Source organism: Pseudomaricurvus albidus (assembly GCF_018863235.1).
GTDB lineage: Bacteria > Pseudomonadota > Gammaproteobacteria > Pseudomonadales > Cellvibrionaceae > Pseudomaricurvus > Pseudomaricurvus albidus.
Map to the genome: position 1 here is coordinate 346,027 of NZ_JAHKRS010000001.1, position 381,931 is coordinate 727,957.

A 381,931-nucleotide genomic window follows, 5' to 3' on the forward strand; every position below is an offset into this window, starting at 1 on the left:
TCACATTATCCGCGTCAGAAAAACCTGAACCGCGAGTTGTCTGCTAACCGGAAATGGCTTCACTTAGTTTGCGATAGCCCTGCTCTTCCTGATCCGCAACCACCAACAACTGATCGGCCAGTTTGCCATAGTCCAGGGGCATACGGCCTTTCAACATTTTCGCGGCATAGAGCGCAAAGCGTCGCCACTCGTCACCGATATCCGTAAACAGCAACGAGACATCGGCCAACGCAGAGTTATTCAGAATGGTGGCGGACTCCTGTAAAAAGGAGGCGTATAAAAATCGAAAACCCGCCCCACCGGTTCCAATCTCTTCCTGCATACGCACCATGTGACCGATAAACAGCTTTCCGAAAGCCTGGTCTTTATCGTTGCCCAGTTGACGAATACGCCTGGCGACAAAGCGAATACCGCGAACGCCAATGATCGGCAAGGGTGTGCGCAGCATCATATTGACGTTGCCACGAATCGCTTTGGTAATGGCGCCCCGTAAATCCGGATTGGCGGGAATATTTTTCGGGTAATACAGCAAGCCTTTCGGAGCCAACATGCCTTTGACAAAACGGGCATGCTGCAGGGATTCATAATCCGCTTCCACGGGCTGCTCAAACGTAGGATCACTGATGAGATAGCGATCGTCGTCACGTCCGTAGACCACCAGATTGTGCGCATTAAAATGAAAGCGCATGTCTTCAGGAAAATACGGCAACCAGAAAACCGACGTCTGAAGACCGACAGGCCGACCCTCATCCAGATGGGTATTCAACGCCGCCATCCCCTGCTCCGGGTGTCGAAAGCGCTCGTAGGCCATGTCGATATTAAGACGTGAAGTCAGGCCTCTGATGACTCGCCCGGGCGGCAGACGATAAGCCATCAATGGCATACCACCCACTTTAAGCAGAGGGAGGTAGGCGAACGTCAAGGCACCGGACAAACCAAACACCATGGGTTCCGACAGGTCCAGTCCAGCGTGTCGGAGCAAAGCAGCCGCAGTACCACTTTCGCAGTGTGCGGTTTGTTGATGGTGGAAGACCAGGTTATTCATCGGCATCAACCCCAACAGCGGGGAGCTGTTGTAACGCTTCGACAGACAAGCCCAGCACATACGCGTAGCGGGACAACTTGTCAGACGACAAACGACAAAAGACTGCGGGCTTGAAGTGTCTCTTCACCTGCCATTTAAACAAGCCCATGCTTTGCGCCAGCACCGTGGCGTCCATGCGTTTGGTGTACATGTGATACTCCAGCGGAGAGCTCTGACCGGCCTCTGCTCGACGGCGTGCATCTTCGGCCTGTTGCTGAAATTGCTCCAGCGCCTGATGCAAGACAACCTCTTCCGCATCCCAGCCACTGGACAGTTCGGTGGTGTAGCGACCGTTTTCGTCGAGAACGTACAGCGGTTTTCGCTGCCCGGCCAACGACCGGGATTGATCCTGAGGCACATCGTCTTTTTTCATATCATCCCTGACTATTCATCCCTGACTGCCACACACCGTCAGCATCATAAACGACGATGAGAAACGACCACTTTCCGGTACGTAGCACAGAATTTTATGGCCAGGTTGCAAACGGCCCGAACGGAACAGTTCTTCAAGCATGATGTAAATGGAGGCTGAGCCCGTATTGCCTTTCGTGGTCAAATTGGTAGCCCAGCGCTCGAACGGAATGTCAAAGTCCAACAGCTTGAGTGCGGCAGCCAATTTGTCGCGGAAAAATTCTGACGAGTAATGAGGCAAAAAGAAATCCACATCCGAACTGAGCAATTGCTTGTCTTCAATCAGTTCGACCAGAGGCTTCTCGACCGTGTAGTGAATGATATTTTCATTCAACTGCTTCACGTCCTGCTTGATCGCAAACACCGAGTCCGACAACCAGGTTTCCGGAGAAGATTCTTTCCAGCTGATCAGGCGGCCATCCTCTGCCTTTTGCGCCCCACTGTACATGCACGCGTCCAGCTCGTTGGCATAGGATCGCTGAAAGATCCAGTCAATGCGCAGGGATAATCCGCTGTCAGCCGGTTTGGGCTGCAGACGAATGGCACCCGCTCCATCGGATAACATCCAGCGCAAAAAATCTTTTTCGAAGGCAATTTCCGGATGGCTTTGCAACGCTTCCACTTTTGCATCCACTTCTTTCTCATACAGGTGACTGCGCAACACCGCAGACGCCACTTCGGATCCTGTCGCTACCGCGTTTTGGTACTGACCACTGGCAACACCCATCCAGGCATACTTCAGGGCGGTCATGCCGGCAACACAAACCCCCGCAGTGGCCACCACTTCGCAACTGGATGAGGCCAGTTCGCCATGCACCATTACAGCATGATTGGGCATCACCTGGTCGGGCATGCTGGTGCCGCACACCAGGCAGTCCATCTGATCCAGCGTAAAACCATTTTTTTCGAGCCCCTTCACCGCCGCCGCTGTTAACTGCGCGTTGTTGTGAGTCGCCTCGCCGGTTTGCGGATCAATGGCGTAATAGCGGGTGCGAATACCATTGCTGCGTAAAATCAAACGGCGGGCACGGGAAGGACGAGCCCCAATCTGACCCAGCACCCGCTCCATGTTGTCGTTCTCCACCGGCGCATTGGGCAGCAGAACAGCAATATCACTAATGTATACAGAATTCATAAAAGACAATCTAACTATATTCAGTACTCTGAACCCGCATGATCTTTTCATCCGCGACTTCAGATGCAGAACCCGACGGTTCGGCAAAGTAGGCTTTCTGAGCGTCGATGCGTTCTCGCATGAGCGGAGCCAATAATTTATTCAACAACATATTCAGCGGCACAACAGTGACAATCAGCACCACCAGAAAAACGGCATAGACCGCCAGTAAACATCGACGAAGCCGTGCACCTTCCGGTCCCAGTGCACGGAACAATCGTCCCCACAAACGGAACGCACGACGACCCGTTTTCTCACTGGCAATCAATGACTCTTCGATCTGTACTGCGCCCAGGTTCTTCAACAGATCGCCATTCAGTTCACGGCCCTCATCAAACCACTGAACAATGCGGGCACCAAAACGATCACAGCGTTTGATGTTCTCTTCAGAGACTCCGGCCCTGGGAATCAATCCACCAAGGTGCGGACCCTTTTTCCCGGTGAGAACCCACACGGGTGTGGCCCAAAAGCTGCCGATGCTCCCGGCTTCATCCACCAGTGCCACATTACCCACCAGTCGCCCACCCAGTCCGGCGATCATTTTTTTCATTTCTTCCTGCGCCAGCAGCCACATATTGCGACAGCCAATCAAGGTCACCACCGGCTTATCCTTCAACAGTTTTTTCGCTGCCGAACTTTGCATAAACCCAGTCATCGGCAAGGATGGAGACAAAAACCACACCTGGTAAGCGATGATGATCAAATCAAAATCTTCGTCCGCAGATACCGTGAGAGGCTCAATCGTCGGCGGATCCAGATACACCGAATTCGGAAAAGTATCGAGAAACTGAAAAAATGGCCAGGGAAAAGGATAGGGCTTTTGCGGGCACACATTTTCAAACACCACCGAGACATTCTCATCGTCTACCAATGGCTGTGTAAAATGTCTGGCAATGTCGCTAAGCTGCCCACTTTGGGAATAGTGAACGACCAATACTTTTTTCATAATTGACAACTATTCCTTAAGCGGCGGCCAACACGCATAATGATCCTTTTAGAGAACTCCCCGCCACATCGCCCCAACCCGAGAATCCCAATCAACACAACAGAGCAACATGCAAATACCCTTGATGATTCCAATTTCGATTTCAACGACGCATCCGGCCATACCCGGGCATTTTCCCGGCATGCCTGTGGTGCCTGCCGCGCTTTTGTTGGATGAAATCACGTACCGGTTAGCTCAGGCAACCGATCTGGACATCAATGCTGCAAAACAAATTCGCTTTATTGCCCCGCTGGAGCCCGGCCAACAACTGGATGTCCGATATCAGCAAAAAAATCCCGCTGAATACCGATTTATCGGCACAGAAAAAGGCAGTCCGGTGGTCAAAGGGGTGCTGAATTATACTGTAACAGAACCGAAATACGTACCCCCGGCCTCCCCCGGCAAATCAGCGGAAACCGTTGATAGCTGCGACATACAGACATCCAGAGAAGTCACCGACCTCTATCAACACCTGCCTCACTCCGGGCGCATGTGCCTGCTGCAACAAGTCTTGACCTGTGATACACAGGGAATCACTTGCCTTGCCAACCCCGACCATCTCCAGCCTCTCAACCGCGGCGGGCAACTGCCATCCTGGGCCGCACTGGAATACGCCGCTCAGGCGCTGGCCTTTCACGGTTTACTGTCACTGCGCGAACGGTCACAGCAAAGTCCAAAGGCGTTTGGCAAAGCCATGATCATTGGTGTCAGGGAAATGGTGTGTTATCGGCCGCAGATCAACGAGCTTCAGCCCTGCCAGATTGAAGTCACTTTACAGGCGCAACAGCCTCAGGCCGCCAGCTGCACCTTCACGCTGAAGCAAGATCAGCTGCTGGTCAGCAGCGGACAATTCAACATTCTTTATGAGACAACAACCTGAACGACTGATGCCTCATTGAAAATTGAATCGTCCACAGTGGCAAACGCTGTTGATTGATGCGCGGCGATCAAAAAAAGCTTACTGATAACCGGATTCGTTTGGATCAACGATCACTTCCAGCACCACCATTTGACCGCTATAGCGATTGGTATTGCTGAACACAACACGCCCCTGTCCCTGATAAAGCGCCACCGTGCGCGCCAGATCGCCACCTTTGAAATTAAACGGGATCCAGGCCTTACCGGTTTGATGGGTATAAGTACTGGTGGGTGTACCGATCAGGGCGTAAACCTCAGACATACCCATACCGTTGGTAACCGCAGTGATCGGCTGATTATTTCCGCTGGCAGTCTTAGGCTTGGGTTTTGGCTTGGCTGGTCTGGACACAGACGCCTGTTTTTTCAGTTTGGAATCGCCTCGCTGATACTGCTCACCTTCTGCACGCCCCAGCTGGTTCGCGGATTTTTTACAGTATTTACGAGCTTTGCGATGCACGCTGTCGTCCTGAGCCATCGTCATCAATGCTGTGTAGTAACGCTTGTTGCCCGACTGGCCCAGAGCCTTACAGCCCCACGAAATAGCATCGACAGAGGTATTATCGTTTGCCGAAGGAGACAGTTGCAGGGTTTTTTCCGCCAGGGTATCCAGCACCAGCTCATCCCGGCTGCTGCCCCGGTAAATGGACTTCGCTGCATTGCGCAGGCTGCCTGCACTACCCAGCGTCATGGAATCGATCAGCTGCTGATCGTGGCTGTTAAGAGCCAGCGCATCTGTCGCCGAAAAAGAAGCTGCGGCCGTCAAAAGCACCACCAAGTGTTTACGCATATTTAATTACCTTTCCTTGTCTAACCTTGCGGTCATTGGGTGTTATCTGTCACTCCCGCGACAGCGTTTCCACATCGACCGGAGCCGATGACCTTTTCGCGGCGATTCAACCGATAACAGACAGGGAGTAATACCAAGCTGAGCCAAAGCGAAAACCGGATTTTTGGGGAGGCAAATGTAAACTAAAAATGATTAATGCGCCACTTGTGTGACAGAAAACACAGAACAAGCGGGCACAAAAAAGGCCGCTTATCGCGGCCTTTTTCACATCAAACACTGCAAATCACTTCAGCATTACGCTTTAGGACCCGCTGCTTCAACGTCGGCACTGACGTTGAATTTCTTGATGTTTTCAGCGAACAAGCCCGCCAGTTTGGCAGCAGCTTCATCGTAAGCAGCCTGATCAGACCAGGCATTGCGTGGGTTCAGGTAGCTGGCATCAACACCTGGAACCTCAACAGGAACCTGAAGGTTCATGACGTCCAGAGTCTCAGTGGCAACGCCTTCCAGAGAACCGTTCTGACACGCAGCTACCACAGCACGGGTCACAGGAATCGGGAAACGTGAACCCGCACCACCAGCACCACCGGAACCGCCAGTCCAACCGGTATTCACCAGGTAGACGTTGGAACCGAAGTCTTCAATGCGCTTCATCAGCAGCTCGGCGTACTCGCGAGCAGGACGTGGCATAAAAGGAGCACCAAAACAGGTGGAGAAAGTCGGGTTGATACCGGCCTCGGCGCCGACTTCAGTAGAACCAACGCGAGCGGTGTAGCCAGACAGGAAGTGATAAGCCGCGGCTTCTTTGGACAGGATAGAAACAGGAGGCAGAACACCGGTTACATCACAGGTCAGGAAGATAACATTCTTCGGCTCACCGGCACGGTTTTCCAGAACGCGCATTTCAACGTGCTCCAGAGGGTAAGAACAACGGCCGTTCTCACTCAGGCTGGTGTCAGAGTAGTCTGGCTCGCGCTTGTCGTTGTGAACAACGTTCTCAACAATGGCACCGAACTTGATGGCATCCCAGATCACTGGCTCGTTCTTTTGAGACAGGTCGATGGTCTTGGCGTAGCAGCCGCCTTCCATATTGAATACAGCGCCCTTGGCCCAACCGTGCTCGTCATCACCAATCAGGAAACGCTCGGGGTCAGCAGACAGGGTGGTTTTACCCGTACCGGACAGGCCGAAGAACAGGCAGGTATCGCCGTCTTTACCAACGTTGGCCGAGCAGTGCATAGGCATAACGTCTTTTTCAGGCAACAGGAAGTTCTGTACAGAGAACATGGCTTTCTTCATTTCGCCCGCGTAACGAGCGCCAGCCAGCAGTACTTTGCGCTGAGCGAAGTTCACAATCACAGCCACTTCAGAGTTGGTGCCATCGCGCTCAGGGTCACAAACGAAGTTGGCCGCGTGCTGAATGGTCCACTCTTCCTTGCCTTTTGGATTGTAGTTGTCGGTGCGGATGAACATGTTGCGACCGAACAGGTTGTTCCAGGCAGTCTCGGTGGTAACCTTAACCGGCAGGTAGTGCTCGGGGTCTTCAGCCACGTGCAGGTGAGACACAAAAGTATCTACTGTGGACAGGTGCTCTTCAACACGGCTCCACAGAGCGTCAAATTTGTCGGCAGCGAAAGGACGGTTTACTGAGCCCCAATCGATACTTTCAGAAGTGGAAGGCTCATCAACAGTGAAGCGATCAGCAGGTGAACGACCGGTACGCTCGCCGGTTTCGCAAACCAGAGCACCAGTGTGAGAAAGATAACCCTCACCACGCTTCAGTGCCTGCTCGACCAGTTCGGCAGTCGTAAGGTCGGTGTAAACGGTCGGAGCCGCATCATCAATCTGTGTCATTTCTTTAATAGTCCTGTCAGCTTTGTGGCCTGTTAACCCCTAAAAGTGCGGAGGCTTGGCCGAGAGCCAAACCTCCGCACAGGGCAGTCATAGTCAGTATTTTCTCCTCCCGGATACGTTGCCCAGGAGATAGTTAGAATTTTGGGGGCGCCATTATGTCAGAAAACAATATGCGAATCGATCCCATTCTGCCGCTTTTTTAATCAATGCAGCGAATGTTGTTCACTTCCGAAGATATCATCGATGTCTTGCGTGCCAAACGCATAGGTCTGGTTGCAGAAATGGCAATCGATACTGATGAGATCCTGCTCTGCCAACAGCGCTTCCACTTCGCTGCGGCCCAGAGATTTCAGGGCGTTGGCGGATCTTTCCCGGGAACAGCTGCACTCGAAACGCACGGCGACGGGATCAAACAGGCGCACCTTCTCTTCGTGGAACAGTCGGTAGAGTACTTCGGTGTGCTCCAGTGTCAGCAGCTCGTCATCTTTGATGGTGTTGGCCAGCTGAACCACGGTTTCCCACTGATCGCGGTTCTCATCGGCACTGGCGACCTGTTGCGGCAGAGCCTGCAACATCAGGCCGGTGGCGGCCTTGTCATCACTGGTGAGCCAGAATCGGGTGGGCAACTGCTCGGACTGATCAAAATACCCCTGCAAACAGGTGCTCAGATCCGGGTGATCCAGCGGCACAATGCCCTGGTAACGACTGCCCTTGTCCGGGTCAATGATGATCGCCAACATGCCAGACCCCACCAGAGATTGCAGATTCCGGCCTTCAAACGCGGAAAAATCAGCCTCGGGGTCTACCTCGGCAATGGCACGAACGGCCTTGTGGTGACTGCATTCCGCCATGATCAGCGGCAACGGGCCATCGCCCCGCGCCTGCAGCGTGAGGATGCCATCGAATTTGAGGGTGCTGGATAGCAGGCTCACTGCGGCAACAAATTCGCCCAGTAACGACTGTACCCTGGGGGGTAAATTCTGATTGTTTTCAAGAACTTGCTGATAGCTGTCGCAAAGGGTGACCACTTCACCGCGGATATCGGTCTGGTCAAACAGGAAGCGTTGCATTAAATCGCAGCTGGGCATGGTATCTCGGGTCGCTCGTCAATCGGGTCGCGATTTTATCACGGCTTGCGTCTTTTCAGATACCCCGGCCAGCTCAGATCGTCCGCCCACCAAAGCCGGCCGATGAACAGCTAGGGGCAGTACTGACGAATTTGCGCCTGCAACGCCACTACCCGCTGGCGCCGTTCCGCCTCGCTGATGTCGTAACTGCTGCCATCCTCGCGCACAAAGTACACCGGCCCCTTGAGGGCATCCAGATAATTGCGCGCCTGCTCACACTGCTCTTTTCGCTTCTCCTCGCGATAGGCCTGACGCCCGGCCTCCTGTTGACGCAGGGCTTTTTCCTCAGGTGTTTCGGGCTTGAACAACCTTTCCAGCTTTTCCCGTTCAACGGCACTTTGATCCACGTTGATGTCACCCAACGTATCGGAAATGTCTTTCGCCGCCTGCTGCTTCGGTTTTTTGTCGCTGAAATGCAGTTTGCCGCTGGCGTCTCGCCACTGGTAGATCTCGGCACTGGCCGAGCCGAACATCACAAGCAGACAGGCGAGCCCCGCCGCCAGTACAGATCGGCTCACGGGGTCACCTCCGCCGCCTTATCTCCGGCCAGATGACAGCCATTGGCCTTGGGAACCCGGTAGCGCGTCAGAATGGCCTGTTCACTGTCTTCAGCACCCTGACGATTAAGCACCATCTGAAAGCCTCCATCGTCGCGCAGCACGGTATTGGTTTCTGTTCCATGGACAATCCGATGGCAGAAATCCTCAAAATTGCGGATGGGCACACCATTGATGGATTCCAGAATCCAGTTTTTCCAGTCGTGATACCCCAGATTCACATCCGCTGCCAGCACCTTCAAGGCCACCACCAGCTCTTCCTTGTCTGTGCTGGAACGGGTTTCCCGCGCATTGAGGAAGGATACCGGTGCCTGCCGGTGCCAGTCGGCGCCCCAGCGCTTGATCAGATTCATGTTCAGTGGCACAAACACCACGCCGCCGTACACCAGATACTCCGGGGTTTGTTCAAACGCCTGCTCACGCACCAGACTGAAATTGCGGTTGGGGCCGGCCACCAGTGTGACTTTTAACTCTTCACCACGGCGGACAAGATGAATCTCCACCTCGTCGCCCCGATGGTACTGATCAATGGCGTACTTATAGTTGGTGCGCAGGTTGTTGCGAAATTCGAGACTGCTGTCATCGGCAATGTCAAAGCCATCGATGGCCATAATCACATCGTTGGGCAGGATCTTGCCCGAGGCCGACGAATCCTCGAACACATGAGCCACCAGAATCCCCCCATCCCGATCCGCAACCCCGTAGGCCTGACGCATGGCCGGGCTTTCCAGGTCCTGTGTGCGAAAACCGAGATCCGGGAAACCATCGTGATGCCCGTCTTTGGCATCCTCCAACACGTGTTTGATGACACTGGGAGGCACAAAGTAACCGAGGTTTTCCGCCCGACCACTGGTGTTGGTCTGCATCACCACCCCCACAATCTTATTGTCGACAATCACTGGGCCGCCGCTGTTGCCCGGGTTGATGGCAGCGTCGATCTGCCCCGCGAGAAAATAGCCGCCGGCGTGGGCGTAGTACTGGTGCTCAATGCGTGACAGTACCCCGCGGGTGATGCTCAGGGTGGTGCCGCCAAACGGATAGCCAAACACCGATACGTCCTGCAACGGTTCCGGCAGGGAGCCCACCGCCAGCGGCCGCAAACCATCAAAGAAATCCGGTTCCAGCACTTCCAGTATGGCGAGATCCGCCTCGTGGGAAATAAACGCAACCCGCGCCAGGTACTTGTGGGGATCGCCGTGTTTTTGCGCCTGGATGTAGGTGGCATCGGCCACGACATGGGCGTTGGTCAGAATGCGGTTGCCACTGATCACCGAACCGGAACCGCTGCTCTGACGCGCATTCAGCAGGCGCCAGGGGGTAAAATAATCCGCCGGCGTGGAGGTGGTATGAATTTTTACAACAGCGTCTTTCAGACGTTCAACACTGGTATTACCGGCCGCCTGAACGGTGGCGGTTGCCAGCAGGAGCAGGGCCAAAGTTATCAGTCGCTGTGTTGCCGCAGTCCATGTCTTCAAGAGTATTCCCTCATCCCGTTGAAGTCAGTTTTCAGGAGTCATCCTGCTCCAGAAAACGGTGTATTTGTCGCCGTTGCTTTTTGGTGGGTCGACGCTCCGGCCCGACGCCGGCACCGCGAACCAGCTTGCGCTGTGCCGCCTCGGCCTCGCGCCTGGCGAGACTGTCTGCCGTTTCGTTATAGAGCAAGGCCGCCTCCGGCGCACCGCGGCGCTGATCGGACAGGGCAATGACCTCCACCACTTTTTCGTCCCACCCCTGACGGATGGTCAGCTTCACCCCCACCGGAATCTCTTTGCTGGGCTTGACCCGCTGACCATCGCAGTGAATTTTCCCGCCGTCGATGGCCTGCTTGGCCAGGCTGCGGGTTTTAAAAAAACGCGCAGCCCACAGCCATTTGTCCAGTCGGACTTTATCCATAGCGCCCTTGTCCATGCCGCCCTTGCTCATCGGGGCATCACCTCATCAAAGTGATGGATGGCGGGATACTCGGTAATCTGGCGGTGCTCGCGCTGGCTGTCCGGCTGATGCAGGCACAGCAGATGGCGGATACCAAAGTCTCTGGCGGAATCCAGCACCCGCAAGGTGTCATCCACAAACAGGGTGCGCTCGGGATCAAAGGGCTCACGCTGCTGCAGTGCCTGCCAGAACTCCTGTGCCTCCTTCGGCTGCTGAAACTCGTGAGAAGAGATCACCATGTGCAGCCACTGATCGATGGCGGTGATTTCCAGCTTGAGATCGAGGCTTTGCGGGTGGGCGTTGGTGATCAGCACCAGTCGTTTGTTCCGGGCCTGCAGGGCTTGCAGAAACTCCACCACAAACGGGCGAATCTGAATCTTGTGTTGCACTTCTTCTTTGAGGCGACGAATGTCCAGCCCCAGCGACTCCGACCAGAACTCCAGGCAATACCACTTGAGAGTGCCCTCGTGAGCCTTGATGTGCGCCTGCAGCCTGGCGATGGCTTCAGCCTCATCCACACCGTAGGTCTCGGCGTAGCGCTTGGGCAAATGGGTCAGCCAGAAGTAGTTGTCAAAGTGCAGATCCAGCAGGGTGCCGTCCATATCCAGCAGGACGGTATCGATATCGTTCCAGTTAATCATGGAAAACAGGGGCTCCGGCAATTCTGGTATAACAAAAGTCGGGGACAACAATGGTCGCGTGCATCAAATGGCCACTGTTCCGCGGCCAGACAGACAAAGTATGCCTGAAAATGCGCCGAAAATCGTCCGGCAGCTGCTGACACCCCATGGCTTGCCGGGACTAGGGCGCAAGGGGTTCAACCCGCGCCGCCAGATCACCGCAAGCGGCCATCTCCAAAAATTCTTCCCCCAGTCGATTACTCTTGTCTGCCACCTCCTGCCACAGGCGAATGCGCTCGGCATCATTGTTGGCAAATTTGGCAAAGTCCTGACGGTCCGGCACCCGCCCGAGTCGGGTGTCGGCAAAAAACTGTTGATTGGGATACACCAGCACGGCCCTATCGAGCAACTGCGGTGCGGCTTTGCGCCAGGGCAGGAACTTGTCGAACCAGCCCACCTTGCAGTCTGGATAAAAGTGCGGATAGAGAATCAACCCGGCTTCATCCTGCCAAAAGCTGCCGGGCACCGGGTGATAGTCCAGCAGTCCGCCGTCCCGATAAACCCCCGGCCCCGCCCCGGGAATGTCGTTGACCCCGTGCATATACACCGGGATAGAACCGGAAGCTTTCAGCGCCTGAGTAATGTTGGCCGGCGACAGCGCCACCGCCTCTGTGCGATAGCCATCGCGGGCCACACCGTTGTTGACCGCCAGCGGGAAGCTGGCTCTGGGATCGTGAAACACCACCCGATCCAGCTTGCTGCGCAGCGCTCCTCTGCCCTTCATATTGTTGACCGCCGCCTTGCTGCAGGAAGCCGTCTGCCGACGAGGATTCGGACTGGCCAACCCGCCGTGACAACGCACCGCGCCACAGCCAAACCGATAGCGCGGATGTGACAGCACCTCGGTCGCCCGCGCCTCATTGATGGTCACATCGAGAATTTTGCGAAATTCCCGCTCAATCTCATCGGGAGTCACGCCCTTGGGGTAACTCTGCTGAATGTAGGCGTGCGCCAGCGCATCCAGCCCCCCACCGGCGTCCCGATGACAGGCGGCCGCCAGTTTGAAAGCCCCCACCGACGTCCCGAACAGATGGATCGGCTGCTCCGCCGCCGTCAGCCACTGGGAAAAAATCGCCCGGTCGAGACCGTAAATCGCCAGCCACTTGGCGGCGCCGGACGCACCGAAGACGCTGCTGATCTGTTCCGGCGACAAGCCATCGCGCTGTATTTGTCGGAAGGCGCTGGCGCCTGCACGCAGGGTTAATAACGTCATATCGGGAGAGGACTAAATATTGGCCGGAAACAAAAACGTTGAAAGACTCAACCGGAGGTGGACACGGAATCCACCTCCGGCCTGGGAGATCAGAACAACCGCGAGCGGTCGTCGTCATCGTCCTGAATGCTGAGTTCATCAGCGGCATTGGACAGATATTCCGAATCGGTTTCCGATGCCAGCTTGATCATCAGACGCAGATCGTTCGGCGAATCGGCGTAAGACAGGGCATCTTCGTAGGTAATCTCGCCCTGATCGTAGAGCTCGAACAGCGCCTGATCGAAGGTCTGCATGCCCAGCTCGGAGGACTTGGTCATCAGCGCTTTCAGCTCAACCACATCGCCTTTGCGAATCAGATCCGCCGCCAGCGGGGTATTGAGCATCACTTCCAGACAGGCGCGGCGACCGTTGCCGTCCGGCGTGGGGATCAGCTGCTGTGCCACGATGGCTTTCAGGTTGAGGGACAGATCCATCCACAGCTGGCGGTGACGATCCGCCGGGAAGAAGTGAATAATCCGGTCGAGCGCCTGGTTGGCGTTGTTGGCGTGCAGGGTACAGAGACACAGGTGACCGGTTTCGGCAAAGGCAATAGCGTGCTCCATGGTCTCCCGCGAGCGAACCTCACCAATCAGAATCACGTCCGGCGCCTGCCGCAAGGTATTCTTCAGTGCGATTTCGAAGGAATCGGTATCAATACCCACTTCCCGCTGGGTCACAATACAACCCTGGTGCTGGTGAATAAATTCGATCGGGTCCTCGATGGAAATAATATGACCCTTGGAGTTGCGGTTGCGGTGGCCGATCATGGCAGCCAGCGAGGTGGACTTACCGGTACCGGTTGCACCCACAAAGATGATCAGACCACGCTTGGTCATGGCCAGCTCTTTGATCACTTCCGGCAGACCCAGATCGTCGATTTTCGGGATATTGGTTTCAATGCGACGCAGCACCATGCCCGCCAGGTTGCGCTGGTAAAACGCACTGCAACGGAATCGGCCAATACCCCGGGCACTGACGGCAAAGTTCAGCTCCTTGCTTTCCAGAAACTCGTGACGCTGCTTCTCATTCATCACCGCCAGTACGGTCTCACGGGCCTTTTCCGGCGACAGAGGAGTGGTGGTCACCGGCACCAGACGGCCATTGAGTTTCATCGAAGGCGGAACACCTGCGGTGATAAACAAATCCGAAGCGCCTTTCTCTACCATCAGCGCCAACAGGCGTTCAAAATCCATCGTCTTTTCCTTATCCGTTATTGTCAGGGGCAATCCGCTGCAGTCACTTTCGGAGAAGTCACTTCAGCCGGTATTTGTCGGAGTCAGCCGACATCAAAAGTTATCGGGCATCTTCGCCTTCTCACGGGCCACATCGCGGTTAATGATGCGACGCGCGACCAGATCGGCCAGACACTGATCCATGGTCTGCATGCCGATGGCACCACCGGTCTGAATGGCGGAGTACATCTGCGCGACCTTGTCTTCACGGATCAGGTTGCGAATCGCCGAGGTCCCGCGCATGATCTCGTGAGCGGCCACACGGCCACCGCCGTTACGTTTCAACAGGGTCTGGGATATAACCGCCTGCAGGGATTCCGACAGCATGGAGCGGACCATGGATTTCTCGTTGGCCGGGAACACATCCACAATCCGGTCGATGGTTTTCGCCGCCGAGGTGGTGTGCAGGGTGCCAAACACCAGGTGACCGGTTTCTGCCGCGGTCAGCGCCAGGCGAATGGTTTCCAGATCCCGCATCTCGCCCACCAGAATGATATCCGGATCCTCCCGCAGCGCAGAGCGCAGGGCTTCCGAGAAGCCGTGAGTATCGCGGTGCACTTCCCGCTGGTTCACCAGACACTTTTTCGATTCGTGCACGAATTCGATGGGGTCTTCGATGGTGAGAATGTGTTCGTACTTGTGGTCGTTGATGTAATCCATCATCGCCGCCAGGGTAGTGGACTTACCACTACCGGTGGGTCCGGTCACCAGTACCAGCCCCCGTGGCACAGCGCAGATATCGCGAAACACCTGACCCATACCCAACTCTTCCATGGTCAGTACTTTGGAAGGAATGGTCCGGAATACCGCACCGGCACCGCGGTTCTGGTTAAAGGCGTTTACCCGGAAACGGGCTACACCGGGCACTTCGAAGGAGAAATCCGTTTCCAGGAACTCTTCAAAATCCTTGCGCTGCTTGTCATTCATAATCTCGTAGATCAGACTATGAACCTGTTTGTGCTCCATGGCAGGCAGGTTAATGCGGCGCACGTCGCCGTCGACCCGGATCATAGGCGGCAAGCCCGCTGAAAGGTGTAAATCCGAAGCGCCCTGTTTGGCACTGAACGCCAAAAGTTCCGTAATATCCATAAACAACCTTTGCTTGATACTTTTTATTTAACTATTGAATACATTATTCAAACTTTTGAAGCGTTCTTCTAATGCTTTTTGAGCCGAATGCTTAGAGATATGGCCGAGCAAACTGCCAGCCAGAAGCAAACCTTTAACGAGATACGGCCAAATTTATCGAGCGTCCACCCCAAGTCAGACCCATAATGTACCAAGTATATGCCTAAGATTCCTACCCACCTAGCAGAAGTCAATGAGCGCATAGCCCGTGCGCTGAGCAACTGTGGCCGCCCGGCCGATGGCGTCAAATTACTCGCCGTCAGCAAAACCAAGCCCGCCAGCGATATTCGGGAAGCCTATCAGGCGGGCCAGCGCTGTTTCGGCGAAAACTACCTGCAGGAAGCGCTGGAGAAGCAAGAGCAACTTAAGGATTTAACCATTGAATGGCACTTCATAGGTCCTGTGCAATCCAATAAAACCCGCGCTATTGCCGAAAACTTTGACTGGGTTCACAGTGTGGATCGCGCCAAAATAGCCGTCCGCCTGAATGATCAGCGCCCGCCTCACCTGCCCCCCATCAACATTTGTCTGCAGGTGAATGTGGATAACGAATCGACAAAATCCGGAGTTTTACTGGATGAACTGGACGATTTGCTTGAAAGCCTGAGCAATCTGCCCCATATCTGTGTGCGGGGCTTTATGGCCATTCCCGCCCCGCGGGACGATTTTGAACAGCAACAACAGGCACTGCTGCCATTGGCCAACACGTTGAAACGATTACAATCAACCCCGGAGATACAGCGACACCACCCCCATCTGGACACCCTGTCGATGGGTATGTCTGGCGATCTGGAAGCGGCCGTTGCCGCCGGATCGACCCTGGTGCGCATCGGCACAGATATCTTTGGCAAGCGACAATAATTCAGCCAATAACTCGGTTAATAACTACAGCTCCCCGCCATGTCGGGAGTCAACGGACACCAATACAGGAAGACCACGTGACACAAGCAAAAATCTCTTTTATCGGCGCGGGCAATATGGCCAGCAGCATCATTGGCGGACTGGTTCAAAAAGGGTTTGGTGCCGGACAGATCACCGCCACCGACACCTATCAGCCCACACTGGACAAGGTGGCCGACAGTTTTCCGGTCGTCACCACCAGTGACAATGCCGCAGCCGCAGTGCGTGCTGACGTGATCGTACTGGCCGTCAAACCTCAGGTGATGGAACAGGTCTGCAGCGACCTGCGTCCGCATCTGGCACACAAACCGCTGATCATCTCCATTGCCGCCGGTATCGATATTCGCAGTCTGGACGCCTGGCTGGGCAATGATCTGGCCATCGTGCGCTGCATGCCCAACACCCCGGCACTGGTCCAGACCGGCGCCAGCGGCCTGTTCGCCAACGAGCGCACCAGCGACGAACAGAAAGCCATCGCCCAGGAAATCATGGAAGCGGTAGGCATCGTCCAGTGGACCGCCAGCGAAGACCTGATTGATTCCGTTATCGCCGTCTCCGGCAGCGGGCCCGCCTACTACTTCCTGATGATGGAAGCCATGATCGACGCCGGTGTCGCACAGGGCCTGAGCCGTGAGAACGCCACCGAACTGACCCTGCAAACCGCACTGGGCGCCGCCAAACTGGCCAAGGACAGCGATGTGGACGTGATTGAGCTGCGCCGTCGGGTGTCCTCCCCCAACGGAACCACCGAAAGAGCCATTCAATCCTTCGAGGAAAACAAACTCCGCGATGTGGTCAGCAAAGCCATGGACGCCTGCGCCGAGCGCTCACGGGAAATGGCCAGGGAGCTGGGTGCTCAGTGAGTCTGCCTGAGCCAGCAAGAATTCTTATCTAAAAGGAGAACATCATGGGGCCAATGCAGGAGATCGGCACCTTAATCGTACAAACTCTGGGGTCGCTGTACCTACTGGTCGTCATGTTGCGCTTTTTGCTGCAATTGGCGCGGGCGGATTTTTACAACCCGATTTCGCAATTTATTGTGAAGGCCACCAACCCCCTGTTGATCCCCATCCGCCGTGTGGTTCCGGGTATCATGGGCATTGATCTGGCCGGCCTGTTACTGGCCCTGGTGGTACAGTTTCTGATCATCGAGATCTGCGCCCTGATCATCATGGGCAGTCTCATTAATCCGCTCTACGGACTTCTCTGGTCTGCCGTTGGCATACTGGGCCTGGCCGCCAATATCTTTTTCTGGGGGCTGTTGATCATGGTGATTGCCAGCTGGATTGCCCCCCACAGTGACAACCCTGCCCTGATGCTGGTGCGTCAACTGGTGGAGCCAGTCATGGCGCCGTTCCGCAAATTGCTGCCCGACATGGGCGGCATTGATATCTCCCCGATCTTTGCCTTTCTGGCGCTGAATGTGGTGCAGGTTCTGATCAAATACCTGGCCGCTGCCGCGGGTATGGGTGGTGTTGCCCGACAACTGGTTATGGGAATCTGACCCTTCCCTGACCGACGCAACCCGGTGTGAACAGTGGCCTGCTTCCCTGGCAGTCAACTGTTCATTAACCGTCCAAATTCATACTAATGGCTGATTTTCTTGTACGAATCGGGGCATCTTTCCCCACCGCAGTCTTCTTTTCGCCCCTTCCATAGCCGCCGTATTTCAGTTTTAATGAGTCATCTATGTTTTTAGAATTTTGACGCCACGTCGAGGCAACAGAGCATTGTCCGACACGGGTGACAACCTGTGCAAAATCAATATCAGCGAGTCGCTGCGCCACCAAAGACACAACAACCGGCGCACCATAAAAATTACCGATACCAATTAGCGACACACAATAATAACAACGCACACCGAAGTTTGGGGCCTTAAATACCGTATGGATTCGATATCCTTCTATCAACGCATGGCAGAATTTGCCCGCTGGAAGCACACCTTCAGCCAACAACTGCGCCAGAGTCAGGAGTGGTTCAAAAACCACCAAAGCCAGAGCCAGGCAACTCGCCACTGCCTGCAGAAAGCCCTGAACCTGCTGGATAATGCCAGCTTTACCGTCGCCTGTGTCGGCGAGTTCTCCCGCGGCAAAACCGAGCTGATCAACGCCCTTCTCTTCACCGAATATAACCAGCGCCTGCTGCCGTCGAAACCCGGCCGCACCACCATGTGCCCCACGGAAATCTTCTACACGCCGGGCCGCGAATCCGAGCGCGATAGCGGACCGGGCTACGTCCGCCTGCTGCCCATCGAAACCCGGCGCACGACCACCAGCCTGAATAACTTCAGGCGCATCCCGAAAAACTGGGTCACCCTGCCTTTTGACATGGCCGATCCTGAATCGGTGGCACGGGCCATGAGCACCATTTCCCAGGTCAAGCGCGTGCAAGCCAGTGATGCAAGGGCCATGGGCTTTGATCCACAACAGTTGCCCCCCACCAGCGACGGGCTGCTGGAAATACCCCGCTGGCGGCACGCCCTGATCAATCTCGATCACCCGCTGCTGCGCCACGGACTGCGAATCCTCGACACCCCCGGCCTGAATGCATTGGGCAATGAGCCGGAACTGACCCTCAGCACCCTGCAACAGGCGGACGCCGTGATCTTTCTGCTGGCGGCGGACTCCGGCTTGAGTTACAGCGACATCACCATCTGGCAGGATCATTTGAAAGGCCTGCGCGCGGCCCAGCAACAAAGCAATACCATTGCCCTGCTCAACAAAGTGGATGTGCTGTGGGACAACCTGGACGAATCCGCAGACCGGGACATTGAAGAGATCCGCGAACAGACCGCGCGCTCGCTGTCACAACCCTTGGAACAGGTGGTGGCCATTTCCGCCAAGCAGGGGCTGCTGGCACAGGCCCGAGGTGACGATGCCCTGCTCCAGCGCAGCAACCTGCCACAACTGGAAGCCCTGCTGATCAATCAGCTGCTGCGCAACCAGCAGCAGATTGCCGGCCAGCGTATCCTCAGCGATGCCATCCGCATCGTCAAAAGCACTCGCACAAACCTTCAAAAGCAGTTATTCCACTCCGACCGCGAACTGGAAAGCCTGCAGCAGCAGATACACCGCCCCGCGCAGTTTGACACCCAGGTTCAGGCACTGCGCCAAAACGTACGCAAACTGCATCAGCAATACCATCGCCAGCATCTGGATCTGCGCACCTACCAGCGCCAAATCGATGAGCACTGCCAGCAACTGCGCGAGCCCTTGACCCCCTTCCAGCTGGAGGGACTGATCGGCACCACCCACCAGAAAATGGTGAAAAGCTGGTCGTTTGTGGGGCTCAGCAAGGCCATTGATGAGTTTTTCCAGCAGCTGCGCCAGCGCATGATCCGGGTCGAACAGCAGGCCAAAGCGGCCAACACCACCCTGCTGACCATCTACGAGCGCTCCAACAATCATTGCTGCAGCCCGGAAGACGCCAGCAGTCATTGCTTTCAGCTGCACAGTCACCTACAGCGACTGCGTCAACTGGAACAACAGGCCCAGCAGTTCCGTCGCTCGCTGGGCAATATTTTCAACATCAAACAACGGGTGATCGGGCGCTTTATCAACTCACTGGTGCAGGAAGTCCGGATCATGAACACCGACCTGAATACCGCCATCGACCACTGGAATCGGGAAGCACTGACCCCCATCAGCCACGAAACCCACTATCAGAAAAGCCTGCTGGATCAGCAGATGCTGCACATGACCCACCTGAACCAGCAGCACAGCAGCCAGTCATTGCGCTTGCAGTCACTGCGCACCATGATCGCTGAACAGGGCAGTGCACTGGTCGAACTGGAACGCATTATCGACATGCAACCCTGCGCCAATGCATCCCTCAATCCCCAGCTGCAGCCTGCACCCAATGATTCCCGAACGGCCAGACCTCGGCACTCACTGGCCGGCATCGCCTGACAGCGGGCAGAATTGACCGGACAACTATCGTCCGGCGCCATTCGGGTATATGCTATCGGGCTTTTACCCGCGCCCTATCACGGTCTCTCTAACCCAACTCCAGCCCTTGCAGACAGGCTGGGGCGACCTTAGACTTGCGCGCCAACCCCCAAGGAACCCAGAGACACAATGCCCGCACCCTTTGCCAACGATTCTGTCGGTTTGGTCACACCGCAAACCCTGCATTTTGATCAGCCTCTGGAGCTGGCCAGTGGCCGCACGCTCGACGCCTACGATCTGGTGATTGAGACCTATGGCGAACTGAATGCGCAAAAATCCAATGCGGTACTGATCTGTCACGCCCTGTCCGGACATCATCACGCCGCCGGTTACCACAGCGAAGATGATCGCAAGCCCGGCTGGTGGGACAACTACATTGGCCCCGGCAAACCCATTGATACCAATCGCTTCTTTGTTGTCGCACTCAACAATCTGGGTGGCTGCCACGGCTCAACCGGCCCGCGATCCATCAATCCACAGACCGGCCAGCCCTGGGGCAAGGATTTCCCCCATTTGCGGGTGCGCGACTGGGTTCACTCCCAGGCTCGTCTGGCCGACAGGCTGGGCATTGAGCAGTGGGCGGCGATTGTCGGCGGCAGTCTTGGCGGCATGCAGGCCATGCGCTGGGCTCTGGAATACCCGGATCGCGTGCGTCACTGCGTGGTGATTGCCTCAGCCATGAACCTGACCACCCAGAACATTGCCTTCAACGAAACTGCCCGTCAGGCGATCATGTCCGATCCCAAGTACCACGAAGGGAATTATCAGGTGCACGACACCTACCCCAAGGACGGTCTGGCGGTAGCGCGGATGATTGGCCACATCACCTATCTGTCGGACGATGGCATGGGGCAGAAATTTGGCCGCGAGATTCGCTCGGGCAGCTTTCAGCAGGGACAGGATGAACCGGTAGAATTCCAGATTGAGAGCTATCTGCGCTATCAGGGCGATGCTTTTTCGAGCTCGTTCGACGCAAATACCTACATTTTAATGACAAAAGCCCTGGATTACTTCGATCTTGCCCGTGAATACAATGACGACCCGGTCGAGGCTTTCAGTCACGCCAAGTGCCGCTTTCTGGTGGTGTCCTTCACCTCCGACTGGCGTTTTGCCCCCGAGCGCTCGCGAGAAATCGTCGATGCTCTGATTGGCGCCGACAAGGCCGTCAGCTACGCAGAGGTGGAATCCGACTACGGACACGATGCCTTCTTGCTGCCTATCGATCGCTACTATCGTCTGTTTACCGAATACATGAAGGGAGTAAGTACTCACGTATGAGCCCATCAACAAGCACCGGCGGCATAACCGACCCACTGCGTATTGACCTGGACGTCATCCAGGCCTGGATTCAACCCAACAGTCGGGTACTGGATTTGGGCTGCGGTGACGGCACTCTGCTGCAAAACCTGCGCGACACCAAACAGGTGACCGGTTACGGCCTGGAAATCGATCCCGAACAGATCACTACCTGCATCAGCAAAGGCCTGAATGTGGTCGAGCAGAACCTGGATCGCGGCCTGGCCAACTTTGCCGATCACAGTTTTGACAGTGTGGTCATGACCCAGGCTCTGCAGACCATGCACGCGCCCCACAAGGTATTGGAAGAAATGTTGCGAGTAGGGAAGGAGTGTATCGTCACCTTCCCCAATTTCGGTCACTGGAAAGCCCGCTGGCACCTGTTCAGCAACGGCCGCATGCCGGTTTCCGACCTGCTGCCGTACCAGTGGTATGACACCCCCAATATCCACTTTTGCACCTTCCGGGACTTTGAGTTCCTGTGCCGCGAACTGGATATCGACATCCTCAAGCGCCAGGTGGTCGCCGAGCGTCGCTTCAGCCGACTGCTGAAAGACCTACGCCCCAATCTGTTCGGTGAAACCGCCATCTATCACCTGCGCAAACATCGCTAGCGCCGCAATGGCGCCCAAGTCATTTGGGACGCCATTTCTCAACCCGCAAGCTAAACTAAGACAACGAACCCGCAGCGCTGCACCGGGCAGCGCCAGCTCTGGCGAGAGCATCCGGCCAGACAGACTCAGGAGACACATTATGATTGATCCATCTCACGCCCACCGAGCCCCCATGCCATCGAACACTTCAAACACCCCCTGGCTGACCCGCCTCGGCCTGCTGCTGTGTCTGCTGTTCGGCAGCCAGTTCTCCAGTGCCGATTCCCAGTTCACCACCTTTGGGGACTACAGCGTGCTGCACACGGTGTTTAACAGCACGTTTTTACAGCCGGAAGTGGCCACCGCCTACAATCTCACCCGCGGCAAAGGTCAGTCGCTGCTCAATGTCGCGCTTATCAAAAGCACCGATGGCGGCAACAGCAAAGGTCTGCCCGCCAAGGTCAGCGGCTCCATCACCAACCTGATGCAACAACAGAGAACACTCGAGTTTATTGAGATCAAAGAGCAGGATGCGGTCTATTATCTGGCCCCCATTCGCGTCAGTAACAACGACGAAGTAGTGCATTTCAAGATTGAAGTCACCCACGACGGCAACACCTACCCGGTGACCTTCAGCAAGAAACTATACAAAGACTAACCCCGCGAAAAGAGCAGAGTAACCAAACGCTATGACGGACAAAACTCCACGCGCCCGACGCATCGTGCTGGCCAGCGGCAATGCCGGCAAACTGAAAGAATTCCAGTCTCTGCTGGGGGACGCCGGCTTTGAGGTGATTCCACAGTCCGAATTCAACGTCAGCGATGCCGAAGAGACCGGCCTGAGCTTTGTCGAAAACGCCATTCTTAAAGCCCGTCACGCCTGTCGCGCCACGGGCTTGCCGGCACTGGCCGACGACTCGGGCCTGGAAGTGGACGCCTTGCTGGGCAAGCCGGGAATCTACTCCTCCCGATTCGCCGGCGAGGATGGCCCGGACAAAGACAGCGCCAACAATCAGAAGCTGCTGAACAGCTTGCAAGGACTGGCGCAGGCGGAACGCAGCGCGCGCTTTCAGTGCGTGCTGGTGTATATGCGTCACGCCGAAGATCCGACACCGCTGATTTGCCAGGGCAGTTGGGAAGGGCAGATACTGCACAAGATCAGCGGCGAGGGCGGCTTTGGCTACGACCCGTTATTTTATGTCCCCGAGCACGATTGCAGCGCAGCGGAACTCAGCAAATCCGAGAAGAACGCAATCAGCCATCGCGGCAAAGCCATGCAGCAGCTGTTGAGCCAGCTCGAACGGTTACTCTGAGGCCATGCTGACACTGCCACCACTGTCCCTCTACCTGCATATTCCCTGGTGCGTTCGCAAGTGCCCCTATTGCGACTTCAATTCGCACAAGGCCAGCGGCGAACTGCCCGAGGCGGCCTATGTCGACGCCGTTCTGAAAGATCTGGAGCAGAGTCTGTCGCTGGTTCAGGGCAGGGCGCTGCACAGCATTTTTATTGGCGGAGGCACCCCCAGCCTGTTCAGTCCATCCGCGATTGACCAGATGCTGAGCGCCGCCGAAAAACAGATCGGTTTTGTCGACGATATCGAAATCACCATGGAAGCCAATCCCGGCACCTTTGAACAGGAAAAATTTCGCGGCTTTCGCTCGGCGGGCATCAACCGGCTGTCTATTGGAATCCAGAGCTTTTCCGATCTGCACCTGCAGCAGCTGGGCCGAATTCACGGAGCCAAAGAAGCCCTGTCGGCGGTGGACATGGCGCGGGCAGCGGGCTTCGACAACCTCAATCTGGATTTGATGCACGGCCTGCCATCACAAACACCCGCAGACGGCGAACAGGATTTGCGCACGGCCATCGGTCTGGAGCCTGAACACATCTCCTGGTATCAGCTCACCATTGAGCCGAATACCGAATTCTACAGCCGTCCACCGACACTGCCAGTGGACGATGCCCTGGCAGACATCCAGCAGGCCGGCGAACAGCTTCTGGATGATCACGGCTACCGCCAGTACGAAGTCTCGGCCTATGCCCGCCCCGGACGCCAGTCCCGCCACAACCTGAACTACTGGCAGTTCGGTGACTATCTGGCACTGGGTGCCGGCGCTCACGGAAAGATTACCCAGCCCGGGCAAAACCGCATTGTGAGGATGAACAAAACCCGGTTGCCGGAACACTACCTGAACCCGGACAAAGCCTTTACCGCGGCACAGCAGGCCATCGCCGATGAGGATCTGCCCCTGGAATTCATGATGAATGCCCTGCGACTGACAGAGGGAGTGGAGCGGCCACTGTTTGCCGAGCGCACCGGCTTGCCACTGCATACCCTCGATGACCGGCTGCACAATCTGATTCAAAGACAGCTGCTGACCGACAGCGACCAGCGCTTATCCACGACACCGCTGGGTCAGCGCTACCTGAATCAGGTACTGGCAGAATTTATGGAGGACGAGGCCTGAGTGCCGATAACCAGCAAAGAGCGCCAAACTTGTATCTTTTAATCACTCCAGGCGGGCAAAATTCCAGTAAGGACGGATACAACAATACGCGCCATTGCTACACTGACTCTGAAAAGTACTCACCCACAGGCGATTGCAAACAATACATAACACTGTACGACGAGTATTAGGTACACTCCGGACTGCCATGTCTAAATTGAGAGATTACCGACACCGCAACCCGATCGCGACCAGACTGATGGCGCTGATCCTGTTGACCAGCACCTTGTTTGCAATAGGCGGCACCCTGTTGCAACTCTATTACAGTTACCACGACGATGTTTCCGAATTGCGCAAGCGCCTCGATCAGGTGCGCATCAGCACCTTGCCCAGCATCACCAAAAGCCTCTGGAGCTTTGACGAAGAACAACTGAACGTTCAGATACACAGCGTGCTGGAAGTGGAAGACGTGGTGCAGGTTACCGTCGTCTGGAAAGACTGGAACAATCAGGAACAGGCCATGGTCGCCAGTGCACTGGACATGGAACTGGGCATTGAAGAGGTTGACCGGGTCACGCAGGACGTACTGGTCAAGGAATACCCTCTCATTTACACCCCCAGCGCCAGCGGACCGGTTAACAGCATCGCCAAAAGTGGCAACAGCAACAACGGCTCAGGAAATCCGACCGCCGATGAGGATGCCCAACAAACCCTCGGCACCCTGATTGTCACCGCCAGTCTCGAGCGGGTAAACCAGAAGCTCTGGCAGCGTGCCGGTTATATTGGTCTGGTTCAGGCAAGCACCACCCTGATTGTGTGTCTGTTCATTCTATTGCTGGTGCGCGCACTGCTCACTCATCACATGGATACCATTGCTTCCTACGCCCGCCAACTGAGTCTGGAAAATCTCGGTGTCGGCCTCCGTCTGAAACGCAAAAAGCCCATCGACAGTCCGCCCGACGAACTCGACAATGTGGTCTCGGCCATCAACCAGATGCGCGAATCCCTGCTGGAGGATATTGAAAAACGCCGCACGGTTGAAACCGCATTGATGGCTGCCAAAGAGGAAAAGCTGCTAAGTCGCCGCGAACAGGCCGCTGCCGAACAGGCCAACAAAGCCAAGAGCCAGTTCCTCGCGACCATGAGTCACGAAATCCGCACCCCCATGAACGGTGTCATCGGTATGGTGGAACTGCTGCGCGACACCCCGCTGAACGACAACCAGAAACACTATCTGGAAGTGATTCACCGCTCCGGCGAAACCCTGCTGACCATCATCAATGACATCCTCGATTACTCGAAAATTGAAGCTGGCAAGCTCGAGCTGGAAGCGGTCTCGTTTAATCTGGAAGAACTGATTGAGGACTGCATTCAACTGTTCGGCGCTACCGCCAACAAACGCGGCATCGAACTGGTGGGCAGCGTCACCCCCACCACGCCGATACACATTCTCGGTGATCCCACCCGCCTGCGTCAGGTTCTGATTAACCTGATTGGCAACGCCTTTAAATTCACCAGTGAAGGTTGTATCTGCGTCAAAGCCCAGCGCGTTGCAGAATCCGATCTGGATCACCCCATGATCCGCTTCTCCATCACTGACAGCGGCATCGGCATTCCCAGCGAAACCCAGGAAAAACTGTTTCGGTCCTTCAGCCAGGCCGACAGCTCAACCACTCGCAAATACGGCGGCACGGGTCTGGGACTGGCCATCTGCAAGCGTCTGGCAGAACTGATGGGCGGAGAAGTGGGCGTCGACAGTATTGAAGGGGAGGGTTCAACCTTCTGGTTTACGGCTCAGTTTGATCTGGCCGACATGCCGCTTGGCCGCTCGCGAGTGGTACCGTCACTGGCGGGCAAGCACCTGCTGATCGTTGAAGACAATCTGGCGCTGTGCGAGGTGCTGTCCTACCACGGGCAGAGCTGGGGTATGCACGTGGTCACCGCCCACACCGCCGAAGAGTGCCTGAAGATCATCAGCAACCGCCGCGCCAGCGGTCAGCCCGACTTCAATTTCATCTCCCTCGACTATCGTCTCAGCGACCTGGACGGTATCGAGCTGGCAGCGAGCCTGCTCAAACGTCACCCTGATTATCCGGCGCACCTGTTCCTGCTGACGGCATCTGACAATCAGTTTAATCACGATGTTCTGGCAGAAAGACACATTAAAAAGGTGCTGCGTAAACCGGTTTCACCGAAAAAACTGCGCGATCTGATGGCCGACCAGCTGGGTCACGGCCAGCACCTCACCGCGCTAGAACCACAATCCGCCACCTCCGCCAACTTCTCCAACCTACGGGTACTGGTAGCGGAAGATAACGCCGTCAACCGCCTGGTGATCAAAGGCCTGCTGGGCAAATTGAAGATCGAGCCAACGATGGTTGAAAACGGACGTGAAGCCTGGGAGCTGTGTACACATTCGGAAAAGCCTTTCGACCTTATTCTGATGGACTGTGAAATGCCCGAAATGGACGGCTTTGAAGCCACCCGCCGGATTCGCACCCACGAACAGGATCACGGTCTGGCAGCAACCCCCATTGTTGCACTGACCGCACACGCCATGGAGGAGCACAAGGAACTGGTCTTCGCCAGCGGGATGAACTACTTCCTCAGCAAGCCCATCACCCACGAGGAACTGAGTATCGCCTTCGAAAAACTGGGGCTGTCCAAATCCGCCGAGCAGGCAACCTCTACCTACAACTAGAGGATTCCGCCGTCCTCCCAGACCCCTCAACTAAGCCCCACTGGCACCAATAACCCTTTATTTGCACGAAAACACCCCCCAATCTCTTTCCGAGCTTGAGTGTTGAAGCCTCAGTTATTATCATCCGTGGTCTTTATTTCGTGATTATCTGCTTTTCGGGCAGACTCGCAACCGTCACTCTCAGGAGAAGCATTATGAGTAACAGCATCGTTCACGTAACAGATGCCAGCTTTGAGGCCGAAGTCCTTAACGCAGAAGGTCCGGTATTGGTGGATTTCTGGGCAGAATGGTGTGGCCCATGCAAAATGATTGCCCCCGTACTGGATGAACTGTCCGGCGAATACGACGGTAAAATCAAAATCTGCAAAATGGACGTTGATGCCAACCAGGGCACTCCTGGCAAATTCAACATCCGCGGTATTCCTACCCTGATCATTTTCAAAGGCGGCAACGCCGAAGCTACCAAGGTAGGTGCTCTGTCCAAAGCCCAGCTGGTTGAGTTCATCGACAGCAGCCTGTAAGACAGATTCCCTGCCCTGAGAGCCGCCGTTTGATCGGCGCTTTTCAGGGCAGGGAAGCGACCAGGGCCCGCAGCATCCCCATAGCAATTTGTACTTCGTGTCACACGGATACAGAAAAAAGTGCTTCAACTGCTGTTTTAATTTTGCACAGCTTGATTTTTCTCGCTATACTCAGCACATCAATTCGGTCGCTCGGCCTGTCACCTTGCCTCAGCTCACTGTTACAACCGCTCTCTCTGAGCTGGAATGAATCAGAATAAGTTGGACTCAACAAGGAAAACAGCTGTTACACCCGACCGGACATAATTCCAAAACCTTCTTTTACGACTTCTGTATCTACCATTCGCCATACGCTGATTCTCCCGGGATCACTCTATCGATCGCTGGAACAGTACTCTGGGGATTCCAGTAAATACTCAAGTCTCAAAGCAGGTCTGAAAACAAGCAGAGAAAAACGATAAGCAAAATTGTGTTTGACCATCAGGTCTTGTGTTGATCAATTTATGTACTTATCGAACAGATGAACCTACACGGAACATTTAAACCAGCGATTCAAGACATAAGCCATCCAATCATTCTCCATACACATCATTTATTGGTGCTGCCTTATCGCTTTCTATTTCACCCATTCCCCGACAGACGCAAACAGTCTCAATAAAAACTTATGAATTTAACCGATCTGAAAACCAAACCCATTGAAGAACTTATCGCCATTGCCAAAGAAATGGGCATGGAAAACCTGGCTCGCTCACGCAAGCAGGACATTATTTTTAATATTTTGAAACGCCACGCCAAAAGCGGTGAAGACATCTACGGTGATGGTGTACTGGAAATTCTTCAAGACGGCTTTGGTTTCCTGCGCTCTTCAGACAGTTCTTACCTGGCCGGCCCCGACGACATTTACGTCTCGCCCAGCCAGATCCGTCGCTTTAACCTGCGCACCGGCGACACCATCGAAGGCAAGATCCGCCCGCCCAAAGACGGCGAACGCTACTTTGCCATGCTCAAAGTTAACCAGATTAACTTCGACAAACCGGAAAACTCCAAAAACAAAATTCTGTTTGAAAACCTGACACCACTGTTCCCCAACGAACGCATGGTACTGGAAGCCGGTAACGGTTCTACAGAAGATCTGACCGGTCGTATCATCGACCTGATCGCTCCCATTGGTAAAGGTCAGCGCGGCCTGATCGTTGCACCGCCCAAAGCCGGTAAAACGATCATGATGCAAAATATTGCTCAGGCGATTACCCGCAACAACCCCGAGTGTCATCTGATCGTACTGCTGATTGATGAACGTCCGGAAGAAGTTACCGAAATGCAGCGCTCGGTTCGCGGTGAAGTGGTTGCCTCAACGTTCGACGAGCCACCCGCACGTCACGTGCAAGTGGCCGAAATGGTTATCGAAAAAGCCAAACGTCTGGTCGAACACAAAAAAGACGTCATCATCCTGCTCGACTCCATTACCCGTCTGGCACGCGCATACAACACCATCGTACCGTCATCCGGTAAAGTCTTGACCGGTGGTGTCGACGCTCATGCACTGGAACGCCCGAAACGTTTCTTCGGCGCAGCCCGTAACATTGAAGAGGGCGGCAGCCTGTCTATCGTTGCCACCGCTCTGGTAGACACCGGCTCCAAAATGGACGAAGTTATCTTTGAAGAATTTAAAGGTACCGGTAACCAGGAGCTGCACCTGGATCGCAAGATCTCCGAAAAGCGTGTCTACCCGGCCATCAACGTTCGCCGCTCCGGCACCCGTCGCGAAGATCTGCTGATGCGCGAAGATGAACTGCAACGCGTGTGGATCCTGCGCAAACTGTTGCACGATATGGAAGACGTTGCAGCCACGGAATTTCTGGTCGACAAACTCAAGGATTACAAGTCCAACGAAGAGTTTTTCCTGTCCATGAAACGCAAATAAAGAAACGCAGAGCGGGGCAATAGAACGCCGCTCCTGCACGCGTCATGCGACCGAAAGACCCTGCTCCGGCAGGGTTTTTTTATGTTTGGAATTTTACACATTACGAAGGCATTCTTTTGCAAAACCACCCAAGGCACCAAAAATATTGCGTGCCTGACAGCCCCACCCATCAATTTCCGACCACAGAGTCATCTCAGCAGACAGGGAAAACTTCAATCCAAAATGATAACAGCAGACAGATTATCAAAATGACCGCTAAGTCTATTTCGATATATCTGAAATGTGATGAAGTTTTCCTCCCAGGCTCTCAGGCGTCTACATTTACTTCCTGACACCCGTTTCTATAGAATCGCCGCAAAATAAACAGGGGCGCTCCGATGTCACCATCCGCAGCTCCGGAAAACGACACAAAAACCTAACGCTTTTGATGTAGAGAGAAGAAGTAATGATGAAACACCTGAATACCCGCAGCCTGCTGCTGGCGGCTATGACTGTCGGCGCCCCTTTTGCCTCCCAGGTTCACGCCGCCGGCTTCCAGCTCAACGAACACAGTGCTGCAGGACTCGGGCGCGCCTTTGCCGGTGAAGCTGCTTATGGCGACAATGCTGCAGCCATTGCCCGCAACCCGGCGCTGGCCACGCGCTTTGACAGCCTCAGTATTTCTGCCGGTGTCACACACGTTAACCCTGAAGTCGATGCAGAAGGTGAGGTCAGCTACCTGGGCGGACTGGCTACCGCCAATGCCGACGAAGAAGATTTTGCACCTTCCGCCTGGGTACCCAATGCCTATCTGGTCCAACCCATCAACGACCGCTGGAGCTGGGGCCTGTCCCTCAATTCTCACTTTGGCCTGAGCACCGATTTCGGCAACGATTACAATGGCGCCGATCTGGCCGATGAAGCCGAGATTATCACTTATAACATCAACCCCAGCGTTGCCTATAAACTGACTGACACCATCAGTCTCGGCCTTGGACTCAGTCTGGTGAAAGCCGATGCAACCTTTGGCACCGCAGTACCCTTGGATGTTCCATTTCCTTTCGCCCCAGCGCCAATTGCCAAAGGTTCACAGATTTTGAAACTGGAAGGCGACGACACCTCATGGGGCTGGAACGTTGGCGCCACATGGGAGGCCACTGATGCCCTGCGTCTGGGCCTGGCCTATCGCAGTGAAGTGGAACTGACGCTGGAAGGTGATTCAACCTCCGACATCAGCCCTGCATTCAACCAGGGTGGTTCTCTGGATCTGGATCTCCCAGCCGGTGCCGAGCTGTCTGGTGTTTACCAGCTGACACCCGCCTGGAATATTTCCGCCAGTGTTCAGTGGACCGACTGGAGCGTATTTGAGTCACTGGAAGTGGATTTCGATGATGGCACCCAACAGCATCTGAAAGACGAAAACTTTGAAGACAATATGCGCTACAGCATCGGCACCACTTACGAGTTCAACAAAAACTGGACTGCACGCCTAGGACTGGCCTATGACGAGAGCGCCGTATCGGCCGAGTATCGTTCACTGAGCATCCCGGATACAGATCGCATCTGGTACAGCGCTGGCTTTACCTATCGCTACGATCAACATCTGAGCGTTGATTTCGCAGCCACTTATCTGGACGGCGAAGAGGTGGATCTGACTGAAACATCCAGTCTGGGCACTACATTCTCAGGCTCAACTCATGGCGATGCCGAATTGTTGTCGTTCTCAATCAACTACACTTTTTAACGGTAGCCGTTAAGCGATCTACCCCTGAAAGCCGCGATTGATTTTGATCACTCGCGGCTTTTTTTGGTCTCTGTGCCAGCCTCATCCAAAACCGAAATCGCTCGCTTCAACGCTTTCAGGCGTCGCAATTTACGCGCTTTCAACACGTCGGTTTCGTCTTTGCTTTTTTCGCCATTTTCATCCAGGCTTTTGAGTTCCTGCTTCAGTTCAGCGTAGCTTTCTTTTAACTCGTTCAGCTGTTGTGCTCGTTCAGCCTTGTCAAAAATCAAATTTTCCGGCTCCGGCTGTGTGCCATTGTCGGCGATAACAAATGAGCGCTCGGGAATCACTTCTTCTTTGACCTGACGCTGATTCATAAACGCCGGCGAGACAATTTCAATATTCTGTTCGTGCAGGCGATCCATCATTTTTTTGCGCAACAGAGAGCGGGCCGACAACAACTGCTTCACCTCCCGCAGAAAGCCCGCCACCCGATACTTCACCGAGTAATCTCCAAGATCCATCACATAGACAAATGGCTCTTCAAGAGAGGCATCTTCCGCGGCCTGCAACAACATGGCTTCGATCAGATGATGATCGATATCGTATCCCAGGGTCACTTCCGCAGAGACCACTGTGCCATCCGCGTGAACCACTTTGATTGGATGAGAGGACAGAAACAAATTGGGAACGCTGAGCAGGTCACGATCTTCGGTTTGAATTTCTGTGTGGAACAACCCCTGCTCTGTCACGCGACCAAAATAGGTCTCGACCTGAATAAAATCTCCCGGCGAAAACTTGCTCTCCGAACGCAGCATGAAACCCGCCATCGCGTTAGCCGCCACCGTAGGGGATGACAAGGTCAGAACTGCGGTAAAAACCAACCCCATCAAGGTCAGCAGTTGTCCTCGAGTACCGCTGTCCATGGGCAGTGTGAGCACCAACCCCAGGCCCGTCAGCAACACCAGCACAATCGCCATCAACTGATTGCGAAAACGATGACTTTTGGATTGCACCGCAGAACGCATTCGCAACAGTTTGAGTAAACCAGCTGACAACAAGATGATCAGCAGGGCATTGCCATAGTCCAGCGCCAACTGTTTGCTTACTGCGACAAAATCGATCATCCAGACTTCCTGTTCCTGCTGATATTTTTAGGGTGATGTCCGACTTCGAGACCTAACCGCCAAATGTCATCACCTGTCAAAGACTAAGTCTAACCCAATCCGACTGCAAGCCGGACGTTTCCGTCACCCACTCGATTCCCGTACAATACTGCCTTTACGCGCAATGCCAGAAGCCATTATGAAATACCGAGACCTGCGAGACTTTATTGCCATGCTGGAAAAGCGGGGCGAGCTGAAACGAATCAAGGTTCCCGTCGATCCCAACCTCGAGATGACCGAAATCTGCGACCGCACGCTGCGCGCCGGCGGCCCGGCCCTGTTGTTTGAAAACCCTGTCGGTTACAACACGCCGGTACTGGCCAATCTGTTTGGCACCGCCGAACGTGTGGCTCTGGGCATGGGAGAAGAGTCGGTAGAAGCCCTTAGGGAAGTGGGGGAGTTGCTGGCCTTTCTGAAAGAACCCGAGCCACCCAAAGGCCTGAAGGATGCCTGGCAAAAAATGCCCATCTTCAAGCAAGTCCTGAACATGGGTCCCAAACAGGTCAGCAAAGCCGCCTGCCAGCAGGTGGTGATCGACAAGGATCAAGTGGATCTGTATCAGTTGCCGATTCAGACCTGCTGGCCCGGCGATGCCGGACCACTGGTCACCTGGCCTCTGGTGGTGACCCGCGGCCCTCACAAGGAGCGGCAAAATCTCGGCATCTACCGCATGCAGTTGATCGGTAAAAATCGCCTGATCATGCGCTGGCTCTCACACCGGGGCGGTGCGCTGGATTTTCGCGAATGGCAGCAACAGAACCCCGGCAAACCCTATCCCGTTTCCGTGGCGCTCGGAGCTGACCCTGCGACCATACTCGGCGCAGTGACACCGGTACCCGACACGCTCAGCGAGTATGGGTTTGCCGGGCTGCTGCGCGGCGACAAAACCGAAGTTGTGAAAAGCAAGTTGAGTGATCTGCAGGTGCCCGCCTCGGCAGAGTACGTGCTGGAAGGTCATATCTATCCCGATGACATGGCCGACGAAGGACCGTTTGGCGATCACACCGGTTACTACAATGAGGTCGATCGCTTTCCGGTGTTTACCGTGGAAACCATCACCCATCGCAAGGACCCCATATATCACAGCACCTACACCGGGCGTCCACCGGATGAGCCCGCCATATTGGGTGTTGCGTTGAACGAAGTGTTTGTCCCCATCCTGAAAAAGCAGTTTCCGGAAATTGTCGACTTCTACCTGCCGCCTGAGGGCTGCTCCTACCGCATGGCGGTGGTCACCATGAAGAAGCAGTATCCGGGACACGCCAAACGGGTGATGATGGGGGTCTGGTCATTTTTGCGCCAGTTTATGTACACCAAGTTTGTGATTGTCACTGACGATGATGTGAACGCCCGTGACTGGAAGGACGTGATCTGGGCCATGACCACGCGCATGGATCCCATTCGCGACACCACTCTGGTAGACAATACGCCCATCGACTACCTGGATTTTGCCTCGCCCGTTTCCGGGCTGGGCTCCAAAATGGGAATGGATGCCACCAACAAATGGCCCGGTGAAACGGATCGCGAATGGGGCGAACCCATTGAAATGGATCAGGCCGTCAAACACAGGGTGGACGAGATGTGGGATTCTCTGGGTCTGTAGGAAAGCACGATAAACAGCGTCGCGGCTCCCGGCCCCGTCCAGCCAAGCCTCAGACGCTGTGCACGTCCACCAGACTGTGAATCGCACACTTGGCAGTTTTAGCGTGTCCTGCTACGGTTACCTACTATTCCACTCAATCGAGGTGAACTTTATGAATCCAATAAAAATTGCACTTTTGTGCCTCGTAATGGGCAGCAGCTACAGCTTTGCCGAATGCTCAAACCCGACCGTCCCTGAAATGCCTGACGGCTCCAAGGCAACGATGGACGAAATGCTGGCTGGCAAAGCAGCGGTTGGTGAGTTCCAGAAAGCCAATGCCGCCTACCTTGAGTGTATCGGCAAGGAAATGGAAGCCATCAAGGCGACCCTGAAAGAAGGCAGCAAAGAAGACATGGCCGCTGCACAGAAAAACTTCACTCAACTGGCTGATACCTACAACGCCGCTGTTACTGCAGAGGAGACTCTGGCAGGCAAATTCAACAGTGAAATCCGCGCCTTTAAAGCCGCCAGCAAGAAGTAATCTTCGGGTAGCCCGTGCACGCGGGCACACCCCATCTGCCCGCCTGGCTATCCTTTCTGATCTCACCCAATGCGTTAATGCCGTCGCCGGTTGGCTTTGACTTCTCTATTGATCATCGGTTTGACCGACCTTCCGTTTGACACATAAGATTTCATTCCTGCATCCCATTCCCTATCCGCTGTATCACTAGTTACAAGACTGGCCAATCTGTGAGTAAGTTAAGCTCTGATGGCTTGTACCCAAGCGCCCAGATACATAGGTTAACGCTATCGCACCGGTGGATCTTTCTCACTTCGGGCGACGACTGACCTAACAATAATAAAGAGATGTATTTATGAATACTGCGGTCCTGTCAATGACAGAACAAACTTATCGGGTTAAGGGATCCGTACTGCTTTCACTCTATCTGATTGTCCCACTGTGTATTATCACGGCTGTGCTGGATGGTGTTTTTCTGGAACACCAATTGCGCGACATCTGGCTGCCCAGCAACCCGGCCAACTTGCTGTTCTGGGCCATCATATTTAACTTCCCTCATATCGTTTCCAGCATGGTGACCCTGGCCGACAAAGAGTACCTGAGCTTTTACCGGCGGCGTTTCATCACTGGGCTGAGCGCCATTATCGCTCTGGTCTTGTCCGTCAACTACCTCGCCCCTCTGCTACTGTCAAAGTCCGACGCCCGCACGGTGTACTACGCGTTTTTCTTTTTTCTTGCCACTTACACCATGCACCATGTGTTCTCCCAGCAATTCGGCATTGGCATGGCCTTGATGAAAACTGCCCGTTCGCAACGCTACGAATGGTTTCGCGGCTGTGCCACCGTGGCTGGCACCTTGATGTACATGTCAGTGTTTGGAAAAGTCATTCTCAGAAGAACGGAAATCGCCGGAGTGGATGGCGATGATCTCGCCGTCATAGTGACCGGCATTTTTGTCGTGCTGACTACGATTCAGGGCATTCTTCTCTGCCGTCAGTCAAAAAGCCGGCTTGGCAAGAAATACATGCACAGCAATCTGTTGATGATTGTCGCTGCCTATCTATTTTTGCTGCTGGATTATGACTTTTTTGTGATTGCGATACCGCGGTTCGTTCATGACATCACCGCCTTTATCATCTACAGCGTGCACGACCAAAACCGCAACCGGGAACAGAAGCACAATTACATCTACCGGTTTTTATCGTTCCTGCCACTGTCACCACTGTTCCTATGTCCGATACTGGCTGTATTTTTAGCCAATTTCATGGAGTGCGGTGCCTATCTGCTCGATACCGCACTGGGTTTTTACCCAAAGGGCAATACCGATTGCTTTTTACAGGAGTACTACGCCCCGGACCGCAGCAACAGTTTGCCCTTCAATATGCAGCTGGGCTTGCAACTCGTGTTTGTGGTGTCGCTGTTTCACTACTATGTGGAAGGGTTTGTCTGGCACCGGGACTCGATTCATCGACACTCGGTGAAGTTTGAAACCTGAAAGGAACGCAGACGTTTGGCTGGCAGAAATGCGGTCTTTACATCGTGCGGGCAAGGACATCCCACAGCACCGAGCCCCAGACGAAAGCCGTTAACGTTATGGCCACCAGTACCGCCGCAGAACCCAGATCTTTTGCGGCGCCGCTGAGGTAGTGAGATTCCGGCCCGATACGATCGACAGCGGCTTCAATCGCACTGTTGATCAGTTCAACGATAATCACAATCGCCAACACACCGATCAGGGCAATGCGCTCGATGACCGAGACATTCAGCCACAGCGCAAAGGGTATCAGCACCGCGCACAACATCACCTCCTGACGGAACGCGGCCTCGTGTGCCCAGGCCGTCTGAAAACCTTTCATGGAGTAACCAAAGGCATTGATGATACGACGCAGGCCCGTTTTTCCCTTCAGATCAGTAGCATCCACAATAATCCCCGACAGTGATGAGTTTATCCAACCTCTGTAGCGGCTGACACTGCATGACGTTGTATAGGGTTTGTATGAAGTTTCCGTGACAGTTTATCGATCCGAAGATTGCTAGTGATGCGGCATTGGCAATTCGGGCAAGGTTTCTGCCGTCATTAACAGACCTTTTTGGTAGTACTCGGTACTCAGCTCGTGCTCTCCCATATGCGCCAGCAGACGTGCCATCTCGGCACAGGCTTCGGGGCTGCCCTGAATTTTCAGGCTGCTGTCGAAATAATCCCGGGCCTTGCCCCACAGTTTATTGCGCATGGACAAACGCCCCAGAGTTAACATCAGTGACGAGTTCCCCGGGCGCTCTTTCAACCAGCCTTCGGCCTTTAACAGTTGCCTGCTGGCATCGGCGTTTTTCAACAATCCGTAGCGCAACACCAGCTGATTGTCCCAGTCCGACTGCAAAGCCTTGCGCAACAGGGTTTCGGCTTCCGAAGCTTCGCCTTCGCGCTCAAGGATATCGACATACTCCAGCAGCAAACCCGGCTTGCTCTTTAACGCCCTGGGTGTTTTCTGCCAGGCCGTGTGAACCGCTTCCAGTGGCATGTCCGCATTGCCGGCTTTTTGAATCAGTTTCCGATAGAGCAATTCCGTCAGCTGATCCAGCTCTTCATCACTGAGCGTGCTCTGCTTGCGCAACTGGGGCAGAATTTTTTCCAACGCCTCCCAATCGTTTAACTGCACATACACCTGACGCAAAATATCCAGTACCACCGGATGCTTGGGGGATAACTTTCTCGCCCGCTCCAAGGTTGCCGCACAGGATTCGTATTTTTTCGCCAACAATTGAATACGTGCCTGTGCCAGCGCAACGGCCAGACCGGCATCAGGATCGGCCTTCTCGGCTTTTGCCAGCAGCTCGTTGGCCTGCTGTTGATCACCCAGCTCATACGCACTGCGAGCAGCGGCCAGGTAATTCAACACCGGAGCCTGAGCGTTGGCGGCAGAGCGGTTGAGGCGTCGCAGCGCGGGGCGCCAGTCGCCCTCAATAAAGCTCAGCAAGCCGGAAGAGGTTTGTCTCTGTGCTCGCCGCTCGGATCCGATCAATACTCGATTGATCTGTGTACCGACACCGCGAAGACCGCCGACAAACAGACGGTAGAACAACCAGCAGACAATCACTACCGCTGCCAGGCAGCCCAGCGCAAACCACACACTCATTTCAATCGAAGTGTCACCCACCACAATCAACAGGTAACTGGATTTGTGCTCTGCCCATTGGTAAAACCAGGCGCCGCCCAACAGACAGATGACAAACAGAAAGAAGTATTTCATGGTTGCACGGCCTCTTCAGCCCCGGAAGCGGGCGCCTCTATCTGAGGACGACCGGCGTTCTCATTCAGCAAATGCAACTTGTCGATGTAATCCTGCAACGCCGACAGCGACCCCGAAATGGAAGGCAATACAACCACCACGTCTTTCTCGCTCAATGCCTGCAATTGATCGCCAATCAACATCGCCTGTGGCTGATTGAAAAAATACTGTCGCAAGAGTTCTTCAGCCTGTTGCAGGCTTTGACGATAGATAGCGGTTTCTTCCCGCAGCATTGCCAATTGCGCCTGTTCCAGATTGAAGCGGATGTTCTGACGCAGATAACGGGCACCATCCGGCGGTAACAGTGGTTGAAGCGGCTTATCATGATGACGGATCCGCACCTGGTGCTTCAATTTATCCATGGTGTTCCAGAAATGATCTTTCAGTCTGGTCCAGAAACTGGATGCCTTTAATCCGCCCTCAGAAGAGTCGTGCGGGATTACAGGTGCCTCGCCCTGATGAATATCCTCAGGGACGCGAGGCAATTCCGGCAGTTGTTCGATCTTCTCGGCCAGTGCGGACAACTGCAGATACAAGCCACTGCGATCCACCGAGGGAGTCAATTTGAGCGTGGCAATATCGCGACTGAGTTTATCCCGCACCCCGAACAGTTCCGAATCATCCAGCTGGGCGAGAATATCATCCGCTGACTCGAGCAGTCCCAGTGCGCCGAGCGTTCCACGCTCCATCAACATGCGCTGATTGGCCAGACGCAACAGGTATTCAGCTTCGGCCAGTAACCAGTCATCGCGGGTGGTGGTGGACAGGCTTTTCAATCGGCGACTGTGCTGCTCGACCTGCTGTTCGACACTGTCCAGATGATTCGACCACTCGGTGACCTGCTGTTTCTGATGCAGATCCAGCTGGCCAATCTCTTTTTGGGTTTCAAACCACAGCTGTTCCTGCTTCTCGAGTTTCTGAGCCAGCTGCTGTTGCTGAATCATCTGCGCTTCCAGTTCATACCAGCCGAAATACGCCAGCGCCATACAGGCAAAAGCCAATAGCAACAGCAGAAAGAGCATCCAGCGCGGAACACGGGTTTTGCGCCCCTCTGTAGCGGGAGCAGTTTTGGTGGAGGATCCGGAGGCATCAGATAAAGTGGGCGATTCCACCGGAGTCGACGACGACACCTTGCCGGTTTCGGCAGAGACACTGGCCGGTTGTTTAGAAGCCTTGTCGGATTGACCCGCAGATGATTCGTCTTTTTTATCCTTGGACATAACGTGTTCCGTCGTTATTAATAAGTGTTTAACGCTGGGCCGCAGCAGACCGCCAGTTCAACAGCGTTTCCAGCATACAGGCATCCGATGCATTCTCGGCCATAACAATGTTGGTAAAGCCCGATTCTCGAGCCTGCGCTGCCACACGCTCGCCCGGCACCAATAAGGTTAGTTGTTTCCACTGGGTTTGGCCGCTGCGCTCTGTGATCGCCTGCCAGTGTTTCAGAGTTTCCCCGCTGTGCACCGTCACCAGATCCGTGGCCTGCCCCCACTGGTGAGTGCTCAGGGTTTCCACAACCCCTTCGGAGAGAAAGCGCCGCTCATAGAGTTCACAATAGTCTACAACCGCGCCTCGTTCCTTTAACACTTCGCCCAGCAAAGGACGCCCACCGCAACCGCGGAAAATGACCACCCGCTGGTGACTGAGATCCTGCAGCTCCGGCAACGCCAGCAGCGCCTCGGAATTCATGGTTCCACCGGCGGCTGTCACCGGGTATCCCGCCCGCTGCAGACACTGGGCGGTGGCACTGCCAACGGCGTAAAATTTGAGCCCGATGGGCATTTGCGGCCAGTACTGTTCCAGCCAGTCCAGCCCGTAATACGCTGCGTTCTGACTGACAAAAATGCCGTGCTGGTAAAGGCTGGCGTCCATCACAATATTCTTGATGGCTTGATACGCTTTCGCCCGGGACGCGTCGATGGGAACGATCGCCATCAGGGGCGTGCGCAGGGTACTGGCGCCTGAATTTTCCAACAGTTGCTGCCAGTTACCCGCCTGTGCCTCGGGTCGGGTGATCAACACCCGCAATCCCTGCAATGGAGTCATGGACTCAGGCTCCGTCGCCACCGGTTTCTCCCGTGCGATCCCCGGCGTTCTCTTCACCGTAAACGGCTTTCAGAATGTCACCGGCTCCGGCGTCCAGCAGCCGCTCGGCCAGCTGTATGCCCAGAGCCTCGGCATCGTGAACCGATCCCCGGATTTCATCCTCCAGCATCACCGAGCCGTCCGGATTGCCCACCAGACCGCGCAACCACAACTGGTCGTCCCCCTCATGCAGGGCAAAACAGCCGATGGGCACCTGACAACCGCCTTCAAGACGGCGATTCATGGCGCGTTCGGCAGTGACGGTTTCGGCGGTGCTGGAACAGTGTAAGGGCTTGAGCAGCTCGACAATGCGATCGTCCTGCAGCCGGGTCTCGATACCCACGGCCCCCTGGCCACCCGCGGGCAGGCAGAACTCCGGAGCTATGTACTCACGGATACGGTCTTCCATCTCCAGGCGCAACAAACCGGCACTGGCCAGAATTATGGCGTCATACTCACCATCATCCAGCTTTTTCAATCGGGTATTGACGTTGCCTCTCAGGAATTTCACCGTCAGGTCCGGGCGCTTGGCCAGCACCTGGCACTGGCGTCTCAGGCTCGAGGTCCCCACCACGCTGCCGGCCGGCAGATCGGCCAGGGTGTCAAAGTGATTGGAAACAAAAGCGTCACGCGGGTCTTCGCGTGGACAGATTACCGCCAGACCCAGCCCCTCCGGGAACTCCATTGGCACGTCTTTCATGGAGTGCACGGCAATATCGGCATCGTCATTGATCAGCGCATGTTCCAGCTCTTTCACAAACAAGCCCTTGCCGCCCACCTTCGCCAGTGGCACGTCCAGGATCTTGTCGCCGCGACTGACCATGGGCACCAGCTCGACGGTGAGTCCCGGGTGATGGGCTTCCAGCTCCGCCTTCACATATTCCGCCTGCCACAGCGCCAGAGCACTTTTACGGGTGGCGATACGCAGGGTTTCGGTACCGGATTGCGGAGTATCGGACATGGGCTCTCTCTTTCTCTGTAATTTGGGTGGTAAACAGGTCGTAACTGGACGCGATGATAGCAAAGCTGGTCTTTTACTGCTTGTTTTCAAACACAGAACCGGTTTTCCGATGCAGGCGGCACCCTTTATAAACGACTGAGCAGATCGCGCAGGTGACCGGCATGACGGCGGCTGACCACCGGGCGCAGATCCGTGCCCTGCAAGCGCAATTCAAACTGGCCCGTGGGGCTTCTCTCCATGGCTTCGACCCGCACCAGCGGCACCAGCGCATTGCGGTGGATTCGCACAAAGCGATCACCGAATTCGCTCTCCAGCTCTTTGAGGGTGTCATCAATCAGCGTCTCGCCGCCCTCGTGGTAAACCGTGACGTATTTTTGATCCGCTGCGAAGTAAAACACCTTGTCCACGGCGATCAACTCCACGCCACGTCGGGTACGGGCGCTGATGTGGCTGCGGCCATTCACTGACGCATCTGCCCTGCTGGCGGAAGCGGACGTCAGCTTCTGCCTTTGAGCACGGTTGAGACGCTGAGCCTTGTCCAGTGCCTGCAACAGCTTGTCCTTGCGCACTGGCTTGAGCAGGTAGTCCTGGGCATTCACCGCAAACGCATCCAGCGCGTGCTGATCAAAGGCGGTACAGAAAATCACCGCCGGCGGATCGTCCAGTGCGGTCATTAGTCGGGCCGCCTGCAGGCCATTGTCACCGGGCATATGGATATCGAGCAGCACCAAATCCGGATCCAGCTGATGTACAGCGGTGAGCGCCTCTTCGCTGTTGGCAGCCTCACCCACCACCCGGTAGTCCGTCTCTTCGCTGAGCATGCGCTGCAGGCGATCCCGCGCCAGAGGTTCGTCATCGACAATAATGATGTCCATAAATCAGTCCGTTCTTACCTGTAACCGTGGGCCTCGCATCCGCTTCACGCACCACCGCCATTGCAGGGATAACGGAGACGGGCGATAAATCGCGCGGGCTGCTCATCGGTCGCGGGTTCGGTGATGACGCTGAAATCAGACGCCAGTCCGAAATGCGCCTGCAACCGGTGATCAATATTGCCCAGTGCCATTTGATTGCCGTTGCCCGAGCTTTCAACAACCCCCACTGGGTTGGCAATCTGAATGTTTACCCTGCCATCGTCCAGTGAAATATCAATAGTCACCAGACCTCCACCGGCCAGAGACTGGATGCCATGCTGAATGGCGTTTTCCAACAGCGGCTGCAGCAGCAGACTGGGGACAGGACAGGGAGACTGACCACTCTCGATAGCAGTATCGACCCGCCACTGCACTTGCAAGCGATCCCCCAGCCGGATCTGTTCAATGTCCATATACTGGCGACACAGATCGAGCTCTTCCCGCAGAGGAACCAGCCCGGGCTCCGCCAGACTGGCGCGAAACAGGCAGGAGAGATCTTCAACCATCCGCTCGGCCTTGTCTGGCTGGGTGGCGATCAGACTGGCAATGCTGTTCATGCTGTTAAACAGGAAATGGGGATGGATACGTGACTGCAGGGCCTGAATTCGCGCCCGCAGCTCCGCTTTCTGCTGATTGCTCCACTGCTGCTGGACGTACAGGTAGCGCAACACGATGCCGGCAAAGATCGCCGACAGGATCAAATTACCCAGCAAGATCGGGCCATCTTCTTCCTGCCAGCCATCCATGCCCCAAACCCCCAGCAGGGAGCAAACCAGAGTCACCCCCAGCACCAGCAGATAACACACACTGCCGGCCACCCAGGGGGGCAGGCGGGAGAGGCGAAAACGCAGCGGGCACAACAGCGCCGCACTCAGCAACACGATCCATTGCACCAGAAACGAACGAAACCCCAGCCCCTCCCAGTCGAACCCCGCCAGGCCGGAATCCGCCAGCGTCAGGGCCAGCGCCAGCAGCTCACCGAGCATGACCAGCAGAAACACCGCCTGCAGGGTACACATATCCGGCAAAAACGGTGGTGTGTCTGACTCCAGCGAATCGACCTCAACCTCAACCCCGGTAGCGGGAGAATCTTGCATACAGAAGCCTATTTATTATCGAACTGGGCTATAATAGCGGCCTTTTAGCCTTGGATGTAAGCGTCAGCAACAGTCTGGCAAGCGCCTGTGATGTGGAACACAGCGCCATCTTCACCTTCAGGCAGCATTAATCTCCATCCACAATATGACGAGAATGATTTATGAGCCAGGACGATAAGACCAATCAACAGTGGGGCGGTCGCTTTAACGAGCCCACGGATGCCTTTGTACAGCGCTTTACAGCTTCCATCCAGTTTGATCAGCGCCTTTATCGTCACGATATTCAGGGCTCCATTGCTCACGCAACCATGCTGGAGACCGCCGGCGTCCTGACCGCTGAAGAGCGCGACGCCATCATTGACGGCCTGAAAGAAGTGCAGGCCAACATCGAGTCCGGCAAGCAGGAGTGGTCGATTCCACTGGAAGACGTGCACATGAACGTCGAATCCGCGCTCACCGACAAGATCGGCATCACCGGCAAAAAACTGCACACGGGCCGCTCGCGCAACGATCAGGTGGCCACCGATATCCGCCTTTGGCTGCGCGACGAAATAGACGCCATTGCCACCGAGCTGACCCGCCTGCAAAATGGCATGATCGGTCTGGCCGAAAAAGAAGCCGACACCATCATGCCGGGCTTTACCCACTTGCAAACCGCCCAGCCAGTCACCTTTGGTCACCACCTGCTGGCCTGGAACGAAATGCTGGAGCGGGACTTCGGCCGTCTGATGGATTGCCGCAAGCGTCTCAATCAATCGCCTCTGGGTGCAGCAGCACTGGCCGGCACCACCTACCCCATCGATCGCAACCTGACCGCTTCGCTGCTGGGCTTTGACCAGCCTACCCGCAACAGCCTCGATTCGGTCTCCGACCGCGACTTTGCCATTGAATTCTGTGCCTTCTCCAGCCTGCTGCTGACGCACATGTCGCGCATGTCCGAAGAGCTGATTCTGTGGACCTCTGCCCAGTTTAACTTTATCAACCTGCCCGACCGTTTCTGCACCGGCTCGTCCATCATGCCGCAGAAGAAAAACCCCGACGTACCCGAGCTGGTGCGCGGCAAAACCGGGCGTGTCACCGGTCACCTGATCAGCCTGCTGACACTGATGAAATCCCAGCCGCTGGCCTACAACAAGGACAACCAGGAAGACAAAGAGCCCCTGTTCGACGCCGTGGATACCGTCAAAGACTGCCTGCGCGCCTTTGCGGACATGATCCCTGCCATCGAGTCCAAGAAAGACAGCATGCTGGAAGCGGCCAAGCGCGGTTTCTCCACCGCCACCGATCTGGCCGACTACCTGGTGCGCAAGGGCGTTGCCTTCCGCGACGCCCATGAGATCGTCGGCAAGTCTGTCGCTTACGGCATCGCCGAAAACAAAGACCTGTCCGAGATGAGCCTCGAAGAATTGCAGCAGTTCTCCGACACCATCACCGCTGACGTGTTTGATGTACTGACTCTCGAAGGCTCGGTGGCTGCTCGCAACCATATCGGCGGCACCGCTCCCAACCAGGTACGTGCCGCAGCCAAAGCGGCTTTGCAACTGATCTCCAGCCGGAATTAATCCGCGCCAGCCCCTTCTGAATTTTCAGGCCTGTGGTTGAAAATCGAGGCAGTATGCCTTCGGTTTTTGACCACTGTGTCTGAAAAAGCATGCGAACTCATCGCATAAAGCCACCTTTGGCTGCCAAAATCCTCGATATTGTCAAAGTTTGACGACTAAACCCGGCTTGACGGGCTGGCGTCGGGCGCCTTCTCCGCTAAACTTAGCCACACATCACTGCATTATTGAAGACACATCCGCCCAGCTTGATGACGGGAAGTGAAACGCTGGCGGGTACTTAAAGACCTACGGTATCGGGCACTGGCACCGGATCAACAAGCGGCTTTTCATTTATGGCGACACACGGAAACAGTCAAGAAGAACTGCTGGCGCGCATTCAGGAGCTGGAAGCTCAGGTGAGTGAATACCAGCGTGTCGAAAGGGGACGCCTGGAACAGGATGAGGTCAATTTTTCCAGCATTCTGCAGCAAACCTCCCGAACAGCCTGTTTCAGCTGGTACAACGATGGCCGGGGCATTGTGTACAGTGAACGCTCCGCCGAGGTGCTGGGTTATCCACCACAGCCTTCCAATCGCGACTTTATCCGCGAACACATCGTTGAATCCGACCGCCAGCGCATCCATGACAACTTTAAGCGCTGCATTGCTGAGGGTCAGGATTACGAAACGGAACTGCAGGCGCTGGCCTATGCAGAACCGGAATCTGCCGAGCTGGTACCCCGCTGGTTTCAACTGCGCGTCAAAGTCATCGCCCGCACCCCCAAAGGACAGGCAAGCCATATCATTGGCACCGTCACCGACATCGACAAGGTCAAACGCGAGCAGCTAAAACAGGCTGAACTTGCCCAAACTGAAAACTGGTTGCGCCAAACCCTGCGCCATCTGCTGGAAGATGACAGCTGGCACAATATTGAGCTGGCTCTGAAGGGGTTGGCAGAGCATTTCCAGATAGATCGCTGCACGTTGCGCTGGCTTGACCCCAAAACCGAACAGATGTCGACCATCAGCCACTGGTCGGTATTTCCCGATGAACAGCATGACGATCCCGTTGCCAATCAGCCTTTTCGTCAATTTCCCATCCTGCTGAAACGGCTCAGCAATCGCCGTCCTCTGGTGCTCGACAGTGAAGGGCTTGCCTCACTGGATGCTCCTATTGCGTCGACGTTCCTCAAGTACAAAGTCGGCTCTGCAGTACTGATTCCGATCTTTTACCAGGATCATCTGGATGGCATGCTGACCCTGCCCTCGGACCACAAGGACAAGGTCTGGCCGGAACGGACACTGGAAGCCGCAGTCATTATCGCCGACGCCATTGCCCGCGCCGTCAGCCGCAACCGCATCACCCGTGAGCTGAAAGAAAGCGATCAACGCTACGCCTTTGCCCTCAAGGCCTCCAAAGACGGTCTTTGGGATTACCACCTGAAAGACAACCAATTATTTATCAGCCCCAGCTACCTGCACATGCTGGGCTACGAAGAAGGGGATCTGACGCCCTCCGTGCGCACCTTTCTAAAAGAGATGATCTACCCCGATGATATCCCGTACATGCAGAACGTGTTTGAAGAGGCCTTAAAATCCCCCCAAAAGCCCGTGCAGTCTGAATACCGCATGCGGCACAAGGACGGACACATTATCTGGGTTTATTCCCGGGCCATGTTTGTGGAGTTTGACGAACAGGGCTCACCCTTGCGGGCCGTTGGCGTCAACGCCGACATCACCCAGTTTAAACAGGCACAGGCCGAGTTGCGTCAGGCCCAGATGGAAGCCATCAGCGCCAACCAGACCAAAACTGAATTTCTCACCCGCATGAGCCACGAAATTCGCACCCCCATGAACGCCATCATTGGCATGGGGCATCTGCTGCAAGACACAAACCTCGACAGCGAGCAGAAAAGCTATCTCGGCAGTATCAACACGTCGGCCCGCAGCCTGCTGCACACCATCGACGAGATTCTGGATTTCTCCAAACTGGAATCCGGCACCTATCTGCTCGAAAACCGGCACATCGATCTGGAACACCTCTACGAGCGCCTGGCTCAGACCCACACCGCCCTCGCAGAGTCCAAAGGCATCGAAATTATCTTTGACACCGATCCTTCAGTGCCGCGCTTCGTCAAAGGCGATGCCCGGCGGCTGCAGCAGATTCTTAACCACCTGCTGGATAATGCGATTAAATTTACCGAACAGGGCGATGTGACGCTTAAAGTTCGCAAGAAAACTCAACATACCAAAGGGGTAGAACTGGAATTTACCATCACCGACAGCGGCATTGGCATTGCCCAGGATGACCTGCATTCCATGTTTACGCCTTTTACCCAGGCCGACAGCTCCACCTCCCGCCGCGTTGGCGGCACAGGTCTGGGATTGACCATTTGTCATTACCTGATCGAGCAGATGGGCGGCGAACTGACCGCCACCAGTGAAGAGGGGGTCGGCAGCTGCTTTAGTTTTTCAGTGCACTTTGAACGCAGCCAGGTGGGAGAACAGCCCATCCGCCCACAACCTGAGCGCTATCACAACCTGCGCACACTGATTGTCGACGATCATCCCAGCGCCCTGAAAATTCTGGAAAATACCTCGCACACCTTGCGACTACAGGTGGATACCGCCAGCAATGCCACCGACGCCATCAGTAAAATCCGACAGGCCGATCAGAACGGCAAGCCCTACGAGCTGGTACTGATTGACTTCAATATGCCAGACATCAATGGCGTGCAGGCCTGCAACCTGATCGAGAAAACACCGGACATTCTGCAAAAACCCAAGATGCTGCTGATTTCCAGTTACAGCCAGCAGGATATTGCCGGTCAGTATTCTCTGGAAAATACCCACGGCTTTATCAATAAACCCGCCACACCTTCACGCATTTTCGATGCGATTGCCCAGGCTTTCGGCGAAGATCTGTTCGAGCAACCGCCAGAGCTAAGCGCTGACGAAACTGACCAGCGGCTCTGTGGCGCGCACGTGCTGCTCGCCGAAGACAATCTGGTCAACCAGAAGGTGGCCATCGGCATCCTGAAAAAGAAAGGTATCTCGGTTACGGTGGCGAATAACGGACAGGAAGCCCTCGATCTTATCAACAGCCATAAACCCGGCACTTTCAACGCCATTCTGATGGACATGGAGATGCCTGAAGTCGACGGCTACGAAGCCACGCGACGCATTCGCACAGGTCAATGCTGCGCCGAAATCCCCATCATTGCCATGACCGCCCACGCCCTTCAGGGCGATCGCGAGCGCTGCCTGGAAAGTGGCATGGACGACTACATTACCAAGCCCGTGGACCCGCCGTTGCTCTACCAGACACTGGCGCAATACCTGCCGCAAAAAATGCCCCTGTAATTGCCCCGGTTAAGCCCCGTTTCGTGAAACACCGGAACGGGGCTTAACCGCTGGCACGCCTGCACCAACCACCGGTATACTATCCGGCTTATTTATCCGTTTTTAGTGAAAATTTCCCCCTGAAAACGAACCTGGACCAAAACACGCCTGTAAAACGACGGGCTCCGGAGACCCAATGCGACTTTTTTCCCTGATACTGGCTACTGCAATTCTGACCCTCGGACTGGCTGGCTGTGGTCAAAAGGGCCCTTTGTATCTGCCCCAGCCTGAAGAAGCGGAACAACCAGCCAGCCAGACTCCGGCGGAATAGTGTTTCTCCGGCTAAAACTGTTTTGAGCTCACAGAGCTCTCAGGGCCAGACTGCTTTTCCGAACCTTACTGTTTTTAGAACCATACTGTTTTTAGAACCATACTCAGAGTTTCCCCATGCAAGATTTTACCGAACGCAACGGCCAGCTGTTTGCCGAACAAGTCTCTCTTACCCAGCTTGCCGAGCAGTTCGGTACCCCGCTGTATGTCTATAGCCGCGCGGCTTTTACCCGTCACTATCAGGATTACGCCAAGGCCCTGGGGAATCACCCGGGCATGATCTGCTACGCCGTCAAAGCCAACTCCAATATCGCGGTGCTCAATGTCCTTGCCCGTCTTGGCGCCGGGTTCGACATCGTCTCCGAAGGTGAGCTCGAGCGCGTGCTGCTGGCAGGCGGTGATCCTGGCCGGGTGGTGTTTTCCGGCGTGGGCAAAACCCCTGCAGAAATGCGTCGTGCACTGGAAGTGGGTGTTCACTGTTTTAACGTGGAGTCTGAAGCCGAGGTCGATGTATTGGCCGCCGTCGCTGCCGACATGGGCACCGTAGCGCGCGTCTCCCTGCGAGTCAATCCCGATGTGGACGCCAACACTCACCCTTATATCTCCACCGGTCTGAAAGAGAACAAGTTCGGGATCGACATCGCGGAAGCGCCGCGGGTCTACGCCCACGCCAACCAGCTCGACTCCCTGGATGTGGTTGGTGTCGACTGCCACATTGGCTCTCAGCTGACTGAGCTGTCGCCCTTTGTCGACGCTCTGGATCGTGTATTGCAGCTGGTTGATCAATTGGCAGGAATCGGTATCACCATCGAGCATCTGGATCTCGGCGGCGGACTGGGTGTCACCTATCGGGACGAGCAGCCACCGGCCGTTGCCGATTACATGCAGGCCATCAAAGACCGTCTCGGCAACCGCTCGCTGGCGCTGATCTTTGAACCGGGCCGCTCCATCGCCGCCAATGCCGGCGTGTTGCTGACCAAAGTGGAATATCTGAAACCCACGCCGCACAAGAATTTTGCCATTATCGACGCCGCCATGAACGACAATATCCGCCCGTCCCTCTATCAGGCCTGGCAGGATATCCGTCCCTTGCAGGTTCGTGAAGGCGATACCCAGAACTGGGATTTGGTGGGCCCGGTGTGTGAGACCGGCGACTTTCTGGGCAAGGACCGCGCACTGAATCTGGCCACCGGCGACTATCTGGCGGTGATGTCCTGTGGCGCCTATGGTTTTACCATGAGCTCCAATTACAACAGCCGGCCGCGTGCAGCAGAGATTATGGTCGATGGCGACCAAGCCACTGTCGTGCGCGCCCGTGAAACGCTCGCCAGCCTCACCCAGGGTGAAGCGCTGCTCGACGCCCCGACTGACTCATAAAGGATCAACACCCCGTGAGATTACGTTTTACCAAAATGCACGGTCTCGGCAACGACTTTATCGTGCTCGACGGCATCAGCCAGCGCATCCGTCTGAGTGAAGATAAGATCCGCCGTCTGGCTGACCGGCGCTTTGGCGTGGGTTGCGATCAGGTTCTGATCGTTGAAGTGCCGCAAAATCCCGACGTGGATTTTCGCTACCGCATCTTTAACGCCGACGGCTCCGAAGTGGAAAACTGTGGCAACGGCGCCCGCTGCTTCGCCCGCTTTGTACTGGATCGCAAGCTCACTGGCAAACGCAACATTGTGGTGGAAACCGCCAACGGAGTCATGACCCTGCGCGTGCTCGATAATGACGACGTTCAGGTGGACATGGGAGCACCGCGACTGGCCCCTGCCGATCTGCCTTTTACCGCTGAGGAGCAGGCAATCACCTATTCGTTGCCACTATCCGACACCACGCTGGAAATCAGCGCCGTCTCCATGGGTAATCCCCATGCCGTGACCGTGGTGGACGACGTCAAAACAGCCCCGGTGGAAACCTGGGGACCAGAGGTTGAAGCCCACGCGCAGTTCCCCCGGCGGGTGAACGCCGGCTTTATGGATATTGTTTCCCGCAGCGAAATCAATCTGCGCGTCTACGAACGCGGCAGCGGCGAAACCCTGGCCTGCGGCACCGGTGCCTGCGCCGCAGTAGTGGCGGGACGCTTGCGCAACCTGTTAGACTCCAAAGTCAAAGTCAATCTGCCCGGCGGCAGCCTGACGATTGAGTGGCAGGGGGAAGGACAACCTGTTCTGATGTCGGGTCCGGCAACTCATGTCTTTCACGGACAGGTTAAAGTCTGAATTTAAGCAGGTGACAAGTCTGAGCGTTCGAGGGAAAGGCTCAAACATCAACAGGTTTACAGGACAAACAGGTACAAACTACGCACATGAGTGATCAAACAGTTGTTGATACCGAGAACGCCATCACCGAAGAACAGGTAACCAAATACCTGCGCAAGCATCCTGATTTCTTCGTCAAACAGCCGGGATTACTCGCCGATTTGCGCCTGCCACACGAAAGTGGCCAGGCGATTTCTCTGGTAGAGCGGCAGGTGTCCATTCTGCGTGAGCGCAACATGGACATGCGCCACCGTCTCAGCAAACTGCTGGACAACGCCCGCGACAACGATCGCCTGTTCGACAAGACCAAACGCCTGGTGCTGGCACTGCTCGAAGGCAAGACCCTCACCGACACCATCGATTCCCTGTTTTACAGTTTCGACAACGAGTTCAAGATTCATTACACCACGCTGATCCTGTTTGGCGACCGCGCCGCCCTGTCCGCCGGCAAGGCCCGAGTCGAACCCCTGAGCAAAGCCCGCGAGAGCATTGCTCAGGTGCTCAAGAACAGCCGCCCCCAATGTGGCACCCTGTCAGCGGAAGAGACTCGATACCTGTTTCCCGATTTTGCCGACAGCGTCGGTTCCGTCGCTCTGGTGCCACTGATTCACGGCAACACCTTTGGTGTGCTGGCCATCGCCAACCGTGACCCCGGTTACTATCGCTCCAGCATGGGCACCCTGTTTCTGAGTTACATCGGCGAAGTCCTCAATCGCCAGCTGCCCCAGTATCTGCCTAGATAGCGGGTTCAGATCACCAGCGTGGAGGGAAGGGCAGCGTGACCAAACCGGCTTCAGACCTCACCCTTGCTCTCGAGGGCTTTGAACATTACCTGCGTTTTGAACGACGCCTGTCAGACCATACGCTCGAAGGCTACCAGCGGGATCTGCTGCGCCTGCAGGAGTTTTGCCAAACCACCGAAGTGAGCTTAACCGACCTCCGCCATTTCCATATTCGCCAGTGTCTGGCCCAACTGCACCGACGCAACCTGAAACCCCGCAGCCTGCAACGCTGGCTGTCTGCCGTGCGCACATTTTTCCAATACTGCCTGAAACACAAACTGACCACCCTGAACCCTTGCACCGGACTGCAAGCTCCCAAAGCGGAAAAACCTCTGCCCAAGGCGCTGGATGTAGATCAGGCGATTCAGTTTGTAGAGGTAAAAGGGCAGGACTTCCTGTCGTTGCGCGATCGCGCGTGTCTGGAACTGTTTTATTCGTCGGGATTGCGACTGAGTGAACTGGTGTCACTGGACTGGGGCGATGTTGACCTGAAACAGGCCCAGTTGCGAGTCACCGGCAAGGGTCGTAAAACCCGCGAACTGCCTGTTGGCCGCCACGCTCTGGATGCACTTATTGCCTGGCAGCAGGTACAACAATCAACCTGTGGTGATGAGGTGACCGCAATCTTCACCCAGCGGCGCGGACAGCGATTGAGCCCGCGCTCGATTCAGGCACGGCTGGCGAAACTGAGCATCACTCAGGGCGTCGACCAACCAATCCACCCCCATATGCTGCGCCACTCATTTGCCAGTCACCTGCTGGAATCCAGTGGCGACCTGCGGGCGGTGCAAGAGCTGCTGGGACACGCCAACCTCTCGACCACCCAGGTGTACACCCACCTGGACTTTCAGCACCTGGCCAAGGTCTACGACAGTGCGCACCCGCGAGCCAAAAGTCGCGATTCCGACACGCCGACGGCATCTGCTGCAGTATCTTCCTCCGAGCAACCTTCAACCGAGTAATCGGCGGAGCAGGTCAGACCGCGACCTAAAGAGATCAAATAGGGCGACTGCAGTAATTGTTGGAAGGCTTTTGCGGCGGATCCGAAGTGGTACTGGGATCCACGGTCTGGATCTGTCCTCCACGGGCCAAAAACGCTTCCACTTCGGACTGCAGCTGTTCTCTCAATTTTTTGCGGGAATCTACGGTGTGATCTTCGAGTCGTTCTTCGCGATCGTCACGGTCTTCCAAAACGTCTTGATTCATATAAAAACCTGCTACCGGTTGTCATTGCTAAATCAATATCATTTCTCTGCGGTGCTCTTATTTTGCCCGGCACCACTTCCGATCAGAGCGTTCTGTGACGTCCCTGAACGCTGTATTTATAGTCCAACTTGAATTCGTTTGGCCACCTCCTTTTGATGAAATTTTTAGTCTTTTTTGCTCTAGAATATGCGACTATCCTGAACAGATAGTAATTACTTTCCCATGGAGAACCATGAATCAGGATGGCACCAAAACACTCCTCGAACCCGCACTTTTGCAATGGCTGAAAACGCTGTCTCCCCAGCCACCGAAAGTACTGATCAGCGCCTGTCTGGCCGGGCAAAATGTTCGCTATGACGGCCGGGAAAAAAGTCTCGGTCAGGTGCTGACCACGCTCAGTGCCGCGCTGGAGCTGGTGCAACATTGCCCGGAAATGGACGCCGGCATGGGGGTTCCCCGCAAGCCGATTCAATGGGTGCAGACGTCGAAGGGACAGCGACAGCTGCAATGGGTAGAGCAACCCGGAGTTGCCGTGGACTTTCCGCTGCGAGAAAGAGCCGAACACTGGTGCCAACAGCAGGCGGAACTGCATGCCGCTATCATCAAAGCCCGGTCACCCAGCTGCGGCAAAGACACCACGCCCCTGCTCAGCGAACAGGGAGACACCGTGCAATGGATCGATGGGGTATTCGTCCACACTCTGGCACAGACTTACCCGGATCTGACCATAGTGGATGAACACTATTTCACCAGAGAGGTGGACATCGTCTGGTTTGTGGTTGGAGTGTACTTACAGGCAGGCAAACCGGCAGGCCTCGAGACGGTTAATCTTCTGAATTCTGATTTGCCATGGCAAGGCAATCTGGAACAGTTTCTGGATACCCCCACCCAGGATCGCGATCGCCATGTACAGACACTGGTAAGCCGCCTCGGCTAGCAGAACTCAATCACCAGACACAAAAAAGCCGGCTAAGCCGGCTTTTTTGTGTTCCTGGATAACATGGCTTAGCCAATGTCTCAGGTTTAAACCGCGTCGCTGCCTGTTTCACCGGTGCGAATACGAATAATCTCATCGATGGTGGTAATAAAGATTTTACCGTCGCCAATTTTACCGGTCTGGGCCGCCTTGGTGATGGCTTCAACGGCCTGGTCTACCATAGGCTCATCCACGGCCAATTCCAGCTTAACTTTGGGCAAAAAGTCAACAACGTACTCAGCACCACGGTAGAGTTCAGTATGACCCTTTTGACGACCGAAGCCTTTCACCTCAGTCACAGTCATACCCTGTACACCGACTTCGGACAAAGCGACGCGCACATCATCCAGTTTGAAAGGTTTAATGACAGCCGTGATCAATTTCATTGATGTATTCCTTCTTAATATTATGGCTTGATGCTGTGAATACCAAACCGGTATGCGGCTCATGAACTGAGCCCCGCTCACCGCCTGATCAATAACATCAAATTATGACAGCAATTACACAAAAGTTGTTCGTGGATCTACATTACCATGCCTGCCGGCAGAAAAGCGACCCCGTTTAGCCGGCATCAAGCGACATCATCCACTCTGGATAGTCACAACCAAACCCGCGTCTCACACATAAAAAAGCCCGGTTACTTTTCAGTAACCGGGCCTCGAGTCGTATCAGTCAAATAATCGCTGAAAGGATTACTTGCTGCTGGTGAACTCTGGGTAAGCTTCCATACCACACTCAACCAGATCCACACCGCTGAACTCTTCTTCTTCAGAGACACGGATGCCCATAACCGCTTTCAGAATGCCCCAAACGATCAGGCTGGTTACAAATACCCAAACGAAGATGGTAGCAGCACCGATCAGCTGGCCAGAGAAAGAAGAACCGTCGTTGGTTACAGGTACCAGCAACAGACCCAGCAGACCTACCACACCGTGAACAGAGATAGCACCAACAGGATCGTCGATTTTCAGCTTGTCCAGAGTCAGGATGCTGAAGACAACCAGAACACCACCCAGAGCACCAAACAGAGTCGCTTGCAGTGCGGTTGGAGTGGAAGGCTCAGCAGTGATCGCTACCAGACCAGCCAGAGCACCGTTCAGCGCCATGGTCAGGTCAGCTTTACCGAACAGGATGCGAGCCACAATGATGGCGCCAATCAGACCACCGGCCGCCGCAGCGTTGGTGTTCATGAAGACAATCGCAACAGAGTTGGCAGATTCAACAGACGCAGTCGCCAGTACGGAACCGCCGTTGAAACCGAACCAGCCCAACCACAGGATGAAAGTACCCAGAGTGGCCAGAGGCAGGTTAGCACCCGGGAAAGCGTGAACTTCACCGTTGGCACCGTATTTACCTTTACGGGCACCCAGCAGAATCACACCAGCCAGAGCCGCAGAAGCACCCGCCATGTGAACAATACCGGAACCTGCAAAGTCAGAGAAACCCAGGTCGCCCAGCACGTACATGCCAAACACAGCCTCGCCGTTCCAGGTCCAGGCACCTTCCATTGGGTAGATGAAACCGGTCATGACCACAGCGAAAGCCAGGAAAGCCCACAGCTTCATACGCTCGGCAACCGCACCGGATACGATGGACATGGCAGTGGCTACGAATACCACCTGGAAGAAGAAGTCAGCAGAAGGTGCATAGGTTGCACGATCGTCAGCTGACGCGCCAGCAACACCGTCACCGAGGATGCCGGACAGGAACAGATCGCCGCCGTACATCAGGTGATAACCGCACACCATGTACATGGTACAGGCCACCGCAAACAGGGCGACGTTTTTGGTCAGAATTTCAGTTGTGTTTTTGGAGCGGACCAGACCCGCTTCCAGCATGGCGAAACCAGCCGCCATCCACATTACCAGCGCGCCGCACACCAAAAAGTAAAAGGTGTCCAAGGCGTACTGCAATTCGAAAATTGAGTTTTCCATTGCGTTTCTCCGGGAGAGTTTTAACGTTTATCGTTTGAGCATTACGGGACAGGCCCGCTTATATTCAGTCGTTCGCTGACGCTTACAGTGCATCGTTACCGGTTTCGCCGGTACGGATACGAATAACTTGCTCCAAAGCCGAGACAAAGATTTTGCCATCGCCAATTTTGCCACTGTGTGCCGCCTTGCTGACTGCTTCCACAACGGTGTCTACCTGATCGTCACCCACGGCAACTTCCAGTTTGGTTTTGGGCAGAAAGTCCACCACGTACTCAGCACCACGGTAGAGTTCCGTGTGACCTTTCTGACGACCGAAGCCTTTCACTTCTGTCACGGTAATTCCCTGAACGCCGATATCTGACAGCGCTTCTCGAACCGCGTCCAGCATAAAAGGCTTGATGATTGCTGTTACCAGTTTCATTGTTGAGCTCCTTTAATGACGCGCCGACGCGCCGCAAAGATAAAAGCGCCGGGCACAGGCCCGGCTACTGTAAAAAACTAAACTTACAGATCGAAAGATTTGCCAATGGTGAAGACGATAGCCTCGTCATCGTCATCGTAGTCCCAGCCATTCAGCTCATCACCGGTACCTTCAGCAGTGAAGATGAACGCAACGCCTGCATCAAAACCACCAATGGTAGTGCCGTAACCCAGCTCCAGGTACTCACCGTCCCAATCGTCGAAGAACGCACCGTAGGTGCCGTAGAAACCATTGTGTTCCAGAGTCAAAGCAACAAAGGAGTAATCGCTGTCTTCATCCAACACACCTTCTTCTTTACCGTGCTCACCAACAGAGTATTCCAGGCTGGCAAAACCGTAACCCAGGTTCAGGTTGAACTCGTTGTACTCACTGTCGAATGATTCACCAGTGTACTGATAAGTGGTGTAACCCACGCTGGCAGAAAAACCGCCATCGGTTTCAAAGCCCCAACCGAGGTAGCCGTCAACTTCCAGGCCATCACCTACGTCTGCACTCCAGGCACCGATGTAGAAACCACTGTTCTCGTAGTCGATACCAGCAGAAGCAGAGCTGTTTTTCTGAATAATCCCGCGGTAGTAATACTCAGATGCATAACCGATGTTGGCAGACAGGCTGCCTTCAGCCATGGCAGGAGCAGCACTTAAAGCACCGGCAGACAGAGCAACAGCAGCAGCCAATTGAGTTAACTTTTTCATGAATCTTCCTCTCGTTTTACCTAATGTAAATTTTTAATTTAAGTTGTTCTTCCCTTAAGCCGAACTTTCGTCAAGGAAAGTTGTTTGTATATTTTTACGGCTTGCCCTGTATTAGCACATTGCTTGCCAACTTTAAAAAATCTATAAATTTCAATAAGTTACCAACTTTTCGCACTGAATGTGCGCACACAAGGGCGCAATACCATGCGCCAAAGCCCACTCGCAGTGCACAAAAAATGTTCGTGCACCACATTGGGCACCACACTGGTGCAATAGCAATCTGCCTTTTGTGATGTCCCTTGAGGTAGAATGGAATCTTTCAGTTTCGTCTGTATTTACGTCTCAACTAACGCAGGATTTCCCATGATTGAGCAACTGGCACGCAGTCTGTTTAACGACATTAAATCGGCCATTCCCACAGCCACCAGTGAACTGCCCGAACGCGAATTGCGAAGTCTGCTGGAGCGCACTTTGAGAAAAATGAATCTGGTCTCCCGCGATGAATTCGATGCTCAGCAGGCGGTGTTGTTACGCACCCGGGAAAAACTGGAAGCACTGGAGAAACAACTCAGTGAACTGGAAAGTAACGGCAACACAACAAAAGACTCCTCCGAAGACAAACCTGGCGCCTGAGCTTCATACCTTGGTATGGAAACAAGCCGGTTTGTCTCTGATAGTGAGTGATTAACCGGATTTGCCACTGGCTTTCCCGCTGCCACACAAAATAAGCTCTGGCCTTTTGACGCAGCAGGGAATGCATATGTCACTGGCCACGGTTATCTCCCGCGCCCGCCTGGGAATGGAAGCCCCTCTGGTTTCCGTCGAAGTTCATTTGTCCAACGGCTTGCCATCTCTGTCGATAGTGGGGATGGCTGAGACAGCGGTTAAGGAATCACGGGATCGGGTGCGCAGCGCGATTCTCAACAGCGAATTTGATTTCCCCGCCCGCCGGATTACCGTCAATCTCGCGCCTGCGGACCTGCCCAAGTCCGGTGGACAATTTGATTTGCCCATTGCCCTTGGCATTCTGGCGGCTTCAGGACAAATACCCGATGCGCAGATTCAGCAGATGGAGTTTCTCGGCGAGCTGGGACTCAACGGCGAACTGCGCCCGGTTCCCGGCTGCCTGCCCGCCGCCATGGCCTGTGGCAGAGCAGGGCGGCAACTGCTTTGCCCTCGAGCCAATGCCTCCGAAGCAGCGCTGTGCGATCGGGCACCGGTTCTGTCTGCCAACTCCCTGTTAGAAGTCTGCAGCCATCTGGCGCAGCAAACTCTACTCAGCCCCACCGCCACACAACCTTTCAGCGTCGACACCAGTGGCCAACTTTATGGCGACTTGAGGGACGTCAAAGGACAGACCCAGGCCAAACGGGCTTTGGAAATTGCCGCAGCGGGAAAACATCACGCACTGTTGTTCGGCCCACCGGGTACCGGTAAATCCATGCTCGCGTCGCGACTTCCCGGCCTGATGCCACCACTCACAAAAGACGCCGCTATTGAAGTTGCCTGTATCCAGTCGCTCACCCGACTGTCGCGACCGGCCGATGAAACCCCGGGTTACCCGCAACGACCGTTTGCAGCTCCCCATCACACCGCGTCGGCCGCGGCACTGGTGGGGGGTGGCTCAAACCCGAAGCCGGGAGAGATTTCCCTGGCGCACCACGGCGTGCTGTTTCTCGATGAATTGCCGGAATTTCAACGACAAGTTCTGGAAGTGCTGCGTGAACCCCTGGAGTGCGGCGCCATTCGAATCTCACGCGCAACCGCGCAGGTGGAGTTTCCCGCGCGCTTTCAAAAACAATATCAGTAATGATGAATAACTTATCTTCCTCCTCAAAAACGAGACTTACTAAACACAAGGCTAGCAATATGACAAACACACCATTCTTAACTCATCACGGTATTTCGATTTACAAGAAAGAGTCCAATAACGGGGCGACTAGTTACTATGTAGAAGGATTCGAAGAGCATTCTTCTGATCTTCATGAAGCCTTGGATGTAGCTCGTGGTATTGCCGTCTTCAAGATGGGGCTTTTCGATATAGGCTCAAATGATAAGAGACCCAAGCTGGAGCTAGTTAAACCAGATCATAGACATAAGAAAATCAAAGGAAATTAGCCCATATACGCCCACCCAGTAGGTAGGCATAGGATTGGCGCTGAACGTCAAAATATCGTTACTCTAGGCCATTTAAAACGCATCGAGGAGGGAGAGCTGCTGAACACACTACTTTTCAACTGGGGCCCCAAATGCGTTATGTTTCTAAAATATTTGGGGAAAGGCCAGTTGAAAGCCTTTATCGTTGGTTATTATCTTTTAACTTTCCTTCCGGCTTCTGACATAAATTCGGCAAACCGTCCCCACCCTAAGCGAAACTTATTTACTGAATTTCCCGCAGGCAACCATTCAATATTGCCCTTACTAATTAAAACAGTACCTAACTTCTTGCCGTTCTTTTTAATTATAACTTCCATGTCTGAGTTTTTAATTTCGAGTTCGCCAGACATTTTCACTCTTACTTCATTTGCCATATGACAGTTCCTTTTGCCTTTCATTAAAAAAAACGCTAAGCATCTCACATCGTGACTTGTTTGGCTCTCTGAACAGTAGAAAGGCTCACTCCCAGCTTCTCAGCCACCTTTCGCATAGACAAGCCGGTATCCAGCTCAGCAAGGATGGAAGCTTTATCAATTGATGGCTTACGACCTTTGTATATACCTTTGGCTTTAGCCTTTGCTATACCCTCTGCTTGCCGCTCCCTAATCATTGATCTTTCAAACTCAGCAACAGCACCAAGTATATTGAGCATCAAATCAGCGGTCTTAGAACCATTCTCACCAGCTTTGAAGTGCAAACCTTCTTTGTGAAACTGAACATTGACCCCTTCATTATTCCAGCCACTCACAAGCGCCTTTAAATCGCCCAGATCACGCGCTAGACGGTCAATAGAGTGAATGTGGATGGTATCGCCCTCCCTCACATACTCTTTCATAGCCTCAAGCTGAGGGCGCTTAACTGAGCCCCCAGAACATTTATCCTCAAATACCTTAGAAAAATTGACACCTGTATCTTTTAACTGACGTTCTGTATTCTGTTCAACAGTAGAAACTCTGATATACGCAACATGAGTCATTTTCAGCACCTTGTATTCATTTGGGTCTAGATGCTGAAACTTTATATGTATTCATAATTAATATCAACCCTATTGAATACATTATGGGGGTGTTTTTGTATTCCTGTAATTGTGTTCGTTATGGTGTACTCAAAAGAATTAATTTTGTCCCGCCAAAGAAGAATGGAATCTCAATGACCTATTTCAAAGCCCTGCTATTCACGCTCACAATTGCACTCTTTCCATCCACCTCCTCAGCATTCAATGCTTGGGCAGATGAAGATTGTAGAAAAACAGATGGCAGAATCACTGGCATTAAAGGGCTACTGTCAGATCGCGGAAAATACGGTAGAAAAATTAATAATATTGAAAAAAGAATGAAAGGTGATGCGGTTCTTGGAATAGCACCAGAGACGCCATCCCCAGAGGATCTACGAGAAGCGACACTGATAATAGACTTTCTAGAGAGTCAGCGAGAATACATAACCAACAACTACCATGAAAAGTGTAAAAAGCTATACAGCGCCTCTGATAAGAACTACGGTTACGAACCAGTTAAAGAGTCAATCCCCAAAGCTATTAATCTAATGAAGGCATGGGTGGATAGCGCAGACTCAGTAGCCACAAATCAGCAAAAGCTAGATGCTGCATTACCGATATTTACTCAGAAAGATAAGGATAAATATTCCACTCTATTCGAAGAACTAGGCTACGCCATAAATGCATTGGATATTAATAACCACGAGTTGATTGAGATAAGCCAGACACCATTTCACAAGAATCCAGATAAAGGATGGAAACAAGATCTATTTGTCAAAATGGCAAACAGCAGATTATCAAACATAGACTTTATTTCTGCTTTCCATAAGCTAGCGTCGACACAAGAAGCGCAGAATAAATACCGTGGTTCGTGTGAAATGAATCGCTTTGACTTTTATTGTAAATCTTATGAATGGGCGACCCAAATATATATTACATGGGCGAATAAGGTACTCGAAAGAGACTATAAAAGCATCGTTGATATCCCTGGGCCGCAACAAGTTCTAGATACTCGTCAAAAACTAGTTGATGAGGCCATCAATGCTGAAGCAGCAAGATATGCAGCTGAACAACAACAAGCCCTTCAAGAATATAACGAATATAAAAAGGCCGATTTACAAGAGGCTGATAGAGCTGCGGCTGAAGCAGGTATAGATAATATGTTTGTTCGCAAAGTAACTTTTAGGGAGCTGGTTGACGCTGTTGTAGCTAGAACTATTGACAATGGAGACATTGGCAAAGGTGTTGTTATTGTACACAACGATGACACCTATCAGGTAGCTCAGGTAATAGATTCTTTTGCATTATTACTAGATTCGAGTGAAACTCTAGAAAAGCTTCCCGTACAGGTAATACTAAAACGTGACTCATATGTACTAGAAGGCGACCAAGCTGGCAAGATAGGTCAAGTATTTAAGTACCTAGGAATAGGCTCATACACAAACTCTCTCGGTGCCAAAAAGCAAACCGTAGCTCTTGAGCTGATAAAATAGCATGCCGCCATTAAGCTTCGATTAAAAATAGGGGAGTCTTAACGTCATTCTGGCAAGGTCTCCCTATCTACACGTCTTATTTTAATGCTTTCAGCGCTCAAATATTTTAGATGGAAAATCGGCTCTAGAAACAATTAGCTGCTCACCAGCATAAAAACCTTTATGCCCAGCTGCATGTACATATGCTCGAAAGCTTTTCCTTTTTTCTAGCTGCGCCAATATGACATATTGATCTTGAGTAGATTTAGAGGATCTATTTCTGAATTGGATCAGATCTTTTAACTCCTTAAAAGATAAGCAACATATTTCAGAGTCTTCCACACAGATTAGAGCAATATAAAAAGCGCCATACTTTTGCATGGTCTCCTTGAATGAATCAAATTGATCAGTAGTGAAATTAAATTGATACTCGTTATATGAATTTTTACTAGATGCGTACTTGCAAAAAAGAGGGGTTTTATCATTAATAAGGAATGAATTGCCACGTGGACTTTCTTTCAGTTGAAGAGCATTAATTGCCGTAAACTTATCATGCTCTGCAATTTGCATAACAGCAGCGCCAACATAGAGCTGCTCCTTTGTTATCTTCACTTATGTATCCTTATATATTCTTGTGACGCTACAATCAGGTTGACGCCTGTTAATACTATATTTTTAAAATGGGGGGGGGGGAATTACGCCGATAAGGTTAATTCTTTAAATCGCTCTCTAATGAAATCACCTCTGCTACTCCATTCTTCAAAATCTATTTCTCCTTTATCCAATAGCCTATCTATTTCATCAAGAGCTGCATCACATTCTCTACACCTTTCGTCATAATTCGCACCGTTGTCTATATGCTCTTGATAAGCCCTTAAATTAGCCTCAGAGAATGGAATCGGCTCAACAGGCTCTTTCAGCCATTCATTTATATCTTTTAAATTTGAGGTTATTTCCTCTTCTCTGCCTTTCTTATCAGTTGGGTATGAAAGTTTTAAGTTTGATGAGGCAAACGTGGGCTTCCCTTTGGAGGCTTCTGTTCTTACTTTTGAGAACACCTTAGCCAGATATGACAGTGCATAGAATGCTTCATCAATTACACCCCCAAGCACCATGCCCTTATTTATTTTCCTAGCTAACATTGCATTGCGATTAATAAATACATCGTTTTCATCTTTTTTAGAGCCGTTAGCTATTTGCTTCTGCTCTGTTAAACGTCGCTCTAGAGAAAAAGAATCACGCTTAAGATAAAACCAGCCCGCCATGTTGTTTCTCTCGCAAAAGCCACCTGCCTTCTCTTGCCACACTTCGATAATATCCCAAGACATTCTTTCAGACTGAGTGTACGGCTGCATATTTTCGCTACATTTAACAGCAAACCACCAATGCCAATGCCAGCCATCGTTATAATCATTTCTCCCTACTTCTCTTGTCCAGCAGAAAGCTACTTTAGATTTATACTTGCTTTCTAGCTTTCTAGCTATCGATTTGCGAAAGCTAGGGATATTAATTTCAGCCGGAGCTAAACCCCCACTAGCTGCTGGATGCAAATCAACTCTGACCACAACCACTCGGCTATATCTCGCACATAGCAAGCTCAATTCCCTATAGGAGTTATCCAGCACTTTTAAATAAGTTGGATGTTCAGATCCTGCCATTATTGGCAATCCCATATAATGACTCTCAGTGGTTGTTTTCTGGTGTTTGATATTATTGATAATAGGTTTATTCATGAGTCTCTATATAGAATTAATAGGTAATATTTAATAGTAATTATTAGATATAACTTACAGGCAAATTTAGGACTAATTAAGATCACTAAACCCCTATATTTGCTGTCTTAGGAATTTATTCTAACACCCTATTATTCTGGACACTTGTTTAACCCCTCCTAAAGCCTCGCGTAACGCCCCTCAGCCAACTTTAAATTAAGGGAGGCTAGGCCGTGGAGATCCGGCAGTCACGCTCAGATCGCCTGTTATTTGGCCTGAGAGCTATTCTGGATATAGAGAGAGGGGTTTGTTAAACAAAACACACCAACGATGTTAGTTTTCAAGGTGTAATCACTTCCCCAGGAAACTGATCTATAAACTCTTCGATACTCAGATTATCAGCACCTTCTACGCTGCTTAATCGCTCCAATAACTCAACGGCTAATGCCTTATCGTACTCTCTGCCATGATTAAGCTCTTCAGAAAACGATCCTTTTCGCTCTAACAACTCTTGTATGAGTTCTTTCTCGGTCTCTGCTTCTAATGTTGTCCCATATTTGTTGATGGCGACAAACAGGGAGGATTTACTCTTGTATTCTTTATTTTCCCCCCACCTAAAATCTGTTACATCTTGCAGTATGTAGCATTTATGAGCTGTCGAATGGCGCAACAGAGTTAAAGTTGATTTCATATCACAAACGCCCTCAGAGGATTCAACTTCCTCTAAACTCACATGACTCTCTCTACCATTAACAAAAACTTTATACCCGATCTTTTGCAATATATCCCGCATATATATTGGATCTAATTGAGCCTCAAGCTCCATCCTATACCGGCTTTGCATTGATTCGGCAGTAAGGATAGTCGGTGACTGTGTATCTAGCTGCTCTTTAAGAACAGAGATTTTTTTACCTAACTGCTCATACTTGCTAGTTAACTCTGCGCTCTGCTCTTTGAGACTGGGATTATTTGGCTGCTCAATGAGGAGCCTAGTTGAATTATCCAAAAGCTGTTTGGTTTCATTTTGTTGGTTGACTAAAACGTCAAGCTCTTTCAAAGCTTCTTTACTCACAGTATCAATAGCAGCCGTTGATAAATGATGTGAATAGGTAGTTGAGCATAAGTATTCCAAGGCTTGATATGGCCAAGTTGTATTATTGCCGCATGACTCGCCACCTTTCTTTAAGTACGTTGAGCAGTTTGCATAAACAATATACTCGCCTTTATACAACTTCCTTCTAAAATAAAATCTTGCCCCACACCTTTGACAAAACACCAGCCCTGATATGCTATATACCTCTTCTGGCGACATAGTTTTAGAACGGCGCTTTAATTCAGCTTGCAACTTATAATATGTATCCAATGAAATTAAAGGTTCAAATACACCATCTATTGGGCTTCCTTTGTTTTTCCATTGGCCTATGAGCGCCGGATTATTGAACCAACGCTTTATTGTCCTTTCTCCGACCTCGCTGATCGCTGGGTAATCATCTTTCAAGGCTTTAATTATCTTCCTAAGCCCATATCCTTTGAGATATAGCTGTATACAAGCTCGTAACATTTCTGATTTTTGGGGAATTAACTTACCGCTGGTTGTCAGCCACATAGGTGTATTTAACGCTATGCTCTCCCCCTTAACGGCTTTTAATCTCTTTCTTTCATAGGCAGCAGCAATTCTACGACTCAATGCAGCAGTGTAGTCATGTGCCTGCTGTATTTTGCCTACCAAAATGAATATCGAGGAAGAATTGTTGTTCAGTGTTTCTAAAGAATATGTCTGATTATCCTCTAGAGTGACTATTGAAACCTCAGCATTAACAATATCAGTGATTATTTGTAGCATCTCTACCTGACTAAGCCGCCCTAGCCGGTCGATAGATTCTACAATGATGTAATCGCCCCCCTTGATCAAACCTTGATCAATAGCTTCAAGTATTCGACCCAAGCCATGTTTAAGATGAACTCCTTTGGATGCAGATTTGGCTATATCTTGCTCAGAAAGAGAAGATAGAGTGAAAGTTGGGTGATCGTTTAACCACGACTCACGCATCGCTAATTGACGCGCAATCGAGCTACCTTTTTCCTGAATTTTGGCAGAAAAACGAATGTATGAGATTGCCTGAGGCATAGATTGTATACTCTAAAATATTCATCATAGTCTACCATTATTTCAATTAATTGCCGCCATGAATCCATGCCCTTGCGGGTACTTCGGGAGCCACAACATAAGCAGTAACAACACGGTCCAGAACCTCAACAACAAACCCGGCACGTCAACTCCGCCTCTCAAAGGAAACGCCAGACCGTCCTCAGAGAATCGCTGTCGTTGCAGTCCGGATCAGGTACGCCGCTATCGCAACCGGTTGTCCGGGCCGTTGCTGGACCGCATTGATCTTCACGTCCCGGTGCTGGCACTGCAAAAAGGTGAGCTCTACGGACAGGCCAGCGGCGATCATTCTGCGACGGTGCAACAAAGAGTTCTGGCCGCTCATCAAAAACAGTGGCAACGACAGGGATGCAGCAACAGTGACCTGAGCGCCCCTCAACTGGAAGACATCTGTCCACTGACACGCAGCCAGCAACAGTTGCTGGAGAATGCCATGCTGAAAATGGGATTTTCAACCCGGGTATTACACCGGGTGATCAAGGTGGCTCGAACGATTGCGGATCTGGCCGATGAGGACCAGCTGAGCGACCTGCATTTTATGGAAGCGTTCAGCTACCGCAATCTGGATCGGGCGGTACAGTAGAAAGGGTCAGGCTCTCTGACAGGAAAGGACTTCAGACGGGCCGACGACGCCTGGACGGTCAAAATACTGTGCGGTAATTGTCTCCAGAGTGGAGGGTCGGCAGTAGTGATAACCCTGAACCTGATCACAACCGAACTGCTGCAACATCTGTAGCTGCTCAGGGGTTTCCACCCCTTCGGCAATGATGGTTTTGTTCAGACTGTGGGCCAGCGTCACCATGGAAGCCACCAGTTTTGCGTCCTCCTGTCGCCGACAGATATCGGCGACAAACCCGCGGTCGACTTTTAACGCGGATATGGGCAAGCGCTGTAAATGCATAAACGATGAATAGCCGGTGCCAAAATCATCCAGAGAAAATGAACACCCCAGATGCGCCAATGCCCGCATGCACAATTCAATGCGATCCAGATTTTCCATCAGTGCGGTTTCTGTCAACTCAAATTCGATGTACGCCGGATCAAAGCCAATTTCCTTCGCCAGAGTCGCAATCCGCTCGACCAGCTTGTCATCGTTAAACTGACGCACCGACAGATTGATGGCCATCATAAGCCCCTCACTGACTTTGAGCGAAGGCTCAGTCAGCACATCCCGCAGCTGCAATAAAGCCTGACCCGCAGTACGCACCACCCAGTAACCGATGGGCACGATTAACCCTGAGGACTCTGCCACATCCATAAACTCGTCGGGATAAATCAGTCCGCGCTCGGGATGCTGCCAGCGCAGCAGCGCTTCCAGCCCTAGCAGCTGACCACTTTTCAGATCAATGCGGGGCTGATAATGCAAGACAAACTGATCCCCCTTCAGAGCGATACGCAATTCCGATTCCAACAGCAATTGTCGGCGGGCTTCCAGATTCAGAGCCTCAGTGAAGAAGTGATAGTGACTGCCGCGCTTGACCTTGGCTTCATACATCGCCAGATCCGCGTGTTTTTGCAGGGAATCCACATCACTGCCCCCTTCGGGAAACACGGCAATGCCGATACTGCAACCAACTCGCACCTGGTGGGTTCCCAACTGCACAGGCTCGGCCAGGATATCAATGACTTTTTGAGCAATGTGGGCAATGTCGGTGGCCGAATTAATATTTTCCAACAGCAGGGTAAACTCGTCGCCACCGATGCGCGCCACTGAGTCACTGTTGCGCAGACAGAGAGACAAGCGCTCGGCACAGATTTTTAACAGTTTGTCTCCGGCATCGTGACCGAAACTGTCGTTCACCTGTTTAAAGCCGTCGAGATCCAGATACATCAGAGTGAAAGACGTCTCATCGCGACGGGCCATGTTGACCGCATACTCGAGCTTCTCGCGAAACAGAATACGATTGGGAATACCGGTCAAAGGGTCGTAGTGGGCGAGATCCGCAAGCCGCTGCTCAGCCGCCTTGCGTTCTATGGCATAGCGCAGGGTGCGCTCGAGCAACTGGCTGTCTATGCGGCCTTTGATGAGATAGTCAGAAGCACCATGACTGATCGCCGAGCGATCCACTTCGGCTTCCATTTCGTCGGTCATGACAATGATCGGCGACCGGCAGCCCTGTGCCCGGGCACCGTTGAGCAAATGCATACAGTTGCCCTGACGCCAGTGGTAATCCAGCAAAATCACATCCGCTTCTTCGGACAACACTTCGTGCAGTGCATCGCCGAGCTGATCCACCCAGGTCAATTCATAATCCGTATGATGAATCTGAGACAGGAGGCGCTGTATCAGGTGATACTCCAGCCGATCCTCTACCACCAGTAATATTTTAAGAAACCTGTCCATCAGGGTCTGCTCCGCCAAATCCGCTGGCTCTTCAGTTGGCTACTTCCAGTACCGGACTGTCGTTGTCAGTCCGGCTTACGCCAACATGTCATTTGAATAATTATTGTTCTGTGCAACTTTACACGACAGTTTTCACAGAGGGAATTCTCATTTTAGCAATGAAACCCAAAAACTGTGTTACCACTTTTGTTCGATTTGGCTATATGAAATTGCAGTTCTCAATCATCCGGTAATGTCCAACCCTTATCCCGGGGGATTTCGCCACGCCAGCGGCTATCTCCAACCGCTGCGGCAGCGATTCTGGTTTCGTGCGGCTACTATCTTGGCGCTATATTGCTACAATGCGGCTCCGCTAACACAACCTGATGATTTGATGTCCAAGCTCAACCCCCGCCAACGTGAAGCCGTGCACTACATTGATGGTCCCAGCCTCGTGCTGGCCGGAGCAGGCAGCGGCAAAACCAGTGTGATTACCCGCAAAATCGCCTACCTGATTCAGGAGTGCGGCCTGCAGGCGCGCCACATTGCCGCCCTGACCTTTACCAACAAGGCCGCGCGCGAGATGAAAGAGCGGGTAGGGCAACTGGTAAAAGGCAGCGCCAGCAAAGGGTTGACCGTCTCGACCTTTCACAATCTTGGCCTCAACATCATCCGCAAAGAGCACAAAACCCTGGGCTTCAAACCCGGCTTCAGCATTTTCGATCAGGAAGACGCCAAGTCCCTGCTCAAGGAACTGATGCTGAAAGAGGGTGATCTGGACAGCGACCATCTGGATCTGGTGCAGCACCAGATCTCCAACTGGAAAAACGACCTGCTGTCCCCCGACCACGCCCTGAGCAAGGCCAGCAGCCCCGGTGAAGAGCTCATCGCCCGCATCTACAAGCGCTACAATGCCGCTCTGCTGGCCTACAACGCGGTGGACTTCGACGATCTGATTCTGATTCCCGCCCAGCTGTTTATGGACCACAAGGACATCCTGGATCGCTGGCAGCGCAAGATCCGCTATCTGCTGGTGGATGAGTATCAGGACACCAACTCCAGTCAGTACCTGCTGGTGAAACTGCTGATTGGCGACCGTGGCGCCCTTACCGTGGTGGGTGACGACGACCAGTCCATCTACGCCTGGCGTGGTGCCCGGCCGGAAAACCTGTCGCTGCTGCGCAAGGACTTCCCCAACCTGAAGCTGATCAAGCTGGAGCAGAACTACCGCTCCACCAGCCGTATCCTCAAGTGCGCCAACCACCTGATCGCCCACAATCCCCACGAATTCGACAAGGCCCTGTGGAGCGAGATGGGCATGGGCGAACCCCTGCGGATCATCCGCTGCGCCAATGAAGACGCCGAAGCCGAGCGAGTCGCCACCGAAATCTTTATGCAGCGTCAGAACCGCCGCGCCCGCTTTGGCGATTTTGCCATCCTCTATCGAGGCAACCACCAGGCGCGCCTGCTGGAACTGAAACTGCAACAGCACCAGATTCCCTACAACATCAGTGGCGGCACCTCGTTTTTCTCCAAAACCGAGATCAAGGATATCCTCGCCTACCTGCGACTGGTGGTGAATCCTGATGACGATAACGCTTTCCTGCGCATCATCAACACTCCCCGCCGGCAGATCGGTACCGGTACGCTGGAAGCTCTCGGACGCTACGCCACCGAGCGCGAGATCAGCCTGTTTTCCGCCTGTCAGGAACTCGGCGTACAGAGCCATATTCCCAAGAAAAGTCTCGAACGCATCCTGCGCTTCACCCACTGGCTATTGCAGGTGGGTGACAACAGCCGCGGCAGCGACCCGGTAGGTGCCGTGCGGGAAATGGTCGAAGACATCGACTACGAATCCTGGCTGCACCAGAATGCCTCCAGCCCCAAGGTGGCGGAAAAGCGCCTGGAAAACGTCTGGTATCTGGTGGACTCCATCAGAACCATCATCGAACGCGACGACGCCGAAGACGGCAGCGGCAGTCTGGAAAACGCCATCAACAAACTGCTGTTGCGGGATATGCTGGAGCGCCAGTCCGAAGAAGAGGAGGATCTGGATCAGGTTCAGATGATGACCTTGCACGCCTCCAAAGGTCTGGAATTCCCCTATGTCTTTCTGGTCGGCGTGGAAGAGGATCTGCTGCCCCATCGCTCCAGCATCGAGGAAGACAACGTCGAGGAAGAGCGCCGGCTGGCGTATGTGGGCATCACCCGCGCCAAGGAAGTGCTGCACATCACCCTGGCCGGCAAACGCAAGCAATACGGCGAAGTCTGGGACACCACACCCAGCCGCTTTCTCGACGAGTTGCCGGAAGAAGATCTCGACCGCGAGGGATTTGGAGAACACAACCCGGAAAAAAATCAGGCCAAGGGGCGCGAGACGCTGGACAATCTGCTGGGCAGTCTCGGACTCTGAACCATTTTAGGGCATTGTGTTAACAGCGTCACAAACTGGACGAGTCGCAAAAGACATGAGAATCTATGGGCCCTCGATTTTAAAGATTTAACTCATTTGATTAAAAGGATGTAACTTTGAAAGCCTTTTCACCACTCTGCAAAACCTTCCTCGGCTCTGCCATTGCACTGAGCCTCAATCTGGGCCTGACATCACCTGTACACGCCGCTGAACTATCCGCCACCGGCGACGATGGCCGCGAGATTGTGTTGAAAAAGAACGGCTCCTGGGAGTACAAATCCACCGACCGCTTTGCCACCAGTGAAGACGGTACCCGTGTACGACTGAAAGCCGATGGCAGCTGGGAATTTATCGGTAACGCGCCAAGCAGTAGTAAGGAAAAAGTCCGCACAGAGTCCATGGAAGTCAAACTGGGCGAGATTGTGACCGAATATCACAAGGAAAAGGTCGGCAAAAATACTCGCTATAATTCCCAAACCACATTCAATCTGATGGTGGATATCTCAAATTACAGCGACGGAGTGGACACAAAACTGTCTCACTTCAACCTGTTTAAAGTGACCGACAGCCGCGGCAATGTCTATCCGGTACTCGACGTTACGCCACAAACCAAACGCATGGAACCCGGCAAAGAGTACCCGGTTTCCATTCTCGTTGACGGCTCACCATCCGGACAGTTTGCGGTTGGCATCAAGTTTTTGTATCTCGATATCGACAAATCCGTGTTTGGCACCAAAGCCAATCTGAAATTCAGCCGTCGTGCGGATGAAGCGACGATCAAAAAAATGAATTAAACAGACTTTGTCTCTACGGAACGACAATACTATTGTCCAACCATTAAGAGCTACGGTCGAGCCATTAAAACTGCGGTCAAACCATAAAGAGCTGCTGTAAAACCATCAAAAGCCCCTGTGAGCACTGCTATTCACTGGGGCTTTTTTATTTCTGCGAGAGTAAAACAGGACATCAATGGCCAACAACATTTGACAAACCGAGGCCTGGTCACGGAATATAAACCGAACAATAACTCGAATTTAACACAATGGAGCTTGTAACAATGAAAAAACGTGTACTTATTCCACTGATATCTGCCTTCGGTTTGTGCCTGAGCACTCCCTTACTTGCCGAACAAACATCTGCCGAAAAACCTGCAGTGATACATCCTGAGGTCATGTCTAAAAGCGATATCGCCGGCGAGATATTTAATCGCGATGACTTGATTGTTGAAACGTCTGAAAGTGGACGCAAAACCTATGATGTGGTGTCTCTGCTGAGTCAGGATAAAAAGTTTGTCACAGGCATGTATCGCGCCGAAGCCGGACGTTTTGACATTACCGAACCTTACGGCGTTGACGAATACATGCACTTTCTAAAAGGCAGTGTCACCCTGACGTCCAGTGACGGCAGTGTACAAGTAATTAATGCGGGCGATTCCGTGACCATTCCCAAAGAGTGGACGGGCATTTGGGAAACCGACGGCTATACCAAAATTTATGTCATCTATTCACCGGACTCACCTCTGGAATAAATCCACATCCGAGATATTTTGAGGTAGAACATGAAAAAAGCACCCATTACTCGCCGGGACTTTTTAAACGGGATTGCCGTGGGGATTGGCGGCTTAAGCTTGTCGCCCCTGCAATCAATGGCCTCTCCCGCAATCGCCCAGACCAGTCCATCCTACTACCCACCTCGTCTCACTGGCTTGCGCGGGACTCACGTGGGTGCCTTCGAAGTGGCTCATTCCGTTGCCTGGCAGGGAAAACAGTGGCCAATACCCGACCGGCAAACGGATGATACTTATGACCTGATTGTGGTTGGCGGTGGCATTTCCGGTCTTACCGCCGCAATGCTGTTCCAGCAACAGGCAGGGCGCGACAGCCGTATTCTGATTCTCGAAAATCACGACGACTTTGGCGGCCATGCCAAACGCAATGAATTCACCGTCGGTAATCAGACCTTGATTGGTTATGGTGGTAGCCAGTCCCTGGAAGGGCCAAACAGTTACTCCAAAGTGTCTCAGCAGGTTCTGACAGATATTGGCATCGAGCCTCAGAAGTTTTACGACTACTATGACCAGAAGTTCGACCAGCAGTGGAAGCTGAAACGCGGCCTCTATTTCAGCAAGAAACACTTTGGCGTGGACCGCCTCACTGACAATCCTTTTAGCTGGTACAAACAAAGCATCAAATCACTCAAAGACACTGTCAACACATTTCCAATCTCGCAGGACGCCCAGTCCGCACTACTGAATTATCTGGAAGGTACGTCGCCACTCACACCATCCGACTGGAGTCAGACGCAGCGAATTGAGAATCTGAGAACCACCAGTTTCAGTGATTTTTTAAAAACTCACGCACAGCTGCCGGAAGAAGCCATCGATGTGTTTCGCGATAACATGAAAGGCATCTGGGGTGTTGGCTGGGAGTCTCTGTCAACGCTTGAGGCCATTCGACTGGGCATGCCTGGCGCCGACCGTCTCGGGGTCACGGCTGAAGAAGCCAATGCCCACTACAGCGAAGAACCGTATATCTTCCATTTCCCTGACGGCAATGCCGGAGTAGCCAGAGCGCTGGTTCGCCATCTCAACCCCAAAGCCGTACCGGGCGAGACCATGGAAGATCTGGTGACCAGCCGGGTAGACTATAGCCTGCTGGACAGTGACGCTTCACCGGTACGCCTGCGCCTGAACAGCACTGCAGTACATGTTCAGCACAGCAAGGATCAAAACAGTGTTGATGTAACCTACGTGCGCGACCAGAAAAGCGTTAAGGTCAAAGGCAAACATGTCGTGATGGCCTGTTACAACAACATAATCCCCTTTATCTGCCCGGAAGTTCCGCAAGCCCAGCGCGAGGCCATCAACTACGCAGAAAAGGTGCCTCTGGTGTACGCCAATGTGGCATTGACGAATTGGAAAGCCTTTGCCGAGTCCGGTTATAACGGTTTTCAGACACCCCGTTCCAAAATGTTTCACGGTATCGAACTGGATTTTCCCGTGAGCATGGGGAGTTACAATTTCAGCCCGTCCCCGGATTCCCCCATTCTTCTTCATGCCAGCATGATTCCCTCTTTCCCCAATCAGGGATTGACCAGTCGCGAACAACACAAACTGGGGCGGCAGCGCCTGTATCAAATGGCATTTGAAGAGTTTGAAGAAGATTTGTATTCCCAGCTGGATGGCGCACTGGGCCGTTGGGGTATGGATGTGGAACGGGATATCCGCGGCATCACGGTCAACCGCTGGCCTCACGGATACGCGTACGAATACAACGAACTGTTCGACCAGCCAGACTGGGGGCCAGACAAAGGACCACATATCGCCGGACGACAACGCCTGGGTCGCATTTCCATCGCCAACTCCGACGCATCGGCCTATGCCTACGTTAACGGCGCTATGGATGCTGCCGCACGAGCGGTAAACGAGCAATTAACCGGCTGACGTTTCAACCGCCCATAAAAAAGGCGACACTTTCACAGTGTCGCCTTTTTACTGTTTCTTAAAATAACTATCTTTTCTGATTCAACGCCTGTAATTCTCAAGCAGGACTGCTGAATCTTCATACCTGGATCTAGTGTTCTACCTTGTCACTTTCTCCCAGTACGGTGGGCTTGCCTTCGGCTTCAGCGTGCCACTCAAAGATATTCAGCTCAATCAGGGCAAACGCCAGAATCCACAGGAAGGCATCCCAGAAATCCAGGAAGTCACCATCAATGCCCCAAAAAACTGCACACAGCAACAGAATAAAATACAGCACACCTTTAAAAGCGGCAGTCACTTTAATGATGTGACCGGTGAGTCTGCCTGTCAGTTGCAACCACACGTCCATCGTCAGAATGAGAACAATCAACAGCCAGTTAGCTGAGTTAACCACATCAATCAGTGACAGCCACTCCGCCGATTGCAGGGACTCAGTGTCGGTCACAATGCCGGTACCCGGCAATTGATAAAACGCACTGGCAGAACTCAAATCAGCGCAGTTTGCGGCAACCACAGACTCATATTCATCCAGATCGGTCATGAAGGAGAGGCTTTGTGCAGCCTGGGAGCAGAGATTGGTCAACGAGGAGGGTTCAAAAGAGTGGATAACAATGTACTTGGTCATGTATCCGTAGCAGGCATAAATGATCACTACGTAGCAGAGTGCTTTAATAGTGTTCAAAACCCACTTCAAATTGCCTTTCAGTTTCTCATCAGAGATGACCGAGGTCTCCAGCTCAAAGACCAACAGCAACACCACCCACGCTGCGGTATCAATGGTGGCTGCATAGGCTTCGATCAACTGAGAGAAAGAGACTCCACCGGAAAATAAATGTTTTGAAGCAGCCCAGTCCTCCATAAAGAAGAAAAACAGGTTCGCCACCAGAAATGCATAGACACAGTATTTAAATATTTTAAACCAGGGGAGGGGCTGCTTGCCTGCCGGCGCCACACTGCTCATTGTCATAAACCCTTACTCATCTTATCGCCACCTGAGTATCGCTGGTGGCTCTTATGTTATCCAGTAAACGGCCAGCCTCAGTACACACCGGGGCATCTTACAGCTTGCCGAAATAACTGACCTGTTTTCTATAACCCAACACCTAAGCCCAATCCGCAAAATTGATCCCAATGGTTGCTAAATCCAGATAAGGCATTTATGATTTAGCCATAAACCGAATTAACATTCAACATCTGGAGAGGGCAAACGGCCCTGATAGCGACTTTTCTATTCCCCCGGCTCAACGTACGTGAGTGCAAACAGGGCGGAACCGGACAAAATTCAGAGATATATAAAGGTGCTAAACAACGGTGAGTAACACCAGCAATGGGTCTCATGTGGACTCTTATTACGCGGCAACAGCCAAGGAATTACCCGACCACCCCAAACTGGAAGGTCAAATCGAAGCCGATGTCTGTGTGATCGGCGGCGGCTATACCGGCCTGTCCGCTGCCCTGCACCTGGCAGAACGCGGCTACAGTGTTGCACTGCTCGAAGCAGAACGCGTCGGTTGGGGAGCTTCAGGCCGCAACGGCGGTCACGTTGGCGTCGGCCAGCGGGTGGGGCAAGACGTGCTGGAAAGCAAGGTCGGCAAAGAGCAGGCCAGAATCTTCTGGGACATGGGCATCGAAGCGGTGCAAACCGTCAAAGATCTGGTCGAAAAACATCAGATTGACTGCGATCTCAAGCAGGGCGCGCTCCACGTCACTCACAAAGCCAGCCACATTCCCGACTATCAAGCTGAAGTCGAACACCTCTCCAAGCATTACGATTTCGAACACATCCGTTTTGTTGATACTGATGAAGTCCGTCAACTGGTGGGCTCAGACAACTATCAGTGTGGAACCCTGGATACCTTCTCCTGCCACCTGCACCCGTTGAATTACGCTCTCGGTCTGGCCAAAGCCGCCGAACAAGCCGGTGTCAAAATCTACGAAGGCAGTCGTGTCACCGGCTATACCAGCGCCAACAACACCAGCTCATCCGAAACACAAGTGACCACCGCTGAAGGCTCAGTAAAAGCCAAATACGTGGTGCTCGGTTGCAATGGCTACCTGGGTAAGCTTGAACCTCGTATGGCTGGCAAAATCATGCCAATCAACAATTTTGTGCTGGCAACCGAGCCTCTCAGTGAAGACCTGTGCCGCGAACTGATTCGGGATGACACATCCGTTGCGGATTCGCTGTTTGTGATCGACTACTGGAAACTCTCCGGCGATAACCGCCTGTTGTTTGGCGGTGGCGAGAACTACACCAGCCGCTTCCCAAAAGACATGAAAAACTTTGTGCGCAAGTACATGTTGAAGGTGTATCCACAACTTCAAAACACACGCATCGACTATGCTTGGGGGGGTACCTTGGCGATCACTCTCAATCGCATGCCGCATTTCGGACGCCTGGACAATAACGTTTTTTACGCTCAGGGCTATTCCGGCCACGGTGTACCTACAGCGACCATGGCCGGCAAGCTGATTGCAGAAGCCGTTGCCGGCACTGCCGAGCGCTTTGACGTTATGGCCAGCTACCCAACGCACACCTTTCCCGGCGGGACCTTATTGCGCTGGCCGGGGCTGGTAGCAGGAATGCTGTACTACTCGCTGAGGGATAAGTTTTAATCAATTATAAATAATACAAACGTGGTAGCTGTACACAAAAAAACAATAGACCACTAAAACAAGAGACGATGTTAAGTCTCAGCTAATGCACGGCAACACGCATTTTCAAGCAAAGAGAAGATAACTAAAAACCCTGACTTGAGAGGATTACCCATGATGAAGAACAACCGGTTTAGTCGCCACTCACTCGCTCTTGCGATCAGTGGTGCCATGACATTGGGCGCTGGCAACGCACTTGCTCAGGAGAAATCCTGGGCAATTGAAGAAGTGGTTGTCACCGCTCAAAAGCGCGAACAAAGCCTGCAAGATGTACCGATCAGTGTGTCGGCATTCAGCGGCGAAATGATGAAAGACGCCCAGATTGAAGACTCCAAGCAACTGGCGGTACTGACTCCAGGCATGTCTGGCGACAGTAACGACAGCTTCATGGACTCCATCAACATTCGTGGTATCAGCACCAACGGCTTTGGTATCGGTGCAGAGCCTTCCGTGGGCACCTACATTAATGGCGTGTACCTGGGTCGTACCGGTGCGGCTGTCACCAGTCTGTATGACATGGAACGTGTAGAAGTTGTCAAAGGCCCGCAGGGCACACTGTTTGGTCGCAACGCTTCTGCCGGTGCCATCAGTATGCACACTCGCAAACCTGATATGGAATTTGGTGGCAGTGTCGATGTAGGCGTTGGCCAGGATGGATATCGAGAGTTCACCGGTGTTGTCAATGTACCAATGACTGACACCATCAGCTCTCGCTTTGCCCTGTATCACCGCCAGCAGGATGACTGGATCACCAACCTCACCGATGGCGGCAAGATCGGTGGCGAGGAAGTAACCGCGGCCCGCGCCACTTTTGCCTACGAAGGCGACAAGCTGTCGGCCGACCTGATTCTGGAATATGAAGACCGCGAAGTCGCGCCAACTATTTATCGCGCCTACGACGACGGTACTGCCACCAGCATGGGGCTGGGCCTGCTCGATCCCAGCCTGACCAATATTAACGGTAAGAGAGACGAAATCCGTTCCGACGTGGCCAGTAACGAACTGAAAGACGAAGGCGAAGTCTGGGGTGCAACCCTCAACCTCGAATACGACCTGGGCGCGGGCTACAGCCTCAGCTCCATTACCGGTATTCGCGGTTCCAACTACACCTACCAGGAAGACTTTGACGGCACCGACGCGCCGCTGTTCATTTGGGCTCAGGACCAGGAACAGGAATATTTCAGTCAGGAAGTCCGCCTGAACTACAACGGTGACGGCCCGGTATCCTGGTTCCTGGGTGCCTCGGCCTATAAAGAAAACGTCAAGGTACACTACGACCAGATCTACGATGAAGATGCCATGTGTGCATCCAGCTTCGCAGGTGCTTACGCCCCCGAATACTCCGATCCCGCCTACGCCATCAGCCAGGTCAGTGATTGTGACTCTTTGTACTACTATTGGACTGGATACAACTATGGTCCCGGTATCGGTGATCGCAACGACTCCGTTGACGCTGAGGGCGATTACGAGGGCTGGGGCATCTACGGTGACGCCACCTTCTCACCTACCGACAAGCTGGACATCACCGTTGGTGCTCGCTACACCGAAGACAGCCGTGACTTCGAGACCGCTCTCGGTGGTGAGGATCGCAACTACTTCTGGTACAGCTTCCCGTTCTACAGTTCTCAGCCCGTTAAAGGCAGCCAGACCTGGGAAAACGTGTCAGCGCGTGTCGCGGTTAACTATTACCTGACCGACAGCATCAGCACCTTCGTCAACGTGTCCACTGGCTACAAGGCTGGCGGTTTCAATACCTTTGACCTGCAGTTACCCGCCGGCGTTTCTGTTGATGACGTAGACGGTGTCGACACCGCCGATATCGATGGCATCAGTCTGAGCGAGTTTGACGAAGAAACCGTGACCAGTATTGAGCTGGGCATCAAATCCAAGTGGTGGGATGACCGCATCCAGATGGATGCCAGCATCTACCAGTACGAATTTGAAGGCATGCACGCGGTCTACGCCATTGACGGTACCCAGATCCGCCTGACCAACGTCGGTGATGCTACCGGTGAAGGTGTGGAGGTCAGTTTCCGCATATTGCCAACGGCCAACCTCGACATTTACTGGGGTATCGCCTGGGCTGACACCTCACTGGACGATCCGGAAGCTGGCTTCTGTGCCCAGGTAGAATGCCGCAAGGGAGCGCAGCTGCCAGGTACTATCGACTTCAGCTCCTCGCTGGTGGCGACCTACACCATCCCAATGAGCAGTGGCGATGCCTTCTTCACCCTGGAGAACTTCTACAACAGCGGTGCCCCTGGCTTTGGCGACTTCTCCGGCAGCAGCAACTACGAGACGGAATCCTTCAAGGAAACCAACCTGCGTATTGGCTACCGCAGCCACGAAGCCTGGTCGGCAACTCTTTGGGTCACCAACCTGACCGATGAGTTCGCCTACACCTCGCCAGTGTCCGCTGATTACAACCTGCCGGCACACCACATCGGCATGACCGAACCTCGCCGCATTGGCATCAGTGCCAGCTACGAGTTCTGATCACCATGGCAGAAGGGCAAAAAGTCCTTCTGCCGTGTTTGATTGACACGTTACAGCGCTTAACAAGCCGGCCCGCAGACAACCTGTGGGTCGGCTTTTTTTTCAGCCACGACAATGCAATACTGTCCTGTCACTCCTAAACTCCGAGCGATTGAGTTATGAATCCCCGCGAAGTTTTCTTCCAGGCCTTGAACGCCTTCAAAGCCGGACAAGTCACCGAAGCCGAGTCCCTGTGCAAACAGTTACTCCAACACAACCCCAACGAGGTCAACAGCCTGCGCCTCTACGGCCAGATCTGCCAGCAGCAAGACAAGACTGCGGAAGCCGAGAAAGCCTACTTGCGAGCCCTGCAACTGGCTCCGGATTACGCCCATGCCCACATGGATCTGGGGATCCTCTACAAAGCCAGTCAGCAACCGGCACTGGCCATTCGTCACCTGCAGCAAGCGTTGCAGCTCAACCAGCGACTGCACGGTGCCAAGCGCATCCTGTTCGAAGTCTATGAAGCCCAGGGCCAGCATGAGAAAGCCAGCCAACTCGCCCCTGAGATTGAAGCCCGGGCCGAAATCGCCGAGCGGGTCAAACAGGCCTTTCAACTGCATCGGGACCAACAACACACACAGCTGGAACAACTGTGTGTGGAGATTCTCAATCAGGATCCCGGCAACCTGGCCATTCTCACGTTACTGGCCGAGTACACGGTCTCTGAGCGCCAGGCCAAACGTGCCAGCCGCCTGTTTCAAAGGGTGATCGAGCGCATGCCCGAGAACTGGCGCGCGTGGAACGGTCTGGCCCGGGCACAGATTATTCAGGACAACCCCGAAGCCGGGCTGCAAAGTCTTGATCGCAGCCTGGAAATTCATCCCGATGCCATCGACGCCATGATTCTCAAAGCCGATGCCTGGACGCGACTGTACGACTACGACAAGGCCGTTGCGCAGCTGGAAGCGGCACTGGCCAAGCAACCTGATCACAACCCCGCCCTGTCGCAACTGGGGCTGGCCTTGAAAACCATGGGCAACCAATCGCGGGCAATCGAGGTATTCCGCCAGTGCATTGCCAACGACGAGCGCTACGGTGAAGCCTACTGGGCGCTGTCGGATATGAAGACCTTTTCCTTCGACGATCAGGAGGTGGCAACGATGCAACGTGTAGTTGCCCAGCCTGATCTCAGTGACAGCCAGAAGGTTCATTTTGGCTACGCCCTCGGCAAGGCCCTGGAGCACCGCAAAAACTATGCTCAGGCGTTCGCCTGTTACGACCAGGCCAACCGGGTACAAAAACAGCGACTCGACTACAGTGCCGAGGACAACCGCGCGTTTACGGATCAGTTGATCGACACCTTCACCCCGGAACTGATTAACCGGTTACAGCTCGAGCCCAACCCCGAAGTCACGCCAATTTTTGTGGTGGGTCTGCCGCGCTCCGGCTCCACCCTGCAGGAACAGATTCTGGCCAGTCACTCGCAGGTGGAAGGCACTCAGGAACTGCCCTATATTCCAAGGCTGGCGAAAGGCATGCATCTGGCGAGTGGCGCCAGCTCAGAGCGGATTTTTCCCCTGTCGATGCACGACGTTGAGCAGCCGCAACTGATGGCGATGGCCAGACAATACTTAACCCAGGCGGAAACCCATCGCACCCAGGGCAAGCCCTGTTTTATCGATAAGCTGCCCAACAACTTCAGCTATGTGGGCCTGATTGCCATCCTGTTTCCGAACGCGAAAATCATCAACACCATTCGCCATCCGATGGATAACTGCCTCGGCTGTTTCAAACAATTGTGGGCCATGGGCCAGCACTTCACCTACGACCTCGAGGATCTGGGTCACTACTATCGCGACTACCACCGTCTGATGCAGCACTGGCATCACGTGTTACCGGGGCGCGTTCTCGATGTGCACTACGAACAGGTGGTGGACGACCTGGACAGCCATGTGCATCGCCTGCTGGATTACTGCGGCCTGGCGTTCGAGGAGAGCTGCCTGAACTTTCATGAAACCAAGCGGGTGGTTAAAACCTCCAGCTCGGAACAGGTGCGCAAACCCATTTATCGCTCGGCGCTGGCGTACTGGAAAAACTTTGAGGAAGAGCTCACACCACTCAAGAACATACTGGGTGACCTGGCTCAATAAATTCCCATCAAATAAGGCTTAAACAAAAAAAGGAGGCCAGAGGCCTCCTTTTTTTGTCTTACTGCACGTTGCGCTGCCAAGCAGGAGAATTACTTCTCGTATACAACATACATTTTTTTGGCGGTTTCAACCGTCGTCCAGCTGCCACTGAAGCCTGCCGGAATGGCAAACATATCGCCTTTCTGCAAAGTGATCTCATTGCCTTCGTCGTCAGCAACAATCACCTTGCCTTCCAGCATAAAGCACACTTCTTCTTCGGTGTAGCTCACCTTGTGAGTGCCGGGTTCACCTTGCCAGATACCCGCACCGAAAGTTTTGTCCTTGTTATCGTAACAATGCCAAATCAGCTGTGCCGGATTGCCCGCCAGAATTTTTTCCTGATCCGGCAGGTAGGATTCGGACTCTACCTGATCGGTACCAATTAGTTTGATGTCTTTAACGGACATAAAATACTCCTAAATAAAACGTTATTGGCGCTCAAAAACCACTTTGCCATTGAACACCGTGGTCAGCACCTGAGTTTCGTCAATCTTGTCAGCCTCGCCGTTGTTCGCCAGATCAATGATGTTCTGACTCAGCACCGCGAAATCGGCTTTTTTACCCACTTCCAGTGAACCCACCAGATCTTCTTGACGCAGAGCCTGAGCACCGTGAATCGTGTAGGCATCCAGAATCTCTTCAATGGTCAGACGCTCATCAGCATTCCACACCACATCGCCTTCACCCTGACGGGTCACAGCCTGTTCGATATTCACAAACGGACGCGGCTCACGGGTATCCACCGGTGCGTCACTGCCCGCAGCGAGTACAGAACCGGCAGCTTTCATGCTCTTGGCCGGATAGCTGTATTGCATGGTGTAGTGTTCCGGGTTATAGAGATCGTCCATGCCGTTAACCTGATCGATAAACGGAGTCACTGTCACATCGTAGGCCACTTCCGGTTTCACCCAGGCGTAGGTCATGGTGACAAAAAGACCCAGCTCACCCGCACGCTGAATGTCGGAAGGCTCAACCAATTGCGCATGGCCAATATTGTGTGGGCGATCCGATTTCGGCAGGGCTGCAAACGCATCAATGGCTGTGCGAACGGCACGGTCGCCGATGGCATGAGCGTGTACGGTGTAATCGTGAGCATCCAGTGCGGCTATGTAGTCACGGAAAAACGCTTCGGAATGCTCCAGTACACCTTCGCTTTCGGTACATTGTGCAGGAAAGAAACCATGTTCCTGCTTAAATGCCTGACTGGCTTCAGCCTGTTTGTAGCTGGCCATGTCTGCTCTGACCTGCTGGCACAATTCACTGTCCAGATCCACATAACCTTCAAGGTCCAGAGACTGGCTAGTGGCATCGTAGTTAAACAATGGCTGCTTGAAGTGATGCAAATGCGCCGCATTGGGCAGGGTCGGTGGATTCACCAGTGGATTACCCTCAATCACGCCATCAATGAAAATCTTTGCTGCATCGGCTTTAATCAACGGATTATCAGCGACACTGGCCCGCACCTCATCAAAGGTAGTGATCAGTCGTTCAATATCGATTTGACCCTCGGCATTTTTGAAATCGTTGAAATGCGGGTAGAGCGCCGCAGTCAGACGAAAAGTCTGCTGTCCCGACTCCTGCAAGCCAACGTACAGAGGCATACTTTCCAGATCGGCGGAAGCATCCTGAATGGAGGTGATGCCATAACTCGCTAACTTCTCGGCCACTAACGGCATGGCCTCGGTGGGGATCAAAGCGCCCAACAGCATGCCGGGGTCGATATCGACCAACATGCGAGCAGTTTCGTTAAGAGAACCGTCAGGCTTGCCCTCACTGTCACGACCGATCAACTCGGCATAATCAGAAAAGTCACTGTTAAGTGTGTCGGCATTAATACCGACGACTTCACCCGCTGCATTTTTTGCCGTCGCCAGTGCGGCAGAGTTGACTGCAGCATGGTGGCCATCGTTACCTTTCAGGAAAATCGGACTGTCCAGGGACACAGCATCCAGAGCCGAGCGCAGGGTGGGGAATTCCTCACTGGGCTCATTACCCTGAGTAAAGGCCCACTGATCCACAATCAGCCATTCGCCCTTTTTAATGTCGTAGCGGCTGATGCACTCCTTGAGTGTCGGAACCAGCTCAGCCAATGTATGAGGCTCACTGTCCAGATCACAGGTATCCAGCTGAACAATGCCCAGTGGATGAATATGAGAGTCGTGCAGACCTGGCAGCACCAGCTTGCCATCGAGATCGGTCACTTGTGTATTATCACCAATAAAAGACTTTACACCTTCGTCAGAGCCAACAAAGACAATATCTTCACCTTTTACGGCAATGGACTGCATCAATGAACGATCTTTATCAGCGGTATAAATTACGCCATTGGTATAGACCATGTCGGCCACAGTCGCGACAGCAGTTGAGTCCGCACTTTTTTCACCACAACCCAATGTCAATAATGCGGGCAGTAGCGTCAAAACGGACTTTGTGATGTTTTTGTTGATATTCATCATGTAAAGCTCCAAAAATGAGTTAATAGAAACCTTTTTCGACATCCCATTAGATTCGAAACACACAAAATCCATGAATTTTCAAAACAGGTTTCAATGAAATACCGCTGTGGTCAATAAATTGTAGCCAGACATCAATTATTAAAATCAAGGTCTTTAAAGAATCATTACAGACGGTTTTCTATCTCTCCAAGCGTGACACAAAAGTAAATGCCACTTGGCAATCCGAAAATAAAATAATTTTATCTTTTGTTATATAACGTGTGTTCAACGCGTTTATCCAAAAGCTTTCCCGGATAAACGCGTCAAACCCGCTGTTAAACATTCAAAAGCAAATGTTCACGTTCCCAGGAGCTGATCACCTGGTTGAATTCTTCGTACTCGAAGGCTTTTACCGCCACGTAAGCATCGACAAAGGTGTTGCCCATGATATCGCGCAACTCTTCACACTCATCGAGCAGACGAGCGGCATGCTCCAATGTGCGAGGCACGTCAATATCTTCCTCATAGGAATTGCCAGAAGTAGGCGCTGTTGGTTCTACCTGTAACTTCATACCCAGATAGCCAGAGGCGAGAGTCGCTGCAAGAGCCAGGTAAGGGTTGACATCCACACCGGCAAAACGGTTTTCAACCCGCTTGGCCTGTGGCGAACTCTCTGGCACACGAATACCGGTGGTGCGGTTATCGTAGCCCCAATTCAGATTGATCGGTGCGGCGATGTCTTTGGCAAAACGGCGATAGGAATTCACATTGGGCGCGTAGAAGGGCATCGCGGCAGTGGTAAATTTCTGCAAGCCACCAATGTAATGACGGAACAGGTCGTTCTCGTTACCGTTTTCATCGACAAAGATATTCTTACCCGTGTTGACATCCACAATACTCTGATGGATGTGCATGGAACTGCCTGGCTCGGATTTCATGGGTTTAGCCATAAAGGTGGCGAAAACCCCATGCTGCATTGCAGTTTCACGCAGAGTCCGCTTAAAGGTAAATACCTGATCCGCCAGATCCAGGGCATTGCCGTGCAGAAAGTTCAACTCCATCTGCGCCGCGCCGGTTTCGTCGATCAGCGAGTCCACATCCAGCCCCATTTTTTCACAGTGGCCAAACATGGCTTCGATCAGCGGCTCAAATTCATTGATGGCATCAATGGTGTAAGAGCGGCGCATTACCTCAGCACGACCGGAACGACCAATCGGAGGCTCCAGCTCGTAATCGGGATCAGAGGTTTGTTTCACCAGGTAGAATTCCACCTCGGGCGCCACAACCGGTTCCCAACCTTCTTTTTCATACAGCGCCAAAATACGCTGCAGCACACCGCGACTGGACAGGGGATGCAGCTCTCCATCGCGAGTCATGCAGTCGTGAATAATCTGAGCGGTAGGGTCTTTGGCCCAGGGCACCAAACGCATGGCTTTAGGATCGGGGCGCAAGAACATATCGCCATCGTTGACTCCGAGAATATCGTCGAACTCATCCGGGTAACCCCCTGTCACGGATTGCAGCAGGATGCTCTCGGGCAGGCGGGTTTCTTCTTTGAAGAACTTGTCCGCCGGAACAAATTTGCCCCGCGCATTGCCGGTCATATCCGGGATCAAACATTCGACTTCGATAATATTATTGTCTTTTAACCACTCGTTGATGGTATCCATAAGATGCCTTGGTTGGACCTTTTGTTGTAAAAAAAATGTTTAAAACTGTTGTAAAAATAATGTGAATTTTGAATAACGTGAGGCACAAGGCCTCACGTGATTAGCGACGAGCTTCACAGGCCTCTTTAAAAGCGGTGAAGATGCTCAGATAAAACGGATTCGTGGTCACTTTCCACTCGGGATGCCACTGTACGGCAAACACAAATCGATCATCCCGTTCCAGACGGAAGGCTTCCACCAACCCGTCCGGAGCTTTCGCTTCGACACTTAACGCAGGCGCCAGCTCTTTGATGCCTTGCTGGTGCACACTGTTAACCTGAGCTTCAGTGCTGTCAGTGATTCTGGCCAGTAAACTGTTAGCTTCGAAATGCACCGCGTGCGCCAGGCCGTATTGAACGTCTACCGGTTGCTCCGGATCTTCGCGGTGATCCATCATGCCTGGCAGCTCCTGAACTTTCTGATGCAGGGTACCGCCCAGCGCCACGTTGATTTCCTGGAAGCCGCGACAAATGCCCAGTACCGGAACATCCGCCTCGATGGCCATTTTGATTAACGGCAGGGTCGCCGAGTCCCGCGCGGGATCGTGCTGTGGGTCTTCAGCCGGCTCGCCATTGTAATGGTGTGGCTCAATATTGCTTGGCGATCCCGTCAGCAGCAGACCATCGATCATCGACAGATAGGTCTCCAGCAGATGGGGTTCACCCATGGCCGGAATCAACAGCGGGACTGCGTTCATGCCTTCACTGATACTGCGTATGTATTTATCGCCAATGGCATGAAAAGGGTGCAGGCCAAGCATTTTGCAGTCAGCCACCAAGCCAATCACCAGGGGTTTGTCGTTACTCATGTTACCTACTACCTGTTAGTTCCTGTGCAGACCTGCTGTTTGCGTCATTTACCCCGCATAAAAACAGGTCAGAAATAATTTTTTACCGGTTCATGCCGTCTCCGTTTCTATTTTAGACGCTCATAACCGGCAGCAGAGAAATTAATTTATCCCATATATATCAGTCAGTTAACTGAGAAAAGAGCACATCAGCCACCAACAAAAACCGAATTATGTTTCAGTTTATGAAGTTTTTATCCTAAAATCAACCAATGCCAGCGGCGTCTGACCCGAAGGCAACGAAGGCCAACCCACGCTCTGACAGAGCCGTCTGGCCACAGCGCATCGACCATTGAGTAAAAGCACACGCGAATCGCTCAAGTGGATGCAACAGATTTAACGCACTGTTGTTATGAAACAACAGCTATGCAGCAACAGCAAAGAACTGGGAGAACCATTGTGAGCGGTTTAACAGAGCAGCAAGGCTCAGATATCGTCGCCGACTTTTTGAAGCAACACCCCGAGACAGAGACCGTTGAGGTCATGCTCACCGACCTGAACGGCATATTGAGAGGCAAATGGCTGCCCATTGAAAACATTGATCGCGTCCTGAATGGTAACTTCAAAATGCCCCTGTCGGCGACGGCTCCCGACATCTGGGGTCGCGATATCCCCGAGCTTTGCGCCGAAACCGGAGACGGCGACGGCATCTGCCACCCGGTGTTGTCGAGCCTGAAAATGATCCCCTGGCTGGAGCGCCCAACCGCACAATTGCTGCTCACCATGAGCGAAGAAGACGGTACGCCCTGGGGCTATGATCCCCGCGCACTGCTGGAAGAAGTGGTCGAACGCTACAACGCCAAAGGCCTGCGTGCAGTGACCGCTCCCGAACTGGAGTTCTACCTGTTCCTCGACCAGCGCGATGATCAGGGTACGCCGCAACTGCCGGATTCCCGTGTCAACGGCCGCAGCCAGATTGGCGGGCAGATTTTCAATACCGACCTGATGCACGAATACGCCGACCTGCTGCACGACATCCGCAGTGCCTGTCTGGATCTGGAGCTGCCCCTCGACACCATCGTAAAAGAATTGTCACCCGGCCAGTTCGAGCTGAACCTCTATCACGTGGACAACCCGCTGTTGGCCGCCGATAACGCCCAGCTGCTCAAGCGCGTAATCAAGAGCATCGCCCACAAACACGGCTACATTGCGTCATTTATGGCCAAGCCGTTTGGTCAACTGGATGGTAACGGCATGCACATTCACGCCAGCATCATTGACGAGCAGGGCAACAATATTTTTGATGACGGGACTGAGCTGGGCAGCGATGCCCTGCGTCACGCCATCGCCGGCCTGCAGCAAACCATGGCAGACACCTTCCTGATGTTTGCCCCGCACCTGAACTCTTTCCGCCGCTACCGTGCCGGCAGCCACGCCCCGGTTGCCCCCACCTGGGGCTACGAAAACCGCGATGTGTCCATGCGCGTTCCCAATGGTGACAACAAGGCCCGCCGCATTGAATACCGCGTTGCCGGGGCCGACACCAACCCCTACCTGGCACTGGCGGGCCTGCTGGCCGGCATGCTCTACGGTATCGAGAACAAGCTGGAGCCCACCGAGCCCGCCGCACAGGGTTACACCGAGCAAAAGGCCTCGCTGCCCCGCAACTGGTACGATGCTCTGGATCGCTTTGAAGAGTCCGACTACGTCGCCCAGAATCTGGGCCAAGACTTTCAGAAAGCCTTCAGCGCAGTGAAACATTTTGAGCAGGAGGAGTTTGAAGGTAACATTAGCCCCCTGGAATATGACACCTACCTGATTATGTCATAACGGTTATCGCCGCCCGTCGGACATAACCCGTAACTGTCGATCCACCGCCTGACTTGCGGGAGGCCGCGCAATCGCGCTTGCCGCAAGCCATGTGAGAAAGACACCAGCACACTGAGCAAGTATGAGAGAGCAGATGAGGCCAACCACTCATCTGGCGGGCTGTCACGATCGTCAAAACAGTTACCCTCAAGCAGTTACCGATAAAAGAGATTCGCCAATGTTAAAAGAGCGTCAGGAAAAAAGGAAAAGCGCGCTTAATCCACGTCGCCAGCCGGTCCAGCAACGCGCCCGCGAACGTACCCAGCAAATTCTGGACATAACCGCCCGCCTGCTCGAAGAAGTGGGCGTCGATGATCTGACCACCATTCTGATCGCCAAAGAACTGGGCATCTCGGTCGGCTCCCTGTATCACTACTTCCCCAACAAGCACGCCATCATGTACGCCCTGGGCGAGCGCTGGCTGGATGAAATGACCGAAGGCCTGAAAGATATTGAGGCGTTCGATCTGGAAAGCATGTCTCTGGAAGAATTTGTTGAAGCCTCAGTCGAGCGCATGCTGGCAGTCTACCGGGCACAGAAAGCTGTACTGCCTCTGGCACAGGCCCTGTGGTCCATCCCGGAGCTGCGGGATCTGGACGAGAAACACGATATGCTGGTGATCCACAAAATGTCCGCGGTGTTTGCCCGCCTGAAACTGGAAGGCAACAAAAGCGAACTGGAACGGATTGGACGCATCTACCTCGAATCCACTCACGCCGTGATGCTGAGCGTGGTGTCCATGAAGACCGCGCGCTCAAAACGCAGTCTCGAAGATTTAAAAGCCATGACTCTGGCACTGTTAAAGCTTCACGCTGCCGACGCCTGATCACTCCCGGTCAGCAGCGCCTTTGCTGACAGCGGATCACCCTGTTTCCGGTGAAGCGCTGTCAGGCAAACACCCAATACTTGTCCGACGTAAACATAATATCCAGCCACAAGCCACCGGTTTGCTCCCGCAAGGGTTCCAGCTTTTTCGCAATGCGCGCGCGGATCTTATCCAGCTGTTCAATGCCGTCGACGTTATAGTTGGTATCTACCAATACATAGATGCTCAGGTTTAACTCGCGACCGGTCTTGGCCATGCGCACGTGGCTCTGTTCCAGCCCCACCTCCTTGAGCGCCTCCTCGACACCGTTGCGAACCTTCTGCTGTAGTTTTTTCTCCGGTGCCAGATACAACACCTCGCGCATATTGGCTTTGAAAATGCGCAGCGGAATCGGCAAGAACAACATCACCAGCACGATCACCATCATCGGGTCCAGGTACTTCACCAGATACCCATAGGGACCGTCTTCGATCATCAGGGCAATGGTAAAACCCAGCAAAATACCGGAACTCAGTATGCCGTCGAACAACCAGTCGGTCGCGTCCACAGCCGCCAGTTTGGAGCCGGTTTTTCTGGCGTAATAGTAAATCACACCGCCAAAGCTGAAACAGCCCACGGTGGCAATACTGGCGTAAGTGATGGCCGAACTGAGAGCGATGATGCGACCGCCGGACACCAGCGTCGACACCGCTTCGGTCAGGGCATAGACACAGGTTGCGGTGATGATAATGGCCTTGATGACATTCAGCAGCGGCTCCAGATGGGTATAACCAAACTGAAAACGCTCATCGTCCGGACGCACCACCAGCTTCGACACCCACAGGGTGACCATCGACATCACGAAACTGATGCTGGAATACACGCCGTCAAACAGAATGGATTGGGAATGCGTGTACAAACCGTACGACACCCCAATGGTGGCAAACACGGCCGCGCCAAACATCGAGCACTTGATGGCCCGCTGTTCCAGCTTTTCCCGTTCTTTCGGATCTGTAACCTGAGTATTCATATCGATTCTGCACTATTCAATTGGGTCATCATTGCCAGTGGCTGCTCGTAATGACGGGTTTCCGGGTTCAACATTTTTTTCAGTCAGATACAAAAACACCGCCTTCAGGCGGTGTTTTCGGGGTTCAAAAAACGATCCTGGATTTATTCACTGATGGCCTTGGTTTCCAAAAAGTCCTCAAAACCAAACTCGCCCCATTCGCGGCCGTTACCGGACTGCTTGTAGCCGCCGAACGGAGAGGAGAACAAGTGCGGCGCACCGTTGACACGCACCATGCCGGCACGCAGACGACGGGTTACACGCTTGGCACGCTCAGGGTCACCGGTTTGCACATAGGCCGCCAGACCGTAAGGCGTGTCGTTGGCAATTTCGATGGCTTCTTCTTCGCTGCTGTAAGGAATCAGTACCAGAACCGGACCGAAAACTTCTTCACGGGCGATGGTCATCTGATTGTTCACATCGGCAAAGATGGTGGGCTTGGTAAAGTGACCGGTCTCCAGACCTTCAGGCTTGCCCGGACCACCCGCGGCCACGCGAGCGCCCTCGGCAATGGCCGCTTCAATCATGCCCTGAACTTTTTCAAAGTGCGGACGGCTCACCAGTGGACCAATGTGATCGCCTTTCTCAGCCGCCTTGCCAACTTTGATGGCGTTGGCCGCTTCGGCCGCAATGGCCACCGCTTCTTCGTAACGATCAGCGGGAACCAGCATGCGGGTCGGCGCATTACAGGACTGACCGACGTTATCCATACAGGATTCAACCCCTTTGGTGACCGCGGCTTTCAGATCGGCATCGTCAAAGATGATGTTCGGTGACTTGCCACCCAGCTCCAGCGCCACACGTTTTACCGTGTCGGCCGCCGCTTTGGAAATTGCGGTACCGGCGCGGGTGGACCCGGTGAACGACACCATATCAATGTCAGCGTGGGACGAGATTGCAGAACCCACACCCGGACCGTCGCCATTAATCATGTTGTAGACGCCGGCCGGAATGCCTGCATCATCGATCATCTGACTGAAGACATAGGCCGACAGCGGGGCAATCTCGCTGGGTTTAAGTACCATGGTACAACCGGTCGCCAGGGCCGGGGCGACCTTACAGGCGATCTGGTTGATCGGCCAGTTCCACGGCGTAATAAAACCACACACACCGATCGGCTCTTTGACGATGGTGGCGTTGCCTTTTTTGCTTTCGAATTCAAATTCTTTCAGTGCTGCCAGCGCAGTGGCAATATGACCGGCACCACAGGCCGCCTGATCAGAGGCCGAAAAATCGATGGGTGCGCCCATCTCTTGAGAAATGGCTTCGGCCATTTCGTCGTAGCGGTCTTTATAGGCTTTCAGAAGACGCTCAAGCAGTTCGATGCGCTCTTCACGGCTGCTCTGACCAAAGGTGTGAAACGCAGAACGGGCAGCGGCAACAGCCTTATCCACATCCGCCGCAGACCCCAGGCTGATGACACCGATTTGCTCTTCGGTGGATGGATTTTCCACGGCAAAGTCGTTGGCGGTGATCGGATCAACCCACTGACCATTGATGTAGAACTGACGATAATCTTTCATCTTATACTCCAAATTCAATTGTGGCCCCAGGCGTCATAGTGCCCGTATCAGGCAAATCGCTGCCCTATAAACCGAATAATAACTCAATTTAAGCTGCGGGAAAACCAGCCCTACAGCTCATCCAGCATCTTGTAATACAACATCCCCAAGGCAAAGCTCGGGGTACGCAGCAGTTTTCCACCCGGGAAAGACCAGTGCTTTATTTTAGCAAACACATCGAAACGCTCCGCCTGCCCGGCAATCATCTGCGCGGTGATCCGCCCCATCATATGGGTGGGCGCCACCCCGTGGCCGGAATAGGCCTGAATGTAATAGACATTGCCCTTCAAACGGCCCAGCTGGGGCATGCGATTCATTCCAATACCCATCTGGCCGCTCCAGCCGTGAGTCAGCTGGACCCCTTCAAGCCCCGGGAAGACCTTCAGCATCTTCTTGCGCATGACGCCAAACAGATCCTTGGGCTCGCGACCGGTGTAATTGGACAAACCACCAAACAGCAGCCGATTGTCCGCGGTCAGACGATAGTAGTCCAGCGCCGTGCGCGGATCACACACCGCCCGGTTGCCCGGCATGATGGCCGCCGCCTGCTCCTCGGTCAGCGGCTCGGTGGTGATCACCGAACTGTTGGAGGGCAGTACCTTGGCACTGATTTTCGGCGCCAGATCGCCCAGGTAGGCATTGCCCGCCAACACCAGATGCTTTGCCTTGACCGAACCCTGATCGGTGTGGACTTCCGGGTTATCCCCCTCAACCACGCGGGTTACGCGGGATTGCTCAAAAATCCGCACCCCCAGATTCTCGGCGGCGCGGGCCTCGCCGATGCACAGGTTGAGCACGTGGCAGTGACCGTGGCCAGTGCGATTGAGCATACCGCCCACATACAGGTCAGAGCACACTTCTGACTGCAGCTGTTGCTTGTCCAGCAACTCCATTTCGTGGGGGTAACCCATGCTTTCCTGATATTTCTTCTCGGCTTCAAATTCCTTCATATGGCGGGGTTTCAGCGCCACATCGCAATAACCCCAGGTCAGGTCACAGTCGATGTCGTATTTGGCGACACGGTCGCGAACGATGTCGCAGCATTCGACGCCCATATCGTAGATGGCACGCACACCGTCCTTGCCGATGCTCTTTTCAAACCGCTCAATCTCGTGACCAATACCACCAATCACCTGACCACCGTTGCGGCCCGTGGCGCCCCAGCTGATGCGATTGGCTTCCAGCAGCACCACCGAATAACCGCGCTCGGCCAGTTCCAGCGCGGTGTTCACGCCGGTAAAACCACCACCGACAATGGCCACATCCGCTTCGATATGCCCCTGCAAGGACGGGTAATCTGTCTGCCAGTTGGCCGTGGCGGCGTAATAGGATTCGGTGTGTTCGCGGGTGTCTTTAGGCGTGTTCAGTCCCAACATGGTTGACCTCTCAATCTCTGATAACTCACGGTTACCCATCGCCATTCACAGACCACAGCGCAACAGGCCGCGGTATCAGTCAGCACGAAATGGATAACAGCGTGTGGATAAACGGCTCAGGTCAAAACCTGAGGAAGAATAGACTGCACAGGGCAGTTAACGAGGGCCGTGGGGGTCTTCATCGTCGCCGTGAACACCTTCCCCGCGGAAGAAGTCCTGCCAGGCAGCAGATGTACTCGCCCAATGTGACCAGGCAATGTAAGAGACCATAGCAAACCAGCTCAAAGTGAAGTGAATGTTTCAATGATGACTAGGTTAGCGAAATCTTTCGGGGGTTACAAGCCGAATTATTATTCGGTTATTGAATTCATGGTAACGACACCAAAACCTCCTCAACCCGCGGCCGAGACCACCCCGCCTGAAGCCGATCCGCTCGACTCCCGGTCTGTCGTCAAACATTATCTGCAGTTACCATAGCGATGCGCTATATTCATAACACAAACAAGATGTATGGCGACTCAAAAGCCCCCCCTTGAGTACTTGGCAATCCCTGTAAAACGCAGGTAGGCCCTCAATGATTTTGTTAAGATGATCAGCAAATAAGAAATATTAAGGTCCCGCCGTGTTCAATACTGTCTTTTCAGCCCGGTTTGCCGCTTACCTGCATGTGTATTTGTTGGGACGAGGTATTGATCCCCAGGTTGTTTTCGAAAACGCGGGTATCGAATTCAACTGCGATCAGGAATACAGCAAACCACTGACGCCAAGAGAAATCACTTCCCTGTTCAATGTGGCTGCCCAAACAACCAGTGACGAATACTTTGGCATGCGCATGGGGGGTAATTTCAAATACGAATCCGCCGGATTGACCATCCTCAACCTTGTCTCCGCCTCCAATCTGGAACAAGGGCTTACGGATCTCATCAAGTATGGCAAATATGTCGATAATGGGCTGGATCAAAAGCTTATTCGTGGCAGTGAATCTTTCATCTACCAATTAAACATATGCTCCAATGATGATCTGGATTGGCGCCAATTCAATGAATATTTATTATCCCTTATCCTGTGTATTATCAGCACTTGCACACAACAGGACATTCACCCGGAGTCGGTAGCCTTTCCACATCAGCAGCACGCGCCAATGGCCACCTATCTGGAATTTTATGGCTCCAAAAAGGTTTTATTTAATCGCGAAAACCTGGAAATATGTTTACCCAATCAAGTGTTGTCACTGCCTTTCGTTAGCGCCAACAAGCTGCTGCACTCGATGATTGTCAACTCCTTGAAAAGCTATATCTCCGAAGAGCTGAACAGTGAATTTTCTGACATTGTTTGTCGGGAGTTGATGCGTATGACCGCCAAAGAAATTCCATCGATTAATTCAGTGGCTTCCAATCTGTCTGTGTCTACACGCACCTTGCGCCGTAAATTAATGCATGAAGGCCATACCTTTCAGGAAATGAAACATTTGGCCATGGAAAAAAAAGCCAAACACCTGTTGGCATCCACCAATTTGAGCATCGCAGAAATTGCCTACGAACTGGGTTATTCGGAAGTCAGCGCCTTCAGTCGTGCATTTCGCTCCTGGACCCTCGATACGCCCCAGCACTACCGCAATTCCCTCAGCCAATAGACGCCACCCATGGCTTTGGCGTCAGGCAGCTGAACTGAGCGATATGATCATCAGTCCGCCCCCCAACAACACAAACCCTGTCACGCAAAAGATAAACATATAACCCATAATGTGTTTGATTTTCAGGCCCGCCAACGCCAACAGAGGAATGGCCGGCAACGGCTGTATCAAATTGGTCAACTGATCGCCGTAGGCAATGGCCATAACGATCAGCGGCAAATCGACATTGAGTGTATTGGCCGTCTCGATAAAGATCGGACCCTGAATGATCCACTGGCCGCCACCGGAAGGGATGAACAGATTGACCACCATGGCCGCCAGGAAAGCCCACAGAGGCAACGTCTGCTGAGTGGCTATTTCGGAAAACCAGGTGGAAACCATCGTGCCCATACCACTATCGACCATAACGCCCATAATCCCGGCATAGAAAGGGTAGGCGAGAATCAGTGGCCCTACCGCAACGGCGGACTTCTCCACCAGATACATGAAGTGTTTGGCGGATCGGCACAACACCAGCAGCAATGACAGAAAACTCCAGTTAACGATATTCAGGTTGAGTTTGAACCCCTGCTGGGAAAACCAAAAAAACAAAAAAAGCAGCAGGCAGACACCGACAACCACGGTGAACCATCGACTGTTTTCCAGCGCGGCAACGGGTCTGTGGCTATCGGTCTGCGAAGGGGGCTGCTCGGCGTATTCCTGTGAATCACGACGCAGCTCAATGGTCTCCTCGCTTCTGGGACGTAAATAACCGGCCAGAAAAATCATCGTGATCAATACCGACGCCGCCAGAATCAAATTCCAGGTTGTAAAGACCGTGTCAGTCATGGGCACGATGCCCCCCATCAGAGCCATCATGCTGTTATCTTCTGTCGCAACAAACAGGGGCGCGGAAGCAGAATAGCCCATGTGCCAGACGACATTGCCGCACATGGCACTGGCAACCAACAGCGGATAGTGAACCCGGATGTCTCGGTCCCGGGTGCTCTCACCAATTTTTCTCGCAACAATGCCGCCGGCGATGATCCCCAGGGGCCAGGAAATCAGGCAGGCAATACCGGGCACCAGCACCGCCAGCCCATAGGCCTGAGTCGCGGTCTTGGGAACGGAACCCAGTTTGTGCAGCAGCCGCTGCAGAGAGTCGGTGTGGGCGAGGGCATGGGAAATCATCACCATCAGCGACATCTGCATGGTAAACGTCAGAATATCGCCCAGGGAATTACCCCAGGAGAAAAGGATCGCCTGAGGAGACTGTTCCGTGGTCCAGTACGCCAGAAAAAACGTGGTCAGGGTAATCAGAATAATGAACAGGAAAAGGTCCGGATAATACCGTTCCATGAAGTGGACTAACGGTGAAGACAGGCGATCAATCAATCGCCGGTCTTCGAGCTGGTGGTTATCTGCCAGGTTGTTCATAACGCCCCTGCATTGTGTTGTTATTGTTATGGTTCTTGTTATCGAGAATTATTTTAGGTCTGGTTCCTGGTTGGCAAATGGACGCCGCTGCTCAAACGCTTTGGCCAGCTGCAGCACTTCCATATCCGCCCAAGGCTTGCCCACTATCTGCAACCCAACCGGCAAGCCATCTTGAGTAAAACCGCAGGGCATCGAAATCGCCGGCAGGTCACAGATGGTAATCACACAACAGATGCTCATCCAATCCAGGTAGTCATCCATGGCGACACCGTCAATTTCCCGGACCCACTCTTGCTCATGGTCAAACGGCGCTACCTGGGTGGTGGGCAGAACCAGATAATCAAACTCTTCGAAGAATTCAACCATGCGCTGGTAGACGGCGCTGCGCTTCTGGTCAGCTGACAAGAGGTCCGGCGCGGTTAACTTCAAACCAATTTCCGTATTCTCTATCAGAGTCGTTTTCATTTCATGGCGGTGCTGCCCCAGTAGCGGACCACAGCCTACGGCGTAGTAGCTGGCACGCAAGGTGCGGAAAACCTCCATCGCTCCAGTCATATCCGGGTGTTGCTGTTCCACCGTGCAGCCCATCTCAGCAAAGGCGGTCAGGGCAGAGGCACACACATCACGAATCTCTTGCGCCACGGGCAACATGCCCAAATCCGGGCTCCAGCCAATGCGCTTGCCCGTGCCGTCGAGCGCCTTGATGGAGGCAAACGGAGCAGGGGATTGCTGAATGGATCTGGGATCCCGAGGATCAGGACCGGCCATCACAGAGAGTAACAGACCCAGATCATCGACGTCTCGCGCCATGGGGCCCTCCAGGCCAAGACGGCTCTGCCAGGTCAGCGCGGACGGCCACATGGGCACGCGCCCCATGGAAGGCCGGAATCCCACCACATTACAAAACGCAGCCGGGTTGCGCAGCGAACCACCCATATCGCTGCCATCGGCAATCGGGAGCATGCGGGCGGCCAGTGCCGCTGCCGCACCGCCACTGCTGCCACCGGCCGTTTTGGCAAGATTGTAGGGGTTCTTGGTGGTACCAAAAACATCATTAAACGTGTGTGAACCGGCCCCAAATTCCGGGGTGTTGGTTTTGCCGATAATCAGCGCTCCGGCTGCCCTGAGACGCTCGACAAAGAGGCTGTCGGTGTCCGGTATCATGTCCTTGCAGGCGAGGGACCCCATGGTGGTTCGCATGCCCTTGGTGCGGGCGAGGTCTTTGCAGGCAATGGGAATACCGTGCAGCGGTCCCAGAGGCTCACCCCGCGCGCGTTGCGCATCGGCTTCTCTGGCCAGGGCCAGGGCCTCTTCGCGCTCCAGCAAGGTACAAATGGCATTGACTTTCGGGTTGACCGTTTCAATCCTGTCAAGAAAGCTGGTCATCACCTCGACCGCACTGATGTCACCATTGGCCAGCAAGCGCTGAAGCTCTGTGGCACTCAGCTGGTACAGCGGTTCTGTTGGTGAGAGTGTGGAATTTTTACTGACTTGATTCACAATCATAGGCCCTGAAGTCTGAATAAAAAAGCGGGCTGCCTGTCCGCGCACAACCCGCAAGAGAGGATAGGTTAAAAATTGTAAGTTAAACTCACGCCGTAGCTTCTCGGTTTCCCGTACAGGCCAGTGGTTTCGGTGAAAGGCCCATCGCGCAGATACGTGAAGTATTCTTCGTCACCCAGGTTCTTGCCCCACAGAAAAACGCTCCATTGATCATCGCTGGATGTCAATCCAACCCGTGCGTTGTAGAGAGAGTAACTGGGGGCCAAGGTGTTATCCAAATTGCCCTGGGCAAACTGGGTTTCGTCTTTGTAACTCCACTCTCCTATGACCACCAGATCGAAAGACTCGTGCACCGGTGTGCGGTATTCAAGCAAAAGGTTAGCCGTTATTTCGGGCGCGTTTGGCAAGGTATTGCCGGCAAAATCATTAGTACCCGCGTAAGTGTTCTGAATAAATTCGTCGTACTCCGAATGCACATAACCGGCCCCGCCCATGATCATCAGATGGTCGGTGACCTGATACTCCAAATCAAACTCCAGTCCTTGCAAGGTCGCCTTGCCGGCATTGGCTCCCACGAACTGAAGATTGAGCGGACCGCCCAAATCCAGTGTCTGAAGATCGTCGTACTCCATTCTGAAGAGCGCCAGGTTTAACCGCATGGCGCCATCAGCCAATGTCGATTTCATGCCCAATTCGTAGTTTCGAACCGTTTCCGGCTCCAACTCAAAACCGGATTCACCCACCAAATCGGTGACAAAGCCACCGCCTTTAAAACCTTCGGACACCTTGCCGTAAACGCTGATGTCTTCATTAATCAAGTAAGTGAGTGCAAGGGTAGGGGAGACTTCGCCCCAGGTTTCGTCACCGCTGAGGTCCACATCCGGAAAGGCAAAGGCGCCACTGGGAACCGCTCTCTGAATCCAGTCTGCCTTCTTCTCATCCCGGGTGTAACGCACACCCAGAGTCAGATCAAGGCTGTCCGTAATATGGAGATCACCACTGAAATACACGGCCGTTGAGGTGGCTTCCACCGTACCGGAACCGGCAATGTCCACGGAGCCTGGAATCAATGTGTGGCGTTCGGAATCGACACTCTGATCAAAGTGGAAAAAACCCAGAATCCAGTCAAACTTTTGACCGCCGGGTGACGTGAGACGCAACTCGTAAGAAGTCTGTTCCGATTCGTCCTCAAAGATACTTTGAAGATCCACCAGATCTGGTGTGTTGTCATCATCGAAGCTGGCAAGCAGATCCATATTGCGCTGAGCACCGATAAAGGTCAGCGTATAATTGTTGTCAAAACTGTATTCGGCAGTGACCGAATAACCGTCCACATTCTCTTCGTATTTCTGTGGGCCGTTTTCTCTGACCTCGAAAGGATCCGACTGGGTTTCAAAGCCCCAGCCCGCACTGGGTGCAAGTAACTGTGAGGCATTCACATCATTGTCTTTTTCCGACGTGTCCGCCGCCAGCGTAATCACCAGACTGTCGCTGGCGTTGAACAGCAACTTGCCGGATACACCGCCCTGGTCGAGAGCTTGCAGATCGTCGCCGGTGGTCAGGTTTTCCATATAGCCATCGGTTGTTTTCTTAACCGCAGACAAGCTGCCACCGAGGTTGTCACTGAACATGCCACCGAAATAGGCCTTGTAATGACGCAGGCCGTAACTGCCTGCGGTCACCGCCACCTTACCCTCGAACTCTTGCGGAACACTTTTGGTGGTAATGTTAAGTGCTCCGGCAATGCTGTTTTTGCCGAAGAGAGTACCCTGTGGACCTCGCAGAACTTCAATCTGTTGCACTTCGGCCAGATCGACGTTGTAGAACATCGGGCGGCCGATATACACACCGTCCACATAAATACCGACACTGTCTTCGATACCAATGTTACGCACATCAGATGAGACACCGCGAATAGCAATGGAGGTCTGGTGCCCTCCCGCTCGATCCTGGTAGGCCATATTGGGAACCGACGCAGTGATATCCGAAACATCACTGGCGCCACGCATTTCCAGAGTTTGTTCATTAAAAACGGTGGCTGCGACAGGAATTTCTTGCAGGCTTTCCTCCCGCTTTCTGGCGGTGACCGTGACTTCTTCAAGTACCGCCGCGTAGCTTTCAAAAGCCGCACTCAGTACAAAGGTAGTGGTTAACGCGCTGACAGCCAGAGAAAGCTTGTTGGATCTATTCTTGATATTCACAGTGTCTACTCTCTTGTTATTAAAATGACGACTTGATTCTATCCCCGCGCGGCGCATTCCCTCTTAACAGTAGTAGCCAATCCATTGACAAAAGTGTCCCTTTGATGACCGGTAATGACAAAAGATGAGCAGGGCATCGACAGGGTGATGGGCATCCCACAGACAAATGTCCCCGCGGTTCGTGACACAAAAAAAGCCAGCGGGCTGCTGGCTTTTTGTGGCGATCGGTCTATCGCACGGTCTTGATAGAACGTGGCGAGTGCCGAACTATGACTTAAGGCAAGCATTGGATTCGGGTGCTAGGTATTTGTAAAAATCCTTTTCTACCATCACCAGATTGTCATTGACGTAATCTTCATGACGCTCTTCTACCAGGCCCAGGTTGTAAGTGTAATTCACCATAATGCCGGCGGATTGACGCATGCCTTTGGCGGAGGTATCCCCGTTCCAGTTCAGCTGACCGATACTGGCGCCGTTACGCAGATGAAACCTCGACACGGGATCCAAAGGTTTAGAGCCGCGTTTTGCCCTGTACAAATACTCGGCGCACAGAGGCATGAGAACGGCACAAGCCTCTGCCGAATCGCGGGACTGACATGCCTCCTGGATCGGCTGATCAAACCCATCAATCGCCCGCAGCTGCTGCTCTGAGAGTTTGTTCGCCTCAATTTGGGCATGCAGCCAACGGCAGAAACCGGGAATCGGTGACAGGGTCGCAAAGTGCTGTAAATTCGGCAGTTCCTGCTGTAACTCCATCACCACCTGCTTGATCAGGAAGTTGCCAAAGGAGATCCCTTTCAGGCCCGCCTGGCAATCACTGATGGAATAAAAAATCGCCGTATCGGCCTGTGCCTGCAACCCCGGGTCTACCTCTGCGGAAAGGATTTTCTGAACGGATTCCGCCAACCCCTGACACAGTGCCACCTCAACAAAAATCAAGGGTTCATGCTCCATGGCCGGATGAAAAAAAGCAAAGCAGCGACGATCATCGGCCAGTCTCCGGCGCAAATCTTCCCAACCCGACATTTCGTGAACCGCTTCGTAGGTGATCAGTTTTTCCAGAATAAACGCCGGTGTGTGCCAGTCAATTCGCTCCAGCCGCAAAAATCCGCGGTTAAACCAGGACGTCATCAAATGGTGCAGGTCCGTTTCAATCGCCACAAACTCGGGGTAATCGGTGAGTAATGGAAGCAGGTATTCACGCAGATGAACGAGAGTCTGTGTACCACCCGGCGCCATGTTGATCCGTCGGAACAACTCCTGTCGAGGTGGTTCCGAACAGCGATGCAAGGCGTGCAGGTTCGCCGAGGTTTTGTTGGTCTGGTAATGAGCTATCGCTTGCTCCACCTTGTCTTTCGACGCACCATAGCGCTCGGCCAACAGATGAAAAAAATCCAGCCGCTCGCGTTCATTCATGGCATTAAATGCTTCAGCCACCGAGCAGGCCAGTGCGGTTCCCAGGGCCTCCCCCTTGCTGGACAGCAGATCGTCACACAATTGCTCGACGCGGATCTCGCTGACGGCCTCTCCGACAAACCGCCTGCGCTCACCGCGCAGGAGTAACTTGCCGGAATCTGCCACGGACCTTAAAAAGCGATTGATATTCACGACTTGTCGGGGCCATAGGTTGCCCGCAAAATATTTTTCTGAACTTTCCCCATGGTGTTGCGCGGCAGGCTGTCCACGAAAAATACCTGTTTGGGTATTTTAAAATTGGCGGCGTGGGCTTTCACATGCTGTTTGACGTCGGCTTCGGACAACTGGCTACCAGGTTCGGCGACAATCACCGCGGCCACGGCTTCGCCGAAATCGTCGTGGGGCAGGCCAATAACCGCCGACTCAACCACGCCCGGCAGCTCGTCAATGAGCAGTTCAATTTCTTTGGGATAGACGTTGAGTCCACCGCAGATCACCATATCTTTGGCGCGCCCGACAATGGCAACGTAACCATCCTCATCAATCATGCCCTTGTCACCGGTAATGAAAAAGCCATCGTCGGAAAAATCCTCGGCGGTCTTCTCCGGCATTTTCCAATAACCTGAAAAAACATTGGCCCCCTTGACCTGCAAATCGCCCACCTCACCGGGGCCGAGCACTTCGCCATCATTGCCCACGATTCTGACACTGACACCGGGCAGAGGGAAACCGACCGTCCCTGCACGACGTTCTCCGTGCAACGGATTAGAGGTATTCATGCCGGTTTCCGTCATTCCATAGCGCTCCAGAATGGACTGACCGGTGCGCTGCTCGAACTCCACAAAGGTGTCGGCCAGCAGCGGCGCAGAGCCCGAGATAAACAGGCGCACGTGGCGGCACTGTTCGGCGCCAAACGTCGGTTCTGCTAGCAGCCGCGTGTAATAGGTGGGGACGCCCATCATCACCGTACTGTGCGGCAGATGGTTCAGCACCTGATCGACATCGTATTTCGGCAGCCAGCGCATACTGGCACCACTCATCAATACACAGCCAATGGCCACGAACAGACCGTGAACATGAAAGACCGGCAGGGCGTGCAGCAGACAATCATCAGCCGTGAAGCCCCAGGCATCCACCAGTACACGGGCATTTTCAATCAGATTGCGATGGCTCAGCATAATGCCTTTGGGACGCCCGGTGGTGCCGGAGGAGTAAAGCAGACAGGCCATGTCTTCGGGCTGGGTGACGGCGGTCGCAAAGTCCGCGGCACAGGCGCCGGCGCTGTCGATCAAGGTGCCAGTACCGTCGGCGTTCAGGGTCAACAGATTGGGAACATTGGCGCGTTGACACAGCACCTCAAAATCCGCCCGCTTGGCCTCATCACAGACCACCATCGACGGTTCGGCGTTGGTCAGGAAGTATTCCAGTTCGTCGTTGGTGTAAGCCGTATTAAGCGGGTGAAAGACTAGGCCGGCCCGAACAGTGGCCAGGTAAAGCCACAGCATTTCCACCGACTTTTCCACCTGCACGGTGAGGCGATCGCCCGGCTTCAGTCCCAGCTGCATCAGGCAATTGGCCAGCTGAGCGGATCTTTCCTCCGCGTCGGCGTAGGTGTAAACACGCCCCTCTGCCGTGGTCAGGAGGGGAGCAGATAGGTCCGCGGGAAAGCGGCTGCGAAACGCCGCATAGAGATTGGACTGATTTTGTGCATCCATTTTAAAGTCACCTAAGGAAAGTTGCCCGTCACATCAAACTGTAAAAACTATACCCTTCCACGAAGGTTATACAACGACATTAGGGGCCAAGGACTTGTCAGTTTATGCCCTCGCGTATCGACCCGTCGTTGAAGCGCGAGAAGCAATCGGCCATTGGGGAGAGAAGCGTGACAGCAACAGAGGCAACTGGCACCGGGGCAGATAAAGTCACACAGGGAGGGAGGTTTGAATACCGCAGATGATCTGGCAGGATTGCCCCGCCAGGAGGGTAAAACGGCGCCCAACGCCTCGTCGATCAAGGCATTGGGCGCTCAACGTCGCTTGAGTAGCGACGGGTTACAGTGCTGCCAGCGCCGCCTTCTGGATCTCGTTCAGATCCTGAATGCCTTTCTTGGCCAGCGCCAGCATGGAGGCAAACTCCGCCTCGCTGAACGGCTCGCCTTCGGCCGTGCCCTGAATCTCGATGATGCCGCCGTCGTCGGCCATCACGATGTTCATGTCGGTTTCGGCGTTGGAGTCTTCCGGGTAGTCCAGATCCAGCACCGCTTCGCCCTCGTAGATGCCCACTGACACAGACGCGATCATGCGTTTCAGCGGCTCACCTTTCACCTTGCCCTTGTCTTTCAGGAAGGTGATGGCATCGGCCAGCGCCACACAGGCACCGGTGATGGAGGCTGTGCGAGTGCCGCCGTCGGCCTGGATCACATCGCAATCGATCTTGATGGTGTTTTCCCCCAACGCTTCCATGTCCATGGCCGCGCGCAGGGAGCGACCGATCAGACGCTGAATCTCAACCGTGCGACCACCCTGCTTGCCCGCCGTCGCCTCGCGACGCATGCGCGTGCCGGTAGAGCGGGGCAGCATGCCGTATTCCGCGGTCACCCAGCCGCGGCCTTCGCCACGCATAAACGGTGGCACACCGTCTTCGACACTGGCGGTACAAATCACCTTGGTATTGCCAAACTCCACCAGCACAGAACCCTCCGCATGGCAGGTAAAGTTACGGGTAATGCGGATATCGCGCAGGCTGTCCGGCGTGCGGCCACTGGGTCGTTGCATAAAAAAACACCTCGGTTATTCAGTCATTCAGGCAGTATTGCCACTCGTTGCCATGCCGCGCGGGCACGAAAACGAGGTTTAAAAGTCGCGCCATTATAGCGGAAGCCAGCCACAATAACCGCAGACAAGCCCCCAATAGGGGCTTTCCAGAACTGTATCCTGCTCGGCCTGTGCTAATATCGCCCTGTGCTACTATCTGCTTCGCTCAATCGAACCCTTGGCCATCCGCCATTGCCAACAACAAGCACCTTCCGTTACGAAAGAGAGAGAACCGACACAATGCCTTGCAGTATGACCGGCTTTGCCCGCCAGGAAGCCAAATACCCCTGGGGAACCCTGATCTGGGAAGTACGCAGCGTAAACCACCGCTACCTGGAACCCCACTTCCGCCTGCCGGATTTCCTCCGCGAACTGGAACCCGCCCTGCGCGAACAGATGCGCAAAAGCCTGTCACGGGGCAAGGTTGAGGCCTCATTCTCCTACCAGCTGGGCGGCACCGATAGCGCCGAAGACAGCGGGCTCAACATCAACACCACCCTGCTCAAGCAGGTTACCCAGGCCATCGACAGCGTCAGCGACGAGCTCAGCCGCACCAACGCCAGCATCGCGCCGGTCAACCCGCTGGAACTGCTGCGCTGGCCGGGCATGCTGGCCGACAACGACATCGACCGCGACGAACTGCTCAAAGCCAGCCTCGACCTGTTCAAGCAGGCACTCAACACCCTGATCGAACACCGCGCGCGGGAAGGGGACGAGCTGAAAAACCTCATCGAACAACGCCTGCAGGGCATCGAAACCCAGGTGACTCAGGTGCGCGCCATCCTGCCGGATATCCTCAAGGCACAGCGCGAGAAGCTGCTGGAAAAACTCGAGAGCCTCAAAGTCGATGTGGATCAGGATCGCCTCGAACAGGAAATCGTCTACCTGGCCCAGAAAACCGACGTCGATGAAGAACTCGACCGCCTCGACACCCACGTCACCGAAGTGCGCCGCACCCTCAAGCAGAAAAACAGCGTCGGCCGCCGACTGGACTTCCTGATGCAGGAACTCAACCGCGAGGCCAACACCCTTTCCTCCAAATCCATCGTCACCGACACCACCCAGGCGGCGATTGAATTAAAGGTATTGATCGAGCAGATGCGCGAGCAGATCCAAAATATTGAGTAACAGCCCAAACGAGGATCCGTAATGAGCAATCCCACCCGGAACAAGTGACACCCCCTGACGTCACGGCTTTTTTGACGACGACAGCAACACCTGTCAACGACGCAACAACCTTCATATCGGCGAAGGCACACGCAAATCGGACTTTGGGGCCATGCGAGAAAAGCGGCCCCCCCAACCGTGACCCAGTTCAAACTTTTTGCGCCACTGCCGATTAGTACGTTAGTATGAACGACTCAGGACAGCTCCCGAAATATCGTGCACAGGACGCACCATGGACGCATCACCCACATGCCCCTTTTGCGGCATACCTCAGAATACCGACGACCGTCGCATTCTGCTGAGCAACGAACACGCATTTGTGATTCGTGATGGCTATCCCGTGTCCGAAGGCCACAGCCTAATCATCCCCCGTCGCCATACCGCCTCCTTTTTCGACCTGACTCCCGCCGAGCAGGAAGCCATGTTCCTGTTATTGGAACAGGCCAAAGCCGAACTGGACCAATCCCTGAAGCCCGCTGGCTACAACATCGGCATCAACGATGGCCCCGCCGCCGGACAGACCGTGCCCCACTGCCATATGCATTTGATTCCTCGTTATGACGAGCCGGGGAAAGATCCCCGTGGGGGGGTGCGGTGGGTGGTGCCGGAGAGGGCGGATTATTGGAGTGGGGCGTGATGGGTGAATTAGACATCTACGGTCAGCAGCTTAGTACGTTGCGGCTGGCTCGATCCAGTGATCATGGCAACACTCACAAGATGATCGAAGAAAAAAGCGTCCTAGTTTTGTTCAATAATGAGCTAATTTATTTGGGATACTTTAATGGGTCTTTCCCTTTAAGTACACGCAACAAATATTATCACTACAATGCATAAGGCCAGACCGACAATGAATAACTTAGCCCTAGTTAACGGATTTAAACAAGCGTAGATAATGAAAAGTGAGCGTGCGGTGATATCAACAAGGTTTTGGGTTAAGCTTTATCAAGAATACAAAAAACTAAGATGGTTGAGAGATACTTGAGCATACATAATTATTCAGAAAAATTAAAAATTGAGTATGAAAATTATGATTGTCTTAGCTTACTTTAAAGAAAAATTAGGCAAAAAACGCAGTTACCAAACTTTTTCTCTCAATTTTGGAATTACCGTATGAAAGAGAATATCAAACAACCAGAATACCGAATCCGTCCCTCAGCGAGATTAATTAGCACTATTGGAAAAGATTTAGTCAAAGACAAATTTGCTGCAGTTGTAGAGCTTGTAAAAAACTCGTTTGATGCGGATTCACCTGATGCGAAGATTAGCTTTATTTATAATGAAGAAAACCAAACATTAACTATTTCTGTAGCGGATAGTGGCCACGGAATGGATCTAGATACAGTGGTCAATAAATGGTTGGTACCTGCGACATCTGACAAGCTAGAAAGAAAAACCAGTGCGGAAGGAAGAGCGCTTCAAGGCCGAAAAGGAATCGGGCGTTTCGCTGCGGCTGCACTTGGTAGTAGCATTTATTTAAACACAAAAGCTAAAGGTCACGATGAAGTATCTCTATTGTTAGATCTAGATGACTTTTCCAGCAATAATCTTCTCGAAGATATTCCCATTGTCATTGATCAAGTAAAGTCTAACCGTAAGGCAGGAACATTTATAGAAGTTGTAAGCACAGGCATCTCAGTCGAAGATCTAAATAGTCAATGGGACGAAAAACAGCGCGGTAATCTCGTAATCGAGCTCAGTACACTCTTGGCTCCATCAGAAGTCGCCAAAGTCAGCAAAGAACTTGGATACCTGGGATCTGAAGACTCCTTTACAGTGTCGGTAGAATATAAAGGTTTTCCAGATATGGAAGACTCTGTTGTGGAGGTCAAGCCCTTTGGAGTTATTGATCTATTTGATTATCGTATTCACGGCACGATTAATAGTGATGGTTATGCCACCTTTGAGTATTACAACCAAAATGTGAAAGATATTAAACCGGAAAGATATCAAAAAAACATTCTTCTTGAAGATCATAATAACCAAGACTATCCAGGAAAGATTAGTTTTGATCTCAGGGTGTTTGATAGAGACCCGGAAGCGATTGATGATCTAATTGAAAGGGGCTTGCAAGATCCATTTTCGGATGAAAAGGTTGGCAAGAGAAAAGCAAGAAAAATTCTTGATGAATATTATGGAGTTTCGATATTTCGAGGCAGCTTTCGCGTTAGACCCTACGGTGACCAGAACTTTGATTGGCTACAACTGGATAGTAATAGAGTTCAAAACCCTTCAATGAGAATAGGCCATAATCAGATCATCGGTTTTGTTGGCATACAATCTGAGGAATTGTCCCATTTAGAAGAAAAGAGCGCTAGGGATGGCCTCGTAGAAGATAGGTATTTTTCTGGTCTGAAACACTTGATTTTATATGCGATTTCTCAACTAGAAGAAAAACGTTTTGAGTTTAGAAAAAGATCCTTTCGAGGAAGAAAAACAAAGTCCGTTAACGATAGGATTGAGGATCTCTTCAATTTTGATGATGTCACAAAGAACCTCGTAAAAAAAATAGGAAAACTTGGTATAGACGAAAAGTCTCAACAGTCAATTTTCAAAATTGTTACTGATGAAATTGACAAGGAGCAGAAAAAGAAATCCCAAGAGTATATAAAAGTTAGAGAGACTATAGCTCTTTACCAGGGACAAGCTACTCTTGGGAAGATCACACATATTGTGCTGCATGAGGGAAGAAAGCACATTAAGGTAATTAATGAAGTTCCTGGGCGTTTAATCAGATGGGCAGCACAGCTTTCAAAAGAGTTTGATGACGAACTTCAAGACAAGCTAACAACTCGAGGGGAATTACTGGTAAAAAGCTCAAAGGCAATTTCGTTGCTATTTAAGAGAATAGAGCCCTTAGCCATAACCAGAAGACCAAATAGAAAACAACTCTGTCTACTGAGAGAAGTAATATCATCTATTAATATATTTGAATCCGACTTAGAGAGGGCAGGAATTTCTGTCCACATTGATATTCCAGAAGATATAGAGGTATATGCTACATCGTTTGACTTGGCAACCATACTTGCAAACCTTGTTGAAAACAGCATGTATTGGCTTGGGATATCAGATTCATCGGATAAAGAGATTTCCGTGGAGGGATCCATATTGCCTGATGGAGTAGAGCTTTTATTTTCTGATAATGGGCCAGGCTTCCAGGGATCGAATTTGGAATTGATGTTTGAACCCGGATTTTCAATGAAGCCGGAAGGAACTGGGCTTGGTCTAGCGCTTGTGGGTGAAGCTGTAGAAAGATTAAATGGAACAATACGAGCGGCAAGCTCTGAGCAGGGCGCCTGCTTTGTTATTAATTTTAATAAGGGATAAAAATGCCAGTAGTAAATGTCTTGATGATTGAGGATAGTAAAGATCAGCAGACTCTCTATAAAGATGCGCTAGATGACTACAATCTTGAAAATAATGATAAGACTATCAATTTAGATATTGTTGAATCGTCAGATGAAGCAATAACAAAGTTGAATGAAAAATCTTATGACGCGGTTCTTTTAGATTTACTTTTGAAAGGGGATGCAGGTGATGGCCATAACGCTTCAGGAAATCTAGTTCTTTCTCATATAATAAATAGCGGCCGAATCAGATTGGTTGTCTATGTCGTTAGTAGTACTTTGCATGCTTTAAGTAACGATTTTGAAGACCTCTTCGAAAACCCTCTCATGCGGAAATTTAATAGAGATGAAGATACCTGTTTAGTAATTAATGACCTTGTTCAGGTTCTGAACACGGGAGTAACTAAAATATTGGGTGGTGAAGGAAAACTAGACCGCTTAATAAATGATGTTTTTTTTGGTCATTTATCTAAAGGGTTTGATCTTTGGGTCAAAAAAAATAGAGACTGTGAGAGAGAGCTTCTAAGGTACGTAACTCTACATCTTTCTGAATATTTAGATCAAGAGGACGCCAATCATGACAGTACAATGAATTACTTTAACCCTGAATTTTACATCCTTCCTCCGATAAAAAATCCTATTGCTACCGGAGATATTATTAGCGTTAATGACAAGCGTTATGTAGTCTTATCTCCGTCTTGTGACATCACCCCCAGAGGGGAAAAGGACGGCAGGCTAATATTTAATGTTGATGTGGTCGTTTTGGTGGAAATAATTCCCTTGAAGAAAGAGGTGTTTGAGGACCTCGGAATTTCATACTCTACATCTGGTAAAACAAATGCTAAGGCATGGAGAGGTTTTGCATCAGTCCAACGTGGAACTTCACCTAAACAGAGGTATCATTACCTTCCTCAATATTTAGATGTTGATGAAGCTGTTATTGACTTTAAACGGATCATTAATTTGTCCATAAATGATATCTTAGATAATGAAAAGATTAAAAGAATAGCCACTATTAGCTCACCATTCGTGCGTGATGTACAAAGCCGTTTTTCTGCATATTTTGGACGTCAGGGACAACCATCAGGAGAGTGGTCAGTATAGTATGGTCGATACTTTCTCTAAAGAGCAACGCTCATACTACATGCCCCAAATAAAATAAAAGAACATCAATCCAGAATAACCCTAAAGAAATCATAAGGAGCAATGACCTTTAGACAAAGGGTCAATATTAGGCTAACGGAGAAACCTGATATTGTTTGCTCCTCTCTCAAAACAATCATTTTATCAATGGTTTTTTGGATTAATGCCATAGCTTTACCGTGCCCCTTAGGCTAGCACGGAGCTTTGGTAAAATCGGTCTCTAATAATTAAACGCGGGGTCGTATAAATTATAATCATCATCTCAAGAAATAAAGATGGTTTTTGCTTCTTGTGTGGAAGCATCCAGTCAGCACGCCCCTCTTTCTGTATGTATAAAACAGCTCCCTAAGACCTTTTATAATCGGAAATTAAATATTCTCTAACCAATGTGCGATTGAATGGATAGGACCAAGCCTTGTTTTTAATAGTGATACGATATCACCTGCAGAAATTATAACTACCGGGTGACCATCTTCCTTCAACTCATTATATGCTTGGCTACCAAGATAAGAAGTAGTAACTAAAACACCAAACTGTCTGTGGCGCAATCGGGACAGCAACCGTGATAGTTCTTTAACACCAACACTTGATCCTGGCTTGTAACATTTTGCCTCCAAGGCAAACTCCACTTCAATTGCACTGGGGCCAACACCAATTCTGTATGAACCGATAGCGTCTCTTCCACCATCCCGCCAAGGCCGAGTAAGCTCGCAAGCCCCAATATCAGGCATCATAAGGCGGGCAATTTCAATTGCGCAGCTTTCAAATTCAAATGGATTATCTTTAAACCTCTCATAAACAAGAGACAGTATTTTTTGTTCATCCTGGCCTTGAGGAAGCTGCTGATCTTTATTACGTATTTCTATACTGTGAGGTGCAAGGAGTGGCTTATAAGCCCTTGATTTAACCCAATCGAGCCAAGGCTTTGGAGCATGTACAGATGTGACTGCTGCACCATCAACAATGTCATTAAGCCAAGCTCGTTTTACTTTAGATACATCTAAGACTGTGAACGTTGATTTGTAATTTTGGAACCGCTCATTCTTGTATCCTTTCGCACGCCAGATCGCGACTAGATCTTCATCTGGCCCCAGATTTTGTGCTCCGGGAACAGCCAAACCAAGAAATCGTACATCTCGATATTCTCCCGTGCCACCAAATAGAAGTATGACGGGGAAACTCTCAGACGATGTGGCTGAATGCCTAGCATCGAACAAATTTCGGAGAATTAGATTACCCTGTCTGGGCGTGTCATGAATATCTCCAACCGATTTTTTATCACCATAGTAAGTGAACAAACCGTTTTCTGTATTTAGAGTATCCGGCCAATCAGGGTCATTGAAGTTTGATTTGAGAACAAGTAACTTCAGCGTGTCAGTTCCTGGACGCTTACCTAGATGCCGAAAACCGGCACCATTGTCTACGCCAAGCAGCTTTGGCAATGGGTCATCCGAGGCATTGCCATTTCGCGACCCTCCATAGACTGTATCAACAATTAGATCACTCTCAGATAAATCCATTTAAGACGCTAGCTCTATTTCTTCTGCATGAGTTCGAGAAATTTTCTTAAAAATTATCTCCATTACTGGAGAACACACTCCGTTACCACACAGCTTAACTTTATTTCTTCTATTTCCATGAGGCAGCTTATGTTTTGAACCAGCTCCCATTGCTTTCATTAATTCAGGCGGCTGCAACATTCTTAGATAAGGAACATTGCCTTTCCAAGTCACTAAACCAAAACGATCTAAAGTAGTAATTGTACGCAAGGGGTTATCTAGTGACTGCCATCCTCCTGCGTAGTCAGACCCGTAGTAAACAATAATAAAATCTTTCTTACGACCCAGCTCTTTAATAGCTCGTTCTGCTCGATCAATCGTTGATTGAGCTCGACCTTCTTTATACAACAATGTACTTTTGTAACTACCAGACCAATCGATAATATCCCTGGCTGTCTTTTTCTTCCTTTGGTGCAGGGCTGTAAGATCTTCTTTTGTTATTACCGTGCCTTTTCTATCACAAATCAAAAACATTCTTTTCCGAGCCTGGGGAGTACCAAAGTCGGCAGAGTTCAATAAGAGATCATTAACGGTATATCCATAAGATTCGATCGAAGAAATTAATTCATTATGACGCCCCCATTTCTTCATCCGATTGACGTTTTCAACAATCAACCAACGTGGGTTCATAGCTTCAATCCAGGGGATAATACCTATTGCGGTCTCTCGACTTTTTTCACTGCCCTGTTTTGCTCCTCTGGCAATAGAATGTGAGGTACATTCAGGAGAGGTTAGAAGAACATCTGGCTTATGCCGTTTGGCAAGTTGTTTGGGGTCTAAATCTTCTATTGGGGAACAAAGAACCTCTGCTTTTGGGAAATTACTCTTATAAGTTTCAGCCGCAAGATCCCAGGCATCTACAGCCAATATGGGCTCAGCTCCAGCAGTAACGGCACCGCGCCCTCCAAAGCCGCCCCCACAGAACAAATCCACAAATTTAACCATTGTTTACCATCCCCTTGTATTAGGGACGAATAGTACCAGGTTTATTTAAAGAGTGCTTGACTACGAGGCCTCAGAAACACATAAAGTTCATTTTTTGAACAGAAAAAGGATTTCTATGGATGAACCAAAATTTATACATAAAAATGGCGCCTATTGAGGTAAAGTCATCAAATATATGCAATTGAGCTAGATTAAAATTATAAGCATTGGCAAGCGGCTACTCACTTGTCGAGATAAGGACATCACATGGCGGAGCTAATCCCTTCACTAAACACATGCTTGCGCAATATGACCTCCGGAGAAAAGCGCTTGAAATTAAAGGGGTCAGAGCCCTTTTCAAGGAATTACCGAGAAATGGACATCACACCAATAATCAATCAATTATTCAGCGTTCTATGGTATTTAATACCATTAGCTTTATTGGCTGGTCTCTTCAAGTCACCTTGGTTCAAAGGTATCTTGGGAGAATTTCAAGTCAATTTACTTTTAAAGCTATTCTTATCAAAAGATAAATACCACCTTATCAAGAACGTCACGCTACCTACCGAAGATGGATCAACACAAATTGATCATATTTTAGTTTCGCAATATGGTGTATTTGTCATAGAAACAAAAAACATGAAAGGGTGGGTATTTGGCTCTGCCAATCAAAAACAATGGACTCAGAGAATATATAAACATTCCAGTAAATTTCAAAACCCGTTACATCAAAACTATAAGCATATAAAAACTCTCGAAGCCTGTTTAAACATCCCCGCTGAAAGTATTTTCTCAGTCATAGTATTCATTGGCGACAGCACCTTTAAAACTGATATGCCTCGAAACGTCACATATGCCGGCAGTTGCATTCGATTCATCAAATCAATTAACACTGAAATTTTAAGCCAAGAACAAGTACAAGACGTTATTAACACCATCCAGGGCGGCAGGCTGCAACCAAGCATAAAAACGAACCGCGAGCATATTGCACACGTCAAACAAATCATCAACTCAAAGGAAAATGATAAGACCTGTTCAAAATGTGGCTCTAGCATGGTAATGAGAGAAGCCAAAAAAGGAGCCAATGCAGGTAACAAATTTTGGGGCTGTTCAAACTTTCCAAAGTGCAGGGCAATTGCAAAAATCACCTAATCAGGAATTAAAGGGTTCAGAGCTCTTTTTCCTGATGTAAAATACACTGTTATAGCTAAATTAAGTTATGGATTATTTATCACTTTTCAGAATGCCAACCCCGATGAAAATCACGGGCCGGTCGTCAAGCATCACGAACTCATTTATAAACTCAATTATCCCAATAATTGTTCCAACAAATGAGCAAGTGAAAGAAGCCTTGGAAATTCTTGGCATGGATCACGATAGTTTTCAATGCGCCTATTGTGGTGCCACTGCTTCGGAGTGGGATCACTTGCGCCCTTTGGTTCTTAACAAAAAACCAACGGGCTATATTTCAGAAATCCATAATTTGGTTCCAGCTTGTGGAAAATGTAATCAATCCAAGGGCAACAAGCCTTGGCATACTTGGATTACAAGCTCAGCAAAACTATCGCCAAAATCTAGAGACGTGCCAGACCTTAACCAACGAATTGATAAATTGCATAAATACGAGGCTTGGCTAGAGCCAACTAAGGTTGATTTTGAGTCAGTGGTTGGTAAAGAAAAGTGGGCACAACATTGGAAAAACTGGGAGTCGGTGCAAAATACTATGCGTCAGGCTCAAACGCTCGCAACTGAAATTAACCAAACAGTAGCAAAAGAATATGCAAAGCTATAACAAGGCAGAATTAAAGTATTCATAGCCTTTTTCAAACTGAGATAACTTGTAACCAACTAATTCAGTCAACATAAGAAATACCTTGATATAATTAGGCGCTCTTCTAAAAGCAATCACAACGGACAAAAAAGACATGGACCCCGTCAGCTACCTATTCTCAGCCTACCTACAATCCGTTCACAACGAAGTCTATTCTTCCATGACAGAGAGCATGGGCACCCAACTGAAAGCTGTAGTTGTTGAATACGAAGGATCAAAAATACCCTTTCAACATCAACTATGGCAGATAAGATCCAGTTCTGTCTGTGCCAATACGTCTCAGAATATCGCCCAACATTCCGAGTGTACGATGAAGGCCGGAAGAATGTTCAACGAGATCTGTCAGAACCTCAGCGCCAACCCCAGTAAAGATTTTAGATACATCAAATCCAGGAATATGTATTGTAATGCGGCGGTAACTTTCAAGCCGGTTGTTGCCAAACTCGGAGCATCCAAAGAAAAGTCAGATCTAAGCTTGGCAAAATCGGCGTGTAATGCCGCGACGATAGAAGCGATGGGGAGTCATGATCCCAGAGTGATCAATCAACGAGATAAGGCTTGTGAAACCTATAAACAATTGAAAAGCCGCCCTTGAAATCAAACTTTCGCATTAGACCTGTACAACAATATTCGGTCACTACATACATTAGAGAATCCAATCACAAACTAAAGAACCAGAGTTTGATAAGGTCGATCGACCAGAAACAGCTGCCACTCAAGGACGAATTATGGCCTCTTCGATTTATTACCCTCAATCTGCTTGCACTCTGCACAACATCGCACAGAGTTTCTGTCAAAACCCCGAATCAGCTGATGATTTTGCCTCTCAGGTCTTGCGTGCAAACCCACAAACCAACAGTCTGAACACTCACAACGCACCCAATCGTCCTTTAGTAGTACCTAACACCAGCCTTTCGTCCTCGGTTAACCTGACTGAATTGCTGTGCTGTCGTCCGGAAGAACATGAAACCTTATCCCAGCTAAGTCAGCAGGTCGGTGGTGCTACGGTGATGGGACTGGCCAATATGCTGTGGGATACGCGAATCCCTGATGCTGTTGGCGATCTGAATACCTTTGGCGGCAATGGCATGGGTGCCGCTCTTGCAAGCTCTAACAACGTCTTAAAAGCCATCAACGAGTACGATCATGCCTTGAAGCATTATGAAGACCTGAGAAATCACCGCGCAGCCCCAAGAATGGTGCGAGCGGCCCAGGCTCGTGCAGATTCGGCATTTGGCAAAATGAATCAGGTATTGCAGATGAAATCCCTCAACTACCTGAACACCAACACATTTAAAACACGACCGACCACAAACGCAACCGGCAAACAGGTGTGGGAATCTATTCCTGTCAGAGACACCAGTGATGTGCAGAAATTAGCTAAGTTTGCCAAAACCGCTCGGGTAGTTGGGCCAGGTTTTATTGTCCTGGATGGGTACTTAAGGGCGAATAGTGTTTATCATATGCATCAGGATAATGATCCGCGCTGGAAAAGAGAGGCTTTTGTACAATCGGTGGGATTTGTTGGGGGCATTGCCGCCGGAGCACTCATTGGTACTGTTATCGCTATGAGTTCATTAGGCATTATAATTGGTCTAGTAGCTGGTGGATTAGTAGCTCTTGCTGCAGATCAACTTTCCCGACTTATTCTTGAAAATGTATACGATGGCCTTATCCAGTGAAAACAATGACTTTTGAACTCGTTCTATCACTCCTCGGTTTTGCTGGAATTATTTCCATGATTTTTTCATTCGTCTTGTTGCGCTTAACTTTAACCAGACGTTTAAAAAATCACTTGCAACCTAAAGGTCAATATTGGGATAGCGGTACAATTGATTTCGGCTTTATCAACACGGCCATTTTTTGCTGGGCATGCGTCATACCCAGTATGACGAAATGGAAGAATTACCAGATCATCTATGGAAACCTTGATGTGAAGTCATTTGCTAACAAGTTCGAAATAGGTCTTTCTTATACGATGATCATCGGACTGTGCACACTTTTTTTATTTGGTGGCGCTGTCGCAGTCTTAAAATAAGAATAACGATATCTTTTCAGAAAGTGAATCTAGCGTTAATACAGATATTGCTTATGATCGTTTGGGTAAGGAGGTTGATTTTTCAACGATGAGCATCTCAGGCAGTGTATGCAAATAGAAAACATTGAAGCTTTGCTATTTGGTTATCTGTTTTCGGGTTTTGGTCTATCAATTATTTTGGCACTCATCATAGTAGTGCCATTACATATCTCTCTCTGCAAACGATTAGATCCTTTATTGTTCAAAGAGCCTTATTTTCAACAATCGGAACTGGGTATATATAATTCCTGGCCGCTAAGTATTATCAGGTCTACAAGTTATATGTTACTGATTACTTGGCCGAAACTGGTAAAGAAACGTTTTAATAAACTCAACACGGATATATACCCAAATCCTCTGGAATATTATGGCAGCTTTCTTTATTTGATCGCGATTGCAGTTGCAATAGGAAGCTTAGGCACACTATTACTTTGGTTATTGGCTGATATTGTTTTTGGCTAAGAGTTAGCACGTTCGCCCTGAGCCTGTCGAAGGGCTGGAGGAGTAGGAGGTGACCCTTCGACAAGCTCAGGGTGGTCGGGATCTGGGAGAGACAAGGACCATGATTAAATTTGAAAGATACCCTCATGTTAACGACCTCTTTAAACATTATGCTGTAGCTCTAAATAACGAAGACGCAACATCCATATTGAACAGCGGAATCACCAACGCACAAGAAGTCCGCGATTACTCCAAATTCATTTGGCAAGTTGTTGATGCCATGCATGACGATGAAGAGAACGAGACTTCAGTCTTAGGCAGCACTAACAATATTGAAATGATCCCTGATCTTGAATACGAAGTCTCCTCGTATATGCGTTCATCGGGCTTTTACAATGTGTGGCTAGAAGTCAGCGAGAATGCTTAGTTACAATCTACACCTAAATCCAGAGGACACAATAGCGTCAGCTCTTGCCTCTGGATTTCTTAATTTTCTCAACAAAGGCTCTATTCTTTTTAATCCGTTCCCGCCCCCAAGTTCCCATTTTTTCTCGATGATAGGCAAAAACGGTGAATTTGAGACTGTGAGTAATTAGTAAACTCAAAAGCCCAGACAGGAAGATAAAAATGGGAAGCTGTGGAGTATCATTGAAATAGTAGGCCGTAGAGATAGCACCAAAGACCAGCAAAAGATAGCCAATGGCTTTCAGTAATCTAGTACCAATCACTCTGCGGCCAGATGCCACAAGGCCATTTGCAAGACAGAAAAAGACCGTAAAAAATATTCCTGTACTATAAGCAATCCCAAATGAAACATGGAATTTTTCAGACAAGGTTACAGTTGTCACGGCTATACCCACTATCGACAACAGCATATTGATCAGCCAAAGCGACATCCACGGTGAGAACACGGCAAAGTATTCCGGCAGGTCATCTGCAATTTCTTGTAAGAGTTGATCCTTTTCTTCTTTTGTTAACTTCATTTAATGTCTTTATTCCTTCCATTGGAAACTGAGCTTTGCTTATGAGAACCGTACCACAATCATCTCTTGTTGCACGCGTCTTGAGTGTTGCTTTCTTCCTGTTATTAACCGTTGCAGCATTCTTTTGGTTTGTCGTCAGCATAACCGAATTGATCTCCCAGATTCACCAAAATGCTCCCGTGATTGAGTTCGATAAAGGCGCTGTCACCATGCTGGAGATTGGGCTGGGTCTTCTGCTGCTTACCGTGGGGGGAATGATACAAGGGCTATTCGGGAAAGACCTCACACCTAAGTATGAGTCTTTGTTCACCAAAGGTATTGTGGTCAGTATTCTCTTGGTATTTCTGCTGCCCCATGCCGTTCATTATGGCGTGAGTCAGTACACTCAAACAACACTATGCTCTCTGTAACGAAGCGACCTATCGCTGGTTTCTGTACAGTAAGTTTTATTACACCAACACTCCGTCAAATTGTGATGCGTTAGTTGGCCAACAGCATAGTCCAAAGGCTGAACGGAATCTGTAGAGACAATAAAGGGAACGGACACTGGCGAGGCCGTGATGGATTCTGCGTTTGAGTATATCTCGCCAATTTTGGACAGCGCGGTTAAGGCCATTAAGAACAAAGCCGGTGAGTTATTTGAAACCTGAGCCGCTGAATCTCCTTTAGTGGTGATAACCGACCTCAGCCCGAATGCGGTAGACGGAGTCAGACATCAAAGTTCCGTCAAGTTCTGACAACGCTGACCTTCACCTACCTTATTTGGATCAAGTTCAAATTCGTAGCTATCCAATCCCCCTGGTTGATATACACTGCCTGAATGGGTCTCAACCTTGCCGCCGCCTTGAATACGCAACTCGTAGTTATAGTTATAGCCCCATGTACCTGAAGGATGCACTGAAATCCAATATTTACCGGCTTTAGCCTGACTCAGAGTCCCGCGAGCAACGCCTCTTTTACTGGTATAATTCGGCAAAGAAAGTTCCTCAAACTCGTCCGGTACTCTGACCAAAAAATAAACCCCGTTTCTACGTCCCTTATTCTTCTGCTTCCAAGTAAGCGTGATCTGTAAATCGCCAACTCCCACATCTTTTTTACCCAGAAGCTTCAGAGATTGCTCGGCCCGATCTTGCAGCTGTCTGGGTAAAGCCCCTTCCTGCTTGACCAACTTCTGCAATCGTCCCAGCGTGTTCTCTTGTACCTTGCCTTCGGTCATCATCTGACAAAACCCTTCATCGATCGAAGCCATGACCTGTTCGATAGACGACTGTTGTCTCTCGCTGACAGTAAATCCCCACTGTTGTTTGAAGGTTCGGGACTGTTCATCTCCAAACGCTTCCATCGCACGATTGGCGAGAGCCTGACGGCGCCCGCGAAGCTCTGGGTCGGGTTCAGACTGCGCCGCAGACATCAGACTGCTCAACAGAGTCGTGCGAGGATCGCCTGAGTAATAAGCCATGCGAAACTCTTCCGACTCAGTGGCAATATCGTTTAACACTCCGTGCATATTCAAATTGAGGTCTTGCAGTCTCAGAGCTTGCCCTTGGCAAACAGGCTGGCACTCCTTGTTCAGCATGGTAAAAAGGTCGCGCGCCTGGGACTGTGAATACCAGTTAATTGGACGTGTACCGTGCTCGATATAATCAAAACTGCTCACCAGTGCTCGTGTCCAAGAGGGGCTTCCCGGAAAGTTCCAACCCCAGCTGCCAGGAGAACCAAAAACACCATCGAAACCGCCCAGCATGTGAATCTGCCCGTAGTTACCGACAAAATGTGCCGATACCACTCGGGCTTGATCAATGAAGTGTTCGAACGGATAACTCACCTTAAGCAAGCCACCGGTTTGACGGACTGAGATATAGTCATTCCCCCAAAGCTCTATAATTGCCCAGGTATCGCCATTGGGGCTGGGAAGCCCTTGGGTCTGCGGTTTACCGAGAACATCTCTGTGGAGGAAAATCGTCGGTTTATTGATCCCCCCCTCCTGACCATCAAACCAGTAACGTACATTGTTATTGGTCACCGGCTCACCCAACAGGGAACCAAAACTCTGCCGCACATCGAAACTTAACCCGTGGATCGTTCCCCAGTGTTTGCCCGTCAGGTGAAAATTGTAAGATTGGGCGAAGAATTTATATTCGATTACGGCCTGGGACATGGCCGAAGACGACATCAGAGTTGCCAATATAAGAACCCATAATTTGACAATAGCCTGCCTGTTCATTGTTTTTTATCCGCGTGAATTAGCTCTTCCAGCAGTTGTTCCGCCAGTTTTATATCCTTCCCCAAACTGGCTGACATGGTGGCTTCCGACAGTTTATTTAGACCCTGTTGATAATCCCCCTGATTCAGTGCTCGACGGGCCTGCCCCGCCAAGGTCTCAGCTTCGGCAGCCAGTGCCTCGTAATCCGGTCCGGAGGAGAACAACCCCCAAAAGCTCTTCGATAAATCTCCGTAGCCTTGGTCTTTGAATAAAGTGAGTGTCAATGGGTTTAGCACCAGCAATAACCCCGCAAAAACCCCTGATACACGCCAGCGTTTCCTGTCGGCCAGGACCAGTGTCGCAATACCGCTCACGAAAGCCATAAAGACCGAAATTACCGCGATTTTTTTAATGCCTGCAGGATTCCACAACAATACGAGACCAACGAGGGAAACTATCAAAGCGACCAAGAAGCCACCAAAAAACTTACCCAGTCCACCCACACTACTAAGTTTGAGGTCATGCAGGAGAGTGTAAGTTCCGGGCTCAGGCAACGCGTAGTAATTACCCTGAAGAAGGATTTGCTTTTCTTCCTGTTTTTCTGTCAGTTTCAGCCCTGATTGAGCAGCCCAATGCAAACAGAGACCACAGTGACAGCGGATACAGGCATCATCTTTTACAGGAAATTCCAGGTTTTGTGCACAACCCGGGCATGGCATTGTGCCTATATCATCACTCGATTCAGACACATTCTTTTGTGGTCGAGTCTCTTCCATGTCATTAGGTAAGCTAACCCCTTTTTTGGGCGACCAATCAAAGGCGACCTTGCATTCCGCACAGCGAATATTTCTGGCTTTGCTCAAAGAGTCTTGTAGCTCAAGTTGAACACCACAGGCGGGACAGGGCAGTTCGATAGAAAGTTCCTCAACACGATCGACGGCTTCATAGCTACGCAGAGGATGAAGGCCACGGGATGGAGACCAAAACATTTTGGTACCACAGTTTTTACACCCTACTTTGCCACTTCGATCCAGGGGAAACACCAAGGATTTTCTGCAGCCTAAACATTGCATCATAGTTAGTCATATCCTGTTTGACCGTATTAACCCGAATAAGAAACCATGTTTGGCAACCGTTCCTTAATACCAAAAGCTCACACCATCAGGTATGCCAAAGTCACAACCCCGTCGCTACACTCAAAATTGAGAATTGCTGGTATCCATTGCCACAGCCCTATGACATAAGATGGTAATGACCAACAAAACAAGCAGGATGCCCTCTAAGGGCACATTGAACCAGTTTTGTAATTGATGGCGTTCGGATGACTGAGATCCACTTTCAGAAACTTTTGTGTGATGTCAAAAGCCTACCGCTGCTAGTGGCTACAAAAGAAAACAAGCCAATAGCGTACAAATTGTCCAGCCAGGACTTATAGTAAAATAAGGAATAAATGAATTAAAGCAGGAATTAAAGGGGGTCAGAACCCTTTTTTGATTCCCACAACGTGGCTTAAAGGGATAGTTCTCATGGTGAACGGGATCTGGCAGGAGAGATTGAGAAGCACAAGCAACCATCAGGAAAATCCGACGAGCGGCAGTGTCGCATTCGACGCGGTGATCGTGGCATACTCACCGCCATACTGTGCGCCGTTATCAATGACTCACGCCAAGGATAGAAAGAGCCTTCAGCAGAGATAAAGAGCCTTCAGCAAGGATAGAGAGACCCAACCCGAATGGATATCAACCAGATCGTCAACAACGCCTCGGAAAAAGAGGCCAAAGCCGCACTGTCGTACTTCCTTCAACATTACCTGACACCCGCCTTTGGGGCGCTGCCCAAAAACGAGGTGGAACTGATCGTCCTCAATGTGCTGGAACAGCTCAAGGCCATCGACAAAGAACCCGAACAATACGAGCTGGTGTCCAAACTGAAAGTGACCCGCGCCAAGGCCCGTCGGCTGATGTACGACCGGGAGCTGCGCAGCTCATCCGACCAGCAACTGGATGACAAGGTGAAAGCCCTGCTGAAAAGGCCGCTGATTCAGAAGAACGGCGACCTCTATGTGCTGGAAGTGGAAAACCCGCTGGTGTCCGATCACCTGCGGGCCAAGGTGCAAAAGCTGGGTTATGTGTCTGACGGCTCATTCTCACCCAGCCTGATCAAACTGGGGCTGGACGCCATTGCCGCACTGATCGAGTCTTACCTGTCGGATGAAGAACAAGATAAGGTGAAGAAAGCCTTGATTGCAGCGGGTGCACCGGACACGTCCTTCAAAGGTGTGATCAAAGCCACCTTGAAAAAGGTGTCGGCCAAGATTGCGTCCGATACCGGTGAAGCCTTGATGGACAGTGCGTCGGAATATATTGCTCCGATTTTGGAGGGTGGGGTTAAGGTAGTGACGAAGCAAGCGCGGGAGTTGTTTGCCACTTGAGCGCCGCTGATGCTCAACCCCGTTTCAAAAGCCGCTTCCACCACGGACGTGGGCTATCGTTAGCCGCCACGGGCTGATTGTCACCAACATTTGCCATGGGATCTTTGTTGCTGGCGCAGGCCTGCAAAAATTCTGTGATCATGTCCTGGTTAAACCGAAATGGATCAAAGCTTTCAAAGCCATAGCGTTTCAGCAGGGCGTCTAAATTCTTTTCTGCGGCGCTGTACTTCATCGACCACTGGCCAAACATGCGTTCGGTCACGGGTTCCAGACTCAGTATTTGCACATCCTGATGACGCGGATCGGAGGCGATGCGACTAAAGGTGTCGTTCACTCGGGTGCGTTTACCTTCCAGGCACTGAAAAAAATGTCCGTCGGCCACGTGCAGCACACCGCCAATGGCGTGCTTGGGATTGTTGCGGCGTGATTGCAACAGAATCCGCGCAACTTCCGACTCGACGCCTTGCTGTGCGGTTTTAAATGTGGCCCTGCTGGCATAGGTCAGCCGGATGATTGGCTCGCTCATACGCACCTCACTCCTGTGTTTTAATGTGGTTTCTACGCGCAGGCTTCTTGTATGGTTCACTTTTTGCGCATGACCCGATAATGCAGAACCCGCAACGCAGAACCCGCTTGTGCAGCGCTGGCTGAGCGTCTTTATTAATCCGATTACCGACTCTACACGTATTTAAGGGTATGAATGACTCCACCGCGTCCCTGAAAGCCCAATCGCGATTGCCCGTCGCTGAGCGCACCCTCGGTTATCTGGGGCTGTTACCGTTTGTGTATGTGACTCTGGGTCTGAATCTAACTCTACCGTTACCTTACGGGCTGGAGCCGTTGCAGGTCTTTGTCAGCTACAGTGCCATCATTCTCGCGTTTATGGCTGGCTGTCTGTGGCGCCACTCCGTCGCCACCAGTCTCTTTTCCAATGTGCTGGCCATCGCGGCTTTCGCGATCCTTTTGTTACCCATGAATCCAGAACTCACGCTGTTGCCGCTGGCGGTGTTGTATCTGGCGCTGTTGGGCTGGGAAGGTTTTTACTGCCGCAAGACTTATCCTCAGGGGTATTGGCCATTGCGCTGTCAGCTCACGGCGGTCGTGGTGGTGTGTCATGTGATTCTCTATGCGCGAGTCTTTCTATGATGACTACAGAGGCTACAGTGAAGTTAACCCTGTTCTATGACGGCCAGTGTCCGCTCTGTGCCCAGGAAATGAAGGCCCTGACCGCGCGGGATACTCAGCAGCAGTTGCAGCTCGTGGATATTTGGCAGCCGGAGTTTGCCACCCTCTATCCGAATATTGATCCCGCGGCGGCCAACCGTGTCCTGCATGCCGTGGATGACAAGGGCAGTCTGTTGCTGGGGCTGGATGTCACGGCACGAGCCTGGTCGCTGGTGGGCGTGAAACGCTATAACTGCCTTCGCTGGCCGCTGATCAAACCCGTTGCCGATATCGCTTACCGTCTGTTTGCCAAACACCGCTACAGTCTCTCGCGGTTGATCACCGGCAAAGCCAGACTGTGTGAATCCGATCGGTGTTCGCAACCATGACCGATACGGCGCTGGTGATCGGTGCCAACGGGGGCATTGGTCGGGCGGTGGTTAACGAACTGTTGCAGCAACAGTATTCGGTGGTCGCGATCAGCCGCAAAAGCATGGATGTACAGCATCCAGAACTGCAGTGCCTGTTGTGCGACAGCACCGAAGCAGACATTGATTCGCTAATTCAAACACTGACCGAACTGAAAGGTCGCCTGAGCCGCATTGTGATCGCCACCGGTGTACTGCATCAGGCAGGGCCACCCACACTGGCGCCGGAAAAGCGTCTGGAAGACATCGACCCCGAGCAGTTAATGCACAGCACCTACATCAATACGGTGTTACCGGCGATGTGGGTGGCGAAGTTGTTGCCTCTGATAAAAGGATCAAAAGGATCACCGCGCTGTGTCATCGCTGCGCTCAGTGCCCGGGTGGGCAGCATTGGCGATAACCGACTGGGTGGCTGGTACAGTTACCGCAGCAGCAAGGCGGCCCTCAATATGTTCCTGAAAACCGCTGCCATTGAATACTCACGCCGGGCCAAAAACGTGAAGCTGCTGGCCTTTCATCCCGGCACCACAGACACGACCTTATCCCAACCGTTTCAGGCCAATGTGCCAGAGGGAAAACTGTTTACCCCCGAGTTCGTCGCGCAGAAGCTTGTGGGCATCATGGACAAGGTGCCCGTGGATGGCGAACTCAGTTATCTGGATTGGCAGGGGGAGTCGATTGAGTGGTAACACTTGGTGATCATATGGTTTGACTTGCTATTGGTTTGACGCCTCAAAACTCACCACCTGATTACGGCCAGCATCCTTGGCTACATACAAAGCCTGATCGGCATTGCACAATAAACTGCTCAGACTTTCTTCACCTTTGATGCTGTAAGCGCAACCGATACTGACAGTGACCTGTATGACCTGATCATCATCAAGCGTTATCGTTTCTGCTCTCAGCGATTCTTTGATGCGCTGGGCAATCTCGGCAACTGCGGACTCAGAGCATTGAGGCAGCAGCACAATAAACTCTTCACCCCCAAGACGGGCAACGACGTCCTCCTGCCGCAGGTGACTTTGCATATTCTTCACGAATGCCTTGAGTACCTTGTCACCCGCCGAGTGACCATACTGATCATTTACCGATTTGAAATGATCCAGATCCAGCATCAACAAACCCAGAGGGTAATTAGATCGAGAGTGAGCCAGGGATTGATGGTATTCCTCCAGCCCCTTGCGGTTAAGTGCTCCGGTCAGGGCATCGTGCAGGGCTGACCATTTGAGGGATTCCATCTCTTCTTTTCTGGCGCTGTTGTAACAAGCCACGATAATGGGAACTAACGCAATCAGTGAGATGCCCACCCGCCATGACATCAGTGTGTTCCAGTTGCTGGCTTCCCCCGCAGCATTGTCGAGTCCGAGTGCCAGAGTCACCAATGTCCAAAAGCAGAAAAACAGGGTGAGCAGAGCTGTGGAAAACACCGTGTAACTAAAGGCACACCATAGCAAGGCGATAATCGGCAGAATCAGCTTCGCCGGGCCTTCAAGAAACAGGGTGACGGTGCACAACAGGAAGACCAGCACAGCAGGCATCCACTGACTTGAGCGCAGGGTAATACGGCGGGGACGTTTCAGTTGTTTCCAAAGCTGGCCGAACACCGGCGCCGAAAGCACAACGGGCAGAAAGGCAATAAAGTTGACGAACTCTGTGACCGACCAAAAGATGTAACCTTTAACCGCCGTGCCATCAAACAAAAGGGGGTAGGCAAACAACCCAACAAAACCGGCAGACATGGAAGCGACCAGGGCAGCAAAGATCATCAACAAAACGCCGTGGCGTTGATCCCATTCATGAGCTTTTTGAGGCAACCGCTCCAAAACGTAGAGCGCAGCATAAACCCCCACCAGATTGCCGACTGACAGGACAGTTGCAATCAGAAACGGTGAGGATGTGATGAGATCAGCAAGCACCATACTGACACAGGCAACCAGCCAGGCACGTGGCGTTCTGAGAAGAGGTTGCCGGATCATGGCGCCCAGCAAGAAGGCATTGGCTGGCCAGACACAGGCCAAAGAACCCATTGGGCGAGAAGCAATGCCCAACAAAGCCAACATGAATACCAAGAGCCCCAATATCAGCACATAGCGGTTGCTGGGATCATGGTCAGAGTCAATCTTCGAATAAATCGGGTTGAAAAGTTGAATCAACGTGTACACTTCCTGAGCCGCCAGTCCCTCTCCGACCCAAACATTCATCCTTGTTTATCAATTTTTTCTTTTAACCTGATCACATTAATGTATCGCCAAATTCATCGCAATACATAGATTCCCCGATGATGTCCGAAAATCGCGTCAGTTCGAAGCAAAATGATTCGGCTTTTCATTAAACACGAACCTGCACTTCGACCAATGGGGTGCCTGAGTCGCCAATCGATCCGATGCTGAGTGGCCGAGAACCCTCTCGACATTGCCCGACTGGCATGCGGAATTTTGGAATAACGTCGCATAATTCCTCATATCAGGCCGCTCTGATTTTACCTGCTACACTCAAAACTATGCTGTTTTTGCAGAAGATTTACCGATTAAAGGTCAAGTAACTGGAAACAAGCCCTTCAAGAGGACGAGTTTCCAGTGCGACAAGACGATAAAAATGGTTGGGGAGATGGCCACACGGTATCGGTGGGGCTGAAGGATTCGACAACGCTCCGTTGATGGCATTTCTATATCCACCCACGCCCACACAGTAACTGACACCGAGGCAACCTTGAAAGATAAACGGTTGACGAAATCGGCTTTGCTTCTTTACCTGGAACGGTTCTCGTTGAGCCTGGGGATGCTGGGTCTTTTGTTTGTGGGCATGGCGTACCTGGATTCTGCCGTTGCCTCCCGACAGGCCCTGGCAGCTTTTGATCAGGCATTGTTGGCGCAGGCCGATGTTGAGCCAACTCAAATAGAGGCTGCACAAACTCAGACTCAAGAAGAGCAAACGGGTTCTGCAACAGAAACACTGACCATTAAAAATCCCGATCAAAGCCTGTGGTCCGAAAGCCGCAAACGAAAGTACGCCAAGCTTCAGAATGATGAGCTGCCACTGGCAGTGATGGCGATTGATCGGCTGAATTTACAAGTGCCGGTTTTTCACGGAACCGATGCGGTCACCCTCAACCGGGGCGCGGGTATTGTCGATGGTACTGCTCACCCCGGTGAAGAGGGCAATATCGTGGTCTCGGCCCATCGGGATGGTTTCTTTCGCCCTTTAAAGGATATTGCCATTGGCGATCGGATCACCATGAAAACCCTGCAGGGCACGCAGGTCTATGTGGTTAAAGAGTTGTTTATTACCGATCCGCTGGACATTTCGGTACTGGATCCGACGGAGTCACCCACTCTGACACTGATCACCTGCTACCCCTTTTACTATGTCGGCTACGCCCCCGAGCGGCTGATCATTCGAGCACAGCCGGAAGACTCGATCAGCGATGGCATTAACGATGGCAGCCATAACGATACGGCACCTGACGCGACCAGCCAGAACCAATCTGTTGTGTTTCGGGAAAACGTTCCCGAATACAAAGACCTATGGGTACTGAACCACTCAAACTGAACGTACCCTCAACCCCAAGGAGAAAGCCAATGAAAAAACTGATCAAACCATTGATAGTGGCTACCGCACTGGCGGGAGCGGGTTCAGCGTTAGCGGCGGACCCGGTACGTGTTGGTGATTGTAGTGACTACGCCGAGGATTATCAGGCAACCGCAGAAGCCAAAGAGCGTTTTGGCATGCTGGCGGGCGCTTGCGAGGGCGTGTATGACATTGATGGGGCCCTCTATGCTCGAGCGGAAATGGTTGTTCGCAGCAATTGGAAAGGGACCATGAAGCTGTACATGCCAGCGTCGGACAAAACCATTGAGGTTACACCGGACATGAACCACAGCGCCATTATCGATGGTCGCAAGCGCCGTGTGGCCGACCTGAAAAAGGGCGATGAAATCCAGATCTATATTTCCAAGGACAAGTTCTTTGAGGATCGCGTAGACACGGTTGCCTTTGCCGGTGACGATGGCGTACATCATACCGATGCCGACGAAGTGTCTGCATTGCCCACCACCGCCAGTCCTCTGCCTCTGTTTGGGGTAATCAGTGGACTGTTGTTGGCCGGCGGTGGGCTGCTGGGCTGGCGTCGTCGTAAAGCCTGATGCAGGTCTAGTAAGACTGGTACTGAAAGTGTCAGGGCGTATCGATTCGATGGCCCCGACACTTTTCAAGTTAATCCCTAATCAGATCCAAACCAAATCCATAACCTGTTCTGCAGAACAGTTTTAAATTACAACGCCTGATTAAACTTGCCGATGACTTCAACAACCCGCTTGGCATCACGCTCGATGATGTCCAACACACTGCCTGCCTCTTTCGACAACTCCAGCGCCTGCGTCGCTTCACCCTGACACTGGGCAATCAGATCAACAGCGTTGCCGGTGCGCTTGAGGTTTTCTGACACCATCGTCACGATCTTTTCGGTCGTCTCATTGGTGCGAAATGCCAGCTGTCTGACTTCGTCCGCAACAACAGCAAATCCGCGGCCCTGTTCGCCGGCACGGGCAGCTTCGATGGCGGCGTTGAGGGCCAGCAAATTGGTTTGATCGGCAATGCCACTGATGCTGTTGACCAGCTCACTGATCTTTACCGAGTGTTCGTTCAGGGCTTCGATGGCCTGATTGGCAAGCTGCATCTGTTCAGACAACCCTTTCATGCTGGCAATGGTAGAACCAATGACCTCACGCCCCTGAGTGGTTTGTTTGCCGGTTTCTTCCGACACCTCATTAGCCAGGGCCGCTGCTTTTGATACTTCTTGCTCCTGCATCACCTGTGCCGTGATATTGGTAGCGAACTTGGCGACCTTGTAAAATTTTCCGTTATCATTTCGAATCGGATTGTAAGAGGCCTCCAGCCAGATGGTTTCACCACGACTGTCTATTCGCTTGAACCGTTCAGAAATGTATTCCCCCCGGGCAAGCTTTTGCCAAAAGGCTTCGTATTCTGGTGAGTTGCTCAACTCAGGTTCACAAAACATGCGATGGTGTTTGCCGATCACCTGTTCTTTTGTGTAGCCCATGGTCTGAAGAAAGTTGTCATTGGCTTGCAGGATAATGCCATCCAGTGAAAACTCGATCACCGCCGAAGAGCGGTTCAACGCTTTCAGCATGTCATCTTTCTCACGGGAGTCCGTGATGGTGCGAGTCAGATTGACTGAAAACACAGAAAACCTCAGCAGCTTTTCACTGCTGTCTTTTTCAGGCTGGACAATAGCCCGAATCCACGCGTCCTCACCGTTGCCATCTTCAATCTGGACAGCGCCGGTCCAGTGCCTGCCATGTTCAATGGCCGATTTCATCTGGTGGAAGTGTTGGGTAACGCGGGCATCGACAGGCACCAGGTCGGTGAGTTTTTTACCCACGACATGGCCTTCACTGATGTTGAGTTCAGCAGAGAAGTTTTTATTGATTGACGTGATCTTGCCATTGATGTCCAGGGATAGACGCAACATATCCTGATCCAGTGACTTTCGAACACCTTTTAAAATATGCAGTTCTTCCGTTAACTGTTGGTTTTCCTTTTGTAAAGACTTGTTGAAGAACATGATTGTCACCAGAACACTTTGAGATTGATAATTAGCGATCCTTTATACGCAATAACCTGTGCATTGGATTCATTCGCGTCATCTACAATTTGCTCCGGGATCAACGCTCAATGCATAGGGTATCTATCGGCATGACCCGTTTTCTCTTGATGTGTGTCTTGCCTTAATTTGGATCATCCTGGAATACTTGATACTTTTGGACTAGGCGGACGTGTTCTGGACGAAATTTTGCTTTATATTAAGCTCACATCCACGCTTCTTTGACTGGATCACTAACTGCACGCTCAACTGTGATAGCACCTTAAACGGTAAAAGCACCCTCGGCTATGAACAATCAACTACTGGATCTTGTCGGCGAGATTTACGAGGCCTCCCTCGATCCTGCGCATTGGGATCATGTGCTGACGACTCTTTGCCAAACCCTGGATATGAAATCCGGCGCCTTGCTGGTGCACGATCTGGAAACCGGCAACCACTCGGTGGTGGGCGGACATCAGATTCCCGCCATCTCCCGACACTCTTATCGCATTGGGCTGGGCAAGCTCGATATCGGCTGGAAATCGGTGATATCGCAACCGGAGGGCTCTGCTTTTCAGTTTGCTTCCCACGAGACCACCAAACGCGAGCATCCGTTTTACTACAACATGATCATGCGGCCTCTGAACATCCACTATATGGGTGGGGTGATCATTTACAGCAACTCGGAATGGCAGGTGGCCCTGGGGCTGCACCGCAGTCTGAAACAGGGGGAATTTGATGATCAAACCCTGGCGACGCTGGAAACCCTGGCGCCGCACTTTGCCCGCGCCATGCGCATACAGAAAGAGTTTCACCGTCTGCGGGTGGAGAATTACCGCCTCAACAATGTGCTGTCGCGGGTGATGATGGGCGTGGTGATCGTCAACGAGCGGCGGGAACTGGTTTATTGCAATCCGGTGGCCGAGCAAGTACTCACCAGCAATCCCACCCTGAAAGTGCGCGGTCGGGTCTTGTCCGCCTATAGCAACGCGGAATCCGCTGCCCTCAATCAGGCCATTGACGATCTCATGTTCGCCCCCCTGGCAACCAGCAAGAGCCTGGGGTTATCCCATCCTGAAAAAGCCTCGCCACTGGCCATTACGCTCACCAATACAGATCCGAGCGAAGAGCTCGATAACCTGATTCTGCCTGCCCGGGCAGTGACGATTTACCTGAGCGACGCCAGCCTGGCCATGCATATCGATCACCAAAGCCTGATGAAAATTTACAGCTTAACGCTGGCAGAGGCGAAGGTCGCCATTATGGTGGCCAACGGCATGGCGGTGAAAGAAATCGCCGAGCAGAATGAGGTCAGCGTGTTCACTGTACGCACACAGCTAAAGCATGTGTTCGATAAAATGGGGGTCAATCGTCAGCAGGATATCGTCAAGCTGCTGCTTTCCGGGGCAATCAGTCCGCCCCCGGGCTCTCCATCGGAGAAGCCCGAATCCAGTGTGACCATCAGCGGCACTTGAGGTTTTTTGCCGAATCGCGCACCAGTCCGTTGTAGGCATACAAAGTCCAGTCAACGGTGCCTTGTCCGCCTCTGACCTTGTCGTTTTTCAATGTGCACTTGTCACTGTAATTGGACGGGCAGCTGGCCACCTGAGCGCATGAGGGCTCGTAGATCTTGCGGTCTGATGCCAGAGCAAAGTCGTATTTTGCACAGAGATCGCCGGACTTGCAGTAGAGGGTGCCGCTGGTCATGGCCTTTTTGTAACTGCTGGTTTTTTCCTTGCTGCACATCTTGATGACATCGGCCATCGCTCCCTGCTGCATGGAGCGGCGAGTGTCCGGATCCATTTTCGACAACTGCATCTGCAAGGCTGCGCAGGTGGAGGCCAGATCATCGGACCACACGGCCGGGCTCAGACTCAGTGATAAACCGAAAGTTAACAATGCGGCATAAAAACGTTTCATAAGCTTTCCTTACATTAACGGTGAATGTTACTGATTACTTTGGCTGACCTGTGGCAGGCAGCTGAGTGATGCGTTAAGCAAACTCGGCCACAACGCCTCCCAGCCTTTGGAGTGCGTGGCTCCCATAACCGGCTCAATGGTCACGCAGTGGGCCGCGGCCATTGCCTGTTGATAACTGCGGGCAATGGCCTCGGGTACAACCGTGTCATGTTCACCAACAAAATGCCGTTGAGGCAGGGCGCTGGTGAGTTCGGAGAAGTCGGCCGGGTTGAGAGAGTGATCCATGGGCGATACCTGATGCAGACGGGTAAACAGCTCGGTATCCAGATTGGCCGCCACCGTGCGCAGGTTGTGAACATCGCGGCGCTTGGCCGCCATCAGAACCGCCAGAGCGCCACCACCGGAATAGCCCACCAGCTCAATGCCGCTTTGGCTGCCCATTTGTGTAACGTAATGGCTGATCACTTCATCAATGGCTTCGACCACCCTGGGCGAATAGCGCGCCCTGGACCACAGCTGCGGACCGCAATGGCTCTCATCGGAAAGGGTGACGTACTGACAGGGACGGGCGATGTACAGCACATTGGGGCCCGTATCCAGAGCGGCCAGTCGCAGCGCCAGCGGATTGTGCGGGGTGGGATTCAGGGAGATACGCGACACCCACGCTTTGCCATCACCTTCTTTATCGCCTTCGCCTTCCAGATAGACCCGCAGTGGTTTTTCAGCATCTTCAATGCGGGCGTAAGTCATGACGGTAAAACGACGGGTTGCCACAGTCTGTGGCATCAAACCGGAGGGCTGGGCAATGCGGTCTGCCCGCAGGGAAAGCTGATGCTGGGTGGGCGCACATCCCGCAGTCATCACCAACAGTGTCGTCAACCCGGCCACCAGCGAACCTTTGGCGAACCGGTAAAAGGAGTCCTCAATCAATCTCTGGACGTCCATAAATATACACCTCCCTGTGATTAAATCTTCCCAAACGTGAGTATGGTCGAGCCACAGCGTCTATCTGTCGGGCCTCTGCCAAAAGCAGATTTCCCTATTGATCCAATAATCCCTATCTGACCTCTGAGGCCTGCGCCTCCTTCCTACACCCTGAAACCCTTACACATCCTGTAGACCGCTGCGCTCAACAATCCCCACAGACCCACTATATAAAACGGTGGATTCAAGCGTCATACCTCAATTGATGTATACACGATCGAAAACTGCGAATCGCGGGGATCTTTGTGGGATGGTGGATCCGGGCTGCCTCACGTATGATTAACCACTATCACAAGGACTCCAGCAAAGGCACAGAATCAGACCCATGAGCTCACGCGGCACTCTTTATACCGTTTCCGCCCCATCCGGTGCGGGCAAGACCAGCCTGGTAAAGGCCCTGATCGACACTACCGACAATGTCATGGTGTCCGTCTCCCACACCACCCGCGCCATGCGTCCCGGTGAAGAAGACGGGGTGAACTATCACTTTGTGGATCGCGATGTGTTTACCCATATGGCGAAAGACAATGCCTTTCTGGAACACGCCGAGGTGTTCGGCAATCTGTACGGCACGTCTACCCAGTGGGTAAAAGACACCCTCGACAGCGGCACCGATGTGATTCTCGAAATCGACTGGCAGGGCGCCCAGCAGGTGCGACGCCTGATCCCCGAGACGGTGGGCGTCTTTATTCTGCCTCCTTCACGGGAAGAGTTGACCCGTCGCCTGACCGGTCGCGGGCAGGACGACAGCAGCATCATCGATGCCCGCATGCAGGAAGCCATCAGCGAGATGTCCCATTATGTAGAAGCCAGTTTCGTCATTATTAATGATGATTTTGACGTCGCACTGAAGGATTTTCAGGCTATTTTGCTGGCCACACGCCTGACCCTGGAAAATCAGCAGCAAAGACACGGGCCATTACTGACGTCGCTGCTGTCTTGAACACATTTGCTAAAGTCTTAATCACATTTGCTACAGTCTTAATCACCTAGACTATTGTCCTAACTGGTTGTTTTGCGTACACTGGCCGACCTTTCCGGACTCTGTCATTTTTACGCCATCGCGATCCGCAAGACCCGATGCGTGTCAGGCCGGACAAACAGGATTCACCCGCTCTGTATTATTCGCTCCGCACTGGGCGGAGCACTCGTTAAAAAGGCATACAAATGGCTCGTATTACTGTAGAAGATTGTCTCGATCATGTAGACAACCGCTTTGAATTGGTTTTAGTTAGCAGCAAACGTGCTCGTCAAATCGCTGTTGGCGGCAAAGACCCGTTTGTACCGGAAGAGAACGACAAGCCCACCGTTATCGCCCTGCGCGAAATCGAAGAAGGCTATATCGACGCCAGCATCCTGACTCAGAAAGAAGAGCAGGACGACTTTGAAGAGTTTGTCATCGACGACACCGCTCCTCAGATGTAATAAGATGGGGTACCGGGTGCCTGAGAACAGGCACCCCAACCTCAACCGATACAGGACCCCGATGCAAACACTTGAGTCCTTGGGCCACCGGCTCTCCTCCTATCTCGAACCGCATCAAATCAATCGCGTCAAGCGTGCGTATTTCTACGCAGAACAAGCCCACGAAGGCCAGCGCCGCCGCAGTGGCGAACCCTATGTGACCCACCCTCTGGAAGTTGCCACCATTCTGGCCGGCATGCACATGGACCATCAAAGCCTGATGGCCGCCATGCTCCACGACGTGATTGAAGACACCACCATCTCCAAAGACGCCCTCACCGAGCAGTTCGGCGAGCCCGTGGCAGAGCTGGTGGACGGTGTCAGTAAGCTGACCCAGTTTGAATTTGAAACCCAGGCACAGAAGCAGGCCGAGAACTTCCAGAAGATGGCGCTGGCGATGGCTAAAGACATCCGCGTGATTCTGGTGAAGCTGGCCGACCGGCTGCACAACATGCGCACCCTCGGCGCCCTCAAGCCCGAGAAGAAGCGCCGCATCGCCAAGGAAACCCTGGAGATCTATGCCCCCATCGCCCAGCGTCTGGGCATGAACAACATCCGTCTTGAGCTGGAAAACCGTGGCTTTGCCGCCATGTACCCACTCAGAAGTGAGCGGTTACAAACCGCCCTGAAGACAGCTCGCGGTAACCGCAAGGAGCTGGTCGAAAAAATCCAGAACGCCATCGAGCTGCGCCTGGAGCGCGAGCAGATCAACTCACTGGTGATCGGCCGTGAAAAGCACCTGTTCAGCATTTATCAGAAGATGCGCAACAAGAAGAAGTCGTTCAAAGAGATCATGGACGTCTATGCCTTCCGCATCATCGTCGACAGCGTCGACACCTGCTACCGGGTCCTGGGCGCCGTCCACAACCTGTACAAGCCGGTGATTACCGAATTCAAAGACTACATCGCCATTCCCAAAGCCAACGGTTACCAGTCTCTGCACACCGTGCTGGTGGGAATGCACGGCGTGCCCATTGAAGTGCAGATCCGCACCAAGGAAATGGACGAGATGGCCAATTCCGGCATCGCCGCCCACTGGCTGTACAAGTCCGACAGTGATGACGACATGCCCAGTGGTTCACACGCCCGAGCCCGCCAGTGGATTCAGGGCCTGCTGGAAATGCAGCAGCGCGCCGGCGACTCGCTGGAGTTCATCGAGAACGTTAAAATCGATCTGTTCCCGGACGAAGTCTACGTCTTTACCCCCAAGGGCAAGATTGTGGAGCTGCCTTCCGGCGCCACGCCGGTGGATTTCGCCTACGCGGTACACACCGACGTCGGCCATCGCTGTGTGGCCTGTCGCATCAACGACCGCCTGGCGCCGCTATCACAAACCCTGCAGAGCGGTCAGAAGATTCAGATCATTACCTCACCGGGGGCACAGCCCAATCCCAACTGGCTCAATTTTGTTACCTCCGGTCGGGCGCGAAGCGGCATTCGCCACTTCCTGAAAAACCAGCGTCATCACGAGTCCATTGAGCTGGGTCGACGCATGTTCAGCCGCGCACTGCTGGACGAAGGCATCGAGCTGAAGGACCTGACCGCAGAACAAACCCAGATACTGCTCAGCGCCACCAACGCGCCGTCTCTGGAAGCGCTGCTGGAAGATATCGGTCTGGGCAATCGCATTGCCCACGCGGTGGCCAAAATACTCGCCACCGACAAAACCACCAGCACCAGCAGCGGTAATATTTATTCACCGCTGATGATCGATTCCACCGACGGCCTGATGATCAGCTTTGCCCGTTGCTGCCGTCCAATTCCGGGCGATCCGATCATCGGTCACATCAGCGCCGGAAAAGGGCTGGTGGTACACCGCGATACCTGCCGCAACATTGCCGAGCTGCGCAACAACCCCGAGAAGATCAGTGCCGTTAACTGGGCGCCCACCGTAACCGGTGAGTTCCTCGCCGACATTCGCGTCGAAGTGCAATCCGAGCGGGGCATCATCGCCTCACTGGCCACCCGCATTGCCGAGCTCAAAGGCAACATCGAGCAGGTCAATGTGGACGAGCGGGACGCACACAACTCAGTGATTCGTTTCTGCCTCGGGGTCCACAACCGGGTGCATCTGGCGCACATCATGCGCCGCCTGAAACTGATCAGCGCGGTAATCAAGATCACCCGAAGTAAAAACTGATAAACAACACAAGCGCGGGAGAGGGGAGCGGACTTCCGCTTCTGCTCTCCCGTTATTTATTGCAAACAGCATAATTCCAAGAAGGATACTGACATGACCAACAAAGCAATCATCAGCACCGAAAACGCACCGGCCGCAATCGGCACCTATTCACAAGCGGTCAAAGTCAATAACACCGTGTACCTGTCCGGCCAGATTCCACTGGATCCGGAAACCATGGAACTGGTTGACGGCGGCTTCGAAGCCCAGGCTCACCAGATGTTTAAAAACCTCAGCGCCGTGTGCGAAGCCGCTGGCGGCTCACTGGCCGACATCGTCAAACTGGGTATCTTCCTGGAAGACCTGAGCAACTTCCCAACCGTGAACGAAGTGATGGCGCAATACTTTAACGAGCCTTACCCTGCCCGCGCAGCAGTAGGCGTTAAGCAATTGCCAAAAGGTGCCATGGTTGAAGCTGACGGGATTATGGTGATCTAATCTGTTGAGTGACATGGACGAACACCACACACACATCCACCGGATTTGGGATGAGCTGGCCGACTGGCCAGCTGCTCAAGCCGAGCAGGCGCTGAGATATTTGCTGGACAGTATCAGCCGGATAATAAATTCCGACCACTGTTACTGGTTATCCACGTATCGTATGTCTCAGTCAGAACATGACCCGTTACTCGGTTGGCGCCTGGGCCCTGTCTTTTATCCCTCAGAAATCGCACAGGACCAAAAGGTATATCGCGGCGCACAGAACGATGTGGATGAAGGGATTATTGATGAAAGCTCTTACAATCATGTGCGCCAGGCCGGTCGTTTTCGCGCAGTCTTTCTTCGGGACCATGTCTCCGAAAACTATTATTCCACCCCTCAATACCAACGCCATTACCGTTCCCGCGGCGTTGGCGATACCCTGTTTGTCGTCGCTCCGGTCAATAAAGACAGCGAAGTGTATTTCTGTTTTAACCGCTCGATGTCCAAACAACCTTTCAGTGAAAACGACCTGAAACTCGCCGAACATTGCCTGCGCAGCCTGAAGTGGTTTCACAAACAAACGCTGCTGCATCACGGTCTGGTCATCGCCGAAGCGCCGTTAACGCCAACAGAAAAACGCGTACTGCAACTTTTATTGACCGACCAGACCGAAAAGCAAATTGCTGAATCCCTCGGACAAAAAACCGACACGACGCATAAACATGTGGTTTCTATCTATCGGAAATTTAACGTCAACAGCCGAGCGGCGCTGATGGCGATTTGGTTGGGGCATACGCCGGATGGGGAGTAGAGGAGCGGGGTTACTGTTAGTTACCCCGCTCAAAGCGAGAACCATCGGCAAACATCCAGCCTGCGGGGAAGTCTTCTGCGAATACCGCGCTTTCAATTCGACCCGGTAGGGGATTAGGTTTAATTCGTTGTTTGATTAGCTCGGCAACGTCTTCTTTGTTGGCCCGGTAATCGACGCCCTCGACCTCTTCATAGTGGGTACCTCTGTTGCTCCACTTCCACATCACATGAGCGGCAAAAGCTAGTTGTTCTGGACTTGGACCTGGGTGCAACAGTAAACGTGCATTTTGATTTTCTGACAATACCTGCTGTTCTCTAGCAGACATTTCTGAAGTGCGGGTTAGTGTTAATGTTGACATAATTTGGTGCATCAGTTTTGTATAAGGGTCAGATGCAATGTTTGTTTCTTCACAATAAGAATTACCGCCCACATTGCTGCTTTTTGTAATAAAAAACTGACATTCTAGAAAATGTTGATCAGATAAAGCAATATACCAAGTAAACGGACTTGCCAAATCTCTTAAGGATTGCAATTCAAAATATAACCAAATTCTATTGTTGATCTGTTGCCACTGCCAATTTAATGGGCCTAAATAATGAGGCCAACAGGTATTGGTGAAATCCCACTCATCCTCATTATAACCATTATGGAAATCATTCAGACTGCCTAACTCCGCTTCCTTACGAACTTCACGGGCTAAAATTTCTGGATTAAACAGACTATCGCCCACAGCTAAATTCGGAATCTGTCTCACCGAAACTGAGAGTCGTAAGTCTCCCATATAACCATCCATCATGGGACGGCCATTCATTTGCCATGACGACGTAAACACCTGCCTGCGAAGTGCGTTTCCTTGATAATAGTCCTTAGTGGCTAGTAAATTTTTTAGATCACAGTATTTGTCCAGATCTTCAATATCGATTATGTCAGGATTACCTTCATCCGATGCCACAAGATTCGCATCACCCCTTGGAGAAGGGGCTTCAAAACTCAAAAAATTTCCTGACAAGTCCTTTTCCCTTAGGTACGCTTGAGAAAAAGAAGGCCCGACAGGATGTTTAAGTCCTTTCCACCAAAGTTTTGAGCTAAACAGAGTTTGAAGCATGACTTTCCTTATATAATTTTATTAATGCCTTTCTCTATGAGCTTTTCGGTGCTTTGAAGCTTTCCACTTCGATAGTCCTCATTGAGGGCTGGAATATTGTCAAGCACTGCAAGTAACGCCAATCCTAATCCACCCCAACCAGCAGAGGCAACCATACCTCCTGATATCAAAGCCCCGGCCTTGGTGTATAAAGTGTATCCAGCCGCGGTCGTTACCATACCCCACGTTGACTGCTTTGCAATCCTTTTTGCTTTATCATGCTTATTACCTTCGCGAATTGCAGTAAATGAGCAAACCAATTCAGCAGTGCCAAATTTTTGGGCGCCCGCCATGTAACCCATATTCATTTTACTGCCGTTATACCACTGATCTCCTGTAATATTTGTATTAATTTTTCTTCGAGTAGAATCGGCTTCGGTCAAACTAGATGTAGGATCACTCAAAAATACCGATTGTTTTTTTTCTAGATCTATTGGCTTGCCTTTATCACCCTCGCTTAGAATTTTCATTGCTTCGGTTAAGACAACAGAGCCTCCTCGATGGCTCGTCCACTCAACATACAAACCTTTTTTATGTGCATCTAACATATAAGCAGATAGAATTTTAGCCGCTTCTACATCATTCTTACTTTTACGAAATTTGCTCATCTGAGCCAATGACTGCCAGCCAGCTTTCAAAATATTACCCGACTGAGGGACATAGAATAGCTGATACCCTGTGGTACTCAGTTTATTTAACTCACATTCTTTACCTCGGGCTATATGCGACGGTAGCATCTTTGCAGCATGCTGAAGCCCCTCGCAATATCCATTTACACCTATTTTAATGCGACTAGACTCATCATTACCGGTAACGGAAACAGGCTGCAAGGAAGGCTGCCAATCTCTTGCTATCCACTTACCCTGATCATCTTGGTTTACGGACCACAACCCAGCCCTTTTAGTATTTTCAACTTTCTTCTCCACCAACCGAATATCCACAATCACAATATCCGTCTGACTGGTGGGCGTACCAATCATATACTCAATTTCAAAGCCCGAATGAACTACGCAATAGCGGTTGGAAGATCCATTTTTAAGAAACGTATTCGCGGGAAGAGTACCTGCACGAAGACCATTAACAGCATTAACGACTGCAGAGGCGTGATAGCTTTTATGGTCACCTGAATTAGCTTGGCCTTTTAGGCCATTCAGAGTTTGCTGTAGCTTGTCATTAGCGTAGAGCGAGCGGCCACTTCCAGCTTTGCCGTAGGGTTTGGCTTTGTGGAGCTCATTGAGTGAAACAGAGGAAGAAATACCAAGCATGCGGACTCCTTTTCCTTGGAGATATGACTATTTGACGTACGCGTCTATACACGTTCCTGTTGTAAGGCGGAATGGTAGCTTGGATTATGCGATGTGTTCAACAAGATTAAAGCCTACTGACACGGTTGTCCGTGTTGATGAGATTTCTTTCTCACTCGCACTGAAAAACCCATACAAAAGGCTGAAGTTTTAGTGCTTATCTAAGACTTAAATCAATAACTCGAATTCGGCGTATCATCCGGATAGATATCACCGTGGACTTCTTCCGGGTCGACGTCGTTGATCAGCAGGATTTCTCTGACCGTTTCGATATGATCCAGCACTGTTTGATAACGGTCGCCGTATTCGTATTGAGTGACTTCGATGGCTTTGGGCATGTAGGTGAATGCAATTTTCAGCGCCTGAAGTGCATCGGCATTGATTTTATCGCTCATAGAAACCTCACTGTCGTGATTGGGCTCCCGGAGGAATTTCTCAGGAGCCGGTCAACAGCCGCGGGCTGTTAAGCAATCACATTACCGGCAAAGCCTTCAAAGTGATAGGGGCAGGGCTTGATGTAAGTTCTGGCTTTTTCTTTGATGGGATTGACGTACTTTATGCCAGTAGACACTCCGCAAAGATACCTCAGGCAGAAGCGGCATCCTTCTGTTCAACCACGCTTTGTATCGGAAACATGCAGGTAAAGGTACTGCCTTTACCCAGTTTGCTCTGGATATCCAGTTTGGCACCGTGGCGAATCAGTACGTGTTTTACAATCGCCAACCCCAAACCGGTACCACCGGTTTGTGCATGACGACTGCTGTCCACCCGATAGAAGCGCTCGGTCAAACGGGGCAGGTGAACGCTGTCGATGCCTTCGCCTTCATCGCTCACCGCCAGGTTGAGGCCCAGGCTGTTGCTTTCGACGTCGATGGAAATTTGCTTGCCATCCGGCGAGTATTTGACGGCGTTAAAGACCAGATTGGAAAAGGCGCTGTGCAGTTCCTGCTCATTGCCCAGCAGCGCCAGGTGGTCAGGGCAGTTCAGTGTGATCACATGTTGGTGGTCGCCGGACAGTGCTTCTGCATCACTGCGGATACGCTGCAACAGCGGTTTGAGCACAACCGGTTTGTGGGCGCTTTGGCGATCATCGGTTTCCAGCTTGGACAGCGCCAACAGGTCGTTGATCAGGCTGGTCATGCGCACGCCTTGTTGCTCCATCTGCTGCAACGCACGCTGCCAGGGCGCGGGAAGGTCGGGCGACATGGCGAGCGTTTCCACATAACCGCGTATCACCGTCAACGGTGTGCGCAATTCGTGGGATACGTTGCCGACGAAATCTTTGCGCATCTGTTCAAGCTTATGCAGACGGGTCACGTCTCTTACCAACACCAGACACTCTCCCTGGCCGAAGCGGGTTATCTGATATTGCAGACGCACATCACCGGTGTGCGGGGAGGGCAAATCCAGCGGCTCTTTGAAATCGCCCTTGTCCATGTATTGGATAAACAGGGGATGGCGGATGTAATTGAAAATCGGGTTGCCCTGATCCTGATGCCGAAGGTGCAGCAGATGACCGGCGGCGCTGTTGTACCACTCAATATTGCCCTGGGTATCCAGCAGCAGAATCCCATCGCGCAATGCCGAGGTGATTTCCTGCCCGCGCTTGACCACGGCTTGCAGACGTTTCTTTTCCCGTCGCTGACGCTTTTGCAGGCGCACGATATTATCGAAGATATCACCCCAGATACCACTGGCATCCGGGGGCTGAAAACGGCGGGAATTCTGCAGCCAGACATCCAGACGGTGTATTTGCCAGAGCATCCAGGCCATGTAGAGTGCGCCACCGGCAATAAGGGTCCAGGTCAGGTAACCATTCATTAACCCGAAAACCACACACAGCAGCGTGCAAACGATGATCCGCCTGATCTCAGCGGAAAAACCCCTGTTCAATGTTGATTCCTGTCGTGTAATTGTCGATTGCGTTGTAGAAGACTACGACGATTGAGCCTGCAGCTGTCGACGTAAGTGTAGAGTGCGCAGCAGTAAGAAGCCTGATTTTTCATCAGCCAAACCGCGCTGAAAGAAAAACAGCTATCGGGAACGGAAAGCCATCTGCGACACGCATGTTAACAGTGTATCAACGTGTTCAGCAGTTTGTTTAACACATCCATGCTTTACAGGTCGTCTGTGAGGGCTTCATCAACCGCTTTATCGATCTCTTTGGCCGCGTCACGGGTCGCGTGTCCGATATCACGGGTAACGTCGCGAGTGGTATGGCCGATCTCTCTGCCAATTTTCTTGGCACTGGTACAACCTGCCGTCACCGCAACCGTCGTCAGAATCAATGCCGTGATGGTGAGTGTGCGTTTCATAAAGCCCTCTGCTCTGAAGCTCTCATGCTGGAAGAGCACACTTTATTCAAGTGACACCGAAAGTCCAGTCACGTTGATAACTGTGCCTTCAATATCAGGCACAGTCATCAGCTTTGATCCGACGCCTTACCCACTGGCGCTTCACACTTTAACAGTGACGGCCCTTCAGAGTTCTTTGGCAGAAGCGACTTTCAAGGAGAAGCGATATCCGGCACCGCGCACCGTCTGTACAAAGCGGTCATGATCTTCCAGTTGCAGCGCCTTGCGCAGGCGTCGAATATGGACGTCCACCGTACGCTCTTCCACGTAGACATTGCCGCCCCAGACGTGATCGAGCAGCTGGCTGCGGGTGTAGACGCGCTCCTGGTGGGTCAGGAAGAACTCCAGCAAGCGGTACTCGGTAGGGCCCATCTGCACGGGAGTGTCGTTGATAGTGACACGGTGGCTTACCGGATCGAGAGTCAGACCATCCACGGTGATCGGGCCACTGTCTGCCAGGGTATCGGTACGACGCAGTACGGCTTTCAGTCGCGCAACCAGCTCGCGAGGGGAGAAGGGCTTGGTGATATAGTCATCGGCACCCACTTCCAGCCCCTGCACCTTGTTATCCTCTTCGCCCTTGGCGGTGAGCATGATAATAGGAACCTGAGCGGTGACCTCATCCCGCTTCAGACGACGGGCCAGCTCGATACCACTGGTACCGGGTAACATCCAATCCAGCAGCACCAGATCGGGCTTGCGATCCACGATCAGGCTGTGGGCCTGTTGTGCATCTTCCGCCTCCATACAGTGATAATCCGCCATCTCCAACGCAATGCGGAGCATGTCTCGAATGGAGGATTCATCATCGACGATCAATATAGTTTTCTGGGGCATCATCTCTGCCTATGCTGTTTTCTGATACCAGCATTAAATAGTGTTTTTGTGAATCTTTTGTGACAGCTACGGCTTTAAATATAGCTGTCACATTGTTCCACGCCAGGTTTCTCAGTGTTTACGTGAGTCTGTCACACTATCTGGTTGAATCAGGCACGGCTATCGAAGTAAGTAGTCACCAACAATTCCGGCAAACACCGCAAATCCAGCCCAGTTATTGTTGAGAAATGCTTTGAAACATTGATCCCGGTCGCGATGGCGGATCAGGAACTGCTGATACACAAACAGGCCTGCAGCCACCGCCAGCCCGAGATAATAGACACTACCCAGCTCGAATCGCTGTCCCACGATCATCAACGTGACAATCACCAGCACCTGAAGGCTGCCGGTGATTACCCGATCCTGTTCGCCAAACAACACCGCGGTGGATTTCACCCCGATCAGCAGGTCATCATCACGATCCACCATGGCGTAAAAGGTGTCGTAAACCACCGTCCAGATCACGGCAGCGGTGTAAATCAGCCAGGATTCCGGTGGTACTTCACCGGTCTGGGCGGCGAAGCCCATGGGAATACTCCAGGCAAAGGCGGCGCCCAGCACCACCTGCGGCAGGTGGGTATAACGCTTCATAAACGGATAACAACCGGCCAGAGCCACCGCACCCAGTGACAGCAGGATCGTCAGCTTGTTGGTAAACAGCACCAGAATAAAAGACAAAAGACACAGCAGTACACACACCGCCAGCGCTTCCCTGGGCTGGATTTTACCGCTGGCCAGAGGCCGCTCACGGGTGCGCTTCACATGGCCATCCACCTTGCGGTCGGCAAAATCGTTGATGGCGCAACCGGCAGCGCGCATGGAGATCACCCCCAGAACGAAAATCAGCAACACATCGAGATCCGGCAAACCATCAGCGGCCAGCCACAATCCCCACAAGGTAGGCCACAGCAACAATAACCAGCCAATGGGACGATTCATGCGCGTCAATTGCCAGTAATAGGGCAGATGATCACGCACCAGCAAGCCGGACAAGGGGCCGGCAGTCGAAGAGGTTCTGGTCTTTGAAACGGGTGCTTTTGAAGCTTTTGACTTTGAAACCCGGGCCTTGGCGGTCGTCGCAGAGGCTTTGGCCGCCGCGGGGGACTTGCCGGTTTTGGCCGCAGCGGAAGTTTTTGCTTGCTGGGGCGGACGGTTTGGCTTCTTGGATTTTCTTTTCTTCGGTGGAGTCATGTCATCACTTTCTAGGAATAAGTACCACATTCAAATCAGTATGGCCCGAACGACATAAAGCTCTGGTCACTGCGCAGGCAAAGTCTGGGTGACGGACGTTCAGTAGCGGCTGAAATCTCAGCCGGCAGTGTAACGGCTAGACGGTATTGAGGGTACCGTCAGAGGTCGCCATCAAAGGCTTTCGACAAAAGCCGGCAGGAAGACTTCTCCCACCAGAATGGGCTTGTCGTGCACATAAAACACCGAGCGTCGCCCCCAGAGTGGCTGATTCGGCGTAAAAATCCCTGGCAAACGGGTATCACCCGTACCGTAGCAACTGATTTCCAGTGGATCCCGCTGCAGTGAGGGTTGCTTAAACAGCCAGCCACCGAGCGGACGATTGTCCAGTGTTCGCAAACGACGCAGGGACCCCCTCAGCGAACTCTCCGGCAGCAGGCTTCTGGCCCACACCCAGGGCTGGTTATGGCCTTTGAGAATCACTTCGCGAATCAGCACCGGTGCGTGGGGGGCGATCCCCAGAGCCACAGCCTCCATGGGCTCGGCACGGCCCCAGTGTTGAGTCAGCAGCTGTACGGAAAACGCACCGTGACTGTGGGCCTTGAGACGCGCGGTGAGAGATCCCGGGTGCTGCAGCCAATCAAGCAGAGCAGTGTGTCGCCCGCCTTTTAGACCGTACATCAGGGGAGAGGCGGGATGCCAGCTCCTGCAGAAGGAGTATCGGGCGTCATTTTTAACGGAAGTCGGTAGCATAAATCATCAAATTGTTCGGAATTACAGCAGCCGGGGACAAGAAGTGCTTTACCACCGCCAAGCCAATTGGTTTAATGCGGAGCGATAATAACAAAAACTGCGTTTTTATAAGGAATTTCCTATGCACAAGAGTGACTTAGTCGAGTCGGTCGCCAATATTGCCGACCTGCCGAAGGACAAAGCAAATGATGTGGTTTCTGCCATCTTTGAAGAGATTACCAACGCCCTGAGCCGCGATGACAGCGTCAATCTGGTGGGTTTTGGTTCCTTCACTCAGCGCCACCGCGCTGCCCGCACCGGCCGCAGTCCCAAAACCGGTGAGACCATCCAGATTCCCGCCAGCACTTCCGTAGGCTTCAAGCCCGGCAAAGCGCTGAAGGACGCCGTCAACTGAGTCAGTGATGGCTAACCCATCAGAACGCCGATAGCGCAGCCCCGGTTGAGCCCCGTCCCTCAACCTGTTGATCGGCCAGCAGATGCGGTCAAAACCCGAAAAAACGAAAGCCCAGGCTTTCGTTTTTTTATGTAAGGAAACCCGTTTGTACAGCAAACGCCAGGAGGAAAACACCCTATGAGCCTGACTACCCGGATTCTTATCGCCATGACCGCCGGCCTGGCAGTGGGCATATTGACCAACCTGCTCGGCAACAGCGGTTGGCTCAGTCCCACCCTTCAGGGCTGGATCAGCGACGGGTTCGTCAACGGCCTGCTGGATGCGGTTGGCCAGATGTTTGTCGCCTCCCTTAAATTACTGGTAGTCCCCCTGGTGTTTATCTCACTGGTGTGTGGTGCCAGCGGTCTCGGGGAGAGTTCCCGTGTGGGTGCCATGGCCGGCAAAACCCTGGCGCTCTACCTGTTAACCACCGCCATTGCCATCAGTCTGGCGCTGTTGCTGGGCAACATGATCCGCCCCGGTGATGGTATCGGACTGGAAACCTCCCTGTCGTTTGCGGCCCAGACGCCTCCCTCCCTGAAAGAGGTACTGGTGAATATTGTCCCCAGCAACCCGGTGCAGGCCATGGCCGATGGCAACATGCTGCAGGTCATTGTCTTCGCTCTGTTGATGGGGATTGCCATTGCCCGCTGTGGTGACACCGGCCAGAAAGTGCGCGAGTGGTTCGTCAATCTGGACGAAGTGGTGATGAAAATGGTCGGCATCCTGATGGAACTGGCACCTTACGGGGTGTTCTGCCTGCTGGCCAAACTGTTCGCCGAACTGGGCGCCAGCGCCATCATCGAACTGGGGCTCTATTTCTCCACCGTGGTACTGGCCTTGCTGCTGCATTGCTTTGGCGTCTATGGCCTGATACTCAAACTGCTGACACGCATCAATCCGCTGGCCTTCTTTAAGCACCTGCGCCCGGTGATGATGTTTGCCTTTTCGACCTCTTCCAGCAATGCGACCTTGCCAATAACACTCCGCACAGCAGAGGAGAAGCTGGGCGTGGACAACCGTGTCGCCTCCTTCACCATCCCTCTGGGCGCCACCATCAACATGGACGGCACCGCGATCATGCAGGGTGTCGCCACCGCGTTTATTGCCCAGGCCTACCAGATTGATATCGGCTTTACCGGTTATCTGACCGTGGTTCTGACCGCCACACTGGCCTCCATTGGCACCGCCGGTGTACCCGGTGTGGGTCTCATTACTCTGGCGATGGTGCTGCAACAGGTGGGACTGCCGGTAGAAGGTATTGCCCTGATCATCGGTGTCGACCGGCTGCTGGACATGATCCGCACCGCGGTGAACGTCACCGGCGACTCCATGGTGACCCTGACAGTGGCCAAGAGTGAGGATGCCTGGGATCAGCAAGTGTTTGAGAACAGCGGCAAGTCTTGAGCTAAGCTCTAAACCATCAATACGATGGACTCAGCGCTGATGAAAGAAACCGGAAAGATCAACTACGTCGAATTGCCCGCCCGTGATCTGGAGGCCGCCAAGCGCTTTTTTCGCCAAGCGTTTGGCTGGTCGTTTGTGGATTATGGTCCGCAATACGTGGCGTTCGACAACGCCGGACTGGACGGGGGCTTTTTCCAATCGGATCAGGTGGCCACTACCGACAACGGCAGTGCGCTGGTGGTGCTCTACAGTGATGCCCTGGAAGACACGCTGGAGAAGGTCATCGCCGCGGGCGGCACTATCGTGAAAGACATTTTCTCATTTCCCGGCGGTCGCCGGTTTCACTTCACCGATCCCAACGGCAACGAATACGCGGTGTGGTCCGAGCCGGTAAACTAGACTCAGACCGCACAGGTCTCTGGTCAGGCCTGCAGCTGACTGGTGATATTGTCCAGCTCTTCCGAGGATTCCAGTACCGCTTCCACCGCTTGACGGGCTCGGTCCTTATCCAGGTTCAGTTGCTCGTAGAACGCCTCCGGAATTCCCAGTCGCGGTCCCTGACCGATCCCATGTTGTTGCAACAACCGTTGAGCGATGAATACCAGCCTGGCGTACGCGCCGTGCTCTTCCGTGAAGCCGTCAGTATTGTTCTGATGACGCAGGGCGACCACCACCTCTTCGGGCATACCCCACAACTCCATTAACCAGCTGGCGATCTGATCGCGGGTCACACCGAGAACATGCATCTCAACAAGGTTGGGAGGTATGTGACCATTCACTTCTATGCAGCGACAAATGCGGCTGAACTGGGGCGGGAATACTTCAGCCAATACCAGCCAGCCGAAGTTGTGCAGTAAACCGGACAGGTAAGCCATGCCAAAGCCAGGGCGCTGCTCGCGGGGAATCACACGCACCAGCCCCTCGACCGTCGCGGCGGTGTAGACCGCCTGCTGCCAGTAAGGGGTGGCACCGTGGATCCCATCTTTGGGAATGGACATGGTTTTTCCCAGAGCCAGGCCCAGCGCCAGATTCAACACCATGTCAAAACCCAGTACCCGGACAATCGCATCGTGAATGGAACGAATCTTTCCCGGAGCCGAGTAATAAGGAGAAGAAGCCCAGCTGACCACCTGCGCCGCCAGACTGGGATCGATTTCAACGATGCTTGCCAGGTCGCCAACGTCTGCGTTGGGATCAACCCGCAACTTGATGATGCGCTGTGCGGTTTCGGGCAGCGGTGGCAGCTCCAGGGTTTCCTCCAGTCGCTGCTTGATGCGCTTGGCGGTAAAGCTCTTCACCGCCGCCAGCAACTGCGCCTCATCACTGCCACTGTTTTGCAGTTTGTGCTCCAGCGCTTCCACCGGCACCGTGATATCACCCACCACCGAACCGGAAACCATCAAGGCAAAATCCCGCTGATCAATTTGCAGCAGCTCACTGGCCCCGGAGTCCAGTAACACGGTGGGCTGATCAAGCAATCGCTGATCCACCAGTGTCGGCATACCGGCCAGCTTGGGCAGGGCGGGAATCGAACTCAGCTGGTACTTTTCGTAGAGTCCTTTCAGATCATCGGCGGCGACCGGTTCCAGAGTCCGATCCAGTAACTGATTGGCCCGCTGAATATCGAACAGACCATCGGCACTGGCGATCACCTGCACCCGACCTTCGCTGTCCTGTAACAACAGTGAACGGGCAGCTCCCAGCTGGCGCAAATGCTGCTCATGGGGGAGATCACTGACGCTGTAAACCTTACTTTCATCGGGACGCAACGCCACGGAATAATTGACGTTCTGCTGCTCCAGTAACTGCGACACACTGGTTGGGACGGACAAAATACTCTCCTGATACCTCGGGTGGGGCAGACTAATCAACCCCGTTTGTTCAGTACTCCTGACCTGATGCAAACGACATTCAGGTCTCTTAAAAAGGGGGCCTGTCTACTACTCGCCCCTTTACACACTGGCGTAATTCTCACTGCTGCCCAGCCAGCGGCTGATCAACGCTTCGACCACCTCCGGATGGGTCGACATGATATGGCCTGCAACTTCTTTAATTCGCGGCAATAAAAAACCATCGCGCTGCAGATCCGCCAACCGGAAATTCACTTCACCGGTCTGCCGGGTGCCCAGAACCTCACCGGGGCCGCGCAATTCCAGATCTTTTTCGGCAATCACAAAACCATCGTTGGTCTCGCGCATCACTTTTAACCGCTCCCGACTGTACTGGGATAAGGGCGAGCCGTACAGCAGCACACAGTGACTGGCAGCCGAGCCACGTCCAACCCGACCGCGCAGCTGGTGCAGCTGCGCCAGCCCGAGTCGCTCGGGGTTTTCAATAATCATCAAGCTGGCGTTGGGGACATCCACCCCCACCTCAATCACGGTGGTGGCCACCAGCAGCTGCAACTCGCCAGCCTTAAACAATTCCATCTGTTGTTCTTTATCGGCCGCTTTCAGACGTCCATGAACCAACCCGACACGAATGTCCGCTAATGACTCAGTTAGCGATTGCGCCACCGCCTCGGCCGCCTGTGCTTCCAGCGCTTCAGATTCCTCAATCAGGGTGCACACCCAGTAAGCCTGTCGCCCTTCGAGGCAGGCGGCCCGCACCCGTTCCACCACCTCGTGGCGGCGTTCGTTACTGATGGCCACCGTGGAAACTGGCGTGCGCCCCGGCGGCAACTCATCGATGATGGAGCAATCGAGATCCGCGTAGGCGCTCATGGCCAGAGTTCGGGGAATGGGGGTTGCGGTCATGATCAGCTGATGGGAGCGGCGCTTGTCCCTGGCCTTCTCTCTCAGCGCCAGTCGCTGATGCACACCGAAACGGTGTTGTTCGTCGATGATCGTCAGGCCCAGGTCGGCAAATTCAACGTCATCCTGAAACAGGGCATGGGTGCCGACAATGACCTGGGCCTCGCCACTGACAATCTCCGCCAATTGCTGGCGGCGTTCGGCCACCTTTTGTTTTCCGCTGAGCCAGCCCACGCGAATGCCCAGCGGTTCGAGCCACTGGGTAAAGCTTTTGCGGTGCTGCTCGGCAAGAATCTCCGTGGGCGCCATGATCGCCGCCTGCAAACCATTGCCCACCGCCTGCAGGGCTGCGAGAGCCGCCACCACGGTTTTGCCCGAACCGACATCCCCCTGCACCAGACGCAACATCGGAAAGGGCTGGGACAAGTCCGCAGCAATTTCATCCGCCACCCGCTGCTGGGCTCCGGTAAGCTTAAAGCCCAGTTGCTGTTGGAAACGATCCAGCAAGCGCTGCGGTGTCGGCAGGGGCTGGGCGCCCTCGGCCTGAATCTTTTGCCGCACCCGCAACATGCTCAGGTGATGGGCCAGCAACTCTTCAAACGCCAGTCGCTGCTGGTAGGGATGTGTGCCCAGCAGCAGCTCATCGATGGGCGCGTCTTTGGGCGGGTGATGCAAAAATGCCAGAGCCTCGCTGAGCGGATAGGCTTCCCGCTTCCAGGCGTCGTCGGGGATCAGCTCTTGCAGGGTATGACTGCCCATCAGCTCCAGCGCCTGCTCGGTGAGATTGCGCAGCCGCTGCTGGGTGATGCCTTCAGTGGCGGGGTAGACCGGTGTCAGTCTGGATTCCAGTGGCGGCGGGCTACTGCCATCGAGAAAGTCGTACTCCGGGTGATAGAGCTCCAGACCCGAAGCACCGCGGCGGGCCTCGCCAAAACAGCGCAAACGGGCGCCGGGCACCAGCCGCTTTTTCTGTGCCGCGGTAAAGTGAAAAAACCGCAGGCTGATTACACCTGTGCCGTCCTGCAATCGGCACATCAGGCTGCGGCGGCGACCGAACACCACATCGCTGGCCCTGATCTCACCTTCAATGACGACACTGGCCATAGGCTGCACGCCGCCGATGGGAGTGACCCGGGTGCGATCCATATAGCGCAGTGGCAAATGAAACAGCAAATCCTGAATCGAGTGGATATGAATCTTTGCCAGCTTCTCCGCCAGCTGACCACCCACACCTTTCAGCGCGGTCACGTCCACCTGAGCCAGAGACGGAGCTGTGTTAACAACCGAGGTCACCGTATTAACTCTGTTTTCGGATCATGTTCAGGGCTTCACCTGGCACTGATTGATCGCCTGACGCAGGCGGTCAATGGCCTTGTGACGCGGAAAACTCGCGCGCCAGGCGAGAGCCACCGTGCGCTGAGGCACCGGGTCTGCGAATGGTCGTGTGACCAACACATCCGGCGAATAGTTCGAGCCCGCCGCCGACAGCGGCAGGATGGTGATTCCCAAGCCCGACGCCACCATATGCCGCAGGGTATCCAGCGAGCTACCCTCCGAAGCAAAACGGGTAGAGGCGTGATTTTCCAGACTCGGTTGCAAATTGGGACAGGCTTCCAGCACCTGATCGCGGAAACAGTGGCCCTCGCCCAATAACAGAACTGAGTGACCGTCAAAGTCGGAGGGTACGATTTCTTTCTTGGCCGCCAGGGGATGGTCGTGGCTCATCAGCACCACAAACGGCTCGTCGTAGAGTGTCTGGGTAACCACGTCCGGTTCGGTAAAGGGCAAGGCCACAATAATGGCATCCAGGTCGCCTTTTCGCAGTCGCTGACGCAGTGTGGCCGTGTAGCCTTCTTCCACGTACAGGGGCATATCCGGGGCGATCTTCTGCAATTGGGGGATAAAATGCGGAAACAGGAATGGACCAATGGTAAAAATGGCTCCCACGTTGAGCGGGCTGCTGAGCTGATCCTTACCGGCGGTGGCCATTTCCTTGATCAAGGCGGTTTGTTCCAGAACCCGCTGTGCCTGTGCAATAATCTTCTCGCCAAGAGGCGTCGACTGAACCCGACTTTTGGAGCGCTCGAACAGCGCCACACCGAGTTCATCCTCGAGCTTTTTGACGGCGATACTCAGGGTCGGCTGCGACACAAAGCAGCGTTCCGCCGCACGGCCGAAATGCTGTTCCTGTGCCAGGGTTACGATGTAGCGAAGTTCAGTCAACGTCATTGCAGCCACCTGTTTCAATCCACGAATGGCCTTATTCTGGCATAGAGTTCCTATAGACGAGAACTATTAGTTACATTTGACTTGATAAATTTTCAGGTTGATATTGAGCACCTTCTTTCACAGTAACTCAGGATCCTCATGACCACGTCCTTCATCACACCGCCCCTGAAGACTGTCACCCTGCTGGGCTGTGGCGACATCGGCCAGCGACTGGCTGCACGTCTTCCGGATGACACCGAAGTGGTGGGTATTCGCCGCTCCCCCTGCGAGCATCCGCGCATTGACTACCGGCAAGCGGACCTGAACGATCCGGACAGCCTGCACGCCAGCCTGCCACAAGACTCGGATGTCATCGTCATCACTCTGACCCCCAGTGAATTCAGCGACCAGGGTTATCAACAGGCCTATGTCGATACGGTGAAAAACCTGCTGGCAGCACTGGAATCCCGCACACCGCCGCGACTGATTCTGTTTGTGTCCAGTACCAGTGTTTATGGCCAAACCGACGGCCAGTGGATCGATGAGAACTCGGCCACGGAACCCCGAGGCTATGCCGGCAAACGGCTTCTGGAGGCGGAGCAACTGCTTACTGACAGTGGTTATACCACCTGCGTGGTGCGCTTCTCGGGTATTTACGGCCCCGGGCGCCAACGGCTGATCCAACAGGTGCGCGAGGGCAAGGGCGCGCCAGCCGGCGACGACGGCGCCCTGTACAGCAATCGCATTCATGTGGACGACTGTGCCGGGGTCCTGGCACATCTGATGCGACTGATGCAGCAGCCACAAACAACAGGCCTCCAGCGCCTGTATCTCGCCAGCGACTGTGAACCCTCGGATCTGGGTGACGTCAAACAGTGGCTGGCGCAACAGATGGGCTTTGGCCCGGATCACCTGCAACCGGGGCCGCAAGCACCGAGCCGGGCCAGCAAACGCTGTCGCAACCAGCGACTGCTCGACAGTGGCTACCAGTTTCAATACCCCACCTATCAACAGGGTTACCGGCAGGTGCTGGAGACCATGGGCATCGCTTGACCGAAGGAGATCCGACATCCATGCCTGAATTCCGGCTGATAGATTCGATTCACGAAGTCTCACCCACTGACTGGGATGGTCTCTTCGATCAAGCCTCCAAGGGCCAGAGTGCGCGCTACCCGTTTATCCGGCATGGCTTTCTGGCGGCGCTGGAGGATTCCGGCTGCACCCAAACCGACACCGGCTGGACCCCCAAACACCTGCTGATTCACGACGGCGATCGTCTGATCGGCGCCATGCCCCTCTATCTGAAAGCCCACTCCTATGGCGAGTATGTGTTCGACTGGGCCTGGGCCGATGCCTACCGGCGCAACGGCCTCAATTATTACCCCAAACTGCTCAGCGCGATTCCCTTTACCCCCGCCAGTGGCCCGAGGCTGGCGCTGGCCGATGGCATTGATCCCCAACCCATGTTTGAGACTGTCAGTGAATTCCTGTCTGAAGCCTGCCTGACACACCACTGGAGCGGCTGGCACTGTCTGTTTTATCCGGCGCAGCAGCAACCCCTCTGGAGGCCGCAACAGACACTGGCCAGAGTGGGCTGCCAGTTTCACTGGTTTAACCGAAACTACCGTGATTTCGACGATTTTCTCGACACGTTTAACTCCCGAAAGCGCAAGTCGGTCCGTCGAGAACGGCGCAGTGTGAGCGAGGCCGGGGTCACTCTGACACGGCTGGTGGGCGATCAAATCAACGCCGACGACTGGGACAGGTTTTACTACTTCTACCACACCACCTATCTGAAGCGCAGCGGCAACACTGGCTACCTCAACCGGGAGTTTTTCGAGGCCATCGCCCGCAATCTGGGTGAGCAGATCTTGATGGTCAAGGCCGAGCAAGAGGGAGACACCATCGCCGCGGCCCTGTGCTTTTTCAACGACACTCACCTCTACGGTCGCTACTGGGGCTGTCTGGAAGAGATCCCCGGCCTGCATTTTGAGGCCTGTTACTATCAGGGGATTGAGTTTGCCATTGAGCGAGGCATTCAGGTGTTTGATCCCGGCGCCCAGGGAGAGCACAAGATTCAGCGGGGCTTTGAACCCACACTCACCTATTCACAGCACTGGCTGGCGGATGATCGCTTCCACGCGGCGGTGGCGGATTTTCTGCAGCGTGAAACCCCGGGGGTAGAGGCCTATCGGGAAGATTGTGCGGGGTATTTGCCGTTTAAAAACACCTAGGCTTTCAACGCGACCCATACCTTTTCACCGAGCAGCTTACACCTTCTGAAACACCAGACAGCGGTTGTTGGCGGGCATGGCCACGTCCTCGATGAAACCCAGACCGTGGCTGGCCGCCACTTCGCACACCGCTTCAAAATCCCGGATCGCCCGGTGAGGGGCCTGCGACTTAAGCCACTCATTAAATTGGGCATTGCTGTCACTGGTGAACTGGCCGTTGTAGTTGAACGGGCCATAGATCACCAGCTTGCCACCGGGATTCAGCAATTTGGCCGCCCCTTGCAGCATCATTTTGGCTTCATCCCAGGACATGATATGGGCAGTGTTGGCCGTGAAAACACCGTCAAAAGGACCGAAATCCCACGAACTGGCAGCAACATCCAACACCAGCGGTGGCAGCAGGTTTTCGCCTGGATAATCGGCCATCCACAAGCCGATACCGGCGTGGTTTTCTTCCAGATCGCTGGTTTGCCATTGCAGGTGAGGCAATTGTCCGGCAAAAAACACCGCGTGCTGACCGGTGCCGGTACCGATTTCGAGGATTTTACCCGGCTCGGTAAAGTGCTTTTGCAATACGGCGAGAATCGGGGCTTTGTTGTTTTCACAGGCCTGTGAGAAAGGTCTGGCAGACATAGGGTTGAAAGACATGGAAACCGGGCCTTTGGTTGAAGGTGGCTTTTTGTGTCTTTACGTATTTACGTCACCGACACCCAGGCTCTGGAACCCGCTATGAGCCACTAGCGGTTTTTGGCAATAAACCGTGACAGCGCCTCAAACTTGTCGGGGTCGTTATCCACAAAGCGCACCGTGAATTTGATGATGGAAGTGTCTACTTTATTTTCCCCCGCCGCAATACTGTGCAGATAGCCGTTGAGTCGCGCCACTTCTTCGCCAATTTCAATATCCACCGCCGCCTGCTCAAACAACACCGGCAAACTGTCCTGCCGTTGCATCAGCCCCGCCACAGATTGCAGGCTCATATCGGTGAGTACACAGGGGCAGGTGACTCGGGCAAAACGCAGCTGGGCCTTGGCCCGGGCGGTCTTTTTGGCCGGCGCTTTGGGCGCGGGAGCTTCGACTTTTTTCTCGGCGCCACCGGTGAGAACGTCCACCGAGGCAAAGGCCACCCGATCACCGGAAGCCGCCGATTTAATGGCATCTCGCGGGCTTTTACCGATTTTTACCAGCTGTTTGATGGTTTTTTTGGTCAGCTCGTCAGAGGTGAACGGCTTGGTGATAAAGTCTGATACGCCGGCCTGGATGGCCTGGATAACAAAACTCTTGTCGCCACGACTGGTGACCATAATGAAAGGAGTGTCTTTGTAGGTGTCGTTGGATCTGACCCAGCGCAGCAACTCTTCTCCGCTCATACCGGGCATTTCCCAGTCACTGAGAATCACATCAATGCGCTGTTTTTTCAGCTGGGCAATGGCGCGGTTGCCATCATTGGCATCGAACACTTCTGCTCCGGGAATCCGGTCCCGCAGCTGCTTCTTCACCATATCGCGAATAAAAGAAGCGTCATCCACCACCAAAAACCGAACCGCCATGCCTACACCTGCCTCAAATCACACCGAACACCTTGTCCAGCGCATTGTTTCCGGTTGAGGAAGACGTTTCACACTCGACGTTTACGGAATCTGTCTATCCCGCAACCCAAGTCATCGGCCGATTGCCCCAGGAGTTGAGGTTTACGCCTCCTGTTGGCGCGTAAACACCCATTCTTTGGCCGAAGACATCCCTTCGTTAAAGCTGTAACCCTCATAATCGAAGCCTTTCAGCTGTTCGGCGTCGGTAATGCGGTTGTGAATGGCATAGGCACACATCAGGCCGCGGGCTTTTTTGGCGTAAAAACTGATGATCTTGTATTTGTCGCCTTTCCAGTCTTTAAACACCGGCGTGATGATCTCGGCATTCAGAGCCTTGGGTTTGACCGACTTGAAGTACTCGTTGGACGCCAGATTGACCAGCACATCCGTTTTCAGGGTTTTCAGCTGCTGGTTGAGACCTTCCGTGATGGTTTCGCCCCAGAAGTCATAGAGGTTTTTACCCCGCTGATTTTCAAACTTGGTGCCCATCTCCAGACGATAGGGCTGCATCAGATCCAGGGGTCGCAACAGACCGTAGAGACCGGAGAGAATACGCAGGTGCTTCTGGGCAAATTTGAAATCGTCCGCCTTGAAGCTCTCAGCATCCAGACCGGTGTAGACATCGCCATTGAACGCCAGCACTGCCTGTTTGGCGTTGTCTGCTGTAAACGGCTGTGACCACTGCTGAAAACGGTCGTAATTGAGCACGCCCAGCTTATCGCTGATGTGCATCAACTTGGACACATCCTGCGGCGCCAGGGCTTTCAGCTCATCAATCAGCAGCTGTGACTCTTGCAGATAGTCCGGCTGGGTACTCTGCTTGGTCTTGGCAGGGGTCTCGTAGTCCAGATTCTTCGCGGGGGATATCACCAGTAACATGTTCGGTTCTCTGCTGTTGTTCAATTTTCTTCTGTAGTTCAGTTCTTTGCGTGTTCAGCTTTCGTCGATATTGAAAGCGATAATGCTTATTCAGGCTTTAAAATATCCTGCCACCAGTTCAGCGGTGTGACGCCGTCGTCGGGATCGTAGACGTTGCCGTACATCCAGGCCACATCGTCGCTGGCGACACCGTTGAGGATGTTTTCAATTTGCTGAAAGCCACAACTGACGTGGATGCTGTACACCAGCATGCGCGGTGTTTCGATGTCCAGTTCGCCACCGAGCTTTTCCAGTGGCGGTGTGAGCTCATCCACCAGCTCGCTGCTGTCATCGCGGCAGAACACACGAATTGACAAGTTGCCGCTGCGCTCGATCAGGGAAAAGTCCTGTGTGCCCTGTTCAAGCTTGATCAAATCGCCACTGGCGATGCCTTTGACAAACGCAGGTGATTTAACCAGTTGGCAACTGTTATCTTCGTGAACAATCACTTGCAGTCTCTCTGCCACGGGATTGCCATCTGCCCCAATACCGGCAAACAGCTCAATCACTTGCAACGCATTCGTCATAGTCGTATTCAGTCTCAGTTAATATAATGTCGGATATATAAGACAGGCATTATACGTGAATAACACCAATAAGGAGATTGCTATGGGCTATCGCGCTTATATCGCCAGCACATTACTGGCTTTACTGATGATCACCGGTTGTACCACCAACCCGGTAACCGGCGCGTCGGAGCTCTCTCTGATCTCTCCCACACAGGAACTCAGCATTGGCGCCCAGCAGTACGCGCCTTCCCAGCAATCGCAGGGCGGTCAGTACACGCTCGACCCGGAACTGACGCTCTATGTCAGTGAGGTGGGCAAGAAACTGGCCGCGGTCAGTGGCCGACCCGATTTGCCTTACGAATTCGTCGTGCTCAATAACGACGTTCCCAATGCCTGGGCGCTGCCCGGTGGCAAGATCGCCATCAACCGCGGGCTGATCAGCAAACTGGAAGATGAAGCACAGCTGGCCGCGGTGCTGGCACACGAGATTGTTCACGCTGCCGCCGGTCACAGCGCGCAGCAGATGACTCAGGGGATGCTGCTGGGTATGGGCGGACAAATTGCCGGTATCATCGGCAGTCAGGCGGGCTACGGTGAATTGATCGGTATGGGCTCACAACTGGGCAGCGCCCTGATTCAGTCCCGCTACGGCCGCGACAAAGAACTGGAAGCCGATCACTACGGCATGAAGTATATGGCCCGTGTAGGCTATGAGCCGGAAGCCGCGGTTGAGCTGCAGGAAACCTTTGTGAAGTTGTCTGAAGGTCGCAACAGCAACTGGCTGGAAGGACTGTTCGCCAGTCACCCGCCATCGGCCGAGCGGGTTATTGCCAACCGCAATTACGCCGCCAAACTCACTCCCGGCGTGCGCAACAAGCAGGCGTTCCAGAGAGCGGTGCGTCAGGTCAAAAAAGATCAGGCGGCCTACGACGCCAATCAACAAGCACTAAAAGCGGCCGGTAATGGCAATCTGGATGAAGCTCTGTCGCTGGTCAACAAAGCCATTCGGGCACAACCCAAAGAAACGCTGTTTTATGCCACCAAGGGTCAGTTTCAACTGAAACAAAAGGACTTCAAAGGTGCACTCAACAGTTTTAATCAGGCGCACAAGCTCTATCCCGAATATTTTTTACCGCTGTTGGGCAGCGGCATTGCCGCCCAGCAAATGAAATCCTATGCCCGTGCCGAACAGGATCTGGTGGAGAGCAGCAACCTGCTGCCCACTCAGATTGCCGCCTTCCATCTGGGAGAAGTCACTCTGGCACAGGATAAAAAATCGGAGGCCATTCGATATTTTCAGCAGGCCGCACAGGGCGGCGGCGAGATCGGGCAGGCATCCCAGGCGTACTTGCAGAAGCTGACCACCAACAGTCAGCAAGGCAGTAACTGAGGTTGCTGGACGATCGAAAGATTCAACAGAGCAACACAAAAAAAGAGCCACGCTTTGCAGCAGTGGCTCTTTTTTTAAGTGGCAAATACTCGCCGATGAAAACATCCGGTCAAGATTAATCGCTTTCGTTGACCTGACGTTCCATTTCCTTAACGCTGATATGGCGAACATCCAGACCTTTCACCAGATAGATCACATGCTCGGCGATATTGGCGGCGTGATCACCGATACGCTCCAGCGCGCGCAGTGACCAGATGATGTTCAGTACCCGCGAAATCGAACGGGGATCTTCCATCATATAAGTGGCCAGCTCACGCATGGCCGACTTGTATTCCTGATCAACTTTTTTGTCTTCGTGAGCCACTTTCACAGCCAGATCCACATCAAAGCGGGCAAACGAATCCAGAGCCATGATCACCATTTGATGCACCAGAGACCCGATATGACGCAGCTCTACGTAACCTCGCGGTGCTTCACCATGCTCGTTCAAATGGATCGCCATTTTCGCCACTTTTTGCGCTTCATCACCCATGCGCTCAAGGTCGCGATTGATTTTTGCCACCGCCAACACCATACGCAAATCCGACGCCGCCGGTTGTCGGCGGGCCAGTACCATGGTGCAGTTTTCATCCAGGGTAACTTCGCGGTTATCGACTTCATCTTCGACAACCAGAACTTTTTCGGCCAGATCGGAATCGGCCGAGGTAATGGCGGTTACAGCGTCGATGATTTGCTGTTCCACCAGACCGCCCATTTCCAGCAACTGGGTTTTCAGCTCTTCCAGATCGGCGTTGAACTGCCGCGAGATATGCTGATCGAGATTTAAATTATCCATGCTTCACTCCAAGCTCTAATCTGTGGAACAACTTAACCAAAGCGACCGGTAATGTAAGCTTCTGTCAACTTGTGATCCGGATTGGTGAACACTTTTTCCGTATCATTCACTTCCACCAGTTTGCCCAGGTGAAAGTAAGCGGTGCGGTTAGATACCCGGGCAGCCTGTTGCATGGAGTGAGTCACAATGGCGATGGTGAAATTTTCGCTCAACTCGGCAATCAGCTCTTCAATTTTGGCGGTGGCAATCGGATCCAGTGCAGAGCAGGGCTCATCCATCAAAATCACTTCGGGACTTACCGCAATGGTGCGGGCAATGCACAGACGCTGTTGCTGACCACCGGACAAACCGGTGCCCGGGGAATGCAAACGATCTTTGACTTCTTTCCACAAACCGGCTTTCTGTAAGCTGGTTTCTACAATTTCATCCAGATCGGAACGACGGTTGGCCAATCCGTGAATGCGGGGACCATAGGCGACGTTATCGTAAATGGATTTGGGGAAAGGGTTGGGCTTCTGGAAAACCATTCCCACGCGCGCGCGCAGTTCAACCACATCCAGTTTGGGATCATAAAGATCCTGGTCTTCCAGATGCAGGCTGCCTTTGACGCGACAAATATCGATGGTGTCGTTCATGCGATTGAGACAGCGCAGGAACGTGGACTTACCACAACCCGACGGTCCAATCATCGACAGGACTTCGTTTTTGCCAATATCGAGACTGATGCCGTGAATGGCCTGCTCGTCACCGTAAAACACTTCCACATCACGCAACTTCATTTTTGGATCATCCACAAAGGGATTACCCACAGGTTTGGCGGGCACGGGGGTATCCTGATCGACGCCTTCTTTCACGTTGATGGCTTTCCCTGCAGCAGGCTCACTGCTGCTGGCCGGTATCTTGTCCAGTGGCTGGGCGATATCCATAGAATTATCCTCGTTAACGGTTATTACCAACGCCGCTCAAGGCGTTTGCGCAGCAGCACTGCAATGGTGTTCATAGTAATCAGGAAGGCCAGCAGTACCATAATGGCGGCGGAGGTCAGCGCCACAAAGGCCTGCTCCGGGCTGCCAGCCCAAAGGAAAATCTGCACCGGCAGGACGGTGGCGGGGTCAACCGGTCCTGCGGGCAATTCAACAATAAAGGCCACCATACCGATCATCAGCAGGGGAGCGGTCTCACCCAATGCCTGAGCCATACCAATAATGGCACCGGTCAGCATACCCGGCAATGCCAGCGGCAGTACGTGGTGCAAGACCACCTGCATATTGGACGCACCCAACCCCATGGCCGCCTGACGAATACTCGGCGGTACCGCCTTGATGGCTGCGCGACTGGAGATGATGATGGTCGGCAAGGTCATCAACGTCAGTACGATACCGCCCACCAGCGGAATCGAGCGCGGCATGCCAAACAGACCGATAAAGATCGACACCCCCAGCAGACCGAAAATAATCGACGGTACTGCGGCCAGGTTGTTGATGTTGACTTCGATAAAGTCGGTAAATTTATTCTTCGGTGCAAACTCTTCCAGATAGATGGCTGCGGCAACACCGATAGGGAAGCTGAGCACCAGCGTGACCATCATGGTGAACAGAGAACCGAGAATGGCACCCAGCATACCCGCCTGTTCCGGCTCGCGGGAATCACCGCGGGTAAACAGTGACTGATTGAAACCGGAAGTCACCAGATCTCGCTCTTCCAGGGTCAGCAACCAGCTTTTCTGCAGGTCGGTAACCCGAACCCCGTCACGCTTTCCGGGGCTGGCTTTGAAAAACAAGTCGGCTGCATCATCCAGTTGCAATGATACCGTGCGGGACTGACCCAACAGGGAGTGATCTGCACGCAGCATGTCGCGCAATTCGAATTCGGCACTGGAACTGATCAGACCATTGAGTTGTTTACGCTCGGATCGATTCTGAACCTCCGGGAACTGCTCACTCATCGCAGCGCGAATAGCCGCAATGTAATTGCCATAGGTCACCTGATCGGCATCATTCACATCGCTGATCTGCAACACATCGGCATCAAAACTCACTTCCAGCGTGACCCGGTGTTCGATAAAGGCGCTGTGACCCTTGCCAATGATGTCCGTAAACAATATCACCAAAGCCAGCAACCCGAGGGTGATGGAGGCAATACCAAACGCCCGAAAGCGCTTTTCTGACCGGTAGCGTTTGGCCAGTGTCTGACGTACTTTTTCGGTGGTCTTGTTCATGCTTTAACTCTCCACTGGCGGCGGTTAACCGCCAGAGTCCAATCAATCGTATTGTTCACGGTATTTTTTAACGATGTGCAGCGCCAGCACGTTCATGGCCAGCGTGGTGATAAACAACATCAGACCCAGGGCAAAGGCAGCCAGGGTTTTCGCACTGTCAAACTCCTGATCACCGGTGAGCAGGGTGACGATCTGCACTGTGATGGTGGTTACCGCCTCCAGAGGATTCACGGTCAGGTTGGCTGCCAGACCGGCTGCCATGACCACAATCATGGTTTCACCGATGGCGCGCGAAGCAGCCAACAGGATCCCCCCCATGATACCGGGCAGAGCCGCGGGCAAGATCACCTGTTTGATGGTTTCCGAATGGGTCGCACCCAATCCCAGAGAGCCATCGCGCAGCGATTGCGGCACAGCGGTAATGACATCGTCAGCCAGGGAGGACACAAACGGAATAATCATCACCCCCATCACCAGACCGGCTGCCAGCGCCGACTCTGAGGACACACTCAGACCAATGCTCTCACCCAGTTCGCGAATAAACGGCGCGACGGTCAACGCAGCGAAAAAGCCGTAAACCACCGTCGGCACACCCGCCAGAACTTCCAGTGCCGGCTTGGCAAACGAGCGCACTTTCGGGTGCGCGTATTCGGCCAGGTAAATGGCTGACATCAAACCCACAGGTACTGCCACCAGCAGGGCAATCAGGGAGATCAACAGAGTACCGACAAACAGCGGCACGGCACCAAAGGCGCCCTGAGCCGCCACCTGATCAGCTCGCAGGGCCGTCTGCGGACTCCACTGCAGACCGAACATAAAGTCCATAAAAGGCACGCGGCCGAAAAAGTGAATCGATTCAAACAGTACCGAGGCAACAATACCCACAGTCGTCAGGATCGCCAGCGTGGCGCAGAGCATAAACATCCACTGCAACACCTTCTCAACCTGCTGACGGGCGCGCATTTCCGGAGAGACTTTCAGCCAGGCCCAGGCGCCACCAAAGATCGCCAGCACGAGCACGACCACGGTCACTGCCATGGCGTTGGTGGCCTGCATCCGACTGAGACGTTCCGCAGCCGCGGCAACTTGAGGATCGACAAAAGAGGGTGGCAGAGCACCACTGGCGACATTCTGAATCTGACTGATCATCAGATTACGCGTTGATTCGTCCGCCGGGGCAATGTCCGCCGGCAGGGTATCCAGCACCATGGAGCGGATGATGGAATCATCAAAAGCCAGCCAGACACCCATCACCAGCAGAGCCGGCAGGGCACACCAGAGCGCCGAGCGCATGGAGAAGTAAAACGGCAGGGAGTGCAAATGACGAATGCCCCCGAGAGGACGTGCCAGGCCGGTAGCGCGGACATGCCCTAAAAAGTACGCGACAGCAATCATCACCGCCAACAGCATCAACAGGTTTCCGGTTTGCATGCAAAACTCCAAAAAAGCATTTTCTCACGTAAGCCCACTTGTGATGGTCGCCGGGCTTGCGACAAAAAACGCAGATTATACCGTTATCGAACCCAGAAGTAGGAAAAGGCCCGGTGGCTACCGCCAGCGGGCCAAATCTTTACCAGAAAGGGCACGAGTTACTTAGTGGAACTCTTTACCTGTCATGGTTTTCATTCCTTTCGCCTGAGCAGCCCACTGGCGACGCTCGTTGTCAGCTGAAGGAATCAGGCCTTTGTCTACCAGATAGCCGCTGGTACCCCAGGCGCGCTCGTTGGTGAACTCGTTAACGTATTCCTTGATACCAGGAACAACACCCACGTGTGCCTTCTTAACGTAGAAGTACATGGAGCGGGACATTGGGTACTCACCGCTGGAAACAGTTTCCATGCCTGGCTCTACACCGGCGATTTTCACCGGCTTAACAATGGCAGTGTTCTCTTCCAGGAAAGAGTAACCGAATACACCCAGAGCATTAGGGTTGGCTTCCAGCTTTTGAACGATCAGGTTGTCGTTTTCACCGGCCTCGATGTAGTGACCGTCTTCACGGATACTGCGACATACGGCTTTGTAGCGAGATTTGTCGCTGCCTTTCAGGGCTTTCAACCAGCTGTAAGTCTTACAACCACCTTCGATGCCCAGCTCGTTGAATGAGTCACGGGTACCGGAAGTCGGAGGAGGACCAACCACTTCGATTTCAACGTCTGGCAGGGCTGGATTCACTTGCTTCCAGGTTTTGTAAGGGTTGGGAACCAACTCTTCTGAACCGTTGGGGTTAGGCACGTCTTTAGCCAGAGCCAGGTACAGATCGCGCAGGCTCAGGTCCATATCGGCGCCTTTCACGGAGTTGGCTACCGCCAGACCGTCATAACCGATTTGAACTTCTACAATGTCCTTAACGCCATTCTTCTTACACAGCTCGAATTCTGAAGATTTCATGCGACGGGAAGCATTGGTCACGTCCGGGTGCTGCAAGCCAACGCCCTGACAGAAGATTTTCATGCCACCACCGGAACCGGTAGATTCAATTTTTGGGGTAGTAAAGCCGCTGCTGCGACCAAAACGCTCAGCCACAACCGTGGCGAATGGGTATACCGTTGAAGAACCAACAATGCTGATATAGTCACGGGCAGCACTGGCAAATTGTGCACTCATAGCGGCTGTAGCGGCTACGGTTGCGATCATAAGTGTCTTTTTCACTATTTTCTCCTAAGGGTCTGAGTTGGGCTTGGAATCGTTAATCGCCCTGATTTTTTCACCGGAGATGATGCTAGATAGTCATGGTGACAATTCTATGAATCTAATATGACACTATTGTTACAACCGTCATTAAATGTACCCTAAAACCCCAGATTTCCACTATTTCGGGCCTGTCCCCCCTTCAGGTATACTCTGGCGTCGCTGTTTTTATAAAAGTACAGCTTATAAACACAATACAATTTATAACTAAAATATTAAATTCCTGGGATTGTTTGGATGCCTTCATCTGCAAGGGCTCACTTAAAGACCGCCGTTTCCACCATAGACCGTTTTGCAATGGCCACCGGCAAGCTGATCGCCTGGCTGGTGCTGGCCATGATGTTGTTAACCTGCTGGATTGTCGTCATGCGCTACGGGTTTTCCATGGGCTCTATTGCCCTGCAGGAATCCCTCACGTATTTGCACTCTACGGTTTTCCTTTTGGCCATCGCCTATACCCTCAAACAGGATGGTCACGTGCGGGTGGATATCTTCTACCGTCGCCTCGGTGTCAACCGTCAGGCCTGGATCAACGCCCTGGGCAGCCTGCTGTTTTTGCTGCCCACCTGCCTGTTTATCCTGTTTGCCAGCTGGGACTTTGTGGTTAATTCCTGGGCGGTCAAAGAGGGATCTCCCAGCTCCGGGGGTATTCCTGCGGTGTTTTTGCTCAAAAGCCTGATTCCTCTGGCGGCCATTCTGATTGCCATTCAGGGACTGGGTGAAGTGCTGCGCAATCTGCTGATTCTGACCTCTGACGCCTCTGACAAGACGGAGGCACACCATGCTGATTGAGTTACTGCCCCTGCTGATGTTTGTGCTGGTCTGCGTCTGTCTGATGCTGGGCTACAACGTGGCTTTCACCCTCGCCGGTACAGCACTGACCTGCGCCGGTCTGGGCATTCTGACCGGGCACTTTGACGCCAACCTGCTGCGCGCCATGCCCGACCGTATCTACGGCACCATGAACAACTACACACTGATTGCCGTTCCCCTGTTTGTGCTGATGGGGGTCATGATGGAGCGCTCACGGCTGGCCGAGGAGCTGCTCAACAATATGTCGCGGCTCTGCGGTCGCCTGCCCGCGGGCATGGGCATTTCTGTGGTGCTGGTGGGCATGTTACTGGCCGCCTGTACGGGTATTGTGGGTGCCACCGTCGTCACCATGGGGCTGATGTCTCTGCCCGCCATGCTCAAACGCGGTTACAGCCCGCAACTGGCCACCGGCACCATCTGTGCCACAGGGACGCTGGGGCAGATCATTCCCCCCTCCATTGCACTGGTGCTGCTGGGCGATGTGCTGTCCAGTGCCTATCAACAGGCACAATTGAAGATGGGTATTTTCAATCCTCAGCCGGTGTCGGTAGGGGATCTGTTCGTCGGCGCCATCGTACCCGGATTCCTGCTGGTCCTGCTGTATATTCTCTATCTGTTATTTGTGTCGATGCGTCGCCCTGACGATGCGCCGAGCGGTCAGGCGGATGACGATGAGGAAGTCTCCACCCGCGAGCTGTTAAGCAGTCTGTTTCCTCCTGTGTTGCTGATTGTGCTGGTATTGGGCTCCATCATCAGCGGTGCGGCCACCCCCACAGAAGCGGCCGGAGTCGGTGCTCTGGGGGCCACCTTGCTGGCCTGGAAAAAGCGACAACTCACTCGTCAGAAGCTGTCCGAAATCGCCCGCTCCACCACAGAAATCACCGCCATGGTGTTTACCATTTTGCTTGGCGCCTCGATATTTTCCCTGGTATTCCGTGGCTTTGGCGGTGAGGAAATGATCACTGACTTTTTCCACGCGCTGCCCGGCGGGGTGGTATCGGCCACTCTGATTGTCATGCTGGTGATTTTTTTGCTGGGCTTTATTCTCGACTTTATCGAGATCACTTTTGTGGTGGTGCCCATCGTTGGTCCGGTACTGCTGGCCATGGGCCTGGACCCGGTTTGGCTGGGCATTATGATTGCCCTTAACCTGCAAACTTCTTTCCTGACTCCGCCGTTTGGCTTTGCGCTGTTTTATTTACGGGGAGTTGCGCCAGACAATGTGCCCACATCGGCCATCTATCGTGGCGTTGTGCCATTTATTGTGCTCCAATTGGCGCTAATGCTGTGCCTTGCCCTTTGGCCACAATTGGTAACCTGGCTGCCAAGCTATATGCATTCATGACTAGATTGAGGTTGATGATTAATGAACGATGATTATAACGACATGGATGAAGATCCAATTCCCACTGGTGAACTGACGTTGCAGACACTCGCCATGCCAGCGGATACCAACCCCAACGGAGATATCTTTGGCGGCTGGCTGATGTCACAAATGGATCTGGCGGGTTCGATCAAAGCCGCTGCCATTGCCCGCGGCCGGGTCACCACTGTTGCTGCCGGCAGCATGGCGTTTTTGCGCCCGGTACCGGTTGGCTCAACCATCAGTTGTTACGCAGAGATTCTGGAAATTGGCCGTTCGTCCATTCGTATCATGGTGGATGTCTGGTTGTATGCCGCAGAGACCGGCGAACGCTACAAGGTGACGGAAGGCACGTTCGTCTATGTCGCCATTGATGACAATGGCCGCACGCGTTCGATTCAACAGAATCGTTAACGCCATTCGCGTCATCTGTGACTCAAAAAGGGTGCCCCGGCACCCTTTTTTAATGCTCATCACTTTTGCTTGACGGTTCAGGCCGCGATAGATTCAGGCCGTAACCGCAGTGTCAGAGAAACTTTTTCGGATACAAAAAAGCAGCAACCTGTGCCGAGCCTGGAGACAAATCCCGCCAATGTCGGCAAACAGTCTGTAACTTCACATAACCACAGGTGGGCATATTATCGATGGGCTGATCGCCGATTTCGTTACACAAATCCGTTAATGCGGGATTGTGTCCTACCACCGTCACCTCTTCCAGCTCATCGTCCAGCTCCCGACACCAATCCAGCAGGTCCCGCCCACTGAAAGTATACAAAGCCTCATCGATGTTCCAGACCAGCGGCTCGGGCAGGGCTTCACTGAGATGTTCGAGGGTGGAGCGGGCGCGCACCGCCGGGCTGCAAAACACCCGCTGGAAATCGCAATAGCGGTCAATTTCCGGCGCCATAATCTGGCAGGATTTTCGCCCGCGGGCATTCAAAGGTCTTTCGATGTCTCCCCAGTCGGGGTTGTCCCAGCTGGACTTGGCGTGACGTATCAGATGCAAAACCTTCATAGCCTTATCCTCTTCGATAACGCCTATTCATGACACCGAACTATTAACGCCGAGCGACGCAAACAGGCCGGGTCTTTGGAACAGAAGATCAGTCCATCATCTTATAATAGGCCTCTTCTGATACCTTATGGTACTCCGATACGCCGTCCTGAAAAGCTTTATAGGAATCGTACACCCGCTTGAAGTCGGGGTTTTTGGCCGATTCTTCCCGGTAAATCTGCTCGGAAATGGCTCTCAGCTTATCCAGCACCGGTTTGGGAATGGGGCGTACATCCACATTGTGCTTGTGGATCAACTCCTGCAGCGCGGTGTTATTGCGGCCGGTAAACTCGTCCAGCATATCCTGATTGGCCATGCGCGCGGCGGTTTCCACAATCACCTGCAGATCCTCAGGCAGGTCATTAAACGCATCCCTGTTGACGATCAGCTCCAGCGTGGAGCCGGTTTCGTGCCAGCCCGGGTAGTAGTAGTAATCCGCCACCTGATAAAAACCAAAGGCCAGATCATTGTAGGGGCCAACCCATTCGGTGGCGTCAATCACACCGGTTTGCAGTGCGGTATAGAGCTCACCGCCGGGAATGTTCACCGCCGAACCGCCGGCACGACGCCAAACTTCGCCACCGAGTCCGGGAATGCGCATCTTCAGGCCCTTGATGTCATCGACGGTGTTCAGCTCCTTGTTAAACCAGCCGGCCATCTGAATGCCGGTATTGCCTGCGGCAAAGGGGATCAGATTGAAGGGAGCGTAGATCTCGCGCCACAACTTCATACCGTCGCCGTAATGCAACCAGCCATTCATTTCCTGAGCGTTCATACCAAAAGGGATGGCGGTAAACATCTGGGTCGCCGTGTTCTTGCCTTTCCAGTAGTAGGCGGCGCCGTGACCGGCTTCGACACTGCCGGAAGACACCGCATCAAACACCCCCAGTGCGGGCACCAGTTCACCGGCACCGTACACGCTGACGGTCAGACGGCCCTGGCTCATCTCATCCACCAACCGGGAGAAGTTGGTCGCAGCGGACCCGAGGCCGGGAAAGTTTTTCGGCCAGGTGGTAACCAGTTTCCAGTGGAAAGTCTGTTGCTCACCACTCTGTACCTGTGCCGCATGGCGGGTTTTGCCGGACTGCAGATGACTGGCCACCAGCAGCCAGAACAGCAGCACGACCAGTGCCACCAGCCCGAGAATGATCACCACCTGACGGCGGTTGGATTGCGTTTCACTCATGGATTGTTTCCGTTGTTATTTTTTTCGTTGTTATTTTTTCGTCGTTGCTTTTTATAGTGTGCTCAAAAGGCCGTCATCGCGAATGCAATGAAGCGATGACGTTGTCTGCAAGAATGCATTAACTCATGGCTTCCAGCTTGGCGAACTTCAACACCAGCCACTTGGAACCCTCGTCCTGAAAATTGACCTGCACCCGCGCACTGGCGCCGTCACCTTCGAAGTGCAGGATCACCCCCTCGCCAAAAATGGCGTGTTTGACCCGCTGCCCAAGATAGAAACCGGTTTCTTCTCCCTCGTCACTGAGACGCGGTCTGACCGCCGGACGCTGGAAACTGATGGGGCGGCTGATGGTATTTTTTACCCGCACTTCGGCAATCAGCTCTGAGGGAATCTCTTTGACAAAGCGGGAGATGGAGTTGAAATTTTCCTGACCGTGCATGCGCCGGGTTTCCGCATAGGTGATGACCAGCTGCTCCATGGCCCGTGTAATGCCCACATAAGCCAGACGTCGCTCTTCCTCAAGCCGTGTTGGATCTTCGGCTGACATGCGGTGCGGAAACAGATTTTCTTCCGCCCCCGCCAGAAACACCAGCGGGAACTCCAGCCCCTTGGCCGAGTGCAGCGTCATCAATTGCACCGCGTCGTCGTGCTCATCCGCCTGGGCATCGCCGGCATCGAGGGCGGCGGTATCCAGAAAGGCGTTCAGTTCCGGTGCCTCGGCATCATCGTTAACGAAGGCACGGCAGGCATTCACCAGCTCCTCCAGGTTCTCAATGCGGGCGAGGCCTTTTTCGCCTTTTTCCTGCTTGTGGAATTCGTACAGGCCGGAGTGGTGAATCACATGCTCCACCATCTCTCCCAGGGCCTTGTCGGCGTTGATCTCGTGCAACTCGTTCACCAGCAACAGAAAGCTGTGCACCGCGTTCAGCGCCCGGGCGGTGAGCCCCTTATTGGTCACCAGCTGCTCCGAGGCCTCCCACAGAGAGCAACCCTGTTCGCGAGCAAAGAGTCGAATCTGGTCCACGGTTTTACCGCCAATGCCCCGTGTCGGTGTGTTAATCACACGCTCAAACGCGGCATCGTCCTGACGACTGGCCATCAGTCGCAGGTAGGCCAGCGCATTGCGGATCTCGAGGCGCTCATAGAATCGCTGTCCGCCGTAGATGCGATAGGGCACACCTTCGCGCAGTAACGCTTCCTCCAGCACCCGTGACTGGGCATTGGAACGGTAGAGAATGGCACTGTCACAGCGGCGGTTGCCGTCGCGCACCCAGTTTTCGATGCGCTCAACGATGTAGCGGGCTTCGTCCTGCTCGTTGAAGGCGGAGTACAGATTGATCAGCTCGCCACGTTCACCGTCGGTGCGCAGGGTTTTACCCAGCCGGCCCTGATTGTTTTCAATCACGGCGTTGGCGGCGTCGAGAATGGTCGCGGTGGAGCGGTAATTCTGTTCCAGACGCACCACTTCCGTATCGGCAAAGTCATCTTCGTAGCGCTGGATATTTTCGATTTTGGCACCGCGCCAGCCGTAGATGGACTGGTCATCATCGCCCACCGCGGTGACCTTGCACTGCTTGCCGGCCAACACCCGCAGCCAGGCGTACTGGATGGTGTTGGTGTCCTGAAACTCGTCCACCAGAATAAACGGGAAGCGCTCCTGATAGTGCGCCAACAGGGCGGGGGAGTTGAGCCACAGCTCATGGGATCGCAACAGCAACTCGCCAAAATCCACCATGCCGCCGCGCTGGCAGGCTTCTTCGTACTCGCGGTAAATACGAACCATGGTGGTGATGTAGGGGTCGCCGGTCTGCTGAATGTAGTCCGGCCGCAGCCCTTCGTCTTTCTGGGCGTTGATAAACCACTGGGACTGACGCGGCGGCCACTGTTTGTCATCCAGCCCCAACTGCTGGGAAATGCGCTTGATCAGTCGCAGCTGATCGTCACTGTCGAGAATCTGGAAATTCTGTGGCAGACCGGCCTCTTTCCAATGCGCCTTGAGCAGGCGGTGGGCAATACCGTGGAAGGTACCCACCCACATGCCGCGCGGATTCAGCCCGAGCAGCTCTTCAATGCGGCCGCGCATCTCCCGCGCCGCCTTGTTGGTAAAGGTCACCGACAGAATCGAGTAGGGGGAGACCCCCTCCACCTGGATCAACCAGGCGATGCGGTGCACCAGCACCCGGGTCTTGCCGCTGCCGGCACCGGCGAGGATCAGCTGGTTGGTGGGAGCCGCAGTCACCGCCTGGCGCTGGGCATCGTTTAAATTTTCAAGTATTGGGGATACGTCCATACCGGCATTCTACCAAGAAAGGTCATAAAAAAGCCTGGCCAAAACCCAAAGAAACGCTCAAACCATCACGTAAATCAGTGACTTAACCTCAAGCAGCTCCTGGTATTGGCCCGTTATCAGTGTGGTTATGTAGCAAAACTACAAATAATTGATGCGTTTACTACATAATTTTTTATACTATGGGTTACCGGGTTCAAACCCTTATTCAGCACCAGCAATAACCCACTGCATCAGGGACAAGCAACGACCGTGAAGCCTGCCGAACTTACCATGCGCATCAGCAGTGCGCTGGAAATCATGCGCAAATCGGAACGTAAAGTGGCCGATTTGGTTCTGCGTAAACCCGCAGACATCATCCACATGCGCATTGTCGATCTGGCCAGAGAAGCCGAGGTCAGTGAACCCACGGTGGTGCGCTTTTGCCGCGCCATCGGTTGTGACGGTTTTCAGGACTTTAAGCTCAACCTGGCCCAACAGCTGGCCTCGAGCCCCAGTTTCGGCCAGATAGCGGTTACCGATCAGGACTCCATCGCCGACTTCACCCACAAGGTGTTCGATTCCACCATCGATACCCTGCTGCAGGTCCGCGACGACCTGGATCCCATGCTGCTGGACGGTGCCGTCTCTGCGATCTGCAAAGCCAACCGGGTGGAATTTTACGGCTTTGGCGCCTCCGCTGCGGTGGCGGCCGACGCCCAACACAAGTTCTTCCGCCTGCAGCTGGCAACGGCCGCCCACTCGGACCCGCACATTCAAAACATGTCCGCCATGTCCATGCAGCCCGGCGATGTGATTGTTGCGATCTCCCAGAGTGGACGCACCAAAGCCCTGCTGGATTCCATGGAGATGGTGAAGCAGGCCGGAGGCATCGTCATCGCTCTGGCGCCAAGCAACACCCCGGTGATCCAGAACGCCACCATTCCCATCGTTGTCGATGTGGAAGAGGGCATCGAAATCTATACGCCACTGTCATCGCGCATCGCCCATCTGGTGGTCATTGATGTACTGGCCATTGGTGTCGCTCAACGCAAGGGCTCACAACTCCAGGATCACCTGTTCAAACTCAAACAGGGACAACGCTCGCTGCGGGTTCAGCCGGAAGATCAGCACTGATCGCGGCCTGAGCTTACACAAATACTGTGTTTTTATCCAGTTGCAGACTGAGAAAAGCTGCAGGTTAACCTGCTAGACTTAGGGCCTGTTAACCCCTCAAAAATAGAAGGAACTGATATGAACGATTCAACCCCTGGAACAGAACCGGTTAAAACCCCCACTGACAACACCTCTGCAGATTCAGTCACCCAGGCCAGCGAAGTGCCTGCCGAGTTGACTCAGGATTCCAAAAACCTCGCGGTGCTGAACTGGGTGGGAACCATTTTTCTGGGGTTTCTGCCAGGTTTGATTCTGTATCTGGTGCAAAAGGAAGATACCTACGTTCAGGATCAATCGAAAGAGGCTCTCAACTGGTCGATCACCCTGTTGTTTGGCTACTGCATTGCGTTCTTTCTGAGCTTTATCGTGATTGGTTTGTTTTTATTCCCGGTACTGGGTGTGGTACATCTGATCTTTTGCATCCTCGGCATTGTCGGCGCACAAAAAGGCGAAACCTTCCGGGTACCTTACGCGATTCGTCTGATCAAATAATCGAAACGGCAAAACTCAGTCCATTCTGATTCTCAGAAAACGGGCAAAGCGGGGGATACCCCGCTGCGTTAAACCGTTGTACTGGTAAGTAATCACACTGCCAATCGGCGGTGGTTCGCGGCGCTGCTGGTCGCTGAAACCTGTGCCAATGCGAAACCGCAAACCAGCGGGCTGTTCAACAATCAGCGCGCCCATCATGCCGGCATACTTGCCCTTGCCGGGGCGATAGCCCACCACGATGGCCTCGGCATCCTGACTCTTTTTGAGTTTGATCAGATCACCGCTTCGCCCCCCGTGGTAATAGGAATTGCCCCGATGCAGCATCAAGCCCTCTGCTCCCTCGGCAACCATCCTGTCGAGGGTTTGCAACAGCTCCTCTTCATCTGATACACGCCACTGCCGAACCGCCTGCAACCAGGGAACCTCTGCGTGTTCAATGACCGTATGCAACTGTGACAAACGCTGATCGAAGGTGCCAATGGCTGCGGGTAAATCAAACACCTTAAACGTTATCTGTCGCCAGCCATGATGTGGTATTTGTTGGCGCACGACTGATGCCACGGTCGCGAAGGCCTCTCGTCCAGCCCACAACTCACCATCCATTGGCGTGTTGGGGAAATTCTCGGTAAACCACACCGGTGCGGCATAAATATTCCCCTGACGGGAGATCAGATGCTCCCCATCCCAGTAAGCACGAAAACCATCGTATTCTTCACTGACCCAGTAGTCCGAAAGATTCAAACCGGACTCGTAGGTGTTGGCCAATAGCAAATCCGGGGTATTGGCTTGGACGTCGATGGGATTTCCAAACCACACCAGCGCCGCGATAATCGTGAAAAAACAGTCTCTGATTGAAACCATACCATCGTCCTTGATGTCTTTAGTTATTCGTGAGAGTTCACATGGAAAGCGGATACTGGATATTACTAGAGAAGTTCGTGTGCAAGAGCTTCGGTCAAGGCATTACGAGAAACAGATTCAGCCACATTGGCTTAAGTTCATGCGAATTTATGAACCACTAAAACCTGTCAAATTGCCTTTTACAGGCTTTTCGACTAAACCTGTTGGATAGCTGTCAGATAATCTTATAAGGATCCCCTATGAACCTTTCATCAAAACAAACTTGGCTTTCAACCATTTTATTATCAGTCATATTGGCAGGTTGTACTGCGACCCAGGCTCCTCCGGTGTCATTTGATGGACTTAATCTGGTGCCCGACTCGAAATTTGGAACCGTCTATTTAAAACCCGGTGTGGATATGTCGGAATATAAAAGTGTGATGGTGGAAGACTGTGAAGTCTCTTTCCGCAAGAACTGGATGCGCGATCAAAACACCAATCGTCTTGATCTGAATAACCGCGTCACCCAAAAAGAAGTGGACAAAATCAAGACCAATCTCGGTGCTTCCTGCAAGGAGCACTTCAGCCAAGAGCTGGCTGACAACTCCAAATACAAATTAGTCGACTCTCTGGATACCGGCGAGCCGACGCTGTTACTGAAACCATCGATAATCAATCTGGATATCAATGCTCCCGATGTACGCACAGCCGGCATGAGTCGCACTTACACCACCTCTGCGGGGGAAATGACCCTGTTCCTGGAAGCAGCTGACGGCACCAGTAATGCCATCATTGCCCGTGTCGTGGATCGCGTTAGGGACTTTGATGATAACTATCTCACCTGGAGCAACAGCGTTACCAATAGAGCCGATGCCAATCGGGTGTTAAGCCGCTGGTCAAAACAGTTGGCTGAAGGTCTGGCCAATATGGAAGCCGCTACCGCTGCCCAATAATCAAATTTACCAATCACAAAAATGCCACGGTACTGATCCATTGCTCTGTCCGTGGCTTTTTTTATTGGGGTGTATTTTCACTCTCATCGGCATTAGACGAGCGGACATTTCAGTTTGTCACCCAATGTTTTTTTGCCTCACGCTCAAGTCTTGCAATCAACCCGGCAGAGGAATATTCAATTCAAAGAAGGGCGGTAGTTGATGCCAATGGAAATATAAGGGCTGGTACTGACTGTGATGTCGGAGTCTTCCATTTGATCATTTTCGATACGGATTCCGCGGAAGCCTCCAACCCCACCTTCAATGTGCATCCACAACCGATTCCAGAGACGACGCTCATAAGTAAGGCCAAAATCCCAGGCATCATAATTGACAGCGGCGGCCCCCTCGGCAGGATCAATAGACCATGAAGCACTGGAAGGAGACACCCCAAAGCGCACAAACCAGTCCGGACTGCTTGCGTAGGTGACCGAAGGCCAGGGCATAATCGCAGATAATGACCAGTGTTCGTTGACAGCCCAGTAGGCGCCAACGTAAGGCACCACAAAATCATCACCCTCTGACAGATCGGCGTACACACCATAGATCCACCAGAGATCTTCATTGGAGATATAGCGTGCAAAAGCCCCCATCAAATACTGCCAACTGCGATCCGCATCCGGTAACGAAGACTTGTGCGTCATGGGCATCACAAAAGCCATGGTTTGCCACTTTTCATTGTTTTGATACATCCAGCCAAGAGGCAAGCCCACACTGCTAACAGAAAACCGGTCATCGACAATATCCGGATTTTGCTCTGCGGCGCCGGAATTGTGAACATTAAACCGTGCGTAACTGAGATACTCCCCCACCAGAATCGCCGATCGCTCATTGATCAGAAAGGGCATGGTCGCACCCTGACTGACCATATCAACATCATATTCAAGATTGACACCGCGCGAGGAAGTATCCACCTTGGCATCGCCATAACTGCTGACTTCCATAAAGGCCAATGGCGCGAAGGGAACGTTGGAGTGGCTTTTCTGAAAAATAATCTCGCTGTTTTTGAACGCTTCGACCTGATTTTGAATCAGACCTTCGGCAGACAAGAACGCAGGAATCAGCGAGGCGGTGACAACTAGTGTCAATTGCAGAAGAGGATTAGGGTAATTCATTTTCGGACAAATCATTTTTGCTCACGATGGCGAAAAAATTCCCAGGCTGACACTGATTCTCCATTGGGCAGGTTACAGCGACCGGTTTGTAAAATGTATTCGCCACCTTGATCGACACAATAGACCGCCGCGGGGTTGGCCCGATCTACATTGTTGTTTATCTCTGGCTCTACCTCTGTTGGCGTTTCTTTTTTACTGCAACCGGTTAAGAGAATGGCGAAACAAACCGCCGTCACAATTGGGCCGAAAACAGATTTTACTGTTTTACCAAGGTGTACTCCCAATGCTGGAAAACTCATTCGTTACCCCATTTTTTTATTGTGCTTTTATCAAATGGCTAATTGCTAATACATCCAGCTGGCACTGATACCCATCTGATAGATGGCGTCGGTGTCATACTCACCAGACCAGCTGCCGGCATCTATTTTTCCATTCCCCAAATCGGTGTAGTTGGCATAAGCGGAGACTTTCCAGTTTTTATCCGGCGTATACTCAAAGCCCGCCGCTACCTTGACCTGCCGATCCAGTGGCAGATCTGCGGTTCGATAGGTCGAGCTCAACGGATTGGTGTCATAGGATACGCCGCCCGTCATTTTCCATTGAGCACTGAGATTGTATTGAAAGCCCAACGCTGTATGGGTAGTGTCTCTGGCGTTCTTTTTCAGTCCACCGCCAACGTTTTGCGTGGATACAAAAACCTGATCCAGAGCACTCCAGTCATCCCAGCCCAGGGTAAACTGCAGCGACAGTTTATCGTTAACTGCATGATGAACACCCAGGCGAGCCTTCTGCGCCATGGTCAGTTCGGTATTGGTAGCAATGGTGCGATTGATATTTTCCAGTGTCAGATCGCCGGAAAAATCCGGTTCCAGTTCACTCTGATAATTGATACCAATGCGAGTGCTGTCAGAGAGCTCATACAACACACCGAAAGTATAGCCTCCACCGACATCGGATCCGTCCAGAGTAGCCCGACCTTCATTGCTGTTGGGTAACAGTGCGGGTACGCGCAATTTCGTGGTCAACGAGGAAGCAATCATTTGGATAGAAGCGCCAACCGACAGTTTGTCTGTCAATCGATAGGCAAGGGTAGGCGCCAGTGCCGCAATTTTCAGCGAACTTTCTGTCGCCTGAAAACGTCCCACCCAGTCATCGTCATATTCGAGACCTGAGCCTGCCAGCCCACTGAAATAAATACCAATATCCCAGCGATCGCTGTTCAGATCCCCGACATAGAACACACCACCGGTTGGGGAAAATACCCCGGCATCGCCACCATTACCGCCACCCGGCCCCATAGCCGGATCACTGTCCCGGGAAAATTTAAGAGAAGGTTGCAGTGCCGCAGCGGTCACCGTTAACTGGCTGCCTTTCAAACGGGTCATGCTGGCGGGGTTATGCAACATGGTGGAAGCATCATCAACCCCCGCGGCCGCTCCTGCGGAGGCGCGACCGCTGGAAAAGTCACCGTATTCATTCAGCCATAGCCCACCTGCCGATGCCTGTACAGCAATCCCCAGAGTAAACAAACCGGAACCACTCAGTAATAGTGCATTACGAAAACTCATAATTGCTCCAAATGCTCTGAAAAGCGAATCTGACGTCAACGATCAAGCTTGACCTAAATAGCTTTAAGCTGTGTTATTTCACACCAACTACAGAGAGAGAATAGTTATTAATCCGGTACTTTCCATAAAATGCGCAGGATAATTTCAAGAAGGGAGAAATCTTGAGGGGAATGCAGGGGGCTTTGGTATGAGCCCCCTGTAACAGAAAGGTCAGTTAGACGCAGAAATAGGGTAGTCCTGGAAGCTGCCCATCACCGGAACCGTCGGCTGCTGTGCCTTCTTCGTCAGACGTGCCACTTCTTTTTTGGTAAAGAAGATCATTTCCATCAGCGAGACAAACCCGTCTTCGTCACCGGCTTTACGATCAGCGGCGCCTTTGATTGCTTGCAAAATGGCGTAAGTAAACGCGCCATGACCACCACCAAAGCTTTCATCCTCCAGTGACTGCTGCGCCCCCGTTGAGGATGAGAATACCGTAGTGGCAGTACCAGACGATAACTTCTTGATTACATCTTCTGATGACAAACGACCGTTATTGGTGTCATCGAAAGCACCCGCGTGGCAAATGTCCATCAGGAACAGGGCCTTTTGGTTGATCGGCCGCTGGTCCAGAAAGTTTTTGAAATCGTCCATTGCCATACCAGTAAACGGACGCTTCATATCACCGTCGTGTGGCATGTAATAGAGTGTCTGGTTGTGATCCTGCACGCCGTGACCAGCGATGAAGATCACCACATTGTCTTCCGGCTTGGCCTGCGACAAGAAATCATAAAGCTGGATTTTAATATCACGCGCCGTAGCATTGCCGTTGGTCAGGACTTTGGTTTTGACATCACTGAACAAACGACCTTTTTGTGCTTTAAAGGCTTTTTCAAGCTCCAGAGCATCGCGATCGGCAAAGTCCAGATTCTGTAATGTTTTGGCGTACTCAGAAACACCCACACCAAAATACCACAGGGTATTTTTGCTAAGCTGGGCTTTGCGATTCTCTTCCCGGGTCACTGTGACGATCTTTTTCGCCACATCCACATCCTTGTATTTCACAACGGCTTCGATGGTATTTTGCCCCACACTCAAGGGTACCGTTCGTACAAACGTCAGGGTTTCATCCAGATCGGCAAAGGGATCGCTGTCAAAGCCTCGGGATTTCCGACCATTGACCAGGTAATACACCGTGGGGTCGGGAACACTCTTGTCTTTCTTGGTGATTTTGAGGGTCAACTTATAGCTTTCATCTTTTGTGGTCGATGCTGCTGCGTTAACAACTTCAATATCAAAAGGCACATCGAGAATATCCGGCTCAATGATCGGCTTGGGATCTACCGGTTTCTGACCATTAAACAATGCCGTCAGCGATCCTTTGACAGCGCGAGGATTTTCGTACTTTTCCCGCAGCGCTTCAAACGGCAGAAAATTATCCCCCAGCGACCAATAGGTATTATCGGTACCATTCAGAGAGCTGGTGAAGTAACCATGGGTGTCCGCGGCCAGCCATTCGCCGTCTTTCTTGAAGTACACAAACAACCGGGGCTCCAGCGTATCCAGGCTGTAGTAAGTCAGTGTATTACTGGATGACTGCACCACTACCACATTGCGCTCACTGTCTACTTCGAGATCCTTAATGTTGTCATTTAGCGTGCGCCGGATTCCGTTGTATTCAATAAAGAACGATCCGTACTTCAGTGTTTTCCCTTTTCCGAGTGTAATTTCATTCCAGTCTTTGAGTTTAACATCACGATACTTACCGGTTTCCAGAGTCAAGATAAATGTATCGACTGGTGCTGTTACTCTAATTTCACCAGTTTCCATTCCTGCAAAATCCAAACCCTGGATCGGAGAAGGACTCAACACGTCATCTCCCATGGAAGAGCCATCGCTTAAACGAAAACGTTGAATATTTTTAGAATAGGTTGTTTCAAAATCATCATTCCACCAGGTAGATAATGCCAGAAGACCAAGTTTGGGATTTACTGTCATTGTTTTGATGCCTGAACGACGAACACCGTTACCATGTCTCAGTGGAGCCGTGATCAAATCAACATCAAACTCAGACTCTTTACGCTGGTTTCGCAAATTGAAAATAGCCACTTTCGCCGAGCGGGCTCCGGTATCATTCACATCTTCCGACACCACCAGCCAATCACCCTCCTGATCGATAAAGTTGGGCTTAAAACTCACTTCACCATAGCGTTGGACGGTGTAATCGTTAGTGGAAAAACTCAACAGTTCGCCACTTTTCGTAAACGTCCACCAGCGTTTTTCATCTCGAGTATCTTGAACCCAGCGTATGGTATCTTCCTGCACCCGCTGTACCAGTCTTGCCTGACTGACATGCCAGATATTCACACCGGCTTCGTCCTGTACAAACAACTGATCACTGGACTTGTCCCAACTCAATCCCAAGCGAGCTTTATCGGAAGTACTGTCAAAACCCCTCTTAACTTTGAGATTACCGCGATCCATTAAAATCGATTGGTGATCACTGCCCACCCAGATTCCTTCTCCATCGGGACTGACCCCCAGACGAGCAGCATCGTTGACTCCGGTTTTCAGATCCCAGCTACGCTTTTGATAATCAAAAATAGCTATTCCCTTATCGGAAAACTTATCATCCATCACTACTTTGGTCGTACCTGGAATCGCATAGATATTTTCCGGTATAGCCACTGGTAACTGTAAATTATCGATCAAACGCCAGTTCACCGTGTCATATAGCGTCAGGGTTCTGTTGTTATTGGCCACCAAAAGAACCTTACCATCATCACTCAACCCGGTACCGTGAGCCCAATCGACCCCTGGTAATGATTGAACCCTGGTGAGGGTGCGGGCATCAAAAATATCAAGTGTTCTACGCTGCGCCTGAGCTGTGACAATATAACGTCCATCTTTGGTCCACTCTACCTGTCCCGCAATACGCATATCACTCATCGGTGTAGCTGCCACCAGCTTTTTCTTGTTCAAATCATAAACTGACAAAATACCTGTCTTGTTGGTGTAAGCAATCTTGGTACTGTCTGGACTCCAGGCCAGATTATCTCCGCCTTTACTGTCAACAAAGCTGACAGGAATAATCGCAGCAAAGTGACCGGTTTTAATATCTGTGACGTAAACCGCACTGGCATAGACACCTCGCATATCTGTAGCACGAGAAACAGCGGCCAGATAGCGATTATTTGGTGAAAATCGCCTTCTGTCTCCGCCCATATACAGCTCCTTTAAACGCACGCCATAACGAGTATCCCAAAGCGTAATCGGAGACTGTCCGGTCGCCATAAAACGACCATCACTGCTATACACTGCCGACGTTGTATCCAAATATCCACGGGTCACCAGTTGCGGATCGCTGATATTACCGTAGGGACGAATGTCCACTCGTCGGTTGCGTTTACGCCCCGTGTCCGTCAGATTACTGGCTACCGGCTGAACATCGCCCATGCCCATCGCTTGCAAACGACCGGGCTCAATACCATGACGATCAATCAGATAACGGCGGACCGACTCGGCACGTCGCTGGGATAACGGGATATTTACCTTGTTGCCACCACTGGGATCCGTATGACCTTCAACCCGGAAAATATATTTATCACCACCAGGTTGTTTCAGCGCTCGTGCGGCTTTGTCCAAAGCACCATAGGCACTGGAAGGGATCACAGCCGAATTAATCGGGAATTCAATCGCCAAGCTGAGTGAACCACTGAATTCACGATCCCAGTTGGCAAGGAAAGGATTGTTTCCAGCGTAGTTTTTCAAATTCTGTTGGTTGTTCTCACCCAGTTGTGTCAGCCAATCGTAGTATTCATCCAGTTTGATGTTCTTGTTTTTGGCTTCTGTCAACAAACGACGTGCTTTTTGATATTGTGACTGGATCAGAGCAACATCCAATTGTGCATAGTAAGCGTTGGCAATATCGAGACCTTTTGCCTGGCTGTTCACTAACCTATCGGCTTCATTCACTAAACCAAAGTTCAACGCATCTTCTATTGTAAACTTGAGATAATCCGCTTTAACTTTGTTTGAATAGGCCAGTTCGATGGATTTTTCATTAGCGGCAAACATCTTGGCCGGGTTCGGCTCAATATACTGGTAATAGGATCCCCAATGACTGTGCACAGGAGCGTAATCGGGAAAGCGGCGCTCCAAATCTGTGAGCAGAGATTTAATATTTCCCCTGTCCGACACCAACATTGCAGAATAAAGACTTGCCAACATCCCAGGAGACTGACGAATCGAGTAAGCTTTCTGCATCAATTGCAAATTCAGATTTCGATTCTTAATCAGTGATTTCGCATAATCATGAACCCGCATGTAGTAGTATTCGAGTAACCAGTGATCGGGGCTGTAGGTTTGCTCGAGGTATGTTCTTTTGCTCAGCATGGCCGAAAGCGTTTGTTTTGCGCTCAAGCGCTGCTGCTGGCCAATCTTGTTGATGATTTTTAATTCAAGGTCAATCAGGTCTTTATTGGTGTGATGGCGGTCTTCATCGTTAATAACAGCCAGTGCCTCTTCGTAGCGACCTTCTGCCTGTAAATCCCTAGCTCGTATCTGCATCCCTGCCAGGCGTTCTGTCAATCGACGCGATTGACCCAACTCAACATAAAGCTGTTGCTTTTCCCGTTGAGACTCCATTCTTTGGTGACGTACCGAGTGGTATATGTAGACGAAGTAATCCTCGAGCGGATCCTCATTGCGAATACCATATTCCATGGCCAAGGTGCGGTATTTTTCTATCGCTTCTTTATCCTGTTTCGTCGGATTCTTCTTTTTATCCAGGTTACTGCTTAGATTGTTATAGGAGGTAGCCACATGACCTTTTGCAATCGACTGCTGATACAGTCGATTCGCGGTTTCTCTGTCCCCATTTTGATCCGCCAACCAGCCACGTGCGAACAACCCGTAAGCCGTGTTCGGGTATAGATCGGCCAGTTTTTTGCGATAGTAACCGCGCAGCTCGCCCACATTCGCTGTCAGACTTTTTTCATAAAGTGTCTTGGCACTGTCTGCAGCATTGGCGGGATGAAACCCCAAGCCAACAGCCGTCAATAAAAGGTAAAGGAAAAAACGGCCAGACAGAAATACATTTGGCTTATTCATGGTTGCACCCGCAAGATGGTCAATGTTTTTGATGATTCGTTGTTATATTGGTCGCGACTGCGAACTGTCAGAGTCTTGGTGCTCCCCACAGCGACGTCAGTCAGATCCACCCGCGCCACAAACGGGCCTCGGGAAGAGAATTTAATGTCAAAACCGTTGGTGATTTCCACTTCGGTGATTTCGCTTTCGTCCTGCGCCAGTCCTTTAACCAGAACTTCATCACCGCTGACGTAGCGAACAAGTTTGTCTCCATCCACATAGGCGTCCGTGTTTTCTACTTCGGGAGTGATAATCACAATCTCCGGACCTGCGTTATCCACATCACCCGGTGACTGTCCACGGTGTTCAATATCAATCACGGTCGCGAGAATTCCTTCGTTCCCCATAATCGCCTTATAGCGTCCCGCGTTGCCCAGTTCCGTTTTATCCAGAGCCACCAATCGACCCTGGGCAGCCGCTTGCAATCTCTGGCGCAGATCCCGGCTGCCATTGGCATCCATTCGCTGTGCCAGTGTTTTCACATCCAGCTTTTCACGACTGTGCAGAACAATCAGGTAATCGGTACCGGCAGTCTGGTCGAGGCGTGAGTAGTAGTCTTCGGTAGGACCTGGCAACAAAATGGTATCGCCTGCACTGACCAACGGGCTGACTTCTCCCTCTTGTGGAAACAAAACGGTGTGGCGAGCGGTTGCAGCATCCGTACCAATGACATAAACGTAACTGTCATCGGAGACTGTCACTTCGGCACGTAAACGGGCGCCGGAATGCAATGCGGACTGAAGACCAAATCCCGAACTTTTTTGAGTCAGAGACAGGTCGGTCTGGCGAAACCCTTTCAGCACCACACGACCGTTAAAGTCCGGCACTTCCGGTTCCGGTGCCTCGGCAATCTGTGGAATGACTTCGTAAGCGCTGCGTACCCAACGAATAAAATCACTGTATTTTACCCACGCATAACCCCGATCACCCCAGTTACTCCCCCAGGAGTTCATGATATGAAAGGCACCTCCGTCGCGGTCATCGTCATAACCCACCACGGACATGGCATGGCCACCAAAGCCTTCTATTTGATACATCTGATCGCGCCCAACGCGGTTATACAGTGCAACTTCTTCTGCTGTGGCTCGCCAAGTTTGGTAAGACGGGTTGTATTTCATGAAAGACTCACCCACCAGCATACCGATGACCACGGGATGCCCCTGAGCCAATGCCCGACGTACGGCAATGTGCAGGGATCGAGTGGAGTACACTGAACTCAGGCGACGATAACCTTCGATGGCGTATTGCTGCGCCCGACCAAATTCGGTGCTGGAAGGTTGACGCTGACAGTGTTTGTCGGAGTAGGGGAACTCTGACAGGGGTAAAGTGCCATTACCTTCCAGGTCACGAAGGGCTTTTCCGATATTACTGCCGCCCTCACAGTCTGGGCTCACTTTGATACGGTTGAAGACAAACGCCGGAGAAAATGGCCCAGGCTGGGATAAACGCCCGCCGGATTGCTCGACGGTCAGAGCCCAGGCAATAGAAGCCGCCGAGTAGGTGCTGGCCCATCCGACACAGCTGCCCGAGCCCTTCTGATTACCAATTTTTGGAGCGTAAGAGACTAAACTCACCCGCGATGGCAGTTCATCGAAACTGCCCCGGGACAGAGGGGCTACCTTGGGAACAGCTTTATAGCGTTCGGGATCGAAGTCCTCTCCCAGATGATAGGTCTGGGCAGTGACGCCGCAGCTCAAAGAAGCGAGGGTAGTGACAAAAAGCAGTGAGCGAAACATAGCTATCCGTGCCCATTAGAAATGAATCTCCACAGTTACCCCGTCCATCCGGGTAACAATTAAAGAGCTAGGATAATGATTGTAGAAAGAGGCGACAAGTTTTCGAGTGTTATATAACTACTATGTATACAAAAAACACAGAAAACATATGGAAAGCATAAGAGCTGAGGGGAACACCAGATGCCGGGAAACCCCGGCATCTGGGAACAACAACGGACCAGGAGTCTACTTTTGCAAGAAATTTTCACGCAGCTGTTGCAAAGCCAGATCGTCAACGTTCAGTTCCTGCTGAATGTAGGCCATCACTGAACCGGACTGCTGCTCCATACGGTCAAAAGCGGCACGGATAAAAGACTCCCTTACCCCCATGACCGGTTGCATCACTTCTGGTGGAATGCGTTTAAACATCGCCATCATGGCTTTTTGTTTTTCGTCCATGTCTTCGTCATCATGAGGTGTAGCGAAAGTCATCGGGTGTTGCTGATAGTAGGTCTCGCTGAGCATGAAGTCCTTGACGACGGTTTCTTCATCCACACCCAGTGCAGTCAGAATCAAAGCGCCTGCAATACCGGTGCGGTCCTTACCCGCTGTACAGTTAAACACCAACCCGTCATCGCTCTTTACCAGACGTTGAAACATGGCCTGATAATGTGGTTTCTGACTCTCGAGAATTCCCGGATACATATTGGCCATTGCGGCTTCCACCTTGGCGGCGCTCAGATCCGGCTGACGGAAAACCTCAGCAAAGGCGCCGTTGGCTCCCATATCCATGTCGTAGTCCCAGCTGAGAATTTCGGTGGCGGGATTTTGCCAGTGCGTTGGTTCATTTTTACGCTCTGCCGGCGTGCGGAAATCCACCACGGTGGCAATATCAAACGTATTCAGAACCTGATAATCCCGGTCGGTGAGCTCTGTCATGGCGCCGGTGCGGAATAGTTTACCCCAGCGAACCTGATGACCATCTGTGGTCATATAGCCACCGAGATCGCGAAAGTTGCGACCGCCTTCCAGTGGCAACCAGCGAGCGGCCGCTTCTGCAGGCTGTCCCTTTTCAGGAACCACTTTAAAGTAGCGACGCTTTTCACCGTCATCAACCTTCCACTGGTAGTGATTACCGGAGAGATCATCGGTTAGAGTGCGGAAACTGTCCGGTGCGTCAGAGCCTGCCACTGCAACCATCACTGGCTGTGTCGGATCACTGGCTTGCCAGTTCAATTCGTAGGTCTGATTCTGCTGATTGTAGGTCACTGTCAACTGATCGATATTGTTTGGTGTCGAGGTGCTGCAGGCAGACAGAGCCACCGCCACAAAGACCCCACCGGTCAGGCGTTTAAGGCAGAAGGCAAGAGGTTTTGGCATTGCGGGTAAGGTGTTATTCATTGTTGTCTCGGTTTTCACTTGTGCTTTGTTTCCCTGATAGGGATGGGATTATTGGAATTATTATCAGCCGTGACGGCCACAACCTCATTAAGATGAAGGGTCGGCACGGATGAATTAATAGTCAGCGTGTCAGGTTTTGTGAAGTCGTCACATCAGAAGTTGATGCGTACACCGGCCATATAACGACGACCGTAACGCTCCACCTGATTGGGGGTATCGTCGCTACCGGTGTAACGTACATCCACCGCATCAGTGAGGTTGTTGGCGTTCAGGTACAACGACACTTCGGCACCATAGAGGTCATAGGGCAGGGCGTAACGCAGGGACATGTCCAGTCGCTCCTGGGGTGCCCAGTATTCAGCCATACCGGCAGACTCTGTGGCCGTCATCCAGTCATCACGGTACTGGTAATTAAGACGGATGGAGAACCCATCCCACTCGTAATACATGGAAGCGTTGTACACCAGATCCGATGTGCCTGGCAGACTGAATTTATCACCTTCGAGTGTCTCAAATTCACTGTCGAGCACACTGACATTACCACTGAATCCAAAGCCTCCCAGTGGATTGCTCGCCTCCAGACCAAACACATCGCTCGCCTGGGCAATGACGTTCAACTCCAAACCTTTCAGTTCGCCATCTTTACCATTCACAGTACCAATGAAGTCCCACTGATCACCGGCCGCTGGCGAATAATACACACCGGCATCAATGGTAGAAATCGCATCGTAGATAACCTTATCGATAGCACGGTAATAGGCACCAACGGCAACCAGGCTGCTCTCGCCCAGATACCATTCGTAAGATGCATCCACACCCCAGGATTCCTCCTCTTCAAGCGCGGGATTGCCGCCGCTGATACTGTCGCTGAGGATATTCACCGAAGCCGATGCACGCCACTCGTTATAAGTTGGACGACTGATTCCGGTATTGAACGACAAACGCAGTTTCTGATCGTCAGTCAGGTTGTAGTTCATGTGCACACTGGGCAGCACATTGGTAAAGGTGTCGGAGTAATTGGCGTCAGGGCCGCTGGAGGTGTAGTCAGTATTTTCAACCCGTGCGCCGTAGACCAGATTACCCCAGCTAAACTCGGTGGTGTTCATCAAGTACAGTGAGGTGATGTCTTCTTTAATGTTTACCACCTGATCGTCAGACGGGCTGCCGGTCACCTTTCCAGCGGCAGCTTCCCAGGCGGCCAGAAGCCCCTTGTTGTCGTAGTAGGTACCTCCAATGCCATTGCCAAAATCTGAATCCCAGGCTTCACCGGTATTAAAATCGTCCGGATTAACAGTATCTGGGAAGGGGTAGCGCAAGATGGACATGCCATAGCCGGAAGACTCCCGTTGATCGTAGAGCACACCCATTTGTAACTTGTGATCGTGGCCCCAAAAACTGATTTCACGGGTAGCATCCAATTTAAACTGATCCGACTCCACCAACAGCTCCGACGCAATTGGCATGGCGTAATTCACTGAGTAACTGATGTCCGATAAGTCCATCGGCGTTTGCGTGAATTGCTGATAAATATCCAGAGAAGGGTCTTCAAGGTCACTGAGGTCATAGTCTGCCGCAACAGTTCCACCGGCACTTAAAATAATGGGCAACAGAATGTTGTTTTCCGTTTCAGTATGGTTGTAACGCGCCTCGAAAAACCAGGAACCCGCTTGCAGATCCATCCCCAGAGTCTGAGAGTCCGTTGAGTTACTGTATTCACCATCCTGCAACCAGCGCTGCACCAGAACCAGCGGTTGATAACCACTGTCACCCGGGGATACCGATCCACCGACAGCGTCTGCACCACCGGCTAAATCGAACGCAAACTGGTTGCGTTGCTCGTGATCGGTGAATTCACTGAAGACACTGGATACAAAGATACGACTCAAACCGTCGTCAAAACGGTATTCCAGATGCCCGCCATAGGCTTCATTTTCACGTTCAACTTTGTAGCTGCGATACTCAATATCATTCAACAACAGGCCATCAGGGGTACCGGTGAGATCCATTTCGCGGTTATCGGTAATCTGTTCGCGGCTGTCTTCAGATCCGTATACCATCACCCCGATATTGTCGCCGGACCAGGACAAACGCAGACTGCGGGTATCCACATCACCACCGCCCATGTCCTGCTCGCCGCTGCCGATATCCATCGAGACACCCAGGCCTTCTTTGGCAAACGGGTCAAAGGTTTCAATATTGATGTAACCCGCAATCGCCTCGCCGGGCATGGCCGGAGTGATCGCCTTGTTGGCTTCGATACGGCTGGTAATGACAGCAGGGAAGCTGTCAAAACGCGGCACCCGACCGTTTTCTGCGCCAGGAATTTGCATGCCATTGATCGCCAGTGCCGTATAGCGGAATGGAGCACCACGGAAGTTCACATAACGCGCCTGTCCCTGATCCCGCTCAACGGCAAGACCCGGAACCCGTGCCAGGGCATCGGCCAGATTCTGATCGGGAAAACGACCAATGGTGTCAGAAGAAATCACGTCGACATAGTTATCGGCAAAGCGCTTGGCATCAATGGCCGCTTTCTGACTGTCGCGAATGGGCGAGGCCAGCACTGTGATTTCTTCAAAGACCGGAGAAGACTCCTGAGATTGAGCGACAACACTTGTCGTCGCTGAGCAACCCACAAGCAGAGCAATGGCCCCCGCCAGCTGTTGTTGTTTAAATACCGCCATCGAACTGTCCTCTTGTTCTCTAAATCATCAAATTGTTAAGTGAGAGTCGCTGTTGGCAGGGGATACTCAATCAACTCGATGTCAGTTCTGTGACAGCAATGCGGCAAAAATAAATAAGATATCTCTAAAATTTAACTTATTGTTTTTAATGAGATTTTTTTAGAAAAAATCTGGATTAACGGGTTATCTCCAAGAGGTTTTCAACGGTGATTTGAGTTGCCGGAAGCGCCAAACGGTAACGGCAACGTCCGGTTTTGGTATCACGCTCTGTTTCAAACAGAAAAGGCGCCGCCAGATTTTCTCCCAACACCGACACAAGCTCTTCTTTGATTTTGTTGCGATTCTGATCCAGGGTTTTGGCTCTTAACCCATTCTGTTTGAGATCGTTTATCGCCTTGCGGTGTCCGTCGGCCATTTCCATCCACAGGATCAATTGTTGCGCTCCGTCCTGGTTCGGACGCTGCACTGAGGGATTCATGGTCCAGCCATTTTCTGTTCCTTCAGTTTGCACGCGCCGACTGGCATACCACAGATAATAAAAGTAGGGGGTTTTCGGCAATGTCAGAGACACACCGTGGACAGATAACCGTCCCCTGGCGATATCAAACGAGAGTTGATCCTCACTGCGAGCTACCTGCAAGGCAACCTCAAAGTTGCCATTGCTGTGTTTAAGGCCTACCTGTAACCACTCGAGCTGTCGCTCATCAAGTTCTGACAACAACTGTGGATTAAACGACACCAGAGCCTGACGAGCAGTACACACACCTGAGTCAACCCATTGCGCCAGTGAGACTTGTTGAGCGCTGTTCAGACGATCCAGTTCTGCAGTGCCTGCATAGGCCTGTATCAGATTACTGCCTTCCTGTAACAATCGTGATATCCACTCACGACGGGCAACCGTGATCGGTCCCGGCAACAAGGCAATCACACCCACCAATACCAGAGACAGCACCAATCCCCGAGCCAACAGCTGGGGAAGTCCAGCCTGGCATCCTACCGAGATCACCGATTGATACTGCCGTTCCTCCCACTGCCAGTGAATGGCTAACAGCGAACCAAAGGGCCAAAAACCTTCAGGATCCGGGCTGTTCAGTGCCACCAGTTCAATCACACAGGCGTGAGCCTTTTGGAAATGTCTTGATCGCGCCAGATCCTGATTGATACGCGACACAATCAGTTGTTCAGGGTTTTCATTGGTGTAAATGTCGCTGAACGCTTCCCTGACACGGGCGGGTAACTGGTGACTCAATGCCGACTCAACCTGCTGCAAACGGCTGTATTGTTGCTGTGCGTAGCCAACCGTCACACAGAGAATAAACAGCACCAGCCACTGAACCGGTCGCAGCCCAAACCATGCTGTCAGCCGTTTCATTTGCATCCCCCCATTTTGTCATCAATCGGGGCGCTGTCTGTTGCCGACGCATACCCAACCGACATCGACTGCAAATGTCCCGTGTAATCCTGCAGGCTTCGAAGTAATGCACAATCAATTGCGGCGGGACGAGTTCGTCGTGCGTACCAGTGACCCATAGCGGCATGTTCATCGATCAATTTGTGGTACAAGGTGCGGTCACCGGCACTGGCCTCGAGCCAGGATCCGTCACTGATCAAGTCCACATCACCGCGCCAAAAAGCCTGTTTCAGTAAATAGTAATTGGGAAAGTAGGTAATCCTGAGGCGCGATACATCCACTCCCAGAGCCTTCAGCTGATTGAGCGGCATTAAAAAGTGGGAATAGCTTTCCATGTCTTCCAGTAAACCAATGGAATGTTGATCGAAGTATTCCGGGGTCAGTGCAGGAATTTTGTCCTGGCTAAACCACATCACCTGATAGTGGGGCAGCTGAAATATGGATTCGTAATACTGATTAAAGCGCGGCACCAGGCCCTGAACCCGTTGATCGCGGCTCCAAAACAAATCAAACCGCTCTTCCACAATATGTCTGGCAGTCAATTCGCCACGGGGAAACCACTGAATGTTCACCCCGCCATAGTGCTGTTTTAAGGCGGTCGACTGACACAATTCGCGAGCCAGCTTCTCTGCCCCTGAGTAATGAACCGTGAGTATCTGGTAATCCGGCAGGTCATCGCGTGTATTGGCAATGTCACAGCGAAACGACCGATGGTCCGGTAACTGCAACACCGGCAGGGTGTCAGTCGACATCACCCGCATCAACATCAACCCTGACAACACAAGACCGATCACACAGGCGATATACAGCCAGCGTGACTGCCAGGCTGACAGCAAAAGTGGTACATGTTTGGGAAGGTCGCGCATGACAGGTCCGTTCGAATACATCCGAACCTGCTTTTTTAGCACGACGAGATAACAGTTTTATGACCAGAAAGAGGGGGAGCCAAGCCTGGCAATGACAAAGACTTTGAATCGGGACTTCAATTGGTTCGGCTCAGAGAAATAATGCCAAATTAGCATCATTCCTGCTGAGCCTGTAACACCTGTGAATTATTCCACCGTCACTGACTTGGCCAGATTGCGTGGCTGATCCACATCGGTTCCTTTCAGTACTGCCACATGATAGGACAACAACTGCAGGGGCAGGGTGTAAATAATGGGAGCAATGTTAAGTGGTACATTGGGTAAACTCAGTACCGTGGTATTTTCATCATTGTTGAAACCGGACTTTTCATCAGCAAAAACAAACAACTTGCCACCGCGGGCCTGAACTTCTTCCAGATTGGATTTCAGTTTCTCCAGCAACTCGTCGTTCGGTGCCACAGCCACCACCGGCATGTCACTGTCCACCAGAGCCAGAGGTCCGTGTTTTAACTCACCGGCGGGATAGGCTTCGGCGTGAATGTAGGAGATTTCTTTCAGTTTGAGAGCACCTTCCAGTGCCACCGGGAACTGCACACCGCGTCCCAGAAACAGGGCGTGATTTTTTTCCGAGAAGGCTTCACTCATCTGTTGGATCGGCGCATCCAGATCGAGCACCTGCTGGCAGAGTCCGGGCAGTTGCAACAAACCAGACACCAATTCGGCTTCTTTTTCTGCAGTTAAACTTCCGCGGCGACCCAGAGCAATTACCAACAACTGCAAAGCGACCAACTGGGTGGTAAAGGCCTTGGTTGAAGCAACTCCAATTTCCGGACCGGCCAGTGTCATCAGACGCAAATCCGATTCACGCACCAGCGAACTGTTGGCAACATTACACACGGTCAGACTGCCAAGATAACCGGACTCTTTGCTGCTGCGTAGTGCCGCCAGAGTATCGGCGGTTTCACCGGACTGGGAAATCGTCACAAACAGGGTGTTGGGTCGAACAACGGTTTTGCGGTAGCGGTATTCGCTGGCCACTTCCACAGCACAAGGCAGACCCGCCCAATCTTCAAACCAGTATTTGGCAATCATGCCCGCATGGTAACTGGTACCGCAGGCAAGGATCTGGATGGATTCGACCTGATCGAAAATCGCCTTGGCATCGGTGCCAAAAGCCTCTTCCAGTACGCTGGTTTTACTGACCCGCCCCTGCAGGGTATTTTGCAAAACGGTCGCCTGCTCGTAGATTTCCTTGAGCATGTAGTGGCGATACTCGCCTTTATCCGCTGATTCTTCCGCATCGGTCAGCTGAACGGTTTCACGGTTCACACTGTTGCCATCCACATCGAAGATATCAATCTTGTCAGCGGTGATTTCCGCCAGATCGCCCTCGTCCAGATAGATAAAACGGTCTGTCACCTGACGCAGGGCGAGTTGGTCCGAGGCGATAAAGTTTTCATCAATCCCCACGCCAACCACCAGCGGGCTGCCGCTGCGGGCACAGACAATGGTGTCAGGTTCTTTTGTAGACACCACACCCAGAGCGTAGGCGCCATCAAAATAGGTAATCGCTTTGCGCAGGGTTTCTTTCAGACTGCCGCATTGCTCATACAGGCTGTGGATTAAATGAGCGACGACTTCGGTATCGGTTTCCGAGACAAAGTCATAACCTTTACCCTGTAACTCAGCACGCAGTTCTGCATGGTTTTCAATAATGCCGTTGTGCACAACCGCTATGTGGTCGGAATAGTGAGGGTGCGCATTGATCTCAGAGGGTTTGCCGTGAGTCGCCCAGCGGGTGTGGGCAATGCCAACCACTCCCTGTACCGGGTTATCAACGCACTTTTCTTCCAACACGGAGACTTTACCCAGCGCCTTTCGCAACACCAGGCCGCCTTCGTCAATCACGGCAATACCGGCGGAATCATAACCTCGGTATTCCAGGCGCTTTAAGCCTTCGACTAGAATTTTAGTAACATTTCGCTGGGCTGCCGCGCCGACAATTCCACACATAATTTGGCTTCCATCTGCTTTACGCAGTTAATCTTACTGAATTACTAACAAAAATGACCTGCAGGCATAACAAATCGGTAATGTTGTTTACGACTGCTTGGTTGGTCGTTTCCATCCCTGGATATTGCGCTGTTTACCTCTGGCCACGCCCAGCTCGTGATCACCTACATGACTGGAAATCGTGGAACCCGCTCCAATGGTAGCCCCTTCACCAATATTGACCGGCGCTACCAGACTGCTATTGGACCCGATAAAGGCATTATCCCCAATAGTGGTTTTGAATTTATTCACACCGTCGTAATTGCAGGTGATGGTACCCGCGCCCACATTGACGCCTTTACCGATGTCGGAATCGCCAATGTAAGTGAGGTGATTGACTTTGCTGCCTTCACCAATGTTGGCTTTTTTGGTTTCCACAAAATTACCCAGTTTGGCACCTCTCGCCAGCACGGTACCGGGGCGCACACGGGCAAAAGGACCAATATCGCACACTTCACCGATGATCGCTCCTTCAATGATGCTGTTGGGTTTGATCACAGTGCCATCGGCAATCGAACAGTTTATCAACTGACAGTTTGCACCCACCTCGACATTATTACCCAGACTGACATCGCCTTCGAAAATGCAGTTAATGTCTATCGTGACATCATGGCCGACAGTCAATTGACCACGACAGTCAAAACGCTCCGGATCTATCAGTGTCACACCGTCAGTCATCAACTGCTCGGCACACTGTTTCTGGAAGTGTCGTTCCAGAGCGGCCTGCTGTTGACGGTTATTCACACCCAGTACTTCATTTTCACTGGCCGGATGTTCCGCAACAATGTGCTTACCTTCTTGTTGCGCCATGGCAATAATATCGGTCAGGTAGTACTCGTTCTGGGCGTTATCATTGGATAACTCCGGCAACCAGCGCAGCAGATCATCGGCCAACACAGCCATCACGCCGGTGTTGCCTTCTTTGATTTCCAGTTGTTCTTTATTCGCGTCTTTCTGTTCAACAATCGCCGTAACCCGACCCTGTTCATCGCGAATAATGCGTCCATAGCCGGTGGGATCGGACAATTCCACCGTCAACAACCCCATGGATTCCTCAGTCACCGCCGCCACCAGCTTGCCCAGGGTGTCGCTTTGTATCAGAGGAACGTCACCATACAGAATCAGAACCACGGCACCCGATCTCAGATTGGGTAGAGCCTGCTGCACCGCATGACCGGTTCCCAGCTGTTCGTTTTGATACACAAAACTCACATCCTCCGCCTGAAAGCGCTCTTCGACCAGCTCACTGCCGTGACCAATCACCACATTCAACCGCGTGTCACGATTCACGGCATTGAGGCCATCGTTAAGGCTGCGAGCACAATCCAGCACATGGCCCAACATTGCTTTGCCCGCCACGGGGTGCAGAACTTTGGGTAAACTGGATTTCATGCGGGTTCCCTTACCCGCTGCTAGTACCACAATATCTAACATCGTATTATCTCTTCCTGTCGATTGATGCTCTGGCTGACGTTGAAAGCCACGCATTGGAGGGATAGCCTGGTCATTTGATACAGATTGGCATAAGAATAGAGACCTTCTATGACACCTGGTTTTACGTTGCAACGCCCGGCGCTACTTCGATTTCGGGCTTACAATCTAACACAAAATGCCATAAAAAAAGGGTAGCTCAATGCTACCCTTTTTCGTCCTGCTTGCTGTTCCTGCAACCACGCTTTAAACCGGTTAACCCGACTTTTTGCGCATTGCCTGAATGGTACGCAGGCGCGCAGCGGCTTCAGCCAGCTGAGCAGATGCACGGGAGTAATCAAAGTCGCTGCTTTGATTCGCCAGTGCCTGTTCGGCTTCGCGCTTGGCTTCGAGAGCTGAAGCTTCATCCATATCGTGTGCACGCAGGGCTGTATCCGCAAGAAGGGTAACCGCGTAAGGTTGAACCTCCAAATAGCCACCGGATACGAAGAAAACTTCCTCACTGCCATCCTGCTTAATCACACGGACGGGGCCTGGTTTGAGACCGGTCAGCAGCGGGGCGTGGCCGTAGGAAATACCCACGTCACCTTCGGTACCCGCGGCGATTACCATCTCCACCAAACCGGAAAAAATCTCTTCTTCTGCGCTAACGATGTCACAGTGGACAGTCATAGCCATATTTCTCGCCTCATTTCAGGCTGTGGATAATCACTTATCCACAGCCAGATTTAGCACGCTGTTGAAACGTTAACAGCGAACGCCTTACAGCTTCTTAGCTTTCTCAACCGCTTCGTCGATGCCGCCAACCATGTAGAAGGCCTGCTCGGGAAGGTCGTCGTAGTCACCTTTCAGAATACCGCTGAAACCAGCCAGGGTATCTTTCAGGGAAACGTACTTACCAGGAGAACCGGTAAATACTTCAGCTACGTGGAAAGGCTGAGACAGGAAACGTTCGATCTTACGAGCACGAGATACAGTTTGCTTGTCTTCTTCAGACAGCTCGTCCATACCCAGAATCGCAATGATGTCTTTCAGCTCTTTGTAACGCTGCAGTACAGTTTGCACACCACGGGCGATGGAATAGTGCTCTTCGCCGATGATCAGTGGATCCAGCTGACGTGAAGTTGAGTCCAGTGGGTCAATCGCAGGGTAGATACCCTTGGAAGCGATGTCACGGCTCAATACAACAGTGGAGTCCAAGTGAGCAAAAGTGGTCGCAGGTGACGGGTCAGTCAAGTCATCCGCAGGTACGTATACCGCCTGAACCGAGGTAATAGAACCGGTCTTGGTGGAAGTAATACGCTCTTGCAGAACACCCATCTCTTCAGCCAGAGTTGGCTGGTAACCTACCGCAGAAGGCATACGACCCAGCAGTGCCGATACTTCGGTACCCGCCAGGGTGTAACGGTAGATGTTATCGACGAACAACAGTACGTCTTTACCTTCGTCACGGAACTTCTCAGCCATGGTCAGGCCGGTCAGTGCTACACGCAGACGGTTTCCAGGGGGCTCATTCATCTGGCCGTAAACCATGGCAACCTTGTCCAGTACGTTGGACTCTTCCATCTCGTAGTAGAAGTCGTTACCTTCACGAGTACGCTCACCAACACCCGCAAATACAGACAGACCACTGTGGGCCTTTGCGATGTTGTTGATCAGTTCCATCATGTTTACGGTCTTACCAACACCGGCACCACCGAACAGGCCAACCTTACCACCCTTGGCGAAAGGACAAACCAGGTCGATTACCTTAATACCGGTTTCCAGCAGATCTTCAGAAGCTGCCAGCTCGTCGTAAGCAGGCGCCTTGCGGTGAATAGCACTGCGCTCTTTCTCACCGATAGGACCAGCTTCATCAATAGGATTACCCAATACATCCATGATACGACCCAAAGTCTCGGCACCTACAGGTACAGAGATAGGGGCGTTGGTGTTCTCGACGGTCAAGCCACGGCTTACACCTTCGGAAGAACCCATTGCGATTGCGCGCACCATGCCGTCACCCAGCTGCTGCTGAACTTCAAGGGTGAGACCCTTTTCAGTCACAGTTAAGGCGTCATAGACCTTAGGTACGGAGTCACGAGGGAATTCCACGTCGATAACGGCACCAATAATTTGTACGATACGTCCGCTACTCATTTCCGGATCCTCAATTACAAAAGTTTAGAATTCAAATTCTGTCACACGCTCGATCAAACTGCTGAAGCGCCACTGACGATCTCTGACAGTTCCTGCGTAATTGCAGCCTGTCGGGCTTTGTTGTAAACCAATTGCAGATCATCAATGAGGTCACCCGCATTATCGGTGGCGTTTTTCATCGCCAACATACGAGCGGCCATTTCACATGCGCTATTTTCTACAACAGCCTGATACACTTGCGCCTCTATGTAACGAGTCAACAAACCTTCCAGCAGTTCACCTGCTTCCGGCTCGTACAAGTAGTCCCAGCTGTGTTGCAGCTTCTCATCATCATCAGCTTCCAGAGGCAGCAATTGATCAACCTGGGGTGATTGAGTCATGGTGTTCACAAACTCATTACTTACCAGGAACAGCTTATCAATTTTTCCTTCGGCATAGCTGTCGAGCATAATTTTCACACCACCGATCAAATCGGAGATGCTTGGTTCTTCACCAAGATCACGAACTGCAGCAACTACATTTCCGCCATAACTGTTAAAGAAGGCGGCAGCTTTTGCCCCAATCAGACACAGATCAATTTCGATCTGCTGATCATGCCACTCTTTCATGGACTTGATAGCGCGCTTGAACAGGTTAACGTTCAGGCCACCACACAAACCACGATCGGTGGAAACCAGAATAAAGCCAACGCGTTTAACTTCGCGCTGCTCCATAAACATGTGCTTGTATTCCGGGTTGGCGTTGGCAATATGACCCACTACCGAGCGAATACGCTGGGCGTAGGGTTTACCAAGCTGCATGCGGTCCTGCGCTTTACGCATTTTACTCGCCGCAACCATTTCCATGGCGCTGGTGATTTTCTGCGTATTTTTAATACTCGTGATCTGAGTACGTATTTCTTTTCCGCCTGCCATTACCAGCTCCCAAAAAAATTCAAAATAGTGTCAGTGTTTATTAAGCGCTTCAGCTTCATACCGTTCATCAGATTCATCCAAAGCGCCTAACAATGCTGCTTACCAAGTCTGGGTAGACTTGAATTTTTCCAGGGCTGCTTTGAAACCGGACTCAATTTCGTCATTGTAGTTACCGGAATCATTTACTTTCTTCATCAGATCAGCGTGCTCGCTGTTCATGTAAGAAAGCAGGGCGGCTTCGAAACTGCCGATCTTGGCAACTTCAACATCCTGCAGGTAGCCTTCGTTGGCTGCGTACAGAATGATACCCATCTCAGCGATGCTCAGAGGTGCATATTGCTTCTGCTTCATCAGCTCGGTTACACGCTCACCGTGATCCAGCTGTGCTTTGGTTGCAGCATCCAGATCGGAAGCGAACTGAGAGAACGCAGCCAATTCACGGTACTGAGCCAGAGCAGTACGAATACCACCAGACAGTTTCTTGATCACTTTAGTCTGAGCAGAACCACCTACACGGGATACCGAAATACCGGCGTTCATTGCAGGACGGATACCGGCGTTGAACATGTCAGTTTCCAGGAAGATCTGACCATCAGTAATCGAAATTACGTTAGTTGGTACGAACGCAGATACGTCACCCGCCTGGGTTTCAATGATAGGCAGGGCGGTCAGAGAACCGGTTTTGCCTTTCACTTCACCGTTGGTGAATTTCTCAACGTATTCAGCGTTAACGCGGGAAGCGCGCTCTAGCAGACGTGAGTGCAAGTAGAATACATCACCAGGGTAAGCCTCACGGCCTGGTGGACGACGCAGCAGCAGGGAGATCTGACGATACGCCCAGGCTTGCTTGGTCAAGTCATCGTGGATGATCAGAGCGTCCTGACCACGGTCACGGAAGTATTCACCCATGGTAGTACCGGCAAACGGAGCCAGGAACTGCATCGCTGCAGGATCGGAGGCCGTTGCGGCAACTACGATGGTGTGATCCATAGCGCCATGCTCTTCCAGTTTACGTACAACAGACGCAATAGAAGAAGCCTTCTGGCCTACGGCTACGTAGATACACTTAATACCGGAATCTTTTTGGTTGATGATGGCGTCAACAGCAATTGCGGTTTTACCGGTCTGACGGTCACCAATGATCAGCTCACGCTGACCGCGACCTACAGGTACCATGGCATCAACAGACTTCAGACCAAACTGAACGGGCTCGTCAACAGACTTACGCTCAATTACGCCTGGAGCAATTTTTTCGATAGCGTCGGTTTTGGTGTGTCCGATAGGACCTTTACCGTCGATTGGGTTACCCAGTGCGTCAACAACGCGACCCAGCAACTCGTCACCAACAGGTACTTCCAGAATACGACCGGTACACTTACAGGTTTGGCCTTCTGCCACGCCTTCGTAATCACCCAGTACAACCGCACCAACACTGTCGCGCTCAAGGTTCAGTGCCATACCGTAGACACCGCCCTCAAACTCGATCATTTCACCGTACATCACGTCTTCCAGACCGTGAATACGAATAATACCGTCAGTTACAGAAACGACGGTGCCCTCATTCTGGGCTTTGGCAGAAACATCGAGACCATCGATGCGCTGCTTGATAATGTCACTGATTTCAGAAGGATTCAGTTGCTGCATGCTCTGTTCCTCAATTCCCGTCCGGCACCCGCCGGATTAGGAGTTCATTGCTTCGGCGAGCTTGGTCAAACGACCACGCACCGAACCGTCAATTACTGTGTCGCCTGCACGTATCAGGGCGCCACCCAAAATAGCTTTATCCACCGCTGTGGACAAAGTCACTACACGGTCCAGCTTGGCACTCAGTGCCTTCGCCAATTTATCTTGCAGTTCGCCGGATAACTCAAACGCTGTGGTTACTTCCACATCGACAGTCTGCTCGCGCTGGGCTTTGTGCATCTCAAACAACTGCTGAATTTCAGGCAGAAGTGTTAAGCGCTTGTTTTCAGCCAGAGCTTTAACCAGGTTCACACCGCCTTCATTCAGCTCGTCTCCGCAGACATCGATGAAAGCCTGAGCTTTCTCTTCTGCGGTCAAAGCTGGTGAGAGCAGTGCCTTAACCATACCGTCGTGCTGCGATACAGCAGCCGCGAGAGTTAACATATCAGACCACTGCTGCAGTTGATCCGCCGCCAGGGCGGATTCAAATGCAGCTTTTGCGTAAGGTCTGGCTAAAGTAGTAAGTTCGGCCATGTTTTACCTCACTTACAGTTTGGCGGCTAACTGGTTTACCAGTTCGCTGTTAGCATTCTCGTCAATGGACGCGCCCAGTACTTTTTCTGCACCAGCCAGCGCCAAAGCCGCAACCTTGCCACGAAGTTCTTCTTTCGCGCGGTTAACGTCCTGTTCGATCTGTGCTTCAGCCGCAGCCTTCAGACGATCGCCTTCAGCGACGGCCTGACCTTTAGCTTCTTCAATAATCTGGTTGGCACGCTTGTTAGCCTGCTCAATAATTGCTGCTGCTTCTTCTTTGGCTTCACGCAGTTGTTGAGTAGCTCGTTTCTGAGCCAGCTCAAGATCTTTGTCAGCACGATCAGCAGCTTCCAGACCATCGGCGATTTTCTTTTCACGCTCTTCCATAACGGAAATCAGCGCAGGCCACACGAACTTCATGCAGAAGAGCACAAAGAACGCAAACGAGATCGTTTGGCCAATCAAAGTCAAATTAATGTTCACACCGACACCTCTTTGTTCTTTAAGGAAAGGTTATAAAGACAGAGGTCGATTAGCCCGCCAGGCCAGGTGCAACAACAAAGATCAGGTACATGCCGATACCAACACCGATCATAGGTACCGCATCCAGCAGACCAGCCATCAGGAACATTTTGCCTTGCAGAGCAGGACCTTGTTCAGGCTGACGAGCAGAGCCTTCCAGCAGTTTGCCACCCAAAGTACCAAAACCGATTGCGGTACCCAGTGCGCCCAAACCGATCAGCAGTGCGCTCGCAACGTATACCAAACCAAGTGCTTCCATTGTTTTCTCCAATTTTCGAAGGTTTAAAGTTAAAGTTAAAAGTAAATCGTTAAAAAATCTGTCTTGCGTTTTTACACATCAATCACGGATTAATGCTGCTCATCCACATCGTGAGCCATGGCCATGTACACGGTACTCAGCACCATGAATACGAAAGCCTGCAGAGTGATTACCAGAATGTGGAAGACTGCCCACATCCACTGCAAACCAGCACCAAACGCGCCCAATACCAGACCGCCAGAGTAGAGCAGGGCAATCAGGATAAAGATCATTTCACCGGCGTAGAGGTTACCGAACAGTCGCAGACCCAGTGAAATCGGTTTTGCAATCAGCCCCACCAGCTCCAGGAACAGGTTGAACGGGATCATGACCGGGTGATTAAACGGGTGCAGAGCCAGCTCCTTCAGGAAGCCGCCAATCCCCTTGTTCTTGATGCTGAAGATAATCATCAGCAGGAAAACACCGGCAGCCATACCCAGGGTAGCATTGGGGTCCGTGGTAGGTACCACTTTAAAGAATAAATGACCATCGCCCTGACCAATCGTGTGATCGGCAACCATTGGTAACCAGTCGATGGGCACCAGATCCATCAGGTTCATCAGGAAAACCCAGACAAAAATGGTCAGCGCCATGGGAGCAACCAGCTTGTTGCTGTGATGGAAGGTGTCTTTGACCACGCCGTCGACAAATTCAACGATGGTTTCAACAAAGCTTTGCAGGCCCGTTGGCACACCGGTGGTGGCACGCTTGGCTGCACGGGTAAACAGAAAACAGAACAACAGCCCCAGGCCAATTGACCAGCCCAGAGTATCCAGGTGAATCGCCCAAAAGCCCATGTCGGACGCTTCCTGAGAAGAGTGCGCCATAGTCCAGGCGGTTTGCTCCATAACACTGCCGTCGGAACGTACGTAGCCCTCAGGCAATTTGCCATAAGCCATGTTCTGCAGGTGGTGTTGTATATAACCCGTTTGAGTGAGTTCTTCGCTTGCCATAGTTTTCTCAAGCACCTTTAAGTTTTAAAAAGTTTTAAAACCCTTCTCTGCGCTTGAGACACTTCGCAAAGACTGCTTTTAGAACTTTTTAATCAATGATTTTTGGTAGACGACCGCTCGGATTCCCGCCCGTTATCACCCACGTGCAATTAACTCATTGTGGCCGACGGCTTACTGCATTTGCCACCAGTATCCACTGCAACACCAGCATGGCGATATAACCACCAAACACTGCCAGCGGCTGGCTGGCCGGTAACCCCTGAAACACACAGGCAAACCCAACCAGTGTTAATACAAACTTTCCCGCTTCTCCCCGATTGAATGAACGTGCGATCTCCCGAGATGCGCGTGCTCCCATATGGCGAAAAGCATAAACGGTGAAATAGAGATGTGGGATGACTGCGATAACCCCGCCAGCCAGTATAGACCAGGCGACGACAGTATCGATAAAACTCCATCCACCACTGATGAACAGCAAAACCAAACTCTGGATTGCAGCAACTCGGTAGATTGGAGGTCGTTTGATATTAGCCAAGGCGACTTCTCTGGTAACGCTCGTGGCCAACACTCCGCTAGCTCTCCGTTTACCTCATGACACACCCCGCAAAAGGGCATCAAATCAGGCGTCGCGAATTATAGGGTTTAGGCCATCGTCAATCAACCTAAATCCGGTGAAGATATCCGTTAAAATCTCCGCATTTCATGGATTTAGGCGGCAAAAAAACGGTATCTTCAGAACCCGGCTCCAGATCTAGTGGCTTAAGACAGAGGCGACCACAACATTATCGATTCTCAGGGCTTGTATCCCAGGTGATTCAGGATGCCGTCCAATTCGTCCAAACTGTTGTAACTGAGTACCAGTTTGCCCTTTCCCTTGGCGCTGTGCGAGATGGAAACCGGAACCCCCACTTTTTCAGCCAGGGCCTCTTCGAGTTTGAGCACGTCAGAATTGTTGGGCTTCTCAGCCACCACCACCTGCGGTTGCCCCTGTTGAATCTTGCGCACCAGTGCCTCGGTTTGGCGTACGGACAATCCCTTGGCCACAACCTGTCTGGCCACATCCCGCTGCTCCGCGGCATCCAGCGACAGCATGGCGCGGGCGTGCCCCATTTCCAGATCGCCGTGCTCCAGCATGGTTTTGACGTCATCGGTCAGGGACATGAGACGCAACAGGTTGGTGATGGTGGTGCGGGATTTACCCACCGCGTGAGCCACTTCCTGATGGGTCAGTTCAAATTCATCCTGCAGGCGCTTGAGCGCGAAAGCCTCTTCCATGGGATTGAGGTCCTCACGCTGGATATTTTCGATCAGCGCCATGGCAATGGCGGCTTCATCCGGCACGTCGCGAATCACACAGGGGATCTTGTCCAGACCGGCCAACTGGGTGGCGCGCCAGCGGCGCTCCCCGGCAATGATTTCATACTTGTCGGTGCCACTGGCATCTTTGCCAATCTGGCGCACCACAATCGGCTGCATGACGCCCTGGCTTTTGATGGATTCGGCCAGCTCTTCCAGAGCTTCAGGGTGCATGTCACGGCGCGGCTGGTATTTACCGCGCTGAATAAATTCCACCGGTAACTGCGCCAGCTTGCCATCGCGCTGCGCTTCAGCGGTCGCCTCGGCTTCTGAAGTCGATACCGCGGCAATGGCCTCGCTGGCCTCCGCTCCTTTGGCACCGCTCAACAGTGCGTCCAAGCCGCGTCCCAAGCCTTTTCTTTTTGCTGCCATGGCAAGTGTGGTCCTGTCCGTTAAAACAATAGGGGTCGATTGTACAATTTTGAATTCAGTGTGGCTGAATTCCACCGGGAAGTGGCCGCCCGTTCAACTGCCGGGGTTTCCGAGAGTCCGGGCGAACCCGGGGTTCGCCTCAAACCTTACGCCTGAGCCGGATTTTCAGCCTGAATAATCTCGTCCGGACGCAGGTTCTCGTTGCGTCTGAGAATTTCTCCCGCCAGCGCCAGGTAAGCTATCGCCCCCTTGGATTGACGGTCATAGGCCAGCGCCGGCTGGCCAAAACTGGGCGCCTCGGCCAGTCGCACATTGCGCGGCACGCAGGTGCGGTAGAGGGCATCACCGAAATATTCCGCCAGCTGGGCAGACACATCGTTGGTCAGACTGTTGCGCGGATCGTACATGGTCCGCAGGATGCCTTCGATGGTCAAACCGGGGTTCAGTGACGCCTGAATCTGATTGATGGTGTTGACCAGTGCCGACAAACCTTCCAGCGCGTAGTACTCACACTGCATGGGAATGATTACGCCGTCACAGGCGGTCAGGGCGTTGACGGTCAGCATGTTCAGCGACGGCGGGCAGTCAATCACCAGATAATCAAACTGATCTTCCAGCGGCGCCAGGGCACTTTTCAGCAGCCGCTCCTTGTTGTCCATGGACAACATTTCCACTTCGGCGGCAGTCAGATCACCGTTGGCCGGCAGCACGGAGTACTGTCCGGAAGGCGAGGTCACCAGCGCATCTTCGGCCTTGCAGGCACCGACCAGCACTTCGTAGATGGAGAGATCCAGATCGCTTTTGTCGATGCCGCTGCCCATGGTGGCATTCCCCTGCGGATCGAGGTCAATCAACAACACACGTTTTTTGGTAGCCACCAGTGAAGCTGCCAGGTTGACGCAGGTGGTGGTCTTGCCGACCCCACCTTTCTGATTGGCAATGGCGTATTTTTTTATCAAGTCAGTGTCCTGCTCAAGAGAGTCCTGCGTAAATCACAGGCTACCCGGGCGAAACCGGTCAGTCTGCCAGGTGGACACCGAATCAGGGGGTCAACACCAACAGATGACGTTCACCTTCTTCACGGGGAACCTGCAGGGGATAAGATTGGGAAACCTTATAGTTTTTTTCCAGTGCGCTCAACTCATCTGTGGGGTAGATGCCCTTCATGGCGTAAAAAACTCCTCCCTCGGCCAGCAGATGATGACAGCCGTCGGTCATATCCTTGAGACTGGCGAAAGCGCGACTGATCACGGCATCAAAGGGCTCATCGGGCTGGAAGGCTTCCACGCGACGGTTTTCAACCTGAACATTGTCCAGTTTCAACTGGGTTTTCACCTGAAACAGAAAACGCGCTTTTTTGCCGTTGCTGTCGAGCAGGGTAAACCGCTTTTGCGGAAACAGGATCGCCAGCGGAATACCCGGCAGGCCACCGCCGGTGCCCACGTCGATGAGATGATCGGCCTCGATGTGAGGCGCAACACTCAGGCTGTCGAGCAGATGGCGATCCAGCTGCGACTCGATGTCGCGGATCGCCGACAGGTTGTAGGTTTTGTTCCACTTGTGGAACAACTCCAGATAATCCAGCATCAGCCCGGCCTGTGCGTCACTCACCGCCACGCCCATGGCCCCGGCACCGTCGAGCAGCCGCTGCACCAGCGGTGCGCGGTCGATAGTTACAGCTGAACTCATACGGCGGCCTGCTTACTCAGCAAACCGTGTTTTTTCAGGTAGATCAGCAGCAGCGATACCGCCGCCGGAGTCACCCCCTGAATGCGTGAGGCCCGAGCCAGAGTTTCGGGACGTCCTTCGGTGAGTTTTTGTTTCACCTCGTTGGACAGGCCCTCCACCACACTGTAATCAAACTCTGCCGGAATCACAGTGTTTTCGTGCTGGCGCAGTCGGTTGATGTCCTCTTGCTGGCGGTCAATGTAACCCGCGTACTTCACATCAATCTCGACCTGTTCACGCACCTGCGGGTTCTCAGTCGGCTCACCTTTCAGACCACCAACGTCGGCGTAGGTGAGCTCCGGACGCTTGAGCAGATCGTGCAAACTGTACTCGCGGGTCAGCGGCGACTTCAGACGATCCACCAGAGAGTCCGCTTCGGCACTGCCCGCCTGAATCCAGGTGTCTTTGAGGCGCTGTTGCTCCAGGGCAATGGCTTCGCGCTTGTCACAGAAGGCCTTCCAGCGCACATCGTCCACCAGTCCCAGATTGCGACCCTGTTCGGTCAGGCGCAGATCGGCGTTGTCTTCGCGCAGCATCAAACGGTATTCCGCACGACTGGTGAACATGCGGTAGGGCTCACGGGTGCCCATGGTGATCAGATCATCCACCAGCACGCCGATGTAGGCCTCGTCGCGGCGAGGGGTCCAGGACTCCTTGCCTTGCGCCATCAGCGAAGCGTTGGTTCCTGCCAGTAATCCCTGGGCACCGGCCTCTTCGTAGCCGGTGGTGCCGTTGATCTGTCCGGCGAAAAACAGACCGTGGATAAACTTGTTTTCCAGGCTGTACTTCAGGTCCCGCGGATCAAAGAAATCGTACTCGATGGCGTAGCCCGGACGCGTGATGTGGGCGTTTTCAAACCCCACGATGGAGCGCACCAGCTCAAACTGCACATCGAATGGCAGGCTGGTGGAAATCCCGTTGGGGTAGAGCTCATGGGTGGTCAGCCCCTCGGGCTCAATGAAGACCTGGTGCGAATCCTTGTCGGCGAAGCGGTGAACCTTGTCTTCCACCGACGGACAATAGCGCGGGCCGATACCGTCGATCACCCCGGTGTACATGGGCGAGCGATCCAGCCCCTTGTGAATGATTTCATGGGTTCGGGCGTTGGTATGGGTAATCCAGCAACACACCTGCTCGGGGTGATCTTCCACTTTGCCCAGATAGGACATGACCGGCAGCGGGGTATCGCCGTACTGTTTTTCCAGATTCTCAAAATTCACACTGCGGGCGTCGATACGCGGCGGCGTGCCGGTTTTCAGGCGATCGACGGTCAGCGGCAGTTCGCGCAGGCGATCGGCCAGGGCGATCGAAGGCGGATCCCCGGCGCGGCCACCGGAATGATTTTGCAAACCGATGTGAATCTTGCCCCCCAGGAAGGTGCCCACGGTCAAGACCACCGTCGGCGCATAGAATTTCAGTCCCATTTGGGTGACGACACCACGCACGGTATCACCTTCGATAATCAGATCGTCCGCAGCCTGCTGGAAAATATCCAGATTGGGCTGGTTTTCCAGAATCTCGCGAATAGCCGCTTTGTACAGTGCGCGATCCGCCTGGGCACGGGTAGCCCGCACTGCGGGCCCTTTGCGGGCATTCAGCGTGCGAAACTGAATACCGCCCTTGTCGGTGGCAACAGCCATGGCTCCACCGAGGGCGTCGATTTCTTTCACCAGATGGCTTTTGCCAATGCCGCCAATGGCGGGGTTACAGCTCATCTGTCCCAGGGTGTCGATGTTGTGAGTGAGCAGCAGAGTGCGCGAACCCATTCTTGCCGCGGCAAGGGAAGCTTCGGTACCGGCATGACCACCACCAATCACAATCACATCATAGCGTTGCGAGTAATCCATAAACATTCTCTCAGAGACAGGCGAACCCAAGATGACGACCCAGTCAAACAGGCTGCGGATTCAAAAGGGCGCACATTATATGTTGGGAAAGTCTGTTGTTCAAAATTTCGTCGAATTATTTTTGATTTCAAACTTATACAAATAAATAGAATAAAAATATATATAGATAGATTAGATAAGTAAGTATGTAGTTGTTGTTATATATAGTGAGGCACTTTTCAGTGGATAACCCTAAAAAGTTCAATATAAACATAGGGTTACGACAAGTATAAACACGGTACCCTAACGGTATTAGCTGACCGAAAGCTGCTGAGAAGCTGGAGACAGAAAGGTGACTTATGCACAGAAGGAGTGGGATGCTCGGTTATCCCCAATTTCATGCCCGGTTTTTACTCACGCAATCCCCGTGCTTTTCCACAGGCAAACTGAAATTCCCCTGTATAAGTGACTCAAATCACTTAATTTTCATTAACTTAGGGGATAAACCTGTGAGTAATTGTGGATAACCTATGTAAGTGGTGTGAAAACGTACAACTCAAAGAGATTCTGAGGTATACACACAGTGTAGTTCATCCATGAAGATTTTCGGGAGACTGCTGGTGGTATCCTGTCGAACTGCATTAGTCTGGCAAGTTTTTGGCAATCAGAAATGGTGATTGGGGGAGTTATGGAAGTGGTCATGGATCAACAGCTACAGGGAAGAGGGCTGAATCATGGGGTTATTTGAACGCTATCTGTCCGTATGGGTGGGCCTGTGTATTGTCACCGGGGTGTTGCTGGGCAATACAGTGCCGGGGTTATTCACCCATATAGCCGCCATTGAGTACGCCCACGTCAATCTGGTGGTGGCGGTGCTGATCTGGCTGATGATCTACCCCATGATGATCCAGATTGATTTCGCGTCGCTTAAGGATGTGGGCAAGAAACCCAGAGGGCTGATACTGACGCTGGTGGTGAACTGGCTGATCAAGCCCTTCACCATGGCTCTGCTGGGCTGGTTGTTCTTTAAGGGGCTGTTTGCCGACTGGGTCGATCCTCAGTCCGCAGAGGAGTATATCGCCGGGATGATCCTGCTGGGCGTGGCGCCCTGTACGGCCATGGTGTTCGTCTGGAGTCAGCTGACCAGGGGAGATCCCAATTACACGCTGGTGCAGGTCTCTATCAACGACATCATCATGATTTTCGCCTTCGCCCCCATTACCGCATTTTTGCTGGGCATCAGTGATATTCAGGTACCCTGGGAAACTCTGTTGCTGTCTGTGGTGCTCTATGTGGTGTTGCCGCTGCTGGCCGGCGCGATAACCCGCCAGCGACTGGATCGCAATCAGGGGGTGGGGGAGGCCGGTGATCACCGCCGTCTGAATGTGTTTGTGGCCAGGCTCAAGCCCTGGTCGATCATCGGCTTGCTGGCAACGGTGGTGCTGTTATTTGCCTTTCAGGCCCAGACGTTACTGGAGCAGCCCTTTATCATCGTGCTGATTGCCATTCCGCTGTTGATTCAAACCTACGGCATCTTTGCCATTGCTTACCTGGCGGCCAAAAAGCTTCGGCTTCCCCACAATGTGGCGGCTCCCGCCTGCTTGATTGGCACGTCCAACTTTTTTGAGCTGGCCGTGGCGGTGGCGATTTCCCTGTTTGGTCTTCACTCGGGCGCGGCACTGGCGACGGTGGTCGGCGTGCTGGTGGAAGTGCCGGTGATGCTGTCACTGGTGTGGTTTGTGAATCGAACCCGGCAGTGGTTTTAGGGATTACTTGCCAATACAGAAGCTGGAGAAAATCCGGCCCAGCAATTCGTCGGGGGTAAAGTCGCCGGTGATTTCCCCCAGCGCGTTCTGCGCCTGACGCAGGTCTTCGGCCAGCAGCTCACCGGCTCCCAGTGACAGCAATTGATCCTGCCCGGTGACCAGCAGGGTCTCGGCGCGGGACAGTGCATCCAGGTGGCGGCGGCGGGCGGTGTAGCCACCCTCAGTGGTGCCGGTAAAGCCCATGCAGGCTTTCAGGTGTTCGCGCAGTTGATCGACCCCCTCGCCGGATTTGGCGGACAGGGCAATCACCGGGTGATCGGCGGCCTGTTCAGTTCCGTTGGCAACCGGCTTGAGGTCGCATTTGTTGAGAACCAGAGTCAGGTGCGAGGTATCTTTCAGCTCCCCCACAAACTCCGGCCAGATGTCGGCGGCATGGGTGTTGTCGGTGGTGGTGGCGTCGACCACCATCAATATCCGGTCGGCGCGGTGGATTTCCTGCCAGGCGCGCTCGATGCCGATCTGTTCCACTTCGTCCGGGCTCTCCCGCAAACCGGCGGTGTCGATGATGTGCAGCGGCATGCCGTCGATGTGGATATGCTCGCGCAGCACATCGCGGGTGGTGCCTTCGATGTGAGTCACAATGGCGCTGTCGCGGCCGGAGAGGGCATTGAGCAGGCTGGACTTGCCGGCGTTGGGCCGTCCGGCGATCACTACCTGCATGCCCTCGCGCATGATCGAACCCTGTCGGGCTTCGTTTTTGACCCGCTGTAACTGATCCAGAATCCCCTGCAGGTCTCCGGCGACCTTGCCGTCGCCGAGAAAATCGATTTCTTCTTCCGGAAAATCAATGGCGGCTTCCACGTAGATCCGCAATTGAATCAGCGCTTCGACCAATGCGTGAATTTCTTTGGAAAAGGCCCCCTGCAGCGAGTGAACTGCGTTGCGGGCGGCCTGTTCGGAAGAGGCCTCAATCAGATCGGCGATGGCCTCCGCCTGGGCCAGATCCATCTTGTCATTGAGAAAGGCGCGCTCGGAAAACTCCCCCGGGTTGGCAATGCGTGCACCCAGTTCGGTCACCCGGCGCAACAGGCAGTCGAGAATGATCGGGCCGCCGTGTCCCTGCAGCTCCAGCACGTCTTCCCCGGTAAAGGAGTTGGGACCGGGGAAGAAGATCGCCAGACCTTCATCAATGGCATCTCCGCTGTCATCCAGAAACGCGCCATAGTGGGCCATGCGCGGCGTCAGCGGGCGACCGGTAATGGTTTCTGCCAAAGATTTCGCCCGGGCACCGGAGACTCGTACGATGCCCACACCGCCTTTCCCGGGAGGGGTGGCAATGGCGGCGATGGTATCCGTATTGAAGGCGCTGGAAGTTGGGGTGTCTGACATGCAATGACTACTCTGTTCTATAACGACTCGGGAAAAGAGGAAGGGCTATCGGCATTATAACCAAAAAAGGCCAACCCCTTGCGGAGCTGACCTTTGGCGTACTGAAGTCACGCAGGATATCAGGCGGTTTTTACGTCGCCGGCTTCGATACGCTTGGTGATAAAGTACTGCTGGGCGATGGACAGGGTGTTGTTCACTACCCAGTACAGCACCAGACCTGCAGGGAACCACAGGAACATAAAGGTGAACACAAACGGCATCATGGCCATGATGCGCGCCTGAGTCGGATCCGGCGGTGTCGGGTTCAGTTTCTGCTGGATAAACATGGTGACACCCATGATCACCGGCAGAATGAACAGCGGATCTTTCACCGACAAATCCTGAATCCACCACAGGAACGGGGTGTGGCGCAGTTCGACACTTTCCATCAATACCCAGTACAGAGAGATAAACACCGGCATCTGCACCAAGATGGGCAAACAGCCGCTCAGAGGATTGATTTTCTCTTTTTTGTAGAGCTTCATCATCTCCTGAGACATCTTCTGGCGATCATCACCATAGAGCTCTTTCATGCGCGCCATTTCAGGTGCGAACTTGCGCATTTTGGCCATCGACCGGTAGCTGGTGGCCGATAGCTGGAAGAATGCTGCCTTGATAATTATTGTCAGAACAACAATTGACCAGCCCCAGCTGCCCAAAAGACTGTGGATAAAGTTGAGGAAGTGGAACAGCGGTTTGGCAATCCACCACAACCAGCCGTAGTCCACGGTCAGGTCGAGGTAGGGGGCAATTTGTTCCAGACGATCGATGTTTTTCGGACCGGCATAGAAGGACGCGCTGATCACCCCGGTGCTGCCGGCGGCGACTGTTTCCAGTGGACCGGTGTAACCCATCAGATAGTTATCGCCCTTGGCCTTGCGCAGGGAGAAGTGGTTCTCCTCTTCCTGATTGGGAATCCAGGCGCTCAAAAAGTAGTGTTGAACCATGGCGACCCAGCCACCGGTTTGCGTCACTTTAAAACCACCCACATTCACCAGATCTTCATCAGCCAGGTCTTCAAAATCCAGCTTCTTGTAGTTGGTGTCGGGCGTTGTCAGTGCGGCCCCCAAATAAGGCTGCATACCAAACCCGTCGACCACCACCGGGTTGTGGCTGTCGCGTTTGATCTGGGCAAACAGCGTCGCTTTCCAGTCGCTGCTGCTCTGGTTGTTGATGTGGTATTCCATGTTGACCAGGTGATCGCCGCGTTTGAACACGAAGCGCTTGGTGATGGTCACTTCGCCCTGCTGAAAAGTCAGGTCGACGTTCAGGGTGTCCTGATCGGCCGCCATTTCGTAAGACGATTGGGCAGAGCGGAATACCGGGCGACCTGAGGCCGTGTCCGTGGCGTTGGGGCCAATCAATCCGCTCTGGGCAATGTAGGTGGTGGCCTGGGTCCGGTTCAGCAGAATAAACGGCTGATCCGGATTGTCGATCTGCTCCAGATACTGAGGCAGAGCGGCTTTCACAATGTCGCCGCCGTGGGGATCGATCAAAAACTCCAGCGCGTCGGTTTTGACGCTGATCAGGGTGTTTTGCGATCCGGCAGTCTGGGTGACGTCGGTAACCTGCGTTTCCCGGGGAGCGGGAATGTCGCTGGCGATCCCGGAACCACTGTCAGATACCTGCTGCGGCACTGAGGTAGTGGTTTCAGTGTTCAACTGAGGCAGGGTGGTCTGCGAAGCAGTGGTTTCCTGCGAGATAACGGGTTTGTTGCGCTGTTGAAAATCGCCCCATTCATTGATCAATACCACGGAAACTATTGCAATAGCCCCCAAGATTATCGTGCGTTGCCAGTCCATAAATACTGCCGTTGTGGTTAGTGTGAGTCGTTTGTTGTTGTGTCAGCCGCGGTGAGACTCCGCCGTCAGCTTGTTGCTTTCGCCGGGGGTCACGTCAGTGATTGAGTCGCTGGTCTCATCCGAACTGTCACTGTCCGCTGCTTCATTTACCGTGCCGGGCACAAAATCGATGCCCCCCGGATGCCAGGGGTGGCATTTTAGCAGGCGTTTGGCCGCCAGTGCGCTCCCTTTCAACAGACCGTAGTGTTCGATGGCTTCTTCCGCGTAGTGAGAACAGGTGGGGTAAAAGCGACACTGGTTGCCCACCCAGGGGCTGGCCAGGTAACGATATGCGTGGATGAGCTTTATCCCGATGATCTTCATGTGCGTTTTGGGCTGTCGCCAGAGTTGGCGTCAGCTTGCGATGCCTTCTTTATTATCCGCGCCCACTGCTTGTTAAATAACTTGTGCAATTGGGCGTTATCCAGTTGATCCAACCCGCGTCGTGCAAGCACCACAGCGTCGATTCCGCCGAGCTCCTGTTGGTGCTGGCGAAAAGTTTCACGCAGTATACGCTTGATTCGGTTGCGTTGTACGGCCAAACGGATATGTTTTTTGGCAATCACCAGGCCGAGACGAGGCACACCGCCGGAAACCGGAGTGGAATTGGGGCTGGAAAGGATCAGAAGGTGCTGGTGAGAAGCTTTGAAACGGGCGTCGTTAAAGACAGCCTGATAGTCACTGGCATTGAGCATTCGGAGAGACTTTGGAAACGCCTTGTTGGGCGATAAAGTCTTGCTCGACACGCCAGGACCTATCTAAACCGGAACTTGAGTCACGGAAGCCGGGCTTATATATAGAAGAAAGAGTACGGAACCCACTCTCTTCTATATATAAGCCAGCACCGCGATTAAGCTGCCAGCTCTTTGCGACCTTTGGTGCGACGACGAGCCAGGATCTTGCGACCGTTTTTGGTGGCCATACGTGAGCGGAAACCGTGGGTGCGTTTGCGCTTCAGAACGCTGGGCTGAAATGTTCTTTTCATGGGACTTACCTTGCCGATTGAGTCTTACGTTCAAACTGGTTTACGCGAGTCTCAGATCCTGAAATTCTGGCTTTAAAGATCCGGAATTCAGGAACACTTGAGCACAAGCGCGAAAAAAGAGGCGCGATTCTAAAGAATTAACCATACAAAAGCAATGCTTTATCGACCTATCTGTTTAACTTTTCGACGCTTTTTGAGGGGGAATTCAAAGCGACTATTCACGCCCAGCTTCCTCTCAGGATATTAACAGGGTTATCCACAGGGTGTTGTCGGCTTTTAGGTTATCCCCCGCAAATTTGATATTTTTTTATTTTCTAAAACTTTAGTAACTGTCTGATAAATAAAGGGAATATTGATTCTGTTTAAAGATTGAGCGTTTTTAAGTGTGGATAACCCAAGCTCATTGGGCGTAGAATAACAGGCTTTTCCACGAATAAATTTTCACAATTTTCGGTGTATAACAGCGACTTTCGGAGTCGGTGTCGAGGGGGTAATTTGCCAGAGTTAATCTGGAAAAAATGTGCGGACGCTTTACAGAATGAATTGCCGTCACAACAGTACAACACATGGATTCGACCGCTGGTGGTGGATGAGGTATCGGCGGGTCAGCATCTGAAGTTGTTGGCGCCCAACCGGTTTGTGTTGGATTGGGTGAACGACAAGTTTCTCGGACGCATTCAGGAATTGGCCGGTGAGCACGGCGCTCAGCTCGGTTTTCAAATCGAGTTGGGGGTTAGCTCTGCCCAATCGGGCGCTCGCTATCAGCGTCGCAGTCGTCAGCCGCTCAATGTGCAGGCTGAACAACGTCTACCCACTCAGCAACCTGCTACTCATTCGTCTTTTAATCATGGTTCTGGCTTTAATGGTGGTGCCATGGGGAATAGTGGTGTTCTGGAGACACAGGCCTCCCAGCCGACCAGCACTTTCCAGCCCGGCGGCCAGGCCCCCGCAGGCGATTACTCAAGCAATGCCCCCGCAGCGGATTATCCGCCACAGGACGCGGACAACAGCTTTCAGCCCTCGGCTCTTTCCGGGCAGGGGTTTACAGAGCAAAGTCAGCCCGAGTTACCCCTGGGCGGTGATAGCGGGTCCGGTCTGTCGGACATGGAGCGCAGTCGCCAGACGGCTGCCCCCGGTTATGGCGCCACCAGTGCCTCATCGGCTGCCGGCATTATTACCTCGGCCAATACCGGTGAACGGGCTACCGCGGTTGAAGTCGAGGGTGGCCTGAAGCACCGCAACTACCTGAATCAGAGTTTTACTTTCCCCAGCTTCGTTGAAGGTAAGTCGAATCAGCTGGGTTTGGCTGCCGCCCGACAGGTGGCCGAAAACCCGGGTGGGGCTTACAACCCGCTCTTTATTTACGGTGGGGTTGGGTTGGGTAAAACCCACTTGATGCACGCGGTCGGTAATGCCCTGGCGGATAAAAACCCCAACGCCAAGATTGTCTATCTGCACTCCGAGCGTTTTGTGGCGGATATGGTCAAGGCGTTGCAGCTTAACGCCATTAACGATTTCAAACGCTATTACCGCTCTGTCGATGCGCTGCTGATTGATGACATTCAGTTTTTTGCCGGCAAAGATCGCTCTCAGGAAGAATTTTTCCACACTTTCAATGCGTTACTTGAGGGTGGACAGCAAATTATTGTAACTTGTGACCGCTACCCTAAAGAAATTCACGGGCTGGAAGAGCGTCTCAAATCCCGTTTTGGCTGGGGTTTGACGGTGGCCATCGAGCCGCCGGAGCTGGAAACCCGGGTTGCGATTCTGATGAAGAAAGCCGATCAGGCGAACATGCTGTTGCCCAATGATGCCGCTTTCTTTATTGCCCAGCGCATTCGCTCCAACGTCCGTGAGCTGGAAGGGGCGTTGAAGCGGGTAATTGCCAACGCTCACTTTACCGGTCGTGAAATCGATGTGCCGCTGGTGCGCGAAGCCCTGAAAGACCTGCTTGCCCTGCAAGACAAGCAGGTCAGCGTGGATAACATCCAGCGGGTGGTGGCTGAGTATTACAAGATCAAAGTCAGTGATATCTTGTCCAAGCGCCGCAGTCGATCGGTGGCGCGACCACGTCAGGTAGCGATGTCACTGGCAAAAGAGCTGACCAACCACAGCCTGCCGGAAATCGGTGAAGCCTTTGGTGGCCGCGATCATACGACGGTATTACACGCTTGCCGCAAGATTAAAGAGCTGCGGGAAGAAGATGGCGATATGCGAGAAGACTGGAAAAATTTGCAGCGCTCCCTGACATCGTAGACATCGTAAATCCAGGATATTGCAAAGTGACAGCCGCAGGTGTGCCGAAGGGGGAACACCTGCGAACACAGTCCCGGGAGTATTTTTTGCCGGGGTGATGATAAAAAAATCAAACAACCGTTTGAATGATCCGAGCGGTATGAATTCAACTTACTCAGATCCAATTTTTAAGAGACCAAGCCATGAAATTCAGCGTACCACGTGAAGCATTACTCAAGCCCTTGCAGTTGGTTGCCGGTGTGGTGGAGCGTCGTCAGACGTTACCGGTATTGGCCAATGTGCTGATTGTGCTGGAAGGCGATCGCCTGTCCATGACGGGCACCGACCTGGAAGTCGAAATCGTGGCTCGCGTGCAGCTGCCTGAGGCTGGCGAATCCGGTGAACTGACCGTTCCAGCGCGTAAGCTGGTGGATATCTGCCGTTCACTCCCGGACGATGCTGTTTTAAATTTTTCTGAGGAAAATCAAAGGGTTATTTTGAAGTCTGGCCGCAGTCGCTTCACACTGTCGACTCTGCCCGCCAACGATTTCCCCAACGTAGAGCAGGGACCTGGCGATCTGCAGTTTTCCTGTGAGCAACAGGACATTAAACGCCTGATCGATCGCACCGGCTTTGCCATGGCGCAGCAGGATGTACGCTACTACCTCAACGGGATGTTGTGGGAAGTGAAAGAAGGGCAGCTGCGTGCCGTTGCTACCGACGGTCACCGCCTGGCCATGTGCACCCGCGCGGTGTCTGTTTCAACCTCGGACGTGACTCAGGCGATTCTGCCGCGCAAAGGTGTGGTCGAGCTGGCGCGTCTGCTGGATGGTCAGGGGAATGTGGACATCACTCTGGGCGCTAACCACATTCGCGTGGCCACAGAAGCCTATACCTTTACCTCCAAGCTGGTGGATGGCAAGTTCCCGGATTACGAGCGGGTATTGCCTAAAGGTGGTAATAAAGAAGTCTTTGGTGACCGCAATGAGCTGCGTCAGGCGTTTGGTCGTACTGCGATTCTGTCCAACGAAAAATACCGCGGTGTGCGTTTGCTGTTGACCGATGGCCAGCTGACCATCGTTGCCAACAACCCGGAACAGGAAGAAGCGGAAGAGCAGGTGGCTGTGGATTACACCGGCGACCAGCTGGAAATCGGCTTTAACGTCAGCTATCTGCAGGATGTTACCGGTGTGCTGAGTTCCGACAAGGTGAAAATGACACTGTCTGACTCCAACAGCAGTGCCTTGCTGGAAGAGCCGGAAGGTGGTGACTCCGTCTATGTTGTGATGCCAATGCGTCTTTAATGTGTAAACACCCGGGAAGCTGCCGGTTTCAGGGATGCCTGGACAGTAGGGTTTGCCGGGTGTTACACACTATTAACCTCCTGTGATTAATCTATGACTCTCCGGCGCTTGTCGGCACATAACTTCCGCAATCTGAAAGCGGTGGATATTGAGCTGTCACCCCAGCTTAATATTTTCTTTGGCGACAACGGCAGTGGCAAAACCAGTGTTCTGGAAGCCATTAGCACGCTCTCTCTGGGGCGATCCTTCCGCTCCCGCAAATACAAAACCATGATCAACTACGACGCTGAGGCGTATACCGTCTTCGGTCGCGTGCAGCTGAGCCCGTATTTGGCAGAGGGAAGCGGGGAGTTATTTGAGTCCAGTGACGGTGGAACCACTTCCGGTGCCTCGTCTGAACCTTCCGGATCTCCCCTTTCATCCCCTGAAACTACTCTGCCCATTGGTGTCCAGCGGGATCGCCAGGGGCAAGCTCTGATTAAAAAAGGAGGCCAGCCCTGTGCCTCGGCGGCAGAACTGGCAGAGGCGTTACCGGTTCGGGTAATGAATGGCCACTCTTTCAGCCTGTTGGAAGGGGCTCCGGTGGTCAGACGTCAGTTTCTGGATTGGCTGGTGTTCCACGTGGAACATGACTTCTACAGCGTGTGGCGCAGTTACGAAAAGTGCTTAAAACACCGCAATAGTTTGCTCAGACGTGGTAAAATTGATCCTTTGCAGCTGGCGCCCTGGGACAGGGAGTTAGCGGCTCTGGCAGCTCGTCTCGATAGATTTCGCGACTCAGCCTTTCACCGACTTCAGCTGGTTTTTTCCCGCCTGATATCGGGCTTTGAGGGGCTGGAAAAGCTATCGCTGCGTTATTATCGCGGCTGGGATGCAGAGCAGGAGTTTTCCGAGCTGCTGCAGTCCACTCAGGAAAGGGACAGCGAGCTGGGCTATACCCGTCAGGGCCCGCACCGTGCGGATGTGAAGATCATGTCTGGCAAGGTAGCAGCAGTGGATGTGTTATCCCGCGGCCAACAAAAGATCGTAGTCAGTGCGCTGTTGATCGCACAGGGGATGGTGTACAGCGAACAGCGCAAACGTCGTTGTGTATACCTGATCGATGACCTTCCCGCAGAGCTGGATGAGCACTTCCGGCTGATATTGGCTGAGTGGCTGGTGGATATGGGGTGTCAGGTCTTTGTGACTGGGGTTGAGAAAGCTCCGGTATTGGCAGCTTGGCAAGGGGTGTGGCAAAAGCAAACCCTGAGAGAGCAGCCAGATAGTGATAACTCAGACATTGTTGCTGAGGGTTCTTCGAATGTCAGTGACTCTGGTACCAGTGATACTGACAGTGCAGCTGAGGCAGTTGCAGGGATAGCCCCTGATAACGGTAAGCCCGGCCACAAAAGCACTACAACGAACGATATAAGAGTGTTCCACGTGAAACATGGTGTCGTGGAGCAGGAAAAAGCCCCGGAAATAGTCGGTTAACAGGGGGATTATCCCCTATTGTTTACCTCTCCGAGGTCAAAATAACATTAAAGCAATCATGCTTAACACGTGGAGTTCATCAAGATGACAGAAGAAACTTCTTACGACTCGTCCAGTATTAAGGTACTGAAAGGGTTGGATGCAGTTCGTAAGCGCCCAGGGATGTACATTGGCGACACCGATGACGGCAGCGGTCTGCATCATATGGTGTTTGAGATCGTCGATAACTCCATTGATGAGGCGTTGGCTGGACACTGTTCCGAGATTAAAGTGGTGATTCACCCGGATGAATCCGTCTCTGTGAGCGATAACGGCCGTGGGATTCCGACCGAAATCCACGAGGAAGAGGGCGTTTCAGCGGCCGAAGTGATTATGACCGTGCTTCACGCCGGTGGTAAATTCGACGATAACACTTATAAAGTGTCTGGCGGCCTGCACGGCGTGGGTGTTTCGGTGGTCAACGCCCTGTCTGAAAAACTGGAGCTGACCATTCGTCGCGGCGGTAAAGTGCATGAGCAGGTCTATCGTCACGGTGTGCCCGAAGCGCCACTGGCCGTGGTTGGCGATACCGACGTTACCGGTACTGAAGTACGCTTTCATCCATCAGCGGATACGTTCAATAATATTGAATTTCACTTCGATCAGCTGGCCAAACGCCTGCGTGAGCTGTCCTTCCTGAACTCCGGTGTGCGCATTGTGCTGAAAGATGAGCGCTCAGGGAAAGAAGAAGTCTATGAGTACGAAGGTGGTCTGCGAGCCTTTGTTGAGCACATCAACCAGAACAAAAATCCCATTAACCAGGTGATTCACTTCAACACCCAGCGTGAAGAAGACGGTGTTGGTGTCGAAGTGGCGCTGCAGTGGAATGACAGCTTCCAGGAAAACATCTTCTGTTACACCAACAACATTCCCCAGCGGGATGGCGGTACGCATCTGGCGGGTTTCCGGGCGGCACTGACTCGCGGTTTGAATGGCTATATTGAGCGCGAAGGCCTGGGCAAGAAAGATAAGGTAAACACCACCGGTGACGATGCCCGCGAAGGTTTGACGGCCATTATTTCGGTGAAAGTACCGGACCCCAAATTCTCCTCACAGACCAAAGACAAGCTGGTGTCTTCTGAGGTGAAGACTGCGGTTGAGCAGGAGATGGGGGTTTCTTTCAACGATTATCTGTTGGAAAACCCGCAGGAATCCAAACTCATTGTCGGCAAGATGATGGAAGCAGCCCGTGCCCGTGAAGCAGCTCGTAAAGCCCGGGAAATGACTCGTCGTAAAGGTGCTCTGGATATTGCCGGTCTGCCAGGCAAGTTGGCGGACTGTCAGGAAAAAGATCCCGCACTGTCTGAAATCTACCTGGTGGAGGGTGACTCTGCGGGTGGTTCGGCCAAACAGGGGCGTTCCCGTAAGACCCAGGCGATCCTGCCGTTGAAAGGTAAAATTCTCAACGTCGAAAAGGCGCGCTTTGACAAGATGTTATCCAGTGCCGAAGTGGGCACTCTGATCACCGCCCTGGGTTGCGGTATTGGTAATGAAGAGTTCAACCCGGATAAGCTGCGTTACCACAGCATCATTATCATGACGGATGCGGACGTGGATGGCTCTCACATTCGTACTCTGTTGCTGACCTTCTTCTTCCGTCAGATGCGTGAACTGGTGGAGCGTGGCCATATCTACATTGCCCAACCGCCGCTGTACAAAATCAGCAAAGGAAAACAGGAACAGTACCTGAAAGACGATGAGGCGCTGACCCGATTTCTGACGCAGGCGGCTCTGGAAGGTGCGTCTCTGCATGTGAACGCAGATGCACCGGGCATCACTGGGGAAGGTTTGGAAAATCTGGTGGCTGAATACCGCACGGTAATGGCCACAATTGACCGTTTATCTCGTCTGTACCCGTCAGAAGTGCTGGAACAGATGGTGTATATGGAAACCGTCACCGAAGAGCACCTGAAAAGTCGTGAATCTGTAGAAAAATGGGCGGATGCCCTGTCTGCCCGACTGGCGATCAGTAATGGCAGCGGCAGCCATCGCTACGAAGTGTTTGCCAAAGAAGATACCGAGCGTCACCTGTTTATACCGGTCGTGCGTATTACCGCTCACGGTGTGCCCTCGGACTTTATCTTTAACCGCGACTTCTTCCTGTCTGGTGAGTACGCCTCCATCATCAAGCTGGGTGAGCGTCTCGACGGCCTGATCGAAGAGGGGGGTTACATTCAGCGTGGCGAACGTCAGAAAGAAACCACCAGCTTCAGTGAAGCACTGGAGTGGTTGATGGTGGAGTCCCGTCGCGGTTACAACATCTCGCGATACAAAGGTCTGGGTGAGATGAACCCCGAGCAACTGTGGGAAACTACCATGGATCCGGAAAGCCGCCGCATGCTGCAGGTGACGATTGAAGACGCCATCGGTGCCGATCAGATCTTCACCACCCTGATGGGGGATCAGGTGGAGCCTCGCAGAGACTTTATCGAAACCAATGCCCTGGCAGTGGCCAATCTGGATGTTTAAGCGTTTTTAAGTTCAAACGCTCTTACTGATATTGAAGGGCTAAATTAACCCGCACTTTGGTGGATCCATTGTTGCGGGTTTTTTTTAATGCTGGATGTTTTTGTAAGTGAGTGTTTACTTTTTTAGGTGGGTATTGATTAGGATGAGTCAGGCTTGCTGATTAAGATCAAGCGCAGTGACTGAGAAACGGACTACACTTGCGTGGTATTTGTTAACCCTGTTACCGAATCTGACACATTCAGAACCCTCATCAATTAAAAGGAATCACCTAAATGGCTAAGGTCAGGCCGTTTTACCTGGAGCCACTGAAACAACTCAGCAACCGGCTGGATCGATTAGTGGAAGGCCGCTTATGGTTAAAGGTGCTGATTGGCCTTGGTCTGGGGATTCTGTTGGGGTTGTTGCTGGGACCGGAGTTAAACCTGATTCCAAAACCTGCAGTGATTGTGATTACTTCCTGGCTGGCTCTGCCTGGGCAATTGTTTCTTGCGTTGATTCAAATGATTGTAGTGCCATTGGTGATTGCGTCCATTGTCCGGGGGTTGGCGGCTAATCGCAATCCGAAAGCCCTCAAGCAAATTGGCTTAATCGCCATTGGGTTTATTCTGATCACGACCATTATTGGCACCGTTACCGGGATTGGCTTGGGGCAGTGGATAGAGCCGGGTCATCATATCAACAGTGAATCTCTCGAAACTATTGAGCTGGCGACGGCAACTGATGGTACACCCTCGCAAAACAGCTTTCCCTCAGCAGCCGATATGCCTGACAAGGTGGTTTCCCTGTTCCCGAAAAATCCCATGGCTTCCATGGTATCCGGAGAGATGTTGCAGGTGGTTTTGTTCGCGGCGATTCTGGGGTTTGCACTGATTTCCATTGCACCCAAACAGGCACAGCCGCTGTTTGATTTATTGGGTGCCTTGCAGGAAGTCAGTATGCGAGTGGTGTCCTGGGCCATGTCTTTGGCTCCTTTGGCTGTATTTGGTCTGATTACAAAACTGGTGTCCAATCTGGGTCTGGAAGTATTAACCGGCATGTTACTTTATGTGGTGACGGTTATTGCTGGTTTGCTGGTTCTGGCTCTGTTTTACCTGGGGCTGATCAAATTGCTGGGACGTTACTCGATCAAGACCTTTGTGACTGAAATGCGCGAGCTGTTATTGCTGGCGTTCTCCACCAGCAGTTCAGCGGCGGTGATGCCTTTGAGCCTCCAGGTGACGGAAAATACGTTCGGTGTGCGTCCGGGTATTGCGCGGTTTCTGATTCCGCTGGGAGCCACCATCAATATGACCGGCACCGCACTCTATCAAGGGGTGGCAACGGTGTTTCTGGCCCAGGCGTTTTCTGTGGACCTGACGCTGACGAATTATGTGTTTGTGGTTACCATGGCCATCGCTGCCTCGATTGGTTCACCGGCTACACCCGGTGCGGGTATTGTCATTCTCAGCATGGTACTTGAGGGTGTAGGGATACCTGCTGCCGGTGTTGCCTTGTTACTGGGAGTCGACCGTATACTCGATATGTGCCGCACCACCATAAACGTACTGGGGGATGTTGTGATGTGTTGTATCACTGATAAACTCTTGCCAGCAGATGCAGATATAGAAACTGAAAACGCCTGATGAGTGAGTCGGGTGTTATAGAAAAGGTTACGCGATGAAAAACTGGTTGTTTTTGGGCGCAGCAATTATTACTGAAGTGATTGCGACATCCAGCCTGAAGGCGAGTGATGGTTTTACAAAAGTCTGGCCAAGTGTATTGGTTGTTGTTGGCTATGGCCTCTCATTTTACTTTTTGGCACTGACGTTAAAGGCGATTCCTGTCGGCATTGCCTATGCGATCTGGGCGGGGCTCGGTATTGTTTTGATCTCCCTGATTGGCTGGGTAGTGTTTGACCAAAAACTGGATATGGCCAGTGTGTTGGGCATGTGTCTGATTATCAGCGGTGTTTTGGTGATTAACGTATTTTCTAAAACCACCGGTCATTAAAACATTGGCAAACACGGACAAAGAAATGAAGACCATAGGCTTACTGGGTGGCATGAGCTGGGAAAGCACGCTGGGTTATTACAAAGCCATTAATGAGGGCGTCAGGAAGTCTCTCGGTGGTTTACATTCTGCAAGGATTGCCATGGTCAGTGTGGATTTTGAACCTATTGAACAGTTGCAGCATGCCGGTGACTGGGAAGGAACAGCCAGGATACTCACAGAGGCTGCCCAGAGTGTTCAGGCAGCTGGAGCGGATTTTTTGCTGATTTGCACAAACACCATGCATAAGGTTGCGCCAGAGATTTCATCCGCTATTGATATTCCATTACTGCATATTGCTGATGCCACCGCCGAAGTCTTAAAAAACGAGGGGATAAAAACAGTCGGGTTGCTGGGCACAGCATTCACCATGGAGCAGGCCTTTTACAAAGGCAGATTGATGGATCGTCATGGTATTAATGTGGTGGTTCCTGACGTTGAGGACAGAGAGATGATTCATCGAGTGATTTATGAAGAGCTTTGCCTCGGTAAAACTGAATCGCAATCCAGGAAGGATTATTTGCGTATCATTGACACTCTGTCTGATCTCGGCGCTGAAGCTGTAATCCTTGGATGTACCGAAATCGGCATGTTGGTTAATCAGGCTGACACCGAGGTGAGGTTATTGGATACCACAGAAATTCATGCCAATAAAGCCGTCGAATATGCAACAGGAGATCATAGCCTCTAGATTTTAAACGTGATCAGAAGTCTGAGTGAGACCGGACATATGACGTATGAAGAATTTAACGAATTTTGTTGCAACCTTCCGGCGACCACTTACGTTATGCAATGGGGCGGGTCTCACGTTTGGAAGGTCGGTGGCAAGGTGTTTGCCATTGGCGGGTGGGGGGAGGCAAACCAGCCTGCCTTCACCTTTAAAACTTCCGACAGAAACTATTACTTTCTGCAAGATAAGCCGGGTTTTAAGCCAGCACCTTACCTCGCATCTCGGGGGATGAAATGGATTCAGCAGTTTGATAAGGCCAACACCACAAACGAAGAACTGATCTATTACCTGACCGAATCACACCGCATAGTATCTTTAGGTCTCAGCAAAAAACTGCAAAAGGAACTGAACCTTAATCAAACCTATTGCCGTTGATAAAAGTTTCGATAACCCTTTAATTCGTTAACCAGTTTTTTTCCAATTCGTGGGCCGGTAAAGGTTCAGAGAATAAAAAACCCTGAAGCCGGGATACACCCAGTTGAATGCATATATCCCGCTGTAGTTCCGTCTCGATTCCTTCAGCCACCGTTTCGTAATTGAGCGAATGTGCAAAAGCAATAATGGCTTTTAACAAATTTGCATCACTGAGACTTTTGACGGGTTGAATAAAAGATTGATCTATTTTTAAGACTTTAAACGGGTATTGATTCAGGTGTGAAATCGATGAATAGCCTGTGCCAAAATCATCCAGCGCCAGCTGGATCCCGAGCTCTGACAGAGCTTTCAACATGTCCAAAGCGGATGAACTGTTTACAACGCAGCTTTCGGTGAGTTCCAGCTCCAGCTGATGTGCCGGAATGTTGTAGCGCGCCATGAAGTTTTGCAGATGATCTGTTAAGCCGAAATCTGTTAATTGTTTGGCAGACAGGTTTACGGATATGGAAAGTGCAAGGTTTTGGGCCATTCCCAAATGCATCCACTGACTGAATTGCTGGCAGGCCGATTCGAGTACCCAGCGACCAATATCGTTAATCAGCCCCGCTTCTTCTGCAACAGAAATGAAATCGTCAGGAGCAATTAATCCCAACTCAGGATGTTGCCAGCGAATCAGGGCTTCAACACCTTCAAGTTTTAAAGTTTGTGAATTGATCTGCGGTTGATAGAACAACACAAACTGGTTTTTCTCCAGACACTGTTTCAAATCAATTTCCAGGCGAACACGATTTTCAATGTGATTGTGAAAATCTTTGGAATAATACTGAACCTGATTGCGTCCAGAGGCTTTGGCCCGGTACATGGCAATATCGGCAGATTGCATTAATTCGACAGGGGTTTGACCACATTCGGGGTAAGTGGCCACGCCTATACTGACACTAATATCTATTTTTTGGTCGCCGAGTGCTGCCGGTTCACTCAGAGATTCGAGTATCCGTTTGACCAGAAACCGTATTTGATCAGGGTGACTAAAATCATGAACCAGAATGGCAAATTCATCTCCCCCCAAACGGCACAATTTATCGCCCTCACGCACAGGTTTTTCCAGACGTCGTGCGACTTCCTTTAAAAAATCATCACCGGCTTTGTGGCCAAGAGTATCATTGATGTTTTTGAATTTATCGAGGTCAAGGAAAAGTAAAGCCAGTGTGGTGTTATCTCGAGCGGCTTTGGGAATAGCGTCTTTTAACGCTTCATCAAAGAAATATCGATTACTCAATCCGGTAAGACTGTCCTTCTCAGCCAGAGCCTTCAGCTGTTTATGGCTGTCAATGATCTTGCGTTCCAGCTGATAACGTTCTTTGGATATTAAAATCGCCCGCTTCAATCGGGCAGCTGTCATTTCACTTTTCATGATGAAATCCTGAGCACCAGCCTCGATACAACTTAAGGCCAGTTCTTCATCATTACTGTGACTCAGCATCACAATGGCGGTTGCAAAGTCACTGTTGCTTCGCAGTTCACGCAGCACTTCGATACCGTTTGACGGAGGTAATTGATAATCGAGCAGGATCATATCGTATTGATGTTGTTTTGCCAGCGCTATACCCTCGCTTGCAGAAGCTGTCTGATCGATGTTTTTAATCTGCAGCATTGAAGCCTTAAGTGTTCGGGTTGCAGACATTCGGTCTACGGCATCATCATCAATAATCAATATATCCATAAAAACATCACTTCAAAAGTTACCAAGAGTCAACTGAGTCAACATCGAAAATTATTCGGAGTTATTCCTTAAGCCGCGCTTTCAGTTGCTGTTCGTTTGGCCAGGTAAAGGTGAAACGGTAGCCCCGGATTCCATCTGACTCAATGTGGTAACGGCACATGTAGCTGTCCAGTATTTTCTTGATCACCGAAAGCCCAAGACCACTGCCTTCCACAAGGTCTCTGGGTTTGAGTGTGTGAAACAGATCGAATACTTTGGTGTGGTATTCTTTGGCAATGCCGGGGCCATCATCTTCAACCGTAAACTGGTAAAAATCTTCCATCATTTTTACGTTTACAGTCACAACCCCTTGGGATTGATCGTGATGCTTGATGGCATTGCCAATAAGGTTGCGGAGAATCAATTCCAAAGGCGTTGCCAGAGTGTTGATGTCTCCCACTTCGTTATTGCAGATAAGTTTGAAATTATCCGGTGGACTCAAGAGCTCAAAAAGTTGCTGAACTCTCTCGGTAATGCAAAACAGTTCGGGTTGGCCTTCTTTTCGTCCCACTCTTGAATAGCTGAGCAGGTCGTCGAGTAATCGTTCCAGACGAGATACGCGACTTTGAAGCAGTGTCAGATAATCAGAAGTCTCCGTTGAGATCTTGTCTCTCAGGTCATCTGCAATCCACTGGGACAGTTGGTAGATACCTCTCAAGGGAGCTTTAAGATCATGTGAAGCGACAAAGGCAAATTGATCCAGTTCTTTATTGGCTTCCAGTAATTCATTGTTGCGTGTCTTGAGGCTTTTCTGGGCTCTTTCAAGATCTTCCTGTCGCAATTTCAAATCTTCCGTTACTTTATTGGCATAATTGACGGCTCGCTCATTGGAGCGTACCAGTACGAGGAAGATAAACAGCAGCAACGTGTCAATTAACAGCCCTCCGATCAAGATCAGAAAAGGTTGATCCTGAGGGTGTTGGGCACGAAAAATCTGTGATGAATGCAGAGCAAATGTCCAGGGTCGGCCATACATTTCTACCGTAATTTCAGTGGTAAACATCGGATTATGGTCATAGTCTTCAGACGCAGTGGTCAGCTCGTTGTAAAGCTCTTCAGTACCGTCATGGATACTGAAGTTCACCTGTCGGTTGGTGTTTTCCAGGGTACCATCCATCAGTCTATGCATAATAAAAGGTGCGTACACCAGGCCGAGAAACCCGTTGTGTCGATCACCGTGTGTAGAAGGTACAGGATCTGTAGAGTACCAGGGAGCGTAAAATAAAAAGCCCGGGGTTTTTCGCGAGTCCTGCACCAGGGTGATAGGGCCGGTTATTGTTGCGTTGCCGGTGTCCCTGGCTTTTTGGGCAGCGGTGAAGCGGTTGTGTTCATGAGCCATATCCAGCCCTATGGCTTTAAGATTACTGGCCTCGGGTTCGATATAAGTGATAGGCCAGTATTCGGGGATGGTATGAGCTGGATGAAGTGCATACTCAGGTAGGAGTTGACGTTGCCAGGCAAGATACTCGGGTAATTTTTTAAGTGGAACGTAATGAATAACCCCGATCCCGTTAATACCCGGAAATCGATTCTCAATTTGTAAACTGGTCGCAAAAGTTTTCCAGTCTTTGCGGGAGGCATCATCTTCCAGCATATGCAACGCGGCTACCCCGGCCCACAATGCCTCTTCGTACTTGGCCATTCGCTCCTGCACCAGTTCAAGAATTTGTGCCGCCTGAAAATCAAATTGTGCCTGGGTTTTCTCTTGCACCTGACGGGACGAAAAATACCAGGCACCCACGGTCAAAGCCAGTGAGAGAGCTAACACCAGCCAGTGATACCAATGCAGTTTTGTCAGTGGGGTAAGGCCTGATGCAGTGTCTGTTGTGGGCATGTGTACTACCGGTTTGGGGCTCTAATAATCGAAAGGCAAGAAATTCGCTGTTGACGTTAACAAACCGCTAATGGTTGATCTGTCAGTAACCGAAGCAGGTAAAAAATCGTCATTACTCGTATCATCGGCAAAATTTCCTAAATATGAAGCTTTTTGATGATAAGCCTCTGCAGCTTTTGACCTGTACAGGTATTATTTCTTTAACCTGTTTACGCATGATCACAGATTTTGGACTGGTAGCGTTATGATCCAAGACAAACTTTGGGCGCGGGATGTTAATGTTGTTTCGTAGGCCAATTGTGTGACTGGCAGGCGCCAGTGCCCGTGAGACGTGGCGGTTGGTGGGAGTTATTGTCGATTCTTGCTGGGATGAATGCTGGCAGAACTGTTGTTAGTGATCTCTATCTGCCAGCGGTATTGCATCAATCGAGAGACTGTCTTATAAGCTCGGGGTCATGCGACCCCGAGTTTTCTCTTTGAGTCCAGTTCAATCACGTTATCCTTGGTTGTGGCCGCGACGGCAGACATAAATTCCTGCCCCCAGTAATTGATGTCGTAGTACTCCACCACTTCGAAGGCTTCTTTCAAGCGGGCCTTGGCGTCCTTGGCGTGCATGTTTAATGCAAAGTAGCAGGTGTCAGCCAGCTCTACCGGATCGTGGGGGTTGGCCAATACCACACCGCGCAATTCTGCAGCGGCACCGGTAAACTCTGATAACACCAGCACACCGCGACCATCGGTCAGGCCTTGAGTCGCCACATACTCCTTGGCCACCAGATTGAGACCATCGCGAAGCGGCGTAATCCACATGACATCGGCCATGGCGTAATAGGCTACCAGTTCCTCAAACGGAAAACTGCGGAAGAAAAACTGGATGGGTGTCCAACCCACCCGGGCAAAGCTGCCGTTGATTCTGCCCACCGCCTGCTCAATCTGCTGTTGCAGTTCATCGTAGATGGACATTTCCTTGGCTGCGGGCACACAAACTGTAAGCAGGGTGATCTTGCCGATCAACTCCGGATGGGTCTTGAGCAGACGTTCGTAAGCGGTCAGTTTTTCCAGAATGCCTTTGGTAAAGTCCAGCCGCTCGACCGAAAGAATAACCCGGGTTCCATCCAGCTCTTCACGCAATTCCGTCATGCGGTTTTGAATGGACGGCATGGCCAAAGCACTCTTGATGCGATCGAGACTTAAACCCACCGGATGAGCCCCGAGGCAAATGGTGCGACCATTGACTTCGATTTGTCGGGTCATTTCATCCAGTCCCACAGCACAGCCGTAAGTCAGAAAGCGCGGAGCACAGCTGACTTTTTCCTTGACCGTAAACGGTGTGACTCCACGAACCACATCGACAAAGTTTTCCGATTGACGGGGAATGTGAAAACCGACGTAGTCACACTGCAACAGGCTGCCGATAATATCCTTCCGCCAGGGCAGTACATTAAACACGTCGGCAGACGGAAAGTAGGTGTGGTGGAAAAAGGCAATGGTCACATCCGGGCGAATTTCCCGCAGATAGGCCGGTACCATCCAGAGGTTGTAATCGTGAATCCAGACCACGGCGTTTTCAGCAGCCTCGGCAGCGGCGCGCTCGGCAAAGGCACGGTTGACTTCGAGAAACACTTCCCAGTGTTCTTCGCGAAACGTGGCCCGCTCCCAAAAAGTGTGTAACGTTGGCCAGAAGGCTTCCTTGGAAAACTTTTTATAAAAGATATCCACTTCGTCTTTCGTCAGACGCACCCGTGCGGCACGCAGGTTGGGGTAGTTGCTGGCATCTACTTCGGTGTGTGTTTCAAAATCGCCGTGATTGTCATCGTGTGTTGACCAGGCGACCCAGGAGCCCCGGCGACCGTCGGCAAAGAAACCCAGCAGGGTCGGAATGATGCCATTGGGTGAGGAGGGGCGTCGACGACGAAGCTCGCCTTCTTCAAACACTTCTTCGTACGGCAAACGGTGATAGACAATCACCAGATCCGATTTGCCCGGTGGCAACAACTCCTGAGCTTCCGCTTCGAGGCCGGCGGGGCCGAGAAAACCAAAGTGCTGAAAGGCTTCGAGGATGCCGCCACAACCGGGTTCACTGGCGTGAAACACACGCGCGCGATTTTCGGTGGATTGTAACAGCGCCGGTTCTGACTCTCCCACACACACGCCGATAAAGCCCTGTTCATACATGGACAGATCATTGAGGGTATCGCCGGCAACCATCACCTGTTCCGGATGCCAGCCCAGATGTTCCACCAGCTCGCGCAGGGTTTTGCCTTTATTGATGCCTGGTGGCAAAACATCCAGATAGAGATCCGCGGAATACAACAGGTCACAGGAAAGGTCGTTGACGATGGAAATGATTTCATCATCAATGGCACCTTCTTCACAAAAATAGGAACAGCGACGCTCCTGAGGCACATCCTGACGTTGCAGTCCGGTTTTGTGAGCCAGGGCGTTTTCAATCACCTGGGTTCCGGGCCACAGGGCATCAATTTTTGCCTGCAGTGGCTGAATGGGTTGTTGTGTGAGGCCTTCAACAATGGTGCAGCCCACATCGCAAATAATGTAATCCGGTTGTGGAATGGTGGGATCGGATAACAGCGGCAAAACGGACTCCAGTCCGCGGCCGGTGACAAAAGCCAGAGTGATGTCCGGATGGGCGCTGATGAGCTGGTAGAGTTTAAGCCGCTGTTCCGGCGTACCGGCGAGAAACGTGCCGTCCAAATCGGTGGCTAATAGCATGACAATCTCCTGTAACTGATAACGGGAAACCGGCCCGAAATCAGAGCAGTGTGTTATGCCTTAAAGCAGCTGGCCGCAGGTGCGAGTCTGTATTTTTCGTCCAAATCTGTGTTCGTCAGAGAACCGTATTTTTGGACAACCGCCGCGCAATTGCGCGGAATGGATCATGGTTGTTAAAACCATCAGCGACAGCCTTTTTAAGGCCTGAATGCCTGACTAACCCTTTGTTGAATCCCACAAGTGTTGTGACCAACACGGCGACTGTTGGAATCCTGCCGCTGCAACATTTAACAAAGAATTAAATCCTGCCTGCGACTTCCTTTTCCGTGTGCGGTGTTTCGGACACGGTTTCTCCCTGCATGGTTTCCTGTTCTTCGTCCGGTAACATCTCCAACACCGTGGGTGTGGTTCGCACCATGGGAACAAAGTGTGCAGGTTGATCGGAAGTCACTGTCATTGAGTGCTGCAAGTTCCGTACCGCGAACAAACAGAGCACCATTTGCATGGCGACAAAGTAGAGTGTCAGTGCCTGAGAGCCCATCCAGGACATTAACTGTCCCGCCAGTGCAGGACCTACTGCCGCACCAACACCGTGCAAAAATAATAAACTGCTCGCACCGGACAAAATATTTTCCGGCTCCAGCTTGTCCATCAGCATCGCCACTGACACGGGGTAGATGGCAAACGCAAAGCCGCCGTAGAGCGCCGCTGCCAGATACACCCAGTAGCCAAACAGGGAGGTGATCCACAACAAGGCTGCAGCAACCGCTGCCAGTAGCGTCACAACCGCCAGTACCTTGCGCCGGTCGTGGGTATCCGAATAGCGTCCCAGCGGAAACTGAAACAGTGCGCCACCGAGAATGGCAAAGGACATAAACGTGGCCACGCCGTGACTGTCGAGTCCAATGCGTCCGGCGTAAATAGCACCCATTCCCCAGAAGCCTCCCATGGCCAAACCGGATAACAACGCGCCGGCAGCGGCAACCGGTGAGAAGCGATAGATGGCGGAGAGTTTCAGCCGTGGCACCACCGACACTTCCGGTTGCTTTATGCGCGTCAGGGTAATGGGCACCAGGCTGATACTGACGAGAATGGCGGATACCGCAAACAACAGAAAGCTCTCGGCAGAACCCAGCCGTAACAGCTGCTGGGCAATCGCCAGTGACCCCAGGTTGACGGCCATATACACCGCAAACACCCGTCCGCGCTGCGAACCGCTGGTCTGCGCGTTCAGCCAGCTTTCAATCACGGTATAGAGAATCACCAGCACGGCGCCGGTCATCACTCGCAGCAGCAGCCAGCTCAGCGGGTGCACACTGAGTTCATGCAGCAGCACCGAACAGGCGGCGATCGCTGCACAACAGGCAAAGGTGCGAATATGGCCGACGCGTTGAATCAGTGGCAAGGCGAGAAACGTACCGATGAAAAACCCAAAAAAATACCCGGACATGATAAAGCCCATGGTGTTATCGGCGTAGCCTTCCAGACCACCGCGAATGGCCAGCAGGGTGTTGAGCAGGCCACTGCCCAGCAGCAGCAGGGATACACCCATTAGCAACGCGGTAATGGGAACAACCAGGGTTAACATCGTCGGTCTCCTGTCACGGTCAATGGTTTCAGGAAGCAAAAAGAAAGATGAGTTGCGGGATCAGAACTGGAGCGTTTTGGTCTCTCCGTCTTCCACATCAATGTACTCGATGGTGGTGGTTTTGAAGTTGAGATCCACAAACAAATGGCAGTAGCTTTCACCGTGACGCCAGGCCATGGAGACACTGCTCTGATTGGAATAGTTCAACTCAAAGTGGCCGTCAAACGCGGGATAGTGGCTGCGGAAGTGCATCAGCGCCAGTTGCCGTTTGACGACCGGTTGGGTGACGGCTTCGTCGATTTCTTCCAGCGAATAAAAGTGACGGTTGATGTCGCGAAACTCTCCGGTACTGTCCATCAGTTCGTAATCGTTACACCCGGCGAGCAGTCCGACGTAATACACCTGAGGAATACCTGGGGTAAAAAACTGAATCGCACGGGCTGCAATATAGGCGTCATCGTTGCGCATCAGTGCATCATAGAAGGTGCACGTTAATTGGTAGATGGCACCAACACTGTGCACATTGGCCGCCGAGCGACGCAGAATCGGGTCGGCGCTGCGGCTGTTAATGTTGTCGATAAGAATCGTAATTTTGTCTTCCGGCAGGATGGATTCCACATCGGGAATGCAGATGCCGTCGTGTGTATCCAGCACCGTTACCATATTGCGCGGACACATGCGCAACCAGTTTTTTAAGTACACACTGTTGGCGTCCAGCAGTGAATACAACAGCAGTGGCGGCAGAGCGAAGCCATAGGGATGCATATTGCGACGGCCAATGGCGTACTGATAGCTGGGGTGGTCGTGCACTTCCGGAAGAATTTCAGCGCCGTGCAACTGTGCCACCTCGTTGGCCCAATCCAGCAGTCGGTAGACTTCAGGCTCTACCAGAAAACAGCTGCTGCCAATGCGCTTGGTGGTGTAACCAAAGGCGTCCAATCGAAACAGTTTCACACCTTTTTCAGCGAGGAACTGCATGTTTTCTGCCATAAACTGATAGGTCAGTTCATTCTCAAAGTTGAGGTCAATCTGGTTCTCCGTAAAGGTACACCACACCCGCCCGGTGGAGCCATCGGCAAAGGTAACGTCGCGAAAAGGCTCCTTTTCCTTGCGGATGTGTATCTTGGCCAGATCGTCGTGGGAGATCTCTCCCAGCTTGTCCACGTCGACAAATAAATCGGCGAACTCGGATTGATCGCGCTTGGCTATATAGTCCTGAAACTCAGCGGATTGATCGGAGATATGATTGATGGTGACGTCGCAGGTGAGATCGAAATCGGCGGCAATGGCCTGGATATCGTCCCAGGTGCCAAAGGCAGGTTCGACTTCGCGGTGAGACAGGGGAGAAAAACCACCGTCGGCGTTGGAAGGGAAGAAGGGCAGAATGTGCACCCCGCCGACGCTGTCAGCAAAGTACTTTTTCATGACATGGTGCAGATCTTTCAGATCATTGCCCAGGCGATTGGGGTAACAGATGAGTTGGACGGCATTGCGTAAAGGCATCATTCCTCCTGTGAGTGTTACCCAAAGGAGGGTGCAATGTCTGTGCCAGTGGATTTTTTAAAGGCCTCTGTCCCGATCGGGTCAGAGGCCGACAATCAGAGAAACGGATTGCAGAGAAATGGTTTGGTTAATCAGTGTCTACGGACGCGCTTTTTACGAAAGGCGGCGAGCGAAAGGAGGCCCAGCCCCATTAACACATGGGTTGCCGGTGAAGGGACCGCGGTTGCCTGAGAGCCTGGCAGTTGAGTCAGAGACAGATCTGCAAAGCTGGCGTTTTGTTGCGAGTTGGCATACAACCCGAAAGAGCCGCCGCCAAAACCGGTAACACCCGCCTCGGATGCGGTCAGTGAGATCTCGGTGAGGCCGTTGATTGAAAACTGTATTAAATCGGCGGTATAGGAAAGGCTGAAATCATACCAGACGTTATCGGACCAGCCTGTTGAGCCCAGGTTAGTACCGCGTTGCAGCTCTTCAAAACCGACTCCGTGACTCCAGGCAGCATTGTTCCCATTACTGCCGTTGGTGACATGGCTGATGGATAAGCCTTGAGGAAACAGCTGAGAGCCAAAGGATTGGGTTCTCTGCTTCCAATCAATCAACCAGTAGTCTGCGCTGGTGCTGGTCAGTTCTCCGGGCTGCAGCCCCAGTGCGAAGCCAATAAAATCGTCATCGTTGAAGTCCATGACGCCGAAGCGCCCGCTCAGTACGGAATTCAGATTATTGCTGCCGCTGAACAATGCCGAAGGATCTGCGTTTGTGATCACATGAGCCCCGTTGGAGGTTTGTGACCAGTTGGATGGAGTGTCGGATTGCCAGGTGTTGAGATCCACCAGAGTTGCAAAGGCCGAACAGGGGAGTAGCAGTAAGATCAGGGACAGTAATCGCGAGTTAAGCATTCCAGATTGCCTCTAAAGTCAGTCCAATAGTGTTGGTTAAACGTTCGCTAAAAGAGTTGTTAAGGGTTGTTTGGATATCTCTTTTGGGAATAAGCAATTCTCGCGCCACGGGTTTTATCTAACTGATTTTATTGATCTTTTTGTATTTATTAAAAATCAGCAATTCAATTTGAGGCTGAAATTGTAAAAAAAACTGACAACTTACGCGCCTGCGGCAACCTCTTTCTGTGTTTGTTGAGTGAGTCCGGCCTTCAGTGCAGAGGATCAATAACAAGATCTGATCGTGTGGGTTAGAATGGCGCCTTTGTTCGTTTCAGGCGGTGAGCCACTCTGAAAACGTATCAATGAGAGCTCACATACCGTGTTACACAACACGTACCGTTTTTTTGATAGAGAGTCATCATGATTGAAGTATTGTTATTGGCGATTGCCCTGAGTATGGATGCCTTTGCAGTGTCTATTGGCCTGGGTTCAAAGAAAACCAGTTTTCCTCAAAAGAAGGCCGGCCCGCAAAGCGGCCCTCTCTCACTGGCGCTGATAGCGGGCGTTTACTTCGGTATTGCCCAGGGCGTGATGCCTCTGATTGGTTACCTCGGAGGCAAGGGGGTGTTGGGCTGGGTCGAGCATTACGCGCCCTGGATCGCGTTTGCGCTGCTGCTGTTTATTGGCGGCAAGATGATTTATGAGTCTTTCGCCGAAGGCGTCGAGGAAGACATTGCCCAGGTGACACACCGGGTTATGCTGATTCTCGCCATTGCCACCAGCATTGATGCCATGGCAGCCGGTTTTGCTCTCACCCTGATGGAGGTGGCCCCGCTGGTGGCGTGCTTGATCATTGCGGTCACCACCTTTTTGTTCAGTGTGCTGGGGGTTTATGTTGGTGTTAAAAGTGGCACCTGGCTGGAGAGCAAGGCAGAGCTGTTTGGCGGGGTGGTGCTGGTGCTGATCGGAGTGAAAATCCTGCTGGGATAACCGCCGCATCACTGTCGCAACATATTGTCAGTCATATAAAAAAGGGTCTCATTGAGACCCTTTTTTATGGGCGCTTACAAAGGGTGGATTTCTTTCTTAAAGCGGATTCTTCTAAAAAGGTAAGTTTCTGAAATCGGACTACACTTGAAAAACAAGTGATTACACGGCGGTTTGTTGTCCGATGTGACAGTAAACCAAATAATTATCCTGCTCCTTTGCTGATCAGGATGAAAGTCCCCCTCGTCAACGATTTAAGGACATATGTTATGGATGAATCCCGCTCCAAGGCTACCGAAACACCGGCGATGGACATTGCCATCCGGCTGGGGTTGATTGCCTTTTTGGTGTATCTGGCGATGAAGGTTTTTTCACCGTTTCTGGGGCTGATGGTCTGGGCGGTTGTGTTGGCGGTGGCGCTGTATCCCTTGAACTCCATGCTTGCTTCGAAAATGGGGGGCAAAAATGGTCGGGCGGCGACAGTGCTGGTGCTGATTGTGCTGTTGGTGATTGGGGTACCCACGGTGCTGCTGGGGATGTCATTTGTGGAGCATTCACTCAGTAGCTACAAGGCTCTTGAGGAGGGCACGCTCACCATTCCGGAGCCGAAGCAGAGTGTGGCGGGTTGGCCAATCGTCGGTGAGCAGGTCTATACCACCTGGCAATCGGCTTCCAGCAATGTCTCGGGGTTTGTGGCTGAGCATCACAAGCAAATGCAGGGCATTACACGTCGCGCGGTTTCGACCCTGGGTAATGGGGTGACAACACTGCTGGCGTTTGTGGCGGCTTTTATTGTGGCGGGAGTGATGCTGGCCTATGCCCATCCCGGCGCCGAAAGCACCCGTCGAATATATTCCCGCATCTGTGGCCCCAAAGTCGGGGAAGAGATGCACGTACTGACGGTGGCCACCATCCGTTCTGTCGCGACCGGCGTGATCGGCGTTGCGTTTATCCAGGCGATTCTTCTGGGTGTGGGGTTTTTGATTGCCGGTGTGCCGGCTGCCGGTGTTCTCGCCGTGATTGTGCTGGCTTTCGGCATCATGCAGCTGCCAGCGGCGCTGATCTTTATACCGGTGATAATCTGGTTGTGGGTCGCTGGCGACGGTTCCATGTTAATGAATGTGGGGGTGACGGTATATCTTGTGCTCGCGGGGTTGGCGGATAATGTGCTCAAGCCGATGTTGCTGGGTCGTGGTGTTGCCGCCCCCATGCCGGTTGTGTTGCTGGGGGCACTGGGAGGCATGATGACCACAGGGCTGATCGGTCTGTTTGTGGGCGCGGTAATCCTCGCGGTGGCTTATCAGATCTTTATGGCCTGGGTGGATTCCGATCCCAACTACCTTCCTGCGGCTGACGATGCCGCCAGTTCTGTGACTGATGCGGGTCAGTCACCTGAGTGATGCGAACTATTTCTTTTTACCTTATCCGCGGTGGAGCGGTCGGCCTGTTGCTGGGGCTGGCTGCCTGTGCGCCACTGGGCCCCGATTATCAGGACCCTGATATTCACTGGCTGGCCGATTGGCAGCCGGAGCTCTATGGCGAAACTCAACAGGACGCCGGGGCGACGGATCTCAGTCAGTGGTGGCAGCGATTTCAGGATCCGGTACTGACCGATCTGGTTGAAAAAGTGCGGCTGGAAAACCCCGCCCTGCGAATTGCGGGATTGCGGATTCTGGAAAGCCGGGCCCTGCAAGGTGTCGCTACGGGGCTGCAGTATCCACAGGTTCAACAGCTCACGGCTCAGGGTGCCTATGTGGATCAGCAGCGCGGCAGTGGCAGGGATCAGGAATTTAGAACCGGTGAGGCGGCGTTTAACCTCGGCTGGGAAATGGACTTCTGGGGACGCTTCCGCCGTGCGGTGGAATCCGCCGATGCCGCCTATTTTGCCTCGGTGACCAATCAGCAGGATGTTCAGGTGCTGTTGGCGGCGCAGGTGGCCTCGCTGTATTACAGCTACAAAACCACACTCAAACGCATCGAAATCGCCCGCAACAACGTGGTGCTGCAAAAGCGCAGTTTTGACATCACCGAAAAGCTCTATAACGAAGGGCAGGATTCCGAGCTCGATCTGCAACAGGCCAAGTCACAATATCTGGGCACACAGGCGACCATCCCCGGATTGCAATTGGCGCTGCAGCAACAGCGCAATGCACTCAGCGCTCTGCTGGGACGTCCGCCGGGGGATTTGCCGGAACTGGAGGGCGTCGACAGCAGCCTGCCTGAACTGCAACCTCTGAGTCTGCGTGAGGTACCCGCGAACCTGTTGCTGCGCCGCCCGGATGTACGTACCGCGGCCTGGTCGGCGGCGGCACAGTCGGCGCAGATTGGCATAGCGAAGGCCGATATGTATCCCGCGCTGTCGCTGTTCGGTTCGTTTGGCTGGTCGGGCAGCAGTGTGGAACTGACCCCCAATATCACCACCTTCGCGGCTGGCCCGGCACTTACCTGGAACCTTTTCAATTACGGTCGACTGAGAAACAACGTGCGGGTACAGGATGCGCGCTTGCAACAGGCGCTCGAAGCCTATCGCAACAGCGTGCTTAACGCCGCGCGGGAAATTGACGATGCCGCCAACCGCATTGCCCAGACCGGTGCCAGCCAGCAAATTCTCGACCAGTCGCTGACGGCGGCGGAACGCTCGCTGGAAATTGCCACCCGCCGTTATCGTGAAGGTTACTCGGATTTTCAGCGGGTACTGGATGCCCAGGCGAGAACCTTTTCCCAGTCAGACCGCGCCATCGTCAATCGGGGCGATCACGTGGCCGCCATCATCGGCCTGTACCAGGCACTGGGTGGCGGCTGGCAAGAAGCCGCCATCAATACCGTGATACCGGAGGAGACGCGCAACACCATGAGTGAACGCACCCACTGGGGCGATCTGCTGAAAGATCCTCTGGCAACACCGCCACCTCCCTCTGAGTCAGGAAGCAAACCATGAGTGACAACCCAGCAATAGATCAGCCATCTGCAGACCCGGCGTCAGCGGCGGAATCGGAATCCGCAGCCAAGGCGGTAAGCAAGGGAGGGCTCGGTATCCTGATCGTGATTGTGGTCAGTCTGTTGTGGTATCTGATGGCGGATCGATTCACCCCTTATACCTCGCAAGCGAGGGTACAGGGCTATGTGGTGGGGGTTGCCCCCAAGGTCGCCGGGTTGATTACCGAGGTCTGGGTCAGCAATAACGAGCGGGTCACAGAGGGACAAAAACTGTTCGCCATCGATCGTTCACAGTATGAAATTGCCTTGCAGAAGGCCCAGTCTGATCTCAACAATACCCTCAATCAGGTGGAAGCGGGGGGAGCGGCGGTGGCCATGGCCCGCGCCAACTTGCGAGCCGCAGAGGCCGGGCAGCTCAAGGCGCAGCAGGATTACACCCGCCTGAAGCGCCTGCGGGAGAGCGACCCCGGCACCATTTCCCAGCGTCGTCTGGAGATTTCCAAAGCCACACTGGAACAGACCCGGGCGCAGGTAGTCGCCGCCGAGGCGGATATCCAGCGGGCCATTGAGTCGAAGGGCGGAGAATCCGATTCCGACAATACCCTGCTGCAAACCGCCCAGACGGGTGTCGACAAGGCACAGCTCGATCTGGATAACACCACGGTGGTGGCCCAGTCTGATGGCATTATTACCGATCTGAAAGCCGAGGTGGGTCAGTTTGCCGGAACCGGCAGTCCGGTGATGACACTGATTGCCGTTGAGGATGTGTGGATCAACGCCGACTTTACCGAGAATAACCTCGGGCATCTGAAACCGGGCACACCGGTAGAAATCCTGCTCGATGCGCTGCCGGGCCAGGTGCTCAAAGGCAGCATTCGCAATGTGGGGGTGGGCATCAGCGCCGGCGGTTCGACGCCACCCGGTGGCTTGCCCTCAGTGCAGAACAATCGCGACTGGCTGCGTCAGGCGCAGCGCTTCCCGGTGCAGGTGGAATTCGCTAAACCCCTGGACCCCGAAGTGCTGCACCAGTTGCGTGTGGGGGGGCAGGCGTCGGTGATTGCCTACAGTGAAGGGCACGGCATACTCAAATTGCTGGGCAAGATGTACATCCGTATGTTGAGTATTCTCTCCTTCGCTTTTTGAGGCGGTGTCCTATGACTGGCTTCAAATCAACGCCTCTCAAAAAGCTGGACACCCGACAGCTGCCGCTGGCTGCCCGACGCAGCTTTCGACTGGCGTTGACTGCCAGTCTGGCGTTGGTGCTGGGCTATGGCATGGGGCTGGGGTTGCCTTACCTCGCGCCGCTGCTGGCGGTCATTCTCACCGCGACTCCGGCACCGCCCCCGGGCCCGAAACAACTGCTGGTGCTGGTGATTGCCGTGGTGGTGAGTCTGAGTATCGGGATCCTGCTCGGGCCGCTGTTGCAGTTTGCGCCCATCCCGGCGTTACTGATCATCTTCTGCGGATTGTTTTTCAGCAGCGGCCTGGCCATTGCCAAGGGCAAGGCAGCACCGGCGACACTGCTGGCGTTTGGTTTTACTGTCATACCCGCAGCCAGTAGCGCCAGTCAGGCTCTGGCCAGTGCCCTGATCGGCGCACTGGTGGTGAGTGTGGTGTTGGCGGTGGTGAGTCAGTGGCTGATTTATCCCTTCTTTCCCGAAGATCCGGTGGCACCGCCGGCACCGGCACCAATTTCGGTGGCCGATACCGACTGGTTGTCTTTGCGTGCGACCCTGATCGTGATGCCGGCTTTCTTGCTGACGCTCACCAACCCCGCCGCCTATCTGCCACTGACGGTGAAAAGTATATTACTTGGGCGCGAGACCTCGGACGTGAGTTTGCGGGACGCCAATCGGGAAATGGTACTGTCGACACTGCTTGGTGGTGTCTGTGCCATCGCAGTGTGGCTGTGTCTCAGTCTGGCGGTGGAACTGTGGTTTTTCGGCTTGTGGATGCTGTTGTTTATTCTGGTGCTGGCCAGCGGTGCCTACGGTGTGTTGCGAACCAAAACCGGCGCTCTGTTTCGGGCTGGCCCCACCTTCTGGGTGGGCACCATAACCACCATGATCCTGTTACTGGGTGCTGCCGTGCAGGACAGCGCCAACGGCAAGGATGTGTATCAGGCGTTTGCTGTGCGTATCTCGCTGTTTCTGGTGGTGGCGCTCTACGCCGGTTTTGCCATGGCCACTCTGGAGCTGTGGCGGGCACGAAGACGCAGACGGATTAACACTTCAACGGAGATGGGCTGATGTTGCTGAATTTTGTCATGGGGCTGTCAATGATGGCGCTCTGTCTGTTGCTGCAGGGCATGCTGGTGGTCGCCGCGTTGCGCTTCTACGCGTACCGACAAGAGAGGTTGAGTTCGACGTTTCTGATTGCCATGCGGGTGACGGCCATCCTGATGGTGATTCTGATCGTCGGCAACATGGCGCAGGTGGTGGCCTGGGCGCTGCTGTTTGTCTGGCTGGGTGAGTTTGAAACCCTGTCGCTGGCGGTGTATCACTCGGCGGTTAATTTCGCGACATTGGGGTACGGTGACATTGTGATGTCAGAGAAGCATCAATTGCTGGGGCCTCTGGAGGCGATGAATGGTGTGCTGATGATTGGAGTGTCCACCGCGGCCCTGTCGAGGGTGTTTGCCGAGGCGGTGAAAGGCTGGGTTACACCGCCGGCAGGTTCCGGTTCGGACTGAGGCGTCAGCTTCTGGGGGCGCTCAGGTTTTTCAGAATCTCGATCTCTTCTTGTGTGGGGGTGTAACGACCGCCACAGCGAGCGTCGGTTTTTTGCAGCAACGTAAACACGGAAGCCGGGAGGGGCAGGGGATCGCAGCCGTGGCCGGTTTCGCAAATCAGATCAAACTCCGGTTTGGCCTTGATGTGACAGGCAAAACAGTTGCCGCCGAAACGGTTGACCACGTCCACAAAACCACGCTTTTCAATCTCACTGCCGTCTTTTGAAACGCTCAACTCAAAAAATTCCCAGTCTTTGGTGGCGGCATTAAAGCCTTTGGGGTGTTTGACCATCACTTCGGTGGGCACCAGTTGCACCACGGAGCCGGGAGGGTATTCACCCTGTTCGGCGTTGGCCACTTTCAAGGTGTCTTCCAGTTTGCCTTCAATCAGATTGTCTACGTAAAACCCCCGCACCGGAGTCATATCCAGCATGCAGTAGAAGTCGTCGGCTTCGACCTTAAGAGCCTCAGGTGCGGCTTTGGTGTCTGCCAGGACGGGGCTTGCCAGGGCGCTGATCATTAGCAGAAGCCACATTCTTGTGGTCAGTGATACGCTGTTCCACGTGGGGATAATCGGTGTTTTCACGGAATAAACTCCTTTTTAGGGCTGAGAGATGAGTTCTTAACGACATTGGACTCAGGGATTATACCTATTAATTGTGTAAAATTAAATTGCAAACAATTTAATGTGCCAGAAACAACGTCAGAGACAACCTCAGAAACTACGCTAGCAACAACAGCGCAGGTCGCCGAGCTCTGCACTTTCATTCGGTGATGTGACTACACACTGTCGGTTAGGGGTTATTTTGTATCGGGGATTACCACCCACTGAGGATCATCGAACTCGCCGATGGGGCGTATTTCACAGAAGGGAGCCGCGCTGCGAATAATTTCAGCAACCTGCTCGTTGTGTCTGGATTCCATGGCATCGCGTTGCTCTTTGCTTTCCCAACTGGCTATGGCAATCAGAACATTGGGATCGTCCAGTTTGCGGTGTAATTCGGTACCTCGTGCACCGGGAGCTCGCTGAATAATTTCGCTGGCACGCAGCCACGCGTCAGCGTATTCCTCGGCGGTGTGGCCGGGTTTGATATGGACTTCGAACAGGAATTTCATATCGTGACCTCTCTGCAAGTTGCTCGCATCAGATTCAACTTAGCCTGAAAGGTTGGGGGCTGCAATGATGGTTTGGTTGGCGGCGTCCAACGGACGGCAAGATGCATGAACACCCTGCATCTTGCCGTCGCGAACACCTTGGGCTTGAGACCTATTGCTAAAACGATTTCCTCAAGGTCACACCATAGCTTCGGGGATCTGCCAGATAAGACGTTGAAGAACCGATAAACGCGGTATCAAATATCACTTGTGCGTACTCTTCATTCAGCAGGTTTTTGCCCCAAAGCTCCAGACTCCATTTATGGGCCTGACTGACAATCCCGAGGCGGCCGTTGACCACCGAATAGGCGTCCTGAATCTTTTGCGCCGCCAGGTTGGAACCGGTGTTATAGCTGTCGCTGTAGCGAACGTTCAGGTACAGCAAGCCGCTCAGATCGTCGGTTAATTTTGGTGTCCAGCTGATGGCTGCGGTGGTAACCAGATCAGGGGCATTGGAGAGGGGTTCACCGGGCAGCCGGCGCAGCGATGGATTCAGTGGCGAGCCGGAATCATCGCCGACCAGATCATCGGCGTAGCGGGTGTTGGCGTAGGTTACACCGGCCATCAGATTGAGTGTTGAGGTGGCGCTGTAACTGGCTTCGAGTTCAATCCCTTCGGAAATCACCCCGTAGGTGACATCCCCGGAATCGCACGCGCCGCTGACCGGACTGGTATCCGTATCCAGACCATTCAGATTGCTGTCGCAACCATTGATGGTTTCCACAATGTAGACGGTGCCGTCGAACGTATTCAGCTGAAAGTTTTCAAAGCTTTGATAAAACAGGGCCGCCGAGGCGGTCAGACGTTCACCCTGGTATTTGGCACCCACCTCAAACGCATCGACGATTTCAGGATCAAATTTGAGATTGTCGACATCAGAATTACTGCGTGACAAATACGCGGGGCCCAGCGCCGAGCGATCCAGATTGTAGCCGCCGGCCTTGTAGCCCCGTGAATAACTGCCGTAGAACATCCAGTCGTCGGAGGGACGCCACGACAGCACCAGCGTACCGGTAAACTGCTCGGTGCTGTCGCTGTCTTTCAGATCGAGGGCGTTGAGTTCGGAGGTGCTGTTGCCCTGACAGGCCAGCGTCAGGAAAGCCGGAGACAGCATTGGAAAGATGCCGGGCGACAAACTGCGCATATCGGCGCAGACGGTGTTGGTGTTGTTGAAGTCCGCATCGAAGCGTTTCTCGTCGTAGGTGTAACGCAGGCCCACGGTAAGATCCAGAGTGTCGGTCAGCTTGACAATGTTGTGGGTAAACAGGGCGAAGGTTTCGCTGTCCTGCTGATAGCGGCTGCCGTCATCGCCGAGGTTTTGCAGACTGTACAACAGGTCAAAGGCCTGCAGGGTATCGGGAGATAAACTGTTGGCGACGAAGCGTCCGGTTGGGTTCAGACACCCGGAACTGGACGCGTCCATGAAAGCGGTGCCCAGACTGGCAGCGAGCAGGCAGGAGGTATAAGCCCCGTAATCGCTGCCTAACTGCAAGGTGCTGCCCTGTTGCAAGGTTTCGTTGGAGTAGTAGGCACCGGCGAGCCAGTCGAGTCGGTCATTGAAGGCCGTGCCCTGCAAGCGGAATTCCTGGGAAAAGGTTTCAAACTGACGACCGCTGCCATTTTCGGAAATGCTCAGAATGTCCGCATAGTGGTACTCGGCATCGGCGGACTGGGCGCTGTCGTAGTCGCGGTAGGCGGTGATGGAGGTGAACGTCATGTCGTTGATCGTCCAGTTGAGTTCGGCAGACAAACCCCATTGCTCCGAGGTGCCGCCGTAATCGCGACCGGGACTGATGGCCATTTTGCGGTCGTAGGGATCGTCCATGGACGGGTAGAGTTCGTCCAGACTTTTGCCTGTCACCGCCATCAGTATGCCGATGTTCGGGTTGTACACCGGGTCCAGCAGTTGCGAGTTGGTGAGTGGCTGGATGTCATCGGTGTGGTCACTGATGTCGTCGGTCGCAAACACCGCACCGCAGCAATCTTCATTCTGTTTGGTGTAATCGCCGATGATGCGCAGCGACAGGTTATCCTGCGGTTCGATCATCAGTTGACCGCGCAGAAAATAACGGTCGCGGTTGTTGAGTTCATAGCCGGTGTTCACGTCTTCATAAAAACCGTCGCGCTTGTAAAAAATACCTTCCAGCTTGCCGGCGACGGTGTCCGACAGTCCGCCATTGATACTGGCTTCCAGTCGCTGCTGATCGTAATTGCCGTAGGTGACCGAAATATCAGATGCGAACTCCTGCGTGGGTGGTGCCGTGGTGATATTGATCAAACCAGCGGAGGCGTTGCGGCCGAACAGGGTGCCCTGAGGGCCGCGCAGCACCTCAATTTGTTGAATGTCTCCCAGTTCTCCCATGCCGACACCGGTGCGGGAGCGGTAAACCCCGTCGACAAAAATGGCCACCGAACTTTCCAGACCGATGTTATCGCCCACGGTACCAATACCGCGGATGCGCGCCGAGGTATTGGATTCGGATCCGGTGGAAGAAATCAGGACGGAAGGTGATAACTGATTCAGCTCCTTGACGTCATAGGTACCTGAATTCTGAATGTCAGCCTTGGTGACCACACTGACGGCGATGGGAACTTCGCTGAGTGACTGACTGCGTCGTGTGGCTGTGACAACAACTTCTTCGATCAGATTGTCAATGTTGCTATCGGCCGGTTGAGTTTGTGCGTGTGCCGCTTGTGCCAGCAAAACCAGAGGGCTGCAGGCGGTAAGTAAAGCTGTTATTTTTTTCATGCTATTTACCTACGGTTGAGTAACAGTAACGCTGTTAATTATTGTTGTGGGTGATGACCTCTCTCCCTGTTGAGCGATCGGACTGCCGCCACCTGGAGACAGCCCGACGAGTGCAGTTTCTGTTGTGTATTGTGTTGCCTAGTTGGCAAATCGCCATGGCAGCATGGCTTCAAAGTTGGCGCGATAGAACTGATCCTTGATGGCTTCATCCAGGTCTTCGATGGAGCCTTCAAAATAACCCAGTGGATCGGTTGTGCCTTCCGGGTGTGGATAATCACTGGAGAACATAAACAGTTCAGGGCCGGCGTCATCGATCATCCTTTTCAGGTCTTCTTTCGGGAAGGGCGTGAATTTCACGGCGCGACGAATCTGTTCGGAAGGCGTTAAAGTCATGGCTTGCAGATAGGGATCTGTCTTGCTGAAACTTTTAAAGGAAATGTCCAGCTCGCGCAAAAACTCCGGCACCCAGCCCGCACCGCATTCAATAACGCCCCCTTTCAAACGCGGGAAGCGTTCAAACACACCGTCGTAGACCATGGCGGTGAGAAAAATCTGCGGACCGTAAGACAGCATGATGTAATCCGGAAAGCGCAGGTTTTCACCGCCGCCGTGAATGTCCGGCGCTCGCTCGCGACCGTTGTTGTGATAGGCACTGGGTTGCGTCATGGTGCCGGGGCCAATGTGCAGGACAAAAGGTACGCCGCGATCCTGGAGTTTTTGCCAGAACGGATCCAGATCCACATGACCCGGTGAGCGGTCGCCGGCCGGGCCGGTGGACACCTGAATGGCTCCGGCACCTGCGGCCAGTACCCGATCCAGTTCATCCAGTGCTTTTTCAGTATTGTTCAGCGGAATATAGGCCACATAGATCAGGCGCGGATCCTTGCGGCAGAATTCGGCCATCGCATCATTGGCCGCTCGGGCACCTTTATAAACCAGAGTTTCATCATCCAGCCTGGTAAACGTACCGAGAGAAAAAGTGCCGAACACCAGTTGGGTTTGAAATCCCATTTTGTCGAGAGCCACAGAGCGTTCTTCCGGATCGAATGCACCATAGGCGACCCAGCCTTTGGGGCCATCGATCAGTTTCTCAGCTGCCGCGGCTTCGGCTTCGGCATTGCCTTTGCGCTGTCTGGCGGCTTCGATTTGCTCACGAATAAAGTCCGGTGCCCGATCATAGAGGTCATTGAGTTTATCCGCGCCTTCACCGGACAAATAAGGTTCCAGCCAGTCCTGAGTTTCCATGATGTGGGCATCCGCGTCGTGGACGATTCTGCCTTGTACGTAGTTAGCCATGTTGTTCATACATCTCTCCTGCTGTGGTTGTAGGGGTGTTGTTATCTTGTTTTACGACAGAGGTGATCCAGGGCTGCGACGATCCTTCAAGTGCGACAAAGCGCCCAGCACCAGATCCACATAGAGATCGGCGAGGAACTGTCGGTCTTCTTGGGTTGTGAGTACATGAGCCTGTATGCGAAGTGAGGTAATCCCCGAGAGCAAAATCCCCATGGCCGAGGAGGCCTCGCGTCGCGACAGTCCGAATTCGTCAATGGCCAATTGCGCAAAAGCGCGTACCGAACGCCGATCGCGCTGTGACTGTTCTGCCTTGAAGCCGACCTCCTGAGTGTGAACTTCCTGAGGTCCGAACATCCAGCCGTGGGTATCCACAGCACCGAGCACTGCGCTGACAAAGGCTCTGAGTCGGCCTTCAAAACCGGTGGCTTTGTTGACTTCCTGACTGATGGCATCGTGAAGTTTGAAGGCTTCGCGGGAGTAGGTGGCATTGATCAGGTCTTCGCGATTGGCGAAATGTTTGTACACCAGGGTGCGGGTGACTCCGGCGCGCAGGGCAATGGTGCCAATGGAAATTTTTTCGGCACCCTCTTCCCGAAGGATGTCCAGAGCCAAGTCGATCAGATCGTTGCGCCGCTCATCGGCGGTCATGCGGTCCTGGGGGGTGGCGGCAGTTTGCGTATCGCGGGTCACTCGAAACTCCTGTGCTGTAAGCGGAAACCGGAGGGTGGTAAAAGTAGTTGCCAACGGGCCGGTTACATGTTGTAAACTTTGTGTGGTTACAGAATGTAAACTTGATGGTTACACTTTGCAACTGTAACCGGCGACAAATTGTGGGTTTGAGAAAGTGTTTGTTTCCTGAAACAAGAAAAGTTCTTATAAATCAGATAATTAAAAGTTGACGCCAGATCATGAAGGGGAATGTAATGAGTCAGAATAATCATAAAATGCGCATTATCGATAAGCTGTCCTATGGCATCGGCAGTATCCCCTACGCGCTGAAAGAGGCGACCTTTGGCAACTTTGTGCTGTTTTTTTACACCCAGGTTTTGGGGTTGTCGGGTTCCCTGACGGGGTTGGCCATTTTTATTTCGGTCATCTGGGATGCCGTGTCTGACCCGATGGTGGGAGCCTGGTCAGATCGATTGAAAAGCCGCTGGGGGCGTCGGCATCCGCCGATGGTGCTGGGCTCGATACCACTGGCGCTGTCGTTTGTGATTCTGTTCAGTCCACCGGAGGCCTGGCTGGAGCAGCAGTGGGCGATGTTTGGCTGGTTATTGTTTTCGGTCCTGCTGTTAAGAACTTCCCTCACGATCTTTTACATCCCGCAGAACGCCATGGGCGCCGAGATGGTGGATAACTACGCCGAGCGATCTTCCATTGTCAGTTTTCGCACCAATCTGGGTTGGATTGCGGGGGTGGCCATTCCGGCGATCTGCCTGACGGTGATTTTCGCCGAGGTGAACGGTCAGGATGGTCGCTTCGTTATCGCAAACTACGCCATCTACGGCTGGGTGGCTTTTGTGCTGGTGATGTTGTCGTGTCTGCTGTGTGTGCTGGGGACAAGACACTACATTCCCCGGTTGCAGAAGATTGCCGCTCGCAGCAAGGAGAGCCCGGGGATGCGCGGCATGCTGAGCGATACCCTGGCGACCTTGCGCAACGACAACTTCCGGCGGATTTTCATTCTGGAAATTGCCGTGGGTGGCACGCTGGGCATTCTGGGCGCTTTGCAAATGATTACCTGGACCTATTTCTGGGAGCTGTCGGTGGAGCAGATTGCCCTGCTGGCCCTGTCGTCATTACTGGCAGTGGCGGTGGCGTTTCCCGGCATGAGCTGGATGGCCAGGCGCTGGGAAAAACAGACCCTGCTGCGCATTGCCGTGGCCGGCCTGGTGTTTAACACACTGTGGCTGGTGCCCGGACGGCTGCTGGGTGTGATTCCCGAAAACGGCACACACTGGCTGTTTGCGATGGTGTTTATCAACACCCTGATTACCACCATCCTGACCATTATGCGCACGGTGAATCTGCATTCGATCATGGCGGACATTGCCGATGAGCACGAGTTGGAGACCGGGCGACGGCAGGAAGGGGTGTTTTTTGCTGCAACCACTTTTGCGCTGAAATTCGTCATGGGGTTTGGTTATATGGTGGCCGGGCCGCTACTGGATATTGTCGGACTGCAACCGGGGGTGGAGCCCGGGCAGGCGTCCGAATCGGCGCTGTTCGGCATCGGTATTGTGGTGGGGCCCGTTCTGGTGGCGCTGTTGATGATTCCCTGGTGGCTGGCGATGCGCATTGATGTCAGTCGCAAAAGAACGGATGAAATCCAGGCGGCGCTGATTTTACAGGCGCGCAGTGATTATTAATGGCAGGAGTTTGCTTGAGCTCAGGATGGCCAGCTGCAGGATTTCTGAGGCGGTGAAGCTCCGGTTTATTTTGACGGACGATGATCGGGGGCAATACCAAACACGTCGAGGTGTAACGCAAGCCCCTGACCCAGCCAATAGGCATGGTCCGTGTGATCCTTGATATCGTCACCGGTGAGCCCGTGTACAAAAATCGTCAGACCATTGCGGTTGGCATCCAGCCAGGGAACAAAACGGTCAAAATCCTTTTTGCCGAAAATGACCTGGAAGCTCCAGCGCGGGTGCGGGCCCACCTGTTTTTCATGGAAGCGACCGACCTTGAGCTCGAAGTGGTTACTGATTTGGCTATACAAATCGCGAGCCTGTTCCACCGTGTCGGCGTCGAAGTAAATGTGGGCGTGATAGGCCTGATGAACATTCACGGGTTGTCGGTAATCTTCGATCATGGATCGGTTAACTCTGTTGAGGTTTGAGTGAGCGTGACTGAATAAAACCATAGATGACAAAGCCCAGGGAAACCAGTTGCTGGCCCATCAGGATGGGTTTTGCCTGCAACAACATCAACGCTGCCATACTGAGATTCATGAGGGCAAAGAGCAGCCAGCCGGCCCGGTGATTCTTCGCCATATAATAGCTGCCCAGTAAAAAGCCCAGCATAATCCCGACTTCCAGTATCTGGGATATCGAGGTGATACCACCGTACTGATGAATGCTGTAGCTGACACCAAAGGCCAGTGAGGTATAGGTGCACAGGGTCACGATTTTGTTGAACAGCTTGTGGATTTTTTTGTGATCGTGGTAGGTGTTGTATGCCCCCAACAGCATGGAGGGTACGCAACCGGCCTGAATCGAAGCCGCGATCCAGTTGTGTTCGCCAGCCAGTACCATGACCCAGGCGGGCACACCAAAAATGTAGATGATCCAGCCCGATAACCTGAGTTGTTTTTTCGTGGGTTCACGGCGCCCTTCTGCCACCGCGAAGAGTATCTTGTTGGCCAGATAGAATAGTCCACCCCAGATTTGCAGCAACAGATCCATCATGCTTTTTCTCTACCTCAGAAATTTGCATCGTCCACACATGAAGGCAGTGGCGCGTGAGACCGGGGCTTTGTGATTACCGTCGGGTGTCGAAAAGAGCAGATTGGATCAGGGTCAAACCAAACAGACCCAGAATCGTGCCGGTGCACTTATCAATGTAAAAGGCCAGCCGATTGAAGGCATTGCGCACACTCTTTTGTGACAAGGCATAAATGATAAAGGCATCCCAGGCAAACACCACAAAAGTCATCCACAGTCCCAGCACAATTTTGAACATCAGGCCGACATTATCGTTGAGGACCAGTGTGAACAGACTGAGGTAGAACAGAGGGTTTTTGGGGTTCAGTATGCCGGAGGCAAACCCGGTCAGAAACTCCCGTAGCAATGTCGAGCGGTCACGGTTATTGATTTCTGTAGCCTGGCTGAGAGCAGCATAATCGGATTTTTTTGCGCGCAACGCCGAAAACGCCAAATAGGTTAAAAACAATCCGCCCGCAAGTTTTAAGGTGGTCATGATGACAATGGAGCTGGACAGAATGGCACCGACGCCGATCAGACAAAGCGCAATATAGACGGCATTGGCAGAGGCGATACCGGCGGCAACTCCGAGTGCGGTTTGTTTGCGGTTGCTGACGGCACTTTTGACCACCAGTACAAAGTCCGGACCTGGGCTGAGCAGGGCGAGGAAGTGCGCGAGGGCAACCGTGACAAACATGGCAAACAGTGTCATATCCATAAGGGGAGTCTCTGGCTCAATGGGCAGTTAAAGTAACAGTCAGGCTTTGCCTGACATCTTCGCCACTTCGTTTTCAATCCAGTTTTTCACCTCTTCCGTGACGGCCTTGCTGGTTCGACCCTCGGTGGGAATCGGTGCGCCAATGGAAACTTCAATCACACCGGGGTTTTTCACCCAGCGTTTCATGGGCCAATAAACCCCGGCATTGTGAGCCACCGGGATCAGCGGTGCACCGGCATTGATGGCGATATCGGCACCGCTGCGGGCGTAGGTGCCGGTTTGGCCAACTGGAGTGCGTGTTCCTTCCGGGAACACCAACACGTTATTGCCTTCGCTCAGGCGCTTTTGGCCGTAGGTTTTGACTTTCTTGAGAGCTTCTTTCGGGTTGCTGCGATCAATGGCGATAGGGCGACACTGAGCCAGGCCCCAGCCGAAAAATGGAATTTTCAGCAGTTCTTTTTTCAGAATGATGGAGGTGGGGTGAAAGAACCACTGGAAGAAAATCGCTTCCCATGACGACTGGTGTTTGGCCATGATGACAAAGGCCTGATCTTGCGGCAGGTTTTCCTGACCTCGAACTTTACAGCTGACACCGCAGACGTATTTCAATGCCCATAACATGACGACATTGAACGAAATAAAAAAGCGGCTGCGAAACCGGTAGGGGGTAATGGGCATTAGAATGCCCAGCACACCGAAAATGACGGCGGTGATGGACATGATGGTGTAAAAAGCTATAGCGCGGGCAACCTGCATAAATCATCCATAATGTTCAGTAATGTAGAGAGCGGCCTGTTGTAAATCATCAAACACCGGCAGTGTATTTAATGACAGCTGCTCTTTTTCGTTTTGGGCTGAAGGCTCTTCTTGTAATTTTTTCAGGGTGTTCAGGCCTTTTCCGGTTTTCACCAAAATCGGGTCGCAACCTTTGGCTATGCCTGCCTGCAAGTCTCTCAGGCTGTCGCCGATTAACGGGGCTCCGGCGGCACTGAGTTCAAACTCTTTTTCAATAAGATCGATCAAGCCGGGCAGTGGTTTGCGGCAGCTGCAACCATCGTCCGGTCCGTGCGGGCAATAAAAGATCGCACTGATTTCACCCCCTTCGGCGGCGACAGCAGCACGAAGCTTGTTGTGCATGGCTTCCAGATCATCGGTGCTGAAATAGCCGCGGGCGATACCGGACTGATTGGTGGCAATCACCACGGTGTAACCATTGCGGCACAGGTGTGCAATGGCTTCAGCACTGCCGTCGATGAGGATAAATTCTTCTGCGGATTTCACAAACGCATCGGAGTCACGATTAATCACTCCGTCGCGATCGAGAATCACCAGTTTGGTGTTTGTGTTGGGCATAGGTCGGTGATTCACAGATGGATAAAACGGTCGTCATTGCGAGCAGCGTCTGCGGCTCGCAATGACGGTTCTTTAGGCATTACCTCAGTTCTTGCTGGGTGCTAACAGAGAAATATCAGCCACCTGCAGGAACAGTTGACGCAGCTGACTCAGCAGCGCGATGCGGTTGTTGCGCAGCGCCTCGTCGTCGGCCATCACCATCACGTTGTCAAAAAAGTCATCCACCGGAGCACGCAGGCTGGCCAGGGCTGCCAGAGTGCCGGTGTAATCATTGGCGGTAAACAGTGGGGCAACCTCGGCGGACTTGGCAGCCAGTTGTTCGGCCAGGACTTTTTCTGCCGGTTCCTGCAGCAGCTCGGCATTCACGGAAGCGTCGGTGTTAGCTTCGGTTTTGGCCAGAATGTTGGAAACCCGCTTGTTGGCCGCTGCCAGAGCCTCTGCTTCGGGCAATGCACGGAAGGCGTTCACCGCCAGTACACGATTGTGAATATCCAGCGGTTCGGACAATTGTTTGGCCTGTACCGCCTGGAAGACTTCAGCGGCGATCTGGTCCTCTTCGTACCAGGCGCGGAAGCGTTCCACCATGTAGGCGAAAGTGGTTGCCACGGTTTCGTCGGCGTTACCAATATTGCTGCCATGCTGTTCGGCGGCGGCAGACAACAGCGCTTTCAAATCCAGCGGCAATTGTTTTTCCACCAGCAGACGCAACACACCCAGACTGGCGCGGCGCAGGGCAAACGGGTCTTTCGAACCGGTAGGCTTCTGGCCAATACCGAAAATACCACTCAGGGTATCGATGCGGTCGGCCAGAGCCACGATGGTGCCGGTTTCGGTTTCCGGCAGGGCATCACCGGCAAACTTCGGCTGGTAGTGTTCTTTCAGGGCGCTGGCCACGTCTTCGTCGAGACCTTCGTGGACCGCGTAGTAGTAACCGGCCAGACCCTGCATCTTGTCAAACTCGCCGACCATGTCTGAAACCAGATCCGATTTGCACAGCTCGGCGGCTTGTGCGGCCTTGTCGGCGTCGGCACCCAACTGGTTGGCAATGTTGGCTGCCAGTCCCTTGATGCGCTCGGTCTTGTCAAAGATGGAGCCCAGCTGAGCCTGGAAGACGATGGGTTTCAGGCGGTTGCGGAATTCGCCGAGGGATACTTTTTTATCGGTTTCAAAGAAGAACGCCGCATCGGACAGACGCGGGCGAATCACACGCTCGTTACCGTCGATGACCTGTGCCGGATCTTTACTTTCGATGTTGGAGACCGTGATAAAGTAGGGCAGCAGTTTGCCGTTCTTATCCACCACCGGGAAGTACTTCTGGTGCTCTTTCATGGAGTAGATCAGCGCTTCAGAAGGCACTTCGAGGAAGCGCTCTTCAAAGCGGCCGGTCAGGGCCACGGGCCACTCCACCAGACCGGTGACTTCGTCCAGCAGGTCCTGATCGATCACGGCAACCCCGTTGATTTTCTCGGCTTCGGCTTCGACCTGTTGGCGAATCAGTTGCTGACGCTGCTCATAATCCACCATGACATAGCCGATGGATGGCAGCTTTTTCAGGTAATCGCTGGCGTTGTCTACCTGCAGGGCCTGATTGTAGTGGAAGCGATGGCCGCGGGTTTCACGACCGGCGTGCAGGTTGAGCATGTTGGCTTCAACCAGATCGTCTCCGAACAGCATGATCAGCCAGTGCACCGGACGGACAAACTCCGCGCGGCTGGCGCCCCAGCGCATGCGCTTGGCAATGGGCAGGGCGTTGAGTGAATTTTCCACAATGGCAGGCAACAGCTCGGCGGTGGTTTCGCCACCGGCCTGGGAGCGATACACCAGCTTGTCGACCTTGCCGTCGTTCTCGCTGGCCAGTTCACTGACGGCAATGCCGTTCTTGTTGGCAAAGGCTTCAGCGGCCTTGGTGGGATTGCCATCGGCATCGAAAGCAATTTTGGCCGGAGGGCCCCAGACAACCACATCTTTCACGGGGGTCTGCTCTTCCAGATTGCGCACCACCACGGCCAGACGGCGAGGGGCGGCGTAGGGTTCGATGGCTTCGAACGCCAGATTCTGCTGCTTCAGACCGTCGGCAATGCCGCTGCTGAAAGCCAGCATCAGTTTTTTCAGTGCAGTTGGGGGCAGTTCTTCGGTGCCCAGTTCGACCAGAAAATCCTTAGCCATGATTACTGTTCACCTCCCTTTTGGTCGGCAGCTTCGTTTTCTGCCACCAGTTGCATTACTTGTTGTCTCAGGTTGTCTTCCGCCAGCGGGAAGCCCAGTTTCAGGCGCGCATCAAAGTAGGCCTGGGCCACGGCGCGAGCCAGGGTGCGTACACGCAAAATGTAGCGCTGGCGCTCGGTGACGGAAATGGCGTGACGGGCATCCAGCAGGTTGAAGGCGTGGGAGGCCTTCATCACCATCTCGTAGGCGGGCAGTGGCAGGTTTTTCTCAATCAGACGCTGGCTGTCGCGCTCGCAGGTGTCGAATGTCTGGAACAGGAAGTCCACATCCGCTTCTTCAAAGTTGAAGTGGGACATTTCGATTTCGTTCTGCAGGAAGACATCGCCGTAGGTGACCTTGTTGCCGTCCGGACCGATGGTCCACACCAGATCGTAGATGGAGTCGACACCCTGCAGGTACATGGCGATACGCTCCAGGCCGTAGGTGATTTCACCGGTAACCGGGAAACACTCCAGCCCGCCCACTTGCTGGAAGTAGGTAAACTGGGTGACTTCCATACCGTTAAGCCACACTTCCCAACCCAGACCCCAGGCACCCAGGGTGGGGGATTCCCAGTTGTCTTCCACAAAACGGATGTCGTGGATCAGGGTGTCCAGTCCCAGCTCTTGCAGGGAGCCCAGGTACAGATCCTGAATGTTGTCCGGAGAGGGCTTCAACACCACCTGATACTGGTAGTAGTGTTGCAGACGGTTGGGGTTTTCGCCGTAACGACCGTCGGTGGGACGGCGGCAGGGCTGCACATAGGCAGCGTTCCAGGTTTCAGGGCCAATGGCGCGCAGGAACGTGGCCGGATGGAAGGTGCCCGCGCCCACTTCCATATCCAGTGGTTGCAAAACGACGCAGCCCTGACGGGCCCAGTATTGTTGAAGTGCGAGAATCAGTCCTTGAAACGTACTGACATCGGGCTTGTTGGTCTCAGACACGGCTGTCTGTCCCTCCGGCTTTGGTGAATTTCGGTAAATAATCGACAATAGAGCGAAAATAGGGGCGAGATTATAGCCTTAGCGGCAGATAGCACCAAGGAATGCGTCCAATTTAGCAGATTGGCTGGCCAGACAGAGGCGCAGAACACGGTTGCGGGGCAGGATCTGCCACTTTGAGGGGGTTAAATCTGTGATATTTGGCGGTAAGTTCCATGTTGTTCAGCAATAAGTCATTGGGTAAGCTTCCGCCTCCCCATTACTGGCTTTGAGTTTTCTATGTCGGATTCACCTTCTTCCCTCAGTTTTAAGGAACGCGTGATCGTCTTCTGTTTAAAGGGCAGTGCCCGCTTGCCCCTGTGGTTGAGTCGCGGCCTGGGTGGTGTGTTGGGGTGGGCATCCTGTGTGTGCCGCAACAGCTTGTACCGGGTAACCCGGGAAAATCTTGAGTTGTGTTTTCCGACGATGGCAGAGGCCGAGCGCAAACAACTGATCCGTGACAGCCTGATCGAAACCGGCAAGATGATGCTGGAAACCGGGGCCGTGTGGATGAAAGATCAGGCTTGGCTGGAGAGCAAAATCCTGGCGGTGCACCAGCGTGAAATCCTCGATGAGGCGCTGGCTGAAGGTCGCGGGGTGGTGACGCTGGCTCCCCATCTGGGGAATTGGGAGGTGCTGGGACTGTATTTGTCCGAGGTGCCCGGAGCCACTTTCCTTTACCAGCCGCCGGAGATTGAAGAGGTGGACCGCATCATTCGTGAAGGCCGCGAAAAAGCCGGTGCGACCGTGGTGCCGACCAATCGCCGCGGGGTGCTGGCGCTGCTGAAGGTGATGAAGGCCGGCGGCTTTACCGGGATTCTGCCGGATCAGGTGCCTGATGCCGCCGGTGGTGAATTCGCCCCTTTTTATGGTGTACCGGCTCTGACCATGACCCTGGTCAACAGCCTGCGGGAGCGCTCAGGCTGTAAGATCATTGCTGCCTATGCCGAGCGGGTGAAGGGCGGTTTTGAAATTCATTTTGAGCACGCCGACGAGCGGATCTATTCCGAGGATACCCTGACGGCTCTGACGGGCTTGAACAAAACCGTTGAGAAGTGTGTGGACGCGATTCCCGCCCAGTATCAGTGGGAGTACAAGCGTTTCCGCAAGCAGCCGGAAGGTATGCCCAAGCTCTACAAAAAGAAAAAGTAAACGCTTACCGTCTCCAGAACATGGGGCTGAACAGCACCAGCAAGGTGAACACTTCCAGTCGACCCAGCAGCATGGCAAAGCACAGCACCCACTTGGCAGTCATGTTCATATCGCCGTAGTGAGTCGCTACTTCTCCCAGTCCCGGCCCGAGATTATTGATACACGCGCCCACGGCAAAGAAAGCCGTCACCACGTCCGAGCCGGTGCCGATCAGAATCAGAAACATCATAAAGTAGGCGAAGACATAGACCGAGAAGAAGCCCCACACCGCATCGACCACCCGGTCTGACACGCTGGTGCTGCCCACTTTAATCGGGATGACGGCGTTGGGGTGGATCAGTCGCTGGATCTCCCGTACACCCTGTTTGATGATCAGCATGATGCGAATCACCTTGATGCCGCCGGCGGTTGATCCGCCACAGCCACCCATAAAGGCAAAATACAGCAACATAAATGGCAGAATGTTGGGCCAGGCACTGAAGTCGGTGGTGGTAAAACCGGTGGTGGTGAGGATCGATACCAGCTGGAATATCCCGTGGCTGACACTGTCGCCAAAATCAAATATGCCGAAGTGATACAACAGGAATACGGTCAGCACGCAGCCCACCAGAATGGCGCCCATATAGAGGGTAAATTCCGGATCGCGGAAATAGTGGATGAAACTGCGATCCCGCCAGCTGTAGAAGTGCAGGGCGTAGTTGACCCCGGAGACGATCATGAAAAACACGCAGATGGCGTGAATCAGCTCGCTGTCGAAATACCCCATGCTGGCATCGTGGGTAGAGAACCCACCAATGGCGACGGTGGCAAAGCTGTGGCAGATGGCGTCGAACAAGGTCATGCCCGCAAACCAGAAGGACAGGGCACAGACAATCGTCAGCCCGAGATAAATAAAGAACAGGGCCTTGGCGGTTTCTGTGATTCGCGGTGTCAGCTTGCGATCCTTGACCGGCCCCGGCGTCTCGGCCCGGTAGAGCTGCATGCCGCCGATGCCGAGCATGGGCAGGATCGCCACGGCGATCACGATGATACCGATCCCCCCCAGCCACTGCAGTTGCTGGCGGTAATAAAGAATCGACTTGGGCAGGGCATCGAGCCCGGTAATCACCGTGGCTCCGGTGGTGGTCAGACCTGACAGGGATTCAAAGGCGGCGTCGGTGAAAGACAATTCCAGCCCGCCGCTGAACATAAACGGCAGCGAACCGAACAGCCCCAGTACCGACCAGAAGAGCGCAGTAATCAGAAAACCGTCGCGGGTGCGCAGATCCTGTTTGACGTTATGCACCGGAAACCAGATCAGCAGTCCGGTAAAGAAGGTGATGGCAAAAGCCAGTAAAAAGGCCATCTGGTTGTGGTCGTGATACCACAGCGACACCATTAAAGGCGGAAACAGCGTCAGGCTGAAGAGCATCAGCAAAATGCCGAGAATGCGGGAAATAACCGTAATGTGCATGGATGATTAGGCGCCTGACTAGAAAAAGGTGAAGCCAACCTGAAACAGTTGCTCGATGTCTTTGGTGTGCTTCTTGTCGACCAGGAAGACGATTACGTGATCCCCGGTCTCAACCACGATGTTGTCGTGGGCAATCAACACTTCACTGCCTTTGTCGGTCTCTCGCAGAATGGCGCCGATGCTGGCGCCGGCGGGGAGATCGATGTCTTCAATGGCTTTGCCCACCACCTTGGAGGTGCGAGGGTCGCCGTGGGCAATCACTTCAATGGCTTCCGCCGCGCCCCGTCGCAGGGAGTGCACGTTGACGATATCACCGCGACGCACGTGGGTCAGCAAACTGCCGATGGTGGTTTGCTGGGGTGAAATGGCGATATCGATCTCGCCCCCCTGCACCAGATCCACATAGGCTGGATTGTTGATCAGTGTCATTACCTTGCGGGCGCCCAGTCGCTTGGCCAGCATCGAGGACATGATGTTGGCCTCGTCGTCGTTGGTCAGTGCCAGGAACACATCGGTGTCTTCGATATTTTCTTCCAGCAACAGCTCCTGATCCGATGCACTGCCGTGCAAGACGATGGCGCGATGCAGGCGCTCGGACAAATACTTGCAACGATCCAGATGGAATTCGATCAGCTTAACGCTGTAGCGGGATTCCAGTGACCGTGCCAGCCGGAAACCAATGTTGCCGCCACCGGCAATGATAATGCGCTTGTACTGATTCTCCAGTCGGCGCAGTTCGCTCATCACTGCGCGAATATCGGATTTGGCGGCGATAAAGAACACTTCGTCGTCAGCTTCAATGACCGTTGAACCTTCCGGTGTAATGGCGCGATCGCGGCGATAGATGGCTGCCACCCGGGTATCCACGGCAGGCATGTGCTGGCGCAGGAAACTGAGTTCCTGTCCCACCAGTGGGCCACCATAGTAGGCTTTTACCGCCACCAGCTGTACCTTGCCGTCGGCAAAATCCAGCACCTGAAGGGCGCCGGGGTGTTCGATCAGTCGGAAAATGTAATCGCTGACCAGTCGCTCGGGGCTGATCAACACATCAATGGGAATCGCGTCGTTGCTGAAAAGATCGGGCTTGTTGAGGTAGGCGTTGGCGCGGATACGGGCGATTTTGGTGGGGGTGCGGAACAGACTGTAGGCCACCTGACAGGCAATCATATTGAGCTCGTCATTGCTGGTGACGGCAATCAGCATGTCGGCGTCTTCAATGCCGGCCTGCACCAGCACGGTCGGGTGCGAGGCTTCACCGGTGACCACGCCAATATCGAAACGATCGACCAATTCCCTCAGGCGCGACTCGTCGGTGTCGACTATGGTGATGTCATTGGCTTCGTTGGCAAGGTTTTGCGCGAGTGTGCCGCCAACCTGACCGGCTCCCAAAATAATGATTTTCATGGTCGATTAATGACCTTATTCCCGTGTGATTGAGCGTAGGTTGTCAGGGTGCGTCGGACTTATTGATACATGCGTAGTAAAAACCGTCGTGTCCCTGAATCTGTGGCAGTAACTGTCGACCGCAGGCTTGAGGCAGCCCCCAGAGTGCATCGATAGGGTCGTGTTTGGCACCTGCCTCTGACTCGATAAACTGTTCGACTACCCGGGTGTTCTCGGTGGGCAACAGAGAGCAGGTGGCGTACACAAGGCGACCACCGGGCTTGAGTGTTGGCCACAGGGCTCGCAAAAGGCTGAGCTGTAGTGCCGCAAGCTTAGCAATATCTGCTGCGTTGCGCAGCAGTTTGATGTCCGGATGACGACGCACCACTCCGGTGGCCGAGCAGGGGGCATCCAGCAAAATGCGATCGAAGGGTTCGCCATCCCACCACTCGTCCACGGCCAGCGCGTCGGCACAGATCAGGGTCGTAGTCTGGTTGTACTGGTTTAACTGATGTTGCAGGCGTTGCAGGTTGTCTTTTACCCGCTCCAGTCTTCGCGCTTCCAGATCCAGCGCCACCACGTTTTGTAATGGGCTGGTCAGCTGTGTGCCCAGCTCCAGAATGTGCCCGGTTTTGCCGCCGGGTGCGCAGCAGGCGTCCAGCACCCGCTGTCCCGGTTGCAGTTGCAACAGCTCGCCCGCCAGTTGCGCTGCTTCATCCTGCACACTCAGTTTGCCCTCACTGAAGCCGGGCAGTTTATTGACATCACAGGCCTTGTCGAGCGTCAGTCCAAACGGACTGAACGGGGTCGGGGTGCTGCCCAATTCCAGGTTCTCAAGTGTCTGACGGTAGTCATCGCGGCTTTGCTGAGACAGGTTAAGGCGCAGGGTAAACGGCGGGTGGGCGTTGTTCGCTGCAAACACGGCCTCTGATTGTTGCGGCCAGAAGTTTTCAATACTTTTGCGCAGCCAGTTGGGGTGCGCCGAGGTATAGGCCGGGCTTTTCTGTAAAGCGGCTTCGAGAGATTCCCGCTCCCGCTGAAACCGTCGCAGAATCCCGTTGACCAGCTTTTCGGCCCAGGGCTTTTTCAGGGATTTGCAGGCGGCCACGGTATTGTTCAGGGCCGCGTGATCGGGAATGCGCAGATACTTGAGTTGATACAGGCCCAGCAGCAGCAGCGCGTGGATATCACTGTCTTTGGGCTTGAGGGGTTTTTCCAGCAGCCGGTTCAGAATGGACTGCAGTTGGGGCTGCCAGCGACAGGTACCAAAACACAGTTCCTGCAACAGCGGCTGTTCCTGTGCATCGACCTTGTCCAGCGCCGGTGTCATCAGACTGGCCAGTGAGGCCTGCTGTTGCAGGACGCTGGCGAGCGTCAGGGCCGCCTGAACCCGAACCGGGCGCGGACTTTTGTGACTGGCGGATTCGCTGCTCATTTACAGTTGGGTGCCGGTGGCAAAACGGTCGCCGTGACCGTTGAGGATATCGCGCACCGCCAGCGCTTTCTTGCCGGGCAGTTGCAGCTGGCTCAGAGACAGGGCGCCGTCACCACAGGCGACCACGATTCCCTGGTTATCGGCTCGGAGAACGGTGCCGGGGGTTCCTTGCCCGTCGCTCAATTGGCATTCCCAGACCCGGATACGATCCTTGCCCTGGCTGAAATACGCCACTGGGAAGGGGTTAAACGCCCGGATCTGGTCGTACAGGACCGACGCCGGTTGCTGCCAGTCGATGGCCGCTTCTTCCTTGGTCAGTTTGGAGGCGTAGCAGGCCAGGCTGTCATCCTGCTTTTCCGGTTTCAGGGTTTGTTGCTCGATCTGGGTCAGGGCTTCAAGCAGGGCCGGGCCACCCTGGGTGAGCAGTTTGTCGTGCAGGCTGCCGCCGGTATCCTCAGTGCTGATCGGGCAGTGGGTTTTGATCAGCATATCGCCGGTATCGAGACCAATGTCCATCTGCATGATGGTGATGCCGGTTTCGCGGTCGCCGGCGGCAATGGCTCGCTGAATCGGCGCGGCGCCTCGCCAGCGGGGCAACAGCGAGGCGTGCACATTGATGCAGCCAAAGCGGGGGGCATCCAGAACCGGTTGCGGCAACAGCAGTCCGTAAGCCACGACCACCATCACATCGGCATTGAGTCCGGTGAGGGTGTCCAGTGCGCCGTCTTCTTTAAAGTTGACCGGCTGAAACACGGTCAAACGGTGTTGTTCGGCCAGCTGCTTGACCGGACTGGCCACCAGTTTTTTGCCGCGACCGGCGGGGCGATCGGGCTGTGTGTAAACGCCCACTATCTCGTGATCACTGTCGATCAGGCACTGCAGGTGGTGAGCGGCAAAGTCCGGGGTGCCGGCAAAGATCAGACGCATGGTACTTCCATCGTTAAGTCGTATTGAGGTCGTATTACAAAAAAAGGGAAGTCAGACTTCCCTTGCTGTTCACGGTATGTCGCTGTTCCTGTCTAGCCGCTGGCTTGCAGCCGGTGAGCTTTTTCCAGCTTTTTGCGAATGCGCTGGCGCTTGACGGGCGACACATAATCGACAAACAGTTTGCCTTTCAGGTGATCCAGCTCGTGCTGAATGCAGGTGGCCAGAAGACCATCGGGCTCCAGAGTAAAGGGTTCTCCGTTGCGGTCGAGTGCTTTGACAATGATGTTGGACGGACGATCGATGGTTTCATAGAAACCGGGAACCGACAGACAGCCTTCGTCGTAGGGCAGGGTGTCGTCGTCCAGCACCGTCACTTCCGGGTTAATAAACACCAGCGGATCGCTCTGGTCCTCGGAAATGTCCATCACCACCACCTGTTGGTGAACATTGACCTGGGTGGCGGCCAAGCCGATACCGGGCGCGTCGTACATGGTCTCGAACATATCGTCGATCAGTTGACGGATAGAGTCGTCTACCGTCTCGACGGGCTTGGCCTCAGTACGCAGGCGGGGGTCGGGAAATTCCAGTATCTTTAATATAGCCATAGTTCTTGGTGTGACAAACTTCTAGTAAAAAGGTAACAAGCGCTGATAACATTATGAATCATACAGCATTTAAGTGTTGGGGCTGGTGATTTTCCTTTAGTGGCTACCTGCCCGGCTTCGTTTTGGGGTGAAGCCAGGTGGACGGGTCGGGAAAATAACTGCCGCGTCTTTGATTCTACAAATGGAACCAGCACGAGTGTTCGTCCAGCTATTATAACGTCAACTGCTGGCGGACCGAACAAACAGGATCGGTTTCTATGAAAAAACTAGCGTTTGCCTTCTTTGCTTTGTGTTTATCTCTTTCTGCCCTGGCGGATGAGGTGCGTTTGAAGGACCCACACCCTGATCGCTACACCGTAGTGAAAGGCGATACTCTCTGGGATATTTCAGGAACCTTCCTGCAAAATCCGTGGATGTGGCCGGAAATCTGGCAAGTGAACCCACAGATTGAAAACCCCCACCTGATCTATCCGGGCGATGTGATCAAGCTGGTCTATCTCGACGGCAGACCCCGTCTGACCCTGGAGCGGGGCACCCGCAACGTCAAATTGTCCCCCCAAGTCCGGGCGATTCCGCTGGATGAAGCCATCCCGGCCATTCCACTGGACGAGATCAATAACTTCCTGAGCCGCAGCCGTGTCGTGACCGCTGCGGAAATGGAAGCCGCTCCCCACGTTCTGACGGGTGCCGAGCAGCATCTGGTGGTCGGTGCCGGTGACCAGCTGTATGCGCGTGGCGATTTCAGCGATGGTGCCCAGGTCTACGGGGTGTATCGCGGTGGCCAGCGCTTTATCGATCCGCAAACCAATGAGTTGTTGGGGCTGCAGGCCCTGGATATCGGCACGGTGAAGATCCGTGATGAGCAGGGCGATCTGGGCACTTTCGATGTGACCCGCTCGGTGGAAGAGATCCGCATTGCCGACCGTTTGCTGCCCCATGAAGAGCGCGCTATCGAATCCACTTTCTATCCATCCCGTCCTGAAGAAGGTCTTGAGGGTGTCATCATGGCCGTTGAAGGCGGCCTGACCCAGGTGGGTCGTATGGACGTTGTTGCCTTTAACCGCGGTGAGCGTGAAGGCGTGGAAGTGGGTAACGTCTTTGCCATCTATAAAGATGGTGGTGCGATTCGCGATCGGGTCAAGGGTGATGTGGTGAAGCTGCCCGACGAGAAAGCCGGTCTGATGATGGTGTTCCGCACCTTTGAAAAAATGAGTCTGGCACTGGTGCTGGAAGCCTCCCGTCCTCTGGCGGTGAACGACAAGGCGCGTCATCCCTAACAGGGTTGGCAGCCAGACTGAATCAAGCCCCGGCCCTGTCCGGGGCTTGTTGTATCAGGAGCTTGCTCCTGAACTTTAAAAAATCAAAAACATCAAGGATGATGCTATGAACAAGGAAGGTTCAGGGTTGTCTTTCGACGACCCGACTCCGTGGTTAATCCCGTTTCTGTTATCTCTCCCCGGGTTTGGGGTGTCCCGCTACTGGCAATTGCGGCACAACAACCTGCCTCTCGAGCGATTGTTGACCCAGCCTCTGGGCAGCCTGCAGCGTTTCTTTCCCGCCGCTTGCCGGTCGATGTTTAACGAGTTTTATCGCTATCGGGAGCAAAGCCCGTGCTGGCGAACCTTTGTCGAGCGCCACCTGCCGCTTGTGGATACTGGGGTCGACGTCATAACCCACGAGGATATCCGCTATCCCGAGATGCTAATGGCCACCGACCAGCCACCGCCGGTGCTGTATGTGCAGGGGGCGGTGGAAGCCCTGTCCATGCCCCAGATCGCGTTTGTGGGCAGTCGTCACGCAACCCCAAATGGAAGAGAAAACGCCAGGCAGTTTGCCCGCTACCTCGCCAGTGTGGGATTGGGCGTGACCAGCGGTCTGGCGCAGGGCATCGATGCCTCTGCCCATTTGGGGGCACTTGAGGGGCATGGGGTAACGCTGGCGGTGATGGGGACCGGTATCGATCGCATTTATCCCGCGCGTCATCGCACCATGGCGCAAGACATTGTCGCCGGCGGTGGAGCCCTGATTACGGAATTTGCCCCCGGAACGGCGCCTCACAGTGGAAACTTTCCTCGTCGCAACCGCATTATCAGTGGTTTGAGCTTGGGGGTTGTGGTGGTGGAAGCGGCCCTGAAGAGCGGTTCACTGATTACGGCTCGCTATGCCCTGGAACAAAACCGGGAGGTGTTCGCCATACCCGGTTCCATTCACAATCCCCTGAGTCGGGGCTGTCACCGCCTGATTCGGGAAGGCGCGACCCTGGTCGAGACGGCGGAAGATATCGCCCGGGAGTTGAGAGGCTGGGCGCTGTCAGTTCCGATGGTGGATATCGGCACGACAGCTGTTGAGGGCGCTGAACCCGAGTCGCAGGCGGATCGACTATCCGATGCCTCACCCCAGGAGCAGGCTCTGCTCAAGGCGGTCGGTTTTGACGTCTGCAACCTCGACGAGCTGGGCGCTCGGGTTGCGCTTTCCACGCCAGAGTTGCTGGCCACTCTGATGCAGCTGGAACTGCGTGGACTGATCGCCCAGGAGGGTGGCAATATCGTACGTTTAGGGTAAGTTGTGCTTTGCATGCGCTTGAGGTAAGTTGCCGCGCGTATTGTCACCATTGAGAAGAGAATTACGGATGGACTGGTCCCGTCACCCAAGCATTCAACGCGCTGCCGACCTGCTCTGGAGCGGTGAGATTATCGCCTACCCCACCGAGGCCGTGTGGGGATTGGGGTGTTCCCCATTTGATGAGCAGGCGGTGTACAAGCTGCTGGCCCTGAAAAAGCGGGATTACGAGAAAGGCATGATCCTTGTCGCGGCGGATATTGAACAGTTTGCCGATTATCTGCGCCCGCTGACCGACGAGCAGCGGGCAACCCTGACCGCCTCCTGGCCGGGGCCCAACACCTGGATTGTGCCGGATCTCGAGAATCAGATTCCCGAGTGGGTCAAAGGTCAGTACGACAGCGTGGCGCTACGGGTCAGTGCGCACCCGTTGGTGGCTGGCCTGTGCCGGGCCTTTGGTGGGCCGATTGTGTCCACCTCGGCCAACCCGCAGGGTAAGAGCCCGGCCTTGCATCAATGGAAAGTGCATCAGTATTTCAGCGACAGCCTGGGGATGATTACCCCCGGTGCAGTGGGTGCCGAGGCAAAGCCGACACAGATTCGCGACCTGGTGACCGGTCGGGTTGTGCGAGCCAGTTAAAGGTTTCGCTGGCAGCTGCCGAGCCCGTACAAATGGCCCGGTTTAGTTCGAGGCTGTTTGATGTAACGCAAGTTGCTCGCCATTGGCATAGGGCATGATGCGCTCCCACAACCCATTACCTGAATGCGAAAGCAGAAAGACACAACCCGAGGAAGCCCATGAGCCAGCCGGATAAAAACGCCGTTAAAGAATATTTGTTGTCCCTGCAGGACAGTATCTGCGCCCAACTGGAAGCCGAAGATGGCGAGGGCAAGTTTGTCGAAGACAGCTGGCAGCGGGAAGAGGGCGGCGGTGGTCGCTCCAGAGTGCTGGTGGACGGTGCCGTGATTGAAAAGGGCGGTGTGAACTTCTCTCATGTCTTCGGAACCCAGATGCCGGCATCGGCAACCGCCCATCGCCCGGAGCTGGCGGGTCGATCTTTCGAAGCCATGGGGGTGTCGCTGGTGATTCATCCGCGCAACCCGTTTGTGCCCACCAGTCACGCCAATGTACGTTTCTTTATCGCTGAAAAAGAGGGTGAAGAACCCGTGTGGTGGTTTGGTGGCGGCTACGATCTGACACCCTATTACGGCAACAAGGAAGACTGTCAGTTCTGGCATCAAACCGCCAAAGAGGCCTGCCTGCCCTTTGGCGAAGACATCTACCCGCGATTCAAAAAATGGTGCGATGAATATTTCTATCTCAAGCACCGCAATGAACCCCGCGGTGTGGGCGGTCTGTTTTTTGATGATTTCAACGAGTTGGGTTTCGAGCAAAGTTTTGCGTTCATGCGCTCTGTGGGGGACAGCTATGTGGAAGCCTATCGCCCGATTATGGCCAAGCGCAAACAGCAGGAGTACACCGAGCAGCACCGGGATTTTCAGTTGTATCGTCGCGGACGCTACGTCGAATTCAATCTGGTGTTTGATCGCGGTACCCTGTTTGGTCTGCAAACCGGTGGTCGCACCGAATCCATTCTGATGTCCCTGCCACCTCTGGTTCGCTGGGAGTACGACTGGCAACCGGAACCGGGATCTGCAGAAGCAGAATTAACCGAAGTGTATTTACAACCACAGGAATGGGTATAACCGATTGATGAACAGCCCCAAGGATCAGTACCGCGTCTTCGGCAATCCCATTGCCCAATCCAAGTCGCCGCAAATTCATCACCAGTTTGCCGAGCAAACCGGTGAGGCACTGAACTACGAAAAGCAGTTGGTTGAGATCGACGGTTTTTCTGCTGCCGCCCGTCAGTTTTTTGCTGACGGTGGCAAGGGGCTGAACATCACCGTTCCGTTTAAACTGGATGCGTTTGAATTCGCCACGCAGCTCACCGAACGGGCGCGCAATGCCGGCGCGGTGAATACGTTAAAAGTGCTGGATGATGGCTCCATTCTGGGGGACAACACCGACGGTCAGGGGATGGTCTCCGATATTGTCGAACACCTCGGCTGGTCCCTGGCGGGTAAGAATGTTTTAGTGCTGGGTGCCGGCGGCGCGGTGCGCGGTGTACTCCAGCCCCTGTTGGAACAATCCCCGGCGAACGTGGTGATTGCCAACCGGACCATTGCCAAAGCCCTGACACTGGTGCGCGAATTCAAGCGCTATGGCAAGGTGCAGGCCTGTGGTTTTGACGATCTCACCGATCAGCAATTCGACGTAGTGATCAATGGTACGTCTGCCAGTTTGTCTGGTGATCTGCCACCGCTACCGGACTCCTTGCTCACAGACAACGCCTGCTGTTATGACATGATGTACGGCGCAGAACCGACCGTCTTCATGCAATGGGCGCAGCAGCATGGGGCCAGTCACATCGCCGACGGACTGGGCATGCTGGTAGGTCAGGCCGCAGAAGCTTTTTCTCTGTGGCGCGGTGTTAAACCGGAAGTCAATTCGGTGATCACATCACTGCGGGAACAGCTGCAATCCTAATCCACAACCTGGCGTTTAATTGATCTAAATCTAATAAGTCTTCGAGACCCTGCACTAGAATCTTCGCCATATTCAGTGTCAGGAGATTAAGTTCATGTCGCTACAGTGGTCGTCCGATCTGGAAATCGGGATTCCAGTCATTGACAGTCAGCATCAACGCATTGTGGATTACATTAATGGCGTTGAGCGCGCTCACCAACATCACAGCCAGGCAGAATTGCTCGAAGTTCTGGACGAGCTGATTGACTACACCCTGTCTCATTTCGCGTTTGAAGAATCGCTGATTGAAGAGGCGGGTTACCCTTTCTGTAAAGCCCACAAAAAAGTTCATGCCCTTTTCACTCGCAGAATTCAGGCCTACCAGCAAAGCGCCAAAGCGGGAGAAGACGTTACCGAAGAGTTGGCCCACACGCTCAAAACCTGGTTGGTGAACCACATCAAACACGATGATCGCGATTACACCGGTGTGGTGAAAGCGAATATGAATGAAGCGACCAAACGAGTGAAAACCAAGTCTGGAAGTTGGATGGCCCGGTTGTTTGGCTAATGTGTTTCTTAAGAACACCTGTTTTTGAAGAACATCTGTTTTTGAAACGCAACAGTATGCCTGTGCAGGAGGACTTATGACTCGTTTCGTTTGGTCGGAAGAGTTTGAGCTGGGTATCGATATTATCGATCATCAACACCAGCGGATCGTGGAGTACATCAATCAGATTTACGACATTTCAGCCGCGGACCTGGATGCAGCAACGGGGGAAAATACCGCTGAAATTAAACAGGTGCTGGCCAGCCTGGTGGACTACACCGTGTCACACTTCGCGTTTGAAGAAGCGCTGATGGAAGAAGCCGACTATCCGGAACTGTCGGAACACCAATTGGTGCATCGCCAGTTTACCGGTCTGATTGAGAACCTGAAGGCGCGCTGTGAACAGGGTGAAGAGGTGAGCCAGAAGCTTGCCGCGGTGTTGCAGCAATGGTTGATACAACACATCATGACCGAAGACAAAGGTTACGCTGAGCTGGTGAAACAACAGTTGTTGGGTATTGAACCGGAACAGCACCGCCACTGGGTGGCGGAAGCCGTGTCCCGCTATTTTCAATAGCGCTTGTAATCTTCGCAGTGATAATTCAGGTCTGGTGTGAGGGGATAGTTTGTTCCGCTTCCGCCAGATACTGATCTTTCAGTTTTACGTAGTTGGTTGCCGAATAGGTAAAATAATTCATTTCTTTCTCGCTCAGAGGACGAGCCTGTTTGCAGGGTGAGCCGACATACAGGTAACCACTTTCCAGACGTTTTCCCGGTGGCACCAGTGTGCCGGCACCGATAACTACATCGTCTTCCACCACGGCACCGTCCAGCACGATCGAACCAATACCCACCAACACCCGGTTACCGATGGTACAGCCGTGGAGGGTAGCGCTGTGCCCGACGGTGACGTCATCACCAATGGTCAGTGGCCAGCCCTCGGGATTGAATGGTCCTTTGTGGGTGATGTGCAGGACGGTGTTGTCCTGAATACTGGTGCGCTCACCAATCTGAATGCGGTGCATATCGCCACGGGCTGCCACAAACGGCCAGATTGAACTGTCGGCTCCAATGTGGATGTCGCCAATAATGCGGGCTGTGGGATCAACATAGACCCGCTCACCCAGTTGTGGCGACATATTCTGAAAAGACATGACCGAGCCCGGGGTAAAGGCGTTGGGGGTCGCAGTGTTGTCCGTCATGATCTGGCTCCGGAGTGTCTGGTTATTAAGCGGGGTTCTGAGTAACAGGTTATAAGTCAGTCCCACTTTAGCATAGGTGGCCTCTTTATTTCCCGGACCACTGCCCCCAAATAGACACCCAAGAGGTGTATCATAGGCCCATACGATCATGTTTCCGGCCGCTCCCGGATCAGTGCCCCCACACGAGGTAAACGACTTTATGACCAATCCATTGCTTAGCAATCCCGTATTACCGCCTTTTTCCGAGATTCGTGCAGAGCACGTTGAGCCGGCAATTGAGGATTTGATCCAGCAGTGTCGCGACAGTCTCGATCAGGTGGTGCAGCAGGCACAGTCGCAGGGGGTGTCATGGGATAATCTCATCACTCCGCTGGAGGAGCAGGATGATCAGCTCAGCAAAGCCTGGTCGCCGGTGGGGCACCTGAATGCGGTACTCAACAGCGACGCCTTGCGCGAGGCCTACACCAACAGCATTGCCAAACTGACTGCCTACGGTACTGAAGTGGGGCAGAATAAAGCCCTGTGTGATGCCTATCAGGCTCTGGCTGACAGCGAGGAGTTTTCCACACTGTCCCGCGAACAGCGTACCTCGGTCGAGCACGCACTGCGCGACTTTCGTCTCGCCGGGGTGGATCTGCCAGAGGCTGAAAAGAAAACCTACAGTGATCTCAAACAGCGCTTGTCCGAGCTGAGTACCCAGTTTGCCAACAACGTGCTGGATGCGACCCAGGGTTGGTACAAACAACTCGACAGTGCGGAAGAGTTGGCCGGTCTGCCGGACAATGCTCTGGCACTGGCCAAACAGGCGGCGGAAGAAAAAGGCGAGTCCGGTTATGTGATCACACTGGATATCCCGTCTTACCTGGCGGTGATGATGTACGCCGACAATCGCGCCTTGCGGGAAGAGGTCTACACCGCCTACGGCACCCGCGCATCCGATCAGGGACCAACCGCCGGGCAGTGGGACAACGCGCCGTTGATTGATGAAATATTGTCGTTGCGTCACCAGTTGTCGAAATTGCTCGGCTTTGATAATTACGCCGAGCGTTCACTGGCTACCAAAATGGCGGAAACCTGTGATCAGGTCGAGTCGTTTTTGCTGGAGCTGGCTGAGAAAAGCAAGCCGGCTGCCGAAGCCGATTACCAAGAACTGAAAACCTTCGCCAAAGACCGTGACGGTCTGACCGATTTTCAGGCCTGGGATCAGGCCTATTACAGTGAAAAACTGAAAGAGCAGAAGTACGCAATCTCCCAGGAAGAACTGCGTCCGTATTTCCCCGCCGAAAAAGTTGTGGCAGGCATGTTCGAAGTGGTCAGTCGCCTGTTTAACATCCGTATTCGACAGCAGCAAGCGGATGTCTGGCACAAGGATGCGCGCTTCTACGAGGTGGAGCAAAACGGTGAAGTGATTGCCCAGTTTTATCTGGACTTATACGCCCGCGCCAACAAGCGCGGCGGTGCCTGGATGGACGTGTGCCGCACTCGCCGTCAGGCGCCCCAGGGATTGCAATTGCCCGTGGCGTATCTCACCTGTAACTTTACGCCGGCCGTTGGCGACAAGCCGGCGCTGCTGACTCACGATGAAGTGGTCACCCTGTTTCATGAGTTTGGTCACGGCCTGCATCACATGCTGACGAAAATCAGTACCGCTGCCGTCAGTGGTATCAGTGGTGTTGCCTGGGATGCAGTGGAGTTGCCCAGCCAGTTCCTGGAAAACTGGTGTTGGGAAAAATCGGTCATTCCGATGATTTCCGGTCACTACGAAAGTGGTGAGCCCCTGCCCGATGAATTGCTCAACAATTTGCTGGCCGCGAGAAACTTCCAGTCGGCGATGCAAATGCTGAGACAAATCGAATTCTCACTGTTTGATTTCCGCCTGCATCGAAATTACAACCCTGACAATCCGCGCCCGGTGCAGGACGTTCTGAATGATGTTCGCGACGAGATTGCCGTTACTCAACCACCGGCCTTCAATCGTTTTCAAAACAGCTTCAGTCATATTTTTGCCGGTGGCTATGCGGCCGGTTACTACAGTTATAAATGGGCTGAAGTTTTATCCAGTGATGCGTTTTCCCGTTTTGAAGAAGAGGGGATTTTTAATGCGCAAACCGGGCAAAGTTTCCTGCAGGAAATTCTCGAAATGGGTGGTTCCAGAGAGGCGATGGAACTGTTTAAAAATTTTCGTGGCCGCGAGCCCAACACCGAAGCACTGCTGCGTCACAGCGGTATTGTGTAACCTGTGATGACTGTGAGTTAACGCTATGACTTTTAAATCCAAGAAACGTTTTATTGCCGGGGCGGTATGCCCCAAGTGTTCAGAAATGGACAAGATTGTCGTCTACAACAAGGACGGCCAGGACTATCGGGAATGTGTCAGCTGTGGATTCTCCGATGAAATGCACTTCACGCCCAAAGCTCGCGAACTGGAAACCCGGGTCAATAAAACGGAAGAAGAAAAGAAAGCTGAGGTGCAGGTGATTCAGTTTCCACCGGTTAAGGATCAGTAGAAATCAGTGCAGAAACCCCTTGGGTACAGTATCAAAACCAGTCAGATCTGCTGAGTCTGTAGGCTCGGCTGGTGCAGGTTGCGGTTGTTCGATGGTATCAGGAGCGGAGGCGATAGCCGCCTCCGGTTCAGTAAAACTCAAGGTAATATCCAGATCATTAGCCAGGCACGGCCATTCATCCAACTCTTTTTGCCAGCCGGCTTGACGATGTTCTGCAAGATATTGCTGAAACTCCGGGTGCTCAAACACCTTTTCTTTAGTCATGCACAGTTCAACGGAATATTGAACAGCCAGATCCAGTTCGTTGGCGAAGGGCTCGCCAATCAGGTGATGAATAATCAGATTGGAACGGGTCATGTCCATGGGAGCCAATGGCGCTCCACAATAGCTGATAAAGCGATCGTTCACCTCTTCCATCAACCGGTGGGCCAAATAAGCCTCATCCATCAAGGCATCCATCCCCTGATGACCGTCAATCAATTCCGGCGGATGCAGAAAGTAGTCTTTGGCAATGCGCAAAAATGTTTCTGCGTAGTCAAACACTCTGGCTTGATTGGTAACGTTGGATATGGCTTCTACAAAGTCGGGAACGTGCTCGATATAGCGAGTGACAAAATCCACCAGAGCCTCAGCCGCATTGTCATTGGGCAGGCGAATAGCACTGTGCAGCTTGGGAATTTCCTTCTCAAGCAGAGAGCAGAGGTGGCCGGTTTCTTTTTCATGTGCTTTGGCCAGTTGTATGGTTTTCCGGATCGTAAGCACGTCTTTTATTTCCATAAGACTTAGTTGGTTAGACTTTATAAGGGTAGTTGAAAATAAACTTTTGCCAGATCAAATATACAGCGAAATCAGATTGTTACCGCAGTAATCAAGATAATCGATATCTACATAAAAACAAGCGTGTTGAAAGAACAAAAGGCTATATGGTTTTACTTATTGGGCGTCGGTGTGAAAAGTGACGGCAAATACAGACCCAGACTTAAGCCTCGAGCCAAACTGAACGTGGAAAATGCAATCCATAAACCGTGATTGTGAAGAGGTTGAAATAACCACCAAACCGGGAAAAAAACCAAAACGCAGCACAATAGCATGGAGTTTTGCATGGTTTTGGTGCGTCCTGTACCGATAAACACACCGTCAAGCCAGAAGCCGGAAAAACAAATCAACGGCAAAAAAATCACCCACAAATAATAGGCGTTCAGCGCATCAGTGACAGAACTAATGCTGGTAAATAAGGGAATCAATAGCGATTGTCCGACAGTGAAAAAAATTGCCATGGCTGCGGCAATCAATAAACTCCAGAACCCGGTGGTGATGATCAGGGCTTTGATGCGTCCGGAATTCTTTTCGCCCACCGCATTGCCAACCAGTGCCTCGGACGCATGGGCAATACCATCCAGACTGTAGGACGTAAGCATCAGTAGCTGGAAAATAATGGCGTTAGTCGCCAGTACAGTATCACCCATTTGTGCGCCCTGAGCGGTGAAAAATGCGAAGGTTAACAACAGGCACAACGTGCGAATGAATAAATGACGGTTGATCGACAACAAGGCACGGTAGTCGTCGAAACGCACTGACCAGTGACGAGCGATGGATGCAATCAGTTCAGGTTTTTCTCTGACAACGAAGTACACACCCAACATAAAGCCCAGGCTGTCAGCGCAGACCGTCGCCAGGGCAGCCCCATCACTGTTCATGTTAAGACCCCAGATAAAAATCAGGTCCAGCAGGATGTTGGTGAGATTGGTGGCCACCATGATGATCAGAGGCACCCGCGTGTTCTGGCGGCCGATAAACCAGCCCAGGATCACCAGAGTCATGAGCACCAGAGGTGCGCTGAGAATACGGATATGGCAGTAGCTGCTCGACAGCGGGGCTGCTGCTGCGGACGGTTGCATCCATTGCAAGGATGCCGACAGCAGCGGCTCGCGAAACAGGATCAGCAGGATGCCGAGCAACAGGGCCAGCAAACAGCTGCGAATCAGCAGCGCTTCGACACTGGCTTCATCTTTTCGGCCACTGGCCTGCGCCACCAGACTGGTGGTGCCCATGCGCAAAAAGCCCATCGCCCAGAATATGATCGACAGCAAACTGGCGCCCAGAGCAACGGCGCTTAAGTAGACTGGCGAGGGCAGGTGGCCGAGTACCGCTGTGTCGACCAAACCTAACAGCGGTACCGAGATATTGCTCAGAATCATGGGCCAGGCGAGTGCCAGAACCGATTTGTGAGGCAAATCTCGTAGTTGTATGAGTCGTTGCATGAAAAAGTTCTTTCTGGATCGGGCGCGTTATTGTACTGAAAATTGCCCTAAGCGATTGAAATCAACAGAAATAAATCGAATTGTACAAAAATTGGACAGAGCAAAACGAAATAAAAGCATTGACTCTGCTTTGCTCCTATGGATAACCTAAAAGCGTTGTAGTTGCGACAATTTGCCGCAGTTTGTTGGATGTACCTCCTGGACGTCGACAGTGTTGCTGGTATCCCCCGCTCGAATGAAGCAGGTCGCGCTAGATGTATCAGTGTGAAAGGTTTTCCTGTGCCTTGATACAACAGACAATTTGTAATGCCCAGGTGGCAGTGGACTGGAAGTAACCACGTACACCAGCTCTCGTAGTAGAAGATAAAAACAATAGCTACACGGAGATGAAAGGCGATGTTAATAAGAGAGAGACGGCTTCTCGCCCGTCTGCTTGTCCTCATGACCGGTCTGGGCATGTCCGTCCTGGCTCTGGCCGATGAAGCCGTGACTCAGGCGAACGAAGTGCAGCGCTGGGGGGTCAATATGACCCAGGGTGTGACGCCAATCAGTCGCGATGTCTATGGTCTGCACATGGATATTTTCTGGTGGTGCGTCGGCATTGGTGTGGTCGTGTTTGGTGTGATGTTTTACACCATGATCGTGCATCGCAAGTCCAATGGCGCCAAGGCTTCCAACTTTCACGAGAGTACCACGCTGGAGATTCTCTGGACGGTGGTGCCCTTTTGTATTCTCATCGTCATGGCAATACCTGCCACCAGTTCCCTGTTGAAAATCTACGACACTGACGAAGCGGATATGGATGTACTCATCACCGGTTATCAGTGGAAGTGGAAATACGAGTACATGGGGGAAGATCTCAGTTTCTTCAGTAACCTCAGTACCTCGCGCAACGAAATTGACAACCTCGCCCCTAAAAATCCGAACTACCTGCTGGAAGTGGATGAACCGCTGGTGATACCGGTGAAAAAGAAAGTCCGTTTCCTGATCACCGCCAATGACGTTATACACGCCTGGTGGGTGCCGGCACTGGCAGTAAAAAAAGACGCCATTCCCGGTTACATCAATGAGTCCTGGACTTACATCGACGAGCCGGGCATTTACCGTGGCCAGTGTGCGGAATTATGCGGTAAGGATCACGGCTTTATGCCCATCGTGGTAAAAGCCCTGCCCGAGGAAGAGTACAACCTCTGGCTGTCTGACAAGCGTGAAGCGGCGGCAGCCATGAAAGCACTGACGGAAAAAACGTTTACTTTTGATGAGCTCTACGCTCAGGGTGAAACGGTTTACAACTCTTCCTGTGCGGCTTGTCACCAGGCCAATGGCCAGGGGATTCCAGGCTCCTTCCCGGCGATCAAAGACAGCAAGATTGCCACGGGATCCATGCAGGATCACCTCGATATGGTGGTCAACGGCAGTAGCAAAAACCCCGCGATGCAGGCGTTCGGTCCACAGCTATCAGAAGTGGATATCGCCAGTGTCATTACCTATCAACGCAATGCATTTGGCAACAACATGGGCGATACGATTCAGCCCATCGATGTTCTCAAATTCAAACAAGGTCAATAGGGGGGATAAACCATGGCTCACGGTCCTGCAAAAGGTATTACCCGCTGGTTGTTTACCACCAATCATAAAGATATTGGCACCATGTACCTGTGGTTCAGCTTTGCCATGTTTTTACTGGGCGGTGTTTTCGCGCTGGTGATTCGCGCTGAACTTTTTGAACCTGGCTTGCAATTGGTTGAGCCAGCCTTTTTTAATCAGATGACCACCATGCACGGTCTGGTGATGGTCTTCGGTGCGGTGATGCCGGCTTTTGTCGGTTTGGCCAACTGGATGATACCCATGATGATTGGCGCACCGGATATGGCTCTGCCGCGAATGAATAACTGGAGCTTCTGGATTCTGCCGTTTGCCTTTGCCATGTTGGCCTCAACCCTGTTGATGGAAGGGGGCGCGCCCAACTTTGGCTGGACATTCTACGCACCGCTTTCAACCACCTACGCACCGCCGAGTGTGACTTTCTTTATTTTCGCCATTCATATTATGGGGGCCAGTTCGATCATGGGGGCGATTAATATCATCGCCACCATTTTGAACATGCGCGCGCCGGGCATGACGTTGATGAAAATGCCATTGTTTGTCTGGACCTGGTTGATCACCGCCTATCTGCTGATCGCGGTCATGCCGGTACTGGCCGGTGTGGTCACCATGATGCTGATGGATATTCATTTCAACACCAGTTTCTTTGATGCTGCCGGTGGCGGTGATCCGGTGTTGTTCCAGCATGTCTTTTGGTTCTTTGGACATCCGGAAGTGTACATCATGATTCTGCCGGCCTTTGGTGTGGTCAGTCAGATCATTCCCACCTTTGCCCGCAAGCCCCTGTTTGGATACGCCTCCATGGTGTATGCCACCAGCTCCATTGCTTTCCTCAGCTTTATCGTCTGGGCGCACCACATGTTTACTGTGGGTATGCCGGTAGCGGGTGAACTGTTCTTTATGTACGCCACCATGCTGATTGCAGTACCGACCGGGGTGAAGGTGTTTAACTGGATCACCACCATGTTCCGGGGATCGATGACGTTTGAAACACCCATGCTGTTTTCCGTGGCGTTTGTGATTTTGTTTACCATTGGTGGTTTTTCCGGATTGATGCTGGCGATCGCGCCTGCGGACTTTCAGTATCACGACACCTACTTTGTGGTTGCTCACTTTCACTATGTATTGGTGCCTGGAGCAATCTTCTCCATCACCGCAGCGGTGTATTACTGGCTGCCCAAGTGGTGCGGCAACATGTACAACGAAACCATGGGTAAAACCCACTTCTGGATGGCGTTTCTTGGCTTGAACCTGACATTCTTCCCGATGCACTTTGTGGGACTGGCGGGTATGCCACGCCGTATTCCGGATTACGCATTGCAGTTTGCCGATTTCAATATGATAGCCAGTATGGGGGCTTTCCTGTTTGGCGCTGCCCAGATTCTCTTCCTGTTTAATGTGATTGCCACGATACGTGGTGGCAAGAAAGCCACCGACGAAGTGTGGGAAAACCCGGAAGGACTGGAGTGGACGGTTCCTTCACCGGCGCCTTACCACACCTTTTCGGTACCGCCTGAAGTTAAATAATTCAACAACGAGTTAAGTAACTAGCCCAAGAGGGTGTGTTATGAGTAGATCGATAAAACAATCCAATGCCATTACAACACTCAAATTACTGGGTGTTGTGGTGGGGATGTTTGTATTTGCGATTTACATAATGCCGCCCCTGTACAACCTGTTTTGTGAAGTGACCGGTCTCAACGGTAAAACCGGTGGCCAGTATCAGGCTACGGAAATCAAGGTTGATACCAGCCGAACGATTACCGTTCAGTTTGTGGCCACCAATAACGAGAACATGTCCTGGGGATTCAAGCCAATGATCAGCAGCATCGAGGTGCACCCCGGCGAAGAAAAAGAAATCCGGTATTTGGCGAATAACCCGACTGATCGTCAGATGGTCGCGCAGGCCATTCCGAGTCTGGTGCCGTTTAACGTGGTGGAGTACTTCCACAAAACTGAATGTTTCTGCTTTAACCAGCAGATGCTTGAAGCTGGAGCGAGTGCGGAATTGCCTCTGCGCTTTATTGTGGATCAGGACATTCCCAGGCAAGTTAAAACCATTACGTTGTCCTATACCATTTTTGATGTCACAGACAGAACGACACTGGCAGCAGCCAGTAATTAGAATGAAAAGAATGAATATTGAACAGAAATAACATGGACAGAATCATCCGCTCCATAACCCAATAAAAGAAAGCATAAAGTAAGGCGGGGTAGCGATATGTCGAGTGAAGGAAGTTATTACGTACCAGAGCAAAGCAAGTTACCAATTGTGGCATCCCTCGGGTTGTTCCTGACGGTATTTGGTGCAGCGAACTGGTTGAATGGAGATTCCAAAGGGCCGACCATTTTGTTCTGTGGTGGGTTACTGTTTGCGTTTGTTCTCTGGCAGTGGTTCTCTGCGGTAATTACAGAAAACATCAATGGCATGAACAGCCCTCAACTTAAACGCTCTTATGTTTGGGGAATGGGCTGGTTTATCTTCAGTGAGGTGATGTTTTTTGCCGCCTTCTTTGGCGCCTTGTTTTATGTTCGTACGTTTGCCATTCCCTGGCTCGGTGGAGAAGGTGACAAGGGAATTACCAATGAAATTCTCTGGAACGGTTTTCAGTCCGAGTGGCCGGTGATGACAACCCCGGACATGGCGGTTAACGGCGATGCCGCTAAAGTGTCTGGTCCTGGCCAGAGCATGAGTTTTGCCAACGTGGATTCACTCTGGAGCTGGTTGCCATTCTGGAACACGGTGGTGCTCATGACATCCTCAGTGACGGTTCACTTTGCCCATACCGCGTTGAAGAATGATAACCGCAAAGGCTTCAATCTGTGGCTGGGATTGACGGTGGCACTTGGGATTTTCTTTTTGATTCTGCAAGCCGAAGAATACTATGAAGCCTATGCCCATATGGGCCTCACACTGGATTCCGGTATCTACGGCACCACCTTCTTTATGTTGACAGGTTTTCACGGTGCGCATGTCACCCTGGGAACATTCATGTTGCTGGTGATGTTCCTGCGATCGCTGTTGAAAGGGCATTTCAAACACGATGATTGTTTTGGTTTTGAATCGGCCAGTTGGTACTGGCATTTTGTGGATGTGGTGTGGGTTGGGTTGTTTATCTTTGTCTATATTTTGGGGTAGGCGTAATACTTAACTGTCTGGCTCCGGCTGTTGGGATGCGGCGGGGCCGTGATCCCAGGGCGCAGAGCTATTGAGTTGACCGGTGTACAAGCCGTAAAAAATACAGGCCAGCAGTAGTGCCGCCAGACTGATTCGAATACCCAGCGTGTAGAGCGTGCGTTTGGAACGGGATCCCATATCTTTAAGTAAAAAGACCAGCGCACTGCTCAAACTGATTAAGACAGCGATAAACAAAATAACAATGATGACTTTTAACCACATGTTGGTTATCCCTTTGAATTGCTTTTATTGTGGGTTTCTGCGGTAACAGGCTCAGATGTACAGGTGTTCGATGTCAGCCAGTTCAGGATCGTCAGAAAAATTCAGTGTAACACCAAGATGGAACTGGAAGTTAATTTCAGTGGGTTTGGTGCTACTGGCGATATTGATCCGTTTGGGTTTTTGGCAGCTTGATCGTGCGGAAGAAAAGCGTCAGCTGTTGTCTTTCATCGAGCATCAACAGTCTTTGCCGGCGATTTCCTTTGCTGCGGTAGATTCAACTGAAAATGGCGAACAGCTTGCCTACCGGCAGATGCAAATGCGTGGTGAGTTTGATTCTTCCCATTACTGGTTGGTCGATAACAAGGTATTTCGCGGCAAGGTGGGGTACGAGGTGGTTGCTCCATTTTTCACAAGCGATGGCGAGGCGGTGTTGGTTAACCGGGGCTGGGTAGCGGCACCACCTCACCGCGAAGTCTATCCCGACGTGAGTTTTCCAGAATCGGAAGTTGAAATTCGTGGTCGATTCATTCCTGTCAGCAACAACAAAATGGTCCGCAACCTGGGTTCTTCGGCGATGGCAGGGCAGTGGCCAATCCGCATTCAACAACTCGCCATCTCCGATGCACAGCAGGCATTACAATCTGAAAGCCTGATCAACCACAGTCTTCCACCGGAAATTTTGCAGTTGTCTCCAAACGACCCCAGCGCACTGGAGATGGTGTGGCGCGATGTTAATGTCAGTGCCAGTAAGCATCAGGGATATGCGGTGCAATGGTTTTCCATGGCGGTGGTCTTGGTTATTGCCCTGATCGTTGCAAATGTGCGTGTACATAAAAAATCTCTGTCTCAGCAGATGATCGATGGTGAGCAGCCTTCGGGAGCTGATGAACCACAGTCCAACAATAATAAGAAACTTGGTATTGCTCAAAAGGGGAGTGCTTGATGACTACTGATGTGAGTGGCGATATGCAACAGCATTCAGCCAATAGTGAAAGCGAGAACGTCCGCGGCCGGTGGACCAGCTGGTTTATTTTCGCTGCTTTTCTGCTACCCATGGTGGCCGCCTACCTGATGTTTACCACCGGTGTTGGTCTGCCCACCAAGACCATCAATAAAGGCACATTGCTGGAGCCGGCGACCTCGATACGGTCACTTAATATTACCAGTGCCGAAGGTGCACCCATCGATTTTTCCGCTGAAAAGAAATGGCGCTGGTTGATTGTTGGCAGCAACGATTGTCAGCAGGCGTGTCTGGATAATCTCTACATTACCCGCCAGGTTCATATCCGTCTGGGTGAGAAAGCAGTTCGTCTTGAACGTTTTTATCTGAATACCGATGCTGAGTTTTCAGCAGCGTTTGCCAGTCAATTGGAGCAGGAGCACCCTCGTCTGGTGCAGGCTCATGTGGATGCCGAGAGCTGGAAGAAAACTTTCAACAATACCAATGTGGCGGCTATCGAGCTGGATGGGGCCGAGCTTTATGTTATCGATCAGGAAGGCTTTGCCATGATGACTTATGGAGTAAGCAATTCTGGCGAAGACATGCTCGATGACATTAAACGTCTTCTGAAATATTCCTATGAAGAGTGAGGTGGCTATGCATCAATTCAGTGGTCATTCTCGCCTGGTGCTCTTCGCCTGCATGCTTGCCTTTGTCGTAGTGGCTCTCGGGGCGTTTACCCGTTTGTCCGATGCGGGTCTGGGGTGCCCTGACTGGCCCGGTTGTTACGGGCATCTCACCTGGCCCACCTCAACAGACGAAATTGCCTCGGCAGAGGCGGTGTTTCCGGATGCGCCGGTTGATGTGGATAAAACCTGGCCTGAAATGGTTCATCGTTATTTCGCCGGTACTCTGGGGTTGGTGATTTTGGCGCTGGCGGTTTTGTCCTTGTGGCAGAAGCGGACTCAAGCCAGGCATGCTGAATCCGGCAAAGCTCCTGTTAAATTATCGTTTGCGCTGTTGCTACTGGTGATCGTGCAGGCACTGTTCGGTATGTGGACAGTGACGCTCAAACTGTGGCCGCAGGTGGTTACAGCACATCTACTGGGCGGCTTTATGACACTGTCATTGTTGTGGTTGCTGTTCCTGCGACTGCGCCGAAGAGAAACACAGATTGACTCTGTGTGGCTAAGACCGCAGTTATTGAAACGTCTGCGTCTGATGTCGCTGGCGGTGTTTGTGCTGGTGGTGTTGCAGATTACCCTGGGTGGTTGGACCAGTTCCAATTACGCGGCATTGGCCTGCATTGATTTTCCTACCTGTCACGGCGAGTGGTTACCGGATACTGATTTTGCTCAGGGATTTAATCTGTCCAGTGAACATGGCCCCAACTACCTGGGCGGGCTGCTGGACAATGAAGCACGCACAGCCATACACCTGAGTCATCGTCTCGGAGCCATCGTGGTGACTGTGGCCGTATTGTTGATGTCTCTGTTGTTTTGGCGAACCGGAATCCGCGGGTTAAAAGTGTTGGCAGTGGTGGCGGTATCCGTTCTGGTTTTACAGGTCAGTCTGGGAGTCACCAACATTCTTGCGGCATTACCGTTATCTGTGGCGGTGGCACACAATGGTGTAGGGGCGCTGTTGATGCTGGTGATGGTGACCGTGAATTATTATCTGTGGGGCATCTGTCTCTCAGCGTCGAATGCATCGGTTCCAGCGGATCGTCTAGCGCTTAAGGATGGTTCCCGCGCCGTACTGTCAAGGGAGGCGGAAATATGACAATGGATACTACAAACCACAATGGGAGAACGCTATGAGCAGCACCGCAACTGAAGTCCTCAAGGTCGCTACGTCACGATCTTCCACCTGGCGAGACTACCTGGAACTGTGTAAACCCAGAGTCGTCGCGTTGATGATTCTGACGTCCGTCATTGGCATGCTGCTGGCTGTGCCGGGTATGGTGCCGTGGGACGTGATGATTCTCGGCAATCTCGGTATTGCCCTGTGTGCCGGATCAGCTGCAACGGTGAATCATTTGGTCGATCGCCAGATTGATCAAAAAATGCGACGTACCCTGAATCGCCCTATCGCCACCGGCCGTCTGGGGCTGGTTCCGGCATCCCTGTTCGCTTTGCTGACCGGGATTCTGGGAATGACCATCTTGCTCGTGTTTATCAACCCGTTGACCGCATGGTTGACGTTGGCTTCGCTGTTGGGCTATGCGGTGGTCTACACCCTGTTTTTGAAGCGTGCGACACCGCAGAATATTGTGATCGGAGGAATCGCCGGAGCAGCGCCACCGCTGCTGGGCTGGACAGCCGTTACCGGAGAAATGGGTGGCCATGGTCTGTTACTGGTGTTGATCATTTTTGCCTGGACGCCACCGCATTTCTGGGCACTGGCTGTCTATCGCAAAGAGGAGTACGCCAAGGCCGACATTCCCATGCTGCCTGTCACTCACGGCGAGCGGTATACCAAGATCCACATCGTACTTTATACCCTTATTTTGTTCGCCGTGAGTCTCTTGCCTTATGCTACTGGTATGTTGAACTGGTTATACCTGATCGGTGCAGTGACCCTGGGTGGCGGTTTTCTCTATTGGGCTGTGCGTCTGCTTTACAGTGATGATCGACGTTTGGGAATGGAAACCTTCAAGTATTCCATCATCTATTTAATGGCACTGTTTATCATTATGTTGCTGGATCATTATCTGTTGCCGCCGAATCCACTGATGAACATGCAGGGACTTTAACAACCATTTCATAACGGCGGATTAAAAGTTTATGTCACAAGGCATTTCACACACAGCAACACAAACAGACACCGATCGGGCCAACGGTGATGCCGTTTTAGCCGAACAGGGTTACCGGAAAAAGCAGCGCCGCGGTGTTTGGTTTACGGTTGCTGGCATTGTGGTTTTTATCACGATGGTGCTGGGCTTGTTTCTGAACAAGATTACAACCCCTCGGGTTCTCTCTGCCGTGGAGTTAAGGGCCAATGGCACTTACGTATTTGAGCAGCCCAGAATCTTCAAGGATTTCAGTCTGACGGATCAGCAGGGCAAGCCGTTCAGTCTGGCTCAACTGGAAGGAAAATGGTCGCTGATGTTTTTTGGTTTCACCCATTGTCCGGATGTGTGCCCGGCCACCTTGTCGGTGATGAAAACCGTCAAGGACCAGCTGGATCCGGATATTGCCGCCAAGACCCAATTTGTACTGGTCAGCGTGGATCCTGCCCGGGACAGTGTTGCAAAGCTGTCTGAGTACATGCCGTATTTTGATCCTGAATTCATCGGCCTCACCGGTGACTTTCTGCAAATCAAACGGCTGGCAAACCAGCTCAACATCGCGTTTGTCAAAGTCACTCAGGGGGATGATTACACGGTGGACCACAGTGGTAACATTGCTCTGGTCAATCCCTACGGTCACTATCACGGCTTCATCAAGCCTCCGTTGGATGCCACACGGATCAAGTTAACCGTGCAGTCCATTGTTACCGACTTTGACGGCTAATCCCGTATTCAGATCGCGGGCTTCTTAACCAGGCTCAGGGCAAAGCCAAGGCTGGCACAGAGTACGGCAGAAGGCCCCGCTGGCGTATCCCAATAAAACGACACCAGCAAACCTCCAGCGATGGCCAGCATGCCAATCAGGCTGGCACCCACGGCCATCTGCTCCGGCGTTTTTACCAGCCGTCGGCTGGCGGCGGCGGGTATGATCAACAGTGCGGTGATCAGCAGTACGCCCACGACTTTCATGGCCACGGCAATCACCAGTGCCATCATCAGCATCAAAGTAGTCCGTACCCAGGCGACGCGAATTCCTTCAACCTGTGCCAGCTCCTCGTGAACGGTAATGGCAATCAGCGGTCGCCAGAGCCAGATCATCAGTGGCAGGACAATGGCTGCGGTGATGGCAATACTGATCAGATCGCTGGCAGTCGTCGCCAGTAAATCACCGAACAGAAAACCGTATAAATCGATCCAGCCATCGGCAAACACACTGACCACCACCAGACCCAGAGCCAGCATTGAGTGTGACAGTATGCCGAGCAAGGTGTCGGTGGCAATGGTGCGATTGTTCTGCAAAACCACCAGCAGCAAAGCCAGCAGCAGACAGAAGAGAGTCACGGCCAGATTAACGTTGACCGACAGAATCAGACCGAACGCAACACCGGTCAGTGCCGAGTGTGCCAGGGTATCGCCAAAATAGGCCATGCGCCGCCAGACCGCAAAAGAACCCAGAGGCCCGGTCATCAGCGCCACACCGCAGCCCGCCAGCAGGGCATACCAGATAAAGTCAGGCATGGTCGTGATCTCCGCAGTGATGGTGTGCTGAGTGAGGGGCATGGGCATCAGCGTGTTCGACATCGCCGTGCATATTGTGGTCGTGATCGTGATGGTGGGTGTAAACGGCTATGCCCGCATGAGCCGTTTGTCCAAACAGTTCCAGATAGGCGGGGTCTTCCGTCACGCTGGAAGGGTGGCCGTGACAACAGACGTGCTGATTCAGGCAGATGACCGTATCGGTCGCCGCCATCACCAGGTGCAGATCGTGGGACACCATCAGTACACCGCAGCCACGCTGATCGCGGATATCGGCAATCAACTGGTAGAGTTTGGATTGTCCGGCGACATCCACGCCCTGCACCGGTTCGTCCAGCACCAGCAGAGACGGGTTGCGCAGTAACGCGCGGGCTAACAGCACCCGTTGGGTCTCGCCGCCGGACAAGGTATGCATCGGACTTTTTAGCAAATGTTCAATTCCGGTCAGCGCCAGGCTTTCGACAATCGCTTCCCGCTCGTGGCGACGTTTGCCGCCGCGCCGCAAGTGATAGCCGAGAGCCAACTGCAGAAAACGTTCTACGGTCAGGGGCAGGCTGGGCTCGATGTGGAGTTTTTGCGGCATATAGCCGATGTTTAAACCCGGTGTGCGTATCAGGGTGCCGCCGGATGCCGCCTGCAATCCCAGTACGACCCTAACCAGCGAGGTTTTCCCTGCACCATTGGGTCCGATCAGGGTGACGATTTCTCCCGCATGCAGGTTGATCGAGACCTTATCCAGAATCTGGCGCTCACCGAAGTGCAGACTCAGATTCTTGCCCTGAATCAGTGGCTGGGCATTATTCATGATCGGTGGCCTCGCAGTGTTCGCAACTGCCGACCAGTTCAATGGATTGGGATCGGATGCTGAATCCAAAGTCTGCCGCGGATTCATTGATTCGGTCTTGCAGGGCCGTTGCCGAGAACTCAATGGCCACACCACAATGCTCACAAATCAGGAAGTTATTGGCGTGATCGCCATTGGGGTGTGTGCAGCCCACATAGGCATTGAGGGTGTTGATGCGATGGATCAGTCCCTGTTCCAGCAAAAATTCCAGTGCTCGATAGACGGTGGGTGGGGCTACTCGACGGGTGGATTCGGCAGCCAGCATATCCATAAGTGGATAGGCGCCCAGAGGTTTATGGCTCTGCCAGATCAGTCGCAATACCTGTTCCCGTAGCTTGGTCAGGCGGGCACCATTGCGGGCACAAATATCTTGTGCGCTAGTCATGGCTGATGTAATGCAGTGTGTGTGGTCGTGTTGCTGCGAAGCGATGGACGTGGGCAAAGGGGGGGTGTCGCTACCTGCCGGGGAGGTATGAGAAGACATTTTGGTGGAGGTCATAGAGGGCTGATGTTTTGAAAGTTTATGTTATTATATAACATATTTATTTCTGAGTAGATCTTCTTTTGAAACCTCTTGATTATAATTCTCCGGCTGAAACGTCGCGGGTTCTCTTTCGGCTGCCTTTGCTGTTAAGTCTGTTTTTGTGCCTGTTTGGATCCATGTCTGTATCGGCAGAACCATTGCGGATTATGGCGTCCATCAAGCCTCTGGCCCTGATGGTAGAGGCGGTGGCGGGAGAGCATGCCAGTGTGAGCATTCTGGTGAAACCAGGCCAGACTCCTCATGATTTTGCCTTCAAGGTTTCAGATCGGCAGAAACTGTCGCAAGCGGATCTGCTGGTTTGGGTGGGCGCTGATCTGGAACCCTATCTGTCGGCTTTGGCCGGCGGTCAGCCCTCACTCTCCATGGCTCATGTGCTGGATGCCCGTTTGCCCGCTAATGACTCGCAGGAATCCGAAGAGGGGCATGATCGGGGCCATCACCACGGTTCTGATGACGATCTGGATTCTTCAGAAGCTCACAAGCACAGTTCTCACGCTCACGGGGATCAGCACTTCTGGCTAAATCCGGATTATGGTGTTGCGATGATCAGGGCGCTCGCCGAGCAGCTGACAGCTCTGGACCCGGTTCACCAACAGGATTATCAGCGCAATGCCGAACAGGTGATTAAGCAGCTGGATACTCTGCTTGCCACCAGCATAAAAAGTCCGGTGAAGCAGCCTCGCCAGTACGCGGTTGTGCATCGCGCATACGACCATTTCCTGAGCTACTTTCAGTATCCCGAGCCACTGGTGCTGACGCCGGTACCTGAAATCAGCCCAGGGGCTCGTCAATTGTGGCGGGTGAGCCAGCAGTTACAACCCGGTGATTGCCTGTTGGTGGATTCATCCGCTCCAGCCCGCTGGGTCGATACCTTCTCCAGCCGAAATCAGTTATCTCTGAAACAGGTCGATATTATGGGTTACGGGGACGGTGTCAGTACTTACTTAAGCCTGTTGGGCGGGGTCATTGGGGTGTTTGACGAATGCGCTCGTGCAAAATGAGCCGCTGAAACTAGCCAGGTAACATCGGTCAGAGAACAGGGAAATAAGGTGCAGTAGAGAAAAAGAACCCTGCACTGGTAATTAAGGGAGGAGAGAGACCCAGTGCAGGGAAGAGCGATGAATAAACTGTTTAACCGAACCTAAATCGAGAGCTGATAATTACGCGTTAGTTAAAAGCCACAATCTAAATTTAATCGGCGCCTGTGGGAGAGAGCACAAAGCGCCTGAACTTTGCCGTTGAAGTCTTGCTTCTCTATAGCCTTACTTCTGCAGCGCGGCGGAAGCTTCGAGCATCGAGTTAAAGCGTTGCTCCATCTGGGCAGCCAGCTTTTCGTTGGCTTCGTCCAGAGTATCTTCCATCTTCTGAGCGTTCTGCTCAGCGGTCATAATTTCTTGTGTTGCCCAGCTTGAGCTAGCGCCAGTTTCTGCAACGAGTACCGCGACGTTGGAGTAGCTGGAACCAACCTTTGCCGCCAGAGCGCCTTGTGAGCACAGTGCCAGAGCAATCAGAAAACCAAGTTTTTTCATAATCAGGTCCTCCTTGAGGTGGTTGATTCCGATGAGCAGGGCTTGGAACCTGTTCATCAGTTGATTTGTTACTGTATGTTACACATGGTAACGCATGAGTAAGTGTTACGCCAGTATTTTTTTAGCGAAAAAGTATAAAAAATCAGCTCTTATGTGTAACTGACACACAAAATGTGGCAGGTAACACAATATATAGTGGTGGGTAACACGTAGGTAACACTATGTGGGTCGGTTTTTGAATGTTAAAAAAGTGTTACCGATAAACTTTTTTTCAAAAATAACTTGAAATACTCAAATTGGGGGCTGGGATCGTCAGAAATACGCCATCAGCGGCTTGGGGTTTGTTATTGATCCGAGGCTGTTAGAATGCCTCTCTGGTCTCAGGGCGCCTGCCCGATTGAGCATTACTCATTGCAATGGAAACCCGAATGTCTAACGCACCTCTCATCCTGGTGGATGGTTCTTCTTATCTTTATCGCGCCTTTCATGCATTGCCTCCCCTGACCAACTCCAAGGGTCAGCCCACCGGGGCAGTGAAGGGGGTCATTAATATGATCCGCCGAATCGACAAGGATTATCCGGGTTCCGTGGTTGCTGTAGTTTTTGATGCCAAGGGCAAAACCTTTCGCGATGAAATCTTCGCCGAGTACAAGGCCCATCGTCCGCCGATGCCGGATGACCTGCGCAGCCAGATAGAGCCCATTCACAATATCATTCGCGCGATGGGTATTCCGATTCTGATGATCGATAACGTCGAGGCCGACGATGTGATCGGTACTCTGGCCCGTCAGGCGACGGAACAGGGTGTGGATGTGGTGGTTTCCACCGGCGATAAAGACATGGCCCAGCTGGTGAGTGACCATGTGACGCTGGTGAATACCATGACCGACACGGTGATGGATCGCGAGGGGGTGAAGGAGAAGTTTGGTATTCCCGCCGAGTTGATCATCGACTTCCTGGCGCTTATGGGAGACAAGGTGGATAACATTCCGGGCGTTCCCGGTGTGGGTGAGAAGACCGCTCTGGCCCTGTTGCAGAACCTTGGCGGGCTGGATGCCATCTACGGAGATCTGGAGGCGATTCGCGAGCTGGGTTTCCGAGGTGCCAAGAAAATGCCCGAAAAGCTGCTGGAGCATAAGGACGCGGCTTATCTTTCTTATGAACTGGCGACCATCAAGCTGGATGTACCTCTCGACTGTGGCCCGAAGGATCTGGCCATGAGCCCGCCGGACAATCAGGCACTGTTGGCGCTGTATCAGGATATGGAGTTCAAAACCTGGATTAAAGAACTCAGCGAGCCGGTTGAACCTGCCGATGCTGCCGACAGTTCAGACGCCGGTGCGTCAGTCACTCCGGATATTACCGAGACGGAATACGAAACCCTGCTGACGGAAGAGAGTTTCCTGCGTTGGCTGGACGCACTCAAGGGCGCCGACGTGTTTGCCTTTGATACCGAAACCACCAGCCTGGACTATATGCAGGCAAGGGTCGTCGGTGTGTCATTTGCTGTGGAAGCCGGCAAAGCGGCCTACGTGCCTTTTGGTCACGATTACCTGGATGCTCCAGAGCAGTTGCCGGAAGACTGGGTCTGGGAGCAGCTCAAGCCGCTGCTGGAAGATCCGAACCACAAGAAAGTCGGTCAAAACCTCAAATACGACATGAGTGTACTGGCCAATCAGGGAATCCAGCTGCGCGGCATTGCCTACGACACCATGCTGGAATCCTACGTACTCGATTCCACCGCCAGCCGTCACGATATGGACACTCTGGCAGAACGTCATCTGGACGTGAAAACCGTCCACTTTGAAGACATTGCCGGCAAGGGCGCCAAACAGCTCACCTTTAATCAGATTCCCCTTGAACAGGCGGGGCCCTACGCCGCGGAAGATGCGGATATTACCCTGCGCCTGCACCAGACCCTGTGGCCCCAATTGAAGGCTGAAAAGAGCCTGCTGGGTGTGTTCGAAGAGATCGAGCGGCCATTGCTGTCGGTGCTGTCGAGGATTGAACGCAACGGTGCGCTGATTGATACCCAGTTGCTGGGACAGCAGAGTGTGGAAATCACCGAGCGACTGGAGACCTTGGAGAAGCAGGCGTTTGATCTGGCCGGAGAAGAGTTCAATCTGGGATCCACCAAGCAGCTGGGGCACATCCTGTTTGAAAAACTCGAGCTGCCGGTGATCAAGAAGACTCCCAAGGGGGCGCCGTCTACAGCCGAGGAAGTACTGCAGGAGCTGGCCCTAGACTACCCCCTGCCGAAATTGCTGATCGAGTACCGCGGCCTGTCCAAGCTCAAGTCCACCTATACCGACAAACTGCCGAAGATGGTCAACCCGGTCACCGGTCGGGTGCACACGTCTTACCACCAGGCGGTGACGGCCACCGGTCGCTTGTCATCCAGTGATCCGAATCTGCAAAACATTCCGATCCGTAACGAAGAGGGGCGTCGCATTCGCAAGGCGTTTATTGCGCCCGCAGGCTATAAGCTGGTGGCGGCGGATTATTCCCAGATTGAGCTGCGCATCATGGCGCACCTGTCCGGTGACGAAGGCCTTCAGCGGGCGTTTGCCGAGGGACTCGATGTTCACCGGGCGACCGCGGCGGAAGTTTTTGGTGTGGATCTGGATAAGGTCACCGACGAGCAGCGTCGCAGCGCCAAAGCCATTAACTTTGGCCTGATCTATGGCATGTCCGCCTTTGGTCTGGCCAAGCAGTTACACGTCGGGCGCCATGAGGCGCAGCAATACATCGACCTGTATTTTGAACGCTATCCCGGTGTGCAGCGCTATATGGATCAGACCCGGGTCGAAGCCGCCGAAAAGGGTTACGTGGAAACCCTGAAAGGGCGCCGTCTGTATTTGCCGGAAATCAATTCCCGCAATGGCATGCGCCGTCAGGCTGCCGAGCGCACCGCCATTAACGCCCCCATGCAGGGGACGGCCGCCGACATCATCAAGCTGGCCATGCTGGAAGTGGATGCCTGGCTGGCGGACGCTTCGGTGGATGCACGCATTATTATGCAGGTGCACGATGAATTGGTGCTGGAAGTGTCAGAAAATCAATTAGACGCCGTTTGTGAGGGGCTTAAGACTCGTATGGAGTCGGCTATGAGTATAGATGTCCCGCTGTTGGTGGAAGTCGGCATTGGTGACAACTGGGAAATGGCGCATTAATTTGCGTCTCGAAAAATATTTTAGAGATTTCGGGAACTAATTCCTGCGAGGCCAGTCAGAGTAATCAAGATATTTCATGGTGTCTTGCTCTCCTCAACTTAAGACTGGCCACTTGGTCAGCAGCTTTAAACATTTAAAAGCGCCCCGACAATGTTCGGGGCATTTTTTTGTCTGCGGCATGGCCAGCTTTGTCTGTGGCGGCTGATATCAATTACCGAATCAGATTTATTTTGTAGATTTTCGCGACAAAATGAATAATTTGTTTTTTATTTGGAACTTTTGGTTGAGAGACCAGTCTCAGTAATCAAGATATTTCATGGTGTCTTGCTCTCCTTACTTAAGACTGGTCATTTGGCCAGCAGCTTTAAATTTAAAAAGCGCCCCGACAATGTTCGGGGCATTTTTTTATCTGCGTTTTCTGTTTGGTTTTTAGACGACGTTAACAATGAAGCAGGAATCTGTTGAGCCGAGTGACAAAATGTCAGGTGTTGCCGATATATTTGAACGCCCTGGCGTGTGGTTACACTGAAACCTGAGGTCTCCGTCACAGGTTACTTTTCTTTACCTTTTCTGTCGGAACCAACAACTAAACTCATGCTCAAAGTGATCAGGATGGCAGCGCACGCACCTTGGCGCTGTAATCGGGTCGGCGACTTCCCCCAAGAGCGTCGACTGTTTTAACCCGGCAGTTACCCCAAGGCTGTCGGGTTTTTTTATGCCTGAAATTTATACCGGGACAGGTTTGCCCCATCCAGATTCCGGACATAAAAAAGCCGGATCTGAAACCAGATCCGGCAAAAACACCAATGGATAGCGAGAGTAATACGTTATCGCCCGGGCGATTAGAACTTCATTCTTCCAGTCAGGCCCCAGGTCATGGGAGCTTCCATAAAGGCACTGAAAGAACCGGTCTGCAGAGGTGTGTCGAAACCGATGTTGATGACTTCTTCATCAGTCAGGTTTTTGCCCCACAACTCGATTGCCCACGATTCGTCTTGAGCCGCCAGAGTCACGTTGGCGTTCCAGATCCAGTAGTCATCGTTTTCTGTGTAGGCATCGTTATCCTGACCGGTGGTGTAGTCTGAGCGATAGCGGTAGCTGGTACCCAGTTTCAGCATCAGGTCACTGTTGATTTCATGCAGGTAGGTCACGCTGCCCGCGTAAGTCACGTCGGAAACGAAGTTGGGTGTTTCGCCGGTCAGATCCTGTGGCGGAACCACCCCTTCGGCTCGTGCCTGGAGGCCAGCGGCTTCCTGTTGAGCAATGGTCGTGGAACCGTTTTTAAACTCGGCGTATTCGATATCCTGCAACACCAGGCCACCGGCGATAATCCAGTTTTCGGTCGGCGTCCAGTTGTAGTCGATTTCCAGCCCTTTACCCTCAATTTCACCGGCATTTTGTAGAGTGAAGCCAGCGCCATCAAAGGAGTTTACCTGGAAGTCTTCAACCGTCTGATAGAACAGGGTGGTGTTCAACTGCAGGGTGCGGTCGAACAGGTACATCTTGGCGCCCAGTTCAAAGGACTCGGTTTCTTCCGGGTCAAATCGGTTGCTGTCCAGATCTGCCACCGGGTTGCCGGGGGTTTGGCCAACTGTACCGTTCAGGTTCAGGCCGCCCGCTTTGTAGCCCTGAGCGTAGCGACCATAGACGGACATACTGTCAGAGAGCTCGTAGTTGAGGCTGGTGGCCACGGAGATATTGTCGTCGTCATAATCATCACTGGTAGCGCCTACGGGGAGGTGGACCTGCAGCGGACGGAGAGAGTTAAAGAGACTTTGGCTGACGCTTAACAGATCGACCTGTGAAAAGGGGTCGTCGCTAGTGGTCAGGTAATCTGCTTCTTTTTCCTCTTCGGAGTAGCGACCACCAAAGGTCCAGCTCAATTGATCTGTAATACGCCAGGTGGCCTGACCGAAGATTGCGATGCTTTCGGCCTCATAGGACACTTCCTCGTGAGTACCGGTGCCTGCAATTGCTGGGTTAACAAAGAAACTACCAGTTCCCAAGTCAAAGCCCATTAAATTCGAGGCAATCATCTGGCCTGTGGCAGTTGCCGGGTTGAATGGATTAACTCCATCGAAAACTGGGACACCTTCAACACTGACAAGACGGGCTAATCCCACATTAGAGAGGTATGCTGCGCCTTCTTCTCCCCAGTTGTAGTCGCCCTCTGCCTCAATCTCCTGATCGAAGTAGAATACCCCTGCGTCCCAGTCAAAGCTGTCGCCAGTGTATGAGAGACGTAGTTCCACAGAGTTTTCTTCGATATCCTGTCCGCGACCACCGTTCCAGATATCTGCCGCGGTCATGTCGATATCGCCATAAGGGGCAGTTTCAAAAAAACGATGGGCAGCAATGGCGGTAAAGTCGAGAGTTTCGGTGAGCGCGGTTTCAAATTCAGCTGAAATGCCGCCATCCCGGAAGCTGTCATCGCCGGGGTTGGAGTCGTTGCGGTTGGTTTTATAATCACCTATATCAGTGTATTCACCTGTGAAAGTATATTCGGGCGCTACATAGTCACCTGGAGTGCCAGGTTGATGCGGTGGAGTTAAAACAAGATCATCGGTAAAAGCCGCAAAAGGTGATGCGTTGTTAATTAAAAGCTCCGTACCATTGCCGTAGAAAACAGGCACCGGAGCACAACAGGTTTCATCTGTCTCGGTGTAGTCGGCAATTACACGCAATGAGGTATCTTCATTGATGTCCCATTGAATTTGTCCCCGGATGGTATAGCGGTCTTTGTCGTTGTAATCTTTACCGGTTTCATAGTTTTCAATGTAACCCTCACGCTCCTGCCAAGTGGCCGAAAGGCGATAGGCCAGGGTGTCTTCGATTAAGGGCCCGGTGACACCGGCTTTGACTTGTTTGTAGCCATAATCGCCGGCGCTGATCGACACATCACCACCTGCTTCATAGGATGGCTTCTTGGTGCGAACGCTGATCACACCTGCAGAGGTGTTGCGACCAAACAAAGTGCCCTGTGGACCACGCAATACTTCCACTGCCTCGATATCGACAAAATCGCTCAGGGCCGAGCCTGGTCGACCGCGGTAAACGCCGTCAATAAAGACGCCCACGGATTGTTCCAGGCCGGAGTTCTGGCCGGCGGTACCGATACCGCGAATGGTCAAAATAGATTGGGTGGCACCGGAAGAGCTGTTAAAGACCAGACTCGGGGCTACCTGTTGCAGGTCACTGAGATCGCGAACCTGAGCTTGCTCCAGTGAGTCGCCGCTGTAGGAGGCTACAGAAACCGGGACTTCCAGAATGGTCTGCTCACGCTTCTGTGCGTAAACGGTAATTTCTTCAAGAACATTGTTGTTTTGTGCAACACCGCTCATGGATTGGGTGGCGGCCACAAGGCCGATGGCGAGTGCCAGCTTGGTGGGCTGATAGATCATATCAACTTCCTCTCTAGGTAGCGTGCGATTACAAAAAAGCCATAACCGTACGCATGTGTTTATTGTTATTAGTTGCCGTTGCTTTTAAGTCGATGGTCAGAGTCGATGTCTGAACCAACGGCATTAATGCGGCTGCCCTAAAACTAGTGGAATCGAATGGATCAGCGCAAGCCCCTGTTTATGAGCGAGAGCGACGCCCGGGAACTCGAAAGAGCGAAAAATTTGGGTAAACCTGTATTTGGTGTGTTTTTTGTACGAAATGGCCTAAAAGGCCGCGCTTTAGACTGTATTTGAGGCGGCTAGATTAATAGTGTGAATGCACTATTATTGATAAAAATAATTATGAAAAATTGGAATAATGGCTGATCAGAGCATTGCGAACAGCAATTTTCCGAGATGGAAGGAGAAACCCGTCAGGGTTTCTCCTCATTGGCAAGCGCATCTGGTGCGTCGGGAAGGGTCAACCAAAGGTTCAATTGCTTCACCAGCTGATCAATGCCGGTCTTCTTCAGAGATGAAAACAGCTGCACAGTGACCAGGTCGTCCACTTCGGCTTCTTTCAGGTGTTTGCGCAGCGCCAGCAACGTGGATTGGGCCGGGCCCTTTTTCAGCTTGTCGGCTTTGGTCAGCAGAATGTGCACAGGCATTTCGGCACTGATGGCCCAGTTGAGCATGGTGGTGTCGAATTCCTGCATGGGGTGACGGGTATCCATCAGCAGGATCATGCCCCGCAGACACTGACGCTCGCGCAGGTATTCCGACAGGTTGCGCTCCCACTCCTGTTTCATCTTCAGTGGCACCTTGGCGTAGCCATACCCGGGCAGATCGACTAGCCTTTGGTTTTCGCTCAAAGCAAAAAAATTGATCAGCTGGGTGCGACCGGGGGTTTTACTGGTTCGCGCCAGCTTGTGATTGCTGGTCAGCGCGTTGATGGCGCTGGACTTACCGGCGTTGGAGCGGCCGGCAAACGCCACCTCGGCACCAATATCCGGGGGGCACTGTCGAATTGACGGAGCACTTTGGGTAAACTCCGCTTTGGTGTAATTGATTCGGGTATTCGCGCCCGTGCGTTGACCGGAATTGCCGTGCTGATCGGGTGATGTGTGCTGACTCAAGAGATAACCCTGCAAAAATAGTGAGATTTCAGGCGGTTAGTATATAATGCTGCGGTTTGAGCGCGCCCTTGCTGGCCGCAATTGTAGCTCGTACGGCCCTATGGGGGGTAGTCGGCATGACTACAATGGATCAACTTAGATCATTTAAATGATCAACGACTAAAAATATTGACGGATTAGCCAATGAAAAACATCTTCAAACAGGCCGTGATCGCCGTAGGTTTTATCGCAGCAGCTCAAGGTGCACTGGCCGCTGGTGACCCCGCTGCAGGGGAAAGCAAGGTCGCGGTCTGCGCTGCCTGCCACGGTGCAGACGGTAACAGTCCGGCTCCAAACTATCCGAAACTGGCTGGATTGGGTGAGAAGTACCTGCTCAAGCAATTGAAAGACATCAAGTCAGGCGAGCGTAACATCGCTGAAATGACAGGCTTGCTGGATGCTCTGTCAGAGCAGGATCTTGAAGATATTGCGGCTTTTTTCGACAGCAAGCCCCTGCAGCTGGCGGGTGCCAAACCCATGAAAGTGCTGATGAATTCCGGTGTTGAAGTGGACGCGCTGGAGTTGGGTGAAAAAATCTTCCGTGCCGGTAACCCCGAAGTGGGTGCTCCTGCCTGTACCGGTTGTCACTCACCACGCGGTTTGGGCAATGCTCCGGCAGCCTACCCTCGTCTAAGTGGACAGCACGCTGAATACATCGAAAAGCAGCTGCGTGCTTTCCGCGCCGGTGAGCGAGTTAACGATGGCGATCAGATGATCATGCGTCAGGTCGCTCAGCACCTCAGCGACTCGGAAATCAAGGCGCTGGCCAACTACATTTCAGGCCTGAACTAAGGTCGTGTGGTAAAAAAGCGGCTTCGGCCGCTTTTTTTATGGCTATCACTTATCATTCCTGTTCACCGCAGTGACGCTGGCGTTGATTGAGATGCCCGCAATCAGGTATCTATAGGGGGCAGGTTGTGGGTGATCGAGGCCGTCAGGCTCGGATCAATTCGGGCAATGGCTACAAAAAACAACAACAATCTCAACCCGATAGGGAACCTCAAACATAAATGAGGTCTTACTAATGTGCGGTTCGGCGCAGCGCCGGAACCCGGAATCTTATAGTTTATGGAGTGAATAACATGCGTGTAATGGCGGCAATTTTTGCCTTGATGTTTTCTCTGGCGGCCTGTGCAGACGAGCAGGCTGCGGCGCCGGCCTTTAAAGAAGGTACTCATTATGTCGAGCTGGATAATCCTGTGCGAACCAAGGATCCCAGCAAAATTGAGGTAACCGAAGTCTTCTGGTACGGCTGTGGACACTGTTTCCAGTTTGAGCCCATCGTCCATCAGTGGTCAGAAAAACTGCCGGCGGATGTCGCTTTTGTACGCTCTCCAGCCATGTGGAACGGTGCTATGGAAGTTCACGCGCACGCTTTCTATGTCGCCAAAGCGCTGGGCATTCTCGACGAAGTGCACCAGCCGCTGTTTAACGCCCTGAACCTCGAGCGCAAGCGTCTGGCCAATGTGGATGAGTTGGCCGACTTCTTTGCCCAGTACGGCGTGGATAAAGAAACCTTTGAAAAGACCTATAAGTCTTTCGGTGTCACCAGTCAGGTGAAGCAGGCGGACGCCCGCGCTCGCAGCTACAAGATTACCGGTACTCCGGAAGTGGTTGTGAACGGCAAATACCGCATCAGTGCCCGCATGGCTGGCGGTCAGAAGCAGATGTTGGATGTGGCAGATTTTCTGGTGGCCAAAATTCGCGATGAGCAAGGCTGAGTCGGAATTGACGTATCTTGCAGCCCGGGCACCCGCTGCCCGGTTCGAGGTGGTTAACTGAGTTACCACCTCAGCTCCTTTCTTTTTATCTCGATCCATTAATCTCCCTGCGTTCTCTGTTCCTCAATCTTGCCCTTTGTTGGCCGATAACCTTCGGGCAATCTCAAAAGGGAACACCATGCAACCTACCACCGGTACCGATTGGCGGGACAAATACGCCGCTTTGCTCGATGAGCAAGAAGCCCAACAGAAGGCCTTTGCACAGCAGCAGGAATTGCTGCGGCGGGCGGTGGTGCGCGTCAGTCTGGCGGCGGAAGGTTACGACACAGAGCTGGACAGAAGCCTGACCCGTTTGCGGGCGGCACTCAAAGAGGAGGACGCCAGGCTGGATATGGCCATCGAGCAGGTGGAGGCGTCGCTGTTAAGTTATGAGCGTCAATATGAGAGCCAACAGGCAGAGATTCAGCAGGCGCTGCTGACGCTGATCCAGCAGGCCCAGTATCAGTATGAGGATCAGAGCCGGCCACTGAAGGAACTGGACCAGGCGCTCAAAGCGCAATCGCGTCCGGAAATGGCAGCGGTGTTGCAGCGACTGGCCGATATTCAGGGGCAGGCAATAGCGCCCATAAGTTCCTCGTCTGAAGAGTCCGGCAAATCCGGGTTTATGGATCGTTTACTGCGGCGCAACGCAGTGACGAGCGACGAGCGAGATACGCCCATCAATAGCACAGTCAGTGAACAGGACATCCCTTCAGAGTCCGTGCCGGAAACGGAGGTGATTGAAGCGGAGCCGTTGGTGGCGGACGGCGTTGTGGAGGGACAGTTGCAAACCCGAGCGGAAGCCGAGGCTGCGGATCAAAAAGAGGCAGTGCTACAGCGTCCGGTGTTCGAGCCGGCGTTTTCCCGGGTGTCCGACAAGGTGTATCGGGTGCTCAAGGAACTGCTGGACAGCGTCGAACCGGTGGGGTGCACCGTGCAGAAAGCCCAGGCCGCGCGCCAGCGCATGGAAAAGGGGCTCAACTGGTATGAGCTGGTGCCCACCCTGGAAGACATTCGCGACCTGGTGCTGCAGGCCTATTTGATGGCCGATGAAGAGTATCGAACGTATTTGCAGCAGATTCACGGGGTCTTGTCGGAGATCCTGACGGAGCTTGAAGGCAGTGTCAGTGCCCACGAGGCGTGGGAGTCCGAAGAGAACGCATTTACTGAGACCCTCAATCAACAGCTGGGATCTCTGGGCCGATCGGTGGCGGTGGCCACGGAGGTGAGCAGTCTGAAGCAGGAAATCCACTCCCACCTGAGTGTCATTCAGGAGGCCTTGCAACGACGTCAGAAGGCGTCGGCTCAGGTGTCCGGAGAGGGCAAGGGAGAGCAGCTGAATCGCTTGCTGAACAAGGTCCGGCAGGTGGAGAGGGAAGCCGCCGACGCGCGCGACGCTCTGGCTTCGGCCCGCGAGAAAGCCTTAACGGATACCCTCACAGGCTTGCCGAATCGGGAGGCCTATAATGAGCGTGGGCATCTCGAATGGAAGCGCTGGCAGCGTTACCAGCACCCTCTGACGCTGGTGGTGTGTGATATTGATCATTTCAAACAGATCAACGACAGCTACGGTCATCAAACCGGTGACCGGGTTTTGCAGGTGTTGAGCAAGGCGTTGAGGGGACGTTTGCGCAGCGTGGATTTTATTGCGCGCTATGGCGGTGAAGAGTTCGTGATGTTGCTGCCCGATACCCGTTTGGAGGATGGTTTGCAGCTGCTGGATAAAATCCGGGCGGTGATTGCCGGTACTCCCTTCCGTTTTAAAGACGAACCGGTGCAGGTGACCTTGTCCGCAGGTCTGGTGATGCTGAAAGGAGAGGAAACCCTGGATGCGGCCTTTGCCCGGGCAGACAAACTGCTGTATCAGGCAAAAGAATCCGGCCGCAACCGATGTTTGGGCTAGCCTCGGTGTTTGGGGGAGTGCTCAGGGCGTGGGGGCTCAGATAATACCTGCGGCCGGATTAGTTAACGGGTTGCAGGGACTCGCGCAAAAAACCACTCACCAGAATGGGCCATTGCTCTTCCCAGTGCTCGGTGGGCGAGCGTTTGAATTCACTGCGGACAAACTGGGAGATTCGTCCTTCTGCGGTTGCCATTAACAGGTTGGCGGCGGCGGTTACCGGCAGTACCGGGCGAATGCCTTCGCGAATTTCGGCTTCCCGCAAAATCTGTTTAATCTGGGTTTCCAGGCGATCAAAGAGTTGCACTACGCGCGCGCGCAGACGTTCGGTTTCTCCCGTCAGGGCATCACCGGTGAGCAGCCGGGTAATCCCCGGGTTGCGTTCGGTAAACGTCAGCAACAGAAACAGAATCTTGTTGCAGCGCGACAGCGCTGAGGAATCATCGTTGGTAATCAGGCCGATACGGGAAAAAAGCGTTTCTTCGATAAACTCGATCAGGCCTTCAAACATTTTCGATTTGCTGGGGAAGTGGCGATACAGGGCCGCTTCCGAGACACCCACTTCTTTTGCCAAGGCTGCCGTGGTAATGCGGGCACCGGGAGAGACCTCCAACATATGAGCCAGTGATTCCAGAATTTGCTGGCGACGGGAAACTTTGGTGCTGGGCTTGCTCATGGGTGTGTGCTTGACCTTGATCAATACAGTCGGCCACAGACTTTGTTCATGAGGTAACGAGCAGAATCTGTCGGGCCACTGTCGGGTTGCGTTTTCGCGTTGTTGTTGTGGCAGTTCTCAATGATTAACGGGCATTAATCAGCAGTGTTAATCCTTTCACTGGACTCGGGTCGGAGTCGCGGCGATCAGCCGACAACCTCAGGCAATCGATATCCATAATTGCTCAAACTAGCCAGAGCCAAAAGCGGTCAGCGGCGGCTTTAACGGCCGGCCGGGGTGTTACCGATGCGGGTGAAAACTTCTCGAAACCGTCCGAGAACGCCTGCAAATTCGGGCTTTGGCTCAAGTATGCCAGCACTATCCTAGCGAGTTACTTGAGCCGCATCAATACAGGGAATGCCTAAAAACCGTCTTTTTGTTCAAATTCCGTGTGTTGAAAGCCGCGCCAGCGGGTCAGGACTGTTGCTGGTTGGTAATCAGTGTCCCAACCCCCTGATCGGTGAAAATCTCCAGCAGCACGGCGTGATCTACACGGCCATCGACGATATGTGCACTGGTGACGCCACCTTTAACGGCATCCAGGGCACAGGCGATTTTGGGGAGCATGCCACCGTAAATGGTGCCGTCTTCGATCAGTTCGTCAACCTGTCGAGTCGTCAGCCCGGTGAGGACCTTGCCGGATTTATCCAGCAGACCGGCAACGTTGGTCAGCAGCATCAGCTTTTCCGCCTGTAGCACCTCGGCAATCTTGCCCGCCACCAGATCGGCATTGATGTTATAAGAGCGGCCTTCTTTATCGACACCAATGGGGGCAATCACCGGGATAAAGTCACTGCTGAGCAGCATGTCGATGACGGAAGTATTGATGGACGAGACTTCGCCCACGTGGCCGATGTCAATAATCTCCGGTGCTGACAGATCCGGGCTGTTGCGGGTGACCTTTAACTGTCGGGCACCGATCAGCTGGCCGTCCTTGCCGGTCACACCGATGGCTGAGCCTCCGTTGCGGTTAATCAGACTGACGATCTGTTTGTTGACCGAAGCCCCCAGCACCATTTCCACCACATCCATGGTCTGACTGTCGGTGACTCGCATGCCGTCGACAAATTCGGAGTGAATGTTGAGCTTGTTCAGCAGGTCGCCAATTTGCGGACCACCACCGTGGACAACAATGGGGTTCATGCCCACCAGCTTCATCAATACGATGTCGCGGGCGAAACTGTTTTGCAGCGCTTCGTCCACCATGGCGTTGCCGCCAAACTTGACGACAATGGTGCGGTTGGTGAAGCGCTGAATATAGGGCAGAGCTTCGGTGAGTACGTGGGCTACATTGATGGCGGCATCGCGATTGAGAGACATAGTTACATCCGTAATTTAGACCTGAGTAACCAGCTTGGTCGTGACCCGTGTGAGGGTCGTCAAACCGATTACTGAAGTCGGTAGTCTACAGGTCAGTGGTTCAGAACTGACGATTAAAAAGGAACATCCAAAGAACTGTCGATTTTCAACAGCTCCCGTTTAAATAATTGCTGCAGCTGGGTCAGCACTTCCCGGGTTTCTGCTTCAAACCGCAGTGTTAACGCGGCGGAAGTATTGGAGGCGCGCACCAGCCCCCAGCCCTTGGAGAAATCCACTCGCAGCCCGTCAATGGTAATGGGCTTGCCGTTCTGAAAGTCACCTTCCTGAATCAGCTGCTTCACCAGTTCAAATTTGCGGGTTTCGGCCACCGGAATTTTCAGCTCCGGTGTCGACGGCAGATTGGGGAAGCTGTCGAACAGGGAGTCGATGCCCTGATCCCGCAGGGTCATGATTTCCAGCAGACGGGCGGCGGCGTACATGCCGTCGTCAAAGCCATACCAGCGGTCCTTGATAAAGATGTGGCCGGACATTTCACCGCCCACCAGTGCGCCGGTTTCCTGCATCTTGGTTTTCATGTGCGAGTGGCCGGCTTTCCACATGATCGGGCGGCCACCGTAACTGCTGACCAGCGAGTTGAGTTCGCGGGTGCATTTTACATCGAACAGCACATCGGCGCCGGGGTTGCGCGCGACAATGTCCTTGGCGAACAACATCAACAGCCGGTCGGGCCAGATAATCTGACCCTTGGGGGTGACCAGTACCAGACGATCGCCATCGCCGTCGAAGGCCACGCCCAGATCCGCCCCGGTGCTTTGCACAGTGCGAATCAGATCCTGCAAGTTGGCCTCGATGGTGGGGTCCGGATCGTGATTGGGGAAGCTGCCGTCAATGTCGCAGAACAGCGGCTCGACTTCGCAGCCCAGTTCTTCAAACAGCTGCGGTGCCACGTCACCGGTAATGCCGTTGCCGGCATCGATCACCAGTTTGACGTCGCCGGCCAGGGCAACGTCGGAGAAAATGCGATCGATGTACTCGGGGATCACCTGCTGTGAGGTTTCAATGCCGGTCCCTTTAAACACATCACCGGTCTGGATACGGGTTTTGATGTTCTGCACATCGCCATCCGCCAGGGTGTGGCCGTTGATCACCATCTTGAAACCGTTGTATTCGGCCGAGTTGTGGCTCGCAGTCACCATGACCCCGCTGTTGCTCTCTGCCAGTTCGCAGGTGGCGAAGTACAGCAGTGGCGTGGGTATGGCTCCCAGGTTGATGGCATCGCAGCCGGTGCTGAGAATCCCCTCGATCAGGGCTTCACACAGCTCGGGACTGTGGTTGCGGCCGTCGCGAGCGACAAACAGACCGGTGTCTCCGGCAGCGAGTGCTTCACTGGCAATGGCCTTGCCCACTTGTCGAGCCAGGGTCGGCGTGATCTGGGTTTCAGCCAGACCGCGAATGTCGTACGAGCGGAAGACCTCGTCCGGCAGCTCTATCTGCTCGGCAGATTCTGCGGGAGCACGTCGAGCGGCATTCTGTGCGACCCGTTCACTCTCTTCCAGGCCGAGCAGGTCCTGATCCTCTTCCGAGACGTGCAGGTCGAGAATATCGTGATCCTGATAGCTCGGATCGTTGATGTGTGCGTTGATGTCTGGCTGAGCCTGAGGGTTCGGCGTGGCATGGGGCATCGACGATCTGGCGAGACGTTGAGGATCCAGTTTGCCCGTGAGCCAGTACACCAGACCCAGCAAAAGTCCGCCGCCGATGACGTGCATCACAATTAGCAGTACGGGGCTTTCAGCGGCCTGTTCGGCGAGGGTTTCCGAGGGAGTAAAGCTCACCAGCCATTCACTTTTGCCCACCGGGCTGGTGAGGGCCGGACCGGCATTGCCCTGACTGGCGGTGTAAATCGGCACGGGTCGGCCGGCATTGTCGCGCATCAGACGTGTTTGACCGAGCTCGGGCTCTTTGCGGCTGATGCGCTGGAACAGCTCCTGGGCGGGCAGGGTGACCAGCAGAGTGGCAACCACACCATCGGTCTCCGAAGCGTCTGTGACGGGGGCGGAGAGGTGCCCGGCGGTATTATCCGTTGCAGGGTCATTCTCCCCGGCACCGGCCAGTTGCGGATCCACCACCGAGGCAATGAAGTGCAGATACCACTGCTTGCCGACTTTAAGGGCTTCCGGAGGAACGATTTCCTGCTTTTCGGCCCGATTGATCATGTCCAGCTCGGTAAAGGTGAGCGGTTTGATCGTTGGCACAGGGGTTGGATTGTCCGTATCGGTGGTTGCCGGCGGACTCAGCTGATTCTGGCGGTCCAGTGTCAGGAGTTTAAAACTCAACGCGTTGGGGTATGCGGTTTTGAGGTTATTGATCAGGCTGCGGTTCATCTCTGCATTTATGCTGCTGCGGGTAGCGTTGAGAATGACCGGGCGCTCGGAAAAGTGGTTTAACTGCTGTTGCTGCTCTTTGATGTAAAATTCGATATCGGCTGCACGCTGACGGGCCTGCTGCTGACTGTACTGGTTCAGGCGTTGTTGCTCGACCTGAGTGATCCATTTGTCGTAACTCCAGTAGCCACTGGCCGTGATCAGGATCAGCACCACGGCCAGAGCGGCCACGGTGATGACCGGCAGTTCTGTCTTGGCGGACATCTTCTTACTCTGCACGGCTTGTTTCTTTTTTCCCACTGGGGTGGTTCCTTACTGTTGGCTGCCGGGGTTGGTACCTGCCCGGTGTATTGGCTTTCTGATGTTTCGGTAACGAGTCACTGTGCCGTCAGTTGCGGCTCTTGTTGTCTCAGTTGTCGTCTCAGGTGTTGTCTCAGGCATTCAGCTTTTCGGCCAGTCGCTCGATCAATTCCCTTGCCAGCTGTGACTTGCTGCGCTGTGACAGCGTCTCTTCGCTGCCGGGCCAGACGATGGTTACGGCGTTGTCATCGCTGTTAAACCCGATACCGGCCTGAGAAACGTCATTGGCGATCACAACGTCGAGATTTTTGCGCTCCAGCTTGCCCCGCGCGTAGCTGACCACATCCTGAGTTTCGGCGGCAAAGCCCACGGTCATGGGGCGCGGTTGGTGAGCCGCGACAGCGGTCACGATGTCGGGGTTTTTCACCATCTCGATGGTCATGGTGTCCTGCCCGGTCTTTTTGATTTTCTGCTCAGCGGCATTGGCCGGGCGGTAGTCGGCGACTGCGGCGGCGGCAATAAACAGGTCGCAGTCAGACAAGGCCTGCATGCTGGCGTCGTACATGTCCTGAGCGCTTTCGACACCGATGTAGTGGCAGCGCTCCGGCGGGGCCAGATTGGTCGGGCCGCTGATCAGCGTGACCCTGGCTCCGGCCTCTATGGCTGCCTGCGCCAGGGCATAGCCCATTTTGCCCGAGCTGTGGTTGCTGATGTAGCGCACCGGATCGATGGCCTCGCGGGTCGGGCCGGCGGTAATGACGACGGATTTGCCAGACAGTTCACCGCGGACAAATTGCCGGGCGGTCAGATCAGCAAGCTCGGTGGGTTCCAGCATACGGCCGGGGCCCACATCGCCACAGGCCTGAGAGCCTTCGGCCGGACCGAGGCAGACGATCTTGCGCTGGCTCAGCCTGGCGAGGTTGTCCTGAGTGGCCGGGCTGTGCCACATTCCCTGATTCATCGCCGGTGCCAGGCAAATGGGCGCGGCCGTTGCCAGACAGACCGTTGTCAGCAGGTCGTCGCCTTTGCCAGTGACAAGACGGGCAATAAAATCGGCACTGGCGGGCGCGACGAGCAGCAGGTCGGCCCAGCGTGCCAGTTCGATGTGTCCCATGCCGGCTTCGGCTTCGGGGTCCAGCAGGGTGGTGTGCACCGGATTGCCCGACAGTGCCTGCAGCGTCAGCGGCGTAATAAATTCCTGGGCGGCGGCGGTCATGATGACGCGCACATTGGCACCCTGATCCTGCAGTCGGCGAATCAGCTCGGCGCTCTTGTAGGCGGCAATACCGCCGGTCACCCCGAGTAAAATCTGCTTGTTGGTCAGAGAGCTCATACTTTCTTCCGGCTGGCGAGAGGGATAAATGGCGCTTAAGATACCACTGCCGCGGGTTTCGATGAAGTCAGCGGTCAAAATTAAGGCGCGTGGAACCCGATTATTTCTTCATATTATGGCCAAGGATACTGGCCGGCACAGAGCTCTGGCGCACAGGAATCTCACGCACAGAGTCACAGACACAGGGAGTGAAGCATGAGCATACGTGATTGGCCATCACTGGAGCGGCCGCGGGAGAAACTGCTCGCCAGAGGGGCCAAAGCCCTGTCCGATGCGGAATTGCTGGCGATCTTTCTTCGCACGGGCTGTGCCGGCAAGTCGGCGGTGGATCTCGCCCGCGAGCTGCTGCACAGCTTTGGCGGCCTGCGACAGATACTGGAGGCCGATCGCGCGGGGTTTTGCGCAGCCCATGGCCTGGGGGACGCCAAGTACACACAACTACAGGCGGTGCTCGAAATGGGGCGCCGGCATTTGTCCGCAGTGATGGAGCAGGGGCAGGGGTTCGAGAACCCGCGGATGGTCAAAGATTACCTGCGCGCTGAGCTGCGCCATCAGCCGCGAGAGGTGTTCAGTGTTCTGCTGCTGGACAACCAGCACCACCTGCTGGGGTATCACGAGCTGTTTCAGGGCACCATCGATGCGGCCAGTGTCTACCCTCGGGAAGTGGTCAAACTGGCGCTTTCGCACAACGCCGCGGCAGTGATTCTCGCTCACAATCACCCCTCCGGGGTTGCCGAGCCCAGTCAGGCCGACAAGCGCATTACCGTGCGCCTGCAGGAGGCGCTGGGGTTGGTGGACATCCGGGTGTTGGACCACATGGTGGTGGGTGAGGCCGAAGTTCTGTCATTTGCCGAGCGGGGACTGCTCTAGCCCAGAGCCCCGGCGGGCTGGAGGGTGTTTTAACGGCGCTGGGCGGGAATGGTTGCCTGCGAAAAGTTGCACAAAAAAACAGCGAATATTTGCTATTGCCTACCTGTTCTGGTATAAAACGCCGCTCTCTGTGACTGGCCCAAATGAATTTTAGGCTGGCTGCTTGAATCAGGGCTCCAGCCGACGCGCTTTTGCGGCGGATTTCGCCCCGTTTGAAGGCCTTTAAAGTCGCCGTTTTTTGATTAAAGAATTAATAATTGCTGTCCGGCAGCAATGACCCGTTTAAAGATGAGGCAATAAAGATGTCCAAGGTATGTCAGGTAACTGGTAAGCGTCCAATTACCGGTAACAATGTATCTCACGCAAAAAACCACACTAAGCGTCGTTTTTTGCCAAACCTTCACTCTCACCGTTTTTGGGTTGAGTCAGAGAAGCGCTTTGTAAAACTGCGCGTTTCCTCTAAAGGTATGCGTATTATCGACAAGAAAGGTATCGAAACCGTTCTGTCTGAAATCCGTACACGCGGCGAGAAGGTATAAGGAACTGAATCATGGCTAAAGGTGCACGCGAAAAAATCCGTTTGAACTCCAGCGCTGGTACTGGTCACTTCTACACGACCGACAAAAACAAGCGCAACACTCCTGAAAAAATGGAGATGAAAAAGTACGATCCCGTTGCTCGCAAGCACGTGATGTACAAAGAAGGCAAAATTAAGTAAGACCCCCTTACTTGATTGCCTCAGAAAAGCCCGGCCTAGTGTCGGGCTTTTTGCGTCTGGGCTGATAACAACGAAACCAGGGATACGCCATGCCTGAATTACCTGAAGTTGAAACCACCTGTCGGGGCATTGCGCCTCATGTTGTTAACCGAACCGTGAAGGCCGTGGTGGTGCGACAGCCCCAGCTGCGCTGGCCGGTGCCTGCCGACCTGGCCGAGCAGGTGATCGGGCGCAAACTGTTGGGTGTGGCTCGCCGGGGTAAGTATTTACTTCTTCGCTTTCCTACAGGACATATGCTGGTGCACTTGGGCATGTCGGGTAATCTGCGCATTGTGGAACGCCGCGAAGACCCGGGTTATCACGACCATGTGGATATCGACTTTGGCGAAAAGTGTGTGCTGAGACTGAACGATCCCCGGCGTTTTGGCGCCGTTCTGTGGACTTCGGCACCGCTGCCGGAGCACGAGCTGTTGGGGCATCTGGGGCCGGAGCCGCTGGAAGATCTGTTTGATGCCGACTATCTGTACCGTCGCTCGCGCAAGCGCAAGCAGGCCATCAAGGCGTTCATCATGGACAGCAAGGTGGTGGTCGGCGTGGGAAATATCTACGCTAACGAAGCTTTGTTCGCCGCCGGTATCCGGCCAACGCGGGCTGCCGGGACGGTCTCCAGGGCTGCGATGGAGCGCCTGGTCAGTGAAATCAAGCAGGTGCTGGCGCGGGCGATTGAGCAGGGCGGCACCACCCTCAAGGACTTTGTCGGCGGTGATGGCAAGCCCGGGTATTTCCAGCAGCAGCTGCTGGTGTACGGTCGTCAGGGAGAGCCCTGTCAGAACTGTAAAAAGCCCCTGAAAGAGATTCGACTGGGACAAAGGTCGACTGTGTACTGTACGAGCTGTCAGCGCTAGGGCTACAATGGATAGGTTATAAGCATTTGTTAACTGGGTTATAAGCAAAAGGGTGGCGTGTTTTCGCTGATACGGCAGGCGCCAGACCGCGACAGAATGGAATGAATAAGGAGAATCCTGTGTTGAAGCAAACTCGTTGGTGGAAAGCCACCGCTCTGGCCGCCCTGATGGCGGTAAGTCCTCTGACGCTGGCCGGCGGTGTGAATACGGTCGATGAGAAGCCTACAGCACTGGCGATGACCGGCGACCTGGTTCTGGTGAGACCTTTTATGCTGGCGACCACTGCCGTGGGCTCTGCGGTATGGCTGGTGTCCTTGCCCTTCTCCCTGGCAGCGGGTAACTCCATGCAGGCGGCAGACACTCTGGTGGTAGGGCCGGCGGAAAACACCTTCTTCCGTTGTCTGGGTTGTACCCAATCCGGCTATCGGGTCGACAACGATTGATTAAAACGATGGGTCGGCAACGGCCACCGTTAAAACCAAACAACCCAAAAAAGGCGCCGCATGTTCAACAGGGCGCCTTTTGTGTTTTTACTTTCTGCGTTAAGCCGCACAGGATGGTGCAGGCTTCAGAGACGATTAGTTACCGAATTTCTGCTTCAGCTCTGCGGCAATGATGGGGTGGACAAACTTCGAGACATCACCGCCCAGAGAGGCAATTTCCCGTACCAGCGATGAAGAGATGTAGGACAGGTGCTCTGCCGGGGTCAAAAACAGACTCTCCATATCCGGCATCAGGGCGCGATTCATGTTGGCCAGCTGAAATTCGTATTCGAAATCCGATACCGCGCGCAGTCCGCGCAAGACGCCATTGGCCTGCTTTTGTTTGACCAGATCGGCCAGCAGAATATCGAAGCCGCAGATTTCCACATTGTCCAGATGGGCGAGAACTTTGGTGACCTGCTCAACGCGCTGCTCAAGGGTGAACAGGGGGTTTTTCTTGGTGCTGGCCGCAATGGCGACAGTGACCTTGTCAAACAGGCGGCAAGCCCTTTCGACCAGGTCGATGTGACCGTTAGTGATGGGATCAAAGGTGCCAGGGTAAACCACGTGTTTCATGGGATTCTCTCACTGTTTGGGCGGGCTTTTACTCGTTGGGAACCCGTTTTCTAGTGTGCCGATAACCCGCTGATAACGCTGGTACCTGCAATAAAGAGGCGCGATGGTAAACAATTTGCGCGAACAGTACAAAACCTACTCGGACTATTTCACTGAAAAACTGGCCCAAAATGGCGATTCCGGTACGAATTCGGGTGGAAAACTCCTCATCAGGGGGCCTCTGAATCGCGATAAAACAGGCGAAAGCTGACGCTGCCCGCGTGTTTCTCGCGGTGGAGGTGCCAGTGAGTCGGCGTGCAGAGCGGTTCATTCCTGGGGGTTTCAATGTAGATGGCCGCGTTTGGGGAGAGCCAGCCGTTGAGTTCCAGAGCCTCAATCGCCGCCTGCCAGAGATCCTGCTGAAAGGGTGGATCCAAAAACACGACGTCATAGGGGGAGCCATCGTTTTTGTTTTGCAGCCAGCTCAGGCTGTCAGTCCGCACCACCCGTCCCCGGTCACTTTGCAGCAGCCTCAGGTTCTGCTCAATTTGGGTGGCCGCCTGGGTGTTCAGTTCGAGCAGCGTGGCTGCCTCTGCACCGCGAGACAGGGCTTCCAGTCCCAGCGCACCGGAGCCGCTGAATACATCCAGACAGCGCGCGCCTGGCAAATCGGGCATCAGCCAGTTAAACAGGGTTTCGCGTATGCGGTCGCCAGTTGGGCGCAGGCCCTCGGCACCGACAAACGGCAGTTTCCGGCCTCGCCACTGGCCTCCGATAATCCTCAGGGTTTGACGGGGTTCTGCCTGGGTCTGTGACCTTGGCGGGGATTTGCGATGGCGGGGCTTGTTCAACGAGGTCTCCGGGGTGGGTGCTCTGGTTTGTGTGGTAGGATGCGCGCAGTCATCAGGTTTTTAGTGGCGATATCAGGCGTTGTGTCGGGTCATTCGTCGCTGTGGTTTTGAGACCAGAAGCAGCGACTCCACGACAAGGACTGCCACAAAGCGCAGTATGCCGGTAAAATGCCCGGCTTTCAGCATACAGAATGCCCGGGCGCTTGTGAAAGCCACGGGTCTATCGGACGGTTTGAGGTTAAATGTACAGTGAGCAGTAACTTTTTTAAGCGATTCAAAAAAGGCGGGAAGGAGCCTCAGCCCTCAAATAATGAGTCTCAGCCCTCAAAGAATGAGCCTCAGCCCTCAAATCATGAGCCTCAGCCTTCGGAAAATAAGCCCCAGCCGTCTGAAAACGAGCCTCACACCTCTGATAATACCCACGAGCTTCAGTCCTCTGAAAATGCGCAAGCTGTGCAGCCGGGACAAGAATCTCAATCCGCGGAGGACGTGGCTGTGTCCGCTGAGGTCAGTGACCAAGTCTCGGACAAGGCAGAAGAGAATTCCAAAGAAGACGACAAGGCCAGCAAGGGTGGTTTTTTCGCCCGCTTTAAAAAGCGCAGCAGTGATACGCCAGCAGAGACATCTGACGATGTCAGTGAACAAACCCCTGTCGATACCGTCAGTGATTCGGTGGCGGGTGAACCTGTCGAAACACAACCGGCAGTAACCACAGAAGCAGAAGAAAACACTGCCAGCACCAGCTCTGACAACAAAAGCACGGAAAAAGACAAACCCGCGTCGAAAGGTGGCTTCTTTGCCCGTATGCGTGAGGGCTTGTCACGCACCAGCAGTAATTTTGCCGAGGGGCTGGGCAACCTGTTTCTGGGCCAGAAAGAGATCGACGACGATCTGCTGGAAGAGATTGAAACCCAGCTGCTGGTGGCCGATGTGGGGCTGGATGCGACCACAGAAATCATTGATAACCTCACCGACCGGGTGGCCCGCAAGCAATTAGCCAACTCCCAGGCGCTCTACGATGCCCTTAAAGCCGCGCTGGCGGACTTGTTGGCGAAGGTGGAGGAGCCCTTGGTACTGCCGGAGAAGCAGCCAGCCGTGATTTTGGTGGTCGGTGTAAACGGAGTGGGCAAGACCACCACCATTGGCAAACTGGCCAAGCGACTGCAGGGCGAAGGGAAAAACGTCATGCTGGCGGCTGGGGATACCTTCCGCGCTGCAGCGGTGGAACAGTTGCAGGTTTGGGGAGAGCGCAATAACGTTCCGGTTGTGGCTCAGCACACGGGGGCAGACAGTGCCTCGGTCATTTTTGATGCCATTGCCTCTGCTCAGGCGCGCAACATTGATGTGGTGATTGCCGATACCGCCGGTCGTCTGCACAACAAGGGCCATCTGATGGATGAGCTGGCCAAGGTCAAGCGTGTGATGGCGAAGCTCGATGTCACTGCCCCCCACGAGGTTTTATTGGTCCTGGATGCCGGCACCGGGCAGAACGCGCTCAATCAGGCCGAACAGTTTATCGCCGCTGCTGGTGTCACCGGTATTGCCCTGACCAAGCTGGACGGAACCGCCAAGGGCGGGGTGATTTTTGCTCTCAGCCAGAAGTTCGGTCTGCCGGTGCGCTTTATCGGTGTGGGCGAGGGCGTGGACGACCTGCAGCAGTTTGACGCCAAGGCGTTTGTCCAGGCGCTCTTTAATGAAACGACGTAATTTGAAACCGTAGAATTTGATAAACCCAGAAACCAGTGCGGAATAACCCGCCAGTGAAGGCGTTATGATTCGATTTGACCAAGTCAGTAAGCGCTACCCCGGCGGGCATGAAGCCCTGAGCCGGTTGAGCTTCGAAATAGACCGCGCCGAGATGGTGTTCCTCACCGGGCATTCGGGGGCGGGCAAAAGTACCCTGCTGAAATTGATCATGTTGATGGAGCGTCCCTCCCAGGGGCAGGTGTTTGTCAACAATCAGAATCTGAATCGTCTGACGTCCCGCCAGATTCCCCAGCTGCGCCGTCAGGTGGGGGTGGTGTTTCAAAACCATCAACTGCTGTTTGACCGCAGCGTCTATGACAACGTGGCTCTGCCGCTGGTGATCGAAGGGTATAACCCGGCCGAGGCGGGCCGAAGAGTGCGCGCGGCACTGGATAAGGTGGGACTTCTGAGCAAAGAAAAGCAGAACCCCATCGTACTGTCCGGCGGCGAGCAGCAGCGGGTCGGGATCGCCCGGGCCGTGGTCAACAAGCCCAAACTGTTGCTGGCGGATGAGCCCACGGGCAACCTCGATCCGGCCCTGTCGGCGGAGATCATGTCCCTGTTTCAGCAATTCAACGATGTCGGCGTCACGGTGATGGTCGCCAGTCACGATCTGGCCTTGATTCGCCGGATGAACAAGCGGGTATTGGGACTGGCCAATGGTGAATTGGCTCACGATGGAGTGTTGCAGCATGCAGCGAACGCAGAAACGGTCTAACAGCCGCGTTGCTCCCGCTGCTGCAGGAGCCAGCAGAGGCGCTGCCAAGCCGGGCGGCAAAAACGTCAGGGGTGGCGCCAAAGTCTATAAAACCGGCTGGAAGGATCGCTGGCAGGGGTATCTTGCACACCACCAGTCCAGCGCCCGCGACAGCCTGCAGCGTATGTTGGCCGCACCGGTGCAAAGCCTGATGACCTGGCTGGTGATTGCCGTGGCACTGGCACTGCCCGCCACCTTGCTGGTGTGTCTCGATAACATTCAGTCCTTGGGGCAGCGTTGGGACGGTGCCCCGCAAATTACCCTGTTCCTGAATCCCAGAGCGACCGAGCGGGCGATTGCCGATCTCCAGCGACGCCTGGAGTCCCGCGACGATATCGATACCGTCGCCTACGTCTCCGCCGCAGACGCCCTGAAAGAATTTGAAACGGAATCCGGCATGGGCAATGCCCTGCGCTCACTGGATACCAACCCGTTGCCCCCGACGCTATTGCTGACGCCTTCCACAGATGCTGCCCCCGCGGCCCTGAGTGCGCTGGGGGACTCCCTCGGGCAGCAGGGCCTGGTGGATGACGTCGTCTTCGACCGAGCCTGGATTGAACGTTTGCATCAGATTCTGGAGCTGGGCGAGCAGCTGGCGATCGCTCTGGGCGGGCTGCTGGCGCTGGGCGTGCTGCTGGTGATTGGCAACACCATACGCCTGTCGATCGAAAGTCGCCGTGACGAGATTGTTATCGTCAAGCTGGTGGGGGGCACCGATGCCTTTGTCCGCCGTCCGTTCCTCTACACCGGACTGTGGTATGGACTGGGTGGCGGCGTACTGGCGATGGTTCTGCTGTCGCTGCTGTTGCTGCTGTTGTCCGGTCCGGTGGCCATGCTGGCTGATAGCTATCAGAGTGATTTCCACCTTCAGGGGCTGGGCTTTGGCGGTGGTCTGTTATTGATTGTCAGCGGTGCTCTGGTGGGCTGGTTGGGCGCCTGGCTTGCCGTCGGGCGCCATTTGGGGGATATTGAACCCCAGTAAAGGAACGTTAACGCTCTTAAGGTGTGTAACCACTTACTTATTGGGCGTTATCTTTCGATTTCATTGAACTTTTTGGAGAATTAGCACTCTTACAAAAGGAGTGCTACACTCAGTCGGCTTCTTTGGGAAGCACTGTTTTATACGGTCAGCCCCTGGGCTGGCAGTAAGATGTAATAAACGATAGATACAACCGGAGAACATCCATCATGGGAAAAGGCTTACAGCCTGTCGGGGTACTCGCACCAGGGGCTAACCTGAATGCGTATATTCAGGCCGTTAACGGTTTTGCCGTGCTTTCCGCAGAAGAGGAAAAGCAGCTGGCAGAAGAGCTTTATTACCACGAAAATCTCGAGGCGGCCCGTCGTCTGGTTATGGCTCACCTGCGCTTTGTGGTTCACATTGCCAAGGGCTATTCCGGTTATGGGTTGTCCCAGTCTGATCTGGTACAGGAAGGCAATGTCGGCCTGATGAAAGCCGTCAAACGTTTCAACCCGGAAAAGGGTGTGCGTCTGGTGTCTTTTGCCGTCCACTGGATCAAGGCCGAAATGCACGAGTTCATTCTGCGCAACTGGCGCATTGTGAAGGTCGCGACCACCAAGGCTCAGCGCAAGTTGTTCTTCAATCTGCGCGGCGCCAAAAAACGTCTGGCCTGGTTGAGCAATGACGAAGCCAAAGTCGTCGCTGAAGATCTGGATCTCGACATCAAGCACGTGCGCGAGATGGAAGGTCGTCTGTCTGCTTACGACGCCGCTTTTGATGCGGGCTCGGATGACGATGACGAAACGGCCTATCAGGCACCGGCCCACTACCTCGAAGACAAGCGTTTTGATCCCGCCATGCAGCTTGAAGCCGCAGACTGGGAAGAAAGCAGTGTGAACAGTCTGACGGCTGCACTGAGCGGTCTCGATGAGCGCTCCCGTGACATTCTGCAGCAGCGCTGGTTGAACGATGAAAAAGCCACCCTACACGATCTGGCCGCGCAGTATGGTGTATCTGCCGAGCGTATTCGCCAGCTCGAAAAGAACGCCATGAAGAAAGTTCGGGTTTCCATGGAAGCCTGATCTCCAGCTTCGACCCCAACCTCTAAAAAGCCGCAATTGTTGCGGCTTTTTTGTCCCCGCTGTCCTTTTAGCGCCTCGCGCACTACAATACGCGGCAATTTCATGTCGGGCTAGTGCGGCCTGCAGTTCAATTCCCTTTGATACACGACACCTTCTGTGGAGCGTTCACTATGGCGAAACCCTTTCTTCTGATTGCGGGACTGAGTGGTTTGCTGGCCGTGATGCTGGGTGCATTCGGAGCTCACGGATTGAAGGGGAAGATTACCCCGGAGTTATTGGCCGCATTTCAGACCGGTGTTCAGTATCAGTTTTACCATACCCTGGCGTTACTGATGGTAGCTTTGGTACTGCTTCGCAGTCCCGAAGCGTCACTGTTCCACTGGGTGGGCTACGCTTTTATTGCGGGCATGGTGCTGTTTTCGGGCAGCCTCTACGCGCTGGCCTTTGGTGGCCCCCGCTGGCTCGGTCCGGTTACGCCGCTGGGCGGACTGTGCTTTATGGCCGGCTGGGTAATGCTAGTGATCGCGGCCTGGCGTCTGCCGTAGCGTCCTGAAGACTGCTGATTTTTTGAAATTAAAGCCTGTTAATCATTAATGTTTAACTGAATTGTTGAAAGCTTGTAAGGGGCTGCGTCTGCGCTCATGACCGATACATTTGATATAAAACCAGAGTTTAAAAAGAAAGCCATACGCAGTTATGTGATTCGCGGTGGTCGTATTACCGTGGGTCAGAAAAATGCCTTCGACAATTACTGGAAAGAGTATGGCCTGAGTCTGTTCGATGGCGCACTGGATCTGGAACAGGCGTTTCCGCAGTCCGGCCCGCTGGTGCTGGAGATTGGTTTTGGCATGGGGGATTCACTGTTCACCATGGCAGAAAATGAGACCGATAAAAACTTTGTCGGGATTGAAGTGCACCCGCCGGGTGTTGGCTGTTTGATAAACAATGCCGGCAAAGCGGGGCTGACCAATTTGAAAGTTTATATGGCGGATGCCATTGATGTGCTGGACGATTGCATTGCCGATGAAAGCCTTGATCGTTTCCAGTTGTATTTCCCCGACCCCTGGCACAAGAAAAAGCACCACAAACGTCGTATTGTGCAGCCCGCATTCGTGGAAAAAATCAAAACCAAGCTGAAACCCGGCGGTGTGATTCATATGGCCACCGATTGGGAAGCCTACGCCGATCACATGATGGAAGTGCTGTCTGCGACCGATGGCATTAAAAACCTTGCCGGTGATTTTCTTTTCTCTCCGCGTCCGGAACATCGCCCCATTACCAAGTTTGAAAAACGGGGCGAGCGACTGGGGCATGGTGTCTGGGATTTGATGTTTGAAAAAACCGCTTAATGATATTTCCCCATACGGTATTGCACCTGTTTCAGCGGCTGTAATGTGACTTGTTTTCTCAAGGGGCTTCGACGCTCTTGGTTTTTCGCGAATTAAGTCCAGGAATCGGCTACGGCAAATCGTTTTTGTAGAGCATCTCAAGCAGCTTGGTCATTCTGGACGTATCGCGGTATTTCATATTTAACAGGTACACGACTTTAACGGTCTATACTGTAGACATTTAGCGTGTGCAGTTTAGTGCTTGAAGATTATGAAAATGCCTTTGGAAGAAAAGTAATGCGACAAATTATGTGCTACAGGTATTCTCCCCGTGTGGTGGCAGGGCAAACAATCATTGAGCAACCTAGAATTTGAAGTGTAAAAAGCAGTAATAAACTGGCACGACGTTAAAGCGGAGTCTAAAGTCCGATGGCCAAATACGGCGAGGCAGCAAGTGCCAGTTTTGGCGTGAAGATTACTGTTTTCAAAAGTATCGAAGCCTTATGCAAATCCAATAACCGTGTTACACCGTATTCAAGAGGATTAAACTTCAGTTTTAGTGTGAAGAACCATCAGCAGGGACACAAATATCACTGATTAAATAGGAAAATTCCGCTGTTCGGTCTATAACTAAGTCACGATCTTTAAAGATCGGTTAGTCTGAGCAAAAGACAACGTTTACAGCGGAGTTCGGCAGTTCTGAAACGACCTGTGCAAAACGTTTTACCGACAAGTTCTAGAGGCAAGGAGCAATACCATGAAGTTTACAACTAAAAAATTAGCCGCAGCCATTGGCTTGAGCTGTGCGATCTCGGCGCCGATGGCGCTGGCTGAGGATGGTCGCCATATCGAGATCATGGGTGGCGGCGGTTACAACGTCTGGGATACAGACCGCGATCTGGATGATGCAGGCTTTTACGGCGTTGGTCTGGGTTTCGCTCTGAACCGCACCTGGACGGTAGAAGGTTGGTGGACACAAACGGAAGATCTCGACTTCGAAGATCCCTCCGTTATTGGCGATGACTCTGAAGAGTACCGTCTGGATATGCTTTACCACCTGACCGAAGGTGGCGGCTGGCGCCCTTACATCGTTGCCGGTGTTGGTGAAAACTCGTTTGATTTTGACGATGGCACAGAGGAAGTGGACGAAACCCGTGTGAACCTCGGTATTGGTGTTAAGCGCATGATCGGCAAGCACTTTAACATTCGTGGTGATATCCGCGCGTTCAACAGCCTGGATGAGGAAATGACGGATATGGCTGCCCAGCTGGCCGTGAGCTTCCTGATTGGTGACGTGTCGGGCCCGACACCTCCAGACAGTGACGGCGACGGTGTGCCGGATGAGTCTGATGCCTGTCCGAATACGCCTCCAGGTGCGCCGGTTGACGCAACAGGTTGTCCTCTCGACAGCGATGGTGATGGTGTGGCTGATTACAAAGATCAGTGTCCGGGAACCGACTCTCGTCTGAAAGTAGATGAAGTAGGCTGTCCAATGAAACTGGCAGAAGCCGTATCGCTGGAAATTGATATTGAATTTGCCAACGACAGCTCTGTCGTCAGATCTGAATACAACGATGAGATCAAGAAAGTTGCTGACTTCATGAATCAGTACGAAGGTGTTGAGGTTGAAGTTCAGGGCCACACCGATTCCAGTGGTGCCGCGTCTTACAACCAGGCACTGTCTGAGCGTCGTGCAGCAGCTGTAGCAGCCGAGCTTCAGAAATATGGCATCTCTTCAGATCGCATCAACTCTAAAGGCTATGGTGAAACCATGCCCATCGCGGATAACAGCACAAAAGAAGGCCGTGCTCACAACCGTCGAGTGGTTGCGGAAATCAAAGCCCGCGTAGAGAAAATGGAAACTCGTTAATTCCTGATTCCTGCGTAAGTCGTGCCCTTCGGGGCACAAAAAAGCCGCTCCTACACGAGCGGCTTTTTTTATGTTTCATAAATGCTGAATGGGGCAGAAACCGCCATGTCCTGTTTAATTAACCACCAAAATATCCGTATCAATAACACTCAACAGCTTTTCTGCGGTATTGCCGATTAATGCGGCTTTAACACCGTGACGTGCCACAGTGCCAATAATCAGCACATCGACCCGCAAATCCTCAACCGCCTGCAAGATCACTTCTCTGGGATTGCCCTGATGGATGTGTATCTGTTCGGGTGGCACACCAAAGCGCTGACTGATGTGTTCTTCATTGCTGTGCACTTCCGTCTCGTCGGGTAGATGGCTGTCCGCCAGTAAAATAAACATATCGACAATTTGCAGTTGCTGCTCGAGAGCTGTGACACAGTGGACAGTGGATTGCGTAGCCTGCCCAAGGCGATGCGCCTGAGTAATGATCTGGTTATTGAGCAGATCGTGCCCACTGTCGTCGCTGTCCGGCGTGATAGCTGCCAAAATTCGCTGATGAGTCCAGGGCGCGGGATCACGCACCAGCAACACGGCACAGCTGGCTTTGCGCAGCAAATGGACATCAGATTCTGATTTCGCGCCGGGTGCTTTCATGGGAGACGATTTTAAAATCAGGTAAGCGCCAACACGGCTGCTGGCGTGAACAGCGGCTTCCTGCCAATGGCTGTTCCAGCAGGCCTCGGTGGTGACTGCAATGCCTTCCTGTCGCAGTGGTGTTGCCAGGGCTTCCAGTTGGGCCTTGTTGGCAGTGAGAGTGGAGGACTTGGCTTCCTTACGGGATGTATAGGACGAAATGTCGTGCATATAATCACAGCAAAACAGGTGTAGTTGGGCGCCGGTATCGATGGCGAGCTGTTCAGCACGTTTGAGAGAGGATAAATCGTTGAAACTGGGGTCAACGATGACGAGTAAAGTTGCCATGGCCTTGCCTCCTTGGTAAGTGGCTTTAGGGGCTGTTAACACGGACTGATTGAATTAGTGTTAACAGACTCCAGCCTCTACAATATGGCATATTTGGAAATGGGTGTGAAAAGCTAAACTGCGAAAATCGCCTTTGATGGAAAAAACACAAAGAGGTCTTGTTTTATGTCAAAAAGAATAGCGGTGATCCTGGCCGGAAACGGGGTATACGACGGCTCTGAAATCTATGAATCTGTAATTACACTGTTGTCGCTGGATCAAGCGGACGCCCAGGTGCAGTGCTTTGCGCCGGACATTCCCCAGATGCATGTAGTCAACCACCTGACCGGAGAAGTCGCAGAGGGCGAAACCCGCCAGGTACTGGTAGAGGCGGCACGTCTGGCCCGCGGAGAGATCAAAGAGATCAAAGAGGCAAACGCCGATGACTTTGATGCTCTGATTATGCCGGGTGGTTTTGGTGTGGCCAAAAACCTCAGTGATTTTGCGGTAAAAGGCGCAGAGATGTCGGTAGAACCCTCGGTGCTGTCTCTGGTGCAGAACTTTAAAGCGGCAGGCAAGCCCGTTGGCTTGATCTGTATTGCCCCGACTCTGGCGACTGCGATTTTTGGTGAAGGTGTCAAATGCACCATCGGTCAGGATCCGGATACCGCTGCGGCCATTGAAACCATGGGCGGCCAGCACGTGGCATCTGAGGTAGACGAAATTGTTGTGGATGAAGCCAACAAACTGGTGACCACCTCGGCTTATATGATGGCCGGACGCATCCGCGAAGCGGCTTCTGGCATCACTAAACTGGTGGATAAAGTTCTGGCAATGGCCTGACATCTGGCGGTTCATGCCTTGCTGACACTTTACTTCAGGTACATCCCAATCCAGGCATTCGGTGTTTTACATTGGATGCCTTGCACTGCTAACGTAGTACACTGATGTCGGTCCATTTAACGTACTGCTTGTAACGGAGTATTTATAAGTAGTACTTGTAACTGACATGATACGTTTCCAACAGCCAAAAAAGGAATACTCATGGCTTTATTGATGGTTTATATATTCATCGCCATCGGTGTTTCATTTTTGTGTTCGGTGGTAGAAGCCGTCCTGTTAAGTTTAAGCAGTGCCCAGGTGGCGGTGCTGGAACAGGAAGGCAAGAAGTCCGGAGCTATCCTCAAGCAGTTGAAAGCCGATGTCAGCAGACCACTGGCAGCCGTTTTGAGTCTGAACACCATCGCCCACACCATTGGTGCTGCCGGGTCCGGTGCACAGGCGACCAAAATATTCGGCAGTGCCTCTCTGGGAGTTGTCTCAGCCATTCTGACCCTGCTGATTCTGGTGTTGTCAGAAATTATCCCCAAAACCATCGGTGCTCACTACGCCCGCCAGTTGGCTCCCGCCACCGCCTACATCTTGAAGTATCTGGTGATCCTGCTGATGCCACTGGTGGTGATGTCAGAGTTTATCACTCGCCGCTTGAAGTCCGACGAAGTGCTCGATGGTTTCAGTCGCGATGAGCTTTCCGCCATGGCCGATCTGGGGTCAGAGCAGGGGGCATTATCGAATGAAGAAGTCGCCATCCTGAAAAACCTGCTGCTTATTCGCGATGTCACCGTGCGAGAAATCATGACGCCGCGGACGGTTCTGTTCAGCTTGTCTGTGGATATGACCGTCGGGGAATTTTTTCACAAGCATCAGCAGGAGCCGTTTTCCCGTATCCCTGTGTACGAGGGGGATAAAGACAATATCACTGGTTACGTCATCAAGAGTGATTTGTTATTGGCCCAGGCCAGGGGGAACGAAGCTTCGGTATTGGCAAACTACCGCCGCAGGTTGCCGGTGTTTATTGATAACACCACCGTGTATCAGCTGTTTCAGGATCTTGCGCCGCAGCGTTCTCACATCATGTTGATCGTCAATGAATACGGCAGTGTGGGTGGTATCGTTACCATGGAAGACATTATCGAAACCCTGCTCGGTTTCGAAATTATCGACGAGAAAGACAGGGTGACGGATATGCAAAAAGAGGCGAGCAGGCTGCTGCGCAAAAAAGCCAACAGCAAAGGGGTTGATGTCGAGGGCAGCTCTTCTTAGCGGATGACCTTAACTGCTCTCCTTTAACCCCTGTTCCAGTGCTTCATACTCTTCACTGAGGGTCATCCATTCCTCTTCGGCCGTGTCCAGTTTCTGCCGACAATCCGATTGCTGTTTCAGCAACGCCTGCAAATCGTCCTTGCGTTCAGCGTCGTACAGAGATCCATCGGCCAGCTGGTTTTCCAGCTCATCCATCTGCGATTGCCACTTGTCCACCTGCCGCTCGGCGGCTTGCACTTTCTTGCGTAGCGGTTGCAGCTGCTTGCGCAATTCTGCGGCATGCTGGCGCTGTTGTTTGCGATCGACCTTGTCGCCGTTGCCTGTCTCGTCTGCGGGTTTGTCTTCAGCAGGGGCTTCCCGCTGAGCCAGCCACTGGTGGTAGTCTTCCAGATCGCCTTTGAATACTTCTACCTTGCCGTCGGCAATCAGCAGGAAGTCATCGACCGTATTGCGCAGCAGATGTCGATCGTGGGAAATCACCAGCACGGCGCCGGGATAGGTTTGCAGTGCCAGGGTCAAAGCCTCGCGCATATCCAGATCCAGGTGGTTGGTGGGCTCATCCAGCAGCAACAGGTTGGGCTTTTGCCAGGCAATGAGTGCCAGTGCCAGTCGGGCTTTTTCGCCACCGGAGAAATGTTTGATGACTTCGAAAGCGCGATCGCCATGGAAACCGAATCCGCCGAGGAAGTTGCGCACTTCCTGTTCTCGGGCGGTGGGCGAAATCCGCTGGATATGCAGCGCCGGACTGGCATTCATGTCGAGGGCTTCCAGCTGGTGCTGGTTAAAGTAACCGATGGCCAGATGTTCACCGCGGGTACGCTCTCCCGAAAGCAGCGACAGTTCGGCCACCAGTGATTTGATCAGGGTCGACTTGCCCGCACCGTTGGGGCCCAGCAGGCCCAGTCGGCTGTCGGCTTCCACCCTCAGGTTGACGTTTTTCAGAATGGCCTTGTCGCCGTAACCCAATTGCGCGTCGGTGATCTGCAGCAGCGGATGCGAGGTTTTCTCGGCACAGGGAATTTGAAACTGAAACGGTGAGTCCACGTGGGCGGGAGCTATTTTTTCCAGGCGTTCCAGCGCCTTCAGACGGCTTTGCGCCTGCTTGGCTTTACTGGCCTTGGCGCGGAAACGGGCGACAAACTTTTCAATCTCGGCGATCTGGGTTTGCTGGCGGTCAAACATCTGTTGCTGCTGTGCCAGACGCTCACTGCGCTGGCGTTCAAAGGCCGAGTAGTTACCGCTGTAGAGTTCCAGCTTGGCACGTTCGATATGCACAATGTGCTGCACGGTGTTGTCGAGGAAATCCCGGTCGTGGGAAATGATCAACAGTGTGCCTTTGAAGCGTTGCAGTCGCTGTTCCAGCCACCAGGTGGTATCCAGATCCAGGTGGTTGGTGGGTTCGTCCAGCAACAAAAGATCGGCGGGGCACATCAGTGCCTGTGCCAGATTCAAGCGGATGCGCCAGCCGCCGGAAAAATCGCTGACCGGTTTTGTGGTTTCATGACTGGCAAAGCCCAGTCCGTGTAACAGCTCCTGCGCACGGGCTTCGGCCGTGTAGCCATCAATCACTTCAAACTGGGCGTAGAGTTTGGCGAGAGCTTCACCGTCGTCGTGATCCTGTTCGGCAATGGCGGTCTGCAGACGGCGAAATTCCGTATCGCCATCGAGTACATAATCCAGCGCCGAGCGATCACTGTGTGACACTTCCTGGGCCATATGAGCAATGCGCCAGCCCGAGGGGATCGAGCACTCGCCCTGGTCCTGGGCAATATGGCCGCTGAGCATTTTAAACAGTGTGGATTTGCCGGTGCCGTTGGCGCCGATCAATCCGACTTTATGGCCATCGTGCAGACGCAACGAGGCACCTTCCAGCAGAATCTTGCTGCCCCGTTGTAAGTTCAGGTCGTGTAATGTAATCATGGCGGCATTCTATCACGCCGTGTCAGCCATGAGGGTGCCCTGTGAATCCTTTTCCCGAATCATTGTGGGAATTTAGTTTATCCATCTATGCCCAGCCGGAAATGGAGGCCTTGTGTCTGTATTTGCAGGATCACAGAGGCATCATTGTGAATCTGCTGTTGTGGGCCTTGTGGCTGGACGGGCAGCTGCGATCGTTCGATAAACGATTATGGCAACAGGGCGTAGTCAGCAGTCAAAGAGCCGAGCGCTGGCTGGTGGGGCCTTTACGGAGCGTGCGCAGGGCTCTGCCGAAACGCAAACCCTGGCTGGGATTGCGGTCAGCGGTTAAAGCCTGGGAGTTACAGGCAGAACAACGGCAGTTTCAGGTATTGCAGTCAATCAGTGATGACTTTGCCGGTAACAGCCCGGCGGCAGAAGACGTTACCTGCGAGACCCCAGACGGCTTTTCCACCTATCTCTCGCAACTTCTGGCCATTCAAGAACCGGAGTATCAACAGCTTACGCGCATTGTGACCCTGTGGCGTGCCGGGTAAACGTCAGCCATAAAAAAACCGCTGGGGGATCTACCTCAATTGAGATAGACCACCGCAGCGGTCTGTTGATGCTGATCAGTTAAGCTTATTCGTCGCCGAACAGGCTTGGGCTGATTGGCGCATCGCTGGTTGCCGGAGCCGGAGTAGCAGCAGGCGCTGGAGCAGGAGTCACTGGAGTGGCAGGTGCTACAGGTGCTGGTTTTACTTCTGCGGCAGGTTTAACTTCTGCTGCTGGAGTTGGCTTGGCTTCCGGTTTGGGGGCAGCCGCTTTAGGTGCGGCAGGTTTCTTCGCCACGGCCTTTTTAGGAGCCGCTTTTTTAGCTGCAGGTTTGGCAGCAGCTTTTTTGGCTACAGGCTTGGCAGCGGCTTTTTTAGGGGCTGCTTTCTTGGCGGCCGGTTTGGCAGCGGCTTTTTTCGGAGCGGCCTTCTTGGTGGTCGCTTTGGTTGCGGTGGCCGCTTTTTTAGGCGCCGCTTTCTTGGCTGCAGGCTTGGCCGCGGTCTTCTTCGCGGGGGCTTTCTTGGCTTCGGCTTTCTTGGCCGGTGCTTTTTTGGCTACGGTTTTCTTTTTGGCGCTGGCTTTGGCAGCGGCCTTTTTCTCAGCGGCTTTTTTCTTGGCTGCAGCTTTCTTCTCAGCCAGTGCGGCTTTTTTGGCGGCGGCTTTGGCCTTGGCGGCTTCTGCCTGGGCTTTCTTCTTGGCGGCTATTGCGGCTTTTTTGGCAGCTGCTTTGGCTTTGGCAGCTTCTGCCTTGGCCTTTTTCTGAGCAGCGGCTTTGGCTTTCTTGGCTTCAGCGGCGGCTTTCTTCTTGGCAGCGGCGGTCAGGGTCTTTTCTACTTTGCTGGCAGCTGCAGCGATAGCGGCATTCAGCTTGGCAGTTTCTTTCAGGGATTTCAGTTCTGCGCTGGTATCGGCAATGGCGGCTTTGCTTTCGGCAACCAGTTTTTTCTGAGCAGCAACATCGGCTTTGGCTTTTGCCAGACGCTCTTTGGCAGCGGCTGTTTTTTTGTTTTTGGCAGCAGTCTGGGCAGTGGCTTGCTTGCTGCTGAGGGTGGTTAATTTTTTCTGGGCGGCAGCATTGGATTTTTTGGCTGCGGCAACTGCTTTTTCTGCGTCAGCGAGTTTTTTGCTGCGGGCTTTTTCCAATTCAGTGGTCAATTTTGCAATTTGAGATTCCAGATCGACAATGGGGTCGACGGCTTTTTTGACTTTTTTGCGAGCTGCCATATTAGCGATTCCTCTAAGGGTTAAGTCGGGTAAATTTATTCGACGCGATAATACCCACGTTTGCTGGAAAATTGTATGCTTTGGTTAAGATAAAGTCAGATTTTTTTCAGTAAAATGGATTGTTTTTATCCAAAAGCCACAGATTGGATGTATTGCTTTAAAACAGTGCGTCTTTGCGGCGAGATAATAACTCTGCAAGAGAAGACAACGAAAGCCGCAAAAATGGAAAAAGACGCCTGCCGCAGCGCTCCAGGTTAATGTAGTATGGTTGCTCACCGTGTTTCTCGGCACTCTCGATTTGCTGGAAATCAGGTGGTCGGTCAGACATCAGCATGTTGGCAGAGGATGTTGCCACAAGGGTCCGATACACCCCGGTGACCCGTAAATGAGCGGGATTTCTCGCTGGCGGCTGAACCACTGCCGGTTTAAGCGGTCTATCGAACTGGATAGCAAAACTGTAAAGCAATAACAGGTTCGTTCTCAGGGGCGGATGGATGAATAACAGGAAGAAACTTATGATCTCCAAAAAAATACTGATGAGTACGGCAGCCACAGCATTGTTCGTTGCTGGGCTGAACCAGCAGGTGATGGCGGATAAACTTGAATCCCTGACTGACCGTGCCAGCTATGTTTTCGGCTACAAAACGGCTGAACGCTTCCAGCAGGGACAGATTGACATCAATCCCGAAGTGTTCGCCAAGGCCATGGCCGATGCTCAGAAGGGTGTAGCACCCAAGCTGAGTGAAGAAGACATGCAGGAGACCATGCGCGCTCTGCAGGCCCAGCAGGAAGCCAAACACAACGAAGCCATGAAAGAAATCGCTGACGCCAACGAAAAAGAAGGCAAAGCCTTTCTGGCAGCCAATGCGAAAAAAGACGGTGTAAAAACCACCAAATCCGGACTGCAGTACAAGGTTGTGACCAAGGGCAAAGGGCCCAAGCCAACCCGTGACAGCCAGGTCTCCGTAAATTACAAAGGCACCCTGCTTGATGGGACTGAGTTCGACAGCTCTTATAAGCGTGGCGAGCCGGCGACTTTTGGTGTGACTCAAGTGATTCCGGGTTGGACCGAAGCGCTGCTGATGATGAAAGAGGGCGCGAAGTGGGAAGTGTATATCCCGTCTGATCTGGCTTACGGTTCCGGTGGCGCAGGTGGTCAGATTGGCCCCAACGCGACTCTGGTGTTTGAAATTGAACTGCTGAGTGCGAATGCTCAAGAGGCGGCCAAATAAGCCACAGTGATTATTCGCCGGGTTTCTGATCCGGAAGCAAAAAACAAAAAGGGCTGACGAGACATCGTCGGCCCTTTTTTGTTGATGGGTCTGATCAAACTCTGCTGGAAATTTTACTCAATGTCGATTGAGCCTTGCAGATAGCACACCGCTTGTCCGGTCAGAGACACGCGATCACCTTCAAGCTGGCATTGCACCTCGCCACTGCGAGCCGAGATCTGCCGGGCGGACAAATCCTCTCGCTCCAGAACTTCTGCCCAGTAAGGCGTCAGTGTGCAGTGAGCTGAACCGGTCACCGGATCTTCATCAACGCCCAGCCCCGGCGCAAAAAAGCGGGAAACGAAATCACACTGCTCGCCCGGTGCACTGACAATGACAGGCGCCTCGGAGGCCGCTGCCAACAGATGCAGATTGGGTTTCAGGCGAGCCACGGCAGCTTCACTGTCGACAACCAGTAACCAGTCCCGGGGGGACTTGCCGGAAAAACTCACCGACTCCAGCCCCAGTGCCTGAAGGATATCGGCGGTGACCGGCTGCGGTACGGCCGGGCGTGAAGGAAAGTTCATGGTCAGGCCATCGCCGGATTGCTCTACCGTCAGAATGCCACTGCGGGAGTGGAAGCGAATCGCGGGCTCGGTAATGGTGTTGGCATCATCGAGCTTGTTAAACAGCACGTATGCCGCCGCCAGAGTGGCGTGTCCGCACAGATCCACTTCATGTGTCGGGGTAAACCAGCGCAGCTCAAAGTCAAAACTCTCGCCCTGATCATCGACGCTGCCGGTGTTGGCGGGCACGTAAAAAGCGGTCTCGGATAAATTGTTCTCGGCCGCAATATGGAGCAGCTGCGCATCGCTGAGCCAGTTGGTCAACGGAACCACTGCTGCCGGATTGCCTTTAAAGCGTTCGCGGGTAAAGGCATCGATTTGATAGATGGGTAGCTTCATGGGATGGGCCTTGTATCTTCAATTGATTTCACAATGCAGTGTAGCTGGCAGCTCTTAAGCAATACAGATACAATTTTAGTGAAAACAGACCAGTACAGTTTTGCCGGCGGTATTTTATGCTCTATCAACGTCTGGCCAATGATCTTGTGGCCAATATTCAGCAGGGGGTGTATCGCCCGGGCGAGCGGCTGCCATCAGTGAGACAGTTGGCGCGGCAGCGTGGCGTGAGTGTGTCCACGGCAGTCAGTGCCTATCAGCATCTGGAAGCGACGGGTCTGGTAACCACGCGGGAGAAGTCGGGTATCTACGTGGCGGTGCCGTCTCAGCCTCACATACAAACGCCGGAACCCAATCGGGGCAGTCAGCCAACGCAGTTGCAAATGAGCGATACCATCGCCCGGATCTTTGCGCAAAACCGCCAGCCCGGACGTATTCATTTTGATCTGGCGGTGCCGTCACCGGCACTCCAGCCCGCAGCGCAGCTGAAAGCCGCAGCCAATCGGGTGTTGCGTCATCAATTTAACGACAGCCTCACTCTGTATCCATCCCCCGGCGATCAGGAACTGCGTCGCCTGATTGCCCAGCGCATGTTGTCCAGTGGCTGTCGGGTGGACGCCGAGGAGATTGTGATCACCAACGGCTGTCAGGAAGCCCTGCTGATCTCGCTGCAGTCACTCACCCGGCCCGGTGATGTGGTGGCCGTGGAAACCCCCTGTTATTACGGTTTTCTGCAGGCACTCGAAAGTCTCGGACTCACGGTTGTGAGCATTGCCACCGATGCGGTTTCCGGGCTGGATGTACAGGCTCTGGAAGCGGCCTTGCAACGCTGGCCGATCCGCGTGTGTCTGTGTTCCCCTTCGTTCAGTAATCCCACCGGGGCGTGCATGAGTGAGCAGGCCAGAAAGGAGTTGGTCGCTCTGGCGCAGCAACATGATTTCTATCTGATTGAAGACGATATCTTCGGTGAGTTGGCCCATGGGACTTTGATGGAAAAAGCAGAGGCTAAGGGTGTGGCTGGCACAGGGGATCTTCAGCGACCTAAACCCAGGCCCAGACCCTTGCGCGCTTTCGATCGGGACGGCCGGGTGATCTATTGCTCGTCGTTTTCAAAATCCCTGTCGCCAGGATTGCGGCTGGGCTGGGTGGCCGCCGGTAAACATCGCCTGCGGGTGATGGAGCGGCAGCGAGCCAGCACCACTGGCACTTCCACATTGCAACAATTGCAGGTGCGCGATTATCTGAAGAGCGGACACTTTGATAAACACCTGGCGCGAGTTGGGCGAGTGTATCGAAGCAACATACAACGCACTTTGACCGTGGTGGCGGAAGCTTTCCCGGAGGGGACCCATGCCACCTGTCCACAGGGCGGGTTTGTGGTGTGGATTTCACTGCCCAACAGCGGGCCGGATACGCTGACGTTACTGGATATGGCGCAGGAAGAGGGAATCTGTTTTGTGCCGGGGCAGGTGTTTGGTTTGCAGGGGCTGGAATACTGTCTGCGGATCAGTGTGGCCCAGCTCTGGACCGAAGAGCTGGAAGGCGCCCTGAGAAGTCTCGGACGCCTGGCGGGTTATCCATCGGGAAAGTCTGATTAGAGAATGGGGACAGGGTCTCTGATCTTCGGATCAGGTCACCAGATCCTTGTGCGAAGTGTGCAGCACTTCGATCATGCGATCTTCGGCTTCAAAACGATTGGCGAGCACTTCGCCCAGTTTGGAAAGATCCGCAGAGATGGTGCTCAGATCATCGGTTTCCAGATACTTGTCGTTAAAGTCGAGCGCGTATTCGGTGGTGAGATCGATGGTGCGAATCAGGGTGCGGGCTTCTTTGAGGGCGTCTTCGTCGTCGAATTCGCGCGCTTCCTTCACCAGCTGATCGTAGACTTCAAAGTGACCGGCGGACACATAATCCACCAGCAGCTGACAGACTTCCTGAACCCACTCCGGGGCCGGTTCCTTATCGGGTGATTCGGTCAGACTGCAATAGCGAACCAACAGTGCCTGACGCTCTTGCAACCAGCGGTCGATGATGTTGCTGACTCCGCCCCAACGCTCTTTGGCCGACTCGCAGTTCTCTAGCATGGCAGTACATCCTTTCTTTCATCTGACTAATGGGCTTTTAGTGACATCTTGTCCCAGGGGAAGATGCAAGTTCTACCCGTTTAATGTTGCGGTTTATTGTTATTGGTCGCCGCTTTTTGTGACCGTTCAGTCCAAGATATGTGATCCTGAAGGTCACGGCAAGCGAAATGTGCCCCGCAATTCTGAAACCTTGTTTCCAAAGAATTGTAAGCTGTCGCCTGAAGTCGCGCCGGTATTTGCGGCGGGAAAAAGGCTCAGAACAGCGGCACGATGTAGGGCAGTGTCAAAGCGGTAAAGGCGCCATTGAGACCCATGGCAAGAGTGGCGAATGCGCCGTTGGTGGCGCTGAGTTCAAAGCTGCGCGCGGTGCCAACACCGTGGGCATTCAGACCCAGCACAACGCCCTGAGCGCGCGGATCGTGCAGTTGCAGCAAGTAAAACACCACCGGGCTGAGCAGCACACCGATCACCCCGGTAAACACCACTACGCCGGTGGTCAGGGTAGTCAGTGCACCGATGTTGTTGGCAATGCCAATGGCGATGGGGGTGGTGACCGACTTGGGAGCCAGAGACAGCAACACCTGTTCGTTGGCGCCCATCATCCAGGCGATGCCCACAGCGCTGGCTGCGGCAAAGATACCGCCCAGCAGCACAGTCAGCAGCACTGGCAGGGCCAGTCTGCGAATATGGTGGAACTCACGATAGAGAGGAATCGCCAGAGCCACGGTGGTCGGCCCCAGCAAAAAGTAAATCAGGTTATTGGCCTGTACGTACTCGCGGTAGGGGATATCACCAAACTTCAGCAAAGCGGCAATGGTTACCGAACTGACCGCCACCGGATGAACAAACGCCCGACGACCGCAGGCGTTGTAAAACCAGAGCGATGCCTGAAACACCACCAGGGTCAGCAACAGGCCGAACAGTGGTTTGTGGATCAGGCTGTTGCCGAAGTCCAGCAGGTGTTGAATCAAATCGTGCATGGGATCTTTACCGTCGCAATCGGATCAGGCTGAGCCGGAAGAGTTTTTGCCGGACAGGCGTTTCATCAGCCAGCCGCTGAACAGCATGGAGACAAAGGTACCTGCCACCATGGCCGCGATAACCGCTGGCCAGTAACGCTGGATACTGTCTGGTAAAAAAAACAGGCCGACACCGGCGGGCAGGAAGAACAGGCTCAGGTACTGGATCAGCCCCTGACTGACCTCATCCACCTCTTTGGACGGGCCGCCTTTAATGGCCAGCGCCAGCCACAGCAATAGCATGCCGGCCACAGGGCCGGGGATGGGGCTGTGTAAAAGTGCGACCAGTGTTTCGCCACACAGCTGAAAAAACAGCAGGACAATAATACCTTTCAGCATAGAAGTGTGCTCCTTACCGGCAGCGCAGGGCGATCAGGCCTTTGTGAAACATTAGCCCTTGCGAAACATCTGCCAGAGGTTCAGGGCGATCAGGCCGACAAAACACACGGCGACCCAGGCTGGCATGCTCAAACCGAGGAAAGTCCACGAGATGTCAGCGCAGTTGCCGTCGCCCTGCAGCAGCAGATTGACGGCATCGCCCAGCGGGAAGTTTTCAAACATATAGGAGAGACCCGGACCACACGCAGGTACCTGATCTTCCGGCAGACTCTGCAACCAGACATGGCGCAGGGAAACCGACAGGCCAAACCCGGCAGCAATAATGGCCAGACTGGAGTAAATGCGACGTCCCAGTTGAGCGGGGTTATGAATCGCGGCCAGCAGGGCGCACAGGCTGACGGCAAACACAAAGATGCGCTGCGTGATGCACAGTGGGCAGGGATGCATATCCATACCGTATTGAAAATAAAGTGCGGTCAAGTTTAAGCCGGTGCAGCCGAAAAAGATCAGTAGATAGGTTGTGCGGATAGATAACGTGTTGCGGATACTCACGGTGGTCACATCCCCGATATGTGGTGAGGGGCTACAGAATGGGTGAGCCGCTACACTAGGGGAATTTGCCCGGCAACTCAAGAAATGCCGGCCGCAAATGGGTGATCCGGCCGCAATATGGATTCAGGTTTACGGGAGTGGTGTTTTGAAGGTGCAGAAAAATCTGTTCAGGCTGATGTTACTGGTGCTGCCGCTGGTAATGTGGTCGCCGGCGTGGGCGCAGGATGAAGCGGAATCGGAAACCGATGCCGGGCAGGAAGAGGAAGCCGAACCGGGTTCTATCTATCTGCCACTGAAACCGCCGTTTGTGGTCAACTACGGTAACCCCGAAGGCGCGCTGGGACGCCTGCACTACCTCAAGGCCGAGCTGACGGTGCGCGTGGGTGGCCCGCAAGACGTCAATTCTATTCGTCATCACATGCCCTATATTCGCAATCAGTTGATTTTGCTGTTCAGCAAGCAAACGCAGGAAAGTCTCGAAACTCAGGAGGGCAAGGAGCTGTTGCGACAGAAAGCCTTTCAGGCGATTCAGGATCTGGTGGTCGAGGAAGATGGCGAGCTGGATTTGATCGGGGTGTACTTCAATCAGTTGATCTTGCAGAACTGACAGGCCGGATAAGATAGCCCAGGCTACCCTCTCTTGCCCCTTGGGCAATTCACCTTGTTACCGCGCCGCGATTCAGTTCTTGAGGCGGGCAGCCCAGTCAGAGACTGAACTGCCGTGCGGATCGTGAGCGATCAGTCTTCGTCGCAAATGGCCTGATAGCCATCGGCATCCAGAGCATTGTCCAGATCGCTCAGGTCGCTTGGCTTCACTTTAAAGAACCAGCCGTCGTCGTAAGGGGATTCGTTAACAATCTCAGGAGTCTCTTCCAGAGCTTCGTTGATGGCGATCACTTCACCGCTGACCAGCGAGTAGATGTCAGACGCGGCTTTTACAGATTCCACCACTCCGGCTTCTTCACCTGCAGTCACAGTGCTGCCGACTTCGGGAGTTTCGACGTAAACCACGTCGCCGAGGCTGTCCTGGGCGTGGTCGGTGATGCCAATGGTCACAGTGCCGTCGGCTTCGACGCGGGCCCACTCGTGGCTGGACAGGTATTTCAGTTCACTGCGAACTTCACTCATGGTGCTTTCCTTCAATTATCAATCGTAATAAACGGGTTCGGCCACAGGTCGGGCGCTATTGCCAAAGGCGCGTAGTTTAGCGACTTTTCCGCCGTGGTGGAACGACCGGCAGCCTTTGGGGGTGCGGTTTTCGTGCAAACCGCAGCCACATATAGGGTGGGCGAGCCGCATGGGCGGGTGTCTACCATCTGGAACGACAGTTTTAACGAAACAGTTGTAACTACAGCGTAGCAGGCATTTTGTAGCCTGTAGAGCTGGTATCCGGGTTTGATAACCCGGTAAAACTTATGCAGACGATAAAGGTCTAGACTGTGTGTCAGCCGGCTTTACAATTCAGTGTGTCGGACGTCTCGGACTCAGGAGGAAGAATGGGAAGCTTATTGCGTGTGATAGCGGGCATAGTGGGATTGGCGATCGTACTGGTGATCGGTGCGGTTCTGTATTTGACGATGGTGCTGGATCCTAACGATTACCGCGACGATATCGAGCGCCTCGCCGCCAAGCAGGGGGTGCCTCTGGAGATCAACGGCGACCTGAGCTGGCAGTGGTTTCCGACGCTGGGTCTGAGTGTCGAAGGCGTAAAAGTGATGACCGGCGACGAAGCTCTGCTGGATGCCGAGCGGCTGGCCGCGGCAGTGGCGGTGATGCCGCTGTTCAGTGGCAATGTCTCGATTGAGGCACTGGAATTCTCCGGTGTGCAGGTCAACGTCTGGAAAGACAAGCAGGGGCGCGGCAACTGGGAACTCTTGCAGCAGGCAGAGGCTGCCGGTGCAGCCGACAAGAAAGCCAAAGAGACTGCGAGTACTCCAGCCACCGATTCGACTGCTGCCAAGGGTGACGCTGCGGCGTCACCAGTGGCACTGGTGATCGAGCGCCTGCGACTTGAAAATGCCCAACTGGTCTACCGCGATCTGGCGGCCGGTTCACGCATCGAACTCAGCGACCTCAACCTCAGCGTTGACGGTTTCGATCTGGCGGGGCAGCCATTCGATTTGAAGCAATCCGCCGTCCTTAAACTGGATGGCCAGCAACCGCTGGAGATCAGCAGCGAAGGTCAGCTGGGTTTCAATCTGGAAAAACAACACCTCACCATGAGCGGCCTGCAGCTGGAAGTCGCCGCCAATAAAACGCCGATGACACTGGAGCTGTCCGGTGACGTGGCGCTGGAAACCCTGGCAGCACAGCTGGATCTGGCCCTGCAGCCGGTCAACCTCGCCAAGTGGCTGACCCAGTTCGGCATTGAACTGCCGGAGATGTCGGCCGCCGATGCCCTCAGCAAAGTCTCCCTGAGCAGCAAGATCGTCGGCGACGACGGTGCCTGGAAGCTCAACAACCTGTCCCTCAAACTGGACGACACCACCTTTGCCGGTCACGCAGGGATGAGCAAAAACGGCGCACTGGAGCTGGTACTTAACGGCGACAAGCTGGATCTGGATCGCTACCTGCCAGTGCCGCAGGAAGAAGTGGCTGAAGCCAAACAGCAACAGGCTGCGAGCGCAGGCAGCAAGGGGACAGCCACGTCACCCGGCGCCAATCCGCTGATCATGTCGGACGAGCCACTGGATCTCAGTGCCCTCAAAGACATCGATGCCACCGCGGCTATCACCCTCGCCCAGATGACCGCCAAGCAACTGGATTTCACCGATCTTGCATTCAAGCTCAAGGCCAAAGGCGGGCTGGTTAATCTGCAAACGGTCTCTGCGACTCTGGATAAGGGCAAGTTCAACCTCAACGGCTCGCTGGATGCGCGGCAAAAAGCCTCCAAGGTCGCCCTCAAGGGGGATCTCACCAATCTCGAACTCAAGCCGCTGCTGGTGCTGTTTATGGATGAAGAACGCCTGTCCGGCAGTGCCGGTGGTGATCTGACCCTCAACACCCAGGGGCAGAGCCTGCGCCAGTGGCAGCAGGCAGCCAAAGCGAATCTGAACCTCAAAGCCGCCGAGCTGACCTTCAGCGGGGTCGATATTGAGCGCAACGCCTGCCAGCTGGCGGCGCTGGTGAACGGCAAGCCCAGCCCCGAGCTGCAATGGAAAGGGCTGACCACCTTGCAGGACGTCAGCTCGACGCTGGTTCTGAACGGTGAAGTGCTCACCATCCAGTCCCTAAGTGCCGGTGTCGAAAACCTCGGCGTAAAAGCCAACGGCACCCTCAACTACGTCACCGGTAAATTCGATGTGCCCGTCAGTGTCGCCTTTGTCGGCGAGGCCGATCCCAACCGCGACTGCCAGATCCGCGATCGCTGGCGCAACAAGGATTTGCCCTTGCGTTGCAAAGGATCACTGGATACCGTGTCGGCCGGCAGCTGCGGCATCGACAGCAAACGCATCAATGCCCTGTTGGCGGACGAAGCCAAAGGCGAGCTGAAAGACAAATTGCAGGAGAAGCTGCAAGAGAAACTGAACAAGAGCAGCGACGACGGCGAAACCGACAGTAGGGAAGAGGCGGTAAAAAGCCTGCTGAAAGGCCTGTTCAACAAAGAGTAGTTTGATCGTTAATAGACATCGTCATTGCCGGGCTTGTGGCTCGCAATGACGTCATTTGAGGAAAGCAGTATGTCGCGTAAGCAGAAGGGGCAGACAAAGGCCCCCAGCGACAGTTCTTTAGCACCGGATTTTTCACAACGCGTACTCGACTGGTTTGACCTGCACGGTCGCAAGCACCTGCCCTGGCAACAGGGTGTGACGCCTTACCGCGTGTGGGTGTCCGAAATCATGTTGCAGCAAACCCAGGTGGCTACCGTCATCCCGTATTTCGAACGGTTTATGGAACACTACCCCACGGTTCAGGATCTGGCCGCCGCCCCGCAGGACGACGTGCTGCACCTGTGGACCGGCCTCGGCTACTACGCCCGCGCCCGCAACCTGCACAAGTGCGCGAAGATGGTTGTCTCCGACTTTGGGGGTGAATTTCCGTCTAGTGTCGAAGAGCTGTCTTCCCTCTCGGGCATCGGCCGCTCCACCGCTGGCGCCATCGCCAGCCTCTCCATGGGACAAAAAGCCGCCATCCTCGACGGCAACGTCAAACGGGTACTGGCTCGCCACTTCGCCGTGGACGGCTGGCCCGGCACCACCTCGGTCCTGAACCAGCTGTGGGACATTGCCGAAGACCTCACCCCCGATCAGCGCTGCCAGCACTACACGCAGGCGATGATGGATCTGGGAGCCATGGTCTGCACCCGCAGCAAACCCGATTGCCACAGCTGCCCGCTGATGGACAGCTGCCGCGCCTTCCATCAGGGCAACCAGACCGACTACCCCGGCAAGAAGCCGAAAAAAGACAAGCCCGTAAAATCCGTCCAGCTGCTGATGCTGCGCAACCCCAACGGCGAATGGCTGCTGGAGCAGCGCCCGGCCACCGGCATCTGGGGTGGGCTGTGGAGCTTCCCTGAAGTGGCCAGCGACGATGACGTCACCGACTACTGGCAGAGCACCCACGGCACCGAACTGATCCATCAGGAAACCTGGGACAGCTTCCGCCACACCTTCAGCCACTACCATCTGGACATCACCCCCGTGGTGGCCGACATCCAGACCAGCGCCACACAGGTCGGAGAGCGGGCGGTTTGTTGGTATGATGTGCACGCTCCGGCCTCACTGGGGCTGGCGGCGCCGGTTAAACTGCTGCTGGAAAAACTCCGTCAGCTGGAGCCACTGGCCACCGCCTGAAATCGATATTCATCAACAAAATCAAAAGGTTATGTGTATGAGCCGCATGGTGTTCTGCCGCAAGTATCAACAAGACATGGAAGGCCTCGACGCACCCCCATACCCCGGCCCCAAAGGCATGGACGTGTTCGAAAACGTCTCCAAACAGGCCTGGGGCGAGTGGCTCAAACACCAGACCATGCTCATCAACGAAAAGCACCTCAACATGATGGACCTGACCGCCCGCACCTACCTCAGCGAGCAGATGGAGAAGTTCTTCTCCGGTGACGACTACGACGCCGCCGACGGCTACGTCCCCGAAGGCAAGGACGACTGAAGCCGCCAAACCCCTCAGATTCAAACCCCTGAAAAAAACCGGTAGAAAACAGCCGCTTAGGTCTTGACTCTGAAGAACTGAACAGGTTTAATACGCGCCTCTTGCGAACACCAGCGGTGTTACAGCGAGTTTGCCCGGATAGCTCAGTCGGTAGAGCAGGGGATTGAAAATCCCCGTGTCGGTGGTTCGATTCCGCCTCCGGGCACCATTATTTCTTCTTATTTTTCAATAAGATAGCAAACGAAGCCAGGTGATTAATTTGACCTGGCTTTTTTGTTTCCGTACAGAAAAAGTACACTTCAAAAAATCCTCGCAATCGGATTCAAAGACACTACTTCTTTCAAATGATCTGGTGACAAGTGAGCGTAACGCATCGTCACTTTGATATCGCTATGGCCTAGTGTTTTTTGCAGCGTTACCAAATCACATCCGTTCATTATCAAGTGACTTGCGAAAGTATGACGCAACACATGCGACATCTGACCGCGAGGTAAAGTGATCTTTGCTCGCTTAACCGCACTTCGGAATGCAGCTAAACAGTTTGCGAATATTCTCCCATCCTCAATAACGATTCGAGACCTCAGAAGTTTGAATAGCGATTCACTGATAGGGACTGTTCTTGATTTACCATTTTTGGTTTTTGAGTAAGTAACATTCTGATAACCAACCTGTGACATAGTAAGTCGTTCAGCTTCTGACCAACGGGCACCGGTTGAGAGAGCCAGCAGTACAACCGGTAAGAGGGATTCGTTCTGACTGTGACGACAGGCTACTAATAAACGCTTGATCTGATAGTTCGTTAAATAAGCCAGTTCGTAATCATCAAGCTTTAGTGGTGATATTCCATCAAAAGGGTTGCGTGTAAGCAAGTTGTTCTTTATCAGTTTATTGAAGACTGTCTTCAGATAAACAAGATCATGATTACAGGTGTTGGGTGATATCCCATTGGTCAGCCGCTGTTTGCGAAACTCTAAGTAGTGAATAGGCTTGAGTTTGCTCAATCTGTAATCACCAATATGAGCAACCATTAAATCCAGCTTATTTTTTCTGCTCTGGCCATCTTTGAGATTCACACCCCAATAATTGAACCAAGTCGTTACACATTCACTGAGTAGTGCATTGTCCATGGAGGCAGATTTTTGGTTCATTAACCGACGCTCAAGAGCAACGCCCTCAGTCCGAGTTTTACAGACTCTACGAACATGAGGACCTTTTGTGCCTTGAGGACGACAGGAAACTAACCAACGTCCATCAGGTTGTTTAGTGACGGCCATTAGACTGCAACACCCTCTAACCAATGGCGCTCCATCTTTTCGCGCACAAATTCATGTAAACATTGCCTGAGTTCATCATGGTAGCCAAACTGGAATACCCCGAAGTAATCCGCCAGATCATCGTCAAGGCCGCTGTTCAGTATGTATTGAACCGCATAGCGAACAGTGAACCGTTTTCTGGCCATGAGCTTTATTGCGTTACCTAACCAAAAGGCGACATTCCGTCGAGAATTTTGGGTAGGTGGCTTTTTGCCGCGTTTGTAGAACCAGTCAGGGGCTGGTGGGTAGATGGTGATATCTTCTATCAGGAGTTGCCAAACAGGGTCTATGTAACTGGCAGAGTGCTGAAGCCTGAAATTATTTAGAGCATAGTGCCAAAGGGCTGTCAGGTGTTCTGAGAGCTGCTCAAAGTCGTTGATGACCAGCATTTCTCCGGTTTTCTGATTCACAGAGGCATTGCAAAATTCCCGGATGACCGAGTGATGAAAACGCATTTCAAAGCGATGAACCCGGTCACCGTGCTGGTATTCCGGTGTGCAGACATCGTCAACGCTGGGGACTTTTGACCAGACCTTTTCCCAGAAATCGATTTTGTCAGACTTGATCGCTTCCTGTTCTTTTTCATACAGGCAGAACTGCAAGGAGCTGGCCGAGCCAAAGGTATAGGTCTGTCCATTGCCATAGACTGTGGCAATCTCATTGAGTGATACCTGAACATTTGAGATGTTGTTTACTCGAAATTGTCGTTTAGCCTTGGTCACTAATCTGCATTCAAAGTCTTTGGGCACTGTAAAACCCTTCAGGTCGGCCGCTAAATGCGCTGCTATGCCGTTTTCGAGCAGTTGAGTAGCAAAGATGCTGGCAATAGATCGCAAACGCTCACACAGGGATTTAGGGGTATGTTCATAGATACACTGAGGCGTGACTTCGATCTTGAGGTGTGAGGCGTTGTGTGTTTCTTCTGCATAGAATGACTTCATCAAAACCACAAAGCCCTCATCCAGATTCTTTAAAATCCACTGATAGCCTGATTTTTTACTAGACCGGGTAATTTGCCAGTCAATATCGCCCAGGGTGATGACTTGTCCCATGGAAGACTCATAGTGGTGATGTAGTTTAATCAGGACTTCAGGTCGCAGGAGACAGTTAAAAAGCTGTTTAACTGTATCAACACCGGTATGAAGGTATCGAACTGTATTCAGGTCATGACCTTCTTGTGAGTTGTAGAAATAGCCTGCTTTACGATTCCAGAATTTACTTTCGTATCTCATTGTCTGTGGGACTCCCAAATAGTGGTTTAAGAGTTAATGTCTCAATGTGGTTTAGTGTGAGGGATTCACTCCCCTTATTATTAACGTGTTACAAGAACGTTTTGGCTTCGCCTCTCGTGCTCGCCCGCGCTCGCATTGCTTCGCTTGGCTGCGCGCGGCGGCAAAGCCCGGACTACGCCCTAACGGGCTGCGCGCTACGCTTGCGGCACACTACAAGGGGCTCCGCCCCCTATAACCCCCGACAGCCCCACAGGGGGCTGTGGCTCCGACTCAAGGTCTACGCAGATCGCTGCGCGATAGGTTTATCAGTTGTAAGGTGATGGAAGTTCGGAGCAGCCGAAATATAGGGTGACTAATACAGTGAGGCAGAAAGCCCATTTAAATGTTTTCACCAAAATAGCTTTGTGTTGTTCAGGCGTCATAGTTAAATTCCCTTTTGAGCGGCACCGGTACGGTATGCTCTTGGTGCTGAACGAGATCCCCGATTAGGGTATTCAGTGTTATCACCCAGTAGAATTGTAATGCCACCATTATTTCCTGAAGGCGGTACTGGTGTTTGATTTGGCGCTGGATTCTTCACCACTCTGTAACCGCTATTAGCCGGAGCGATCACAACCCTTTTATCCAAATAAAATAATTCAACAAAACTGGTTCGGTAACGAATTTTAAAATCGAGCTGTAGTAAATCGGAGTTGGTGAACTGGTACCATGTCCCGTCGTCCCGAACAGCTTTGAAATAGTGAATCACTCCTTTTTTGGTGGCGAACATGCCGAGATAAGACAGTTTGTGTTGCTCTATAAATTGGTCGCGGTGATCCAACGGAGCATCGTCTTGAGCAGGAAGCTGGATAGGAGCACCATTAGAAACAACAGACCGGCTTTCAGAAGCTTTTTCAACAGGTATCGGGTCAGGCTTTTGCATTTTATCTTCAAAGTTTCCGACCGCTTCCAGCCCGCTATTAACAAAGACTCCCAGGGCGACAACGATAAGTCCGAGGAGAAACCATACTTTCTTTTCTCGGAGGATGGACATTTCCTTACTTTCATTACTCCCTTGGGCATCTCCGGTTGCGGTTGATTGGTAGCATTCGAAGATTCGTTTGTCGGCTTTATAGAACTTCGGCTTACCGATGCAATGTGAGGCAGACGTGCCTGAATCGGACGGGTCATGTTGTTCCTCCTTCCATTTGTCTTTCCACCATGGCAATACACCCGACATGTCTCGGTGACGGTAGGCGTACTGTACGACTCCGCGAATTTCTTTGTGTACTTTGGCAATATTGGTGGTGGATAGATAAATATCCCAGTTGTAGTGCCGGTGTTGGTCAAAAGCCATTTCGACTGTAATAGGCCAATCTTCCGGCAGTTGCTCTCGGAGTTCGTCGGGTAAGTCAAACTCGGTAAGGTTTCTAAGACGTGTTGGGTAAACCTTTTGCGCTTCATCGATAAAAATCAGTGCTCCACGTGGCGCCCAATGGAAAAAGCGCGCCATGGTACGACAGCCATCTAACGTATGAGGGACTGATATCAGTTCAGCTTCTGGTGGGAATTCAATGTTTAGAGCTTTCTCTATGTTTTCTATAGAGTTGAGACCCCGAACATTGGATATGACCGTTCGTCCCTGTTGAAGAGCTTCAATGACTTTGCGTTGAGTAATGGTGAAGGACTTATACGATCCCGGTGGCCCATGGTGAATTACCGCAGTCATCAGCTAAAACCACGCAATATGAATTTCGTCACCCCCGCTTGCAGAATGATATTCAGGGCTTCAGGAATACGAAAGAAAGTGATGTAGCCTAATACTTTGGAATCTAGCCCCGCCCAAGCCGTATCAATGGTAGAGCTGATATTCAGCGTGGACAGAACACCACCGGCCACATCCCATGCAAGAGTGATAATCGATATTTTGATTTCAATGTAGAAGACTGCCAGCCAGACCAGCAGACGCTCAAACACGGAATCTACAAAATCGTAAATTTCAGCAAAGAACTCAGAGATGTAAGTCAATATGTCTGCAATAGCTTCCATGGTTAATCCTCAAGAATAATTCTCAGGCCTACGAGTGAAGCCAAGGCGATGATGACTGTCCCAACAATGCTTAATTCAGAGGTAAACCGAGACCAGCTAAAATCTACGTCCACGCCTTTAATCTGTTGAATGTTGGGGTCAATGCCGCCACCAGAATTCAAATTGAAATCCAGTTGAGACATGGCTTGGTTTTGAAGGTCGCTAAAGACCTGATTGAATTCGTCCTGTTTATCCAAAAGCAAATTGGCGAGGTCAATTTTATAATTCCCATCGAAACCTTCCGGCTCTTCGAATTCACCTTCGCAACGGAGCTTCCACAACTGAATGATAGTGGCACATTCAAAAGCGCTTCCTTCACACTGGACAGGATTTTTACAGCTTGCACCGCCAGAGACAGAGCCGTCTTCCTGTCCCTCTTCTTGGTCATCGGTCTGACCGTCGCCGTCACTGTCAGGTGAATAACCTTCTCCGGGTGCTGGTGGTGTTCCATTACCATCACCACCATTAGGGTGAGGGTCTACACCATTCGGAATATTGTCACCGTCACTGTCTGCGTCAGGGTCATTTTCATTAGGTACCCCGTCGCCATCGTGATCTTCTCCTGCGGGATCAGGTGTTGAATCACCGTTATCACAATCGCCCGGGCAGGGATTCGGAGGAGGGGCAGCACAATCTGGATCCATGCTGAATTGGCTATACTCTCCAGACTCACAAACCCCATTAGGTTCTGTGTCTTCTGGATCATCGGGTAATTGAGGATCGTCAGGGACAAACTCCGGACATTGATAGCTATAACACGCCCAGGCACCGTTATAGCACATCAATCCTTCGCCATTGTTCCCACACTCAGGTGTTTGCTCTGGTGGGACATCACACCCCGAAATACCGGTATAACTTACTGTACCGTCTTCACAAAAATAAGGTTCTGGAGCAGGAGGAGACTCACAAACAAATGTTTGTTGATTCCATATTTCAGGATCCTCACATGGCAAGCCATTTGACATGTAATAGCCATTGCCATCATTGGCGCCGTCACATTTCCACGGCCAACCGTTCATGTTCCATGTAGAACCAGCATAGGACATAGCATTGTTACAGGATGCTTTATCACCGTAAGAATAGTGATATGTCCATGTACCAGTAGCATGAACCAATAATGAAAAAGAAGAAAACAACAGAACTAAAATATATTTCTTAAAATAAATCATGAAATACGGCCGCAGTAGTATCCAAATACAACACAGACGGTAGTAACAGACGCTAGCAATACGGCCGTAAACATGACGACTCCTTACTTACGAGATAACAGAGACATCAGGAGAGTCACACCACAGACAATGGCCACCAAGCCAATCAGGCCAGCCACAGCAGCAGTTACGTTGGTGTTAGCATCACCTTGAGCCGCAGTGATTTCAGCCGTATGGTCTGCCGCAAATACCATTGCGGAAGTCATAGCGGCAGTACCCGCTACCGCCAGCTTTGAACCAAAGCTTTTGGTTTTTTGCCAAACACCGTTTTTACCTTTTTGCATTTCGATCACTTGATCCATGATTTTTCACCTTGAGTTATTGCCGCAAACAATTCTCTTATCGACGCGCTAATGTTCGCGCCACCATCCCGGCACCCACTGACGTAATGAAAAACGCCAAATTGGAAGCCATGACCATCAAATAGACATCGGTATCCCAACCGAACAGATAATCAAACTGGGCAATAATGCTGGTCTCAATTTCGGTCATTGAGACGGTTACCCAGTTATCACACTGAAGTGCACCTTCAGCCGATACGGTTAGATTTCCTTCGCAACTGTAAAAAGTACTCATATAAAGCGACACTCACCCTATTGCTTGCGGCATTGAATGTAAGCGAGTGAATGCCGCTTTATATGACCCCGCTGTGCAGGGTCACGGTTGCTTAACTGGCTTTCTGTTGAGTTGGAGCCGGTTTGGCTGGTTGTGGAAAATCCAGCTTGAAGCAGTGCTGTCCCATCTTGCCGCCAGCTGCTTTTTTGAGACGTACATGCATATCAACAGGGCAGGGGTAGGCAGGGGCTTTCAGATCTTTGTACACCTGCTCATCACAGGCGATTTTCATCAGGACGATGCCCTTTGCGTTTTCTTCAGCTTCATTGACCACAGGCTGGCCAACATACAAAGAGGCATACACTTGACCGCCATCCATACGAGCGATGGAGGCACCGTACAATTCACATTTCAAAACTTGACCAATAGACATGATGATTTTCCTTTTCAGTAATGTGCCTGATAGTGTCTAAATTCCGCGTCAGGCACTGGCCGCAGAATTGTTGAAGAAAGATCGACCCGAGAGCCAACGCCCCACTATGCGTTTCTCCGGCACCTCAGGCCGATAAATCGGTGACTGACCTAACAGCAGGTCAGATTCATGGCCTACCGCCACATGGGCAGCCAGGCAGCAACCGGCCATGTAATAGATGCGTTCTACTCGGTGTGATTTGCCGTAGTGCTTAATGAAGGACAGACAGGAGTTCATTAGGGCGATGCAGTCGGTCATAGACCGGGTTGCCAGGTACACACGGATATCGAGAAACAGGTTACGGCGATCAAGATTCATTGAAGTCACCCCGCTGGAAGATGGTTTTGCCACGCTTCACAGCATCCATGTAGCTCACTACATCAATGAAGCGTTGACGGCCGATTTTGACGGTAGGAATGGTTTGGTTTTCTACCCAGCCACGGACTGTGTCAGGGGTGACGCCTATCCAACTGGCGAATTGGGTTTGGCTGGATACCGGCGGGAGCACGGCATTGTGTATGGGAGCCTTGAGGTCTACTGAATCCATTTTTCGTTCCTTTCCTACCTGTGTGCTCTGGTTGCTTTTGGAACCTCACTGAGCCACACTAAAAACAATTTAAACCGTATGCGTAAAATATTAACGCGTACATAATTACCGCGCAATATATTTACGCGTAAAATATTTTTATGATCAAAGACCGGTTAATAGAGCTGATAGATCGCGAGTGCCCAAACGAAAGGACAAAGAACAAGGACTTCGAACAAAAGACGGGTATTAAGAAAGAAACAGTTCGAGCAATCTGTAACAACAGACAGCGAATTAATGAAGAGCATATTCAGGCGATAGCTGCAGCTTTTCCTGAATATAAGCACTGGCTTGTGTTCGGAGAGGAATTGCCTGAAGTAGGGCAAATTAGTCCAATGACTAAGGCCACGCAGGAAAACTACAAAGCACAGGGTTAGGCTATAGAATAGCCTTAAGGATAAGGAATCGTTGGGAAAAGCAATAAATACAGGGGCTGTAGTATTCCAATACAGCCGTGATTTTGCCTATTAAAACAAATCAGTATTCAAGGATGAAATATGAGCTTAGTAATAAACAGGGTAGACGGAAGTTCCGTTATCTTTATATTAAGTTCCGGTGAGCAGATAGAAGTTAAAGCTTGTCGGGAAGGAAATAAAACCAAATTAGTAATAGACGCCCCTGAATCCGTTAATGTGATTAGGAACGAGTTAGTTGAATATATAGAAATGAAGTAAAAGTCTGACTCTAATTTTGGCGTTTATTCATTAAAAAATATCAACGCTATTTTAAATGGAATAGTGAAATCATGGATGAAAGCGATTATATCCTGAAGATTGTCTCCATTCCTTGAAGCTTCAAATTAAAACCTTTTCTTAAGTCATAGACACACATTAACTCAATATTTCCATCGTTCGTGGCTAAATGGATATAGTCAGTGTTGAAATTTATTAAGATGATGAATAATTATATTTTCTCCAAAATTAGAAATTCAGAGCGGTTGTCTGGACTTTTTTTTAAGTCTTATTTTTGGCTGATTAAAGCCCACATTAAAAACCTTAAAAAAATTTGCAACAGGCATGAAGCAGTAATTTTTTATAATGCTTATTTATTTACAGTCAAACGGTTCCCAGATAAAAAACTTTCTGAATGCCTGGATTATGCCTCGCCAGCTACTTTGTTTTTATTAAATTTTAGAGAGCTATCTGACACAAAATACACAAGAAATTCTCAGATTGATGAAGTAATAAATTATATCGAAAACAATAGGAAGCTAAGAAGATTGATTTGTGATTATCATCAAATTAAAGCCCTCATCGTGAAGACGGTACATTTTGATGAATCTTACTCAGAAACTATTGAGAAACATGAAAAATATGCAAAAGAAATCTATATTGACTTAAGAATTATAGATAATAAAAATATAGGAAAAGTTGATAGAGAGATTAAGAAAGAATTAAAACATATAAAGAATTTAACAAAATCCACTACTAAAGAAAAAGTAGAATTAGAAGGTTTGAAAAAATTTAAACCTATAAAATTAAGATCCCAGCACTTGACCTTCGCGATCACGTTGTTTTCAACATTATTTATTTTAAGTGGGTATCTCTACAATAAAATTTTATTTTCTCTACTTGGTATATCCGTTGATGACTTTTTTAGTGTACCCGATTACATATCAACAAGTACTAACATTATAGCTACTACTGTATGGTCGCTCTTTTTTGGCGGAATAGTATTTTTATATGGACTAAGAAGTGACGCCTCATTAACAACTCACAACGAGCAATTTGGAAAAGAAGAGGATGAGGATAAAAGCAATCAAAGGTTGTTGCTAGTTATATTATTTATAAGCACATTCTTAGGTGCTGGATATTATTTGTCGGGAAGTGTTGAGCCAAAGCTGGTGGCGGCCATAATTATGTTAGTGCTTGTGCAGATCTATATTCAAATACCAGATTGGAAATATATCAAGAATAGAGTTGCGTTTAGGGTTTTTGGGCTGGCAATAATAACAAGTGTTACACAAGTATCGACAATAGCAATAGAACAAATTGAGGATGTAAAAAATCCTAGTTATAAAGGTCGGTATTATATAAAACTTTCTGATCCGAACATGAAAAATAAATTTGATCAGTTCTTTTCAGCAAACTCTGAGTTCGTCTTTTTGTGGAATACCAAATATCAAGTAGTAAAGGTCATACCTAAAAGATTCGTAATGGAATACACCCCTCAGTAGTTTTTTCTTTAATTACTTAGTTGAGAGGGGCGCTACTTAGCTTAGCTGGATATCTGCTCTTAGCACAGCGAATGACGAGTGTGATCTTGAATACAAAATCCGCAGTTAGAAAAAACAGATTGCGCTCAATTATGATTCTCGCCCGTTAATATGCTTCTCATTGCCATGAGTGCATCCATTAATAACTTGGTCAACGGCGAGATAGATTAAGACGTCACAACAGTGTACATAGTTACATACTGAGCCTGATCAACACATTCTCGAATAGGTAAAATAGAAAAACCATGCTTTTCATAATGAGCTATCAAGGAAGGAGTATCCTCGCACTCTAAAACAATCATCCTTCCACCTATTAAGGCCCTTACTTGGTCTATTATCGAAAATATTTCTTGAAGGATTTCTTCTAGGGATATTAGATCGGGCGGGCAATTGTCATTTTTACCTAGCTGGCCAATTAGGTGGCCATTAATTGACGTGGCGTTTTTGTTAAAGCCATCCATTCTTTTTACAGCACTTAGGCTAACATTAAAACTTTCAAGGTCAATATTTTTAGACGCGATTGTAAAGTAAGCTAAGACGTCGCCCTCGAAAGAGGGCTCAGATCCTATTATTAAGTAGGTTCTTGACTTATCTGCTTTTTCAAATCTAATAGCTTTTGCAGGATCGATCAGGAAATCCTGAACATCTTTATTGCGTGGGCATGAAAAAGTAGAAAGAATGGTCAGAGCTTCCTCTTCTCCGACCTCAAAAATTAGGTCTTTAAGTGAGACAACTTCCGTTTCAATAACGCTATACCCTTACTATTATCTCGGGAGCTATTGCGTTTTTTAATGACTACAGGACGAGGTTTGTCCAAGTCTTCACGCAAGCGAGCAAGGGCGGTAGGATCAGACACAACAAAGCGACGATCAAAAGACGTAGTAGCCATACACCCTCCTTTAAAAAATTAATGTAGTATACAAAATAATGTGTAAAGCAATTCTTTTACAGTATATCTAAAAACAGACCTTTGTAATAGATTGGCTTTACCGAAAGTGAGTAAAATTTGTACTTTGTGAGTTCTAAATAAAAGCCTACATTAAGCTAAAATCTATAACCTATTGATTTTATTGATTTTATTGATTTTATTAGTTGTATTTGTTAGTTAAAGGTAGGCCAAGAAGCAGAGGCATCTAAGTAAAACGTACAGTTAAAGTACATTCTATATGTTTAAATGTGTTCCATTGGGGATATAAAGCTACCTAACTCCTTGAAATATAAGGAATATGGGTGAGTGAGGTAGGCCTGTAAAGGATTGAAAATCCCCGTGTCGGTGGTTCGATTCCGCCTCCGGGCACCATCTTTTAGAAGGTCATGCAGCGATGTATGGCCTTTTTTTGTGTCTGAAATTTATGGTCTGGTGATTGGGTTACCGGAGGCAGTATCGAACCCAGGATAAGTCGGTGGTTTCCTGAGGTTGCTGATATAAATGGTGAGGTCAGGTAAACGTGGATGGATAGCCGACTCAAGTGACATAATGTTCATCTGACACTATATATTTTAGAGAAGGGAATATGTCACAAGCACTGAGCTCTTTTGAGCATGGAATAAAAGACGCAGAAGAGCTCCTTGCTCATTTCGACGCGATCAACTGCAATCCACCACCGGCCAATGCTGAGGTGTTAAAACGTGCGGGCTTAGTAATGGCTCTAACTGCGTGGGAAACCTACGTTGAGGACCGCATCACAGAGGCAATGGAGAAGCGCTTAGCCGTTGTGTCAGGAAGTTACGTGGGAGAATTTATTCAGAAGAAATTGCAACTAGAGCTAAAGCAGTTTCATAACCCAACCTCAGACAAAACCAAAAAGATCTTTCAGGATTATCTAGACCTGGACGTAACATCAGCATGGTCATGGGCAAATATGACTCCTGATACAGCACGGAGGTCCTTAAACAAGTGGATTTCCAAACGCGGAGATGCTGTCCATCGCTCGAAGCCGATTAATAACGGATCACCAGCTGCTCATTTGATTAAGAAAGACGAATTGGAAAAGGTAATTCGGTTCTTGAGGGAGTTGGTTCGTGTAACGGATGAGTATCTTGAGACAAATCTCTAACAATTAGCGCTAGTACTCGCCTGATAGTCGACGGAATTTCAAGGTAGTTAGTAGTTTAATAGGATCAGTAAACGGAAAATAACATCATGGATGTGAAAAAGTGGTTTATGTATTCAGCCATTGGAGTGTCTAGCGTACTTTTATGCGGAGTGATTTCAATCGGGTTGTTGAATACAATACGGATAGAGAATGAAAGTCAAATAAGTGTAAAACCAAGCACGAAAGTCCTACCCACTCTAAAACCTGCAACTAAGCAAGAGCCCCTTTCTAATGTCATACATGCTCGTGACCATGTAGTTAATAGGCCCACTCAAGTATCTACTACATCAAACAGTATCCAATCAAAAAGCTCATCGATACAGCCCGTTCGAAAAACTGCTGAAGGCACTCCAGTTTTCACAAATGACTCATTTCCAAAAAAGAAAAAGTCCACAGGAGATTGGAATGTTTATCGTCAGCTAAAAGACACTTGCAACACTTGGACAAATCGCTTTAAGAAAGATGATTCAGAGCGTAACCGTGTCAACATGAATCAATCATGCCGTTATGCTGCTGATTATGCGAAAAACGAGCTTAATATTAATCCCGGTTCTGTTAATCATGCCCCGTATAAATCTAAAACGAAAAGTCAGCCCACTGTAGCGTACATTGGCGGGACTGATTCAGTAAGTAGCTCTCAATGCAGAGCGTGGAAACTTGAAAAAGAAAGAGTTCAGAATCAGCTCCGAGCCGGTTACAGTGAGCCAAGAGGTAATTGGTTAAGGCAGCGTAAAAAAGAGCTTTCAGAGCTTATATATAGAAACTGCTAAATATTTAAAATAAAAGCTACTTAACCAAGATATAATATTTAATGTAGTCCTCTAAATTTTTATATGGAGCGATATTACGTAAAAAATAAATGGGGTCAGATGAAACTCATGGCACTTCCATCATTCTTTTTGAAACATAAATCCGCAGTATAGAATCAGACCCTTTGTTACGGTTAAAAGGATTTAACCATGGCGAGACTTCCTAGTATCAGCCCTTCGGGTATTCCTCAACATATTCTTCAGCGTAGTTAATAACGAAAGTTAAAGCCAAAAGTTAAAATCGAAAGTTAAAACCGACAGGCTTGATTTGCCTCAGAGCAGGACTTTGCGGGCTATGTAAACTGACTGGATGAATATGCACACCTCTCATAAAGAATCTATGAATCTGGGAAATGAATCAGGAGAGTGAATGGAGTCGTATCGGGCTCTATTTCAGTTGCATATAGAGAAATAACAGATTACTGATATACGCTCTGCTCTGAATAAGGGTATGGCGTTCGGTGACTCCCGATTTAAAGATGCAAATGAGGCTCTTCATGGGCGAAGGGTCAGACAGGGTAAAATGGGGCGGTCAGTGATTAATGTGTCATAAGTTTCATCTGACCCACTTTAGATACTACAAAACTGGCCATTCTTGCTTATAGTTTGAGTGTCAGCCAAGAGCAAGTCTAATCTAGAGAGGAGCGAATAGTCATGCAAATAGAAACTCTAAGAGATGTTTTGGTCTGGACACGAAAATTTCATCAGAAGTTGAGTGAGTTATTGTCTGAATCGGTGGACAAGCATTCCGACGAACGGACTCGAATGGTGTTGGAATATTTGGCAGATCATGAGAAGTCTTTGGGGAAGGTGATCAGTGGTTTCGAGAAGTCGGGAGATGAGGACGCTTTAAATACCTGGTTTAACGAATATGTGAATAAATCTCCGATGTTACAAAAAATGTATTCGAATACCCCTTTCGATGATCTGGATTCTACCCAAATTATGGACATTGTCGTTGAACAGCACCAGCAAGCCATCGAACTCTATCGCTATCTCGTCAAACGGGCGGATATCGATTCGGCTCGTGAAATGCTCGAGTCTTTGCTGTCACTGGAAGAGCATGAAATCATGCGTATGACGCAGTCCACTAACCGATTCAGTGATATGTAAGTAAAAGGGGGGAGGGATTAAACTTTAACGGCGCTTACCCAAGCATTAATTACTCCACCGTCATCCACAATCCCTTCGACAGGCTCAGGGTGAACGGGTTTTCTGTTACTCCCCAAATCGTTCACCCTGAGCCCGTCGAAGAGCGTAGACCAAGAGAAAAGGGAGCGGAGGGATTGAATTTCAACCACGTCTGGCTTATCCCGTTTCATATGGTCCAATGCTTTTCACCATCGTCTCTTCAAACTGCTGCCTTAAGCCTTCACCTGGGTAAACGTGGAAGGCTGTTGATTCAAGTGACATAATGCCTCTCTGACACCCTTCCACTGAATTTAATAGATAAGAAGTAATAGAGACGCCATGAAACAAAATCGCTTGAAATCACTGTCACTGAAATGGCGCCTCTTATTAACACAGGGCATTATTCTGTTGCCTTTATTGGCGGCGACCGTTGCAGGGTTCTATCTGGTCAACAATGTCGTCATGAAAGACTTCAAAGATGTCATACACCGCTATCAGGATCAGGTCGAGCCGATCCGGGCGTTGCAGTTGGCAATGCTGCAGGTAGAAATCCCTCTCGAAGAATACCTGATAAGCGGGTCGCTAGAGAGAATGGCCGAGTTCAGGGCTGCCCGGCAAGAGGTAGAGGAAAAGTTTTCCAAATTATTTGTCGAATTTCAGACAGACCCGCAACTCATGCCTCTTCTCGAGGGTGCTCAGACGCAATGGAACCATATTCATCCCGTCGTAACAGATTTATTGGAAGCGAAAGAGCTGGGTGAAAGCCAACGAATCAGCGCGGGGTTAATTCGGTTCGATAGCCTCAGGGGCGTGGCTCATGACAAGTTAGAGGCTGCAGACCGTCTCATTACCGACATCGTTGATGCGGATTTACGGGACGCAACGCTGGCTCTGGAGCGGACCGAGTGGATTGCGGCCATAGCGTTGATCGTGTGTCTGTTCCTGGCCGCCTTTGGCATCTACCTGTTTATCAAGACCATTGTTGACAGTATCGATCGCTTGATTGAGGGCGTTGAGCGCTTTGCTCAGGGCGACAGAAACCATCAGATCGATATCGCTGTTCCGCCGGAACTGAGCAAAGTGGCTGGTGAGTTCAATCAGATGATTGCAATTATCCGCAGTTCCGAGGAGCGCTTGGAGCAGCAGGCTCGAACCGACAAGCTCACCGGCTTGTTGAACCGCATTCCCTACGACGAAATCCTCAGCGATGCCTTCCAGCGTTTTACTCGTTACAACGAAGGCAGTGCCTTGCTGGCACTTGATATCGACCATTTCAAATCCATCAACGACACCTACGGGCATGATGCCGGTGATGAAGTGTTGCGGAAGGTTGCACAAATTCTGCGTGGCCAGACGAGAAGTGTGGATAAAGCGTTCCGTATTGGCGGTGAAGAATTTGCCATTTATCTACCGCAATGCGATGAAGCCGCCACCCGAAATACAGGGGAGCGCGTCCGTCAGGCTGTAGAAGCCATGAAAGTTGTCGTAAATGAACACACTGTAAAAGTGACGATCAGTGTCGGTTATGCGCTTACACGAGCTTCAACAGACACACCCGATAAACTCAAGAAAGCGGCTGATCAGGCGCTATACAAAGCCAAGGAAGATGGCAGAAACAGAGTGGTGGGTTTTGATATCAGCTAGCAACTGATTGATGTGATCGATGGGCATTAAATTATAGGGATCAGATGAAGTTATTGGCGTTTGTCTCCTGACGTGTTGTCCGTCAATAAGCAGTATCCCCACTATTTGCAGACAGCGTCTATAATACTATTTACCCAAATAGAGCCACCCCAACCTTCCAATTAACCGCCACAAAAAATAACAAGAGGCAACTATGGAAAGAGAAGCAAGATGCATGTGCGGCCAGCTTTCGATCAAGGTTCAGGGCGAGCCAAGTGTTTGTCTGGTCTGCAATTGTAATAACTGCCAGCGCCGTACCGGTTCGGTGTTTGGGGTGGGCGCGTATTTTTTACATGACCAGATTGTCGATAAGCAGGGGACGCCTAAAAAATTCCACATTCAATCAGACAGTGGTAATGCGATAGACTCTTTCTTTTGCAGCAATTGTGGCTCGACCTTGTATCTGGAGGCGGAGTTGTTCGCGGGTATGGTCGGGATACCGGTTGGGTGTTTTACCGACCCGGATTTCCCCGAGCCAACCATGTCGGCATGGAATCAATCTAAATATCACTGGGTGAAGCATCCGGAACACTGGATCAATATGCCACAACAAACGCCGGATAATCCCTGATAATTCTTCTACATTCAAACCATCCATATTCTGGTGACGTTGACTGGGATTTATTTTTATTGGATGGTAGTGGTCTACACACTGATAGTGCCGGGGCTTTTCAGGCACCGGCTAATCACATCTGCCTATTTAGGGGAAGCTTCCCATGGACACCAATGTACGCAGGCGTTGGCTGAAAGAGCCACTGTTTCATTTTCTACTGATCGGGGCCTGTCTCTTCGGGCTTTATGCCCTAATCAAACCCGTGGACTTTCGTGATGATAACACCATTGTGGTTGATCAAAATCGCATCGACTACATGAAGGCGCGCTATGAACGCACCTGGAACCGGCAGCCCACAGCGGCAGAACTGGATGCATTGATCGATAACTATATTGTTGAAGAAATCTTATACCGTCAGGCGCTGGCTATGGGGCTGGATAAAAATGATTCTGTTATCCGTCGCCGCATGCAACAGAAAATGGAGTTTTTTACCGCAGATTCAGTGGATTTGCTGAGTCCTTCTGACGCGGATTTGGAAGCCTATTTGCAAGCTCATACCGAGCGATTTATACAACCTTCCGTTTTCAGCTTTGAGCAAATCTATATCAGTACCGACCTGCCTGCTGACACCCGTGATGCACGCATAGCAGAGATTCAGGCGCAATTGGCGGCAGGCAAGCCGGTGCAGGGATCAGCCAGTACTTTGCCGCGGGACTTCAGTGAGTCATCCGCACTGCAGGTCGATCGCCAATTTGGTCAGGGCTTTGCTGATCAGATCGAGCAGCTCCCCCTCAACCAATGGAGCGCGCCGATCCGTTCAGGGCTGGGCTTGCATATCGTCAAGGTTACCCGTCTTCAAAAATCTTACTTGCCACCGTTGGCAGAGATTCGCAGCCAGGTGCAGCGCGAGTGGCAAACAACAAAACGTCGCGAACTGAAAACGGCGATGATCGAGAATCTCAAGGAAAACTACGCAATTGTGATTGAAGCGCAGGACCAAAACACACTGCCCCCCGCTGCGAACAGGAATATCTGACATGCAGAAGTCCTTTCATCGAGTGCATTGGGTTTGGTTGGTTGTGCTGTGTATGCTGGCGCTTGGCAGGTTACACGCTGATGAAATACGTCCCGCCTATTTACAGCTCACTGAAGTCGACACGGATGTGTATCAGGTGTTGTGGAAGGTTCCGGCCCGCACGGGCAATCAGCGCCTGTCATTGGCCGTTGAGTTTGATCCACAGATTAAAGCGCTGTCGGAGCGACAGGGTGGGTTTATTGGTGATGCTCACTTGCAAAACTGGACCGTGCAGGCTGTTGGTGGCTTGCCGGGCAAGTCCATCGCTATCAACGGACAGCGTGAATCCGCCGTCGAAGTGCTGTTGCGTGTCGAGTATCTTGAAGGTGAATCCGTCATCCATCGGCTCACTCCCGATGCCCCAGGTTATGAGATCCCCGAACGACTTGGCACCCTGGGTGTTATGTCTACCTACCTGATACTGGGGGTAGAGCATATCCTTATCGGTATCGATCACCTGTTGTTTGTTCTGGTCCTGCTGATGCTGGTGCAGACTGTGCGCAAACTGGTGTGGACCATCACCGCCTTTACCCTCGCTCACAGTATCACCCTGAGCCTTGCCGCCCTCGACGTTATTCATATTCCGGTGCCTCCGGTGGAAGCCTGTATCGCCCTGAGCATTGTCTTTGTCGCCACGGAAATCATTCGCTCGCAACAAGGTCAGCCGGGTTTGGCGCAACGGCGTCCCTGGCTGGTCGCCTTCACCTTCGGGCTGTTGCATGGTCTGGGGTTTGCCGCCGCATTGGGCGAGATCGGATTGCCACAAACGGCGGTGCCAGCAGCCTTATTGTTTTTCAATATTGGCGTAGAGCTCGGCCAGTTATTGTTTGTAGCGGCTATACTCATAACTCTCTTTTTATTCAGGCGCAGCAAATTGCCTGTGCCAGCGGTTGCCCGGCAGATTCCGGTGTATCTGATTGGCTCTGTTGCTGCGTTCTGGACGATTGAGCGTACAGTCAGTTTCTGGAGTTAATGACTGGCCGTGAAGAACAAACCAGTGAGTCGTAAAACGGTAAATGACAAACCCGCGTTGAGCCGTAGCTGAACAATCTGATCATCAAGGAACGTCAGGAGAAAACAATGACAGTTAATACCCCGGTGACGCCAAAAACATTGATCACCACCATGTCGCTTGCCCTGTGTTTTACCGCAACAGGGCTGCTGACGGCTTGCGGTGGTTCCGACGACGCCAGTGACGCGAAAAAGGTGGCGCCTATCACCAGCGAAGAAGCGGCATCCCCACCGGCTGTATCCTCATCGTCTGAATCCCCAACCACAAACGACGCCATAACACGTAACCCGCTGAAGGATGCGTGGTTCGGTAACTTGCATGTGCACACGTCGTGGTCCTTTGACGGCTACACCAATGGCTCCATTACCGGCCCTGATGATGCGTATCGCTGGGCCAAGGGTGAAGCGATCCCCGGAGGTGGTGATGGCACTGAGTTGCAAATCAAGGTACCGCTGGACTGGTACATTGTGTCGGATCACTCGGAATACCTCGGCACATTGCGGCAAATGGAAAATCCCGAAAGTCCGTTGAGCCAACATCCACTGGCAGCGGATATCACCGGTGATGATCCCGGAAAGGCTTTTGCCGCCTACGGCACGATCAGTGAAGGTATGTACAGTGACCCGCCACAGGTTGATCCAATACTGGGTGATCCGGAACTGGCGAAAACCATCTGGTCGACTGTGGTAGAGATTGCTGACCAGCATTATGAACCCGGCAAGTTCACGACCATGGCGGGCTACGAGTGGACTGCCGCGCCGGACTGGAGAAATATTCACCGGGTGGTCATTTTCAGAAGTACCGCCAATGTGCCGGACGCACCTTTTTCTGCCCTGGACTCAAGCAAACCGGAGGACCTGTGGCAATGGATGGATCAACAGCGCGATGCCGGAAATGAACTGTTGGCGGTGCCCCATAACGGCAATGCCAGTAACGGCATCATGTTTCCCGTGGAGCGTTCTTACGGCGGCAGTGAGCTCAATGCCGAGTATGCGGCCGCCCGCATGCGTAATGAGCCGGTTTACGAGATAACACAGATCAAGGGCACCTCGGAAACTCACCCTACCTTGTTCCCCAATGATGAATTCGGGAATTTCGAGTTGTGGGATTACACGCTGGCTCCCACAGCGACACCGCCGGAAAACAAACTGGGCGGCTATGTGCGTGAGGCATTGATTCGTGGGTTGAAACTGGAGAGTGAAGGTAACGGTAATCCCTTCAAATACGGGTTTATCGGGGATTCCGACACTCATAACTCCGCCTCCTCCATTGAGGAAGACAACTACACCGGTAAATTTGGGTTTGAGAATGATCCCAAACACCGCCTGCAGGGCCCTCCGGGAACACCGCCTGAAGCGGCGCGTCAGGTTCGTCAATTCAGCTCCGGTGGTTTGGCGGGCGTGTGGGCCGAAAGCAACACACGCGAGGAAATTTTTGATGCGATCAGACGTAAGGAAACCTTCGCGACGTCTGGCCCTCGTCTCAAAGTGAGAATGTATGGTGGTTTTGGGCTGGATGACGTGTCACTCAATTCAGAGGCGTGGCTGAAACAGGCCTCTGAGCAGGCCGTGCCAATGGGCGGTAATCTGCCAAATGCGACCGACAACAAGGCGCCGAGCTTCATCGTGCATGCGATCAAGGATGTGAACGGTGCCAACCTTGACCGCATTCAGATCATTAAAGGCTGGGTGGATGAAAACGGTGAGCAACAGTCCAGAATCTATAACGTTGCTCTCGCCGATGGCAGAACCGTCGCGGCCGATGGCAGCGTGCAACCGGTCGGTGATACGGTCAAAGAAGAGGATGCGAGCTACACCAACACCATTGGTGATGCCAAACTGAGTACCGTCTGGACGGATCCTGACTTCGATCCGGCCATGCCCGCACTCTATTATGCCCGCGTCTTACAAATCCCAACCCCTCGCTGGTCCACGTATGATGCGGCCAGAACCGGCCTGCCAAGACCTGAAGACCTGCCTGTCAGCATTCAGGAGCGCGCCTGGACCTCACCGATCTGGTACACGCCATAAGCTGGTCAATTGATTCTGATTATGGTGTTCAAACCAATGGGGGGAGATAAACATTATGCCGTTTATCTCCCCCCTGTTTATTCCAACCCAATAAGTTATACCCATCCCCAAGACCCAAGATCGCATCCAAAAGACCCAATAGTCCGTACTTAATAACCGATAACGGCATTAAAAGACTCGACCACGGGTGGTAAACACTCGACGTGGGATAATAACGTCTCGACCGCGGAGTAAAATCACTCGGCCGTGGGTATCAACGTCTCGATGCCTGAGCAAAATCACTCGATGTTGGAGCGGCGAGATCCTCGCGCAGAGGTTCGGTGTCGAGTAATTGAGAGCCAGCGGCGAGAGGATTCGCGTCAGCAAAATAATTGGGTTAGGTTTAAGGTTCTGATCGTGCTTTATAGCGTTAGTGTTCAGCGAATATTGTCTGTTGACTTAAGGAGTCACCATGAAAAACCTGTTTCTCACCCTCCTGGTCTTGTCTTTGAGCGGCTGTCTGGGAATGCCCGAAAGCGTCAAACCGGTCAGCCAATTTGAACTCGATCGCTATTTGGGAAAATGGTACGAGATTGCTCGGCTGGATCACTCCTTTGAACGAGGCCTCAGTCGGGTAACCGCCGAATACAGTGTGCGAGATGATGGCGGGGTGAGGGTGGTCAACCGGGGCTTTTCCGCTGAAGAGCAAGCGTGGGATGAGGCAGAGGGCAAGGCCTATTTTGTCGACAAGGACTCGGAGGGGTATCTCAAGGTATCATTTTTTGGGCCTTTTTACGGTTCCTATGTTGTTTTTGAATTGGAGCGTGAGAATTACAGCTACGCGTTTGTCTCCGGCCCCAATAACGATTACCTCTGGTTTTTGTCCCGCACACCAACGGTCAGCCCTGACGTGATTACCAAGTTTGAGACGATGGCCAAAGCGCGTGGTTTTGATACCCGCGAGTTAATCTACGTTGATCAAAAATAAGCGAGGACGTCACGAATACGTTAAAGGCATAAAAAGCATAAGCCGAAATCAGAGTGGCTGTTAATGACTTAAATGACCCATAAATTGTCAAGAAATGACCTGCAGTAATGGCCTCTGAGCACCTACTATTAGGTTCCGGTACCAATACATCGTATCGGGCATAACTAAAATAAAAATCACAACAGAGAGGCTGCGAATGCCCCAAATCACTTTTATTGAATTCAGCGACATCTCCCACTGTGTCGAGGCGGAAACCGGGAAGAGCCTGATGCAGGCTGCTGTGGATAACGGCATTCCCGGCATCGATGCCGACTGTGGTGGTAGCTGTGCGTGCGGCACCTGCCATGTGATCATCGACGAAGCCTGGAGGGCAAGGCTGCCCGAGCCGGAAGAGGACGAAGTGGCGATGATCGACATGAATCCCGAGCCACAGCCGGGTTCTCGTTTGTCCTGCCAGTTATGCGTTACTGAAGATCTGAACGGGCTGGTTGTCCGCTTGCCTGAGTTTCAAATGTGATGTCGCTGTTTCAAGGAGAAGAATAATGAACGCCCCAGTTACCCTTTCCTCAGCGATTGAACCAATCCCTGAGGCCCATACCATTCCTCTCGATCAACTGGATGTCAGTGATCCGCGCCTGCTGGAGCAGAATATCTGGCCCGAGTATTTTAAGCGCCTGCGTGATGAATCCCCCATTCATTATCTGCCCGACAGTCCGTTTGGTGCTTACTGGTCCATCACCCGTTTTGAAGACATCAAGTTTGTCGACAGTAACTGGAAGCTGTTTTCTTCCGAGCCGGTGATCGTGATTGGTGACCGACCCGAAGAGATGGCGCTGGACATGTTTATCGCCATGGACCCGCCCAAGCACGATCAACAACGCAAAGCAGTGCAGAGTGTGGTGGCACCGGCCAATCTCGCGCAGATGGAAGATCTGATTCGTCAGCGAGTGGGAAGCATTCTGGATGGTCTGCCCATTGGAGAAACCTTCAACTGGGTGGAGCACGTATCCGTAGAACTCACCTCACAAATGCTGGCGACATTGTTTGGCTTTCCCTTGGAGGAGCGTCACAAGCTGATTTACTGGTCCGACATGGCAACCGCCGTTCCGGAAATGACCGGCGGCATCTGCGATCCGGAAGAAAGAATGAATGCCATGGGCGATTGTGCCAGAAGGTTTTCCGAACTCTGGCATCAACGGGCCGCCGAGCGCGCCGACGGCCTGCCACCGGGTTTCGATTTGATTCACTTGCTGCAAAGCAACGAAGACACCAAAGACCTGATCGAGCGTCCAAAAGAATTTCTCGGCAATCTGATTTTGTTAATTGTCGGCGGCAATGACACCACCCGCAATTCCATTTCCGGTGGTGTCCATGCGCTTAACCAGTTCCCCGCGGAATACGACAAGCTGAGAAACAACCACGATCTGATTCCCAACATGGTGTCCGAAATTATCCGCTGGCAAACCCCGCTGGCGCATATGCGTCGTGTGGCCACCGAAGATGTGGACATGCACGGACACACCATTCGCAAGGGTGACAAGGTGGTGATGTGGTATTTGTCGGGCAACCGTGACGAGCGGGTGATTGATCAGGCGGATCAGTTTTTGATTGACCGCGCCAACGCGCGTCAGCATCTGGCTTTCGGTTTTGGTATTCACCGCTGCATGGGAAACCGCCTGGCGGAAATGCAGTTGCGGATTTTATGGGAAGAGATCATGCAGCGCTTTCACTGGATTGAAGTGGTGGGTGAGCCCAGCTATGTTCGCTCGAATTTTGTCAAAGGGTTTACCTCGCTGCCTGTCAGGATTCATCCAAAATAACGGCGCGCCCATCACGGTAGTTGTTTGTCAAATTCCTGCTCACCGTGAATGCACAGGCGGCTCTTGTCTCTGATGGTTTGCAGTTGGAGTCATTGACAGCGCGGCTCTCACTTTGAATAATCCCAAGAAAGTTCTATTTTGGAACTGTCAATTCAAATTTGAGGCCGTCACCCATGAGTCACGATCTACCCAAGAGCGATGTAGCCGAACACAAGCCCCACGTTTTTGATCAGGCCATTGCTTTACATGCCACGTCTGACGAGGGGCACTATCAGGGTTATATTCCTGCAGCCTATTTCAATATGGTGGGGCCATTCGGTGGTGTGATTGCTTCCACGTTGCTGAATGGGGTGTTGTCACACCCTCAGCATGAGGGTGAGCCGGTATCAATGACGGTGAATTTTGCCGGTCCCATTGCCGATGCCGATTTTGAGGTAACGGCAACTCTGATACGGCAGAACCGGTCATCCCAGCACTGGACGGTGCAATTGGCGCAGGAGGGCGCAATTGCCATTTCCGCGTTGGTACTCATGGCCATTCGGCGTGAGACCTGGGAGGGCAGTGATCTGACCATGCCTGCCGGTTTGCCCAGTGCCGAGAGTCTGCCTTCGTTTGATACCCGTCAGCTGCCGCCCTGGTTTCATAATTATGACTTTCGCTATATTGAGGGTGGTCTGGAGTTGGTAGCGGGGATGAAAGCGCAAGAGAATGCGAGAACCCGTTTGTGGATTCAGGATAAGCCGGCTCGCCCGCTGGACTTTTTGTCGTTGATGGCTTTGAGCGATTGTTTTTTCCCCCGAGTGTTTCTGCGGCGCGGACAGATGATGCCTGCCGGAACCGTCTCCATGACCACCTATTTTCATGCAGGCCGTGATCAGTTGGCAGAGGCCGGCCTTCAGCCGTTGTTTGCGGAGGCCAGAGCGCAGCGTTATTCCCGCAATTACTTTGATCAGGTTGGCGAGTTGTGGAGTCAGAGTGGTGAGCTGTTGGCGACTACCCAGCAGATTGTGTATTTCAAAGGTTAATCCTCAACAGCAGATTCCGTTGAATTTGGCACAACCTTATTCATGAACCAGCGCACTTTTTAATCGTTTTCCATGGCGAATAGTTGGCAGGGTCGACAAAACAAAATCTGTTTGTTTGACATGCAATTGGCCAGCTGTTGCCATCGATCTTTGGACGACAAGAACCCTATCCAAAGTGGAGTGAACGATGAGAAAAACAGCAACCGGATTAACCCTGATGGCCACCGTGTTGGCGGCATCGGCCGCCAGTGCCGAAGGAACCTGGCAGTATTCGTCAGGCTTTGATTACAGTCGTGGTGATTACGGCGGTGATCCGGTAGAGACCAAGATTTCCGCAATTCCATTTACCGCGAGTTACAAAACCACTAACTGGACCTTCAAGGGATCGACCTCCTGGTTGGAAATTGAAGGTGATGGTACGGTCATTGGTGGTGGTGATGGAGGCATCGTGCTCGGCAATGAAGAGCGGGGTAAGAGTAATGGCCGCGGCAATGGCAATTCCGGGGGAAGCGATACTGAAACGACCGAGGAGCAGCGAGTCTCCAGTACCGAGTCCGGTATGGGGGATGTCTGGTTGTCTGCCACCTATGCCGTGCCGCCACTGCCAACCGAACTGGGCTATCTGGATCTGACCGGTAAAGTGAAATTACCCACCGCCGATGAAGATGACGGTCTCGGTACCGGAGAAATCGATTACACCCTGCAGGCCGACTACTTCAAACCACTCGGCAAGTTTACGCCCTATGCCACACTGGCCTATAAAATCAAAGGCGATCCATCGGGTGTGGATTTGAAAAATGTTTTCTATAGCTCGGTTGGTAGTGGTTACCGTGTCTCGGAAGAGGCGAATGTCGGTCTGTCTCTGGACTATCAGCAAGCCGCAACAACCTATGGTGACGATTCACTGGAACTGTTTGGTTATTGGACACAAAAACTCAGCGCGCAATGGTCGGCAACCTTTTATGCCTACCTCGGCCTTGCGGATGGCAGTCCGGATCAGGGGCTGGGGCTGCAACTCAGTTACAGACCCTAACTGCACCCAGTGTTTCATTCACTCAGTACTTTTCTCACTCAGTACCTTGCTCGCTCAGTAATTTAAAAAGGCTCCGTGTGAGCCTTTGTTGTTTTTGCGATCCCGGTACACAACGGTTTGTGCGCTTATTCACGAATGATCCAAGTTGAAGTGGATGCCACCGTTTTGGTGTGTGTATGGTTATAAAGAGTTATCTCTCCACACAGTAAATAACAGGAGTCTGGAAATGAAATTAAACAAAATGGCACAAGGGGTTTTGCTGCTCAGCCTGGGGTTACCTGCCTGGACAACGGCGATGGCACAGGAGTCTGTTGTGACTCCGGACGAACCTGTTGAAGAGGTGGAGCAGGTCGTCACGGATGAAACCGGTGACGTTGTTGAAGGTGCAGTTGACGATGCCGTAGACGTAGAAGATGCAGAAGCGCTGCAAGTTTCCGAGAAGGCCGTCAGCCAGGTTGCGAAAGCTTTTGAAGAAACCTACGGTGAAGAAAACACGCAGGAGCTGATCGAGTCCTTGCGTACCGGCAGCTACCAGCTGGACGATGGCGATCCGGAAACCGAGATCCTGACTTCAGAGCCCATGGGCTATGGCGAAATCACTCTCGCTCTGGGCATGGCGGGTGGTGATCTTGCCGAATTGGACAATGTGCTGGGCTTGCGTGCTGAAGGACAAGGCTGGGGCGAGATTGCCAAGCAATATGACACCACGGTCGGTGCTCTGGTCAGTGGTTTGAAAGGCAATTCCCGTGCGCTTGCGGTTAACACCGCCACTGTCGAAAAACGTGGAGGTCCAGAGACCAGAGGCAACCGTCCTGACAAGGCTGACCGTCCCGTAAATGCCGGTCGTCCGGAAGTGTCAGGTCGTCCTGATGGTGTTGGCCGTCCCGAAGGTATTGGCCGCCCTGAAGGCGTGGGCCGTCCTGAGGGTGTAGGACGGCCCGAAGGTGTCGGTCGTCCGGAAAGACCAGGACGCGGTTAATCTGAATTTTTATCCCTTTTCATGGTTACCTCTCTGAACCTCTAGACTTGTAGGATTCTTCCCTTCGGCCCTGCCATCCAGCAGGGCCTTTTTTATCTCTGGACTGTCAATTTTATTTACAGTTTTTCATGCTGCTTGAAAAATCGTTGGCTGATGCCGGCTAATTTTCCAACTATGGCAATATGTTTAATCATGTTGATTCTGTTTGTTTATAAACAATCAGAAAAAAATATATGTCATTGGGTTTTAAAGCCCGCAGGGATTAACCAGCACGGGTAAGGGTGGAAACTAGTACTATGGTCTGAAATTTGCGTTGTTAAACTCTGTTCAATGATTTATGCCCAAAAAGACTTTGCTGCTCTCTTTTTAGCGGTGTCATGGGCATTTTTTTTAAACCCTGATTACAAACTGAAGAAACAGAGTGCCCACTCATGAACAGAATTAACGTCAACCAAAAAAGGTTAAAAGCCCTGTGCCTGGGTTTTCTGATGCTTGGATCCTGGTACACCGGTTCAGCCTCGGCAGGCATTATCATTGATTCCATCACCGCAAATTTTTCGTCCGGTGCATTTTTCAAGCTTGAATTTGACGATACCGAGTATGGCCCACTACCGTACGGCCCGGACAATATTTATCTCAGTGGTGTGACGGGTATTACGACAGGTTTTACGACTCCAGGTGCCGGAGACATCAATGTCACCATGAGTGATTTCCAGAGCGGTTATATTGGTGCGTATATCAATGAGCTCGGCGTGGTATCCATTACCAGTTTCTTTCTGACTTTCGCCCGGGGTGACTTGAGTTCTGTCTATGATTACTTTCTGGATATCACTCCTCAGGATATGTATCTGGATTATTGTCCCTATTCACCTACTGGCGCTTGCAATAAACAGAATGCGGTCTGGACCTCATTGACGGGAGGCCCTGTGGGTTCAGCTTATTCGATTGTTTCCAGAGAGGCTCCTCCGTCGGATGTCCCCGAGCCCATAACGCTATCCATTTTGTTATTGGGATTATTGGGCATCTTTGCCTCAAGAAAAATCCGAAAGCCGGAAGCTGCAAAAGCCATCTCAGCCTGAACCTTTGACGACTAATCCTTGAATTCTACGGCGGGTGTTTCAAGCAGTAGAAACTCCAGCGCATCGTGCAGGCGATCCGTCGCTTGCCAGATTTCCCGATTGATGTTGAGCAGGGTGGAGAGGTCACCACCGGATGTGTGGTGTCTGGTTCCCTCTTCGATAATCAGATTGTGCAGATGTTCGTGCATGAGGGTGTTGTTGCGCTCGAATTGTTGCAGGCATTCCTGTACATAGTGGCTGTCGTGGTTGCCCGATCGCAGTGGCAGGACAGGGCGATACAGCTTGTCTAGCTCATGCTGAAAGTGCTGTTGAAAGGGGCCGAACTCTCCCTGCTCAAGATTCTCCAGATCTTCACGTAACCCTTTGATGCTGCGCACACTGAGTACGGCTTCCCGCGCGCAGCCAATCCAGCGATTGAGACGATGGGTTTGCTCCGTCTCCAGCGGGGATTGTTGCAGTTCTCCGGCGCGGGTCAGCAGTCGGCTCTCTGTGGTTTTCAGGGCTTCGTAGCGGCTGGCAAATTCATCATCCGACAGTTCTTCTTCCTCGTCCTGTTCGCTGAAGGGCAGCGACAACCTGTTCAACTCAATGGCATCCCCCACCAGTAGATGGGAAGTATGGCGTAATGCCGCCAGAGCCACCTCCGGTTCTTTGACGGATACCTCGGCGAGATCCGGGTAGCGTGATTCCTCGTCGTCCTGAAAAAAGTTGCCAATCCAGCGAGTGAAGGGATGGATAAAAGGGATAAACAAGGACAACCCAATCAGATTAAACAGACTGTGAAAAGCCACCAGGCTGAACAGTGGATCGTGCAGGCCGAGTGCACTGAGGATTTGCGGCAGTATGGGCAGTAACAGAATAAAAGCCAGCATATCCACCACGAGGTTGAACGTAATGTGAGCGAGGGCCAGCTGTTTTTTGATGTTCGAACCGCGAATGCTGGCCAGCACGCTGGTGCTGGTGGTGCCAAGGTCGGCGCCGATAATCAAGGCGGCAGCGGCAGGCAGCTCCAGCAAACCGCTGTGAAGAGCCGTGAGGGCGACCATCATAGTCGCCGAGCTGGATTGAATCAGCGCGGTTAACACCGTACCCAGCAGCAAGAAGCCCAGTGGCGACCAGTTCGCCAGTTGATCCATCGGCAGAGTGGCTGGCAGGTACTCCACGGCGGCTTTCATCTGTCCTAAGCCAAACAGCAGCAAGCCAATACCCAGTAGCGCGGTAAATCCATTTTGCGTTTGGCGATTCGCCGGATAGAAAATCAGACCCAGGCAGGCGATGCCCATCAGTGGAATCGACAGACTGTCGAGGGAGAGTTTGAAACCCAGCAGGGTCACCAGCCAGCCGGTCAGTGTGGTGCCGAGGTTGGCGCCGAGAATCACACCAATACCATTCACTAACGGAATCAGGCCGGCGGCAGCCAGCGCCTGAACCATCAGGCTGACCATCGAACTGCTTTGTAACAGTGCCGTGGTAATCACACCCAGTGCGACACTTTTCCAGGCATGCAGCTGGCTGTCTGCGTCAGTGGATTTGAGTTGTGGGCCAGGTTCGAACAGCTGCTGCAGGCGGGTTCTGCCCAATTGCCGCAGAGCATTTTCCAACTGACTGATGCCGTAGAGAAAAATCCCCAGGCCCACTAACAGATTAAATAACGCCATGGTGATGGAGGGTCCGGGATTTATAGCTATGACTGCATAAGAACGAAGGCTTGGAGTGCGAGGCGTTCGGCATTGAATTAACGTGTTTTGCCCGTGCCATACACCGAGTCCAGAGCTTTTTGACACTGTCCTTTTTCTGCGGTCGCGCGGTCGATCAAGCCGGTATAGAGAAAAGACATGCCTCCGGTCAGGAAGGCCGCGCCACCGCTCAACAACAGACCTTTTTTATTCAGGCCGACGTGAGGATCGCTGAGTGTGCCGCTAAGTTTAACAAACGGTGTAACAAACATGTCGGCACTGACGCCAACACCTTTGCGAGGTTTGGTGTTGAATTCAATATTGAGCGTTTCATCGTTGAGATCCACTTCGCCACCGCCGACGACCATCAGTTTCTCGCTTTGCAGCAGGAAGCCGCTGATGTCGCCCTTGCCCGAGATAAAGTCGATGGCAAAGACACTGCATTCCCAATCCGTAAACTCTTCGTTCTTGGCAAAGGGATTCAGCGCACTGATCAGTTGGGCCAGAATGTCACCGGAAAACTTGTCGATCATTTGGTTGCTGACGCGCCCCGGTCCCTGTGTGGTGATCAGTTTACCGTTCAGGTTGGCGGCAAGTGCCCGGGGTGTGGCGCCCAGGGTTTGCAGATCGGCATCGATTCGGGTCACGGGTATTTGATCCTTGGGCACGGACTTGCCTGAAAGCACACTGATCTTAAAGTCGGTGGCGCGGGCTTTTATATCGAGCCTGGCCTGTTCGCCTGTTGGTTTGAGTTGCAATTGGTAGTCGACTTTACCCTCCACCAGACCTTCAAACTGGTTGTCGATAAAGAGTCCGTCTTTGTTATTTTTGGCGACCAGTTGTACGTTTCTGAGTTCTATTGGCGGCATCACATAGCGACCGATTTGCAGCCTGGCGTCCAGGTCCAGTCTCGAAAGCTGTTCCAGTGGCAAGGGGGTTTCATCGAACACATAACCGCCGGATGATGGGTTGCTGTTGTTAGCCCGAGTGTTCCCCTGTGATTTCTGTTCGTCGCTATCGGATATAAAGGCAGACAGGTCCAGCAACTCGGAGCGGGCGTCCAGCCGGATAACGGGGTGGTCGCCGGGCGTAAAATGCGCGTTGCCGGTTAAGGTGTTTTTATCGAGGCTGATCAGGAAGGATGTCAGATCTATCTGGCTGGAGGTTGCGGTCAGTGCGGTTTTGACTTTAAAGGGCAGCTTGGGTAGATCGGCCCGCAGGTAAGAGAGATTGTCCCCGGATGCCTCGACATCCATATCGAGACCGGGAGTGGCCGGATCAATTTCGCCATCCAGTCGCAGCTCCAGCCCACTGAGGCTGGCCACCAGATTGTTCAGCAGCAGCTTGCCACCGTCCACCGCCACATTGCCTTTCAGTGACAGCGCCTCGGCGGGCAGATTGTCTACCTCCAGCCAGGGCCCCAGTTTATCCAGCGTGCCGAGTGAGGCATCAATATCGACGGTCTTGTCGTGATAGTCGTATTCAGAGGTCAGGGTGAGATCCTCGGCGCTGGCATTGAGCACAATATGACGGCCAACGACCTGAGCGTCGAAGGCGATGGGCGTTTCCGCGAGACTGCCGGTTGCCCTGGCCTGCCATTCAGACGTGTTGCCGGAAATGTTCAGCTGATCGAGCAGGGCTTCCATGTCATCGCTGTCGGGTTTGCGCATCAGCACGCGCACGTTGTTGACAGACGCGGCGAGAATTTCAACCGGCAGCGACAGTTCCAGTGCGGATTCCGATGGCGCGGGTTCGGCGTCGTCGGTTTCGGCCTCACCCATTGCCCAATTGGATTCCCCGTCGGCATTGCTCTCATAGAGCACATCGATGTTACTGATTTCCAGTGTGCGAACTACAATGGGCTGTGAGAAGAGGGATTTTAAATCAACGACCACAAAGGCTTTTTCGGCGGTCAGCATGTGGGGTTGCGAGCCCCAGTCCGGACTGCCGAGGCTGGCCTGTTCGATCAACAGGGTGGGCGTTGGCAGTGCCTTGAAATAGAAATCGCCGTCGATGCGAAATTCCCGCCCGGTGGCCTCAGTCACCAGGGTTTCGATTTTGGGTTTGAGAAAGCGAAAATCCGACAACCAGAGAAACAGCCCGGCAATGACTATCAGCGTGCCGAGGGTCGCAAGGAGAGCCAGCAAGAGTCTTCGCAGTGACATGACAGAGTCCGCTACACACAGGGGTAGGTCTTAGTATAGTCGGTTAAGACTGTATCGCATGGGCGTGCTTTATTAGGATGGAGTGGCTGCTGATTTGGGCTCAGGGCGTGCGGATAACGTGTTAACGCGGTAATCTGTCATCTGTATCGGATCACAAACCATCGCCCACACAATAGGTTGGAGTAAGTTGTCTATGAAGGTCATGACATCCGTCAAAACACGGCTGGGTTCAGCGTTACTGGCCACTGGTGCCCTGCTGGTGGGCTGTGCGTCGGAACCGCCGGTACCGCCGCTGACCATTGGCGACTCGGTGAATTTAAAAGACGTCACCGATCAGAATCACCAGCCGTTCGCTCATCAGGAGGATATGAAAGTGCTGATGTTTGTCGAGGGGATGGAAGCCAAGGAGCTGGTGCGTGAAAGCCTTGAGACGATTGATACCCGCTGCATGAAAGACGGCGAGCTGGTGTATCTGGCGAACATCAGCAGGATGCCAAGCATTATCTCCCAATTGGTTGCGGTACCCGCCATGCGCGACTATCCGTATCCTGTGTGGCTGGATTGGGGTGGCGAGGCATCACTGGGGCTGCCGGTTCGTGAAGATCAGGTCACGGTGCTCTCTCTGGATCGACAGTCCATCGTCAGAGCCGATTACTATGAGAGTACTTCCGATCTGTCCCGTTTCCTGACCACTCTCTGTGGCCCCGCAAGCCAGGAGAGCCCGTAACCGAGGGCTCGACTAATTCAGCCTGGACAGAGGCTAATATCCTTTCTGCCGGTCAACCGTGGGCGGCAGTTCACCGGTCTGCTGGTAGCGATTAATGTTGTCGGCGACAATCCGGCTGGCCGATGCAACGGTGGTGGGGGCCGAGATATGAGGCAGTAGCGTGATGTGCGGATGTGTCCAGAAAGGGTGGTCACGGGGGAGCGGCTCCTGGTCAAATACATCCAGCACCGCGTGGCAAAGCTGACCGCTGTCCAGAGCCTGCAGCAGGGCCTCATCATCGACGGTGCCTCCGCGCCCAAAATTGATCAGGGCCGCGCCGCGCTTGCAGGCCGAGAGACGTTGCTGATCCATCAAATGACGAGTTTCCGGAGTCAGAGGCAGCAGATTGACGACGATATCCGATTGAGCCAGCAGCTCAAGCAGTCCGTCCTGACCGTGAAAACCGGGCAAGCCGGAGTTGTCCCTGGGGGTGCGACTCCAGCCCGAGACCGGAAAGCCCAGCTGCTGCAGGCTTTGGGCACTGGCCAGCCCCAGCTGTCCCAGTCCCAAAATACCGATACACCTTTCCGTCGCAGGAGTGTAAGGCCGTTGCTGCCACAATCGCTGGTTCTGCTGATGCCGATAGGCGGGCATATCCCGATGCAGGTACAGTGTCCAGGCGAGTACCGCTTCCACCATGGTTTGGGTGAGTACCGGATCGATCAGACGCACAATACGGAAGCTTGTGTCAGGCAGCTCGGCCAGCATGCGCTCCACTCCGGCCCAGACACTGTGTACCCAGATCAGGTTGGTCAGGGCTGCCAGTTGTTGTGGGTCCGGATTGGCGACAATGGCCAGCTGACATTGCTGTTGCTGTTTTGGCGTCAGTTGATCGAGCCGGCAGACGCTGGCGTTTTCCAGAAGCGGGTCGATGGTGTCGATCCACTGTTGTTGCTCGTGATCTGACAGGCGGCTGATAAAGGGGATAATCATAAAGCTCGGAGTCTGGTCGTCAGTTGAAGCGTCAAAAATAAAGAATATAAACTTAAAACCAGACAAAAGCTGGTATCAGCTGTACTTTACGTTATCTACCGGTTTTTTCCGCTAGACTTTATCGCACTTGTTTCAGAAGGAGAAACCCATGTCCTTACTCATCGCAGGCGTGCTGCTGTGGTCCTTGTCTCATCTGTCACTGGCGCTGGCCCCCCAGTTCAAGGCGGGTGTTGTTGCAAAAATTGGTCTGCTGCCCTGGAAAGGGTTGTTTGCGCTGGTGGTGTTGTTGTCCCTGGTGATGATCATCTTTGGCTGGCGTTCAGCCATACCGTCCATGATCTGGGTGCCGCCGGCCGGCATGCGCCATGTGACCATGGCTCTGGTGCCCATTGCCTTGGTGCTGTTCTTCGCCGCTCGTGCGCCCACGGATATCAAACGCGTTATACGTCACCCGCAACTGACCGGCGTTAAACTCTGGGCGGTGGCGCATTTGCTGAGTAATGGCGACAGTCGCTCACTGGTGGCTTTTGGTGGCCTGCTGGTGTGGGCCGTACTGGAAGTCATTTTTATCAATCGCCGCGATGGCAAAAGCTGGACGCGCCCCGAACCGGTGGGCTGGATGAAGACTGCGGTCAGTACCATTGTCGCCCTGGTGATTACCGGCGGTATCGTGCATTTTCACCAATATTTATCGGGCATTCCGCTGGTCAGTTAACCGGGAATAAACCCCACAAAATACAATACCAACATCTGCTCTGGAGAAATCATCATGCCCTTATCGCTTCATGCTGCTTTTGTCCCTTCCTGTTTGCAATTGCTCGGCTCCATGACGCATCTGCTGAACAAGGCGGAAGCCTGGTGTCAGGAAAATACTATTGCACCGGATGATCTTATACAGGCAAAACTGGCAGACGATATGCTGCCTTTTGCCTATCAGATTAAATCGACGGCGGTGCATTCAGAGCTGGCAATACGCAGTTTGAGCGAGGGAGTATTTTCTCCGGATATGACACCGCCGCCGCAAGACTTTGCCGGTCTGCACCAGTGTATCAATCAGGCGGTTGAATATCTGAGCGGTGTGGCCGAGGCAGATTTGGAGGCGGTGATCGGCAAGCCCATGCAGTTCAAGATGGGTAACTTTGAACTGAATTTCACAGCCGAGAATTTCCTGCTGTCGTTTTCGCAGCCCAATTTCTATTTTCACGCGACCACAGCCTACGATATTTTGCGTGAACAAGGATTGAAGATTGGCAAGGCTGATTATCTGGGTCGCCCGCGGGTTGTTTGAAGGGATTGTGTCAGCACATGCGCAAGCCCAGTAAAGGTTGCGGGGGCTTGTGAAAAGCGTTGACAGCCTGCCGAAGGGTTTCGGTGTAAAAATTGAGTGTATTGGAAGCCAATATTGAATGTGATCAGACGTTTATCCATATTGCTTATCGCTTTTCTGTTCGGCTGTAGCTCGTCCGGCGTGTTCGAGTCTGATCCTGAGCTTCATGTCATTGGCGTGTATGAAGGAACATACCCGGAGGACGATGATCGTCCCTGGCATGCAAAGTGTGACGGTCTTGGTCTGATGGACTGTCACCAGAAAATGACTCAGCGAAAGAGAGCGATGGGTGGCGAGGTGGTCGTCAATGTCTCCATTACAGATACACCGCTGGTGCTTGCCTTTTCCGCCTACGATAAAACCCGATGGGTCGTTAAGCTTAAAAAAGGTGTGATACTGGATAAAGTCATTCTCAGTGGTTATCACCCACAGTCCATTGAAGGTATTCCCGAAGATACACCGATAGAAGTTTATACCTATGAGCCGTCGCCTTGCCCGAAGTGCTATCAGGGCAGTGTGTACTTCTATTCTTATAAGACGGTACCCGATAAGTTGACAACGATTACAGGGATGTCGGCAACCACCCGGCAGGGAATGTATAAAGGCAAAGAGTTTTCCATATTTCCAGATGAAACATGATGTTTGTCTTGGGTCGAATTCAGACGCTTGAGAATCCTGGCGATCGGTTGCATTAATTTCAAATAAAAAGAGGCAAAAGAGTTACGTGTTGATCGGCTTAATAAACCGCCAATAAATAATCCTTCAGCCTCTTTAAACAGAAGCCGTGTTCATTGCCAGGTAATAATGGCATTCAGTGAAATCAATGTGTCAGTTGTTTGCAGATTTCACGGATGTGCCGAAGGTCTGTCCCACAGCAACCGCCCAACACCGTAAGGTGTGCGTCGTTTTTACGCAGTTCTGTCAGCTCCTTGCCAAACGCAATCGGATTGCCGTCATCCAGTGTTTCCGCGTTATCCAGTTCTGCGTGACTGAGGCAGGAGGCATTGCCACGCAAACCTTTCAGGCGTTGATGCCAGGGCGCGTCAACGGCAAACAGGTGATCAAAATGACTGGGGTGAGCACAGTTGATCATGTAGTACGCCGGCCCCTGGTTCGTTTGTTCATCCACCTGGGCAATGGCATCTTCCAGCGTTTCCCCGGTGGGCAGTTTGCCGTCGGTTTCTACCGTAAAGGAAATGCATGCAGGCAACCCAGCGTCTTGTGCCGCTCGCGTGACGCCGATGGCCTCATCAATATAATTGAGCGTCAGTGCGGCAATCATATCCACATTGGCTTCGGCAAAGGTCTGGATTTGCGTGCTGTGATAACGCGCGGCTTCAGTTGCATTCATGCAGGCCTCCGGGGTGTAACCGTCGCCGCGCGGGCCAAGGCAACCGCTGATGACAATCGGACTGTGTTCGGTTTCAAATTCCTGACGGATATGCGCCAGTAACTGCACGGCAGCAATATTCAACTTCCGCAACGCCTCGGGTGCATCACCGATTTTTTCTCCCCAATCGGTATTTGCCCGCCAGGTGGGTGTCTCCAGAATCAAACCGACTTTATAGCGGGCGGCCAGCTGTGCGTAATGTTGGTAGTAATCATAAAGTGTGGCGTAGCCTGCCTCATCGCGAAGCAGATCGTAAGACGCAAATTCTGGCAGGTTGATATTCATGTTAAAACACAGGTCGGTCTCAAGACCGCCGTCGGTGATGCACACCTTGCCGTTAAGTTGCGGTAACTGTTGTTGATAAATGCCCATCGTCTTCTCCTGAAATTCTCTTTTATTCTGTAAAACACATTTCGTGTTGACCGTCAGGCGGTCACTGTTGATAGAACCTCCCTGTTCTCAGGAGGTTTAGATTAAGACGTTACACCCTGCCGGACTAGTGAACTGACGGTACTTTTTATCGAAAAAAATTAATCGACATAAAAACAACGTGTTACAGTTAATGAGTTAGCCGGGCACTAAAATTTCGCGGTCAGGACAAACAAAACTGAACCCGGAGTACAGTAATCATGACATCGAAACCGACATCATCAGAGGAGCCCTTGCCGGGGGGATCATCTCCTAAAGAAAGTACATCGAAAGAAACGTCGGGCAAGGCTGCGTCTGCCAAGGGCAATATCACACGCAATAACATTATGGATATTGCAGAGCGCCGTATTTTACAAAAAGGATTTTCGGCGACATCCATCGAGGAAATTATTAACGAAGCGGGTATCTCAAAGGGCGGTTTCTTCTATCATTTTGACGGCAAAGATGACCTGGCCTATGCCCTGATGCAACGCTATCGGGAACAGGATGCCTTCCTGTTCAGCGGGTTGTTTCGGCGAGCGGAAGAGCTGCTGGATGATCCACTGCAACAAATGCTGTTGTTTATCAAGTTACTGGCCGAAATGATGGACGAACTGGAAGACTTGCACCCCGGCTGTCTTGTCGCGTCTTTCACCTACGAATCCAACGAGGTCAACGAACAGGTCAAGTTGATCACCGCCGACAGTGTGATGGATTGGCGGGCACTGTTTTCGCAACAATTAGAAAAAGTGCATCAACATTACACGCCAAAACTGGACGTGGAAATTTCGGATCTGGCGGATATGTTGTCTACCGTTATTGAAGGAGGCATCGTGGTGTCGCGAGCCCTCTGTGATAAAAAACTGCTGGTGCGCCAGCTGCTGGAATACCGTAACTACATTCGGCTGTTGTACGAGGCGTAACCCAGTCAAATACAAGGGGCAGTGGCGTGGTGTTTGACAGAACGGTATCTGTAAGCGAGATCAAAATATGTTTTTGATCAAAGCGATAGCGATCTGGTTGGTGATGGTATTGGCGGCAATAGCCAACGGGCTTCTGCGTGAAAAATCTTAACCGTTTATCTGGGCGAGTCAGTGGCATTACCCGCTAGCGGGATTTTGCTATCTGTTTTTATTCTGATCATTGTTTATAACGCCATCGATTATATTGTGCCTAAAACAGTCTCCACTTGTTTGGCGCTTGGAATATTTTGGGTTGGCCTGACATTGATGTTTGAATACGGATTGGGTTACTTTGTTCTGGGAAAAGAGATCAGCGAAATAAATCAGGTGTTTAATGTCTCCAGTGGCAACCTGTTTGTGTGGGTTGTGGTTGTGACTTTATGGAGTCCGCTTCTTATTGCGTATTTAAAAGGATATGTCGGGAATGATCGATAACCCGTTCAGGCGTGTGTAGATGCCGTATAAAAGGAACCCTGTGAACTTTATCTCTCGCTACTTAAAGAACAGAGCCATCAAATCGTATGTGCTCAAGCTGGCACCGTTACTGAGCAAACGCTATGGCGTATCGGATCAATACACGGTCGGTCAGATTTCACGAACGATTCAGCAATATAAGCTCAACTCCCGGTTCATTGCCTACGCGATTGCGCTCTACCGGTTTGAAGCGTCCTTCAATACGATAACCCGGCATCAAATAGATCAGCCATTCCTGGATCAATTACGCGCAGAATTGGCAAATCTGTTAGCTCTGAATCCTAAGTTTACCGCCAGGGATATACTCGCACTGGCAGCGCCAGCAGGATGGAAAGGTGATATGCACACCAACTGGGAAGCAAACCGGCACGGTAAAACCGGCTTCTGAAACCTTTGGCAAAGGGGGCTGCTACCCAACCCCCACAGTCGCACGACGCAGCGTTCTCGCCGGCGTCTCACCAAAGCGGGTGCGGTAGGCCCGTGAAAAGTTGCTGACGTGGCTGTAGCCCACTTTTTCGGCAACCTCGCTTACTGAGAGTTCGCCGCTTGCCAGCCAGCGGTGGGCGGCGGTCATCCTTTCGTTGCGCACATACTCGGCACAGCTAAGCTGGAATTTTTGTCGAAACAACTGATCCAGACGGTTTTCGGTGAGGCTTGCCATCTCCGCCAGACTGGCAATGCCAAGTGCGCCATGCAGATGGTTTCCGATATGCCCAATGATGTCGGCCAGTGCCTGTTGTTCCCAAACGAGAATGTGGTCTTCGCTCTCGTTCTCTTCACAGAACAGTTCGATGATCTCTGCCATAAACAGGTTGGCAATGCCTTCCAGTTTCAGCAGTCGGGCACTGCCACGGGCATGGCCGTCAAACAGGTTGCTGCCCAATTGCCGCAGGCGCTGGCTGGGTGAAAAGGACTGGCCAAGCTGAAATTCACCAAACGCTTCTTCACTGAACAGTGAAAGCCGATCGGGCAGTTTGTCTCCGAAACGTTTTTTTAACGGTGCCAGTGTGGAGGCGACACCTACGTGGCGAATGAGCTGCCCTTTTTGCAGCTGAAAGCAGCTGCCGGACGGATCCACGCGCATCAGCAATGCCGAGTCCGGGGTCAGGCTGAAGGTGCTGCCGTTGGGGTATGACAGCTGGGATTCTCCCAGTAAATGCATGGCAGAACCCAGCCACGGCTCTTTGAAACTGTTTTGCACCTGCACTGAACAATCCTCCAGCGCTTCGTACTCCATACGATAGAGCACCATCCCGCTGGCAAATTCCAGACGTTCCATGCGGCCGCGAATGCCGGGCAGGTCAATAGACTGCCCTCCACCCATATCGGCTGTAACCGTGCGGCGGTTATTGCTGTTTTTTGAATTCTTCATCATGACGGCATATTACCTGAAATCATGAGCCGGCCGCTTTATGTCCGATCGTTATTCATAAGGAAAATGATAAAAGCCCGGAAAATGACATGTGTGTGAACTGGTTCTCAATGTCGCTGAACTCTACCCTAGTGCGTTTAACGGAAATCACATGCAGGGGCTTGTCCTTGCCCATCCCGGGCCAGAGACACTCTTCCCGTGACACCCCCGAGGGAACGCCATGAACCACATTTTCAAAACCGTCTTCAATACTGCACTGGGTACCTGGCAGGTCGTGTCTGAACTGGCCCGGGGCTGTTGTAAAGGGAAGGGCAAAGGGCAGGGCAAAGGACAGGGCAAAGGACAGGGCAAAGGGCAGGTTAAAGGGCAACGTAAAGCACAACGCAAAGGCAAGAATGGCGGTGTCACCCTTCCGCTGCTGTTTTTAGGTCTGCCCGGCACCGTGTTGGCAGCCAGCTTGCCACAACAGGGTCAGGTGATTGCCGGCGATGTGTCCATCAGTAAACCCAACGGCCAAACCCTCAACTTAGAACAAAGCTCAAACAAAGCCATTATCGACTGGCAGTCGTTCAGCATCGGCGCGGGCAATACGGTCAACTTCGACCAGAACAGTAGCGCCGCCGTGGCGCTTAACCGCGTCACCGGCAGCGACCCTTCCGCGATTTACGGCAACCTCAATGCCACCGGCAAGGTCTTTCTGGTTAACCAGAACGGGGTGTTGTTTGCCGAAGGGGCCAACGTTAACGTCGGCGGCTTGGTAGCCTCCACGCTGGATATCGACAATCAGGACTTTCTCGACGGCCACTACCGCTTTGAGGGCAGCGGGGATCAGGCCGTCATCAACCGCGGCAGCATCCATGCCGATGCGGTGGCGATGCTTGGCGGGCAGGTCAGTAACGAAGGGGTGATTCGTGCCAACCTGGGCAGTGTCGCCATGGCCGCAGGGGAGAAAATCCAGCTCGACTTTGCCGGCGACGGCTTGATCAACCTCACCATCGAACAGGGCAAACTCAATGCGCTGGTGGAAAACCACGGCGCGATCCAGGCCGATGGCGGCAGCGTTTACCTCACCACACACGCCGCCGATCAGGTGCTCGATTCGGTGGTCAACAACAGCGGGCAGATTCGCGCGCAAAGCGTGGCCCAGCGCGACGGTAAAATCGTGCTGCTGGCCGACATGCAAAGCGGCACCGCCAGTATCGACGGCACGCTGGACGCCTCCGCGCCCGACAGCGGCGACGGTGGGTTTATCGAAACCAGCGGTGCTCATGTCACGATTGCCGACAGCACTCAGATCACCACGCGGGCCGATAACGGCGACACCGGCACCTGGCTGATCGACCCCAACGACTTCACCATCGCCGCCAGCGATGGCGACATCACCGGTGCCGCCTTAAGCAACCAGCTGGCCAATAACCACGTCGAGATCCAGAGCGTCAACGGCGCCACCGACGGCAACGGCGATGTCTTCGTTAATGACAGCGTCAGTTGGAGCGCCAACACGCTCACCCTCAACGCCGAGCGGGATATTCACGTTAACGAATCCCTCAACGCCAGCGGCACCGCCGGGTTGGCACTGAAATACGGCCAGGGCAGCAGCGACGGCGTGATCAACGGCACCGAAGCCCAATACCGGGTCACGGCGCCTATTAACCTGGCGTCCACCGGCAGCTTCAGTACCCAGCTGGGCAGCGGTGGTTCTGTCATCGACTACACCATCATTACCGATGTAAACGCGCTGCAAGACGTCAATAACGCGTTGGGCGGAAACTATGTGCTGGGCGCGGATATCGACGCCAGTGCCACGGCAGGCTGGAACAGCGGTGCGGGGTTTAATCCGCTTGGTAGCCCCAGCAATAGCTTCCGTGGCGTGTTTGATGGCTTGGGGCATGTCGTCAGTGATCTGTTTATTAACCGGGGAGCCACAGATTGGGTCGGCCTGTTTGGCTACACCGATGGCGCAACTTTGCGTCAGGTGGGGTTGGAAAATGTCGATATTACGGGCAGGGATAGCGTCGGCGGTCTGGTGGGTGTGTTGCGTGGTAGCAGCATCAGCCAATCCTATGCCACCGGCGCGGTGACTGGGGAGCAGCGTGTTGGGGGGCTGGTTGGTGGTAGCAACAATAGCAGCGTCACGAGCAGCATCAGCCAATCCTATGCCACCGCTGCGGTGACGGGGAATAGTGACGTTGGTGGACTGGTCGGGTTTAATAGTAATGGCAGCATCAGCCAGTCCTATGCCACCGGTGCGGTGACGGGGTATGGTACCGTTGGTGGTCTGGTCGGGTATCAGCGCGATGGCAACATCAGCCAGTCCTATGTCACCGGTGCGGTGACGGGGACGAGTCAAGTTGGCGGTCTGGTCGGGTATCAGAACGGTGGCAGTATCAGCCAGTCCTATGCCACTGGTGCGGTGGCGGGGAATAGTGAAGTTGGCGGTCTGGTTGGGTTTCAGGACAACGGCAGCATTACCACCAGCTACTGGAACACCGAAACCACCGGCCAGGTAACGGGTCTCGGCAGTAACTTTTTTTGGGGCGACGGCGGCACGGGCCTGACCACCGAGCAAATGTTCTCCGCCGACAGCTTCACCGGTTTCGAGTTTGGCGAGGTGTGGGGCAATGCTGGTGACCAGACCACGCCTTACCTGCTGGGGCTGTCGGGCAATCAGGTCTTCAACCGCCATAGCCTGCCCACGGGTGCCATCACCGCAAGCAATCGCCCCGACGCCTATAACGTCATTCTCACTCTGCAGCAGTTGCAAGCCATCAACAACGGGCTGACCGGCAACTATGTGCTGGGCGCGGATATTGATGCCAGCGCCACGGCAGGCTGGAACAGCGGTGCCGGGTTTAATCCGCTGGGTAACGCCAGCACTGAATTTAGCGGTGTGTTTGATGGCTTGGGTCATGTGATCAGTGATCTGTTTATTCACCGGGGAAGCACAGACTCTGTTGGGTTGTTTGGCTATACCGATGGCGCAACGCTGCGTCAGGTGGGGCTGGAAAACGTCGATATTACGGGCAGGGATACCGTCGGCGGTCTGGTGGGTGGGCTGCGTGATAGCAGCATCAGCCGCTCCTATGCCACCGGCGCGGTGACTGGGGAGTGGCGTGTTGGGGGGCTGGTTGGTTTCAGCTCCTCTAGCATCAGCCAGTCCTATGCCGCCGCTGCGGTGACGGGGACGAATGAGGTTGGCGGTCTGGTCGGGCTTCAGAGCGGCAGCATCAGCCAGTCCTATGCCACCGGTGCGGTGACGGGGAGTAATCAGACCGTTGGCGGTCTGGTCGGGTCTCTGAATCATGGCACTATCAGCCAGTCCTATGCCACCGGTGCGGTGACGGGGGGTATTGATGTTGGCGGTCTGGTTGGGATTCAGGACGGGTTCTTAAGCTCCATCACCAATAGCCATTGGGACAGCGATTCCACCGGGCAAGATGCGGCTATTGGTCTTTCTTTCGATGGTACCAACACCAACCTCTCCGAGGTAACGGCCAGCAACCGCTACAACCACAGCGCCTATCAAAACCTGGGCACCTGGGAGCAGTTATACGGCGACATGTATATCGCCAAAGACGGCAGCGGTAACCCCACCTGGGCCATGATCGAAGGCTCCACCCGGCCGTTTTTGTACAGCGAATACAGCACCACCATCCGCAACGCCCACCAGCTGCAACTGGCCGCGCTGGACCTGACCGCCGATTACACCCTCGCCGCCGATATCGACGCCAGCATTGCCAATGGCAGCAATGTGTCCGGTATGTGGAGCGGTGCGGGGTTTGATCCGCTTGGTAGCCGTTCCAGCAACAGCTTCCGTGGCGTTTTTGACGGCTTGGGGCATGTGATCAGTGATCTGTTTATTGATCGGGGAGCCACAGATTGGGTCGGCCTGTTTGGCTACACCGATGGCGCAACGCTGCGTCAGTTAGGGCTGGCTAACGTCGACATTACGGGCAAGGATTACGTCGGCGGTCTGGTTGGTGGAGGCGGCAGCAGTATTGGCCAGTCCTATGTTACCGGCGCGGTGACGGGGGGGGATATTGTTGGCGGTCTGGTCGGTTTTTTGTCTGGTAACTCCAGCATCAGCCAGTCCTATGCCACCGGTGAAGTGCAAGGAGGCATCAATGTCGGTGGTCTGGTTGGCCATCTGCATCTGAACAATGGTTCTATCAGCCAGTCCTACGCCTCCGCAAGCGTTGACGGGAACCATAGAGTTGGCGGCCTGGTTGGCGCTGTTATTTCGAGTGCAATCAGCGAATCCTATGCCACGGGTGAGGTGCGAGGGAGTCGCTTGGTTGGAACACTGACCGGAGCCCAGTCGGGCACCATTTCTGATAGCTATTACCTGCTGACCGATAATCGCACTATCGAGTCCACTGATTATGGCGTAAACACCCGTGGTGGCGTCAGGGTGGCAAGCGGTCTGACAGGTAAAACCCTGACGCTTAAAGGCGGTTTGGGTATTGATTTGCTGGACAGCGTTGAACTGGGCGATAACACACTGCTGGTGCAGACGGACGGAGGCATCTACCTCCACAGCGGCAGTGCAGTGACCTCCAGCGCGGCCGGCGATGCGCTTGTGCTGGCGGGTGCAACCTTTATCAATCAGGCAGGCAGCTCTGCGTTGTCCGCCACAAACGCCGATGGCCGATGGCTGATCTACAGCGACAACCCGGATGACAACACCTTTGGTGGCCTGGCCAGCGGCAATCAGGCGCTGTGGAATACCAGTTGGAACGGCGCGCCCGCTATCACGGCCTCGGGTAACCGCTATGTGTTTGCCATGCAGCCGACCCTTACGGTCACCGGCACGGTTGATGGCAGCAAGACCTACGGTGATCTGTACACCATCACCACGCCGGTTGTCGGAACCGATTACACCCTGAGCGGATTTGTAGACGCTGCCGCTTACGGCAGTGTGTTTACGCAGGATGATGCCAGCAACATCGGAGCCCCCACGCTTGTCTCAGCAGGCGCGGCCGCAAGCGCCGATGCGGGTGACTATGCGTTCAGCTGGCAGGTCGGCGATCTGGCCGCTACGGGTTACAACGTTGATCTCACCGCTACCGGCGGCACGCTTACGGTGACGAAGAAGGTCATTGATCTGATTAACGCCATCGCACAGAACAAAGTCTATGACGGCACTTTGGATGCAGACGCGATTGCTGAACTGAATGGCGTCATCAGCGGCGACGATCTTCAAGTGACAGTAAGCGGGGCGTTTGACGACAAGAACACCGGTACTGGCAAAACCGTGACCGTCAGCGGCGCACTGTCCGGCGCGGATGCCGGTAACTACGCCCTGTCGTCGAACAGCATCACAACCACCGCCGACATCACCGCCAAGGTGATTGATCTGATCAATGCCGTGGCCCAAGACAAAGTCTATGACGGCACGCTCGATGCCGATGTGGCGGCAGATTTGAACGGCGTTCTCAGCGGCGATGATCTGCAACTGGCGGTTAGCGGCGAGTTTGATAACAAAAACGCTGGCACTGGCAAAACCGTGACCGTCAACGGCGCACTGTCGGGTGCGGATGCCAGTAACTACGCCCTGTCGGCAAGCAGCATCACCACCACCGCCGACATCACCGCCAAGGTGATCGATCTGATCAATGCGGTGGCTCAACATAAAGCCTACGACGGCACCACCGATGCCGATGTGGCGGCAGACCTGAATGGCGTTCTCAGCGGCGATGATCTGCAACTGGCAGTAAGCGGCGCGTTTGACAACAAAAACGCCGGCACCGGCAAAACCGTCACCGTCAGCGGCGCGCTGTCGGGTGCGGATGCCGGCAACTACGCCCTGTCGTCGAGCAGCATCACAACCACCGCCGACATCACCGCCAAGGTAATCGATCTGATCAATGCGGTGGCGCAACACAAGGTCTACGACGGCACTCTGGATGCGGAGGTTGTTGCTGAACTCAGCGGCGTGATTAACGGCGATGATCTCAGCGTGATCCTCAGCGGTTTGTTCGCCAATGCCGAGGTGGGCGATAACAAGCTTGTGACCGTGAGTGGCGAGCTGCAAGGCGCAGATCGTAGCAATTATCAGCTCAGTGGCCCGGTGCAAACCCTTGCCAGTGTGCGGGAAGAAGTCACCCAGACAGAAAACCGGCCACTGCAGGGCTATGTTGAGGCGATCCGCCTGCGGCAGGACACGCCCAGCTCACTGCCCGGTGAAACCTCACTGCAACTGACCATCCGCGGCGATGGCCTGAACCTGACGGGGCTGGCCGGTGACGTGACCTTGGGAACAACCGACGAGTCGAACGATAACGAATCCGGCTATCAGGACAGTGCGGCAAGCCTGTTGCAGCCATAAAATCAGGAAAGGAATTCATGAAAAGACAACTGTTAAGTCTTGCGGTCGCCCTTGGCTGGCTGCCGATGGCCATGGCACAACTTCCCCCGCAAGCGGGTGACAGCTTGCGGATACTGGAAGATCAGCAACTGTCCTTGCCGCCGTCGTCGGAGCCTGCCTTGCAAGCACCGACGGACGTACCGGTAGTTGCGCCACAATCGGACATTCCGATTCCGGTGCGCGAGTTTCGGATTGAAGGCAATCATTCGCTGCCCACCGGGGCACTGCTGGCACAGCTGCAGGATTTGACCGGCCAGACACTGACACTGGCCGAGCTGTACGACGCTGCGGAGCGGCTCACGGTATATTATCGTCAGCAGGGGTATCTGGTCAGTCGGGCCTATTTGCCCGCGCAGGAAATTGGCGACGACGGCATCATTACCATCGCCATTGCCGAGGGGCGTTATGGGCAGGTAACCCTGACAAACCAGAGCCACCTGCGCGACTTTGTGCCGCGCAGCATGATGGGGCAGCTGGCAAGCGGCGACGCGGTCACTCTCAAACCGCTGGAGCGGCAGGTGCTGTTGTTCGACGATCTGCCGGGGACGCGGGCATCTTCTTCACTGGCGGCGGGTCGCGAGCCGGGACAATCCGATCTGACCGTGATACTGAAAGATGCACCCCGTTTGAGCGGTAGAGTGACGATGGACAACTACGGCAACCGCCACACCGGTGAATACCGTATGAGTACGCAACTGGATGTGGCCAGTCCGCTGGGCCTTGGCGATGCGTTTTCACTCTACCTGCTGGGCACTGACGAGGAGCAGCTGTACTACATGGCCCGCTACGACCTGCCGGTCAGCCCCTGGGGCACCCGCGTGGGTCTGTCTGCGTCAAAAATGGATTACCAGCTGGGCGGGGATTTCGACGATCTCGATGCCACAGGCACGGCGGATACCATCGGCCTGTTTGTCACCCACCCCTGGTTGCGCAGTCGCAATCTGAATGTGCGCAGCCTGCTGCAAGTGGAGCGCAAGGACCTGACCGATGAACTGTTCGATGGTTTTATCGTCACCGACAAGACGTCCGAGAACGTCACCCTGGGCCTGTCCGGGGATTGGCGCGATACCTTCGGCGGTGGGGGTGTAAACGCCTTCAATGTGAGTTGGGTGCAGGGCCACCTGCGCGGGGACAGCATCGATCGCGGCAGCTTTGGCAAGTTGCAGTTTTCCCTGTTGCGGCTGCAATACCTGACGAACCAACTGAGTCTCTACACCGCGCTGCAAGGGCAGTGGACCGACGGCAATCTGGACAGCTCTGAGCACTTGTCACTGGGCGGGCCTTACACCATTCGCGGCTATCCGGCCGGCGAAGCCAGCGCCGATGAAGGCGTGCTCGGCACTCTGGAGCTGCGCTATCAATGGCGAACTGACTGGCAATTCAAAACCTTTGTCGATGGCGGTTATGCCCGTCTGGTGCGCCACCCGCTGGAGGACGATGATCACCACCGCAACCTGAGCAGCATCGGTGTGGGCGTTGACTGGCAACCACACCCGCAGCTGAGTTTCAGCCTCACCAGTTCCTGGCGCACCGGCGAACAGCCCGTCAGTGATACCGAGCGCACCCCGCAAGTCTGGGGACGGATGCAGTGGTCGTTCTAAGCCGCAAATTCCCATCCGGCTGAAAGTGATGCCCTCTTGGGTTTAGCGAGGATGTGATTGATACAGGGGGGGATGCCTCGTATCCCCTTAGCCCATTCATCGTATCCCCCCAGCCTATACAACCAATCCCCCTGCCTATCCAAAATACCCGATTGTCCATTGCCGGAACCCGATGTCGGGTCTCGGGACAGGACGCTTCCCTATAAAAGACCCGACGTCGGTTATCAAAGACTCGATGTCGGGTATCGGCAGGAGGATGCCGAGTGTTTTGACGGCGATGTCGAGTCTTTTAAGGGGGATGTCGAGTATTGTGGCTCCGATGTTGGAGTAAAAAGCTTCGATGCTGGAGCAAAAAGCCTCGACGTCGATGATCGGAGGGAGGTTGTCGAGTGATTGGAACAGGCCATCGAGTGATTGAGATAGGTTGTCGAATGATTGGGATAGACCGTCGAGTGCGGGAGACCCGGTTTCGAGTTATGGAACTCCAATGTCGAGTGTTTAAGGTAGATTGTCGTATGGCTATAAACACTCCGATGGGTTATACAGAGTGTTTTTGATGCATGATTTTCTGACCCGCTAAATTAGGAAGACAAAAATGACCAATCACCTTTTGCCAGCGCTGTTTATTCTGGGCGTGTTTATTGTTGCGGCGATCTTGTTCGACAAATTACTGAAGAACATTGCCGGGCGCTACGATGCCAGTGCCTCCGAAAGCTTCCGCCTGATCTCCAATTCACAGAAGGCCATTTTGATTTTTATCGGCTGTGTACTGGCGCTGTCGAAGCTGGGGTTTAATGTCTCGGCTCTGGTCGCGGGTTTGGGGTTAACCGGCTTCGCACTCGGGCTGGCCCTGAAAGACGCCATCTCCAATCTGGTGGCCGGCATGATGATTGTGCTCTACAAACCCATCGAGCTGGAAGACAGCGTAGAAATCGCCGGCGTGAAGGGCGTGGTGGTGGACCTGAACCTGCGCTACATCACCGTTAAAGCCGAAGGTGCCGTGCATCTGGTGCCCAACTCCCTGTTGCTTAATTCCAAGGTGACGTTGTTGGATCAAACGCCCGCTGAATAAAACTCCCGCCGGGTTCAGGTAACCGTCAATCACATACGTGGCGTTAACGGGAGACAAGAATGAATGACTCACTGCCTCCAAACTGTCCATTGGCATCTGGCGCAACATCGGCGGTGAGTTTCCACGAGCCGAAATCATCCAGTGAGATCTGAATTGTTACCAGCCCAAGAGTGTCTGTGGTCGTGGTTCCGCTGGTCGCATCAATCGTCTGGGAATTGAGGGTTGTGATAACGCCCTGATGGTTCGGATTGCCGGGGGTGAGTGTAAACGTCACGCTGCGCCCGCCGATGGGTTGTGCTCCGGTCTTGATAATAGGCTGGTTGTACTGGTCAACGCCTTTGCCCTGTGTCAGTTTGAAGACGTAGTTGGCGGTGCCGGGTGGCAGCGGAACAATTTGCGGTGCGGTGGTATAGGCGCCGTGCTCCCACTGCTGTTGTGTTCTCTTGTACTCTATATATTTGGGGCCGGCCAGAGCAGCGAGGATTAAAACGATACCGACAACAACGACAATTTCCAGTAGTGTATAGCCGGTTTGCAGAGGCTTTTTCATGGTTCACCCCCTTGATCAGGCTGGTGATATGTTGGGTTGATGACAATAAAACGGCTCTATCTTCTGTTCTTATTATAGATGCTGAAATAAAAGGGTGTTTTAACATTCGATAGGGATAAACGAGTGCGACTGATAAGACTGTTTAAAAACGACCTCGCCAAAGAGGTTTCCGACTGGGTCGAGAAGGACCTGATTTCTGCCGATCAGGCGCGATCCATTTGTCGGGTCTACGATGTGGATTACGACTCCATTCAGAACCACTCCCTCGGTTACCGTCTGTTAATCGGATTGGGGTATCTGTTTATCGGCCTGGCGGTGATCACGCTACTGGGCGCCAATTGGGACGAAATCCCCCGCGCGTTGCGCATGGGCGGATTGCTGTTGCTGACGCTGGCGACTCACGGGCTGGCGTTCAAATCCTATTTTGCCGGCAGCACGTCCGGTGCGGCTGGATTGTTTTTATTGGGCAATCTGTTTTACGGCGCGTCCATTATTCTGATCGCGCAGATCTATCACTTGGGCGAGCACATGCCCGACGGCGTATTCTGGTGGGCGCTGGGCAGTTTGCCTTTTGGTGTCCTGCTGAAAAGTCCCTGGCTGACGCTGTTCAGTGTGTTGCTGGCGATGCTGTGGTTTGTGCTTGAGTTCGGCATGGGCTTCTTTCCGTGGCTGTTCCCGCTGTTTATCGTGGCGGCGGTGTACGTGCTGTACAAGGGGCCGTCCAGCAGCATGCTGTTCCTTGCGACCATTGCCGCTATCGGTCTCTGGATAGAAGCCGTGCTGTCGGCACTGTGGGCGGGCGATCGTTACGATTACACCCTTCACCTCGAACATCTTTTGGTGAGTGTGGCGCTGTTTGTCTTGGCGTATGCGGTCAGTGGCTGGTTGTATGCGCAAAGCAGCAACAAGGCCAAGGATTACGGCGTGCTGTTGTCGCTCTGGTCGCTGAGGTTCGGTCTGGTGGCCTTGCTGGTGTTCAGCTTTGAAGACCCCTGGTCGGACTTGATTGAATCCGACTGGGATCAACAGGCGTCCATGTGGCTGTGTGTTGTGGTCTTGATGGCTGCGTCTCTGTGGTTTGCCTGGCGCGGCAGAATTCTGCAGTTTCTGTTGCCGGTGGCGGTGTTCGCCGGCCTGTCGATGATTGCCGTGGTCGCCGCCGAAGACCGGTCAGCCGCGGTGTACTTTCAAATCGCTTACAACATCGCACTGATCTGCAGCGGCATCGGGCTGATTGTTCGGGGTATTCATCAGGGAGTTTCCCACTATTTCTTTTTAGGCGTGGCCACCATTTTGTTGACGGCGTTTATGCGCTACATCGATTTGATCGGTGACTATATTGGCGGTGCGATCCTGTTTATGGTGCTGGCCGCTGTCCTGCTTGGCGCCGCCAAATACTGGAAAGGGCAACAACTGCAAGGAGGCACCCAATGAAGCGATCCACGATTGCCAAAGGCCTTGGGCTGGCCGTCATCCTGCAACTGTGCTTACTGGTGGGCATGGTGGTGAAAGCCGCAATGCCCTTATGGACGGGACAGGAAATCCGCGTAAAAACCATCCCAATCGACCCCCGCTCAATGTTTCGCGGCAACTACGCACGGCTCAACTACGAGATCGGCCAGCTGCCGGGACGCGCCCTGTCCGAGTTTCCCTCACTGCGCAAAGGCGAAGTGGTTTACATCAGCCTGCAAACTGGCGACGACGGTCTGTTTCACTATGCCGATGCCTCACTCACCAAACCCGAAGCCGGTGTATTCCTGCGCGGGCGCACCACCAACAGCGTACCACCTTATCGGGTGAAGTACGGCATCGAAGCCTACTTCGCTCCCAAAGAAAAAGCGCTCAAACTGGAACGCGAGCTGAGGGAAAGTGGAGTCGCCGTACTGATGGTTTCAGACAGCGGGCAAGTGGCCTTGCAAAATGTCATCGCAGGCTCGGGGGAGTAAACACGGCTCACCGCCCGAACCATCACCATCACCCAAAAGACAGTAAAAACTGACCCTTGTAGTCAAGGACGGACTGGTTAACAATAGTTGCAGATTAGCGCGCCAGCGCATCACACAGGGAAGATCGACCACAATGACTGAACGCAAGGATATGCCGTCCCTCTGTTAAAGACTTCCCTCTGTAGATATACGTCGCTGTGACGCGTTTAAACGCGTCAATGCTTGTTAAGCTATTGAATAATGGAAAATTAACCCGTGATTTGCGGGTGATTTTTTGTGGATATATGTCGCGGTGACGTGTTTAAACGCGTCATTGTGACGTTGAATAATGACATGGACTCTCCTCTACCTTCAGTGGCTATCCTTAAGATACGACTACTGAACTAGGAGACGATCATGGCGACAATGACTATTCGTATTGGTTTGGATATAGCTAAAAACATATTTGTTGC

At 52.8% G+C, this 381,931-nt stretch carries 343 protein-coding genes, 1 tRNA gene and 1 pseudogene (1 of these 345 cut by a window edge); 170 read left to right on the forward strand and 175 right to left on the reverse strand.

What is annotated here, in order from left to right:
- Positions 1-28, forward strand: the final stretch of a protein-coding gene (locus KOI40_RS01550; protein ID WP_216095679.1) for a beta-ketoacyl synthase N-terminal-like domain-containing protein. It extends 893 nt beyond the left edge of the window; the window shows 28 of its 921 coding nt (coding positions 894-921); its start codon lies beyond the left edge, outside the window; the stop codon is at positions 26-28.
- A 15-nt stretch (positions 29-43) separates the two neighbouring features.
- On the opposite strand, the gene darH is transcribed toward KOI40_RS01550, so the two are convergent.
- From darH to KOI40_RS01570, 4 genes are read right to left on the reverse strand one after another with little or no spacing between them, the layout of a single operon-like run.
- Entirely contained in the window at positions 44-1,045 is a 1,002-nt protein-coding gene (gene darH, locus KOI40_RS01555) for a BtrH-related acyltransferase DarH (protein WP_216095680.1), read from the reverse strand.
- Positions 1,038-1,457 (reverse strand): DarG family dialkylresorcinol biosynthesis protein, encoded by a 420-nt coding sequence (locus KOI40_RS01560; protein WP_216095681.1) that lies wholly within the window; start codon positions 1,455-1,457, stop codon positions 1,038-1,040. The genes darH and KOI40_RS01560 overlap by 8 nt, the downstream gene beginning before the upstream one ends.
- Positions 1,458-1,472: 15 nt before the next feature.
- Positions 1,473-2,630 carry a beta-ketoacyl-ACP synthase III gene (locus KOI40_RS01565; protein WP_216095682.1) on the reverse strand — a complete coding sequence of 386 codons (1,158 nt, stop codon included), beginning with the start codon at positions 2,628-2,630 and terminating at the stop codon, positions 1,473-1,475.
- A gap of 10 nt (positions 2,631-2,640) precedes the next feature.
- Positions 2,641-3,615 carry a dialkylrecorsinol condensing enzyme gene (locus KOI40_RS01570; protein ID WP_216095683.1) on the reverse strand — a complete coding sequence of 325 codons (975 nt, stop codon included), beginning with the start codon at positions 3,613-3,615 and terminating at the stop codon, positions 2,641-2,643.
- A gap of 109 nt (positions 3,616-3,724) precedes the next feature.
- Here KOI40_RS01570 and KOI40_RS01575 point away from each other — a divergent pair, with 109 nt between their 5' ends.
- Positions 3,725-4,534 carry an ApeP family dehydratase gene (locus KOI40_RS01575; protein ID WP_216095684.1) on the forward strand — a complete coding sequence of 270 codons (810 nt, stop codon included), beginning with the start codon at positions 3,725-3,727 and terminating at the stop codon, positions 4,532-4,534.
- A gap of 78 nt (positions 4,535-4,612) precedes the next feature.
- Here KOI40_RS01575 and KOI40_RS01580 read toward each other — a convergent pair whose 3' ends face one another.
- From KOI40_RS01580 to KOI40_RS01625, 10 genes are all read right to left on the reverse strand, one after another.
- Positions 4,613-5,359, reverse strand: coding sequence for a hypothetical protein (locus KOI40_RS01580; protein ID WP_216095685.1), 747 nt, complete (start codon positions 5,357-5,359; stop codon positions 4,613-4,615).
- A 294-nt stretch (positions 5,360-5,653) separates the two neighbouring features.
- The gene (locus KOI40_RS01585; protein WP_216095686.1) at positions 5,654-7,213 is read right to left on the reverse strand and encodes a phosphoenolpyruvate carboxykinase; all 1,560 of its coding nucleotides are present in this window, start codon (positions 7,211-7,213) and stop codon (positions 5,654-5,656) included.
- Between the two features lie 203 nt (positions 7,214-7,416).
- Positions 7,417-8,283, reverse strand: a complete 867-nt coding sequence (gene hslO / locus KOI40_RS01590) for an Hsp33 family molecular chaperone HslO (RefSeq protein ID WP_233709867.1) — start codon at positions 8,281-8,283, stop codon at positions 7,417-7,419.
- A 128-nt stretch (positions 8,284-8,411) separates the two neighbouring features.
- Positions 8,412-8,858, reverse strand: a complete 447-nt coding sequence (locus tag KOI40_RS01595) for a DUF4124 domain-containing protein (protein ID WP_216095688.1) — start codon at positions 8,856-8,858, stop codon at positions 8,412-8,414.
- Positions 8,855-10,372, reverse strand: coding sequence for a S1C family serine protease (locus tag KOI40_RS01600; protein WP_216095689.1), 1,518 nt, complete (start codon positions 10,370-10,372; stop codon positions 8,855-8,857). The genes KOI40_RS01595 and KOI40_RS01600 overlap by 4 nt, the downstream gene beginning before the upstream one ends.
- 31 nt (positions 10,373-10,403) lie before the next feature.
- Positions 10,404-10,790 (reverse strand): ribosome-associated heat shock protein Hsp15, encoded by a 387-nt coding sequence (gene hslR, locus KOI40_RS01605; RefSeq protein ID WP_216096022.1) that lies wholly within the window; start codon positions 10,788-10,790, stop codon positions 10,404-10,406.
- A 26-nt stretch (positions 10,791-10,816) separates the two neighbouring features.
- On the reverse strand, positions 10,817-11,470 hold the full coding sequence (gene yrfG, locus KOI40_RS01610) for a GMP/IMP nucleotidase (RefSeq protein WP_216095690.1): 654 nt from the start codon (positions 11,468-11,470) through the stop codon (positions 10,817-10,819).
- Between the two features lie 160 nt (positions 11,471-11,630).
- On the reverse strand, positions 11,631-12,722 hold the full coding sequence (locus KOI40_RS01615; protein ID WP_216095691.1) for a patatin-like phospholipase family protein: 1,092 nt from the start codon (positions 12,720-12,722) through the stop codon (positions 11,631-11,633).
- An 89-nt stretch (positions 12,723-12,811) separates the two neighbouring features.
- Positions 12,812-13,954, reverse strand: coding sequence for a PilT/PilU family type 4a pilus ATPase (locus tag KOI40_RS01620; RefSeq protein ID WP_216095692.1), 1,143 nt, complete (start codon positions 13,952-13,954; stop codon positions 12,812-12,814).
- Positions 13,955-14,047: 93 nt separating this feature from the next.
- The gene (locus tag KOI40_RS01625; protein WP_216095693.1) at positions 14,048-15,082 is read right to left on the reverse strand and encodes a type IV pilus twitching motility protein PilT; all 1,035 of its coding nucleotides are present in this window, start codon (positions 15,080-15,082) and stop codon (positions 14,048-14,050) included.
- Positions 15,083-15,280: 198 nt separating this feature from the next.
- Here KOI40_RS01625 and KOI40_RS01630 point away from each other — a divergent pair, with 198 nt between their 5' ends.
- From KOI40_RS01630 to KOI40_RS01640, 3 genes are all read left to right on the forward strand, one after another.
- Positions 15,281-15,982: a YggS family pyridoxal phosphate-dependent enzyme gene (locus KOI40_RS01630; RefSeq protein WP_216095694.1), complete on the forward strand. Its 702-nt coding sequence runs from the start codon at positions 15,281-15,283 to the stop codon at positions 15,980-15,982.
- A 77-nt stretch (positions 15,983-16,059) separates the two neighbouring features.
- The gene (gene proC, locus KOI40_RS01635) at positions 16,060-16,884 is read left to right on the forward strand and encodes a pyrroline-5-carboxylate reductase (RefSeq protein ID WP_369413130.1); all 825 of its coding nucleotides are present in this window, start codon (positions 16,060-16,062) and stop codon (positions 16,882-16,884) included.
- A 44-nt stretch (positions 16,885-16,928) separates the two neighbouring features.
- The gene (locus KOI40_RS01640) at positions 16,929-17,525 is read left to right on the forward strand and encodes a YggT family protein (RefSeq protein WP_233709869.1); all 597 of its coding nucleotides are present in this window, start codon (positions 16,929-16,931) and stop codon (positions 17,523-17,525) included.
- A gap of 64 nt (positions 17,526-17,589) precedes the next feature.
- Here the strand turns inward: KOI40_RS01640 and KOI40_RS01645 are convergent, their stop codons facing one another.
- Positions 17,590-17,862 carry a hypothetical protein gene (locus KOI40_RS01645; RefSeq protein WP_216095695.1) on the reverse strand — a complete coding sequence of 91 codons (273 nt, stop codon included), beginning with the start codon at positions 17,860-17,862 and terminating at the stop codon, positions 17,590-17,592.
- 45 nt (positions 17,863-17,907) lie between these two features.
- Here KOI40_RS01645 and KOI40_RS01650 point away from each other — a divergent pair, with 45 nt between their 5' ends.
- The 10 genes from KOI40_RS01650 to KOI40_RS01695 all read left to right on the forward strand — a co-directional run bounded on the left by KOI40_RS01650 (position 17,908) and on the right by KOI40_RS01695 (position 31,174).
- Complete coding sequence (locus tag KOI40_RS01650) at positions 17,908-19,929, forward strand: dynamin family protein (protein ID WP_216095696.1); 2,022 nt, start codon at positions 17,908-17,910, stop codon at positions 19,927-19,929.
- A 168-nt stretch (positions 19,930-20,097) separates the two neighbouring features.
- Positions 20,098-21,246, forward strand: coding sequence for a homoserine O-succinyltransferase MetX (gene metX, locus KOI40_RS01655; protein WP_216095697.1), 1,149 nt, complete (start codon positions 20,098-20,100; stop codon positions 21,244-21,246).
- Positions 21,247-21,281: 35 nt separating this feature from the next.
- Positions 21,282-21,878, forward strand: coding sequence for a methionine biosynthesis protein MetW (gene metW, locus KOI40_RS01660; RefSeq protein ID WP_216096025.1), 597 nt, complete (start codon positions 21,282-21,284; stop codon positions 21,876-21,878).
- Between the two features lie 139 nt (positions 21,879-22,017).
- Complete coding sequence (locus tag KOI40_RS01665; RefSeq protein ID WP_216095698.1) at positions 22,018-22,515, forward strand: DUF4426 domain-containing protein; 498 nt, start codon at positions 22,018-22,020, stop codon at positions 22,513-22,515.
- A 31-nt stretch (positions 22,516-22,546) separates the two neighbouring features.
- Positions 22,547-23,170, forward strand: a complete 624-nt coding sequence (gene rdgB / locus KOI40_RS01670; protein ID WP_216095699.1) for an RdgB/HAM1 family non-canonical purine NTP pyrophosphatase — start codon at positions 22,547-22,549, stop codon at positions 23,168-23,170.
- 4 nt (positions 23,171-23,174) lie between these two features.
- On the forward strand, positions 23,175-24,326 hold the full coding sequence (gene hemW, locus KOI40_RS01675; protein WP_216095700.1) for a radical SAM family heme chaperone HemW: 1,152 nt from the start codon (positions 23,175-23,177) through the stop codon (positions 24,324-24,326).
- Between the two features lie 187 nt (positions 24,327-24,513).
- A complete protein-coding gene (locus KOI40_RS01680) occupies positions 24,514-27,006 on the forward strand; it encodes a hybrid sensor histidine kinase/response regulator (RefSeq protein WP_216095701.1) in 2,493 nt (830 codons plus the stop codon).
- 194 nt (positions 27,007-27,200) lie between these two features.
- Positions 27,201-27,527: a thioredoxin TrxA gene (trxA, locus tag KOI40_RS01685; RefSeq protein WP_216095702.1), complete on the forward strand. Its 327-nt coding sequence runs from the start codon at positions 27,201-27,203 to the stop codon at positions 27,525-27,527.
- Between the two features lie 664 nt (positions 27,528-28,191).
- On the forward strand, positions 28,192-29,451 hold the full coding sequence (gene rho, locus KOI40_RS01690) for a transcription termination factor Rho (protein WP_216095703.1): 1,260 nt from the start codon (positions 28,192-28,194) through the stop codon (positions 29,449-29,451).
- 445 nt (positions 29,452-29,896) lie between these two features.
- On the forward strand, positions 29,897-31,174 hold the full coding sequence (locus KOI40_RS01695) for an OmpP1/FadL family transporter (RefSeq protein WP_216095704.1): 1,278 nt from the start codon (positions 29,897-29,899) through the stop codon (positions 31,172-31,174).
- A gap of 47 nt (positions 31,175-31,221) precedes the next feature.
- Here KOI40_RS01695 and KOI40_RS01700 read toward each other — a convergent pair whose 3' ends face one another.
- A complete protein-coding gene (locus KOI40_RS01700; RefSeq protein ID WP_216095705.1) occupies positions 31,222-32,280 on the reverse strand; it encodes a mechanosensitive ion channel family protein in 1,059 nt (352 codons plus the stop codon).
- Between the two features lie 178 nt (positions 32,281-32,458).
- On the opposite strand from KOI40_RS01700, the gene ubiD reads away from it, so the two are divergent.
- The 3 genes from ubiD to KOI40_RS01715 all read left to right on the forward strand — a co-directional run bounded on the left by ubiD (position 32,459) and on the right by KOI40_RS01715 (position 35,916).
- On the forward strand, positions 32,459-33,922 hold the full coding sequence (ubiD, locus tag KOI40_RS01705; protein ID WP_216095706.1) for a 4-hydroxy-3-polyprenylbenzoate decarboxylase: 1,464 nt from the start codon (positions 32,459-32,461) through the stop codon (positions 33,920-33,922).
- Positions 33,923-34,073: 151 nt separating this feature from the next.
- Positions 34,074-34,442: a hypothetical protein gene (locus KOI40_RS01710; protein WP_216095707.1), complete on the forward strand. Its 369-nt coding sequence runs from the start codon at positions 34,074-34,076 to the stop codon at positions 34,440-34,442.
- A 334-nt stretch (positions 34,443-34,776) separates the two neighbouring features.
- The gene (locus KOI40_RS01715) at positions 34,777-35,916 is read left to right on the forward strand and encodes a hypothetical protein (protein WP_216095708.1); all 1,140 of its coding nucleotides are present in this window, start codon (positions 34,777-34,779) and stop codon (positions 35,914-35,916) included.
- 37 nt (positions 35,917-35,953) lie between these two features.
- Here KOI40_RS01715 and KOI40_RS01720 read toward each other — a convergent pair whose 3' ends face one another.
- From KOI40_RS01720 to KOI40_RS01750, 7 genes are all read right to left on the reverse strand, one after another.
- Positions 35,954-36,343: a diacylglycerol kinase gene (locus KOI40_RS01720; RefSeq protein ID WP_439653219.1), complete on the reverse strand. Its 390-nt coding sequence runs from the start codon at positions 36,341-36,343 to the stop codon at positions 35,954-35,956.
- Between the two features lie 111 nt (positions 36,344-36,454).
- Positions 36,455-37,669 (reverse strand): heme biosynthesis HemY N-terminal domain-containing protein, encoded by a 1,215-nt coding sequence (locus tag KOI40_RS01725; protein ID WP_216095709.1) that lies wholly within the window; start codon positions 37,667-37,669, stop codon positions 36,455-36,457.
- Positions 37,666-38,928 (reverse strand): uroporphyrinogen-III C-methyltransferase, encoded by a 1,263-nt coding sequence (locus tag KOI40_RS01730; RefSeq protein ID WP_216095710.1) that lies wholly within the window; start codon positions 38,926-38,928, stop codon positions 37,666-37,668. The genes KOI40_RS01725 and KOI40_RS01730 overlap by 4 nt, the downstream gene beginning before the upstream one ends.
- 28 nt (positions 38,929-38,956) lie before the next feature.
- Positions 38,957-39,754 (reverse strand): uroporphyrinogen-III synthase, encoded by a 798-nt coding sequence (locus tag KOI40_RS01735; RefSeq protein WP_216095711.1) that lies wholly within the window; start codon positions 39,752-39,754, stop codon positions 38,957-38,959.
- Positions 39,755-39,758: 4 nt separating this feature from the next.
- A complete protein-coding gene (gene hemC, locus KOI40_RS01740; protein WP_216095712.1) occupies positions 39,759-40,754 on the reverse strand; it encodes a hydroxymethylbilane synthase in 996 nt (331 codons plus the stop codon).
- A 125-nt stretch (positions 40,755-40,879) separates the two neighbouring features.
- Complete coding sequence (locus KOI40_RS01745) at positions 40,880-41,629, reverse strand: LytR/AlgR family response regulator transcription factor (protein WP_216095713.1); 750 nt, start codon at positions 41,627-41,629, stop codon at positions 40,880-40,882.
- Positions 41,630-41,673: 44 nt separating this feature from the next.
- On the reverse strand, positions 41,674-42,765 hold the full coding sequence (locus KOI40_RS01750) for a sensor histidine kinase (RefSeq protein ID WP_216095714.1): 1,092 nt from the start codon (positions 42,763-42,765) through the stop codon (positions 41,674-41,676).
- Between the two features lie 161 nt (positions 42,766-42,926).
- Here KOI40_RS01750 and argH point away from each other — a divergent pair, with 161 nt between their 5' ends.
- From argH to xerC, 7 genes are all read left to right on the forward strand, one after another.
- Complete coding sequence (gene argH / locus KOI40_RS01755) at positions 42,927-44,327, forward strand: argininosuccinate lyase (RefSeq protein WP_216095715.1); 1,401 nt, start codon at positions 42,927-42,929, stop codon at positions 44,325-44,327.
- A 332-nt stretch (positions 44,328-44,659) separates the two neighbouring features.
- On the forward strand, positions 44,660-47,668 hold the full coding sequence (locus tag KOI40_RS01760) for a response regulator (RefSeq protein ID WP_216095716.1): 3,009 nt from the start codon (positions 44,660-44,662) through the stop codon (positions 47,666-47,668).
- A 175-nt stretch (positions 47,669-47,843) separates the two neighbouring features.
- Positions 47,844-47,978 (forward strand): LPS translocon maturation chaperone LptM, encoded by a 135-nt coding sequence (gene lptM / locus KOI40_RS01765; protein ID WP_216095717.1) that lies wholly within the window; start codon positions 47,844-47,846, stop codon positions 47,976-47,978.
- 116 nt (positions 47,979-48,094) lie between these two features.
- Entirely contained in the window at positions 48,095-49,354 is a 1,260-nt protein-coding gene (lysA, locus tag KOI40_RS01770; RefSeq protein WP_216095718.1) for a diaminopimelate decarboxylase, read from the forward strand.
- 14 nt (positions 49,355-49,368) lie between these two features.
- Complete coding sequence (gene dapF / locus KOI40_RS01775; protein WP_369413131.1) at positions 49,369-50,199, forward strand: diaminopimelate epimerase; 831 nt, start codon at positions 49,369-49,371, stop codon at positions 50,197-50,199.
- Positions 50,200-50,285: 86 nt separating this feature from the next.
- Entirely contained in the window at positions 50,286-50,981 is a 696-nt protein-coding gene (locus KOI40_RS01780; RefSeq protein ID WP_216095719.1) for a DUF484 family protein, read from the forward strand.
- 35 nt (positions 50,982-51,016) lie between these two features.
- Positions 51,017-51,982: a tyrosine recombinase XerC gene (xerC, locus tag KOI40_RS01785; RefSeq protein WP_216095720.1), complete on the forward strand. Its 966-nt coding sequence runs from the start codon at positions 51,017-51,019 to the stop codon at positions 51,980-51,982.
- Positions 51,983-52,016: 34 nt separating this feature from the next.
- Here xerC and KOI40_RS01790 read toward each other — a convergent pair whose 3' ends face one another.
- Positions 52,017-52,226 carry a hypothetical protein gene (locus KOI40_RS01790; RefSeq protein ID WP_216095721.1) on the reverse strand — a complete coding sequence of 70 codons (210 nt, stop codon included), beginning with the start codon at positions 52,224-52,226 and terminating at the stop codon, positions 52,017-52,019.
- A 232-nt stretch (positions 52,227-52,458) separates the two neighbouring features.
- Here KOI40_RS01790 and KOI40_RS01795 point away from each other — a divergent pair, with 232 nt between their 5' ends.
- A complete protein-coding gene (locus KOI40_RS01795; RefSeq protein ID WP_216095722.1) occupies positions 52,459-53,163 on the forward strand; it encodes a 2-thiouracil desulfurase family protein in 705 nt (234 codons plus the stop codon).
- A gap of 86 nt (positions 53,164-53,249) precedes the next feature.
- Here the strand turns inward: KOI40_RS01795 and KOI40_RS01800 are convergent, their stop codons facing one another.
- From KOI40_RS01800 to KOI40_RS01815, 4 genes are all read right to left on the reverse strand, one after another.
- Positions 53,250-53,588: a P-II family nitrogen regulator gene (locus tag KOI40_RS01800; RefSeq protein ID WP_216095723.1), complete on the reverse strand. Its 339-nt coding sequence runs from the start codon at positions 53,586-53,588 to the stop codon at positions 53,250-53,252.
- A 306-nt stretch (positions 53,589-53,894) separates the two neighbouring features.
- Positions 53,895-55,136, reverse strand: coding sequence for an ammonium transporter (locus KOI40_RS01805; RefSeq protein ID WP_216095724.1), 1,242 nt, complete (start codon positions 55,134-55,136; stop codon positions 53,895-53,897).
- Between the two features lie 82 nt (positions 55,137-55,218).
- Positions 55,219-55,557, reverse strand: a complete 339-nt coding sequence (gene glnK, locus KOI40_RS01810) for a P-II family nitrogen regulator (RefSeq protein ID WP_216095725.1) — start codon at positions 55,555-55,557, stop codon at positions 55,219-55,221.
- A gap of 83 nt (positions 55,558-55,640) precedes the next feature.
- Positions 55,641-56,312 (reverse strand): TorF family putative porin, encoded by a 672-nt coding sequence (locus tag KOI40_RS01815; RefSeq protein WP_216095726.1) that lies wholly within the window; start codon positions 56,310-56,312, stop codon positions 55,641-55,643.
- Between the two features lie 363 nt (positions 56,313-56,675).
- On the opposite strand from KOI40_RS01815, the gene KOI40_RS01820 reads away from it, so the two are divergent.
- From KOI40_RS01820 to KOI40_RS01830, 3 genes and pseudogenes are all read left to right on the forward strand, one after another.
- Complete coding sequence (locus tag KOI40_RS01820) at positions 56,676-56,945, forward strand: accessory factor UbiK family protein (protein ID WP_216095727.1); 270 nt, start codon at positions 56,676-56,678, stop codon at positions 56,943-56,945.
- Between the two features lie 127 nt (positions 56,946-57,072).
- A pseudogene (locus KOI40_RS01825) lies at positions 57,073-58,107 on the forward strand (YifB family Mg chelatase-like AAA ATPase); the annotation flags it as partial.
- 74 nt (positions 58,108-58,181) lie between these two features.
- Positions 58,182-58,430: a hypothetical protein gene (locus KOI40_RS01830; RefSeq protein WP_216095729.1), complete on the forward strand. Its 249-nt coding sequence runs from the start codon at positions 58,182-58,184 to the stop codon at positions 58,428-58,430.
- 191 nt (positions 58,431-58,621) lie between these two features.
- On the opposite strand, the gene KOI40_RS01835 is transcribed toward KOI40_RS01830, so the two are convergent.
- Both KOI40_RS01835 and KOI40_RS01840 read right to left on the reverse strand, forming a co-directional pair.
- Positions 58,622-58,843, reverse strand: a complete 222-nt coding sequence (locus tag KOI40_RS01835) for a hypothetical protein (RefSeq protein WP_216095730.1) — start codon at positions 58,841-58,843, stop codon at positions 58,622-58,624.
- 44 nt (positions 58,844-58,887) lie between these two features.
- Positions 58,888-59,445, reverse strand: a complete 558-nt coding sequence (locus tag KOI40_RS01840; protein ID WP_216095731.1) for a recombinase family protein — start codon at positions 59,443-59,445, stop codon at positions 58,888-58,890.
- 173 nt (positions 59,446-59,618) lie between these two features.
- Here KOI40_RS01840 and KOI40_RS01845 point away from each other — a divergent pair, with 173 nt between their 5' ends.
- Positions 59,619-60,956, forward strand: a complete 1,338-nt coding sequence (locus KOI40_RS01845) for a hypothetical protein (protein WP_216095732.1) — start codon at positions 59,619-59,621, stop codon at positions 60,954-60,956.
- Positions 60,957-61,046: 90 nt separating this feature from the next.
- On the opposite strand, the gene KOI40_RS01850 is transcribed toward KOI40_RS01845, so the two are convergent.
- From KOI40_RS01850 to KOI40_RS01860, 3 genes are all read right to left on the reverse strand, one after another.
- Complete coding sequence (locus tag KOI40_RS01850) at positions 61,047-61,547, reverse strand: hypothetical protein (protein WP_216095733.1); 501 nt, start codon at positions 61,545-61,547, stop codon at positions 61,047-61,049.
- An 83-nt stretch (positions 61,548-61,630) separates the two neighbouring features.
- Complete coding sequence (locus KOI40_RS01855) at positions 61,631-62,668, reverse strand: YagK/YfjJ domain-containing protein (protein WP_216095734.1); 1,038 nt, start codon at positions 62,666-62,668, stop codon at positions 61,631-61,633.
- A gap of 319 nt (positions 62,669-62,987) precedes the next feature.
- On the reverse strand, positions 62,988-64,775 hold the full coding sequence (locus KOI40_RS01860; protein WP_216095735.1) for a recombinase family protein: 1,788 nt from the start codon (positions 64,773-64,775) through the stop codon (positions 62,988-62,990).
- Positions 64,776-64,794: 19 nt separating this feature from the next.
- On the opposite strand from KOI40_RS01860, the gene KOI40_RS18810 reads away from it, so the two are divergent.
- Positions 64,795-65,397, forward strand: coding sequence for a magnesium chelatase subunit ChlI family protein (locus KOI40_RS18810; RefSeq protein WP_369413138.1), 603 nt, complete (start codon positions 64,795-64,797; stop codon positions 65,395-65,397).
- A gap of 6 nt (positions 65,398-65,403) precedes the next feature.
- On the opposite strand, the gene KOI40_RS01870 is transcribed toward KOI40_RS18810, so the two are convergent.
- On the reverse strand, positions 65,404-67,158 hold the full coding sequence (locus KOI40_RS01870) for a putative bifunctional diguanylate cyclase/phosphodiesterase (protein ID WP_216095737.1): 1,755 nt from the start codon (positions 67,156-67,158) through the stop codon (positions 65,404-65,406).
- Positions 67,159-67,531: 373 nt separating this feature from the next.
- Between KOI40_RS01870 and rep the strand changes: the two genes are divergently transcribed.
- The 4 genes from rep to KOI40_RS01890 all read left to right on the forward strand — a co-directional run bounded on the left by rep (position 67,532) and on the right by KOI40_RS01890 (position 72,992).
- On the forward strand, positions 67,532-69,550 hold the full coding sequence (rep, locus tag KOI40_RS01875; protein ID WP_216095738.1) for a DNA helicase Rep: 2,019 nt from the start codon (positions 67,532-67,534) through the stop codon (positions 69,548-69,550).
- Between the two features lie 116 nt (positions 69,551-69,666).
- Complete coding sequence (locus KOI40_RS01880) at positions 69,667-70,344, forward strand: hypothetical protein (RefSeq protein WP_216095739.1); 678 nt, start codon at positions 69,667-69,669, stop codon at positions 70,342-70,344.
- A gap of 263 nt (positions 70,345-70,607) precedes the next feature.
- On the forward strand, positions 70,608-71,078 hold the full coding sequence (locus tag KOI40_RS01885; protein ID WP_216095740.1) for a cupin domain-containing protein: 471 nt from the start codon (positions 70,608-70,610) through the stop codon (positions 71,076-71,078).
- A 30-nt stretch (positions 71,079-71,108) separates the two neighbouring features.
- On the forward strand, positions 71,109-72,992 hold the full coding sequence (locus KOI40_RS01890) for an NAD(P)-binding protein (RefSeq protein WP_216095741.1): 1,884 nt from the start codon (positions 71,109-71,111) through the stop codon (positions 72,990-72,992).
- Between the two features lie 130 nt (positions 72,993-73,122).
- Here KOI40_RS01890 and KOI40_RS01895 read toward each other — a convergent pair whose 3' ends face one another.
- Positions 73,123-73,998 (reverse strand): hypothetical protein, encoded by an 876-nt coding sequence (locus KOI40_RS01895; protein ID WP_216095742.1) that lies wholly within the window; start codon positions 73,996-73,998, stop codon positions 73,123-73,125.
- A gap of 344 nt (positions 73,999-74,342) precedes the next feature.
- On the opposite strand from KOI40_RS01895, the gene KOI40_RS01900 reads away from it, so the two are divergent.
- From KOI40_RS01900 to KOI40_RS01910, 3 genes are all read left to right on the forward strand, one after another.
- Positions 74,343-75,647: an NAD(P)/FAD-dependent oxidoreductase gene (locus tag KOI40_RS01900; protein WP_216095743.1), complete on the forward strand. Its 1,305-nt coding sequence runs from the start codon at positions 74,343-74,345 to the stop codon at positions 75,645-75,647.
- 153 nt (positions 75,648-75,800) lie between these two features.
- Entirely contained in the window at positions 75,801-78,182 is a 2,382-nt protein-coding gene (locus KOI40_RS01905) for a TonB-dependent receptor (protein ID WP_216095744.1), read from the forward strand.
- A 158-nt stretch (positions 78,183-78,340) separates the two neighbouring features.
- The gene (locus tag KOI40_RS01910; RefSeq protein ID WP_216095745.1) at positions 78,341-80,314 is read left to right on the forward strand and encodes a tetratricopeptide repeat-containing sulfotransferase family protein; all 1,974 of its coding nucleotides are present in this window, start codon (positions 78,341-78,343) and stop codon (positions 80,312-80,314) included.
- 89 nt (positions 80,315-80,403) lie between these two features.
- On the opposite strand, the gene KOI40_RS01915 is transcribed toward KOI40_RS01910, so the two are convergent.
- The 4 genes from KOI40_RS01915 to KOI40_RS01930 all read right to left on the reverse strand — a co-directional run bounded on the left by KOI40_RS01915 (position 80,404) and on the right by KOI40_RS01930 (position 85,305).
- Positions 80,404-80,760, reverse strand: a complete 357-nt coding sequence (locus KOI40_RS01915; RefSeq protein ID WP_216095746.1) for a cupin domain-containing protein — start codon at positions 80,758-80,760, stop codon at positions 80,404-80,406.
- A gap of 21 nt (positions 80,761-80,781) precedes the next feature.
- Positions 80,782-82,809 carry an amidohydrolase gene (locus tag KOI40_RS01920; protein WP_216095747.1) on the reverse strand — a complete coding sequence of 676 codons (2,028 nt, stop codon included), beginning with the start codon at positions 82,807-82,809 and terminating at the stop codon, positions 80,782-80,784.
- Positions 82,810-83,123: 314 nt separating this feature from the next.
- The gene (locus KOI40_RS01925) at positions 83,124-84,458 is read right to left on the reverse strand and encodes a glutamine synthetase family protein (protein ID WP_216095748.1); all 1,335 of its coding nucleotides are present in this window, start codon (positions 84,456-84,458) and stop codon (positions 83,124-83,126) included.
- A 100-nt stretch (positions 84,459-84,558) separates the two neighbouring features.
- Positions 84,559-85,305: a gamma-glutamyl-gamma-aminobutyrate hydrolase family protein gene (locus KOI40_RS01930; protein ID WP_216095749.1), complete on the reverse strand. Its 747-nt coding sequence runs from the start codon at positions 85,303-85,305 to the stop codon at positions 84,559-84,561.
- 438 nt (positions 85,306-85,743) lie between these two features.
- Between KOI40_RS01930 and KOI40_RS01935 the strand changes: the two genes are divergently transcribed.
- Together KOI40_RS01935 and KOI40_RS01940 are read left to right on the forward strand one after the other, a co-directional pair.
- The gene (locus tag KOI40_RS01935) at positions 85,744-87,114 is read left to right on the forward strand and encodes a glutamine synthetase family protein (RefSeq protein WP_216095750.1); all 1,371 of its coding nucleotides are present in this window, start codon (positions 85,744-85,746) and stop codon (positions 87,112-87,114) included.
- A gap of 217 nt (positions 87,115-87,331) precedes the next feature.
- Positions 87,332-87,979 (forward strand): TetR/AcrR family transcriptional regulator, encoded by a 648-nt coding sequence (locus KOI40_RS01940; protein ID WP_216095751.1) that lies wholly within the window; start codon positions 87,332-87,334, stop codon positions 87,977-87,979.
- Between the two features lie 61 nt (positions 87,980-88,040).
- Here KOI40_RS01940 and KOI40_RS01945 read toward each other — a convergent pair whose 3' ends face one another.
- From KOI40_RS01945 to KOI40_RS01955, 3 genes are all read right to left on the reverse strand, one after another.
- Positions 88,041-88,988: a cation diffusion facilitator family transporter gene (locus KOI40_RS01945; protein WP_216095752.1), complete on the reverse strand. Its 948-nt coding sequence runs from the start codon at positions 88,986-88,988 to the stop codon at positions 88,041-88,043.
- Between the two features lie 143 nt (positions 88,989-89,131).
- The gene (locus tag KOI40_RS01950; RefSeq protein WP_216095753.1) at positions 89,132-90,550 is read right to left on the reverse strand and encodes an aldehyde dehydrogenase family protein; all 1,419 of its coding nucleotides are present in this window, start codon (positions 90,548-90,550) and stop codon (positions 89,132-89,134) included.
- A 110-nt stretch (positions 90,551-90,660) separates the two neighbouring features.
- Entirely contained in the window at positions 90,661-91,965 is a 1,305-nt protein-coding gene (locus KOI40_RS01955; RefSeq protein WP_216095754.1) for an NAD(P)/FAD-dependent oxidoreductase, read from the reverse strand.
- A gap of 622 nt (positions 91,966-92,587) precedes the next feature.
- Between KOI40_RS01955 and KOI40_RS01960 the strand changes: the two genes are divergently transcribed.
- Entirely contained in the window at positions 92,588-93,598 is a 1,011-nt protein-coding gene (locus KOI40_RS01960) for an AraC family transcriptional regulator (protein ID WP_216095755.1), read from the forward strand.
- Positions 93,599-93,619: 21 nt separating this feature from the next.
- On the opposite strand, the gene KOI40_RS01965 is transcribed toward KOI40_RS01960, so the two are convergent.
- From KOI40_RS01965 to rph, 6 genes are all read right to left on the reverse strand, one after another.
- Positions 93,620-95,014 carry a short-chain fatty acid transporter gene (locus KOI40_RS01965; protein WP_216095756.1) on the reverse strand — a complete coding sequence of 465 codons (1,395 nt, stop codon included), beginning with the start codon at positions 95,012-95,014 and terminating at the stop codon, positions 93,620-93,622.
- Between the two features lie 48 nt (positions 95,015-95,062).
- Complete coding sequence (locus tag KOI40_RS01970; RefSeq protein ID WP_233709870.1) at positions 95,063-96,520, reverse strand: amidase; 1,458 nt, start codon at positions 96,518-96,520, stop codon at positions 95,063-95,065.
- Positions 96,521-96,585: 65 nt separating this feature from the next.
- Positions 96,586-98,718 carry a TonB-dependent receptor gene (locus KOI40_RS01975; RefSeq protein ID WP_216095758.1) on the reverse strand — a complete coding sequence of 711 codons (2,133 nt, stop codon included), beginning with the start codon at positions 98,716-98,718 and terminating at the stop codon, positions 96,586-96,588.
- Between the two features lie 267 nt (positions 98,719-98,985).
- Positions 98,986-100,326, reverse strand: a complete 1,341-nt coding sequence (locus KOI40_RS01980) for a malonyl-CoA decarboxylase (protein WP_216095759.1) — start codon at positions 100,324-100,326, stop codon at positions 98,986-98,988.
- Complete coding sequence (locus tag KOI40_RS01985) at positions 100,323-101,849, reverse strand: malonate--CoA ligase (protein WP_216095760.1); 1,527 nt, start codon at positions 101,847-101,849, stop codon at positions 100,323-100,325. The genes KOI40_RS01980 and KOI40_RS01985 overlap by 4 nt, the downstream gene beginning before the upstream one ends.
- A 336-nt stretch (positions 101,850-102,185) precedes the next feature.
- Positions 102,186-102,908: a ribonuclease PH gene (rph, locus tag KOI40_RS01990; RefSeq protein ID WP_216095761.1), complete on the reverse strand. Its 723-nt coding sequence runs from the start codon at positions 102,906-102,908 to the stop codon at positions 102,186-102,188.
- A 279-nt stretch (positions 102,909-103,187) separates the two neighbouring features.
- Between rph and KOI40_RS01995 the strand changes: the two genes are divergently transcribed.
- The 4 genes from KOI40_RS01995 to KOI40_RS02010 all read left to right on the forward strand — a co-directional run bounded on the left by KOI40_RS01995 (position 103,188) and on the right by KOI40_RS02010 (position 108,562).
- Entirely contained in the window at positions 103,188-104,075 is an 888-nt protein-coding gene (locus KOI40_RS01995; RefSeq protein ID WP_216095762.1) for a YicC/YloC family endoribonuclease, read from the forward strand.
- A 271-nt stretch (positions 104,076-104,346) separates the two neighbouring features.
- Positions 104,347-104,751 carry an HIT family protein gene (locus tag KOI40_RS02000; RefSeq protein ID WP_216095763.1) on the forward strand — a complete coding sequence of 135 codons (405 nt, stop codon included), beginning with the start codon at positions 104,347-104,349 and terminating at the stop codon, positions 104,749-104,751.
- A gap of 473 nt (positions 104,752-105,224) precedes the next feature.
- The gene (locus KOI40_RS02005; protein ID WP_216095764.1) at positions 105,225-107,438 is read left to right on the forward strand and encodes a sensor histidine kinase; all 2,214 of its coding nucleotides are present in this window, start codon (positions 105,225-105,227) and stop codon (positions 107,436-107,438) included.
- Positions 107,439-107,440: 2 nt separating this feature from the next.
- Positions 107,441-108,562, forward strand: a complete 1,122-nt coding sequence (locus KOI40_RS02010) for a response regulator (RefSeq protein WP_216095765.1) — start codon at positions 107,441-107,443, stop codon at positions 108,560-108,562.
- 407 nt (positions 108,563-108,969) lie between these two features.
- On the opposite strand, the gene KOI40_RS02015 is transcribed toward KOI40_RS02010, so the two are convergent.
- Together KOI40_RS02015 and KOI40_RS02020 are read right to left on the reverse strand one after the other, a co-directional pair.
- On the reverse strand, positions 108,970-110,121 hold the full coding sequence (locus KOI40_RS02015) for a restriction endonuclease (protein WP_216095766.1): 1,152 nt from the start codon (positions 110,119-110,121) through the stop codon (positions 108,970-108,972).
- Positions 110,122-111,105, reverse strand: a complete 984-nt coding sequence (locus KOI40_RS02020; protein WP_216095767.1) for a DNA cytosine methyltransferase — start codon at positions 111,103-111,105, stop codon at positions 110,122-110,124.
- Positions 111,106-111,351: 246 nt separating this feature from the next.
- On the opposite strand from KOI40_RS02020, the gene KOI40_RS02025 reads away from it, so the two are divergent.
- The 7 genes from KOI40_RS02025 to KOI40_RS02055 all read left to right on the forward strand — a co-directional run bounded on the left by KOI40_RS02025 (position 111,352) and on the right by KOI40_RS02055 (position 115,860).
- A complete protein-coding gene (locus tag KOI40_RS02025; RefSeq protein ID WP_304504153.1) occupies positions 111,352-112,236 on the forward strand; it encodes a nuclease-related domain-containing protein in 885 nt (294 codons plus the stop codon).
- A gap of 67 nt (positions 112,237-112,303) precedes the next feature.
- Positions 112,304-112,876 (forward strand): HNH endonuclease, encoded by a 573-nt coding sequence (locus KOI40_RS02030; RefSeq protein ID WP_216095768.1) that lies wholly within the window; start codon positions 112,304-112,306, stop codon positions 112,874-112,876.
- A gap of 211 nt (positions 112,877-113,087) precedes the next feature.
- Positions 113,088-113,510, forward strand: a complete 423-nt coding sequence (locus KOI40_RS02035) for a hypothetical protein (protein ID WP_216095769.1) — start codon at positions 113,088-113,090, stop codon at positions 113,508-113,510.
- A gap of 133 nt (positions 113,511-113,643) precedes the next feature.
- Positions 113,644-114,597, forward strand: coding sequence for a hypothetical protein (locus KOI40_RS02040; protein WP_216095770.1), 954 nt, complete (start codon positions 113,644-113,646; stop codon positions 114,595-114,597).
- A gap of 5 nt (positions 114,598-114,602) precedes the next feature.
- The gene (locus KOI40_RS02045; protein WP_216095771.1) at positions 114,603-114,953 is read left to right on the forward strand and encodes a hypothetical protein; all 351 of its coding nucleotides are present in this window, start codon (positions 114,603-114,605) and stop codon (positions 114,951-114,953) included.
- 108 nt (positions 114,954-115,061) lie between these two features.
- Complete coding sequence (locus KOI40_RS02050; protein ID WP_216095772.1) at positions 115,062-115,454, forward strand: hypothetical protein; 393 nt, start codon at positions 115,062-115,064, stop codon at positions 115,452-115,454.
- A 49-nt stretch (positions 115,455-115,503) separates the two neighbouring features.
- Positions 115,504-115,860 carry a hypothetical protein gene (locus KOI40_RS02055; RefSeq protein ID WP_216095773.1) on the forward strand — a complete coding sequence of 119 codons (357 nt, stop codon included), beginning with the start codon at positions 115,504-115,506 and terminating at the stop codon, positions 115,858-115,860.
- Between the two features lie 37 nt (positions 115,861-115,897).
- On the opposite strand, the gene KOI40_RS02060 is transcribed toward KOI40_RS02055, so the two are convergent.
- Entirely contained in the window at positions 115,898-116,416 is a 519-nt protein-coding gene (locus tag KOI40_RS02060) for a hypothetical protein (RefSeq protein WP_216095774.1), read from the reverse strand.
- A 41-nt stretch (positions 116,417-116,457) separates the two neighbouring features.
- Here KOI40_RS02060 and KOI40_RS02065 point away from each other — a divergent pair, with 41 nt between their 5' ends.
- Positions 116,458-116,826 carry a hypothetical protein gene (locus tag KOI40_RS02065; RefSeq protein WP_216095775.1) on the forward strand — a complete coding sequence of 123 codons (369 nt, stop codon included), beginning with the start codon at positions 116,458-116,460 and terminating at the stop codon, positions 116,824-116,826.
- A 305-nt stretch (positions 116,827-117,131) separates the two neighbouring features.
- Here KOI40_RS02065 and KOI40_RS02070 read toward each other — a convergent pair whose 3' ends face one another.
- On the reverse strand, positions 117,132-118,640 hold the full coding sequence (locus tag KOI40_RS02070; RefSeq protein WP_216095776.1) for a hypothetical protein: 1,509 nt from the start codon (positions 118,638-118,640) through the stop codon (positions 117,132-117,134).
- Complete coding sequence (locus tag KOI40_RS02075) at positions 118,637-119,608, reverse strand: hypothetical protein (protein ID WP_216095777.1); 972 nt, start codon at positions 119,606-119,608, stop codon at positions 118,637-118,639. Before KOI40_RS02075 ends, KOI40_RS02070 begins: the two co-directional genes overlap by 4 nt.
- Before the next feature lie 743 nt (positions 119,609-120,351).
- Between KOI40_RS02075 and KOI40_RS02080 the strand changes: the two genes are divergently transcribed.
- Positions 120,352-121,050: a hypothetical protein gene (locus KOI40_RS02080; protein ID WP_216095778.1), complete on the forward strand. Its 699-nt coding sequence runs from the start codon at positions 120,352-120,354 to the stop codon at positions 121,048-121,050.
- A 13-nt stretch (positions 121,051-121,063) separates the two neighbouring features.
- Here KOI40_RS02080 and KOI40_RS02085 read toward each other — a convergent pair whose 3' ends face one another.
- Positions 121,064-121,576 carry a BLUF domain-containing protein gene (locus KOI40_RS02085; protein ID WP_216095779.1) on the reverse strand — a complete coding sequence of 171 codons (513 nt, stop codon included), beginning with the start codon at positions 121,574-121,576 and terminating at the stop codon, positions 121,064-121,066.
- A 170-nt stretch (positions 121,577-121,746) separates the two neighbouring features.
- Here KOI40_RS02085 and KOI40_RS02090 point away from each other — a divergent pair, with 170 nt between their 5' ends.
- The 3 genes from KOI40_RS02090 to KOI40_RS02100 are packed head-to-tail and all read left to right on the forward strand — an operon-like array spanning position 121,747 to position 123,331.
- Positions 121,747-122,196: a DUF3429 domain-containing protein gene (locus KOI40_RS02090; protein WP_216095780.1), complete on the forward strand. Its 450-nt coding sequence runs from the start codon at positions 121,747-121,749 to the stop codon at positions 122,194-122,196.
- The gene (locus tag KOI40_RS02095; protein ID WP_233709871.1) at positions 122,193-122,603 is read left to right on the forward strand and encodes a thiol-disulfide oxidoreductase DCC family protein; all 411 of its coding nucleotides are present in this window, start codon (positions 122,193-122,195) and stop codon (positions 122,601-122,603) included. The genes KOI40_RS02090 and KOI40_RS02095 overlap by 4 nt, the downstream gene beginning before the upstream one ends.
- On the forward strand, positions 122,600-123,331 hold the full coding sequence (locus KOI40_RS02100) for an SDR family NAD(P)-dependent oxidoreductase (RefSeq protein ID WP_216095781.1): 732 nt from the start codon (positions 122,600-122,602) through the stop codon (positions 123,329-123,331). The genes KOI40_RS02095 and KOI40_RS02100 overlap by 4 nt, the downstream gene beginning before the upstream one ends.
- A 27-nt stretch (positions 123,332-123,358) precedes the next feature.
- On the opposite strand, the gene KOI40_RS02105 is transcribed toward KOI40_RS02100, so the two are convergent.
- Entirely contained in the window at positions 123,359-124,843 is a 1,485-nt protein-coding gene (locus tag KOI40_RS02105) for a GGDEF domain-containing protein (protein WP_216095782.1), read from the reverse strand.
- Between the two features lie 523 nt (positions 124,844-125,366).
- Here KOI40_RS02105 and srtD point away from each other — a divergent pair.
- Positions 125,367-126,191 carry a class D sortase, LPxTATN-specific gene (gene srtD / locus KOI40_RS02110; protein ID WP_216095783.1) on the forward strand — a complete coding sequence of 275 codons (825 nt, stop codon included), beginning with the start codon at positions 125,367-125,369 and terminating at the stop codon, positions 126,189-126,191.
- A gap of 29 nt (positions 126,192-126,220) precedes the next feature.
- Positions 126,221-126,784: an LPXTG cell wall anchor domain-containing protein gene (locus tag KOI40_RS02115; RefSeq protein WP_216095784.1), complete on the forward strand. Its 564-nt coding sequence runs from the start codon at positions 126,221-126,223 to the stop codon at positions 126,782-126,784.
- A 128-nt stretch (positions 126,785-126,912) separates the two neighbouring features.
- Here KOI40_RS02115 and KOI40_RS18710 read toward each other — a convergent pair whose 3' ends face one another.
- On the reverse strand, positions 126,913-128,226 hold the full coding sequence (locus KOI40_RS18710; RefSeq protein WP_216095785.1) for a methyl-accepting chemotaxis protein: 1,314 nt from the start codon (positions 128,224-128,226) through the stop codon (positions 126,913-126,915).
- Between the two features lie 326 nt (positions 128,227-128,552).
- Between KOI40_RS18710 and KOI40_RS02125 the strand changes: the two genes are divergently transcribed.
- Entirely contained in the window at positions 128,553-129,719 is a 1,167-nt protein-coding gene (locus KOI40_RS02125; protein WP_216095786.1) for a helix-turn-helix transcriptional regulator, read from the forward strand.
- On the opposite strand, the gene KOI40_RS02130 is transcribed toward KOI40_RS02125, so the two are convergent.
- Both KOI40_RS02130 and KOI40_RS02135 read right to left on the reverse strand, forming a co-directional pair.
- Positions 129,706-130,164 (reverse strand): hypothetical protein, encoded by a 459-nt coding sequence (locus tag KOI40_RS02130; RefSeq protein WP_216095787.1) that lies wholly within the window; start codon positions 130,162-130,164, stop codon positions 129,706-129,708. The two genes, KOI40_RS02125 and KOI40_RS02130, sit on opposite strands and share 14 nt — an antisense overlap.
- 27 nt (positions 130,165-130,191) lie before the next feature.
- Positions 130,192-131,109 (reverse strand): alpha/beta fold hydrolase, encoded by a 918-nt coding sequence (locus KOI40_RS02135; RefSeq protein ID WP_216095788.1) that lies wholly within the window; start codon positions 131,107-131,109, stop codon positions 130,192-130,194.
- Positions 131,110-131,473: 364 nt separating this feature from the next.
- Here KOI40_RS02135 and gmk point away from each other — a divergent pair, with 364 nt between their 5' ends.
- From gmk to KOI40_RS02160, 5 genes are all read left to right on the forward strand, one after another.
- Complete coding sequence (gmk, locus tag KOI40_RS02140; RefSeq protein WP_216095789.1) at positions 131,474-132,091, forward strand: guanylate kinase; 618 nt, start codon at positions 131,474-131,476, stop codon at positions 132,089-132,091.
- 224 nt (positions 132,092-132,315) lie between these two features.
- Positions 132,316-132,573 carry a DNA-directed RNA polymerase subunit omega gene (rpoZ, locus tag KOI40_RS02145; protein ID WP_216095790.1) on the forward strand — a complete coding sequence of 86 codons (258 nt, stop codon included), beginning with the start codon at positions 132,316-132,318 and terminating at the stop codon, positions 132,571-132,573.
- A gap of 61 nt (positions 132,574-132,634) precedes the next feature.
- Complete coding sequence (gene spoT / locus KOI40_RS02150) at positions 132,635-134,752, forward strand: bifunctional GTP diphosphokinase/guanosine-3',5'-bis pyrophosphate 3'-pyrophosphohydrolase (protein WP_216095791.1); 2,118 nt, start codon at positions 132,635-132,637, stop codon at positions 134,750-134,752.
- A 93-nt stretch (positions 134,753-134,845) separates the two neighbouring features.
- Complete coding sequence (locus KOI40_RS02155) at positions 134,846-135,229, forward strand: RidA family protein (protein WP_216095792.1); 384 nt, start codon at positions 134,846-134,848, stop codon at positions 135,227-135,229.
- 13 nt (positions 135,230-135,242) lie between these two features.
- Positions 135,243-136,025 carry a response regulator transcription factor gene (locus tag KOI40_RS02160; RefSeq protein ID WP_233709968.1) on the forward strand — a complete coding sequence of 261 codons (783 nt, stop codon included), beginning with the start codon at positions 135,243-135,245 and terminating at the stop codon, positions 136,023-136,025.
- A 16-nt stretch (positions 136,026-136,041) separates the two neighbouring features.
- Here the strand turns inward: KOI40_RS02160 and KOI40_RS02165 are convergent, their stop codons facing one another.
- The 8 genes from KOI40_RS02165 to KOI40_RS02200 all read right to left on the reverse strand — a co-directional run bounded on the left by KOI40_RS02165 (position 136,042) and on the right by KOI40_RS02200 (position 143,572).
- A complete protein-coding gene (locus tag KOI40_RS02165; RefSeq protein WP_216095794.1) occupies positions 136,042-137,130 on the reverse strand; it encodes a hypothetical protein in 1,089 nt (362 codons plus the stop codon).
- An 8-nt stretch (positions 137,131-137,138) separates the two neighbouring features.
- Positions 137,139-138,434, reverse strand: coding sequence for a hypothetical protein (locus KOI40_RS02170; RefSeq protein ID WP_216095795.1), 1,296 nt, complete (start codon positions 138,432-138,434; stop codon positions 137,139-137,141).
- A 212-nt stretch (positions 138,435-138,646) separates the two neighbouring features.
- Entirely contained in the window at positions 138,647-138,868 is a 222-nt protein-coding gene (locus KOI40_RS02175; protein ID WP_216095796.1) for a penicillin-binding protein, read from the reverse strand.
- A gap of 190 nt (positions 138,869-139,058) precedes the next feature.
- Complete coding sequence (phoR, locus tag KOI40_RS02180) at positions 139,059-140,366, reverse strand: phosphate regulon sensor histidine kinase PhoR (protein ID WP_255568200.1); 1,308 nt, start codon at positions 140,364-140,366, stop codon at positions 139,059-139,061.
- Positions 140,367-140,590: 224 nt separating this feature from the next.
- Entirely contained in the window at positions 140,591-140,788 is a 198-nt protein-coding gene (locus KOI40_RS02185) for a hypothetical protein (RefSeq protein WP_216095798.1), read from the reverse strand.
- A gap of 165 nt (positions 140,789-140,953) precedes the next feature.
- Positions 140,954-141,664, reverse strand: coding sequence for a phosphate regulon transcriptional regulator PhoB (gene phoB / locus KOI40_RS02190; RefSeq protein ID WP_216095799.1), 711 nt, complete (start codon positions 141,662-141,664; stop codon positions 140,954-140,956).
- 159 nt (positions 141,665-141,823) lie between these two features.
- Positions 141,824-142,894 (reverse strand): 4-hydroxybenzoate octaprenyltransferase, encoded by a 1,071-nt coding sequence (gene ubiA / locus KOI40_RS02195; protein WP_216095800.1) that lies wholly within the window; start codon positions 142,892-142,894, stop codon positions 141,824-141,826.
- Between the two features lie 171 nt (positions 142,895-143,065).
- Positions 143,066-143,572, reverse strand: a complete 507-nt coding sequence (locus KOI40_RS02200; protein WP_216095801.1) for a chorismate--pyruvate lyase family protein — start codon at positions 143,570-143,572, stop codon at positions 143,066-143,068.
- 193 nt (positions 143,573-143,765) lie between these two features.
- On the opposite strand from KOI40_RS02200, the gene KOI40_RS02205 reads away from it, so the two are divergent.
- The 3 genes from KOI40_RS02205 (at position 143,766) to KOI40_RS02215 (ending at position 145,883) form a co-directional block, all read left to right on the forward strand.
- Positions 143,766-144,038, forward strand: coding sequence for an HU family DNA-binding protein (locus KOI40_RS02205; RefSeq protein WP_216095802.1), 273 nt, complete (start codon positions 143,766-143,768; stop codon positions 144,036-144,038).
- Between the two features lie 177 nt (positions 144,039-144,215).
- Positions 144,216-145,484 carry a dicarboxylate/amino acid:cation symporter gene (locus KOI40_RS02210; RefSeq protein ID WP_216095803.1) on the forward strand — a complete coding sequence of 423 codons (1,269 nt, stop codon included), beginning with the start codon at positions 144,216-144,218 and terminating at the stop codon, positions 145,482-145,484.
- Positions 145,485-145,508: 24 nt separating this feature from the next.
- Positions 145,509-145,883, forward strand: a complete 375-nt coding sequence (locus KOI40_RS02215; RefSeq protein WP_304504154.1) for a VOC family protein — start codon at positions 145,509-145,511, stop codon at positions 145,881-145,883.
- 23 nt (positions 145,884-145,906) lie between these two features.
- Here the strand turns inward: KOI40_RS02215 and KOI40_RS02220 are convergent, their stop codons facing one another.
- The 3 genes from KOI40_RS02220 to KOI40_RS02230 form a co-directional block, all read right to left on the reverse strand.
- The gene (locus KOI40_RS02220) at positions 145,907-147,316 is read right to left on the reverse strand and encodes an aminoacyl-tRNA deacylase and HDOD domain-containing protein (RefSeq protein ID WP_216095804.1); all 1,410 of its coding nucleotides are present in this window, start codon (positions 147,314-147,316) and stop codon (positions 145,907-145,909) included.
- A 120-nt stretch (positions 147,317-147,436) separates the two neighbouring features.
- Positions 147,437-149,530, reverse strand: a complete 2,094-nt coding sequence (gene recG, locus KOI40_RS02225) for an ATP-dependent DNA helicase RecG (protein WP_216095805.1) — start codon at positions 149,528-149,530, stop codon at positions 147,437-147,439.
- A gap of 27 nt (positions 149,531-149,557) precedes the next feature.
- Positions 149,558-150,466, reverse strand: coding sequence for a hydrogen peroxide-inducible genes activator (locus tag KOI40_RS02230; protein ID WP_216095806.1), 909 nt, complete (start codon positions 150,464-150,466; stop codon positions 149,558-149,560).
- Between the two features lie 138 nt (positions 150,467-150,604).
- Here KOI40_RS02230 and KOI40_RS02235 point away from each other — a divergent pair, with 138 nt between their 5' ends.
- Positions 150,605-151,498: an SDR family oxidoreductase gene (locus KOI40_RS02235; RefSeq protein ID WP_216095807.1), complete on the forward strand. Its 894-nt coding sequence runs from the start codon at positions 150,605-150,607 to the stop codon at positions 151,496-151,498.
- A 20-nt stretch (positions 151,499-151,518) separates the two neighbouring features.
- Positions 151,519-152,679 carry a GNAT family N-acetyltransferase gene (locus tag KOI40_RS02240; RefSeq protein ID WP_216095808.1) on the forward strand — a complete coding sequence of 387 codons (1,161 nt, stop codon included), beginning with the start codon at positions 151,519-151,521 and terminating at the stop codon, positions 152,677-152,679.
- 36 nt (positions 152,680-152,715) lie between these two features.
- Here KOI40_RS02240 and KOI40_RS02245 read toward each other — a convergent pair whose 3' ends face one another.
- The 4 genes from KOI40_RS02245 to KOI40_RS02260 all read right to left on the reverse strand — a co-directional run bounded on the left by KOI40_RS02245 (position 152,716) and on the right by KOI40_RS02260 (position 155,713).
- Positions 152,716-153,327, reverse strand: coding sequence for a DUF938 domain-containing protein (locus KOI40_RS02245; RefSeq protein WP_233709873.1), 612 nt, complete (start codon positions 153,325-153,327; stop codon positions 152,716-152,718).
- An 89-nt stretch (positions 153,328-153,416) separates the two neighbouring features.
- Entirely contained in the window at positions 153,417-154,229 is an 813-nt protein-coding gene (locus KOI40_RS02250; protein ID WP_216095809.1) for a response regulator, read from the reverse strand.
- A gap of 141 nt (positions 154,230-154,370) precedes the next feature.
- Complete coding sequence (yaaA, locus tag KOI40_RS02255) at positions 154,371-155,147, reverse strand: peroxide stress protein YaaA (RefSeq protein WP_216095810.1); 777 nt, start codon at positions 155,145-155,147, stop codon at positions 154,371-154,373.
- A gap of 86 nt (positions 155,148-155,233) precedes the next feature.
- Positions 155,234-155,713: a DUF4265 domain-containing protein gene (locus KOI40_RS02260; RefSeq protein WP_216095811.1), complete on the reverse strand. Its 480-nt coding sequence runs from the start codon at positions 155,711-155,713 to the stop codon at positions 155,234-155,236.
- A gap of 55 nt (positions 155,714-155,768) precedes the next feature.
- On the opposite strand from KOI40_RS02260, the gene KOI40_RS02265 reads away from it, so the two are divergent.
- Complete coding sequence (locus KOI40_RS02265; RefSeq protein WP_369413132.1) at positions 155,769-157,085, forward strand: M48 family metalloprotease; 1,317 nt, start codon at positions 155,769-155,771, stop codon at positions 157,083-157,085.
- A gap of 115 nt (positions 157,086-157,200) precedes the next feature.
- Here KOI40_RS02265 and phoU read toward each other — a convergent pair whose 3' ends face one another.
- The 5 genes from phoU to KOI40_RS02290 all read right to left on the reverse strand — a co-directional run bounded on the left by phoU (position 157,201) and on the right by KOI40_RS02290 (position 162,772).
- Positions 157,201-157,920 carry a phosphate signaling complex protein PhoU gene (phoU, locus tag KOI40_RS02270; RefSeq protein ID WP_216095812.1) on the reverse strand — a complete coding sequence of 240 codons (720 nt, stop codon included), beginning with the start codon at positions 157,918-157,920 and terminating at the stop codon, positions 157,201-157,203.
- Between the two features lie 32 nt (positions 157,921-157,952).
- Complete coding sequence (gene pstB, locus KOI40_RS02275; RefSeq protein WP_216095813.1) at positions 157,953-158,846, reverse strand: phosphate ABC transporter ATP-binding protein PstB; 894 nt, start codon at positions 158,844-158,846, stop codon at positions 157,953-157,955.
- Positions 158,847-158,869: 23 nt separating this feature from the next.
- Positions 158,870-160,138 carry a phosphate ABC transporter permease PstA gene (pstA, locus tag KOI40_RS02280; RefSeq protein ID WP_216095814.1) on the reverse strand — a complete coding sequence of 423 codons (1,269 nt, stop codon included), beginning with the start codon at positions 160,136-160,138 and terminating at the stop codon, positions 158,870-158,872.
- Between the two features lie 42 nt (positions 160,139-160,180).
- On the reverse strand, positions 160,181-161,569 hold the full coding sequence (pstC, locus tag KOI40_RS02285; protein WP_216095815.1) for a phosphate ABC transporter permease subunit PstC: 1,389 nt from the start codon (positions 161,567-161,569) through the stop codon (positions 160,181-160,183).
- Positions 161,570-161,731: 162 nt separating this feature from the next.
- Positions 161,732-162,772, reverse strand: a complete 1,041-nt coding sequence (locus KOI40_RS02290) for a substrate-binding domain-containing protein (RefSeq protein WP_304504159.1) — start codon at positions 162,770-162,772, stop codon at positions 161,732-161,734.
- 291 nt (positions 162,773-163,063) lie between these two features.
- On the opposite strand from KOI40_RS02290, the gene KOI40_RS02295 reads away from it, so the two are divergent.
- Genes KOI40_RS02295 through KOI40_RS02305 form a run of 3 tightly spaced genes read left to right on the forward strand, consistent with a single transcriptional unit; the run spans position 163,064 to position 165,416 of the window.
- Positions 163,064-163,618 carry a TRAP transporter small permease subunit gene (locus tag KOI40_RS02295; RefSeq protein ID WP_216095816.1) on the forward strand — a complete coding sequence of 185 codons (555 nt, stop codon included), beginning with the start codon at positions 163,064-163,066 and terminating at the stop codon, positions 163,616-163,618.
- The gene (locus KOI40_RS02300; RefSeq protein WP_304504160.1) at positions 163,611-164,984 is read left to right on the forward strand and encodes a TRAP transporter large permease; all 1,374 of its coding nucleotides are present in this window, start codon (positions 163,611-163,613) and stop codon (positions 164,982-164,984) included. The genes KOI40_RS02295 and KOI40_RS02300 overlap by 8 nt, the downstream gene beginning before the upstream one ends.
- A 21-nt stretch (positions 164,985-165,005) precedes the next feature.
- Complete coding sequence (locus KOI40_RS02305; protein WP_233709875.1) at positions 165,006-165,416, forward strand: acyl-CoA thioesterase; 411 nt, start codon at positions 165,006-165,008, stop codon at positions 165,414-165,416.
- Between the two features lie 112 nt (positions 165,417-165,528).
- Here the strand turns inward: KOI40_RS02305 and KOI40_RS02310 are convergent, their stop codons facing one another.
- The 3 genes from KOI40_RS02310 to uvrD all read right to left on the reverse strand — a co-directional run bounded on the left by KOI40_RS02310 (position 165,529) and on the right by uvrD (position 169,532).
- On the reverse strand, positions 165,529-166,017 hold the full coding sequence (locus KOI40_RS02310) for a SixA phosphatase family protein (RefSeq protein ID WP_216095817.1): 489 nt from the start codon (positions 166,015-166,017) through the stop codon (positions 165,529-165,531).
- An 88-nt stretch (positions 166,018-166,105) separates the two neighbouring features.
- A complete protein-coding gene (locus tag KOI40_RS02315; RefSeq protein ID WP_216095818.1) occupies positions 166,106-167,242 on the reverse strand; it encodes a TRAP transporter substrate-binding protein in 1,137 nt (378 codons plus the stop codon).
- Positions 167,243-167,360: 118 nt separating this feature from the next.
- Positions 167,361-169,532: a DNA helicase II gene (gene uvrD / locus KOI40_RS02320; RefSeq protein ID WP_216095819.1), complete on the reverse strand. Its 2,172-nt coding sequence runs from the start codon at positions 169,530-169,532 to the stop codon at positions 167,361-167,363.
- Between the two features lie 249 nt (positions 169,533-169,781).
- Here uvrD and hexR point away from each other — a divergent pair, with 249 nt between their 5' ends.
- Positions 169,782-170,645: a transcriptional regulator HexR gene (gene hexR, locus KOI40_RS02325; RefSeq protein WP_216095820.1), complete on the forward strand. Its 864-nt coding sequence runs from the start codon at positions 169,782-169,784 to the stop codon at positions 170,643-170,645.
- A 117-nt stretch (positions 170,646-170,762) separates the two neighbouring features.
- Positions 170,763-171,176, forward strand: coding sequence for a DUF4870 domain-containing protein (locus KOI40_RS02330; protein WP_216095821.1), 414 nt, complete (start codon positions 170,763-170,765; stop codon positions 171,174-171,176).
- Between the two features lie 15 nt (positions 171,177-171,191).
- Here the strand turns inward: KOI40_RS02330 and KOI40_RS02335 are convergent, their stop codons facing one another.
- Positions 171,192-172,037, reverse strand: coding sequence for a DNA ligase (locus tag KOI40_RS02335; RefSeq protein ID WP_216095822.1), 846 nt, complete (start codon positions 172,035-172,037; stop codon positions 171,192-171,194).
- 239 nt (positions 172,038-172,276) lie between these two features.
- Here KOI40_RS02335 and KOI40_RS02340 point away from each other — a divergent pair, with 239 nt between their 5' ends.
- On the forward strand, positions 172,277-172,969 hold the full coding sequence (locus KOI40_RS02340) for a DUF3313 family protein (RefSeq protein WP_216095823.1): 693 nt from the start codon (positions 172,277-172,279) through the stop codon (positions 172,967-172,969).
- Positions 172,970-173,145: 176 nt separating this feature from the next.
- On the opposite strand, the gene KOI40_RS02345 is transcribed toward KOI40_RS02340, so the two are convergent.
- The 24 genes from KOI40_RS02345 to mnmG all read right to left on the reverse strand — a co-directional run bounded on the left by KOI40_RS02345 (position 173,146) and on the right by mnmG (position 204,727).
- Positions 173,146-174,123: a DUF6268 family outer membrane beta-barrel protein gene (locus KOI40_RS02345; protein ID WP_216095824.1), complete on the reverse strand. Its 978-nt coding sequence runs from the start codon at positions 174,121-174,123 to the stop codon at positions 173,146-173,148.
- A gap of 11 nt (positions 174,124-174,134) precedes the next feature.
- Positions 174,135-174,422, reverse strand: a complete 288-nt coding sequence (locus KOI40_RS02350; protein WP_216095825.1) for a putative hemolysin — start codon at positions 174,420-174,422, stop codon at positions 174,135-174,137.
- A 45-nt stretch (positions 174,423-174,467) separates the two neighbouring features.
- Positions 174,468-175,691 (reverse strand): OmpP1/FadL family transporter, encoded by a 1,224-nt coding sequence (locus KOI40_RS02355; protein WP_216095826.1) that lies wholly within the window; start codon positions 175,689-175,691, stop codon positions 174,468-174,470.
- A gap of 210 nt (positions 175,692-175,901) precedes the next feature.
- Positions 175,902-180,782 carry an OmpA family protein gene (locus KOI40_RS02360; RefSeq protein ID WP_216095827.1) on the reverse strand — a complete coding sequence of 1,627 codons (4,881 nt, stop codon included), beginning with the start codon at positions 180,780-180,782 and terminating at the stop codon, positions 175,902-175,904.
- Positions 180,779-182,557: a C1 family peptidase gene (locus tag KOI40_RS02365; RefSeq protein WP_216095828.1), complete on the reverse strand. Its 1,779-nt coding sequence runs from the start codon at positions 182,555-182,557 to the stop codon at positions 180,779-180,781. The genes KOI40_RS02360 and KOI40_RS02365 overlap by 4 nt, the downstream gene beginning before the upstream one ends.
- Before the next feature lie 225 nt (positions 182,558-182,782).
- Entirely contained in the window at positions 182,783-183,937 is a 1,155-nt protein-coding gene (locus tag KOI40_RS02370) for a tyrosine-protein phosphatase (RefSeq protein ID WP_216095829.1), read from the reverse strand.
- Positions 183,938-184,089: 152 nt separating this feature from the next.
- On the reverse strand, positions 184,090-186,621 hold the full coding sequence (locus KOI40_RS02375; protein WP_216095830.1) for a TonB-dependent receptor: 2,532 nt from the start codon (positions 186,619-186,621) through the stop codon (positions 184,090-184,092).
- A 175-nt stretch (positions 186,622-186,796) separates the two neighbouring features.
- The gene (locus KOI40_RS02380) at positions 186,797-187,993 is read right to left on the reverse strand and encodes a hypothetical protein (RefSeq protein WP_216095831.1); all 1,197 of its coding nucleotides are present in this window, start codon (positions 187,991-187,993) and stop codon (positions 186,797-186,799) included.
- Positions 187,990-188,919, reverse strand: a complete 930-nt coding sequence (locus tag KOI40_RS02385; RefSeq protein WP_216095832.1) for a hypothetical protein — start codon at positions 188,917-188,919, stop codon at positions 187,990-187,992. The genes KOI40_RS02380 and KOI40_RS02385 overlap by 4 nt, the downstream gene beginning before the upstream one ends.
- Positions 188,920-189,084: 165 nt before the next feature.
- Positions 189,085-190,911, reverse strand: coding sequence for a glutamine--fructose-6-phosphate transaminase (isomerizing) (gene glmS / locus KOI40_RS02390; RefSeq protein ID WP_216095833.1), 1,827 nt, complete (start codon positions 190,909-190,911; stop codon positions 189,085-189,087).
- A gap of 87 nt (positions 190,912-190,998) precedes the next feature.
- Entirely contained in the window at positions 190,999-192,384 is a 1,386-nt protein-coding gene (gene glmU / locus KOI40_RS02395) for a bifunctional UDP-N-acetylglucosamine diphosphorylase/glucosamine-1-phosphate N-acetyltransferase GlmU (protein WP_233709876.1), read from the reverse strand.
- Positions 192,385-192,636: 252 nt separating this feature from the next.
- Positions 192,637-193,059: a F0F1 ATP synthase subunit epsilon gene (locus KOI40_RS02400; protein WP_216095835.1), complete on the reverse strand. Its 423-nt coding sequence runs from the start codon at positions 193,057-193,059 to the stop codon at positions 192,637-192,639.
- Between the two features lie 84 nt (positions 193,060-193,143).
- Entirely contained in the window at positions 193,144-194,520 is a 1,377-nt protein-coding gene (gene atpD / locus KOI40_RS02405; protein ID WP_216095836.1) for a F0F1 ATP synthase subunit beta, read from the reverse strand.
- A 53-nt stretch (positions 194,521-194,573) separates the two neighbouring features.
- The gene (atpG, locus tag KOI40_RS02410; protein ID WP_216095837.1) at positions 194,574-195,434 is read right to left on the reverse strand and encodes a F0F1 ATP synthase subunit gamma; all 861 of its coding nucleotides are present in this window, start codon (positions 195,432-195,434) and stop codon (positions 194,574-194,576) included.
- Between the two features lie 99 nt (positions 195,435-195,533).
- Complete coding sequence (atpA, locus tag KOI40_RS02415; RefSeq protein WP_216095838.1) at positions 195,534-197,078, reverse strand: F0F1 ATP synthase subunit alpha; 1,545 nt, start codon at positions 197,076-197,078, stop codon at positions 195,534-195,536.
- Between the two features lie 36 nt (positions 197,079-197,114).
- The gene (locus tag KOI40_RS02420) at positions 197,115-197,651 is read right to left on the reverse strand and encodes a F0F1 ATP synthase subunit delta (RefSeq protein ID WP_216095839.1); all 537 of its coding nucleotides are present in this window, start codon (positions 197,649-197,651) and stop codon (positions 197,115-197,117) included.
- 12 nt (positions 197,652-197,663) lie between these two features.
- A complete protein-coding gene (locus tag KOI40_RS02425) occupies positions 197,664-198,134 on the reverse strand; it encodes a F0F1 ATP synthase subunit B (protein WP_216095840.1) in 471 nt (156 codons plus the stop codon).
- 49 nt (positions 198,135-198,183) lie between these two features.
- On the reverse strand, positions 198,184-198,432 hold the full coding sequence (atpE, locus tag KOI40_RS02430; RefSeq protein ID WP_166989094.1) for a F0F1 ATP synthase subunit C: 249 nt from the start codon (positions 198,430-198,432) through the stop codon (positions 198,184-198,186).
- Between the two features lie 89 nt (positions 198,433-198,521).
- Positions 198,522-199,424, reverse strand: a complete 903-nt coding sequence (gene atpB, locus KOI40_RS02435; protein ID WP_216095841.1) for a F0F1 ATP synthase subunit A — start codon at positions 199,422-199,424, stop codon at positions 198,522-198,524.
- A 154-nt stretch (positions 199,425-199,578) separates the two neighbouring features.
- The gene (locus tag KOI40_RS02440) at positions 199,579-199,959 is read right to left on the reverse strand and encodes an ATP synthase subunit I (protein WP_216095842.1); all 381 of its coding nucleotides are present in this window, start codon (positions 199,957-199,959) and stop codon (positions 199,579-199,581) included.
- A gap of 257 nt (positions 199,960-200,216) precedes the next feature.
- A complete protein-coding gene (locus KOI40_RS02445) occupies positions 200,217-201,152 on the reverse strand; it encodes a ParB/RepB/Spo0J family partition protein (protein ID WP_216095843.1) in 936 nt (311 codons plus the stop codon).
- A gap of 146 nt (positions 201,153-201,298) precedes the next feature.
- Entirely contained in the window at positions 201,299-202,111 is an 813-nt protein-coding gene (locus KOI40_RS02450; protein ID WP_216095844.1) for a ParA family protein, read from the reverse strand.
- 82 nt (positions 202,112-202,193) lie between these two features.
- A complete protein-coding gene (gene rsmG / locus KOI40_RS02455) occupies positions 202,194-202,841 on the reverse strand; it encodes a 16S rRNA (guanine(527)-N(7))-methyltransferase RsmG (protein ID WP_216095845.1) in 648 nt (215 codons plus the stop codon).
- On the reverse strand, positions 202,838-204,727 hold the full coding sequence (gene mnmG / locus KOI40_RS02460; RefSeq protein WP_216095846.1) for a tRNA uridine-5-carboxymethylaminomethyl(34) synthesis enzyme MnmG: 1,890 nt from the start codon (positions 204,725-204,727) through the stop codon (positions 202,838-202,840). The genes rsmG and mnmG overlap by 4 nt, the downstream gene beginning before the upstream one ends.
- A 713-nt stretch (positions 204,728-205,440) precedes the next feature.
- Between mnmG and arsB the strand changes: the two genes are divergently transcribed.
- Complete coding sequence (gene arsB, locus KOI40_RS02465; protein WP_216095847.1) at positions 205,441-206,472, forward strand: ACR3 family arsenite efflux transporter; 1,032 nt, start codon at positions 205,441-205,443, stop codon at positions 206,470-206,472.
- A 3-nt stretch (positions 206,473-206,475) separates the two neighbouring features.
- Here arsB and mnmE read toward each other — a convergent pair whose 3' ends face one another.
- The 5 genes from mnmE to rpmH form a co-directional block, all read right to left on the reverse strand.
- A complete protein-coding gene (mnmE, locus tag KOI40_RS02470; RefSeq protein WP_216095848.1) occupies positions 206,476-207,861 on the reverse strand; it encodes a tRNA uridine-5-carboxymethylaminomethyl(34) synthesis GTPase MnmE in 1,386 nt (461 codons plus the stop codon).
- A gap of 119 nt (positions 207,862-207,980) precedes the next feature.
- The gene (yidC, locus tag KOI40_RS02475; protein WP_216095849.1) at positions 207,981-209,702 is read right to left on the reverse strand and encodes a membrane protein insertase YidC; all 1,722 of its coding nucleotides are present in this window, start codon (positions 209,700-209,702) and stop codon (positions 207,981-207,983) included.
- Positions 209,703-209,744: 42 nt separating this feature from the next.
- A complete protein-coding gene (gene yidD / locus KOI40_RS18715) occupies positions 209,745-210,065 on the reverse strand; it encodes a membrane protein insertion efficiency factor YidD (protein WP_216095850.1) in 321 nt (106 codons plus the stop codon).
- Positions 210,062-210,487, reverse strand: coding sequence for a ribonuclease P protein component (gene rnpA, locus KOI40_RS02485; RefSeq protein ID WP_369413133.1), 426 nt, complete (start codon positions 210,485-210,487; stop codon positions 210,062-210,064). Before rnpA ends, yidD begins: the two co-directional genes overlap by 4 nt.
- Before the next feature lie 104 nt (positions 210,488-210,591).
- Positions 210,592-210,726 (reverse strand): 50S ribosomal protein L34, encoded by a 135-nt coding sequence (rpmH, locus tag KOI40_RS02490; protein ID WP_216095851.1) that lies wholly within the window; start codon positions 210,724-210,726, stop codon positions 210,592-210,594.
- 495 nt (positions 210,727-211,221) lie between these two features.
- On the opposite strand from rpmH, the gene dnaA reads away from it, so the two are divergent.
- The 8 genes from dnaA (at position 211,222) to KOI40_RS02530 (ending at position 221,379) form a co-directional block, all read left to right on the forward strand.
- On the forward strand, positions 211,222-212,982 hold the full coding sequence (dnaA, locus tag KOI40_RS02495; RefSeq protein ID WP_216095852.1) for a chromosomal replication initiator protein DnaA: 1,761 nt from the start codon (positions 211,222-211,224) through the stop codon (positions 212,980-212,982).
- 182 nt (positions 212,983-213,164) lie between these two features.
- Positions 213,165-214,265: a DNA polymerase III subunit beta gene (gene dnaN / locus KOI40_RS02500; RefSeq protein WP_216095853.1), complete on the forward strand. Its 1,101-nt coding sequence runs from the start codon at positions 213,165-213,167 to the stop codon at positions 214,263-214,265.
- Positions 214,266-214,358: 93 nt separating this feature from the next.
- Complete coding sequence (gene recF / locus KOI40_RS02505) at positions 214,359-215,738, forward strand: DNA replication/repair protein RecF (protein WP_216095854.1); 1,380 nt, start codon at positions 214,359-214,361, stop codon at positions 215,736-215,738.
- 84 nt (positions 215,739-215,822) lie between these two features.
- A complete protein-coding gene (gene gyrB / locus KOI40_RS02510) occupies positions 215,823-218,246 on the forward strand; it encodes a DNA topoisomerase (ATP-hydrolyzing) subunit B (RefSeq protein ID WP_216095855.1) in 2,424 nt (807 codons plus the stop codon).
- Between the two features lie 272 nt (positions 218,247-218,518).
- A complete protein-coding gene (locus KOI40_RS02515) occupies positions 218,519-219,868 on the forward strand; it encodes a dicarboxylate/amino acid:cation symporter (RefSeq protein ID WP_216095856.1) in 1,350 nt (449 codons plus the stop codon).
- A 34-nt stretch (positions 219,869-219,902) separates the two neighbouring features.
- Complete coding sequence (locus KOI40_RS02520; protein ID WP_216095857.1) at positions 219,903-220,235, forward strand: SMR family transporter; 333 nt, start codon at positions 219,903-219,905, stop codon at positions 220,233-220,235.
- Between the two features lie 25 nt (positions 220,236-220,260).
- On the forward strand, positions 220,261-220,965 hold the full coding sequence (locus KOI40_RS02525; protein WP_216095858.1) for an aspartate/glutamate racemase family protein: 705 nt from the start codon (positions 220,261-220,263) through the stop codon (positions 220,963-220,965).
- A gap of 39 nt (positions 220,966-221,004) precedes the next feature.
- Positions 221,005-221,379: an MmcQ/YjbR family DNA-binding protein gene (locus KOI40_RS02530; RefSeq protein WP_216095859.1), complete on the forward strand. Its 375-nt coding sequence runs from the start codon at positions 221,005-221,007 to the stop codon at positions 221,377-221,379.
- A 19-nt stretch (positions 221,380-221,398) separates the two neighbouring features.
- Here the strand turns inward: KOI40_RS02530 and KOI40_RS02535 are convergent, their stop codons facing one another.
- The 6 genes from KOI40_RS02535 to KOI40_RS02560 form a co-directional block, all read right to left on the reverse strand.
- Positions 221,399-223,102 carry a putative bifunctional diguanylate cyclase/phosphodiesterase gene (locus KOI40_RS02535; RefSeq protein WP_216095860.1) on the reverse strand — a complete coding sequence of 568 codons (1,704 nt, stop codon included), beginning with the start codon at positions 223,100-223,102 and terminating at the stop codon, positions 221,399-221,401.
- 61 nt (positions 223,103-223,163) lie between these two features.
- On the reverse strand, positions 223,164-224,975 hold the full coding sequence (locus tag KOI40_RS02540; protein ID WP_216095861.1) for a CHASE domain-containing protein: 1,812 nt from the start codon (positions 224,973-224,975) through the stop codon (positions 223,164-223,166).
- Positions 224,976-225,428: 453 nt separating this feature from the next.
- On the reverse strand, positions 225,429-227,705 hold the full coding sequence (gene ggpS, locus KOI40_RS02545) for a glucosylglycerol-phosphate synthase (protein WP_216095862.1): 2,277 nt from the start codon (positions 227,703-227,705) through the stop codon (positions 225,429-225,431).
- Between the two features lie 298 nt (positions 227,706-228,003).
- Positions 228,004-229,293: an MFS transporter gene (locus KOI40_RS02550; RefSeq protein ID WP_216095863.1), complete on the reverse strand. Its 1,290-nt coding sequence runs from the start codon at positions 229,291-229,293 to the stop codon at positions 228,004-228,006.
- Positions 229,294-229,353: 60 nt separating this feature from the next.
- Entirely contained in the window at positions 229,354-230,796 is a 1,443-nt protein-coding gene (gene gtfA, locus KOI40_RS02555; protein WP_216095864.1) for a sucrose phosphorylase, read from the reverse strand.
- Between the two features lie 131 nt (positions 230,797-230,927).
- Entirely contained in the window at positions 230,928-231,692 is a 765-nt protein-coding gene (locus tag KOI40_RS02560; protein WP_216095865.1) for a PEP-CTERM sorting domain-containing protein, read from the reverse strand.
- 402 nt (positions 231,693-232,094) lie between these two features.
- Here KOI40_RS02560 and KOI40_RS02565 point away from each other — a divergent pair, with 402 nt between their 5' ends.
- The 6 genes from KOI40_RS02565 (at position 232,095) to KOI40_RS02590 (ending at position 238,290) form a co-directional block, all read left to right on the forward strand.
- Positions 232,095-232,664 (forward strand): manganese efflux pump MntP, encoded by a 570-nt coding sequence (locus tag KOI40_RS02565; RefSeq protein WP_216095866.1) that lies wholly within the window; start codon positions 232,095-232,097, stop codon positions 232,662-232,664.
- Between the two features lie 266 nt (positions 232,665-232,930).
- The gene (locus KOI40_RS02570; protein WP_216095867.1) at positions 232,931-234,061 is read left to right on the forward strand and encodes an AI-2E family transporter; all 1,131 of its coding nucleotides are present in this window, start codon (positions 232,931-232,933) and stop codon (positions 234,059-234,061) included.
- Positions 234,061-235,599, forward strand: coding sequence for an efflux transporter outer membrane subunit (locus tag KOI40_RS02575; RefSeq protein WP_233709993.1), 1,539 nt, complete (start codon positions 234,061-234,063; stop codon positions 235,597-235,599). Before KOI40_RS02570 ends, KOI40_RS02575 begins: the two co-directional genes overlap by 1 nt.
- Positions 235,596-236,741 carry an HlyD family secretion protein gene (locus KOI40_RS02580; protein WP_216095869.1) on the forward strand — a complete coding sequence of 382 codons (1,146 nt, stop codon included), beginning with the start codon at positions 235,596-235,598 and terminating at the stop codon, positions 236,739-236,741. The genes KOI40_RS02575 and KOI40_RS02580 overlap by 4 nt, the downstream gene beginning before the upstream one ends.
- A gap of 11 nt (positions 236,742-236,752) precedes the next feature.
- Positions 236,753-237,847, forward strand: coding sequence for a DUF2955 domain-containing protein (locus KOI40_RS02585; protein WP_216095870.1), 1,095 nt, complete (start codon positions 236,753-236,755; stop codon positions 237,845-237,847).
- Positions 237,847-238,290, forward strand: coding sequence for an ion channel (locus KOI40_RS02590; RefSeq protein ID WP_216095871.1), 444 nt, complete (start codon positions 237,847-237,849; stop codon positions 238,288-238,290). The genes KOI40_RS02585 and KOI40_RS02590 overlap by 1 nt, the downstream gene beginning before the upstream one ends.
- 4 nt (positions 238,291-238,294) lie before the next feature.
- Here KOI40_RS02590 and KOI40_RS02595 read toward each other — a convergent pair whose 3' ends face one another.
- The 5 genes from KOI40_RS02595 to KOI40_RS02615 form a co-directional block, all read right to left on the reverse strand.
- On the reverse strand, positions 238,295-238,915 hold the full coding sequence (locus KOI40_RS02595) for a hypothetical protein (RefSeq protein WP_216095872.1): 621 nt from the start codon (positions 238,913-238,915) through the stop codon (positions 238,295-238,297).
- 215 nt (positions 238,916-239,130) lie between these two features.
- A complete protein-coding gene (locus KOI40_RS02600) occupies positions 239,131-239,445 on the reverse strand; it encodes an antibiotic biosynthesis monooxygenase family protein (protein ID WP_216095873.1) in 315 nt (104 codons plus the stop codon).
- Between the two features lie 157 nt (positions 239,446-239,602).
- On the reverse strand, positions 239,603-242,233 hold the full coding sequence (locus KOI40_RS02605; RefSeq protein WP_216095874.1) for a TonB-dependent receptor: 2,631 nt from the start codon (positions 242,231-242,233) through the stop codon (positions 239,603-239,605).
- Between the two features lie 138 nt (positions 242,234-242,371).
- Complete coding sequence (locus KOI40_RS02610; protein WP_216095875.1) at positions 242,372-243,538, reverse strand: amidohydrolase family protein; 1,167 nt, start codon at positions 243,536-243,538, stop codon at positions 242,372-242,374.
- A gap of 42 nt (positions 243,539-243,580) precedes the next feature.
- Positions 243,581-244,219 (reverse strand): TetR/AcrR family transcriptional regulator, encoded by a 639-nt coding sequence (locus tag KOI40_RS02615; RefSeq protein ID WP_216095876.1) that lies wholly within the window; start codon positions 244,217-244,219, stop codon positions 243,581-243,583.
- A gap of 233 nt (positions 244,220-244,452) precedes the next feature.
- Here KOI40_RS02615 and KOI40_RS02620 point away from each other — a divergent pair, with 233 nt between their 5' ends.
- Positions 244,453-245,898, forward strand: coding sequence for an MFS transporter (locus KOI40_RS02620; RefSeq protein ID WP_216095877.1), 1,446 nt, complete (start codon positions 244,453-244,455; stop codon positions 245,896-245,898).
- A gap of 65 nt (positions 245,899-245,963) precedes the next feature.
- Here KOI40_RS02620 and KOI40_RS02625 read toward each other — a convergent pair whose 3' ends face one another.
- From KOI40_RS02625 to glyQ, 7 genes are all read right to left on the reverse strand, one after another.
- Positions 245,964-246,344, reverse strand: coding sequence for a DOPA 4,5-dioxygenase family protein (locus KOI40_RS02625; RefSeq protein WP_233709877.1), 381 nt, complete (start codon positions 246,342-246,344; stop codon positions 245,964-245,966).
- Positions 246,345-246,351: 7 nt separating this feature from the next.
- Positions 246,352-246,939: a nicotinamide mononucleotide transporter gene (locus KOI40_RS02630; RefSeq protein ID WP_216095878.1), complete on the reverse strand. Its 588-nt coding sequence runs from the start codon at positions 246,937-246,939 to the stop codon at positions 246,352-246,354.
- Between the two features lie 73 nt (positions 246,940-247,012).
- Complete coding sequence (locus KOI40_RS02635; protein WP_216095879.1) at positions 247,013-247,672, reverse strand: LysE family transporter; 660 nt, start codon at positions 247,670-247,672, stop codon at positions 247,013-247,015.
- Between the two features lie 39 nt (positions 247,673-247,711).
- The gene (locus KOI40_RS02640; RefSeq protein WP_216095880.1) at positions 247,712-248,428 is read right to left on the reverse strand and encodes a lysophospholipid acyltransferase family protein; all 717 of its coding nucleotides are present in this window, start codon (positions 248,426-248,428) and stop codon (positions 247,712-247,714) included.
- A 3-nt stretch (positions 248,429-248,431) separates the two neighbouring features.
- Positions 248,432-249,025, reverse strand: a complete 594-nt coding sequence (gene gmhB / locus KOI40_RS02645) for a D-glycero-beta-D-manno-heptose 1,7-bisphosphate 7-phosphatase (RefSeq protein WP_216095881.1) — start codon at positions 249,023-249,025, stop codon at positions 248,432-248,434.
- A gap of 84 nt (positions 249,026-249,109) precedes the next feature.
- Positions 249,110-251,191 carry a glycine--tRNA ligase subunit beta gene (glyS, locus tag KOI40_RS02650; RefSeq protein ID WP_233709878.1) on the reverse strand — a complete coding sequence of 694 codons (2,082 nt, stop codon included), beginning with the start codon at positions 251,189-251,191 and terminating at the stop codon, positions 249,110-249,112.
- Positions 251,192-251,193: 2 nt separating this feature from the next.
- On the reverse strand, positions 251,194-252,174 hold the full coding sequence (gene glyQ / locus KOI40_RS02655; RefSeq protein ID WP_216095882.1) for a glycine--tRNA ligase subunit alpha: 981 nt from the start codon (positions 252,172-252,174) through the stop codon (positions 251,194-251,196).
- 276 nt (positions 252,175-252,450) lie between these two features.
- Here glyQ and KOI40_RS02660 point away from each other — a divergent pair, with 276 nt between their 5' ends.
- The gene (locus tag KOI40_RS02660; protein WP_216095883.1) at positions 252,451-253,362 is read left to right on the forward strand and encodes a lysophospholipid acyltransferase family protein; all 912 of its coding nucleotides are present in this window, start codon (positions 252,451-252,453) and stop codon (positions 253,360-253,362) included.
- A gap of 4 nt (positions 253,363-253,366) precedes the next feature.
- Here the strand turns inward: KOI40_RS02660 and KOI40_RS02665 are convergent, their stop codons facing one another.
- The 5 genes from KOI40_RS02665 to def all read right to left on the reverse strand — a co-directional run bounded on the left by KOI40_RS02665 (position 253,367) and on the right by def (position 259,165).
- Positions 253,367-254,815: a TrkH family potassium uptake protein gene (locus tag KOI40_RS02665; RefSeq protein WP_216095884.1), complete on the reverse strand. Its 1,449-nt coding sequence runs from the start codon at positions 254,813-254,815 to the stop codon at positions 253,367-253,369.
- 18 nt (positions 254,816-254,833) lie between these two features.
- Positions 254,834-256,219, reverse strand: coding sequence for a Trk system potassium transporter TrkA (gene trkA / locus KOI40_RS02670; RefSeq protein ID WP_216095885.1), 1,386 nt, complete (start codon positions 256,217-256,219; stop codon positions 254,834-254,836).
- A gap of 43 nt (positions 256,220-256,262) precedes the next feature.
- Positions 256,263-257,633, reverse strand: coding sequence for a 16S rRNA (cytosine(967)-C(5))-methyltransferase RsmB (rsmB, locus tag KOI40_RS02675; protein ID WP_216095886.1), 1,371 nt, complete (start codon positions 257,631-257,633; stop codon positions 256,263-256,265).
- Positions 257,634-258,560, reverse strand: a complete 927-nt coding sequence (fmt, locus tag KOI40_RS02680) for a methionyl-tRNA formyltransferase (protein WP_216095887.1) — start codon at positions 258,558-258,560, stop codon at positions 257,634-257,636.
- 92 nt (positions 258,561-258,652) lie between these two features.
- Positions 258,653-259,165, reverse strand: coding sequence for a peptide deformylase (def, locus tag KOI40_RS02685; RefSeq protein WP_216095888.1), 513 nt, complete (start codon positions 259,163-259,165; stop codon positions 258,653-258,655).
- 257 nt (positions 259,166-259,422) lie between these two features.
- Here def and KOI40_RS02690 point away from each other — a divergent pair, with 257 nt between their 5' ends.
- The 7 genes from KOI40_RS02690 to KOI40_RS02720 all read left to right on the forward strand — a co-directional run bounded on the left by KOI40_RS02690 (position 259,423) and on the right by KOI40_RS02720 (position 265,378).
- A complete protein-coding gene (locus KOI40_RS02690; protein ID WP_216095889.1) occupies positions 259,423-260,442 on the forward strand; it encodes a LysM peptidoglycan-binding domain-containing protein in 1,020 nt (339 codons plus the stop codon).
- A 106-nt stretch (positions 260,443-260,548) separates the two neighbouring features.
- Positions 260,549-261,727, forward strand: a complete 1,179-nt coding sequence (gene dprA, locus KOI40_RS02695) for a DNA-processing protein DprA (RefSeq protein WP_216095890.1) — start codon at positions 260,549-260,551, stop codon at positions 261,725-261,727.
- Positions 261,728-261,794: 67 nt separating this feature from the next.
- On the forward strand, positions 261,795-262,364 hold the full coding sequence (gene tsaC, locus KOI40_RS02700; protein ID WP_216095891.1) for an L-threonylcarbamoyladenylate synthase type 1 TsaC: 570 nt from the start codon (positions 261,795-261,797) through the stop codon (positions 262,362-262,364).
- 158 nt (positions 262,365-262,522) lie between these two features.
- Positions 262,523-263,431: an oxygen-dependent coproporphyrinogen oxidase gene (hemF, locus tag KOI40_RS02705; RefSeq protein ID WP_216095892.1), complete on the forward strand. Its 909-nt coding sequence runs from the start codon at positions 262,523-262,525 to the stop codon at positions 263,429-263,431.
- A 7-nt stretch (positions 263,432-263,438) separates the two neighbouring features.
- On the forward strand, positions 263,439-264,275 hold the full coding sequence (gene aroE, locus KOI40_RS02710) for a shikimate dehydrogenase (RefSeq protein WP_216095893.1): 837 nt from the start codon (positions 263,439-263,441) through the stop codon (positions 264,273-264,275).
- A 94-nt stretch (positions 264,276-264,369) separates the two neighbouring features.
- A complete protein-coding gene (locus KOI40_RS02715) occupies positions 264,370-264,822 on the forward strand; it encodes a bacteriohemerythrin (RefSeq protein WP_216095894.1) in 453 nt (150 codons plus the stop codon).
- Between the two features lie 76 nt (positions 264,823-264,898).
- Positions 264,899-265,378 carry a bacteriohemerythrin gene (locus tag KOI40_RS02720; RefSeq protein WP_216095895.1) on the forward strand — a complete coding sequence of 160 codons (480 nt, stop codon included), beginning with the start codon at positions 264,899-264,901 and terminating at the stop codon, positions 265,376-265,378.
- A gap of 25 nt (positions 265,379-265,403) precedes the next feature.
- Here KOI40_RS02720 and KOI40_RS02725 read toward each other — a convergent pair whose 3' ends face one another.
- Entirely contained in the window at positions 265,404-266,003 is a 600-nt protein-coding gene (locus KOI40_RS02725) for a gamma carbonic anhydrase family protein (protein WP_216095896.1), read from the reverse strand.
- Positions 266,004-266,202: 199 nt separating this feature from the next.
- Between KOI40_RS02725 and prlC the strand changes: the two genes are divergently transcribed.
- Both prlC and KOI40_RS02735 read left to right on the forward strand, forming a co-directional pair.
- Positions 266,203-268,239: an oligopeptidase A gene (prlC, locus tag KOI40_RS02730; protein WP_216095897.1), complete on the forward strand. Its 2,037-nt coding sequence runs from the start codon at positions 266,203-266,205 to the stop codon at positions 268,237-268,239.
- Between the two features lie 25 nt (positions 268,240-268,264).
- Positions 268,265-268,510 carry a YheV family putative zinc ribbon protein gene (locus tag KOI40_RS02735; RefSeq protein WP_216095898.1) on the forward strand — a complete coding sequence of 82 codons (246 nt, stop codon included), beginning with the start codon at positions 268,265-268,267 and terminating at the stop codon, positions 268,508-268,510.
- Positions 268,511-268,513: 3 nt separating this feature from the next.
- Here the strand turns inward: KOI40_RS02735 and KOI40_RS02740 are convergent, their stop codons facing one another.
- Together KOI40_RS02740 and KOI40_RS02745 are read right to left on the reverse strand one after the other, a co-directional pair.
- Positions 268,514-269,272: a hypothetical protein gene (locus KOI40_RS02740; RefSeq protein ID WP_216095899.1), complete on the reverse strand. Its 759-nt coding sequence runs from the start codon at positions 269,270-269,272 to the stop codon at positions 268,514-268,516.
- A gap of 167 nt (positions 269,273-269,439) precedes the next feature.
- The gene (locus KOI40_RS02745) at positions 269,440-270,771 is read right to left on the reverse strand and encodes an MATE family efflux transporter (RefSeq protein WP_216095900.1); all 1,332 of its coding nucleotides are present in this window, start codon (positions 270,769-270,771) and stop codon (positions 269,440-269,442) included.
- A gap of 456 nt (positions 270,772-271,227) precedes the next feature.
- On the opposite strand from KOI40_RS02745, the gene coxB reads away from it, so the two are divergent.
- From coxB to KOI40_RS02765, 4 genes are all read left to right on the forward strand, one after another.
- The gene (coxB, locus tag KOI40_RS02750) at positions 271,228-272,340 is read left to right on the forward strand and encodes a cytochrome c oxidase subunit II (protein WP_304504164.1); all 1,113 of its coding nucleotides are present in this window, start codon (positions 271,228-271,230) and stop codon (positions 272,338-272,340) included.
- A 12-nt stretch (positions 272,341-272,352) separates the two neighbouring features.
- A complete protein-coding gene (gene ctaD, locus KOI40_RS02755) occupies positions 272,353-273,903 on the forward strand; it encodes a cytochrome c oxidase subunit I (RefSeq protein WP_216095902.1) in 1,551 nt (516 codons plus the stop codon).
- Positions 273,904-273,943: 40 nt separating this feature from the next.
- Entirely contained in the window at positions 273,944-274,501 is a 558-nt protein-coding gene (locus tag KOI40_RS02760; RefSeq protein WP_216095903.1) for a cytochrome c oxidase assembly protein, read from the forward strand.
- Positions 274,502-274,597: 96 nt separating this feature from the next.
- Complete coding sequence (locus KOI40_RS02765; RefSeq protein ID WP_216095904.1) at positions 274,598-275,515, forward strand: cytochrome c oxidase subunit 3; 918 nt, start codon at positions 274,598-274,600, stop codon at positions 275,513-275,515.
- A gap of 9 nt (positions 275,516-275,524) precedes the next feature.
- Here the strand turns inward: KOI40_RS02765 and KOI40_RS02770 are convergent, their stop codons facing one another.
- Positions 275,525-275,776 (reverse strand): DUF2909 domain-containing protein, encoded by a 252-nt coding sequence (locus KOI40_RS02770; protein ID WP_216095905.1) that lies wholly within the window; start codon positions 275,774-275,776, stop codon positions 275,525-275,527.
- 70 nt (positions 275,777-275,846) lie between these two features.
- Between KOI40_RS02770 and KOI40_RS02775 the strand changes: the two genes are divergently transcribed.
- From KOI40_RS02775 to KOI40_RS02795, 5 genes are read left to right on the forward strand one after another with little or no spacing between them, the layout of a single operon-like run.
- Positions 275,847-276,719: an SURF1 family protein gene (locus tag KOI40_RS02775; RefSeq protein ID WP_216095906.1), complete on the forward strand. Its 873-nt coding sequence runs from the start codon at positions 275,847-275,849 to the stop codon at positions 276,717-276,719.
- Positions 276,719-277,366 (forward strand): redox-active disulfide-containing membrane protein, encoded by a 648-nt coding sequence (locus tag KOI40_RS02780; RefSeq protein WP_216095907.1) that lies wholly within the window; start codon positions 276,719-276,721, stop codon positions 277,364-277,366. Before KOI40_RS02775 ends, KOI40_RS02780 begins: the two co-directional genes overlap by 1 nt.
- Before the next feature lie 7 nt (positions 277,367-277,373).
- The gene (locus tag KOI40_RS02785) at positions 277,374-278,498 is read left to right on the forward strand and encodes a COX15/CtaA family protein (RefSeq protein WP_216095908.1); all 1,125 of its coding nucleotides are present in this window, start codon (positions 277,374-277,376) and stop codon (positions 278,496-278,498) included.
- Positions 278,499-278,532: 34 nt separating this feature from the next.
- Positions 278,533-279,471 (forward strand): heme o synthase, encoded by a 939-nt coding sequence (gene cyoE / locus KOI40_RS02790; protein WP_216095909.1) that lies wholly within the window; start codon positions 278,533-278,535, stop codon positions 279,469-279,471.
- A 31-nt stretch (positions 279,472-279,502) separates the two neighbouring features.
- Positions 279,503-280,231: an SCO family protein gene (locus tag KOI40_RS02795; RefSeq protein ID WP_216095910.1), complete on the forward strand. Its 729-nt coding sequence runs from the start codon at positions 279,503-279,505 to the stop codon at positions 280,229-280,231.
- 8 nt (positions 280,232-280,239) lie between these two features.
- On the opposite strand, the gene znuB is transcribed toward KOI40_RS02795, so the two are convergent.
- From znuB to KOI40_RS02810, 3 genes are read right to left on the reverse strand one after another with little or no spacing between them, the layout of a single operon-like run.
- Positions 280,240-281,025, reverse strand: a complete 786-nt coding sequence (znuB, locus tag KOI40_RS02800; protein WP_216095911.1) for a zinc ABC transporter permease subunit ZnuB — start codon at positions 281,023-281,025, stop codon at positions 280,240-280,242.
- On the reverse strand, positions 281,018-281,848 hold the full coding sequence (gene znuC / locus KOI40_RS02805) for a zinc ABC transporter ATP-binding protein ZnuC (RefSeq protein ID WP_216095912.1): 831 nt from the start codon (positions 281,846-281,848) through the stop codon (positions 281,018-281,020). Before znuC ends, znuB begins: the two co-directional genes overlap by 8 nt.
- A complete protein-coding gene (locus KOI40_RS02810) occupies positions 281,841-282,386 on the reverse strand; it encodes a Fur family transcriptional regulator (RefSeq protein ID WP_233709879.1) in 546 nt (181 codons plus the stop codon). The genes znuC and KOI40_RS02810 overlap by 8 nt, the downstream gene beginning before the upstream one ends.
- A gap of 161 nt (positions 282,387-282,547) precedes the next feature.
- Between KOI40_RS02810 and KOI40_RS02815 the strand changes: the two genes are divergently transcribed.
- A complete protein-coding gene (locus KOI40_RS02815; protein ID WP_216095913.1) occupies positions 282,548-283,432 on the forward strand; it encodes a metal ABC transporter substrate-binding protein in 885 nt (294 codons plus the stop codon).
- Positions 283,433-283,693: 261 nt separating this feature from the next.
- Here KOI40_RS02815 and KOI40_RS02820 read toward each other — a convergent pair whose 3' ends face one another.
- Positions 283,694-283,960 carry a hypothetical protein gene (locus tag KOI40_RS02820; protein WP_216095914.1) on the reverse strand — a complete coding sequence of 89 codons (267 nt, stop codon included), beginning with the start codon at positions 283,958-283,960 and terminating at the stop codon, positions 283,694-283,696.
- Between the two features lie 428 nt (positions 283,961-284,388).
- On the opposite strand from KOI40_RS02820, the gene polA reads away from it, so the two are divergent.
- Positions 284,389-287,133: a DNA polymerase I gene (gene polA / locus KOI40_RS02825; RefSeq protein ID WP_233709880.1), complete on the forward strand. Its 2,745-nt coding sequence runs from the start codon at positions 284,389-284,391 to the stop codon at positions 287,131-287,133.
- A gap of 842 nt (positions 287,134-287,975) precedes the next feature.
- Here polA and KOI40_RS02830 read toward each other — a convergent pair.
- A complete protein-coding gene (locus tag KOI40_RS02830; RefSeq protein WP_216095916.1) occupies positions 287,976-290,534 on the reverse strand; it encodes a TonB-dependent receptor in 2,559 nt (852 codons plus the stop codon).
- 413 nt (positions 290,535-290,947) lie between these two features.
- Positions 290,948-291,583 (reverse strand): ribosome biogenesis GTP-binding protein YihA/YsxC, encoded by a 636-nt coding sequence (gene yihA / locus KOI40_RS02835; protein WP_369413139.1) that lies wholly within the window; start codon positions 291,581-291,583, stop codon positions 290,948-290,950.
- 249 nt (positions 291,584-291,832) lie between these two features.
- On the opposite strand from yihA, the gene KOI40_RS02840 reads away from it, so the two are divergent.
- From KOI40_RS02840 to KOI40_RS02850, 3 genes are all read left to right on the forward strand, one after another.
- On the forward strand, positions 291,833-292,480 hold the full coding sequence (locus tag KOI40_RS02840) for a c-type cytochrome (RefSeq protein WP_216095918.1): 648 nt from the start codon (positions 291,833-291,835) through the stop codon (positions 292,478-292,480).
- A gap of 290 nt (positions 292,481-292,770) precedes the next feature.
- A complete protein-coding gene (locus KOI40_RS02845) occupies positions 292,771-293,409 on the forward strand; it encodes a thiol:disulfide interchange protein DsbA/DsbL (protein WP_233709881.1) in 639 nt (212 codons plus the stop codon).
- Positions 293,410-293,587: 178 nt separating this feature from the next.
- On the forward strand, positions 293,588-295,351 hold the full coding sequence (locus KOI40_RS02850; RefSeq protein WP_216095919.1) for a GGDEF domain-containing protein: 1,764 nt from the start codon (positions 293,588-293,590) through the stop codon (positions 295,349-295,351).
- A 58-nt stretch (positions 295,352-295,409) separates the two neighbouring features.
- On the opposite strand, the gene slmA is transcribed toward KOI40_RS02850, so the two are convergent.
- The 4 genes from slmA to coaBC form a co-directional block, all read right to left on the reverse strand.
- Positions 295,410-296,024 (reverse strand): nucleoid occlusion factor SlmA, encoded by a 615-nt coding sequence (gene slmA / locus KOI40_RS02855; RefSeq protein WP_216095920.1) that lies wholly within the window; start codon positions 296,022-296,024, stop codon positions 295,410-295,412.
- Positions 296,025-296,477: 453 nt separating this feature from the next.
- Positions 296,478-297,383: an acetylglutamate kinase gene (argB, locus tag KOI40_RS02860; RefSeq protein WP_216095921.1), complete on the reverse strand. Its 906-nt coding sequence runs from the start codon at positions 297,381-297,383 to the stop codon at positions 296,478-296,480.
- 113 nt (positions 297,384-297,496) lie between these two features.
- On the reverse strand, positions 297,497-300,067 hold the full coding sequence (locus KOI40_RS18815) for a phosphomannomutase/phosphoglucomutase (RefSeq protein WP_369413134.1): 2,571 nt from the start codon (positions 300,065-300,067) through the stop codon (positions 297,497-297,499).
- A gap of 133 nt (positions 300,068-300,200) precedes the next feature.
- Positions 300,201-301,400, reverse strand: a complete 1,200-nt coding sequence (coaBC, locus tag KOI40_RS02870; protein ID WP_216096042.1) for a bifunctional phosphopantothenoylcysteine decarboxylase/phosphopantothenate--cysteine ligase CoaBC — start codon at positions 301,398-301,400, stop codon at positions 300,201-300,203.
- Between the two features lie 195 nt (positions 301,401-301,595).
- Here coaBC and radC point away from each other — a divergent pair, with 195 nt between their 5' ends.
- From radC to KOI40_RS02895, 5 genes are all read left to right on the forward strand, one after another.
- Positions 301,596-302,270, forward strand: coding sequence for a RadC family protein (radC, locus tag KOI40_RS02875; RefSeq protein ID WP_216095922.1), 675 nt, complete (start codon positions 301,596-301,598; stop codon positions 302,268-302,270).
- Between the two features lie 302 nt (positions 302,271-302,572).
- The gene (rpmB, locus tag KOI40_RS02880) at positions 302,573-302,809 is read left to right on the forward strand and encodes a 50S ribosomal protein L28 (protein ID WP_216095923.1); all 237 of its coding nucleotides are present in this window, start codon (positions 302,573-302,575) and stop codon (positions 302,807-302,809) included.
- A gap of 11 nt (positions 302,810-302,820) precedes the next feature.
- Positions 302,821-302,988, forward strand: coding sequence for a 50S ribosomal protein L33 (gene rpmG / locus KOI40_RS02885; protein ID WP_216095924.1), 168 nt, complete (start codon positions 302,821-302,823; stop codon positions 302,986-302,988).
- A gap of 89 nt (positions 302,989-303,077) precedes the next feature.
- Entirely contained in the window at positions 303,078-303,893 is an 816-nt protein-coding gene (mutM, locus tag KOI40_RS02890; RefSeq protein WP_216095925.1) for a bifunctional DNA-formamidopyrimidine glycosylase/DNA-(apurinic or apyrimidinic site) lyase, read from the forward strand.
- Between the two features lie 119 nt (positions 303,894-304,012).
- On the forward strand, positions 304,013-304,336 hold the full coding sequence (locus KOI40_RS02895) for a hypothetical protein (protein ID WP_233709882.1): 324 nt from the start codon (positions 304,013-304,015) through the stop codon (positions 304,334-304,336).
- A gap of 135 nt (positions 304,337-304,471) precedes the next feature.
- Here the strand turns inward: KOI40_RS02895 and coaD are convergent, their stop codons facing one another.
- Both coaD and rsmD read right to left on the reverse strand, forming a co-directional pair.
- Complete coding sequence (coaD, locus tag KOI40_RS02900; protein WP_216095926.1) at positions 304,472-304,951, reverse strand: pantetheine-phosphate adenylyltransferase; 480 nt, start codon at positions 304,949-304,951, stop codon at positions 304,472-304,474.
- 209 nt (positions 304,952-305,160) lie between these two features.
- Entirely contained in the window at positions 305,161-305,781 is a 621-nt protein-coding gene (rsmD, locus tag KOI40_RS02905) for a 16S rRNA (guanine(966)-N(2))-methyltransferase RsmD (protein WP_216095927.1), read from the reverse strand.
- Between the two features lie 672 nt (positions 305,782-306,453).
- Between rsmD and ftsY the strand changes: the two genes are divergently transcribed.
- The 7 genes from ftsY to KOI40_RS02940 all read left to right on the forward strand — a co-directional run bounded on the left by ftsY (position 306,454) and on the right by KOI40_RS02940 (position 313,525).
- Positions 306,454-307,488: a signal recognition particle-docking protein FtsY gene (gene ftsY / locus KOI40_RS18330; RefSeq protein WP_439653223.1), complete on the forward strand. Its 1,035-nt coding sequence runs from the start codon at positions 306,454-306,456 to the stop codon at positions 307,486-307,488.
- A gap of 64 nt (positions 307,489-307,552) precedes the next feature.
- Complete coding sequence (gene ftsE, locus KOI40_RS02915) at positions 307,553-308,245, forward strand: cell division ATP-binding protein FtsE (protein WP_216095929.1); 693 nt, start codon at positions 307,553-307,555, stop codon at positions 308,243-308,245.
- The gene (ftsX, locus tag KOI40_RS02920; protein WP_216095930.1) at positions 308,220-309,266 is read left to right on the forward strand and encodes a permease-like cell division protein FtsX; all 1,047 of its coding nucleotides are present in this window, start codon (positions 308,220-308,222) and stop codon (positions 309,264-309,266) included. The genes ftsE and ftsX overlap by 26 nt, the downstream gene beginning before the upstream one ends.
- A 206-nt stretch (positions 309,267-309,472) precedes the next feature.
- On the forward strand, positions 309,473-310,327 hold the full coding sequence (rpoH, locus tag KOI40_RS02925) for an RNA polymerase sigma factor RpoH (protein WP_216095931.1): 855 nt from the start codon (positions 309,473-309,475) through the stop codon (positions 310,325-310,327).
- Between the two features lie 170 nt (positions 310,328-310,497).
- A complete protein-coding gene (locus KOI40_RS02930; protein WP_216095932.1) occupies positions 310,498-310,872 on the forward strand; it encodes a DUF423 domain-containing protein in 375 nt (124 codons plus the stop codon).
- Between the two features lie 114 nt (positions 310,873-310,986).
- Positions 310,987-311,676, forward strand: coding sequence for a tRNA (guanosine(46)-N7)-methyltransferase TrmB (gene trmB / locus KOI40_RS02935; protein WP_369413140.1), 690 nt, complete (start codon positions 310,987-310,989; stop codon positions 311,674-311,676).
- Positions 311,677-312,412: 736 nt separating this feature from the next.
- Positions 312,413-313,525: an OmpA family protein gene (locus KOI40_RS02940; RefSeq protein ID WP_216095934.1), complete on the forward strand. Its 1,113-nt coding sequence runs from the start codon at positions 312,413-312,415 to the stop codon at positions 313,523-313,525.
- Positions 313,526-313,639: 114 nt separating this feature from the next.
- On the opposite strand, the gene KOI40_RS02945 is transcribed toward KOI40_RS02940, so the two are convergent.
- The gene (locus KOI40_RS02945) at positions 313,640-314,497 is read right to left on the reverse strand and encodes a universal stress protein (RefSeq protein ID WP_216095935.1); all 858 of its coding nucleotides are present in this window, start codon (positions 314,495-314,497) and stop codon (positions 313,640-313,642) included.
- Positions 314,498-314,662: 165 nt separating this feature from the next.
- On the opposite strand from KOI40_RS02945, the gene elbB reads away from it, so the two are divergent.
- Both elbB and KOI40_RS02955 read left to right on the forward strand, forming a co-directional pair.
- Positions 314,663-315,319 (forward strand): isoprenoid biosynthesis glyoxalase ElbB, encoded by a 657-nt coding sequence (gene elbB / locus KOI40_RS02950; protein WP_216095936.1) that lies wholly within the window; start codon positions 314,663-314,665, stop codon positions 315,317-315,319.
- 201 nt (positions 315,320-315,520) lie between these two features.
- Complete coding sequence (locus tag KOI40_RS02955; protein ID WP_216095937.1) at positions 315,521-316,579, forward strand: hemolysin family protein; 1,059 nt, start codon at positions 315,521-315,523, stop codon at positions 316,577-316,579.
- 9 nt (positions 316,580-316,588) lie between these two features.
- Here KOI40_RS02955 and KOI40_RS02960 read toward each other — a convergent pair whose 3' ends face one another.
- Positions 316,589-318,499 carry an ABC-F family ATP-binding cassette domain-containing protein gene (locus tag KOI40_RS02960; RefSeq protein ID WP_216095938.1) on the reverse strand — a complete coding sequence of 637 codons (1,911 nt, stop codon included), beginning with the start codon at positions 318,497-318,499 and terminating at the stop codon, positions 316,589-316,591.
- A 41-nt stretch (positions 318,500-318,540) separates the two neighbouring features.
- Between KOI40_RS02960 and KOI40_RS02965 the strand changes: the two genes are divergently transcribed.
- The gene (locus KOI40_RS02965) at positions 318,541-319,032 is read left to right on the forward strand and encodes a TIGR02444 family protein (protein ID WP_216095939.1); all 492 of its coding nucleotides are present in this window, start codon (positions 318,541-318,543) and stop codon (positions 319,030-319,032) included.
- An 85-nt stretch (positions 319,033-319,117) separates the two neighbouring features.
- Here KOI40_RS02965 and KOI40_RS02970 read toward each other — a convergent pair whose 3' ends face one another.
- Positions 319,118-320,254 carry a hypothetical protein gene (locus tag KOI40_RS02970; protein WP_216095940.1) on the reverse strand — a complete coding sequence of 379 codons (1,137 nt, stop codon included), beginning with the start codon at positions 320,252-320,254 and terminating at the stop codon, positions 319,118-319,120.
- A gap of 515 nt (positions 320,255-320,769) precedes the next feature.
- Between KOI40_RS02970 and bamJ the strand changes: the two genes are divergently transcribed.
- Complete coding sequence (gene bamJ, locus KOI40_RS02975) at positions 320,770-321,486, forward strand: BamJ family beta-barrel-assembly machinery protein (RefSeq protein WP_233709883.1); 717 nt, start codon at positions 320,770-320,772, stop codon at positions 321,484-321,486.
- 113 nt (positions 321,487-321,599) lie between these two features.
- Here the strand turns inward: bamJ and KOI40_RS02980 are convergent, their stop codons facing one another.
- Complete coding sequence (locus tag KOI40_RS02980) at positions 321,600-322,430, reverse strand: PhzF family phenazine biosynthesis protein (RefSeq protein ID WP_216095942.1); 831 nt, start codon at positions 322,428-322,430, stop codon at positions 321,600-321,602.
- A 116-nt stretch (positions 322,431-322,546) separates the two neighbouring features.
- Between KOI40_RS02980 and KOI40_RS02985 the strand changes: the two genes are divergently transcribed.
- Positions 322,547-324,025, forward strand: coding sequence for an aminotransferase-like domain-containing protein (locus tag KOI40_RS02985; protein ID WP_216095943.1), 1,479 nt, complete (start codon positions 322,547-322,549; stop codon positions 324,023-324,025).
- Between the two features lie 30 nt (positions 324,026-324,055).
- On the opposite strand, the gene rsd is transcribed toward KOI40_RS02985, so the two are convergent.
- The 4 genes from rsd to KOI40_RS03005 form a co-directional block, all read right to left on the reverse strand.
- Positions 324,056-324,511 (reverse strand): sigma D regulator, encoded by a 456-nt coding sequence (rsd, locus tag KOI40_RS02990; RefSeq protein WP_216095944.1) that lies wholly within the window; start codon positions 324,509-324,511, stop codon positions 324,056-324,058.
- Between the two features lie 254 nt (positions 324,512-324,765).
- A complete protein-coding gene (locus KOI40_RS02995) occupies positions 324,766-325,491 on the reverse strand; it encodes an LrgB family protein (RefSeq protein WP_216095945.1) in 726 nt (241 codons plus the stop codon).
- Between the two features lie 24 nt (positions 325,492-325,515).
- Positions 325,516-325,869: a CidA/LrgA family protein gene (locus KOI40_RS03000; RefSeq protein WP_216095946.1), complete on the reverse strand. Its 354-nt coding sequence runs from the start codon at positions 325,867-325,869 to the stop codon at positions 325,516-325,518.
- Positions 325,870-325,920: 51 nt separating this feature from the next.
- Positions 325,921-326,421, reverse strand: a complete 501-nt coding sequence (locus KOI40_RS03005) for a disulfide bond formation protein B (protein ID WP_216095947.1) — start codon at positions 326,419-326,421, stop codon at positions 325,921-325,923.
- Positions 326,422-326,518: 97 nt separating this feature from the next.
- Between KOI40_RS03005 and KOI40_RS03010 the strand changes: the two genes are divergently transcribed.
- On the forward strand, positions 326,519-327,028 hold the full coding sequence (locus KOI40_RS03010; protein ID WP_216095948.1) for a flagellar basal body-associated FliL family protein: 510 nt from the start codon (positions 326,519-326,521) through the stop codon (positions 327,026-327,028).
- 131 nt (positions 327,029-327,159) lie between these two features.
- On the opposite strand, the gene gcvH is transcribed toward KOI40_RS03010, so the two are convergent.
- Entirely contained in the window at positions 327,160-327,549 is a 390-nt protein-coding gene (gene gcvH, locus KOI40_RS03015) for a glycine cleavage system protein GcvH (RefSeq protein WP_216095949.1), read from the reverse strand.
- Between the two features lie 368 nt (positions 327,550-327,917).
- Between gcvH and KOI40_RS03020 the strand changes: the two genes are divergently transcribed.
- The 4 genes from KOI40_RS03020 to KOI40_RS03035 all read left to right on the forward strand — a co-directional run bounded on the left by KOI40_RS03020 (position 327,918) and on the right by KOI40_RS03035 (position 331,738).
- Complete coding sequence (locus tag KOI40_RS03020; protein WP_216095950.1) at positions 327,918-330,032, forward strand: AsmA family protein; 2,115 nt, start codon at positions 327,918-327,920, stop codon at positions 330,030-330,032.
- A gap of 69 nt (positions 330,033-330,101) precedes the next feature.
- Complete coding sequence (mutY, locus tag KOI40_RS03025; protein ID WP_216095951.1) at positions 330,102-331,214, forward strand: A/G-specific adenine glycosylase; 1,113 nt, start codon at positions 330,102-330,104, stop codon at positions 331,212-331,214.
- Positions 331,215-331,251: 37 nt separating this feature from the next.
- The gene (locus KOI40_RS03030; protein ID WP_216095952.1) at positions 331,252-331,530 is read left to right on the forward strand and encodes an oxidative damage protection protein; all 279 of its coding nucleotides are present in this window, start codon (positions 331,252-331,254) and stop codon (positions 331,528-331,530) included.
- Positions 331,531-331,662: 132 nt separating this feature from the next.
- Positions 331,663-331,738: transfer RNA gene (locus tag KOI40_RS03035), tRNA-Phe, on the forward strand.
- Positions 331,739-331,829: 91 nt separating this feature from the next.
- Here the strand turns inward: KOI40_RS03035 and KOI40_RS03040 are convergent.
- The 10 genes from KOI40_RS03040 to KOI40_RS03085 form a co-directional block, all read right to left on the reverse strand.
- Positions 331,830-332,804 (reverse strand): phage integrase, encoded by a 975-nt coding sequence (locus tag KOI40_RS03040; RefSeq protein ID WP_216095953.1) that lies wholly within the window; start codon positions 332,802-332,804, stop codon positions 331,830-331,832.
- Positions 332,804-334,075 carry a phage replication initiation factor gene (locus tag KOI40_RS03045; protein WP_216095954.1) on the reverse strand — a complete coding sequence of 424 codons (1,272 nt, stop codon included), beginning with the start codon at positions 334,073-334,075 and terminating at the stop codon, positions 332,804-332,806. Before KOI40_RS03045 ends, KOI40_RS03040 begins: the two co-directional genes overlap by 1 nt.
- Positions 334,076-334,499: 424 nt before the next feature.
- A complete protein-coding gene (locus KOI40_RS03050) occupies positions 334,500-335,783 on the reverse strand; it encodes a zonular occludens toxin family protein (protein WP_216095955.1) in 1,284 nt (427 codons plus the stop codon).
- Complete coding sequence (locus tag KOI40_RS03055; RefSeq protein ID WP_216095956.1) at positions 335,783-336,103, reverse strand: DUF2523 family protein; 321 nt, start codon at positions 336,101-336,103, stop codon at positions 335,783-335,785. The genes KOI40_RS03050 and KOI40_RS03055 overlap by 1 nt, the downstream gene beginning before the upstream one ends.
- Before the next feature lie 2 nt (positions 336,104-336,105).
- Positions 336,106-337,311 carry an ICP22 family protein gene (locus KOI40_RS03060; protein ID WP_216095957.1) on the reverse strand — a complete coding sequence of 402 codons (1,206 nt, stop codon included), beginning with the start codon at positions 337,309-337,311 and terminating at the stop codon, positions 336,106-336,108.
- 83 nt (positions 337,312-337,394) lie between these two features.
- A complete protein-coding gene (locus tag KOI40_RS03065) occupies positions 337,395-337,652 on the reverse strand; it encodes a hypothetical protein (RefSeq protein WP_216095958.1) in 258 nt (85 codons plus the stop codon).
- Positions 337,653-337,689: 37 nt separating this feature from the next.
- Positions 337,690-337,926 (reverse strand): hypothetical protein, encoded by a 237-nt coding sequence (locus tag KOI40_RS03070; protein WP_216095959.1) that lies wholly within the window; start codon positions 337,924-337,926, stop codon positions 337,690-337,692.
- 91 nt (positions 337,927-338,017) lie between these two features.
- The gene (locus tag KOI40_RS03075) at positions 338,018-338,338 is read right to left on the reverse strand and encodes a hypothetical protein (protein ID WP_216095960.1); all 321 of its coding nucleotides are present in this window, start codon (positions 338,336-338,338) and stop codon (positions 338,018-338,020) included.
- 48 nt (positions 338,339-338,386) lie between these two features.
- On the reverse strand, positions 338,387-338,695 hold the full coding sequence (locus KOI40_RS03080) for a hypothetical protein (protein WP_216095961.1): 309 nt from the start codon (positions 338,693-338,695) through the stop codon (positions 338,387-338,389).
- The gene (locus KOI40_RS03085) at positions 338,685-338,924 is read right to left on the reverse strand and encodes a helix-turn-helix domain-containing protein (protein WP_216095962.1); all 240 of its coding nucleotides are present in this window, start codon (positions 338,922-338,924) and stop codon (positions 338,685-338,687) included. The genes KOI40_RS03080 and KOI40_RS03085 overlap by 11 nt, the downstream gene beginning before the upstream one ends.
- Positions 338,925-339,064: 140 nt before the next feature.
- Here KOI40_RS03085 and KOI40_RS03090 point away from each other — a divergent pair, with 140 nt between their 5' ends.
- From KOI40_RS03090 to KOI40_RS03175, 18 genes are all read left to right on the forward strand, one after another.
- Positions 339,065-339,340, forward strand: a complete 276-nt coding sequence (locus KOI40_RS03090; RefSeq protein ID WP_216095963.1) for a helix-turn-helix domain-containing protein — start codon at positions 339,065-339,067, stop codon at positions 339,338-339,340.
- 120 nt (positions 339,341-339,460) lie between these two features.
- Positions 339,461-339,637, forward strand: coding sequence for a carbon storage regulator (locus KOI40_RS03095; RefSeq protein WP_216095964.1), 177 nt, complete (start codon positions 339,461-339,463; stop codon positions 339,635-339,637).
- A 200-nt stretch (positions 339,638-339,837) separates the two neighbouring features.
- Positions 339,838-341,139: a hypothetical protein gene (locus tag KOI40_RS03100; protein WP_216095965.1), complete on the forward strand. Its 1,302-nt coding sequence runs from the start codon at positions 339,838-339,840 to the stop codon at positions 341,137-341,139.
- Positions 341,140-342,692: 1,553 nt separating this feature from the next.
- The gene (locus tag KOI40_RS03105) at positions 342,693-343,235 is read left to right on the forward strand and encodes a HEPN domain-containing protein (protein ID WP_216095966.1); all 543 of its coding nucleotides are present in this window, start codon (positions 342,693-342,695) and stop codon (positions 343,233-343,235) included.
- Between the two features lie 86 nt (positions 343,236-343,321).
- A complete protein-coding gene (locus KOI40_RS03110; protein ID WP_216095967.1) occupies positions 343,322-344,044 on the forward strand; it encodes a hypothetical protein in 723 nt (240 codons plus the stop codon).
- Between the two features lie 693 nt (positions 344,045-344,737).
- Positions 344,738-345,196 carry an ATPase gene (locus KOI40_RS03115; protein WP_216095968.1) on the forward strand — a complete coding sequence of 153 codons (459 nt, stop codon included), beginning with the start codon at positions 344,738-344,740 and terminating at the stop codon, positions 345,194-345,196.
- 357 nt (positions 345,197-345,553) lie between these two features.
- Complete coding sequence (locus KOI40_RS03120; protein WP_216095969.1) at positions 345,554-346,858, forward strand: diguanylate cyclase; 1,305 nt, start codon at positions 345,554-345,556, stop codon at positions 346,856-346,858.
- A gap of 193 nt (positions 346,859-347,051) precedes the next feature.
- Positions 347,052-347,468: a GFA family protein gene (locus tag KOI40_RS03125; RefSeq protein WP_216095970.1), complete on the forward strand. Its 417-nt coding sequence runs from the start codon at positions 347,052-347,054 to the stop codon at positions 347,466-347,468.
- A gap of 145 nt (positions 347,469-347,613) precedes the next feature.
- Positions 347,614-348,486, forward strand: a complete 873-nt coding sequence (locus tag KOI40_RS03130) for a peptidylprolyl isomerase (RefSeq protein ID WP_216095971.1) — start codon at positions 347,614-347,616, stop codon at positions 348,484-348,486.
- 1 nt (position 348,487) lies between these two features.
- On the forward strand, positions 348,488-349,498 hold the full coding sequence (locus KOI40_RS03135) for a HupE/UreJ family protein (RefSeq protein WP_216095972.1): 1,011 nt from the start codon (positions 348,488-348,490) through the stop codon (positions 349,496-349,498).
- A 107-nt stretch (positions 349,499-349,605) separates the two neighbouring features.
- Complete coding sequence (locus tag KOI40_RS03140) at positions 349,606-351,567, forward strand: DUF3604 domain-containing protein (protein ID WP_216095973.1); 1,962 nt, start codon at positions 349,606-349,608, stop codon at positions 351,565-351,567.
- Between the two features lie 451 nt (positions 351,568-352,018).
- Positions 352,019-352,534 (forward strand): lipocalin family protein, encoded by a 516-nt coding sequence (locus KOI40_RS03145; protein ID WP_216095974.1) that lies wholly within the window; start codon positions 352,019-352,021, stop codon positions 352,532-352,534.
- Positions 352,535-352,730: 196 nt separating this feature from the next.
- On the forward strand, positions 352,731-353,051 hold the full coding sequence (locus tag KOI40_RS03150) for a 2Fe-2S iron-sulfur cluster-binding protein (protein ID WP_216095975.1): 321 nt from the start codon (positions 352,731-352,733) through the stop codon (positions 353,049-353,051).
- A gap of 25 nt (positions 353,052-353,076) precedes the next feature.
- The gene (locus KOI40_RS03155; RefSeq protein WP_216095976.1) at positions 353,077-354,354 is read left to right on the forward strand and encodes a cytochrome P450; all 1,278 of its coding nucleotides are present in this window, start codon (positions 353,077-353,079) and stop codon (positions 354,352-354,354) included.
- Between the two features lie 173 nt (positions 354,355-354,527).
- Entirely contained in the window at positions 354,528-355,379 is an 852-nt protein-coding gene (locus KOI40_RS03160; RefSeq protein WP_216095977.1) for an acyl-CoA thioesterase, read from the forward strand.
- A 187-nt stretch (positions 355,380-355,566) separates the two neighbouring features.
- A complete protein-coding gene (locus KOI40_RS03165; RefSeq protein WP_216095978.1) occupies positions 355,567-356,412 on the forward strand; it encodes a transporter family protein in 846 nt (281 codons plus the stop codon).
- 226 nt (positions 356,413-356,638) lie between these two features.
- Entirely contained in the window at positions 356,639-357,391 is a 753-nt protein-coding gene (locus KOI40_RS03170; protein WP_216095979.1) for a hypothetical protein, read from the forward strand.
- A gap of 431 nt (positions 357,392-357,822) precedes the next feature.
- Positions 357,823-358,470, forward strand: coding sequence for a PEP-CTERM sorting domain-containing protein (locus tag KOI40_RS03175; protein WP_216095980.1), 648 nt, complete (start codon positions 357,823-357,825; stop codon positions 358,468-358,470).
- A gap of 11 nt (positions 358,471-358,481) precedes the next feature.
- Here KOI40_RS03175 and KOI40_RS03180 read toward each other — a convergent pair whose 3' ends face one another.
- Together KOI40_RS03180 and KOI40_RS03185 are read right to left on the reverse strand one after the other, a co-directional pair.
- Complete coding sequence (locus KOI40_RS03180) at positions 358,482-360,128, reverse strand: Na/Pi cotransporter family protein (RefSeq protein WP_216095981.1); 1,647 nt, start codon at positions 360,126-360,128, stop codon at positions 358,482-358,484.
- A 77-nt stretch (positions 360,129-360,205) separates the two neighbouring features.
- Positions 360,206-362,311, reverse strand: coding sequence for an AsmA family protein (locus KOI40_RS03185; RefSeq protein WP_216095982.1), 2,106 nt, complete (start codon positions 362,309-362,311; stop codon positions 360,206-360,208).
- A gap of 193 nt (positions 362,312-362,504) precedes the next feature.
- Here KOI40_RS03185 and KOI40_RS03190 point away from each other — a divergent pair, with 193 nt between their 5' ends.
- Positions 362,505-363,038: a hypothetical protein gene (locus KOI40_RS03190; protein WP_216095983.1), complete on the forward strand. Its 534-nt coding sequence runs from the start codon at positions 362,505-362,507 to the stop codon at positions 363,036-363,038.
- Between the two features lie 33 nt (positions 363,039-363,071).
- Here the strand turns inward: KOI40_RS03190 and KOI40_RS03195 are convergent, their stop codons facing one another.
- Positions 363,072-364,010, reverse strand: coding sequence for a 2-hydroxyacid dehydrogenase (locus KOI40_RS03195; RefSeq protein WP_216095984.1), 939 nt, complete (start codon positions 364,008-364,010; stop codon positions 363,072-363,074).
- Between the two features lie 148 nt (positions 364,011-364,158).
- On the opposite strand from KOI40_RS03195, the gene KOI40_RS03200 reads away from it, so the two are divergent.
- The 3 genes from KOI40_RS03200 (at position 364,159) to KOI40_RS03210 (ending at position 365,976) form a co-directional block, all read left to right on the forward strand.
- The gene (locus KOI40_RS03200) at positions 364,159-364,725 is read left to right on the forward strand and encodes an NnrU family protein (RefSeq protein WP_216095985.1); all 567 of its coding nucleotides are present in this window, start codon (positions 364,159-364,161) and stop codon (positions 364,723-364,725) included.
- A 54-nt stretch (positions 364,726-364,779) separates the two neighbouring features.
- Positions 364,780-365,298, forward strand: a complete 519-nt coding sequence (locus tag KOI40_RS03205; protein WP_216095986.1) for a DUF1993 domain-containing protein — start codon at positions 364,780-364,782, stop codon at positions 365,296-365,298.
- 114 nt (positions 365,299-365,412) lie between these two features.
- Positions 365,413-365,976: a hypothetical protein gene (locus KOI40_RS03210; RefSeq protein WP_216095987.1), complete on the forward strand. Its 564-nt coding sequence runs from the start codon at positions 365,413-365,415 to the stop codon at positions 365,974-365,976.
- 181 nt (positions 365,977-366,157) lie between these two features.
- Here KOI40_RS03210 and KOI40_RS03215 read toward each other — a convergent pair whose 3' ends face one another.
- A complete protein-coding gene (locus tag KOI40_RS03215; RefSeq protein ID WP_216095988.1) occupies positions 366,158-367,099 on the reverse strand; it encodes a homocysteine S-methyltransferase family protein in 942 nt (313 codons plus the stop codon).
- 257 nt (positions 367,100-367,356) lie between these two features.
- On the opposite strand from KOI40_RS03215, the gene KOI40_RS03220 reads away from it, so the two are divergent.
- From KOI40_RS03220 to KOI40_RS03230, 3 genes are all read left to right on the forward strand, one after another.
- On the forward strand, positions 367,357-368,058 hold the full coding sequence (locus KOI40_RS03220) for a TetR/AcrR family transcriptional regulator (protein WP_216095989.1): 702 nt from the start codon (positions 367,357-367,359) through the stop codon (positions 368,056-368,058).
- Positions 368,059-368,229: 171 nt separating this feature from the next.
- Positions 368,230-368,532, forward strand: a complete 303-nt coding sequence (locus KOI40_RS03225) for a hypothetical protein (protein WP_216095990.1) — start codon at positions 368,230-368,232, stop codon at positions 368,530-368,532.
- 40 nt (positions 368,533-368,572) lie between these two features.
- Complete coding sequence (locus KOI40_RS03230) at positions 368,573-368,959, forward strand: DUF6559 family protein (protein ID WP_216095991.1); 387 nt, start codon at positions 368,573-368,575, stop codon at positions 368,957-368,959.
- Between the two features lie 21 nt (positions 368,960-368,980).
- Here the strand turns inward: KOI40_RS03230 and KOI40_RS03235 are convergent, their stop codons facing one another.
- Positions 368,981-369,946, reverse strand: a complete 966-nt coding sequence (locus tag KOI40_RS03235) for an AraC family transcriptional regulator (RefSeq protein ID WP_216095992.1) — start codon at positions 369,944-369,946, stop codon at positions 368,981-368,983.
- A gap of 217 nt (positions 369,947-370,163) precedes the next feature.
- Here KOI40_RS03235 and KOI40_RS03240 point away from each other — a divergent pair, with 217 nt between their 5' ends.
- The 4 genes from KOI40_RS03240 (at position 370,164) to KOI40_RS03255 (ending at position 378,983) form a co-directional block, all read left to right on the forward strand.
- Positions 370,164-376,271, forward strand: a complete 6,108-nt coding sequence (locus KOI40_RS03240; protein ID WP_216095993.1) for a YDG domain-containing protein — start codon at positions 370,164-370,166, stop codon at positions 376,269-376,271.
- A 17-nt stretch (positions 376,272-376,288) separates the two neighbouring features.
- Positions 376,289-377,911 carry a ShlB/FhaC/HecB family hemolysin secretion/activation protein gene (locus KOI40_RS03245; protein ID WP_216095994.1) on the forward strand — a complete coding sequence of 541 codons (1,623 nt, stop codon included), beginning with the start codon at positions 376,289-376,291 and terminating at the stop codon, positions 377,909-377,911.
- A 72-nt stretch (positions 377,912-377,983) separates the two neighbouring features.
- Positions 377,984-378,304 (forward strand): hypothetical protein, encoded by a 321-nt coding sequence (locus tag KOI40_RS03250; protein WP_216095995.1) that lies wholly within the window; start codon positions 377,984-377,986, stop codon positions 378,302-378,304.
- Positions 378,305-378,506: 202 nt separating this feature from the next.
- Positions 378,507-378,983 (forward strand): mechanosensitive ion channel family protein, encoded by a 477-nt coding sequence (locus KOI40_RS03255; protein ID WP_216095996.1) that lies wholly within the window; start codon positions 378,507-378,509, stop codon positions 378,981-378,983.
- 43 nt (positions 378,984-379,026) lie between these two features.
- Here KOI40_RS03255 and KOI40_RS18720 read toward each other — a convergent pair whose 3' ends face one another.
- Positions 379,027-379,533 (reverse strand): prepilin-type N-terminal cleavage/methylation domain-containing protein, encoded by a 507-nt coding sequence (locus KOI40_RS18720; RefSeq protein WP_216095997.1) that lies wholly within the window; start codon positions 379,531-379,533, stop codon positions 379,027-379,029.
- 123 nt (positions 379,534-379,656) lie between these two features.
- Between KOI40_RS18720 and KOI40_RS03265 the strand changes: the two genes are divergently transcribed.
- Both KOI40_RS03265 and KOI40_RS03270 read left to right on the forward strand, forming a co-directional pair.
- Complete coding sequence (locus tag KOI40_RS03265) at positions 379,657-380,967, forward strand: DUF2157 domain-containing protein (protein ID WP_216095998.1); 1,311 nt, start codon at positions 379,657-379,659, stop codon at positions 380,965-380,967.
- Positions 380,964-381,479, forward strand: coding sequence for a GDYXXLXY domain-containing protein (locus KOI40_RS03270; protein ID WP_216095999.1), 516 nt, complete (start codon positions 380,964-380,966; stop codon positions 381,477-381,479). Before KOI40_RS03265 ends, KOI40_RS03270 begins: the two co-directional genes overlap by 4 nt.
- The last annotated feature ends 452 nt before the right edge of the window (positions 381,480-381,931 follow it).

What these genes read in the sequence shown, in the direction of transcription:
- darH (WP_216095680.1), bottom strand. Translation starts at nt 1,045, where the DNA reads ATGAATAACCTGGTCTTCCACCATCAACAAACCGCACACTGCGAAAGT.
- KOI40_RS01560 (WP_216095681.1), bottom strand. Translation starts at nt 1,457, where the DNA reads ATGAAAAAAGACGATGTGCCTCAGGATCAATCCCGGTCGTTGGCCGGG.
- KOI40_RS01565 (WP_216095682.1), bottom strand. Translation starts at nt 2,630, where the DNA reads ATGAATTCTGTATACATTAGTGATATTGCTGTTCTGCTGCCCAATGCG.
- KOI40_RS01570 (WP_216095683.1), bottom strand. Translation starts at nt 3,615, where the DNA reads ATGAAAAAAGTATTGGTCGTTCACTATTCCCAAAGTGGGCAGCTTAGC.
- KOI40_RS01575 (WP_216095684.1), top strand. Translation starts at nt 3,725, where the DNA reads ATGCAAATACCCTTGATGATTCCAATTTCGATTTCAACGACGCATCCG.
- KOI40_RS01580 (WP_216095685.1), bottom strand. Translation starts at nt 5,359, where the DNA reads ATGCGTAAACACTTGGTGGTGCTTTTGACGGCCGCAGCTTCTTTTTCG.
- KOI40_RS01585 (WP_216095686.1), bottom strand. Translation starts at nt 7,213, where the DNA reads ATGACACAGATTGATGATGCGGCTCCGACCGTTTACACCGACCTTACG.
- hslO (WP_233709867.1), bottom strand. Translation starts at nt 8,283, where the DNA reads ATGCAACGCTTCCTGTTTGACCAGACCGATATCCGCGGTGAAGTGGTC.
- hslR (WP_216096022.1), bottom strand. Translation starts at nt 10,790, where the DNA reads ATGGATAAAGTCCGACTGGACAAATGGCTGTGGGCTGCGCGTTTTTTT.
- yrfG (WP_216095690.1), bottom strand. Translation starts at nt 11,470, where the DNA reads ATGATTAACTGGAACGATATCGATACCGTCCTGCTGGATATGGACGGC.
- KOI40_RS01615 (WP_216095691.1), bottom strand. Translation starts at nt 12,722, where the DNA reads ATGACGTTATTAACCCTGCGTGCAGGCGCCAGCGCCTTCCGACAAATA.
- KOI40_RS01620 (WP_216095692.1), bottom strand. Translation starts at nt 13,954, where the DNA reads ATGGATTTTGAACGCCTGTTGGCGCTGATGGTAGAGAAAGGCGCTTCG.
- KOI40_RS01625 (WP_216095693.1), bottom strand. Translation starts at nt 15,082, where the DNA reads ATGGATATTACGGAACTTTTGGCGTTCAGTGCCAAACAGGGCGCTTCG.
- KOI40_RS01630 (WP_216095694.1), top strand. Translation starts at nt 15,281, where the DNA reads ATGCCTAAGATTCCTACCCACCTAGCAGAAGTCAATGAGCGCATAGCC.
- KOI40_RS01640 (WP_233709869.1), top strand. Translation starts at nt 16,929, where the DNA reads ATGGGGCCAATGCAGGAGATCGGCACCTTAATCGTACAAACTCTGGGG.
- KOI40_RS01650 (WP_216095696.1), top strand. Translation starts at nt 17,908, where the DNA reads ATGGATTCGATATCCTTCTATCAACGCATGGCAGAATTTGCCCGCTGG.
- metX (WP_216095697.1), top strand. Translation starts at nt 20,098, where the DNA reads ATGCCCGCACCCTTTGCCAACGATTCTGTCGGTTTGGTCACACCGCAA.
- KOI40_RS01665 (WP_216095698.1), top strand. Translation starts at nt 22,018, where the DNA reads ATGATTGATCCATCTCACGCCCACCGAGCCCCCATGCCATCGAACACT.
- rdgB (WP_216095699.1), top strand. Translation starts at nt 22,547, where the DNA reads ATGACGGACAAAACTCCACGCGCCCGACGCATCGTGCTGGCCAGCGGC.
- hemW (WP_216095700.1), top strand. Translation starts at nt 23,175, where the DNA reads ATGCTGACACTGCCACCACTGTCCCTCTACCTGCATATTCCCTGGTGC.
- KOI40_RS01680 (WP_216095701.1), top strand. Translation starts at nt 24,514, where the DNA reads ATGTCTAAATTGAGAGATTACCGACACCGCAACCCGATCGCGACCAGA.
- trxA (WP_216095702.1), top strand. Translation starts at nt 27,201, where the DNA reads ATGAGTAACAGCATCGTTCACGTAACAGATGCCAGCTTTGAGGCCGAA.
- rho (WP_216095703.1), top strand. Translation starts at nt 28,192, where the DNA reads ATGAATTTAACCGATCTGAAAACCAAACCCATTGAAGAACTTATCGCC.
- KOI40_RS01695 (WP_216095704.1), top strand. Translation starts at nt 29,897, where the DNA reads ATGATGAAACACCTGAATACCCGCAGCCTGCTGCTGGCGGCTATGACT.
- KOI40_RS01700 (WP_216095705.1), bottom strand. Translation starts at nt 32,280, where the DNA reads ATGATCGATTTTGTCGCAGTAAGCAAACAGTTGGCGCTGGACTATGGC.
- ubiD (WP_216095706.1), top strand. Translation starts at nt 32,459, where the DNA reads ATGAAATACCGAGACCTGCGAGACTTTATTGCCATGCTGGAAAAGCGG.
- KOI40_RS01710 (WP_216095707.1), top strand. Translation starts at nt 34,074, where the DNA reads ATGAATCCAATAAAAATTGCACTTTTGTGCCTCGTAATGGGCAGCAGC.
- KOI40_RS01715 (WP_216095708.1), top strand. Translation starts at nt 34,777, where the DNA reads ATGAATACTGCGGTCCTGTCAATGACAGAACAAACTTATCGGGTTAAG.
- KOI40_RS01725 (WP_216095709.1), bottom strand. Translation starts at nt 37,669, where the DNA reads ATGAAATACTTCTTTCTGTTTGTCATCTGTCTGTTGGGCGGCGCCTGG.
- KOI40_RS01730 (WP_216095710.1), bottom strand. Translation starts at nt 38,928, where the DNA reads ATGTCCAAGGATAAAAAAGACGAATCATCTGCGGGTCAATCCGACAAG.
- KOI40_RS01735 (WP_216095711.1), bottom strand. Translation starts at nt 39,754, where the DNA reads ATGACTCCATTGCAGGGATTGCGGGTGTTGATCACCCGACCCGAGGCA.
- hemC (WP_216095712.1), bottom strand. Translation starts at nt 40,754, where the DNA reads ATGTCCGATACTCCGCAATCCGGTACCGAAACCCTGCGTATCGCCACC.
- KOI40_RS01745 (WP_216095713.1), bottom strand. Translation starts at nt 41,629, where the DNA reads ATGGACATCATTATTGTCGATGACGAACCTCTGGCGCGGGATCGCCTG.
- KOI40_RS01750 (WP_216095714.1), bottom strand. Translation starts at nt 42,765, where the DNA reads ATGCAAGATTCTCCCGCTACCGGGGTTGAGGTTGAGGTCGATTCGCTG.
- argH (WP_216095715.1), top strand. Translation starts at nt 42,927, where the DNA reads ATGAGCCAGGACGATAAGACCAATCAACAGTGGGGCGGTCGCTTTAAC.
- KOI40_RS01760 (WP_216095716.1), top strand. Translation starts at nt 44,660, where the DNA reads ATGGCGACACACGGAAACAGTCAAGAAGAACTGCTGGCGCGCATTCAG.
- lptM (WP_216095717.1), top strand. Translation starts at nt 47,844, where the DNA reads ATGCGACTTTTTTCCCTGATACTGGCTACTGCAATTCTGACCCTCGGA.
- lysA (WP_216095718.1), top strand. Translation starts at nt 48,095, where the DNA reads ATGCAAGATTTTACCGAACGCAACGGCCAGCTGTTTGCCGAACAAGTC.
- KOI40_RS01780 (WP_216095719.1), top strand. Translation starts at nt 50,286, where the DNA reads ATGAGTGATCAAACAGTTGTTGATACCGAGAACGCCATCACCGAAGAA.
- KOI40_RS01790 (WP_216095721.1), bottom strand. Translation starts at nt 52,226, where the DNA reads ATGAATCAAGACGTTTTGGAAGACCGTGACGATCGCGAAGAACGACTC.
- KOI40_RS01795 (WP_216095722.1), top strand. Translation starts at nt 52,459, where the DNA reads ATGAATCAGGATGGCACCAAAACACTCCTCGAACCCGCACTTTTGCAA.
- KOI40_RS01800 (WP_216095723.1), bottom strand. Translation starts at nt 53,588, where the DNA reads ATGAAATTGATCACGGCTGTCATTAAACCTTTCAAACTGGATGATGTG.
- KOI40_RS01805 (WP_216095724.1), bottom strand. Translation starts at nt 55,136, where the DNA reads ATGGAAAACTCAATTTTCGAATTGCAGTACGCCTTGGACACCTTTTAC.
- glnK (WP_216095725.1), bottom strand. Translation starts at nt 55,557, where the DNA reads ATGAAACTGGTAACAGCAATCATCAAGCCTTTTATGCTGGACGCGGTT.
- KOI40_RS01815 (WP_216095726.1), bottom strand. Translation starts at nt 56,312, where the DNA reads ATGAAAAAGTTAACTCAATTGGCTGCTGCTGTTGCTCTGTCTGCCGGT.
- KOI40_RS01820 (WP_216095727.1), top strand. Translation starts at nt 56,676, where the DNA reads ATGATTGAGCAACTGGCACGCAGTCTGTTTAACGACATTAAATCGGCC.
- KOI40_RS01830 (WP_216095729.1), top strand. Translation starts at nt 58,182, where the DNA reads ATGACAAACACACCATTCTTAACTCATCACGGTATTTCGATTTACAAG.
- KOI40_RS01835 (WP_216095730.1), bottom strand. Translation starts at nt 58,843, where the DNA reads ATGGCAAATGAAGTAAGAGTGAAAATGTCTGGCGAACTCGAAATTAAA.
- KOI40_RS01840 (WP_216095731.1), bottom strand. Translation starts at nt 59,445, where the DNA reads ATGACTCATGTTGCGTATATCAGAGTTTCTACTGTTGAACAGAATACA.
- KOI40_RS01845 (WP_216095732.1), top strand. Translation starts at nt 59,619, where the DNA reads ATGACCTATTTCAAAGCCCTGCTATTCACGCTCACAATTGCACTCTTT.
- KOI40_RS01855 (WP_216095734.1), bottom strand. Translation starts at nt 62,668, where the DNA reads ATGAATAAACCTATTATCAATAATATCAAACACCAGAAAACAACCACT.
- KOI40_RS01860 (WP_216095735.1), bottom strand. Translation starts at nt 64,775, where the DNA reads ATGCCTCAGGCAATCTCATACATTCGTTTTTCTGCCAAAATTCAGGAA.
- KOI40_RS01870 (WP_216095737.1), bottom strand. Translation starts at nt 67,158, where the DNA reads ATGGACAGGTTTCTTAAAATATTACTGGTGGTAGAGGATCGGCTGGAG.
- rep (WP_216095738.1), top strand. Translation starts at nt 67,532, where the DNA reads ATGTCCAAGCTCAACCCCCGCCAACGTGAAGCCGTGCACTACATTGAT.
- KOI40_RS01885 (WP_216095740.1), top strand. Translation starts at nt 70,608, where the DNA reads ATGAAAAAACGTGTACTTATTCCACTGATATCTGCCTTCGGTTTGTGC.
- KOI40_RS01890 (WP_216095741.1), top strand. Translation starts at nt 71,109, where the DNA reads ATGAAAAAAGCACCCATTACTCGCCGGGACTTTTTAAACGGGATTGCC.
- KOI40_RS01895 (WP_216095742.1), bottom strand. Translation starts at nt 73,998, where the DNA reads ATGACAATGAGCAGTGTGGCGCCGGCAGGCAAGCAGCCCCTCCCCTGG.
- KOI40_RS01905 (WP_216095744.1), top strand. Translation starts at nt 75,801, where the DNA reads ATGATGAAGAACAACCGGTTTAGTCGCCACTCACTCGCTCTTGCGATC.
- KOI40_RS01910 (WP_216095745.1), top strand. Translation starts at nt 78,341, where the DNA reads ATGAATCCCCGCGAAGTTTTCTTCCAGGCCTTGAACGCCTTCAAAGCC.
- KOI40_RS01915 (WP_216095746.1), bottom strand. Translation starts at nt 80,760, where the DNA reads ATGTCCGTTAAAGACATCAAACTAATTGGTACCGATCAGGTAGAGTCC.
- KOI40_RS01920 (WP_216095747.1), bottom strand. Translation starts at nt 82,809, where the DNA reads ATGATGAATATCAACAAAAACATCACAAAGTCCGTTTTGACGCTACTG.
- KOI40_RS01925 (WP_216095748.1), bottom strand. Translation starts at nt 84,458, where the DNA reads ATGGATACCATCAACGAGTGGTTAAAAGACAATAATATTATCGAAGTC.
- KOI40_RS01930 (WP_216095749.1), bottom strand. Translation starts at nt 85,305, where the DNA reads ATGAGTAACGACAAACCCCTGGTGATTGGCTTGGTGGCTGACTGCAAA.
- KOI40_RS01940 (WP_216095751.1), top strand. Translation starts at nt 87,332, where the DNA reads ATGTTAAAAGAGCGTCAGGAAAAAAGGAAAAGCGCGCTTAATCCACGT.
- KOI40_RS01945 (WP_216095752.1), bottom strand. Translation starts at nt 88,988, where the DNA reads ATGAATACTCAGGTTACAGATCCGAAAGAACGGGAAAAGCTGGAACAG.
- KOI40_RS01950 (WP_216095753.1), bottom strand. Translation starts at nt 90,550, where the DNA reads ATGAAAGATTATCGTCAGTTCTACATCAATGGTCAGTGGGTTGATCCG.
- KOI40_RS01955 (WP_216095754.1), bottom strand. Translation starts at nt 91,965, where the DNA reads ATGTTGGGACTGAACACGCCTAAAGACACCCGCGAACACACCGAATCC.
- KOI40_RS01965 (WP_216095756.1), bottom strand. Translation starts at nt 95,014, where the DNA reads ATGAACAACCTGGCAGATAACCACCAGCTCGAAGACCGGCGATTGATT.
- KOI40_RS01970 (WP_233709870.1), bottom strand. Translation starts at nt 96,520, where the DNA reads ATGATTGTGAATCAAGTCAGTAAAAATTCCACACTCTCACCAACAGAA.
- KOI40_RS01985 (WP_216095760.1), bottom strand. Translation starts at nt 101,849, where the DNA reads ATGGATGCACAAAATCAGTCCAATCTCTATGCGGCGTTTCGCAGCCGC.
- rph (WP_216095761.1), bottom strand. Translation starts at nt 102,908, where the DNA reads ATGCAACGACCCAGTGGCCGCACGCCGGACAGCCTGCGCGATATCCGC.
- KOI40_RS01995 (WP_216095762.1), top strand. Translation starts at nt 103,188, where the DNA reads ATGCCTTGCAGTATGACCGGCTTTGCCCGCCAGGAAGCCAAATACCCC.
- KOI40_RS02000 (WP_216095763.1), top strand. Translation starts at nt 104,347, where the DNA reads ATGGACGCATCACCCACATGCCCCTTTTGCGGCATACCTCAGAATACC.
- KOI40_RS02005 (WP_216095764.1), top strand. Translation starts at nt 105,225, where the DNA reads ATGAAAGAGAATATCAAACAACCAGAATACCGAATCCGTCCCTCAGCG.
- KOI40_RS02010 (WP_216095765.1), top strand. Translation starts at nt 107,441, where the DNA reads ATGCCAGTAGTAAATGTCTTGATGATTGAGGATAGTAAAGATCAGCAG.
- KOI40_RS02015 (WP_216095766.1), bottom strand. Translation starts at nt 110,121, where the DNA reads ATGGATTTATCTGAGAGTGATCTAATTGTTGATACAGTCTATGGAGGG.
- KOI40_RS02020 (WP_216095767.1), bottom strand. Translation starts at nt 111,105, where the DNA reads ATGGTTAAATTTGTGGATTTGTTCTGTGGGGGCGGCTTTGGAGGGCGC.
- KOI40_RS02025 (WP_304504153.1), top strand. Translation starts at nt 111,352, where the DNA reads ATGGCGGAGCTAATCCCTTCACTAAACACATGCTTGCGCAATATGACC.
- KOI40_RS02030 (WP_216095768.1), top strand. Translation starts at nt 112,304, where the DNA reads ATGGATTATTTATCACTTTTCAGAATGCCAACCCCGATGAAAATCACG.
- KOI40_RS02035 (WP_216095769.1), top strand. Translation starts at nt 113,088, where the DNA reads ATGGGCACCCAACTGAAAGCTGTAGTTGTTGAATACGAAGGATCAAAA.
- KOI40_RS02040 (WP_216095770.1), top strand. Translation starts at nt 113,644, where the DNA reads ATGGCCTCTTCGATTTATTACCCTCAATCTGCTTGCACTCTGCACAAC.
- KOI40_RS02045 (WP_216095771.1), top strand. Translation starts at nt 114,603, where the DNA reads ATGACTTTTGAACTCGTTCTATCACTCCTCGGTTTTGCTGGAATTATT.
- KOI40_RS02050 (WP_216095772.1), top strand. Translation starts at nt 115,062, where the DNA reads ATGCAAATAGAAAACATTGAAGCTTTGCTATTTGGTTATCTGTTTTCG.
- KOI40_RS02060 (WP_216095774.1), bottom strand. Translation starts at nt 116,416, where the DNA reads ATGAAGTTAACAAAAGAAGAAAAGGATCAACTCTTACAAGAAATTGCA.
- KOI40_RS02065 (WP_216095775.1), top strand. Translation starts at nt 116,458, where the DNA reads ATGAGAACCGTACCACAATCATCTCTTGTTGCACGCGTCTTGAGTGTT.
- KOI40_RS02070 (WP_216095776.1), bottom strand. Translation starts at nt 118,640, where the DNA reads ATGAACAGGCAGGCTATTGTCAAATTATGGGTTCTTATATTGGCAACT.
- KOI40_RS02075 (WP_216095777.1), bottom strand. Translation starts at nt 119,608, where the DNA reads ATGTTTTGGTCTCCATCCCGTGGCCTTCATCCTCTGCGTAGCTATGAA.
- KOI40_RS02080 (WP_216095778.1), top strand. Translation starts at nt 120,352, where the DNA reads ATGGATATCAACCAGATCGTCAACAACGCCTCGGAAAAAGAGGCCAAA.
- KOI40_RS02085 (WP_216095779.1), bottom strand. Translation starts at nt 121,576, where the DNA reads ATGAGCGAGCCAATCATCCGGCTGACCTATGCCAGCAGGGCCACATTT.
- KOI40_RS02090 (WP_216095780.1), top strand. Translation starts at nt 121,747, where the DNA reads ATGAATGACTCCACCGCGTCCCTGAAAGCCCAATCGCGATTGCCCGTC.
- KOI40_RS02095 (WP_233709871.1), top strand. Translation starts at nt 122,193, where the DNA reads ATGATGACTACAGAGGCTACAGTGAAGTTAACCCTGTTCTATGACGGC.
- KOI40_RS02100 (WP_216095781.1), top strand. Translation starts at nt 122,600, where the DNA reads ATGACCGATACGGCGCTGGTGATCGGTGCCAACGGGGGCATTGGTCGG.
- KOI40_RS02105 (WP_216095782.1), bottom strand. Translation starts at nt 124,843, where the DNA reads ATGAATGTTTGGGTCGGAGAGGGACTGGCGGCTCAGGAAGTGTACACG.
- KOI40_RS02115 (WP_216095784.1), top strand. Translation starts at nt 126,221, where the DNA reads ATGAAAAAACTGATCAAACCATTGATAGTGGCTACCGCACTGGCGGGA.
- KOI40_RS18710 (WP_216095785.1), bottom strand. Translation starts at nt 128,226, where the DNA reads ATGTTCTTCAACAAGTCTTTACAAAAGGAAAACCAACAGTTAACGGAA.
- KOI40_RS02125 (WP_216095786.1), top strand. Translation starts at nt 128,553, where the DNA reads ATGAACAATCAACTACTGGATCTTGTCGGCGAGATTTACGAGGCCTCC.
- KOI40_RS02130 (WP_216095787.1), bottom strand. Translation starts at nt 130,164, where the DNA reads ATGAAACGTTTTTATGCCGCATTGTTAACTTTCGGTTTATCACTGAGT.
- KOI40_RS02135 (WP_216095788.1), bottom strand. Translation starts at nt 131,109, where the DNA reads ATGGACGTCCAGAGATTGATTGAGGACTCCTTTTACCGGTTCGCCAAA.
- gmk (WP_216095789.1), top strand. Translation starts at nt 131,474, where the DNA reads ATGAGCTCACGCGGCACTCTTTATACCGTTTCCGCCCCATCCGGTGCG.
- rpoZ (WP_216095790.1), top strand. Translation starts at nt 132,316, where the DNA reads ATGGCTCGTATTACTGTAGAAGATTGTCTCGATCATGTAGACAACCGC.
- spoT (WP_216095791.1), top strand. Translation starts at nt 132,635, where the DNA reads ATGCAAACACTTGAGTCCTTGGGCCACCGGCTCTCCTCCTATCTCGAA.
- KOI40_RS02155 (WP_216095792.1), top strand. Translation starts at nt 134,846, where the DNA reads ATGACCAACAAAGCAATCATCAGCACCGAAAACGCACCGGCCGCAATC.
- KOI40_RS02160 (WP_233709968.1), top strand. Translation starts at nt 135,243, where the DNA reads ATGGACGAACACCACACACACATCCACCGGATTTGGGATGAGCTGGCC.
- KOI40_RS02165 (WP_216095794.1), bottom strand. Translation starts at nt 137,130, where the DNA reads ATGCTTCAAACTCTGTTTAGCTCAAAACTTTGGTGGAAAGGACTTAAA.
- KOI40_RS02170 (WP_216095795.1), bottom strand. Translation starts at nt 138,434, where the DNA reads ATGCTTGGTATTTCTTCCTCTGTTTCACTCAATGAGCTCCACAAAGCC.
- KOI40_RS02175 (WP_216095796.1), bottom strand. Translation starts at nt 138,868, where the DNA reads ATGAGCGATAAAATCAATGCCGATGCACTTCAGGCGCTGAAAATTGCA.
- KOI40_RS02185 (WP_216095798.1), bottom strand. Translation starts at nt 140,788, where the DNA reads ATGAAACGCACACTCACCATCACGGCATTGATTCTGACGACGGTTGCG.
- phoB (WP_216095799.1), bottom strand. Translation starts at nt 141,664, where the DNA reads ATGCCCCAGAAAACTATATTGATCGTCGATGATGAATCCTCCATTCGA.
- ubiA (WP_216095800.1), bottom strand. Translation starts at nt 142,894, where the DNA reads ATGACTCCACCGAAGAAAAGAAAATCCAAGAAGCCAAACCGTCCGCCC.
- KOI40_RS02200 (WP_216095801.1), bottom strand. Translation starts at nt 143,572, where the DNA reads ATGTACGGTCTAAAAGGCGGGCGACACACTGCTCTGCTTGATTGGCTG.
- KOI40_RS02205 (WP_216095802.1), top strand. Translation starts at nt 143,766, where the DNA reads ATGCACAAGAGTGACTTAGTCGAGTCGGTCGCCAATATTGCCGACCTG.
- KOI40_RS02210 (WP_216095803.1), top strand. Translation starts at nt 144,216, where the DNA reads ATGAGCCTGACTACCCGGATTCTTATCGCCATGACCGCCGGCCTGGCA.
- KOI40_RS02215 (WP_304504154.1), top strand. Translation starts at nt 145,509, where the DNA reads ATGGACTCAGCGCTGATGAAAGAAACCGGAAAGATCAACTACGTCGAA.
- KOI40_RS02230 (WP_216095806.1), bottom strand. Translation starts at nt 150,466, where the DNA reads ATGACGTTGACTGAACTTCGCTACATCGTAACCCTGGCACAGGAACAG.
- KOI40_RS02235 (WP_216095807.1), top strand. Translation starts at nt 150,605, where the DNA reads ATGACCACGTCCTTCATCACACCGCCCCTGAAGACTGTCACCCTGCTG.
- KOI40_RS02240 (WP_216095808.1), top strand. Translation starts at nt 151,519, where the DNA reads ATGCCTGAATTCCGGCTGATAGATTCGATTCACGAAGTCTCACCCACT.
- KOI40_RS02245 (WP_233709873.1), bottom strand. Translation starts at nt 153,327, where the DNA reads ATGTCTTTCAACCCTATGTCTGCCAGACCTTTCTCACAGGCCTGTGAA.
- KOI40_RS02250 (WP_216095809.1), bottom strand. Translation starts at nt 154,229, where the DNA reads ATGGCGGTTCGGTTTTTGGTGGTGGATGACGCTTCTTTTATTCGCGAT.
- yaaA (WP_216095810.1), bottom strand. Translation starts at nt 155,147, where the DNA reads ATGTTACTGGTGATATCCCCCGCGAAGAATCTGGACTACGAGACCCCT.
- KOI40_RS02260 (WP_216095811.1), bottom strand. Translation starts at nt 155,713, where the DNA reads ATGACGAATGCGTTGCAAGTGATTGAGCTGTTTGCCGGTATTGGGGCA.
- phoU (WP_216095812.1), bottom strand. Translation starts at nt 157,920, where the DNA reads ATGGATAATTTAAATCTCGATCAGCATATCTCGCGGCAGTTCAACGCC.
- pstB (WP_216095813.1), bottom strand. Translation starts at nt 158,846, where the DNA reads ATGGATATCGCCCAGCCACTGGACAAGATACCGGCCAGCAGCAGTGAG.
- pstA (WP_216095814.1), bottom strand. Translation starts at nt 160,138, where the DNA reads ATGAACAAGACCACCGAAAAAGTACGTCAGACACTGGCCAAACGCTAC.
- pstC (WP_216095815.1), bottom strand. Translation starts at nt 161,569, where the DNA reads ATGCAAACCGGAAACCTGTTGATGCTGTTGGCGGTGATGATTGCTGTC.
- KOI40_RS02290 (WP_304504159.1), bottom strand. Translation starts at nt 162,772, where the DNA reads ATGATCGCAACCGTAGCCGCTACAGCCGCTATGAGTGCACAATTTGCC.
- KOI40_RS02295 (WP_216095816.1), top strand. Translation starts at nt 163,064, where the DNA reads ATGCCTTCATCTGCAAGGGCTCACTTAAAGACCGCCGTTTCCACCATA.
- KOI40_RS02305 (WP_233709875.1), top strand. Translation starts at nt 165,006, where the DNA reads ATGAACGATGATTATAACGACATGGATGAAGATCCAATTCCCACTGGT.
- KOI40_RS02310 (WP_216095817.1), bottom strand. Translation starts at nt 166,017, where the DNA reads ATGAAGGTTTTGCATCTGATACGTCACGCCAAGTCCAGCTGGGACAAC.
- KOI40_RS02315 (WP_216095818.1), bottom strand. Translation starts at nt 167,242, where the DNA reads ATGAGTGAAACGCAATCCAACCGCCGTCAGGTGGTGATCATTCTCGGG.
- uvrD (WP_216095819.1), bottom strand. Translation starts at nt 169,532, where the DNA reads ATGGACGTATCCCCAATACTTGAAAATTTAAACGATGCCCAGCGCCAG.
- KOI40_RS02330 (WP_216095821.1), top strand. Translation starts at nt 170,763, where the DNA reads ATGAACGATTCAACCCCTGGAACAGAACCGGTTAAAACCCCCACTGAC.
- KOI40_RS02335 (WP_216095822.1), bottom strand. Translation starts at nt 172,037, where the DNA reads ATGGTTTCAATCAGAGACTGTTTTTTCACGATTATCGCGGCGCTGGTG.
- KOI40_RS02340 (WP_216095823.1), top strand. Translation starts at nt 172,277, where the DNA reads ATGAACCTTTCATCAAAACAAACTTGGCTTTCAACCATTTTATTATCA.
- KOI40_RS02345 (WP_216095824.1), bottom strand. Translation starts at nt 174,123, where the DNA reads ATGAATTACCCTAATCCTCTTCTGCAATTGACACTAGTTGTCACCGCC.
- KOI40_RS02350 (WP_216095825.1), bottom strand. Translation starts at nt 174,422, where the DNA reads ATGAGTTTTCCAGCATTGGGAGTACACCTTGGTAAAACAGTAAAATCT.
- KOI40_RS02355 (WP_216095826.1), bottom strand. Translation starts at nt 175,691, where the DNA reads ATGAGTTTTCGTAATGCACTATTACTGAGTGGTTCCGGTTTGTTTACT.
- KOI40_RS02360 (WP_216095827.1), bottom strand. Translation starts at nt 180,782, where the DNA reads ATGAATAAGCCAAATGTATTTCTGTCTGGCCGTTTTTTCCTTTACCTT.
- KOI40_RS02365 (WP_216095828.1), bottom strand. Translation starts at nt 182,557, where the DNA reads ATGTTTCGCTCACTGCTTTTTGTCACTACCCTCGCTTCTTTGAGCTGC.
- KOI40_RS02370 (WP_216095829.1), bottom strand. Translation starts at nt 183,937, where the DNA reads ATGAATAACACCTTACCCGCAATGCCAAAACCTCTTGCCTTCTGCCTT.
- KOI40_RS02375 (WP_216095830.1), bottom strand. Translation starts at nt 186,621, where the DNA reads ATGGCGGTATTTAAACAACAACAGCTGGCGGGGGCCATTGCTCTGCTT.
- KOI40_RS02380 (WP_216095831.1), bottom strand. Translation starts at nt 187,993, where the DNA reads ATGAAACGGCTGACAGCATGGTTTGGGCTGCGACCGGTTCAGTGGCTG.
- KOI40_RS02385 (WP_216095832.1), bottom strand. Translation starts at nt 188,919, where the DNA reads ATGTATTCGAACGGACCTGTCATGCGCGACCTTCCCAAACATGTACCA.
- glmS (WP_216095833.1), bottom strand. Translation starts at nt 190,911, where the DNA reads ATGTGTGGAATTGTCGGCGCGGCAGCCCAGCGAAATGTTACTAAAATT.
- glmU (WP_233709876.1), bottom strand. Translation starts at nt 192,384, where the DNA reads ATGTTAGATATTGTGGTACTAGCAGCGGGTAAGGGAACCCGCATGAAA.
- KOI40_RS02400 (WP_216095835.1), bottom strand. Translation starts at nt 193,059, where the DNA reads ATGGCTATGACTGTCCACTGTGACATCGTTAGCGCAGAAGAAGAGATT.
- atpD (WP_216095836.1), bottom strand. Translation starts at nt 194,520, where the DNA reads ATGAGTAGCGGACGTATCGTACAAATTATTGGTGCCGTTATCGACGTG.
- atpG (WP_216095837.1), bottom strand. Translation starts at nt 195,434, where the DNA reads ATGGCAGGCGGAAAAGAAATACGTACTCAGATCACGAGTATTAAAAAT.
- atpA (WP_216095838.1), bottom strand. Translation starts at nt 197,078, where the DNA reads ATGCAGCAACTGAATCCTTCTGAAATCAGTGACATTATCAAGCAGCGC.
- KOI40_RS02420 (WP_216095839.1), bottom strand. Translation starts at nt 197,651, where the DNA reads ATGGCCGAACTTACTACTTTAGCCAGACCTTACGCAAAAGCTGCATTT.
- atpE (WP_166989094.1), bottom strand. Translation starts at nt 198,432, where the DNA reads ATGGAAGCACTTGGTTTGGTATACGTTGCGAGCGCACTGCTGATCGGT.
- atpB (WP_216095841.1), bottom strand. Translation starts at nt 199,424, where the DNA reads ATGGCAAGCGAAGAACTCACTCAAACGGGTTATATACAACACCACCTG.
- KOI40_RS02445 (WP_216095843.1), bottom strand. Translation starts at nt 201,152, where the DNA reads ATGGCAGCAAAAAGAAAAGGCTTGGGACGCGGCTTGGACGCACTGTTG.
- rsmG (WP_216095845.1), bottom strand. Translation starts at nt 202,841, where the DNA reads ATGAGTTCAGCTGTAACTATCGACCGCGCACCGCTGGTGCAGCGGCTG.
- mnmG (WP_216095846.1), bottom strand. Translation starts at nt 204,727, where the DNA reads ATGGATTACTCGCAACGCTATGATGTGATTGTGATTGGTGGTGGTCAT.
- arsB (WP_216095847.1), top strand. Translation starts at nt 205,441, where the DNA reads ATGGGGTTATTTGAACGCTATCTGTCCGTATGGGTGGGCCTGTGTATT.
- mnmE (WP_216095848.1), bottom strand. Translation starts at nt 207,861, where the DNA reads ATGTCAGACACCCCAACTTCCAGCGCCTTCAATACGGATACCATCGCC.
- yidC (WP_216095849.1), bottom strand. Translation starts at nt 209,702, where the DNA reads ATGGACTGGCAACGCACGATAATCTTGGGGGCTATTGCAATAGTTTCC.
- yidD (WP_216095850.1), bottom strand. Translation starts at nt 210,065, where the DNA reads ATGAAGATCATCGGGATAAAGCTCATCCACGCATATCGTTACCTGGCC.
- rpmH (WP_216095851.1), bottom strand. Translation starts at nt 210,726, where the DNA reads ATGAAAAGAACATTTCAGCCCAGCGTTCTGAAGCGCAAACGCACCCAC.
- dnaN (WP_216095853.1), top strand. Translation starts at nt 213,165, where the DNA reads ATGAAATTCAGCGTACCACGTGAAGCATTACTCAAGCCCTTGCAGTTG.
- recF (WP_216095854.1), top strand. Translation starts at nt 214,359, where the DNA reads ATGACTCTCCGGCGCTTGTCGGCACATAACTTCCGCAATCTGAAAGCG.
- gyrB (WP_216095855.1), top strand. Translation starts at nt 215,823, where the DNA reads ATGACAGAAGAAACTTCTTACGACTCGTCCAGTATTAAGGTACTGAAA.
- KOI40_RS02515 (WP_216095856.1), top strand. Translation starts at nt 218,519, where the DNA reads ATGGCTAAGGTCAGGCCGTTTTACCTGGAGCCACTGAAACAACTCAGC.
- KOI40_RS02520 (WP_216095857.1), top strand. Translation starts at nt 219,903, where the DNA reads ATGAAAAACTGGTTGTTTTTGGGCGCAGCAATTATTACTGAAGTGATT.
- KOI40_RS02525 (WP_216095858.1), top strand. Translation starts at nt 220,261, where the DNA reads ATGAAGACCATAGGCTTACTGGGTGGCATGAGCTGGGAAAGCACGCTG.
- KOI40_RS02530 (WP_216095859.1), top strand. Translation starts at nt 221,005, where the DNA reads ATGACGTATGAAGAATTTAACGAATTTTGTTGCAACCTTCCGGCGACC.
- KOI40_RS02535 (WP_216095860.1), bottom strand. Translation starts at nt 223,102, where the DNA reads ATGGATATATTGATTATTGATGATGATGCCGTAGACCGAATGTCTGCA.
- KOI40_RS02540 (WP_216095861.1), bottom strand. Translation starts at nt 224,975, where the DNA reads ATGCCCACAACAGACACTGCATCAGGCCTTACCCCACTGACAAAACTG.
- ggpS (WP_216095862.1), bottom strand. Translation starts at nt 227,705, where the DNA reads ATGCTATTAGCCACCGATTTGGACGGCACGTTTCTCGCCGGTACGCCG.
- KOI40_RS02550 (WP_216095863.1), bottom strand. Translation starts at nt 229,293, where the DNA reads ATGTTAACCCTGGTTGTTCCCATTACCGCGTTGCTAATGGGTGTATCC.
- gtfA (WP_216095864.1), bottom strand. Translation starts at nt 230,796, where the DNA reads ATGCCTTTACGCAATGCCGTCCAACTCATCTGTTACCCCAATCGCCTG.
- KOI40_RS02560 (WP_216095865.1), bottom strand. Translation starts at nt 231,692, where the DNA reads ATGCTTAACTCGCGATTACTGTCCCTGATCTTACTGCTACTCCCCTGT.
- KOI40_RS02565 (WP_216095866.1), top strand. Translation starts at nt 232,095, where the DNA reads ATGATTGAAGTATTGTTATTGGCGATTGCCCTGAGTATGGATGCCTTT.
- KOI40_RS02570 (WP_216095867.1), top strand. Translation starts at nt 232,931, where the DNA reads ATGGATGAATCCCGCTCCAAGGCTACCGAAACACCGGCGATGGACATT.
- KOI40_RS02575 (WP_233709993.1), top strand. Translation starts at nt 234,061, where the DNA reads ATGCGAACTATTTCTTTTTACCTTATCCGCGGTGGAGCGGTCGGCCTG.
- KOI40_RS02580 (WP_216095869.1), top strand. Translation starts at nt 235,596, where the DNA reads ATGAGTGACAACCCAGCAATAGATCAGCCATCTGCAGACCCGGCGTCA.
- KOI40_RS02585 (WP_216095870.1), top strand. Translation starts at nt 236,753, where the DNA reads ATGACTGGCTTCAAATCAACGCCTCTCAAAAAGCTGGACACCCGACAG.
- KOI40_RS02590 (WP_216095871.1), top strand. Translation starts at nt 237,847, where the DNA reads ATGTTGCTGAATTTTGTCATGGGGCTGTCAATGATGGCGCTCTGTCTG.
- KOI40_RS02600 (WP_216095873.1), bottom strand. Translation starts at nt 239,445, where the DNA reads ATGAAATTCCTGTTCGAAGTCCATATCAAACCCGGCCACACCGCCGAG.
- KOI40_RS02605 (WP_216095874.1), bottom strand. Translation starts at nt 242,233, where the DNA reads ATGAAAAAAATAACAGCTTTACTTACCGCCTGCAGCCCTCTGGTTTTG.
- KOI40_RS02610 (WP_216095875.1), bottom strand. Translation starts at nt 243,538, where the DNA reads ATGAACAACATGGCTAACTACGTACAAGGCAGAATCGTCCACGACGCG.
- KOI40_RS02620 (WP_216095877.1), top strand. Translation starts at nt 244,453, where the DNA reads ATGAGTCAGAATAATCATAAAATGCGCATTATCGATAAGCTGTCCTAT.
- KOI40_RS02625 (WP_233709877.1), bottom strand. Translation starts at nt 246,344, where the DNA reads ATGATCGAAGATTACCGACAACCCGTGAATGTTCATCAGGCCTATCAC.
- KOI40_RS02630 (WP_216095878.1), bottom strand. Translation starts at nt 246,939, where the DNA reads ATGATGGATCTGTTGCTGCAAATCTGGGGTGGACTATTCTATCTGGCC.
- KOI40_RS02635 (WP_216095879.1), bottom strand. Translation starts at nt 247,672, where the DNA reads ATGGATATGACACTGTTTGCCATGTTTGTCACGGTTGCCCTCGCGCAC.
- KOI40_RS02640 (WP_216095880.1), bottom strand. Translation starts at nt 248,428, where the DNA reads ATGCAGGTTGCCCGCGCTATAGCTTTTTACACCATCATGTCCATCACC.
- gmhB (WP_216095881.1), bottom strand. Translation starts at nt 249,025, where the DNA reads ATGCCCAACACAAACACCAAACTGGTGATTCTCGATCGCGACGGAGTG.
- glyS (WP_233709878.1), bottom strand. Translation starts at nt 251,191, where the DNA reads ATGGCTAAGGATTTTCTGGTCGAACTGGGCACCGAAGAACTGCCCCCA.
- KOI40_RS02660 (WP_216095883.1), top strand. Translation starts at nt 252,451, where the DNA reads ATGTCGGATTCACCTTCTTCCCTCAGTTTTAAGGAACGCGTGATCGTC.
- KOI40_RS02665 (WP_216095884.1), bottom strand. Translation starts at nt 254,815, where the DNA reads ATGCACATTACGGTTATTTCCCGCATTCTCGGCATTTTGCTGATGCTC.
- trkA (WP_216095885.1), bottom strand. Translation starts at nt 256,219, where the DNA reads ATGAAAATCATTATTTTGGGAGCCGGTCAGGTTGGCGGCACACTCGCG.
- rsmB (WP_216095886.1), bottom strand. Translation starts at nt 257,633, where the DNA reads ATGAGCAGCGAATCCGCCAGTCACAAAAGTCCGCGCCCGGTTCGGGTT.
- fmt (WP_216095887.1), bottom strand. Translation starts at nt 258,560, where the DNA reads ATGCGTCTGATCTTTGCCGGCACCCCGGACTTTGCCGCTCACCACCTG.
- def (WP_216095888.1), bottom strand. Translation starts at nt 259,165, where the DNA reads ATGGCTATATTAAAGATACTGGAATTTCCCGACCCCCGCCTGCGTACT.
- KOI40_RS02690 (WP_216095889.1), top strand. Translation starts at nt 259,423, where the DNA reads ATGAAAAAACTAGCGTTTGCCTTCTTTGCTTTGTGTTTATCTCTTTCT.
- dprA (WP_216095890.1), top strand. Translation starts at nt 260,549, where the DNA reads ATGAACAAGGAAGGTTCAGGGTTGTCTTTCGACGACCCGACTCCGTGG.
- tsaC (WP_216095891.1), top strand. Translation starts at nt 261,795, where the DNA reads ATGGACTGGTCCCGTCACCCAAGCATTCAACGCGCTGCCGACCTGCTC.
- hemF (WP_216095892.1), top strand. Translation starts at nt 262,523, where the DNA reads ATGAGCCAGCCGGATAAAAACGCCGTTAAAGAATATTTGTTGTCCCTG.
- aroE (WP_216095893.1), top strand. Translation starts at nt 263,439, where the DNA reads ATGAACAGCCCCAAGGATCAGTACCGCGTCTTCGGCAATCCCATTGCC.
- KOI40_RS02715 (WP_216095894.1), top strand. Translation starts at nt 264,370, where the DNA reads ATGTCGCTACAGTGGTCGTCCGATCTGGAAATCGGGATTCCAGTCATT.
- KOI40_RS02720 (WP_216095895.1), top strand. Translation starts at nt 264,899, where the DNA reads ATGACTCGTTTCGTTTGGTCGGAAGAGTTTGAGCTGGGTATCGATATT.
- KOI40_RS02725 (WP_216095896.1), bottom strand. Translation starts at nt 266,003, where the DNA reads ATGACGGACAACACTGCGACCCCCAACGCCTTTACCCCGGGCTCGGTC.
- prlC (WP_216095897.1), top strand. Translation starts at nt 266,203, where the DNA reads ATGACCAATCCATTGCTTAGCAATCCCGTATTACCGCCTTTTTCCGAG.
- KOI40_RS02735 (WP_216095898.1), top strand. Translation starts at nt 268,265, where the DNA reads ATGACTTTTAAATCCAAGAAACGTTTTATTGCCGGGGCGGTATGCCCC.
- KOI40_RS02745 (WP_216095900.1), bottom strand. Translation starts at nt 270,771, where the DNA reads ATGCAACGACTCATACAACTACGAGATTTGCCTCACAAATCGGTTCTG.
- coxB (WP_304504164.1), top strand. Translation starts at nt 271,228, where the DNA reads ATGTCCGTCCTGGCTCTGGCCGATGAAGCCGTGACTCAGGCGAACGAA.
- ctaD (WP_216095902.1), top strand. Translation starts at nt 272,353, where the DNA reads ATGGCTCACGGTCCTGCAAAAGGTATTACCCGCTGGTTGTTTACCACC.
- KOI40_RS02760 (WP_216095903.1), top strand. Translation starts at nt 273,944, where the DNA reads ATGAGTAGATCGATAAAACAATCCAATGCCATTACAACACTCAAATTA.
- KOI40_RS02765 (WP_216095904.1), top strand. Translation starts at nt 274,598, where the DNA reads ATGTCGAGTGAAGGAAGTTATTACGTACCAGAGCAAAGCAAGTTACCA.
- KOI40_RS02770 (WP_216095905.1), bottom strand. Translation starts at nt 275,776, where the DNA reads ATGTGGTTAAAAGTCATCATTGTTATTTTGTTTATCGCTGTCTTAATC.
- KOI40_RS02775 (WP_216095906.1), top strand. Translation starts at nt 275,847, where the DNA reads ATGTCAGCCAGTTCAGGATCGTCAGAAAAATTCAGTGTAACACCAAGA.
- KOI40_RS02780 (WP_216095907.1), top strand. Translation starts at nt 276,719, where the DNA reads ATGACTACTGATGTGAGTGGCGATATGCAACAGCATTCAGCCAATAGT.
- KOI40_RS02785 (WP_216095908.1), top strand. Translation starts at nt 277,374, where the DNA reads ATGCATCAATTCAGTGGTCATTCTCGCCTGGTGCTCTTCGCCTGCATG.
- cyoE (WP_216095909.1), top strand. Translation starts at nt 278,533, where the DNA reads ATGAGCAGCACCGCAACTGAAGTCCTCAAGGTCGCTACGTCACGATCT.
- KOI40_RS02795 (WP_216095910.1), top strand. Translation starts at nt 279,503, where the DNA reads ATGTCACAAGGCATTTCACACACAGCAACACAAACAGACACCGATCGG.
- znuB (WP_216095911.1), bottom strand. Translation starts at nt 281,025, where the DNA reads ATGCCTGACTTTATCTGGTATGCCCTGCTGGCGGGCTGCGGTGTGGCG.
- znuC (WP_216095912.1), bottom strand. Translation starts at nt 281,848, where the DNA reads ATGAATAATGCCCAGCCACTGATTCAGGGCAAGAATCTGAGTCTGCAC.
- KOI40_RS02810 (WP_233709879.1), bottom strand. Translation starts at nt 282,386, where the DNA reads ATGACCTCCACCAAAATGTCTTCTCATACCTCCCCGGCAGGTAGCGAC.
- KOI40_RS02815 (WP_216095913.1), top strand. Translation starts at nt 282,548, where the DNA reads ATGTCTGTATCGGCAGAACCATTGCGGATTATGGCGTCCATCAAGCCT.
- KOI40_RS02820 (WP_216095914.1), bottom strand. Translation starts at nt 283,960, where the DNA reads ATGAAAAAACTTGGTTTTCTGATTGCTCTGGCACTGTGCTCACAAGGC.
- polA (WP_233709880.1), top strand. Translation starts at nt 284,389, where the DNA reads ATGTCTAACGCACCTCTCATCCTGGTGGATGGTTCTTCTTATCTTTAT.
- KOI40_RS02830 (WP_216095916.1), bottom strand. Translation starts at nt 290,534, where the DNA reads ATGATCTATCAGCCCACCAAGCTGGCACTCGCCATCGGCCTTGTGGCC.
- KOI40_RS02840 (WP_216095918.1), top strand. Translation starts at nt 291,833, where the DNA reads ATGAAAAACATCTTCAAACAGGCCGTGATCGCCGTAGGTTTTATCGCA.
- KOI40_RS02845 (WP_233709881.1), top strand. Translation starts at nt 292,771, where the DNA reads ATGCGTGTAATGGCGGCAATTTTTGCCTTGATGTTTTCTCTGGCGGCC.
- KOI40_RS02850 (WP_216095919.1), top strand. Translation starts at nt 293,588, where the DNA reads ATGCAACCTACCACCGGTACCGATTGGCGGGACAAATACGCCGCTTTG.
- slmA (WP_216095920.1), bottom strand. Translation starts at nt 296,024, where the DNA reads ATGAGCAAGCCCAGCACCAAAGTTTCCCGTCGCCAGCAAATTCTGGAA.
- argB (WP_216095921.1), bottom strand. Translation starts at nt 297,383, where the DNA reads ATGTCTCTCAATCGCGATGCCGCCATCAATGTAGCCCACGTACTCACC.
- coaBC (WP_216096042.1), bottom strand. Translation starts at nt 301,400, where the DNA reads ATGAGCTCTCTGACCAACAAGCAGATTTTACTCGGGGTGACCGGCGGT.
- radC (WP_216095922.1), top strand. Translation starts at nt 301,596, where the DNA reads ATGAGCATACGTGATTGGCCATCACTGGAGCGGCCGCGGGAGAAACTG.
- rpmB (WP_216095923.1), top strand. Translation starts at nt 302,573, where the DNA reads ATGTCCAAGGTATGTCAGGTAACTGGTAAGCGTCCAATTACCGGTAAC.
- rpmG (WP_216095924.1), top strand. Translation starts at nt 302,821, where the DNA reads ATGGCTAAAGGTGCACGCGAAAAAATCCGTTTGAACTCCAGCGCTGGT.
- mutM (WP_216095925.1), top strand. Translation starts at nt 303,078, where the DNA reads ATGCCTGAATTACCTGAAGTTGAAACCACCTGTCGGGGCATTGCGCCT.
- coaD (WP_216095926.1), bottom strand. Translation starts at nt 304,951, where the DNA reads ATGAAACACGTGGTTTACCCTGGCACCTTTGATCCCATCACTAACGGT.
- ftsE (WP_216095929.1), top strand. Translation starts at nt 307,553, where the DNA reads ATGATTCGATTTGACCAAGTCAGTAAGCGCTACCCCGGCGGGCATGAA.
- ftsX (WP_216095930.1), top strand. Translation starts at nt 308,220, where the DNA reads ATGCAGCGAACGCAGAAACGGTCTAACAGCCGCGTTGCTCCCGCTGCT.
- rpoH (WP_216095931.1), top strand. Translation starts at nt 309,473, where the DNA reads ATGGGAAAAGGCTTACAGCCTGTCGGGGTACTCGCACCAGGGGCTAAC.
- KOI40_RS02930 (WP_216095932.1), top strand. Translation starts at nt 310,498, where the DNA reads ATGGCGAAACCCTTTCTTCTGATTGCGGGACTGAGTGGTTTGCTGGCC.
- KOI40_RS02940 (WP_216095934.1), top strand. Translation starts at nt 312,413, where the DNA reads ATGAAGTTTACAACTAAAAAATTAGCCGCAGCCATTGGCTTGAGCTGT.
- KOI40_RS02945 (WP_216095935.1), bottom strand. Translation starts at nt 314,497, where the DNA reads ATGGCAACTTTACTCGTCATCGTTGACCCCAGTTTCAACGATTTATCC.
- elbB (WP_216095936.1), top strand. Translation starts at nt 314,663, where the DNA reads ATGTCAAAAAGAATAGCGGTGATCCTGGCCGGAAACGGGGTATACGAC.
- KOI40_RS02955 (WP_216095937.1), top strand. Translation starts at nt 315,521, where the DNA reads ATGGCTTTATTGATGGTTTATATATTCATCGCCATCGGTGTTTCATTT.
- KOI40_RS02960 (WP_216095938.1), bottom strand. Translation starts at nt 318,499, where the DNA reads ATGATTACATTACACGACCTGAACTTACAACGGGGCAGCAAGATTCTG.
- KOI40_RS02970 (WP_216095940.1), bottom strand. Translation starts at nt 320,254, where the DNA reads ATGGCAGCTCGCAAAAAAGTCAAAAAAGCCGTCGACCCCATTGTCGAT.
- bamJ (WP_233709883.1), top strand. Translation starts at nt 320,770, where the DNA reads ATGATCTCCAAAAAAATACTGATGAGTACGGCAGCCACAGCATTGTTC.
- KOI40_RS02980 (WP_216095942.1), bottom strand. Translation starts at nt 322,430, where the DNA reads ATGAAGCTACCCATCTATCAAATCGATGCCTTTACCCGCGAACGCTTT.
- KOI40_RS02985 (WP_216095943.1), top strand. Translation starts at nt 322,547, where the DNA reads ATGCTCTATCAACGTCTGGCCAATGATCTTGTGGCCAATATTCAGCAG.
- rsd (WP_216095944.1), bottom strand. Translation starts at nt 324,511, where the DNA reads ATGCTAGAGAACTGCGAGTCGGCCAAAGAGCGTTGGGGCGGAGTCAGC.
- KOI40_RS02995 (WP_216095945.1), bottom strand. Translation starts at nt 325,491, where the DNA reads ATGCACGATTTGATTCAACACCTGCTGGACTTCGGCAACAGCCTGATC.
- KOI40_RS03000 (WP_216095946.1), bottom strand. Translation starts at nt 325,869, where the DNA reads ATGCTGAAAGGTATTATTGTCCTGCTGTTTTTTCAGCTGTGTGGCGAA.
- KOI40_RS03010 (WP_216095948.1), top strand. Translation starts at nt 326,519, where the DNA reads ATGGGTGATCCGGCCGCAATATGGATTCAGGTTTACGGGAGTGGTGTT.
- gcvH (WP_216095949.1), bottom strand. Translation starts at nt 327,549, where the DNA reads ATGAGTGAAGTTCGCAGTGAACTGAAATACCTGTCCAGCCACGAGTGG.
- KOI40_RS03020 (WP_216095950.1), top strand. Translation starts at nt 327,918, where the DNA reads ATGGGAAGCTTATTGCGTGTGATAGCGGGCATAGTGGGATTGGCGATC.
- mutY (WP_216095951.1), top strand. Translation starts at nt 330,102, where the DNA reads ATGTCGCGTAAGCAGAAGGGGCAGACAAAGGCCCCCAGCGACAGTTCT.
- KOI40_RS03030 (WP_216095952.1), top strand. Translation starts at nt 331,252, where the DNA reads ATGAGCCGCATGGTGTTCTGCCGCAAGTATCAACAAGACATGGAAGGC.
- KOI40_RS03040 (WP_216095953.1), bottom strand. Translation starts at nt 332,804, where the DNA reads ATGGCCGTCACTAAACAACCTGATGGACGTTGGTTAGTTTCCTGTCGT.
- KOI40_RS03045 (WP_216095954.1), bottom strand. Translation starts at nt 334,075, where the DNA reads ATGAGATACGAAAGTAAATTCTGGAATCGTAAAGCAGGCTATTTCTAC.
- KOI40_RS03050 (WP_216095955.1), bottom strand. Translation starts at nt 335,783, where the DNA reads ATGACTGCGGTAATTCACCATGGGCCACCGGGATCGTATAAGTCCTTC.
- KOI40_RS03055 (WP_216095956.1), bottom strand. Translation starts at nt 336,103, where the DNA reads ATGGAAGCTATTGCAGACATATTGACTTACATCTCTGAGTTCTTTGCT.
- KOI40_RS03060 (WP_216095957.1), bottom strand. Translation starts at nt 337,311, where the DNA reads ATGATTTATTTTAAGAAATATATTTTAGTTCTGTTGTTTTCTTCTTTT.
- KOI40_RS03065 (WP_216095958.1), bottom strand. Translation starts at nt 337,652, where the DNA reads ATGGATCAAGTGATCGAAATGCAAAAAGGTAAAAACGGTGTTTGGCAA.
- KOI40_RS03070 (WP_216095959.1), bottom strand. Translation starts at nt 337,926, where the DNA reads ATGAGTACTTTTTACAGTTGCGAAGGAAATCTAACCGTATCGGCTGAA.
- KOI40_RS03075 (WP_216095960.1), bottom strand. Translation starts at nt 338,338, where the DNA reads ATGTCTATTGGTCAAGTTTTGAAATGTGAATTGTACGGTGCCTCCATC.
- KOI40_RS03080 (WP_216095961.1), bottom strand. Translation starts at nt 338,695, where the DNA reads ATGAATCTTGATCGCCGTAACCTGTTTCTCGATATCCGTGTGTACCTG.
- KOI40_RS03085 (WP_216095962.1), bottom strand. Translation starts at nt 338,924, where the DNA reads ATGGATTCAGTAGACCTCAAGGCTCCCATACACAATGCCGTGCTCCCG.
- KOI40_RS03090 (WP_216095963.1), top strand. Translation starts at nt 339,065, where the DNA reads ATGATCAAAGACCGGTTAATAGAGCTGATAGATCGCGAGTGCCCAAAC.
- KOI40_RS03095 (WP_216095964.1), top strand. Translation starts at nt 339,461, where the DNA reads ATGAGCTTAGTAATAAACAGGGTAGACGGAAGTTCCGTTATCTTTATA.
- KOI40_RS03105 (WP_216095966.1), top strand. Translation starts at nt 342,693, where the DNA reads ATGTCACAAGCACTGAGCTCTTTTGAGCATGGAATAAAAGACGCAGAA.
- KOI40_RS03110 (WP_216095967.1), top strand. Translation starts at nt 343,322, where the DNA reads ATGGATGTGAAAAAGTGGTTTATGTATTCAGCCATTGGAGTGTCTAGC.
- KOI40_RS03115 (WP_216095968.1), top strand. Translation starts at nt 344,738, where the DNA reads ATGCAAATAGAAACTCTAAGAGATGTTTTGGTCTGGACACGAAAATTT.
- KOI40_RS03120 (WP_216095969.1), top strand. Translation starts at nt 345,554, where the DNA reads ATGAAACAAAATCGCTTGAAATCACTGTCACTGAAATGGCGCCTCTTA.
- KOI40_RS03125 (WP_216095970.1), top strand. Translation starts at nt 347,052, where the DNA reads ATGGAAAGAGAAGCAAGATGCATGTGCGGCCAGCTTTCGATCAAGGTT.
- KOI40_RS03130 (WP_216095971.1), top strand. Translation starts at nt 347,614, where the DNA reads ATGGACACCAATGTACGCAGGCGTTGGCTGAAAGAGCCACTGTTTCAT.
- KOI40_RS03135 (WP_216095972.1), top strand. Translation starts at nt 348,488, where the DNA reads ATGCAGAAGTCCTTTCATCGAGTGCATTGGGTTTGGTTGGTTGTGCTG.
- KOI40_RS03140 (WP_216095973.1), top strand. Translation starts at nt 349,606, where the DNA reads ATGACAGTTAATACCCCGGTGACGCCAAAAACATTGATCACCACCATG.
- KOI40_RS03145 (WP_216095974.1), top strand. Translation starts at nt 352,019, where the DNA reads ATGAAAAACCTGTTTCTCACCCTCCTGGTCTTGTCTTTGAGCGGCTGT.
- KOI40_RS03150 (WP_216095975.1), top strand. Translation starts at nt 352,731, where the DNA reads ATGCCCCAAATCACTTTTATTGAATTCAGCGACATCTCCCACTGTGTC.
- KOI40_RS03155 (WP_216095976.1), top strand. Translation starts at nt 353,077, where the DNA reads ATGAACGCCCCAGTTACCCTTTCCTCAGCGATTGAACCAATCCCTGAG.
- KOI40_RS03160 (WP_216095977.1), top strand. Translation starts at nt 354,528, where the DNA reads ATGAGTCACGATCTACCCAAGAGCGATGTAGCCGAACACAAGCCCCAC.
- KOI40_RS03165 (WP_216095978.1), top strand. Translation starts at nt 355,567, where the DNA reads ATGAGAAAAACAGCAACCGGATTAACCCTGATGGCCACCGTGTTGGCG.
- KOI40_RS03170 (WP_216095979.1), top strand. Translation starts at nt 356,639, where the DNA reads ATGAAATTAAACAAAATGGCACAAGGGGTTTTGCTGCTCAGCCTGGGG.
- KOI40_RS03175 (WP_216095980.1), top strand. Translation starts at nt 357,823, where the DNA reads ATGAACAGAATTAACGTCAACCAAAAAAGGTTAAAAGCCCTGTGCCTG.
- KOI40_RS03180 (WP_216095981.1), bottom strand. Translation starts at nt 360,128, where the DNA reads ATGGCGTTATTTAATCTGTTAGTGGGCCTGGGGATTTTTCTCTACGGC.
- KOI40_RS03185 (WP_216095982.1), bottom strand. Translation starts at nt 362,311, where the DNA reads ATGTCACTGCGAAGACTCTTGCTGGCTCTCCTTGCGACCCTCGGCACG.
- KOI40_RS03190 (WP_216095983.1), top strand. Translation starts at nt 362,505, where the DNA reads ATGAAGGTCATGACATCCGTCAAAACACGGCTGGGTTCAGCGTTACTG.
- KOI40_RS03195 (WP_216095984.1), bottom strand. Translation starts at nt 364,010, where the DNA reads ATGATTATCCCCTTTATCAGCCGCCTGTCAGATCACGAGCAACAACAG.
- KOI40_RS03200 (WP_216095985.1), top strand. Translation starts at nt 364,159, where the DNA reads ATGTCCTTACTCATCGCAGGCGTGCTGCTGTGGTCCTTGTCTCATCTG.
- KOI40_RS03205 (WP_216095986.1), top strand. Translation starts at nt 364,780, where the DNA reads ATGCCCTTATCGCTTCATGCTGCTTTTGTCCCTTCCTGTTTGCAATTG.
- KOI40_RS03215 (WP_216095988.1), bottom strand. Translation starts at nt 367,099, where the DNA reads ATGGGCATTTATCAACAACAGTTACCGCAACTTAACGGCAAGGTGTGC.
- KOI40_RS03220 (WP_216095989.1), top strand. Translation starts at nt 367,357, where the DNA reads ATGACATCGAAACCGACATCATCAGAGGAGCCCTTGCCGGGGGGATCA.
- KOI40_RS03235 (WP_216095992.1), bottom strand. Translation starts at nt 369,946, where the DNA reads ATGATGAAGAATTCAAAAAACAGCAATAACCGCCGCACGGTTACAGCC.
- KOI40_RS03240 (WP_216095993.1), top strand. Translation starts at nt 370,164, where the DNA reads ATGAACCACATTTTCAAAACCGTCTTCAATACTGCACTGGGTACCTGG.
- KOI40_RS03245 (WP_216095994.1), top strand. Translation starts at nt 376,289, where the DNA reads ATGAAAAGACAACTGTTAAGTCTTGCGGTCGCCCTTGGCTGGCTGCCG.
- KOI40_RS03250 (WP_216095995.1), top strand. Translation starts at nt 377,984, where the DNA reads ATGCCTCGTATCCCCTTAGCCCATTCATCGTATCCCCCCAGCCTATAC.
- KOI40_RS03255 (WP_216095996.1), top strand. Translation starts at nt 378,507, where the DNA reads ATGACCAATCACCTTTTGCCAGCGCTGTTTATTCTGGGCGTGTTTATT.
- KOI40_RS18720 (WP_216095997.1), bottom strand. Translation starts at nt 379,533, where the DNA reads ATGAAAAAGCCTCTGCAAACCGGCTATACACTACTGGAAATTGTCGTT.
- KOI40_RS03270 (WP_216095999.1), top strand. Translation starts at nt 380,964, where the DNA reads ATGAAGCGATCCACGATTGCCAAAGGCCTTGGGCTGGCCGTCATCCTG.